This is a genomic window from Salmonella sp. GDC200615, from assembly GCF_050574145.1.
In the GTDB taxonomy this organism is placed as follows: Bacteria; Pseudomonadota; Gammaproteobacteria; order Enterobacterales; family Enterobacteriaceae; genus Salmonella; species Salmonella enterica.
Genome location: NZ_CP192247.1, coordinates 1437489 through 1898861 on the forward strand (window position 1 = coordinate 1437489; position 461373 = coordinate 1898861).

Consider the following 461373-nt stretch of genomic DNA (forward strand, 5'->3'; position numbering starts at 1 on the left):
GCGGCTATCCTTCCGTATTCCTCGCGGGAGCGATCTCCGCTGTGGTTGGCATCCTGGTGACGATATTATCGCTCCGGCGTGGTTAAGAAACCAGCCAGAAAAGCGCCAGTACAATTATTAGCGCGATAAACAACAGGCCTGGCCGCGCAGACAGATTTTTCACGGTTTCAATCATCGGCGCAAACGGGCGGTAGATGGGTTGAATAGAGAGCGGTTCCAGCTCATCAGTCTCCCGCTCTACGCGACGCAGGAAAATATGGTTAAGTAAATCCTGCACCTGGGCGGTGGTCAGCACCGTTTGCGGCTGAATTTGATAAGTGTGCTGGGCATACTCTTTGATCGCTGTGAGTTCGTCCGGCTCAAGCGGTTGTTTTAACGCAGCCTGAAGCGTATGTAGCGTAGGCGCGTGTTGTAGTGACAGCGTCTGCCGCGCCTGTAGCCATGTCGCCAGATGGGTAAACTGCTTTGCCGGAATGAGCTCGCCGCTTTTCACGCCGGAGAGTTCCAGCATTGATTGCCAGATAAGTTTGTTTGACTCGCCGGTCGCGGCTGCCAGCTTCGTCACCAACTGATTCAACGTATTATGTTCAGCAGGCAATAATAGCCGATCCGTTGCCGGACGTTGCTGCGGCTGCGGAATGGAAAGCTGCCCCTGTTGCAGGAGCGTCAGCACGTTTTTGAGTTGATCGGGCGTAAGCTGGCTAAGCGCGGTTTGACCGTATTGTTGACGGATAAAATCGCTGACGGCCTGACGATTACTCCCGACGCCAAGCAGCTCTGTTAGCTGTGAAAGCACCTGACGATTGGCATGATTTTGCTGCGCTACGCCCAGACGCTGGGTAAGATTCTGTTCAGCGGCGGGGAAGTGGCGCGACAGTAGCGGCGCGTCATTTTTTATCCCCAGATCGTGTTTCATTCCGGCCCATACTTCCGCGCTTTGCTGCTGGGTCAGTGAAATCAGGCGCGTGATCAGCCTTTCCAGTACCGTACGCTGTTGCATGGAAAGCGGCTGCTCGCTCGCAGCGGAAAGAGGATTACGCCCTTCGCCTGGAGGCTGTGCAGGGGCGCCGGAGATGGGATGCATAATTAATTATCCTTTAACCATAAATCTGAGCAATATATGCCTGGCGGCCAGATTATGGCACACTTGTCCAGTTAACTCTCGTTCTCAAACAGGTACGACAGTCGTGAAAATTCTCGTTGATGAAAATATGCCTTACGCCCGCGAATTATTTAGCCGCCTGGGTGAGGTAAAGGCAGTGCCGGGTCGCCCGATCCCTGTTGAAGAATTGAACCATGCTGATGCGTTAATGGTGCGTTCGGTCACGAAAGTGAATGAATCGCTGCTGAGCGGCACGCCGATTAACTTCGTTGGTACTGCTACGGCAGGCACCGATCATGTGGATGAGGCATGGCTGAAGCAGGCGGGCATCGGTTTTTCAGCCGCGCCCGGCTGTAATGCTATCGCCGTGGTGGAGTATGTGTTTTCCGCGCTGTTGATGCTGGCCGAACGTGACGGCTTTTCGTTACGCGATCGCACTATAGGGATTGTCGGCGTGGGTAACGTCGGAAGCCGGCTACAGACCAGGCTTGAAGCGTTGGGTATCCGCACGTTGCTGTGCGATCCGCCACGCGCCGCACGCGGGGACGAGGGTGATTTTCGTACGCTGGATGAGCTGGTGCAGGAAGCGGATGTCCTGACTTTCCATACGCCGCTCTATAAAGACGGACCGTACAAAACGCTGCATCTGGCCGATGAGACGCTGATCCGTCGACTGAAACCCGGCGCCATTCTCATTAACGCCTGCCGCGGTCCGGTGGTGGATAACGCCGCGTTGCTGGCGCGACTTAATGCCGGGCAGCCGCTGAGCGTGGTGCTTGATGTGTGGGAGGGCGAACCGGATCTTAACGTCGCGCTACTGGAAGCCGTGGATATCGGCACGTCGCATATTGCCGGTTATACGCTGGAAGGAAAAGCGCGCGGCACCACTCAGGTCTTTGAGGCGTATAGCGCGTTTATTGGCCGCGAGCAGCATGTCGCGCTGGAGACATTACTGCCTGCGCCTGAGTTTGGTCGTATTACGCTTCATGGCCCGCTGGATCAACCGACGCTGAAAAGACTGGCGCATTTGGTGTATGATGTGCGCCGCGACGATGCGCCGCTGCGTAAAGTCGCTGGAATTCCGGGTGAATTTGATAAATTGCGTAAAAATTATCTTGAGCGCCGTGAATGGTCGTCTTTATACGTGATGTGTGACGACGAAACGGCAGCCGCCTTGCTGTGTAAGCTAGGTTTTAACGCTGTTCATCACCCGGCACATTAATGTCTTCTTAATGCTCCCTGTCGAATAATGCGACAGGGACGCTTATGTATTTCTGGAGTAAATCACCATGTCTGAAGGCTGGAACATTGCCATTCTGGGCGCAACGGGCGCCGTAGGCGAAGCCCTGCTTGAAACACTGGCTGAACGCCAGTTCCCGGTCGGTGAAATTTATGCGTTGGCGCGTCATGAAAGCGCGGGCGAGCACCTCCGTTTTGGTGGCAAGTCGGTCATTGTCCAGGATGCGGCGGACTTTGACTGGACGCAGGCGCAGTTGGCGTTTTTCGTTGCCGGCGCAGAGGCATCGGCTGCCTGGATAGACGACGCGACTAATGCAGGTTGCCTGGTGATAGATTCCAGCGGTCTGTTCGCGCTGGAGCCTGATGTGCCGCTGGTCGTGCCGGAAGTTAACCCGTATGTACTGGCGGATTACCGTAACCGTAACGTGATTTCGGTCGCCGATAGTCTGACCAGTCAACTGCTGGCGGCGCTCAAGCCGTTAATCGATCAGGGGGGACTGTCGCGCATCGCCGTCACCAGTATGTTATCAGCGTCCGCGCAGGGGAAAAAAGCGGTCGATGCGCTGGCTGGACAGAGTGCGAAGCTGCTTAACGGCATACCGATTGATGAAGATGATTTCTTTGGCCGCCAGTTGGCGTTCAATATGCTGCCGCTGCTGCCGGATCGGGAAGGCAGCGTGCGCCAGGAACGTCGTATCGTCGATGAAGTGCGTAAAATTTTGCAGGACGATGGCGTGATGATCTCCGCCAGTGTCGTGCAGTCACCGGTGTTCTATGGCCATGCGCAGATGGTGAGCTTTGAAGCGCTCCGTCCGCTGGCGGCGGAAGAGGCGCGCGAGGCATTTTCCCGCGGTGAAGATATCGTACTGTCAGAAGAGACGGATTACCCGACGCAGGTGGGCGACGCTTCCGGCAATCCACAGCTCTCTATTGGCTGTGTGCATAATGATTACGGTATGCCGGAACAAATTCAGTTCTGGTCAGTGGCGGACAACGTGCGTTTCGGCGGCGCGCTGATGGCCGTTAAAATTGCGGAGAAGCTGGTGCAGGAGTATCTGTACTGATGTCCGGACAGCAATCATCGCCGGTCTATAAAATTGCGCTGGGTATTGAGTACGACGGCAGCAAGTATTATGGCTGGCAGCGTCAGAATGAAGTGCGCAGCGTGCAGGAAAAGCTGGAAAAAGCGCTCTCGCAGGTGGCAAATGAACCTATTAACGTGTTCTGCGCCGGGCGCACCGATGCCGGCGTTCACGGCACTGGGCAGGTTGTCCATTTCGAAACGACCGCATTGCGCAAAGATGCGGCATGGACGCTGGGGGTAAATGCGAATTTGCCTGGTGACATTGCCGTGCGCTGGGTGAAAACTGTACCGGATGATTTTCACGCGCGATTTAGCGCTACGGCTCGCCGTTATCGCTATATCATCTATAATCATCGACTGCGTCCTGCGGTATTAGCAAAAGGCGTGACGCATTACTATGAGCCGCTGGATGCAGAGCGGATGCATCGCGCGGCGCAGTGTCTGCTTGGCGAAAATGATTTTACCTCGTTTCGCGCGGTGCAGTGCCAGTCGCGCACGCCGTGGCGTAATGTGATGCACATCAACGTTACCCGCCACGGCCCTTATGTGGTGGTCGATATCAAAGCGAATGCCTTTGTTCATCATATGGTCAGGAATATTGTCGGCAGCCTGCTGGAAGTAGGCGCTCACAACCAGCCGGAGAGCTGGATCGCAGAGCTGTTAGCGGCCAGGGACAGAACGCTGGCGGCGGCAACGGCGAAGGCGGAGGGGCTATATTTGGTTGCGGTGGATTACCCTGACCGGTTTGACCTTCCAAAACCGCCAATGGGCCCGCTATTTCTGGCGGACTAATCCGAATCGTACACCCGAAACGTGTCGGGTAGAAAGGCAAAGACAAATATGGACCTGATCTACTTTATTATTGATTTTATTCTGCACATCGATGTGCATCTGGCGGAGCTGGTCGCGGAGTACGGCGTCTGGGTGTACGCTATTTTGTTTTTGATTCTGTTTTGTGAAACCGGCCTGGTCGTCACGCCGTTCCTGCCGGGTGACTCGCTGCTGTTTGTCGCCGGGGCGCTGGCTTCGCTGGAAACCAACGATCTCAATGTGCATGTCATGGTGGCGTTAATGCTGATCGCCGCAATTGTCGGCGATGCGGTAAATTACACGATTGGTCGACTGTTCGGCGAAAAACTGTTCAGTAATCCGAATTCGAAAATTTTCCGCCGCAGTTATCTGGATAAAACCCACCAGTTTTATGAAAAACACGGCGGTAAAACTATCATTCTCGCTCGCTTCGTGCCGATCGTCAGAACCTTTGCGCCGTTTGTGGCAGGGATGGGGCACATGTCCTATCGGCATTTTGCCGCCTATAACGTCATCGGCGCGCTGCTGTGGGTGCTGCTCTTTACCTACGCCGGTTATTTCTTCGGTACGATACCGTTGATTCAGGATAACCTTAAGCTGCTGATTGTGGGGATTATCGTGGTTTCGATATTACCTGGCGTCATTGAGATTGTCCGGCATAAGCGCGCTGCGTCGCGTGCCGCAAAATAGAAAGTAACTCAGCGGTTCGACCACTTTTTTATCCAAAGTTTCGGGCTGTTATGTTTTAATGTGCAACATTCATGGTCTGTTGGGGGCAAAAATGGCATTATGCGCCCCTTATAATAAAGCTGACTAAGGTTCAGGCAGAAAGGTCACCAATGAGCTGGATTGAACGAATTAAAAGCAACATTACTCCCACCCGCAAGGCTAGCATTCCTGAAGGGGTGTGGACCAAGTGTGATAGCTGCGGTCAGGTTTTATACCGCGCTGAGCTTGAACGTAATCTTGAGGTCTGTCCTAAGTGTGACCATCATATGCGCATGTCGGCGCGCAATCGCCTGCATAGCCTGTTAGATGAAGGTTCCCTTGTGGAGTTGGGTAGCGAGCTGGAGCCAAAAGACGTGCTCAAGTTCCGCGACTCCAAAAAATATAAAGACAGACTGGCGTCCGCGCAGAAAGAAACCGGCGAGAAAGACGCGCTGGTGGTCATGAAAGGGACGCTTCACGGTATGCCGGTTGTCGCCGCCGCGTTTGAATTCGCGTTCATGGGCGGCTCAATGGGGTCTGTCGTTGGCGCACGCTTCGTTCGCGCCGTTGAACAGGCGCTGGAAGACAACTGTCCGTTAGTGTGTTTCTCTGCTTCCGGCGGCGCGCGTATGCAAGAAGCGCTGATGTCGCTGATGCAGATGGCGAAAACCTCGGCGGCGCTGGCTAAAATGCAGGAACGTGGTCTGCCCTACATCTCGGTATTGACCGATCCGACAATGGGCGGCGTTTCCGCCAGTTTTGCGATGTTGGGCGATCTCAACATCGCCGAGCCAAAAGCCCTCATTGGCTTCGCTGGCCCGCGCGTTATCGAACAAACCGTTCGTGAGAAGCTCCCGCCGGGATTCCAGCGCAGTGAGTTCCTGATCGAAAAAGGCGCTATTGATATGATAGTTCGCCGCCCGGAAATGCGCCTGAAGCTGGCGAGCATTCTGGCGAAGCTGATGAATCTGCCCGCGCCGAACCCGGACGCCCCGCGTGAAGGCGTGGTGGTGCCTCCGGCGCCGGATCAGGAGTCTGAGGCCTGATAACTGAAAAGGGCAGGGCCGTAGGCTCTGCCCTTTTGCTTTTCACCGTAAAGAAGCAGCGGAATCAATGAAAAACAAATCTATACCTCAAGCTGCGTCGCCCCTGGCCTCGTGGCTTTCTTATCTGGAAAACCTGCACAGCAAGAGTATCGATTTAGGCCTTGAGCGCGTAAGCCAGGTGGCAGCGCGTCTGGACATCCTCAAGCCTGCGCCGTTCGTTTTTACCGTGGCGGGAACCAACGGTAAAGGTACGACCTGTCGAACGCTGGAGTCGGTGTTAATCGCGGCGGGATACCGTGTGGGCGTCTATAGTTCGCCTCATCTGGTACGTTACACCGAGCGCGTGCGCGTGCAGGGGAAAGAATTAGCGGAATCCGCGCATACCGCGTCCTTTGCGGAAATAGAAGCGGCGCGCGGCGATATTTCATTGACCTATTTTGAATATGGTACGTTGTCGGCATTGTGGCTGTTTAAACAGGCTAACCTTGACGTGGTGATTCTGGAGGTCGGGTTGGGCGGCCGCCTGGACGCCACGAACATTGTGGATGCCGATGTAGCGGTAATTACCAGCATCGCGCTTGACCATACTGACTGGCTGGGGCCGGATCGCGAAAGTATCGGCCGCGAGAAGGCCGGGATTTTTCGCGCGGAAAAACCCGCTATCGTCGGCGAACCGGAAATGCCGACAACCATCGCGGATGTCGCGCAGGAGACCGGCGCGCTGTTGCGGCGTCGCGGCGTTGACTGGCGTTATGAGGTGACAGCGACCCACTGGGCGTTTACCGATGGTGACGGCACGCTTGCCGGACTGCCGTTGCCGCAGGTTCCTCAGCCGAATGCCGCCACCGCTCTGGCCGCGCTGCGCGCCAGCTGGTTGAACATTGACGAGCAGGCGATTCGCGACGGTATTGCGCAGGCTACCTTGCCGGGACGTTTTCAAATCGTGAGTGAGTCGCCGCGCGTTATCTTTGATGTCGCCCATAATCCCCACGCGGCGGAATACCTGACGGGTCGTCTGAAAATGTTGCCGAAACGCGGGCGCGTGCTTGCGGTGATTGGTATGCTGCATGATAAAGATATCGCCGGCACGTTAGCCTGGTTGAAAAGCGTGGTTGACGACTGGTATTGTGCTCCGTTAGAGGGGCCGCGCGGCGCGACGGCGGAACAACTTCTGGAACATCTGGGGAAAGGGAATGTCTATGATAGCGTCGCGCAGGCATGGCAGGCCGCTATCGACGCGGCGCAGCCAGAAGATACCGTGCTGGTGTGCGGATCATTCCACACCGTCGCACATGTTATGGAAGTGATAGACGCGGGGAGAATCGGTGGCGAGTAAGTTTCAGAATCGTTTAGTCGGCACGATTGTGTTAGTCGCGCTGGGGGTTATTGTGCTTCCCGGTCTGCTGGACGGACAGAAAAAGCATTATCAGGATGAATTTGCTGCGATTCCACTGGTACCGAAGCCTGGCGACCGTGATGAGCCGGATATGATGCCTGCCGCAACGCAGGCGCTGCCGACACAGCCGCCGGAAGGGGCGGCTGAAGAGGTGCGGGCGGGAGATGCGGCAGCGCCATCGCTGGACCCGTCGCGCATGGCGTCTAACAATGTTGAGCTTGATCCGATACCGGCGGAGACGCCTAAACCGAAGCCGGTTGAAAAGCCGAAACCGCAGCCTAAACCGCAACAGCCGGTTGTCGCCGCTTCCACGCCGACGCCCGCGCCGCAACCAGTCGCCGACGATAAACCTGCGCCGACCGGCAAAGCCTATGTCGTACAGTTGGGCGCGCTGAAAAACGCGGATAAAGTCAACGAGATAGTCGGCAAGCTTCGTTCCGCCGGGTTCCGGGTTTATACTTCCCCCTCAACGCCGGTACAGGGTAAAATAACCCGTATTCTCGTCGGGCCGGATGCGTCGAAAGATAAGATGAAAGGATCGCTTGGCGAGCTCAAGCAGATTTCCGGGTTAAGCGGCGTGGTGATGGGATATAGCCCGAACTAAGGCGCGTTTTGCCTGAGCGCGCAGCGTTAAGGCCTACGGTGTTCATCTGGTAATAGCCGAAGTTCTGTAGGCTGGATAAGGCGTTTACGCCGTCATCCGGCAGAAGGAATAAACCTGGTATCCTGAGCTTATCAGGCCGATGGCAGCTCTTCTGGTCGTGCCCGAAGAGATAAAAAGTGTGATGGCGTTGAATATTTTTTCAGCGCCATTTTTATTTACGCGTGGGAAGGAAATCCCTACGCAAACGTTTTCTTTTTCTGTTAGAATGCGCCCCGAACAGGACGACAGGGCGTAAAATCGTGGGACATCTATGGTCTGGATTGATTACGCCATTATCGCGGTGATTGCTTTTTCCTGTCTGGTTAGCCTGATCCGCGGCTTTGTTCGTGAAGCGTTATCGCTGGTGACGTGGGGTTGTGCTTTCTTTGTCGCCAGTCACTACTACACTTACCTGTCTGTCTGGTTTACGGGCTTTGAAGACGAACTGGTTCGTAATGGGATTGCTATCGCGGTACTGTTTATCGCGACGCTTATCGTCGGCGCTATCGTGAATTTTGTGATAGGTCAGCTAGTAGAGAAGACCGGCCTGTCGGGAACTGACCGGGTGTTGGGGATCTGTTTCGGCGCACTGCGAGGCGCGCTGATTGTCGCCGCCATTCTGTTCTTCCTTGATACCTTTACCGGCTTGTCGAAAAGCGAAGACTGGAGCAAATCGCAGCTCATCCCGCAGTTCAGCTTCATCATCAGATGGTTCTTTGACTATCTGCAAAGCTCGTCGAGTTTCTTGCCCAGGACGTAACAGGTTCTGAGATGTGGCTTAACGAGGAAAATGACGTATGTGCGGTCTTGTCGGTATCGCCGGTGTTATGCCGGTCAACCAGTCGATTTATGACGCGTTAACAGTGCTCCAGCATCGTGGTCAGGATGCTGCCGGTATCATCACCATTGATGCGAATAACTGCTTCCGCTTGCGTAAGGCAAACGGGCTGGTGAACGATATTTTTGAAGCTCGCCACATGCAGCGTTTGCAGGGCAACATGGGGATCGGCCATGTGCGCTACCCTACCGCAGGCAGCTCCAGCGCTTCCGAAGCGCAACCTTTTTATGTTAACTCGCCGTATGGCATCACGTTGGCCCATAATGGCAATCTGACTAACGCGCATGAGCTACGTAAAAAGCTGTTTGAAGAAAAGCGCCGCCATATCAACACCACCTCCGATTCCGAAATCCTGCTCAATATTTTCGCCAGCGAGCTCGACAACTTCCGTCACTATCCGCTGGAAGCCGACAATATTTTTGCCGCGATTGCCGCGACTAACCGTCAAATCCGCGGCGCCTATGCCTGCGTGGCGATGATTATCGGCCACGGCATGGTGGCTTTTCGCGATCCGCACGGCATTCGCCCGTTAGTGCTGGGCAAGCGTGACGTTGGCGATGGTCGTACGGAGTATATGGTCGCTTCTGAAAGCGTGGCGCTGGATACGCTGGGCTTTGAGTTTCTGCGCGATGTCGCGCCGGGCGAAGCTATCTATATTACCGAAAAGGGGCAACTGTTCACGCGCCAGTGCGCGGATAACCCGGTCAGTAATCCCTGCCTGTTCGAGTACGTTTATTTTGCTCGCCCGGACTCCTTTATCGACAAAATCTCCGTCTACAGCGCTCGTGTGAATATGGGCACCAAACTTGGCGAAAAAATCGCTCGTGAATGGGAAGATCTGGACATCGACGTCGTGATCCCTATCCCGGAAACCTCCTGCGATATCGCACTGGAAATTGCCCGTATTCTCGGCAAGCCGTACCGCCAGGGATTTGTCAAAAATCGTTACGTGGGACGTACCTTTATCATGCCGGGCCAACAGCTACGCCGTAAATCCGTGCGCCGTAAGCTCAATGCTAATCGCGCGGAATTCCGCGATAAGAACGTCCTGCTGGTGGATGACTCCATCGTGCGTGGCACCACATCAGAGCAGATCATCGAGATGGCCCGGGAAGCCGGCGCGAAGAAGGTTTATCTGGCGTCCGCCGCGCCGGAAATTCGTTTCCCCAACGTCTATGGCATTGATATGCCGACCGCCAATGAGCTGATCGCGCATGGTCGCGAGGTGGATGAGATTCGGCAGATCATCGGCGCAGACGGGCTTATCTTCCAGGATCTGAACGATCTGATCGAAGCCGTACGCGCGGAAAACCCGGATATCCAGCAGTTTGAATGTTCGGTATTTAACGGGGTATATGTCACCAAAGACGTAGACCAGCAATACCTCGACTTCCTGGATTCATTACGTAATGACGACGCCAAAGCGGTGCTGTTCCAGAACGAAATGGAAAACCTGGAAATGCATAACGAAGGCTAATGGCTTTGCCAGCGGCGCAATGCCGCTGGCCGATGTCAATTACGCACCACGCCGAAGCGAATAGAGTATTTTTGTACTTTGTACTGTAACGTGGTGCGCGATACGTTAAGGCTGCGGGCCGCGGCGGCAATATTCCCCTGATGCGTATCCAGCGCGGTTTCTATTAAATGCCTTTCGTAGTTAGCAACCCGTACCTCCAGCGACCCTTCATACTGCGGATCGGGTGACGAGGGAAGGGGATTTTCCGGCGCGGTTTCCGGTACGCCTAAATTTAACTCGTCCTGTTCAAAAATGATGTGTTTCAGCAGCCCGTCTTTTTCCTGCATGATCATGCTGCGTACAATCGCGTTTTCCAGCATCCTGACATTACCCGGCCAGGCGTGATTGAGCAGATCAGCACGCGCCGTCTCGCTTAGTCCGTGAATGTCCTGCGGCACATCATTACGGTATTTATCAATAAAATAATTTGCCAGTAAGGGAATATCTTCCGGGCGGGCGCGCAGCGGCGGTAACGTCAACATTCCGACGCTCAACCGATAAAAAAGATCCGCCCGCAGGCGTTCTTGTTGAATTAATTTGACGGGCGCTTCGTTCATGGCGGCAACGATCCTGACATCAGAGTGGAGTTGCTGTTGTCCGCCGAGCCGCCAGAAGGTTTTATCCTGCAAGAATCGCAGCAGCTTACTTTGCATTTCTATCGGCATGGCGTTCAGCTCATCAAGAAAGAGCGTTCCCCCGTTTGCCAGTTCCAGATAGCCCTGGCTATTTTCCGCGCCGGTATAGGCGCCGCGCACGGTGCCGAAAAGCGTACTTTCGATAAGCGTAGGCGGTAGAGCGCCGCAGTTCAGGGCGATAAATGGCTTATTCGCCCGCTTGCTGCATTGATGTATCAGGCGGGAAAATAGCTCCTTACCCGTACCCGTCTCCCCGACAATCGTCACCGGAATATTACTGGCGGCCAGCCGTTTGGCTTTGGCGATATTACTGAGCATTTCCGGGTTTTCGGTAATAATGGCATGGTGCTTCTCATGGCGATCGGCATACAGCAGTTGGTTCAGTTCTACCACCTGCTCCTGGAGCCGCCTGACGCCGGACATATTCCTGCCGATTTCGATAACGCCGCCCATGCCGCCATCGCTTGCATAGAGCGGTGCGGTGGTGTGCTGATAGTCAACGGCCTGGCCTCGCGCATTGTAATAAATTTGATAATGGCCAATGTATTCCACGCCTTTTTTTAACGATGAAAGCATCGTACTTTGCGTCTCTTTCATGCCCGGATAGACATCCAGCATATGTTTTCCCATTGCCCGTTCAATGCTGTAGCCGTCCAGATCCGCGCTTTCCTGATTGTAGTAAACGTATTCACCACGCTCATTAATGACGGCCAACGTCTGATGAATCAAATCGAAAAAGCGGGAAAACATCCTGAGCGCCGAGGCCAGTTCCTGATTGGTGGATGCCATACATGCATTCCTCATATCTATTGTTCATGTTGCCATTATAAAAGTGACGAATTTTCGTCGTTGTGATGAATAGCAAACTCAATGACGAAAATGAGAAATAGCTTATTTTTATAAGTAATTGATTATTTTTATAAGTAATTGATTATTTTTATAAGTAATTGATTATTTTGATAAAAAATAGTGGCATGCCTTTTGCTTTATCCCTGTAAAGAATGCGTATTTTTACCATAAACATTAAGCAGAGGGCGTTATGACTGACTCGATTATGCAGAATTACAACCAGCTACGTGAGCAGGTAATCAACGGCGATCGCCGTTTCCAGCACAAAGACGGTCATTTGTGTTTTGAAGGGGTCGATCTGGACGCACTGGCGCGCCAGTACCCCACGCCGTTCTATGTGTTTTCTGAGCCGGAGATTATTCGTAACATTCATGAAATCCAGCAGGCATTTGCGGCGCATAAAAATACCAAAACCTTCTTTGCGTCAAAAACCTGCTCGGTCATGGGGGTATTGAAAGCCATTCGTGACGCCGGAATTTGCGCGGAGGCAAACTCACAATATGAGGTTCGCAAGTGTCTGGAGATAGGCTTTCGCGGAGATCAGATAGTCTTCAACGGCGTGGTGAAAAAGCCTGCCGATCTGGAATATGCCATCGCTAACGATCTGTATCTTATTAATGTTGATAGCCTGTATGAGCTGGAACATATTGATGCCATCTCTCGCAAGCTGAAGAAAGTCGCCAATGTTTGCGTCCGCGTAGAACCGAATGTTCCCTCGGCGACGCATGCGGAACTGGTTACCGCTTTCCATGCGAAGTCGGGTCTCGACCTGGAACAGGCGGAAGAAACCTGCCGCCGCATTCTGGCGATGCCTTATGTGCATTTACGCGGCTTGTATATGCATGTAGGCGATCAGGTGCCGGAGTCAGAGCCTTTCGCAAAAGCGACTAAAGTGCTGGTGGATGAATCCCGTCGTCTGGAAGAGGTGCTCGGTATTAAATTTGATTTGATTAACGTGGGCGGCGGAATTCCGGTTCCCTATAAATATGACGACGAGAATGGCGACCCGTTAAAAGATAATATGTATGCCGGTATTACCGCCCAGGATTTTGCCGATGCGGTCATTCGCGAAGTGCATAAATGGCGTACCGATGTGGAAATATGTATTGAACCGGGACGTAAAGTGACCGGGTCGGCGGCAGTTTTACTGACGGAAGTCTCCTGCGAAAAACGTAAAACAAATTACGATCTTAACGGCAATGTGGAATGCCACGTTGAATGGAAATTTGTCGACGCTGGTTACAGCGTACTCTCTGACAGCCAGCATTTTGACTGGTTCTTTTATTTCTATAACGCCTCTCGCATGACGGCAGCGCACGACGCCTGGGTAAAATTAGCCGGGCCGCTGTGTGATGGCGGAGATTATTTCCACATGGGGGTGAAAGGCGAAGAGTTTTTACTGCCGAAGGAGACTCATGTTGGCGATATTGTCGCGTTTCTTGATGCCGGGGCATACACCATTGAAAGTCAAACCGTTTATAACAACCGTCCGCGCACGGGGGTGGTGATGATCGATAAAAATGGTGAGACGCGTCTGATTCGTCGGGAAGACAGTTACGAAGATATGGTCAAGTACGACATTTATTAATACTGTTTTGGGCTTCAGTTTCATGCTGAAGCCCGTCGTCAGATGATAAGAAGAGGGCAGTGATGCCTGAATGCATAACAGGAGATGGCCATGAGTAACACGAATTCTGGCTTACTTGGCATCAAAGACATTGTCTTTATGAATGTCATCGCTATTCTGAGTTTGCGGCAAATCCCTAACGTGGCGCCTTACGGGGCATCGGCCATGTTGTTATGGGTGATCGCCGCATTCTGCTTGTTTTTTCCTTTAGCGATGGTATGCGGCGAGCTGTCAACCGGCTGGCCGAAAGATGGCGGGATATTTGTCTGGATTAAAGAGGCATTTGGTAAACGTATTGCATGGATTGTCGTGGTTTGTTTTCTCTTTTCCTGCGTACTGTTTTTCCCATTAATGCTGCAATTCGGCTTTACCGCGTTGGGCTATATGATCGGCGGCGGCCTGGCGGAAAATAAAGCGTTTATCGGTATTGGTTCCGCGGTAATTTTCTGGCTATTAACGCTGATGAATATCCGCGGGATGGAATGGACAAAAATTATTAATAGCATCAGCGCCTGGTGCGGCGTATTTATTCCCTCCGCCATCCTCATTTTGCTGGCGGTAGTATGGCTATGTACCGGACACCAGATGCAGACGGACTACACTACAGCGAAAAACTGGATTCCGGATCTCGGACACTGGGATACGATCGTTTTCTTATCCAGCATGATGTTTGCGTTTGCCGGACTGGAGGTCGCCCCGATGATTGCCGGGCGTACCCGTAATCCACAGCGTGATTTTCCGCGAGCGATGGCCGTCTCCGCCGCCGTTATCGTCGGGATCTATATGGTCGGCACCTAGGCGCTAAATACGCTTTTACCCGCCGGGAAAACCGACATTGTGGCAGGCGTCATGCAGGCTATGCATGCTGCTGCGGATACGCTGCATATGCCGTGGTTAATTCCTGTTATGGCCATCTGTATGTTTTTTGGCGCTCTCGGGCAGATTAACTCCTGGCTGGTGGGGCCGATTTATATGCTCCAGGAAGCCTCGCGTGAAGATAATCTGCTGGGGGACCGAATCGGCAAATTACATCCGGTGTGGAAAACGCCCGCCTTTGCCTTGACTGTACAGGCGATTATTGTCACGGTCCTGTGTTTTTCGACTTTTATTTCGCCAAGCGTTGCGGCGGCTTACTGGATGTTAACGGCGCTAACGACCATCACCTATTTTATTCCTTACCTGGTGATGTTCCCGGCGTTCTGGCGTTTACGTAAGACTCAGCCGGATACGCCAAGAAGTTTTAAAATTCCGGGCAAGGTTTTACCGGCTATTTTACCCGCGCTGGGCTTTCTTTCTATCGCCTTTGCCGTTGCGCTGTTATTTATTCCGCCTTCTCAAATTGATATGGGCGGATATTTCCAGTACGCCGGGAAAATTATTGGCGGAGCCGTGCTGGCGGTTGTCGTCGCGGAGTACATTTACCATCGGGCGCAGAAACGTAATGCCCGTTTAAGCATGGCGGGAGGAAAATAAAATGTATATGCCAGTTCTGGAAATAAATCTACGCAAGCTGGAAGAAAACGCCCGCACGGAAAAAGCTCTGCTGGCAAGCAGCGGTATTGACGTGATGGCTGTCAATAAAGTTTTTGACGGCTGTGTGGAAACCGCGCAGGCGGTGTTCAACGGCGGAATTACCGTTATCGCTGAATCACGAACCTATAATTTGAAAAAAATACGCGAGACAGGATGTACGACCTGCCTGTTACGCAGCCCGTGTCTGAGTGAAATCGAAGATGTGGTGCGCTACGCGGATATTAGTTTAAATAGCGAGCCGGTGGTATTACGGGCATTATCGCAAGAAGCCCAACGCCAGGGGAAAACGCATCAGGTATTACTGATGGTGGATATGGGCGATTTACGCGAGGGTATCTGGTTTGGTGAATATCAACGCATTCTTGAGACCGTGACTCTGATTACTGGTCTGCCCGGTCTGGAATTATATGGACTGGGCACCAACTTTAATTGTTACGGCACCGTGTTGCCAACGGTAAAAAATGGCGAGGATTTTCTGGCGCTGGCCGCCCGGCTGGAAGCTGACAGCGGTATTCCTGTCCGGCGGCTTTCTGCGGGAAACTGCACCAGCTATCACCTGCTGGATAAAGGTATCTGGCCGCAGGGACTGAATCATCTGCGCATCGGCGGACTGCATGAATTCGGCATTGAATATGTGGACATGAAATACCTGAATGAATTTCACCACTCCGCAAAACCGGTCGATAAAGCCTGTTCCGATATGTATATCCTGGAAGCGGAAATCATCGAACTGAACAGTAAACCTACCGTCCCGGTCGGGGAGCTGGGCGTCGATGCCTTTTTGCAAAGTAAAACCTTTGTCGATCGTGGCATACGCCGACGCGCATTGCTGGCGTTTGGTCGCCAGGATGTGCCGTCGGATAACTGTGTGCCATGCGACGACGCTATCACTATCTTAGGACAAACCAGCGATCATACGCTGGTGGATATTGAAGATTGTCGTCAGTCGCTAAAAGTAGGCGATGTGGTTCGCTTTGAGCTGGATTATACGGGCCTGTTAATGGCCTGCCAGACCAAAGGCGTCGCCTGGAGGTTTACGCGTTAACGCATAACCGCCGCGGCTATGTCGCGGCGGCATCTTTGACCTCACGAAAGACAGGGAGTAACGATGGATACCCTGCAACAATCTCCGCCAGCAGAGCCTGAAGGCGGTCTGCGGCGTAACCTGAAGAAGCGGCACCTGCTGATGATGTCGCTGGGCGGCACGATTGGCACCGGCTTATTTATCGGCATTGCCGAACCGTTAAGCAGCGTCGGGCCGGCGGGAACCTTACTGGCCTATCTGTTTGCCGGAACCATTATGCTGGCGACGATGATGTGTCTTGGCGAATTATCATGCGCTTTTCCTCACTCCGGTTCATTTCAACATTACGCGCTGATGTTTATGCCGTCACCTTGCTGGAGCTATACCATTGGCTGGCTTTACTGGTTTAGCTGGGTCTTTTCCTTGGCAGCCGACCTCACTGCCGCAGGGTTTATTGCTCACCAGTTTTTCCCCGCGGTTCCGGTATATATGTTCTGCCTGGCGATTCTGCTCATCCTGACGGCTATCAATCTCACCTCCGCAAAAAGTTTTGGCGAATGCGAATACTGGCTTTCGGCCATTAAGGTCTTCGCGATCGTGCTGTTTATCTGCGCGGGCGGGGTCATGATCTACTCGCTAATGGGCAATAGTGACTGGCACCCGACGTTAAAAATAGACGGAATGTGGTTTCCCCACGGTTGGGAGCAAATTGTGGTCTGTATGACGATCGTGATTTACTCCTTCCAGGGGGTGGAACTGGTCGGAAATGCGGCAGGGGAGACCGAATCGCCGCACATTATTTTACCGAAAGTGATCCTGGGGATCGGTCTCAGAATCATTTTGTTTTACGGCCTGGCGATTGCGGTGCTGGCGCTGGTCTATCCGCATGAACTGACGCCAAATGGACAAAGTCCCTTTGTATGGGTATTCTCCCACGCGGGCATTCCGGGGGCGGATACGCTGATGACGCTGGTGATCTTTTCCGCCGCGGTTTCTGCCGCTAACTCGGCCATTTACGCCAGTTCGCGTATGCTGTGGTCTATGGCGGGCGATCGCTTTGCGCCAGCCTGCTTTGGTAAAACGAACGGCGGCGGCGTGCCGGTGTATGCTATTTTAATCACGGCCTTGTTGGCGTTAGTGTCGTTGCTGACCCGCTATATTCCCGCACAGCAATTTTATTTATATCTGATCGCCAGTACCGGGCAGGTGGGTTGCCTGGCATGGATAACCATCGGATGGTGCCAGTATCGTTTCCGACAATCGGTGCGTAATGGAACGTACGCCAGCGATTTGCTACGCTATCGATCGCCGCTTTTCCCCTGGACGGCCCGATTTGTCATTATCACCAATTTTGCCATTATGGTCGGCACCTGGTTTAGTGAGCAAGGGGTAGTGATAATGTTGGTTGAGCTGGCTTTTATGATAGGGATTCTTTTGTCATGGTATCTCTTCAGACCCACTTTGAGCCGATTACGTAACACAGTGGGATGAACGGCGCTCGTAAACGGTAAGAGAACATGAAACGACTCATTGTAGGAATTAGCGGCGCCAGCGGAGCGATTTATGGCGTGCGCTTATTACAAATTTTGCGCGATGTCGATAGCGTGGAAACGCATCTGGTGATGAGCCAGGCGGCCCGGCAAACGCTGGCGCTGGAGACCCATTTTTCGCTGCGCGAGGTGCAGGCGCTGGCCGATGTGACGCACGATGCGCGCGACATTGCCGCCAGCATTTCCTCGGGCTCTTACCCGACGGCGGGAATGGTTATCTTGCCCTGTTCGATTAAAACGCTGTCGGGGATTGTCCACAGTTATACTGACGGACTGCTTACCCGCGCGGCGGATGTGATATTAAAAGAGCGGCGACCTCTGGTGCTGTGTGTGCGTGAAACGCCGCTGCATATCGGGCATTTGCGTTTAATGACCCAGGCCGCTGAGATAGGCGCGGTGATTATGCCGCCGGTTCCGGCTTTTTATCATCTTCCTCAGACGTTAGATGATGTTATAAATCAAATGGTTAACCGAGTACTGGATCAGTTTGACATCCCCCTTCCGCACGATCTTTTTGTTCGCTGGCAGGGCGCATAGCGTTGTCTGTTTAGCGTGCATTATTGTCCCTGTTGCCCTGTTTCAGGGCAATTTTGTAACCGCGATCATATCCTCAACATTTAATTCGTTAAAAGCCGCCGAAACGCTGCGGTTCAACCGTCATACCTGCTATCTTCAACATCAGGACAATATTGCAACGTTTTATTAACAAATTTAACGTCGAATCGTTTTGCTGACGTGAAAATGGCATAAGACCTGCATGAAAAAGTCTGCAAACACACAACACCACGTAAAACATAAGAAAATGACGCCACTTGAGGGGTATGTATGAAGAAGACCGTTCTCGCTTTGTCTTTGCTGATAGGTCTGGGCGCGACGGCGGCTAGTTACGCCGCGCTCCCGCAAACGGTTCGTATTGGAACAGATACCACCTACGCGCCTTTCTCATCAAAAGATGCCAAAGGCGAGTTTATTGGCTTTGATATCGATCTCGGTAATGAAATGTGTAAGCGTATGCAGGTGAAATGTACCTGGGTCGCCAGCGACTTTGATGCGCTTATTCCCTCACTAAAAGCGAAAAAAATTGATGCCATTATTTCATCGCTCTCTATTACCGATAAACGCCAGCAAGAAATTGCGTTTTCCGACAAACTTTACGCGGCGGATTCACGCCTGATTGCGGCAAAAGGGTCTCCCATTCAGCCGAAGCTGGAATCGCTGAAAGGAAAGCATGTCGGCGTGCTGCAAGGGTCCACGCAAGAGGCTTACGCCAATGATAACTGGCGCACAAAAGGTGTGGATGTGGTGGCTTATGCCAACCAGGATCTTATCTATTCCGATTTAACCGCCGGTCGTCTGGATGCCGCATTACAGGATGAAGTCGCCGCCAGCGAAGGTTTCCTGAAGCAGCCAGCGGGCAAAGAGTATGCGTTTGCCGGTCCTTCCGTGAAGGATAAAAAATATTTTGGCGACGGGACGGGGGTTGGGCTGCGCAAAGACGATACCGAGCTAAAAGCCGCGTTTGATAAAGCGCTGATCGAACTGCGCCAGGACGGGACTTACGACAAAATGGCCAAAAAGTACTTCGATTTTAATGTCTACGGCGATTGAGGGAAGGGGATAACGCGCCGCGCTGGGGAACTATCACGGTGCAAAATAGATGTTTTGCACCTTTTTGGTGCATAAGCCGTTGCGGAACAGGCGCATAAATGCATACTTAATCGATTTTTATGCAAAATAAACCGGCTGACAAGGTAGAATGCTTTGCCTTGTCGGCCTGATTAATGGCACGATAGTCGCATCGGATCTGTAAAGATCTCCTGGAAAGACAGTCTGTTGAGGATAGTTATGAAAAAACTGGCGTTATCCCTTTCTCTGGTGCTGGCATTTTCCAGCGCTACCGCAGCATTTGCCGCTATTCCACAAAAGATTCGTATCGGTACCGATCCTACATACGCACCGTTTGAATCCAAAAATGCACAAGGTGAATTGGTCGGCTTTGATATCGATCTGGCCAAAGAGCTGTGCAAACGTATCAACACACAGTGTACGTTCGTGGAAAACCCGCTGGATGCGCTGATTCCGTCTTTAAAAGCGAAGAAAATTGATGCCATCATGTCCTCGCTGTCCATCACTGAAAAGCGCCAGCAGGAAATCGCGTTTACCGACAAGCTTTACGCCGCTGATTCCCGTCTGGTGGTGGCGAAGAACTCTGATATTCAGCCGACCGTCGCGTCGCTGAAAGGTAAGCGCGTCGGCGTGCTACAGGGGACGACGCAGGAGACCTTCGGCAATGAGCACTGGGCGCCGAAAGGGATTGAGATCGTCTCTTACCAGGGGCAGGACAACATTTATTCCGATCTGACAGCTGGCCGTATTGATGCGGCGTTCTAGGACGAGGTCGCGGCCAGCGAAGGTTTCCTTAAACAGCCCGTCGGAAAAGACTATAAATTCGGCGGCCCGGCGGTGAAAGATGAGAAGTTATTCGGCGTAGGAACCGGTATGGGGCTGCGCAAAGAGGATAACGAGCTGCGCGAAGCGCTGAACAAAGCCTTTGCTGAAATGCGTGCTGACGGTACTTACGAAAAGCTGGCGAAAAAGTACTTTGATTTTGATGTTTATGGCGGTTAATCACCGTCGGTGCAGATAAAGCCCAAAGAATGTTGACTGTCTGCATTGCCTGATGGCGCTGTGCGTGTCAGGCCTACGGGGAGCATCGTAGGCCGGGCAAGGCACAGCCGCCATCCGGCGTGATGTGAGGCAAAAATGCAAAAGAGGCTTCTTACTTCACCACACACAACAGGACAGGCTGCATGTTGTACGGGTTTTCAGGCGTAATTTTACAGGGCGCGATCGTCACGCTGGAACTGGCGCTCAGTTCCGTGGTGCTGGCCGTGCTTATCGGTCTCGTCGGCGCGGGGGCGAAGCTTTCGCAAAACCGGGTAACGGGGCTTATTTTTGAAGGGTACACCACCCTGATTCGCGGGGTGCCGGATCTGGTATTAATGCTGCTGATATTTTACGGATTGCAAATCGCGCTTAACGTGGTGACCGATTCGCTGGGTATCGACCAGATAGATATTGATCCGATGGTGGCCGGTATTATCACCCTTGGTTTCATCTACGGCGCCTATTTTACCGAAACCTTTCGCGGCGCGTTTATGGCGGTGCCGAAAGGCCATATCGAGGCGGCGATGGCTTTTGGTTTTACCCACGGGCAAACCTTCCGGCGGATTATGTTCCCGGCGATGATGCGTTACGCCCTGCCGGGGATCGGCAATAACTGGCAGGTGATACTCAAAGCGACGGCGCTGGTGTCGCTGCTGGGCCTGGAAGATGTCGTCAAAGCCACGCAGCTTGCCGGTAAAAGCACCTGGGAGCCTTTCTATTTTGCCGTGGTCTGTGGACTTATCTACCTGGTATTTACCACCGTTTCCAATGGTGTGCTGCTCTTGCTTGAGCGTCGCTATTCTGTGGGCGTGAAGAGGGCCGATTTGTGATTGAGATCATTCAGGAGTACTGGAAATCCCTGCTGTGGACGGATGGCTATCGTTTTACCGGCGTGGCGATTACGCTGTGGTTGTTAATTTCATCGGTGGTGATGGGCGGTCTTCTGGCGGTGATTCTGGCGGTAGGTCGCGTTTCCAGTAATAAATTCATCCATTTTCCTATCTGGCTGTTTACGTATATTTTTCGCGGCACGCCGCTGTACGTACAGCTACTGGTGTTCTATTCGGGGATGTATACGCTGGAGATAGTCAAAGGCACCGATCTTCTTAACGCGTTTTTCCGCAGCGGACTGAACTGTACCGTACTGGCGCTGACGCTGAATACCTGCGCGTACACCACGGAAATTTTCGCGGGGGCGATTCGTTCGGTACCGCACGGTGAAATTGAAGCGACACGGGCCTATGGCTTCTCGTCATTTAAAATGTATCGCTGCATTATTTTGCTGTCGGCATTACGTATCGCCTTGCCTGCCTACAGCAACGAAGTGATTTTAATGCTGCACTCTACGGCGCTGGCGTTTACCGCGACGGTGCCGGATTTGTTGAAAATCGCCCGCGATATTAACTCAGCGACTTACCAGCCGTTTACCGCGTTTGGCATTGCCGCCGTGTTGTATTTACTCATTTCGTATGTCCTGATAAGCCTGTTCCGTCGGGCGGAAAGACGCTGGTTGCAGCACGTGTCCTCTAAATAATTCGAGTAACATGATGTCAGAAAATAAATTACACGTTATCGATTTGCACAAACGCTACGGCGGTCATGAAGTGCTGAAAGGGGTATCGTTGCAGGCCCGCGCCGGAGATGTGATTAGCATCATCGGCTCGTCCGGCTCCGGTAAAAGCACTTTTTTGCGCTGTATTAACTTCCTCGAAAAACCGAGCGAAGGCGCGATTATCGTGAACGGTCAGAACATTAATCTGGTGCGCGACAAAGACGGGCAGCTCAAAGTGGCGGATAAAAATCAGCTACGCTTGTTGCGTACCCGCCTGACGATGGTGTTTCAGCACTTTAACCTCTGGAGCCACATGACGGTGCTGGAAAATGTGATGGAAGCGCCGATTCAGGTACTGGGATTAAGCAAGCACGACGCGCGCGAGCGGGCGTTGAAATATCTGGCGAAGGTGGGGATTGATGAGCGCGCTCAGGGCAAATATCCCGTCCATCTCTCCGGCGGCCAACAGCAGCGCGTTTCTATTGCGCGCGCGCTGGCGATGGAACCTGACGTTTTACTGTTCGATGAACCCACATCGGCGCTCGATCCTGAACTGGTCGGCGAAGTGTTGCGCATCATGCAACAACTGGCGGAAGAAGGCAAAACGATGGTGGTGGTCACGCATGAAATGGGCTTCGCCCGCCATGTCTCTTCGCACGTTATTTTTCTGCATCAGGGGAAAATTGAAGAAGAGGGCGATCCGGAGCAGGTGTTCGGCAATCCGCAAAGCCCGCGTTTACAGCAATTCCTGAAAGGCTCGCTGAAATAAAAGAAGCCCGGCGGCGCATTGCGTACCGGGCAGGATACGGCGCTTTAGGAACTAGCGAATCACATCCGCCAGCGCCTCTTCTAAATCATACCAGCGAAATGCGAATCCGGCGGCTTCAAGCCGTTTTGGCAGCGCCCGCTGTCCGCCCAGCACCAGCACTGACGACTCTCCCATCAATAAGCGAATTGCCGTCGCCGGAATGCGAATAATCGCCGGGCGGCGCAGCGCGCGACCCAGCGCATGAGCAAACTGCTCATTATGGACGGGATACGGCGAGACCATATTGAAGGGACCGCGAAGATCGTTATCCAGCAGCCACAGAATGCCGTTGACCATATCGTCGATGTGAATCCAGGCCAGATATTGTCGACCATTACCCACCGGACCGCCGAGTCCGAGGCGAAACGGCGGAACCATTTTCCCCAGAATCCCGCCTTGCGGCGCCAGGACAACGCCGGTACGCAGCAGGCAGACGCGGGTCTGGTCGCTCTGCGCACGACAGGCAATCTGTTCCCAGCGGGCGCAAAGTTTATGCGTAAATTCGTTGTGCGGCGGCTCATCTTCAGTGACGACAACGTCGCCCAGATCGCCGTAATAGCCCGTGGCGGAGCCGGATATCAACACCGAGGGCGGCGTAGCGCTGGCATGAATTAAATCCACCAACTTTTGCGTGATAGCCCAGCGGCTTTGGCACAACCGTTCTTTTTGTTGCGAGGTCCAGCGCTTGTCGGCAATCGGTTCGCCCGCCAGATTGATGATGGCATCAATCTCATTGAGGTGCTCACGTTCCGCCAGCCCTTTCCATAATGTCACTCTGGAATCGAGAATCTGACGCGCGTTATCGGGATTGCGCGTAACGACCGTCACCTGATGCCCCAGTGTTAACAGCCGGGGAATGAGATGACGCCCTATCAGGCCTGTACCGCCGGTAATCAGAATCTGCATATGACCTCCAGAGTAGGGAGGATTTCCTCTTCCCTAATGTCAGGTTTTTAATACGAATAAGGGTGCCGGACGCAGGTTTTTTCCGTGTATACACCTCTACATCATACATGATGTATGCTATCGCGTTACGCTTTCGTACTGTTACAGTGCAGTTGCGCTTGTAACAGTGCGCGCGCTGTCGCAGGACGCGTGCGAATGCGTTCAAACCAGTTATACACCGCCGGGTAGGTATCAAGATCGATTCGCTGACGCTGATGTGCGTTAACCCACGGCCAACTGGCGATATCCGCAATACTGTAGTGGTCGCCGCCCAGCCACGGGGAGGTTTCCAGGCGTTTATTCAGGACGTTGTATAAGCGTTGCGTTTCAACCTGATAGCGTTCAATTGCATAGGGGATGGCCTGCGGCGCAAAGTGGTTAAAGTGATGATTCTGGCCCAGCATCGGCCCTAACCCGCCGACCTGCCAGAACAGCCATTGCAGCGTGGTATGGCGTTCACGCAGCTCCCCGCTAAGCAGTTTGCCGCTTTTTTCCGCCAGGTAGAGAAGAATTTCGCCGGATTCAAAAAGACTAAGCGGTTGACCGCCGTCTGCCGGGGCGTGATCGACGATGGCAGGAATTTTATTATTGGGAGAGATAGCCAAAAAATCAGGGCGAAACTGATTGCCCTTGCTGATATCTACTTTTAGCAAACGATACGCCAGCTCCGCCTCTTCCAGAAACAGCGTTATTTTATGCCCGTTGGGCGTGGGGGCGTAGTAAAGGTCAATCATTTTGGCTCCTGCATGTGCGTAAAGAGTCTGAGCTGAATTAAGTATAGAAAGCCTCCTGATGTGTGTGAGTTTTCATCAGGTGACAGCAGGCGAAAGACGCTATATTTTGGGAAGAAACCTAATACGCCCTCAAGAGGACATTATGAGTAAGCCTGTTATTGTGCTGTGGTCGGATGCGAACTTTTTCTCTCCCTACGTCTTGTCCGCCTGGGTGGCATTACAAGAAAAAGGGCTTTCCTTTACTCTGAAAACTCGCGATCTGGACCAGGGAGAACATCTGCAACCTGGCTGGCGAGGATATGCGCTGACGCAGCGCGTACCGGTGCTTGAGGCCGACAATTTTGAGCTGAGCGAGTCGTCCGCTATTGCGGAATACCTGGAGGAGCGTTTCGCGCCGCCGCAGTGGGAGCGTATCTACCCGCACGATTTACAAAAACGCGCCCGCGCGCGACAGATTCAGGCGTGGCTACGCAGCGATTTACTGCCGCTTCGCGAAGAACGGCCTACCGACGTGGTGTTTGCCGGGGCGAAAAAAGCGCCGTTAAGCGAGGCTGGAAAAGCCAGCGCGGCAAAACTGTTTGCGACGGCTGAAGCGCTATTGGGGCAGGGGACGCAAAATTTATTTGGTGAATGGTGCATTGCCGATACCGATCTGGCATTGATGATCAATCGTCTGGCGCTGCATGGCGATGACGTGCCGACATCGCTGGCGGCATATGCGACATTCCAGTGGCAGCGTGCTTCCGTACAGCGTTTTATTGCGCTTTCCTCGAAGCGTTCAGGCTGAAAATCTATTCATATTCCAGTATCATAACGCCGTTTTTCACAACGAGGAGTGAGCTATGAAACTGATGTTCGCATCGGACATTCATGGTTCTTTACCCGCCACGGAACGCGTGCTTGAGCGGTTCGCGCAAAGCGGCGCGCGTTGGCTGGTGATATTAGGCGATGTCCTTAACCACGGGCCGCGAAATGCGCTGCCTGAAGGCTATGCGCCCGCCCAGGTCGCCGAACGCCTGAACGCGGTGGCGACGCAAATCATTGCCGTGCGCGGCAACTGCGATAGCGAAGTGGATCAGATGCTGCTGCATTTCCCGATCACTGCGCCGTGGCAGCAAATATTGACGCAAGAGAGGCGGCTATTTTTAACGCATGGGCACCTCTTCGGGCCGACGAATCTGCCCGCTCTGCATACTGGCGATGTGTTGGTTTATGGTCATACGCATCTGCCGGTGGCGCAACAGCAGGAAGGACTGTATCACTTTAATCCTGGGTCAGTGAGTATCCCGAAAGGCGGGTATGCGGCAAGCTACGGTATTCTGGATGATAATGTGTTGAGCGTAATCGCACTCAATGATCAAAGTATCATTGCGCAGGTTGCAATTAACTCGTAATTTACCTCACAAACGTAAATGCGCCGTAAGAGCGCCAGAAATAAGAAGGTTTCCTGATGGTGGAACAGCGTCGTTTGGCAAGTACGGAATGGGTGGATATTGTGAATGAAGACAATGAAGTCATTGCACAGTCCAGCCGGGAACAGATGCGTGCGCAACGCTTACGGCATCGTGCGACGTATATCGTCGTTCATGATGGTATGGGTAAAATTCTGGTGCAGCGTCGTACCGAAACAAAAGATTTTTTGCCCGGTATGTTAGATGCTACCGCAGGCGGCGTGGTTCAGGCTGATGAGCAGCTACTGGAATCTGCCCGCCGCGAAGCGGAAGAAGAGTTGGGTATTGCAGGCGTGCCGTTTGCCGAACACGGTCTGTTTTACTTTGAAGACCAACATTGCCGGGTTTGGGGCGCGCTGTTTAGCTGCGTTTCCCACGGTCCTTTCGCGCTTCAGGAAGATGAAGTCAGCGAAGTGTGTTGGCTGACCCCGGAGGAGATCACCGCGCGCTGTGATGAGTTTACGCCAGATTCGCTCAAAGCGCTGGCGCTGTGGATGACCCGCAACGCCAAAAACGAAGCCGCGCTCCAGGAGAAACCGGAAGAGACGGAATAAGCGTTTTAGCAGCTTTCCCGCATACATAAACTGGAGGCGATGGATTTTCGATCGCTCCAGTTTCCCTGATTTAACCTTTCCAACAGCGCCCGTCCGGCTTCACTGCCAATCTTACGGTGCGGTACGGCCATGGTGGTTAACGGCGGCTGGCAGACCCGGCTGACATCGCTATCGCCAAACCCGACCACCGCTAAATCGTCCGGAACTTTGATCCGCCGTCGTTGGCACTCGTATAACGCGCCGCAGGCCAGCTCATCCGATACGCATACCAGCGCGTCCAGCTCCGGCCACGCCAGTAAAAACTCCGGCAGTTGCGACGCGCCGGTAGAAAAATTGGGCGGCAAGGCGGCATTAATCACCCGGTTTGGCGACATATGGTGGCGAAGCATCGCTTTGTACCAGCCGTGCAGATGTTGCTGAAAAATCCACTGCTCCTGATTGGCGCATAGCAGCCCGATATTCTGATAACCGCGCTGAATCAGCATTTCCGTCAGCTCATACATTGCCGCAACGTTATCAATACCGATATTCATATCAATAGGATCGCTGCGAATCGCGCCCATCTCCATCACCGGGATAGAGGCATTTTTTAGCCACTGGCGCACGGTAGTGCTATGTTCGACGCTAAGCAGAATCGCTGCGGCAATGTTGGAGGCCAGCAGCGTTTCGAGCAGCTTCTCCTCTTGTTCCACGCGATGCTGCGATTCCGCCAGCATAATCTGGTAGCCTGCGGGCTGTAAAATTTGTTGCAGCCCGGCGAACATTTCAGAACACCCCGCTTCCGCAAGGTTCGGTACGACCATCGCGATGGTGTGCGAGGAGGCAGACGCCAGCGCGCTGGCGGCGAGATTAGGCATATAGCCCAACTCATGCACTGCCGCTTCGATTTTTTCCCGGAGTTTATCAGAGACCTGTTCCGGCGTGCGTAAGGCTCGTGATACGGTCATCGTGCCTACACCGGCAAGTTGGGCTACATCGGCGATAGTCACTTTACCGGTACTGCGCCGTTTACGGGGTATCGACATACAAATTCCTGCGTCATTACAACATGTTGAGATGCTTTTTTATTGTCGTTCTTTGCTTCGCATGACTGGCAGTATACGCCTTAAATCCGCTTTTTTGCTGTGATTTCACACCATGATTTTAATTTGATAGCGCTATCACAATTCTGAGTAATAGTCGCTGGTAGCGCTATCTTTGTGATAACGATCGCAGCTAATATCGAATGGCTTGAATAAAGTTTGTTCATAATTTCATACACCGTGGGGGCTAATAACATGCTGGGAACCTGGTTATCTGACGCAACCATCACGCTACGGGAGAGCGTGGAAACGTGGTCGCAGGCGCTGGAAATTTGCGGCAAACCCCTGCTGGACGCAGGTGTTATCGCACCGGAATACATTACGGCGATTGTTCAGCAGCACCAAAAGCTTGGGCCGTATTATGTATTAGCGCCAGGGTTAGCGATGCCGCATGCGAGGCCGGAAGAGGGGGCGAAAGGGTTAGGTTTATCGTTACTGAAACTACAGCACGGCGTTTCATTTGGCGCAGACGAATTCGATCCGGTTGACATCATTATTATGCTGGCGGCGCCTGATAAGCACAGTCATATCGAAATGATATCGGCGCTGGCGGAATTATTCTCCAGTGATGTAGATATGGAAAAATTACATCAGGCAAAAAACCTGGAGGACATTAAAACGATTATTGACCGTTTCTGATTTTATTCCATTTTCTTGCGGTAAATAACATTACGCCCGTGCGTGATGCAGACCAACTCTACTTTTAAAAGGTGACAATAATGAAAATCATGGCAATTTGCGGTTCCGGCCTGGGTAGTAGTTTTATGGTAGAAATGAACATTAAAAAAGTATTAAAGAAACTCAATATTGACGCCGAGGTGGAACACTCCGATCTTTCATCGGCCACGCCCGGGGCTGCCGATCTTTTTGTAATGGCCAAAGATATCGCGGCCAGCGCCAGCGTACCGGAAAGCCAACTGGTGGTGATCAATAACATCATCGACATCAACGAACTGGAAACGCAGTTGCGCGCATGGTTCGCTAAACAATAATTATTGCTGGCGAGGTGGATATGTTTATCCTTGAAACGCTGAATTTTGTTGTTGATATTTTAAAAGTACCCTCGGTGCTTGTAGGTTTAATTGCGCTTATTGGTCTGGTGGCGCAGAAAAAAGCGTTTTCCGATGTGGTAAAAGGCACGATTAAAACCATTTTAGGTTTTATTGTGCTTGGTGGCGGCGCAACCGTACTGGTGGGTTCATTAAACCCGCTAGGGGGGATGTTTGAACACGCTTTTAATATTCAGGGCATTATTCCTAATAATGAAGCGATAGTCTCAATCGCACTGGAAAAATATGGCGCGTCCACGGCGTTAATTATGGCATTTGGTATGGTGGCCAATATTGTCGTGGCGCGCTTTACGCGTCTTAAATATATCTTTTTGACCGGGCATCACACCTTTTACATGGCCTGTATGATTGGCGTAATCCTGACCGTGGCGGGGTTTGAGGGCGTAGGGCTGGTCTTCACCGGATCGCTAATCCTGGGGCTGGTGATGGCCTTCTTCCCGGCGTTGGCCCAACGTTATATGAGGCGGATTACCGGTACCGATGACATTGCGTTTGGTCACTTCGGTACCCTGGGATATGTGCTTTCCGGCTGGATTGGCAGCCTGTGTGGTAAAGGCTCCCGCTCCACGGAAGAGATGAACCTGCCGAAAAACCTCAGTTTTTTACGCGACAGTTCTATCTCGATTTCGCTGACCATGATGATTATCTATCTGATCATGGCAGTCAGCGCTGGGCGTGAGTATGTCGAAGCGACGTTTAGCGGCGGGCAAAACTATCTGGTGTACGCCATCATCATGGCAATCACCTTCGCCGCCGGCGTGTTCATCATTCTGCAAGGCGTCCGTCTGATTCTGGCTGAAATTGTTCCGGCCTTTACCGGCTTTTCAGAAAAACTGGTGCCAAACGCGCGTCCGGCGCTGGACTGCCCGGTGGTGTATCCCTATGCCCCTAACGCGGTACTGATTGGCTTCCTGTTCAGTTTTCTCGGCGGGCTGGTGGGGCTGTTCCTGCTGGGACAGATGAAGCTTGTGTTAATCCTGCCTGGCGTTGTGCCGCACTTCTTTACCGGCGCGACCGCAGGCGTCTTTGGCAATGCCACCGGCGGTCGCCGCGGGGCGATGATCGGCGCATTTGCTAATGGTCTATTAATCACTTTCCTGCCAGTGCTGTTACTGCCGGTTCTCGGCGCGATCGGCTTCGCCAATACCACGTTCTCGGATGCTGACTTTGGAGTAATCGGTATTTTGTTGGGCAACCTGGCGTGTTATCTGTCGCCGATGGCTATCACGGGGCTGGTGGTGGCGCTATTCGCGCTACTGGTGGCGTACAACGTGTTGGCCAAAAACAAAAAAGCGACTGCCGAAGTGCAGGAAAATAGCGGAGCGAAAGAATGAACGTAACCGAAATCACCCAACTGGCGCGCGATATTCGCGTCGCCACGCTCAAATCCTTAAACCATCTTGGCTTTGGTCACTATGGCGGCAGCATGTCGGTAGTGGAGACTCTGGCGGTTCTGTACGGCGCGGTGATGAAAATCGACCCTGCCGACCCGGACTGGCCGGAACGCGATTACTTCGTACTGTCGAAAGGCCATGCGGGCCCCGCGTTGTACAGTACCCTGGCGATTAAAGGCTATTTCCCGCGCGAAGAGCTGAATACGCTTAACCAGAACGGCACCCGTCTTCCCAGCCATCCGGATCGGCTAAAAACGCGCGGCGTGGACGCCACGACCGGCTCACTGGGACAGGGCATCTCTATTGCGGGCGGAATGGCGTTGTCGCATAAACTGGCGCGGCGACCCAACCGGGTATTTTGCATTGTCGGCGATGGCGAGCTCAATGAAGGGCAGTGCTGGGAGGCGTTTCAGTTTATTGCCCACCACCGCCTGAATAATCTGACCGTTTTCATTGACTGGAATAAACAGCAGCTTGACGGCGAGCTGGAGGAGATTATCAATCCATTCGATCTGGAAGGGAAATTCCGTGCGTTTGGTTTCGATGTCGTCACCGTCAAAGGCGATGATATCGCCGGACTACTGGCGGTGGTTCAGCCTGTGCTGCCCGCTGATGCCCGGCCACGGGTTGTGATCCTTGACAGCATTAAAGGGCAGGGGGTGCCATACCTGGAGCAGTTAACGAATTCTCACCACTTACGCCTGACGGATGGCATGAAGCAGACGCTCAATGAGGCCATTCATCAACTGGAGGTCATGCATGATTAAGCTTGCGCCCGCAGGGCTTAAAGACGATATCGAAATGCGCAAAGTTTACGCCGGTTTTGTCGCCGGGCAGATTGAGGCCGGAAGCCCAATTATTGCGCTTGAGGCTGATTTAATGAGCTCAATGGCGATGGACAGCGTGGCGCGTGACTACCCGCAGCATGTCATTAACTGCGGTATTATGGAGGCGAATGTGATTGGCACTGCGGCGGGGCTGGCGCTGACCGGTCGTAAACCGTTTGTGCATACCTTTACCGCTTTTGCCAGCCGTCGCTGTTTTGATCAGCTCTTCATGGCGCTGGATTATCAGCGTAACAACGTCAAAGTGATCGCCTCCGATGCCGGAGTGACGGCGTGCCATAACGGCGGCACCCATATGTCTTTTGAAGATATGGGGATTGTTCGCGGGCTGGCGCACTCCGTAGTACTGGAGGTGACGGATGCGGTGATGTTCGCGGATATTTTACGCCAGCTAATGGACCTGGACGGTTTTTACTGGCTGCGTACCATCCGTAAGCAGGCGACGAGTATCTATGCGCCAGGCTCTACCTTTACCATTGGCAAGGGCAACGTACTGCGCGAGGGCGATGATATTACGCTTATCGCCAACGGCATTATGGTGGCGGAGGCGCTGGAGGCGGCGCGCCAACTGGAGCAGGAAGGCGTGAGCTCCGCGGTCATTGATATGTTCACCTTAAAGCCTATCGATCGCATGTTGGTGAAAAACTACGCGGAAAAAACGCGGCGTATCGTCACGTGTGAAAACCACAGCATCCATAATGGACTGGGGTCAGCGGTGGCGGAAGTGCTGGTGGAAAACTGCCCGGTGCCGATGCGCCGTGTTGGCGTCAAAGAGCGTTATGGGCAGGTAGGAACGCAGGATTTCTTACAACAAGAGTACGGACTCACCGCCGAAGCGATTGTAGAAGCCGCGAAATCACTGCTTTAATCATGGAGATATTGCCGGATGGCGCTGATGCTCATCCGGCATTTTGGATTAATGATATCCCATCATCTGCGCGCCAATGACGACCACGCTGGACATAATAAACAGTAGTCCCAGCAGCGACGCTCCCACTTTCAGCCAGTTGCGAAAATCGACCCGGCACACGCCCAGCGTGGCCATCAGCGAGGCTGATGTCGGATAGATAATATGGCTGAAGCCATCGCCAAACTGGAAGGCCAGAACAGTCACCTGACGGTTAACACCGACCAGATCGCCGAGCGGCGCCAGTAATGGCATGGTTAACGCCGCCTGACCCGAACCGGACGTGACAAAGAAATTAAATACCGCCTGGAAGAGCAGCATAAACCAGGCGGCGATAGCATTATTAAGCCCGCTGATGCCATGCGCGATACTGTTAAGCAGCGTATTGAGCACGCTGGGTTCCCCGGCTTCGCCGTTGCCGACCAGCAGCAGAATGCCTTTGGCAAAACCCACCAGCAAGGCGGGCGCGATCATCATCCTCGCCCCTTCGGTGAATGAGGACGCCATCACGTTGACCGTCATACCGTTGAGGCGGAAGATAACGCCGATGAGGCCGATCACCACGCCCATGGTGAAAAACTGGCTGGCGATCTCCGGAATAAACCAGGCGTGGACAATCACGCCCCAGACGACCCAAATCATTACGCCGGTCAGGACCAGCAGTACCAGCCAGTCACCGAAGGTGAAAGGGCGCTGGACGACTTCATCCTGCTGTTCGCGGAAATAGCGATCGGATTCGTGGACGCGGGACAGCAGCGGATTCTTTTTCACGCGTGAGGCGTAGACCAGTGTAAAAACCAGCCCAATCAGCGTGGCGACAATCCAGACCACAATACGCAGCCCGGAGCCGGAAAGTACCGGCACGCCGGCAATCCCCTGGGCGACGACTACGCAGAAAGGGTTCATCCACGAACTGGCAAAGCCAATTTGGGTGGCGATATAGGTCACCAGGACGGTGGTAATGCTGTCATAGCCCAGCCTGACCATCAGCGGGGCTATGATAATTGCAAAGGCGACCGCCTCTTCGCCCATGCCAAATACGGCGCCCCCTAACGAAAAGAGGACAAATAGCACCGGAATAAACAGGACTTCGTTGCCCCGCGTGTGGCGAATAAGCGCCAGAATGCCGTTATCCACGGTGCCGGTACGCATCACGATGCCGAATGCGCCGCCAATCACCAACATAAACATAATGATGCCGACGGCAGTGCCGAATTTCGATCCGGATGTTAACCCTTCAAACGGAAAATTCATCAGCCCTGGTCTTTCATCGCCGGTAGTGAAAAATTGTACGCGATGATACTGCGCTTCCCCGGCCTCATTGGTCACAATGCGAAAAGAGTGCGGGTCGACGACTTTGCGGGTTTTTGTCTGACCATCGACCTGATACTGCACTTCCTGGCTATCAAACATCCCAACGGGTACGACCCAGGTGGCGATACTGGTTAAAATGGCGACAAAAAAGATGATGACCAGCGTATCGGGCATTGCCCATTTTCTGGCTGTTTTTGATTCTGTAACGACAGACATGACAGACTATCCCTGTTGCAAAGCAAAGAGGCTAAGTATGAGAAGAAGGGAATAGTTATTCATTGATGCAGCGCAGTTAAGCAAAAAATTCCGCTTTGCAGGGTAAATAGCAGAATGCCGGATGGCGATGCTAACGCGTCTTATCCGGCCTACAACGGTATCTCACCTGTAGGCCGGACAAGGCGTTCACGCCGCCATCCGGCATTAGCTTTTACTGTTACTGCTGCTGTTGGGAAGCCTGGATCGCCGTCAGGGCGATGGTATAGACGATATCGTCAACCAGTGCGCCACGGGACAGGTCGTTCACCGGCTTGCGCATACCCTGCAGCATCGGCCCGATGGAGATCAGGTCGGCAGAACGCTGTACCGCTTTGTAGGTGGTGTTACCGGTGTTCAGATCCGGGAAAATGAACACGGTAGCGCGACCCGCAACCGGCGAGTTCGGCGCTTTGGATTTCGCTACGTCAGCCATGACCGCGGCGTCGTACTGCAACGGACCGTCGATCATCAGGTCAGGACGTTTTTCCTGCGCCAGACGCGTCGCTTCACGTACTTTCTCTACGTCGCTGCCCGCGCCAGAGGTGCCGGTGGAGTAGGAGAGCATTGCCACACGCGGTTCGATGCCGAGGGCAATGGCGGAATCCGCAGACTGAATCGCGATTTCTGCCAGCTGCTCTGCAGTCGGGTCTGGGTTGATTGCGCAGTCGCCGTAAACGTAAACCTGTTCCGGCAGTAGCATAAAGAACACAGAAGAGACCAGGGAGCTACCCGGCGCCGTTTTAATAAGCTGCAGCGGCGGACGGATGGTGTTGGCGGTGGTATGAACCGCGCCGGAAACCAGGCCGTCGACTTCGTCTTGCTCCAGCATCAGCGTGCCGAGCACCACGTTGTCTTCCAGCTGCTCGCGGGCAACCGGTTCGGTCATGCCTTTGCTCTTACGCAGCTCAACCAGGCGAGCGACATAGCTTTCACGCACCACTTCCGGATCGACGATTTCAATACCTGCGCCCAGCTCAACGCCCTGAGATGCCGCGACGCGGTTGATTTCATCCGGGTTGCCCAGCAGAACGCAAGTGGCGATGCCGCGTTCAGCGCAGATTGCCGCCGCTTTGACGGTACGCGGTTCGTCGCCTTCCGGCAGCACTACGCGTTTACCGGCTTTACGCGCCAGCTCGGTCAGTTGGTAGCGGAACGCCGGCGGAGAGAGACGACGGCTACGCTCGGAAGTGGCGGTCAGCGACTCGATCCACTCAGCGTTAACGTAGTTCGCGACGTATTCCTGAACTTTCTCGATGCGCTCATGGTCATCAACCGGGACTTCCAGATTGAAGCTTTGCAGGCTCAGCGAAGTCTGCCAGGTGTTGGTGTTCACCATAAAGACCGGCAGACCGGTGGCGAATGCGCGTTCGCACAGTTTAGAAATGCGTGCGTCCATTTCATAGCCGCCGGTCAGCAACAGGGCGCCGATTTCTACGCCGTTCATCGCGGCCAGGCAAGCTGCGACCAGTACGTCCGGACGGTCAGCGGAGGTCACTAACAACGAGCCTGCGCGGAAATGTTCCAGCATATGCGGAATACTACGCGCGCAGAAAGTGACGGATTTAACTCGGCGGGTTTTGATATCGCCTTCGTTAATGATGGTGGCGTTCAGGTGACGCGCCATATCGATAGCGCGGGTCGCAATCAGGTCGAAGCTCCACGGCACCGCGCCCAGAACCTGCAGCGGGCTGGATTCCTGCAGTTTAGCAGGATCGATTTTGATCACCTGCGCTTTGGAAGAGTCGTCAAAAATCTCCGACAGATCCGGGCGAGTACGACCTTGTTCATCAACCGGTGCATTCAGTTTGTTGATGATAACGCCGGTGATGTTGGTGTTTTTCGCGCCGCCGAAGCTGCTGCGCGTCAGTTCGATACGCTCGTTCAGCTGTTCTGGCGTGTCGGTACCCTGAGACATGACAAAAACGATTTCCGCATTCAGCGTTTTCGCGATTTCATAGTTCAGAGACTGAGCGAACTGATGTTTACGGGTCGGAACCAGACCTTCAACCAGCACCACCTCCGCGTCTTTGGTATTCGCATGGTAGTTCGCGATGATCTCTTCCATCAGCACGTCTTTCTGGTTGCTGGAGAGCAGAGATTCAACGTGGCTCATCTTCAGCGGTTCAGCCGCCGGCAGGGTAGAGTTCGCGCGAACGATAGTGGTGGTCTGGTCAGGCGCATCGCCGCCAGCGCGAGGCTGGGCGATAGGCTTAAAGACGCTCAGACGAACGCCTTTGCGTTCCATAGCACGGATGACGCCGAGGCTGACGCTGGTCAGGCCGACGCTGGTTCCGGTAGGGATCAGCATAATAATACGGGACACGGTTTATCCTCTTTCGTTACCGTCTTTTGGGGACGGGTTACAAAACAGCACCGCCAGCGAGGCTGGCGGTGTGAAATCAGGCAGTCAGACGGCTCGCGTCCTGCGCGATAACCAGTTCTTCGTTGGTTGGGATCACCACCGCCGGACGGGTACCTTCTTTGTTGATGAAACCAGATTTGCCGAAGCGGGCCGCCAGGTTACGTTCGTGGTCGACTTCAAAGCCCAGCACGCCCAGTTTACCCAGAGACAGTTCGCGAACCATCGCGGCGTTTTCACCGATACCGCCGGTGAACACGACTGCATCCAGACGACCGTCCATCAGAGCGGTGTAAGAACCGATGTACTTCGCCAGGCGGTGGCAGTAAACGTCCATCGCACGTTTTGCGTCTTCTTTGGTGGCGTAGTTGTCTTCAACATAACGGCAGTCGCTGGTCACTTCAGTCAGACCCAGCAGACCGGACTCTTTGGTCAGCATTTTGTTGATCTGATCCACGCTCATACCCAGAGTGTCGTGCAGGTGGAAGATAATCGCAGGGTCGATATCGCCGGAACGGGTACCCATGACTAGGCCTTCCAGCGGGGTCAGACCCATAGAGGTATCCACGCATTTACCGTTACGGATAGCGGAAACAGAACCGCCGTTGCCCAGGTGGCAGGTGATAATGTTCAGTTCTTCTACCGGCTTGTTCAGCATTTTTGCCGCTTCCTGAGTTACATAGAAGTGGCTGGTGCCGTGTGCGCCATAGCGACGAACGCCGTGTTCTTTATACAGGCTGTACGGCAGGGCATACAGGTAAGATTCTTCCGGCATGGTCTGATGGAAGGCGGTGTCGAATACTGCAACGTTTTTATCTTTCAGCTGCGGGAAAGATTTCAGCGCTTCGGCGATACCAATCAGGTGAGCCGGGTTATGCAGCGGTGCGAAAGAGGCGGAATCTTTGATGCCCTGAATGACGGACTCATCAATGACTACGGAACTGGTATACTTCTCGCCGCCGTGTACGATACGGTGACCAATTGCAGTTAACTGCGCAGACAGTTCTGGTTTTTGTGCCAGAATAGTGTTAACGATAAAGTTCAGCGCTTCACTGTGAGCGGCGCCTGCACCTAAAGCCGCTTCTTGTTTACTGCCGTCCATTTTCCATTTGATGCGTGCTTCTGGCAGATGGAAACATTCGGCTAAACCAGAAAGGTATTCATCACCATTAACTGCATCAATAATTGCAAATTTCAGTGAAGAACTACCGCAGTTCAGAACCAGTACTAACTTACTCGACATGGAAGTACCTATTTATGATACGTGGCTAAAAAAACGTCAGTGAGCCATAGAGCGTAGCGCATGATAGCCCTGACATTTATGATTAACATCATGCGCAGGAGTTTTTTTGGCATGATGGAAGAAATACCTTTGAGTCTATGCCATTTTGCGTATTTTTCAGCCAATGGCATACTATGTGTAATATTGACGACTCAATGATTTTAAACTACCGGCCTTTGACAGGCCGACACAGGATACCTGATAGTGGGTATCGAAGACAAAATGTTTTGAACGTTGTCCCTCGCAGTTGTTGTTTTGCACAAATTTTTTAAATTTTATATGTGAAGTTGAGGTAGGCCATGTCGACACCGGATAATCGCTCCGTAAATTTTTTTAGCTTATTTCGCCGGGGGCAGCACTACGCGAAGACGTGGCCGATGGAAAAGCGGCTGGCGCCCGTTTTCGTCGAAAACCGCGTCATTCGTATGACGCGCTATGCCATACGATTTATGCCGTCTGTCGCCGTCTTTACATTATGCTGGCAGATAGCGCTGGGCGGTCAGTTAGGTCCGGCCGTGGCGACCGCCCTGTTCGCCCTGAGCTTGCCTATGCAGGGATTATGGTGGTTAGGGAAACGTTCCGTGACGCCGTTGCCGCCTTCAATCCTTAACTGGTTTTACGAAGTTCGCGGTAAATTGCAGGAGGCTGGACAAGCGCTGGCGCCGGTAGAAGGAAAGCCGGATTACCAGGCATTAGCTGACACGCTTAAGCGCGCCTTCAAACAACTGGATAAAACTTTCCTGGATGATTTGTAATTGACCCCGGATTACGCATATAAAAGAAGGCATACCAATGCCTTCTTTTTTTCATCGCCATAGCGTGATACAGGAGTTCAAAATGGAAATGACCAACGCGCAACGTCTGATTTTGTCTAACCAGTACAAAATGATGACGATGCTCGATCCCACCAACGCCGAGCGTTACCGTCGCTTACAAACAATTATTGAACGCGGCTACGGCCTGCAGATGCGCGAGCTGGATCGCGAGTTTGGCGAGCTGACGGAAGAGACCTGCCGTACCATCATCGATATTATGGAGATGTACCATGCGCTGCACGTCTCCTGGACCAACCTCAAAGATACGCAAGCCATCGACGAACGTCGCGTCACCTTCCTGGGGTTTGACGCCGCGACGGAAGCGCGCTACCTCGGCTATGTCCGTTTTATGGTGAATATAGAAGGACGCTACACTCACTTTGACGCCGGGACACACGGCTTTAATGCCCAGACGCCGATGTGGGAAAAATACCAGCGGATGTTGAATGTCTGGCATGCCTGCCCGCGTCAGTACCACCTGAGCGCGAATGAAATCAATCAAATCATTAATGCCTGAGGAGGCTCGCGTGCAGTGTAAAGGTTTTCTGTTTGATCTGGATGGAGCGTTGGTTGACTCATTACCTGCCGTCGAACGCGCGTGGTGTAGCTGGGCCGATCGTTTTAACCTTGCTCATGATGAGGTGCTGGGCTTTATTCATGGCAAACAGGCGATCACCTCGTTGCGGCATTTTATGGCGGGTAAATCGGAGGCGGAAATTGCCGCTGAGTTTACGCGCCTGGAGCAAATAGAAGCCACTGAAACCGCAGGGATCACCGCGTTGCCGGGGGCAGTCGATTTACTCAATCACCTGAATAAAGCGGGCATTCCGTGGGCTATCGTCACCTCCGGTTCCATGCCGGTCGCGCGTGCGCGCCATCAGGTCGCGGGCCTTCCAGCGCCAGAGGTGTTTGTCACCGCCGAACGAGTCAAACGCGGCAAACCGGAGCCGGATGCGTATTTGCTGGGCGCACAACTGCTTGGCCTGGCCCCTCAGGAGTGCGTCGTAGTAGAAGATGCCCCGGCTGGCGTGCTGTCCGGGCTGGCTGCGGGCTGCCACGTCATTGCGGTCAATGCGCCGGCCGACACGCCGCATCTGGCGGATGTTGATTTTGCGTTGGATAGCCTGACGCAATTATCGGTCGCTAAACAACCAAACGGCGATGTGGTGGTGTTAAGAAAGACGTGATCATGATATCGCCCCGCTTTGGCGGGGCATATTTATGGCAGAATCGCGTTATCTTCTCATCTGACAAGGATATGTTGTGAACGGTGAATTGATTTGGGTTCTCTCTTTACTGGCGATTGCCGTCGTGTTGTTTGCGACGGGCAAAGTACGTATGGATGCGGTGGCTTTATTCGTCATTGTTGCTTTTGTCCTTAGCGGTACCTTGACCCTTCCGGAAGCCTTCTCCGGCTTTAGCGATCCGAATGTCATTCTTATCGCCGCCTTATTTATTATTGGCGACGGCCTCGTGCGCACCGGCGTTGCGACGGTGGTCGGTACCTGGCTGGTTAAAATGGCGGGCAGCAGTGAAATCAAAATGCTGGTTTTACTGATGATCACCGTCGCCGGACTTGGCGCTTTCATGAGTTCAACCGGCGTGGTGGCGATCTTTATCCCCGTTGTTCTTAGCGTTTCTATGCATATGCAGACCTCGCCTTCGCGCCTGATGATGCCGCTGAGTTTTGCCGGGCTTATCAGCGGAATGATGACGCTGGTGGCGACGCCGCCGAACCTGGTGGTTAACAGTGAACTGCTGCGTGAAGGCCTGCACGGGTTCAACTTTTTTAGCGTGACGCCGCTGGGGGTAGTGGTGTTGGCGCTCGGCATTGTTTATATGCTGGTGATGCGCTTCATGCTAAAAGGCGATGCGCCCGGACAACAGGCCGGTAAGCGGCGCACTTTCCGCGATCTTATCCGCGAGTACCGTCTGACGGGGCGCGCTCGCCGTCTGGCGATTCGCCCCGGTTCGCCAATGGTGGGACAGCGGCTGGACGACCTTAAACTGCGCGAACGTTACGGCGCCAATGTCATCGGCGTTGAACGCTGGCGGCGCTTTCGGCGGGTTATCGTCAATGTGAACGGCGTATCGGAGTTTCGCGCTCGCGACGTTCTGCTGATTGATATGTCGGCGGCGGAGGTTGACCTCAGAGAGTTCTGCGCCGAGCAACTGCTGGAACCGATGGTATTGCGTGGAGAATATTTTTCCGATCAGGCGTTGGATGTTGGCATGGCGGAAATTTCGCTTATTCCGGAGTCTGAACTGATAGGCAAGTCGGTGCGTGAAATCGCCTTCCGTACACGTTACGGGCTGAATGTGGTCGGCCTGAAACGCGACGGCGTCGCGCTGGAAGGGTCGCTGGCCGATGAACCGTTATTGATGGGCGATATCATTCTGGTCGTGGGGAACTGGAAGTTAATCAGCCTGCTGGGGCAAAAAGGCCGCGACTTTGTGGTGCTGAATATGCCGGTCGAGGTCAGCGAAGCCTCTCCTGCGCACAGCCAGGCGCCGCACGCCATTTTCTGCCTGGTACTGATGGTGGCGCTGATGTTGACCGATGAAATTCCCAACCCGATCGCGGCGATTATCGCCTGCCTGCTGATGGGGAAATTTCGCTGTATTGATGCTGAAAGCGCGTATAAAGCGATCCACTGGCCGAGTATTATCTTGATTGTGGGTATGATGCCGTTTGCGCTGGCGTTGCAAAAAACCGGCGGCGTCTCTCTGGTCGTGCAAGGATTAATGGATATCGGCGGCGGCTATGGGCCGTATATGATGCTGGGATGCCTGTTCGTGCTGTGCGCCGTCATAGGACTGTTCATTTCTAACACGGCAACGGCGGTGCTGATGGCGCCGATTGCGCTGGCGGCGGCGAAATCGATGGGGGTGTCGCCCTATCCGTTTGCGATGGCGGTGGCGATGGCGGCATCCGCCGCCTTTATGACGCCGGTTTCATCGCCGGTCAATACTCTGGTTCTGGGGCCGGGAAACTATAGCTTTAGCGATTTTGTGAAGCTTGGCGTGCCGTTCACGCTTATTGTGATGGCGGTTTGTATTGTGATGATTCCGATGTTGTTTCCGTTTTAACCCCAGACAGGAAAAGGCCTGATGGCGCTACGCTTATCAGGCCTACGGATATCACGCTACGTCCAGGCCGGATAAGACGTTGACGTCGCCATCCGGCAAAACCGTTTAAAGCGGTGAATCCTGGCTTATCTCGTCAAGAGAGAGATGGAAACTTGGTACGAACACCGCCATAAAATAGTCCATCTCCTGGCTGCGACGTAATTCCAGCGTTTTTTCCAGCCGCGTTTTTGCCAGTCCAAACTCATTGTTTCCCGCTGAGAGCTCCTCCAGGCATTTCAGGTAGGCGCAAAGCGCATCGGCCTGTTTTACGATTGCCTGTTCTTCTTCGCTCCAGGCATTCTCATCAATAAGCGGTGCGAAAATATCGCGTAATTCATCCGGCGCCATATCAACCAGCTTTTGCTGGGCGATTTTTTTGATCGCTTTATATTCCTGGGCTATCTGGGAATTAAAATATTTTACCGGCGTCGGCAGATCGCCGGTCAGTACTTCCGAGGCATCATGATACATCGCCAGAAGCGCGATGCGTTCAGCATTGAGCTGACCGCCAAATTTACGGTTTTTTATCGCCGCCAACGCATGGGCGACCATCGCCACCTGCAGACTATGTTCGGAGACGTTTTCCGTACGCACGTTACGCATCAGCGGCCAGCGGTTAATCAACTTCATGCGGGAGAGATGGGCGAAAAAATGGCTCTGCTTCATAGATTACCTTTTGTTTTCACTGCGGCAGACTTCATTGTGCGGGGAGGGTGATGAAGATGCAATTCAGGCTACCGAAGTAGCCTGAATTTAAGATTATTGATGGTAACCTGAGAGGAAACGCCCAAAACGGTTGATGGCCATCTCCAGGCCATCTTCACGCGGTAGCGTCACAATGCGGAAGTGATCCGGCCACGGCCAGTTAAAGGCGGTACCTTGCACCAGCAGCACCTTTTCCTGTAGCAGGAAGTCCAGCACCATCTTCTGGTCGTCGTGAATATTAAAACGTTTAGCGTCGATCCTGGGGAACATGTACAACGCGCCGCGCGGTTTTACGCAGGAAACGCCGGGGATATCGTTAATCAACTCCCAGGCGCGGTTACGCTGTTCATACAGTCGACTGCCCGGCAGAATAAATTCGCTAATGCTTTGATAGCCGCCGAGCGCGGTCTGAATAGCATGTTGCGCCGGGACGTTGGCGCACAGGCGCATTGAGGCTAACATCTCCAGCCCTTCAATATAGCCCTTCGCATGTTTTTTCGGCCCGTTCAGCACCATCCAGCCCTGGCGGAAGCCGGCGACGCGATAGGTTTTAGACAACCCATTAAAGGTGATGGTCAGCAGATCAGGTGCCAGTGCGGCGATAGAGTGATGCTCGGCATCGTCATAGAGAATCTTGTCATAAATTTCATCGGCGAAGATGATGAGATTATGCTCGCGCGCAATGTTGACAATTTCCATCAACAATTCTTTAGAATAGACGGCGCCAGTAGGGTTGTTTGGATTAATAATGACAATACCACGCGTACGTGGGGTGATTTTGGCGCGGATATCGTCAAGGTCCGGGAACCAGTCGGAAGATTCATCGCAAAGATAATGTACCGCCTTGCCGCTGGAGAGCGATACCGCCGCTGTCCATAACGGATAATCGGGCGCGGGAACCAGCATTTCATCGCCACTGTTAAGCAACGCCTGCATCGCCTGAACGATCAGCTCGGAAACGCCGTTACCGATATAGATATCTTCCACGGTTACATCGCGCATTCCACGGGCCTGATAATGTTGCATAATCGCTTTACGGGCAGAATAAAGCCCTTTCGAGTCGCAATATCCTTGCGCCGTCGGCAAATTACGAATGACATCGACCAGAATTTCGTCCGGCGCTTCGAATACGAAGGGGGCGGGGTTGCCGATATTCAGTTTAAGAACTTTATTACCTTCTTCCTCAAGGCGTTTCGCTTCTTTCAGAACGGGGCCACGAATGTCATAACAGACATTTTCGAGTTTGCTGGATTTTTCAATGGGAGACATGAATCTTGACCTTTTAGCTGTTATTGCCACTCCCTGCCGTGGAAGTCAGCACGAAACAATGTACTCCCACGACGGTGAGTTTTGAAGAGTGAACAGAAGAAGATTTTGTTTATTTTTAACGCGCTTTCGTGCTGTTTAAAACTTCATAAAATCATTTAGTTAGATGTATTTTCTGTTTTTGTTTGTATGTATAGTGTTTTATTCTATGTGATTGCTCGTAATGTGGTTTTTTATGTTGTCAGAAATTATCTGTTTTATGAGAGATAAGCATTCATCATTAGTGTCGCGTCGGCTATTTCGGAAATACTGAGTATTAAAGGTAAAATGAGAAGGTTAGACCTTTCCGGCGGCGGGGGGTGTGAAACTATTGTTAAGTATAATTAATGAATGGTAGAAATCTTAATTAATTATTATTTAATATTTAAAAAGCATTTACTAAAGTCGTAATAATATCTTTCTGGTCCGATTAGTATAACATATCCCAGGTTAAGATTATTCGTAATAATACTTATAAATATAGCGGTTTTAGGTTAAGATAATGATCCGAAACGGGGGCGTAGTCTGCGTTGTCTGCTAATTATCATGACGCGATTTTATACATAACCTATTGTTCAATATATTGTTTTTGTATCTGTGCGTCTCGGTAAACTATTTGACGCTGTTACAAGATTTACACGTCCATCATTAGCAGAAATCTGTAGACGCCTAAAGGTATGACACATTCTCTTTGATATATCCAGAACGGTTGCATTTGGTATTATATCAGTAAGTAAGAGAAGTGTTTTGGTCGTATTTTCAATTACATTCTAACATTTACCTGGGTAACCAGGCGGTACTGCGAAGGATGCACATTACAAATGGAATTGCTTGTTTCTGAATGCACAGCATTAGCCAGGTCAGCCCGATATGACCCGCCAGTAAGTGAAAAATTATGATAAATGCAAATCGTCCGATAATTAACCTCGATCTCGATCTGCTGAGAACGTTCGTGGCCGTTGCCGATCTGAACACCTTCGCCGCGGCGGCGGCGGCGGTATGTCGTACTCAGTCTGCGGTCAGTCAGCAAATGCAGCGTCTTGAGCAACTCGTGGGAAAGGAATTGTTCGCCCGCCATGGTCGTAACAAACTTTTGACCGAACACGGTATCCAGCTTCTGGGGTACGCCAGAAAAATCCTGCGTTTTAATGATGAGGCGTGTTCATCATTAATGTTCAGTAATCTTCAGGGAGTGTTAACAATCGGCGCTTCTGATGAATCAGCTGATACTATCCTGCCTTTTTTGCTTAGCCGAATCAGCTCGGTTTATCCGAAACTCGCGCTTGATGTACGGGTAAAACGCAACGCCTATATGGTGGACATGGTTAAATCGCAGGAAGTAGATTTGGTGGTGACGACTAACCAACCTCATTCGCTGGACTGTCTGAATTTGCGGACCTCGCCCACCCATTGGTATTGTGCGGCTGAGTATGTTTTGCAAAGGGGAGAGCCCGTACCACTAGTCCTGCTGGACGATCCCAGTCCATTCCGCGATATGGTGCTGGAGACGCTAAATGCAGCGGGTATTCCCTGGCGGCTGGCCTATGTGGCGTCTACATTACCGGCGGTACGCGCGGCCGTTAAAGCCGGTCTTGGCGTAACGGCTCGACCTGTCGAAATGATGAGTCCCGACCTTCGCGTGCTGGGCGCCGCAGACGGATTACCGCCTTTGCCGGATACGGAATATCTGTTGTGCCGCGATCCCAATAGCCAGAACGAGCTGGCGATGGTGATTTTCCATGCGATGGAAAGCTATCAAAACCCATGGCATTACAACCAGTTTTCTGCAGAGGGCGGAGATGATCCGCTGATGGTGGAAGGGGGTTTTGAGTAGCTCGCAGGCAAAAGGCGCTAAGTCGTAAATGTAAAAAAGAGCCGCTGGCGATGAAAAAACGCTCAGTGGCTCTTTTTTTGTGCCCATCTGTACGCGCTTAACCGCACAAATTGTAAAAGTTGCGGTAAATCAGCCAGTAGCGATTCGCAGTTCAATGTGGGCAAAAAATAACCAGAACATCCATTTTATGAATTTGCATGTTAAAAAACTAGAGAAATTGTTGCTGTTTTAGGGGGTGAATTAACAAAAGCGTGTCACAGATCAAGAAAATACTCCCATTTAGGGGGAGGCATCTTCACAAATTCCTGTCAAAATAGGTGTGTGTTATTTCTTTTGCTTCACAACGGACACGATTCAACAACATAAAATCCCCCCTGGTCGAAGAGTCATTTTCTCCAGGATGGCACTTAATGTTAATGATGATGAATTGATGTAAATTAATGTGAAGGAACTTTTGTTAAAGTTGACAAAAGGTTATAGAAAGGAGTAAAAAACCACATCAATTAGCTGTTTTTATCATTTTCTACAGTAATTGTAGGGTTTTTTTTATTCCTCCCCATGAATCGATGTGGCGTCCATCTGCCGTAAAGAGCAGAGGAACTGGCGCTACTTTTGATGAGTAAGCAATGAGTATGTCAACATCCACTGAAGTCATCGCTCATCACTGGGCATTCGCTATCTTTCTTATCGTTGCCATTGGCCTGTGCTGCCTGATGCTGGTAGGCGGTTGGTTTTTGGGCGGTCGCGCACGCGCGAGGCACAAGAACGTTCCGTTTGAATCAGGTATCGACTCGGTCGGCACCGCCCGCTTACGCCTGTCTGCCAAGTTTTACCTGGTAGCCATGTTCTTCGTTATCTTCGACGTTGAAGCGCTGTATCTGTTCGCATGGTCGACTTCTATCCGCGAAAGCGGCTGGGTTGGCTTTGTGGAAGCTGCAATTTTTATTTTTGTGTTACTGGCTGGTCTGGTTTATCTGGCGCGTATTGGCGCGTTGGACTGGACGCCCGCGCGTTCACGCCGCGAGCGTATGAACCCGGAAACGAACAGTATCGCTAATCGTCAACGCTAACCGCGAGGCATTAAGATGGATTATACGCTCACCCGCATAGATCCTAACGGTGAGAATGACCGTTACCCCCTGCAAAAACAGGAGATCGTAACCGACCCCCTGGAGCAGGAAGTTAACAAAAACGTGTTCATGGGCAAACTGCATGACATGGTTAACTGGGGCCGTAAAAACTCAATTTGGCCCTACAACTTCGGCCTTTCTTGCTGCTATGTAGAGATGGTGACCTCTTTTACCGCAGTGCATGACGTTGCCCGTTTCGGCGCGGAAGTGCTGCGTGCGTCGCCACGTCAGGCTGACCTGATGGTGGTGGCCGGGACCTGCTTTACCAAAATGGCCCCGGTTATTCAGCGTCTGTATGACCAAATGCTGGAGCCAAAATGGGTCATTTCTATGGGCGCCTGCGCCAACTCCGGCGGCATGTACGATATTTATTCGGTAGTGCAGGGCGTTGATAAGTTCATCCCGGTGGATGTGTATATCCCTGGCTGTCCGCCGCGTCCGGAAGCGTATATGCAGGCGTTGATGCTGCTGCAAGAATCGATTGGCAAAGAGCGCCGTCCGCTCTCATGGGTGGTGGGCGATCAGGGCGTGTATCGCGCCAATATGCAGCCAGAACGCGAACGTAAACGCGGCGAGCGTATTGCCGTCACGAACCTGCGTACCCCGGACGAGATTTAATTTGCGCCTGTCGGCAGCAGCACTTCACTTCGCTAACCACTATTTTAATAGCGCGAAGCACTGCCGACCACCACGGACCATTTGCAATGGTGAACAATATGACCGACTTAACCGCGCAAGACGCTGCATGGAGTACCCGCGATCATCTTGATGATCCGGTTATCGGCGAACTGCGCAACCGTTTTGGGCCGGATGCCTTTACCGTTCAGGCGACCCGCACCGGTATCCCCGTTGTTTGGGTCAAGCGTGAACAACTACTGGAGGTTGGCGATTTCTTAAAGAAACTGCCGAAACCTTACGTCATGCTGTTTGACTTACACGGCATGGATGAACGCCTGCGTACGCACCGTGACGGGTTACCCGCCGCGGATTTTTCCGTTTTCTACCACCTGATTTCCATTGAGCGTAATCGCGATATCATGCTCAAGGTGGCGTTGTCTGAAAACGACCTGCGCGTGCCGACCTTCACTAAACTTTTCCCTAACGCCAACTGGTACGAGCGTGAGACCTGGGAGATGTTTGGTATTGATATCGAAGGCCACCCGCACCTGACGCGCATCATGATGCCGCAAACCTGGGAAGGCCATCCGCTGCGTAAAGATTATCCGGCGCGCGCGACCGAATTCGACCCGTTTGAGCTGACCAAAGCCAAGCAGGATCTGGAAATGGAAGCGCTGACCTTTAAGCCGGAAGACTGGGGGATGAAGCGCGGGACTGACAACGAGGACTTTATGTTCCTCAACCTCGGCCCGAACCACCCGTCTGCGCACGGTGCGTTTCGTATTATCCTGCAACTTGACGGTGAAGAAATCGTCGACTGCGTGCCGGATATCGGCTATCACCACCGCGGCGCCGAAAAAATGGGCGAGCGACAGTCCTGGCATAGCTACATTCCCTATACCGACCGTATCGAATACCTCGGTGGTTGCGTCAATGAAATGCCGTACGTGCTGGCGGTAGAAAAGTTGGCAGGGATCACCGTCCCGGATCGTGTGAACGTCATCCGCGTGATGCTCTCCGAACTGTTCCGCATTAACAGTCATCTGCTGTACATCTCGACCTTTATTCAGGACGTCGGCGCGATGACGCCGGTCTTCTTTGCCTTTACCGACCGGCAGAAAATTTATGACCTGGTGGAAGCCATTACCGGTTTCCGTATGCACCCGGCCTGGTTCCGTATCGGCGGCGTCGCGCACGACTTGCCGCGCGGTTGGGATCGCCTGCTGCGAGAGTTCCTTGAGTGGATGCCGAAGCGTCTGGATTCTTACGAGAAAGCCGCGCTGCGTAACACTATTCTGAAAGGGCGTTCGCAGGGCGTTGCCGCTTACGGCGCGAAAGAGGCGCTGGAGTGGGGCATCACCGGCGCAGGGCTGCGCGCGACCGGGATCGACTTCGACGTACGTAAATGGCGTCCATACTCTGGCTACGAAAACTTTGACTTTGAAGTGCCGGTGGGCGGCGGCGTTTCCGACTGCTATACCCGCGTGATGCTGAAAGTGGAAGAGCTGCGCCAGAGTCTGCGCATTCTTCAGCAGTGCCTCGATAACATGCCGGAAGGGCCGTTCAAAGCGGATCACCCGCTGACCACGCCGCCGCCGAAAGAGCGCACGCTGCAACATATCGAAACCCTGATCACCCACTTCCTGCAGGTCTCCTGGGGCCCGGTGATGCCGGCGCAGGAGTCCTTCCAGATGGTGGAAGCGACGAAGGGGATTAACAGTTACTACCTGACCAGCGACGGCAGCACTATGAGCTACCGTACCCGCGTGCGCACGCCGAGCTTTGCGCACCTGCAGCAGATTCCCTCGGCGATCCGCGGTAGCCTGGTCTCCGACCTGATTGTCTATCTGGGTAGTATCGATTTTGTTATGTCAGATGTGGACCGCTAATTATGCACGAGAATCAACAACCACAAACCGAGGCTTTTGAGCTGAGTGCGGCAGAGCGTGAAGCGATAGAGCACGAGAAGCACCACTACGAAGACCCGCGTGCGGCGTCCATTGAAGCGCTGAAAATCGTTCAGAAGCAGCGTGGCTGGGTGCCGGACGGCGCGATCTACGCTATTGCCGATGTGCTGGGTATTCCGGCGAGCGACGTCGAAGGCGTCGCCACATTCTACAGCCAGATTTTCCGTCAGCCGGTCGGTCGCCACGTGATTCGCTACTGCGACAGCGTGGTGTGCCATATCACCGGCTATCAGGGGATTCAGGCCGCGCTGGAAAAAAATCTCAACATCAAACCGGGGCAGACGACCTTTGATGGTCGCTTTACGCTGCTGCCGACCTGCTGCCTGGGGAATTGCGATAAAGGGCCGAACATGATGATTGATGAGGATACTCACAGCCATCTGACCCCGGAAGCCATTCCTGAACTACTGGAGCGGTATAAATGAAAAACGTTATCCGTACTCCCGAAACCCATCCGCTGACCTGGCGTCTGCGCGATGACAAACAGCCGGTCTGGCTGGATGAATATCGTAGCAAAAACGGCTACGAAGGCGCGCGTAAGGCGCTGACCGGCCTGTCTCCGGATGAAATCGTCAGCCAGGTAAAAGACGCCGGTCTGAAAGGGCGCGGCGGCGCGGGCTTTTCCACCGGTCTGAAGTGGAGCCTGATGCCGAAAGATGAATCCATGAACATCCGTTACCTGCTGTGTAACGCCGATGAAATGGAGCCGGGCACCTATAAAGACCGTCTGCTGATGGAACAACTGCCGCACCTGCTGGTGGAAGGCATGCTGATCTCCGCGTTCGCGCTGAAAGCGTATCGCGGCTACATCTTCCTGCGCGGCGAATATATCGAAGCGGCTGTACATTTGCGCCGTGCGATTGCTGAAGCCACCGAGGCCGGGCTGCTTGGCAAAAATATCATGGGCACCGGGTTCGACTTTGAACTGTTTGTCCACACCGGGGCAGGGCGTTACATCTGTGGTGAAGAAACGGCGCTGATTAACTCCCTCGAAGGCCGCCGCGCGAACCCACGCTCCAAGCCGCCCTTCCCGGCGACCTCCGGCGTATGGGGCAAACCGACCTGTGTGAATAACGTCGAAACGTTGTGCAACGTCCCGGCAATCCTCGCCAACGGCGTGGAGTGGTACCAGAACATCTCGAAAAGCAAAGATGCGGGTACCAAGCTGATGGGCTTCTCAGGCCGCGTGAAGAATCCGGGCCTGTGGGAATTACCGTTCGGCACCACCGCGCGCGAGATCCTCGAAGACTACGCGGGCGGTATGCGCGATGGCCTGAAATTCAAAGCCTGGCAGCCTGGCGGGGCGGGAACCGACTTCCTGACCGAGGCGCATCTTGACCTGCCGATGGAGTTCGAAAGCATCGGTAAAGCAGGCAGCCGTCTGGGCACCGCGCTGGCGATGGCGGTAGACCACGAAATCGGCATGGTGTCGCTGGTGCGTAACCTGGAAGAGTTCTTTGCCCGCGAATCCTGCGGCTGGTGTACGCCATGCCGCGACGGGCTGCCGTGGAGCGTGAAAATTCTGCGCGCGCTGGAGCGTGGCGAAGGCCAGCCGGGGGATATCGAGACACTTGAGCAACTGTGTCGTTTCCTCGGACCGGGTAAAACCTTCTGCGCGCATGCGCCGGGCGCGGTTGAGCCACTGCAAAGCGCAATTAAGTATTTCCGCGAAGAATTCGAAGCTGGCATCAAGCAGCCGTTCAGCAATACCCATTTAATCAATGGTATTCAGCCGAACCTGCTCAAAGAGCGCTGGTGAGTTAACGATTTTTAATTTGGAAGCATGCTAATGGCTACGATTCATGTAGACGGCAAAGAATACGAGGTCAACGGCGCGGACAACCTGCTACAGGCATGTCTGTCCCTCGGCCTTGATATTCCGTATTTTTGCTGGCACCCGGCGCTGGGAAGCGTCGGTGCTTGCCGCCAGTGTGCGGTGAAGCAATACCAAAACGCGGAAGATACGCGGGGTCGCCTGGTGATGTCCTGTATGACGCCAGCCACCGACGGTACCTTTATCTCTATTGACGACGAAGAAGCGAAACAGTTCCGTGAAAGCGTGGTGGAGTGGCTGATGACTAACCACCCGCACGACTGTCCGGTCTGTGAAGAGGGCGGTAACTGCCATCTTCAGGATATGACCGTGATGACGGGTCACAGTTTCCGTCGCTACCGTTTCACCAAACGTACCCACCGCAACCAGGATCTGGGGCCGTTCATCTCTCACGAAATGAACCGCTGCATCGCCTGCTACCGTTGTGTGCGTTACTACAAAGATTATGCCGACGGCACCGATCTGGGCGTCTATGGCGCGCATGACAATGTCTACTTCGGGCGTCCGGAAGACGGTACGCTGGAAAGCGAATTCTCCGGTAACCTGGTCGAGATTTGCCCGACCGGCGTCTTCACCGATAAAACGCACTCCGAGCGTTACAACCGTAAATGGGACATGCAGTTTGCGCCGAGCATCTGCCAGCAGTGTTCCATCGGCTGTAACATCAGCCCGGGCGAGCGCTATGGCGAATTACGCCGTATCGAAAACCGTTACAACGGTACCGTTAACCACTACTTCCTCTGCGACCGCGGTCGTTTCGGCTATGGCTATGTGAACCTGAAAGACCGTCCGCGTCAGCCGGTTCAGCGCCGTGGCGACGACTTCATCACCCTCAACGCCGAGCAGGCGATGCAGGGCGCGGCGGATATTCTGCGCCAGTCGAAGAAAGTGATCGGTATCGGTTCGCCACGCGCCAGCATTGAGAGCAACTTTGCGCTGCGTGAACTGGTTGGTGCGGAAAACTTCTACACCGGTATCGCGCGCGGCGAGCAGGAACGTCTGCAACTGGCGCTGAAAGTGCTGCGTGAAGGCGGCATTTACACCCCGGCGCTGCGGGAAATCGAATCTTATGACGCGGTACTGGTCTTGGGCGAAGACGTTACCCAGACCGGCGCGCGCGTTGCGCTGGCGGTACGTCAGGCGGTGAAAGGTAAAGCGCGTGAAATGGCGGCGGCGCAGAAAGTGGCCGACTGGCAGATTGCGGCCATCCTTAACATCGGCCAGCGTGCCAAACATCCGCTGTTCGTGACCAACGTGGACGACACCCGTCTGGATGATATCGCCGCCTGGACCTATCGCGCGCCGGTGGAAGATCAGGCGCGCCTGGGCTTTGCGATTGCCCATGCGCTGGACAATACAGCGCCTGCGGTTGACGGTATCGACAGCGACTTGCAAAACAAAATTGATGTCATTGTGCAGGCGTTGGCCGGCGCGAAAAAACCGCTGATTATCTCCGGCACTAACGCCGGTAGCAGTGAGGTGATTCAGGCGGCCGCCAACGTGGCGAAAGCGCTGAAAGGCCGTGGCGCCGACGTCGGTATTACTATGATTGCCCGCTCCGTGAACAGCATGGGGCTGGGTATGATGGGAGGCGGTTCGCTTGACGATGCGTTGGGCGAGCTGGAAACCGGCAGCGCGGACGCGGTGGTGGTGCTGGAAAACGATCTCCACCGTCATGCAAGCGCTACGCGCGTGAACGCCGCGCTCGCCAAAGCGCCGCTGGTGATGGTGGTTGACCATCAGCGCACGGCGATTATGGAAAACGCGCATCTGGTGCTTTCCGCGGCAAGCTTCGCCGAAAGCGATGGTACGGTCATCAACAACGAAGGCCGCGCGCAGCGCTTCTTCCAGGTTTATGATCCGGCCTACTACGATAACAAGACGATTATGCTGGAAAGCTGGCGCTGGCTGCATTCGCTGCACAGCACCGTCGAAAACCGCGAAGTGGACTGGACACAGCTTGACCATGTGATCGACGCGGTCATTGCCGCCATGCCGCAATTTGCCGGCATTAAAGACGCCGCGCCGGATGCGACCTTCCGCATTCGTGGGCAGAAGCTGGCGCGCGAACCGCATCGTTACAGCGGTCGTACGGCGATGCGCGCCAATATCAGCGTGCATGAACCACGTCAGCCGCAGGATAAAGACACCATGTTCGCCTTCTCGATGGAAGGGAGTAACCAACCGACTGCCCCGCGATCTGAAATTCCGTTCGCCTGGGCGCCGGGCTGGAACTCCCCGCAGGCGTGGAACAAATTCCAGGATGAAGTGGGCGGCAAACTGCGTCACGGCGATCCGGGCGTGCGTTTGATTGAAGCGACTGAGGGCGGTCTGGATTATTTCACTACCGTGCCGGCAAGCTTCCAGGCGCAGGACGGTCAGTGGCGTATTGCGCCGTATTACCACCTGTTTGGCAGCGACGGATTGTCTCAGCGTTCTCCGGTCTTCCAGAGCCGTATGCCGCAGCCGTATATCAAACTTAACCCGGCGGATGCCGCGAAGTTGGGCGTCAATGCCGGGACGCGCGTCTCCTTTAGCTACGATGGCAATACGGTGACGCTGCCGGTTGAAATCTCTGAAGGGTTAGCGGCAGGGCAGGTAGGGCTGCCGATGGGTATGCCTGGCATCGCGCCGGTTCTGGCTGGCGCGCGTCTTGAGGATCTGCGGGAGGCGCAACAATGAGTTGGATTACACCGGATCTGATTGAGATCCTGCTGAGCATTCTCAAAGCGGTGGTGATTCTGCTGGTGGTCGTCACCTGCGGGGCCTTCATGAGCTTTGGCGAACGTCGTCTGCTGGGTCTGTTCCAGAACCGTTATGGACCAAACCGCGTTGGCTGGGGCGGCTCGCTCCAGCTGGTCGCGGATATGATCAAGATGTTCTTTAAAGAAGACTGGATCCCGAAATTCTCGGATCGCGTCATCTTTACCCTGGCGCCGATGATCGCATTTACTTCGCTGCTGCTCTCCTTCGCTATTGTGCCGGTTAGCCCTAATTGGGTGGTGGCCGATTTAAACATCGGGATTTTGTTCTTCCTGATGATAGCCGGTCTGGCGGTTTACGCGGTGCTGTTCGCCGGTTGGTCGAGCAACAACAAATACTCGCTGCTGGGCGCGATGCGCGCGTCTGCCCAAACGGTGAGCTATGAAGTGTTTCTTGGTCTTTCCCTGATGGGCGTGGTGGCGCAGGCCGGTTCATTTAATATGACCGATATCGTCAATAACCAGGCGCATCTGTGGAACGTGATTCCGCAATTCTTTGGGTTTGTTACTTTCGCCATCGCGGGCGTAGCGGTCTGTCACCGTCACCCGTTTGACCAGCCGGAAGCCGAGCAGGAACTGGCGGACGGTTACCACATCGAATATTCCGGTATGAAATTCGGTCTGTTCTTCGTGGGGGAGTACATCGGTATCGTCACCGTTTCCGCGCTGATGGTAACGCTGTTCTTCGGTGGCTGGCATGGCCCGTTCTTACCGCCATTCGTCTGGTTCGCGCTGAAAACCGCGTTCTTCATGATGATGTTCATTTTGATTCGTGCGTCGTTACCGCGTCCGCGTTATGACCAGGTAATGTCCTTCGGCTGGAAAGTTTGCCTGCCGCTGACGCTCATCAACTTGCTGGTAACGGCGGCTGTCATTCTGTGGCAGGCGCAATAAGGGACACAAAGACCATGACCTTAAAAGAATTATTAGTAGGTTTCGGCACTCAGGTACGCAGTATCTGGATGATCGGCCTGCATGCGTTCGCCAAACGCGAAACGCGGATGTATCCGGAAGAGCCGGTCTATTTACCGCCCCGTTACCGTGGCCGTATCGTGCTCACGCGCGACCCGGACGGCGAAGAGCGCTGCGTTGCCTGCAACCTGTGCGCGGTAGCCTGTCCGGTAGGCTGTATCTCTCTGCAAAAAGCGGAGACCAAAGATGGCCGCTGGTATCCGGAATTTTTCCGCATTAACTTCTCACGCTGCATCTTCTGCGGCCTGTGCGAAGAAGCGTGCCCGACCACGGCGATTCAGTTGACCCCGGACTTCGAACTGGGCGAATACAAACGTCAGGATCTGGTGTACGAAAAAGAGGATCTGCTGATTTCCGGTCCGGGCAAATACCCGGAATATAACTTCTACCGGATGGCGGGTATGGCAATCGACGGCAAAGATAAAGGCGAAGCAGAGAACGAAGCCAAGCCTATCGACGTCAAGAGCCTGTTACCGTAAGGAGAGGGCAATGGAATTCGCTTTTTATATCTGTGGCCTGATAGCCATCCTCGCGACCCTGCGAGTGATCACCCATACCAATCCGGTACACGCGCTGTTGTATCTGGTGATATCGCTACTGGCGATTTCCGGGGTGTTCTTTTCGCTGGGCGCTTACTTTGCCGGTGCGCTGGAAATTATCGTCTACGCAGGCGCCATCATGGTGCTGTTTGTGTTCGTGGTGATGATGCTCAACCTCGGCGGCAGCGAAATCGAACAGGAACGCCAGTGGCTGAAGCCGCAGGTGTGGATTGGTCCGGCGGTTTTGTCGGCCATTATGCTGGCGGTCATTGTGTACGCCATTCTGGGCGTTAACGACCAGGGCATCGACGGCACGCCGATTAGCGCGAAAGCGGTGGGCATTACGCTGTTCGGGCCTTATGTTCTGGCGGTCGAACTGGCGTCTATGCTGCTGCTGGCAGGCCTGGTGGTGGCGTTCCACGTCGGTCGTGAAGAGCGTGCGGGCGAAGTGCTAAGCAACCGCGCCGATGACCGCGCGAAAAGAAAAACGGAGGAGCGCGCATGATCCCCTTAACACACGGACTGATCCTCGCTGCGATTTTATTCGTCCTGGGTTTAACCGGTCTGGTTATCCGCCGCAATCTGCTGTTTATGCTGATCGGGCTGGAAATCATGATTAACGCCTCCGCGCTGGCCTTTGTGGTCGCCGGGAGCTACTGGGGCCAGACCGATGGTCAGGTGATGTACATTCTCGCCATCAGCCTTGCGGCTGCGGAAGCGAGTATTGGACTTGCGCTGTTGCTGCAACTCCATCGCCGTCGCCAGAACCTGAACATCGATTCAGTAAGTGAGATGCGTGGATGAACATGCTTGCCTTAACCATTATTCTGCCATTGATTGGCTTTGTACTGCTGGCGTTCTCTCGCGGACGCTGGTCGGAAAATCTCTCCGCGACTATTGGCGTGGGCTCCGTTGGTCTGGCGGCGTTGGTGACAGCGTTTGTCGGGATGGATTTCTTCGCCAACGGCAAACAGGCGTTCAGCCAGCCGCTGTGGACGTGGATGTCGGTCGGTAACTTCAACATCGGTTTTAACCTGGTGCTGGACGGCCTGTCGCTGACTATGCTCTCTGTGGTCACCGGCGTCGGCTTCCTGATCCACATGTTCGCGTCCTGGTACATGCGTGGGGAAGAGGGCTACTCCCGCTTCTTCGCTTATACCAACCTGTTTATCGCCAGCATGGTTGTTCTGGTGCTGTCCGATAACCTGCTGTTGATGTACCTCGGCTGGGAAGGCGTGGGCCTGTGCTCTTATCTGTTGATCGGCTTCTATTACAGCGATCCGAAGAATGGCGCAGCGGCAATGAAAGCCTTCGTGGTGACCCGTGTCGGTGACGTGTTCCTCGCCTTCGCGCTGTTCATTCTCTACAACGAACTGGGCACGCTGAACTTCCGCGAAATGGTCGAGCTGGCGCCAGCGCACTTTGCTGACGGCAACAACATGCTGATGTGGGCGACGCTGATGCTGCTGGGCGGCGCGGTCGGTAAATCTGCGCAGCTACCGTTGCAGACCTGGCTTGCCGACGCGATGGCCGGCCCGACGCCGGTCTCCGCGTTGATCCACGCCGCGACGATGGTTACCGCCGGTGTCTACCTGATTGCACGCACGCATGGCCTGTTCCTGATGACGCCGGAAATTCTGCATCTGGTGGGTATTATCGGGGCGATTACGCTGGTCATGGCGGGTTTCGCCGCGCTGGTGCAGACCGACATCAAACGCGTGCTGGCCTATTCCACCATGAGCCAGATTGGCTACATGTTCCTGGCGCTGGGCGTGCAGGCGTGGGATGCGGCGATTTTCCATCTGATGACCCATGCGTTCTTCAAAGCGCTGCTGTTCCTGGCGTCCGGTTCCGTCATTCTGGCCTGCCATCACGAACAGAACATCTTTAAGATGGGCGGTCTGCGTAAGTCTATTCCGCTGGTGTATGCCTGCTTCCTGGTGGGCGGCGCGGCGCTGTCGGCGCTGCCGCTGGTCACTGCGGGCTTCTTCAGTAAGGATGAGATCCTGGCTGGCGCGATGGCGAACGGTCATATCAATCTGATGGTGGCAGGTCTGGTCGGCGCGTTCATGACCTCCTTGTACACCTTCCGGATGATTTTCATCGTATTCCACGGTAAAGAACAAATTCATGCTCATGCAGGGAAGGGGATTACCCACCATCTGCCGCTGATTGTCCTGATGATTCTGTCTACCTTTGTTGGCGCGCTGATTGTGCCGCCTCTGCAGGGGGGGCTGCCGCAGACAACTGAACTGGCGCATGGTCGTGTGTTGACCCTGGAAATTACCTCTGGCGTAGTGGCGATTGCCGGCATCCTGATTGCCGCATGGCTGTGGCTGGGTAAACGTACGCTGGTGACGTCGATCGCCAACAGCGCGCCGGGCCGTCTGCTGGGCACCTGGTGGTATAACGCCTGGGGCTTTGACTGGCTGTACGACAAAGCATTCGTCAAGCCATTCCTCGGTATCGCCTGGCTGCTGAAGCGCGACCCGCTTAATGCGTTGATGAACATTCCGGCTATCCTTTCCCGTTTTGCAGGCAAAGGCCTGGTACTGAGCGAGAACGGTTATTTGCGCTGGTATGTGGCATCCATGAGCATCGGCGCGGTTGTAGTGCTGGCGCTGTTGATGGTACTGCGTTGAGTTTGTTGGCTGGATGAACGACTGCCGGATGGCGCAGTGCTTATCCGGCCTACAAACCCAAAAATAATTTTTAGAATTCGTTGAAAATCTGTTCCTGAAGTACAGGCGTCATCGGCGAAGTCAGACCGGATACCGCCAGCGCACAGCAACCGGAGCGTACTGAAGTACGTGAGGATGATTCGCGAAGCTCACCCCTACGGGGCCGTCCTTACGGACGTTCAAAACGCGCTGCGTTTTGTGTGAGCACTGGCAGGATTTGGGCTGACGAGTGAGATAGCCTGAGCAGGAGTAAATATAAGGGACATACTTAGCTATGTTATTACCTTGGTTGATATTAATCCCCTTTATCGGCGGCTTTCTGTGCTGGCAGACCGAACGCTTTGGCGTGAAGGTGCCGCGCTGGATAGCGCTGATTACCATGGGGCTGACGCTGGCGCTCGGTCTGCAATTGTGGTTGCAGGGCGGCTACTCACTGACGCAATCCGCCGGTATTCCACAGTGGCAATCTGAATTTGTTCTGCCGTGGATCCCGCGTTTTGGCATCTCTATCCATCTGGCGCTCGACGGACTGTCGCTGCTAATGGTGGTGCTGACCGGCCTGCTCGGCGTTCTGGCGGTGCTTTGCTCCTGGCGAGAAATCGAAAAATATCAGGGCTTCTTCCACCTGAACCTGATGTGGATCTTAGGCGGCGTTATCGGCGTGTTCCTGGCCATCGACATGTTCCTGTTCTTCTTCTTCTGGGAAATGATGCTGGTGCCGATGTACTTCCTGATAGCGCTGTGGGGCCACAAAGCTTCTGACGGGAAAACGCGTATCACGGCGGCGACCAAGTTCTTCATCTACACCCAGGCGAGTGGTCTGGTGATGCTGATTGCCATCCTGGCGCTGGTCTTTGTGCACTACAACGCGACCGGCGTGTGGACCTTCAACTATGAAGAGCTGCTGAATACGCCGATGTCCCACGGTGTGGAATATCTGCTGATGCTGGGCTTCTTCATCGCCTTCGCGGTGAAAATGCCGGTGGTTCCGCTGCATGGCTGGCTGCCGGATGCGCACTCCCAGGCGCCGACCGCCGGTTCCGTCGACCTGGCCGGTATCTTGCTGAAAACCGCCGCTTACGGTCTGCTGCGTTTCTCCCTGCCATTGTTCCCGAACGCGTCGGCGGAGTTTGCGCCTATCGCCATGTGGCTGGGCGTTATCGGCATTTTCTACGGCGCGTGGATGGCCTTTACCCAATACGACATCAAGCGCCTGATTGCCTATACCTCCGTTTCCCACATGGGCTTCGTGCTGATCGCTATCTACACCGGCAGTCAGCTGGCGTACCAGGGCGCGGTGATTCAGATGATTGCACACGGTTTGTCCGCAGCCGGTCTGTTCATTCTGTGCGGCCAGTTGTACGAACGTCTGCATACGCGTGACATGCGTATGATGGGCGGCCTGTGGGGCAAGATGAAGTGGTTGCCTGCGCTGTCCATGTTCTTTGCGGTGGCGACGCTCGGTATGCCGGGCACCGGTAACTTTGTCGGCGAATTTATGATTCTGTTCGGCAGCTACCAGGTGGTGCCGATGATTACCGTGATCTCCACTTTTGGGTTGGTATTCGCCTCTGTATACTCGCTGGCGATGCTGCATCGCGCTTACTTTGGTAAAGCGAAGAGCCAGATTGCCAGCCAGGAACTGCCAGGGATGTCGCTGCGCGAGCTGTTTATCATTCTGTTGCTGGTGGTGCTTCTGGTACTGCTTGGCTTCTATCCGCAGCCGATTCTGGATACCTCGCATTCTGCGATGAGCAACATCCAGCAGTGGTTTGTTAATTCTGTTACTACTACAAGGCCGTAAATCGCCATGACAATAACTCCACAACACCTGATTGCGCTGCTACCGCTGCTGATTGTCGGCTTGACGGTGGTGGTTGTGATGCTCTCCATTGCGTGGCGACGCAATCATTTCCTCAATGCCACGCTGTCGGTCATTGGGCTTAACGCTGCTCTGGTTTCGCTTTGGTTTGTCGGCCAGGCTGGGGCAATGGACGTCACGCCGCTAATGCGCGTTGACGGCTTTGCGATGCTCTACACCGGGCTGGTGCTGCTGGCGAGCCTCGCCACCTGCACCTTTGCCTACCCGTGGCTTGAAGGCTATAACGATAACCAGGAAGAGTTCTACCTGCTGGTGTTAATCGCCAGCCTGGGCGGAATTCTGCTGGCGAACGCCAACCATCTGGCGGCGCTGTTCCTCGGTATTGAACTGATCTCACTGCCGCTGTTCGGCCTGATTGGTTATGCTTTCCGCCAGAAACGCTCGCTGGAAGCCAGTATCAAATACACCATCCTCTCCGCCGCCGCCTCGTCTTTCCTGCTGTTCGGGATGGCGTTGGTGTACGCGCAGTCCGGCAACCTGTCTTTCGAAGCGCTCGGTAAGAGCCTCGGCGATGGTATGCTGCACGAGCCGTTGCTGCTGGCGGGCTTTGGCCTGATGATTGTCGGTCTGGGCTTTAAACTCTCTCTGGTGCCGTTCCACCTGTGGACGCCAGACGTTTACCAGGGCGCGCCTGCGCCGGTTTCCACCTTCCTGGCGACGGCGAGCAAAATCGCTATCTTCGGCGTGGTGATGCGTCTGTTCCTGTATGCGCCGGTAGGCGACAGCGAAGCGGTACGCGTGGTGCTGGGCATTATCGCCTTTGCCTCTATCATCTTCGGTAACCTGATGGCGCTGAGCCAGACCAACATCAAACGTCTGCTCGGTTACTCTTCTATCTCTCACCTCGGCTATCTGCTGGTGGCGCTGATTGCCCTGCAGAGCGGCGAGATGTCGATGGAAGCGGTAGGCGTTTATCTGGCCGGTTATCTGTTCAGCAGCCTCGGCGCGTTTGGCGTGGTCAGCCTGATGTCCAGCCCGTTCCGCGGCCCGGATGCCGACTCCCTGTACTCTTACCGTGGTCTGTTCTGGCACCGTCCGGTTCTTGCCGCGGTGATGACGGTGATGATGCTGTCGCTGGCAGGTATCCCAATGACGCTGGGCTTTATCGGCAAATTCTACGTGCTGGCGGTCGGCGTTCAGGCCAGCCTGTGGTGGCTGGTCGCCGCCGTGGTGGTGGGTTCCGCGATTGGTTTGTACTACTACCTGCGCGTTGCGGTGAGTCTCTACCTGCACGCGCCGCAGCAACCGGGACGCGACGCGCCGACAAACTGGCAGTACAGCGCAGGCGGTATCGTGGTGCTGATCTCCGCGTTGCTGGTGTTGGTACTGGGCGTCTGGCCGCAGCCGCTGATTAGCCTTGTGCAACTGGCGATGCCGCTGATGTAATGCCGCGTTGATGATGTCAATAACCGCCGATTTATCGGCGGTTGAGGCTGATGAGCAATACCTGAGCCTCTAAATGTTGGATTGCATCCAACTTATGAAAACCTGTGACGCATAGAGACCATAGACTCGTTGGGTGAGGCGTAGCCGAAACCCAACACTTTTCCGATGAACGCAGAGCCGGATGTTGGGCGGTTCCGTAAGCGCCAGCGGTTTCATATGGGTAATTCACAATAATTGTCGAAGTGATAAACATATGGCCCATTACTCCGCTATAAAAATTATAACGTGACTGTCATTTCTCAGGCATCGCTGATAAAAACTCAGCAGTTTGTCCATTTCTTGCATCAGGCAGTGGAACAACTCTCCCAACTGTTTTCGTGACCCGTTTCCCGGATAAATGTCTATCTCATCGACTTCAATGGGAAAAATTTGATCTGAAGCGTATTTCTGTCAGCGTTTTTCAAGGCGTCCGCTCGCGCTCACTTCATTATTTCATGTGACGGCGGCATATAATATCTTTCCATCAATAACGTGAGTGTCGGCACGGCTTAATAGATTGCTGTTTGGTGGGTTGTAAAAGGAAGTATCGGCGAGGGCACAGTGCAGATAGTCCCCCATCTTATATATTCACTTTTGGTAAATCGGTCACCTGTAAATAGTGTTCTTCACGCAGAATCTGTGGGTCGAACGCCAGCAACTGATTAAGCCGTTCATCTTAAACGTAAATATTATTTACCTCAAAAATATAATTATCTTTTTTATTATTGGTGGCTATTAACGCAGGTAAAATTATTTTCTACTTTCGTCATGCTGATAATAAAAGTAAAGCGGAATATAATGCAGGACATCTGCAGAAAATTACCCGAATATAATTGAAAAGGAATTTGTATGCTTAATGGAAAAACATTAATGCTGTTGTTGGGTGGGGTTGTTCTCTCGGGCTGTGGGCCGGAGCCCTCCGACCCACAGGGAAATAATCCGGCTGAGTTAAAACAGGAGCAGGCTATCCAGAAAGAAAATAGCGCTCAGGCCGGGGATGACACTGTCCAGAAAAGACAAGCCGAGGCCGCCCAACAGGCTGCGAAAAAAGCAGCCGAATATAAAGCGAATACTGAAGCCAAAGCCCTGGCAGATGCCAAAGCGGCATCTCTGGCAACAGCCGAAGCACCGCAATATGAAATGCGGACACGTGCCGCGGCATCAAAAGCGTTCGCTGCACAAGGCGGTAATGTAATGGGGACCGCGCGTTACGAACACTACGATGAAAATCCGATTAAACAGGTAAGTCAGGCGCCGCTCGCCACGTTTAGTCTGGATGTAGACACTGGCAGCTACGCTAACGTGCGGCGCTTTCTGAATCAGGGACAACTGCCGCCGCCGGAAGCCGTGCGGGTAGAAGAGATGCTCAACTATTTTCCCGCGCCTCAGCCCGTTGCGGATAAGCAGGATAACACTAAACCCATTGCGGCCTGTATACCGATGCCATTTGCGGTTAAATACGAACTGGCTCCCTCGCCGTGGAACGCGCAGCGTACGCTATTAAAAGTTGATGTTCAGGCCCGGGACATGCAGGTCAGGGATCTGCCACCTGCCAACCTGGTTTTTCTCATTGATACTTCTGGTTCTATGCAGCCAGCGGAACGCCTGCCGCTGATCCAGTCGGCGCTAAAACTGCTGGTGAACGATCTGCGTGCGCAGGATAACATCACGATTGTGACCTACGCGGGCGGCACTCACGTCGCGCTGGCGTCTACAGCGGGAAATAACACAACCGCGATTAAAGCGGCAATTGATAATCTGGATGCTTACGGGAGTACCGGTGGTGAAGCGGGATTACGGCTAGCCTACGAGCAGGCCGAAAAAGGGTTTATCAAAGGCGGCGTTAACCGCATTTTGTTGACCACCGACGGTGATTTTAACCTCGGTATTACCGATCCCAAAGACATCGAAGCGCTGGTAAAAAAAGAGCGTGAGAAAGGTATTACCTTATCTACGCTGGGCGTCGGCGATGACAATTTCAACGAAGCCATGATGGTGAGGATTGCTGATGTGGGTAACGGCAATTACAGCTACATCGACTCCCTCTCCGAGGCGCAAAAAGTCCTCAAGGATGAGATGCATCAAACGCTGGTCACCGTTGCCAAAGATGTAAAATCGCAAATCGAATTTAATCCGCAGTGGGTGACTGAGTACCGGCAGATTGGTTATGAAAAACGCCAACTGCGCGACGAGGATTTCAATAACGATAAGGTTGATGCCGGTGATATCGGCGCGGGTAAACACGTCACGCTATTCTTTGAACTGACGCTTAACGGGCAGAAAGCCTCGGTGGATAAACTGCGCTACGCTCAGGACAAAGCCGCCTCAAAGCCAACAAAATCAAGCGAGCTGGCGTGGATCAAATTGCGCTGGAAAGCGCCGCAGGGCAGCGAAAGTACATTAGCCGAGTTCCCGGTCGTTATGGGAAAAATGCCGATCTTTGCTGACGCCTCTGAAGATTTTCGTTTCCGCGCGGCGGTAGCGGCTTTCGGGCAAAAACTGCGTGGCTCAGAAACGCTGGCAGATACGACCTGGCCGCAAATTATTAAATGGGGTGAACAGGCGCGCGGGGAAGATAGACAAGGCTATCGCGCGGAGTTTATTAAACTGGTAAAACTGGCGGAAGGCTTGTCTCACTAAGCGTCAGGGGATGCCTGTACTGTAGGCATCCCCTGTTACGTCAGGCGCTTTTGCGGCTGATCAGTGGTCCCTGGCTGTTTGTTGCTGCGCGCTCCAGCACTTCCTGAATGACCGAAGAGAGTTCGTTAATCTCAAACTTGGCCACGTAGCCGTCGGCCTTCACCTTACGTATATGATCTTCGTTGGCGCTGCCGGAAAGGGAAGAGTGAATAACGACCGGGATCTTTTTCAGCCGTTCATCGGTTTTAATTTTACGCGTTAATGTAAAGCCATCCATCTCCGGCATCTCAAGATCTGTCAGGACCAGCGCGATTTTCTCGCTAATTGGCTTACCTTCGGCCTCCGCTTCCTGCGCCAGTTGCTGGATTCTCTCCCATGCATCCTTGCCGGTCACATGCATCTGGTGCGGAATTCCCATCGCGTTCAGCCCTTTTTCCAGCATCGCGCGGGCGACTTTGGAGTCTTCCGCCACAATGGCTACCGCGCCAGGGGTAATATAAAATTTATTGGTCTTCAGATTGGTGGCGCGCAGGTCGTGGCTGGAGGGGACAATATCATAAAGGATCTGCTCAACGTCGAGCACCAGCGCCAGGTTGTTGGTTTCTTTGTTATCATCCAGGCAGGCAATACTGGTGATGTAGCGACCGTTGACGGCTTTCTCGGCGGTATGCACCTGTTGCCAGTCAAGACGCATAATATTTTCCACCGACTCGACGGCAAATGCCTGTACGCTGCGCGCATATTCGGTGATCAGCAAAATATTCAGCCCGGTTTCCGGCTTGCAGCCCGCTACCGCTGGCAAATCAATCACTGGAATGACCTGATCCCGAATATTGACCATGCCCAATAGCGGCGCTTTCATGCCTGCCGGGCGCGTAAAGGCGGGCATTGGTACGATTTCGCGCAGCTTAAATACATTGATGCCGAACAGCTCTGACTTCTGTTCATGCAGCGATGTACCAAGACGGAATAACAGCAGTTCAAAACGGTTGGACAGGGTTAAATTGGCCCTGTCATCAATATCTTTCTGAAAATTGTCCATCCTAACCTCATTATGAAAGCCTGCCTTTTTTAGTGTTATCGGCAATGAGGACAAAAAATGAAGCGCTAAACCGGGAAAACAGAAAAATCGTAAGCCAGCTCCGTCGCCGGGAAAATAGCGCGGCATTCCGCCAGTAAGCGCTGACAGCCTTTATCGTCATAGCGTGAGCTAATATGGGTCATGATCAGCCGACCGACGGCAGCTTCCCGCGCCAGCGTCGCGGTTTGACGGGTGGAGCTGTGTCCGCGAGCGTTGGCTTTCTCCTCCATTGACGCATCCAGCGTGGTTTCATGGACCATCACATCCACGCCTTGCGCCAGCGCGAGGGCGGCCTCGCAGGGCGCGGTATCGCCGAAAATCGCCACTGATTTCCCGGCCACGGCGGGAGCAAGGTAGTCGGCGCCATTGATCTGCCTTCCATCGGCAAGTGTGACGGTTTTTCCTGCCTTCAACGCCTGAAACAGCGGGCCGGGCGTAACGCCTGCGGCTTTTAACGCCCTGGCATTCAGCGCGCCAGGCTTGTCATGTTCAACAACGCGATATCCGTAGCACTCCAGTGGATGCTCCAGCCTGAATGCGGTCACTTTACGCAGACCGTCGTCAAGAATATCGCCTGCGCTAACTTCTTCAATTTGCAACGGAAAATCGGTCCATGAACCGCTAAGACGCAGTGTGGTTGCAATAAACTCACGCACGCCTTGAGGCCCGTATACGGTTAGCGGATGGGGGTTCCCCGCCATCGACCGGCTGCATAGCAGACCCGGCAGGCCAAACAGATGATCGCCGTGAAGATGGCTGATAAAAATGCGCTCAAGCTTACCGGGATGAAACGCGGTATTAAGCATTTGATGCTGTGTCCCTTCGCCGCAATCAAAAAGCCATACTCCCGGCTGCGTTGGATGTTGCAGATGTAATAAAATTGCCGTTACATTGCGTGAGCCGTGGGAACGCCTGCGGACGTACCTAAAAAAATTAATTCCATCTTGTCCATACACGTTTGGTTATCGTTTAACCCAAGATTACCACAACACAGGAGCGCATCATGATTGACTGGCAGGATCTCCACCATAGTGAACTTACCGTTCCTCAACTTTACGCGTTACTCAAATTGCGCTGCGCGGTCTTTGTGGTAGAACAGCGCTGTCCTTACCTGGATGTGGATGGCGATGATTTAGTCGGCGACAATCGGCATATTCTGGGCTGGCATCAGGATGAGCTGGTGGCGTATGCGAGGATTCTGAAAAGCGATAACGAATCAGACCCGGTTGTCATTGGCCGGGTGATCGTCAGCGATGCCTGGCGAGGGGCGAAACTGGGCCAGCAATTAATGGCGAAAACGCTGGAATCTTGTGGGCGGCACTGGCCGGATAAGCCGCTATATCTGGGAGCGCAGGCGCATCTGCAACCTTTTTATGCGCGGTTTGGTTTTATTCCCGTCACCGATGTTTATGACGAAGACGGCATTCCGCACCGGGGAATGGCGCGGGAGGTTCATCAGGCATAAACCGAAACCGTTGACTATAGTTAGGAGCAGGTGTTAACACAACGGAGAATGAGAATGTCATATCAATTTGGTGAATCACGTGTTGATGATGATCTGACTTTGCTCAGCGAAACGCTGGAAGAGGTTTTACGTTCCTCAGGCGATCCCGCCGATCAAAAATACATTGAGCTGAAAGCCCGCGCGGAACAAGCGCTGGAAGAGGTGAAAAACCGCGTAAGCCATGCGTCGGATAGCTATTATTACCGGGCAAAGCAGGCCGTTTATAAAGCGGATGACTACGTTCATGAAAAACCCTGGCAGGGTATTGGCGTAGGCGCGGCGGTAGGACTGGTGCTTGGACTGCTGCTGGCGCGGCGCTAAATCCCCCCACTGAACAGAATTGCAACCCTCCCTAAATGAGGTACTGCTTTTTTAGGGCAGTACCCCGTATAATGTGGGGTTTTTAACAGGGAGGGTCCGCGTGCATTCTATTACTACTGCGCTGGAAAATCTGACGCGTCAGCTATCGCAAGAGATACCGGCGACGCCAGGGCTTTGCGTTTTCGATGCGCCTTTCCCTTTAAACGATGCCTTCGATGCATTGAGCTGGCTGGCCAGCCAGTCATCCTTTCCGCAATTCTACTGGCAACAGCGCAATGGCGACGAAGAAGCTGCCGTTCTCGGGGCCATCACCGTATTTTCATCGCTCGATCTGGCGCAACGGTTTTTACGTCAGCACGCGCAGCCTGACCTGCGTATTTGGGGGCTGAATGCGTTCGAGCCGAAAGAGGGCTACTTATTGCTGCCGCGGCTGGAGTGGCGATGTAGCGGTGGTACGGCGACCTTACGCTTACATCTGCACAGTGACGTTTCGCTACGCGATGATGCGCGCCAGGCGAAAGCGTTTCTCGCTTCTCTGGTCGGCATTAAGCCTGTTCCGGCGCTACGCCTTTCGCTCACGAGCGAACAACACTGGCCGGACAAAGACGGTTGGGTGAAGCTGATTCAGCAGGCCACCCACACCATTGCGCAAGAGGCGTTTGATAAAGTTGTGCTGGCGCGGGCCACCGACTTACAATTCTCCCGTCCGGTCAATGCCGCCGCGATGATGGCGTCCAGTCGTCGTTTAAATCTCAACTGCTACCACTTTTTTATGGCCTTTTCCGCCGATACCGCCTTTCTGGGATCATCGCCGGAGCGGCTCTGGCGGCGGCGTGAAACGGCGCTGCGTACCGAAGCGCTGGCTGGGACGGTGGCGAACCATCCGGATAACCATAAAGCCTGGCAGCTTGGCGAATGGTTAATGAAAGACGATAAAAACCAGCGAGAAAATATGCTGGTTGTCGAAGACATCTGCCAGCGACTGCAAAACTGCACCCACTCGCTGGATGTGCTGCCGCCGCAGGTGCTCAGACTGCGCAAGGTTCAGCATTTGCGCCGCTGTATCTGGACGGCGCTTAATCAGGCGGACGACACGCTCTGCCTGCACCAGTTACAGCCTACCGCAGCGGTCGCCGGGATCCCTCGTGAACCCGCGCGTTGTTTTATAGAACAACATGAGCCGTTCGAACGTGAATGGTATGCCGGGTCGGCAGGCTATCTCTCCACGCGGCAAAGTGAGTTTTGCGTGACGTTACGTTCAGCCAAAGTGACGGCCAATGTGGTGCGATTGTATGCCGGCGCGGGAATCGTCCGCGGCTCCGATCCGGAACAGGAATGGCAGGAAATAGATAATAAAGCGGCCGGGTTACGTACCTTATTGCAGATGGATGCGTAATGAGTCACATATTCCCGACCCATATCAATAATCCATTTTTGCAGCTCTTTATACTTAGTCCCAATGATTGATACCGGACAAACTCATGTCAGTAAGTGCATTTAACCGGCGCTGGGCGGCGGTCATCCTGGAAGCCTTAACCCGTCATGGCGTCAGGCATGTTTGTATCGCCCCTGGTTCCCGTTCCACGCCGCTCACGTTGGCGGCGGCAGAGAATCCTGCTTTTATTCACCATACGCACTTTGATGAGCGTGGGCTTGGTCATCTGGCGTTAGGGCTGGCGAAAGTCAGCCAACAGCCGGTTGCCGTTATTGTCACTTCAGGTACCGCCGTGGCGAACCTCTATCCGGCGCTGATTGAGGCGGGGCTGACGGGCGAGAAGCTCATTTTACTTACCGCCGATCGCCCGCCGGAGCTGATTGACTGCGGCGCCAACCAGGCGATCCGTCAGGCGGGGATGTTTGCCTCGCACCCCTCCCAAACTCTGTCGTTGCCGCGTCCCACGCAGGATATTCCGGCGCGCTGGCTGGTGTCGACCATCGACAATGCGCTCGCCATGCTTCATGCGGGCGCGCTGCACATTAACTGTCCTTTTGCCGAACCGCTGTATGGCGATATGAATGACACCGGTCTGGTCTGGCAGCAGCGTCTCGGCGACTGGTGGCAGGATGAAAAACCCTGGCTGCGCGAAGCGCGTCGACTGGAAAGCGACAAACAGCGCGACTGGTTTTTCTGGCGACAAAAACGCGGCGTCGTTGTCGCCGGGCGTATGAGCGCGGAAGAAGGCAAAAAAGTGGCGCAGTGGGCGCAAACTCTGGGATGGCCATTAATTGGCGACGTATTGTCGCAAACCGGGCAGCCGCTGCCGTGCGCCGACCTGTGGCTCGGCAACGCCAAAGCGGTGACCGAACTGCAGCAGGCGCAGATTGTCGTCCAGCTTGGCAGTAGCCTTACCGGAAAACGCTTACTGCAATGGCAGGCAACCTGCGAGCCGGAAGAGTATTGGGTAATCGACAATATTGAAGGTCGTCTGGACCCTGCGCACCATCGTGGACGCAGACTGGTAGCGAAAATCGCCGACTGGCTGGAACTACATCCGGCGGAAAAACGTAAACCGTGGTGTGTAGAGATCCCGCGTCTGGCGGAACTGGCGTGGCAACGGGTGGTCGCGCAGCGAGACACCTTTGGCGAAGCGCAGCTGGCGCACCGTATCCGCGACTATCTGCCGGAGCAGGGGCAATTTTTCGTGGGCAATAGTCTGGTGGTGCGTCTGATCGACGCGCTGTCACAGTTGCCGGCTGGCTATCCGGTATACAGCAATCGCGGGGCGAGCGGCATTGACGGCCTGCTTTCCACGGCGGCAGGCGTGCAGCGCGCCAGCGCCAAATCGACGCTGGCTATCGTCGGCGATTTATCCGCGCTGTACGATCTTAACGCGCTGGCGTTACTACGTCAGGTATCCGCGCCGTTTGTGTTGATTGTGGTCAACAATAACGGCGGGCAGATCTTTTCCCTGCTGCCGACGCCGCAAAGCAAACGCGAGCGCTTTTATTTGATGCCGCAAAACGTCCATTTTGACCATGCGGCCGCCATGTTTAACCTGCGCTATCATCGCCCGGAAAACTGGGAAGAGCTGGAGTCTGCGCTGGCTGGCGCGTGGCGAACCCCGGCGACAACGGTGATTGAGCTGGTGGTAAACGATACGGACGGCGCGCAGACGTTGCAGCAACTTTTGGCTCAGGTAAGCCATCTATGATGTTGCACGCGCAGCACATGCCCGGACAGCCTGGGGCGCCCTCACTGGTTTTCCTGCACGGTTTTTCTGGCGATTGCCGTGAATGGCAGCCGGTTGGCGAACAGTTTCACGGCTGTTCGCGGCTTTATATTGACTTACCGGGACATGGCGGATCTGCGGCTATTCCGGTCGGCGGCTTTGCCGATGTCATCAGATTACTGCGCGCTACGTTAATTAGTTACAACATACTAAAGTTTTGGTTGGTGGGATACTCCCTTGGCGGCCGGGTGGCGATGATGGCAGCCTGCCAGGGAATACCAGGCCTGTGCGGCCTGGTGGTTGAAGGCGGTCATCCGGGGCTGCAAAATGAACAGGCGCGCGCTGAAAGACGATTGTCCGACGGGCGCTGGGCAGAGCGTTTTCGTCATGAACCATTGACTGAGGTTTTTCACGACTGGTATCAGCAGCCGGTGTTCGCCTCGCTGACGGCGCAGCAAAGACAGGCGCTAACGGCGCTGCGTAGCCAGAATAACGGCGAAACGCTGGCTGCGATGCTGGAGGCGACATCGCTTGCCGTCCAGCCGGATTTACGCGAGGCGCTCAACGCGCTGGCATTTCCGTTTTATTATTTATGTGGCGAACGCGACAGCAAATTCCGCGCCCTGGCGCAGGAAGTGGCGGCGACATGCCATGTCATTCGTAACGCCGGACACAACGCGCATCGGGAAAACCCCGCTGGCGTGGTAGACAGTCTGGCTCAGATTCTGCGTCTCTGACTAAAGGACACACTATGATCTATCCTGATGAAACAATGCTTTACGCACCGGTAGAATGGCACGACTGCTCGGAGGGTTACACCGACATTCGTTATGAAAAATCCACCGACGGTATTGCAAAAATCACTATTAATCGTCCGCAGGTGCGCAATGCATTTCGTCCGTTGACCGTCAAAGAGATGATTCAGGCGCTGGCGGATGCCCGTTACGACGACAACGTGGGCGTGATTATTCTGACCGGCGAAGGCGATAAAGCGTTTTGCGCGGGCGGCGACCAGAAGGTGCGCGGCGATTACGGCGGTTATCAGGATGACTCCGGCGTGCATCACCTGAACGTGCTGGACTTCCAGCGCCAGATTCGCACCTGTCCAAAACCGGTTGTCGCGATGGTCGCGGGTTACTCCATCGGCGGTGGTCATGTGCTGCACATGATGTGCGACCTGACCATCGCGGCGGAAAACGCCATCTTCGGCCAGACCGGTCCGAAAGTCGGCTCCTTTGACGGCGGTTGGGGCGCTTCGTATATGGCGCGTATCGTTGGTCAGAAGAAAGCGCGTGAAATCTGGTTCCTGTGCCGCCAGTACGATGCGCAACAGGCGCTGGACATGGGGCTGGTTAACACCGTCGCTCCGCTGGCGGATCTGGAAAAAGAGACCGTGCGCTGGTGCCGCGAAATGTTGCAAAACAGTCCGATGGCGCTGCGTTGCCTGAAAGCGGCGCTGAATGCCGATTGTGACGGTCAGGCCGGGCTGCAGGAGCTGGCGGGCAACGCTACCATGCTGTTCTACATGACGGAAGAAGGGCAGGAAGGCCGTAACGCCTTTAACCAGAAGCGTCAGCCTGACTTCAGCAAATTCAAACGGAACCCATAATGCGTAGCGCGCAGGTATACCGCTGGCAGATCCCCATGGACGCGGGGGTGGTTCTGCGCGACAGGCGGTTAAAAACTCGCGACGGGCTGTATGTTTGTCTGCGTGACGGCGAGCGTGAGGGATGGGGAGAGATCTCTCCGCTGCCGGGCTTCAGTCAGGAAACGTGGGAAGAGGCGCAGACGGCGCTCCTGACGTGGGTGAACGACTGGCTTCAGGGGAGCGAGGGATTACCGGAGATGCCTTCGGTCGCGTTTGGCGCAAGCTGCGCGCTGGCGGAACTGACTGGCGTCTTGCCGGAGGCGGCGGACTATCGCGCTGCGCCGTTATGCACTGGCGATCCTGACGATTTGGTGCTGCGGCTTGCCGATATGCCCGGCGAGAAAATCGCTAAGGTCAAAGTGGGTCTTTATGAAGCGGTACGCGACGGCATGGTGGTTAATTTGCTGCTGGAGGCGATCCCGGATCTGCATCTGCGTCTGGATGCGAATCGCGCCTGGACGCCGCTAAAAGCCCAACAGTTCGCAAAGTATGTTAATCCGGATTACCGCGCTCGTATCGCCTTTCTCGAAGAACCGTGTAAGACGCGGGATGATTCCCGCGCCTTTGCCCGTGAAACCGGCATCGCGATTGCCTGGGACGAAAGTCTGCGCGAAGCGGATTTCACCTTTGAAGCCGAAGAGGGCGTCAGGGCTGTGGTTATCAAACCTACGCTGACCGGATCGCTTGATAAAGTGCGTGAGCAAGTCGCTGCCGCCCATGCGTTGGGACTGACGGCGGTCATCAGCTCTTCGATCGAGTCCAGCCTCGGCCTGACGCAACTGGCGCGGATTGCCGCCTGGTTGACGCCGGGAACGCTGCCCGGACTGGATACCTTGCATCTGATGCAGGCGCAACAGGTTCGCCCCTGGCCCGGTAGCGCGTTGCCTTGTCTGAAGCGTGATGAGCTGGAACGACTGTTATGACATTCACGGATTGGCCGTGGCGCCACTGGCGTCAGGTTCGCAGCCAGGCGCCCGCTCTGCGCCTGAACGATGAAGTGCTAAGCTGGCGCGCCCTCTGTGAGCGTATTGATGCGCTGGCGGGCGGGTTTGCCGCGCAGGGCGTACGCGAGGGCGACGGTGTCCTGCTGCGCGCCGGGAATCAGCCGCGCACTCTGTTGGCATGGCTTGCGCTGATGCAGTGCGGCGCGCGGGTTCTGCCCGTCAATCCGCAGTTGCCCCAGACGTTGCTGGAGGCGCTGGTGCCGAAGTTAACGCTGCGTTTTGCGCTGACACTGGAAGGCGAAAACGCGTTTTCCGGATTAACCGCGTTGCAGATACAAAAGAGCACAGCGGCGTATGCTGTGGACTGGCAACCGCAGCGTCTGGTTTCCATGACGCTGACATCGGGTTCCACAGGATTGCCAAAAGCGGCTGTACATACGTGCCAGGCGCATCTTGCCAGCGCGCAGGGGGTGCTTTCGCTAATGCCGTTTGGCCCTCAGGATGACTGGCTGCTATCGCTGCCGCTGTTTCATGTATCCGGGCAGGGTATTATGTGGCGTTGGCTCTTCGCCGGGGCGCGCATGACGGTACGCGATAAGCAACCGCTGGAGCAGATGCTGGCAGGGTGTACTCATGCTTCGCTGGTGCCGACGCAGCTGTGGCGGCTGCTGGCGAATCGGGCGGCGGTGACGCTGAAAGCCGTTTTGCTCGGCGGCGCGGTGATTCCGGTTGAACTCACCGACCAGGCCAGCAAACAAGGGATTCGCTGCTGGTGCGGGTATGGGCTCACGGAGTTCGCGTCTACAGTATGCGCCAAGGAGGCCGATGGTTCTGATGATGTGGGCGCGCCGCTCCCCGGCAGAGAGATCAGAATCGTCGATAATGAAGTCTGGCTGCGCGCCGCCAGTATGGCGGAAGGTTACTGGCGTGATGGCAAACTGATCCCGCTGGTTAATGACGAGGGCTGGTTTGCCACGCGCGATCGCGGCGATCTGAACCACGGCAGGCTAACCATCGCCGGGCGGCTGGACAACCTGTTCTTTAGCGGCGGCGAAGGCATTCAGCCGGAGGAAGTCGAACGCGTTATTAATGCGCATCCGCTAGTGCAACAAGCCTTCGTCGTGCCGGTAGAAGATAAAGAGTTTGGCCATCGTCCCGTTGCGGTTGTGGAGTATGCATCGCAGGCCGGAGACGTGAACCTCGCTGAATGGGTCCGCGATAAGTTGGCGCGTTTTCAGCAGCCGGTTCGCTGGTTGACGCTGCCGTCAGAACTGAAAAACGGAGGGATTAAAATATCTCGCCGTGCGCTCCAGCAGTGGGTGTGTGAGAACTGTAAAAATTAATGTTAGGTTAATATACAACCATTCCATCGCTATTGCCGTTTTGTTTATCCGTTGATGTGTAACGTGTTGTGAACAATCAGCGTGAAACGGGGGCGCTATGGAATGGTTGGTTAAGAAATCGCATTATGTCAAAAAGAGGGCGTGCCATGTTCTGGTGCTGTGCGATAGCGGCGGTTCGCTAAAAATGATCGCCGAGGCGAATTCCATGATATTACTGAGTCCCGGCGATATCCTGTCGCCTTTACAGGATGCGCAGTATTGTATTAATCGGGAAAAACACCAGACCTTAAAAATCGTTGATGCACGCTGTTATTCCTGCGACGAATGGCAGCGGTTGACGCGCAAGCCATCATGATCTGGCGGGCAGAAAAATCAGCATTACCCCCGCCATAATGCACAATACGCCGAGCATCGCTTTTAGGCTGAAAGCGCCTTGCAAACCGGGTAACAACATTGAGGCTACCCAGACAAGCACATAGCTGAGACTCAGCAGCGCATAGGCTTTGCTGAGCGCGAGCGTGTGTAATGTTTTATGCCAGCAGAAGACGGAAACCAGATACCCCGCCAAACCGGCGAATAGCGCCAGGGTCGCGGCATTAAGAGCGCCCAGCCCGGAAATAAACGCCAGTGGATGCGCTATCGATGGCAGTCGCATCATGGCGAATCCTAAACTCAACTGGGCGAGGGAGGCAATCGCAACGCTTATCAGTCCCCACATTACGCCCATTATGCCGCACTCCCCAGAATGATAATGCCGCTGATAATTAATGCGACGCCAAACCAGTGGCGGGGCGGAACCTGTTCATGCCAGATTTTCCAGGCCGCCAGCGTGACCCAGACAAAATTCAGACTCAACATCGGGTAAGCAATTCCCACCGGCAGGGTTTGTAGCACCAGCAGCCACAGCACCATCGCTGCACCCATGCATATCAGCGCCAGGCCCAGCCACAGCATCAAGTGACGGCGGCGTCCGCCCACCGTCAATGGCCGTGTCGCTTGCTTCTGGCAGAGCTGACCGCCAACGCTGAGCAGACTGGCAAGCACCAGAATGACGCCGATCATTTAGGCCGATACTGAATTAACACCAGACGCCCCTGATAATCAACATTGTCCGCAGGGGGAAGGGAAAGAGCGCTGATGTCTTCGTCTTTGGCTATTGAAAGTACTAGCGTAATAATGCCCTCCTGACGATGCTGGTTGAGCCAGGCGTTAAAATCGTCGGCTTTAACGAATTTATCCTGCACATCAGGATAGCTAAGACCATACCTGAGTTCGCCCGCGTGTCCGTAGAGCATAATATCGTCTCGTTTCAGACTCCAGGCCAGACCGGCGGCGACGCCGACGTTGTCGGCAAGAATATAGCGGCTTGATGCCAAAGGCGCCTGGGTCATTTCGACAAAAAACTGTGGCTGTTTGGACTCCATCACCCTGTCGGGGATGGAAAAGCCGAACAGCAGCGCCAGTCCCAGCGGACAAAACGCGGGTAATAGGTATTGTTGGCTATGACAGAGGCTATACCAGCCCACAAACGCCCAAACAGTAAAGACGCCCCAGACGCAAAACACTTTATAGGTTTCGATATGCGTCCACACCGGCGATTTCAGCGGGCCCCATGAGGAGACGACAAACGCCGCGACGATCCCGATTATCCCGAACACCAGGTTGATCCCGCCGTTGACACGTAGCGCGGCGACGCCTTCTTTTACGTTATGCAGGACGAAGCGCGCCATGAGTATCGCTATCGGTGCGAAACAGGAAAGAACATAGGTGGGCAGTTTCCCTTTCGCAATGCTGAAAAAGAGAAGCGGCATGATCGTCCATCCGAGCAAATAGAATGCGCCGTTTCGCTCGCGCCAGCCCAGTTTAAGCGCGCCAGGCAGTAACCCCAGCCACGGTAAACTTCCCGCGAGCAGTACCGGCAGATAGTACCAGAAAGGGGCTTTATGCTGGGCATCGCTCATGGCGAATCGCTGGATATGCTCCACCCAGAAAAAGTAATGCCAGAAATCGGCTTCGCGTCGCGCAATGGCGATCGCCCAGGGAAGGACAACCACAAAGCAGCTCAAGACCGCCAGCCAGCCGTATAGCAAAAAGTCCTTCCAGCGTTTCTGAACAATAACCCACGGCAGCACGCTCACCACCGGTACGGCCAGGGCGAGGAACCCTTTAGTTAATACACCCAGACCGCAGGTTGCGCCCAGTAGCAAAAACATCCCAATCTTGCCCGTTCGGGTCGTGGCCTGCATCCCCTGCCAGAAACAACACATCCCGGCCGTAAGCCAAAGCGCGATCATCGGGTCGAGTACCGCATACGTCCCGATACTGTAAACGGCAAAGAGGGAGAGAAAGATAACGGAGGCGAGCAACGCGGTACGTTTATCCCGCCATAAGCGGAACGTCAGCCACGCCACCAGCGCTGCGGCCAGCAATGTCGTTAAAATAGCGCCAGCCCGCACGCCAAAATTGGTAGCGCCAAAAAGCCACTGACCCAGACTGTTTATCCAGTAACCGGCTATCGGTTTTTCAAAATAACGTAATCCCAGAAAATGCGGCACGATCCAGTCGCCAGACGCCAGCATCTCCCGACTTATTTCGGCATAGCGCGTTTCATCCGGCTGCCAGAGCAGGCGGCTATTGACAGGAATAACATAGTAGAGCGCGATAAATGCGGCGAAAGCCAGATAATAGCGTATCGATTTCATCATGAGGCGCTCGCTGCCTGTTGGCACCCCAGCCAACCTTCACGGCCAGGGATGTGCCCACGTACAATTTGCCCCAACGGCAGAGACTCAGGCGATGTCGGCAGCAGTTCGCCCAGAGGACAAAAGGTGATCCCCGCGTCACGTGCACGAACGAGCAAATCTTCAAACAGCGGCTGATGGACAATACCTTCGACTTCCGCATGGATGGTATATACCGGCGTGCCTTTGTCCTGCAACATACGGGAGATAATCCAGGTATTGAACGACTGCGCCTGAACGGCGGGGCCGATAACCTCATCCCACGTGGGTAAGGTGACCGGGATTTGTGGCGTCCCGGTCTGGCCCGGCATCAGTAGCGGACGGAATAAGGTGGTTCCACGGCAATCGCTGTTATACCGCAGGTTGAACGGCTCTTTCGCACGAACAACGCGCCCATCCGCTCGCCAGCCGGCCGCGGCTGAGCAGGTGACGGGTTTTCCGATAATGGCCTCAAGCGCCGTTATGCCGCGCGCGATATCTTCTTCAAGCTGGCGGATACTCCAGTGGCCGCTGTGAGTCTGCCACGCATGGTGATCCCAGGCATGTAGTCCCGTCTCATGGTATGTTGCCGTTTCACGAATAATCCCGGCATTGGCGTTGCCGATATTTTTTCCCGGCCAGGCGGTACCGGCCAGCAGGATATCCCAGCCGTAGAGCGAAGCAGCGTTTGAACGTAGCATTTTCCATAAAAATCGCGGCCTTATCAGACGCCAAAGATGACGTCCCATATTGTCCGGCCCGACGCTGAAGAAAAAGCTGGCCTGAACGCCGTGGCGATGCAATGTCGCCAGCAGCCGGGGAACACCTTCACGCGTTCCTCGCAAGGTATCAACATCAATGCGTAAACCGACTTTCGTCATGATGCGCGTTCCGCGACATCTACGCTGCGCAGGAAGAAGTCCAGCGTTTCTTCAACCGTATCACGCATCGCAATAGACGGTTCCCAGCCCAGACAGCGCCTGGCATTGTCGATACTGGGTTTCCGGTGTGCGACATCCTGATAACCCTTGCCGTAATAACTACGGCTTTCGACGACCTGGAAACCGGCAAACGGTGGGAAATGGCAGCGCAGCGGATGCTTATCAAAACTGTCGAGCAACAGCGTCGCCAGTTCCTGAATACTGGCTTCGTTGTCAGGGTTGCCGATATTAATGATTTTGCCATCGCACCGATCGCCATCATTCACAATAATGCGGAATAATGCTTCGATCCCATCGCGAATATCGGTGAAACAGCGTTTCTGCTGACCGCCGTCGATAAGCTTTATCGGCGTCCCTTCTACCAGGTTCAGAATCAACTGCGTTATCGCGCGTGAACTGCCGATACGCGCCGCGTTCAGGCTATCCAGCCGCGGCCCCATCCAGTTAAAGGGACGGAAAAGCGTGAAGCGCAATCCCTCTTTTTCGCCATAAGCCCAAATCACCCGGTCGAGAAGCTGTTTGGAAACGGAGTAAATCCAGCGTGGCTTATTCACCGGCCCGACGATCAGATTCGATTTGTCCTCGTCAAAAGAGGCGTCCGTACACATGCCGTACACTTCAGAGGTAGACGGGAAAACCACGCGTTTACGGTATTTCACGCAATAACGGATAATCCGCAGGTTTTCTTCAAAATCAAGTTCAAAGACGCGCAGCGGGTTGCGGGTGTATTCAATCGGGGTTGCAATTGCTACCAGCGGCAGTACGACATCGCATTTTTTGACATGATATTCGATCCATTCTGAGTGGATGCTGATATCTCCCTCCACGAAATGAAATCGAGGGTGGAGCAGGAATCGGCTAATGGCGTTGCTGCCGATATCCATACCGTAGACCTCGTAATTCTCTTCATTCAGTAACCGTTCGGTCAAATGATTGCCGATAAAACCGTTGACGCCGAGGATGAGAACGCGAATGCGACGTTTACCGCTGGTCGCTGGTGGACGGTTCAAACGCGCGCCCGCCACCAGACCAAGCGTCTGTGCAAGCTGCGAGCCCTGTACAGTAATGCCGTCTCCGGCCTGGCCGGTAATAATCTCCAGCGCGCCATCAGCGCAGGCGACCCGCAGCGGAGAGACCGAAATTACCGAGCCGGGAAGCGCGCCCTGCGCATCCGGACAAATTCGGGAAGACCAGATAGTGAATTTTTGCGAGCCGTTATAGCTGAACGCGCCGGGCCAGGGGGCGGCTACCGCCCGCACCAGGTTATGCACCGTGGAAACCGGTTTGTGCCAGTCGATAAGGCCATCTTCCGGCCTGCGGCGACCATAATATGTAGCGTCAGACTCACGCTGGGGAACAGAAGGTATATCGCCGCATTTCATGGTGGGCAGGATGCTATTAAGCAACTGGCGCGCGGCCTGACATAGCTTATGATGCAGGGTAAGCGCAACATCGTCCTGCGCAATAGCAACGCGTTGACTGGCGACAATCTCTCCGGCGTCGGCACGTTTAACCATACGATGCAGCGTTACGCCCGTTTCGCTTTCGCCGTTAACCAGAACCCAGTTTAGCGGCGCACGGCCACGATAGGCAGGCAATAGAGAACCGTGCAGATTGAACGCGCCAGCCGGGGCGAGGTGCAGAATTTCTTCGCTTAACAGGTTGCGGTAATAGAACGAAAAAATAATATCCGGCGCAAGCTCAGCGATGCGGTCGACCCAGATAGGATGGTTTACGTTATCCGGTGCATAAACCGGAATCCCTAATTCTGCCGCCAGCCGGGAGACGGAGCCAAAAAAGGTGTTTTCCGCAGGATTGTCGGCATGAGTGAAAATCGCGGCAATCTCATACCCGGCATCCAGTACGGCCTGCACCCCCTGACATCCCATATCGTGATAGGCAAAAATAACGGCTTTCATTGGTGGCTTTCCTCAGTAAACGGCGTGCTTTCCGGGTAGATAACTTGTTGAACAAAATAGCGGGGGCGGGCGCGGACATCGTTATAAATGCGACCGATGTATTCGCCCAGCAGTCCCATACCGATGAATTGCGCGCCGATGAAGGTAAACAGAACGGCAAAGAGCATAAATACGCCTTCCGCCGCCCACTGCGGCCCCAGCGCCAGGCGAAGTACAATAAGCAATACCGACAGGCTAAACCCGCCGATGGCGATAACGCTGCCCAGCAGACTCAACAGGCGCAGCGGCGTCGTCGTCAGGCAGGTCACCAGGTCATACATCAGGTTAATGAGACGCATAAAACTGTATTTAGAGTCGCCAAATTCACGTTCAGCGTGATGCACCGGGATCTCGGTAGCCCGACGAGCGAAAATGTTGGCCAGAATAGGGATAAAGGTGCTGCGTTCATGGCAGCGCAACATAGTATCGATAATAGGGCGGCGATAGGCACGTAACATGCAGCCGTAATCGCCCATCGCTTTGCCCGTTGTGCGCTGGATCAGTAGATTAATGATTTTTGACGCCGATTTGCGAAACAGGCTGTCCTGTCGGTTCTGGCGCACGGTGCCTACCACATCGAACCCTTCATCGGCTTTCGCCACCAGGCGCGGGATCTCTTCCGGCGGGTTTTGCAGATCGGCATCCAGCGTAATGATGAGATCGCCGCTTACATGGCTAAACCCCGCCATGATCGCTGCATGTTGACCGTAGTTACGGTTGAGTAAAATAGAGATGATATGGCTATCGGCTTCCTGGGACGCCTTAACCATCAGCTCCGCCGAGCTATCGCTGCTACCATCATCTATCAATAAAATCTCCCACGCTTTGCCCAGACTCTCGCAGGCGGCGGTGGTGCGTCTTATCAATTCCGGCAGGCTTTCCTGTTCGTTATAGACAGGAATAACCACCGAGACTTTTTTTATGGGGGCGGCGTCAAACATGCTTATTGTCCTGCTATCTGATGAAGGGCGGTAATGACCCGATCAAAGTCACTCTCGGTCATGTCCGGGAAGAGCGGCAGTGAGCAGATCCGCTCGCTGTTCCACTCGGTGTCAGGCAGCGTGAGCGTTGGGAAACGTTCGCGATAATATTTTTGCGTATGCGCGGCGCGGAAATGCAGCCCTGTGCCGATGCCTTTCGTTTTCAGCGATGCCATCAGAGCATCCCGGGTAATACTGCAACGGGCTTCATCGACCCGGATAATGAATAAATGCCAGGCGTGAATATGTTCCCACGACGGAAGGCTCAGAGGCTGAAAAGGCAGGTCTGCCATTGCCTGGTGGTACTGCGCTGCGATGGCGGCGCGGCGAGCGTTAAGCGCATCCAGTTTCTGTAACTGAGCAAGCGCGATAGCGGCGTTGAGGTCGGGCAAATTATATTTGTAGCCCGGCGCCAGGACTTCCGCTTGTGGCGCGCGTCCTCCGCTCTGTCGATCCCAGGCATCAACGCCAAGCCCGTGAAACTTGAGACTGCGCAGTTTATCGGCGAATTGCGGGTTATCCGTGACGACGATACCGCCTTCAGCGCAGGTGATGTTCTTAATGGCGTGGAAGGAGAAAATCGCGGTGCCCCGGGCGCCAATGTGGCGACCTTTGTAGCTGGTTCCTGTCGCGTGCGCCGCGTCTTCAATCACCGGGATGCCATAACGCTCGCCAAGAGCGTAAATAGCGTCCAGATCGGCGGGCGCGCCAGCGTAGTGGACGGGGATAATTGCTTTGGTTTGTGGCGTAATCGCGGCTTCGATATGTTCAGGCGTGACCATCAGCGTATCGCGATCGACATCGACCATGACGGGGGTCGCGCCGAGTAAAACGATCATATTTAGCGTAGAAACCCACGTCATTGACGGTGTAATGACCTCGTCGCCTTCACCAATGCCCAGCGCCATCAACGCGATGTGCATACCGGCAGTGGCTGAACTGACGGCAACGGCATATTGATTGCCAGTTAGCCGACAAAACGCCGCTTCCAGTTCCTGATTTTTCGGGCCGGTTGTTATCCAACCTGAGTCCAGTACGGTCTTAACGGCAGCGAGCTCTTCCGCGCCCATCGCCGGACGGGAGAAAGGCAAAAAGTCCGACATCATTTTTCCTTCAGCCATTGAAAGCCGCTTTTCAAATATTTCGGCAATAGAAAAGGGCTTATTTTTTAACGCATTTAGCTGAACCCTACTGGATGAAGATTAAATTAACATTAAGAAATTAAGGTGAAGTAAAAAGATAATTTTTAACGGAATTATGCTTTGCTTTCGCCGAAAGTTTAAGGCATTTTATGCATGCCCAAAAGCTGTTTTTATGCTTCTGGCCTGGTCTTCCGTCGCGGAATTTCATTTTAATTGTATTGCTATTAAGTTAGCTGCACTGTCTGCCTGAGAGGTTAATGTGCTGGCATTTACCCTACGCTTTATTAAAAACAAACGCTATTTCGCGATTCTGGCGGGGGCGTTGGTTATTATCGCCGGGTTGACCTCACAACATGCCTGGAGTGGTAACGGTCTACCGCAGATTAACGGTAAAGCGCTGGCGGCGCTGGCGAAGCAGCATCCGGTAGTCGTGTTATTCCGCCATGCCGAGCGGTGCGATCGTTCCGATAATACCTGCCTGTCAGACAGCACGGGGATTACGGTCAAGGGTGCGCAAGATGCCAGAGCGCTGGGTAAAGCCTTCAGTGCCGATATACAAAATTACAATCTCTATTCCAGTAATACGGTGCGCACCATCCAGTCGGCAACCTGGTTTTCTGCGGGCAGGTCGCTTACGGTGGATAAAAAAATGATGGATTGCGGCAGCGGTATTTATGCTTCAATCAATACGTTACTGAAAAAGTCGCAGAATAAAAATATAGTCATTTTTACCCATAATCATTGTTTGACGTATATTGCAAAAAATAAGCGCGGCGTAAAGTTTGATCCGGACTATCTTAATGCGCTCGTTATGCATGCGGAAAACGGAAAACTCTTTTTAGATGGTGAATTTGTTCCCGGCTAGCCGCATGTTAAAAGCGTAAAGACAGCCTGAAGCGGCTGTCGTCATTATAATAACCCTTTCAATGCTAATGTGTGGCGTGTCGCTACATTCAAATCATACAGCGCCAGTTCTTCTGGCTTGACCCAGGCGTAGTCCTGAAATTCGTCGTTAATACATATATCGCGATTAGCGGAAACACAGTCGAAGATGAGATAAATCATATAAATCTCTTCTTGTCTGCCATCAGCGTAGGTTTTAACGCGGATATCGTCGCGGAAGGTCCACGGCGTAATATCGCTCAGAATCAGTTGTTCGCCGAGTTCTTCCCGAATCTCCCGACGCAGCGCCTCTTCAATGCGTTCGCCTGGCTCGACCCCGCCGCCCGACAGCGCCCACTGACCGGGAAAGACGCCGCGGTTGTCGGCCATTTTGCACAGCAGATAACAGCCATCATTTTGAATTAATGGGCAAACTATAGTTCGTTGACGCATAAGTCGCTTCCTTAAACCACCAGGTCATCAGCTTAACAAATCATTCTGCGAAATTCTTTGTGAAAAATGGAAGCGATAACGCAGACTGCGTTTTTTGTTAATCCTGTTGATGCAGGCGTCACCATGTGATGGCGCAATGATGCGGCATGGCGAAAGTAGTATTTCGTTACAATATGTTTTTGGAATGGTTTCTTAGTGCATTGATTCCTCAGCGTCTGGCAGTACAATTCTGCCGTTTTGGGGAGTTTTTCTTTATGTGCTTGCTGGAAAGGGTAAAAATGAAAAAAAGCATATTATTAGGTTTTGCCGGAATGCTGTTCGTTTCTGCATCGGCGCAGGCCATCAGTATTAGCAGCCAGGCGGGCGAAGATTACACCAACATTGGCGTGGGTTTTGGTACGGAATCGACGGGACTGGCGCTAAGCGGCAACTGGATGCACAACGATGATGATGGCGATGCTGCGGGCGTGGGTCTGGGGCTGAACATTCCGGTGGGACCGCTGCTGGCGACGGTAGGCGGTAAAGGTATTTATACCAATCCGAAAGACAGCGATGAAGGCTATGCGGCGGCTGTCGGCGGTGGGCTACAATGGAAAATCGGCAACAGCTTCCGTCTGTTCGGCGAGTATTATTATTCACCAGATTCGCTGTCCAGCGGTATCGACAGTTATGAAGAAGCGAATGCAGGCGCGCGTTTCACCATTATGCGCCCGCTGAGCATTGAAGCCGGTTATCGTTACCTGAACCTGGCGGGTAAAGACGGCAACCGCGATAATGCGATTGCTGACGGCCCTTATGTTGGCGTAAACGCCAGCTTTTGATGCTAACGGCGCGGCAATCGTCGCGCCATATTCCTCCTTTTCCCGTCATTCTTCTTTCCACGTCCTATTCCTCTTTGCGTTATAGTGTTTTCATCATAAGAGCAGGAGAACACAATGCTAAATGTGGAAATGCTATCCACCGGGGATGAGGTGTTGCACGGACAAATCGTTGACACCAATGCCGCCTGGCTGGCTGATTTTTTCTTTCATCAGGGCGTTCCGTTATCACGGCGAAATACGGTAGGCGATAATCTGGACAGTCTGGTCGCTATCTTGCGTGAACGCAGTCAACATGCTGATGTTTTGATTGTTAATGGCGGGTTAGGGTCGACCAGCGATGATTTAAGCGCGCTCGCCGCGGCAACGGCAAAAGGCGAAGGATTAGTACTGCACCAGGCGTGGCTGACCGAAATGGAACGCTACTTTCAGCAGCGTGGCCGCGTGATGGCGCCGAGCAACCGTAAACAGGCGGAACTGCCTGCCAGCGCGGAGTTTATTAATAATCCGGTCGGCACTGCCTGTGGATTTGCGCTCCAGCTCAACCGCTGCCTGATGTTTTTCACCCCCGGCGTACCGTCGGAATTTAAGGTTATGGTGGAGAAGGAAATCTTACCGCGGTTACGCGCGCGTTTTTCGCTGCCGGAGCCGCCGCTTTGCCTGCGGTTAACGACTTTTGGACGTTCAGAAAGCGACCTCGCGCAGCGTCTCGATTCACTGCCGTTGCCGCCCGGGGTGACGATGGGGTATCGCTCATCAATGCCGATCATTGAACTGAAATTGACCGGCCCGGCTACGCAACGGGAGGCGATGCTGGCGTTATGGCCAGAGGTCAAACGGGTTGCCGGGCAGAACCTGATTTTTGAAGGTACGGAAAACCTGCCGGCGCAAATAGCCCGCCGCCTGCAGGAAAGGCAGTTGAGTCTGACGTTGAGCGAGCAATACACCAGCGGCTTACTGGCGCTACAGCTTTCCCGCGCCGGGGCGCCTGTTCTTGCCAGCGAAGTCGTTCCTTCTCAGGAAGAGACGCTGGCGCAAACGGCGCACTGGACGACAGAACGGCGCAGCAATCATTATGCCGGTCTGGCGCTGGCCGTGTCGGGGCTGGAAAACGAACATCTTAATTTCGCGCTGGCGACGCCGGATGGCACGTATGCCTTACGCGTGCGTTTTAGCGCCAATCGGTATAGCCTGGCAATACGTCAGGAGGTCTGCGCGATGATGGCGCTAAATATGCTGCGCCGCTGGCTTAATGGCGAGGACATTACCAGCGAGCATGGCTGGATAGACGTGGTTGAATCATTGACATCATAATCCCTTTCTCTTATCTGCGATGGGAACGACATCGTGAGCCGGATAAGGCCGCTATGCCATTATCCGGCAATATCATCTGCTTTTTTGTCCAGCCAATTGTACTGAATACAAAGTAATACGTGCGTTAATTCACATTTATATGGTTAACCCTTCCACTCCGTTGGAAGGCGGATAAGCTTTGACGCGCTTCACAATTTTTTCCCTACTGACCTTTCACACTGATTCCAGTGTCTCAGACTGGAGTCCAATATGTTGGAATCAAGTAAAGTCCCGGCTCTTACTCGCGCAATCGACATCCTCAATTTGATCGCGCGTATTGGCCCATGCAGCGCGGCAATCATTATTGAAACGCTGCGTATTCCAAAAAGCACCGCGTACCTGCTGTTGAATGAATTAAAACGTCAGCGATTTATTAGCCTCGATCATCAGGATAACTACTGCCTGTGGACTAAGCTCGTTGAATTGTCGGGTCATGCGCTCAGCAAGATGGATCTGCGGGAGCTGGCGCGTCCTCGTCTAACACAACTGATGGATGAAACCGGGCTGCTGTGTCACTTGGGGATCATCGACCACGAAAATGCGTATTACATACTGAAAGTGGAATCCTCATCCACTATCAGCGTGCGCTCGCATGAGGGGAAAAGCCTCTCTCTTTATCGTTCCGGCATCGGCAAATGCCTGCTGGCATGGCAGCCGGCCGCCGTACGCAAAGCCATTATTGAACAACTGGTATGGGAGCGAGCCACGCTGACCACCATCACCGAGCCGCAACAATTTAATGATGAGCTGGAACGCATTCGCCAGCGTGGATGGAGCTTTGATAACGGGGAGGATTATCCGGATGTCCGCTGCGTTGCCGCACCGGTATTTAATGCCAGAAACGAACTGACCGCGGCAATTTCAGTGGTCGGCACGCGCCTGCAAATCAACGAAGAGAATCTTGATTATTTGGCCGGTAAAGCTATTGCCTGTGCCAAAGATATTTCACGCCTGTTGGGATGGAAAAGTCCCTTCGACTCACTCGCATCTTAAAATGGAGAATATTATGACTCTTCCTAAAATTAAACACGTTCGAGCCTGGTTTATTGGGGGCGCTACCGCAGAGAAAGGGGCTGGCGGCGGGGATTATCACGACCAGGGAGGAAATCACTGGATTGATGACCATATCGCCACTCCCATGAGCAAATATCGCGACTATGAGCAGTCTCGTCAGTCTTTTGGAATCAACGTGTTAGGGACGCTGATTGTCGAAGTAGAGGCGGAAAATGGGCAGACGGGGTTCGCCGTTTCGACAGCAGGGGAGATGGGCTGTTTTATCGTAGAAAAACATCTTAACCGGTTTATTGAAGGCAAATGCGTAAGCGATATCAAACTTATTCACGATCAGATGCTCGGCGCGACCATGTACTACTCCGGTTCCGGCGGTCTGGTGATGAACACGATTTCCTGTGTGGATCTGGCGCTGTGGGATCTGTTTGGCAAGGTGGTTGGGCTGCCGGTTTATAAATTGCTGGGCGGAGCGGTGCGCGATGAAATTCAGTTTTACGCCACCGGCGCACGCCCGGATCTGGCTAAAGAAATGGGCTTTATCGGCGGTAAAATGCCGACTCACTGGGGGCCGCACGATGGTGATGCGGGGATCCGTAAAGATGCCGCGATGGTGGCGGATATGCGTGAAAAGTGCGGGCCGGATTTCTGGCTGATGCTCGACTGCTGGATGAGTCAGGATGTGAACTATGCGACTAAACTGGCTCACGCCTGTGCGCCATTTAATCTCAAATGGATTGAAGAGTGTCTGCCGCCGCAGCAGTATGAAGGCTATCGCGAATTAAAACGCAACGCGCCTGCAGGGATGATGGTTACCAGCGGCGAACACCATGGTACGCTGCAATCCTTCCGCACTCTGGCAGAAACCGGCATTGATATTATGCAGCCGGATGTTGGTTGGTGCGGCGGATTAACCACGCTGGTTGAGATCGCCGCGCTTGCCAAATCGCGCGGGCAACTGGTGGTGCCGCACGGTTCGTCTGTCTATTCGCACCATGCAGTTATTACTTTCACTAATACCCCTTTCAGCGAGTTCCTGATGACCAGCCCGGACTGTTCCACCCTGCGTCCGCAATTTGACCCGATTCTCCTGGATGAGCCGGTGCCGGTGAATGGACGCATCCATAAATCAGTGCTGGATAAGCCGGGCTTCGGCGTCGAGCTTAACCGTGACTGTCACTTGAAACGCCCTTATAGCCACTAATAACTCGTGCGTTGCCTTTGTACGGCAACGCCCTCATCCTGTTGAGGATATTGCTATGAGCATCACTTTACTTGACGGCGTAGTGAAGAAAAACCGCGCACGTTTAATTCCTTTTATGTTGGCACTGTATGTACTGGCGTTTCTGGATCGTTCAAATATTGGTTTTGCCAAAGAGACCTATCAGATAGATACCGGGCTAAGTAATGAAGCCTACGCGCTAGGGGCCGGTATTTTCTTTGTGGTTTACGCTTTCCTTGGCGTACCTGCTAACCTGCTGATGCGCAAATTTGGCGCAAGAACCTGGATCGGCACGACTACCCTGCTGTGGGGCTTTCTCTCTGCTGCGATGGCCTGGGCGGATAGTGAAGCAAAATTCCTGATAATCCGCACGCTATTGGGCGCGGCGGAGGCTGGATTTTTCCCCGGCATGATCTATCTAACTTCACAATGGTTCCCGCAGCGTAACCGTGCCAGCATTATGGGGCTATTTTATATGGGCGCGCCGCTGGCGTTAACGTTGGGTTCGCCGCTCTCCGGCGCTCTGCTGGAGATGCATGGTTTTATGGGGCACCCGGGATGGTTCTGGATGTTCGTTATCGAAGGCCTACTGGCGATTGGCGCAGGGATATTCACCTTTTTCTGGCTTGATGACACTCCGCAGCAGGCGCGTTTTCTTAGCCTGGAAGAAAAGAACGCGCTTATCAGGCAACTGGCGAGCGAAGAAGAGAAAAAGGTCACGTCAAGGCTTGCGGATGCGCTGCGTAATGGACGCGTCTGGCAACTGGCTATTATTTATCTGACGATTCAGGTGGCGGTATACGGACTCATCTTTTTCCTGCCGACCCAGGTTGCCGCGCTATTGGGCACTAAAGTGGGCTTTACCGCTTCGGTGGTAACAGCGGTTCCCTGGGTGGCGGCTTTGCTTGGCACATGGCTTATTCCTCGCTACTCCGACCGTACCGGCGATCGCCGTAACGTTGCGGCAGTGACGTTACTGGCTGCGGGTATTGGCATTGGCCTGTCAGGTCTGGTTTCTCCGGTGCTCGCTATTCTGGCGCTCTGTGTTGCAGCAGTAGGATTTATTGCCGTTAAGCCCGTATTCTGGACCATGCCGACGCAGCTACTTTCCGGTACGGCTCTGGCGGCAGGAATTGGTTTCGTTAATCTGTTTGGCGCTGTGGGCGGTTTTATTGCCCCAATTCTGCGCGTAAAAGCGGAAACGTTGTTTGCCAGCGATGCGGCGGGCCTGCTGACGCTGGCCGGAGTCGCCATCATTGGCTCATTAATTATCTTCACGCTGAGCGTTAATTGTCCGGTGGCGCAATCCGGCGCTGCGCATCATTAATCTTATCTACGTTGTAAGGATCGCTATGAACGCATTGTTATCAAATCCTTTTAAAGAAGGATTACGTAAAGGGGATACGCAAATTGGTTTGTGGCTCAGTTCAACCACCTCTTATATGGCGGAGATTGCGGCGACGTCGGGTTATGACTGGTTGTTAATAGATGGCGAGCACGCGCCTAATACGGTGCAGGACTTGTATCATCAGTTACAGGCCATCGCCCCATACGCCAGCCAGCCGGTGATTCGCCCGATCGAGGGAAGTAAAGCGCTCATTAAACAGGTACTGGACATCGGGGCGCAAACGCTACTGATCCCGATGGTTGACACCGCAGAACAGGCGCGCCAGGTCGTTTCCGCTACCCGATACCCGCCGTTGGGGCAACGAGGCGTTGGCGCGAGCGTGGCGCGTGCGGCGCGCTGGGGGAGAATCGACAACTATATGGCACAGGCCAATGAGTCGCTCTGCCTGTTGGTGCAGGTTGAAAGCAAAGTGGCGCTGGAAAACCTTGACGCGATTCTGGAGGTTGAAGGCATTGATGGCGTCTTTATCGGTCCGGCAGATCTCTCTGCTTCATTGGGTTACCCCGATAATGCCGGACACCCGGAAGTGCAGCGAATCATTGAATCGTGTATTTATCGTATTCGCGCTGCCGGAAAAGCGGCGGGTTTTTTGGCGGTCGATCCGGCAATGGCGCAGAAATGTCTGGCGTGGGGCGCGAATTTTGTCGCGGTCGGGGTAGATACGATGCTCTACACCGAGGCGCTGGACAGCAGGTTGGCGATGTTTAAATCTGTTCAGTCAGTAAGCACGGCAAAACGTAGTTATTGAGAAAAATGCCGGATGGCACGTATGCCTTACGCATGCGTTTTAGCGCCTATCGGTATAGTCTGGCAATACGTCAGGAGGTTTGTGCGGTGATGGCGCTAAATATGCTGCGCCGTTGGCTTAATGGCGAGGACATTACCAGCGAGCATGTGGATAGACGTGGTTGAATCATTGACGGCATAGAACTTTTAGTGGGAAGGCCTGGCCTTCCCATCCTTATATACTTATAAATTCTTGGCAGAGCATCATTTCAGGATAAGTACTCGCCATTACTGGAGACTGTATTCATATATTTGTCGCCGGGTTTGGGTGTTAAATAGTGTTTGTTCCTCTACTGAAAGCGTTAAGAAATTTTCCGCAAACTCTCGTAGTGTGGTAGCAGGATCGTTTTGTCCTGCATTCGATAAGAGTTGAATTGCATGGTAACAAAATAGACCACAGCCGTTGGGTACATTATTTTGTAAATTAGTTTCAATAAAATCAATATTTTCGTTTTCTGATATACCTGCAATTTTTGCTGCTTCTATAATCTCTTGCTTAGTATTTTCATTTAAATCATAATAAGTATTAAATATAAGGCATTTTATTTTTTCTGCAAGTTTATAAAATAAACAGAGAAGCCAGTGATCTCCTGTATTTACCAGGAAGACTTCATTGTGAGATAATCCTGATTGAGCAATCTTTTCAAGTAGCTGAGTGCTTAATATATTTTCTTTGGTGGTAGGATGAATCAGCCCAATAGGATAGTTTACCGAGAGAAGAGGTGATTCTTGAACCAGACCTTGCGTTGCAGCTGCCAGCTCATCTGACGACAACATTCGCGCACCACACCAAAGATTTTCAACTCCTACCTGTTCTTGATCTGTCTGAGCGAACTGGTCGCCCATAATTTTATGTGCTATTCCTATTTTTTTAGAAAGGTCGGTTGTCGCTGAACCGGCCATATAAAGTAATCTGGAAGGGGCATGTAGCTTTTTCCACTCAGTATTATTTTTTGTTATATCGTTATTGGCGATTTGATGTAATACAAGGCAAGCCTGATTGATTTTTTTGTCTATATCTGGTGATCCCGATCTTTTTCCGCTAAAGAGATCAAAAAGTAATTTCTCAACTTTATGTCCCAGGTCATCGTTGCGTAACGCAAGATTGCATAACAGATCAATACAATTCTGATTACCGTTCTCTACTTCGCCAATCAACAACGCAAGCGCCTCATCGCTCACATCTTCTGAATATAAACTGTGAAATTGCGGTGTGCTCAATCGGTAAAGTGAATTTACACATATATTCATTTTGCTCTGTTTCCTGGTAGGTGAAAGTAACGAATATGATGTCATGTATAATTATTTGTAAAAATATTATTGTTAGTGGGAGATATATTAAATCAGGCATAGACCTGATTTTATTATTATTCACATAACACTCAATTATTATTGGAGATATTCAGTTATCCCCCTCTTTAAAGGAGGCTGGTAACGCGGCGATACAAGAGATATTGCTCTATAAACAGTAACGTCGTTATCTGTCATGCCACCGTGGGTTAGCGGTCATGGTTAACCAAATAGGGCAGGTTATTGCAAAGAGACATCCGCGTTTATACCCAAAATAATCCGTAGCCAACACATAAGCAACTTGAAGTATGAAGGGTATATGTCTGATGGAAAATCGTCCCTGGTGAGTAGGGTAATAGCGCCGGAGGGGCTCCGGCGCTTTTTACTTAGCCGAGCGCCTGGGCCAGTAGCGTAATGGGGTGTTCGCAGCGTTTGCTTGTAGACATCTCAATTTGCCACTTACAGGTTTCACAATCGGTGACGACAATGTCGGCGCCGCTCTCTTCAATCTGGCGGAACAGTGGCGCGCCGATGGACTGTGATGTCGGATAGTTTTCCTTTTTAAATCCATACGTACCGGCAATGCCGCAGCACTGTGAATCAAGTACCGTCAATTCAAGCCTCGGAGTTTGCCGCAACAGTTCAAGCGTGTAAAGCGTCCAGCCCATTTTTTCCATATGACACGGCGTATGGTAGACCACTTTCAGCGGTAAAGGATTAAGCGGCAGCGTTTTCCCGGCATCCAGTTTGCGCCATAGCCAGCGGGTGGCCAGCTCGATATGTTCGCGCAGCCCGGCGTTGTCCACGTCCAGCACTTCAGGATATTCATCGCGCAACGCAAACGTACAGGTGGATGACGTGGCGATGACCGGAATACCTTTGACGGCAATCGCCTCGCGTAGCGACTCCACATTGCTGATAGCCTGTTTGCGAGCTTTATCCGTAAAACCGTTAGCGATCAGCGGTACGCCGCAACACTTCTCTTTACTCAGTAACTGTACGCCAGTACCCATTGCGTTCAGCACCTTAATCAGATCTTTTCCGAGCTGCGGATGATTGTAATTCACAAAACAGCCATGGAAAAAGGCGACCTGATCTTTGTATTTAGCCTGCTGCGCCGCCACGCTACGATACCAGCGGCGGAAGGTGCCGAAAGAGTATTTTGGTAAGGTGCGGCGATGATCGATTTTGAGCGCGTAATCAAGCAACTGGCGCACTGGCTTTAATGCGGTGGCGGTATTGACCACCGGCGCGAACGGCGTTGAAACGCTGCCCATCAGATCGGTATGGCTGAGAATAAAATTACGCAATGACGGGCGCGTCGTATCGTATTTTGCGCGGGCGCGCTGGATGATATCGCCAATCTTCACGTCCGACGGACAGGCGACCTCACACCGTTTGCAGTTAATGCAATATTTCAGTGCCTCATCATACAGTGCGCCGTCTTTCAGACGCAGGCGCTCGCCATCCGGTCCGGCCTGTTTAGGGCCAGGGTAGCCAGGATTAACGCGGCTGACCGGGCATGCGGTGGTGCACACCGTACATTTAATACAACTTTCAAAACGTGTGTCGCTCATTGCTGTTCTCCTGCACGCTCAGCGATATGGTGCGCGGCCTGGAGGGCGCTGACTGCGCAGACACCGCCGCCGCATCCCTCAGCTATAGGATCGAATCCCGCCAGCACAGAACCTATTGCATACAGATTTTCTACCGTGTTGCCCGCAAGGGAGGGGCGGAAGGCGTCATCCGTCACGACGCCAAACTGCTGCCAGGGCTGTGGGTCAAAGAAATGTTGTTGATACCATTCGGCGCGGGTGGCCGTTTGCTGTACGTCGAGCCCTAAAATAGGTTCGCGGATCCCTTCGCGCTCGGCAACCAGACCGCTACTAAAGAAGCTACCGCTGGCAAGTACGGCAAAACGCGGGCGCAGTGGGATATCGGCATGGTTGCGGGTCCATATTTCGCTCACGGTACCGCGACGGCAGGTGACTTTCTTCACTTCATCGCCCGGCATCCAGATGCCGCCCTGACGGACAAACTGGCGCTGGAGCTGATTGTGCAGACGAATACCGAGCACCGATGGCGGCAGCGTTGACAGCAGCGTGAGCGCGCAGGGCAGACGTTCGTTAAGCCAGCGCCACAGCGTATCGTTCGCCAGCCCGAAACAGGCGGGCATGATGATCATGTCGCAGTTTGTCGCTATTGGCGACAGCGCGTCGTACAGCAGCGGCCATTTTTCTTCGTTATCAAGCAGACGCGCAATATTGACCGCGCGAAATTCCGTCGGGTTATCACGCAGTACGTCCAGTTCCGGAAGGTCGATTTCTGCGGTTTCCACGTTGAGGTCGCGTTGGCGCAGCGACGCTGCCGCAAGGTGCGCCTGGAAATCCAGTAATCCGCTAACGCCGACGACGCAAATTCGCTGTGCGGATAACGGCCAGACCGGTACTTCCGGCGAGCTAAGCCAGGTTGAACGCAATGTGCCAAGCGGCGTGACACGCTGGTGCGCCTGCTGTACGTCACCGTATAACTGCGCGCCGCTGGCGTTAAGTAGCGTTTGCGCCTGTTGCGCCAGCGTAAGGACTTTTTGCGCGCCTAAACGCGAATAAGGATGTTCAGGCGCCTGGCGGCACAGCGCATCAAGCCCGGCGGTAATGTCGGTCACCGGTTGGCCGTCGGGCAGGGCGCTGAGTAGATCCAGCGAGCCGGAGGAAAAATGCAGCGCGCTTTGTCCGCGGGTGACGATGGCGCAGCGTAATCCATGCTGCTGGAGTTGCAGTCCGCATAGCAAACCGGCGAGACCGCCGCCCATAATAACCGTATCAAATTTCATCCTGGTGCTCCTTCTCCAGACCGCATAATCCCTGATAAACCCAGCGCGTGAATTCGCTTTCGCGCAGCGCGTCTCCCCAGGCGACAGGTTGTACGCCTTTCCAGCGCTCATTCAGAAATTCAGAGAGTTGCGTAATAGATTGCGCCGCGGTCGTCACATTAAAACGCTGCAATAGCCCGGCCGCGCGGCAGGCGCACAGTTCGCCCTGGCAAGTGCCCATCCCTACGCGGGTGCGACGGCGCAGATCCAGCAGGCTATTCACGGTTAAGTTTTCGATGGCATACTGCACTTCCCCCGCCGTGACGGCCTCGCATTCACAGACCAGGCTACGGTGTTGGCGGCCTTCACTCAGCCACCCCGGCGTGCGATCGCCATGCCGATAAACCGCCGATCCGCGTAGCGGCGCGGGAAGCGAGATAATGCGTTTCAGCGTATGTTCCGTGGACTCTTTTGAGCCAGGCAACGGCGTATCTGCCGTGATGCAGGGGCGAGTATTGCCCAACTTGCGGCACACGGCGTCGGTCGCCCATTCCGCCATCAGGCGGTAAGTCATTAGCTTCCCGCCGGTAATGGTAATGAAGCCATCAAGCCCGTCGCGTTCGGCGTGGTCGAACAACACAATACCGCGGCTGACGTTCCGACCGCTGGGATCGTCATCGCTGGCCACCAGCGGGCGGACGCCGGAATACGCGCGCAGAATACGCGTTTTCGCCATGACAGGGGCCAGTTTTTCCCCTTCACGCAGCAGGATATCGACTTCATCTGCGGTGACGCGGTTGCTGTCTATCTCATTGTAATCAATATGGGTAGAGGTAGTGCCGATCAATGAAATCGTATCGCCAGGTACCAGAATGTCGGCATCCGATGGTTTCCGGCAGCGGTTAATGACATGCTGGTTGATCCGATGGTCCATGATCAACAGCGAGCCTTTCGCCGGGAACATGCGAATACTCAGGTCGGCGTATTCGGCGATCCGTTGCCCCCAGATACCAGCCGCATTGACCACCACCGGCGCGTGAAGCGTCTGGGTTTCGCCAGTGAGATGGTTGCGCGCATGGACGCCGCAGACCGTTGCGCCTTCACGAATGAGCCCGGTCACTTCATGCGCCGTTAACACGATTGCGCCATGTTCTCTGGCATCCAGCATATTGGCGGCGGTAAGGCGGAAAGGGTCCACGGTGCCATCCGGCACTTTTACCGCACCGATGAGCGCAGGGTTAACGGAAGGTTCGATGATGCGAGCCTGCTGCGGATCGATGGCTTCAGCGCGAATGCCCGCCGCTTCACAGGCGCGAATAAAGGTGGCCTGAAACGCAAGATCATCTTCCGGCAACGTAATAAACAGACCATCCGTCGGTTCGACGCAATGGCGGGAGATCCGTTTTAAAATCTGGTTTTCACTAATGCACTCGCGCGCGGATTCCGCGTCGGTAACCGCATAACGAGCGCCGCTGTGCAGCAGTCCGTGGTTACGCCCGGTCGCGCCGGTCGCTATATCATGCCGTTCCACCAGAATGACACGTAAACCGCGCAGCGCGCAGTCGCGGGCGATCCCTGCGCCTGTTGCTCCACCGCCAATGATAATCACGTCACTTGCTTGCGAGTCGCGAGTTTTCATTGTTTTTCCTCACAGTTCGTTTTTTATCATTTAGCCATACAAATCATATGGAATGTTTGATTTCGCGCATAATCGCTCACTATTCGAAAATGAAACGTGATTTCGTGCGCCTTTCTGAACATTAGTCATAAATCTGTAACAATATGTGCTGTAATTCACATTAACGTGACGTATCTTTACTTAACATCGCGGCCACACTGGGAGCAGCGGGGTTGTTTGAACGAACTGCGGTGTTTACCTCTAAATAAAATATGGGCCACGGAGGCTACAATATGTTGAGTATTTTTAAACCAGCGCCGCATAAAGCGCGCTTGCCAGCGGCGGAGATTGATCCGACCTATCGCCGATTACGCTGGCAGATTTTCCTGGGGATATTCTTTGGCTATGCCGCGTATTATCTGGTGCGCAAGAACTTTGCCCTCGCGATGCCCTACCTGGTAGAACAGGGTTTTTCACGCGGCGATCTGGGCTTTGCGTTGTCCGGGATTTCCATCGCTTATGGTTTTTCGAAATTTATAATGGGTTCGGTGTCCGATCGCTCGAATCCGCGCGTTTTTCTGCCGGCAGGGTTGATTCTGGCCGCAGCAGTCATGTTGTTTATGGGCTTTGTGCCGTGGGCGACATCCAGCATCGCCGTGATGTTTGTGCTGTTGTTCCTTTGCGGCTGGTTCCAGGGGATGGGGTGGCCGCCGTGCGGACGTACGATGGTTCACTGGTGGTCGCAGAAAGAGCGCGGCGGCATTGTGTCGGTCTGGAACTGTGCGCATAACGTCGGCGGCGGGATCCCGCCACTGCTGTTCCTGCTGGGGATGGCGTGGTTTAACGACTGGAAAGCGGCGCTCTATATGCCAGCCTTTGGCGCGATTGTGGTGGCGCTGTTCGCTTTCGCAATGATGCGCGATACGCCGCAATCCTGCGGTCTGCCGCCTATCGAAGAGTATAAAAACGACTATCCGGACGACTACAACGAAAAAGCGGAAGAAGAGCTGACTGCGAAGCAGATCTTCATGCAGTACGTACTGCCGAACAAATTACTATGGTATATCGCTATCGCCAACGTGTTTGTTTATCTGCTGCGCTACGGCATCCTCGACTGGTCGCCGACCTACCTGAAAGAAGTGAAGCATTTCGCACTGGATAAATCCTCCTGGGCCTACTTCCTGTATGAATACGCGGGTATTCCGGGCACGCTGCTGTGTGGCTGGATGTCGGATAAAGTCTTCCGCGGCAACCGCGGTGCGACCGGCGTGTTCTTTATGACCCTGGTGACTATCGCGACCATCGTTTACTGGATGAACCCGGCAGGGAACCCGAACGTTGATATGGCTTGTATGATTATCATCGGCTTCCTGATCTACGGCCCGGTAATGTTGATCGGTCTGCACGCGCTGGAACTGGCGCCGAAAAAAGCGGCGGGTACGGCGGCGGGCTTTACCGGTCTGTTTGGTTACCTGGGCGGTTCTGTCGCTGCAAGCGCCATTGTGGGTTATACCGTTGACTTCTTCGGTTGGGATGGCGGCTTTATGGTGATGATTGGCGGCAGCATTCTGGCGGTAATCCTGCTGGTGGTCGTGATGATTGGTGAAAAACGCCATCATGATGAGCTGCAGTTAAAACGCAACGGAGGCTAATAACATGAAAACCACACTGAAAAACCTTAGCGTGGCGTTAATGTTGGCAGGAATGACCATCGGAAGCGGCGCCGTGGCGGCTGAAAAAGTCGTTATCGCCCACCGTGGTGCCAGCGGTTATCTGCCGGAGCATACGCTACCGGCGAAAGCGATGGCGTATGCGCAAGGGGCAGATTATCTGGAACAGGATTTAGTGATGACAAAGGACGACCATCTGGTCGTCCTCCATGACCACTACCTTGACCGGGTGACTGACGTCGCTGACCGTTTTCCGGACCGGGCGCGTAAAGATGGGCGCTATTACGCTATCGATTTTACGCTGGATGAAATTAAATCCCTGAAGTTTACCGAAGGGTTTGATATTGAAAACGGCAAAAAAGTACAAACTTATCCGGGCCGTTTCCCGATGGGAAAATCTGATTTCCGCATTCATACCTTTGAAGAGGAAATTGAATTCGTTCAGGGATTAAATCACTCTACCGGTAAAAATATCGGTATTTATCCGGAAATTAAAGCGCCGTGGTTCCATCATCAGGAAGGGAAAGATATTGCCGCGAAAACGCTGGAAGTGCTGAAGAAGTATGGTTACACCGGCAAGCAGGACAATGTCTATTTGCAGTGTTTTGATGTCGCTGAGCTGAAACGTATTAAGAATGAACTGGAACCCAAAATGGGGATGGATCTCAATCTGGTTCAACTTATTGCGTATACCGACTGGAATGAAACACAGCAGAAACAGCCGGACGGTCGTTGGGTAAATTACAACTACGACTGGATGTTTAAGCCGGGCGCTATGAAGCAGGTGGCGGAATATGCGGACGGTATTGGTCCGGATTACCATATGCTGGTTGCGGAAGGCTCAACGAAAGGGAATATCAAGCTGACTGGAATGGTGCAAGACGCGCATCAGAATAAGATGGTAGTGCATCCTTACACTGTGCGTGCCGATCAATTGCCGGACTATGCCACAGACGTCAATCAGTTGTACGACATCCTGTATAACAAGGCGGGCGTCGACGGGCTGTTCACTGACTTCCCGGATAAGGCGGTTATGTTCCTGCAAAAAAATGACTAAAGGTTTGCCATAGTCGAAGTGACGCGCCGGATGAGGGCATAAACGCCTCATCCGGCCTGGCGCAACGTTTGCCAGCGTAAGTCTGGTAAACGCAATGCCATCAGGCGGGGTTGTTTTATAGCAACCCCTCATCGGTCAGTGTTTCCATACATTTTTGTAATAAAAATAACGGACTTCCTTCTACCGGCGGTTCTTTTGCTAACAGGGAAATTTGTCGATAAAAGGTGGGTTCCAGCGCCACGGAGCATAATTTTCCTGTCGTGGCTTTTAAGGTTAATTCTGGCAATAAGGCGATACCTAATCCCTGGCGAATAAAATTCAGCGCAGTATCGGGATGGTTAAATTCATATTTAAATATCGGCTCAATACCCTTTTCTTTAAACAACGCCATAATGCTTAATTCATAACGACCTTTACTGACAATAAGTGGTTCGTCCATCAGTTCTTCGACCGTTACCGTACTATTGGCCGCCAGGGGATGATTTTCAGGCACCACTACGGTGAATTTATCCCGGTAAATGGGGACGCAATACATACCGTTGACCGGAAAAGGAACGAAACCGGCATCAATACTTCCGTCCTGCAGCGAATCAATAATAGCCGTACTGTTCTCTTCATAGGGGATAATTTTTACATTTGGATGATGGCTTTCAAAATAGCGAATGACGCCGGGTAAAATGCAGGCGCAGGCGCTGGGAAAACAGCCAATCCGTAGCGTACGGGCCGGGTTCTTTTTTTCTTGTTCGGCAATCTCTTTTACCGCGTTGACGTCGCGCTGGATCGCGCGTAAGTGCCTGACGATGCGGCTACCGGCGGCGGTAAGCTCAATCTCTTTACGACGCTCACGAATCAATATGTCAACGCCGAGCTCCTCCTCAAGCGCGGAGATGGCCTGGCTGACGGCGGATTGCGTCATGTATAGCCGTTTGCTGGCCTCGGTAAATCCGCCGTACTCCAGTACGGCAAGCAGGGCGTGGATTTGAGTTAGTGTCATTAGTAAAACCTAATTAATATAATTAAAACGATTAATTTTTCTAATAGAGTGCACTTGTTTATACTGCGATTCTATCGAATACATCACATTTTGACGCACCTGATAGGTGTTCAGTTGAGCTGAGCGTTGCCTGCGTGCGCCATCTGAGCGGGTCGTTAAGAATGAAAGAAAAATTATGGACGAAGGATTTTTGGGCAATCACCATAGTCAGTTTTATTATCTTTTTTGTTTTTTATGTACTGCTAACTTTATTACCCATTTATATCGCTGACCGCCTGCATGCTTCTGCAGATAAGGCCGGGCTGTTAGTGACATGTTTCCTGGCCGCGGCAATTGTTATTCGGCCATTTGCCGGACAATGGGTGGGAAAATATTCGAATAAAAAGATTCTGGTGCTCTCTTCTCTGGCTTTTTTGGTGATTACCGCGCTGTATCCGGTTTGCCATTCTATCGAGTCGCTGCTCTTTATCCGCGTACTTCATGGGATTACGTTTGGTGTTATTACCACGGTAAAAGGAACTATTTCAGCGCGGTTAATTCCGGCCTCCCGACGTGGAGAGGGCATCAGCTTTTTCTCTTTAGCGATGGGCCTTGCGATGGTCGTAGGACCGTGGATCGGTTTGAATATGGCCCGCTGGAACGCGTTCACTGCCGCATTCTGGCTTTGTTCCGCTGTAGCGGCGTTAGGGATTGTACTTTCCCTGATTGTGACGGTCCCTCCGGTAATTCGTCATGCCGATGGTTCGAAACCGAATCTGGGTTTTGCCGCGATGTTTGACCGCGCCGCCTTGCCTTTTGCGCTGGTCACCTTTTTTATGACTTTCTCCTATGCCGGCGTATCGGCTTTCCTGGCGCTGTATGCGCGTGAGCTGGATTTAATGGCGGCGGCCAGTAATTTCCTGCTGTGCTACGCGATTTTCCTGATGATATGCCGTACCTTCACCGGGAATATTTGTGATAAAAAAGGGCCGAAATATGTTGTTTTCCCATGCCTGTTGGCTTTTACCATCGGTCTGGTGGCGCTGGGCTACACCAATGGCAGCATCATGATGATTATCTCCGGCGGTTTCATCGGTATCGGCTACGGTTCGGTCACGCCGGTTTTCCAGACGCAAATTATCAGCTCGGTTGAACCGCATAAAATCGGCGTGGCGAATTCACTGTTCTTTAACGCGATGGATGCCGGAATGGCGATTGGCGCCTTTATCATGGGAATGATGGTTGAGTCGGTTGGCTATCGTATGATTTATGTCGCTGGCGCGGTGCTGGTGGTACTCGCTGGCGCACTGTATGCCGTGCAGATGAAAAAACGTGGCGTGATGCCTTTGGTTTCCACCAGCGAGTTGCACTGAGTTACATCTCGATTTCGATATCGCCTTTTGCCCTGCAGCAGCAGGGCAAAATCTCTCCCGGCTGGATAAACGCTAAAGGTTCCGTAATCCAGTCAACCTGACCGGCAACCAGTCGGGTACGGCAGGAGCCGCAATAACCTTCGCGGCACTGATACTCCACCTCAACGTTATGCGATTCCAGCGCGGCCAGCAGAGAAGGGTGTTCATCCTGGCACAGCAGCTGTGTGCCAGTGATACGCAGCGTGACGCGTCCCATCAGAGCTGGAAATTACTCAGATCGTCGGTATCGACTTCCGAATCGATTTGTCCGACCAGATAAGAACTAACTTCCACTTCCTGTGGCGCAACCTGAACGTTATCGGACACCAGCCAGGTATTGATCCACGGGATTGGGTTGGAGCGGGTCTGGAACGGCAGATCCAGCCCTACCGCCTGCATACGAATATTAGTAATATATTCAACGTATTGACACAGGATATCTTTATTCAGGCCGATCATCGAACCGTCGCGGAACAGATAGTCCGCCCACTCTTTTTCCTGCTGCGCCGCCTGCACGAACAGGTCATAACATTCCTGTTTACACTCTTCGGCGATTTCCGCCATCTCCGGGTCGTCCACGCCGCTACGCAACAGGTTCAGCATATGTTGCGTGCCGGTCAGATGCAGAGCTTCGTCACGGGCGATCAGACGGATAATTTTGGCGTTGCCTTCCATCAGTTCACGCTCGGCAAATGCGAAAGAGCAGGCGAAGCTGACGTAGAAGCGGATGGCTTCCAGCGCGTTCACGCTCATCAGGCACAGATACAGTTTTTTCTTCAGCTCACGCAGATTCACGACAACCGTTTTGCCATTAACGGTATGGGTGCCTTCACCGAGCAGGTGCCAGTAACTGGTCATCTCAATAAGTTCGTCGTAGTAGGCGGAGATACCTTCGGCGCGCTTCTGAATTTGCTCATTGGTCACGATATCGTCAAACACGACCGCCGGATCGTTGACGATGTTACGAATAATGTGGGTGTAGGATCGTGAGTGAATCGTCTCAGAAAACGCCCAGGTCTCTACCCACGTCTCCAGCTCCGGGATGGAAATGAGCGGCAGCAGGGCGACGTTCGGGCTACGTCCCTGAATGGAATCCAGCAGCGTCTGGTATTTGAGGTTGCTGATGAAGATATGTTTTTCGTGCTCCGGCAACGCCTGATAATCGATACGATCGCGGGAGACGTCGACCTCTTCCGGACGCCAGAAGAAAGAGAGCTGTTTTTCGATCAGTTTTTCGAAGATGTCATATTTCTGCTGGTCATAGCGTGCAACGTTGACCGGCTGGCCAAAGAACATGGGTTCCTTGAGCTGATCGTTTTTCGTCTGTGAAAAAGTGGTGTATGCCATTGAAGTGAATCCTTTATGGGATGAGCGCCGGATGGCGGCGCAAGCGCCTTATCCGGCCTACAAACCGTACAATCGTAGGCCGGGTAAGCATAGCGCTACCCGGCACTATTCATCAGATCTTACAAGCGCCGCTTTCGCAGCCATCGTCCTGAATAGAAGGCGCCAAATCGTCCTGCGCATCTTCCGCGCCGTCGCGGGTATTTTGATAGTACAGAGTTTTCACGCCAAACTTATACGCGGTGAGCAAATCTTTCAGCAGTTGCTGCATCGGCACTTTTCCTGACGGGAAACGTGACGGATCGTAGTTGGTATTGGCGGAAATCGACTGATCGATAAACTTCTGCATGATACCCACCAGTTGCAGATAACCGTCGTTGTTCGGCATCTCCCACAACAGTTCGTAAGCGTCTTTCAGATGCTCATAATCCGGCACGACCTGACGCAAAATACCGTCTTTCGAGGCCTTGATGCTGACGTAGCCGCGCGGCGGCTCAATGCCGTTGGTGGCGTTGGAGATCTGGGACGACGTTTCCGACGGCATTAGCGCCGATAGCGTGGAGTTACGCAGACCGTGGGTTTTGATCGACTCACGCAGCTGTTGCCAGTCGTAGTGCAGCGGTTCGTTGACGATCGCATCCAGATCTTTTTTGTAGGTGTCGATCGGCAAAATGCCTTTTGCATAGGTGGTTTCGTTGAACCATGGGCAGGCGCCTTGCTCTTTCGCCAGTTCGTTGGACGCTTTAAGCAGATAGTACTGAATGGCTTCGAAGGTTTTATGCGTCAGATTATTGGCGCTGCCGTCGGAATAACGCTTACCGTTTTTCGCCAGCCAGTAGGCGAAGTTAATCACGCCAATGCCCAGCGTACGACGGCCCATTGCGCCGCGTTTGGCAGCCGGAATCGGGTAATCCTGATAATCGAGCAGAGCATCCAAAGCGCGTACTGCCAGAATAGCCAGTTCTTCCAGCTCGTCCAGAGTTTTAATGGCGCCCAGGTTGAATGCAGACAGCGTACACAACGCAATTTCGCCGTTTTCATCGTTGACATCGTTCAGCGGTTTGGTTGGCAGGGCAATCTCCAGACACAGGTTAGACTGGCGTACCGGGGCGACAACCGGATCGAACGGACTGTGAGTATTGCAGTGGTCAACGTTCTGGATATAGATACGACCGGTAGAGGCGCGTTCCTGCATCATCAGCGAGAACAGTTCGACCGCTTTCACACGCTGTTTGCGGATGCTGTCGTCGTGTTCATATTTCACGTACAGGCGTTCGAATTCGTCCTGGTCGGCGAAGAACGCATCGTATAGCCCGGGTACATCCGACGGACTGAACAGCGTAATGTCGCCGCCCTTCAGCAGGCGGGTATACATCAGTTTGTTGATCTGTACGCCGTAGTCCATGTGACGTACGCGGTTGCCTTCCACGCCGCGGTTGTTTTTCAGCACCAGCAGGCTTTCCACTTCCAGATGCCACATCGGGTAGAAGAGGGTTGCCGCGCCGCCGCGCACGCCGCCCTGCGAACAGGATTTCACCGCCGTCTGGAAGTGCTTGTAGAACGGAATACAGCCGGTGTGGAACGCTTCGCCGCCGCGAATCGGGCTGCCCAGCGCACGAATGCGTCCCGCGTTGATGCCGATACCGGCGCGCTGAGAAACGTATTTCACGATAGCGCTGGAGGTGGCGTTGATGGAATCCAGACTGTCGCCACACTCGATCAGTACGCAGGAGCTGAACTGACGGGTTGGGGTACGCACACCGGACATGATGGGCGTCGGCAGCGAGATTTTGAACGTAGAGACCGCATCGTAAAAACGTTTTACATAGTCAAGACGCGTTTCACGCGGGTAGTTCGAGAACAGGCAGGCCGCTACCAGAATGTAGAGGAACTGTGCGCTTTCATAGATTTCGCCGGTCACGCGGTTTTGCACCAGATATTTCCCTTCCAGCTGCTTAACGGCAGCGTAGGAGAAGGTCATATCGCGATCGTGAACGATAAACGAATCCATCTGCTTGAACTCTTCTTCCGTGTAGTCTTCCAGCAGATGATTGTCGTATTTGCCAAGCTCAACCATTTTTACCACATGGTGGTAAAGTGCGGGCGGCTCAAACTGGCCGAAGGCTTTCTTACGCAGGTGGAAAATCGCCAGACGCGCAGCCAGGTATTGATAATCCGGCGCATCGCGAGAGATCAGGTCTGCGGCGGCCTTAATGATAGTTTCATGGATATCGGAGGTCTTAATCCCATCATAAAACTGAATATGCGAGCGTAGCTCGACCTGAGAAACCGATACGTTATTCAGTCCTTCTGCCGCCCAATCAAGCACGCGATGAATTTTGTCGAGATTGATGCGCTCAGTACGGCCGTCACGCTTTGTCACCAGCAGACTCTGATTCATGTGGTTTTCTACCTGTTTACCTGTCCGTGAAAGAAAAATATCCCCCCGCTTATCCACAACGCCACGTTGTGACTAACTCTGTGGATAAATACTATATATAGGGGGTAATCGATAAGTGAAACGCTATATGGTGAGTATTCTAGTAGGGATTCTTTTGAGTACAAGAGTTGATTTTGGCGTTAAATTGCGGTTGTAAAAGAGTAAGAATCGCTAAATGCGCGTCTGGTAAGGCCTGGGGAGGATGTCAACAATTCATAAAAAAAAATCAAAATTTGATCGAATGCTGATTTCTTCATCGAAGAGAAAGGTTGCGCCCGATGATCTAACGCAACCCTTATAGGAAAATTCTTTGATGTCAGGCTTTTTTAGCGCGGGTATGCAACATGTAGTTAACGTCTACTCCGGGACCGAGTTTGAAAGTATTGGTTATCGGGTTGTAGTGCAGCCCGGTGATATGTTGCTCTTTCAGGACGGTTTCATCTACCCAGCTTAACAGTTCAGCAGGCTTAATGAATTTCTTCACGTCGTGCGTGCCTTTTGGCACCATGCGCAGAATATACTCAGCGCCGACGACCGCCATCAGCCAGGATTTCCCATTGCGGTTCAACGTTGAGAAGAACACCTCGCCGCCGGGTTTAACCAGTTGGGCGCAGGCGTGGACGACCGATTGCGGATCGGGAACGTGCTCCAGCATTTCCATACAGGTGACGACGTCGTATTGCTGGGCGTGTTTTGCCGCATGTTCCTCAACCGTCTCCTGCATGTACTCTACCTCGATGCCGCTTTCCAGCGCATGCAGTTTGGCGACCTGCAAAGGCTCAAAGCCCATATCCAGCCCGGTGACGGTTGCGCCTTCGCGCGCCATGCTCTCCGCCAGAATACCGCCGCCACAGCCGACGTCTAGCACCTTTTTACCAAACAGGCCGCCTGAGCGCTCAGTAATGTAGCCAAGGCGTAGGGGGTTGATACGATGCAATGGCTTGAATTCGCCCTCCAGATCCCACCAGCGCGACGCGACGGCTTCGAATTTGGCGATTTCATTATGGTCAACGTTGTGAGCTACCGACGGTTTTTCAGTGTTCATGAGTACATGAGATTCCGCTATTGATCTATCGGGGCAGTATAGCAGGTGCAAAGTCGCTGCGTTATATCTACTGCCGTCTTTATTACGCTTTCAGCGCAAGAAGTTTTCTTGCGCGTTCTGTAAAACCGCTACCGATGTGGTGCGTGATAAAATTACAGACGCCCTCGACGTTGTTGTTTTTTAACATATCCAAAATAGTGGCATGTCCACGGTTAGAGCTGGTGATATATTCAGTGGTAAAATCCAGTCTGTAGCGAATTGCCAATAAACGTGCTGAGATCAACAGGTGTGCTTGTGAAATGTATTTATTATCGGCATATTTCACAAAAACATAATGAAAATCATGATCCAGTTTGAGGTAAGCTTGCGTATCGCGCTCTGCATTAATTTTTGCTGACTTCGATAAAATATTGCTTAATTCGACTATGACATTGTTAGCATTTTTCTCCATCGCTTCACGAATTGCGCCCTGTTCAAGGATAACCCTCATTTTGATGAGATCATTGATATCCTCGTCGGTGACAGAAAAAACAAATGTCCCACTGCGGGGAATGATGTTGACTAAGTTTTCATTATAGCTCAGCCAAATAAAAGCTTCACGAATTGGTGTTTTACTTACCATCAGAATATTTGATAGTTCATTTTCACTGATCGCTTGCCCAAGATCGAAATCGCCATGGATAATCATCTCCCTTATTTTCTCTTTAATCACCTGGGTGATGGATTTGGGTATTTCAATTGATATGTGACTAAAGTCACGCTTTAATCTATTTTTCATTTTCTTCTCCTCCATGGTTAAACCCGGCTCCATTGTAATTAATTTATTTAAAATTAACGGATCTAATATATCAGATATAAGAAAATTTACATACTTTATTGTTGTTATTGTATATTTCATTAAGTTTGCTTGCTGATATATCAGATATGACACATTAGCTTTTGAATTGTATTGTTTTTTACGTAACATCAATTCCGGTCAATACCCTTATTCATTGAATCATAAAAGGTGATGCAAAATGAGTAGTCCACAAGAAAATTTATACGATGCAATTCGTATTGTAAAAAGGAAAATCATTCCTTTGGCCTTTATTCTTTACTTTTTTAACTATATGGATCGTGTCAATATTGGGTTTGCTGCATTACGCATGAATGAATCTCTCGGTATTACGCCTGAGGATTATCGCTAATATTTCTTCTGTATTCTTCATATCATATTTAATCTTTCAAATTCCGAGTAGCATTGGCTTGCAAAAGCTTGGCGCAAGAAAATGGATTAGTTCCATTATTATCGGCTGGGGAGCGGTAACAGGGCTGATTTTTTTTGCTAAAGATACTCAACATATTTTGCTGGCTCGCATTTTTTTGGGGTATTTGAAGCTGGCTTTTTCCCGGGCATGGTTTATTATCTTGCATGTTGGTTCCCGGCTCGTGAACGCGGAAAAGTCAATAGTTTCTTCATGTTATCTATTGCTGTTGCATCGGTATTGGCTGCACCGATGTCTGGTTGGATCATCGAGCATTTGAATACCCCGGATTATGAAGGCTGGCTCTGGCTTTTTGCTATTGAAGGTATCCCTACCGTATTCCTTGGCATCCTGACATTTTATTTACTGCCTGACAGTCCAGAAAAGGCTAAATGGCTTACGCCACAGCAGATATCGGCCTTAGTTAATAAATTACGTACTGACAATGAAACCGCAGCTGCATTAAATAAAAATACCAACTCATCCTTTCTTTCCGTAATCAAAAATCCAGTTTTGCTTCAGCTTTCTTTCGCCTACATGTTGATTCAGGCGGCTGCTCTGGCGGCAAACTACTGGTTGCCGGGGTTGGTGAAGGGATTTTCAGCTGATTTTACGGATACTGACGTTGGTTTAATCATGAGTATTCCGTTTATTTTCGCTATGTTCAGCATGCCCTGGTGGGGCTGGCATTCCGATAAAAAGAATGAACGAAAATGGCATGCTGCATTACCCATGTTTCTGGCAGGCTGTGGTTTTCTGATGATTGCTCTTGTCCCCTCAATGTCGCTGAGAATGCTGGGGCTAACGTTCTATGGTGTTGGGATCCTCAGCTATTACGGACCTTACTGGGCGCTGCCTTCTGCATTATTGTCGCCGTCAGGGTTGGCTATCAGCATTGCGTTTATTAACTCATGTTCAAGTCTTGGCGGATTCCTGATTAATAAGTCACTGGGATTTGTTTCTACTCATTATGGTGCGACAGGAATATTTATTGTAGAGGCAATACTTTGCTTCGCTGCGGTAGCCGTTTTGGCGTTAATGAAAATTGATGTGAAAAAAGAAAAAAGCCAACAAACAAATGTTGTATCACGAACCTGATAAATGGAGAAATTATGAAAATTACATCTGTTGAAGTTTTTGACTGTGAATTAAAAAAAAGAGATCAAACGATGTCATCCTATAATCCAGTACTTATCCGGGTGAATACCGACTCAGGATTAAGTGGTATTGGCGAAGTAGGACTGGCCTATGGCGCAGGCGCTAAAGCTGGCGTAGGGATCATCAGAGATCTGGCGCCATTGGTTGTGGGTGAAGATCCATTAAATATCGAAAAAATTTGGGAGTTCTTTTTCAGAAAGACTTTTTGGGGGATGGGGGGCGGAAACGTTTTTTATGCCGGAATGAGCGCTATTGATATTGCTCTTTGGGATATCAAAGGTAAATATTTAGGTGTACCTGTTTATCAGCTCCTTGGCGGGAAAACTAATGAAAAATTAAGAACCTATGCTAGTCAGTTACAATTTGGTTGGGGGGATAAACGCCAGATATTAGTGACACCTGAGGAATATGCTGAGGCGGCGCGTGCGGCTCTTGACGTGGATATGATGCGATTAAAGTGGATCCACTCGAAATCGATCGTAATGGCGATGACTGTGTTTTTCAGAATAAAAATCGTAACTATTCAGGATTGTTACTGGCCGATCAATTAAAAATGGGGGAAGCGCGAATTGCCGCTATGCGTGAAGCAATGGGGGATGATGCTGATATTATCGTGGAAATCCATTCTCTTCTCGGTACAAACTCAGCTATTCAATTTGCGAAGGCGATAGAAAAGTATCGTATCTTTCTTTATGAAGAACCGATTCATCCATTAAATTCTGATAATATGCAGAAAGTTTCCCGTTCAACAACGATTCCAATCGCCACTGGCGAGCGTTCCTACACAAGATGGGGATACAGGGAATTACTGGAGAAGCAGTCTATTGCCGTAGCGCAACCTGATTTGTGTCTCTGCGGCGGAATTACCGAAGGAAAGAAAATCTGTGACTATGCTAATATTTATGACACCACTGTACAGGTGCATGTTTGCGGCGGTCCTGTTTCCACGGTAGCCGCGCTGCATATGGAAACAGCAATTCCCAACTTTATTATTCATGAGCATCATACCAATGCGATGAAAGCATCTATTCGGGAACTTTGTACCCACGATTATCAACCGGAAAATGGCTATTATGTCGCGCCGGAACAGCCCGGATTGGGTCAGGAATTAAACGATGAGGTAGTGAAAGAATACCTGGCCTATGTGATTAAATAGCATCTGGTGATACTGATTATGGTTTATGCCTCCCGGCATATCCCCTAAATAATTCGAGTTGCAGGATAAAATGGTTAACCGTCTTGAACAGCGCTTGCGCTAACCCCGACGGGGCGAGGCCCAGGGATGGGCCGAGTAACTTGCCGCCAACGCACATGAAACTTGAAGTATGACGGGTATACGCGGGAGGTATTGATTTTCCAGCCTCTTCCTGACCAGACCCCGATCTCCCCTGTGTCGCCTCTGAAACCGATCGCCGATAAACGCCGAGACCACGCTTATAAATGAAGAGAGCATGCGGCACCCGAATAAAGCATTGTCTGGCTGCATTCCGTTTACCAGTACGTGGGCGAATGTGTTATAATTTGCGACCTTTGAATCCGGGATACAGTAGAGGGATAGCGGTTAGATGAGCGACCTTGCGAGAGAAATTACACCGGTCAACATTGAGGAAGAGCTGAAAAGCTCCTATCTGGATTATGCGATGTCGGTCATTGTTGGCCGTGCGCTGCCGGATGTCCGAGATGGCCTGAAGCCGGTACACCGTCGCGTACTTTACGCCATGAACGTATTGGGCAATGACTGGAACAAAGCCTATAAAAAATCTGCCCGTGTCGTTGGTGACGTAATCGGTAAATACCATCCCCACGGCGATTCCGCAGTGTATAACACCATCGTTCGTATGGCGCAGCCATTCTCGCTGCGTTACATGCTGGTGGATGGTCAGGGTAACTTCGGTTCTATTGACGGCGACTCCGCGGCGGCAATGCGTTATACGGAGATCCGTCTGGCGAAAATCGCCCACGAACTGATGGCCGATCTCGAAAAAGAGACGGTGGATTTCGTGGATAACTATGACGGTACGGAAAAAATTCCGGACGTCATGCCGACCAAAATTCCGAATCTGCTGGTGAACGGTTCTTCCGGTATCGCAGTAGGTATGGCGACGAATATCCCGCCGCACAACCTGACGGAAGTGATTAACGGCTGCCTGGCGTATATCGACAACGAAGACATCAGCATTGAAGGGCTGATGGAACATATTCCGGGGCCGGACTTCCCGACCGCCGCGATCATCAACGGTCGTCGTGGTATCGAAGAAGCCTACCGTACCGGTCGTGGCAAAGTGTACATTCGCGCCCGCGCGGAAGTTGAAGCTGACGCGAAAACGGGCCGTGAAACCATCATCGTCCATGAAATTCCCTATCAGGTGAACAAAGCGCGCCTGATCGAGAAAATCGCCGAGCTGGTGAAAGATAAACGCGTGGAAGGCATCAGCGCGCTGCGTGACGAATCCGACAAAGACGGGATGCGCATCGTGATTGAAGTGAAACGCGATGCGGTGGGCGAGGTGGTGCTTAATAATCTCTACTCCCAGACCCAGCTACAGGTTTCCTTCGGTATTAACATGGTGGCGCTGCATCACGGCCAGCCGAAGATCATGAACCTGAAAGACATCATTTCAGCGTTCGTGCGCCACCGCCGTGAAGTGGTGACGCGTCGTACTATTTTTGAACTGCGTAAAGCCCGTGACCGCGCGCATATCCTTGAAGCTCTGGCGATTGCGCTGGCTAACATCGACCCGATTATCGAACTGATTCGCCGCGCGCCAACGCCGGCAGAAGCAAAAGCGGCGCTGATTTCGCGTCCGTGGGATCTGGGCAACGTTGCTGCGATGCTGGAGCGCGCTGGTGATGACGCTGCGCGTCCGGAATGGCTGGAGCCAGAATTTGGCGTGCGTGACGGTCAGTATTACCTGACTGAGCAGCAGGCGCAGGCGATTCTGGATCTGCGTTTGCAGAAACTGACCGGCCTGGAGCATGAAAAACTGCTCGACGAATACAAAGAGTTGCTGGAGCAGATTGCTGAACTGCTGCACATTCTGGGCAGCGCCGATCGCCTGATGGAAGTGATCCGCGAAGAGATGGAGTTAATTCGCGATCAGTTCGGCGATGAGCGTCGTACCGAAATCACCGCCAACAGCGCCGATATTAATATCGAAGATCTGATTAGCCAGGAAGATGTTGTCGTGACGCTGTCTCACCAGGGTTACGTCAAATATCAACCGCTGACGGATTACGAAGCGCAACGTCGTGGTGGGAAAGGTAAATCTGCCGCGCGTATTAAAGAAGAAGACTTTATCGACCGCCTGCTGGTGGCCAACACCCATGACACCATCCTCTGCTTCTCCAGCCGGGGCCGTCTGTACTGGATGAAGGTCTATCAGTTGCCGGAAGCCAGCCGCGGCGCGCGCGGTCGTCCGATCGTTAACCTGCTGCCGCTGGAAGCCAACGAACGTATCACCGCGATTCTGCCGGTTCGTGAATACGAAGAAGGCGTCAACGTCTTTATGGCGACCGCCAGCGGTACCGTGAAGAAAACGGCGCTGACCGAATTCAGCCGTCCGCGTTCCGCCGGTATTATCGCGGTGAACCTCAACGACGGCGACGAGCTGATTGGCGTTGACCTGACTTCTGGTTCTGACGAAGTCATGCTGTTCTCGGCCGCGGGTAAAGTGGTGCGCTTCAAAGAAGACGCCGTCCGTGCGATGGGGCGTACCGCGACCGGTGTGCGCGGTATTAAGCTGGCGGGAGACGATAAAGTCGTCTCTCTGATCATCCCACGCGGCGAAGGCGCTATTCTGACCGTAACGCAAAACGGCTACGGGAAGCGTACCGCAGCGGACGAGTACCCGACCAAGTCTCGTGCGACGCAGGGCGTTATCTCTATCAAAGTGACCGAGCGCAACGGTTCCGTTGTCGGTGCGGTACAGGTAGACGATTGCGACCAGATCATGATGATCACGGATGCCGGTACTCTGGTGCGTACCCGAGTGTCCGAGATCAGCGTCGTGGGACGTAATACCCAGGGCGTTATCCTTATCCGCACGGCGGAAGATGAAAACGTGGTGGGTCTGCAACGCGTTGCTGAGCCGGTAGATGACGAAGAACTCGACGCTATCGACGGCAGCGTGGCGGAAGGGGATGAGGATATCGCCCCGGAAGCGGAAAGCGATGACGACGTTGCGGATGACGCTGACGAGTAATGTTATTGCTGTGCGAGGGCCGGATATCCGGCCCTTTTTCTTTGCCGTTGCGGGCTACGTCATTTACCGCTACCTTAGTCACACTCTATTTACATCCTGAGGCGGAGCTTCGCCCCTTTGAAATACCTTGCTTCCTTTCGAACTACGCTGAAAGTCTCGCGCTACTTATTCAGAGCGTTAGCGTTACTCATTTGGCTCTTAATCGCCTTTGTTTCGGTGTTTTACATCGTCAATGCCCTGCACCAGCGGGAATCTGAAATTCGTCAGGAGTTCAACCTTAGCTCCGATCAGGCGCAGCGTTTTATCCAGCGCACGTCGGATGTGATGAAAGAGCTCAAATATATCGCCGAGAACCGTTTAACGGCGGAAAACGGCGTCATGTCGTCGCGTGCGCGTGATGACAAAATGGTGGTGCCGGACTTTGAACCGCTATTTGCCGACTCAGACTGTGCGGCGATGGGCTCCACCTGGCGCGGATCGCTGGAGTCGCTGGCCTGGTTTATGCGTTACTGGCGCGACAACTTTTCAGCGGCGTATGATCTTAACCGCGTTTTCCTGATTGGCAGCGATAACCTCTGTATGGCGAATTTCGGCCTGCGTGAAATGCCCGTGGAGCGCGATGATGCGTTAAAAGCGTTACATGAGCGGATTATGAAATACCGCAACGCGCCGCAGGAAGAAAGTGGGAATAACCTTTTCTGGATAAGCCAGGGCGCGCGTCAGGGCGTGGGCTACTTTTATGCGCTGACGCCGGTGTATCTGGCCAACCGTCTGCAGGCGCTGCTGGGCGTCGAGCAGTCCATCCGTATGGAAAATTTTTTCACGCCCGGCAGTTTGCCGATGGGCGTCACTATTATTGATGAGAACGGCCATTCGCTGATTTCGTTGACCGGTCCTGACGGCAATATTAAAGCGGAGCCGCGCTGGATGCAGGAGCGCTCCTGGTTTGGTTATACGCCAGGTTTTCGCGAACTGGTACTCAAAAAAAGCCTGCCGCCATCCTCGCTCAGTATTGTCTATTCTGTGCCTGTAGATTTAGTCCTGGAGCGTATTCGTATTCTTATCCTGAACGCTATCCTGCTGAACGTGCTGGTGGGCGCAGGGCTGTTTACGCTTGCGCGGATGTATGAGCGGCGAATTTTCATTCCGGCGGAGAGCGATGCCCAGCGTCTGGAAGAGCATGAACAGTTCAACCGTAAAATCGTCGCCTCCGCGCCGGTGGGGATCTGTATTTTGCGCACTATTGATGGTGTCAATATTCTGAGTAACGAACTGGCGCACACCTACCTGAACATGCTCACGCATGAAGATAGACAGCGCCTGACGCAAATCATTTGCGGCCAGCAGGTTAACTTCGTTGTGTATTGACCAGCAATAATACCAATTTGCAAATTAGCTTCGTCCATTCCCGCTATCGCAATGAAAACGTCGCGATTTGCGTGTTGGTAGATGTGAGTACGCGCGTCAAAATGGAAGAGTCGCTGCAAGAGATGGCGCAGGCGGCGGAGCAGGCAAGCCAGTCTAAATCCATGTTCCTTGCGACGGTCAGCCATGAATTGCGCACACCGCTGTACGGTATCATTGGCAATCTCGATCTGCTGCAAACCAAAGAGCTGCCAAAAGGCGTGGATCGGCTGGTCACGGCGATGAATAACTCCTCCAGTCTGTTGCTGAAAATTATCAGCGACATTCTCGACTTCTCGAAAATTGAGTCGGAACAGCTAAAGATTGAGCCGCGCGAATTTTCACCGCGAGAGGTGATGAACCATATCACCGCCAATTATCTGCCGCTGGTGGTGCGTAAGCAGCTCGGCCTGTATTGTTTTATTGAGCCTGACGTGCCGGTATCGCTGAACGGTGACCCGATGCGTTTACAGCAGGTTATTTCAAACCTGTTGAGCAACGCCATTAAGTTTACCGATATTGGCTGCATCGTGCTGCATGTGCGCTGTGATGGGGATTATCTCAGCATTCGCGTGCGGGATACCGGCGTCGGTATTCCGGCAAAAGAGGTGGTTCGCCTGTTCGATCCCTTCTTCCAGGTGGGAACCGGCGTACAGCGTAACTTTCAGGGGACCGGTCTGGGGCTGGCGATTTGCGAAAAATTGATCAGCATGATGGACGGCGATATTTCCGTCGATTCGGAGCCGGGCATGGGGAGCCAGTTTACGCTGCGCATCCCGCTTTATGGCGCGCAATACCCTGTGAAAAAGAGCGTGGAAGGACTCGCCGGAACCTGCTGTTGGCTGGCGGTGCGCAATACTTCTTTGTGCCAGTTTATTGAGACCAGTCTGGCGCGTAGCGGCGTTCATACGCAGCGTTATGAAGGGCAAGAACCCGCCGCGGACGATATTTTGATTGTCGATGACGCGCTGGAGCATACCTGGCAGGGGAGGGCTGCGGTCGTCTTTTGCCGCCGTCATATCGGGATTCCGTTGGAAAGAGCGCCGGGCGAGTGGGTGCATAGTGTGGCGTCGGTGCATGAGTTGCCCGCGCTGTTGGCGCGTATCTATAGTATTGAGCTGGATAGTGAAGCGCTTTCCAGCGCATTGCCGACGACGGATAAAACCGCAGATTCAAATGACGACATGATGATTCTGGTCGTTGACGATCATCCGATCAATCGCCGCTTGCTGGCCGATCAACTGGGATCGCTGGGGTATCAGTGTAAGACAGCCAATGATGGCGTGGACGCTCTGAATGTGCTGAGTAAAATGCTATCGATATTGTTCTGAGCGATGTGAACATGCCGAACATGGACGGCTATCGCCTGACGCAGCGTATCCGTCAGCTTGGGCTGACGCTGCCGGTCGTCGGCGTGACGGCGAACGCGCTGGCGGAAGAGAAACAACGTTGCCTGGAGTCCGGTATGGACAGTTGTTTGTCGAAGCCTGTGACGCTGGATGTGTTGAAACAGACGCTGGCGGTGTATGCCGAGCGGGTACGTAAAACGCGGGCATAAAAAATGCCGGATGGCGGCGTCGCCTGTCCGGCCTGCAAAAGATGAGTCGACTGGTAGGCCTGATAAGCGTAGCGCCATCAGGCTGGGTAACGTAAAAGTGATTTATTCTTTGTCTGTCGGACTCAGGGTGACGGAAGAGAGATAGTTGAGCAGCGTGATATCATTCTCTACGCCCAGTTTCATCATCGCCGATTTCTTCTGGCTGCTGATGGTCTTAATGCTGCGGTTGAGCTTCTTGGCGATTTCGGTGACCAGGAAACCCTCGGCGAACAGGCGTAATACTTCGCTCTCTTTTGGCGACAGGCGCTTATCGCCGTAACCGCCTGCGCTGATTTTCTCCAGCAGACGAGAAACGCTTTCCGGGGTGAATTTTTTGCCTTTTTGCAGCGCGGCCAGCGCCTTAGGCAGATCGGTTGGCGCACCCTGCTTGAGTACGATCCCTTCAATATCAAGATCCAACACGGCGCTCAGGATCGCCGGATTGTTGTTCATGGTCAGAACGATAATAGACAGGCTCGGAAAATGACGCTTGATGTACTTGATCAAGGTGATCCCATCGCCGTATTTATCTCCCGGCATGGAGAGGTCAGTGATCAACACATGCGCATCTAATTTCGGCAGGTTGTTGATCAATGCTGTGGAATCTTCAAATTCGCCGACAACATTCACCCACTCGATTTGTTCAAGTGATTTGCGAATACCGAACAGTACAATCGGGTGGTCATCGGCAATAATTACGTTCATATTGTTCATGTATTGGGCTACCTTGCTACAGCAAGCTTTTGACGTAGGCGTCAATGTCGCTGATATATTTTTCTATACCTGGAGCATCTTTCTCACGAATCAGATGTTCCAGCGTTTCACATAACTGCTTGCCGGGTACCAGATTAAGCATGGCAAACACCCCTTTCAGGCGGTGGGCCGTTTGGGCCAGCGCAGCGAAATCGCTGGTTGCCGCCTCAGTATACAACCTCTTAACATCATCCGGTACTGTGTCTACAAATAGCGCATAATAGCCGCTGGCATGAAGCTCGGCATTTTCATCTCCGCCGAGCGGGGAGGCGGGAATCTCTTCCTGCGCCAGCTGCTCTTCGATAAGTTGTAGTACAGCTTCCTGCATAGCATTGCTCATATTAAAGTTGACGCGCAACTGACCCGGGCCAATTTTCCGCACGCCTGACTCATCATCGCTTAAAAGCAAGCCCGAGGCAGTAAGATTAGACGGATTATCCGTTAAAAAGAGATCATATTCTTGACTTATCTGCCTTTCATCCGGCGTGATGCAGGTGGCGCCCCAGTTTTCTAACTGACGCAGCACAATCGCGCGAACCTCGTTGGACGTCACATCGACCATCACGCTCACGTCGTCCAGCAGGCGCTCTTCGACCTGAGTATGCTGATCGTGAGGAAGCATTTTGACATGAACGGTATAGCGCGTGCCCAGCGTTTCTCGCGCTTTAATGTTGAGATGACCGCCCAGTTTGCGCGCCAGTTGATTGCACAGCCAGAAGGTGAGCGGATTCGCTTTGCCGTAACGATCGCCCTGCGTTTCATTCATATACGGGAAATGCAGATTATCAATCTCGTTTAACGTTACGCCTTCGCCCGTATCCAGAATACGGAAAGTCAGACGCTCCGCGATAGATTCATCCTGCTCGACTTCAAGCGTAATTTTACCCATAGCGGTCGTTGTGACGGCATACTGAATCAACAGCAGCAAAATCCGACGCAGGGCGTCGCGATCGCCCCAGCGTTCATCGTTGCCGCTAAGATGGTTATTAATCAGCAGTTGCAGCCCTTTACGCTTAATGGCGGGCAGCACTTCCGGCACGACTTCGTCAATAAGATCCTGCAGGGAGAACAGCGTGGCTTCGCTCTTCCATGCGTCATTTTCCAGCATATTCGCCAGTTGGATTTCATCGATCATACGTACCAATACATCCGCCTGATCCGCCAGTTTCAGGCTTTCCGGCGTGGTGACTGCCGCGGCGTTAACCGCTAGTTGGCGTACGGGCTCTTTAAGCGTGTTGCTGATATTTTGCATAAAGGCGGCGCGACCCTGCTGATTCTTCTCATACAAACGCTGCGCCTGTTTAAGCTTCTTATTCACCAGCACTTCCCGGTCCTGATCGCGAATAATAAAGATCTGCGTGCGGGGAGCGATCTGGCTGCGAAACAGACGGATCTCATACAGTTCGTTATTAATTGTCGCCTGAATCACGCCCTGATGCTGTTCCGCCATGCTGGTAATATTTTGCAGGTTAAGATGCGGCAACAGATGATCGGCGATTTTATTGCTGATCACGGTGCGGTTGCCTTCCTGATCGTAGACCAGCAGACCCAGCGGCAGCAGAGAAACGATCTCTTCATTAATGGCGCGTAAGACGCGAAGCTCGTTATTCGCCGCGTTGCCGGATGTCGATTCCGTCGACCGTCCCGGCTGATGACGGAACGTGGCGTAGCCAAATAACGCCAACGCCAGCAGCCCGATGTTCAGCAGTAAAGGCAGCAGAATATTTTGCAACGTATCAAGCAAAAGCGTACCGAACGGTACCTGCCAGATCAGGCGCATTCCGGTAGAGTTAAGCGCTGAGGAGATCTCAATTTTTGAACCGTTAAAGCTAATCGTGACGCTATCTGGCGCTTCCTTTTCACTGCTTCGCCCCGTCGCCTGGGTTGCGTCAGGCTCTATCCGAAAACTGTCCAGCGGCATTCCCGGCGGGATTAAATCATTAATGGGCAGATCAAACGCCACCACGGTCGCCAGATGTCCTGGCTGATTGAAGGTCGTGCGCAGCGTAAAATAGTGACCGTTTTGCCAGGCCAGTTTTCGCAATGAGGAGAAACTTTCGCGCTCATCCAGCGCATTCGCCTGCTGCAACATCTCTGCCCGGCGGGAATCGACGATATTGCCAATAGTGGACTCTTTAAAGCCGGAAGAGAGATCTTTCAACGGTAGGGTAGAGATAAGAATCAGGCTGTTATCCTGTCCGTTGAGATAATACATTGACCACGGCACGTTTTCCGCGCCCCACAGCGTATCCAGATAGGTTGACATACGCTGCGTCATTTCCAGCGTGGCGCTGTCATGGGAACCGAAAATCAGCGCTTCAGTTTTACGTCGCGGCTTTTCAAGATAATACACATCCTGTTTCAGACGCGTTTCCTGAAGTCCTTCACCTGTCGATGGCGTAGTGGTGGCGGCGATGTTGTCATAAATTTGCCAGGTAACATACCGCCAGGTGTCCACGCGTTTATGAATAGCGTGAGTGATATCGACAATTTGATAGCTTTTGTCTTTCAACCAGGCGTTGACGGCGCTCTGTACCATAACGCCCATCGTTACCAGCAGCACAATGATCAGCAATAAGAAGAAACGGGTAATGCTTCCCGGTAGAAGGGAGAATCGGGTAGAGACCGTTGTGTCAGACTGACTCATTTATGTTTACGACCTGTAAAAGCAACGCTGAAGGTGAAGGGCAGTATAAAGGGTAATGAATGAATTTCCAGACTCTTACGTCATGCCGGGCAACTTAACACGCGCTCCGTCGGCGGGACGGGAAAAGCGTACAACCTTCGCAGAACGGTACAAATATAAAGACTACTTATAAATGTTTAGCACTAAATATCAAGAAATTATTTGCTAATGTCTTACGAACGGTCGAGCAGGGGAGGGTAGTGAATAACCGTGATAGTTTTAGGCAGTAGCATAAATCTGCCGGGTGTGTCTGAAAAAACGTAAAAAAAACCGAATGCGAAGCATCCGGTTGAAATAGGGGTAAACAGACATTCAGAAGTGAATGACGGTAATAAATAAAGTTAATGATGATAGCGGTCACTATTTTAGTTGCGAATGAAGATTCTGTTTATCATTCAGTGCTATGAATTTCATCAATTTAACCCATTGATTTTAAAAGTCTCGTGAATATATTTTGTCTATTTGTTCTTATTTTTACTTGATTTTTGCTTTAAAAAAGTTCCGTAAAATTCATATTTTGAAACATCTATGTAGATAACTGTAACATCTTAAAAGTTTTAGTATCATATTCGTGTTGGATTATTCTGTATTTTTGCGGAGAATGGACTTGCCGACTGGTTAATGAGGGTTAACCAGTAAGCAGTGGCATAAAAAAGCAATAAAGGCATATAACAGAGGGTTAATAACATGAAAGTTAAAGTACTGTCCCTCCTGGTACCAGCTCTGCTGGTGGCGGGCGCAGCGAATGCGGCTGAAATTTATAATAAAGACGGCAACAAATTAGACCTGTTTGGTAAAGTTGATGGCCTGCACTACTTCTCTGACGACAAAGGCAGCGACGGCGACCAGACCTACATGCGTATCGGCTTCAAAGGCGAAACGCAGGTTAACGATCAGCTGACCGGTTATGGCCAGTGGGAATATCAGATTCAGGGCAACCAGACTGAAGGCAGCAACGACTCCTGGACGCGTGTGGCGTTTGCGGGTCTGAAATTCGCTGACGCAGGTTCCTTCGATTATGGTCGTAACTACGGCGTAACCTATGATGTGACCTCCTGGACCGATGTTCTGCCGGAGTTCGGCGGCGACACCTACGGCGCTGACAACTTTATGCAGCAGCGTGGTAACGGCTATGCCACTTACCGTAACACCGACTTCTTCGGCCTGGTGGATGGCCTGGACTTCGCGTTGCAGTATCAGGGCAAAAATGGCAGCGTGAGCGGTGAAAACACCAACGGTCGCAGCCTGCTGAACCAGAACGGTGACGGTTACGGCGGATCGCTGACTTATGCAATCGGCGAAGGCTTCTCTGTCGGTGGCGCTATCACCACGTCTAAACGTACTGCCGATCAGAACAACACCGCTGACGAACACCTGTATGGTAACGGCGATCGCGCTACGGTCTACACCGGCGGCCTGAAATACGATGCGAACAACATCTATCTGGCAGCGCAGTATTCTCAGACCTATAACGCAACCCGTTTTGGTACCTCTAACGGCAACAATAAGTCCACCTCTTACGGTTTTGCCAACAAAGCGCAGAACTTTGAAGTGGTTGCTCAGTACCAGTTCGACTTTGGTCTGCGTCCGTCTGTGGCTTACCTGCAGTCTAAAGGTAAGGACATCAGCAACGGCTACGGCGCCAGCTATGGCGACCAGGACATCGTAAAATATGTTGATGTCGGCGCGACTTACTACTTCAACAAAAACATGTCCACCTATGTTGATTACAAAATCAACCTGCTGGATAAAAACGACTTTACCCGCGATGCGGGCATCAACACCGACGACATCGTAGCGCTGGGTCTGGTTTACCAGTTCTAATCAGCAAAAGATGTTGCTAAAGGGCCTGCGGGCCCTTTTTTCATGCCTTATTCCGGCGTACAAATACGACGTTTTGATATACGCTTGCGTCCATTCGAATGAGGATAAACAGCGATGAAAATGACTTTTTGCCGGGCCGTGTGTCTGGCGGCGGCTTTTTTACTTATGGGCTGCGATGAGGCTCCCGAAACGACAACAGCGTCACCTGCCGCTCAGGTGCTGGAAGGTAAAACGATGGGGACCCTCTGGCGGGTGAGCGTGGTTGGCATCGATGCGAAACGCGCCGCAGAGTTACAGACTAAAATCCAGACTCAGCTTGATGCTGATGATTGGTTGCTTTCTACCTATAAAAATGACTCCGCGCTAATGCGTTTTAACCATTCACGCAGCCTTGCGCCCTGGCCGGTCAGCGAAGCCATGGCGGATATCGTGACCTCGGCGCTACGTATTGGCGCGAAGACGGATGGCGCGATGGATATCACCGTGGGCCCGCTGGTCAATCTGTGGGGGTTTGGGCCGGATCGGCAGCCGCTGCATATCCCAACACCAGCACAAATCGATGCGGCAAAAGCGAAAACAGGCCTGCAACATTTGCAGGTTATCGACAGGGCTGGACATCAGTTTTTGCAAAAAGATCTGCCGGATCTTTATGTTGATCTCTCCACGGTCGGGGAGGGCTATGCGGCGGATCATCTGGCGCGACTGATGGAGCAGGAGGGCATTGCGCGTTATCTGGTCTCGGTGGGCGGCGCATTAAGCAGTCGCGGGATGAATGCGCAGGGGCAGCCGTGGCGCGTCGCGATTCAGAAGCCGACCGACCGGGAAAACGCGGTGCAGGCGATTGTGGATATCAACGGGCATGGCATCAGCACCTCCGGCAGCTACCGTAACTATTACGAGCTGGATGGCAAGCGCGTATCGCACGTTATCGATCCACAAACGGGGCGCCCCATTGAACACAATCTGGTATCGGTTACGGTCATCGCGCCAACGGCGCTGGAAGCGGACGGCTGGGACACCGGCCTGATGGTGCTCGGTACGCAAAAGGCGCAAGAGGTCGTGCGGCGGGAAGGGCTGGCGGTCTTTATGATCATGAAAGAAGGTGAAGGCTTTAAAACCTGGATGTCGCCGCAGTTCAAAACGTTCCTGGTGAGCGATAAGAATTAAAACGCAAGATTACGGGTTTTTGTGGGCGGATTTACGGACACACTGCATGTAAGCAAGCACTATGCTTAATGAAGGAGTCTATGATGAAAAAAGCGTTACTTACCGATGATGAATGCTGGCTGCGGGTGCAGGCGCGCGATGCCAGCGCGGATGGGCGTTTCGTTTTTGCAGTGCGAACCACTGGCGTTTTTTGCCGCCCTTCTTGTCGCTCGAAGCGGGCGTTACGTAAAAATGTTCGCTTTTTTGCCAACGCGGAGCAGGCGCTGGACGCCGGTTTTCGCCCCTGCAAGCGCTGTCAGCCGGATAATGCGCGCGCGCAGCAACGGCGGTTGGATAAGATTGCCTGCGCCTGCCGTTTACTTGAGCAGGAGACGCCGGTAACGCTGGCGTCTCTGGCGCAGGCGGTGGCGATGAGCCCGTTTCATCTGCACCGTCTGTTTAAAGTGAGCACCGGAATGACGCCGAAAGGGTGGCAGCAGGCGTGGCGCGCCCGGCGGCTGCGTGAGGCGTTGGCGAAAGGAGAGCCGATCACGGCGGCTATTTATCGCGCTGGCTTCCCGGATAGCAGTAGCTACTACCGTCATGCCGACCAGACGCTGGGCATGACGGCAAAACAGTTTCGCAAAGGCGGCGATAATGTCTCCGTTCGCTATGCGCTGACGGACTGGGTTTACGGACGGTGCCTGGTGGCGGAGAGCGAGCGGGGGATTTGCGCGATTCTCCCCGGTGATAGCGACGACGCGCTACTGGCTGAATTACACACCCTTTTCCCGACGGCCCGCCACGAACCTGCCGACGCGTCTTTTCAGCAACGGGTGCGGCAGGTTGTCGCGGCTATCAACACACGCGATGTGCTGCTCTCGTTGCCGCTGGATATCCAGGGAACCGCGTTTCAACAGCAGGTCTGGCAGGCGTTATGCGCAATTCCCTGCGGCGAAACCGTAAGCTATCAACAGCTTGCCGCGACTATCGGCAAACCCACGGCGGTACGCGCGGTCGCCAGCGCGTGCGGCGCGAATAAACTGGCGATGGTGATCCCGTGTCATCGGGTCGTGCGTCGCGATGGCGCGCTCTCCGGTTATCGTTGGGGCGTGCGTCGAAAAGCGCAGCTATTAAAGCGAGAAGCGCAAAAAGAGGAGTAGCAATGCTGGATCTATTTGCTGATGAAGCGCCCTGGCAAGAGCCCCTGGCGCCTGGCGCGGCGCAGTCGCTATTAGACGATATCGGGTTTGTCGCCAGTCAGTCTCCGTTTCGTCAGATGGTGACGCCGGGCGGCTACACCATGTCGGTGGCGATGACCAACTGCAGCGCGTTAGGGTGGACCACCGATCGTCACGGTTATTGTTATGCCGTGCGCGATCCGTTGACCGATAAACCCTGGCCTGCGCTGCCGTTATCGTTTGCCAGCGTATGTCGTCAGGCGGCAATCGCGGCAGGGTATGCGAGCTTCCAACCGGACGCCTGCCTGATCAATCGCTACGCGCCCGGCGCAAAACTGTCGCTGCATCAGGATAAAGACGAGCCGGATCTGCGCGCGCCTATTGTCTCAGTTTCGTTGGGGGTGCCGGCGGTTTTTCAGTTTGGCGGCCTGCGTCGCAGCGATCCGCTCCAGCGGATCTTACTGGAGCATGGCGATATCGTGGTCTGGGGCGGCGAGTCCCGTCTGTTTTATCATGGTATCCAGCCGCTTAAAGCGGGCTTTCATCCCATGACCGGTGAATTTCGTTACAATCTCACCTTCCGTCAGGCGGCTGAAAAAGAATAAAAATAAGAATTATTTGCTGTGCAGGTGGAGTTAGTTAAACTGCGGGCTGTTATTATCGGTCCGGGTTGTAAGCATGGAACTTCTTATTCTTGTCTGGCGGCAGTACCGCTGGCCATTTATTAGCGTGATGGCGCTGAGCCTCGCCAGCGCGGCGCTGGGGATTGGCCTGATCGCGTTTATCAATCAGCGCCTGATTGAAACGGTGGACACCAACGTCATGGTGCTGCCGGAATTTCTCGGCCTGCTCCTGTTGCTAATGGTCGTCACATTAGGTTCCCAACTGGCGCTCACCACTCTGGGACACCATTTCGTTTACCGCCTGCGCAGCGAATTTATCAAGCGCATTCTGGATACGCACGTTGAACGCATTGAGCAACTGGGCAGCGCCTCTTTACTGGCCAGTCTGACCAGCGATATTCGCAATATTACTATCGCCTTTGTGCGTCTGCCTGAGCTGGTGCAGGGCATTATCCTCACCGTCGGCTCGGCGGCGTATCTGGCGATGCTATCGACAAAAATGCTGCTGGTTACGGCTATCTGGATGGCGGTCACTATCTGGGGCGGATTCGTGCTGGTGGCGCGGGTTTACCAGCATATGGCGACCCTGCGCGAGACCGAAGATAAGCTGTACAACGACTATCAGACGGTGCTGGAAGGACGCAAAGAGCTGACGCTAAACCGCGAGCGTGCGGAGCAGATTTTTCAGCAATGCTATACCCCGGACGCCAAAGAGTACCGTCATCACATTATCCGTGCCGATACTTTTCATCTGAGCGCCGTCAACTGGTCGAATATCATGATGCTGGGGGCGATAGGCCTGGTCTTCTGGATGGCGAATAGTCTCGGCTGGGCGGATACCAACGTCGCGGCGACCTATTCACTGACGTTGCTGTTCCTGCGCACGCCGCTGCTGTCTGCGGTGGGGGCGTTGCCAACCCTACTGACCGCCCAGGTGGCGTTTAATAAACTGAATAAATTCGCGCTCGCCCCGTATAAGCCTGATTTTCCACAGCCGAAAGCCTTTCCCGACTGGAAGACGCTGGAGCTGCGCAACGTGGTTTTCCACTATCAGGATAACGCGTTTTCCGTGGGGCCCATCAACCTGACGATTCACCGCGGCGAACTGCTGTTTTTAATTGGCGGCAACGGTAGCGGGAAATCGACGCTGGCCATGTTATTGACCGGTTTATACCAGCCGCAATCGGGAACGATTTTACTTGACGGTCAACCTATTGCCGCCGGGCAGCCGGAAGATTATCGCAAACTGTTTTCTGCGGTGTTCACCGATGTGTGGTTATTCGACCGCCTGTTGGGGCCGCAGGGGAAACCCGCCAATCCCGCGCTGGTCGAAAAGTGGCTTGAGCACCTGAAAATGACGCACAAGCTGGAGCTAAACGACGGGCGCATTTTGAATCTTAAACTGTCGAAAGGGCAAAAAAAGCGCATTGCGCTGCTGCTGGCGCTGGCGGAAGAGCGCGATATTATTTTGCTGGATGAGTGGGCCGCCGATCAGGACCCGCATTTCCGCCGGGAGTTTTATCAGGTGCTGTTGCCGTTAATGCAGGAAATGGGCAAAACCATTTTCGCCATCAGCCATGATGATCACTATTTTATTCACGCCGATCGTCTGCTTGAAATGCGCAACGGACAGCTAACCGAACTCACCGGCGACGAACGTGATGCCGCCTCGCGTGATGCGGTTGCGCGTACTGCGTAATGGCCGGATGAACCGCCTGATGGCAGCCCTACGTCCGCACGCGGGTAGGCCTGATAAGATGCCACGCGTCGCCACCAGGCATCGGGCGAGCGGATTTCCAGACGTGTTTTGAAAAGAACCCCGGAGCGCTGCGTGAGCCGGCGTGTTCAGATGCCCGGTAAGTGTGACCGGGCAGCGTAACGTTATCGCGCGACGGCGTTCTGTACGTTAGCGTCCGCTTTCCAGATGCGGTATTTCACGTCCACATTCGCCGGGGTATACACCACGATCGGCAGCTTGCTGTTGTAGCGCAGCATCCCGTCTTCACCCAGCCAGGCGGTGACGAATTTTTGCTCTTTCTTACCTTCAGGGCAGGCCATCATGGTTGATACCGGAGAGGTGACGTTATCAAAGACATAATAGTCATAGCCCCAGCCTTCCAGCGTTTTTGTTTCCAGCGTGCCGCCGAGGCGATGCTGGTTACAATTCACATTCAGCGTTTGACCAATCAACAGTTCCACTTTGAGGGTAGATTCATCCTGCTGAGGGGTAAGGGTTATCACTTGCCGCTTCATTCCTTTTTCCGCCTGCGGATAGGGGGCGATTTTTTCCAGCGGCTGGGCGGTATCACCATTGTTAGCCCAGGCAGAGGCGCTGGCGAGGGCGGCGAAGACAACGGCAGGGACAAACATCTTCATTTGATTGTTCACGGTATTTCCTTTCTGCTGTTTTCGGTATGCACGGGCAACAGATTAACACATTCATATTATCTATTAATCTGTATTTACTCATATTTTCAAGATTATTAATAAAATAGCGTCTTTTTATATAGTGGAATATTCCGATATTGATAATGTAAATGAAATTATCAACTATTAGTGATTTTCGTTATATAAGCATCTATATAACTCATTGAAATGTGAGAAAAAGCACGTTTACGGGTCTTTACCTGGCACTCTTTTGATCCGGCAACAGCATTTACCTCTATCGGGGTATGCATCTCTTACACATCCTGAAATATCTTATTTACAAAAACAACTACTCATAAATTGTACGGTTTTTATTGGTATTCACTCCCTATGGAAGCGTGTCGTTATGGAAGGGCGATATCATGGTTGATTTATCCCGTCGAAGCATGTTGACCGGCAGTTGGCGCAACGCCAGCAATGGGATTCTTCCGCCGTGGGCCAGAGAAACAACCTATTTTCTCGCACATTGTCTGCGTTGCGACGCCTGCATCCAGGCGTGTGAGGCCGACATCCTGCAGCGAGGGGCGGGGGGATATCCGAGCGTAGATTTCAAACGGGGCGAGTGCAGCTTTTGTTATGCCTGTGCGCAGGCCTGTACTGAATCGCTTTTTCTTCCGCGCCACACCAGGGCCTGGGATCTGATTTTTACGCTCACGGAAAACTGCCTCGCCAGGCAATCGGTTGAATGCCATCGCTGCCAGGACAGTTGTGAACCTATGGCCATTACCTTTCGTCCCACGCTATCCGGCATTTACCAGCCGCAGCTTGACTCGCAGGCCTGTAACGGATGCGGGGCGTGTGTGGCTATCTGTCCCGTGTCAGCCATCAAAGCGGAGAACCACCATGCGCACTAACTGGCAGGTCTGTAGCCTGGTCGTGCAGGCCAAAAGTCAGAACATCGCCGCCATTGGCACACAGTTGAACACGTTGCCGGGTTGCGAAGTCGCGTTAAGCGACGTTGAAAGCGGGCAACTGATCGTGGTGGCGGAAGCAGATCAGAGTGAAACGCTGATGCAAACAATTGAGTCAGTACGCAATGTCGAGGGCGTACTGGCGGTGTCGCTGGTTTATCACCAGCAGGATGAGCAAGGTGAGGAAACACCATGAAACTCAGTCGTCGTAGCTTTATGAAAGCTAACGCCGTTGCGGCCGCTGCGGCGGCTGCCGGTCTGAGCGTGCCGGGCGTCGCCCGCGCCGTTGTCGGGCAGCAGGAAGCCATCAAATGGGATAAAGCGCCGTGCCGTTTTTGCGGAACGGGTTGCGGTGTGTTGGTGGGAACGCAGCAGGGCCGTGTGGTCGCCTGCCAGGGCGACCCCGACGCGCCGGTCAACCGTGGTCTGAACTGCATTAAAGGCTACTTCCTGCCCAAAATCATGTACGGTAAAGATCGTCTGACGCAGCCGATGCTGCGCATGAAAGACGGCAGCTATCACAAAGACGGCGAGTTTACGCCGGTGAGCTGGGAACAGGCCTTCGATGTGATGGAGGAGAAGTTTAAAACCTCCCTGAAAGAGAAAGGACCAGAAGCGATCGGCATGTTTGGATCGGGTCAATGGACCATCTGGGAAGGCTATGCCGCCGCGAAACTGTTCAAGGCTGGTTTCCGCTCTAACAACATCGACCCGAACGCGCGTCACTGCATGGCCTCGGCGGTGGTGGGCTTTATGCGCACCTTTGGCATGGATGAACCGATGGGCTGCTACGACGATATTGAGCAGGCCGATGCGTTTGTGCTGTGGGGTTCCAACATGGCGGAGATGCACCCGATTTTATGGTCGCGCATCACTAACCGCCGTTTGTCCGACCCGAACGTGAAGGTTGCCGTCCTCTCCACCTTCCAGCACCGCAGCTTTGAACTGGCGGACAACGGTATTGTCTTTACCCCGCAAAGCGATCTGGTGATCCTTAACTATATCGCGAATTACATTATTCAGAACAACGCGGTAAATCAGGATTTCTTCACAAAGCATGTGAACCTGCGTAAAGGGGCGACGGATATCGGCTACGGCTTACGCCCGACGCACCCGCTGGAAAAAGCGGCGAAGAATCCGGGCTCCGACGCTTCCGAGCCGATGAGCTTCGACGAGTATAAAGCCTTCGTGGCAGAATATACGCTGGACAAGACCGCTGAAATGAGCGGCGTGCCGAAAGATCAACTGGAACAGTTGGCACAGCTCTACGCCGATCCGAATAAGCGCGTGATCTCTTACTGGACGATGGGTTTTAACCAGCATACCCGCGGCGTGTGGGCGAATAACCTGGTTTACAACCTCCATCTGCTGACCGGAAAAATCTCCCAGCCTGGCTGCGGTCCTTTCTCGCTGACAGGCCAGCCTTCCGCCTGCGGTACGGCGCGTGAAGTGGGAACCTTCTCACACCGTCTACCCGCAGACATGGTCGTGACGAACGAAAAACACCGTGATATCTGCGAAAAACACTGGCAGATCCCCGCTGGCACTATTCCGGCAAAAGTGGGTTTACACGCGGTGGCGCAGGATCGCGCGTTGAAAGACGGCAAGCTGAACGTCTACTGGGTAATGTGTAATAACAATATGCAGGCCGGGCCGAACATCAATGAAGATCGGATGCCGGGCTGGCGCGATCCGCGTAACTTTATCATTGTTTCCGATCCTTACCCGACGGTGAGCGCGCTGTCTGCGGATCTGATCCTGCCGACCGCCATGTGGGTTGAGAAAGAAGGCGCTTACGGCAACGCCGAACGCCGCACGCAGTTCTGGCGTCAGCAAATTAAAGCGCCGGGCGAAGCTAAATCCGACCTCTGGCAACTGGTGCAGTTCTCCCGTCGTTTTAAAACCGAGGAGGTCTGGCCGGAGGCGTTGTTGGCTCAGAAGCCGGAGCTGCGCGGCAAAACGCTGTATGACGTTCTGTTCGCCACGCCGGCGGTCAGCAAATTCCCGCTGAGCGAGCTGAAAGAGGATCAGTTAAACGATGAGTCTCGTGAGCTGGGCTTCTATCTGCAAAAAGGGCTGTTTGAAGAATACGCCTGGTTTGGACGTGGCCACGGGCACGATCTGGCGCCGTTCGACGATTACCACAACGCGCGCGGTCTGCGCTGGCCGGTCGTCGAAGGCAAAGAGACGCAATGGCGTTACAGCGAAGGCAACGACCCGTATGTAAAAGCGGGGGAAGGGTACAAATTCTACGGTAAACCGGATGGCAAAGCGGTGATCTTCGCGCTGCCATTTGAACCCGCGGCGGAGTCGCCGGACAACGAGTACGATCTGTGGCTTTCCACCGGTCGCGTGCTGGAACACTGGCATACCGGCAGTATGACGCGCCGCGTGCCTGAATTGCATCGCGCCTTCCCGGAAGCGGTGGTCTTTATTCACCCACTGGATGCGAAAGCGCGCGATCTGCGTCGCGGGGATAAGGTTAAAGTGTCGTCCCGCCGCGGTGAAGTGATTTCGATTGTCGAAACGCGTGGACGTAACCGTCCGCCGCAGGGACTGGTGTATATGCCGTTCTTCGATGCCGCTCAGCTAGTGAACAACCTGACGCTGGATGCGACGGACCCGCTCTCTAAAGAGACGGACTTCAAGAAGTGCGCCGTTAAGCTGGCGAAGGTGTAACGCGTTATGTCCCGTACAGCGAAACCCCAAAATGGCCGCCGCCGCTTCCTGCGTGATGTTGTGCGCACTGCGGGCGGGCTGGCGGCGGTTGGCGTGGCGCTGGGCTTGCAACAGCAAACCGCGCGCGCATCGGGCGTGCGGCTGCGTCCGCCTGGCGCGCTGAATGAAAATGTCTTCGCCAGCGCCTGTGTGCGCTGCGGGCAGTGCGTTCAGGCGTGTCCATACGAAACGCTAAAACTGGCGACGCTGGCCTCCGGGCTATCGGCAGGCACGCCCTATTTCGTCGCTCGCGACATCCCCTGCGAAATGTGTGAAGACATTCCGTGCGCCAAAGTCTGCCCCAGCGGGGCGCTGAATAAAGATATCGCCTCCATTGATGACTCGCGCATGGGGCTGGCGGTGCTGCTGGATCAGGAAAACTGCCTCAACTTTCAGGGGCTGCGCTGCGACGTTTGTTACCGCGAATGCCCGAAAATCGATGAGGCCATCACGCTGGAGCTGGATCGCAACATGCGCACCGGCAAACATGCGCGCTTTCTGCCCACCGTACACAGCGACGCCTGTACCGGCTGCGGCAAATGCGAAAAAGTCTGCGTACTGGAGCAACCAGCGATAAAAGTGTTGCCGTTGTCATTGGCGAAAGGGGAGTTAGGACACCATTACCGCTTCGGCTGGCTGGAGGGGAAAGATGGCAAATCGTAAACGCGACGCCGGGCGAGAAGCGCGGGCGAAAAAAGGCTGGTGGCGTAGCCACCGCTGGCTGGTGTTACGCCGTATCAGCCAGTTTATGGTGCTGGGGATGTTTCTCAGCGGCCCGTGGCTGGGCTTTTGGGTTTTGCATGGCAACTACAGCAGTAGTTTGCTGTTCGATACCCTCCCGTTGACCGATCCGCTGATTACCCTGGAAAGTCTCGCCAGTGGACATCTTCCCGCTGCCGTGGCGCTGACGGGAGCAGTGATTATCGCTGTGCTGTATGCGCTGGCGGGAAAGCGACTATTTTGCAGTTGGGTTTGCCCGCTAAACCCCGTTACCGATTTGGCTAACTGGATGCGCAGGAAATTTGACCTGAACCAGTCTGCGACGATTCCACGCCATATACGGTACGTCCTTCTGGTGGTGGTGTTAATCGGTTCGGCGTTGACCGGCACGCTGCTGTGGGAATGGATTAATCCCGTGTCGCTGTTAGGCCGTAGTCTGGTTATGGGATTTAGTAGCGGCGCGTTGCTGATTATTGCTTTGTTTTTATTTGATTTATTAGTCGTTGAGCACGGTTGGTGCGGCCATATTTGCCCGATGGGCGCGCTGTATGGCGTGCTGGGCAGTAAAGGCGTAGTGACCGTGACGGCCAAAAAACGTGAAAAATGTAATCGCTGTATGGATTGTTTTCATGTTTGCCCGGAACCGCATGTGCTACGTGCGCCGGTGCTGGATGAGCAAAGCCCGGCGCAGGTCACCCACCGCGACTGCATGACCTGCGGCCGCTGCGTGGATGTCTGTTCTGAGGATGTTTTTACAATAACGATACATAACATCATTCGGGATGCATCGCGGCGGTAAGCGAGGAAATCCCCAGGGGCATAGATAACGATGCGACTGGGATTTTGGAGCGCAGCCAACAAAGAGGCAGCTCGAAGGATGAAGTGTAAATGCGATGGAGTTCGGGAGCGAAACAATGAAAAGCCATGACCTGATGAAAGCGCTGTGTCAATGGATGGCCACGCTTGCCCTGGTGGTAAGTGGTGCGGTTTGGGCGGCAAACGGAGTGGACCTGAGCCAGTCGCCGGAAGTATCCGGGACGCAGGAAGGGGCGATTCGTATGCCGAAAGAGCAGGAGCGTATGCCGCTAAATTACGTCAACCAGCCACCGATGATCCCGCACAGCGTCGAGGGCTACCAGGTGACGACCAATACCAACCGCTGTCTGCAATGCCACGGCGTGGAAAGTTATCGTACGACGGGCGCGCCGCGTATCAGCCCGACGCACTTTATGGACAGTGACGGTAAAGTGTCGGGCAACGTCGCGCCGCGTCGTTATTTCTGCCTGCAGTGCCACGTACCGCAGTCTGATACCGCGCCGATTATCGACAATACCTTTACCCCCTCGCAAGGTTACGGGAAATAAGAGGTCATTATGGAAAATTCTAACCGTAAACCCGGCTGGATAAAGCGCGTCTGGCGATGGTGGCGCAGCCCCAGCCGCCTGGCGCTGGGGACGCTGCTGTTAATCGGTTTTATCGGCGGCATCATCTTCTGGGGCGGCTTCAATACCGGAATGGAAAAGGCTAACACCGAAGAGTTTTGTATTAGCTGCCATGAAATGCGCAACACGGTGTATGAGGAGTATATGGAAACCGTCCACTACAACAACCGTAGTGGCGTTCGTGCCACCTGTCCTGACTGCCATGTGCCGCATGAGTGGGGGCCGAAGATGATCCGTAAGATCAAAGCCAGTAAAGAGCTGTATGCGAAGGTATTTGGGCTGATAGATACACCGCAGAAATTTGAAGCTCATCGCCTGACAATGGCACAAAATGAGTGGCGGCGCATGAAAGACAACAACTCGCAGGAATGCCGTAACTGCCACAATTTCGACTTTATGGATCTGACCGCGCAAAAAGGCGTCGCGGCGAAAATGCACGATCAGGCGGTAAAAGACGGACAGACCTGTATCGATTGCCACAAAGGGATCGCGCATAAACTGCCGGATATGCGTGATGTTAAACCAGGTTTCTGACAGGACGTTGATGAGTGGGAATGCTTGAAGCCAGAGATCTGCACTGCGAACGGGACGAGAGGACGCTGTTTCGCGGGCTGTCGTTCACCGTGGAAGCCGGGGAGTGGGTGCAGGTCACCGGCGGCAACGGCGCCGGAAAAACCACCCTGCTGCGCCTGCTGACCGGGCTGGCGCGCCCGGACGGCGGGGAGGTGTACTGGCAGGGCGGGATGGTCATTCTCACCACCCACCAGCCGCTGCCGGGGGCCGCGGACACCGTCCGCCGCCTGGCGCTGACCGGCGGGGGGGCCGGGCTGTGATGTGGCGTGTCTTCTGTCTCGAGCTGCGCGTGGCGTTCCGCCACGGCGCGGACATCGCCGGCCCGCTGTGGTTCTTCCTGATGGTCATCACCCTGTTTCCGTTAAGCGTCGGGCCGCAGCCGCAGCTGCTGGCGCGTATCGCGCCGGGCATCATCCAGGTGGCGGCGCTGCTGGCCTCGCTGCTGGCGCTGGAGCGGCTGTTTCGCGACGACCTGCAGGACGGCAGCCTGGAGCAGCTGATGCTGCTGCCGGTGCCGCTGCCGGCGGTGGTGCTGGCGAAGGTGCTGGCCCACTGGGCGGTGACCGGCCTGCCGCTGATGATGCTCTCCCCGCTGGTGGCGCTGCTGCTGGGGATGGACGTGTACGGCTGGAAAATCATGGCGCTGACGCTGCTGCTCGGCACGCCGGCGCTGGGGTTTCTCGCCGCGCCGGGCGTCGCGCTGACGGCCGGCCTGCGGCGCGGCGGCGTCCTGCTGGGCATTCTGGTGCTGCCGCTGAGTGTCCCGGTGCTGATTTTCGCCACCGCGGCGATGGACGCGGCATCGATGCATTTACCCGTTGACGGCTATCTGGCGGTGCTGGGGGCGCTGCTGGCGGGCAGCGCGACGTTAAGCCCGTTCGCCACCGCGGCGGCGCTGCGCCTCAGCGTGCAGTAGCGCCCCGGCGCGACGGACATTTTACTGGTTTCAGGAGGTCAGGTGACAACGATGTGGAAAACCCTTCATCAGCTGGCGGCGCCGCCCCGGCTGTATCAGATTTGCGGCAGGCTCGTGCCGTGGCTGGCGGCAGCCGGCATCATCGCGCTGGCCACCGGCTGGGTCCGGGGCTTTGGTTTCGCCCCGGCGGACTACCAGCAGGGGGAGAGCTACCGCATTATGTACCTGCATGTCCCGGCGGCCATCTGGTCGATGGGTATCTATGCGGCGATGGCGGTGGCGGCGTTCACCGGGCTGGTCTGGCAGATGAAAATGGCCAGCCTTGCCGTCGCGGCGATGGCGCCGGTGGGGGCGGTGTACACCTTCATCGCGCTGGTCACCGGCGCGGCGTGGGGCAAACCGATGTGGGGCACCTGGTGGGTGTGGGACGCGCGCCTGACCTCGGAGCTGGTGCTGCTGTTTCTCTACGCCGGGGTCATCGCCCTGTGGCACGCCTTTGACGACCGTAAAATGGCCGGGCGCGCGGCGGGCATTCTGGTGCTGGTCGGCGTGGTGAACCTGCCGGTTATCCACTATTCCGTCGAGTGGTGGAACACCCTGCACCAGGGCTCGACGCGGATGCAGCAGAGTATCGACCCGGCGATGCGCTCGCCGCTGCGCTGGGCCATCGCCGGCTTCCTGCTGCTCTTTATGACGCTGGCGCTGATGCGGATGCGCAACCTGATTTTACTGATGGAAAAACGCCGCCCGTGGGTGAGCGAACTGATACTGAAAAGGGGGCACCGGTGAGTCCGGCATTTTCATCGTGGAGCGATTTTTTCGCCATGGGCGGGTACGCCTTTTTTGTCTGGCTGGCGGTGGCGATGACCGTGGCGCCGCTGGTGCTGCTGGCGCTGACCACCGCCCTGGTCCTGTACGCGCTGCGCGCGAATATCGACCTGTTCTATACCCCCGGCGAAATCCTCTACGGCAAGCGCGAGACGCAGCAGCTGCCGGCGGTGGGCCAGCGCCTGCGCGTCGGCGGGATGGTGATGCCCGGCAGCGTCAGGCGCGACCCGGACTCGCTGAAGGTGAACTTCAGCCTCTACGACGCCGAAGGGTCGGTGACGGTGAGCTATGAGGGGATACTGCCGGACCTGTTCCGCGAGGGACAGGGGGTGGTGGTGCAGGGCACCCTGGAGAAGGGCAGCCACGTCCTGGCGCAGGAGGTGCTGGCCAAGCATGACGAGAACTACACACCGCCGGAAGTGGAAAAGGCGATGCAGGAAAACCACCGCCGCCCGCAACGCGCTGATAAGGACACCTCATCATGATGCCTGAATACGGCCACGCGCTGCTGTGCCTGGCGCTCGGCGTGGCGCTGCTGCTGTCCGTTTACCCGCTGTGGGGCGTGGCGCGCGGTGACGCGCGGATGATGGCGTCGGCCGGGGTGTTCGCCTGGCTGCTGTTCATCTGCGTGGCGGGCGCGTTTTTCGTGCTGGTGCACGCCTTTGTGGTTAACGACTTCACCGTGGCCTATGTCGCCGGCAACTCGAACACGCAGCTGCCGGTGTGGTACCGGGTGGCCGCCACCTGGGGGGCGCACGAGGGCTCGCTGCTGCTGTGGGTGCTGCTGATGAGCGGCTGGACCCTGGCGGTGGCGGTGTTCAGCCGGCCGGTGCCGGCGGATATCGTCGCCCGGGTGCTGGCGGTGATGGGGATGGTCTGCGCCGGTTTTCTGGCGTTCATCCTGTTCACCTCCGGCCCGTTCGTCCGCACGCTGCCGGCCTTTCCGGTGGAGGGGCGCGACCTGAACCCGCTGCTGCAGGACCCGGGGCTGATTTTCCACCCGCCGCTGCTGTACATGGGCTATGTCGGCTTCTCGGTGGCCTTCGCCTTCGCCATCGCCGCGCTGCTGAGCGGGCGTCTGGACAGCGCGTTCACCCGTTTTGCCCGCCCGTGGACGCTGGCGGCGTGGGTGTTCCTGACGCTGGGCATCGTGCTCGGCTCGGCGTGGGCCTACTACGAGCTGGGCTGGGGCGGCTGGTGGTTCTGGGACCCGGTGGAGAACGCCTCCTTTATGCCGTGGCTGGCGGGCACCGCCCTGCTGCACTCGCTGGCGGTCACCGAACAGCGCGCCGGCTTTAAGGCGTGGACGCTGCTGCTGTCCATCTGCGCCTTCTCGCTGTGCCTGCTGGGCACCTTCCTGGTGCGCTCCGGGGTGCTGGTGTCGGTGCACGCCTTCGCCTCCGACCCGGCGCGCGGAATGTTTATCCTCGCCTTTATGGTGCTGGTCACCGGCGGCTCGCTGCTGCTCGGCAACAACGTCCTGCTGATGGCCGCCATGCTGGTGGTGCTGCTGGGTACCCTGCTGCCGCTGGTGCACAAACAGCTGGGGCTGGGCAGCATTTCGGTGGGGGAGCCGTTCTTTAACACCATGTTCACCTGGCTGATGGTCCCCTTTGCCCTGCTGCTGGGGGTGGGGCCGCTGGTGCGCTGGGGCCGGGACCGGCCACGTAACATCAGGAAACTGCTGTGGGCTGCCGTTGTCACTACCCTGGTGCTGTCGGTACTTTTGCCGTGGCTGCTGGAAGATAAAATCATCGCCATGACGGCGGTGGGGATGGCGATGGCCTGCTGGATTGCGGTGCTGGCGGTGGCCGAAGCCGTACAGCGCGTGTCCCGCGGCACGAAAACCTCTCTCAGCTACTGGGGAATGGTGGCGGCGCACCTCGGGCTGGCGGTGACGATTACCGGCATCGCCTTCAGCCAGAATTACAGCGTGGAGCGTGACGTGCGGATGCGGGCGGGCGACAGCGTGACCATTCACGACTACCGCTTCACCTTCCGGGAGGTGCGGGACATCACCGGGCCCAACTACCGCGGCGGGGTGGCCCTCATCGGGGTGACGCGCCACGGCGAGCCGGAGGCGGTGCTGCACGCGGAGAAACGGCTCTACAACACCAGCCGGATGGTGATGACCGAGGCGGCGATTGACGGCGGGCTGACCCGCGATCTGTACGCCGCGCTCGGGGAGGAGCTGGACAACGGCGCGTGGGCTGTGCGCCTGTACTACAAACCGTTTGTCCGCTGGATATGGGCCGGGGGGCTGCTGATGGCGCTGGGCGGGCTGCTGTGCCTGGTGGACCCGCGCTACCGCCGCCGTAAACCATTGCCGGAGGCCGGATGAAACGCAACGTACTGTTATTACCGTTACTGATTTTTCTGCTGATTGCCGCGGCGCTGCTGTGGCAGCTGACGCGCAACGCGCAGGGGGATGACCCGACGAATCTCGAATCGGCGCTGACCGGGAAGCCGGTGCCGGCGTTCCGCCTGGAATCGCTGGAGACGCCGGGTCAGTACTATGAGGCGGAGGTGCTGACGCAGGGGAAACCGGTGCTGCTTAACGTCTGGGCCACCTGGTGCCCGACCTGCCGCGCCGAGCATCAGTACCTGAACCAGCTTTCTGCGCAGGGTATCCGGGTGGTCGGGCTGAACTATAAGGACGACCGGGCGAAGGCGGTGGCCTGGTTAAAGGAACTGGGCAACCCGTATGCGCTGAGTTTATCGGACAGCGACGTGATGCCGTTTAAAGATGAAGCGCAGGAGCAGCAGTTCCGCCAGCTCACGGAGCAGCTGCGCTGCCCGAAATGCCAGAACAACAGCATTGCGGACTCGAACGCGATGATAGCCACCGACATGCGCCGCAGGGTGTATGACCTGATGCAGGAGGGGAAGAGCCGCCAGGAAATCATCGATTACATGGTGGCGCGCTACGGCAACTTCGTCACCTACGACCCGCCGCTGACCCCGCTGACGGTGCTGCTGTGGGTGCTGCCGCTGGCCGCCATCGTGGCGGGCGGGTGGATAATCGTTGCCCGCACGCGCCGGCGGGTGCGCCTGCGCCGGCAGCTACGCCCTGACCGGCAGCTATCAGCAGGTCAGGGCCTGGCAGCAGGCAACGGCGCAGACGCCCGGGCTGCTGGCGCGGGCGCTGGACCCGGCGGCGCAGCCGCTGAATGAAGAGGAGATGGCGCGGCTGGCGCTGGGGCTGCGCACCCGCCTGCAGAATGATGCCGGCAATGTTGAGGGCTGGCTCATGCTGGGGCGCACCGGTATGGTACTGGGTAATGCCGGTACCGCCACCGGGGCCTATGCGAACGCCTACCGCCTGGACCCGAAAAACAGCGATGCGGCGCTGGGCTACGCGGAGGCGCTGACGCGCTCGTCCGACCCGGAGGATAACCGCCGCGGCGGGGAGCTGCTGCGTCAGCTGGTGAGAAGTGACCACACGGATATCCGGGTGTTAAGCCTGTATGCGTTCAGCGCCTTTGAGCAGCAGCGTTTTGGCGAGGCGGTGGCGGCCTGGGAGATGATGCTGAAACTGCTGCCGGCGGGTGACGCCCGGCGGGCGGTGATAGAGCGCAGTATCCGGCTGGCGCAGGAGAAATAAGACCCTGACGGCCCGGTGGCGCGGCGCCATCGGGCCTGGCTTGTTACTGTATTCCGCGTGTTTGTAAAAATAGAATGGTCGCCGCGACGCGTGAGCGCACGTTTAGCTTGCGAAGTAGATTACGAATGTGCACCTTAACCGTCTGCTCAGAAATATTCAGTACTGACGCAATCTGTTTGTTAGAAAGCCCCTGCGCCAGCTCATGCAAGACATCTAACTCTCGTTCGGTCAGGATACTAAAGGGATCTTCCTGCGCGCCAAACCGTTCGCGCTCACGCAGATATTCATTGACCCGATCGCTAAAGACTTTACCGCCGTTAGCGCCTTTGCGAATGGCCTCCAGCAGCACTTCCGGATCGCTATCTTTGAGCAGATAACCGTCGGCGCCGGCGTCGATCAGCGCGTAGATGTCGCTGGCGGAATCCGAGACGGTAAGAATAATAATTTGCGCCGTCACACCATCCCGGCGTAGCGCGTTCAGGGTATCTAACCCGCTCAGACCTTTCATATTCAGATCCAGCAGGATCAGATCGGGCTCAATGCGATTCGCCAGATCGATCGCACTCGCCCCGTCACCCGCTTCGGCAACGACATGAAAAGCCGGGTCCAGTTCCAGTAATTGACGAATACCTCGCCGCATAAGTGGATGGTCGTCCACAATAAGCACCTGAAAAGGTGTTACTTCAGGCATGCTGTATCTCCTGAGTTTTATTAGAATGATTATTGTTTTCAGCGCGGAAATCGTCCAGATTTGCCACATTGTCAAGCGCGTAAATTTTACCCTAATTAGTGCATGGGTAAGTAGTAAAACCTGTGACAGGCGAGTAATTAGCTGAACGATAGAAAGGATAAAACAACCCGTTGTGAGAGAAAACAGAATACTCCCTGAAGTTGAATACTGGTCTGGACGCTTTTTTCGGACAATGTGACATAACAGAAGTGTGGCATATGTTGCTGCGCCATTGCACCCGTAAGTCCAGACTATCTTTACTGGCAGGAAATTCCTTATTAAAAGTCATAGCGTCTAAAGCTTGTCATTATTAACAAATTATTTTAACTGAATTTATTTATGGTTTTATTAATGTCAATGAAATACATCTGAGCAGAACGAATAAACCGCGACATCTGTTAAATTAAATATTAAGTCAATAGCAGAGGTATTTTTATGCGATAAAGAGATTCTGATGATATTCTTATCATAAATGAAAATGTGGTCAGGAATGAGCGTCATTCACTTATAACTTATCCTGGATGTGCCTGAACAACACTCGCGGCGTTTTGAGCACCCGTTGGGGTGACTCAAGGGGAGAACGTAGTGTGGATGCTATATCAGCCGTTTCTGTGAGCGTAAGCGTGGCGTAGAAAATTTTAAATATGTTAGCCGGTTAAAAATAACTATTGACATTGAAATGGTGGTGGAGTGTATATGAAGAGAATATTTATATATCTATTATTACCTTGTGCATTCGCATGTTCTGCTAATGATAATGTTTTTTTTGGCAAGGGCAACAAGCATCAGATCTCTTTTGCTGCGGGAGAAAGTATAAGAAGAGGAGGGGTTGAGCACTTATATACGGCTTTTCTGACATACAGTGAACCCAGCGATTTTTTCTTTTTACAGGCAAGAAATAATCTGGAGTTAGGAGGATTTAAGGCTAAGGGTAGCGATGATTGCAGTAAACATTCTGGCAGCGTTCCCTGCAATAAATATAACCAGGGCGTATTGGGTATCTCGAAGGATGTGGCGCTGGTTCATTTCGCTGGTATCTATACCGGTATTGGTCTGGGGGCTTATATAAAATCTAAGTCGCGAGATGATATGCGTGTCAATTCTGCATTTACCTTTGGAGAAAAAGCGTTTCTTGGCTGGAACTTTGGGGCTTTTTCTACAGAAGCTTATATCCGGCATTTCTCGAATGGATCACTTACGGATAAAAATTCAGGGCATAATTTTGTAGGTGCTTCAATTAGTTATAATTTCTGAAGTTGAATAACAATTAGCGAGTTGCTGGCTGAAGGAGTAATTAATCACCGTACGTTGTCTACAAAACGTGTTGTGAATAGCCGATCGTTATCTACCCTATGGCGACAGGGAAGCTAATTGTTAGTGACAAAGAAGTGGTAGGCCGTTTACCTTACCAGAACGTTTTATTATTGCTGCGACAGATTGCTTACTCATTTACCTGCCACTACAAACATTTCTTCCAGCATAGGGTGTAGATGCGCTTTTTCTGTTTTAGTACAAACATGGTTTACGTTATTTGCCTGCATTGACTTTACGTTGACCACTGCACAGGAAAGGTGTCCAATCAGTTCATGCAAAATCAGTTCATGCAAAATAACGTCTCTGGCATCAGCTAACTTTTTAATTGTAGGCATAAAAAAAACCAGCCCTGACAGGCTGGTTTTCAAGGGGAATTTTGGTCGGCAGCTTCATCCGCAGTATCTGCGGAGAGCAGCGCAGGTACGGCGACCACAAAAGCCGGGGAGGCATCAGCCAGCGCGGCGTCGGCTGACACAGCCAGAACGGCGGCAGCCGCCTCGTCATCAGCATCGGAGGCATCCACCCACGCCGCCGCATCTGATACCAGCGCATCACTGGCAGCGCAAAGCAGAGCTGCAGCCGGAGAATTGGCAACCAGAGCCGAAGAGGCCGCGAAACGGGCCGAGGATATCGCAGACGTGATTTCCCTGGAAGATGCAAGCCTGACGAAAAAAGGTATCGTTAAATTAAGCAGTGCCACGGACAGTGACAGCGAAGCGCTGGCGGCCACACCAAAGGCGGTAAAAACCGTTATGGGTGAGGTACGGACCAAAGCGCCGCTGGACAGCCCGGCATTCACTGGAACGCCGACCACACCGACGCCGCCAGGCGATGCTAAAGGGCTTCAGACAACAAACGCGGAGTTTGTCCGCAAACTGATTGCCGCGCTGGTTGGTTCCGTACTGGAGCCACTGGACACCCTGCAGGAACTGGCTGACGCGTTGGGAAATGATCCGAACTTTGCCACCACGGTACTGAATAAACTGGCGGGCAAGCAGCCGCTGGACGAAACCCTGACGGCGCTGTCAGGAAAAAGCGTTGACGGTCTTATCGAATACGTTGGTTTGCGAGAAACCATAAGTCGTGCCGCCGATGCATTATAAAAATCACAGAATGGCGGCGATATTCCGGACAAGGATTTGTTTGTGCGTCGTATCGGTGCCGCGCGAGCGTTTGATGGCGCAGTTACTATCGGCTGTGATGATAATCCGTGGACGACGGCGGAGTTTATCGTCTGGCTGGAGTCTCAGGGCGCATTCAATCACCCTTACTGGATGTGTCGTGGCTCCTGGTCTTACGCTTATAACAAAATCATCACGGATACTGGCTGCGGTACTATCTATCTCGCTGGCGCAGTGATTGAGGTAATGGGAGTGCGTGGCGCGATGACTATTCGGGTGACAACGTCCCATTCAGTATCTGGTTGGTGATACGTGGGTGACAGCCCCAAGTGTATAAGAAGGAATAATTATGACAGCGGAAAAAAAATAAAAAGAACAAACAGTTTTTAAATATTAAAAATTTCATTCCGTATGCACCGGAACCAGATGACACATTATTCGCCGATGCGGCGTATCTTAAATCAGAGGATGGTCAGGACTGGTATGGGTGCCAGCAATTATTTTCAGCAGACACGCTGAAAATTACCTACGACGATAACGATGTTATTACGTGTATTACGCGTGATGTTTCCGGGCTGTGGCCTGCTGGCCAGAGCGTTGCAGAGTTGCCTGATACGGATGAAAACCGTCGCGCTGATATTCATGCTGCTGGCAGTTTAAAGACGGTAAAGTCGTTCAAAGGGTTTATTCGCCGGAAGAGCTGTGCAGGCAGGCAGAATCGAAAATTGAACGCCCGGGCGTTGATACCGGATGATCTGGTCATCGTGGAAAGCGACCCTGAAAAAATCGACACTTTAGCTGTAAAATGACAGTCCCGCCATCCGGTCATCATAACGGATTTTTCTTCTGCACCTTCTGAAGCCCGCCATGTCAGGACGGCCATGAATCCGCCGATAACCTTATTGTGAAATTAAGACCAGGAAGAGATGATGTCTGCCGGACAGATACTATATGTAAATTTATAAAGGTTTTTTGTTATGCCCTTTCATATTGGAAGCGGATGTCTTCCCGCCACCATCAGTAATCGCCGCATTTATCGTATTGCCTGGTCTGATACCCCCCCTGAAATGAGTTCCTGGGAAAAAATGAAGGAATTTTTTTGCTCAACGCACCAGACTGAAGCGCTGGAGTGCATCTGGACGATTTGTCACCCGCCGGCCGGAACGACGCGGGAGGATGTGGTCAGCAGATTTGAACTGCTCAGGACGCTCGCGTATGCCGGATGGGAGGAAAGCATTCATTCCGGCCAGCACGGGGAAAATTACTTCTGTATTCTGGATGAAGACAGTCAGGAGATATTGTCAGTCACCCTTGATGATGCCGGGAACTATACCGTAAATTGCCAGGGGTACAGTGAAACACATCGCCTCACCCTGGACACAGCACAGGGTGAGGAGGGCACAGGACACGCGGAAGGGGCATCCGGGACATTCAGGACATCCTTCCTCCCTGCCACAACGGCTCCACAGACGCCAGCAGAGTATGATGCTGTCTGGTCAGCGTGGAGAAGGGCTGCACCCGCAGAAGAGTCACGCGGCCGTGCAGCAGTGGTACAGAAAATGCGTGCCTGCCTGAATAATGGCAATGCAGTGCTTAACGTGGGAGAATCAGGTCTTACCACCTTGCCAGACTGTTTACCCGCGCATATTACCACACTGGTTATTCCTGATAATAATCTGACCAGCCTGCCGGCGCTGCCGCCAGAACTGCGGACGCTGGAGGTCTCTGGTAACCAGCTGACTAGCCTGCCGGTGCTGCCGCCAGGACTACTGGAACTGTCGATCTTTAGTAACCCGCTGACCCACCTGCCGGCGCTGCCGCCAGAACTGCGGACGCTGGAGGTCTCTGGTAACCAGCTGACTAGCCTGCCGGTGCTGCCGCCAGGACTACTGGAACTGTCGATCTTTAGTAACCCGCTGACCCACCTGCCGGCGCTGCCGTCAGGACTATGTAAGCTGTGGATCTTTGGTAATCAACTGACCAGCCTGCCGGTGTTGCCGCCAGGGCTACAGGAGCTGTCGGTATCTGATAACCAACTGGCCAGCCTGCCGGCGCTGCCGTCAGAATTATGTAAGCTGTGGGCCTATAATAACCAGCTGACCAGCCTGCCGACGTTGCCGTCAGGGCTACAGGAGCTGTCGGTATCTGATAACCAACTGGCCAGCCTGCCGACGCTGCCGTCAGAATTATATAAGCTGTGGGCCTATAATAATCGGCTGACCAGCCTGCCGGCGTTGCCGTCAGGACTGAAGGAGCTGATTGTATCTGGTAACCGGCTGACCAGTCTGCCGGTGCTGCCGTCAGAACTGAAGGAGCTGATGGTATCTGGTAACCGGCTGACCAGCCTGCCGATGCTGCCGTCAGGACTACTGTCGCTGTCGGTCTATCGTAACCAGCTGACCCGCCTGCCGGAAAGTCTCATTCATCTGTCTTCAGAGACAACCGTAAATCTGGAAGGGAACCCACTGTCTGAACGTACTTTGCAGGCGCTGCGGGAGATCACCAGCGCGCCTGGCTATTCAGGCCCCATAATACAATTCGATATGGCGGGAGCCTCCGCCCCCCGGGAAACTCGGGCACTGCACCTGGCGGCCGCTGACTGGCTGGTGCCTGCCCGGGAGGGGGAACCGGCTCCTGCAGACAGATGGCATATGTTCGGACAGGAAGATAACGCCGACGCCTTCAGCCTCTTCCTGGACAGACTGAGTGAGACGGAAAACTTCATAAAGGACGCGGGGTTTAAGGCACAGATATCGTCCTGGCTGGCACAACTGGCTGAAGATGAGGCGTTGAGAGCAAACACCTTTGCTATGGCAACAGAGGCAACCTCAAGCTGCGAGGACCGGGTCACATTTTTTTGCACCAGATGAAGAACGTACAGCTGGTACATAATGCAGAAAAAGGGCAATACGATAACGATCTCGCGGCGCTGGTTGCCACGGGGCGTGAGATGTTCCGTCTGGGAAAACTGGAACAGATTGCCCGGGAAAAGGTCAGAACGCTGGCTCTCGTTGATGAAATTGAGGTCTGGCTGGCGTATCAGAATAAGCTGAAGAAATCACTCGGGCTGACCAGCGTGACGGCAGAAATGCGTTTCTTTGACGTATCCGGCGTGACGGTTACAGACCTTCAGGACGCGGAGCTTCAGGTGAAAGCCGCTGAAAAAAGCGAGTTCAGGGAGTGGATACTGCAGTGGGGGCCGTTACACAGAGTGCTGGAGCGCAAAGCGCCGGAACGCGTTAACGCGCTTCGTGAAAAGCAAATATCGGATTATGAGGAAACGTACCGGATGCTGTCTGACACAGAGCTGAGACCGTCTGGGCTGGTCGGTAATACCGATGCAGAGCGCACTATCGGAGCAAGAGCGATGGAGAGCGCGAAAAAGACATTTTTGGATGGCCTGCGACCTCTTGTAGAGGAGATGCTGGGGAGCTATCTGAACGTTCAGTGGCGTCGTAACTGATGCACCAGGTGAATGAGGTGCGGTGCGACAAAGATATTCCCGGACGAACAACATCAGACAGTACGGATGATGTACAGGTGAAATAGGGGAGACTTCTTCAGTCAGGGCGCGGCGAAACTTTTTCGATGATAACGCGCCGCGCGCCGGTAGCGAGAAGCCGATGGAAGTACTGGATCACCTGAATGCAAAGAAGGGCTGGGGAAAGCTGTACTTTGCCGGGGAGGGTATCCAGCAACAGTGGGCTATGAAGAGAAACATACTGTCATCCCGATATACCACCCGCTATGAAGACCTGCTTCAGGTTAAGTGACAGGTTTACCCTGATTTTCAAATTTCTGATGTGATGGTGTGCCGCAGCCACATTGTATGCAAGAACGGGCTGCGGCAAACTGGCGATCGTTCGATAGTGCGTGTATTGAATAGTTACCAGTCGTGGCGGATTCTACTGGTTAAGGATGACTAATCAATGTATTTAAGTCATCTGTTCAACTTTTCGCGTTGGAGGGAGCTTGAAGTCAATTTGCAGTGACCTTCGATAGCTATTTCACCATCATTTCACCATTTGCAAATTGGATATATAAAAAAACCAGCCCTGGCAGGCTGGCTTTTAAGGGGAATTTTGGTCGGCACGAGAGGATTTGAACCTCCGACCCCCGACACCCCATGACGGTGCGCTACCAGGCTGCGCTACGTGCCGACTTGTGGGTGCTAATACTACCTCTTTCCAACGCGAATGCAAGGGGAAACGGTGCTAACTGATTTATAATTAATCAGTTAGCGATAAAACGTTTCTCTTCTGTTAGCACTTGCAGCAGCAGACTGAGCTGCGGCTTCTGATCTTTGATCTTCTCGCCGTGTAAGTCATAGGTCTGATAATGACCGTTATTATTGAGCACCAGGGTCATTTGCGGCGTCGTGATTGCCAGCGTACTGCCGTCTGCCGCCGTTACCCAGTTATGACGACGTGGAACGGTAAAGATGTCCTGGCCCTGTGAATATTCGTTCGCTGGCGTGCTGACATGTAACAGGCGTTGCATCAACGTGGTCATCACATCGGTATGATCGGTAAGCACATTAATACGCTGCGCAGGCGTCCCCGGCCAGTGGATCACCAGCGGTACTTGCAGATGACCTTGCGACCAGTCGAAGCGATTTTCTTCCGGCGTCAACGGTATGCCGCGTCCTGCGGTAATGATCACGACAGTATTCTCGAATTTACCGGCCTCTCGCAGCGCGTTCAGAACCCGATTGATTTGCGCATCCACGTCGCTGGCGGCACTGGCGTAACGCTTAACAAAATTTTTCTGGTTACTGTCATCAATATTAGTACCGTTAAACGATATCCATGAGAACCAGCGGTTATCTTCCTGTGCGTAGCGCCTAAGCCAGTCTATCCACTGGCTGGCCGTTTGCGCATCAGACTGCGTTTGCGCTGCCGGCATCGAGAAATCGGACAGTAATGCCTGACGATAAAGCGGGCTGGCGAAGCCATCCGAAGAAAACAGTCCCAGTTGGTAGCCTTGCTGATTCAACGCGGTAATGAGCGCCGCAGGCGTTCTGGTGGATAACACGCCATCCATATAGCCTGGCGATATGCCATAGAACAGGCCGAAAATACCGTTATCAGTGGTATTCCCTGAACTCATATGACGGGTGAAGTCGATGTTTTGCTCGGCAAATGTAGCCAGCTCCGGCATCTGCTTCTCAAAGCGAGAATAGTTCAGGCCGTCTACGGTAATGAGCAGCACATTCTGACCGGTGCCCATATCGCGATAGTGCAAATTGCTGAGCGGGTACTGAACGGAGACCGCTTCCGGATTGCCTTGCTCTACCAGACGGCGCTGATATTCCTGCGCATCCAGCAGACCGTGTTTTTCAAGAAAACGTCGCGCCGTCATCGGATAAGAGAGCGGCAGGTTTGCCCGCTGCATGGTAATCGGCCGGTAAAAATTAGCATCTGCCCAGATGTAGATAAGATGCGATGCGATAAAGGAGACGAAAAAGAATGCCGCAAGCGGCCTTGCGAAATGGCGACGGCGCGTGAGACTGCGCAGCTTTTGCCAACTCCATGTCGCAAATAGCATCTCAATCAATAAGATAACCGGCACGCTAATAAACATAAGCTGCCAGTCGCGCGCCATTTCGTTCTGGTCAGGGTTGATGACCAGCTCCCAGACAATGGGATTAAGATGCAGGTGAAAACGGGTAAAGACTTCGCTGTCGATAAGTAACAACGTCATACCCGCGGTCGCCAGAATGGCTGATATAAACCGCATCAGCCGCTGGGACATCACGATAAACGTGAGCGGAAAAAGAATAAGCAAATAGGTGGCGAACACCAGAAAGCTAAAGTGCCCGACAATGCTCAGGTAGGAGTATATGCGACCCGCAAGCGTTGTCGGCCAGTCGGCGACAAACAGGTAACGGCTGCCGAGCAACGTAGCCAACAGTATATTGAACAGAGCGAACCAGTGCCCCCAGCTAACCATCTGGGAGACTTTTTCACGGTAGCGCTGACGATGAGTTACCATACCTGTCGCTTGTTTCTCCGGAGTCGGCTTTTTAGTGCGCGTTGTCTTCGCTAATCGAAGACTGCAAGGCGCGGGCAAAAGAGTTCGCAATCGCCTGGCGTTGAGCTGGCGCAACGCTGGTGTTGATAAGGTTGGTGACCATATTTCCCAGCACCATCAGGGAAAGATCGGTCGGCGCCTTATGTTTTTCCAGTACACTGAGCAGTTCGCTCAGCAATTGTTCAACATGTTCATCACTATAGCGGGAGAGTTGTGGCATAAATCAAAATCTGTTTGTTCATGAAAGGGCAACATATTACCGTAGCAACAGTTTTTTTTCTGCATTTTTATCCCCTAAATCATTCGCGTTACGGATAACGCCTGAAATGACAGGGCGATTGCTTGCGTCTTCCGGCAGGCGGTGGTTGAATACCGCCCGGTCTTAAAGGAGAGTTTATCATGAGTCTGGATATCAACCAGATTGCCCTGCACCAGCTTATCAAGCGCGATGAGCAAAATCTTGAGCTGGTCTTGCGCGATTCATTGCTGGAGCCGACAACTACCGTTGTCGAGATGGTGGCTGAACTGCATCGGGTCTATAGCGCCAAGAATAAGGCGTATGGCCTGTTTAATGAAGAGAGTGAACTGGCGCAAGCGCTGCGGTTGCAACGTCAGGGGGAAGAAGATTTTCTTGCCTTTAGCCGGGCGGCGACCGGACGCCTGCGTGACGAACTGGCGAAATATCCCTTTGCGGACGGCGGCATTGTATTGTTCTGCCATTATCGTTACCTGGCGGTGGAGTATCTGCTGGTTACGGTACTGAACAACCTGAGCAGTATGCGGGTCAATGAAAATCTGGACATTAACCCGACGCATTATCTTGATATCAATCATGCGGATATCGTGGCGCGTATCGATCTTACCGAGTGGGAAACTAATCCGCAATCGACCCGCTACCTGACGTTTCTCAAAGGTCGGGTAGGGCGCAAGGTCGCTGACTTCTTTATGGATTTCCTCGGCGCCAGCGAAGGGTTGAACGCCAAAGCGCAGAATCGCGGCCTGTTGCAGGCAGTGGATGATTTCACCGCAGAAGCGCAGTTGGATAAAGCAGAACGTCAGAACGTGCGTCAGCAGGTGTACAGCTACTGCAACGAGCAGTTACAAGCCGGGGAAGAGATTGAGCTGGAATCGCTGTCTAAAGAGCTTTCCGGCGTCAGTGAAGTCAGCTTCAGCGAATTTACTGCCGAAAAAGGCTATGAGCTGGAAGAGAGCTTCCCGGCAGATCGCAGTACGCTACGCCAGTTAACCAAATATGCCGGCAGCGGCGGCGGGTTAACGATTAACTTTGATGCGATGCTACTGGGCGAGCGGATTTTCTGGGACCCGGCGACCGATACCCTGACTATCAAAGGGACGCCGCCGAATCTGCGCGAGCAGTTGCAGCGACGCACGTCGGGCGAGAAATAAAGGCATACGACATAAAAGGACGCCGTAGTGAGTAAAGGAATACGACAGAAGCCGCCTGTTAATTTCAGTTTATTTCGGCAGGTTTTGTATGCGCACATTGTCGCATTTTTGATGATGTTGGTGCTCGGCATGGTGTTCACCGTTCTCTCGTTGGTACTGTTTTATACTTATGGTGCCAACTGGTTACTGAGCTTGTTCATATGCCCGCTGTTCTTGTTAAGTGGTTTATTCATTACTGGATTTGCTTTTAAATCAACTTGGTCCAGCATACGTTACTATTACGACAAGGGGCAGTTGAAACGGTATGGACTCAATCTTGATGCAACTTTGACGCATAAAGAGAAGGTGGAAATACGCATCGATAATGCAAAGCGTCAAGTGCGTGTAGATGAACTGGAGCTCCATGTCTTATTTGATTTTCAGTTTGATAGCAAGACATGGAGCTGCGGCGACTTACTGACCAATGAAAAGGTATTTGATGCGTTGAATGACGGGCAAACTATACCAATACGAATTTTGCCATGGAAACCGGAAAGTGCCAGCGTTCGTCAACGGGCATTATTCAATCGGCTTAAAGGTATGAATACCGCGGCGGAAACTACAGATTCTCGATTAGGGGAGGCGCTAATTGAATGTGGCGAGGTGTAAGAAAGCAGAAAAGCAAAGTGGTTTCTCGTTGCTCTGCATGTCGTCAAATTCAATTAAACGCATAAAAAACCCCGCCGGGGCGGGGTTTTTCTTCAACTTCCAGGCGATTACGCGCGAACGAAGTCGATGTGAGTCAGCTTCGGTTTGTAAGCGTGACGCTGTACAGCCTGAGCTTTAACTTTTACTTCTTTACCGTCAACAACGAGGGTCAGAACTTCGCTGTAGAATTCAGCTTTAGCTTGCATGTTCATCACCTGGTCGTGGTCCAGTTCGATAGCAATCGGGGCTTCAGAACCGCCGTAGATGATTGCCGGGAACTTGTTAGCGGCGCGCAGGCGGCGGCTCGCACCCTTACCCTGCTCTTTACGTACTTCTGCGTTGATAGTAAACATTTAAATCTCTCTTTAATAATTCCTGCTACAGGCGACCCAGCAACAGGTAAGTGATCTGCTTTGCGTATGCAAAGGCGGGCGAGATTCTATACTCAAATCGCCGTTACATCAATGAAAAGTACGATTAACCACGTAATTCGTGCGCCCGGCGGAAGCGGCCTTCATAGTCGAACACTTTTTCACGCACCTGCCAGTACTGGCCTTTCATCCGCGCGACCACAAAATCGGGATGCCGCAACAGCGCCTGCTGCGCGACAATATCCGCCGCCGTGATCCAGCGTAAAGGAACGCCGGGCGTGCGGGTATGCGGGCGAATAAATAGCTGTTCGAAAGCGGTACGCTGGGCGGGCGTGTGCAAGCGGAAGCTCTCACTGACATCCGCGCCGTCCTCGTCATAGTAAGTGATTTTCAGCCATTCGCCTTTCTCATCCTGCCCATGCTGCATCGTCATTCCGCTACAGCGCAGGACTAACGCATCCTTGAGTCTGAGCGCCGCTTTTAACATATCGTCCGGGTCGACCAGAATAGCGTCACATTCCCGGCAGCGTCGGGCGGCAATATCGTTTTCGGCATTACACTGCGGGCAGTTTTTGAAGCGAAAGCGAAAATCGCACTGCTCGCGATGGCCGTCGTCATCGTCAAACCAGCCCTGGCAGCGACGGCCAAAGTGTTCAATCAGCGTGCCGTCGGCAGTGGTTTTCCCCCAGAAGGTGTTGGCAAAGCCGCAGGCCGGGCAAAATACCTGGACAGGGACGTTATCGCTTTTTCCCTTCGGGCTACCGACCTCCGGGGCATACAGGTCGTGCGGGTTGCCTGCGTAATCAAGAATCAGGCAATCGGTCTTTCCCGGCGCAAGGCGCAGACCACGCCCGACAATTTGTTGGTAAAGACTAACTGACTCGGTGGGACGTAGAATCGCGATGAGATCAACGTGTGGGGCGTCAAAGCCGGTGGTCAGCACCGAGACGTTAACCAGATAGCGAAAACGCTGCGCCTTGAAATTATCAATCAGCGCGTCGCGCTCGGGCCCTGGCGTATCGCCGGTAATCAGCGCCGCGTCGTCCGCCGGAAGCAGACCGACAATCTCTTTCGCATGTTCGACCGTGGCGGCGAAAATCATCACGCCTTTGCGCGTTTGCGCAAATTCCATAATCTGGCTGATGATGTGCGGCGTAATCCGCTGCTGCTTTTTCAGCTCACGGTTCAGGTCGGCTTCGCTGAACAGCCCATTGCTTTGGGCCTGCAGGCGGCTGAAATCGTATTGGACCACTGGCATATCAAGCCGCTCAGGCGGCGTCAGATAGCCGTGTTTAATCATATAGCGCAGCGGCAGTTCATAAATACAGTCGCGAAACAGCGCGTTGTCGTTGCCGCGCACCATACCGTGGTAATGAAATTGATAAATCCAGCCTTTTCCGAGGCGGAAGGGCGTGGCGGTTAGCCCAAGCAGACGTAAGTGAGGATTAACTTTACTCAGGTGAGTGAGGATTTGCTGATACTGACTGTCTTCATCGTCACCGATGCGGTGGCATTCATCGACAATCAACAGCGAAAACTCCTCCTGGAAGGCGTCAAGATTACGCGCCACCGACTGTACGCTGCCGAACACGACTTTGCCCTGACTCTCTTTACGTTTGAGTCCGGCGGCGAAAATATCTGCTTCCAGCCCCAGCGCGCAATATTTGGCGTGGTTCTGCGCGACCAGCTCTTTCACATGCGCCAGCACCAGTACCCGTCCGCGGGCGACGCGCGCCAGTTCGGCGATCACCAGGCTTTTACCTGCGCCGGTCGGCAGAACAATCACGGCGGGTGTACGGTGGCGGCGAAAGTGGCTGAGCGTGGCGTCTACGGCTTCTTGCTGGTAGGGGCGGAGTGTAAAAATCATGGTCTCACTACGTTAAACGGTTCCGGGAATAGTATGCCATGAATCATTTCCCTTGAGGGATATAGTTAGCCCGCTATACTGAGCGGATAGCAATTCCCTTTTTTCGGGTAGAATGCCCGATTTCCGTATTATTACAGGCTAAATCACACACATGCGACTTGATAAATTTATCGCTCAGCAGCTTGGCGTCAGCCGCGCTATTGCCGGGCGTGAAATTCGTGGTAACCGCGTTACCGTCGATGGCGACATCATTAAAAATGCGGCCTTCAAACTGCTCCCGGAACATGCGGTTGCGTATGACGGCAATCCCTTAGCGCAGCAACACGGGCCACGCTATTTTATGCTTAACAAGCCGCAGGGATACGTTTGTTCAACCGATGATCCCGATCATCCAACGGTACTGTATTTCCTGGATGAGCCGGTGGCGTATAAGCTGCATGCCGCAGGACGTCTGGATATCGATACTACCGGTCTGGTGTTAATGACAGATGACGGTCAGTGGTCGCACCGCATTACGTCGCCGCGCCATCACTGTGAAAAAACCTATCTGGTGACCCTGGAGTCGCCGGTGGCCGACGATACGGTAGCGCAATTTGCGAAAGGCGTGCAGTTGCATAATGAAAAAGATCTCACTAAACCCGCTACGCTGGAGGTGATAACGCCTGTGCAGGTCCGTCTGACCATCAGCGAAGGCCGTTATCATCAGGTGAAGCGGATGTTTGCCGCAGTAGGCAATCGCGTTGTGGAACTGCACCGCGAACGGATTGGCGCCATTACGCTGGATGAGAATCTGGCTCCCGGCGAGTACCGCCCGTTGACTGAAGAAGAAATCGCCAGCGTCGGCTAACTATCTCGTTAAATTCAGGAGTTCGATGTGACCACCCGGCAGCACTCTTCCTTTGCCATTGTCTTTATCCTTGGCCTGTTGGCCATGTTAATGCCGCTGTCGATTGATATGTATCTTCCTGCGCTGCCGGTGATTTCTGCGCAATTCGGCGTGCCTGCCGGTAGCGCGCAGATGACGCTCAGTACCTATATTCTGGGGTTTGCGCTGGGTCAGCTTATCTATGGACCGATGGCGGATAGCCTCGGGCGTAAGCCGGTCATCCTGGGAGGGACGCTGGTATTTGCTGCTGCGGCGGTCGCCTGTGCGTTGGCGCAGACTATCGATCAACTGATCGTGATGCGTTTCTTTCACGGTTTGGCGGCCGCGGCGGCAAGCGTCGTCATCAATGCGCTGATGCGGGATATTTATCCAAAGGAAGAGTTTTCGCGCATGATGTCATTTGTCATGCTGGTCACTACGATAGCGCCGTTAATGGCGCCCATTGTCGGCGGCTGGGTGTTGGTATGGTTAAGCTGGCACTATATCTTCTGGATACTGGCCATTGCGGCGATTCTGGCGTCAGTCATGATCTTTGCTCTGATTAAAGAGACGCTGCCCGTTGAGCGGCGTCAGCCTTTTCATATTCGTACCACAATAGGTAACTTTGCCGCGTTGTTTCGCCACAAACGCGTACTGAGCTATATGCTGGCGAGCGGGTTTAGTTTTGCCGGTATGTTCTCTTTTTTGAGCGCGGGGCCGTTTGTTTATATCGAAATTAATCATGTTCCGCCGCAGGATTTCGGCTACTACTTCGCGTTGAACATCGTATTTCTGTTTGTGATGACGATTATCAACAGCCGTTTTGTCAGACGGGTAGGGGCGCTAAACATGTTTCGGGCCGGGCTATGGATTCAGTTTGCGATGGCGGTGTGGATGGTTTTCAGCGCGCTGATGGGCATTGGATTCTGGGCGCTGGTGGTCGGCGTTGCGGCGTTTGTCGGCTGTGTGTCGATGGTTTCGTCCAATGCGATGGCGGTCATTTTGGATGAGTTTCCGCATATGGCCGGAACGGCGTCTTCGTTGGCGGGCACTTTCCGCTTTGGTATTGGCGCTATCGTCGGCGCGTTGCTGTCGCTGGCTACCTTTACCAGTGCGTGGCCGATGATCTGGTCGATTGCGCTTTGCGCCGCCTGTTCCATTCTGTTTTATCTCTACGCCAGCCGTCCCAAAAAACGGTGACGGGCGCGCTGTCCCTCAATGGCGCCGAAGAATGCGCAGGCGGCGTTGGGGGATGCTATCCGCTACACGATGGTAAAGCCAAACGGCTTTCATAGTTGATGTATATCAATTACCAATTCATCATTTTCCTCCTTTATGTTTATTTTATGTAAAATCCATTTATGTAAAAAGTCACATCATTGTAGTTAAAAAGGTTGAGTTAGATCGCAGAAACGGGTACATATAGCCCGCCGCTATCTCCGCGTCGGTAAAACTATTTTAACTCCCGCTTGCTGTAGAGCCACTGACGGAGAGAAGGGCGTTAGCAATCTGTTTAAGGACGGGTTGTCAATGATGTGTTAATATAAATGTAAGCAAATTGTGAAGTAATTGTGCTTCCGGGGAAAGAAAGTGAATACATTACAGCTCTCAATTGTTCACCGTCTGCCGCAAAACTATCGCTGGTCGGCGGGTTTTGCGGGGTCAAAGGTTGAACCGATTCCGCAAAACGGGCAGAGCACCGAGAATAGTCTGGTGGCGCTTAAACTGTTGAGTCCGGCAGGCGATAGCGCGTGGTCAGTGATGCATAAGCTCAGCCAGGCGCTAAGCGATATTGAAGTTCCTTGCTCCGTGCTGGAGTGCGAAGGGGAACCGTGCCTGTTCGTTAATCGTCAGGATGAGTTTGCCGCCACCTGTCGGCTGAAAAATTTCGGCGTGGCGATAGCGGAACCTTTTTCTAACAATAATCCTTTTTAGGCGTCAGCTTAACGCGAGTAGCTGACGCGTATAGGCCTGTTGCGGTGCGGTAAACACGCGCTCGCATTGCCCCTGTTCAACCACCTCCCCCTGCCGCAGCACGATAACCTGATGGCACAGCGCGCGTACTACATGCAGATCGTGGCTAATGAAGATATAGGCCAGACGGTGCTTTTGCTGGAGCGATTTCAGGAGGGCAAGAATCTGCGCCTGAACGGTTTTATCCAGCGATGAGGTCGGTTCATCCAGAATAATAAGCGACGGTTTTAAAATCAGCGCCCTGGCGACGGCGATACGTTGACGCTGGCCGCCGGAAAACTCAGCGGGGTAACGATGCCGCGTTTCCGGGTCCAGGCCGACTTCCATCATGACCGCTTTCACCTGCTGTTCTCGCTGCGCGCCTGAAAGCGTAGGCTGGTGGACGCGCAGGCCTTCTTCGATAATTTGCAACACGTTTAAACGCGGGTTTAGCGATGAGTTTGGGTCCTGGAATACGACCTGGATACGGTGGCGAACAGGTAAAAGCTGGCGGCGGTTTAACGTATCCAGCGATTGACCGTCAAACACGATGCGGCCTTCGGAGCGGATAAGCCGTAACAGCGCCAGACCGGTGGTGCTTTTTCCCGATCCTGACTCGCCGACCAGACCCAGCGTTTCGCCTGGATGCAGGGTGAAACTGATATTGTTAACCACCACATTATGATCCACGACGCGCTTCAGAATGCCTTTGCGGATTGGGAAGGCGACGCGCAGCTTGTCCACTTCCAGCAACGGCGCCTGCCCGGCGGGGAGCGGAACCGGATCGCCTGTGGGTTCGCTGTTGAGTAGTTTTTGCGTGTACGGATGGGTCGGCGCGGAGAGCAGCGTGTCGGCGCGTTGGTTCTCTACGCACTTGCCGTGTTGCATTACCGCCACTGAATCCGCCAGTTTTTTTACAATGCTGAGGTTATGGGTGATAAACAGCAATCCCATATTAAGCTCGCGCTGGAGTTCCCGCAGTAGAGATAAGATCTGCGCCTGTACGGAGACGTCGAGGGCGGTGGTCGGCTCATCGGCGATCAGTAATTCCGGCCGTGTTAACAGCGCCATGGCTATCATGACGCGCTGGCGTTCGCCGCCGGAAAGCTGATGCGGATAATCGCGCAGACGCTGGCTCGCCTGGCGGATACCGACCCGATCCAGACAACCGATCATCTCCGCCCTTGCCGCCTCCCGACGCATTCCCCGATGGAGCGACAGCACTTCATAGAGCTGTTTTTCCAGCGTATGCAGCGGGTTAAGTGAAACCATCGGTTCCTGAAAAATCATGGCGATTTTATTGCCGCGCACGCCGCGTAGCGTCTGCTCGCTGGCATGAAGCAATGATTCGCCGTGAAAGCGAATATCGCCGGAGAGGTAGACGGCGGGAGGGGTAGGCAAAAGACGCAGAATGGAAAGCGCCGTCACGCTTTTCCCTGACCCGGACTCGCCGACCAGCGCCAGCGTTTCCCCGGCGTTCACCTGTAACGAAATGGCGTTAACGACAGGACGCACGTGCTGTTGCTGACGGAAACCTACCGATAAATTTTCAATCGCAAGCAATGGAGATGTCATCTTATACCGCCTTAGCAGGATCAAAGGCGTCGCGTACCGCTTCGCCGATAAAAATCAGCAGCGATAGCAGAATGGCGACAGACAGAAAGGCGGCGATCCCCAGCCAGGGAGCCTGTAAGTTGTTTTTCCCCTGTAAAAGAAGTTCGCCGAGAGAAGGGGAGCCAAGCGGCAGACCGAATCCCAGAAAATCCAGCGACGTCAGGGTGGTGATGGAGCTACATAAAATGAACGGTAAAAATGTCAGGGTAGCGACCATCGCATTAGGCAACATATGGCGCAGGATAATGTCACGATCGCTGACGCCAAGCGCCTGCGCGGCGCGGATATAGTCAAAATTGCGGGTCCGTAAAAACTCGGCGCGCACTACGCCCACCAGACTCATCCAGCCAAACAACACGGTTATGGCCAGCAGCCACCAGAAGTTAGGCTGCACTACGCTGGAAAGTAAAATAATCAGAAACAGGGTCGGCATCCCCGACCAGACTTCGATGAGACGTTGCCCCCATAAATCGACTTTGCCGCCATAATAGCCCTGTAGCGCGCCCGCCAGTACGCCCATGACGCTGGAGCAAATCGTTAACATCAGGCCGAATAAAATAGAAATGCGGGTGCCGTACAGGATGCGGGCGAAAACGTCGCCGCCATTCGCATCGGTGCCCAGCCAGTTTTTCGCCGAAGGCGGGGAGGGGAAAGGCTGCGTGGTGGCAAAATTAATGGTATTGGCGCCAAAGCGTACGGGGGCCCACAACACCCAGCCCCGATTCTCAAGTTGCCGTTGTAGCCAGGGGTCCTGATAATCTGCCGTTGTCGCCAGCGGGCCGCCGAAATCGCGCTCGCTGTAATTTTTTACCAGCGGAAAATACCACTGGCCTTCATAGCGCACCAGCAATGGCTTATCGTTAGCAATCAGTTCCGCGCATAAGCTCAGGCTGAACACGACCAGGAAAATCCATAGTGACCAGTAGCCCCGGCGATTATGGCGGAAACGCGCCCAGCGGGCCTGATTGACCGGGCTTAATCGCGGCATTATCGTCCCTCAAAATCAATGCGTGGATCGACCAGCGTATAGCTGATATCGCTCAGGATATTCAGTAATAAGCCAATCAGGGTAAAGATATAAAGCGTACCGAACATCACCGGATAGTCGCGCGAAACGGTTGCTTCATAACCCAGCAGCCCCAGGCCGTTGAGCGAGAACATGACTTCAATTAGCAACGAGCCGGTGAAAAACATACTGATAAAAGTGGCGGGAAACCCGGCGATCACCAGCAGCATGGCGTTACGAAAAACATGTTTCCAGAGAATGTTTTTTTCACTCACGCCTTTCGCGCGAGCGGTAACGACATACTGTTTACGCACCTCGTCGAGAAACGAATTTTTCGTCAGCATCGTCAGGGCGGCAAAACCGCCGATGACGGTCGCCAACACCGGCAGCGTAATATGCCACAAATAATCGGTGATTTTCTGGTACCACGGTAATGTGTCAAAGTTGGCGGAGACCAGGCCACGTAGCGGAAAAATATCGTAGTAGCTGCCGCCGGCAAAAAAGACGATTAATAAAATAGCAAACAGAAAGGCGGGGATCGCATAACCAATAATGATAAACGCGCTGCTCCACACATCAAAGCGACTGCCGTTATGGACGGCTTTGCGAATCCCCAGCGGGATAGACACCAGATAAATAATCAGCGTGCTCCATAATCCCAGGGTAATGGAGACGGGAAGGCTGTCTTTGATTAGCGTCAGTACGGATGCGCTGCGAAACAGACTGTCGCCGAAGTCAAAAGAGAGATAGTCCCGTAGCATCTTGAAATAACGCTCATGCAGCGGTTTGTCGAAGCCGTAGCGATGGGTGATCTCCGCGATCACCTCCGGATCGAGTCCCCGGCCGCCGCGATAATGGCTGTCGCTGATATTGCCGACGCCGGTTTGCGCATGACTGGCGCGAACGCCTTCGCCGCTGGCGCCGGGCAACGCGCCGCCCTGGCCAAATTCAATCGCGGCAATCGCCTGATCGACAGGGCCGCCGGGAGCGATCTGCACGATAAAAAAGTTAATGGTAATAATGGCCCATAGCGTGGGGATCACCAGTAACAGACGGCGGATAAGATAGGCGCCCATTGATTCTTACTACCTCCTGGCTGCCGGTAGTTTGGCGGCTTTGTTGACATCATACCACCAGGTATCTAACCCGATGGTATATACCGGGCGAATCGCCGGATGGGAGAATTTATCCCACCAGGCGAGCCTGTCTTGCGCCATATACCACATCGGCAGCATGTAATAGTTCCAGGTCAGCACGCGATCCAGCGCCCGTCCCAGTGGCACCAGTTTCGCTTTATCACCCTGCGCTGCGATAATTTGCGCGATCAGTTTATCCACCACCGGGCTTTGTACGCCGGGAGCGTTATAACTGGAGTCAATGTATTCCGACGCCCATGAGATTTGTAGATCGGAGCTGGGCCAGGGCATCGCCCGCCATAGCCTCGGCATCATGTCATAGTCGCGGCTGCGCATCCGGTTGGTGAGCTGAGAATTATCAACCTGACGGATAGTCATCGTAATGCCCAGACGCTGAAGATTATGCTGGAAGGGCAGAACCCACTGGCTATTACTGCTGGCAGGAAGGAGAAGTTCAAACGTCAGAGGCTTACCGGTGACGCTATTGACCCGTTGCTGTCCGTTGATCACCCATCCGGCCTGCGTCAACAAGGCGTCAGCTTTAAGAAGATTTTCGCGATCGTAGCCGTCGCCGTTAGAGACCGGCGGCTGATAGATCTGAGTGAAGACTTCAGGAGGAAGATCTTTTTTCATCGGCGCGAGTAATACCAGCTCATCGGCGTCAGGGTAATTTCTGGCGGCGTACTCGGTATTCTGGAAGTAACTGTTGGTTCGGCTGCAGGCATTATAGAACAGCGCTTTATTCATCCACTCAAAATCGAAGGCCAGGGTGACAGCTTCACGTACCCGCCGGTCTTTAAATACCGGGCGCTGAATGTTAAAGGCCAGCCAGCGTGTGTCCTGCGCCGACTCGTTTTTCTGCTCTTCTTTAATGATGTAATGATTATCGAAATTTTTACCGATGTAGCGCGTTGCCCAGTTTTTAGCGTCGTTTTCCAGCCGTAGATCAAATGCGCCCGCTTTAAACGCCTCGAAAGCGACATTGTCATCAAGGTAGTAATCGTAGCGGATAGTGTCGAGGTTAAAACGTCCACGATTGACCGGCAGATTAGCCGCCCAGTAGTTTTTGACGCGTGAATAGACAATGTACTGGCCCATTTTCCACTGAGTAATCCGGTATGGGCCGCTGGCTAAGGGCGGAGTTGAAAGCGGATCGCTGAGCTTGTGATTTTTCCAGAATTTTTCGGGCATGATCGGTAATGAAAACAGACTAAGCATGTCTTCTTTACCAGGCTTCGCCAGCTCAATTCGCACGGTTAAAGGCGCAATCGCCTTCACGGTAGTACCTTTATAGACCAGACGGAACTGCGGTACGCCTTCGGTCATAAACTTATGAAAGGTAAAGGCCACATCGCGGGCGGTAATGGGCGTGCCATCGTGAAAACGAGCGCGGGGATTAATCGAGATTTCCACCCAGGAATAGTCGGCGGCATAGCGGGCATGGTCGGCAATCAGCGGGTAATAGCTTCCGGGTTCATCATCCGAGGTGGTAAAAAGCGTATCGTAAAGGGCTTCGGTACGTACGCCGGGATTGCCGCGCAGCGAATAGCGATTGAAATTATCGAACGTACCAATGGCGGAAAGCGTCATCTGACCGCCTTTCGGCGCAGCAGGATTCACATAATCAAAGTGATCAAAGTTAAAAGCATACTTAGGTTCGCCGAGTACGGCGAAAGCGTAGCTTTCTTTGATTTCCTGGGCCTGGGCGCCAGCGCTAACCAGTGCGACAAGCAGAAGCATTACGCGCGCAATCATCTGAAGGCGGTTTCCTTATCGTATTGCCCGCTGCAAACCGGCAGGCGTTTCGCTGAATAATAAGTGACGTTGCGTCTGATGTGAATCCGTTAAAACCGTAAGGGGGCTACCATTCAGGCACAGAAGGCGCCGACATCCACAGCACGAAATCTTGTAGGGGTAAAGGACGACTAATCCAGTACCCCTGCAAGTAATTAACACCGTGATCGCGTAGCCAACGGGCCTGCTCCGGCGTTTCAACGCCCTCGGCCACCGTCAGCATATTCAGGCGTCTGGAGAGCGTCAGCACGGTATCCAGAACCGGAGACGTGACGGTTTCCGTGCCGATCGCCTGGATAAAACCGCGATCGATTTTCAGATAATCTAAAGTAAATCGCTCCAGATAAATCAGGGCGCTATGGCCTGTACCGAAATCATCTATAGCGATTTCAAACCCGGCGGAATGCAGCCATTCGAACAGTTTGGCCGCTTCATACTGCTGGAGCATATCGCGTTCAGTGATTTCCAGCACGATATGAAAATGGTGCGCGGGCAGGGCGTCCCTGAGCCGGTGCATATCCTCTTTAAAACTGTCGCTGTGCAGATGTTCCGGCGCGATGTTAATGCCAAATTTGGCACCGACGGGCATCACCTTCTGTAACGTGGGCGCGTCGCGGGCGATCAGCTCGAACAGATGCTGCGTTAACGGTACGATAAGTTGCTGCGCTTCGGCATAGTGGATAAAGGCATCCGGCGGAATCTCTCCTGCCGTAGGGTGACGCCAGCGCAGTAAGACTTCAAGCCCGGTGACGCTCAGCGTACGAGTATCGACGACGGGCTGATAAACCACATAAAACTGCTCGTGTTTGATCGCCGTTAAAATCTCTTTGCCCGGTCGCGTCCGGAGGGCATAGATAAAGTAACAGATAAACCCCGCTACGATGCCGCTAATGCAGCCCAGCATCAACGCATACCACAAGTCATTGTAGGTCCAGCTATCGGCATAAAGCTGTATTTTAAGCGGCAGGCCGTTGATAGTTGCCTGTCGTGAAGGCGTGCCCGGCAGCTCCGCGACGGTCAGCAGACGCGAAGAAAAGGTCGACAGCGCGGTATTGCCGACAATCAGCGCGATGCCGTTAAAATCATCCTGGCGCGTGGTATAGAGTAAGTAGGGCGTCAGGTTAATATTCAGCGATGTGAATACGCCGCTGTCATTTAATAATGGGTTTCGATACCAAATCACCATTGTCGGTTTGTTGGGCATCATTGGCGTGCCGGGCAGAATCGCCATAGCAACGTCTTTGCGGATATCTATATCCGGTACCAGTTGCTGAAGCGGCATATTCATGGCGCCAGTGGCGGAAGAGCAGAACACTTTTTTATCTTTAATCAATAAGAAGGCGCGGACATTAAGGCTAAAAGCGGCTCTTGAGGTGAGTTCTGCGCCAACCTGCTGACAGGTGTTGATCGTCAACGGCTGAAGAATATCGGTGGTGGCTTTCAGGTCGGCGAAATAGCTGGCCAGGTAATGTTGTACATCAGAAAGGAGCGTATTGTATTTAACATCCCGTTTATGCCACGACAGGAAAAATTGCAGGCTACCAATAAGTAATGCTGCCGCTATCCCCGTAATGATACAGGTAAGCAGGATTTTCCGACCGGAAGAGGAGTCGCGTGTAAGCATAATTCCTGGTGTGACCTGAAAAGGCGGATGCCGGTTAAACTGGTTGATTTATAAGACTATAGCCTGGATTACCCCGGATAGTCATGCTTTTCTGTGATGCGCAGGAAAGCGTATTGTCGCAGTAGTCGTTGGCGGAAACGACCTGAATGTCTGATGGCGCTATGTTTATCAGGCCTATGTTCGTGTGTTGTAGGCTGGATAAGAGGCGACACGTCGCTATTCGGTAAAACGGGTTCAGAAGGGATAATAAGCAAAAGCACTGCCGAAGCAGTGCTTTTTATGTCGTCTCATCAGGTAAGCCAAGGGAGGTGCTGCCTGATGAAGATTAACTGCGGCTCAGAACTCGACGCGCTTCATTGTAGCGTTTTTTCCAGTACGGTTCGTTCATACTGGAGATAATGACGCCGCTACTGGTAGACGCATGGACAAACTGGTTATTGCCGATATAAATACCGACATGACGACCAGTGGAACCGGCGCGGAACAGAACCAGATCGCCCGTACGCAGGTTATTGCGTGAAACTGCTTTGCCCATTTCCTGCTGTTCATAGGTTGAACGCGGAAGCTCTAAACCAAACTGTTCACGGAAGGTGCGCTGTACAAAGCTGGAACAGTCGACGCCTTTCTTGGTACTGCCGCCCAGGCGGTAACGCACGCCTTTCCAGTCAGCATACTGATCCATAATCCGCGACTTAACGTCGAGGTTACGCACCATATTTTCAAATTCATCCTGAGAGGCTTGCAGTGAAGAGCTATCGCTATTGCCCACAGCATGCGTCTCAGAATGCATATTCTTTGCGGTATTGGTGGTTGTGCTACAAGCAGAAAGCAGAACCGCAACTGCAATCGCAGGAATCCCGCGCAAAATATATCTCAAAATCGGTTGAGATTTGACCATGTTGTTTGTTTTCCCTTGAAGTCCTTAACGATAAATATCGTTATAAAAATGCCAAACGTGATGAGACTAATTACCTGCACAGCTTGAGACAATTCTTTGTGCACAAATCTGTGGCGGAACGCACAAATTTATTCGCAATGAGAATAATTATCTGGCGAGGCAAAACGAGTTTGAGATTACCCGATTGTTGCTGTCATTGCGAGCGATTTCGCGTGATTTTTTATAAGAATTTATGATACGAAAAGTGAGCTATCAGCACGGGTCAAATTAAGCGCAAATCGTTTAAAAATCGTGCAACCTGTTCATTTTGCAGAGGAATAATATGACCGAAAAATGATGGGCTGGGGGAATATCATCATAAATTACCTTCAACGATGTAAAACTATCGCTGAAGGTAATGTTAATTACATGGGTTATTTGTTTAAAATTTGTTTATTTCCGCCCGGGAGATAATTCTCAAAAAGCGCTATCGCCCGGTCGCTGAGCGGGGTCATCAGCCACCAGGGGAGGCCAATCAAAATAACCGTGAGCGACCCGACCACAATATCGGTGAACCAGTGAGCGCCAATCATAACGCGCGGAAACGCGAAAACCACAAATATAATAAGGGCGATATACCGTGATCGCCTGGGAAACTGTCTTTTGACGCGTCTTTTGTCGGGATGTGCAGCAACTCGCTGACGCGATAAATATGCTCAAAAGAGAGCGTTGGGCTGGCGCGCTTGACGGGGATCAGCGCCTGACCGAGTTGGTTAAGCACCACCGCTGTTAGCAGCATGACCAATCCGATTATCACAATGCGCCGCCGGCCCGACGCGTCTTCTTTTAGCCAGAAACTGAGCATCAGTCCGCCCATCGCCAGCAGCGAACAGCCGTCAAACGCCCGATTATTGGTAATAGCGACCCACCAGAGGAACGCGTGGCTTTCCACCAGTTTCTGGTTAAAGAAGTGGAATATGCCGGAATCAATGGTGAACCAGAAACCGTGATTGACGGGAAGATACCATGACAAAAACAGCGCCAGACCGGCGGCATTAAGCAGAATTATCAAGGAATAGCGGGTTTTCATCGTCATTTCGCCATAGTTTTTAAACGGTGGCAACCTTACGCGTGCGTCGCTAAACGAAGCTTCAACAAGGCCGTCTGTAACGTATTCCAGTCGGTTTCTGTGTTTGAGATAAGTTCAACCCGGCTATCCGGCGGCGCGACACTCTGTGTTTCGATGTGCAGGTCATCGCCCTGGCGATTGATGCGTACCAGCCCCTCTTGTATGTGCATAACGCCTTTCACCCGGCCCACCGGCGCCAGACGAGCCCATTCGAGGAGGCCAATGGTGTCAAACACGGTATCGGCATCGAAAATCCAGCCGCAGGCCTGATGACCCTGTCCGCTATTAAGGCTGCGTCGCCAGCGCTGCTGGGCGGGCAGATTTAGCGCGGCGAGTCCTTTTTTACTGGCATGAGTGTGAGAATGCGCGGCGCTGGCCGGCAGTTCCGCCAGATTTTGTCGCGGTAAATCCAGAAGCTTACCGTCTATCTGTCCATGTTCGGCATGAATCAGTTGACGATCGCCGCCGTACTGTCGCCACCACTGTTGCAGAGCGGCATCGCTCTGCGCCGTGGCGCGATCGGTCTTATTGGCGATGATAATATCGGCTGAGGCGAGCTGATCGCGGAAATTTTCATTGGCGACGTTCTGTTGGTCCAGTAGCAGGCGAGGGTCAAGGATGCAGAGCGTAGCGCGTAAATCAATCCAAGGCTCATAAACCGGCGCAGTTAATAAATCCAGAATCTGTTTTGGGTGCCCCAGTCCGGTTGGTTCAATCAGCAACCGGTCAGGTTTGCCCTGGCGCAGCAGCGTGTTGAGCCCCACCTGCATAGGCAATCCATTGACGCAGCACATGCAGCCGCCGGGGATCTCTTTTAGCAGTGCGCCGCTGTCGGCAAGCAGCGCGCCGTCAATACCCACTTCACCAAATTCATTAACCAGGACGGCCCACTTTTCAGCCGGATCTTTATGAGCTAATAAATGAAGGATAGAGGTGGTTTTTCCGCTACCGAGAAATCCAGTAATAAGATTGGTTTTGGTCACGTCAGCTCCAGAATATTGATACAACATAACAACTTTTAATAATCCTGGCGAATAAACGTGAAAAAGAGAAGTGCTGAGTTGACGAAGTCGTGCTTCTGCCATCTTAAGAGCAGAAAATGTTAAATTTTTAACGTTTCTCTTGCCTGGTGCAGAACAGTCAATAAATAAAAGGGGCAGACTGCGCCCTGGGGCGCAGCCGAAAAATGTGAAACTTAATCCGCGCGCCCCATATAACGGCGCTCTTCGATATGAATGCGGATTTTCTCTCCTGCGCTCAGGTATTCGGGAACCTGAATCACGAGACCGGTGCTTAATGTCGCGGGTTTGTTACGTGCGCTGGCGGACGCTCCTTTAATACCCGGCGCGGTTTCGACGATTTCCAGATCCACGGTCTGCGGAAGCTCTAGCGCCAGCAGTTGGCCGTCCCAGGTCAGAACCTGCATATCCGGCATTCCGCCTTCAGGCATAAACAGCAACTCTTCTTCAATCTGATCTTTGGTGAAGGTATACGGCGTATAGTCTTCTTTATCCATGAACACATATTCGTTGCCATCGACATAAGAAAAGTCAACGCCGCGACGGCTCAGGGTGACGGTATCAACGATATCGTCGCCTTTGAAACGTTCTTCCACTTTCAGACCGGTGCGGACATCGGAAAAACGCATTTTATACAGTGTGGCGGCGCCACGGGCGGTAGGCGACTGAATGTCGATATCTTTCACAATCAGCAATTTGCCGTTGTAGTTCAGTACCATACCTTTTTTGATTTCGTTCGCTCTTGGCATCGAGGAGATCCTGTTGTAGAGATTATCTAAAATATCGCGTAAAACTACTCGCGCCGGGCCATCCAGGCAAGTGGAATTGTCACTTTTGCTGGTGCAAAAAAGGTGATACTGTTCGCCCGCTTTCCGCTCCGCGTTCAACGAGAATAGGCGATGGCATGTCGCCCGGAGGGGGGAAGTGTGCTGTGTTGTCCCTTCTGTTTCCAGCCTTGTCTTCGGAATGTCTGAGGGCAGGTCTGATCATGATGACGTCCACATTTTAAATCTGGATTTTTCTTTGGACAAATTCTGTTATCTTTCATTTGGTTATAAATAGAGGGGCTGAGCATGGACTGTCGTAGCGGTTGTGGTGCTTGCTGTATTGCGCCTTCAATTTCGTCGCCGATACCCGGAATGCCGAATGGCAAGCCGATGAATACCAGATGCGTGCAGCTTTCGGAAGATAACTTGTGCCTTATCTTTGGCTCGCCTTTACGCCCAAAAGTGTGCTCTGGTTTGCAACCGACAGGGGACATGTGTTTAACGACCCGGGAAGAGGCCATTATTTATTTGCTGGAACTCGAACAGAAAACCTTACCATGATCTAAGCCGCTTTTGATAAATGTGCAGGGGCTTACGTTATATCCCGAAATAGTCTGCAAAAGCTGCGCATCAAATTACCTCCTTTTACCATTAAATAGCGTAATACATGCTTCCCTTATTTCGTGGCTTCTGAAGCGGTAGATGCCGCCGCTCAACCCCGTTGGTGCCTGAACGTGTACCGAACAAACCGTCACATAAAACAAAAACGATCAATTTTATTTATATGATAGTTTTTATCTATTAAAAAAGAGGAATTTTGATCGATTTTAATTATTTATAACGATCAATATAATGAATTTGATAGTTTATATCTATCATTGATGTATTTACCGATCGATATAACCAGTGTGAATGTGTTGTTATTTTCCTTTAAAATACTCGAATTCTTATGTGTGGGTTTTATCTTATGAAGAAATATACGTTCGCAGCCAGGGCGTTTATTTTTACGCTGGTGTTGCTTTTTGTTATTTCAGTATTCGGGTTGACTATTAGCGTTTTAAAAGGGATGTGAAATGCGGGGAGAAAATAGTGAAATTGATTTAGTCGACGTTTCCTTATTCCTTATAAGAAAATGGCTAAGTATCGTGATCGTTACCTTTATTTTTGTCGCCATTGGCTATGTTTTTGTGAGCGTGCAGCATGATACAAAGGTTGTGAGTATTACAATCAAACCTAATCTGGATACGCCTGCTACCTATGCGTTATGTGGCTATACTAATGATATTCAATGTAAAACAACGGTTATCCTTAACCAGTTTAGCCGTTTCTTGCCTGCGGAATATAAAAATAAAATAAGTTTTGACGCGAAAAATCAGCTTGTTCTTTTTAAGGCGCAGGGGAGGGAAGAAAGCGTCAATAATATTATTTCCACCCTGAAAAATAGTGTCGATAAAATGGCGGCATGGTATATCGATGATGGTGACATTAAACGTTATAGCGTGCATAAAAATATGTTACAAACGGAAACATATGCAAAGCTATCCTTGTTGTCGGAGGCGGTTAAAAATAATGCTAACATTGAAGTGATAGATGTTGCTGTCACACCAAAATATAAGATGCGGCTGGTGTTGGTTCTTTGCGGACTGATGGGCGTAATTTTCTCAATAACCGGTCTTTTATGTAGGAGGGCGCTTACAGAATATCGTTTTGAGAAAAAGACAATGAATGACCGCGCATGAACATTGCGCAGGGATAAACTCTGCGCTGAATGTGTCGAAGAGTAAAAGTATCAGGCTTGCAAGTTAAACATCTTTAATACGCGCCAGGCAGAACATGGTGGCGACAATCATGACTAACGCAAACCAGAAGACCGCATGATAATTCCAGATTTCTGCGGCGATTCCCGCCAGCGAACCGGCAATGATCCAGCCGACGCGAATGGTATTGGTATACAGCGTGGTGGCTGAACCCGCCTGGCCTGGCATGAGATCCTGAAAATAGAGCATGCCAATCCCGCCAAGAATGCCGATGTAAATCGCGTTCAGCAACTGCAAGCCGAGTAACGTTGCCGGCGCGTGCGCCAGCAACATCCCCGCATAAAAGCACAGTCCGGCGACAACGGCGATGCACATTAACAGGCGTTTTCCCAACCGTTTGGCGAAGTAACCTGCAATCAGCATTGTGGGAATCTCCAGCCCGGCGGCGGTGCCCATCATCACGCCTGCAAGTTTTTCCGGAAGATGCAGCTCATTGATGATAAACAGCGGCATATTAATGATATACAGGCTGTTAGTTCCCCACATTAACGTACAGATGACAAACAGCAACAGCGTATCGCGGCGATTACGACGCGGTGCTTCCAGCGTGCCGGTTGCCAGCGGCGCATCTTTGCGCATTGACGGTAAAAAGAACCACACCATGACGCCGCAGACGATAAAAGCTACCGCCGCGCTCAAATACATCACCGTAAAGCTAAAACCCATCGCCAGCGCATAGGCCAGCGGCGGCCCAATGACCCAGGCCAATGAGACTTGGGCGCGGAGGATTGAGCTGAACATCACCGCTTCACGACCTGTACGATCGGCATGTTCACGGGCGAGCGCAAACATCTGCGGGTTGGCGGTAGAGCCGAAGCTACTGAGAAAGACGCCGATAAACAGCAAAATAAAGTAGTTGCGGTTCCAGGCAAACAGCACGCAGGCCAACATGCCCAGCACGCAACAGAAAACGATCAGTTTTTTGCGATCGCCTTTTTTATCTGAGCGACCGGCCAGAAACTGGCTCACGATAATGCCGATAACCGCGCTGCCGGTAAAAAAGAATCCCACCATGCCGGGGCGGGCGTGAACCTCATCCGTCAGAAAAATACTGAGCGTCGGCGTCTGTAGCGCACCGGCAATACTGGTGAGAAAAGCGACGATCAAAAAGGCGGTAGACGTCAGGTCAAACGATTTAGGCGCAGCGGCGGCGGGACTGTTGTGCATGTTTCTATATCAGTGGTGTGAAGAGAGGCGGAGTTTACGCTTCCCGTCAGAAAATAAACAGGCGTCTGAATCAAAATCGACACGAAAAATCAAAATAGCATTCCAGTTTGTTACCAGGGCGTGCTGACGCAAGCTGAAAGAAAAAAGCTGAAGCCTTTTATGCGTCAGCTATTGAGGGTCTGTTGGAGAAAAAATGTGCTTCACCTCAAAAAATTGCTACAAAACCGGTAACTTTTCTTGCGTGCTGAAGCAGAAAGATCCAGACTTCTTGAAACGTTTCAGCGCGATCTGGTTTTTTTGATAACTCAGATTGGCGCTTTTTTTCTTATAGTGGCTGAATCGTTTCAATTCAGCGGGAGAGGAGACACATGTTCCAGTTATCGGTTCAGGACATTCATCCGGGCGAGCAGGCCGGAAATAAAGAAGAGGCCATTCGGCAAATCGCCGCCGCGTTAGCGCAGGCGGGGAATGTGGCGGGCGGCTATGTTGACGGTATGCTGGCGCGCGAACAGCAAACCTCGACCTTTCTTGGCAATGGTATTGCGATTCCCCATGGCACAACAGACACGCGCGATCAGGTGCTGAAAACCGGCGTTCAGGTCTTTCAATTTCCGCAGGGCGTTACCTGGGGAGAAGGCCAGGTCGCCTACGTGGCGATTGGTATTGCCGCCAGTTCGGACGAACACCTCGGCCTGCTGCGTCAGCTGACGCATGTGCTGAGCGATGACTCCGTGGCTGAACAGCTGAAATCCGCGATAACGGCGGAAGAGCTGCGCGCATTGCTGATGGGCGAGAAGCAAAGTGAACAATTAAAACTTGATAACGAGACGATGACGCTGGATGTCATCGCCAGCTCGCTGGTCACATTGCAGGCGCTAAATGCGGAGCGTCTGAAAGAGGCGGGAGCGGTTGATGCGGCGTTTGTCGCAAAAACGATTAACGATAGTCCGATGAATCTGGGACAAGGCATCTGGCTGAACGACAGCGCGGAAGGCAATTTGCGCAGCGCTGTTGCGGTAAGCCGTGCGACCCAGGCGTTTGACGTAGAGGGTGAAAAAGCAGCCTTATTAGTCACTGTCGCGATGAACGACGAGCAGCCGATTGCCGTGTTAAAACGCCTCGGCGACCTGTTGCTGAACAATAAAGCCGATCGTCTGCTGAGCGCCGACGCCGCGACGCTGCTGGCGTTGCTGACCAGTGATGATGCGCTGACGGATGACGTACTGAGCGCGGAATTTGTAGTGCGTAATGAGCATGGTCTCCATGCCCGTCCGGGCACCATGCTGGTGAATACGATTAAACAATTTAACAGTGAAATTACCGTGACAAACCTTTATGGAACCGGCAAACCGGCAAACGGACGTAGTCTGATGAAAGTGGTGGCGTTAGGCGTGAAGAAAGGCCATCGTCTGCGCTTTACCGCGCAGGGTGAAGATGCTGAACAGGCGCTGAAAGCGATTGGCGATGCGATCGCCGCCGGTCTCGGGGAGGGCGCATAATGAGCAGGCGTGTCGCCACCATTACCCTTAATCCGGCTTACGATCTGGTTGGGTTTTGCCCTGAAATCGAACGCGGCGAAGTGAACCTGGTGAAAACCACGGGTCTGCACGCGGCGGGCAAAGGCATTAACGTTGCCAAGGTGCTAAAAGACTTAGGCATCGACGTCACCGTCGGCGGTTTTCTCGGTAAAGATAACCAGGACGGTTTTCAGCAATTGTTCAGCGAACTGGGCATCGCTAACCGCTTTCAGGTGGTTCAGGGCCGGACCCGCATCAACGTGAAGCTGACGGAAAAAGATGGCGAAGTGACCGACTTCAACTTTTCCGGCTTTGACGTGACCCCCGCAGACTGGGAACGCTTTGTTAACGACTCCCTGAGCTGGCTGGGCCAGTTCGATATGGTCTGCGTCAGCGGTAGCTTACCGGCTGGCGTGAGTCCGGAAGCGTTCACCGACTGGATGACGCGTCTGCGCAGCCAGTGTCCATGCATTATCTTTGATAGTAGCCGTGAAGCGTTAGTCGCCGGTCTTAAAGCTGCGCCGTGGCTGGTGAAACCGAATCGCCGCGAACTGGAAATTTGGGCGGGTCGTAAGCTCCCGGAAATGAAAGATGTAATTGATGCGGCGCACGCGTTACGCGAACAGGGTATCGCTCATGTGGTGATTTCGCTGGGGGCGGAAGGCGCGCTGTGGGTTAACGCCTCAGGAGAATGGATCGCTAAACCACCGGCAGTTGACGTGGTAAGTACCGTCGGCGCAGGCGATTCCATGGTTGGCGGATTGATTTACGGCCTGCTGATGCGCGAGTCCAGCGAACATACGCTGCGTCTGGCGACGGCGGTTGCCGCGCTGGCGGTCAGCCAGAGCAATGTGGGTATTACCGATCGTCCTCAGTTGGCCGCAATGATGGCGCGTGTCGACTTACAACCGTTTAACTGACAGCAGGAGAGGCATAATGAAAACGCTGCTGATAATTGACGCTAATCTCGGCCAGGCTCGCGCTTACATGGCGAAAACCCTGCTTGGAGCGGCGGCGCATAAAGCAAATCTGGAAATTATCGACAATCCGAATGATGCTGAGCTGGCGATCGTGCTGGGCGAATCTCTGCCGAACGACAATGCTCTGAACGGCAAAAAGGTTTGGCTGGGGGATATTGGTCGCGCCGTCGCGCATCCGGAACTGTTTCTGAGTGAAGCCAAAAGCCATGCGACCCTTTACAGCGCCCCTGCTGCGGCTGCTCCTGCGGCGAGCGGCGGTCCGAAGCGCGTGGTCGCGGTAACGGCCTGCCCGACCGGCGTCGCCCATACTTTTATGGCGGCTGAAGCCATTGAAACAGAAGCGAAAAAACGCGGCTGGTGGGTAAAAGTCGAAACGCGCGGCTCCGTGGGGGCCGGCAATGCCATCACCCCGGAAGAGGTGGCGGAAGCGGATTTAGTGATTGTGGCGGCGGATATCGAAGTGGATCTGGCGAAGTTTGCCGGTCTCCCGATGTACCGCACGTCGACCGGCCTGGCGCTGAAAAAGACGGCGCAGGAGCTGGATAAAGCCGTAGCGGAAGCGACGCCGTATCAACCGGCGGGTAAGGCATCGCAAGCGGCGACCGAAGGGAAGAAAGAGAGCGCTGGCGCATACCGGCATCTGTTGACGGGCGTTTCTTACATGCTGCCTATGGTGGTTGCCGGGGGACTGTGTATTGCGCTTTCCTTCGCCTTTGGTATTGAAGCCTTTAAGGTGCCGGACACGCTGGCGGCGGCGCTGATGCAGATTGGCGGCGGTTCGGCGTTTGCGCTGATGGTGCCGGTACTGGCGGGTTATATCGCTTTCTCCATCGCGGATCGCCCAGGCCTTACGCCAGGTCTGATTGGCGGTATGATGGCGGTTAGCACCGGCTCTGGTTTTATCGGCGGGATCATTGCCGGCTTCCTTGCCGGGTATATGGCGAAGCTTATCAGTACCAAACTGAAACTTCCGCAAAGTATGGAAGCGCTGAAGCCAATCCTGATCATCCCGTTAATTTCCAGTCTGGTGGTGGGGCTGGCGATGATTTACCTGATCGGTAAACCGGTTGCCGGGATTCTGGAAGGGCTCACCCACTGGCTGCAAACCATGGGGACCGCAAACGCGGTGCTGCTGGGCGCGATTCTCGGCGGGATGATGTGTACCGACATGGGTGGCCCGGTGAACAAAGCGGCGTATGCGTTTGGCGTTGGTCTGCTGAGTACGCAAACTTACGCGCCGATGGCGGCGATCATGGCCGCAGGTATGGTACCGCCGTTAGCGCTGGGTCTGGCAACGATGGTGGCGCGTCGTAAGTTCGACAAAGCGCAGCAGGAAGGCGGTAAAGCGGCGTTGGTACTGGGGCTGTGCTTTATCACTGAAGGCGCTATTCCGTTTGCGGCGCGCGACCCGATGCGTGTACTGCCGTGCTGTATCGTTGGCGGCGCGTTGACCGGGGCTATTTCTATGGCGGTAGGCGCAAAATTGATGGCGCCGCATGGCGGTCTGTTTGTTCTGCTTATCCCAGGCGCAATTACGCCGGTATTGGGATACCTGCTGGCAATTGTGGCCGGTACGCTGGTGGCAGGACTGGCTTATGCCGTCCTGAAACGTCCGGAGACGGAAGTCGCGGCAAAAGCGGCATAAGAGAAACACGCTAAAAAAGGCAGAGCGCGCTCTGCCTTTTTTATTGCCTGAAGAACATTGAGCGTCAGGCCATCGCTTCGGCAATTTGCTGGGCTTTTAACCACGCAATCTCTTCCGCCCAGATATCAGGATTGATGGTCTCCAGTATCAGCGGAATACCGTCAAAACGCCCATCCTGCATAATCCAACGAAACGCATCGTGGCCGATATTGCCTTCACCCAGACTGTGATGGCGGTCAACGCGGCTACCGAAGGCGCTTTTGGCGTCGTTCAGGTGCATTCCGCGCAAATACTGAAATCCGACAATTTTCCCGAATTCGGAGAATGTTTTTTCGCACGCCTCTGGCGTACGCAGATCGTATCCGGCGGCAAAGGCATGGCAGGTATCGATACAGACGCCAACGCGCGACTTATCTTCCACGCCGTCGATGATGGCGGCTAACTGTTCAAACTCAAACCCCAGATTACTGCCCTGACCGGCTGTATTTTCGATAACCGCCGTAACGCCCTCGGTCTGCGCGAGGGCAATATTGATGGATTCCGCGATCCGCGCCAGGCAATCCTCCTGTGCAATCTGCATCAGATGGCTACCGGGATGAAAATTAAGCAAGGTTAAGCCGAGTTGTTCACAGCGCTGCATTTCATCGAGAAAGGCATCGCGTGATTTTTCCAGCGCTTCACTGACCGGATGGCCCAGATTAATCAGGTAACTATCGTGGGGAAGAATTTGCGCCGCCGAGAAATGATACTTTTCACAGGCGATTTTAAAGTCATCAATGACCTGGGGAGTAAGGGGGGCGGCACGCCACTGACGCTGGTTTTTTGTGAAAAGCGCAAAGGCCGTTGCGCCAATTTCAGCCGCGCGGGCAGGGGCGTTAGCCAGACCGCCAGCAGCGCTGACGTGCGCTCCGATGTATTTCATAAAAGACTCCTGTTAAACCCGCTAACGGTTCATTACGAACGCTATGATAATGGGTTAACAGGCGTGAAACGTAATAATTTATGCGATAAGGCTATGGATTAGGACGTTAATGGCGCCACCGCCAATAATCAGCCAGGCGAATAGTGCCAGCGCCATCAGCAGCGGTTTCGCCCCCGCTTTTTTCAATGCGCTAACGTGAGTGGTCAGACCCAACGCCGCCATCGCCATCGCCAGCAGCACTGTGTCCAGCGTCACCAGCATATCCACCACGGCTTTCGGCAGCAGGTGGAAAGAGTTGAAGATCGCCACTACGGTGAAGAAAATAGCAAACCACGGAATGGTAATTTTGCTTTTTTCCGCGCCGGTCGCCGGTGAAAGCTGTTTAACGCGTGCCGCCAGAATGATCAGGAACGGCGCCAGCATCATGACACGCAGCATCTTAGCGATAACTGCCGCATTTTCCGCATCCGGGCTAACGGCATGACCCGCTGCGACCACTTGCGCGACTTCATGCATGGTTGAGCCGATATAGATGCCGTAAGTTTCCGGGCTGAACCAGTGCGCCAGCAGCGGATACATTGCCGGGTAAAGGAAAATAGCGATGGTGCCGAAAATAACGACAGTCGCGACGGCTACAGTAACCTTACTGGCTTCCGCTTTTACCACCGGTTCTGTCGCCAGTACCGCCGCCGCGCCGCAGATACTGCTACCGGCGCCAATCAGCCAGCTGGTATGCCTGTCCAGACCAAAGACTTTTTGGCCTAAGAAGCAGGCCAGCATGAACGTGCTGGAAAGCGTTAATACGTCAATCACAATACCGCTAATACCCACGTCGGCGATTTGTGAAAAGGTAAGGCGGAAGCCGTAAAGGATAATCCCTAAACGCAGCAGATGTTGTTTTGCAAACAGCACGCCGCCGTCGCATTGTTTCCATATTTGTGGATAGACGGTATTCCCGATAACCATACCCAGCAGGATAGCCAGGGTCAGGGCGCTGAACCCCGCGCCTGCAACGGCAGGGATAGCGCCGCCCCACAGGGCGACTCCTGTAATGACGGCGCTCAGAGCGAGCCCCGGTATAAAATGCCACATTGTACGACGATGATTCTGCAAGGTGAGTTCTGTCATAACCTTCTCCTGTATATGGACAATAAGGTTACGGTGATCTGGTTTAAAAATAAAATTGATTATATATTTATAATTAATCTTTATAAGTGGTAAGTGAAACGCTATCGGTGGGATACGACTATGCATATTACGCTACGACAACTTGAAGTGTTTGCTGAAGTACTGAAAAGCGGTTCAACAACCCAGGCGTCGGTCATGCTGTCATTATCGCAGTCCGCCGTTAGCGCCGCGCTCACCGATCTGGAAGGTCAGCTCGGCGTACAGTTGTTTGATCGGGTGGGGAAACGGCTGGTGGTCAACGAACATGGGCGCTTGTTATACCCGCGCGCGCTGGCATTGCTGGAGCAAGCGGTAGAAATTGAGCAGCTATTTCGTGAAGATAACGGCGCGATACGGGTTTATGCCAGTAGCACCATCGGCAATTACATTTTACCCGCCATGATTGCCCGCTATCGCCAGCATTATCCGGCCTTGCCGCTGGAACTCAGCGTGGGAAACAGCCAGGACGTGATTAACGCGGTGTTGGATTTTCGGGTTGATATCGGCCTGATTGAAGGGCCGTGTCACAGTACAGAGATTATCTCTGAGCCGTGGCTGGAAGATGAGCTGGTGGTCTTTGCCGCGCCGTCCTCGCCGCTGACGCAGGGGCCGGTGACGCTGGAACAGCTTGCGGCATCCCCATGGATTTTACGCGAGCGCGGTTCCGGTACGCGGGAAATTGTCGATTATTTGCTGTTGTCGCATTTGCCGCGCTTTCATATGGCGATGGAGTTGGGGAATTCAGAAGCGATCAAACATGCGGTGCGTCATGGACTGGGGATAAGCTGTTTATCGCGCCGGGTGATTGCTGAACAACTCCAGGCGGGAACCCTGGGCGAAGTCGCGGTGCCGTTACCGCGCCTGGTGCGCACGTTGTGGCGTGTTCATCATCGGCAGAAACATCTTTCTAACGCGTTGCAGCGTTTTTTGAGTTACTGTGAATAAAGGTGAAGAGGAGGGCTGCCCGGGCGGCATCGCCATTTTTAGTATCCGCTTACGTATACGTTATTCTCTGCTTTACTTATAATCCGTGGCCGGTCATGAAGGTCTCTTATAACCGCGCATTTGTGTTGGAAGGATAGTATTTCGTCTGTTACAATCGCGCCTCATTTTTTGGATGGATAGCATTTTCACATGGGTTCCAAAACTAAAACCACAGAAGCGCCCGTGCTACGTCGCGAATTAAAGGCGCGTCACCTGACGATGATTGCCATTGGCGGCTCCATCGGGACAGGTCTTTTCGTTGCATCTGGTGCGACAATTTCTCAGGCGGGGCCAGGCAGCGCGCTGTTTTCTTATATTCTGATTGGTTTGATGGTCTACTTCCTGATGACCAGTCTTGGCGAGCTGGCGGCCTATATGCCAGTATCTGGCTCGTTTGCGACATATGGTCAGAACTATGTGGAAGAAGGCTTTGGTTTCGCGCTGGGCTGGAACTACTGGTACAACTGGGCGGTGACTATCGCTGTTGACCTGGTTGCCGCGCAATTGGTGATGGGCTGGTGGTTCCCGGACACGCCGGGCTGGATCTGGAGCGCGCTATTCCTCTGCGTCATTTTCTTGCTGAACTACATTTCTGTACGCGGTTTTGGCGAGGCGGAGTACTGGTTCTCGTTAATTAAAGTCGCGACCGTTATTATCTTCATCATCGTTGGCGTAGCGATGATTATCGGTATCTTTAAAGGTGTCGAGCCGGTCGGCTGGAGCAACTGGACGACGGGCGATGCGCCTTTCGCTGGCGGTTTTGCGGCAATGATTGGCGTCGCGATGATCGTGGGCTTCTCTTTCCAGGGAACTGAGCTGATTGGTATTGCCGCCGGGGAATCTGAAAACCCGGAGAAGAATATTCCACGCGCGGTGCGTCAGGTGTTCTGGCGTATTCTGCTGTTTTATGTTTTCGCGATTTTGATTATCAGCCTGATCATTCCTTATACCGATCCAAACCTGCTGCGTAACGACGTCAAAGACATTAGCGTCAGTCCGTTTACCTTAGTGTTCCAGCATGCGGGCTTGTTGTCTGCGGCGGCGATAATGAATGCGGTTATCCTGACGGCGGTACTGTCTGCGGGTAACTCCGGGATGTATGCCTCGACCCGTATGCTCTACACCCTGGCCTGTGACGGTAAGGCCCCGCGTATTTTTGCGAAATTGTCCCGCGGCGGCGTACCGCGCAATGCGCTTTATGCCACCACCGTGATTGCCGGTCTTTGCTTTTTGACCTCAATGTTTGGCAACCAGACGGTCTATCTGTGGCTGTTGAACACCTCCGGTATGACGGGCTTCATCGCCTGGCTGGGGATTGCCATTAGCCATTATCGCTTCCGTCTCGGTTACGTGTTACAAGGGTATGATGTGAATGATTTGCCGTACCGTTCCGGGCTCTTCCCGCTGGGGCCGATTTTCGCCTTTGTACTGTGCCTGATTATTACGTTGGGGCAGAACTATGAAGCGTTCCTGAAAGATACCATCGACTGGGGCGGCGTCGCGGCGACCTATATCGGTATTCCGCTGTTCCTGCTTATCTGGTTCGGCTACAAGCTGATAAAAGGTACGCATTTCGTGCGCTATAGCGAAATGCACTTCCCGGAACGCGTTAAAAAGTAACGCGGTATTTTCGTCGTAGGCCGGATAGGCTTTTATGCCGCTATCCGGCACTGACTGCCTGAATCTGACTCTTCTAACCCTCTCATTCGAGAGGGTTTTTTGTTTTTTCTTCATGATTGGTTCAAATGACATAATTATTAACAATTAAATTGATAATTATTATCGTTTGCTTTATCGTTACTATCAGAAAGGATGAAGATTCGGGCGCGACCGTCACTCATGAGCCCGACTCGCCTGCATAAAAAGAGTTCGCCGTGATAACCGTTATCGCAGGCGAAACGTAATGCGTTGTGAGCGATAACCGATTTTTTTGTCGTATTTACCTCATGGAGAAATGGAATGTTTAGGTTTAACCCTTTCGTTCGGGTAGGGCTTTGTATGTCCGCAGTTACGTTGGCCTGGCCGGTTGCCGCGGCAACGGATGATGGTGAAACCATGGTCGTTACCGCGTCCGCCATCGAACAAAATCTGAAAGATGCGCCAGCAAGTATCAGCGTCATTACCCAGCAAGATTTACAGCGCAGGCCCGTGCAAAACCTGAAAGATGTCCTGAAAGAGGTGCCGGGCGTACAGCTCACTAACGAAGGGGATAACCGTAAAGGCGTGAGTATTCGTGGTCTGGACAGCAGTTATACGCTGATCCTGATCGACGGTAAGCGCGTTAACTCCCGTAACGCGGTCTTCCGCCATAATGATTTTGATCTGAACTGGATACCGGTTGACGCTATCGAACGCATTGAAGTGGTGCGTGGCCCCATGTCCTCGCTGTATGGTTCCGATGCGCTGGACGGCGTGGTCAACATTATCACCAAAAAAATTGGTCAGAAATGGCACGGCAGCGTCACGGTTGACTCCACTATTCAGGAACATCGCGACCGTGGCGATACTTATAACGGTCAGTTCTTTACCAGCGGTCCGCTGATCGACGGCGTGCTGGGAATGAAAGCCTACGGTAGCCTGGCGAAACGCGAAAAAGACGAGCAGCAGAGTTCCGCCACCACCGCTACGGGTGAAACGCCGCGCATTGAAGGATTTACCAGCCGGGATGGAAACGTCGAGTTTGCCTGGACACCAAACGAAAATCATGACGTTACCGCAGGCTACGGTTTTGATCGCCAGGACCGGGACTCCGACTCGCTGGATAAAAACCGTCTGGAACGGCAAAACTATGCGTTGAGCCATAACGGACGTTGGGATCTCGGCAATAGTGAGCTCAAATTCTACGGCGAAAAAGTGGAAAACAAAAACCCCGGCAACAGTAGCCCTATCACGTCAGAAAGCAATTCGATTGACGGGAAATACGTTCTGCCGTTAGCGGCTGTCAACCAGTTCCTTACCTTCGGCGGCGAATGGCGTCACGATAAACTGAGCGATGCGGTCAACCTGACCGGCGGTTCCAGTACTAAAACCTCCGCCAGCCAGTATGCTCTGTTCCTTGAAGATGAGTGGCGCATCTTCGAACCGCTGGCGCTGACCACCGGTATTCGTATGGATGACCATGAAACCTATGGCGATCACTGGAGCCCGCGTGCTTATCTGGTCTATAACGCAACGGATACCCTGACGGTGAAAGGTGGGTGGGCCACGGCCTTTAAAGCGCCGTCGCTATTGCAATTAAGTCCGGACTGGGCGACCAACTCCTGCCGTGGCGGATGCCGCATTGTCGGTAGCCCGGATCTGAAACCTGAAACCAGTGAAAGCTGGGAGCTCGGCCTTTATTACCGGGGCGAAGAAGGCATACTGGAGGGCGTGGAAGCGAGCGTTACCACGTTCCGTAACGATGTGGACAATCGCATCAGCATTAGTCGTACCCCTGACGTTAACGCCGCGCCCGGCTATTCCAACTTTGTCGGTTTCGAAACCAACAGTCGGGGACAGCGCGTTCCGGTCTTCCGTTATTACAACGTGAATAAAGCGCGTATTCAGGGCGTGGAAACCGAGTTGAAAGTTCCGTTTAACGAGGCGTGGAAACTGTCGTTGAATTACACCTATAACGACGGACGCGACGTCAGTAATGGCGGGAACAAGCTGCTTTCCGATCTGCCGTTCCACACCGCGAACGGTACGCTGGACTGGAAACCGGCGCAGCTCGAAGACTGGTCATTCTACGTATCAGGGAAGTATACCGGGCGTAAGCGGGCCGACAGCGCAACAGCGAAAACGCCGGGCGGGTATGTGGTCTGGGATACCGGCGCGGCATGGCAGGCGACGAAAAACGTTAAACTGCGTGCGGGCGTTCTGAACGTGGGCGATAAAGATCTCAAACGCGACGACTACGGTTATACCGAAGACGGACGTCGTTACTTTATGGCGGTGGATTACCGTTTCTGACAGAGACTGGCGACAGCCGCGTTTTGCCGCTGTCGCCAGAATGTTATAACCGATGCAGCCTGGAGAGCAGCTCCAGCGACAGAGTCGTTAGCAGAATGGCGATCACCGCATAGATATAAACGCCCGACCACGCCCAGCTATTTTTCACCATAATTACCGGCACACCGGCCATTGCCGCGCCGACATAGCTGAACAATCCTCGAAAGCCGGTAATCGATCCCGCCGCATCCTTATGGGTCACATCCAGACAGCCGACGGCAAAAAGCATATGCGGTCCGTATAAGGCGAAGCCCATGATGGTGAACAGAATCGCGGTGAGGGTGTAAGAGGTATCCTGAACCAGCGGCACCAGCACGATGCATATGCACAGCGCTAACGCGAAGATTAATCCGGTCATCCAGCGGTTACTTTTGAACATAAAGTCAGACAAGTAGCCTGCCAGCAACCCACCTGCCAGTCCGCCCGCCTCAAACCAGGAAATAATCGAGTTCGCTTTTATCAGGCTCCAGCCGTGAACCTGCGAATAGTAAATCTGCGGCCAGTCGTTAAGGATGGTGCGCGCAATATAAACTGACATATCGCCGATAATAATGATCCATACCAGTGGATTGGTCAGGATATATTTTACAAAAATCTGCCAGAAGCTCAGGTTGACCGGGCTGGCCTTGACTTGGGCCAGTTCTGTCGGGTCGTTACGCCACTGCCCCACGTTGGGCAAACCTAACGTACCGGGACGATCTTTAATGGTAAATAGCGCCACTATCCCCATCAGCAGCGAAATGGCGCCGGGAACATAAAACCCCATTTTCCAGCTACCGCTAAAGGCGATAGCAAAGCTGGTCAGCAGCGGCGCGAGGCTGCCGCCGATATTGTGCGCCGCTTCAACGATAGCCCACCAGCGTCCCCGTTCGTTTTTCGAAAACCACGAGGCCATAATTTTCGCCATCGGCGGAAAGCTGGTGCCCTGTAAGATCGCGTTGAGGCTGTACAGTACGTAGAATGCCGCCACACTATCGGAAAAGCCGAACAGAATATTTACAATCCCCACGCCAATCAGCACCGGGCCGGTCATGGCTTTCGGGTTAATTTTATCGACCAGCATCCCGCCGACAAACTTCATCGCGCCATAAAGAATGTAAAAAATAGAAGACATAATGGCGAAGTCTTCTGCGGTCAGCGACGTTTCCGTCAGCATGGCCGGCATCGCGGCGGAGAAGTTTTTACGGGTAAGATAAAAGACGGCATAAGAGATAAAGACCGAGGCGATAATCTCAAAACGAAATTTTTTATAGGTCTGGTCTATCTCTTTTTTCTCTTTTACAATCGGCTTATTGGGCTGGCTGAAAATAAATGTTTTTATACTCATTTTAAAATTCCCTTCCGGCGAGGTGAGTCGCGTTATAATTCATCTTCAATAAGAAAAAGAAGCAATTCGAAACCGTGATAATTAATCTGATGGTGGATTTTTTCCCGTACAACCGGCTTCGCTTTCCAGGCAATACCGGTGCCAGCATGTTCTAACATCGGCAGATCGTTGGCGCCATCACCGCAGGCAATAATATTCTCCGTGGCAATATTTAACCGGGCAGCCAGGTCAACCAGAGTCTGTTTTTTGTTTGCGGCATTCATAATCGGCAAGGTAATGTTATCCGTCAGAACGTTATCGCGTATTTCAACCGTATTCGAAAAGGCATAATCCAGTTGATACCGCGCTTTTAGACGCTGGGTGAATATATCCAGTCCCCCGGAGATAATCGCGGTTTTAAATCCTTTGGCCTTGATGACTGGCAGAATAGTTAACAGGCCTGGCGAAAGGGTCATGCGATCGCATACGGCGTTCAGCACTGCTTTCGGTGTGCCTTTCAACATTCCGATACGTCGGGTAAAACTGGCGTTAAAATCAAGCTTGCCCTCCATCGCCTGTTGGGTAATGGCGGTGATTTGCGTCGACATGCCAAGCTCGCGGGCAATTTCATCCACGCCTTCTTCCGCAATAAATGCCGAGTCCATATCAAACGCGATAATACCGTTAGCAGGCAGTGGCTGCGGCTTAATAAAAAAATCAAACTGCCATTGCAATGAGAGTTCGCGTAAATAGCGATAAAATTCAGGCGTCAGACATTCCGCTGGCAGCGTAAGCTTTAAATAAGCGGTATTGATAAGCACGGCATAACGTTTATCAAATAATAGCGGAAACGGCATGGTGACGGCATTAAATAACGTTTCCTGTAATTTTTTCTGAAACGTATCGATATCCTGTGTAGTAATAAAATAAATAATGCTCATATGATAACTCCCTTAATTTACGGGTATTATAATGGCTCTTTTGCGGCGTGGAATCTCGTGCTATCACAGATATCACAGCCAGAAAAGGGCTAAAAAAGCGTTGTTTTTGATACCAGGTAAAGTTCAGACACAAAAGGTATCACTTTTGATATGCCAACTGTGCGAGGATGTTATTTATTACTGAACGCGAATGACACTGAAAGGATTGATATAACGATGGAGAGTTGCCTTGATATATTCAAAATAGTAATAGGTCCATCCAGCTCACGTACCGTAGGGCCGATGCGCGCCGCCTGTCACTTTATTTCATTGCTCAGAGAACAAGAGACGTTGCCGCTAATTCGGGAAATTGAAATCGAGCTGTATGGCGCGTTATCGTTAAGCCGCAAGTGCCACAATGTGGATACCGCCCTTTATCTTGGGCTGCTGGGTTGCCAGCCGGAGAATGTCGATCTCCGTTCGCATATGGCGGTGATTAAGCGTGCGGAAAATGAAAACAAAATCGAACTCCCGCTCTCCGACGCGGGCGGAATCACGATAAAAGTCAAGATTATCGCCAATCACCAGGCGCATCCAGGCCATCCTTATGCCATGACGTTTCGCGCCAGAGATGATTATTTCACGGTGTATGAAGAGACCTGGTTTTCGACCGGCGCCGGACAGGTTCGCAAACATGGCGAGCCGCTGACGCCATCGCTTCCTTTGCGTACAGTGTCGCCCTTTGAATTTAGTCATGCCGCGCAGTTGCTGGCGCTGTGCCGACGTAATGGCCTGTCCGTGGCGGCGCTGATGATGAAAAATGAGCTGTGCCGCCACTCGCCACAGACGTTGCAGAATTATCTGGCGCAAATATGGGACGTGATGCAGCAGGCGGTTTATCGCGGCCTGCATACTGAGGGGGTATTACCCGGTCCCTATCAGGTACCGCGGCGCGCCTGTGCGTTACATAAGACGTTACAGGCTAACCGCTCCGCCAGCGATTTTTTAACCGCGCTGAACTGGGTCAATGCCTTCGCGATTGCGGTAAGCGAAGAAAATGCCAGCGGCGGACAGATTGTTACCGCGCCAACTAATGGCGCGTGCGGCATCATTCCGGCAGCGCTCTGCTGGTATGATAAATTTGTCACGCCGCTGGAGCCCGGTGCTCTGACCCGTTTCTTCCTGACCGCCGCCGCTATCGAGATATTGTTTAAACAAAACGCCTCTATTCTGGGATCTGAAGTTGGCTGTCAGGGGGAAATCGGCGTGGCGTGCTCAATGGCGGCGGCGGGCCTGGCTGAACTGATGGGCGCATCCGTGGAGCAAACGCTGAGCGCCGCTGAAATTGCCATGGAACATCATCTGGGATTGACCTGCGATCCGCTGGGCGGGCAGGTACAAATTCCCTGCATAGAGAGAAATGCCATCTCTGCCGTGAAAGCGATAAACGCGGCGACGATGGCGATGAGTCGCGTAAGCGAACCCTGTATTTCGCTCGATGAGATCATTGCTGCGATGTACGAGACCGGTAAAGACATGAGCGCTAAATACCGTGAAACGTATCATGGTTCGCTGGGGAAAATTCAGCCGCGCAAGAGAGGGTAACAGCGTGAAATACAATACGATGAATAACGACGAGATTATCCTGTCGTTGTGCGCCCGCTTAAAGGAGACGCGTCTGTCTCTTTCGATGACCCAGCAGCAGCTTGCCGATCGCGCGCACGTTGGCATCGCCACCATCAAGCGTATCGAGAAGGGGGGAGGGCTCAATCTTGATACGCTAATTTCTCTCCTGCGGGCGCTGGATAAGTTGCATAATCTTGATGCGGTGCTGTTTGAATCCGAGCTGCGTAATTTTCACGAAAGTTATGAAGGCGGAGAGGGCAGCGGCCGCCTTCAGGTACGCCAGCAGGCCGCGGATTTAAATAATAAATCTTCCGCGCCGCAGTCGGAGGAGGTGAACTACAGCGCGGCGCTGGAAAATTCATTATGTTGGTGACGTCTCACGCTCGTCCCGTAAATACCTGGCATGAAAGCGCAGATGGTCCTCGATGAAGGACGCAATAAAATAATAGCTATGATCGTAACCAGGCTGGATTCGTAGCGTCATCGGCCAGGCGGTTTGCCGCGCGGCTTCCGCCAGTACGGCGGGCTGAAGCTGATCGGCGAGGAATTGATCGCTGTCGCCCTGATCGATGAGCACAGGAATGGCGTCCTGCGGCTCGCTGGCCAGCATTAATTCGCAGCTATCCCACTCAGTCCAGGCTGATTCATCTTCGCCGAGATAAGCGGTAAGCGCTTTGATTCCCCACGGCACGCGGCTGGGGTTGACGATAGGCGCAAAAGCAGAGACGCTGGTGTATTTGCCCGGATTTTTCAGCGCCATGATTAATGCGCCGTGGCCGCCCATCGAGTGCCCGCTGATGGCGCAACGGTCGCTGACGTTAAACTGTGTCTGGATAAGCGCCGGAAGCTCATCGCGCAGGTAATCGTACATGCGATAATGGCTGGCCCAGGGCGGCTGTGTGGCATTGAGATAAAACCCGGCGCCGTGGCCTAAATCGTATCCGCTATCGTCGGCGACCTGTTCACCGCGTGGACTGGTATCCGGCATCACCAATACAATGCCCAGTTCTGCTGCGATACGCTGCGCGCCTGCTTTGGTGGTAAAGTTCTCATCATTGCAGGTCAACCCGGACAACCAGTACAGTACCGGAGGCGGTTCATTATCCTGAGTCGGCGGAAGAAAAATGCTGAATGTCATGGCGCAGTTTAGCGTGGCGGCATGATGACGCCAGCGCTGCTGCCAGCCGCCAAAACATCGGTGCTCTTCGAGCATTTCCATGCGGGGGCTCCTTTTATAGTGAACCTGATAAGGTATGCAGATTCTTCATAATACAGATTATTCAACGCGTTGTGAGTAACTTTCACTTCCGTAATACATAAACATGCTTCATCATTTAAATAACGTTGCGTTAACAAATATGCCCTTTGTCCTGCCATCATTTTCGCACCGGAACAGATGTCATGAAAGGCAGCGACAATTTCAACAATTATGGGCGTGAATACTGGATTATGTGCGCTACCTCACGCACAATAATCACACTGTCACAATATTGACAAACTTTGCCCCATGCAGGGCAGAGGCGCCACACCTGCAGGAGAACACGATTAATGCCATCACTCAGTAAAGAAGCGGCCCTGGTTCATGACGCGCTGGTTGCCCGGGGGCTGGAAACGCCGCTGCGCCCGCCTATGGATGAACTGGATAATGAAACGCGAAAAAGCCTTATCGCAGGGCATATGACTGAGATTATGCAGTTGCTGAATCTCGATTTGAGCGATGACAGTCTGATGGAAACGCCGCATCGTATCGCTAAGATGTACGTTGACGAGATTTTCGCCGGCCTCGACTATGCCAATTTCCCGAAAATTACCCTCATTGAAAATAAAATGAAGGTGGATGAAATGGTCACCGTCCGCGATATCACGCTGACCAGCACCTGTGAACATCACTTCGTGACCATTGATGGCAAAGCGACCGTAGCGTATATCCCCAAAGATTCCGTGATCGGCCTGTCGAAAATTAACCGCATCGTGCAATTCTTCGCCCAGCGTCCACAGGTTCAGGAACGTTTGACCCAACAAATTCTGACGGCGCTGCAAACCTTGCTCGGCACCAATAATGTAGCGGTATCGATTGATGCGGTGCATTACTGCGTGAAAGCGCGCGGTATTCGTGACGCAACCAGCGCCACGACGACGACGTCGCTGGGTGGATTGTTTAAGTCCAGCCAGAATACGCGCCAGGAGTTTCTGCGTGCCGTTCGCCATCATCCATGATTAAGGCGGAGACGATGGAGCGTAATGTCACGCTGGATTTTGTACGTGGCGTCGCTATCCTCGGTATCCTGCTTCTTAACATTAGCGCCTTTGGATTGCCGAAGGCGGCTTATCTCAATCCCGCCTGGTACGGCGCGATCGTTCCCGAAGACGCCTGGTCCTGGGCGATTCTCGGTATTGTGGCGCAGGCTAAGTTTCTTACGCTGTTCGCGTTGTTGTTTGGCGCGGGGCTACAAATGCTGCTTCCGCGTGGTAAACAGTGGATTCAGTCGCGCTTAACGCTATTGGTACTGTTAGGTTTTATCCATGCGTTATTCTTTTGGGACGGCGACATTCTGCTGGCCTACGGTCTGGTCGGGTTAATTTGCTGGCGACTGATACGCGATGCGCCTTCGGTAAAAAGCCTGTTCAATACCGGCATACTCCTTTATCTGGTAGGGATTGGCGTGCTACTGCTGCTGGGCGTGGTATCGAGTAGCGAAACCAGCCGCGCCTGGACGCCGGATGCGTCGGCAATATTGTATGAAAAATACTGGAAGCTGAACGGCGGCATGGAGGCTATCAGCAACCGGGCAGAGATGCTGTCGAATAGTTTACTGGCGCTCGGCGCGCAGTATGGCTGGCAACTGGCGGGTATGATGCTGCTGGGCGCCGCGCTAATGCGTAGCGGCTGGCTGAAAGGTCAGTACAGTCTGCGGCACTATCGCCGTACCGGGGCTCTGCTGGTGGCGTTAGGGCTACTGATCAACCTGCCTGCGGTCATTTTACAATGGCGGCTGGACTGGGCGTACCGCTGGTGCGCCTTTTTATTGCAGGCGCCGCGTGAACTGAGCGCGCCGTTGCAAACGCTGGGCTATGCCGCGCTGATGTTTGGCTTCTGGCCGCAGCTTAGCCGATGCAGACTGACGCTTGCCATTGCCTGCGTAGGGCGAATGGCGCTGACCAATTATCTGCTGCAGACGATCATCTGTACCACGCTGTTTTATCAGTTTGGCTTATTTATGAAATTCAATCGACTGGAACTCTTGTTCTTTGTCGTTCCGGTATGGGCAATAAACCTTCTCTTTTCCGTCATCTGGCTACGTTTCTGGCGACAGGGACCGGTCGAGTGGTTATGGCGTCAACTCACGTTGCGCGCGTCAGGATCGCTCAGATAACGATCTGGATCACATTCATTAACAAAATGGCTGTAACCGTTTCCATCCCTGTGATGTTTCTCACGCAGCCCTGGGCAGGGTGCTGACAAAATAGCCGCCTGCTAACGGGGCATTTGTGAGCATTTTTGAACTCAAACAGGGCAGTGAATATGATCACCATTCGTGATGTAGCGCGCCAGGCTGGCGTGTCTGTAGCGACCGTTTCCCGCGTACTGAATAACAGCGCGTTGGTCAGTCCCGACACCCGTGACGCCGTTATGCAGGCCGTCACCCTGCTGGGATATCGGCCAAATGCGAATGCGCAAGCGCTGGCCACCCAGGTGAGCGATACCATCGGCGTCGTGGTCATGGATGTTTCCGATGCCTTTTTCGGCGCTCTGGTGAAAGCCGTAGATCTGGTCGCGCAGCAGCACCAGAAATATGTTCTCATTGGCAACAGTTATCATGAGGCGGAAAAAGAGCGCCATGCGATTGAAGTCTTGATCCGTCAGCGTTGTAACGCATTGATTGTTCACTCAAAAGCCTTAACCGATCGCGAGCTGAGCGACTTTATGGATCAGATCCCCGGTATGGTGCTGATTAACCGTATCGTGCCGGGTTATGCGCATCGTTGTGTTTGTCTCGACAATGTGAGCGGCGCCAGAATGGCGACCCGAATGTTGCTGAATAATGGACATCAACGCATCGGCTACCTGGCCTCCAGCCACCGTATTGAAGATGACGCGATGCGCAGAGAAGGGTGGTTACACGCGCTGCAAGAGCAGGGGATTGCTGCGTCGGAGAGCTGGATAGGCACCGGCACTCCGGACATGCAGGGCGGCGAGTCGGCAATGGTTGAGTTGCTGGGACGCAATCTGCAACTGACGGCGGTATTTGCCTATAACGATAACATGGCGGCGGGTGCGCTGACGGCGTTAAAAGATAACGGCATCGCCATTCCCTTGCATCTGTCTGTCATCGGTTTCGACGATATCCCTATTGCTCGTTATACCGATCCTCAGTTGACTACCGTGCGCTATCCTATTGCTTCTATGGCGAAAATCGCGACCGAGCTGGCGTTACAGGGGGCTGCAGGCACGCTGGATATCACGGCGACGCACTGCTTCATGCCGACCCTGGTACGGCGCCATTCGGTGGCATGGCGACAGAATGCGGTACTGATCACTAACTGATTACGCACCGCATGTAACCGTTTTCAATCTGTGAGTAAATTCACAGTTTATTAACATTGTGATAGCTATGATGACAACGTTTGTCGCACTGTAACTAACGTGTAACAGTTAGTTGTCAGTTTTGCTGGGGTATTTCGCTTATAAAAACCGTTATCACAATATCCCGCGACTACCGGACAAAAATAAAGAGTTGAATAAGAGCTTATCCCATTAGGGCTATTTTACTTGCCATTTTGGACCTGGGCAGTGCTCGCCAAAACGCGTTAGCGTTTTGAACGCCGCTAGCGGCGGCCCGAAGGGCGAGCGTAGCGAGTCAAACCTCACGTACTACGTGTACGCTCCGGTTTTTGCGCGCTGTCCGTGTCCAAACTGGCTGCGCCAATAACGCCTGGTGGGATAGGCTCTAAATACGCTTCGGCGTTCAGTAACACGCGTTAACGTGCTGAACAGCCGGGCATTTTTTTACGCTATACCCTACATAATAAAACCGGAGCTACCATGAATAAGAAGGTACTGACCCTTTCTGCCGTGATGGCAAGTCTGTTATTCGGCGCGCACGCGCAGGCGGCTGATACTCGTATTGGCGTGACGATTTATAAATATGACGATAACTTTATGTCCGTGGTGCGTAAGGCTATTGAAAAAGATGGCAAATCCGCGCCGGATGTTCAGCTACTGATGAATGACTCGCAAAACGATCAATCTAAACAGAATGATCAAATTGACGTTTTATTGGCGAAAGGGGTTAAAGCTCTGGCGATTAACCTGGTCGACCCGGCAGCCGCCGGTACGGTGATTGAGAAAGCGCGCGGGCAAAATGTGCCGGTGGTGTTCTTTAACAAAGAGCCTTCCCGCAAAGCGCTGGACAGCTATGACAAGGCGTATTATGTCGGGACTGACTCTAAAGAATCCGGTGTGATTCAGGGCGACTTGATTGCCAAACACTGGCAGGCGAATCAGGGTTGGGATCTGAATAAAGACGGTAAAATTCAGTATGTTCTGCTGAAAGGCGAGCCGGGGCACCCGGATGCTGAAGCTCGTACGACGTATGTGGTGAAAGAGTTAAATGCTAAAGGTATTCAGACCGAGCAACTGGCGTTAGACACCGCCATGTGGGATACCGCGCAGGCAAAAGATAAGATGGATGCCTGGCTATCTGGCCCGAACGCTAACAAGATTGAAGTGGTTATCGCGAATAACGATGCGATGGCGATGGGCGCGGTAGAGGCGCTGAAAGCGCATAATAAATCATCGATTCCGGTCTTTGGCGTCGATGCGTTACCGGAAGCTCTGGCGCTGGTGAAATCGGGCGCGATGGCCGGTACGGTACTGAATGACGCCAACAATCAGGCGAAAGCGACATTCGATCTGGCGAAAAACCTCGCCGAAGGCAAGGGCGCGGCTGACGGCACCAACTGGAAGATTGAGAACAAAATCGTGCGCGTGCCTTATGTCGGCGTGGACAAAGACAATCTGAGCGAATTTACCCAAAAATAACTTTTCCGTCTGTGGGCGCAATTTTGTTGCGCCCTGAAACCGTGGAAGGGTGACGTGCCGCAGACCGGATAACGTATTTCTTTTGCCATCCGGCGCGGATAGTCATAATTAAAAAGGCCGACAGGGTATCATTATGGGCAGCACGATCTCTCCGTCGTCGGGTGAATATTTGTTGGAAATGCGTGGCATTAACAAATCATTTCCCGGCGTGAAAGCGCTTGATAATGTCAACTTAAACGTTCGTCCGCACTCTATTCATGCATTAATGGGCGAAAACGGCGCAGGCAAATCAACATTATTAAAATGTCTTTTCGGTATTTATCAAAAAGACTCCGGCAGCATTGTATTTCAGGGAAAAGAAGTGGACTTCCATTCGGCGAAAGAAGCGCTGGAGAATGGGATTTCGATGGTACACCAGGAGTTAAACCTGGTATTACAACGTTCGGTCATGGATAACATGTGGCTGGGGCGTTATCCTACCAAAGGTATGTTTGTCGACCAGGATAAAATGTACCAGGATACCAAAGCGATATTTGATGAGCTGGATATCGATATTGACCCGCGCGCGCGCGTAGGAACGTTATCCGTTTCGCAAATGCAGATGATCGAAATTGCGAAGGCGTTTTCCTATAACGCTAAGATCGTTATTATGGATGAACCGACCTCATCGTTAACTGAGAAAGAGGTTAATCATCTGTTCACCATTATTCGCAAGCTGAAAGAACGCGGCTGCGGCATTGTTTATATCTCGCATAAAATGGAAGAAATTTTTCAATTGTGCGATGAAATTACTATTTTGCGCGACGGTCAGTGGATTGCCACCCAGCCGCTGGAAGGGCTGGATATGGATAAGATCATTGCGATGATGGTCGGGCGTTCCCTGAACCAGCGCTTTCCGGATAAAGAAAATAAGCCGGGCGACGTGATTCTGGAGGTTCGTCACCTGACCTCGCTGCGCCAGCCTTCCATTCGCGATGTCTCCTTTGATTTGCACAAGGGCGAAATTCTGGGCATTGCCGGTCTGGTTGGGGCAAAGCGTACCGATATCGTCGAAACGCTGTTTGGCATTCGTGAGAAGTCGTCCGGGACAATCACTTTACATGGCAAGAAAATTAATAATCACACTGCGAACGAAGCGATTAACCACGGTTTTGCGCTGGTGACGGAAGAACGTCGTTCCACCGGAATTTACGCCTATCTGGATATCGGATTTAACTCATTAATTTCGAATATCCGTAATTATAAAAATAAAGTGGGGTTACTGGATAATTCCCGGATGAAAAGCGACACCCAATGGGTCATTGATTCCATGCGGGTAAAAACGCCGGGGCATCGCACGCAAATTGGTTCGCTTTCCGGCGGCAATCAGCAAAAGGTGATCATTGGTCGCTGGCTATTAACGCAGCCGGAAATATTAATGCTGGACGAACCGACCCGCGGCATTGATGTCGGCGCAAAGTTTGAAATTTATCAGCTTATTGCGGAACTGGCGAAAAAAGGCAAGGGGATCATCATTATCTCTTCTGAAATGCCGGAGCTGTTAGGGATTACCGATCGTATCCTGGTGATGAGTAACGGTCTCGTTTCCGGCATTGTCGATACTAAAACAACAACGCAAAACGAAATTTTGCGTCTTGCTTCTTTGCACCTTTAAGATCAGGGGCTCCTTATGAGTGCGTTAAACAAGAAAAGCTTTTTGACCTGGCTGAAAGAGGGCGGAATTTACGTCGTTCTTTTAGTGTTGCTGGCGATTATTATTTTCCAGGACCCGACTTTTTTAAGTTTGCTGAATTTAAGTAATATTCTGACGCAATCTTCGGTACGTATTATTATCGCGCTGGGCGTGGCGGGACTCATCGTCACCCAGGGGACAGACCTGTCGGCGGGGCGTCAGGTAGGGCTGGCGGCAACATTACTGCAATCAATGGAAAACGCCAACAAAGTGTTTCCGGAAATGGCGACCATACCGATTGCGCTGGTCATCCTGATTGTCTGCGCGATTGGCGCGGTGATTGGCCTGGTGAACGGCATCATCATTGCTTACCTGAACGTGACGCCGTTTATTACCACGCTTGGCACGATGATTATCGTTTATGGGATCAACTCCCTTTACTATGACTTTGTCGGCGCTTCGCCCATTTCCGGCTTTGACAGCGGCTTTTCCACCTTTGCGCAGGGCTTTGTGGCGATGGGCAGTTTCCGGCTCTCATACATCACCTTTTACGCTCTGATTGCGGTAGCGTTTGTCTGGGTGCTGTGGAATAAGACCCGTTTTGGTAAAAACATTTTTGCTATTGGCGGCAACCCGGAGGCGGCGAAAGTTTCTGGCGTAAACGTGGCGCTGAACCTGCTGATGATTTATGCGCTCTCCGGCGTGTTTTATGCCTTCGGCGGCTTACTGGAAGCAGGGCGTATTGGTTCTGCCACCAACAACCTCGGCTTTATGTATGAACTGGATGCGATTGCCGCGTGCGTGGTCGGGGGCGTATCGTTTAGCGGCGGAGTGGGGACGGTCTTCGGTGTGGTGACCGGCGTCATTATCTTTACCGTCATCAACTATGGCCTGACCTATATAGGGGTAAACCCGTACTGGCAGTACATTATCAAAGGCGGCATTATCATTTTCGCCGTGGCGCTGGACTCGCTGAAATACGCGCGTAAGAAGTAGTTATCCAGACCTATTACTTTGCTTATCAGATAACCCGGCGCAGCGAAACTGCGCGCCGGGCTTCATACCGTGAGCTACAGCGTTAACGCGTGTTCTTTTTCGCCTTTTTTAAATTTGACCTCGCCTAAATCAATACAGGCGACCGGGCAGACATGACCGCACAGCAGACAACCGACGCATTTTTCCGTATTGCAATGCGGCGTGCGGCTGTGTTCATCCCACTCCATCGCCTGATGACCGCCGTCATAGCAGGAGATATAGCAACGTCCGCAGCCGACGCATTTCTCCTGATTAATCCGCGGATAGACGATATAGCTGCGATCCAGGTCTTCCGCCGGGATAATATTGCCATTCGCCAGCCCGATCATCTCCTGTAATGAGGCAAATCCCTGATCGGCCAGATAGTGGCTGAGGCCGCTCGCCATATCTTCTACAATGCGGTAACCGTATTGCATAATGCCTGTCGTCACCTGTAGGGTCGCCGCGCCCAGCAGCAGAAATTCGGCAGCGTCTTCCCAGGTTTCAATGCCGCCGATACCGCTAATCGGGAAATCGCGCAGTTCAGGGTGCATTCGCAACTGCTGGATAAAACGCAGCGCAATGGGTTTCACCGCTTTTCCTGAATAACCGGAGATACTGGATTTACCGTTAACCACCGGCATCCCGATTTTGCGGTTCAGGTCGATGTTAGTAATGGATTTCACGGTGTTGATGGTGGCGATACCGTCGGCTCCGCCGCGTTTGGCGGCCAGCGCGACTTCGCACATATCGCCAATATTCGGCGTCATTTTCGCCAGCATTGGCAAAGATGAACCGCGTTTTACGGCGCGGCAGTATTTTTCAACCAGCTCCGGGCTTTGCCCTACATCGCTTCCCATGGCGTGCGAGGTCATCTGCGGGCAAGAGAAGTTACACTCAATCATATCCGCGCCGGCTTCTTCAACCAGACGCGCCAGTTCCTGCCACTGCTGCTCATTTTCCCCCATGATGGAAGCAATCAGCACCTTATCCGGATAATCCTGTTTTAGCCGTCGAATGGCGGCCAGATTCTCTTCCAGCGGATGCTCAGCAATTTGCTCCATGTTTTTGAAACCAATAAAACCGGTATCTTCTTTCGTCAGGTGATCAAAACGTGGAGAGACTTCGTTGGCAATAAAAAAACCAATGGTTTTAAAAACGATCCCGCCCCAGCCGGTATCATAGGCTTTGGCGCACATCTCATAACAATTGCCTACCGGAGAAGAAGAAAGACAAAACGGATTGGGAAACTTAACGCCGCAAAAGGTAACAGACAAATCTTTTGTTAACATGAGCAGGCCTCCTCTAAATAATGATGAATAGCCTGAGCGGCTTCTTTTCCGGTTTTTACCGCATAAACGACGGTCTTATCACCTTTAACAATATCGCCAGCGGCAAAGATCGCCGGGTCGTCGGTTTGATAATTATGCGTGTCGATAATATTATGCTGCGCTTTTATCTCCGCAAAGGTATCCAGTCGCGCGTGCTGCCCCACGGCCAAAATAATATTTTCCGCTTCCAGCGTCAGTTCTCCTGAGTGGCGTACATGGTGGAAGGTCACTTTATTTCCGCTGACGGCGACAGGCGTAAAGCCATCAATAATCGATACGCCTAATGCCTGCGTGCTGGTAAATTCTTTTTCGCTGGCGGGAAATTGGGCTAATTCTTCCCGCGCCACGCAGGTGACGGAAGGGCAGCCGAGAATTTTTAACGTACTGGCGACATCCATCGCTACGTCGCCGCCGCCAATAATTAATGCACTACGCGGAACGCTAATATCGCCGTCGGCCTGACGGGCGCGCTGTAAAAAATCAACGGCAATCTCTACGTGACTGGCTTGCTCAAATAACGGTAAATCAGAGCCACAGGACATCCCGACGGTCATCAGCACGGCGCGATATTCGGCTTTGAGTTGCGCAAGCGATAGCGACCCGCCCACGTCACAATTACATTTAATATTGACGCCCATTTCTACAATGCGGGCAATTTCCTGATCGAGTACGCTTTGCGGCAGACGAAATGCCGGGATGCCGTGACGCAGCCATCCGCCGGGCTGCGGCTGTTTTTCGTAAATGGTGACGTCATAGCCTAAATGTGTGAGCGTCACGCTTGCCTGCAAACCTGCCGGACCCGCGCCAATAATCGCGACTTTCCCGCGTGTTTTACTCCCGGGCTGATAAATCTGCATGGCAGTCTGCTGTTCAAAATCGGTAATAAAACGTTGCAGGCGTGCAATATCAATAGGTTTATCTATTCCGGAACGTGTACATCCGCGCTGGCATAATTTTTCCGTCGGACAGACTCTGGCGCAGGCAGCACCAAGCGCATTATTTTCCCGGATAGTTTCCGCTGCGCCTTTAAAATTGCGAAAGTAAATAGAACGAATAAATTTCCCCGGATCGGTTTGCGCCGGGCAATCCTGACTACAGGGCGCATCGTGACATAATAAACAACGTGAAGCCTCTTTTATTGCCAGTAATGGCGTAAAACCAGGCGTGAGTTCATCCAGATAATTTTGTTGCGGCATATAATCTTCCTTAATGCTTGAATAAATTAAGGCGAAACGCAAATAACGCGTTTTAATGATCTAAAATCTACCGCCAGCCTAAGCATTGAAAGAAGGGTATTCTGTGAAAGAATTCACAAAAAAATGAAACCAGAATGCAAAACAGCATTTGCTCCTTATATCATAATAATAACTATTCTCAATTTTAAAGGGATAATAAATAGATTAACGATAAAAAAGAAGATAAATAATCATTCCAGTAAATAAAAAACCGCAACCGGTATAAAGAAAAAGATAAGACCAATATTGTACGGGATCGGCATGGCGATAGACATAAACCGGTTTTCGCGCATTTTTGACAACTTTATCTACCGCGCCGGTTCGCCAGCCTTTCCAGGCCTCACGGAAGCAAAAAAGCGGGAGTAGCAGAAAGGCTAATATGACAAATATCGTCTGTACATCCATGATCATTTCCCTTTTTTCTTTTCCAGTTCAAGCAATTGTTCCGGCGTAACTGCCGGATACCCCTGGGCGTCATTCGGCACCTGATGCTGCGTGGGAATAGGTACCAGCGGGCCTAAAAAACGCGGTTCGCGTTTAAAAATATAGAGATCCGCCAGCGCGCTAAAGCGGGCGCCAAATTCGCGCAGGCGCACTGTCAGCATATTTTTGGGCGAAGGTACCGCGTAACACTGCGCCTGAATGCCCATATGCAGCGCAATAAACAAGGCGCGTTCGCAGTGGAAGCGCTGAGTGATGATAATAAAGTCGTTGGTATCAAACACTTTGCGGGTACGCACAATGGAGTCAAGCGTACGGAAGCCAGCGTAATCAAGCACAATGTCCGCAGGATCGACGCCCGCCGCGATAAGGTCTTTGCGCATGGTCATCGGTTCGTTATAGCTTTGCAGGGCATTGTCGCCGCTGAGCAGCAGGTAATTGACTTTACCGCTATTGTAAGCGTTTAACGCGCCCTGGATACGATAACGATAGTACTGATTAATGACACCCTTGCGATAGTATTTGGCTGTCCCTAACACGACGCCAACCTGGCGGTAGGGGAGATCCTGTAGCTCGTCATAGATATAGGGCGCTGTTTTCCAGCTCATCCACCGATCGAGGCCAAGCACCGTCAACAGCAGCAAGCCTAACAGGACCAACAGGCTGTAAAACACGCGCTTTAACATGCAGGAAACTCGATACCAGGATGAAAGTACGATCAGGCTACTGTACCCGAAGACGTAGCGCAAGAAACCGCCGTCTGATTGCGGAGATTTTCAGCATGATTTCCCTTGTATCGAGTCGCGGGAGAGGAGAGTCAGGCCGGATAAGACGCCAGTGCGTCGCTATCCGGCACATTTGCTTAGCCGAGAAGGACGCGGTCAATATTATGGCAACCTAACGCTTTCAGCGTTGCGGCGGTGGCATCCCATTGAATTAATGCTGCATCGCCTTTTTCCGCCAGAATCGCGCGCTGAATATCCGCATAGTCATAGCCATTGAGACTCAGCAGGTTTAGCGCGCCTTGCAGCGGGGGAAGCGTAGGGTTAAAGGCGGCGTTTTCCGCATAGCTGCCGGTGAAAATACGGCCATCTTTACATTCCAGCGCCACGCCGCTCGGTGAGTGGCTATAAGGCATATGGCTCTTATTGGCTGCCGTTATCGCCGCTTGCGTTAGCGTATCGCCCGTTAACGTAAAGCCATGATCCTGCTCGTCCATCAGCAGCGTTTTGATCTCCAGATCTTTTGGCCCGAAAGCGTCAGGCAGATAATCGCGTAACGTATGCGGCGCGCGGCCCGGCAGATGAATGCGCAGATCCAGACCGCTGTTCAGCTCGTTCATAAACTGGCGACAGTGGCCGCAAGGCGTGTAGTTAACGGTGACGGCGGCGAGCCCTTTTTCGCCGCGTAGCCAGGCGTGGCTAATCGCGCTTTGTTCAGCATGCACAGTTTGTTGCATGGTGGCGCCCAGGAACTCCATATTCGCGCCGAAATACCAGTTGCCGCTGACGCCGCGCGCAATCGCGCCGACGTTAAAATGGGACAAATCGGTACGGGCGCAGGCCGCCGCCAGAGGTAACAGTGCGAAAGCCAGCGCGTCTTCGTCCAGTCCCGCCGTATTTTTAAGCGTCGAGACCTGCTCTGCGGTCAGCATGGCGGGAAAATGGTGGTCCGCCAGGATAGGGGCCAGCGCTGATTGCAAATTATCCGCAAGCTGGGCAAAAGCAGTTTGAAAACGTGGATGCATGGCGTTGCCTCATAACAATGTAATGGAACCGTAGTTTACGGGCCTGCTATGTCTTAATATGTGATCTAAATCTCATTGCTTATGCAACTTGTGAAACTTAAATGAAAAATGCGCGACGTATCGCAAATTTTAACCCGGTCTTTTGTCCCGTCGTTAGCGCATTACCGCCAGAATGAGCGGAAACAAAAAGGGCGCTACCAGCGAGGTAATAATGCCGCAGATCACCAGCGCCAGGGAGCTAAACGCGCCTTCCTGGTAATCCAGCTCGGCGCAGCGCGCAGTACCGAGCGCATGTGAGGCGGTCCCTATTGCCAGCCCGCGTGCGGCCTTAGTACGGATGTGCATCGCGTTTAACAGCGTGTGGCCAAACACCGCGCCCAGAATACCGACAAAAATTACGCATACCGCGCTGATCGCGGGGATGCCGCCGATGCTGCCGCCCACCGCCATCGCGATAGGCGTAGTCACGGATTTAGGCAGTACCGATGCCGCGATTTCAGGCGTTGCGCCCATCAGCAAGGCAACGGATGTCCCGGTAATCATCGCTACCAGACTGCCGACAAAACAGATGCTAATAATGGATTTCCAACGCGCGCGAATCTGGTGCAATTGTTCATAAAGGGGATAGGCCAGTGCCACTACCGCCGGTTGCAGCAGATCGTTAAGTACTTCGCTGCCTTTGAAGTAGTGCTCGTAGGGAATACCGGTCAGCAACAGAAAAGGAATAATGACTACCATTGCCACCAGCAGCGGATTCAGCAACGGCATTTTAAAATGCGCCGCCAGTCGGCGGGCGGCGAAAAATACCGCCAGCGTCAGCGGTAACGACCACCAGATATATGTCATCATTTTTTCGTTCCCTTCTGCCCAACCACTTTACGCTCACCGTGTATCAGATGTGAACTCCAGCTTACGACCACAAAAACGACCAGCGTACTGATAGCGCAAGAGACCACCACCGGGCCGAATTGCGCGCGCAGTAAGTCAAAATATTGCATGACCCCAACGCCAATCGGCACAAACAGCAACGCCATATAACGAATCAGCACATAACAGCCGGGGTTAACCCACTTTGCCGGCAGAATTTGCAGCGCCAGCAATACAAACAGAATTAACATCCCGATAATGCTGCCGGGAATAGTGATAGGAAGCAGTGATGCAAGAAAAATGCCTGCGTACAAACAGGCATAAATCAATACAAAAGCGCGTATATATTGCCAGATAATATTCAGTGACTTACTCATGTTTAAAGCCCTTGATGAGATGGATTCATCATACAATTAAACGTTAAAACGTGCTACCGATCACATCATGAATTCTTAGCATAGTGGGTATAGACAGCAGGAACATCGGGCAATGCCCCTGGCTGGCATAGCGTTGCGCCAGCCGTAAAGAAAGAATAGAGATCATATCGCTGCTTTGCAGCAAATTGGTGCTGACGTTCATTGACGCCGATTCAATGGTGTTTTCCGGGAGCATGACGCCATTATCGACGAGGGCGTTATCAATACTGATGCGAATAGGGGTGCCGGTTGGCCAGACTATCCACCGCCAGTGCGCCAGATCGCTCCAGGCGATCTGCGCTCGCGCGGCCAGCGGATGGTGCGGACGCGCCACAAAGCAGACCGGCTCGGTATAAAGTACCTGATAATTAAGCGGCAGTTGCAGGGCGCGGCCGCCGACACGCCCTACCACCACATCCACCTGACCGGCAAGCAAATCGTGCAGCAGCGGCGTCATTACCTTCTCTTCAATATTCAGATGCAGCGTCGGCATTTCGTTAAGCAGGCTCAGAATCGCCTGTGATACGCAGTCAGTCGCCACGGGCGAACAGCCGATCTTCAGGCTGCCAACCAGGCCGCCCTGCTTGAAACGGGCGATTTCATACTGTGAACGCTCCAGATCGTTAATTAGGCGCTGGGCGTGCTGGAGCAGTAATTTACCGCCTTCCGAGGGGCGTAGTCCTTTACTGTGGCGCTCAAAAAGCGTGATGCCTATCTCATCTTCGAGTTGAGATAGCCACTTCGATAGCGCCGGCTGGGAGATATTCATCATCCGGGCGACGTGCGTCAGGTTGCCCTGTTCGCCCAGCGCAACCAGCGTTTGCAGGTGATGTAATTTCAATTTCTGCGCCCAGTTCGCCATTCGCTATAACCTCCAGGTTATGTCTCTGCCTGAAAAGCCATTGTACATTTTATCGCTCACTCTACAAACTCGTAACATAGCAAACATAAAAACAACATCTATCTCCCTGCACTGAGGCATTAGCTATGACTCAACGACGTGATCTACAAGCCCTTATTGATGCCGCGCCCGTCGGCAAAATGCAGTGGCGCGTTATCATCTGCTGTTTTCTGGTGGTTATGCTCGACGGTTTTGACACCGCCGCGATTGGCTTCATCGCCCCGGATATTCGTACTCACTGGCAGCTAAGCGCCAGCGAACTTGCGCCGCTGTTTGGCGCAGGGCTGCTGGGGCTTACGGCCGGCGCGCTGCTATGCGGGCCGCTGGCGGATCGTTTTGGCCGCAAGCGGGTCATTGAGCTTTGCGTGGCGCTATTCGGCGCATTGAGCCTGCTTTCCGCTTTCTCGCCGGATATAGAAACCCTGGTGTTGCTGCGCTTCTTAACCGGTCTGGGACTGGGCGGAGCGATGCCGAATACCATCACCATGACGTCGGAATACCTTCCCGCTCGTCGACGCGGAGCGCTGGTCACGCTGATGTTCTGCGGTTTTACCCTGGGGTCGGCGATGGGCGGGATTGTGAGCGCGCAACTGGTGCCGCTGATTGGCTGGCACGGAATTCTGGCGCTAGGCGGCATCTTGCCTTTGATGCTGTTTTTCGGCCTGCTGTTCGCGCTGCCGGAATCTCCCCGCTGGCAGGTACGCCGCCAACTACCGCAAGCCGTTGTCGCCCGGACGGTCAGCGCCATTACCGGCGAGCGCTATCACGATACGCAATTCTTTCTGCATGAGACGGCAGCCGTCGCCAAAGGCAGTATTCGCCAGCTTTTTGCCGGGCGACAGCTTGTCATTACCCTGATGTTATGGGTGGTGTTCTTTATGAGCCTGCTCATTATCTATCTGCTTTCCAGCTGGATGCCGACGTTACTTAACCATCGCGGTATTGATCTGCAACAGGCGTCGTGGGTGACTGCCGCATTCCAGGTTGGCGGCACGCTTGGCGCGCTGTTACTCGGCGTGTTGATGGATCGGCTTAACCCGTTCCGGGTACTGGCGGTGAGCTATGCGCTGGGCGCGGTTTGCATTGTCATGATAGGCCTGAGCGAAAACGGCCTTTGGCTGATGGCGCTGGCGATTTTTGGTACCGGCATCGGTATTAGCGGTTCACAGGTCGGGCTTAATGCTCTGACGGCGACGCTGTACCCCACCCAAAGCCGGGCGACGGGCGTGAGCTGGTCGAACGCCATTGGACGCTGCGGGGCGATTGTCGGTTCGCTCTCCGGCGGCATGATGATGGCCCTCAATTTCTCTTTCGATACGTTGTTTTTTGTCATTGCTATTCCGGCGGCTATCAGCGCGGTAATGCTTACCCTGCTGACGGTGGTTGTCCGCCTTTCGATTTCTGTACCTGACGACCTGCCGCGTGCCAGCGTCGTAAACGAATAAGGAGAATCTCCATGTCTGAAATAAATCAGAACGTAAAAGATAGCCGTCAGCAGTATTACCAGCATATTTCCGGGCAGAATCTGACGCCGCTGTGGGAATCGTTACATCACCTGGTACCGCAGACGCCAAACGCCAACTGCGCGCCGGCCTACTGGAATTATCAGGAAATTCGTCCGCTACTGATGGAAAGCGGCAATGTCATTGGCGCGAAAGAGGCGATCCGCCGGGTGCTGGTGCTGGAAAATCCGGCATTGCGCGGTCAGTCGTCGATCACGGCGACCTTATACGCTGGTTTACAGCTGATCCTGCCCGGCGAAGTCGCGCCGAGTCATCGCCATAACCAGTCGGCGCTGCGTTTTATCGTCGAAGGTAAAGGCGCATTTACCGCGGTGGACGGCGAGCGCACGCCAATGCATACCGGCGATTTTATCCTGACGCCGCAGTGGCGCTGGCACGATCATGGTAATCCGGGGTCAGAGCCGGTGGTATGGCTGGATGGTCTGGATCTGCCGTTAGTCAACCTCCTGGGCTGTGGGTTTGCGGAAGACTATCCCGAAGATCAGCAGCCGGTGACGCGAAAAGAGGGCGATTATCTGCCGCGCTATGCAGCGAATATGCTGCCGCTGCGCCACCAGCGCGGGAACTCGTCGCCGATTTTCAACTACCGTTACGACCGCAGTCGCGAGGCGTTGCACGATCTGACCCGTATGGGCGATCCGGATGAGTGGGAAGGCTACAAGCTGCGTTACGTTAATCCCGTCACCGGCGGTTATCCGATGCCGTCGATGGGCGCGTTCCTGCAACTGCTGCCAAAAGGCTTTGCCTCGCGTGTGGCGCGGAGCACCGACAGCACTATCTACCACGTCGTTGAAGGGGCAGGGCAGGTCACTATCGGCAACGAAACTTTTCATTTTTCCGCAAAAGACATTTTTGTGGCGCCGACCTGGCATGAGGTGTCGTTTCGCAGCAGCGAAGACACGGTGTTATTCAGTTTTTCGGACAAGCCGGTTCAGGAAGCCCTGGGGCTGTTCCGCGAAGCACGTTATTAATTAGGGAGAGAGAACATGACCAAATATGTATTCCAGCCGCAGGCTCCGGTAACAGTACCCGTGGCGGGCAGTGATGAGCAGTTTCCGGTACGTCGCGTTTACTGCGTGGGTCGCAACTATGCCGCCCATGCCCGTGAAATGGGCTTTGATCCCGACCGCGAACCGCCGTTCTTCTTTTGTAAACCAGCGGACGCTGTCGTCCCGGTAGCGGCGGGGGATACCCTGGAACTGCCGTATCCGGCGCAGACTGATAACTACCATTATGAAATTGAGCTGGTGGTGGCGATTGGTAAAAAAGGGAGCGATATTCCGCTGGAAAAAGCCCATGAATATGTCTGGGGATACGCCACCGGTCTGGACATGACGCGTCGCGATCGTCAGATGGAAATGCGTCAGATGGGACGCCCGTGGGAAATCGGCAAAGCGTTCGATCTCTCCGCGCCCATTGCGCCATTACACAAAGCCGCTGAAACGCATAATGTGGATAACGCCCCTATTTGGCTACAGGTTAACGGCGAAGACCATCAGCGCAGCGATATTCGTCACCTGATTTGGTCGGTGAATGAAACCATCAGCTATTTGTCCGGCTTTTTTGAATTGCAGCCAGGCGATTTGATTTTCACCGGTACGCCAGAGGGGGTGGGCGCCGTGGTGAAAGGGGATGTCATCACCGGGAACGTAGAAGGTCTGACGCCGATTGCTGTGAAAATTGTCTGAGGTGAACGATGAAGCTGTACAGTTTCTTTAATAGTTCGGCGTCTTATCGTGTACGTATTGCGCTGGCGTTAAAGGGGATTGATTACCAGACGGTGGGCGTCAATATTCGTATCGGCCAGCAGAATGCGCTGGCCTACCGACGGATGAATCCGGTAGGCCTGGTGCCGACGCTGGTCACTGATGACGGCGAATCGTTGGGGCAATCGCTGGCCATCGTCGACTGGCTGGACCGACATTTTCCGCAAACGCCGCTGCTGCCGACGAGCGGCCCGGCGCGCAGCCAGGCGCTGGAAATTGTCTACGCTATCGCCTGCGATATACACCCAATCAATAACATGCGCGTGTTGCGCTACCTGACCGATGAGCTGAAGGTTAGCGAAGAGGATAAAAAACGCTGGTACGCCCACTGGATACAGCAAGGGTTAAGCGCGGTAGAGCAGCTATTGCGTAAAAGTCAGTCCGGACGATTCTGCGTGGGCGACGCGCCAGGACTTGCGGACTGCTGCCTGATTCCTCAGTGGGCGAATGCGCTCAGGATGGGCTGCGATTTATCAGGCTATCCGCGCTGTAAAGCCGTTTATGACGCCTGCGTACAGCTACCGGCGTTTATTGCCGCCGCGCCGGAAAATCAACAAGATAAAATCCCGGCCTGAAAAGGAGAATGACCATGACTCACGTGACAAGCGCAATTATTGTAGGTGGCGGAATTGGCGGCGCGGCGACCGCGCTGTCCCTGGCGCGCCAGGGAATAAAAGTCATGCTGTTGGAAAAAGCGCACGAAATTGGCGAGATTGGCGCGGGTATTCAGCTTGGGCCGAACGCTTTTTCGGCGCTGGATAGTCTCGGTGTGGGCGATGTTGCCCGCCAGCGTGCGGTGTTTACCGATCACATTACCATGATGGATGCCGTGAATGCCGAAGAAGTGGTATGCATTGAAACCGGACAGGCGTTCCGCGACCATTTTGGCGGGCCGTATGCGGTAATTCACCGGGTAGATATTCATGCAACGGTATGGGAAGCGGTGCTGACGCACCCTGGCGTGGAGTATCGTACCTCGACCCATATTGTCGATATCCGCCAGACGCCGGATGACGTTACGGTGTTTGATGAGCAGGGAAATAGCTGGACGGCGGATATTCTCGTGGGCTGCGACGGCGTTAAATCGGTCGTGCGGCAAAGTTTACTCGGCGATGCGCCGCGCGTAACGGGGCATGTAGTTTATCGGGCGGTGATTGATTGCGACGATATGCCGGACGATTTACGTATTAACGCACCGGTGCTGTGGGCAGGCCCGCATTGTCACCTGGTCCATTATCCGCTCCGTGGAGGTCAACAGTACAATCTGGTGGTGACATTCCACAGCCGCCAGCAAGAAGAGTGGGGCGTGAAAGACGGCAGTAAAGAAGAGGTGCTCTCTTATTTTGCCGGCATTCATCCCCGCCCGCGCCAGATGCTGGATAAGCCGACCTCCTGGCGCCGCTGGTCGACCGCCGATCGCGAGCCGGTCGCGAAATGGGGAACCGAGCGTATCACTCTGGTGGGCGACGCCGCGCATCCGGTGGCGCAATATATGGCCCAGGGCGCCTGTATGGCGCTGGAAGACGCCGTCACGCTGGGCAAAGCGCTGGAACGCTGCGACGGCGACGCGCAGCAGGCATTTGCGCTGTATGAGTCGGTGCGTATTCCCCGCACGGCGCGTATCGTCTGGTCTACCCGCGAGATGGGACGTCTCTATCACGCCGCCGGGGTGGAGCGTCAGGTGCGTAATCTGCTGTGGAAAGGGAAATTGCAGGAGGCGTTTTATCGCGGTATCGAATGGCTGTACGGCTGGAAAGAAGATAACTGTCTTGAGCCGCGTTGAGCGCCTTACGTGACGTAGCGTAGCGTTTGCGCCGCCACCCGGCAAAAAGTTTTGCTCATCGCAGAGAGGCGTTATGATAGCGCCTCTTTTTTTGCTGTGGATACCGATATGCGTGTTTTACTGGCGCCGATGGAAGGCGTGCTCGACGCGTTAGTGCGCGAGCTGCTGACCGAAGTGAATGATTACGATCTCTGCATCACCGAATTTGTGCGCGTGGTGGATCAGCTGCTGCCGGTAAAAGTGTTTCATCGCATCTGCCCGGAGTTGCATCACGCCAGCCGCACGCCGTCCGGCACGCCGGTGCGTATTCAGCTTCTGGGCCAGCATCCGCAGTGGCTGGCGGAAAACGCCGCGCGGGCGACGGCGTTGGGATCGTATGGCGTGGACCTGAACTGCGGCTGTCCGTCAAAAGTGGTGAACGGCAGCGGCGGCGGCGCGACATTGCTCAAAGATCCCGAACTCATCTATCAGGGCGCGAAAGCGATGCGGGCCGCGGTACCGTCGCATCTGCCGGTGACGGTAAAAGTGCGTCTCGGCTGGGATAGCGGCGATAGAAAATTTGAAATCGCCGATGCGGTGCAGCAGGCCGGCGCCAGTGAACTGGTGGTGCATGGTCGTACCAAAGCGCAGGGCTACCGCGCCGAGCATATCGACTGGCAGGCGATCGGCGAAATACGCCAGCGTTTGACTATTCCGGTTATCGCGAATGGCGAAATCTGGGACTGGCAGAGCGCGCAGGCATGTATGGCGACCAGCGGCTGCGATGCGGTGATGATTGGCCGTGGGGCGTTAAATATTCCTAACCTGAGTCGGGTGGTGAAGTATAACGAACCGCGTATGCCGTGGCCGGAAGTGGTGACGTTATTACAAAAATATACCCGACTGGAAAAGCAGGGCGATACCGGTTTATACCATGTCGCGCGTATTAAACAGTGGTTGGGATATTTACGTAAGGAATATATTGAGGCGATAGAACTTTTTCAGTCGATTCGGGCGTTAAACCGTTCGTCCGAGATTGCGCGGGCGATTCAGGCTATTAAAATCTAATCTCTACAGCGTCCAGAACGTGTGCCGGGCAGATACTATCGCTGCCCGGCGCAGGAATCAGAAAATCATCTTAAACACGCCCGTTACCACCAACAGCCCAATCAGAAAAATAATTAAGATTGCCCATAGAAGAATTTTCATTGTTTGTCCCTTTATTGGTAAATACAAACAAAGTATAGGAAAGTATTAAGCCATCTGCTGCCTTGTTGGGCGCGGCGACGTTTAACTCATGAAGGCTGCTGGCGCGTATTGCAGCAAAATCGTTCATTTATGAACGGGTTAGTGGGACTTTTCATTGAAGTATTACATCAAAAAATGTATCAGATGAAATTATTTGCTAATCATATAAATTTCAAAATATGTCTTTTGTTGTCTGATGATGTATTGCCACGCGTAACTAAAAAATAGATCGCCGTAAGACGTACTCTCTGCGCACCTTTTTTTATCAGAACACCTCCATGAATCGTAATTCTTTCCTTGCCGCGACAGCGAGCTTACCGCTTTTTATTTTGCTGGCGGGTTGCGCCCCCATGCACGATACCCGCCAGTCGCTGACCCAGCAGACGCCCTCTTCTCATGTTGATTCCAGCCTGCCGGCGGCATTGAAAAACGGTTGGCCGGATAGCCAGTGGTGGAAGGCGTATCACGATGCGCAGCTTGACGCGCTGATCGATAATGCCATACAGCATTCGCCGGATATGCAGGTGGCTGAACAGCGTATTCAACTGGCGGAAGCGCAGGCGAAAGCGGTTGAGGCGCAGGACGGCCCGCAGCTCGACTTTTCTGCCGACATTGAGCGCCAGCGAATGTCCGCGGAAGGGCTGATGGGGCCATTCGCGATTACCGACCCCGCGGCGGGAACGACCGGGCCGTGGTATACCAACGGTACATTCGGCCTGACGGCGGGCTGGGATCTGGATTTATGGGGGAAAAACCGCGCTGAAGTTACCGCGCGGATCGGGGCGGTCAAAGCGCGCGAAGCGGAGCAGGAGCAGACCCGACAATTGCTGGCAAGCGGCGTGGCGCGACTCTACTGGGAGTGGCAAACACAGGCAGCGCTGAAAAATGTGCTGATGCAAATCGAGCATGAGCAGCAAAACGTGGTGGCGGTAAACCGGGAGTTGTATCAACACGGTATTACTTCTTCTGTTGAAGGGGTCGAGACCGATATCGACGCCAGCAAAACCCAGCAGCAGTTGAATGACGTTAACGGTAAAATGAAGGTTATTGAAGCGCGGCTCAGCGCGTTAACCAATACGCAATCGGCGGCGCTCAAGCTGCGTCAGGTGAGTCTCCCCGCCGTTGAAAGCCAGTTACCGTCGCAACTGGGGTATTCGTTGCTGGCGCGCCGGGCGGATCTACAGGCCGCGCACTGGTACATTGAATCCTCGTTGAGCAGCATTGACGCCGCGAAGGCCGCGTTTTATCCCGATATCAATCTGATGGCTTTTTTACAGCAGGATGCGTTACATCTGAGCGATCTGTTCCGCCATTCCGCACAGCAATATGGCATTACCGGCGGGCTGACGCTGCCGATTTTCGACAGCGGCAGGCTGAATGCCAACCTCGATATCGCCAAAGCGCAAAGCAACCTTTCTATCGCCAACTACAACAAAGCGGTGGTAGATGCGGTTAATGATGTGGCGCGCGCCGCCAGTCAGGTAGAGACGCTGGCGCAGAAAAATCAGCATCAGCAGCAGATTGAGCATGACGCGCAGCGTGTGGTCGGTCTGGCGCAAGCGCGCTTTAATGCCGGCATTATTGCGGGTTCCCGCGTGAGCGAGGCCAAAATCCCGGCACTGCGCGAGCAGTGTAACGGCTTGCTGTTGCAGGGCCAGTGGCTGGATGCCTCTATTCAGCTTACCAGCGCGCTGGGCGGCGGTTATCATTCCTGATTTTTCCGGATGATTCAGACAGGGTTCCTATACTTAGGCTGTGTATGAATCATCCGGAGAGGAATATGACCAAAGTCGCAATTGTAACGGCATCAGATTCGGGAATTGGCAAAGCGTGTGCGTTGTTATTAGCACAAAACGGTTTTGATATTGGTATCACCTGGCATTCCGATGAACGCGGCGCGCAGGAGACGGCGAAAAAAGCGGCGCAGTTTGGTGTGCGGGCAGAGACCATTCATCTTGACCTGAGCCAGTTACCCGAGGGCGCGCAGGCCATTGAACATCTTATCCAGCGCCTGGGGCGCGTTGACGTGCTGGTCAATAATGCCGGGGCGATGACCAAATCCGCGTTTATTGATATGCCGTTTACGCAGTGGCGGCAAATTTTTACCGTGGATGTCGATGGCGCGTTTCTCTGCGCGCAGATCGCCGCCCGGCATATGATTAAACAAGGAGAGGGAGGGCGCATTATCAACATCACCTCCGTCCATGAGCATACGCCGCTTCCGCAAGCCAGCGCCTATACCGCGGCGAAACATGCGTTGGGGGGATTGACTAAATCCATGGCGCTGGAACTGATTGAGCATCATATTTTGGTCAACGCCGTCGCGCCAGGCGCTATCGCCACGCCGATGAATGATATGGATGACAGCGACATTGAGCCGGGATCGGAACCCTCGATCCCTATCGCCCGACCGGGTTCTACGCATGAAATAGCCAGCCTCGTCGCCTGGCTGTGTTCGGAAGGAGCAAGCTATACCACCGGTCAGTCGCTGATTGTCGACGGCGGGTTTATGCTGGCGAATCCGCAATTCAACGCCAAATAAACGCCGGGTGCCGGATGGCGGCGTTATGCCATCCGGATACCATCGGGTTTAACGGGCCTCCGCTTTGCCGCGTCTTTTCAGCCACCAGCGCACGCCCACCACCAGGACGATGGCCAGAATCAGCCAGACCCCGTGCCTGAGATGCTGATCGAGGTCGTGCAGCCATGGCGCGATCACCTCGCCGCCAAGATATCCCAGCGTGGTAAACAGCAGCGCCCAGATCAGCGCGCCTACAATATTCAGCGGCAGAAAAATTTTAGGCGGCAGGCGGCTGGCGCCAATCAGCAGCGGGCCAACCACCCGGAAGCCGTACATAAAACGCGTGCCGATCACAAACAGATACGGATGGCGTTGGATCATTTTCTGCGCGCGACGAATCTTCGTATGATAACGCGGGAAACGACGCAGGATCTTCCCGCCATAGCATCGTCCTAACAGGTAAAGTAGCTGATCGCCCATCATCCCTCCCAGCGCGACGGCCGCCGCCACCAGCGGAAACTTGAGTAATCCCTGATGCGCCGCGACGCCCCCCAACAGGGTAACGGTTTCACCTTCGGCCATACTGCCTATAACCAGCGCCGCATAGCCATAATGCGTAATAAGCGTGTTGATATCCATGCGTAAACCACCTCCGGCATTAAGCATACACCCTGGCAAGAGGCGTGCGCGGCAAAGCCGACGTTTTGCCGGAGACTATTTTGCCATTGTTCATAAAATAACCAGAAACTGAATTATACTTGAACATACTGGCATCTGAGGCAGCAGAAGGGGGCAGTATGAACCATGTATGGGGGCTTTTTTCCCATCCCGATCGGGAAATGCAGGTGATCAAAAGCGAAAACGAAACCGTTTCGCATCACTATACGCACCATGTTTTGCTGATGGCGGCGATTCCCGTCGTCTGCGCCTTTATCGGCACGACGCAAATCGGCTGGAATTTTGGCGACGGCAACGTGTTACAACTCTCGCTGTTTACCGCTTTTGCGCTGGCGGTCTTGTTCTACGGCGTGATGCTGGCGGGCGTCGCGGTGATGGGACGCGTCATCTGGTGGATGGCGCGAAACTATCCGCAACGGCCATCGCTTGCGCGCTGTATGGTTTTTGCCGGCTATGTCGCGACGCCGCTGTTTTTAAGTGGTCTGGTGGCGCTCTATCCCCTGGTATGGCTATGCGCACTGGTCGGCGCTGTCGCGCTCTTTTACACCGGCTATTTGCTGTATTTGGGTATTCCGACTTTCCTTAACATTAATAGAGAGGAAGGATTAAGCTTCTCCAGTTCGACGCTCGCTATCGGCGTACTGGTCCTGGAGGTGCTACTGGCGATCACCGTGATCCTGTGGGGATACGGCTACCGCCTGTTCTGATGCGAAAAAGGGCTGGCGCAAAAGCCAGCAATGCAGCATTTGCTGACGATTCTTCTGTAGCGGCAACGCTGGCGTGCCGCTATGATGCCACTGCTAGCTTGAGTATAATCTTAGCTCAGGCGGTGTGCGTTACGACGTGCGTGAATCATTATCAGAAATCTCATCATGCTGAAATTCCGAGCTTCATTCCTGAGCCTTGCTCTGATGTTGGCCGTTCCTTTTGCCCCGCAGGCTGTGTCGAAAACGGCAGCGACAACCGCGGCGTCTCAACCTGAGATTGCCTCCGGTAGCGCAATGATTGTTGATCTCAACACCAATAAAGTGATCTATTCGAACCACCCGGATCTGGTGCGTCCGATTGCCTCGATAACCAAATTAATGACAGCGATGGTCGTGCTCGACGCGCGATTGCCGCTGGATGAAATACTGAAGGTCGATATCAGCCAGACGCCGGAAATGAAAGGGGTTTACTCCCGCGTGCGCCTGAACAGCGAAATTAGCCGCAAAAATATGTTGCTGCTGGCGTTGATGTCATCCGAAAACCGTGCGGCGGCAAGCCTGGCGCACTATTATCCTGGCGGTTATAACGCGTTTATTAAAGCGATGAATGCGAAGGCGAAAGCGCTGGGCATGACGCATACCCGCTTCGTTGAGCCGACGGGGCTGTCGATTCATAACGTCTCGACCGCGCGGGATTTAACAAAATTGCTGATTGCCACGAAGCAATACCCGCTGATTGGCCAGCTAAGCACCACGCGCGAAGACATGGCGACATTCTCGCATCCGGCGTATACGCTGCCGTTTCGCAATACCAACCATTTGGTCTACCGTGATAACTGGAATATCCAGTTAACGAAAACCGGCTTTACTAATGCGGCGGGGCATTGCCTGGTGATGCGTACCGTGATCAATAACAAACCGGTCGCGCTGGTGGTCATGGACGCGTTCGGCAAATATACTCACTTTGCGGACGCCAGTCGCCTGCGTACATGGATTGAAACCGGTAAAGTCATGCCCGTTCCGGCTGCCGCGCTGAGCTATAAAAAGCAAAAAGCCGCGCAAATGGCGGCAGCCAGCGCCAGCGCCGGAGCGCAAACCGCACAGAACGATTAAGTCGCCGCAGGCCCGGCAGGCATCGCGCCGCCGGGCATTCACGGTAAACCACTCGGTGTTAATGCGTTTCGTCGGGCGTATTTTCCTGCCAGAATTTCCGCTTACTCGTTTTGCCGATACCGGGGTTCATACTGTTGGTTGGGTCATTTTGCCGATAAAAACGCGTCAGCGTTTCCGGCGCTTTATACAGATGTCCAACGTTGTGCTCCGCCGGGTATTGTGCCCCCCGCGCCTGCAACAGCTCCAGCATTTGCGCTTTCAGCGCGTGGACGTCGACGCCTTTCTTCACGATATAGTCCTGATGAAAAACGTGGCACATAAAGTGGCCGTAATAGAGTTTATGTACCAGTTGGCTGTCGATTTCCGGCGGCAGATGCTCGAACCAGTCGGTATCGTTGCGGCGCAGAGCGATATCCAGCGCCAGGATATCTTCCACTTCATCAGCGTGTACGGCCTGATAACGAATCGCCGCGCCAGCAGCGGCGAAGCGGTGCAGGAAGGCTTTGCTGCCTTCTTCCGGCGTACAGGTGAAGAAACCGCCCTCAGCGGATTTAAAAAATTCATTCAGCCAGCGTTGCGCTTCTGCGACGCCGTCTCCCGCCATTTTTAACAGCAGATGATGCTCATATTTATCGCGCCAGTTTTTCATTCGCGGCGGCAGATGGCTGGGAAACAGATGGCCGAATTTCTGCATCGCGCGGTCGGTGAAATGCGGACGGAAAAATTTTACTTTTTCCAGCATCGCATCGGTTCGGCCTTTTAGCGTGAAAAAGAATGGCATCTTGTCGGTGCCGAGTTTATCGATCATCAGAAAGGTATCTTTACCGTACTGCTCCGCAATATCGTAGATATCGCGATGCATATATTCTCCCGCCACTGGCAGATTGTCGAAGTTCGCCAGAATATGCCGACGGATTTCAGTCAGTACCGCGGGCTGATTGGTGCCGATATAAAAAACCTGCTGATTTTTTTCCGCTGCAAAGGTATCAAGGCGAACGGCAAAAACCGCCAGTTTTCCGGCGCAGCCGGAAGATTCAAACAAACGGTCCGGGTCGGCGTTATAGCGGGCGGGCGTATCGGCGTTGATATCTCGTACCCGCGTCACGTAGTCGTGATCGTGCGCATGACGACCATCGTGGCGCACATCCTCATCTTTAATCCGTTCGTCATCCAGCTTGCTCAGGATCTGCTCCGGCGTATGCCCAAGATCGATACCCAGATGATTGACCAGTTGCAGTTTGCCTTGGTCGTCAATACGGGCAAAAAGCGACATCTCGGTATAGGCCGGGCCGCGCTGCACCAGCGAGCCGCCGGAGTTATTACAGATACCGCCGATGACCGACGCGCCGATGCACGACGAACCAATCACCGAGTGCGGTTCACGGCCCAGCGGTTTAAGCGCTTTTTCCAGCGCATAGAGCGTCGTACCGGGCCAGGCCAGAACCTGTTGGCCGTTATCCAGTAAGTGCAGCTTATCCAGTCGCTGGGTGCTGATAATCACAATATCGCGATCGTAGTCGTTGCCGTTCGGCGTGGAGCCTTCCGTCAGACCGGTGTTGGCGGCCTGCATCAGAATAATTTTGTCAGCGTTAACGCAGGCGTTGAGCACGCGCCACAGTTCCAGTAACGAACCCGGGAAAACAACGGCCAGCGCGTCGCCCTGACCGGAACGGAAACCCTTGCGATAGCGGGCGGTTTTGGCGGGGTCTGTCAGCAGGTGAGAATGGCCTACCAGGCGGGCCAGCTCATTCAGGAACGTTTTATTATCAGTCATTGTTATGGAAGACATTCTCCACTCCTTGTGGTGGGACAAAATATCAGCGTTAAGCATAGCGCTTGGTATGACAATACGCTTTCTCATTCAAATTGTCTCTGTGTTGGTGGTATTCATTTGCCGCCTTGATACCATTTGCTGGCGGTTGCGTATTCGACTGTGTGGAAAATTAGGAGAATAACCTTCGCTTTCTTCTCCTCTCGCGTTTAGGCTTATGGCAAACTGCGGTTTTTATTCTGTTTTTACCGCCTCGTCGGGATAAAGATAAAGAGAGACTCAACATGAAATGGTTATGTTCAGTAGGTGTTGCTGTGAGTCTGGCGATGCAGCCAGCATTGGCGGAAAACCTGTTTGGCAATCACCCGCTGACGCCCGAAGCGCGCGACGCGTTCGTCACGGATTTACTCAAGAAAATGACTGTCGATGAAAAAATTGGTCAGTTACGTCTGATTAGCGTCGGCCCTGATAACCCGAAAGAAGCGATTCGCGAGATGATCAAAGACGGGCAGGTAGGGGCGATTTTCAATACCGTCACCCGCCAGGATATCCGTCAAATGCAGGATCAGGTGATGGCATTGAGCCGCCTGAAAATTCCTCTCTTTTTTGCCTATGACGTGGTACACGGCCAGCGAACCGTCTTCCCGATAAGCCTCGGTCTGGCTTCTTCTTTTAATCTGGATGCGGTAAGAACCGTAGGACGCGTATCGGCGTATGAAGCGGCGGACGACGGTCTGAATATGACCTGGGCGCCGATGGTGGATGTCTCCCGCGATCCGCGTTGGGGACGTGCCTCCGAAGGCTTTGGCGAAGATACATATTTAACCTCTATCATGGGCGAAACCATGGTGAAAGCGATGCAGGGCAAAAGCCCGGCGGACCGCTATTCGGTGATGACCAGCGTGAAACATTTTGCCGCCTATGGCGCCGTTGAAGGCGGTAAAGAATACAACACCGTGGATATGAGTTCCCAGCGTCTGTTTAATGACTACATGCCGCCGTACAAAGCGGGGCTGGATGCGGGGAGCGGCGCGGTGATGGTGGCGCTGAACTCGCTGAACGGCACGCCAGCGACGTCAGACTCCTGGCTATTGAAAGATGTCCTGCGCGATGAGTGGGGCTTTAAGGGAATTACCGTTTCCGACCACGGCGCTATTAAAGAACTGATTAAACACGGTACCGCGGCCGACCCGGAAGATGCGGTGCGCGTGGCGCTAAAGGCAGGGGTGGATATGAGCATGGCGGATGAGTATTACAGCAAATATCTGCCGGGTCTGATTAAGTCGGGCAAAGTGACGATGGCGGAACTGGACGACGCGACGCGCCATGTGCTCAACGTAAAATATGACATGGGATTGTTTAACGACCCCTATAGCCATCTGGGACCGAAAGAGAGCGACCCGGTGGACACCAATGCCGAAAGCCGCCTGCATCGTAAAGAGGCACGGGAAGTGGCGCGGGAAAGTGTGGTACTGCTGAAAAACCGGCTGGAAACGCTGCCGCTGAAAAAATCGGGCACCATTGCCGTTGTTGGGCCGCTGGCCGACAGTCAACGTGATGTAATGGGAAGCTGGTCTGCTGCTGGGGTCGCGAATCAGTCAGTGACGGTGCTGGCGGGTATTCAAAATGCCGTCGACGACGGGGCGAAGATCCTCTATGCCAAAGGGGCGAATATCACTAACGATAAAGATATCGTCGATTTCTTAAACCTGCATGAAGAGGCGGTGAAAATCGATCCGCGCTCACCGCAGGCGATGATTGATGAGGCGGTGCAGGCGGCGAAACAGGCCAATGTAGTGGTCGCAGTGGTAGGCGAGTCGCAGGGGATGGCGCATGAAGCCTCCAGTCGTACCAATATCACCATTCCGCAGAGTCAGCGCGACTTAATCACCGCTCTGAAAGCCACCGGTAAGCCGCTGGTACTGGTATTAATGAACGGCAGACCGCTGGCGCTGGTAAAAGAAGATCAACAGGCCGATGCGATTCTGGAGACCTGGTTTGCCGGGACGGAAGGCGGCAACGCCATTGCCGATGTGCTGTTTGGCGATTACAACCCGTCAGGCAAACTGCCGATCTCCTTCCCGCGTTCGGTGGGACAAATTCCGGTCTATTACAGCCATCTCAATACGGGACGCCCGTATAATCCTGAAAAGCCAAACAAATACACCTCACGCTATTTTGACGAAGCGAATGGCCCGCTCTATCCGTTTGGTTACGGTCTGAGCTACACCACATTTACGGTGTCTGACGTCACGCTCTCCTCACCGACAATGCAACGCGACGGCAAAGTCACGGCCAGCGTAGAGGTCACGAACACCGGTAAACGCGAAGGGGCCACGGTCATCCAGATGTACTTACAGGATGTCACGGCGTCGATGAGCCGCCCGGTGAAGCAATTAAAAGGCTTTGAAAAAATCACCCTCAAGCCCGGCGAACGTAAAACCGTGAGTTTCCCGATTGATATCGAGGCGTTGAAGTTCTGGAATCAGCAGATGAAATATGACGCGGAACCCGGCAAGTTCAACGTCTTTATCGGCGTGGATTCCGCTCGCGTTAAACAAGGATCGTTCGAGCTACTGTAAGCCTGCCGTCAACAGGGCGCGATAGCTGCGCCCTGTCTGGCAATGACTTTTTCTGTCCCCCCTTTTATTGCCTGCCACGTCACTTAAACTGCCGGAAAATCCCAGGTTAAACGCAGACTTTTCAACTATGCTTTTTTCTCAAGTCTCTGAAAAAGGCCGTAAAAGGATGAGGAAAGCATCATGACGATCTCAAAGCTATGGGTAAGTTCGCTGGCGTTGCTGGCGACGGTGAGTTTACCTCTACAGGCGGCATCGCCCGTGACGGTCGGGTCAAAGATTGATACCGAAGGCGCACTGCTCGGCAACATGATTTTGCAGGTACTGGAAAGCCACGGCGTTAAAACGGTCAATAAAATTCAGCTCGGGACGACGCCAGTCGTTCGTGGCGCGATTACCGCCGGAGAGCTGGATATCTATCCGGAATACACCGGTAACGGGGCGTTCTTTTTTAAAGATGAAAACGATCCGGCATGGAAAAATGCAAAGCAAGGCTTTGAGAAAGTCAAAAAACTGGATGCGGAGCAGAATAAGCTAGTCTGGTTGACGCCTGCGCCGGCAAATAACACCTGGACCATCGCGGTACGCCAGGACATCGCGGAAAAAAATAAACTCTCCTCGCTTGCCGATCTCAGCCGTTATCTGAAAGAGGGCGGCACTTTTAAACTGGCGGCGTCTGCGGAATTTATCGAACGGGCGGATGCGCTGCCGGCATTTGAAAAAGCCTATGATTTTACCTTGAATCAGAACCAGCTCTTGTCGCTGGCGGGCGGCGATACGGCGGTCACGATCAAAGCCGCCGCGCAACAAACATCCGGCGTTAACGCCGCGATGGCGTATGGCAACGACGGCCCTGTCGCCGCGCTGGGTCTGCAAACCCTGAGCGACCCGAAAGGCGTCCAGCCTATCTATGCGCCCGCGCCGGTAGTGCATGAATCGGTGTTACAGGCCTATCCGCAGATAGCCGACTGGCTGCAGCCCGTTTTCGCCAGCCTTGATGAGAAAACGCTGCAACAGTTGAACGCCAGAATCGCCGTAGAAGGGCTGGATGCGAAAAAAGTCGCCGCAGATTACCTCCGACAAAAAGGGTGGGTGAAGTAATCTGTGAGTGATGCTGCCAAAAAAATCACGGTTAATCGTGTGCTGTTGCTGTTGGTTGTTCTGACCCTGCTTGCTGTCGCGCTGCCTTTCATTAATTACGCCCCGAATCGTCTGGTGAGCGGCGAGGGGCGCCAGTTATGGGAGATCTGGCCGGCGACCATCTGGATGCTGACTGGCGCGGGATGCGCGCTGTTTACGTTGTGCTTTGTACCCGGTAAACGCGGTAGCGTACTGACGCTGATGATGGCGCAGACGCTTTTTATTGTCATGCTGTGGGGAGTCGGCAGGGTGGCGACCCAATTGGCGCAGGAGGGCAGCCCGCTGGCGCGTACCAGTCTGGGAAGTGGATTGTGGCTGGGCCTCGGTCTGATGCTGCTGGCCTGTAGCGATGCGATCCGCCGTATTACCACTGGGCCGCTGTGGCGCTGGTTGCTGCACGCGCAAATTGTCATTGTCCCGCTGGTGCTGCTGTTTTCAGGCACGTTCGACAACCTCTCGCTTCTGAAAGAGTATACCAACCGCCAGGATGTTTTCGATGCCGCGCTGGTGCAACATTTGATGTTACTGGCGGGCACGGTGCTGCCGGCGTTGGCGATCGGACTACCGTTGGGCGTCTGGTGTTATTTTTCCGCCTCACGCCAGGGGCCGGTGTTTACCGTGCTGAATGTGATCCAGACTATCCCTTCCGTCGCGCTGTTTGGCCTGCTGATTGCGCCGTTGGCCGGGCTGGTGAAACAGTTTCCGTGGCTTGCCGAATTCGGCGTCGCGGGAACCGGCATGACGCCTGCACTGATAGCGCTGGTGCTCTATGCGTTATTGCCGCTGGTGCGCGGCGTGGTCGCCGGGCTCAATCAGGTGCCGCGCGATGTGCTGGAGAGCGCAAGAGCAATGGGAATGAGTAGCGGCCAGCGCTTCAGGCATGTGCAACTGCCGCTGGCGCTGCCGGTCTTTTTACGTAGCCTGCGGGTAGTAATGGTTCAGACAGTGGGAATGGCCGTCGTCGCCGCGCTGATTGGCGCGGGAGGTTTCGGCGCGCTGGTGTTTCAGGGGCTATTGAGCAGCGCCATTGATTTAGTCCTGTTGGGCGTCATTCCGGTGATTGCGCTGGCGGTAGTGATCGACGCGCTGTTTGATTTATGGATCGCGTTTTTGAAGGGAGCAACCGATGATTGAATTTAACCATGTCAGTAAAACCTTCGGCGATCAACAGGCTGTTAGCGACCTCAATTTGCACTTTAGCGAAGGCAGCTTTTCGGTGTTAATTGGCACCTCCGGTTCGGGAAAATCGACCACTCTGAAGATGATTAACCGGCTGGTAGAGCATGATAGCGGAACGATCCGTTTTGCCGGGGAAGAGATCCGCAGCCTGTCGGTGCTTGAACTGCGCCGTCGCATGGGCTATGCCATTCAGTCTATCGGTCTTTTTCCCCACTGGACGGTGGCGCAAAATATCGCCACCGTACCGCAACTACAAAAGTGGTCGTGTGCGCGGATTAACGATCGTATTGATGAACTGATGGCATTATTGGGTCTGGAAAGCGCGCTGCGCGATCGTTATCCGCATCAGCTTTCCGGCGGGCAACAGCAGCGGGTCGGCGTTGCGAGGGCGCTGGCTGCCGATCCGCAGGTATTGCTGATGGACGAGCCTTTCGGCGCGCTTGATCCGGTAACGCGCGGCGCATTGCAGCAGGAGATGACCCGCATTCATCAGCTACTGGGGCGCACCATCGTACTGGTGACGCACGACATCGACGAGGCGCTACGCCTCGCCGACCATCTGGTGCTGATGGACGGGGGCAATGTTATCCAACAGGGATCGCCACTTTCTATGCTGACCTCGCCGGAAAATGATTTCGTGCAGGCGTTTTTTGGCCGCAGCGAGCTGGGCGTAAGGCTGCTTTCGTTACGTAGCGTAGGCGATTATGTACGTCGGCATGAACAGCTCAGCGGCGACGCGCTGGTGGAAGAGATGACGCTACGCGATGCGCTATCGATGTTTGTCGCCCGTCGGTGCGACGTCCTGCCGGTGGCGAATCAGCAGGGCGAGCCCTGCGGTACGCTCCATTTCCGCGATCTACTTTCGGAGACGTCCCCCTGTGAAACGACTGTGTGATCCGCTTCTCTGGCTTATTGTTCTGTTCTTGCTTCTGCTGTTTGGATTGCCTTATAGCCAGCCGTTCTTCGCCGCGCTGTTTCCCGATTTACCGCGCCCGGTCTACCAATAGGAGAGTTTTGCCGCCCTCGCGCTCGCCCATTTCTGGTTGGTGGGCATCTCAAGTCTGTTTGCCGTCGTGGTGGGCGTCGGCGCAGGGATTGCGGTCACGCGAGAAAGTGGGAAGGAGTTTCGTCCCCTGGTGGAGACTATCGCCGCCGTCGGGCAGACCTTTCCCCCGGTCGCGGTACTGGCGATCGCGGTACCCGTCATGGGTTTTGGTCAGCAACCAGCCATTATCGCCTTGATCCTGTATGGAGTGTTGCCCATCCTGCAGGCGACCCTGGCCGGGCTGGGCGCGGTGCCTGCCAGCGTGATGAGCGTTGCCAGCGGTATGGGAATGAGCCGTCGCCAACAGTTGTATCAGGTTGAACTGCCGCTGGCCGCGCCGGTGATTCTGGCGGGCATCCGAACCTCGGTGATTATCAATATTGGTACGGCGACCATCGCTTCAACAGTGGGGGCCAGTACGTTAGGCACGCCGATCATTATCGGGCTTAGCGGCTTTAATACGGCCTATGTTATCCAGGGGGCGCTGCTGGTGGCGCTGGCGGCGATCATTATCGATCGCCTGTTTGAAAGGCTGACGCGCGCGCTTACCCGGCACGCAAAATAAAACTGTAACCTGCCAGCATCACGCCGCCGATACCGCCAATAGCCATCAGCAGGAAAAGGGCGATCACCCCGATTTTCGCTACGCGCATTATGTACTCCTTATGTTAATAAAAGGAGTATACATTAAAGCGAATTTGTTAGCTGCTGTTTAAACGCCAAGGGGATGAATGTCGCGTCCCTGGGCGCGCCATGCCAGGAGTTGCTGCTGCTGCGCCAGCGTCTGGTTTTCTCCGCACCATACCAGTAACGTCTTGCCGTCAAACAGTTCCGGGCGGAACTGGCTAAGCGAATGCGCCAGCACGTCGATTCGCCATCCCTGTTGGCTGGCGACCCAACCTTCCAGCCACAGGCGGGTGGTATCATGGATATTCCAGCCGATCACCAACGCATCTTTTCCCTGTTTCTTACGCGCAGACGCCAGGCAGAGCGCAATATAGTTGATCAGGATACCGTCAAGAATGCCGAGCAGCGCCTGAAGGGCAGGTTGTTGGCACTGTAATCGTCGCCGCAGCGGGGCGAACAGGTTAGTGGTCAATGTTTGGGCTGGATAATCCTGACCGCGTTCTTTGACCCATAACCGTAAACTGTGCAGATTACTGCTTTGCAGGTAGTGCAGCAGGATCTCCTGCTGTTCGCGCCAGCCGTTAGGTTGTTCGCTACTGTCGCTACTGAGCAGCACTTTGACTTTGCTGACCTGGACGCCGTTATCTATCCAGCGCTTGATTTCGCGGATTCTGTCGATATCGGCATCGTTAAACAGACGATGACCGCCATCCGTTCGCTGTGGTTTTAAAAGTCCATAACGTCTCTGCCACGCGCGCAACGTGACAGGATTGATATCACAAAGCAAGGCCACTTCACCAATTGTGTAAAGCGCCATCGTTTCACCCTTGCTCGCGAGGTCCCGGTTTAACTTTAGACGCTCTTTTACGAACCAGGAAGTTTTGCCTGTTTTTTATGCATTAAAACGCGAAGTAGCGGGTTGCGGCGGGGTGTTTAAGTGATCGTATTCACGAATTCATATTTTTATGCAACAGTTCAAAGAAAGTTAATCGTACTCAATGTATGTTACGCGCTTTTAATTGAAGTGTGGTTTGCGGGTATGTACGAGTTTAATCTGGTGTTGCTGCTGCTTCAGCAGATGTGCGTGTTTCTGGTCATTGCGTGGCTAATGAGTAAAACGCGTCTGTTCATCCCGCTTATGCAGGTCACGGTTCGTCTGCCGCACAAGCTTCTGTGTTACGTCACGTTTTCTATCTTCTGCATCATGGGCACTTATTTTGGGCTGCATATCGAAGATTCGATTGCCAATACCCGCGCAATTGGCGCGGTGATGGGCGGCCTACTCGGCGGGCCGGTCGTCGGCGGGCTGGTCGGTCTGACCGGTGGGTTACATCGGTATTCTATGGGCGGCATGACGGCGCTGAGCTGTATGATTTCCACCATCGTCGAAGGGCTGCTGGGCGGGTTGGTACACAGCGTTCTCATACGTCGCGGACGCCCGGACAAAGTGTTTAGCCCGCTGACGGCGGGAGCAATTACGTGTATTGCCGAACTGGTGCAGATGCTGATTATTTTACTGATAGCCAGGCCGTTTGACGATGCCTTGCATCTGGTCAGTAATATTGCCGCGCCGATGATGGTGACGAATACCGTTGGCGCCGCGCTGTTCATGCGTATTTTGCTCGATAAGCGCGCCATGTTCGAAAAATATACTTCGGCATTTTCTGCTACCGCGCTGAAGGTCGCCGCGTCAACGGAGGGGATTCTGCGTCAGGGATTTAACGAAGTGAACAGTATGAAGGTGGCGCAGGTGTTATATCAGGAGCTGGATATTGGCGCCGTCGCCATCACCGATCGCGAAAAACTGCTGGCTTTTACTGGTATTGGCGACGATCACCATCTACCGGGCAAACCCATTTCATCAGGTTATACGCTGAAAGCAATTGAAACCGGAGAGGTGGTTTATGCCGATGGCAACGAAGTGCCGTATCGCTGTTCGCTACACCCGCAGTGTAAACTCGGCTCGACGCTGGTGATCCCGCTGCGTGGCGAAAATCAGCGAGTCATGGGCACCATTAAATTGTACGAAGCGAAAAACCGGCTGTTTAGCTCAATTAACCGCACCCTGGGAGAGGGTATTGCGCAGCTTTTATCCGCGCAGATCCTGGCCGGGCAGTATGAACGGCAGAAGGCGTTGCTGACGCAGTCAGAGATCAAGCTGTTGCACGCGCAGGTGAACCCGCATTTTCTGTTTAACGCGCTCAATACCATTAAAGCGGTGATTCGCCGCGACAGCGAACAGGCCAGCCAACTGGTGCAGTACTTGTCGACCTTTTTTCGCAAAAATTTAAAACGCCCGTCGGAAATCGTCACGCTGGCGGATGAAATTGAACACGTAAACGCTTATCTGCAAATTGAAAAAGCGCGTTTTCAGTCGCGTCTGCAGGTACAGCTTGATGTTCCATCGACGCTTTCACGTCAGAAATTGCCTGCGTTTACATTACAGCCGATTGTTGAGAACGCCATTAAACATGGCACGTCGCAACTGCTTGATACCGGCAACGTCGCTATTCGCGCCCGGCGCGAAGGGCAGCATTTGATGTTAGATATTGAGGATAATGCGGGACTGTATCAGCCTTCCGCCGGCAGTAGCGGGCTGGGGATGAGTCTGGTTGATAAACGTCTGCGCGAACACTTTGGCGATGATTATGGTATTAGCGTGGCCTGCGAGCCGGACTGTTTTACCCGAATTACATTACGACTTCCACTGGAGGAGGACGCATGATTAAAGTGCTGATTGTGGATGATGAGCCGTTAGCGCGGGAAAATCTGCGGATTTTGCTCCAGGGGCAGGATGACATTGAGATTGTGGGAGAGTGCGCGAACGCGGTAGAAGCGATTGGCGCGGTACATAAGTTGCGACCTGATGTGCTGTTTCTGGATATTCAGATGCCGCGTATCAGTGGACTGGAGATGGTAGGAATGCTTGATCCGGAACACCGCCCGTATATCGTTTTTTTAACCGCGTTTGACGAATACGCCATCAAAGCCTTTGAAGAACACGCTTTTGATTATCTGCTCAAGCCGATAGAGGAGAAACGGCTGGAAAAAACGTTACATCGTCTGCGTCAGGAGCGCAGTAAACAGGATGTTTCGTTGTTGCCGGAAAACCAGCAGGCGCTTAAATTCATTCCCTGTACCGGACACAGCCGGATCTATTTGTTGCAAATGGATGATGTCGCCTTTGTCAGTAGCCGTATGAGCGGCGTTTATGTGACCAGCAGTGAAGGGAAAGAGGGGTTTACCGAGCTGACGCTGCGCACGCTGGAAAGCCGGACGCCGCTACTGCGTTGTCATTGTCAGTTTCTGGTGAATATGGCCCATTTGCAGGAAATTCGGCTGGAGGATAATGGGCAGGCAGAGCTGATTTTACGCAACGGCCTGACGGTGCCGGTAAGCCGTCGCTATCTGAAAAGTTTAAAAGAGGCGATTGGCCTGTAAAAGACTGTTAGAATATCGTTTTGCCATAGAAACGACCGAAGGCCTCATGCTGAGTAACGATATTCTGCGTAGCGTGCGCTACATTTTAAAAGCTAATAATACCGATCTGGCGCGTATCCTGGCGCTGGGTAACGTTGATGCTACGCCGGAGCAGATAGCAATCTGGTTGCGCAAAGAAGAGGAAGAGGGGTTTCAGCGTTGCCCGGATATCGTGTTGTCCTCATTTCTCAATGGCCTCATTTATGAAAAACGCGGCAAAGATGAGGCGGCGCCTGCATTGACGGCGGAACGTCGTATCAACAACAATATTGTGCTGAAAAAGCTGCGTATTGCCTTTTCGCTAAAAACAGATGATATCCTGGCGATACTTACCGGTCAGTTGTTTCGTGTCTCAATGTCAGAGATCACCGCGATGATGCGCGCGCCGGACCATAAGAACTTCCGCGAATGCGGCGATCAGTTTATGCGTTATTTTCTGCGCGGTCTGGCGGCCCGTGAACACGCGGCGAAGTAATTCTGCGGTATTGTTCCCGGCAGCGTCCTGTCTGACCGGGAAAACGCATTATTATACTAATTGATTCTATGATACCCGCTCTCTTCCAACAGTTTCTGCGAGCGAATCATTGACAGATAGTACGCGGAACAGTTGTCAATTGATGATCCTGGCAATTTACAGAGGTCGCTTATTTTTGCCTGGGTAAAATCAATATCCACATATTCCGTAGCATAGCTATCATAATAGTCGATTCGTTCAGTCAAACCCGGCATACCCTGATAAGCTTCGCCGACTTGACTCAGCATTTTTTGTGCTTCTTCTTTATTATTGGCTTTCAGGGTCTTATAAAGTAGTTTATGTTCAGATATTTGACGTAAAACGATATCCCCTTTGTAGTAATAGGTTAACTTGATTTCAATACCGTTGAGATTACCTACATAGCGTTGTGTTTCCTCTGACTCTTTGCTAGCGGCTATCTTCTTGATAAACGCTGTCATGTTATTTTGCTTTCCCTGGAGAGTATCGTTTTTCTGATCGCAGCCAGTTATGCTAACCGATAGAGAGAGCGCGAATAGTGGCAGTGCCATAAGACGTAGAACCTGCATAACAATTCCTTGTCGTTAAGTATTGGTGTGGCCAGGAATTCAGGGATTATAGGCTTTGGCGAGGGGACTTACAGCGAGGCTGTCTTTTTTCGGAATTCATAAAGAAAAGACGCTGCCGAAGCAGCGCCCTGAGCGACTTTACCAGTCGATGCAATACATTATGCCTGCCAGTTATTTCGCTTCTTTAAAACCAGCAGCTTCCAGCAGCGTCTGGGTTTGTTTCATGCTGATACCTTTGCTGGTATCGCCGGACACCATCGTCCCTGAGATTTGCTGTAACGCTTTAAAGTCCACTTTTTCCATATCCACAGAGACGTTTTCCTGGGCATAGGTATCTTCATAGGTTAATTTTTCTTCCACTCCGGCGATATTTTTATATTTCGCGCTCAGCGGATCGAGAATTTTGGCGGCATCTTCTTTCGTTTTAGCGCCTACAGTGGCATAGCTGATTTTACTTTCAGACGTCTGCTTAATGATTTTGTCACCTTTATAGGTGTAAGTAATTGAAATTTCTGTCCCCGCCAGGTTTGCGTTAAAGGTCTTTGATTCTTCTTTATCGCCACAGCCAGCAAGAGAGAACACCAGTACGGAAGCCAAAGCCGTGGACAATAACTTGCCAGAAATTTTCATCTAAAACTCCATTTTATATAATAATTGGGCTTTTAAAATAATTTCAATGAATTAATTTAACCCAGTAATAGCAATGTATCAGGGAGAGATAGAATATGACTTTTAGCCGTTATTTAGCAGTCCGGATATGGAGTCTTAGCGCTATTGCTTATTAAGGAAAAAGTTAAAACGTGCGGAGGAGGCGATATGCCAGTCAGGATTAAGCGGTTAAAAAAGCCGGAGCATGCTCCGGCTTGTTGCTTATTTCACCTGTTGGCCAGGCTTCGCGCCGTCATCAGGGCTTAACAGGAAGATATCTTTCCCGCCAGGGCCTGCGGCCATCACCATTCCCTCGGAGACGCCAAAGCGCATTTTGCGCGGCGCGAGGTTGGCGACCATTACCGTCTGGCGGCCGATCAGCGCCTGCGGGTCCGGGTAGGCGGAACGAATGCCGGAGAAGACGTTACGCTTCTCGCCGCCCAGATCCAGCGTCAGACGCAGCAATTTGTCGGAGCCTTCCACGAACTCAGCGTTTTCAATCAATGCTACGCGCAGGTCAATTTTGGCGAAATCGTCAAAGGTGATGGTTTCCTGAATCGGGAAGTCGGCTAACGGGCCGGTAACCGGTGCGGCTGCGGCTTTCACCTCTTCTTTAGACGCTTCAACCAGCGCTTCAACTTGCTTCATGTCGATGCGATTGTAGAGCGCCTTAAAGGTGTTGACCTTGTGACTGAGCAGCGGCTGTTCGATGGCATCCCAGTTCAGTTCGCTGTTCAGGAAGGCTTCAACGCGTTCAGAAAGCGTCGGCAGTACCGGTTTCAGATACGTCATCAGCACGCGGAACAGGTTGATGCCCATCGAGCAAATGGCCTGCAGGTCAGCGTCGCGGCCTTCCTGTTTAGCCACCACCCACGGCGCTTGCTCGTCAACATAACGGTTAGCGACGTCGGCCAGCGCCATAATCTCACGGATAGCTTTGCCGAATTCACGGCTTTCCCATGCTTCGCCAATCACCGCAGCGGCGTCAGTAAAGGTTTTGTACAATTGCGGATCGGCCAGTTCAGCCGCCAGCACGCCGTCGAAACGCTTATTGATAAAACCGGCGTTACGGGATGCCAGGTTGACTACTTTATTGACGATATCGGCATTGACGCGCTGGACAAAGTCTTCCAGGTTCAGGTCGATGTCATCAATGCGTGAAGAAAGCTTCGCGGTGTAGTAGTAGCGCAGGCTGTCGGCGTCAAAGTGTTTCAGCCAGGTGCTGGCCTTAATAAAGGTGCCGCGAGACTTAGACATCTTCGCGCCGTTCACCGTCACGTAACCGTGAACGAACAGGTTGGTCGGCTTACGGAAGTGGCTGCCTTCCAGCATGGCAGGCCAGAACAGGCTGTGGAAATAGACGATGTCTTTGCCGATAAAGTGATACAGCTCGGCGTCGGAGTCTTTTTTCCAGTACTCATCAAAACTGGTCGTGTCACCGCGCTTATCGCACAGATTTTTGAAGGAGCCCATATAGCCAATCGGCGCATCCAGCCAGACGTAGAAATATTTGCCCGGCGCGTTCGGGATTTCGAAACCAAAATACGGCGCGTCGCGGGAAATGTCCCACTGTTGCAGGCCGGATTCAAACCACTCCTGCATTTTGTTCGCCACCTGCTCCTGCAGCGCGCCGCTGCGGGTCCACGCCTGCAGCATTTCGCTGAATGACGGCAGATCAAAGAAAAAGTGCTCGGAGTCACGCATTACCGGCGTCGCGCCGGACACCACGGATTTCGGCTCGATAAGTTCGGTCGGGCTGTAAGTTGCGCCGCAGACTTCACAGTTATCGCCGTACTGGTCCGCGGATTTACATTTCGGGCAGGTGCCTTTCACAAATCTGTCCGGCAGGAACATGCCTTTTTCCGGATCGTAGAGTTGAGAGATAGTGCGGTTCTTAATAAAACCGTTCTCTTTCAGGCGCGTATAAATCAGCTCGGACAGCTCGCGATTCTCGTCGCTGTGCGTTGAGTGGTAGTTGTCGTAGCTAATATTAAAACCGGCGAAATCGGTCTGGTGCTCCTGGCTCATTTCACCGATCGTTTGCTCCGGCGTAATACCAAGCTGCTGCGCTTTCAGCATGATCGGCGTGCCATGAGCGTCATCGGCACAGATGAAGTTAACCTCATGGCCGCGCATTCGCTGGTAACGGACCCAGACATCAGCCTGGATGTGCTCCAGCATATGGCCGAGGTGGATAGAGCCGTTGGCGTACGGCAGCGCGCACGTTACCAGAATTTTCTTCGCGACTTGAGTCATAGTGGGTATTACTTCTTCTGTTGTAAAAAAGGGCTTTGATAGTACCAAAATGGTAATTACTGCGCCAATCGATAAGGGCATTTATCCGTAAATGAATAATTGTTACCGCTGGAGTAAACTACAAAGTTACAATCGTACTTTTCAGAACTACAAAAGGAGTCGGGATGAACGAACAATCCCAGGCCAAATCACCAGATACCCTGCGAGCGATGGTCGCCGGGACGCTGGCGAATTTTCAGCACCCAACCCTGAAGCATAACCTCACCACGCTTAAGGCGTTGCACCACGTCGCCTGGATGGATGATACGCTGCACGTTGAGCTGGTCATGCCGTTCGTCTGGAACAGCGCGTTTGAGGTATTAAAAGAGCAATGCAGCGCCGATCTGTTACGTATTACGGGCGCAAAAGCGATCGACTGGAAACTGTCGTACAACATTGCGACGCTGAAACGCGTCAAAAATCAGCCTGGCATTAATGGCGTGAAAAACATCATTGCCGTGAGCTCCGGTAAAGGCGGGGTGGGGAAATCGTCCACGGCGGTAAACCTGGCGCTGGCGTTAGCGGCTGAAGGCGCAAAGGTCGGGGTTCTCGATGCCGATATTTACGGTCCGTCGATCCCAACCATGCTTGGCGCAGAAGATCAGCGCCCGACATCGCCAGACGGTACGCATATGGCGCCGATTATGTCTCACGGCCTGGCGACCAACTCGATCGGCTATCTGGTGACTGACGATAACGCGATGGTATGGCGCGGCCCAATGGCCAGTAAGGCGCTGATGCAGATGTTGCAGGAGACGCTGTGGCCGGATCTGGATTATCTGGTACTGGATATGCCGCCGGGAACCGGGGATATTCAGCTAACGCTGGCGCAGAACATTCCTGTTACCGGCGCGGTGGTGGTGACTACGCCGCAGGATATCGCGCTGATCGACGCCAAAAAAGGTATCGTGATGTTCGAGAAGGTGGAAGTGCCGGTGCTCGGCATTGTGGAAAATATGAGTATGCATATTTGTAGCAACTGCGGCCATCACGAACCGATCTTCGGCACGGGCGGCGCGCAGAAGCTGGCGGAAAAATACCATACTCAGCTTCTGGGTCAGATGCCGCTGCATATTAGTCTGCGCGAAGATCTCGATCGTGGTACGCCGACGGTGGTTAGCCGTCCGGAGAGCGAATTTACCGCGATCTATCGCGAACTGGCCGATCGCGTTGCGGCACAGCTTTACTGGCAGGGTGAAGTGATTCCGGGTGAAATCGCCTTCCGCGCGGTGTAATCCTCCTGACGTATTCCAAAGAGAATATGACATTCACTGCATTAATATATATTGATGCAGTGAATGTATTAATAAAATAATAGCCCCCGCATTGTTAATTCCTGCTTAAACAGACAGGTGTTTATCTGAAATAATCGGCAAAAACATTATTTGAATTGATCATACCTATCCTACTGATTTATTTTTTCAATTGGTTTTAAGGTATCGATACGTTCATACTGCTCATCAGGACGGCCTGCATACTGTTTGACGTTCACCAGAGGAACAATTACTCACTATGAAAAAATATTTGCTGATGGGAATTATAGTTTCGGCTTATGGGATAAGCGTACCCGTTTTTGCCTCCGACACCGCAACATTAACCATCAGTGGAAAAGTGACCGCGCCAACGTGCAGTACAGAAGTGGTAAACGCACAGTTGCAGCAGCGTTGCGGCAACACTATCCACGTTTCAACTCTGCAAACACCCGCCGCTACGCCGATGAGAGGTGTGACAACGCAGCTATACACGGTGCCTGGTGATAGCACCCGACAGATTGTTGTTAATCATTACGACTAATTCTTATTAATTCCGCAGGCCCATATCATTGATATCAATGATATGGGCTTTTTTATTTGTTGTGTTTATGTTTAAGGGCAGTAAATTTCGGAAATTAATAAGTTTACAAAATAATGATAAGCAATGATTATTTGTTGCAATTATATTGCAATCTGTAAATTGTTTTAAATCAACAAAACATCGTGTTTACATTGCGATAACTTCCTGTCTATGAGAATTTTCGTTGCAAGGGTTAATAACTCTTAACAAATAGAAATTACTTCATTAAGGAAGAGATTATGAAACGTTCACTTATTGCTGCTTCTGTATTGTCTGCTGTATTTATGAGCGCTGGGGTTTTTGCTGCTGATGAAGATATGGGGGAATTAAAAATAAACGGAGAAGTGGTGGGAACATCCTGTACTTTCGAAGGTGCAAATAGCGCGACTATTGAATTATCCCAGGTAGGTGTTGATAGATTGACTGACTTAAACCCTGGCGATATATATACAGGATACACTAGCCCAGAAGCGATTTTAAAAGTAAGATGTACGAATACAGCTAATCCACGAATTAGTTTTAACCGTTCTCAATTTGTGGATAACATGCAAATCACCAAAAATAATGCTACTAATAATGGTGCGGGCTTCGCTGTTTATCTTGATGGTATTCAGGTGAAACCGGATGAGGCGGGGAATTACACTCTGAATTCAAGTAAGTTTGAAAATGGTGTATATACCCTGAACTTTTCTGCCCGCTATGCCGCCGTTGAAAATACTGTAACACCAGGTTCTGTTGAATCTGTACTGACGATGACGGTATTAACTGATTAACAATCGTTTTTTGGCGGCTAAGCTTTTAGCCGCTTGTATCTCTTTTATAAGGTTATCGGCCATGAAATGGATGATTGCATTATGCCTGGCTTGTGCCGCTATGCCTGCGTGGAGTGGCATTTATATATATGGTACACGTATTATTTATCCGGCGCAGAAAAAAGATATTACCGTACAATTAATGAATGACGGTAAACGAAGTTCACTCATCCAGGCGTGGATTGATAACGGTGATACCAGCCTGCCGCCAGAAAAATTACAGGTTCCATTTATTATGACCCCCCCTGTAATTAGAGTTGCGGCAAATTCAGGTCAGCAATTAAAAATAAAGAAGCTCGCTAATAATTTGCCTGGCGATCGTGAAAGTCTTTTCTACCTCAATGTATTGGATATTCCACCAAATTCAGACGAGAACAAAGATAAAAATATCATTAAATTTGCGCTACAAAACCGGATAAAGTTGATCTATCGCCCACCGGGGGTACAGAAAGTCGATAAAGCAACATTTTCCCGCTTGCAGTTGCTTCGTGCGCCAGGGAGTATTAGCGTGAAAAATAATTCCGCAAACTGGATCACTATTCCAGAAATTAAAGCAAAAAGTAAAGTAAATAAAGAAACCTTATTACTGGCTCCATGGTCATAGCAGAGTATCACCACAACGGTAGTCGTAAATAGCTATACCGTGACGCTAATTGATGATTCTGGTAATTATTTAAACGAGACTGTCAAAATAGAAAATTAAAAGCGGGGAATCCACCTAAGGATAGATAATGGAAAAGTTAAACGCCATCACGCTGTCACTTTTTGCAGCATTACTTATTTCACCCGCCTGGGCTGAAGAAGAAACATTCGATACTAACTTTATGTTCGGTGGGTTGAAAGGTGAAAAGGTGTCTCGTTATCAGATTGATAGCACCAAACCCATGGCTGGCGTTTATGAAATGGACGTTTATGTCAATAAAGAATGGCGTGGAACTTATGAGGTTAATATTCAGGATGACCCCGATAGCACCTGTATTTCTCCGGACCTGATCGCCAGCCTGGGAATTAAATTTACCCCGCAGAGTACAACAGTAGAAAATGAATGTATTGCGCTGAAAACGGTGGTTCATGGAGGTAGTGTTTCTTATGACACTGCCGCTTTTAACCTTTATCTGAGCGTCCCTCAGGCTTATGTGCTGGAATATGAAGCGGGCTATGCGTCTCCAGAGACATGGGACCGTGGAATTAACGCTTTTTATACATCGTATTATGCCAGCGAATATTACAGCCATTATAAAAGCGGCGGTAGTGAGAAAAATACTTACGCAAATTTTGTCAGCGGATTGAATCTGCTTGGATGGCAATTACATTCTAACGCTAATTTTTCCAAAAGTGAAAATTCAGCTGGCAAATGGCAGAGCAATACTCTGTATCTGGAACGTGATTTCCCGGCGGTACTGGGGACAATGCGTCTGGGGGAACAGTACACCAGCGGGGATATGTTTGATACGGTGCGCTTTCGCGGGGTGCGCTTCTGGCGTGATATGCAAATGCTGCCGCACTCTAAGCAAAATTTCGCTCCGGTTGTGCGTGGCGTGGCGCAAAGTAACGCCCTGGTGACGGTTGAACAGAATGGCTTCATTGTTTATCAAAAAGAAGTTCCGCCTGGCCCCTTTGTATTTGAAGATCTTCAGCTGGCAGGGGGGGAGCCGATCTGGACGTGAGCGTTAAAGAGGCTGACGGTACTGTTTCACGGTTTATTGTTCCGTATTCTTCCGTTCCCAATATGGTGCAGCCCGGCGTAGCAAAATATGATTTCGCCGCCGGACGAAGCAGAATTGAAGGAGCCTCTCAGCAAACTGATTTTCTCCAGGGAACCTATCAGTACGGGGTCAATAACCTGCTAACGTTGTATGGCGGAACGATGTTAGCCAGCGATTATCGCTCATTTACCCTTGGCACCGGATGGAACACGCTGATTGGCGCGGTATCTGTCGACGGTACGTTGTCTCATAGCAAGCAGGATAATGGCGATGTTTTTGATGGGGAAAGCTACCAGGTTGCCTGGAATAAATATCTCCCGCAATCGGCCACCCATTTTTCTCTGGCAGCGTATCGCTACTCATCACGTGATTATCGCACTTTTAACGATCATGTCTGGGCTAATAACCGGGATAACTATCGTCGCGATGATGACGATATTTATGATATTGCTGATTATTATGAGAATGACTTTGGGCGTAAAAATACTTTCACTCTCAATATTAATCAGACGTTACCCGATGGGTGGGGATATTTTACTGCCAGCGCTCTGTGGCGCGACTATTGGGGGCGTAGCGGCACGGGAAAGGATTATCAGTTAAGCTACAGTAATACCTGGCAGCGGCTCAGTTTTACGCTATCGGCAACTCAGACGTATGACAGCAATAACCGTGAAGATAAGCGCTTTAATATCTATTTATCGATTCCCTTAACATGGGGATTAAAGGAGAATGGGGGAAATCGTGATATCCATTTATCGAATTCCACCACCTTTGACGATCAAGGTTATGAGGCGAATAACACCAGCCTTAGCGGCACGTTCGGTAATCGCGATCAGTTTAATTATACGACTAACCTCAGCCAGCAGCGACAGGAACACCAAACGACATTCGGGGGATCGGTAACCTGGAACGCCCCGCTGGCGACAGTCGGCGGCAGTTACAGCCAGTCCAATAAATACCATCAGGTGGGCGGAAATATTCAGGGAGGGCTGGTTGCATGGGCCGATGGCGTGCATTTAGCCTCTCGCCTTAATGATACTATCGCGATTATTAACGCGCCGTACCTGGAGGGCGCGGCGGTGCAGGGGCGTCCCTATTTACGTACCAATGCAAAAGGTTATGCCGTATTTGAAGCATTGACGCCATACCGGCAAAATTTTATCTCTCTTGATGTCTCTGAGAGTGAAAGCGATGTCGCCCTGTTGGGAAATCGAAAAGTTACAGTGCCTTATCGCGGAGCCGTAGTATTGGTTCATTTTGAAACAGAGACCAGTAAACCTTTTTATTTCCTGGCGCGGCGCGCAGATGGCGAGCCTTTAACATTTGGTTATGAAGTGGAAGATGACGAGGGAAATAATGTAGGACTGGTAGGTCAGGGGAGCCGGGTATTTATTCGTACTGAAAAGGTTCCCATTTCGGTAAAAATCGCAACAGATAAACAACAGGGTCTTTTCTGTAAGATCACTTTTGATAAACAGATTGATGAAAATAACGTTTATATTTGTCGGTAATCTTTAGGTGACGCCATGAAAAGACTACTATTTTTATTAATGATGATGCAGTTTACGCAGTTGGGTTACGCGGCGTGTAATGCGACCTTAACCAACACGAAGGATTATACGATTCAATCCGACAGCTTAATGCTGGGGGGGGGAGGAGTCAGCCATTATTACAAATGGTTTCACAGATGCCAATTGTTCTAATAGTGATGTTGTGACTAAATTAGAGACATCCGATCATATTATCGGTATGGGACCGAATGACAGTGTTAAGTTAAAGTTAAAAGTTGAATGGCAGAGCAGTAGTGCGATAAATATGCGCAATCAAAACGGTGTAATTGAAGCCCCCTATAAGATAACGATTTCAGAAATAAACTCACTGGAGGCGGTGACTGTGTCTGCCAGGGGGGGTACTCGGTTACGATAGATAATATAACGGTGATGTCGGGTGCAAAGAATCAATGGAGCAGTAGCGATTGGGTGGTATTTATTTTAAGATATATTGGCTGTTGGGGGAATAGAGAGTGTGTTGCAAACGTTATCACTGATCTGAATGGGAAAGGCGTTTATAAAGCCAGTTTAACGATAAATTACAACCGTAAAGAAACTACCTGCGCCCCCCAGAATCTCACCATCACACTGGACCCGGTGCCTATGACTAAACTCCGTGCTAAAGGAGAGGTTAGTGAGTTTTCTAAGCAGGGTGATATTATTCTGGATTGCAAAAATCAGGTGCGGAATGCGATGCTGACATCACGGCAAATAGCGGTAAATCTACGTAGTGATTTAGTCTGGGATGAGAATGAAGCAGTCCTGAAACCGGATAACGATAATGGCGTTGGGTTTATCTTAAGAGATTCAAATCGGAGCCTGCTTAAAATAAACAAAGGAGTAGCGATAAATAGTATTTTCAAAACCTATGCCAAAGGCAGCGCAGTGAATTCGGTGGAAGCTATTCCTGTCTTTGCCACATATTATGTTCTCGATCCTGCAAAAGTTAAAGCGGGGCCATTACAATCGAAAGCATTAATCGTGGTATCTTATAATTAAATTTATGCGGTACGCACTCTTTATAGAAAGAGTGCGTATATCATTATCGATGATAAAAAATCTCGCCATCATAGGCTTTGATAATTTTTCCATCGGTATCGTTAATCAGTACATACGCGCCGCCCATATAGGTCCAGTGAGTACCGGCATCTGGCGCGGGCAGATTACGTAATTTCCACTGTTTAATATTATACTCATCGGTGCGGTACATTTGCGGAACGGTATCGCCGGGCTTGAAGTGGGTGAAGTCGGCGATAAAGCTTTTTAACTCATATTGATCAATGCCCGTTGTCGCGGGGGCGGCCCATGCAAAACTGGTTGCAAGCAACAGCGCGCAAGGCAGCAACTTACTTTTCATATTTTTACCCTCCACATATGCGGGTCAGTTAACATCGTGTGTATCATTTCTGCTGGTGGCGTATCTGACAAGCGCTATTTTGTTATCTCACGCCCCTTTTCGTAAAAAGTGTAAACGAAAGCGTCGTGCAGCAACATATCCGCCAGCAAGTTTGCCAGAACCGAATAGGTTTTGAGAACTATCTGATAACGCTGAAATTATCGTCCGCGGCTGGCTGTAAATTTACATTGTCTGGCGCAGACAGTATGCTTAATAGCGAAACCCCGCTTAACACGGTGGGGCTTGACGACTCGGGGTGCCCTTCTTTGTGAAGGCTGAGAAATACCCGTACCACCTGATCTGGATAATGCCAGCGTAGGGAAGTCTGACACTGCTCGTGTCCCTTCTTCACGCGGGCAGGAGCTGAACCATGCAGCCTGACCTGCACTGCCGCACGCTTGCGGCGCATACGTTAAAACACTTTCGCGCGCTCTCCCCGCTTACGCACTGTATGACGAATGACGTCGTACAAACGTTTACCGCCAATACGTTGCTGGCGCTGGGCGCTTCACCCGCCATGGTGATTGATCCTGTCGAGGCCAGACCGTTTGCCGCCATCGCCAACGCCTTGCTGATTAATGTCGGAACATTAACTGCCTCACGCGCTGACGCGATGCGTGCGGCGGTAGAAAGCGCTTATGATGCCAAAACGCCGTGGACGCTTGATCCTGTCGCGGTGGGCGCGCTGGAATTTCGTCGGCGATTTTGCCTGGATCTCTTGTCCCTGCGCCCGGCGGCAATACGCGGCAACGCCTCGGAAATCCTGGCGTTATCCGGCATGGCGCTGGGCGGACGTGGCGTAGATACCACCGAGGCGGCGTTGGCCGCACTGCCTGCGGCGCAGGCGCTGGCGCGTCAGATAGACTGCATCGTTGTGGTTACCGGAGAGATAGATTACGTCACTAATGGTCAGCGCACGCTGAGCATTCCCGGCGGCGATCCGTTAATGACTCGCATTGTAGGCACCGGCTGCGCGTTGTCGGCGGTCGTCGCCGCCAGTTGCGCGTTACCGGGCGCCGCGCTGGACAATGTCGCGTTGGCCTGCTGCTGGATGAAACTGGCTGGACAGGCTGCGGCAGAGCGTAGCGAAGGACCTGGTAGCTTCATCCCGGCTTTTCTTGATGCGCTCTATCATCTGGATGTGGAGGCGGCCAATGCAACGAATTAACGCGCTGACGATTGCCGGCACCGATCCCAGCGGCGGGGCCGGTATCCAGGCGGATCTCAAGACCTTTTCCGCGCTGGGCGCATATGGCTGTTCGGTCATCACCGCGCTGGTGGCGCAAAATACCTGTGGCGTACAGTCGGTGTACCGGATAGAGCCGGACTTTGTCGCCGCTCAACTTGATTCCGTGTTCAGCGATGTGCGCATTGATACCACAAAAATCGGCATGCTGGCGGAAACCGATATTGTCGAGGCCGTGGCGGAGCGACTACAGCGTCATCATGTACGTAATGTGGTGCTGGATACGGTGATGCTGGCGAAAAGCGGCGATCCGCTGCTCTCGCCCTCTGCGATAGAAACATTACGCGTCCGGCTGTTGCCACAGGTATCGCTGATTACGCCTAATTTGCCGGAAGCCGCAGCGTTGCTGGATGCGCCCCATGCACGTACGGAACAGGAGATGCTGGCGCAGGGGCGGGCGTTACTGGCGATGGGGTGTGAAGCGGTATTGATGAAAGGCGGGCATTTAGAGGATGCGCAAAGCCCGGACTGGCTCTTTACCCGTGAGGGCGAGCAACGTTTTAGCGCGCCGCGTGTGAACACCAAAAATACGCATGGGACGGGCTGTACGCTGTCGGCGGCGCTGGCGGCGTTACGGCCCCGGCATCGCTGTTGGGGAGAGACGGTAAACGAGGCGAAGGCATGGCTTTCGGCGGCGCTGGCGCAGGCGGACACGCTGGAAGTGGGGAAGGGCATTGGTCCGGTACATCATTTCCACGCGTGGTGGTAGTATACTGCCTACAGACCCGTCGTCAGGAAAGATAAATGGAACAAGCGCATACCCGGCTCATCGCGCAACTGAATGAACGAATTTCAGCGGCGGATAATACGCCGCTATACATGAAATTCGCCCAGACGGTAAAGGATGCCGTGCGCAGCGGTATTCTTGAGCACGGTAATATTTTGCCTGGCGAACGCGATCTCAGCCAGCTTACCGGCGTCTCGCGCATCACGGTACGAAAAGCGATGCAGGCGCTGGAAGAAGAGGGGGTCGTCACGCGCGCCCGCGGCTACGGTACGCAAATCAATAATATCTTTGAATATTCCCTGAAAGAGGCGCGGGGATTTTCTCAGCAGGTTGTCTTGCGCGGCAAAAAACCGGATACGCTATGGGTTAACAAACGCGTGGTAAGTTGTCCGGATGAGGTCGCGCAGCATCTGGCGATCCCCGCAGGCAGCGACGTCTTTTTACTCAAACGCATTCGTTATGTTGATGAGGACGCGGTATCGATTGAAGAGTCCTGGGTGCCCGCGCATCTGATTCATGATGTCGACGCGATTGGCATTTCGCTGTATGACTATTTTCGTCGCCAGCACATTTACCCTCAGCGTACCCGATCCCGCGTCAGCGCCCGGATGCCGGATGATGAGTTTCAGTCGCATATTCAAATGGATGGTAAAGTGCCGGTGCTGGTGATTAAGCAGGTGGCGCTCGATCAGCAGCAGCGGCCTATTGAATACAGCATCAGTTATTGTCGTAGCGACCTATACGTTTTTGTGTGCGAGGAGTAGCGCCTCGCGCGTGGGCGCGCAGTCGCCGCCGCGATGCCCGACCACCCAGCTCGCCACCGCATTTCCCAGCAGTACGGCATCCGCGAGCGACCAGCCTGACGCCAGTCCTGCCAGCACGCCGCCAGCATGGCTGTCGCCTGCGCCGATGGTATCCACCACGGTTGCCGGAAACGCTGGCACAACGCCGGAAGATTGCGCGCTAAAATACCACGCTCCGTCTTTATCGTGGCGCACCACCAGCGGCGCGGAAAAGCGTTTTACCCATGCTTCGCCGAAAGTGCGGGTATCGGTCGCAAGCCCGGCGCGTTCCGCGGCGATGATGGCTTCCTGGCGATTGAGGGATACGATGGGCCGGCAGGCCATAATGCGCGCCATTGCATCGTCTGTAATATCACCGATTCGCGGGCCAAAATCGATAAAAGGCGTTACATCGTCGACGGTTTCCAGCCACTGGATCAGTGGCTCGCCACAGGACGAGGCCAGTTGATAGCCGGACAGGTAGACAAGACTGCCCCGCGGTGTCCTGAGCTGCGACAGCCAGTCCGCATTCCACTGGTTTTCCACGCCGCTAAAAGACATAAACGTGCGTTCGCCATCCGGTTCGACTAACGCCAGACACCAGCCGTTATCTCCTTCAACCGCGTCAATCACGCTGGATAATCCCTCTTTTGCCAGACGGCGGCGAATCCTCTCCGCCCACACGCCCTGGCCCAGCGGCAGCGCATTGCTGGCGTCAATCCCCAGTCGTTTCAACGCCACGGCAATATTCAGCGCACAGCCGCCGACATTGACGCTCTGTTGTTGCAGTTCAATATCGCCTCCGCGACGCGGCAACGTCCAGGCGTCGGCAATGATATCGATCACTGCCGCGCCGATAACGGTGAGCGGACGCCGGGTATGCAGGGTCGGTAATAATGTCAGCAACCGTGCGCCGTTCATAGTGCCTCCCGCCGTTGACGATAGCTCGCCAGCGCAACGGCATAGCGCGCAAAATCCAGCTGATTAACCTTGTCCAGCGTTTGCTTTAACTGGGGGTTAATGGCGCTTACCCCGTGCAACGCGCCGCAAATGGTGGTAGCCATCGCGCCGATAGTGTCGGTATCGCCGCCGAGGTTAGCGCACAGCACGGCACAGCGGTTAGGATCGGTATTCGCCAGCTCCACCATGGCGATAGCGCAGGGAACCGATTCAATGGTGCTGGTTCCCGCGCCGATGATCTGATAGAGCTGTTCGCTGGCAGATTCGACGCCGTCGGCGTGGCGGACAATGTTTAGCGCCAGTTCCAGACGTGCCGATAGCGAGGCGCTAAACGTGGTAATACGCGCTGTCTGCGCCTGATGGGCGATGGCGGGGAGCGAGTCGGCAATACTTTGCCACGTGTCGCCGTTAACCGCTCGCGAGACGGCCCAGGCGACAACCACGGCGCCAGCCACCGCCAGATCGGATTTATGCGTCGGGCTGGAGGCTAACGCTACTTCTGCTATAAAGGCTGTCAGGTTAGTTGGCGGCAACAGGCAGCCCAACGGCGAAACGCGCATGGCCGCGCCGTTAGTCACGCCGTTATTTTCCAGCGCCGCGATGGGTTTGCCGTCGCGAATCGCATTCAGCGCAATTTTTGACGTCGGGCCGAGTACATTTTTATTGAACGCATCAAAGCGTTCCGCCCAGGCGAGGATGTTACGCCCAATAATCTCGGGATCAATGTTGCCTTCGCATTCGAGTAGCGCGTCGGCCAGGCAGAGCGCCATTGCGGTATCATCCGTAAACTCCGCGCGGTTAAAATAGCAGGCGGCATTATTCTCTTTTGGCCCGGGCAGAAAGCGGTCAATCCAGCCGAAATGCGCTTTGACGCGCGTTCTCGGCCACAGCTCAGAGGGCATTCCCATCGCATCCCCTAACGCTTGCCCGTAAAGAGCACCGAGAATACGTTCTGCTTTCATTTTACTTCCTCTTGTGTCAACGCAATATCGCGATCGTCAATAGCAGTGATCTCTTTGTCCGATTCGCGAAATAAAATCATAAACAGTAGCGCGATGACGGCAATCATCACTGCGCCAAACGTCCACATGCCCGCCCAGTTGAATGTCAGACCGTTAACCGGTTGCGGATAAGCAAACATTTTTTCCATCATCACGCCGCCGAGGCGATACCCCAGCAGGCTGCCGAATCCCTGACAGCAGAGGGTGATAAGCCCTTGCGCAGCGGTACGCATATGAACCGGCGCTTTTTTATCGACATAAATGTAGGCGGTGACGTAGTAGAAATCGTAACTTACGCCGTGCAGCAAAATACCGAGGAACAGCAGGGCGTAAGTGAAGTACGTCTCCGCGCCGCCATAGACAAAAAAGCCGTAGCGGATCGCGGCGGTAATAAGACCAAGTAATAATACCTTTTTAATACCAAAGCGCTTAGTGAAAAAGGGTAGCGCCAGCATAAAGAAGATTTCAGAGAACTGGCCGAGCGTCATCCAGCCGGTGGCGTTTTTCATTCCCACTTCTGTCAGATAGCCGTTAGCGAAGATGTAGTAGAAGGCCAGCGGCATCGCAAACAGGAAGGAACAGAAGAAGAAAACGAGAAAGTTTTTATCGCGCAGCAGAACCAGCGCATCCAGCCCCAGCATCACTTTAATATCCATCTTGCCGGTGCTTTTTGGCGGCGTGTCTGGCAGACAGAACGCAAATACGCCCAGCAACGCTGAACTTGCGGCGGTTATGAGCAGTGGAATGTTGGTGGGGGAAATATCGTTATAGCCTAACATTTGCGGCAAGAATCCACAGGCGAGGCCGGAGGCAATCCACCCAATGGTTCCCATAACGCGAATGCGTGGAAAATCGCGTTCAACGTCCGGTACGCTAGCGAAGGCAATGCTGTTTGTCAGCGCGATGGTCGGCATATAGGTCAATGAATAGGCCAGGAGCAGCGGAAAGAATCCGGCAAAGGTGGTTTGCTGTGCCGCGAAATACATCAGTACGGCACCCGCAAACATCAGTACCGCCAGGACTTTTTGCGCTGAGAAAAAACGGTCGGTAACGGAGCCGACCAGAATCGGCGACAGGATCGCCGCAATGGCGGTACAGGCATAAGACCAGCCTATTTCACCGGCGGAAAACCCGCTTTTATTTAGCCATAGCCACAGGGGGACGAACCAGGCGCCCCAGATAAACCACTCCACGAACATCATGAACGACAGTTTAAAGGTCGTTTTCATTTTTGAATCCTTCATGACAGGTAAGGTACGCCACGACAATACCACTTAATAATACCTTTTAAATACCATTGAGCATTAATTTTGACCGATCTAACACTTTTTCGGACGTGAATCGAGTCAGCAGATAGCGCCGAAAAAATGCGCTAAAGTTGGCAAAAATGGTCGGTCAGTACCAGGCTTATTGCGACCCGCAATCTGCGGGGCAGGACTATTCACCTTCCGATACCCTATCGGAACTTACGGGAGCATAGCTATGACTGATATTGCGCAGTTGCTTGGCAAAGACGCCGACAGCCTTTTACAGCATCGTTGTATGACCATTCCTTCCGATCAGCTTTATCTACCCGGCAAGGATTACGTTGACCGGGTGATGATTGACAATAATCGTCCACCAGCCGTTCTGCGTAATATGCAGACGCTCTATAATACTGGACGCCTGGCGGGAACAGGATACCTTTCGATACTGCCCGTCGATCAGGGAGTGGAGCACTCCGCCAGCGCTTCTTTTGCGGCCAACCCGCGCTACTTTGACCCAAAAAATATTGTTGAATTGGCGATTGAGGCCGGCTGTAACTGCGTGGCCTCTACCTACGGCGTACTGGCCTCGGTTTCACGGCGCTATGCGCACCGTATTCCGTTTTTGGTCAAACTGAATCACAACGAAACATTGAGCTATCCGACAGAGTACGATCAGACCCTGTACGCCAGCGTTGAGCAGGGGTTCAATATGGGCGCCGTGGCGGTAGGCGCGACGATCTATTTCGGTTCGGAACAGTCCCGTCGCCAGATTGAAGAGATCTCCGCCGCTTTTGAGCGTGCGCATGAGCTGGGTATGGTGACCGTATTGTGGGCTTACCTGCGTAATTCTTCCTTTAAAAAAGACGGCGTCGATTACCATGTATCCGCTGACCTGACGGGGCAAGCCAACCATCTGGCCGCTACGATTGGTGCGGATATTGTGAAACAGAAAATGGCCGAGAATAATGGCGGTTATAAAGCGGTCAACTTCGGCTATACCGACGATCGCGTGTACAGCAAACTGACCAGCGATAACCCGATTGATTTGGTTCGTTACCAGTTGGCGAACTGCTATATGGGACGCGCCGGGCTTATCAACTCCGGCGGCGCGGACGGCGGTGACACTGATCTCGGCGACGCGGTTCGTACCGCGGTGATCAACAAACGAGCCGGTGGAATGGGACTAATTCTGGGACGTAAAGCCTTTAAGAAATCGATGGCTGATGGCGTGAAGTTGATTAATGCCGTACAGGATGTCTATCTGGATAGCAAAGTCACCATCGCCTGAGTTCAACGAAGAAAAGCCGGATGTGAGCGCATCCGGCCAGCGACTGGTGTTATTAACGTAGCAACGGGCAGTCTGGCGGCAGCCGACAGCGTAATGCGCCAGGCAGCACCTCAATATGAAATTCTTGCCCGCTGAGTGGTTCGCCATCCAGATTGAACGTGATTTCATGCGGTGCATGAATATCAAACCACGCTGAGGCGTCGTCAATAATATTCGGATTGTCATCTGACTGCGTGAGTGTGGAAAACAGCGCCGGCAGCAGTTCTTCGCCGGTAAAAATCCGTAGCTGTAACAGTCCGTCGTTAACCAGCGCGGTAGGACATAATTGCTGCCCGCCGCCGGCCTGACGACCGTTGCCGATGCCGATCACCAGCGCATCTCCCTGCCAGTGAAAGTTTTCGCCACGTATTTCGCAGCGGTCAGGGGTCAGCGTATCCATTCTCATCAGACCGTGAATAAGATAGGAGACGCCGCCCAACGCGGCTTTAAGTTTTTCCGGCGTTTCGGTGGTAATGCGGGTGCCAAAACCGCCCGTCGCCATATTGATAAAACAGGTTTTATCATTGACCCTGGCCATATCAATTTCCATCGCGTTTCCGGCAATCGCCAGTTTCAGCGCTTTGTCCAGCGCTTCAGGAATACCGGCGCTGGTGGCAAAATCGTTGGCAGTGCCGAGCGGCAAAAGGCCCAGTGCAGGGGCTACGCCGTCGCGGATCTGGATGAGCGCGGTCGACACTTCATTAATGGTACCGTCTCCGCCGCCGGCAATCACCGTTTCAACGCCCAGTCTACGGGCTTCATCAACGTAACGCTGCGCGTCGCCTTTTTCCCAGGTTACCCGAACGTGAATCTGTATACCTTCGTCGCGAAGTAGAGTAATGGCCTCACGTAGCGGCTGGTTATCAGCGCTTTTGCCATTGAGGATCAGTAAGCTGGCGGGAAAGTTAGCCATCCGTTATGCCTTAATAGGTTGAACAACAATCTCCAGAAAGTGTATAGCAGAAATGAAAAAGCGAGGTCAGAACAGGATGAAAATTGAAATGTTGCGCACTTATTGCTTTACCGTTTTTCTTCCTGCTGTACGCAGCGGTAAGTGAAGCATGGTTTAAGGCAAATGGCGACAAGAGAGATGCCGGTATGCGCATTGAGTAGCGCTTGTGAGAGTGCAAGGAAATCACAAGGGGTAGTCAGACGCTTTCCGATATAGCGCCTTTGATAACGAAACGGAGAATTAACAAGACGAACATACGTCAGTTATCAGTATTAATTTCAAACACCATAATATCAGATAAAAACCTGATATTTATTACCAAACATACTTTTTAATAGCATAAAATCGAAATGTTCTTTAGACTCTTTAGCAGAAACACGGCGCACTATTAGAAGCACGCTACTATATATCAAATAAAACCTATTTAGATGATGGCTTAGCGCGGTGTCCTATAGTCGTACCGTTGCCTGATGTATCGCTTTTCTCATAAACATAAACAGGCATGTGCATGAAGAGGTTTATATGAATGTCACTTCAGGCGTGAATGCGCAAACGCCATTGCTCCCTCCTTCTGAACGGGGTAATGACGAAAAACCGGTAGCTGAAATCGTTGATTTTAACGCTTATGGCAATAAACCCAGATGTTTAATGTGCCTGGGAACCACGGCATTGTTTGCAGGTGTTTTCAGTGGGGTATGCTCAGGGGCTGTCGCCAGTGTCAGTAGTGGTACTGCATATACTACCGCCCTGACGGTTTTAGGCGCATCGTTTGGCATGGGGGGAATTGGTATGATGGGAATATGCGCCGGACTATACCTTAGCGCAAATGGCATCAGAACCCGGCCAGCCTGGCCATAAATGAGCAAACACAGCAAGTCATAGGGAAAAGACGAATTCCGACGATGACACGGGGTGTTAAGCGTCCAGACCAGAGGCTTATGACTTATATAGGAACGCTTTAGATAGAGTATGGGGTGTTATGTATTCAAGAGCCGATCGCTTATTAAGACAGTTTTCACTAAAATTAAATGCCGATTCAATTGTCTTTGACGAAAACAGATTATGCTCATTTATTATAGATAACCGTTACCGTATCTTACTAACAAGCACTAACAGTGAGTATATAATGATATACGGTTTTTGCGGAAGACCTCCGGATAATAATAATCTTGCTTTTGAATTTCTCAATGCTAATTTATGGTTTGCAGAGAATAATGGACCACATTTGTGTTATGATAATAACTCACAATCATTATTATTGGCTCTCAACTTCTCACTAAATGAAAGTTCTGTAGAGAAACTGGAATGTGAAATTGAGGTAGTTATTAGATCAATGGAGAATCTGTATCACATTTTACAGGATAAAGGAATAACTCTGGATACCGATTATACGTGACGGTGGGAAGGGGATTTGGTGATCTGGTGGCAATAGAGGATAATCAATCCCAGCAAAACTTACATGGCCTGATGAAGGTGGACTGAGCGTAGGTGCGATGGTTTGAGTATTACTTTGACATGAAATCAAACCTCTAATCCGGGAAACATTATTTTAATCCTTGTAAAAGCGGCATTAAAACGTGCCATACCTTTACACGCTTAAATTATCAGTTTTTAACCTTAATTTAATAATCTGGAAACTTTTTGTGTAAGTTCTCACAAAGCAGTTATTGATTTAATTCACTGATGTTAAACGTAAAAGTCAGAATGCTAAGTCCTGAGTCCGACCGGATGCGGGGAGGATTGTGACTTGCTGGCTGGCCATGAATAGGGGAGGTCTGTAAACCTAAGCGCCCATTTGCGCTTTGGTTAGTGTGGTCAATGTTGGCTATGGCGGGAAGTACCACTTTTTTATTGATTATACGCAAAAAATAAGCCTGCGTAAGGGAGATTACGCAGGCCAAGGAGGTGGTTCCTGGTACAGCTAGCATTTATGGGTTATGTTTTTCAGCGCGTTGAATAATACCCGCATTGAGCGAAGCGGTATGTGATCAATTTCTAAGAATCTTCCCGCCATGAAAAAATAACCGCAATTAACTACTTAGCATGGGGGTTACGCGTTGATTCGCCTGAGAAATTACGCATCAATAGTGCGTAATCCAGCGTAACGTCCTGCGGGACGGGCATCCAGACGGTATAGCCATCGCCAGGTGCCACCGGCATAGCGTCGCCTTTGGCGTTCTCCATCTGTTCCAGGGTGAAATTGATATTTCCCTGCGGAGTCATCAGCTCCAGACTATCGCCAACGGAGAATTTATTCTTCACCGCCACGGCCGCCAGTTGGCCTTTACGCTCGCCGGTGAACTCGCCGACAAATTGCTGGCGTTCTGAAACGGAGTACCCGTACTCGTAATTCTGGTAATCGTCGTGCGTATGGCGACGCAGGAAACCTTCGGTATAGCCGCGATGAGCCAGACCTTCCAGCGTTTCCAGCAGCGTAGGGTCGAAGGGTTTACCCGCGGCGGCGTCGTCGATGGCCTTACGGTAGACCTGTGCGGTACGGGCGCAGTAATAAAAGGATTTGGTGCGGCCTTCGATTTTCAGCGAGTGGACGCCCATTTTCGTCAGGCGCTCCACGTGGGCGATAGCGCGCAAATCTTTTGAGTTCATGATATAGGTGCCATGCTCGTCTTCGAACGCGGTCATGTATTCGCCCGGTCTTTGGGCCTCTTCTATCATAAACACTTTATCCGTCGGCGCGCCGATACCGAGCGTCGGCTCAACGTTCTGTACCGGAATCGGTTCGTGCTTATGCACGATGTTGCCGACAACGTCTTCTTTTCCTTCCTGCACGTTATATTCCCAACGGCAGGCATTGGTGCAGGTGCCCTGATTCGGATCGCGTTTATTGATGTAGCCGGAAAGCAGGCAGCGGCCGGAATAGGCCATGCATAGCGCGCCGTGGACGAAAATTTCTATTTCCATATCCGGCACCTGCTGGCGAATTTCCTCAATCTCTTCCAGCGACAGTTCGCGGGAGAGAATCACACGGGTCAGCCCCATCTGCTGCCAGAATTTTACCGTCGCCCAGTTTACGGCGTTAGCCTGTACCGACAGGTGAATCGGCATTGCCGGGAAGTGCTCGCGTACCAGCATAATCAACCCTGGATCGGACATGATCAGCGCATCCGGGCCCATCTCGACGACGGGTTTCAGGTCACGGATAAAGGTTTTGAGCTTGGCGTTATGCGGGGCGATGTTCACCACCACGTAGAATTTTTTTCCGAGCGCGTGGGCTTCGTTGATGCCAAGCTGCAAATTTTCGTGATTGAATTCGTTATTACGCACGCGTAAAGAGTAGCGTGGTTGGCCCGCATAGACGGCATCGGCACCGTAAGCGAAAGCGTAACGCATATTTTTCAGCGTTCCCGCCGGCGAAAGAAGTTCTGGTTTAAACATCATTTTCTCGTTCTGATGACAGGTCAGATCCGCCTCACCTGATGAGGCGGCTTGAGGAGAGTCCTCACTTTAAGGGCGGGCATTGTAGCGCCGTGGGAGAGGGGAGTAAACCACCTTACACCATTGAGTTGACCTGTCCCGGCAGCTCTGAATTCGGGATGCGGACGGTATACCACGCGAAACGGAAGCGTTTCCAGAAAGAATCGAAATGCAGGTGGTCCAGGCAGTCCATAACGATTTCATTATCCGGGTAAAGCGTGAAGGCAAAATGCGCCCAGCGTGCGCTTAGCTTCATATTAAACAGCGTTCGATCGTGTTTATTACCATGCAGGCGCGATAGGGTCACCATAGCGTGTAGCGTGCCTTTGTTGGCTTCTTGTTGCACCAGTTCCAGATGCTTATGCGCCAGCGTAATATCCTTCACTTCAAAAATATTCAGCAGGAACAAGCCCCAGGCCTCTTTATGCCCGTACTGATGCGCCAGCCAGAGATTATCGAGCAGTTCTTTTTCATAAGCGGAACGTTTTTCGGTATCAGGTTCTTGTTTACTCAGACGCTGGTTGCAGATGCCAATGCTGAAATGAATATTTTGCAGGTCATTTTCATAGTCGGTATAGCCTCCGTTATCTATTAATTTGTACGGGGGGCTCTCGCGCAGCGCTAACTGCCGGTGCAAAATCTCCGCCGCGCGCTGAAAATACCCTAACGCGATGGCAGGATCGTAAGGTAGTAGGCCGTTGTTCTCTTTATTATTGTGTTCAAGGCCCAGCAGGTTTAGCGCGGCGGGTATATTTCTTTGTGCGCCCAGCTCTGCCAGCGGCACGAAATGTTCCGGGAGCCCGAACCAGTCGAAATTTTTAATCGCCGCCCGCCAGTTATGGTTATATTGAATGTCGGCGACGCTATCGAGCCAGGCGAGGCCTTGCGCCTCATCCTTTTCGAAACCCAATAACCCGGCGTACTGAAAGTAGCCACGACGGATTTTCGGCACTGCGAATTCCGTTTGCTGCGCATTCTGACAGAGAAAATTATACATCCACCAGGTGTCAGGAAAATCGCGCAGGGCGAACTTTATCGTGTCATCAAAGAAGTAATTGTTGAACTTAACTTTTTCCACGATCGAACGCTGAAGGGTTCGCCAGAGCGCGTCATTATCGTCCAGATCGCTATAGCAGACCCGCAGCCACTTCAGCGTGTTATGGCGAGATTCCTGGATATGCGCTCGCAGGCTAATCTCTTCGGCTTTGGCGATAATGCGTTCCTGTTCTGCCGGGGAGTCAACCTCTTTGATGCGCAGATCGCGGTGATCGTCCCACCAGATCAATAGCTCCAGATGTTCACGTTCTGCGGCAGAAAGGTGATCGCATACGCTTGATTCCAGAAATTCGCGGATTTCCTCGTGAGACCCTCCCCAGCGCGGCATACGAAACGGGATATATTCATCCAGCACGTAAAATGCCGTCGGGAAAATAGCCAGGCAGACGGTGAGCCAGTATTTTTGCCCGGCATCGTCATTGCACTCCGGCAGCACGGACGGGCGCGGCAAATTTGGGCAAACCGCGTCGGCAAACGACAGCCCGGAATGGGCCATCAGCGCGTCCACCTCCTGCGGTGAATGGCGATGATATTCAGCCAGATCCTCCATTAATGGCTGCCCGGCAACATCCGCGCCCTCGAGGAACTCAACCAGCCAGTCGGGCTGGCCGAAGACTTTTGAGTTGGTGCTGGTCAGGGCCGCCGCCATCCACTGGCGCGGTTCACAGTCGATAGCATTGAGCACGGCGATGACCATCCGTTCGTTGCAGGCGGCGGCGCAGATCCACATCGCTCGGGTGGTTTCTCTCGCCCAGCCATAGCTGCGATACAGCCACGCACGGTGATTCCAGTATTGCGCCTCGGCAAGCCAGGCGTGAGTGGAGCGGGGGCGGGCGCGCTGCCAGTTTTTGATCAGCGCTAATCCTTGCGGCCCAGCCTCAACCAGCGTGTCCATATCGTAAAAAGGGTTGTCCATTTGATTCCAGGCGAAGAAATAGCGCTTTTCCGCTTCGCGGCTGGTAAAGCTCTCCGTCAGCGTCTGGTTGTAGCGTTCGTCCAGTTCGTCATAGCGTTCTTCGCGCAGCAGGCCGGAAATATCGGCGATATGCCACTCTCGTTGCCCGTCATTGAGGGGATTTTTGTGGTTGCACATCTCAAACATAGCGTTGAGCAGACGATCATCCTGTTCCATAAATAGTCCTTTAAATCGGCTCGAAAATTTTGAATTCATTCCACGGCAGTTGTCGCCAGCGGCTGACAGGGTCTTGCAGATAATGGGTGGCTTCCTGTAAATCCCGTCCGGCAAGCGCTGTTGGCGTGTCACGTAGCGTGAGCCATACCCGGCGAGCGCGAACGTAGGCGGTGGCGTAATCCTCCCAGGAATCAAAACAGTCCTGAGCGCGCTGGGCGTTGAGCAATAGCACCAGCCAGGCCTCGTTTTCGTTACACCAGCCGAGCCCGGCGATACAGCGGGTCAGAAAGGCGGTGCGCATACAGTCGAAGGCCAGCGCGTCGCGGACCTGGCCCTGGGCCGCCAGATGATGATAAAACGTGCGCGGCGAGCTGCCGATGCCCGCAGGCCAGCGGCGTAAGATATCCTCAACCTTGTGGCGTAACGCCGCGCCGTCGAGGTTTTCGCTCAAGCCCAGCTCTTTTTTTACCTGCTGCGCCAGATAGCGGCGTTTGTCATCGTCAAGTTTAAATACCAGCTCAACGCCTTTGATCGGTAGCCCGTTGCGCCGGGCGAGGATATCAGCTAGCGCCAGCGCCCATTGCCGCCGTCGGGTATCGCGACGCAGGTCTTTCAGGCGATCTTTTTCTTTCTCCTCGGCGATACGGGCCGCAATCAGCGGTTTGTTTTTTTGTAGTTGCGCCAGCTAAAAAATAGGGCGGCAATAATAAGAACAATCCAGAACATTATTGCACCTCCTTGATGACAGGGAGGTAACGCGTGGTTTGTAGCGTCAGGCTTTCAATTTCGAAAGGTTCGCTACTGGTGTTTTTCCCGGCAAGCGTAGGATGCCATTCATGCTGCGGAAACAGCATTTCCGCAGCCGTCGCCACGTTAGGATCAACAACCTGAAGGTAGCGCAGTGCCTCCGGGGCGCTGTGCAGCAGCAGCCACTGTAAAGCCACCGGAGGCGTAGGGAAGTGCTCCATTAAATGAAAATTGTCATGCAGCACATTGAGCAGAAAATTGAGGTCATGAATATGAGTAATAAATTTCCAACCTGAATATTCCGGCGTCGATTCATAAACTATTCCCATCCCTTCGCAATCAGCGTGGCGCTCAGGAAGTGGTTGCAGATGGCGTAACAGAGATAAAACATCGTTAGCATATTTCTTAATAGGATGGCGATTTTGCTTACCTTTAATCTGATCAATGCTCAGGCCGTTATTACCAACCACCAGGCTTATTGTGACGTGGGGAATATTATTGCCGTCGCGCAGGCTGAACAGGCGAAGTTTTTGTTGTTCCATTTGCCGGGCGTAGTAATCGCCGTAGCCGCCGGAAAGCGCGCCTTTATTATCAAAATCTCCGACGCAGTGTTGCATATGCCAGGATTCATACGCCATCTCACTGCGCAGGCCGGGATTTGTTGCATCAAGTTCAACCAGCACACCGTTATTCACCGTCATCACCGGTTTTAGCGCCTCGCTGTTGGAGGGATACCAACCTTGTTCACGCAGGCGCTGCATTTTTTGATGCTCCGCTTCGCGCATTGCCAGCACGGTAAAGCAGTTGATGCGCTGCAGTTTAGTTTCCAGCCGCGTTCCTTCCTGACGCGAAAGAAATTCCACTAAATCTCTTTCCATTGCCACAAGTTGCGGGTGCTGAACGTTAAGGTAGTAAAAGCGCTCATCGCCACCCAGCTTTGGCGCCAGCCAGGCGGGGATTTCTGCATCAGCGCTAAAATAAACGGCATAATCGGCGACGGAACGCACAGGATAAACATGAGGAAAGTCACCGATGATCCAACGATAAAAATGGTTGCTTAACCAGCGCTGGATATTTTCGCTGTCGCCGCGTTGTTGGCTCCGGGAAAAAATAGACGATTTTACATTTGGCGCATTTATTATATTGCGTGGTTTATAGCGGTGAGATGACGTTTCTGTCATAAAAATCCATGTATAATTAAGCTGGTATTATGTTTATGTATTTTTAGATTCACTTAATGAATTAATGCGCAATAAGTTTAAAAAACTACTCATAGTATATCGGTAAACTAAAAAGAGCGGCCAAATAATTTATTGTCCCCGACCGCGTTCGTCGTGGTTTTCGGGATACCGCTCGGCCAAAGGAAAGAGGACTGTGTGTTAATTCCGCCAGAATAGCGTTGGCGGAAAATATCGTCTTACGACCTTGTTATTGTTATGCCAATAATCATTATACCAGGCGACACGCATCCGCTTCCCAGCGATATCCCACCCCGTAGACCGCGCGTATAAATGACTGTTCGGCATCCAGCGATTCCAGTTTACGGCGCAAGTTTTTAATGTGGCTGTCGATAGTACGATCGGTCACCACACGGTAGTCGTCGTAGAGGTGGTTTAACAACTGCTCGCGGGAAAAAACTTTACCCGGTTCAAGCGATAAGGTTTTTAGCAGGCGGAATTCAGCGGGGGTTAAATCCAGCGCTTTACCACACCTGGAGGCCTGAAAGCGGCTTTCATCAATCATTAACGGGCTTTCGGCATCCTGCTGCTGGAGTTCGCGCTGCGGTTTACAGCGGCGCAAAATGGTTTTCACGCGGGCCACGACTTCGCGCGGGCTGTAAGGCTTACAGATATAATCATCGGCGCCGATTTCCAGCCCCAGCAGCCGGTCGATCTCTTCAATTTTGGCTGTGACCATCACAATGGGGATGTCGGAAAAACGGCGAATCTCCCGGCATAGCGTCAGACCATCGGTACCCGGCAGCATCAGATCCAGCAGAATCAGATCCGGCGGCGTTTGACGCACATACGGCAGTACCTTGTCGCCGTGATTGATGAGCGTGGGGGCGTAACTCGCCGCGCGTAAGTAGTCAATAAGCAGCTGACCCAGCTTGGGTTCATCTTCAACAATCAAAATGCGCGGCGTGTTTTCATCAATGGGTAATTCAGTCATACTTCTCTCTGTAAATCGCGATCCAGCGGTAACTCTACTGTAATGCTAACCCCGCCAAAAGGCGAATGAGCGGCGTGAAGATGACCGTTATGCGCGTGTACAATATTGACGCATATTGCCAGCCCCAGTCCAGAGCCGCCGCTGGCGCGGTTACGGGACACTTCCGTGCGGTAAAAACGGTCAAAAAGCTTTTGTAACTGTTCATCGCTGACGCCCGGTGCAGAATCGGCAAAGGTCAGGAATAATGATTTGTCGCGTTGTTCGGCGGAAATATGCAGGCCGCCGCCGCTGTCGGTGTAGCGCAGACTGTTTTCCAGTAGATTATTAAACAGTTGCATCAGGCGATCCGGGTCGCCGAAGACGGTCATACTATCCGGCAACGCGTAATGTAGCGTTAGCCCCCGGCTGGTAAAGCGCTCTCTGAACGCGCCGCCAGCGACTTCCAACAGGGGAACAAGATCGACGGTCGTTTTTTGGTAAGCCAGCGCGCCCTCGTCAGACAACGACAGCTGATGCAGGTCGTCAACCAGTTTGGTAAGCGTACCGACTTCCGCCTGTAGCGAGGTAACCGATTCTGGCGTGAACTGGCGAACGCCATCCTGAATGGCTTCCAGTTCGCCGCGCAATACCGCCAGCGGCGTGCGCAGTTCGTGGGAAATATCCGCCATAAAGTCGCGGCGCATCTGCTGGTTTTTTTCCAGCGTACTGGCAAGCTGGTTAAAGTCCTGCGCCAGTTTTCCCAGCTCATCGGCGCTGGTTGGGGTCACGCGCGTGGTAAAATCCCCCGCCGCCAGTCTGTGCGTACCCTCGACCAACCGTTTGACCGGGGCGAGCAGGCCACGCGCCAGCAAAAACGTCGCCAGCGCGGCCAGCAACGTTGATAACGCCACGATCATCCAACTGGCGCGCCGCTGCTGCATATCAAAATTAATATCCGTATTGCGCGTCAGCCGCTCGACAGGAGAGGCGATAATCGCGCCGACTTCGGCGCCATTGACCAGAATGGGGCGGCGAGTACCGTCATGCGGCACCGGACCGCGTGGGCCGACCAGCACCCGGCCATTTTGATCGACGACCCAGAATTGGGTGCGCCAACCGTGCGGCGGCATACCGGGGCCGGGTTTATCCCGGTCGTTGTCATGCTCAAATGAACGCAAAATCTGAAAAACGAAGCGATCGTTGTTGCGTAAAAAACGCCAGTTGCCGTGTTGCTGGTACTGGTCGCCCAGCGCATCGCCCAGCATTTGTAGCCGCTGCTCGTTGCCGTGTTTGATATAGTCAATAAATCCGCGTTCAAAACTGACGCGCACGGCCCAATGCATACTGATCAGCAGCACGATGCAGGTGGCGAAAATCGCCAGAAACAGCTTGCCGGTGATTCCGGGCCGCCAGACTTTCATTACAGGCTCCTTTTACGCCGTGAAATGACCATGTTTTGCTGTGTATCGTTCGGCACGCGGGCAAAAATTATCGCCGGTAGCGCGATAATAACCGCCATACATAACCAGGTGTACATAAAGACGTGATGTGTGGCGCTACTGTCTATCCCGATATGCTGTTGGCCAAACATACCCAGCAGCATTCCGGCAATAGTGACGCCGATACTCATCGAGAGCTGCATAATCATCGATAATAAGCTATTGCCGCTGCTGGCCAGCGTATCGGGAGGGTCTTTTAGCGTTAAGGTATTCATGGAAGAAAAGCGCGCCGAGTTCACCATTCCCTGCAAAAGCAGTACCAGCGGCAGGAGATAATACCAGCCGAGCAGCGCGACCGACATAAACAACAGGCTAACCAATGCCAGTCCGAGCGTAGTCGCCACCAGAACCCGACGATAGCCAAAACGGTTAACTATCTGCACCACAATCCGCTTCATTCCCATGCTGCCTAGCACCATGGGGATCATCATCAAACCGGCATGAAACGGTGAAAAACCAAGACCAATTTGTAAAAAGACCGGCGTCATAAACGGCAGCATACCGCTGCCGATACGCCCGGCAAAACTGCCCAGCAACCCCAGTGAAAACGTGGGCGTGCGGAACAATCGCAGGCTGAATAACGCGCCTGAGTTTTTTTGGCATGGAAGAGATAGAGCAGAATGGCTGCCGCGCCGCCCGCAGCAAGTCCGGCTAATGTCCAGGGCGAAATCCCCATGCTTTTACTACCATCCAGCGCCAGCGTGAGTACCGCCATGCCGATAGCTAACAGCAGGAACCCCGGCAGATCAAAGCGCCGGGTCTCTATGGTGTAGTTTGGCATCAGCATAAAGGTTGCCATAGCGCCGACGATTCCCACCGGGATATTGATCAGAAAGATCCAGTGCCATGAAGCATATTCCACCAGCACCCCGCCCAGCGCGGGGCCGAGTAACGGCCCGATCTGTCCCGGTAGGGTGACGAAGGTCATCGCCGCCATATATTGCGCGCGCGGCACGATTTTCATGACCGTCAGGCGTCCGACCGGCACCATCATCGCGCCGCCTACGCCTTGTAAAACCCGCGCTAATACCAGTTGATTAAGCGTGCCGGAAAGGGCGCAAAACAGCGAACCCAGCGTGAACAGCACAATGGCGGCAAAGAAGATATTACGCACGCCGATTTTATCTGCCAGCCAGCCGCTGGCGGGGAGCATTACGGCGACGGTAAGAACATATGACACCACTACCATGTGCATATGCAGCGGGCTTTCCCCCAGGCTTTTCGCCATGGAGGGCAGCGCAGTGTTGACGATGGTGGTATCCAGCGACTGCATAAAAAAGCCGAATGCCACAATCCAGAGTTGCCAGCGGGTATTGTCAGGAAGTTCTGTCATATTTCTACTACCGGTTTGCTATTTTTACGCGAAAAACGCAGCCGCAGACGATCGAAAAAGAGGTACACCACCGGCGTGGTATAGAGCGTCAGGAGCTGGCTCATGACCAAACCGCCGACAATGGTTATCCCCAACGGCTGCCGTAATTCCGAACCGTCTCCGCCAGATAACACCAATGGCAGTGCGCCGAACAGCGCCGCCAGCGTGGTCATCATTATTGGACGGAAGCGTAACAAGCAGGCCTGGAAAATGGCTTGTGCCGGCGTCAGGCCGCCGCTTCGTTGCGCTTCAAGCGCAAAATCGACCATCATAATGGCGTTTTTCTTCACAATGCCAATTAATAGCATGATCCCTATCAGGGCGATTAGGCTGAAAGGGGCATTGAAGAGTTCCAGCGCCAGAAGCGCCCCAACGCCCGCCGATGGTAGAGTAGAGAGAATGGTCAGCGGATGGACGTAGCTTTCGTACAGTATCCCCAGCACAATGTAGACGGTAGCGATCGCCGCCACTATCAAAATAAGCTGTGAATTCATGGTCTGCTGGAAGACTTGCGCCGTTCCGGAAAAACTGCCGCGTACCGTCGAGGGGACGCCAAGCTGCGTCATGGTGCGATTAATGGCCTCTGTCGCCTGCGATAACGATGTGCCGGTCGGCAGGTTAAAGGCAATCGTGGACGCCGCGGAAAGTCCCTGATGGTTCACCGACAGCGGCGCATTGGCGGGCCGCCATTGGGCGAAATAAGAGAGGGGAATCGCTTTTCCGTCACGGTTGATAACGAACATTTTCTCCAGCGCGCTGATATCCTGGCTATAGCGCGGATCGACTTCCATCACCACTTTATACTGGTTCATCGGCTGATAAATGGTGGAAATTTGCCGCTGGCCGAAAGCATTATTTAACAGACTGTTTGCGGCCTGAACATCAATACCCAGCCGTGACATGGTGTCGCGGTCGTAGATAAGGTTCATCTCCGCGCCGTTATCCTGCTGGTCGGAGTTTACGTCCGCCAGTTGCGGCAGGGCCGAGAGCGCTTTGCGTATTTTCGGCTCCCATTCGCGCAGCGCCGCCAGAGAGTCAGACAGCAACGTATATTGGTAACTGGCGTTAGCCTGCCGCCCGCCGACGCGAATATCCTGTACCGCCATCAGAAACAGCCTGGCGCCAGGTTCTTTTGCCAGTTTGACCCGCAGTCGATCAATGATTTGCTGCGCCGTCTCTTTGCGTTCGCCACGCGGCTTCAGCGTAATAAACATCATGCCGCTATTCACCCTCGATCCGCCGGTAAAACCAGTGACATTATTCACCGCCGGATCGTCGCGAATAATTTTCATAAAATCCTGCAGCTTGCCGCGCATGGCCTGGAAAGAGATGCTTTGGTCAGCCTGAATACCGCCCATCAACACGCCGGTGTCCTGCTCCGGAAAGAATGTTTTAGGGATGGCGATATAAAGCCAGATGTTCAGCGCAACGGTGCCAAGAAAAACCACCCCGACAAGACGCGTATGGTTAAGCACCCATTTTAACGACGTGCCGTAACCCTGTTGCAAGGCGACCAGCAAACGGCCAACGCCCCGTTTACGCGGCTGGGTGCGCGGTTTGCTTGATTTAAGCATCCAGCCGCACATCATCGGCGTCAGTGTGAGCGAGACCACCAGCGAAATGCCAATCGCCACCGAGAGGGTAACGGCGAATTCCCGTAATAATCGTCCTGGCAGGCCGCCCATTAACAGCAGCGGCAGAAATACCGCCACCAGCGACAGACTCATGGAGATGACCGTAAACCCGACTTCCCGCGTACCCTGTAATGCCGCCTGCAAAGGTTTCATTCCCGCCTCCAGATGGCGGGCGATATTTTCCAGCACCACAATGGCATCATCAACGACAAATCCGGTCGCGATAGTCAGCGCCATCAGCGACAGATTGTTGAGGCTGAAGCCGCACAGATACATGGCGGCGAAGGTGCCGATGAGCGAAACGGGAACGGCGACGGCGGGGATTAGCGTGGCGCGCCCGGAACGCAGGAATAAAAACACCACCAGGATCACCAGCGCAACAGAGATAGCCAGTGTCTCTTCTACCTCTTGCAGCGATGCGCGAATCGTCGGCGAACGATCCTGGGCGATTTGTAAATCGATAGCGGCGGGGATCATTGTCCGCAGTTCCGGCAGTTTTGCCCGGATGCCGTCGACCGTCTGAATAATGTTGGCCTCCGGCAGCTTGCGGATCATCAACAAAATAGCGGGTTTAGCGTTCGTCATCCCGGCGTTACGGACATCCTGCACCGAGTCAGTGACGCTGGCGACGTCGCCCAGGCGTACCGCCGCGCCGTTGTTATAGTGAATAATCAGCGGCTGATATTCGGCGGCGGTTTTCAGTTCGTCGTTGGTCTGGATTTGCCAGCGGTGGACGCTATCTTCAATTGCGCCTTGTGGTCGGCGTACGTTGGCGCTGTCGATCGCTTCGCGGACCTCATCCAGCGAGACGCCCTGGTTAAAGAGAGCCTGCGGGTTTAAGCCTACACGTACTGCGGGCAGGGAGCTGCCGCCGACGTCAACATCGCCGACGCCGTCAATTTGCGCGATGGTTTGCGCCAGTTGGGTAGAGGCGAAATCATACAGTTTGCCCTGTGACCAGCTCTCCGAGGTAAGCGTTAAAATCATAATCGGCGCGTCGGACGGGTTGGCCTTGCGATAAGTCGGGCGGCTGGGCATTCCGCCTGGCAACAAGCTTTGCGCGGCGTTAATGGCGGCCTGCACGTCGCGCGCCGCGCCGTTAATATCACGATCGAAATTAAATTCGAGAATAATGCGTGTACTGCCGAGCGAGCTGCTGGAGGTCATTTCATTGACGCCTGCAATGCGTCCCAAAGAACGTTCCAACGGCGTCGCCACCGACGAAGCCATGGTTTCCGGCGAGGCGCCCGGCAGCGAGGCGCTAACCATAATCACCGGGAAATCGACCTGCGGCAGCGGGGCGACCGGCAGCAGACGAAAGCCCAGAATGCCGCACAGCGTAATGGCGGCGGCAATCAAAATGGTGGCGACCGGGCGGTAGATGAAAAGGGCGAAAAAGCGCATCTACGCCTCCTCTTTATGGCGCGGAAAGCGACTTTTCACGTACAGCGACAGGCGGTCAAACAGGAGATAAATCACCGGTGTGGTAAACAGAGTTAATACCTGGCTGACCAGTAGGCCGCCCACCATCGCGATCCCCAACGGGCGACGTAATTCCGCGCCAACGCCGGTACTCAACATTAATGGCAATGCCCCGAGCAACGCCGCCAGCGTGGTCATCAGAATCGGTCGAAAACGCAGCAGACAGGCCTGGAAGATAGCGTCGCGCGGACTCATCCCCTGTTCGCGTTCAGCGGCGAGGGCGAAGTCAATCATCATGATGGCGTTTTTCTTCACGATACCGATCAGCAAAATAATGCCGATAATGGCGATAATATCGAGCTCGCTACCAGCGATGATCAGCGCCAGCAGCGCGCCGACGCCCGCCGTCGGCAGCGTTGAGAGAATCGTGATCGGATGGATAAAACTCTCATACAGCACGCCGAGCACGATATACATCGCCACCACGGCGGCGACAATAAGCCAGACGGTGCTGCCTAGCGCCGCCTGGAAGGCGAGCGTACTACCCTGAAACTGCGTTGTAATATCTGCTGGCAGGGCGAGCGTTTTTTCCGTATCGAGAATCGCCTGCACCGCATCGCCGAGCGAATAGCCCTCCGGCACGTTAAACGAAAATGTCGTAACCGGGAACTGATCTAAATGATTGATGGAGAGCGGAGCGAAGCGCTGCTCAATGCGAGCAATCGCGCTGAGCGGTACGGTGCCGCCGTCGCGGCTCGTCAGGCGAATCGTCTCCAGCGCCGCCAGGCCCGGCGTGCTGGCGGTATTATGTTCCAGCACGACGCGGTACTGGTTCGCCTGGGTATAAATCGTTGAAATCAGGCGTTGTCCGAACGCGTTGTAGAGCGCGTTATCCACATCCGCCATGCTGATACCCAGACGGCTGGCGCTGTCGCGGTCGACATTCACCCAGGCCGCTAATCCTCGATCTTGCCAGTCACTGCTTACCTCAGAGAGCTGTGGTAACGACTGTAGCGCGTTCTGCAGTTTTGGCACCCAGTGGCTGAGCGCATCGAGCGTCGTGGCCTGCAGGGTAAACTGATACTGCGTGCGGCTGACCTGCGTGTCGATGGTTAAATCCTGCGTCGGCTGGAGATACAGCGCCACGCCGGGAATCGTCGCCACGGCGGTTTGCAGCCGGGAGATCACCTGCTGCACGCGGTCATCACGCGCATCCAGCGGCTTGAGGTTAATTTGCAGGCGCGCTCTATTGAGCGTGGGGTTAGCGCCGTCTACGCCAACAAAAGTCGTCAGGCTTTGCACCGCCGGGTCCTGTAATATCCGCTCCGCCACCTGGCGTTGACGTTGCGCCATACTGGCATACGATGACGATTGCGGCGCCTGCAGCGTCCCCTGGATAATGCCGTTATCTTGTACCGGAAAGAACCCTTTCGGAATGACTATCCACAGCATAACGCTGAGCAGGAGCGTGGCGAATGCCACGCTCAATGTAAGCCACGGATGGTTGAGCACTTTCGCTAATCCGCGTCCGTAGCTGGCGATCACGCGGTCAAACATCCGCTCGCAGGCGCGGGAAAAGCGGTTTTGTTTACGCAGAGACTGCTGGCTGAGCATACGCGCGCACATCATGGGCGTGAGCGTCAAAGAGACGACGGCGGAGATTAAAATCGCTACCGCCAACGTCACCGCAAATTCGCGGAACAGTCGACCAACAATATCGCCCATAAAGAGCAACGGGATCAGCACCGCAATCAGTGAAAAGGTGAGGGAAATAATGGTAAAGCCGATTTCGCCCGCGCCTTTGAGCGCCGCCGCCAGCGGTTTTTCTCCTTTTTCGATGTAGCGCGAGATGTTCTCGATCACCACAATCGCATCGTCCACCACGAAACCCGTGGCGATAGTGAGCGCCATCAGCGTCAGGTTATTAATGGAAAAATCCAAAAACACCATCACCGCAAAGGTGCCGATAAGCGACAGCGGTACGGCGACGCCGGGAATAATTGTGGCGGGAATATTACGTAAAAACAGATAGATAATCATGACGACCAGCGCGATCGCCAGCATCAGTTCAAACTGGGTATCGCGCACGGAAGCGCGAATATTGGTGGTGCGATCGGACAGGACCGTGACCTTCACCGATTTCGGCAGGCTTTCGGTAAGCTGGGGCAGCATCTGGCGAATGCTGTCCGCTGTCGCAATGATATTGGCGCCGGGCTGGCGTTGAACGTTCATCACGATAGCCGGCGCTTGATTCGCCCATGCGCCGAGCCAGCTATTTTCCGCCCCCTGTTCGACGGTGGCGACATCGCCCAACCGTACCGGCGCGCCGTTTTGATACGCGATGATAAGCTTGCGGTATTCGTCGGCAGACTGCATCTGATCGTTAGCAGAAAGCGTCACCGCCCGCTCGGGGCCATCCAGACTGCCTTTCGCCGAGTTGACGTTGGCGCCGGTAATTGCGGTACGGACCGTTTCGCTGGTCAGACCGAGCGCGGCGATAGCCTGAGCATTCAGTTTTACGCGTACTGCAGGGCGCTGCCCGCCGGCAAGCGTCACCAGTCCGACGCCGGAGACCTGCGAGATCTTCTGCGCCACGCGGGTTTCTACCATGTCCTCTACCTGAGTCATTGGCATCGCGTTTGAGGTGACGGCAAGCGTCATAATCGGCGGGTCCGCCGGATTGACTTTGCTATAAATCGGCGGATTCGGCAGGTCGGAAGGCAATAAATTGGTGGCTGCGTTAATCGCCGCCTGTACTTCCTGCTCGGCAACGTCCAGCGGCAGCGTCAACTGAAACTGTAGCGTTACCACCGACGCGCCGCCGGAGCTTTGCGACGACATCTGCTTCAGTCCTGACATCTGGCCGAACTGGCGCTCAAGCGGCGCGGTGACGGCGGAGGTCATGACATCCGGGCTGGCGCCAGGGTAGAGCGTAACAACCTGAATAGTGGGGTAGTCGACCTCCGGCAAAGCGGCGACGGGCAGGAAGCGATAGCCGATAATCCCGGCGAGTAAAATCGCCGCCATCAGCAGAGTGGTGGCCACGGGGCGCAGAATAAACAGACGCGAGGGGCCGCCCGTGCTGCCCGGAGGTAATACCTGCATCAGGCGCGCGCTCCTTTTTGACCTTCATGGCGGGAAGGGGATTTTTTATCCGCCACGGTGGTTTGCGGCTCAACGACCTCGACTTTTGCGCCTTCCGTCAGCCGATCAATACCATCGGTAACGACGCGATCGCCTGCCGACAAGCCAGCGCTGATCACCACGTTTCGGTTATCCTGAATACCGATTTTTACCCGCTTCTTGCTGACGTTATTTTCGTCGTTCAGCACCCACACAAAGTGGCCCTCATTGCCCATTTGCACCGCCGCGGCAGGCACCACAACGGCATTTTGTTCGGTATCGACCAGCATCCGGGCGTTCACAAATTGATTGGGGAACAGCGTATCGTCCTGATTGGTAAAGCGCGCTTTAATTTTGATCGTTCCCGTTGTGGGATCAATCTGGTTGTCCAGACTGAGCAACACACCTTCGCTCAATTTGTGCGAGTTAGTCCGATCCCAGGCTTCTACGACCAGCGTTTTCCCCGCTTTCTGCGCCTGAACCACGGTCGCGATATCGCTTTCCGGCAGAGTAAAAATGAGATCAATCGGGTGCGTTTGCGTAATGACGACAATACCTGCGGTATCGCTGCTGGAAATCTGGTTGCCGACATCCACCTGTTTCAGACCCACGCGTCCCGAGACCGGGGCCGTGATACGACTCCAGTCGAGCTGTAACTGCGCGCTGGCGACATTGGCTTCATCCGCTTTAATGGTTCCCTGGGTTTCGTTGACCAGCGCCTGTTGCGCATCCAGTTCCTGACGGGAAACCAGATTGGTTTTTGCCAGTTGCTGATAGCGCGCCAGATCACGACGCGCATTCGCCAGCGTAGCGTTATCTTTCGCCAACTGTCCCTGAGCCTGCGCCAGGGCGACCTTAAACTGGCTGGGATCGATTTGCGCCAGCAGATCGCCTGCGTTGACCTGCTGACCTTCCTGAAAGTGCAGGGAGATGAGTTGACCATCCACGCGGCTACGCACCGTAACGGTATTCGCGGCGGTCACGGTACCCAGCCCGCTCAGATAGCGCGGTACGGCCTGCGTGGTCGCGGTCGCGGCCTGTACCGGCGCCAGAGGGCCGTCGCGCATACCGCGGCGACCTGCGGCGGCGGTATGCGGCGCTTGCGCGGCGACGCCCGGCGCGGCGGTCGGGCTTTCGCTACGGCTATGCCAGAACCAGAATGCGGCGGCGGCCACTACAACCCCAATCGCTATTGCCCAGCGGAAAGTATTACTGCCTTTCATCGGTATAAGTTTCTCATCCTGAAACGTTTTGCGGAATGTTGCTTCCTCTATTGTAGTCAGCAGGGAAGGGAGAAAAATGGAGGAATTATGGAACACGGTCGGGATTATTCTGAATGGCGACTCGCTTTGCGAGGCGCTACGCAACTCTCATCGGTGAAAATCGTTAACGCGCCGGAGTGCGGTAAAGTGGCGGCACGGCAATGAAGGTAAGCCACCGATTTCAGCAGGACGCTGAAACGGGAAAGCCCCTCCCGAGGAAGGGGCCAAAATAAGGAAAGGGTTATGATGAAGGTAGTCATCATACTGGTGATACTCTTAGTGATTAGCTTCCAGGCTTACTAAGACACCAGGGGGAGGAGGAATCCTCCCTAACCCTCACTCCTGACGTTAAGCCACATCAAGAATAATGTCAATCCATCAGCGCTGGGCTTGCGAGGCGCTTAGCGGAAAACGACCTCTGCCCAGCGAGCCAGTCCTGCGGTGACGGAGCCGAAATCATCGCCGCCAGCGACGGGTATGCCCGGTAACTGTTCGGAAAGCGCTTTTTTAATCAATGGCGAACGGGCGCTGCCGCCGGTCAGATAGATGACATCCGGTTTTTCCTGCGCGCTGTCCAGCGCCAGTTGCACCTGTTCCAGAATACGCGCCAGCGGTTGATCCAGCGCCGCTTCCAGTCCTTGCTGGCTGATAGCGACCGCAAGGTCGTCGCTGATAAATGGCAGCCTCGCCGTAACATCCGCCTGGCCGGAAAGGGCGATTTTGCTCTCTTCCGCGCAGCGTACCAGGCGGTAACTAAGCCGCTGACGCCAGACCTTGAGCAGCAACGCGACCTTGTCTGCTTCACGCGCGTTGCGAACCAAATCGTTCAACAGACGACCATTCGCGCTACTGTAAAAATCGCTTTGCGCCGGGACGTCGTTAATCGCCACGGCGTTCCACCACGGCAGCACCGGTAGGGCGATGCCTTTTTCGGTTTCGCCGCCCATGCCCAGCAAAGGCATCAGATTTTTAAAGGCCAGCGCGATATCCAGATCGTTTCCGCCCACGCGGCAACCGCTGTGCCCCAACAGGCTGTTTTCACGATCGGCGCGCTGACGCCACTGCGGCCCCATCAGCAGCATGGAACAGTCGGTGGTACCGCCGCCAATATCCACGACCAGCACACGCTTCTCTTCCCGCAGCGTAGCTTCGTAGTCCAGGCCCGCCGCAACCGGTTCATACTGGAATACCACCTCCTGAAAACCGGCGCGTTTTGCCGCCCGCTCCAGAATACCCTGCGCCTGGCGGTTCGCGTCATCGCCGCCGAGTCCCTGAAAGTTGATCGGGCGACCGATCACCGCCTGGGTAATGGCCTCCGGCAATTGGCTGTGCGCCGTATGACGAATATGTACCATCATGGCGCAGACTAAATCTTCAAACAGCGCGACCTGCTGCGGTTTCAGGCCGCTGGCGCCTAAAAAGGATTTCGGCGATTTGACAAACCAGACCTCCTGGGGATCGTCAATATAGTGCGCCAGCGACGCCAGACCAAACTGTACGCTTTGCGCGCCAACCTCAATATCTTCCTCGCGGTTGTAGCGTATCGCGCGGCGTAGCAGCGCCTGGGTTTCTTCGTCCGTTGCCGGCACATCATGATGGCGATACAGCCACTCGCTCACCGCTTCGCGCGTCGGCGCGCACAGCATAGACGGCAGTAATGCGCTGTTATTCTCCATTGTCAGCAACTGTGGATGCCCGTCGCGCATAATGGCGACCGAGCAGTTTGCCGTACCGTAATCAAATCCGATAAACACCTTAAAATCCCCATGCCAGTGAAGAAGGGGCGTGACTTTAGCGAAATGTCGTCGCGGCGACAACTGGAATATGAAAGCAAGGCGTTACGTGCGATTAGCGTTTATGCTGAAAGGTCAAATAAAGGAGAAAAGTATGTTTACCCTGAGCTGGCAGCCGCCTTACGACTGGTCGTGGATGTTGGGCTTTCTTGCCGCGCGTGCGGTGGACGGCGTGGAAACGGTAGGCGAGGGCTTTTATGCGCGCAGCCTGGTGGTGGGCGAGCATCGCGGACTGATCAGCGTGAGCCCCCATCTGCCCACCCACACTGTGCAGGTCAGCGTGAGCGCCGGATTACTTCCCGTCGCGCCGGCGTGTCTGGCGAAGGTTTCGCGTCTGTTTGATCTTGACTGCCAGCCCGCGCAGGTTGCCGCCGTGCTGGGGCCACTGGGCGAGGACAGACCGGGGCTGCGTTTACCGGGATCGGTTGATACGTTTGAACAAGGCGTGCGGGCGATACTGGGGCAACTGGTGAGTGTCGCGATGGCGGCAAGGTTGACGGCGAAAGTGGCGCGCTGCTATGGCGAGGCGTTGCCGGATGCGCCCGATTATGTCTGTTTTCCCGGTCCGGAAACGCTGGCGTTGGCCGATCCGCTGGCGCTGAAAGCTCTGGGGATGCCGCTGCGGCGCGCCGAAGCGCTGATTCATCTGGCGCAGGCGACGCTGGCGGGAAAACTGGCGCTCGCCGCGCCGCCGGATATTGAGCAGAGCGTTAAAAATTTACAAACGTTTCCGGGAATTGGCCGCTGGACGGCGAACTATTTCGCCCTGCGCGGTTGGCAGGCAAAAGATATCTTTTTACCCGATGATTACTTAATTAAGCAGCGCTTCGCCGGGATGACGCCCGCGCAGATCCGTCGCTACGCGGAGCGCTGGAAACCGTGGCGTTCCTACGCGCTACTGCATATCTGGTATACCCACGGCTGGCAACCGTCAATGGATAGCGAAATAGCTGGTATTCAGTAATAAATCCAGCGGTTGCGCTTCGGCGATAGTGTCGCCATAAATCAGATCCACGCCAATACGGGAGAGCGTATCCAGCACCTGTGGGTTTTGTACCGGCCCGGCGAGCGTTTTGATGTCCAGATGCTGGGCGTGTCCCTGGATGATCGAGGTCAGCATTTCATCCATTAAACTTTCATGAACGTTGGCGATAAGGTCGCTATCCAGCAGTAAATAATCGACGATATGCGGGGGCAGTAAATTAAACAGCTGTAAATCGCGCCCGACATGGCTGAGAATCACCTGGCAGCCGCGTTGCCGCAGTTTTCGCAGAGTCGCAGCGGCGGTCTGCGCCTGCTTAACGATAACGTCAGCCGGGATAATCAGATGTAATAACCGTGGCGGCAGTGGGCTATGCTCCAGTTGTTCCAGCAGCTCATCAATAAGGGTCGCGCTGTATAATCCCGCGGCGGACAGCGGCAGCGCAACGCTTAATCCCTTGCTGGCGACGGCGGTCGCCGCATGGTGGAAAAACTCATGGAATACCCGTCGGTCAAGCGCGTGATGCAGCGCGGAGTCGGCTAACCCTGCCCGGAACGCGCGCTCTTCCAACACTTCCCCTTCGCTGGTCCACAGCCTGAGTGAGACCAGCCAAAAGCTGGTGGCCTCCGGCGTACGCGGCGGCGCGACGTTTCTGGCAAGCATCAGCAGGTGGTTATTTTTAATCATATGCCACTGTTCTTCCAGCGGCATCATTCCCTTTGAGGAGGTTAATGCGTGCTGCGGTTCGTACACGGTCAGACGGCCGCGACCGCTATTTTTCGCGGCGTAGCAGGCTATATCGGCCTGAGACACGACCTCTGTGAGCTGGCAGTTATGTTCATTTATCATTGTGATCCCGGCGCTGGCGCCGATCCGATGCAGGCGTCCTTCCCACATAAAGTGATACTCATTAACGGCGTTGATAAGCCGCGTCACGATAAAGCGTGCGCTGTCACTATTACAATCCGGCAGCAACAGGCCAAACTCATCGCCACCCAGACGGGCCAGAAGATCGCCGGATCGAAGCATACTGAGCATCAGTGACGCGAGTTCGCGCAATAAGGCATCGCCGGCGGCATGTCCCGCGCTGTCGTTAACCGCTTTAAAACGGTCCAGATCGATAAACACCAGCGCATGATGTTGAGGCGATTCCTGTATTGTTTGCAGGCGCTGTTGAAGCTGTTTTTCAAAACTAGCGCGGTTGGCAAGATGGGTGAGGGCGTCATGCGTTGCGCTGTAGCTGAGCTGGCGTAACATTTTTCGTGATTCGGTAACGTCCTGGATAACCAGAACCGAACCAATCTTATCGCCGTCAAGCGTACTGAGCGGCGTGATACTGTAATGAATATCGTAGCTGCCGCCGTTATGACAATGGAGCACTATCTCCTGTTCCATGTCCGATCGCGACCTGTCGGCGCGATAAATATCCTCCAGCAGCGGCCCCTTATCACCTGACGTAATGCGCAGAACCGTTAATAATGGCGCGCCTAAAGCATCCTCTTGCCGCCAGCCGCTCATCTTCTCGGCGATCGGGTTCATAAAGGTGATATTCATCGCGACATCAATACACACCACCGCTTCTCCGATAGAGTCAAGCGTGATGTGCAACCGTTCTTTTTCCTGAAACAGCGCGTCGTTCGCTTGTGTAATACGTTCCATCAACCGCTGGTTTTCCTGCTCGCTTTGCTTGAGATCGTTAATATCTTCAATCTGAGCAATAAAATAGAGAGGTTTATTGTCTTTATGACGAACCAGCGAGACGGCCAGTAGCGCCCAGACGACATCGCCGTTGCGGGTGTAGTAGCGTTTTTCCATGGAATAGCTATTGATGTCGCCGCGCACCAGCATGTTTAGCTGTTCAAGGTCATTATTCAGGTCTTCCGGCCAGGTCAATTGCTGAAATGTCATCGTGCGTAATTCATCCTGGCTATAGCCAAGAAAATGGCTCAGAGATTTATTGACCTGTAGCCACTGACCCTCCGTACCGACCAGCGCCATACCAATGGCGGAATACTCCATCGCGTTGCGAAAGCGGGATTCGCTCTCGGTGATATGTTTGCGCTCCGTGCGAAACGCGTACATCACCATCGTCATCATATTGGCAGGCAGCAGGATCATTAAAAAAGGCAGCCACGGCATATTGACCATCACGTCGGTTTTCGGCGTGGCGAGCAGCGTGGGGTCATTGGCCAGCATGAGCGAGACCACGATAACGGTAGCTAAAAAAATTAAAAACGCCTCCATTCGCGGCAGGCGCACCGCACTCCACATCAACAGGACGATAACGCACGTAAACGGCCACGGAATATAGCGCATAGCGAGCCAGCTTAGCGCCAGCGTAATGACCAGCGTCAACAGCGTTTCCAGCAACAGATGCGGGTCGCGATGACGCAATAGATAGTGTGGTTTAAACAGTAAACCTAACGGCACCAGCGTCAGCGCGCCGATGGCTTCCGATAATACCCAAATCAGAAACGCTTTCGAGGCGACCGCTTCCGGCGCTATCAGCCAAAATAACAGGCCGCCGAGTAGCGGCGGAATCACGGCGCTGCCGATAGCCAGACGAAACCAGTCATTCAAATTTTGTAAGGGATTGTAGCTGGGGAGCAGTTTTCGCAGCAGTATCGCGCCAGTGGCCGCCTCGATAATATTTATTGCCGTCCAGCTAAAGTTAAGCGAGGCGGCAGGAAATAAAGTCAGTGAGGCTCCGATGCTGCCGAGCGAGCAGGCGACCGCGATCCCTGGCCACAGACGGCCCGCATGGCGGTAAAACGCGACCATCATAATGGAGGTGGGGAACCACAGCGGCGCGAGTTGGGTGCCGACACGCGATAATACGAGCGAAAAGAGCGTAAAGACAAACGCGACCAGGCCTAAACTGACCAGACGCAATAGCGGGTGGGGGACGGTAACGAAAACATGTTGGGATGGTTTACTCATTACCACTCTATCCGAATCGCCGGTAACGTCGCGGAATACCGGACGCGTCAGTTTACTCTGTGATTATGCTAGTATAAACGCGTAATGATTTATACGCTGGCTGAATATAAATTGTGGCTCCCGGCGTATTCCTCCTCCAGACGGGGCGATAAATCCGCTGTCCGCGTTAAAACTGAACGCTTTTACGTCGCGACGTCGAATACGCCGCCAACAAATTCACCGTGGCATAGCGCCGGACTGGTATCGCGCTGCTGAAATCCCTATAATTGCCGCGTTTGGCGTTTCGGCGCCCCCCTTCCTTACATCCAGGTTAATCAGGTCGCTAAATTTATGACTGATCAGTCTCATCAGTGCGTCATTATCGGTATCGCTGGCGCATCGGCTTCCGGCAAGAGTCTTATTGCCAGTACCCTTTACCGCGAATTGCGTGAACAAGTGGGTGACGAACATATTGGCGTTATTCCCGAAGACAGTTATTACAAAGATCAAAGCCATCTGTCGATGGAAGAACGCGTAAAAACTAACTATGACCATCCGAATGCGATGGATCACAGCCTGCTATTTCAGCATCTTCAGGCGCTCAAGCGCGGTTCGGCGATTGAATTACCGGTATACAGTTATGTTGAGCATACCCGTATGCAGGAAACGGTTCGCGTAGAACCGAAGAAAGTGATTATTCTTGAAGGTATTCTGTTACTGACCGACGCGCGTTTGCGTGAAGAGATGAACTTCTCTATTTTTGTCGATACGCCGCTGGATATCTGTTTGATGCGCCGTATCAAACGCGATGTGAACGAGCGTGGTCGCTCAATGGATTCGGTGATGGCGCAATATCAGAAAACGGTGCGTCCGATGTTCCTGCAATTTATTGAGCCTTCCAAACAATATGCGGATATTATCGTGCCGCGCGGCGGTAAAAACCGCATCGCTATTGATATTCTGAAAGCGAAAATCAGCCAGTTCTTTGAATAAATCTGGCGAATTGTGTACCGTTCAGTGATAACCTGGTTAGCCCTTGATGTGCTTGATTTAAGGGCTTGATGCGCGAAAGGAGAAAGTGCCATGCGTTTATGCGACCGAGATATTGAAGCCTGGCTGGATGAAGGCCGTTTGTCTATCACCCCGCGACCTCCCGTAGAGCGCATTAACGGCGCGACGGTCGATGTACGTCTTGGCAATAAATTTCGAACCTTCCGTGGCCATACGGCGGCGTTTATCGATCTGAGCGGGCCGAAAGACGAGGTCAGCGCGGCGCTGGATCGAGTGATGAGCGATGAAATCGTTTTGCCGGACGGCGAGGCATTTTATCTGCATCCGGGCGAGTTGGCGCTGGCTGTCACCTTTGAATCCGTTACCCTGCCGCCGGATTTAGTGGGCTGGCTGGATGGTCGCTCCTCGCTGGCGCGTCTGGGATTGATGGTGCATGTGACGGCGCACCGTATCGATCCCGGCTGGTCGGGCTGCATTGTGCTTGAGTTTTACAACTCCGGGAAGCTGCCGCTGGCGTTGCGTCCGGGTATGCTCATCGGCGCGCTGAGCTTTGAGCCGCTGTCCGGCCCGGCGGCGCGGCCTTATAACCGCCGTCAGGATGCCAAATATCGCGATCAGCAGGGCGCTGTCGCCAGCCGGATTGATAAAGACTGAGCCATTCGGCGCAATACTGCCGGTCCATTGAGGGTAGCATGAGACGATTTCTGACGACGCTGATGATTCTCCTGGTCGTGCTGGTGGCCGGATTCTCTGCGTTGGTATTGTTGGTCAATCCGAATGATTTCCGCGCCTATATGGTGCAGCAGGTTGCCGCGCGTAGTGAATACCAGTTGCAACTGGACGGGCCGCTGCGCTGGCACGTATGGCCGCAACTCAGCATCCTTTCCGGGCGAATGACGCTAACGGCGCGAGGCGCCAGCGAACCGCTGGTGCGGGCTGACAATATGCGCCTGGATGTCGCTTTATGGCCGCTGTTGAGTCATCAGCTTCATGTTAAGCAGGTGATGCTGAAAGGCGGGGTGATTCAACTGACGCCGCAAACGGAAGCGGTACGCAGTGATGATGCGCCGGTCGCGCCGAAAGATAATACCTTGCCGGACGTAGCGGAAGATCGCGGCTGGTCGTTTGATATTCGTAGCCTGCGCGTTGCCGACAGCGTGCTGGTTTTCCAGCATGAAAATGATGATCAGGTCACGGTGCGCGATATTCGTCTGAATATGGAACAAGATGCCGAGCATCGCGGCACGTTTGATTTTTCGGGACGCGTGAACCGCGATCAGCGGGATCTTGCTTTATCGTTCAGCGGAACGGTGGATGCTTCCGATTATCCGCATAACTTAACCGCGGGTATTGAGCAACTGCGCTGGCAATTGCAGGGCGCGGATTTACCGGCGCAGGGGATTGAGGGGCAGGGACAGCTGCAGGCGCAGTGGCAGGAGGCGCAAAAACGTCTTTCATTTAACCACTTAAATTTAACGGCGAATGACAGTTCTCTGACCGGACACGTTCAGGTAACGCTGGCGGAGCAGCCGGAATGGCAAATTGACCTCCAGTCCAGCAAGCTTAATCTGGACAACCTGTTGCCGCATCATAGCGCCGTGGCTCAGACGGGCGGCGCGGTGTCGCAGGGGCAAAATACGCTCCCCCTGACCAGGCCAGTTATCGCGTCGCGTGTTGGTGCGCCGCCTTATCAGGGGCTGCAAAGCTTTACGGCGGAGATTGCTTTACAGGCGGATTCAGTTCGCTGGCGGGGAATGGACTTTACCCAGGTTTCGACGAAGATGTCTAATCAGGCCGGATTGCTGGATATTACCGAGTTGCAGGGGAAACTGGCCGACGGAGAGATGTCGCTACCCGGCACGCTTGACGCCCGCACCGCCAGTCCACGCATCGAGTTCCACCCTCGCCTCAACCATGTTGAGATTGGGACTATCCTGAAAGCCTTCAATTATCCGATTAGCCTGACCGGTAAGATGTCGCTGGTTGGCGATTTCTCCGGGGCGGATATTGACGCGGAGGCATTTCGCCACAGCTGGAAAGGAAAAGCGCATGTTGACATGAGCAATACGCGCCTCGAAGGAATGAATTTCCAGCAACTGGTGCAGCAGGCCGTAGAGCGAAGCGGCGGCGACGCGCAGCAGTCGCAGGAAAATATGGACAACGCGACCCGACTGGATCGCTTCACGACCGATCTGACGCTAAATAAGGGCACGCTGACGCTCGACGACATGGTCGGGCAATCTTCTATGCTGGCGTTAACCGGCAGCGGAACGCTGGACCTGGTTAAGCAGAGCTGTGATACGCAATTTAATCTGCGTGTGCTGGGCGGCTGGAACGGCGATAGCAACCTGATCACCTTCCTGAAAGAGACGCCGGTGCCGCTGCGCGTCTATGGCAAGTGGCAGGAGCTGAACTATACCCTGCAAGTGGATCAGTTATTGCGTAAGCATTTACAGGATGAGGCGAAGCGTCGGCTCAACGACTGGGCGGAGCGCAATAAAGATACCCGCAATGGTAAAGATGTGAAGAAACTGCTGGATAAGCTGTAGTTTTTGGCCAAAGGGCAGAGCCGGATGGCAAGGCTAACGCGCCTCCGGCCTGCCTGGTAAGCAGGCCGGGGCAGGTGAACAGGCGTTACATCTCCTGGTCTGGCTCGCCGTTATGCAGCGGAATTAACTGCACTTTCTGCACTCGATGGCTTTCTACCTGCAATGTTTTCAGCAAATAATCACCCACCTGAACCTCTTCACCGGTTTGCGGTATGCGCTGCAAATATTCCATCAATAATCCGGCAATCGTATGGTATTCCCGTTTTTCATCCAGCGGTAGCGGCACGTACTGCACCAAATCCTCCAGCGGCATATGGCCGTTTGCTGTCCAGGAACCGTCCGGGTTCTTCTGAATATCGTGGCGGGCGTCAATTTCCTCGACTTCATTCGGCAAATTACCGGCGATAGTCTCCATGACATCGCTTAATGTCACAATGCCTTCAACCGAGCCAAACTCATCTACGACAAAGGCAAAATGGGTTCTGGCGTTACGGAACTGCTCCAGCGCAGGCAGCAGCGGCAATGTTTCCGGGAAAACCAGCGGTTGGCGAATCAGCGCCCGCAGGTTGAGCGGTTCGCCGCGCAGCGATTGTTGCAACAGATCGATGACGTGGACGACGCCGAGTAAATCTTCCTGTTCATTCTCACCCGTCACGACCAGACGCGTATGCTGGTTCTTTTCCAGCAGAGCGCGGATTTCCGCTTCCGGCGCGTTGAGATCGATATGCTCGATATCGTGACGCGACGTCATGATGCTACTTACGGTGCGCTGGTTGAGATTCAGCACCCGCTTAATCATCCTGCGCTCCTGCGGATTAAAAATCTGGCTGTCGTCATGGTCTGCCAGCATCGCGGCGGTTTCCGCATCCAGTTCGGCATCCTCTTTTTTACCGCTAATCAGCCGCATCACGGCCTCCGTTGTGCGCTGGCGCAGCGTATGGTTAGCGGAAAGAAAACGGCGGCGGTTAAAAATAGCCAGTTGGTTGAGCGCCTCGATCATCACCGAGAAGCCGATAGCCGCGTACAGATACCCTTTCGGAATGTGGAAACCAAACCCTTCCGCCACCAGGCTAAAGCCGATCATTAGCAGGAAGCTAAGACACAAAATGACAATGGTGGGATGGTTGTTCACAAATCGGGTCAGTGACTTGCTGGCGAGCAGCATCAGGCTAATGGCGATTATCACGGCCGCCATCATGACCGCCAGGTGATCGACCATCCCCACGGCGGTAATCACGGAGTCGAGAGAAAAGATAGCGTCCAGCACCACGATTTGCGCGACCACCGCCCAGAATTTCGCCCCCTTACGCTGGGTAGGGTTGGCGCTATCTTTCCCTTCCAGCCGTTCGTTGAGCTCCATGGTGGCTTTAAAGAGCAGGAAGAAGCCGCCGAACAGCATAATCAGATCGCGGGCGCTAAAGCTTAACGCCTGTACGCTAAAAAGCGGCTTAGTCAAGGTGACCAGCCACGAGATTGACGCCAGCAGCAGCAGGCGCATGATCATCGCCAGTATCAGGCCGGTAATGCGCGCGCGGTCGCGCTGCCCCGGCGGTAGTTTTTCAGCGAGGATGGCAATAAAGACCAGGTTATCAATGCCGAGAACAAGTTCGATAACGATTAACGTTACCAGTCCGGCCCAGATTGACGGATCGGCAATCCATTCCATAGTAAGAGCAATACCTTCTGTAATATGATAATTGTCACAATTCGATCATGGATAATACGGCGGAAAAATGCAATGCCGCAGCGCAATTTATCTTTGTTACTCGGCTATAAAATAACTTTAAAATAGCCGTAATGTTTCTGTCAGAAATTAAATAATGTCAAGAATATATTTAGGAAATATCGCAGGTGGAGTGGAGTAAATAAATATTGTCAACATCAATAAAATCCTAAAATCATCTGTTAATTCATTTAATATTAATCTTAAAAATATAGAATGGCGGGTTTGTTACCTTGCCTGTCATTAGGTTAGCTGCAACAATTCTTGCAGGATTAAGATAGCGCTCTTAAATATCCTGTCACGACATCGAGAAAACTATTAATACGTAACCTTTATTTCGCTGAAGATTTTTATCTGAACGAGGATAAAATCTGAGGGGAATGCGAAAATTTAGAATAATCAGTGTATTGGTAGCTAAGAAGCCAGGGGCGGTAGCGTGCCTGAAAGCCTGAATATAAGCCTTTATTATTCTGTCAATAGCCTGCGGATGAATTGATTTTTTTTCAGAATGATGCCAGTTAATTTTCTCTGCCATTAACTGCAAGGTAAATGTGCACGGACGAAGCCGCTATTTAAATTGCACAGGATAATGACTCTGCCAAAGTGATAAATAATCAATGATGAAATCCAAAATGAAATTGATGCCATTATTGGCGTCGCTCAGCTTGATAAGTGGTTGCACAGTACTTCCGGGCAGCAATATGTCTACGATGGGGAAAGATGTGATCAAACAGCAAGACGCTGACTTTGATCTCGACCGGATGGTCAATGTGTATCCGCTGACGCCACGGCTGGTTGAGCAATTACGCCCGCGGCCCAATGTCGCGCAACCGAATATGTCGCTGGACCAGGAGATCGCCAGCTATCAGTATCGCGTCGGGCCTGGCGATGTGCTGAATGTCACCGTCTGGGATCACCCGGAATTGACCACGCCAGCGGGCCAGTACCGTAGCTCAAGCGATACCGGCAACTGGGTACAGCCGGACGGCACCATGTTTTATCCCTACATTGGCAAGGTTAGCGTCGTCGGTAAAACTTTGTCAGAGATTCGCAGCGATATTACCGGGCGTTTAGCGAAGTACATCGCGGACCCGCAGGTGGATGTCAATATCGCCGCTTTCCGCTCGCAAAAAGCGTATATCTCCGGCCAGGTGAATAAATCCGGTCAGCAGGCCATTACTAACGTACCGCTAACCGTCCTGGATGCGATTAACGCCGCGGGCGGCCTGACCGATATGGCGGACTGGCGCAACGTCGTGTTGACGCACAACGGCAAAGAACAGCGCATTTCGCTACAGGCGCTGATGCAAAATGGCGATCTTAGTCAGAACCGCTTGCTCTACCCTGGCGACATTCTGTATGTGCCGCGCAATGACGATCTGAAAGTCTTTGTCATGGGCGAAGTGAAAAAACAGAGCACCCTCAAAATGGATTTCAGCGGCATGACGCTCACCGAAGCATTGGGCAATGCGGAAGGCATCGATCTGACCACCTCCAACGCCAGCGGCATTTTTGTGATTCGTCCGTTGAAAGGCGAGGGGGAACGCGGCGGCAAGATCGCCAATATCTACCAGCTTGATATGTCTGACGCCACGTCATTGGTGATGGCGACGGAATTCCGACTTCAGCCTTACGATGTGGTGTACGTCACGACCGCGCCGGTTGCTCGCTGGAACCGTCTGATCAATCAGTTGCTGCCAACCATTAGCGGTGTCCGTTATATGACGGATACGGCAGCGACATTCATTCCTGGTAATCGTTATGTTTAACAAAATCTTAGTGGTCTGTGTGGGGAATGTTTGCCGTTCCCCGACGGCGGAACGTTTGCTAAAACGCTTTCATCCCTCGCTGACGGTTGCGTCCGCAGGATTAGGCGCGCTGGTCGGCAAAGGCGCCGATCCTGCGGCGGCGAGCGTGGCGAGCGCCCACAATCTGTCTTTGGAAAATCACTGCGCAAGGCAAATTTCCGCGCGTCTGTGCCGGGAATATGACCTGATTCTGACGATGGAGAAACGTCACATCGCCGCCCTGTGCGACATTGCGCCGGAAATGCGCGGCAAGGTAATGCTGTTTGGTCACTGGGACAGCGAGCGTGAAATACCGGACCCGTATCGCAAAAGCCGCGATGCGTTTGAGGCGGTGTACACATTACTGGAAAGGTCTGCCCGCCAGTGGGCGCAGGCACTGAATGCAGAGCAGGGAAAACCATGACAGAAAAAGTAAAACAATCTGCGGCGGTTACGGGTAGCGATGAAATCGATATCGGGCGCCTGGTCGGAACGGTGATTGAAGCGCGTTGGTGGGTGTTGGGGACGACGACCATATTTGCGCTGTGCGCGGTAATTTATACGTTCTTCGCCACGCCCATCTATAGCGCCGATGCGCTGGTGCAGATTGAACAAAACGCCGGTAATTCGCTGGTACAGGATATCAACAGTGCATTAGCGAATAAGCCGCCGGCTTCCGATGCGGAAATTCAGCTCATTCGATCGCGCCTGGTGCTTGGGAAGACCGTTGACGATCTGGATCTGGATATTGCCGTCACCAAAAACACCTTTCCGCTGTTCGGCGCCGGGTGGGAACGGCTGATGGGGCGTCACAATGAAATGGTGAAAGTCACGACATTCACCCGACCAGAGACGATGAGCGGACAGATCTTCACCCTCAAAGTGCTGGGCGACAAACGTTATCAGTTGGTTAGCGACGGCGGATTTAGCGCGCAGGGCGTTGTGGGCCAGCCACTCAATAAAGACGGCGTGACGATGCAGGTAGAGGCGATTGACGCCCGTCCTGATACAGAATTTACGGTGAGTAAATTCTCAACGCTTGGCATGATTAATAACCTGCAAAATAACCTCACCGTAACGGAAACCGGCAAAGATACCGGCGTTCTGAGCCTGACGTTCACGGGAGAGGATCGCGACCAGATCCGCGAAATTCTCAACAGTATTACCCGTAACTATCTGCAACAGGATATTGCGCGGAAATCTGAAGAGGCGGGGAAGAGCCTGGCGTTTCTGGCAAAACAACTGCCGGAAGTCCGCAGCCGTCTGGATGTGGCGGAAAACAAGCTAAACGCTTTCCGCCAGGATAAAGACTCGGTGGATTTACCGCTGGAGGCGAAGGCGGTGCTCGATTCGATGGTTAATATCGACGCCCAGTTGAATGAGTTGACGTTTAAAGAGGCGGAAATTTCCAAGCTCTTTACCAAAGCGCATCCGGCCTACCGCACCCTGCTGGAAAAACGTAAAGCGCTGGAAGATGAAAAAGCCAAACTGAACGGGCGGGTGACGGCAATGCCGAAAACCCAGCAGGAGATTGTGCGTTTGACCCGCGATGTGGAGTCCGGCCAGCAGGTTTATATGCAACTGCTTAATAAACAGCAGGAGCTGAAAATCACCGAAGCCAGCACCGTTGGCGATGTGCGCATCGTTGACCCGGCGATTACCCAGCCGGGCGTGCTGAAGCCGAAAAAGGCGTTGATTATTCTCGGCAGCATTATTCTGGGATTAATGTTATCGATTGTCGGCGTGCTGCTGCGCTCGCTGTTTAATCGCGGTATCGAAAGCCCGCAGGCGCTGGAGGAGCACGGGATCAGCGTCTATGCCAGTATTCCGCTGTCGGAATGGCAAAAAGCGCGCGATAGCGTCAAAACCATTAAAGGGATTAAGCGTTACAAGCAGAGCCAACTGCTGGCGGTGGGCAATCCGACCGATCTGGCGATTGAGGCGATTCGCAGCCTGCGCACCAGCCTCCATTTCGCCATGATGCAGGCGCAAAATAATGTACTCATGCTCACAGGCGTCAGCCCCTCTATCGGTAAAACCTTTGTTTGCGCCAACCTGGCGGCCGTCATCAGCCAGACGCATAAACGGGTATTACTGATCGACTGCGATATGCGCAAGGGCTACACCCATGAACTGCTCTGCACCAATAACGTGGACGGCTTATCTGACATTCTGGCGGGCAAAGGCGAGATAGCCTCCTGCGCGAAACCTACGGCGATCGCTAATTTTGATCTTATTCCGCGCGGTCAGGTGCCGCCTAATCCATCGGAACTGCTGATGAGCGAGCGCTTCGGCGAGCTGATCGCCTGGGCAAGCAGCCGCTACGACCTGGTATTAATCGACACGCCGCCGATTCTGGCCGTGACGGACGCCGCGATTGTGGGTCGCCACGTCGGGACGACGCTGATGGTGGCGCGTTATGCCGTCAACACCTTAAAAGAGGTGGAAACCAGTCTGAGCCGTTTTGACCAGAATGGCATTCAGGTCAAAGGCGTCATTCTCAACTCCATTTTTCGCCGGGCGACGGGCTACCAGGATTATGGTTATTACGAGTATGAATACCAGTCAGATTCCAAATAAAAAATAAGGCGTGCCGGATGGCGCGGCCTGTGACTGTAGGCCGGACAAGCGTAGCGCCATGCGGCAAAACTATCTGGGGAATAAGCATGACAACAGACAATCCGCTGATCTCAATTTATATGCCAACCTGGAACAGGCAGCAGTTGGCTATCCGGGCGATTAAATCAGTACTACGTCAGGACTACCGCCACTGGGAGATGATCATCGTGGATGATTGCTCCTCGTCTTATCAGCAGCTACAACAATTTGTTGAGGAGCTGAACGACCCGCGCGTCCGTTATACCCATAACGCCAGGAATACCGGCGCCTGCGCGGTTCGCAACCAGGCCATTATGCAGGCTCAAGGACACTACATTACCGGTATTGATGATGACGATGAATGGACGCCAAACCGTCTGAGCGTGTTTCTGGCCCATAAACACCAGTTGACTACGCACGCCTTTTTGTATGCCAACGACTATGTGTGCGAGGGCGAGGTCTACTCTCAGCCTGCCAGCCTGCCGCTGTATCCGAAATCCCCTTATTCGCGCCGCTTGTTCTACAAGCGCAATATTATTGGCAATCAGGTTTTTACCTGGGCCTGGCGTTTTAAAGCGTGTTTGTTCGATACCGAACTCAAGGCGGCGCAGGATTACGACATTTTTCTGCGCATGGTGGTGGAGTATGGCGAACCGTGGAAAGTTGAAGAGGCGACGCAAATTTTACATATCAACCACGGCGAGATGCAGATTACCTCTTCGCCGAAAAAGTTCTCCGGCTATTTCCATTTTTATCGTAAGCACAAAGATAAATTCGATCGCGCCAGCAAAAAATACCAGCTTTTTACGCTGTACCAAATTCGCAATAAGCGAATGACCTGGCGCACGTTGCTGACGTTGCTCTCCGTGCGTAACAGCAAACGCCTGGCGGCCGGGCTGCGGGGGCGATAACGATGTTGGAAGACTTACGCGCGAATAGCTGGAGCTTACGCCCCTGTTGCATGGTGCTGGCCTACCGTATCGCTCATTTTTGTTCCGTCTGGCGCAAAAAGAATGTGCTGAATAATCTGTGGGCCGCGCCGGTGCTGGTGCTGTATCGCGTGATCACGGAATGCCTGTTCGGGTATGAAATCCAGGCCGCCGCGACCATTGGTCGGCGGTTCACTATCCATCATGGTTACGCGGTAGTGATTAACAAACATGTCGTCGCCGGCGACGATTTTACCATTCGCCACGGCGTCACCATTGGCAATCGCGGCGCGGACAGCCTGGCTTGTCCGGTGATTGGTCACGGCGTTGAGCTGGGGGCGAATGTCATCCTGCTTGGCGATATTACTATCGGTAATCACGTCACGATTGGCGCGGGTAGCGTGGTACTTGACAGTATTCCGGACCATGCGCTGGTGGTGGGAGAAAAAGCACGGGTGAAGGTCAGCACATGAATATTCTGCAATTTAATGTACGGCTGGCGGAAGGCGGCGCGGCGGGAGTGGCGTTGGATCTCCATCTGCGGGCGCTGCAAAAAGGGCTGACGTCACGTTTTGTCTATGGTTATGGCAAAGGCGGAAAAAAAAGCGTCAGCCACCACCGTTATCCGCAGGTGATAAAACAGACGCCGCGCGGCACGGCAATCGCTAATATCGCGCTGTTTCGTTTCCTGAATCGCGATCTGTTTGGCAATCTCGACAATCTTTACCGCACGGTTATCCAGACATCCGGCCCGCTGGTGCTGCATTTTCATGTTCTCCACAGTTACTGGCTAAACCTGGCGGATATCGTGACGTTTTGCGAAAAAGTCAAAGCGCAAAAACCGGACGTCACGCTGGTCTGGACGCTGCACGATCACTGGAGCGTCACCGGGCGTTGCGCCTTCACCGACGGTTGCGAGGGCTGGAAAAGCGGCTGCCAAAAATGTCCGACCCTAAGCAATTATCCGCTGGTCAGGGTGGATCGGGCGCACCAGCTTATTGGCGGCAAACGTCAGCGCTTTCGGGACATGCTGAGGCTGGGCTGCCAGTTTATTTCGCCGAGCCAGCATGTGGCCGAGGCCTTTAACAGCGTTTATGGCGCGGGACTCTGCCGGGTGATTAACAACGGTATCGATCTGGCGACCGAGGCGATTCTCGCGCAACTATCACCTGTGCCGCTGAATCCGGGCAAACCGCGGATCGCCATTGTGGCGCATGACTTGCGTTACGACGGCAAAACTGACCAGCGTCTGGTACACGACATGATGGCGCTGGGCGAAAAAATTGAACTGCATACCTTCGGTAAATTTTCGCCTTTTACCGGCCAAAACGTTGTTAATCACGGTTTTGAAACCGATAAGCGCAAATTAATGAGCGCGCTCAATGAGATGGATGCGCTGGTCTTTAGCTCGCGGGTCGATAACTATCCGCTGATCTTGTGTGAAGCGCTCTCGATCGGCGTACCGGTGCTCGCTACCCACAGCGAGGCGGCGCAGGAGGTGCTGGCGAAATCCGGCGGCCAGACCTTTGCCGCTACAGATGTACTGCGCCTGGCGCAGCGGCGTAAGCCAGAGATTGCTCAGGCGGTATTTGGCGCCACGCTGGACGCCTTTCGTATGCGTAGCCGCGTCGCGTACAGCGGTCAACAGATGCTGGAGGAGTATGTCTCGTTCTATCAGAATCTGTAGCTATCTGCTGCTGCCGCTGATCTACCTACTGGTCAATGTCAAGATTGCCCAACTGGGGGAAAGCTTTCCCATTACCATCGTCACTTTTTTACCGCTGTTGCTGCTGTTATTTGTGGAACGCATTAGCGTAAAAAAATTGATGATCGCCTTAGGCATCGGCGCGGGGCTTACGGCATTTAACTTCCTGTTCGGCCAGTCGCTGAATGCCGGTAAATATGTCACATCCACGATGCTGTTTGTCTATATTGTGGTCATTATCGGGATGGTCTGGAGTATCCGATTCAAAACCATTTCCGCGCATAACCACCGAAAGATTTTGCGTTTTTTTTATCTGGTGGTGGGTATAGTGGTCGCGCTCGCCGCGGTTGAGATGGCGCAAATTATCCTTACCGGCGGCAGCAGTATTATGGAAGGAATTTCGAAATATCTCATTTACAGTAATAGCTACGTACTGAACTTCATAAAATTTGGCGGTAAGCGTACCACTGCGCTTTATTTTGAACCGGCATTTTTCGCTTTGGCACTAATCTCAATTTGGCTGAGCATCAAACAGTTTGGTATCAAAACACCGAAAAGCGATGCTATGATTCTGGCAGGGATAATATTATCAGGATCATTTTCAGGGGTAATGACCTTTATCCTGTTTTACCTTCTGGAGTGGGCGTTCCAATATTTGAATAAGGATGCGATAAAGAAAAAACTTCCACTGGCGCTGGTCTCATTAACCCTGTTTTTGGTTGGGGTAATTATTGCATTTCCTTATATCGCGACACGACTTGGCGATTTAGGGACGGAAGGCTCATCTTCTTATTATCGTATTGTGGGCCCCTTAGTCATGGTCGGATATTCCTTGACCCATATTGATGGTGTAGTCAGATTTGGCTCACTTTATGAATATGTCGCATCATTCGGAATCTTTAACGGTGCGGATGTCGGGAAAACCATAGACAATGGATTGTATCTGCTGATTATTTATTTTTCCTGGTTCGCAGTGCTAATGACGCTGTGGTATATGGGGAAAGTTTTAAAAATGGCGCTAAATGCGTTTGGCGATAATCGCAATTTTCGGGTACAGCTCTATCTTTTTACGCCGGTGTCACTGTTTTTTACCGGTTCAATATTTAGCCCGGAATATGCTTTTTTAATCGTCTGTCCGTTCATTTTGCGCAAGGCGTTAAAAATTTCATAACGGGGTGGTGGCATGTTTTTAAGCGTCGTTACCGTCGCCTTTCGCAATTACGAAGGGGTGGTAAAAACCTGGCGCTCGCTGCGCAATCTGGCGCGCGATCCGGGTCTGTCATTTGAATGGATCGTAGTGGATGGCGGTTCGGAGGACGGCACGCGCGAATTTCTGCAAAAACGTCACGGTGAGTTTAACCTGCGTTTTATCAGTGAAAAGGATCGCGGTATTTATGATGCCATGAACAAAGGCATTGCGCTGGCGCAGGGGCGTTATACCCTGCTTCTTAATTCCGGTGATGCGTTCCATGATGATGCCGCGCTGTTTGTCCGCCAACTGGCGCGGCAAAAGGGCGAGGCGATGTATATTGGCGACGCGCTGCTGGATTTCGGCGGCGGGCATAAAATACGCCGGAAGGCTAAACCCGGGTATTATATCTACCATAGTTTGCCAGCCAGCCATCAGGCGATATTTTTCCCGACGGCAGCGTTAAAAAAGTATCCTTATGATCTGCAATATCATGTTTCTTCAGATTATGCGCTGGCGGCCCGTCTTTATAAAGCAGGCTATCCTTTTCGGCGAATTAACGGACTGGTATCTGAATTTTCGATGGGCGGCGTGTCAACCTCGAATAATCTGGAATTATGTCAGGATGCAAAAAATGTACAGCGAAAAATATTACGTGTGCCAGGATTTTGGGCGCAATTATCCTATTTATTACGTCTGAAAACGACGGGTAAAACAAAAGCGCGGTATAACAAAGTCTAATCACCGGGAGTTATTATGCAGGATCTTAGCGGCTTTACGGTGCCGAAGGGGTTCCGCGGCGCTAATGTGCTAAAAGTACAATTATGGTGGGCGGTACAGGCGACATTATTCGCCGGGTCGCCGCAAATATTGTATCGCTGGCGAGCCTTTTTGCTGCGTCTGTTTGGCGCCAAAATTGGAAAGAATGTGGTTATTCGACCGTCAGTAAAAATTACCTATCCGTGGAAATTAACCGTCGGCGATTATGCCTGGGTAGGCGACGACGCTGTGTTATATACGTTGGGTGAAATTAATATTGGCGCACATGCGGTCATTTCACAAAAAGGGTATTTGTGCACCGGTAGCCATGATTATACCAGCGCCCATTTCGATATTAACGCCGCGCCGATTGTTATTGGCGAAAAATGTTGGCTGGCGACCGATGTTTTTGTCGCGCCCGGCGTGACGATAGGTCATGGCACCGTCGTCGGCGCGCGCAGCAGCGTATTTAAATCATTACCGGCAAATGCGATTTGTCGGGGCAATCCCGCAGTGGTAACGCGCCAGAGCGTTCAGAAAGTTACTCCCTAACGGGACTATTTGAGGAAATGAAAATGTCAAAAGTCGCTCTCATTACTGGCGTAACCGGACAGGATGGGTCTTACCTGGCAGAATTTCTGCTGGAAAAAGGGTATGAGGTGCATGGTATCAAGCGCCGCGCGTCATCGTTTAATACCGAGCGCGTGGACCATATTTATCAGGACCCGCACAGCTGCAACCCGAAATTTCATCTGCATTATGGCGACCTGACCGACGCCTCCAACCTGACCCGCATTTTACAGGAAGTGCAGCCGGATGAGGTCTACAACCTGGGCGCGATGAGCCATGTGGCGGTGTCGTTTGAGTCGCCGGAATATACCGCCGATGTGGATGCGATGGGCACGCTGCGCCTGCTGGAGGCGATCCGCTTCCTCGGTCTTGAAAAGAATACGCGGTTCTACCAGGCCTCCACCTCTGAACTGTACGGGCTGGTGCAGGAGATCCCGCAGAAAGAGACCACGCCGTTCTACCCGCGTTCCCCCTATGCGGTGGCGAAACTGTACGCCTACTGGATCACCGCTAACTACCGTGAATCCTACGGTATTTACGCCTGTAACGGCATTCTGTTTAACCACGAGTCCCCGCGTCGCGGCGAAACCTTCGTCACCCGTAAGATCACCCGCGCCATCGCCAATATCGCCCAGGGACTGGAGTCCTGCCTGTATCTCGGCAACATGGACTCGCTGCGCGACTGGGGTCATGCGAAAGATTACGTGCGGATGCAGTGGATGATGTTACAGCAGGAGCAGCCGGAAGATTTCGTGATTGCCACCGGCGTGCAGTATTCCGTGCGCCAGTTTGTGGAGCTGGCGGCGGCGCAACTGGGGATAAAACTGCGCTTTGAAGGCGAAGGCATTAATGAGAAAGGGATTGTGGTATCCGTTACCGGACACGATGCGCCGGGCGTGAAACCGGGCGATGTGATTGTGGCCGTTGATCCGCGTTATTTCCGTCCGGCGGAAGTGGAAACCCTGCTGGGCGACCCGTCCAAAGCGCATGAGAAACTGGGCTGGAAACCGGAAATCACCCTGTCGGAGATGGTCTCCGAGATGGTGGCGAACGATCTGGAGGCCGCGAAAAAACACTCACTGCTGAAATCTCACGGTTACGAGGTGGCCATCGCGCTGGAGTCCTGAGAATGAATAAGCAACGAATTTTTGTGGCGGGCCATCGCGGGATGGTGGGCTCCGCCATTGTACGGCAGCTTGCGCCGCGCGGCGACGTGGAACTGGTGCTGCGCACCCGCGATGAGCTGGATCTGCTCGACGGGCGCGCGGTACAGGCGTTCTTTGCCGGGGCGGGTATCGACCAGGTTTATCTGGCGGCGGCGAAAGTGGGCGGCATTGTCGCCAACAACACATATCCGGCGGATTTTATCTATGAAAACATGATGATAGAGAGCAACATTATTCACGCCGCGCACCTGCACAACGTGAACAAACTGCTGTTTCTCGGTTCGTCCTGTATCTATCCGAAACTGGCAAGGCAGCCGATGGCGGAAAGCGAGCTGCTGCAGGGGACGCTGGAGCCGACCAACGAGCCGTATGCCATCGCCAAGATCGCCGGGATTAAATTGTGCGAGTCCTACAACCGGCAGTACGGTCGCGACTACCGTTCGGTGATGCCAACCAACCTGTACGGCCCGCATGACAATTTCCATCCGGACAATTCACATGTGATCCCGGCGCTGCTGCGCCGCTTTCATGAGGCCGCGCAGAGCCACGCGCCGGAGGTGGTGGTGTGGGGCAGCGGCACGCCGATGCGCGAATTTCTGCACGTTGACGATATGGCGGCGGCCAGCATTCACGTGATGGAGCTGGCGCGCGAAGTGTGGCAGGAGAACACCGCTCCGATGCTGTCGCACATTAACGTCGGCACTGGCGTGGACTGCACCATCCGCGAGCTGGTGCAGACTATCGCAAAGGTGGTGGGTTACCAGGGCCGGGTGGTGTTCGACGCCACGAAGCCGGACGGCACGCCGCGTAAATTGCTCGACGTCACGCGCCTGCATCAGCTTGGCTGGTATCACGAAATTTCACTGGAGGCAGGGCTTGCCGGTACTTACCAGTGGTTCCTTGAGAATCAGCACCGGTTCCGGGGGTGACAATGTTTTTACGTCAGGAAGATTTCGCCGCCGTGGTGCGGACCACGCCCCTCATCTCCCTCGATTTCATCGTGGAAAACGGCCAGGGGGAAATTTTACTGGGCCAGCGTCTCAACCGTCCGGCGCAGGGCTACTGGTTTGTGCCGGGGGGGCGGGTGTGCAAAGACGAAACGCTGGAGGCCGCCTTTGCACGCCTGACGCAGGCGGAACTGGGCGTGCGTCTGCCGCTGGCGGCAGGGACGTTTTATGGCGTCTGGCAGCACTTCTATGACGACAACTTTTCCGGTGAGGATTTTTCAACTCACTACATCGTGCTCGGCTTTCGTCTGCGCGTGACGGAGAGCGATTTACGCCTGCCTGATGCCCAGCATGGCAGTTACCGCTGGCTGACGCCGGAACAGCTTCTGGCAAGCGACAATGTTCATGAGAACAGTCGGGCCTACTTCCTTCCTGACGCGCAGGCGGTGGGCCTATGAAGATCCTGGTCTATGGCATTAACTATTCGCCGGAACTGACCGGTATCGGCAAATATACCGGCGAAATGGTGGCGTGGATGGCGCAGGAAGGCCATGAGGTGCGGGTCATTACTGCGCCGCCGTACTACCCGCAGTGGAAGGTCGGTGAGCGCTATTCCGCCTGGCGCTATCGCCGGGAAGAGGGCGAGGCTACCGTCTGGCGCTGCCCGCTGTATGTGCCGAAACAGCCCTCCACCTTAAAACGACTGCTTCATCTGGGGAGCTTTGCATTGAGCAGTTTTTTCCCACTGATGGCGCAGCGTCGCTGGAAGCCGGATCGGATTATCGGCGTTGTACCGACGCTCTTTTGTACGCCGGGAATGCGCCTGCTGGCGACACTCTCCGGCGCGCGTACCGTTCTGCATATTCAGGATTACGAAGTGGATGCCATGCTCGGCTTAGGAATGGCGGGAAAAGGCAAGCGCGGCAGCGTAGCGCGGTTAGCGACGGCCTTTGAACGCAGCGCGCTGCGTAACGTTGATAATGTTTCGACCATCTCTCGCTCCATGATGAATAAAGCGCGGGAAAAGGGCGTCGCGGCGGAAAAAATCCTCTTTTTTCCGAACTGGTCGGAAGTGGCGCGCTTTCAGGACGTTAATGACGCTGACGTGACGGCTTTGCGTCAGCAGCTTGGCTTGCCAGAGGGCAAAAAAATTGTGCTTTATTCCGGCAATATCGGCGAAAAGCAAGGGCTGGAAAAGGTGATTGACGCCGCGGAACGATTACGCGATCGACCGTTGATTTTTGCGATTGTCGGCCAGGGGGGCGGCAAGGCGCGGCTGGAGAACATGGCCCGCGAACGCGGCCTGGCAAATATTAAATTCCTCCCGCTGCAGCCTTACGACGCCTTACCCGCGCTGCTGAAAATGGGCGACTGCCATCTGGTGGTGCAAAAGCGCGGCGCGGCGGATGCGGTACTGCCCTCCAAGCTGACTAACATTCTGGCGGTCGGCGGTAATGCGGTGATTACCGCTGAGCCGCACACCGAATTAGGACAACTTTGCGCGCGCTATCCGGGCATCGCCGTTTGCGTGGAGCCGGAGTCGACCGACGCGCTGGTCAACGGGATTAGCCAGGCGCTCGCCATGCCGAAAAACAACACGACGGCACGTGAATACGCCGAACGCACGCTCAATAAAGAGAACGTGCTACGCCAATTTATTGCAGATATTCGGGGATGATAATGCGTCAGACAAAACTTTACCCGGTTGTGATGGCCGGTGGCTCCGGTAGCCGATTGTGGCCGCTTTCTCGCGTGCTTTATCCAAAACAGTTTCTGTGCCTGAAAGGCGATCTCACCATGCTGCAAACCACCATTTGCCTTCTGAACGGCGTGGAGTGCGAAAGCCCGGTGGTGATCTGTAACGAACAGCACCGTTTTATCGTTGCCGAACAGCTCCGCCAGCTCAATAAGCTGACGGAGAACATTATTCTTGAGCCCGCCGGGCGCAATACCGCGCCGGCGATTGCGCTGGCGGCGCTGGCGGCGACGCGCCAGCATACGGACTGCGATCCGCTGATGCTGGTACTGGCGGCGGATCATGCAATCGCCAATGAAGAGGCCTTCCGCGACGCGGTGCGCGGCGCCATGCCCTATGCCGACGCGGGCAAACTGGTGACCTTCGGTATCGTGCCGGATCTGCCGGAAACCGGCTATGGCTATATCCGGCGCGGTGATGTCGTGCCGGGCGCGACGGATGCGGTGGCTTTTGAGGTGGCGCAGTTCGTTGAGAAGCCGGGGCTGGAAACCGCTCAGGCCTACGTCGCCAGCGGCGATTACTACTGGAACAGCGGCATGTTTCTGTTCCGCGCCGGACGCTATCTGGAAGAGCTGAAAAAGTTCCGCCCCGATATTCTGGCCGCCTGTGAACAGGCGATGCGCGGCGTCGATCCGGATCTTGACTTCATTCGTGTGGATGAAGAGGCCTTCCTCGCCTGTCCGGAAGAGTCCATTGACTACGCGGTGATGGAGCGAACGGTGGACGCGGTGGTGATGCCGATGGACGCGGGCTGGAGCGATGTCGGCTCGTGGTCCTCGCTGTGGGAAATCAGCGCCCATACCCCGGAGGGAAACGTCCACCACGGCGACGTCATCAGCCATAAAACGGAAAACAGCTACGTTTACGCCGAATCCGGCCTGGTGACCACCGTCGGCGTGAAGGATCTGGTGGTGGTGCAGACCAAAGACGCCGTGCTGATTGCCGATCGCCACGCGGTGCAGGACGTGAAAAAGGTGGTGGAGAAGATCAAGGCCGACGGACGCCATGAGCACCACATGCACCGTGAGGTTTACCGTCCGTGGGGCAAATACGACTCCATCGACGCGGGCGAGCGCTATCAGGTGAAGCGTATTACCGTCAAGCCGGGGGAGGGACTGTCGGTGCAGATGCACCATCACCGCGCCGAGCACTGGGTGGTGGTGGCGGGGACCGCCAGAGTCACCATCAACGGCGAGGTTAAGCTGCTCGGTGAAAACGAGTCCATCTATATTCCGCTGGGGGCGACTCACTGCCTGGAAAATCCGGGAAAAATACCGCTCGATTTAATTGAAGTGCGTTCCGGCTCGTATCTCGAAGAGGACGACGTGGTGCGGTTCGAGGACCGTTACGGGCGGGTCTGACGCCTGCAATTATGCCCGGTAAGCGCAACGCGCCATCCGGCAATGAATAACAATAACGATGCTGGCCATTTACGGTCAGGGCTAACTGTTGCCTGAAGAAGGGTAAGCACATGACAAAATTAACCTGTTTCAAGGCCTACGACATTCGCGGCAGGCTGGGCGAAGAGCTCAATGAAGATATCGCGTGGCGGATTGGCCGCGCCTACGGCGAATATTTAAAACCGAAAACCATCGTGCTGGGCGGCGACGTGCGTCTGACCAGCGAGGCGCTGAAGCTGGCGCTGGCGAAAGGGTTACAGGACGCGGGCGTTGACGTGCTGGATATCGGTATGTCCGGCACCGAAGAGATTTACTTCGCCACCTTCCACCTTGGCGTGGACGGCGGTATTGAGGTGACCGCCAGCCATAACCCGATGGACTACAACGGTATGAAGCTGGTACGCGAGGGCGCCCGCCCGATAAGCGGCGACACCGGTCTGCGCGACGTTCAGCGTCTGGCGGAAGCGGGCGACTTCCCGCCGGTGAACGAGGCCGCGCGCGGCAGCTACAGACAAATCAGCCTGCGCGACGCCTACATCGGCCACCTGCTCGGCTATATCAGTGTTAACAATCTCACCCCGCTGAAGCTGGTGTTTAACGCCGGCAACGGCGCGGCGGGGCCGGTCATTGACGCCATCGAAGCGCGCCTGAAGGCGCTGGGCGCGCCGGTGGAGTTCATCAAAATCCACAACACCCCGGACGGCACCTTCCCGAACGGCATTCCCAACCCGTTGCTGCCGGAGTGTCGCGACGACACCCGCAAGGCCGTTATTGAACACGGGGCGGACATGGGCATCGCCTTTGACGGAGACTTCGACCGCTGCTTCCTGTTCGATGAGAAAGGGCAGTTTATCGAGGGGTACTACATCGTCGGGCTGCTGGCGGAAGCGTTTCTGGAAAAACACCCGGGGGCGAAGATTATCCACGACCCGCGCCTGACCTGGAACACGGAGGCAGTGGTGACGGCGGCGGGCGGGACGCCGGTGATGTCAAAAACCGGGCACGCCTTTATCAAGGAGCGGATGCGTACGGAGGATGCCATTTATGGCGGGGAAATGAGCGCGCATCACTATTTTCGTGATTTTGCCTACTGCGACAGCGGGATGATCCCGTGGCTGCTGGTGGCGGAGCTGGTGTGCCTGAAGAGACAGTCGCTGGGTGAGCTGGTTCGCGACCGGATGGCGGCGTTCCCGGCGAGCGGGGAAATCAACAGCAGACTGGCGGAGCCGGCGGCGGCCATTGCGCGGGTGGAAGCGCACTTTGCGGAAGAGGCGCAGGCGGTGGATCGCACGGACGGTCTCAGCATGTCGTTCGCCGACTGGCGTTTCAACCTGCGCTCGTCGAACACCGAACCGGTGTTGCGCCTGAATGTGGAATCACGCGGCGATATTCCGCTGATGGAAGCGCGAACACGCACTCTGCTGGCGCTGCTGAATCAGTAACGTCAGATCTCCCCTTACCGCCTGCGGGTAAGGGGCCAAACACAGGAACAACGATGACAAATCTAAAAAAGCGCGAACGAGCCAAAACCAATGCATCGTTAATCTCTATGGTGCAACGCTTTTCAGATATCACCATCATGTTTGGCGGGCTGTGGTTCATCTGTGAAGTCAGTGGACTGCCATTCCTGTACATGCACCTGTTGGTGGCGCTGATTACGCTGGTTGTTTTTCAAATGCTGGGCGGGATGACCGATTTTTATCGCTCCTGGCGCGGCGTCAAAATGTCGACAGAGTTAACGCTGTTACTGCAAAACTGGACGCTGAGCCTGATCTTCAGCGCCGGTCTGGTGGCGTTTAATGATGACTTTGACAACCGCCTCGCCACCTGGCTGGCTTGGTATGCGCTGTCCAGCCTGGGCTTAGTGTTATGCCGTTCATTTATTCGTTTCGGCGCGGGCTGGCTACGCAATCGTGGTTATAACACTCGCCGGGTCGCCGTCGCCGGAGATTTGCCTGCGGGTCAGGCGTTGCTGGATAGCTTCCGTAATGAGCCGTGGCTGGGTTTTGAGGTGGTGGGCGTCTATCACGATCCTAAACCGGGCGGCGTCTCTGCTGACTGGGCCGGGAACTTCGAGCAGTTAATTGACGATGCGAAAGCCTCGCGAATTCACAATGTTTATATCGCCATGTCGATGAGCGACGGCGCCATGGTGAAAAAACTGGTGCGCGAGCTGGCCGACACCACCTGCTCGGTGATCCTTATTCCCGATGTGTTCACCTTTAATATTCTCCACTCGCGCGTGGAGGAGATGAGCGGCGTTCCGGTCGTTCCGCTGTATGACACGCCGCTATCAGGGATTAACCGTCTGCTTAAACGGGCAGAAGATATCGTGCTGGCGTCGCTGATTCTGCTGCTCATCTCACCGGTACTGTGCTGCATTGCGCTGGCGGTCAAATTGAGCTCGCCCGGGCCGGTGATTTTCCGTCAGACGCGCTACGGGATGGACGGCAAGCCGATCAAGGTCTGGAAGTTCCGCTCAATGAAGGTGATGGAGAACGATAAGGTCGTTACCCAGGCGACGCAAAACGATCCGCGCGTCACCCGGGTAGGTAACTTTTTGCGTCGTACCTCGCTGGATGAATTGCCGCAGTTTATCAACGTATTAACTGGCGGGATGTCCATCGTCGGTCCTCGCCCGCACGCGGTGGCGCATAACGAACAGTATCGTCAGTTGATTGAAGGTTACATGCTACGCCACAAGATGAAGCCGGGCATCACCGGCTGGGCGCAAATTAATGGCTGGCGCGGTGAGACCGATACGCTGGAGAAAATGGAAAAACGCGTGGAATTCGACCTGGAATACATCCGCGAATGGAGTATTTGGTTCGATATCAAAATCGTTTTTCTGACGATTTTTAAAGGGTTTGTTAATAAAGCGGCGTATTAAGAACCTGACCCACAAGGCTATTTTACTTGCCATATTGCACCAGGGCAGTGCTCAATCTGGCTGCGCCAATGACGCCTTGTGAACAGGTTCTGGAGAAAAGAATGAGTTTACGACAAAAAACGATCAGAGGCGCTAAATGGTCGGCTATCGCCACGATAGTGATTATCGGTCTGGGGTTAATTCAGATGACGGTGCTGGCGCGGATCATCGACAACCACCAGTTTGGCCTGTTGACCGTCTCGCTGGTGATTATCGCGCTGGCCGACACGATCTCGGACTTTGGCATCGCGAACTCGATTATCCAGCGTAAAACGATTGGGCATCTGGAGCTGACCACGCTCTACTGGCTAAACGTTGGGCTTGGGATTGTGGTGTTTGCGGTGGTCTTTTGGCTGAGCGATGCGATTGCCCATGTTTTGCATAACCCGGATCTCGCGCCGTTAATCAAAACGTTGTCGCTGGCGTTCATCGTGATCCCTCACGGGCAGCAGTTCCGCGCTCTGATGCAAAAAGAGCTGGAGTTCAATAAGATCGGCATGATCGAAACGACCTCCGTGCTGGCGGGGTTCACCTTTACGGTGATTAGCGCCCATTACTGGCCGCTGGCGTTAACCGCGATTCTCGGCTATCTGGTGAACAGTGCGGTGCGAACGCTGCTGTTTGGTTACTTTGGCCGCAAGATTTACCGTCCGGGGCTGCATTTTTCGCTGGCATCGGTGTCCACGAACCTGCGTTTTGGCGCGTGGCTGACGGCGGACAGTATCGTCAATTACATCAACACGAATTTATCGACGCTGGTACTGGCGAGAATTCTCGGCGCAAGCGTCGCCGGGGGATATAACCTCGCGTACAACGTGGCGGTTGTGCCGCCGGCGAAGCTTAACCCCATCATTACTCGCGTGCTATTTCCGGCATTCGCCAAAATCCAGGACGATACCGAGAAGCTGCGCGTCAACTTCTATAAGTTGCTTTCCGTGGTGGGAATCATCAATTTTCCCGCGCTGTTGGGCCTGATGGTAGTGGCGAACAATTTTGTGCCGTTAGTGTTTGGCGAGAAGTGGAACAGTATTATCCCGATCCTGCAATTGCTGTGCGTGGTGGGGCTGTTGCGCTCGGTCGGCAACCCGATTGGTTCGCTGCTGATGGCGAAAGCGCGCGTGGATATCAGCTTTAAGTTCAACGTCTTTAAAACGTTTCTGTTTATCCCGGCAATTCTCATTGGCGGCCATCTGGCGGGGGCGATTGGCGTGACGCTGGGGTTCCTGGTGGTGCAAATCATCAACACCATTCTGAGCTATTTCGTGATGATTAAGCCGGTACTCGGCTCCAGCTATCGTCAGTATATTCTCAGCCTGTGGCTACCGTTTTATCTCTCATTGCCAACATTTATTACCAGCTACGGCGCAGGAAAGCTGGCCGACGGCTATTTACCGTTGTCAGGGGTATTCGCACTACAGGTTATGGTCGGTATTTTGAGTTTTATTTTGATGATTATTTTTTCACGCAATGCGCTGGTGATGGAAATTAAAAATCAGCTTGTTGGCAGTGCAAAAATGAAAAAGTTATTACGTGTCGGATGACGGGGATATAAGAGGCTATTTATGAAATTATTAATTTTAGGCAACCACACATGCGGCAACCGTGGTGATAGCGCCATTATGCGCGGTTTGCTTGATGCCATCCGTCAACAGGCGCCGGAGGCGGAGATGGATGTGATGAGCCGTTTCCCGGTGAGTTCCGCCTGGTTGCAGGGGCGCCCGATTATTGCCGACCCGCTGTATCAGTTAAGCCAGAAACAGCAGGCGGCGGCAGGGCTTAACGGTCGGGTGAAAAAAGTATTACGCCGTCGTTTTCAGCATAAAATTTTATTGTCTAAAGTCGCCCAGGAAGGATCGCTGCGTAATTTTGCTATCGCGCCGGAATTTGCCGAATTCGCGCAATTTATTGCGCAGTATGACGCCGTCATTCAGGTGGGCGGTTCAAACTATGTCGACTTATACGGTTTGACTCACTTTGAATATCCGCTGTGCGCGTTTATGGCGAACAAACCAATTTATATGGTGGGACATAGCGTCGGCCCTTTCCAGAATCCTGACTTTAACCAGCTCGCCAATTATGTTTTTGGCCGCACCAGTGCGCTGATCCTGCGTGAAACCGTCAGCCGCGATATGATGACCGCCGCGCAGATCGATACCCGGAAAGTGGAGCAGGGGGTGGATACCGCCTGGTTAGTCGAACGCCGTCACGACGAGTTTGTTGCCAGTTATGCTGTGCAGCACTGGCTGGACGTCACCGCGCGCCGCAAAACCGTCGCGATTACGTTGCGCGATCTGGAGCCGTTTGATAAACGCCTGGGCACCACTCAGCAGGCCTATGAGCAGGCATTTGCCCAGGTCGTGAATCGCCTGATTGCGGACGGTTATCAGGTACTGGCGCTGTCAACCTGCACCAGTATCGATCGCTATAACCGCGATGACCGGATGGTTGCGTTACGGATGGCGAAGTATGTAAACGACTCAGAGAATTTCCATATCGCGATGGACGAACTCAATGACGTGGAAATCGGAAAGATCCTCGCCTCCTGCGTACTGACCATCGGGACGCGCCTGCATTCCGCCATTATCTCCATGAATTTTGGCACACCCGCCATCGCCATTAATTATGAACATAAATCCGCCGGGATTATGCAGCAGCTAGGCCTGGCGGAATTGGCCATCGATATCCGTCACTTGCTGAACGGTTCATTACAAAGCGTGGTGGCCGATACGCTCAATCAATTGCCTGCGCTAAAGGCAAAAGTGGCTAACGCCGTCACCGAGGAGCGGGCGAAAGGGTTCACGATGATCAAATCTGTTCTCGACAGAATTCGGGAGGCGCAATGAAAGTCAGCTTTTTTCTGCTGAAATTTCCACTCTCATCGGAAACCTTTGTGCTGAATCAGATTACTGCGTTTATTGATATGGGCCATGAGGTGGAGATTGTCGCGTTACAAAAAGGCGATACCCAACATACTCACGCCGCCTGGGAGAAGTATGGCCTGGCGGCGAAAACCCGCTGGTTACAGGATGAGCCCCAGGGACGGCTGGCGAAACTGCGCTACCGGGCATGTAAAACGCTGCCGGGGCTGCATCGGGCGGCGACCTGGAAAGCGCTCAATTTTACCCGCTATGGCGATGAATCACGCAATTTGATCCTTTCCGCGATTTGCGCGCAGGTGAGCCAGCCTTTTGGGGCGGATGTGTTCATCGCACACTTTGGTCCGGCGGGCGTGACGGCGGCCAAACTACGCGAACTGGGCGTGCTTCGCGGCAAAATCGCGACTATTTTCCACGGGATTGATATTTCCAGCCGCGAAGTGCTCAGTCATTACACGCCGGAGTATCAGCAGTTGTTTCGTCGTGGCGATCTGATGCTGCCCATCAGCGAACTGTGGGCCGGTCGCCTGAAAAGTATGGGCTGTCCGCCGGAAAAGATTGCCGTTTCGCGCATGGGTGTCGACATGACGCGTTTTACCCATCGTCCGGTGAAAGCGCCAGGGATGCCGCTGGAGATGATTTCCGTCGCGCGCCTGACTGAGAAAAAAGGCCTGCATGTGGCGATTGAAGCCTGTCGGCAACTGAAAGCGCAGGGCGTGGCGTTTCGCTACCGCATTCTGGGCATTGGCCCGTGGGAACGTCGGCTGCGCACGCTCATCGAGCAGTATCAGCTAGAGGATGTCATTGAGATGCCGGGGTTTAAACCGAGCCATGAAGTGAAGGCGATGCTGGATGACGCCGATGTTTTTTTGCTGCCGTCGATTACCGGTACGGATGGCGATATGGAAGGTATTCCGGTAGCGCTGATGGAGGCGATGGCGGTAGGGATTCCCGTGGTATCTACCGTGCATAGCGGTATTCCGGAACTGGTGGAGGCCGGCAAATCCGGCTGGCTGGTGCCGGAAAACGATGCGCAGGCGCTGGCGGCCCGACTCGCTGAGTTCAGCCGGATTGACCACGACACGCTGGAGTCGGTGATCACGCGCGCCCGTGAAAAAGTGGCGCAAGATTTTAATCAGCAGGCGATTAATCGCCAGCTAGCCAGCCTGCTACAAACGATATAAACGAGGTGGTATGCCCGTGAATAAGTTCTCCCGACGTACCCTCCTGACGGCAGGTTCCGCGCTTGCTGTTCTTCCTTTTCTGCGCGCCTTGCCGGTACAGGCGCGTGAACCTCGCGAGACCGTCGATATTAAGGATTATCCGGCGGATGACGGTATCGCCTCGTTCAAACAGGCCTTCGCCGACGGACAGACCGTGGTCGTACCGCCAGGATGGGTGTGTGAAAATATCAATGCGGCGATAACGATTCCGGCGGGAAAAACGCTGCGGGTACAGGGCGCGGTGCGTGGGAATGGCCGGGGACGGTTTATTTTGCAGGACGGGTGTCAGGTGGTGGGGGAGCAGGGCGGCAGTCTGCACAATGTGACGCTGGATGTTCGCGGGTCGGACTGTGTGATTAAAGGCGTGACGATGAGCGGCTTTGGCCCCGTCGCGCAAATTTTCATCGGCGGTAAGGAACCGCAGGTGATGCGTAATCTCATTATCGATGACATCACCGTTACCCACGCCAACTACGCCATTCTCCGCCAGGGATTTCATAACCAAATGGACGGCGCGCGGATTACGCATAGCCGCTTTAGCGATTTGCAGGGGGACGCCATTGAGTGGAATGTCGCGATTCACGACCGCGACATCCTGATTTCCGATCATGTCATCGAACGCATTGATTGTACCAATGGCAAAATCAACTGGGGGATCGGCATCGGGCTGGCGGGTAGCACCTATGACAACAGTTATCCTGAAGATCAGGCAGTAAAAAACTTTGTGGTGGCCAATATTACCGGATCTGATTGCCGACAGCTGGTGCACGTAGAAAATGGCAAACATTTCGTCATTCGCAATGTCAAAGCCAAAAACATCACGCCCGATTTCAGTAAAAATGCGGGTATTGATAACGCAACGATCGCCATTTATGGCTGTGATAATTTCGTCATTGATAATATTGATATGACGAATAGTGCTGGGATGCTCATCGGCTATGGCGTCGTTAAAGGAAAATACCTGTCAATTCCGCAAAACTTTAAATTAAACGCTATTCGGTTGGATAATCGCCAGGTTGCTTATAAATTACGCGGCATTCAAATTTCCTCCGGCAACATCCCCTCTTTTGTCGCCATCACCAATGTACGGATGACGCGTGCTACGCTGGAACTGCATAATCAACCGCAGCACCTCTTTCTGCGTAATATCAACGTGATGCAAACTTCAGCGATTGGCCCGGCGTTAAAAATGCATTTCGATTTGCGTAAAGATGTCCGTGGTCAATTTATGGCCCGCCAGGACACGCTGCTTTCCCTCGCTAATGTTCATGCCATCAATGAAAACGGGCAGAGTTCCGTGGATATCGACAGGATTAATCACCAAACCGTGAATGTCGAAGCAGTGAATTTTTCGCTGCCGAAGCGGGGAGGGTAAGTACCGCTATTTTTACGAAAATTCCTGGGAAAAAGTTGTTCATACTTAATGTTATGGTGCCGACTAAGACGTAATGTAAAGCGTGCCATCATTATCCCTGGCAGCAGAGTAATTCATGCTGGCGAAAACAAGCTAAAGAGCTATAATTCAGCAACCATTTTACAGGTGGAAGAAACAATGATGAATTTGAAAGCAGTTATACCGGTAGCGGGTTTGGGTATGCATATGTTGCCTGCCACCAAGGCAATCCCAAAAGAGATGCTACCGATCGTCGACAAGCCAATGATTCAGTACATTGTCGATGAGATTGTGGCTGCAGGGATCAAAGAAATCGTACTGGTGACTCACGCGTCTAAAAACGCCGTTGAGAACCACTTCGACACCTCTTATGAACTTGAATCACTTCTTGAGCAGCGCGTTAAGCGCCAGCTTTTGGCGGAAGTGCAATCTATCTGCCCACCGGGCGTGACGATTATGAACGTTCGCCAGGCGCAGCCGTTAGGGCTGGGGCACTCTATTCTGTGCGCGCGTCCGGTCGTGGGCGATAACCCTTTCATTGTGGTACTCCCGGATATTATTATCGATGATGCTACCGCCGATCCGCTGCGCTATAACCTTGCGGCGATGGTGGCGCGTTTCAATGAAACGGGTCGCAGCCAGGTGCTGGCGAAGCGCATGAAAGGTGATTTATCGGAGTATTCCGTTATCCAGACGAAAGAACCTCTGGATAATGAAGGCAAAGTCAGCCGGATTGTGGAGTTTATCGAAAAACCGGATCAGCCGCAGACGCTGGATTCCGATTTGATGGCGGTAGGCCGTTATGTGCTTTCAGCCGACATCTGGGCGGAACTGGAAAGAACCGAACCGGGCGCCTGGGGCCGTATCCAGCTCACCGATGCCATTGCAGAACTGGCGAAAAAACAGTCGGTTGACGCGATGCTAATGACGGGTGACAGCTATGACTGCGGTAAAAAAATGGGCTACATGCAGGCATTTGTGAAGTACGGGCTGCGCAACCTGAAAGAAGGAGCGAAGTTCCGTAAGAGCATAGAGCAGCTTTTGCATGAATAAGTATTAACAACCGTGATAAATGGTTGGTGATAAACATAATAACGGCAGTGAACACTCGAAGCGGCAAGTTGGCTGAAGCGAGTGTTGACTGCCGTTTTAGTTTTGTATAAAGGGCTTAAGTAACAAGGGGTTATCTGGAGCATTTTAATGCTGATTTTATAAGATTAATCCTTGTTTCCGGATGCAATTAATAAGACAATTAGCGTTTAAGTTTTAGTGAGCTTTGCCCTGCTGGGCGAGGTTTGTAACAAGTCGATATGTACGCAGTGCACTGGTAGCTGATGAGCCAGGGGCGGTAGCGTGTGTAACGACTTGAGCAATTAATTTTTATTGGCAAATTAAATACCACATTAAATACGCCTTATGGAATAGAAAAGTGAAGATACTTATTACTGGCGGGGCAGGTTTTATTGGATCAGCTGTTGTCCGCCATATTATTAAGAATACACAGGACACTGTAGTTAATATTGATAAATTAACCTACGCCGGTAATCTTGAATCCCTTTCTGATATTTCTGAGAGTAATCGCTACAATTTTGAACACGCGGATATTTGTGATTCCGCTGAAATAACGCGTATTTTTGAGCAGTACCAGCCGGACGCGGTGATGCATTTGGCTGCAGAAAGTCATGTGGACCGTTCGATTACCGGGCCAGCAGCATTTATTGAAACCAATATCGTCGGCACCTATGTACTTCTTGAAGTTGCGCGTAAATACTGGTCTGCGCTTGGCGAAGATAAAAAAAATAATTTTCGTTTTCATCATATTTCCACTGATGAAGTTTACGGCGATTTACCGCATCCTGATGAAGTTGAAAACAGCGTTACGCTGCCGTTATTTACTGAAACAACGGCATATGCGCCAAGTAGCCCCTATTCTGCGTCAAAAGCATCCAGCGATCATTTAGTCCGTGCCTGGCGGCGTACCTATGGTCTACCAACGATCGTTACCAATTGTTCTAATAACTATGGCCCTTATCACTTCCCTGAAAAACTGATTCCGTTGGTCATTTTGAACGCACTGGAAGGAAAGCCTTTGCCAATTTATGGCAAAGGGGATCAGATTCGCGATTGGCTATATGTAGAAGATCATGCTCGCGTGCTTCATATGGTAGTGACTGAAGGCAAGGCGGGGGAGACTTATAACATTGGTGGCCACAATGAGAAGAAAAATCTCGATGTGGTATTTACCATCTGTGATCTGCTGGACGAGATTGTACCCAAAGCGACTTCTTATCGTGAACAAATCACTTATGTCGCGGATCGTCCGGGCCATGATCGTCGTTATGCCATTGATGCAGGTAAAATTAGCCGCGAATTAGGCTGGAAACCGCTGGAGACCTTTGAAAGCGGTATTCGTAAAACAGTGGAATGGTACCTTGCAAATACTCAATGGGTAAACAATGTTAAAAGTGGGGCGTATCAGAGTTGGATAGAACAGAACTATGAAGGACGCCAGTAATGAATATCTTACTTTTTGGTAAGACAGGGCAAGTAGGCTGGGAGTTGCAACGTTCTCTGGCACCAGTAGGGAATCTGATTGCCCTGGATGTCCATTCAAAAGAGTTTTGCGGTGATTTTAGTAATCCGAAAGGCGTTGCCGAAACCGTTCGTAAGCTTCGTCCCGATGTGATTGTTAACGCAGCAGCACATACTGCAGTAGATAAAGCAGAGTCTGAACCAGAACTGGCGCAGTTACTTAACGCCACCAGTGTGGAAGCCATCGCTAAAGCAGCCAACGAAACTGGCGCATGGGTAGTGCATTATTCAACCGATTATGTATTTCCTGGTACCGGCGATATCCCATGGCAGGAAACGGACGCTACGTCGCCGCTGAATGTCTATGGCAAGACCAAACTGGCGGGAGAAAAGGCCCTGCAGGATAACTGCCCTAAGCATCTTATCTTCCGCACCAGTTGGGTTTATGCAGGTAAGGGCAATAATTTCGCAAAGACAATGCTTCGTCTGGCGAAAGAGCGTCAGACACTTTCAGTCATCAACGATCAGTACGGTGCGCCAACCGGTGCAGAATTACTGGCTGACTGCACGGCTCATGCGATCCGTGTGGCGTTAAAGAAACCAGAAGTCGCAGGTCTTTACCATCTGGTTGCCGGGGGAACCACAACCTGGCATGACTACGCGGCCTTAGTCTTTGACGAGGCGCGCAAAGCAGGGATAACGCTTGCGCTGACTGAGCTTAATGCTGTGCCGACCAGCGCCTACCCGACGCCGGCGAGCAGACCAGGCAATTCGCGTCTCAATACTGAAAAGTTTCAGCGTAATTTTGACCTTATTCTGCCGCAATGGGAATTAGGAGTTAAGCGCATGCTGACTGAAATGTTTACGACGACAACCATCTGATAAATTTAAATGCCCATCAGGGCATTTTCTATGAATGAGAAATGGAAATGAAAACGCGTAAGGGCATTATTTTAGCGGGGGGCTCCGGCACCCGTCTTTATCCGGTGACCATGGCGGTAAGTAAGCAATTGCTACCAATTTATGATAAACCGATGATTTACTATCCCCTTTCCACGCTTATGCTGGCAGGCATTCGGGATATCCTGATCATCAGTACGCCACAGGACACGCCGCGTTTTCAACAACTGCTGGGAGACGGCAGCCAGTGGGGGCTGAATCTTCAATATAAAGTACAGCCAAGCCCGGATGGCTTAGCACAGGCGTTTATTATTGGTGAAGAGTTCATTGGTAATGATGATTGTGCATTAGTACTGGGTGACAATATCTTCTATGGTCATGATTTACCAAAGTTAATGGAAGCTGCCGTTAATAAAGAAAGTGGTGCTACCGTCTTTGCTTATCATGTAAACGATCCGGAGCGCTACGGTGTGGTTGAGTTTGACCAAAGTGGCACAGCCGTTAGTCTGGAGGAAAAACCGTTACAACCGAAGAGTAATTACGCGGTAACGGGGCTGTATTTTTATGATAATAGCGTGGTGGAGATGGCGAAAAATCTTAAGCCTTCCGCTCGCGGTGAGTTAGAAATCACGGATATTAACCGTATCTATATGGATCAGGGAAGATTGTCTGTCGCTATGATGGGGCGCGGTTATGCCTGGCTGGATACAGGGACGCATCAGAGTTTGATAGAGGCCAGTAATTTTATTGCAACCATCGAAGAACGCCAGGGGCTAAAAGTGTCCTGCCCGGAAGAGATCGCATTTCGTAAAAATTTTATAAATGCACAACAGGTTATAGAACTGGCCGGGCCATTATCAAAAAATGATTATGGCAAATATTTGCTGAAGATGGTGAAAGGTTTATAAGTGATGATTGTGATTAAAACAGCAATACCAGATGTCTTGATCTTAGAGCCTAAAGTTTTTGGCGATGAGAGGGGATTCTTTTTTGAAAGTTATAACCAGCAGACCTTTGAAGAGTTGATTGGACGTAAAGTTACATTTGTTCAAGATAATCATTCAAAATCCAAAAAGAACGTACTCAGAGGGCTACATTTTCAGAGAGGAGAAAATGCACAGGGGAAGTTAGTTCGTTGTGCTGTCGGTGAGGTTTTTGATGTTGCGGTCGATATCCGAAAAGAATCGCCTACTTTTGGTCAATGGGTTGGCGTAAATCTATCTGCTGAGAATAAGCGACAGCTTTGGATTCCAGAAGGTTTTGCTCATGGTTTTGTTACTCTTAGTGAGTATGCAGAGTTTCTGTACAAAGCAACTAATTATTACTCACCTTCATCGGAAGGTAGCATTTTATGGAATGATGAGACAATAGGTATTGAATGGCCTTTTTCTCAGCTGCCTGAGCTTTCAGCAAAAGATGCTGCAGCACCTTTACTGCATCAAGCCTTGTTAACAGAGTAAGCATCGTGTCTCATATTATTAAGATTTTTCCATCAAATATTGAATTTTCCGGTAGAGAGGATGAATCAATCCTCGATGCTGCGCTATCGGCTGGCATCCATCTTGAACATAGCTGCAAAGCGGGTGATTGTGGTATCTGTGAGTCCGATTTGTTGGCGGGAGAAGTTGTTGACTCCAAAGGTAATATTTTTGGACAGGGTGATAAAATACTAACCTGCTGCTGTAAACCTAAAACCGCCCTTGAGCTAAATGCGCATTTTTTTCCTGAACTAGCTGGACAGACAAAAAAAATTGTCCCATGCAAGGTAAATAGTGCTGTACTGGTTTCAGGCGATGTTATGACTTTGAAGTTACGCACACCACCAACAGCAAAAATTGGCTTCCTTCCAGGGCAGTATATCAATTTACATTATAAAGGTGTAACTCGCAGTTATTCTATCGCTAATAGTGATGAGTCGAATGGTATTGAGTTGCATGTAAGGAATGTTCCCAATGGTCAGATGAGCTCTCTCATTTTTGGGGAATTACAAGAAAATACTCTTATGCGCATTGAAGGACCTTGCGGAACATTTTTTATTCGTGAAAGTGACAGACCTATAATCTTCCTTGCAGGCGGTACTGGATTCGCTCCAGTTAAATCAATGGTTGAGCATCTCATTCAGGGAAAATGTCGTCGTGAGATCTACATCTACTGGGGAATGCAAGATAGTAAAGATTTTTACTCTGCATTACCGCAGCAGTGGAGTGAACAGCACGACAACGTTCATTATATCCCTGTTGTTTCTGGTGATGACGCCGAATGGGGGGGAAGAAAGGGATTTGTCCATCATGCTGTGATGGATGATTTTGATTCTCTAGAGTTCTTCGATATATATGCATGTGGTTCACCTGTGATGATCGATGCCAGTAAAAAGGACTTTATGATGAAAAATCTCTCTGTAGAACATTTCTATTCTGATGCATTTACCGCATCTAAATAATATTGAGGATAATTTATGAAAGCGGTCATCCTGGCTGGTGGACTTGGTACCAGACTAAGTGAAGAAACAATTGTAAAACCAAAACCGATGGTAGAAATTGGTGGCAAGCCTATTCTTTGGCACATTATGAAAATGTATTCTGTGCATGGTATCAAGGATTTTATTATCTGCTGTGGTTATAAAGGATATGTGATTAAAGAATATTTTGCGAACTACTTCCTTCACATGTCAGATGTAACATTCCATATGGCTGAAAATCGTATGGAAGTTCACCATAAACGTGTTGAACCATGGAATGTCACATTGGTTGATACGGGTGATTCTTCAATGACTGGTGGTCGTCTGAAACGTGTTGCTGAATACGTAAAAGATGACGAGGCTTTCCTGTTTACTTATGGTGATGGCGTTGCCGACCTTGATATCAAAGCGACTATCGATTTCCATAAGGCTCACGGTAAGAAAGCGACTTTAACAGCTACTTTTCCACCAGGACGCTTTGGCGCATTAGATATCCAAGCTGGTCAGGTCCGGTCATTCCAGGAAAAACCGAAAGGCGATGGGGCAATGATCAATGGTGGTTTCTTTGTGTTGAATCCATCGGTTATCGATCTCATCGATAACGATGCAACAACCTGGGAACAAGAGCCATTAATGACATTGGCACAACAGGGGGAGTTAATGGCTTTTGAACACCCAGGTTTCTGGCAGCCGATGGATACCCTACGTGATAAAGTTTACCTTGAAGGGCTGTGGGAAAAAGGTAAAGCTCCGTGGAAAACCTGGGAGTAAGTAGATGATTGATAAAAATTTTTGGCAAGGTAAACGTGTATTCGTTACCGGCCATACTGGCTTTAAAGGAAGCTGGCTTTCGCTATGGCTGACTGAAATGGGTGCAATTGTAAAAGGCTATGCACTTGATGCGCCAACTGTTCCAAGTTTATTTGAGATAGTGCGTCTTAGTGATCTTATGGAATCTCATATTGGCGACATTCGTGATTTTGAAAAGCTGCGCAATTCTATTGCAGAATTTAAGCCAGAAATTGTTTTCCATATGGCAGCCCAGCCTTTAGTGCGCCTATCTTATGAACAGCCAATCGAAACATACTCAACAAATGTTATGGGTACTGTCCATTTGCTTGAAGCAGTTAAGCAAGTAGGTAACATAAAGGCAGTCGTAAATATCACCAGTGATAAGTGCTACGACAATCGTGAGTGGGTGTGGGGCTATCGTGAGAACGAACCCATGGGAGGGTACGATCCATACTCTAATAGTAAAGGTTGTGCAGAATTAGTCGCGTCTGCATTCCGGAACTCATTCTTCAATCCTGCAAATTATGAGCAACATGGCGTTGGTTTGGCGTCTGTGAGGGCTGGTAATGTCATAGGCGGAGGCGATTGGGCTAAAGACCGTTTAATTCCCGATATTCTGCGCTCATTTGAAAATAACCAGCAGGTTATTATTCGAAACCCATATTCTATCCGTCCCTGGCAGCATGTACTGGAGCCTCTTTCTGGTTACATTGTGGTGGCGCAACGCTTATATACAGAAGGTGCTAAGTTTTCTGAAGGATGGAATTTCGGCCCGCGTGATGAAGATGCGAAGACGGTCGAATTTATTGTTGACAAGATGGTCACGCTTTGGGGTGATGATGCAAGCTGGTTACTGGATGGTGAGAATCATCCTCATGAGGCACATTACCTGAAACTGGATTGCTCTAAAGCAAATATGCAATTAGGATGGCATCCGCGTTGGGGATTGACTGAAACACTTGGTCGCATCGTAAAATGGCATAAAGCATGGATTCGCGGCGAAGATATGTTGATTTGTTCAAAGCGTGAAATCAGCGACTATATGTCTGCAACTACTCGTTAAGAAAATAAGTTTAAGGAATCAAAGTAATGACAGCAAATAACCTGCGTGAGCAAATCTCTCAGCTTGTCGCTCAGTATGCGAATGAGGCATTGAGCCCGAAACCTTTTGTTGCAGGTACAAGCGTTGTGCCTCCTTCCGGGAAGGTTATTGGTGCCAAAGAGTTACAATTGATGGTTGAGGCGTCTCTTGATGGATGGCTAACTACTGGTCGTTTCAATGATGCCTTTGAGAAAAAACTTGGGGAATTTATTGGGGTTCCTCATGTTTTAACGACTACATCTGGCTCTTCGGCAAACTTGCTGGCACTGACTGCGCTGACTTCCCCAAAATTAGGCGAGCGTGCTCTCAAACCTGGTGATGAGGTTATTACTGTCGCTGCTGGCTTCCCGACTACAGTTAACCCGGCGATCCAGAATGGTTTAATACCGGTATTCGTGGATGTTGATATCCCGACATATAATATCGATGCCTCTCTCATTGAAGCTGCAGTTACTGAGAAATCAAAAGCGATAATGATCGCTCATACACTCGGTAATGCATTTAACCTGAGTGAAGTTCGTCGGATTGCCGATAAATATAACTTATGGTTGATTGAAGACTGCTGTGATGCCCTTGGGACGACTTATGAAGGCCAGATGGTAGGTACCTTTGGTGACATCGGAACCGTTAGTTTTTATCCGGCTCACCATATCACAATGGGTGAAGGCGGTGCTGTATTCACCAAGTCAGGTGAACTGAAGAAAATTATTGAGTCGTTCCGTGACTGGGGCCGGGATTGTTATTGTGCGCCAGGATGCGATAACACCTGCGGTAAACGTTTTGGTCAGCAATTGGGATCACTTCCTCAAGGCTATGATCACAAATATACTTATTCCCACCTCGGATATAATCTCAAAATCACGGACATGCAGGCAGCATGTGGTCTGGCTCAGTTGGAGCGCGTAGAAGAGTTTGTAGAGCAGCGTAAAGCTAACTTTTCCTATCTGAAACAGGGCTTGCAATCTTGCACTGAATTCCTCGAATTACCAGAAGCAACAGAGAAATCAGACCCATCCTGGTTTGGCTTCCCTATCACCCTGAAAGAAACTAGCGGTGTTAACCGTGTCGAACTGGTGAAATTCCTTGATGAAGCAAAAATCGGTACACGTTTACTGTTTGCTGGAAATCTGATTCGCCAACCGTATTTTGCTAATGTGAAATATCGTGTAGTGGGTGAGTTGACAAATACCGACCGTATAATGAATCAAACGTTCTGGATTGGTATTTATCCTGGCTTGACTACAGAGCATTTAGATTATGTAGTTAGCAAATTTGAAGAGTTTTTTGGTTTAAATTTCTAATTTTTGAGGGGGGGGGAATTCCCCTCTATGATTTCATGAAAATTCTAATAATGGGAGCGTTTGGGTTCCTTGGATCACGACTTACATCCTACTTCGAAAGTCGACATACTGTGATTGGCTTAGCAAGGAAGAGGAACAATGAAGCTACCATAAATAATATTATTTACACGACAGAAAATAATTGGATCGAAAAAATAGTAGAATTTGAACCGAATATTATTATTAACACTATTGCTTGCTATGGAAGACATAACGAACCTGCAACAGCTTTAATAGAAAGCAATATTCTTATGCCTATCAGAGTATTAGAGTCTATCTCATCACTTGATGCAGTATTCATAAATTGTGGAACATCACTGCCACCAAATACGAGTTTATATGCATATACTAAACAAAAAGCAAATGAACTCGCCGCCGCCATTATAGATAAAGTTTGTGGTAAATATATAGAGTTAAAATTGGAGCATTTCTATGGAGCTTTTGATGGAGACGATAAGTTTACCAGTATGGTTATTAGACGTTGTTTAAGTAACCAGCCAGTAAAGTTAACATCTGGTTTGCAACAGAGAGATTTCTTGTATATAAAAGATCTACTAACAGCGTTCGATTGTATTATAAATAATGTTAATAATTTCCCCAAATTTCATAGTATTGAAGTTGGTAGTGGAAAGGCTATATCAATTCGTGAATATGTAGAGACTGTTAAAAATATCACAAAAAGCAATTCTATAATTGAATTTGGTGTGGTCAAAGAAAGAGCCAATGAATTGATGTATAGTTGTGCTGATATAGCAGAACTTGAAAAAATAGGATGGAAAAGAGAGTTCTCTCTTGTTGATGCATTAACTGAAATAATTGAAGAGGAAGGGAAATGAAGCTTTTAATTACCGGTGGATGTGGCTTTCTTGGGAGTAATCTTGCCTCCTTTGCTTTAAGTCAAGGGATTGATTTAATTGTATTCGATAATCTATCACGTAAAGGTGCAACAGATAATTTACATTGGTTATCCTCCTTAGGAAACTTTGAGTTTGTACATGGTGATATTCGCAACAAAAATGATGTTACAAGATTAATAACTAAGTATATGCCTGATAGCTGTTTTCATCTTGCAGGTCAAGTGGCAATGACTACATCTATTGACAATCCTTGTATGGATTTTGAAATTAATGTAGGTGGAACTTTAAATTTACTTGAGGCAGTACGGCAGTATAATTCAAATTGTAATATAATTTATTCATCAACAAATAAAGTATACGGCGATCTTGAGCAATATAAATACAATGAAACAGAAACTAGATATACTTGTATAGATAAGCCTAATGGATATGATGAGAGCACACAATTAGATTTCCACTCACCATATGGTTGTTCAAAAGGTGCTGCAGATCAATACATGCTTGATTATGCAAGGATTTTTGGTTTGAATACAGTGGTGTTCAGGCATTCATCAATGTATGGTGGGAGACAGTTTGCTACTTATGATCAAGGCTGGGTAGGTTGGTTTTGTCAAAAAGCGGTTGAAATTAAAAATGGTATTAACAAACCCTTCACTATTTCTGGTAATGGTAAGCAAGTTAGGGATGTTTTGCATGCTGAAGATATGATTTCGTTATATTTCACTGCCTTGGCAAATGTATCAAAAATTAGGGGGAACGCTTTTAATATTGGTGGTACCATTGTCAACAGCCTATCATTACTTGAATTATTCAAATTGCTTGAAGATTATTGCAACATTGATATGAGGTTCACTAATTTACCAGTAAGGGAAAGTGATCAGCGTGTTTTTGTTGCAGATATTAAAAAAATCACTAATGCAATTGACTGGAGCCCGAAAGTCTCGGCAAAAGATGGTGTCCAGAAAATGTATGATTGGACTAGTTCTATATGATGTTTCTGCCCGCGAAAGCGGGCATAATTAAAGAATGAAATATTTTTTATAATTAAAAGATGAAGCTGACGTGAGGAAACTGAGGTTGGTTAGAATTCCAAGACATCTTATTATTGCCGCTTCCTCTTGGCTTTCAAAGATAATAATTGCCGGTGTTCAGTTAGTAAGTGTTAAATTTCTTTTGGAAATTCTTGGCGAAGAATCATACGCTGTATTTACTCTTTTAACTGGATTATTGGTCTGGTTTAGCATTGCAGATATTGGGATTGGTAGTAGTCTACAAAATTATATATCTGAGTTGAAAGCTGATAGAAAATCATATGATGCATATATCAAGGCCGCAATTCATATTCTATTCGCATCCTTAATCATTTTAAGCTCTACATTATTCTTCTTATCAGATAAATTATCGTCACTATATCTTACTTCATTTAGCGATGAATTGAAAAACAACTCAGGAAGTTATTTTTTTATAGCAAGTATATTATTTATATTCATTGGCGTTGGGAGTGTGGTCTATAAAATATTATTTGCGGAACTGTTAGGGTGGAAAGCTAATATAATTAATGCATTATCTTATCTTTTAGGTTTTTTAGATGTAGTTGCGATCCATTATTTAATGCCAGATTCGAGTATTACCTTCGCTTTAGTAGCATTGTATGCTCCGGTAGCAATACTGCCCATTATATATATATCGTTTCGGTACATATATGTTCTTAAAACGAAAGTAAACTTTAATACCTATAAATTATTACTATCACGTTCATCAGGGTTTCTGATTTTTTCGTCCTTATCGATAATAGTTTTACAAACTGATTATATTGTGATGTCTCAGAAATTATCTGCTGCAGATATTATAAAATATACTGTAACGATGAAAATATTTGGTTTAATGTTTTTTATTTATACTGCGGTATTACAAGCATTATGGCCAGTATGTGCTGAATTACGAGTGAAAATGCAGTGGAGAAAGTTGCATAGAATCATTTTCCTAAATATTATTGGTGGGGTATTTTTTGTTGGTCTTGGTACGTTATTCATTTATGTTTTAAAGGATTATATCTATAGCATAATTGCTAACGGTATAGATTATAATATTAGTGGGGCTGTTTTTGTTTTACTGGCTGTGTATTTTAGTATAAGAGTTTGGTGTGATACATTTGCTATGTTACTTCAAAGTATGAACCAATTAAAAATTCTTTGGCTCATAGTTCCGTGTCAGGCATTAATTGGTGGTGTGACTCAATGGTATTTTGCAGAGCATTATGGAATAGTTGGTATTTTATACGGACTAATTTTATCGTTCTCGCTAACTGTTTTTTGGGGATTGCCAGTGTATTATATGTATAAGAGTAAAAGGCTAGCATAATATGAAGGTATCATTTTGTATCCCAACGTATAATCGAGTAAAATTCATTGAAGACCTTCTTGAAAGTATTAATAATCAATCTTCTCACTCCTTAATTGTAGAAGTATGTATTTCAGATAATGCATCAACTGATGGAACGGAAGAGTCAATAAATATCTGGAGAGATAGATTTAATTTTCCAATTTTGTATCAAAGGCATAACGAAAATATTGGGCCAGATAGGAATTATTTATCTGCAGTTAATATGGGGACTGGAGATTATTGTTGGATTTTCGGAAGTGATGATATTCTTACAAAAAATTCCCTTGCATTGATGGAAGATAAATTGGCTGCCGGAAGTGACATTTATTTATGTGACAGACGAGAATTAGATATTTCAATGACGAAAATATCTAATCCACATCGGCGATGGTTAAATGGTGGCAGTAGATTATTTTCTTTTAGCAATGAAGCTGATTTGATAGAGTACTTTAGTAAATGTAACTCAGTCGGCGGACTTTTTAGCTACTTAAGCTCTATTATAGTGAAAAGGAATAAATGGTCTGACGTCATATTTGACGAGTCATACATTGGTACAGCTTATGCGCATGTATATATTTTATTAAGAATAATTAACAATATGAATTCGACCCTGCAGTACATATCACTGCCACTGGTTGATTGCAGAGGAGATAACGATACATTCGAAAGTAATGGGAAGGCTCGTCGAATAAAAATTGATTTCATCGGTTATTTAAAACTGAGGGAGGATTTTTATAATAACAATACAAAAATATATATCTCATTTGGACGGGTTCTTACAAAAGAGCGTCCTTGGTTTTATACTTCTTTAGCTATGGCATGTTATGGTGATTCCACCGATAGGGCTGAACTTGCATCATTTTATAAGAAGTTGGGATATCCGAAAATAGCCACCAATTTAATATTTCGTCTTAAAGGGCTGGCTAGCTACACTAAAAAAATAAAATTAGCAAAAATGGTAATAAAAAAAATATTTTCATAGTATCAACATCAATACAAATCGAGTTTATAGTATAAAAAATGCTTATGCTATTATTGTCGTGACTATTTAGCGTATAGTTTATACGTGTTTTGTAGGATGATTTATTTGCAATTTCCTTAATTAGAACCTTTAAATACTCTTGCTTTTTCGGATACAGTAACAGATGCTATATATGTATCTATAATATGTATGGACGGGGTTGTTTTTGACTATTTATCAATTTCAAAATTAAGACTTGTGGCAATTAGAGATTGTCGGAAACCCTAGTTTTCTTTCTTTTGCTTACTATGCTCTTGCATATCTTAGTGTTTACCATAGAGTGAGTATATTATGGCAGATGCTATTTTTTGTGGCATTTTTACTTGGTATAATATTTGGCTTAGTATTATGAACTGATTTTAATGGTGATTTTATAATAATTACAAGGCTTGCTTATATTTATTTGGATATGATTCCTTATTCATTTTTAATTATGATCCGTGGTTCATTTTAATGAAAATGTTTCCTAATAACTATTGGTCGTCCTTGTGATAATCGCTATACAAGCATGAATGGAAAAACGGAGAGCTATTCAATGATCGTTAACCTATCACGTTTAGGTAAAAGTGGTACGGGAATGTGGCAATACTCGATTAAATTTTTAACGGTACTGCGAGAAATAGCTGATGTTGACGCAATAATCTGTAGCAAGGTACACGCTGATTATTTTGAAAAGCTCGGTTATGCAGTAGTTACTGTTCCGAATATTGTTAGCAACACATCAAAAACATCGCGACTTAGACCATTAGTATGGTATGTATATAGTTACTGGCTTGCGCTGAGGGTTTTAATTAAGTTTGGTAATAAAAAATTGGTGTGTACTACACATCACACTATCCCCTTACTGAGAAACCAAACGATAACCGTACATGATATAAGACCTTTTTATTATCCAGATAGTTTTATTCAGAAAGTGTATTTTCGCTTTTTATTAAAAATGTCCGTTAAGCGATGTAAGCATGTTTTAACGGTATCTTATACCGTTAAAGATAGCATTGCTAAAACTTATAATGTAGATAGTGAGAAAATATCAGTAATTTATAATAGTGTTAATAAATCTGATTTTATACAAAAAAAAGAAAAAGAGAATTACTTTTTAGCTGTTGGTGCAAGTTGGCCACATAAAAATATTCATTCATTCATAAAAAATAAAAAAGTTTGGTCTGACTCTTATAATTTAATTATTGTATGTGGTCGTACTGACTATGCAATGTCTCTCCAACAAATGGTCGTTGATCTGGAACTAAAAGATAAAGTGACTTTTTTACATGAAGTCTCATTTAATGAATTAAAGATTTTATATTCTAAAGCCTACGCGCTTGTTTATCCATCTATTGATGAGGGTTTTGGTATACCTCCTATTGAAGCGATGGCATCAAATACTCCAGTTATAGTGTCCGATATACCAGTATTTCATGAAGTGTTAACCAATGGTGCATTATATGTGAATCCGGATGATGAAAAAAGCTGGCAGAGTGCAATTAAAAATATAGAGCAGTTGCCTGATGCAATTTCCCGATTTAACAACTATGTCGCACGGTATGACTTTGATAATATGAAGCAGATGGTTGGCAATTGGTTGGCGGAATCAAAATAAATGAAAATAACATTAATTATTCCCACATATAATGCAGGGTCGCTTTGGCCTAATGTTCTGGATGCGATTAAGCAGCAAACTATATATCCGGATAAATTGATTGTTATAGACTCAGGTTCTAAAGATGAAACGGTTCCGTTAGCCTCAGACCTGAAAAATATATCAATATTTAATATTGACTCTAAAGATTTTAATCATGGAGGAACCAGAAATTTAGCAGTTGCAAAAACTCTGGACGCTGATGTTATAATTTTTCTAACGCAAGATGCAATTCTCGCGGATTCGGATGCAATTAAAAATTTGGTTTATTATTTTTCAGATCCATTGATAGCAGCGGTTTGTGGTAGACAACTTCCTCATAAAGATGCTAATCCCCTTGCAGTGCATGCCAGAAATTTTAATTATAGTTCAAAATCTATTGTTAAAAGTAAGGCAGATATAGAAAAATTGGGTATTAAAACTGTATTTATGTCCAATTCTTTTGCTGCCTATCGCCGTTCCGTTTTTGAAGAGTTAAGTGGGTTTCCTGAACATACAATTCTTGCCGAGGATATGTTTATGGCGGCTAAGATGATTCAGGCGGGTTATAAGGTCGCCTACTGCGCTGAAGCGGTGGTAAGACACTCCCATAATTATACCCCGCGAGAAGAGTTTCAACGATATTTTGATACTGGTGTATTTCATGCTTGTTCTCCGTGGATTCAGCGTGACTTTGGCGGTGCCGGTGGTGAGGGTCTCCGCTTCGTAAAATCAGAGATTCAATTCCTGCTTAAAAATGCACCGTTCTGGATTCCAAGAGCTTTATTAACAACCTTTGCTAAATTCTTGGGTTACAAATTAGGCAAGCATTGGCAATCTTTACCGTTGTCTACATGTCGCTATTTTAGCATGTACAAGAGTTATTGGAATAATATCCAATATTCTTCGTCAAAAGAGATAAAATAAATGTCTTTTCTTCCCGTAATTATGGCTGGCGGCACAGGTAGCCGTTTATGGCCGCTTTCACGCGAATATCATCCGAAGCAGTTTCTAAGCGTTGAAGGTAAACTATCAATGCTGCAAAATACTATAAAGCGATTAGCTTCACTTTCTACAGAAGAACCCGTTGTCATTTGCAATGACAGACACCGTTTCTTAGTCGCTGAACAACTCCGTGAAATTGACAAGTTAGCAAATAATATTATTCTCGAACCGGTAGGCCGTAATACTGCACCAGCGATCGCTCTTGCCGCGTTTTGTGCGCTCCAGAATGCTGATAATGCTGATCCTCTTTTGTTGGTTCTTGCTGCAGATCATGTGATTCAGGATGAAATAGCTTTTACGAAAGCTGTCAGACATGCTGAAGAATACGCTGCAAATGGTAAGCTTGTAACTTTTGGTATTGTTCCAACGCATGCTGAAACGGGTTATGGATATATTCGTCGTGGTGAGTTGATAGGAAATGACGCTTATGCAGTGGCTGAATTTGTGGAGAAACCGGATATCGATACCGCCGGTGACTATTTCAAATCAGGGAAATATTACTGGAATAGCGGTATGTTTTTATTTCGTGCAAGCTCTTATTTAAACGAATTAAAGTATTTATCACCTGAAATTTATAAAGCTTGTGAAAAGGCGGTAGGACATATAAATCCCGATCTTGATTTTATTCGTATTGATAAAGAAGAGTTTATGTCATGCCCGAGTGATTCTATCGATTATGCAGTTATGGAGCACACACAGCATGCGGTGGTGATACCAATGAGCGCTGGCTGGTCGGATGTGGGTTCCTGGTCCTCACTTTGGGATATATCGAATAAAGATCATCAGAGAAATGTTTTAAAAGGAGATATCTTCGCACATGCTTGTAATGATAATTACATTTATTCCGAAGATATGCTTATAAGTGCGATTGGTGTAAGCAATCTTGTCATTGTTCAAACAACAGACGCTTTACTGGTGGCTAATAAAGATACAGTACAAGATGTTAAAAAAATTGTCGATTATTTAAAACGGAATGATAGGAACGAATATAAACAACATCAAGAAGTTTTCCGCCCCTGGGGAAAATATAATGTGATTGATAGCGGCAAAAATTACCTCGTTCGATGTATCACTGTTAAGCCGGGTGAGAAATTTGTGGCGCAGATGCATCACCACCGGGCTGAGCATTGGATAGTATTATCCGGGACTGCTCGTGTTACAAAGGGAGAGCAGATTTATATGGTTTCTGAAAATGAATCAACATTTATTCCTCCGAATACTATTCACGCGCTGGAAAATCCTGGAATGACCCCCCTGAAGTTAATTGAGATTCAATCAGGTACCTATCTTGGTGAGGATGATATTATTCGTTTAGAGCAACGTTCTGGATTTTCGAAGGAGTGGACTAATGAACGTAGTTAATAATAGCCGTGATGTTATTTATTCATCAGGTATTGTGTTTGGAACGAGTGGGGCTCGCGGTCTTGTAAAAGATTTTACACCTCAGGTATGTGCTGCTTTTACGGTTTCATTTGTTGCCGTTATGCAGGAACATTTTTCCTTTGATACCGTAGCATTGGCAATAGATAATCGTCCAAGTAGTTATGGGATAGCTCAGGCGTGTGCTGCTGCATTGGCGGATAAAGGCGTTAACTGTATTTTTTATGGAGTGGTACCAACCCCAGCTTTGGCCTTTCAGTCTATGTCTGACAATATGCCTGCGATAATGGTTACGGGAAGTCATATTCCATTCGAGCGGAACGGCCTCAAGTTTTATCGTCCTGATGGTGAAATCACGAAACATGATGAGGCTGCGATCCTTAGTGTTGAAGATACGTGCAGCCATTTAGAGCTTAAAGAACTCATAGTTTCAGAAATGGCTGCTGTTAATTATATATCTCGTTATACATCTTTATTTTCTACTCCATTCCTGAAAAATAAGCGTATTGGTATTTACGAACATTCAAGCGCTGGGCGTGATCTTTATAAGCCTTTATTTATTGCATTGGGGGCTGAAGTCGTTAGCTTGGGTAGAAGCGATAATTTTGTACCTATAGATACAGAGGCTGTAAGCAAAGAGGATCGGGAAAAAGCTCGCTCATGGGCTAAAGAGTTCGATTTAGATGCCATATTCTCGACAGATGGGGATGGTGATCGCCCTCTTATTGCTGATGAGGCCGGTGAGTGGCTAAGAGGCGATATACTAGGTCTATTATGTTCACTTGCATTGGATGCAGAAGCCGTCGCTATTCCTGTTAGTTGTAACAGCATAATTTCTTCTGGCCGCTTTTTTAAACATGTTAAGCTTACAAAAATTGGCTCGCCTTATGTTATCGAAGCTTTTAATGAATTATCACGGAGTTATAGTCGTATTGTCGGTTTTGAAGCCAATGGCGGTTTTTTATTAGGAAGCGACATCTGTATTAACGAGCAGAATCTTCATGCCTTACCAACTCGTGATGCTGTATTACCAGCAATAATGCTGCTTTACAAAAGTAGGAATACCAGCATTAGCGCTTTAGTCAATGAACTCCCAACTCGTTACACCCATTCTGACAGATTACAGGGGATTACAACTGATAAAAGTCAATCCTTAATTAGTATGGGCAGAGAAAATCTGAGCAACCTCTTAAGCTATATTGGTTTGGAGAATGAAGGTGCAATTTCTACAGATATGACAGATGGTATGCGAATTACTTTACGTGATGGATGTATTGTGCATTTGCGCGCTTCTGGTAATGCACCTGAGTTACGCTGCTATGCAGAAGCTAATTTATTAAATAGGGCTCAGGATCTTGTAAATACAACGCTTGCTAATATTAAAAAACGATGCTTGCTGTAAAAAATTGAATGTTATTTACTTAATATGCCTATTTTATTTACATTATGCACGGTCAGAGGGTGAGGATTAAATGGATAATATTGATAATAAGTATAATCCACAGCTATGTAAAATTTTTTTGGCTATATCGGATTTGATTTTTTTTAATTTAGCCTTATGGTTTTCATTAGGATGTGTCTATTTTATTTTTGATCAAGTACAGCGATTTATTCCTCAAGACCAATTAGATACAAGAGTTATTACGCATTTTATTTTGTCAGTAGTATGTGTCGGTTGGTTTTGGATTCGTTTGCGACATTATACATACCGCAAGCCATTTTGGTATGAGTTAAAAGAAATTTTTCGTACGATCGTTATTTTTGCTATATTTGATTTGGCTCTGATAGCGTTTACAAAATGGCAGTTTTCACGCTATGTCTGGGTGTTTTGTTGGACTTTTGCTCTAATCCTGGTGCCTTTTTTTCGCGCACTTACAAAGCATTTATTGAACAAGCTAGGTATCTGGAAGAAAAAAACTATCATCCTGGGGAGCGGACAGAATGCTCGTGGTGCATATTCTGCGCTGCAAAGTGAGGAGATGATGGGGTTTGATGTTATCGCTTTTTTTGATACGGATGCGTCAGATGCTGAAATAAATATGTTGCCGGTGATAAAGGATACTGAGATTATTTGGGATTTAAATCGTACAGGTGATGTCCATTATATCCTTGCTTATGAATACACCGAGTTGGAGAAAACACATTTTTGGCTACGTGAACTTTCAAAACATCATTGTCGTTCTGTTACTGTAGTCCCCTCGTTTAGAGGATTGCCATTATATAATACTGATATGTCTTTTATCTTTAGCCATGAAGTTATGTTATTAAGGATACAAAATAACTTGGCTAAAAGGTCGTCCCGTTTTCTCAAACGGACATTTGATATTGTTTGTTCAATAATGATTCTTATAATTGCATCACCACTTATGATTTATCTGTGGTATAAAGTTACTCGAGATGGTGGTCCGGCTATTTATGGTCACCAGCGAGTAGGTCGGCATGGAAAACTTTTTCCATGCTACAAATTTCGTTCTATGGTTATGAATTCTCAAGAGGTACTAAAAGAACTTTTGGCTAACGATCCTATTGCCAGGGCTGAATGGGAGAAAGATTTTAAACTGAAAAATGATCCTCGAATCACAGCTGTAGGTCGATTTATACGTAAAACTAGCCTTGATGAGTTGCCACAACTTTTTAATGTACTAAAAGGTGATATGAGCCTGGTTGGACCACGACCTATCGTTTCGGATGAACTGGAGCGTTATTGTGATGATGTTGATTATTATTTGATGGCAAAGCCGGGCATGACAGGTCTATGGCAAGTGAGTGGGCGTAATGATGTTGATTATGACACTCGTGTTTATTTTGATTCCTGGTATGTTAAAAACTGGACGCTTTGGAATGATATTGCCATTCTGTTTAAAACAGCGAAAGTTGTTTTGCGGCGAGATGGTGCGTATTAAGCTTACCGAGAAGTACTGAATAATAATTGTATAAAATAGCCTGCGTAAAATCTGAACGCATCAATCGCTACCTTAATATCATACCTTTGAGTTAACATACTATTCACCTTTAACCTGCCATGACCGTTTGTGGCAGGGTTTCCACACCTGACAGGAGTATGTAATGTCCAAGCAACAGATCGGCGTCGTCGGTATGGCAGTGATGGGGCGCAACCTCGCGCTCAACATAGAAAGCCGTGGTTATACCGTCTCCGTTTTCAACCGCTCCCGTGAAAAGACCGAAGAAGTGATTGCCGAGAATCCCGGCAAAAAGCTGGTGCCTTATTACACGGTGAAAGAGTTTGTTGAATCCCTCGAAACGCCTCGTCGTATCCTGTTAATGGTGAAAGCGGGTGCAGGTACTGATGCAGCTATCGATTCGCTGAAACCGTATCTGGAAAAAGGCGATATCATTATTGATGGCGGTAACACCTTCTTCCAGGACACAATCCGTCGCAATCGCGAGCTGTCTGCGGAAGGTTTTAACTTTATCGGTACCGGTGTTTCCGGTGGTGAAGAGGGCGCGCTGAAAGGGCCATCTATCATGCCTGGCGGTCAGAAAGATGCCTATGAACTGGTGGCGCCGATCCTGACGAAGATTGCTGCTGTGGCGGAAGATGGCGAACCGTGCGTGACCTATATCGGCGCCGATGGTGCTGGTCACTACGTCAAGATGGTCCACAATGGTATTGAATATGGCGATATGCAGCTTATCGCTGAAGCTTACTCCCTGCTGAAAGGCGGCCTGAATCTCAGCAATGAAGAGTTGGCGAACACTTTTACTGAGTGGAATAACGGCGAGCTGAGCAGCTATCTGATCGACATCACTAAAGACATCTTCACTAAAAAAGATGAAGACGGAAACTACCTGGTGGATGTCATTCTTGATGAAGCCGCCAACAAAGGGACCGGTAAATGGACCAGCCAGAGCGCGCTGGATCTGGGTGAACCGCTGTCGCTGATTACCGAATCCGTCTTTGCGCGTTACATCTCTTCGTTGAAAGCGCAACGTGTTGCCGCATCTAAAGTGCTCTCCGGGCCGAAAGCGCAGCCGGCAGGCGACAAAGCTGAATTTATCGAGAAAGTGCGTCGCGCGCTGTATCTTGGCAAGATCGTCTCCTATGCGCAGGGCTTCTCGCAGCTACGCGCCGCGTCTGATGAATATCACTGGGATCTCAACTACGGCGAGATTGCTAAGATTTTCCGTGCGGGCTGTATCATTCGCGCTCAGTTTCTGCAGAAGATCACTGATGCTTACGCAGAAAACGCTGGTATCGCTAACTTGCTGTTAGCGCCTTACTTCAAGAAAATTGCTGATGAGTACCAGCAGGCGCTGCGTGATGTTGTGGCTTACGCGGTGCAGAACGGCATTCCGGTGCCGACATTCTCTGCGGCAGTGGCCTACTATGACAGCTATCGCGCCGCAGTACTGCCAGCTAACTTAATTCAGGCGCAGCGTGACTACTTTGGTGCGCACACCTATAAACGTACTGATAAAGAAGGCATTTTCCATACCGAGTGGTTGGAATAATTTCTGCAAAAATGTTTAAGCCCGGTTTAATACCGGGCTTTTTTTTATCTCTATTCTTATTGATTTATCGCTTTTGCTTAATATTAACTTAATAATCTGTGTTTATCGTAATGAAGATAATCTGAATTGTTTTCGTCTGCGTTGCACTTTATATACTCAGGCGTTAAAACTTTAATATCTTATCAGGATGCGAAATACATCATGATTCATAATTAAGTTAATTCTGAGAGCGAATAATGAAAATCACGATATCCGGGACGGGTTATGTTGGCTTGTCTAATGGTTTGCTTATTGCACAACATCATGATGTGGTGGCGTTAGACATTGTTCCTTCCCGTGTTGAACTGTTAAATGATCGGATATCTCCGATTGTTGATAAAGAAATTCAGCAATTTTTAAAGGAAGATAACATCAGATTCAGGGCAACGCTGGATAAGTTTGATGCGTACCAGAATGCAGATTACGTCATTATTGCTACGCCTACGGATTACGATCCCAAAACCAACTATTTTAATACGTCCAGTGTGGAATCGGTCATTCAGGATGTGATCAGCATCAACCCCGCAGCCGTGATGATTATTAAGTCTACGGTGCCGGTTGGCTTCACGGCGGCAATGCGTCAGAAGTTTGCGACAGAAAATATCATTTTCTCTCCGGAGTTTTTACGTGAAGGTAAAGCCCTTTACGATAACCTTTATCCCTCCCGTATCGTGATTGGGGAACAGTCTGAGCGCGCCAGAGAATTTGCCGCATTACTCCAGGAAGGCGCTATTAAACAGGAGATTCCAACGCTGTTTACGGACTCCACTGAGGCGGAAGCTATTAAACTTTTCGCCAATACTTATCTCGCTATGCGAGTCGCTTATTTTAATGAATTAGACAGCTATGCTGAAACGTTAGGATTAAATACCCGACAAATTATTGAAGGGGTGTGCCTCGACCCGCGTATTGGCAATCATTATAATAATCCCTCTTTTGGTTATGGCGGATATTGTTTGCCAAAAGATACCAAACAGTTGCTGGCCAATTATCAGTCGGTGCCTAATAATATTATCTCCGCTATCGTTGAAGCAAACCGTACGCGTAAAGATTTTATTGCCGACGCTATCCTCGCCAGAAAGCCTAAAGTGGTGGGCATTTATCGCCTGATTATGAAGAGTGGCTCCGATAACTTCCGCGCCTCATCGATTCAGGGGATTATGAAGCGCATTAAAGCGAAAGGCGTAGAGGTCATCATCTATGAGCCGGTAATGGAAGAAGATACTTTCTTTAACTCACGTCTTGAACGTGATTTGCACTGCTTTAAACAGCAGGCGGATGTCATTATTTCCAACAGGATGGCGGCAGAGCTTTTGGATGTTGCTGAAAAAGTGTATACCCGCGATCTTTTCGGTAGTGATTAATAAGGCAATCGTGGCTGATGAGTCCCGATGATTTATTGACCAAATGGAAATAATGTCTGATTTTTATCATTAATCCTATGGCATATATTTGCTTTATGACTACACTGTCTCCAGCTTCATCCTTTTTTTAGTTAGGGTATCTATGACAGTGGATAGTAATACGTCTTCCGGGCGTGGGAACGATCAGGAACAGATTGATTTGATTGAGTTATTGCTACAGTTATGGCGTGGGAAGATGACCATTATTGTAGCCGTTATTATCGCCATTTTGCTGGCCGTAGGCTACCTGATGATAGCCAAAGAAAAATGGACATCCACGGCGATTATTACCCAACCTGATGCCGCGCAGGTTGCCACCTATACCAATGCGCTCAACGTCTTGTATGGCGGGAATGCCCCCAAAATCTCTGAAGTGCAGGCGAATTTTATAAGCCGCTTTAGCTCTGCGTTTTCCGCATTATCGGAAGCGCTGGATAATCAGAAAGAGCGGGAAAAGCTCACCATTGAACAGTCGGTAAAGGGGCAGGCGCTGCCACTCTCGGTTTCTTATGTGAGTACTACCGCTGAAGGGGCGCAGCGTCGGCTGGCGGAATATATCCAACAGGTGGATGAAGAGGTCGCTAAGGAACTGGAAGTTGACCTGAAAGATAACATCACGCTGCAAACCAAAACGTTGCAGGAGTCCCTTGAGACGCAGGAAGTTGTGGCGCAGGAGCAAAAAGATCTGCGTATTAAGCAAATCGAAGAAGCGTTGCGCTATGCGGATGAGGCCAAAATCACGCAGCCGCAGATTCAGCAAACCCAGGATGTTACCCAGGACACGATGTTCCTGCTGGGGAGCGATGCGCTAAAATCGATGATACAGAACGAAGCGACGCGTCCACTGGTCTTTTCTCCGGCCTATTACCAGACGAAGCAGACACTGCTGGACATTAAAAATCTGAAAGTGACTGCCGATACGGTGCACGTCTATCGTTATGTGATGAAGCCGACGCTGCCGGTCCGTCGCGATAGCCCGAAAAAAGCCATTACCCTTGTGCTGGCTGTATTGCTGGGCGGGATGATCGGTGCCGGGATTGTGCTGGGGCGCAATGCGCTACGTAGCTATAAGCCAAAAGCCTTGTAAGCTTCTTTGCCGGATGGTGGTCGGCTTCGAAAGGTAAAATTTCTCATAAAAAACCGGGCGTTGCCCGGTTTTTTATGCTTATTGATGACGCTTACGAAGATTGTCGATCACGGTGGTGAGGTTGAGATCCTGATCCTGCAACAGCACCAGCAGGTGGTACATCAAATCAGACGCTTCATTGGTTAATTCAAAACGATCATTGACGGTGGCCGCCAGCGCGGTTTCTACACCTTCTTCGCCAACTTTTTGCGCAATACGTTTGGTACCGCTGGCGTACAGTTTCGCCGTGTAAGAGCTGGCCGGATCGGCGGTTTTGCGCTCTGCCAGTAGCTGCTCCAGTTGATACAGGAATAACCACTGATGGCCGGCGTAGCCAAAGCAGCAGCTGGTACCTTTGTGGCAGGTCGGCCCGACAGGATTTGCCAGCACCAGCAGTGTATCGTTGTCGCAATCCGGCGCAATGCTGACGACATTCAGCACATGGCCTGAGGTTTCGCCTTTGGTCCATAAACGCTGTTTCGTGCGTGAGAAGAACGTGACATGGCCGGATTCAATGGTTTTGTCCAGCGCTTGTGGGTTCATATAGCCCAGCATCAATACTTCGCCGGATACCGCATGTTGCACGATGGCTGGCATCAGGCCATCGGTTTTTTCCCAGTCCAGCTCGCGGCGTTGTTGCTCTGTTAACATATCCTGATCTCCACGCCCTGGCCTGCCAGGTACGCTTTTAATTCGCCAATATTGATGATTTGCTTGTGAAAAACGGAGGCGGCAAGCGCGCCGTCGACATCGGCATCACGGAATGCCTCAAGAAAGTGTTCCATCGTGCCCGCGCCGCCGGAGGCGATCAGCGGCACGCGGCAAACGTCACGGACTTTTTTCAACTGCGTCAGATCGTAACCGTTACGCACGCCGTCCTGGTTCATCATATTCAGGACGATTTCCCCCGCGCCGCGCTGTTGTACCTCTTGCACCCAATCCAGCGTCTCCCACTGCGTCACGCGGGTACGGTTTTCATCGCCGGTATACTGGTTAACATGATATTTCCCCGTGGCGTCGTCAAACCAGGTATCAATCCCGACGACAATGCACTGTACGCCAAAACGGTCAGCCAGACGGGTAATCAGCGTTGGGTCAGCCAGTGCAGGGGAATTGATAGAGATCTTATCCGCCCCGAAAGAAAGAATTTTGGCGGCGTCGTCAATTGACCGGATGCCGCCCGCTACACAAAACGGAATGTCGATCACCTCGGCAACGCGCGCCACCCAGCTTTTATCGACTACGCGACCATCGCTGGAGGCGGTAATGTCATAGAACACCAGTTCGTCCGCGCCTTCGTCGGCATAGCGTTTGGCCAGCGGAACGATATCGCCAATGATCTCATGGTTGCGAAACTGTACGCCTTTCACCACCTGACCATCACGAACATCCAGACACGGAATTATACGTTTTGCCAGCATTGGATGGCCTCCTTAACGGTAAATTTCCCTTCCAGCAGAGCGCGTCCGACAATCACGCCGCGCACGCCGGTGCCGCGCAGGGCGGCAATATCATCGATATCGCCAATACCGCCGGAGGATTGAAAGGCGATCTGCGGATATCTGGCGCATATCTCTTCGTACAGTGAAACGTTAGAGCCCGCCAGCGTGCCGTCGCGAGAAATATCGGTACACAGTACATGTTTCAGGCCGACGGGGAGATAGGTCTCCACCAGTTGTTCCAGCGAGACGCCGGAATTTTCCTGCCAGCCGCTAACCGCCACCTGCTTGTTGCCGTGTTCGTCTATGCGAACGTCCAGCGCCAGTACCAGCGCCTGCGCGCCAAAACGTTCAAACCAGCCTTTCACCACGTCAGGAGATTTCACCGCCGTTGAACCGATGACCACACGGGCAACGCCAGCTTTCAGTAATGCCGCAACGTCTTCTTCGGTACGCACGCCGCCGCCGACCTGAACAGGCACGTTCACGCCCGCGACCAGGGTTTTAATCAGCGGTATCTGTCGCTTAGCCGGATCTTTAGCGCCGGTCAGATCTACCAGATGCAGCACCCCGGCGCCCTGGGCGGCGTAATCCTGCAAACGGGGCAGGGGATCGTTACCGTAATCCCGCTGCCGGGCGTAGTCGCCCTGGTGGAGACGCACCACGGTGCCGTCAATTAAATCTAATGCCGGAATAATCATTACATCTCCAGGAAGTTTTTCAGCAACTGTGCGCCCGCCGCGCCCGAACGTTCCGGATGGAACTGTACGCCGAAGAAATTATCTTTCTGTACCGCCGCGGTAAACGGCTCGCCGTAATTGCACTGGGCGATAGTCCACGGGTTGACCGGCATCGCGTAGCTGTGAACAAAGTAAAAATAGGCGCCATCTTCAATGCCCTGAAACAGCCGGTTGCCCGCCTGCGGATACACGCGATTCCAGCCCATGTGCGGCAGCGGCAGACCAAAGTCGGTCATTTTCGGCACGTCTTGTTCGATAATGTTCAGCAGATCCACGCCGCGCGTCTCTTCGCTGCGACGACCCAGCAGTTGCATCCCTAAGCAGATACCCAGTACCGGCTGAGTACACGCTTTAATTAAGTCGATCAGTTCACGTTCGCGCAGTTGATCCATAGCGGCCTGCGCCGTGCCGACGCCGGGCAGAAAGAGTTTGTCAGCGCGTAATACGATTTCCGCTTCGCGGCTGACCACCGGGGTGTAACCGTGGCGCGCCACGGCGGATTTTACCGAGCTTAAATTGGCGCAGCCGGTGTCAAGGATGACGACGTTCATCACAGCACTCCTTTCGAGGACGGTAATGTATCGCCCTCCACGCGAATAGCCTGGCGTAGCGTCCGACCAAAGGCTTTAAACAAACTTTCGACACGGTGGTGATCGTTTTTACCTTTAGTCTTGAGATGCAGAGTGACGCCCATCGTGTAAGAGAGTGAGCGGAAAAAGTGTTCAATCATCTCTGTGCTCAAATCGCCCACACGCTGGTAGGTAAATTCAGCTTTATATTCCAGATGCGGACGACCGGAAATATCCAGCGCGCAGCGCGCCAGACATTCATCCATCGGTAGTACAAAGCCAAAACGGCAGATACCGCGCTTGTCGCCGAGTGCCAGTTTTAATGCCTCACCGAGCGCCAGTCCAGTATCTTCTACCGTGTGGTGATCGTCGATATAGAGATCACCCTTAACGGTAATCTCCATGCGAAAGCCGCCGTGGGTGGCGATTTGATCGAGCATATGGTCAAAGAAGCCGACGCCGGTATTAATCTTGCTGTTGCCTTCGCGATCCAGCCAGACACTGACATCAATCTGTGTTTCTTTGGTGTTACGGATCACATGCGCATAGCGATCGCGTTTCGTTAGCTGTTCGCCAATCATCGTCCAGTTCAGCGTTTCACGGTGATAGCGTAAACCAGTAATGCCCATGTTATCAGCGAGCTGGATATCGGTCGCACGATCGCCAATCACATAGCTGTTGGCGCTATCCATCGCTTGTTCCGCAAGATAACGCTCCACCAGCTTCACTTTGGGCTTGCGGCAGTCGCAGTCGTCTGCGGGCAGGTGAGGGCAGATCAGCACCTCATCAAAGCATACGCCCTGAGAGGTGAAAATCTGCATCATCAGGTTGTGCGGTCCGTCGAAGTCCGCCTGCGGGAAGCTTTGCGTGCCAAGTCCATCCTGGTTAGTGATCATCACCAGCTTAAAACCGGCTTTTTGCAGCTTCAGCAATACGGGAATCACCTCTGGCTCAAAGGCCAGTTTATCAAAGCGGTCTACCTGAAAATCGCTCGGCGGTTCGGAAATTAAGGTTCCGTCCCGGTCGATGAAAAGATACTTCTGACTCATACTGGCTCCGCACGTAAGGCGTCAATGACGCGCTGGTTTTCCTGGCGGGTGCCGACCGTAATCCGCAGGCAGCCGCTTAAAGAAGGTTGTTTATTCTGATCGCGTAAGATAATGCCCTGATCCCATAAGGATTTAAACACGCTGCTGGAGGCGGTAAACCGCGCCAGAATATAGTTGGTTTCAGAGTCAAAGACGTGTTCTACGCAGGCGGTCTGTTGCAGGGCATTCACCAGATACTGACGTTCCTGCACTGTCTGCGCCACGCGATCGCGCATTGCGTTTATTCCCTGCGGGCTCAGCGCCTGGGCGGCGATATCCGCCACTGGCGTAGAAAGCGGATAAGGGGCGATCACTTTTAACAGCAGGTTGATCACCTCTTCATTAGCCAGTGTAAAGCCGCAGCGCAGACCCGCCAGCGCAAAAGCTTTCGACAATGTGCGCAGGATAACCAGATGAGGATATTCAACCAGCCAGCCTGTCAGCGTGGCCTGCGGGCAAAACTCAATATAAGCTTCGTCGGCGACGACTATCGCTTTACCGCGTGTCAACTCCAGCAGCGTGCGCAGATCCTGCGGGTTGATAAGTTGTCCGGTAGGATTATTGGGGCTACAAACGAACACCACTTTTGTGCCGTCAAGGTTGTCGGAAATCCCCTGTAGATCCAGCTGCCAGTTTTCAAGCGCGGGAACCGTCCGGCGCTCTACGCCAATGGTTTCGGCGCTGACGCTGTACATACCGTAAGTGGGCGGACAGTAGAGAATGGCGTCTTTCCCCGGTTCACAGAAGGCGCGGATCACCAGCTCGATCCCTTCATCCGCGCCGCGGCTGACCAGCACCTGCTCCGGCTTTACGCCAGCATATTGCGCGTAGTTTTCAATCACGGCCTTTGGCTGGCATTCCGGGTAGCGGTTAAGCGTTTGTTGGGTGAGCTGAAACTCCACCGCTGTCGGGAATTCATTCGCGTTCAGCCAGACATCGCCGTTACCGCCCAGACGGCGGGCAGACTGATACGGTACCAGGTTGCGGACATTTTCACGGGCTAAGTCAGCGACGCTGAGAGTGTTTTCAGTGCTCATGCTTGCTCCTTGAGGGCGTTTACGCGCAGGGTCACGGCATTTTTATGGGCGGTCAGACGTTCTGCCGCCGCCAATGTTTCAATGGTTGATGCCAGAGCGGAAAAGCCCGCTTTCGACAGTTCCTGAACGGTCATCCGTTTCTGGAAATCCGCTAACCCAAGGCTGGAACAGGTAGCAGTATAGCCATAGGTCGGTAAAACATGGTTGGTTCCGGAAGCGTAATCACCGGCGGATTCCGGCGACCAGTCGCCGAGAAATACCGAACCTGCGCTGGTAATCGCATCCACCAAATCGCGCGCATTGCGCGTCTGGATAATTAAGTGTTCCGGCCCATACTGATTAGAGATGGCGACGCACTGCGCTAAATCTTTGGTCACAATCAGACGACTGGCGCTCAGGGCCTGCCTGGCGGTGTCCGCGCGCGGCAGTTCTGCCAGTTGACGTTCTACCGCCTCCGCCACCTTGCAGGCAATGTCAGCATCAGGCGTCAGCAGAATCACCTGCGAATCCGGACCGTGCTCAGCCTGGGAGAGCAGGTCAGAAGCGACGAAATCCGGTGTTGCGCCGCTGTCGGCGATCACCAGTACTTCAGACGGCCCGGCTGGCATATCGATAGCCGCGCCGTCGAGGCGTTGGCTGACCTGACGTTTGGCTTCGGTTACAAAGGCGTTGCCGGGGCCAAAAATTTTATCCACTTTCGGTACGGACTCGCTGCCGAAGGCCAGAGCGGCAATCGCCTGCGCGCCGCCGACGTTAAAGATTTCCTGCACGCCACACAGTTGCGCCGCATAGAGGATTTCATCAGCGATGGGCGGCGGCGAGCACAGAACCACGTTCTGACATCCCGCAATACGCGCCGGCGTCGCCAGCATCAGCACCGTTGAGAAGAGCGGAGCCGAGCCGCCGGGAATATACAGACCGACAGACGCGACGGGACGCGTAACCTGCTGGCAACGCACGCCTGGCTGGGTTTCCACATCTACAGGCGGTAGCGTCTGCGCGGAATGGAACGTTTCAATATTTTTGACGGCAGCGGCCATCGCCTGTTTTAATTCGTCGCTCAGACGCGTGCCGGCGGCGGCGATCTCTTCAGGGGTGACGCGTAGCGCTGTCACTTCTGTTTTATCAAATTTAGCGCTGTATTCACGCAGGGCATCGTCACCGCGCGTTTTTACATTATCCAGAATATCGCTGACCGTCCGGGTAATACTGTCAGAGGCGGAAATCGCCGGACGCGTCAGCAGCGCACGCTGCTGTTCAGGGCTACAGCTGTTCCAGTCAATCAGGGTATTGAAGCTCATGGTCTTTACTCCATCACAGGGTTCCGCCTTATCCGGCCTACAGAACCCAAAATATCAACGCATTACGTAGGCCTGATAAGCGCAGCGCCATCAGGCGTCAGATCACTCCATCATCTTCTCGATCGGCAGTACCAGAATCGAGCTGGCGCCAAGCGCTTTCAGTTTCTCCATGGTTTCCCAGAACAACGTTTCGCTGCTGACCATGTGCATCGCCACGCGCTGTTGCTCGCCTGCCAGCGGCAGAATTGTCGGCCTTTCGGCGCCTGGCAGCAGGGCGATAACCTCTTCCAGGCGTTCACTTGGCGCGTGCATCATGATGTATTTCGATTCGCGCGCCTGAATCACGCCCTGAATACGGGTCAGCAATTTATCGATCAGCTGTTGCTTGCTCTGTGCCATCTCACCGTCGCGCTGAATCAGACAGGCTTTAGAGCGGTAGATAACTTCGACTTCACGCAGGCCGTTAGCTTCAAGCGTCGCGCCGGTAGAGACCAAATCGCAGATAGCGTCGGCCAGCCCCGCGCGCGGCGCGACTTCGACAGAACCATTTAACAGACACGATTTAAAAGAGACGCCTTTCTGGTCGAGGTAGCGTTTGAGGAGGTGCGGATAAGAGGTAGCGATACGTTTACCGTCCAGCGCGGCCGGGCCGTCCCAGGCTTCGTCAACCGGCGTTGCCAGCGATAAACGGCAGCCGCCGAAGTCAAGACGGCGCAGGGTAAAATAGCGCGGATCTTCACCCTGCGCGCGGCGGTTGAGTAGCTCTTCTTCCAGCACGTTCTCGCCGATAATGCCGAGATCGACCACGCCATCCATCACCAGACCCGGAATGTCATCATCACGCACGCGCAGGATATCAATCGGCATGTTTTCCGCCATCGCAATCAGGCGCTGAGTGTGTAAATTAATTTTTATGCCGCAGCGGGCCAGCAATTCTCGTGAATCATCGCTTAAACGGCCTGATTTCTGAATAGCTATGCGTAAGCGGGTGTTGTCTAACATTCTGCGTTCCTCTTTATCCTGTCTGAACCGGTCTGTATCGCGCGCCAAAAAAAGCCCCCGGAAGATGATCTTCCGGGGGCTTTCTCATGCGTTCATGCACCACTGGAAGATCTGAATGTCTTCCAGCACACATCGCCTGAAAGACTAGTCAGGATGATGGTGATGATGGTGGTGTTTAAATTGAACGCGTGTCATAAAAATTCCGATGAATGCTTATTCATTTGATACCTTTTAACCTAAACCACTTTTACGCCTTAAAGCAAGCGCTTTTTTCATTTCGCATTTATAGTATGAATTGTCAGTCACGGCGGGCTGGCGTAGCCTTATGTATAAGGCGTTAAAGTCAGGAGAAAATGGATGAAAAAGGTCGCAATTGTCGGTTTAGGTTGGTTAGGCATGCCGCTGGCAATGTCGCTGGCAGCGAGAGGCTGGCAGGTTACCGGCAGCAAAACCACCCTTGACGGGGTGGAAGCGGCCCGTATGAGTGGAATTGAAAGCTATCCGCTGCGTCTGGAGCCGGAGCTGGTCTGTGAGGCGGACGATCTTGACGCTCTGCTGGATGTCGATGCGCTGGTGATAACACTGCCCGCGCGCCGTAGCGGTCCGGGAGAGGATTTTTATCTGCAGGCGATGCAGGAGCTGGTCGACAGCGCGCTGGCTTATCGTATCCCGCGTATTATTTTTACCAGTTCGACGTCTGTTTACGGCGATGCGCAAGGCGTGGTGAAAGAGAATACGCCGCGTAATCCGGTCACGGCCAGCGGGCGTACCCTGAAGGAACTGGAAGATTGGCTGCATAATCTGCCGGGCACGTCAGTAGATATTCTGCGGCTGGCGGGGTTGGTCGGGCCTGGACGCCATCCCGGTCGTTTCTTTGCCGGAAAAACCGCGCCGGATGGTCAACACGGGGTCAATCTGGTGCATCTTGAAGACGTGGTTGGCGCAATTACCCTTTTGCTACAGGCGCCAAAAGGGGGGCACATCTATAATATATGTGCGCCGGCGCATCCAGCCCGCAACGTGTTTTATCCGCAAATGACGCGCTTGCTGGGAATGGCGCCGCCGCATTTTCGTAACGCACCGGACAACGGCAAAGGGAAGATTATCGACGGTAGCCGGATTTGTAATGAGCTGGGATTTGAATATCAATATCCCGATCCGCTGGTGATGCCGATGGAGTGAGTCGCTGTCCAGCAGGTGGTCGCCATATAGCGCAAGGGGACGAGTATGAAACCACTGCTGGACGTTCTGATTATTCTTGATGCGTTAGAAAAAGAAGGCAGCTTCGCGGCGGCGTCGGCAAAATTATTTAAAACGCCGTCCGCCTTCAGTTATACCGTTCATAAGCTGGAAAACGATCTTAATATCCAATTGCTCGACCGTAGCGGGCATCGCGCGCGATTTACGCGAACCGGTAAGATGCTACTGGAAAAAGGCCGTGAAGTGCTGCACACCGTTCGCGAGCTGGAAAAGCAGGCGATTAAACTGCATGAAGGCTGGGAGAACGAACTGGTCATCGGTGTGGATGATACCTTTCCCTTTTCTCTTCTGGCCCCGCTTATCGACGCTTTTTATCAACGCCACAGCGTGACGCGCCTTAAATTTGTCAATGGCGTTCTCGGCGGTTCATGGGAGACGCTGACGCAGGGAAGGGCGGATATTATTGTTGGCGCCATGCGCGCGCCGCCGCCTGACACCGGCTTTGGCTTTGCAAGACTGGGCGATCTTGAACTGGTGTTTGCTGTCGCTCCGCATCATCCGCTGGTTCATGAAGAGGAACCGCTTAGCCGCCAGACGATCAAACGTTTTCGCGCGATTGTGGTTGGCGATAGCGTCCATTCCTCGCGATCAATAGGGTCTGAACTGCTCGACGCTCAGGAAGCGATTACCGTGTTTGATTTTAAAACCAAGCTGGAGCTGCAAATTAGCGGCCTGGGATGCGGCTATTTACCGCGTTATCTGGCGCAGCGATTTTTGGAAAGCGGCGCGCTTATAGAGAAGAAAGTTGTGGCGCAAATCGTCTATGAACCGGTGTGGGTTGGCTGGAATGAACAGACCGCCGGGCTGGCCAGCGGCTGGTGGCGGGATGAAATTTTAGCAAATAATGCTATTGCTGGGGTGTATGCAAAATCGCCGGTTTAAAAATCAATCGCTTATGAAAAATAATTTTTTGAACGCGCTCGCATTCTCTTGTCATTTCACTTCAATTTAGGGCAGAATACGCCGCTTGCAAAAAATGACACTAACCGACGTTTTAATACGCGTCGGTTATTTTTTTGCTTCAAACACATCATTCAATACCAAGAGGCCGGGCTTCGTACCGGATAGATACTTACTTAAAAATCGACAGTTGTTGTCGCTGAGGAATCCAGAAAATGGGGCAATTTTTTGCTTACGCGACGGCATTCGCCGTAAAGGAGAATGACCATGTCGCATAACGTTACTCCAAACACCTCTCGCGTGGAATTACGTAAAACGCTTACGTTAGTTCCGGTTGTAATGATGGGTCTTGCCTATATGCAGCCGATGACGCTGTTCGATACATTTGGTATCGTTTCAGGCCTCACTGACGGTCACGTACCGACGGCGTATGCATTCGCGTTAATCGCGATTCTGTTTACGGCGTTGAGCTACGGGAAACTGGTGCGTCGCTATCCTTCCGCGGGTTCGGCGTACACCTATGCCCAGAAATCCATCAGCCCGACCGTTGGCTTTATGGTGGGTTGGTCTTCTCTGCTCGATTATCTGTTCGCGCCGATGATCAACATTCTGTTGGCGAAAATTTATTTTGAAGCGCTGGTGCCCTCCATTCCGTCATGGGTGTTTGTCGTGGCGCTGGTGGCCTTTATGACGGCCTTTAACCTGCGCAGCCTCAAATCGGTCGCTAACTTCAACACCGTGATTGTAGTGCTACAGGTGGTGCTGATTGCGGTCATTCTGGGCATGGTGGTTTATGGCGTATTTGAAGGCGAAGGCGCCGGTACGCTGGCGAGCACCCGTCCGTTCTGGTCCGGCGATGCGCACGTTATCCCGATGATTACGGGAGCGACGATCCTGTGCTTCTCCTTTACCGGCTTTGACGGCATCAGTAACCTGTCGGAAGAGACCAAAGATGCTGAGCGCGTGATCCCGCGTGCGATTTTTCTGACCGCGCTGATTGGCGGCCTGATCTTCATCTTTGCAACCTATTTCCTGCAATTGTACTTCCCGGATATCTCTCGCTTTAAAGATCCGGATGCGTCTCAGCCGGAAATCATGCTGTACGTGGCGGGTAAAACCTTCCAGGTGGGCGCGCTGATCTTCTCTACTATCACCGTACTGGCTTCCGGTATGGCGGCGCATGCAGGCGTAGCGCGCCTGATGTACGTAATGGGGCGCGACGGCGTATTCCCGAAAAGCTTCTTCGGTTACGTTCATCCGAAATGGCGTACGCCAGCGATGAACATCATCCTGGTCGGGGCGATCGCGCTGCTGGCGATTAATTTTGACCTGGTGATGGCGACGGCGCTGATTAACTTTGGTGCGCTGGTCGCGTTTACCTTTGTTAACCTGTCGGTGATTTCGCAGTTCTGGATCCGTGAGAAGCGTAATAAAACGTTGAAAGATCACTTCCAGTATCTGTTCCTGCCCATGTGCGGCGCGCTCACGGTTGGCGCGTTGTGGGTTAACCTGGAAGAGAGCTCAATGGTACTGGGCCTGATCTGGGCAGGTATCGGGCTGATTTATCTGGCGTGCGTAACTAAAAGCTTCCGCAACCCGGTCCCACAGTACGAAGACGTCGCGTAATCGCGCGTATTATCGGCAATAGTAAAACCGGAGGCAGTGCCTCCGGTTTTTTGTTTGTCATCCAGCACGTTTACCGGATGGCGGCGTCACTCTTTATCCGCTCTGGATTAACAATGCTCGTCAGGCATTGGTCAATTACACAATCTCAGTTGCGTACTGCCACAGTGATTTCAGCAACCCCAGCTTCGTTTTATCTTCCGCATACTGCTGAGAAAGCATCTGCAATTCATTGGCATATTGTTGTAAAAACTCCGGCGTCAGCACCTGACGGCGATGCTCTAGCCAGCGCTGCTGCTCTGCGTCATCCAGCGTACCGGGAAAATTGCGTGCGCGGTAATTAAACAGCAGCTTCTCAATGCGCTTATCGACAAAGGTAATGTCCAGCGCGGGCAGGTTACGTGGCTCGGTTTCGAGTACGATTTTCATGGCTGCGCGATCGGCATCGCTGAAAAAACCATCATAGAGCTGGGCATCAACGTTATCCGAGGCGGCAAAAGGTTCGGCTTCGGCGAAAATCGCCACCACTTTGTCGCGAACCTGCGGGTTTTCACGCAACACTTTCAGGTTATCCAGGCAATGCTGGCGGTTAATTCCCAGCCGGTCGGCATCCTCCGGGCGCAAGGTATTCGCCTGCGCCAGTACCGGACATTTATTGATATGCACCAGCTTTACCGGCACTGCGGCGTGATCGCCAAGATCGGCTTTGGCCGTATAAAGCCGCTCGCGAAGGGTGTCGCTGTCCAGCTCAAGAAGAGGAGAAATATCGCCTGCTAAATCGACCATGATCACCGCGTTACGGTTTTCAGGATGCCACGCCAGCGGCGCGACCCAGCTTGTATTACCGCGCCACGCGCCAAACATGCCGGAGACATGCACCAGCGGCTTCATTTGCGGGACGTCAATCAGCGCCGCCAGTTTATGTTTACTGCGGTGGCTATAAAGATAATCAAACAGCCGCGGCTGGCGTGTTTTCACCAGTTGCGCCATCGCAATAGTGGCGTAGACATCCGCCATCGCATCATGCGCGTTGCTGTGTTCGATCCCGTTCGCCTGGGTTAAATGTTCCAGACGAAAGCTGGGCAGGCCGTCGTCGTTTTCCGGCCAGTTAATTCCCTCCGGGCGCAGCGCATAACAGGCGCGCATGACATCCAATAGATCCCAACGTGAATTATCATGCTGCCAGCTCCAGGCATAGGGATCGTAAAAGTTGCGATAAAAAATATTGCGCGTGACTTCATCATCAAAACGCACATTGTTGTAGCCCACAACGCAGGTTTTAGGAACGGTAAACAGCGCATGAATGCGTCTGGCGAAAGCGGCTTCGTTTTCTCCTTTCTCACGCGCTTCCTGCGGCGTGATGCCGGTAATCAGCACCGCGCCGGGCTGCGGTAGATAATCATCGGCGGGTTTGCAATAAAACACCTCCGGCTCGCCGATAACGTTGAAGTCGTTATCCGTACGGAGCGCGGCGAATTGCGCAGGTCTGTCGAGGGCCGGATGCGTACCGAAGGTTTCGTAATCGTGGAAGAGGAATGTGCTCTGTATGCTGTCGTTTTTAACTGTCACTTGATGTACACGCCTGATGTTATCTGTATATGAAATATTTTATTCTTTTATTTTGTCGTTGATTGATTGTATTTGTACACCAATTGATATTGTTGCTAATGTTCGTACATGCGATGGTGAGTACATAAACATTAAAATCATTGAGTACAAAATACTAAAATGACCATCAGCGACACTAAACTACGCTCCCTCTATGGTAAACCATATTCCGGTCCATCTGAAATTACTGGTTCTGATTTAGTACTGTATGGAATTTAGGCCAGGGGCAATCTGGCCGGGATCTCAAAAAATGCATGGACTAAAACGGGTCTATGTACAGAGGGACACAACGCTGTGTCCCTTAATTTCATGCGGGTTGAGGCTGGACTAGGCCCAGGCCAGTGGCAGGATGGATGACAGAACACTCGGGAAATATTTTCTGGCATGACGTTGCATACTATCCGCCACAACGCTGGTACAGGTAAAGGCGCCATGGAGGCCGTGAAAACGGTCGGACCAGTCGGTAAACTGTTCGCTGGACGGGAAGATCGCCGGAGACAGCTCCCAGGCTTTCTGCATCAGCGCCTCCGCATAGCCTCTCAGGGCCGGCGGAGAGTCATGCTCAGTGCCGAAAATGGCGCTGGAGGAATAGCGTGCGAATGCGGTACTGAGACAGAACAGGGTTTCCGCCTGCTTCTGTGGGGTGGCGTCCGTCTGGTGATAAGCACTGAGGATGTGCTGGTAGTGTGCCGGGCTGAGTTTGCCTTCAGGAAGCAAGGGGGCAAAAATGGTGGCCAGACGCGACACTGAGGCATCATCAATCAACTTCACGGTGGAATGTTTCTGGTTCGTGGCGGCAATAAACTGCTGGTTCAGCTCCCCGTGCTCTTCAGTGCTGAGGATGATATCAATCAGCTCCCCAAAGCGTCGCTGCGTGGCCTGCTGATTAAATGCGGCGAGAAACACCGGAAAGTCATGACGGAATAACTCTACCGGAGAGATTTGCGCGGTGGAAACGTTCTCTCCGGCTCGCAGCAGGTAAAAGTTGTCCCATGCAGTGTCAGGAGTAGGGTTTAGCATTGTTAACAGCGTGTCAGTGGAGAGCATCATCGCCGTGTCTGAATCTTGGGAGGAAAGCAGCAGGAAATTATCTGCAGCGCGGGTTGTCCAGTCCGGGCTGCCGTCATAATTGCCGAAGAGCCCATTATGGATGTGGGGAGACACCGCCGGGTGAGCAAGATACTGTTCATAAAGCGCTGCAGCTTTCTGGCGGGTGCCATCAGTGCAGTCCACGCCTGTCATACAGTGTAAAATCACCTGATTAAAGAGTCCGCTGTGAGTGGTCATGGCGGCGCTGTTCCTGTCAAACGAATCCAGCAACACAGGCAGTATGCGCTACTGATAATATGTGTCAGGAGTCGGCAGGGGAACGTCATTATAGGTCTGGCACTGGTGGGCAAAAAAACGTTCCTGAACAGGCCCGAGCCACTCGCGGATAAGCGCACTTTGCGTATAGGGAGGGTGGGCCAGTACGCTTACCAGCGAACTTTCAACTGGCCGGATACATGCCTCTGTTAAGCGGCCACCCCGCAATGACTTAACCAGGTCTTCCATTGCCTGGACTTTTTCCTGACTGTATTTATCGGGCAGGCTGTCAATGGTCATCAGAATACTTTTACCATTATTGTGCTCATGATTTAAAAATCCATCCACAGCGTTCTCAGTCCAAAGGAGTGGCATTTGCAGCCAGATATCACCTAGACGAATAAAATTTCCGCCCCCTGACACTGACGGAGGTGATGAATTATCCGGTTCATTTAAAATAACGCCAGAGAGGTTGGCTTTGTGACGTATAAGCGTATTTTTTAATGTTGTATCAATAAAAGAGGGCTGTTGTTGTGTAGTAATTGAATACTGTAAAAACACTTCATTCATGTCTGAATTACTAAATTTCGTATTACTGCAGACTACATCACTCAGTGTCGAATAAGTGAATCGGCATTCGTCAAAATGTAAATGAGATATATCAGAATAAGTAAATTTTGAATTTGAAAAGTTGAACCCCTTAATAATATCGCCGTCTCGCTCCATGAAGCTGGGGGGCAATATTTTGCTGAATGTAATATTACGGAAATCTGCGTTTGAAAAATCGCGATCTGCGGCCGTAAGGGTTTCTCCGGCTTTCTGTCGTAAAACTGCATCCGTGAGTTTCTTAGCCCAGTCGGCAGGTGATGACGGGGAAGACGTAGCCTGAAGTGAGAGGGAGGGGGATACTGGTGGTGTTCTACCTTCAGAAACCGTGGGCCTGTTATTGGCTGATACAGAGACTCCACCGGGGAGCGGGGCCGCACCTGTCATTCTGTAATTATAATCACATGTTTGATTTGCAATATGCTTACGCATGAATGCTGCATTCATTTTTGAGACATCTTCTGCTGAAATATTTTTCTTGCCTGCATTATTTGTATCTTTAATATTTTTAACAGTAATCAATGTTTTGTTTAAGGTGTTTTTATCTTTCGGCTGAAAGAAGTCTTTTATTTTTTGTGGTAACGCGAACTCAATCGATGAGCTCTTTCCTGTTTTAAGTTTTTCATTTAAAGAAGCATGCGTGTTTTTAACACTGGTTATTTTTGAGGCGAGCCCGTTTTTCGTATGTTCACGAATAGAGGTAATTAATTTTTTAACCTAGTTAGGAATAGTAGAAAAATTAATTGCGCCTGATGATATCTTCATTAGAATTCCTTATCAACATCATTATGGAAAAACGGTCTGGATTTTTAACGCCTTAAAAGTAAGCTTCATATATCGGTATGGCGATGGAGATCACAATTCACCATGCTATCTGGAAGGTTTCTTTCAGAAAGTGTCCATTCTGTCATCATGTCACCGTATTGTGGGACGCTGACGTATCTGCGGAAAAATCCAGGCATAAGAGAGCGGGTCGGGTAACGGAGCCCGTGTGCACGCAAAAGTAAACCCGCTTCGATGCTCAACCAGTGTTTTTTCGCCGGCATTCGGGATATCGTCGGCGGACGGTCCGGCGCGTATGAGAAAGAACTGCGTAAAGCGCGTGAAATCGCTTTTCAGGAAATAATCGTTTTCTTTTAAATATTATTACGTGTTATTGGAATTGTATCATTTTTATAATTAACAGCGGGTTGTTTGGTAATTCTGCTGATTATTCAATGACAGTCCATGTGCGTGTTCAGGAAATGTAAAATATTTATAAAATAAAAGGTTTTATCGTGTTGGCATGCTCATTTTAACAACTATTTCAAATTGTGATTGAAGCCGACATTTCATAATACAAATTAAATATAATCTTCAGCTATATCTAATAACAGGAGGTTATATGAGCATTAGTCGTCGTTCTTTTTTGCAGGGGGTAGGCATAGGCTGCTCTGCCTGCGCGCTGGGCGCTTTTCCGCCCGGGGCGCTGGCGCGCAACCCGATTGCCGGCATTAACGGTAAAACTACGCTAACGCCAAGTTTGTGCGAGATGTGTTCCTTTCGTTGCCCTATTCAGGCGCAGGTAGTCAATAACAAGACCGTTTTTATCCAGGGCAATCCTTCTGCGCCGCAGCAGGGGACGCGCATATGCGCCAGGGGCGGGAGCGGCGTCAGCCTGGTCAATGACCCGCAACGGATTGTAAAACCTATGAAACGCACCGGGCCACGCGGCGACGGTGAATGGCAGGTGATTAGCTGGCAACAGGCTTACCAGGAAATCGCGGCGAAAATGAATGCCATCAAAGCGCAGCATGGCCCCGAGAGCGTGGCTTTCTCTTCCAAATCGGGCTCGCTCTCCAGCCATCTTTTCCATCTGGCTACGGCCTTTGGTTCGCCTAATACCTTTACTCACGCCTCAACATGCCCTGCCGGGAAAGCCATTGCGGCAAAAGTGATGATGGGCGGCGATCTGGCGATGGATATCGCTAACACGCGCTATCTGGTTTCGTTTGGCCACAATTTGTATGAAGGGATTGAAGTTGCCGATACCCATGAGTTAATGACCGCGCAGGAGAAGGGGGCCAAAATGGTGAGCTTCGATCCGCGTTTGTCTATATTTTCCAGCAAGGCGGATGAGTGGCACGCTATTCGTCCCGGGGGGGATTTAGCGGTTCTGCTGGCGATGTGCCACGTCATGATTGATGAACAGCTCTACGATGCGTCTTTTGTTGAGCGTTATACCAGCGGATTTGAACAGTTAGCACAGGCGGTAAAAGAGACGACGCCGGAATGGGCCGCCGCGCAGGCCGATGTCCCAGCCGACGTTATTGTCCGGGTGACACGCGAACTGGCTGCCTGCGCGCCTCACGCTATTGTCAGTCCTGGTCATCGCGCGACGTTCTCGCAGGAAGAGATCGATATGCGGCGTATGATTTTTACGCTTAATGTGCTGCTCGGTAATATTGAGCGCGAAGGCGGGCTATATCAGAAAAAAAACGCGTCTGTTTACAATAAACTGGCCGGAGAAAAGGTCGCGCCAACGCTGGCGAAACTCAACATTAAAAATATGCCGAAACCGACGGCGCAACGCATCGATTTGGTCGCACCGCAGTTTAAATATATCGCCGCTGGCGGCGGCGTGGTGCAAAGCATTATTGACTCGGCGTTAACCCAGAAGCCTTACCCGATAAAGGCGTGGATTATGTCGCGGCATAATCCTTTCCAGACCGTCACCTGTCGTTCGGACCTGGTAAAAACCGTTGAGCAACTGGATCTGGTGGTCAGCTGCGATGTCTATTTGAGCGAGAGCGCGGCATATGCCGACTATCTGCTGCCGGAATGCACCTATCTCGAACGGGACGAAGAGGTATCCGATATGTCGGGACTGCACCCGGCTTACGCTCTGCGCCAACAGGTCGTAGAGCCGATTGGCGAGGCGCGTCCGAGTTGGCAAATCTGGAAAGAACTTGGCGAGCAGTTGGGATTAGGGCAGTACTATCCGTGGCAGGATATGCAGACGCGCCAATTCTATCAGTTGAACGGCGACCATGCCTTAGCGAAGGAACTGCGACAGAAAGGGTATCTCGAATGGGGCGTTCCGCTGCTATTACGCGAACCAGAATCCGTTCGTCAGTTTACGGCGCGTTACCCCGGCGCTATCGCGACGGACAGTGACAACACCTATGGCGAACAGCTTCGCTTCAAATCGCCCTCCGGCAAAATCGAACTTTATTCCGCAACCCTGGAGGAATTGCTCCCTGGCTACGGCGTTCCGCGCGTTCGTGACTTTGCGCTGAAAAAAGAGAATGAGCTTTACTTCATTCAGGGCAAGGTGGCCGTGCATACCAATGGCGCGACGCAGTACGTACCTTTACTCAGCGAGCTAATGTGGGATAACGCGGTCTGGGTTCATCCGCAAACGGCGCAAGAAAAAGGCATTAAGACCGGCGATGAGATCTGGCTGGAAAATGCCACGGGTAAAGAGAAAGGTAAGGCGCTGGTGACGCCCGGTATCCGCCCGGACACGCTTTTTGTCTATATGGGATTTGGCGCTAAAGCTGGGGCCAAAACGGCGGCGACGACACACGGTATCCACTGTGGCAATTTACTGCCGCACGTGACGAGTCCGGTATCCGGTACGGTAGTGCATACCGCAGGCGTGACGCTGAGCCGGGCATGAGGGAGGAGGGAACCATGAATCATTTAACGAATCAGTACGTCATGCTGCATGATGAAAAACGTTGTATCGGCTGCCAGGCGTGTACCGTTGCCTGCAAAGTGCTTAATGACGTACCGGAGGGATTTAGCCGCGTACAGGTACAAATTCGCGCCCCTGAACAGGCATCCAACGCACTAACCCATTTTCAATTTGTCCGCGTCTCCTGTCAGCACTGTGAAAATGCGCCATGTGTCAGCGTTTGTCCTACCGGAGCGTCATATCGTGATGAAAACGGGATCGTGCAGGTGGATAAATCGCGCTGTATTGGCTGCGATTATTGTGTTGCCGCGTGTACTTTCCATGTGCGCTATTTGAATCCGCAAACCGGCGTCGCCGACAAGTGTAACTTCTGTGCCGACACGCGGTTGGCGGCTGGCCAGTCTCCGGCGTGCGTATCCGTTTGCCCAACGGACGCGCTGAAATTCGGCAGACTGGATGAGAGCGAGATCCAGCGCTGGGTCGGTCAGAAAGAGGTCTATCGCCAGCAGGAAGCGCGTAGCGGCGCGGTCAGTCTGTACCGTCGTAAAGAAATCCATCAGGAGGGTAAAGCATGAATACTATCTGGGGAGCGGAACTACATTATGCGCCAGATTATTGGCCGCTGTGGTTAATTTATGCAGGCGTCGTGGTGCTGCTCATGCTTGTTGGGCTGGTTATCCATGCGTTATTGCGCCGGATGCTGGCGCCAAAAACGGCGGGCGGCGAAGAGCATCGTGACTATCTCTACTCGCTGGCGATTCGCCGTTGGCATTGGGGAAATGCGTTACTGTTTGTTTTATTACTGTTAAGCGGTTTATTTGGTCATTTTTCTCTCGGCCCTGTAGCGCTAATGGTACAAGTGCATACCTGGTGTGGTTTTGCCTTACTGGCTTTCTGGGTCGGGTTTGTGCTGATCAACCTCACCACAGGTAACGGGCGTCACTATCGGGTAAATTTTTCCGGACTGGTAACGCGCTGCATACGCCAGACGCGTTTTTACCTTTTTGGCATTATGAAAGGGGAAGCGCATCCGTTCGCGGCAACAGAGCAGAATAAGTTCAATCCACTGCAACAACTGGCATATCTGGCGATTATGTACGCGCTGGTACCGCTGTTAATCATCACCGGTTTGCTGTGTCTCTATCCGCAGGTTGCGGGTCTGGGCCCTGTGATGCTGGTGCTGCATATGGCGCTTGCTATCATCGGCTTACTGTTTATTTGCGCGCATCTCTATCTGTGTACTCTTGGCGACACGCCGGGACAAATTTTCCGTAGCATGGTTGACGGCTATCATCGTCATCGTACCGCGCCGCGCGGGGATAAGTCCGCCGTCTGAGCGTATCCATAAAATAATGTCAGCAAGAAAATGTGCCTTGTGTCACATTTTCTTGCAATTTATCCATGTTTGTTTAACTGAACTTCCGTAAAAAGAACGGCAAATAGAGACCATCCTGAGGACATGCTGTTGAAACGCCGTTTGTTTATTGCCGCTTCTTTATTCGCGATGCACCTTTCTCCTGCGCTTGCGGCCGATGCCGTAAGTTTTGCTCCCCAACCGCCAGCCATTGATGCAGGCGCCTGGGTGTTGATGGATTACACTACGGGGCAGGTTCTTACCGCCGGTAATGAACACCAGCAACGTAATCCCGCCAGCCTTACCAAGCTAATGACGGGCTACGTCGTCGATCGCGCCATCGATAGTCATCGTATCAGCCCTGACGATATCGTCACAGTTGGGCGCGACGCCTGGGCGAAGGATAATCCGGTGTTTGTCGGCTCCTCGTTGATGTTTTTAAAAGAAGGGGATCGCGTGTCGGTACGCGATTTAAGCCGTGGCTTAATTGTGGATTCCGGTAACGATGCCTGTGTGGCGCTGGCGGATTATATCGCGGGCGGGCAGCCGCAGTTTGTGGCGATGATGAACAGCTATGTGAAAAAACTCAATTTGCAGGATACCCATTTTGAAACCGTCCACGGTCTGGATGCGCCGGGACAACATAGCTCCGCGTATGATCTGGCCGTACTCTCCCGGGCGATTATTCACGGCGAACCTGAATTTTATCACATGTACAGCGAGAAAAGCCTGACCTGGAACGGCATCACGCAGCAGAACCGCAACGGCTTGTTGTGGGATAAGACCATGCATATCGATGGGCTTAAAACCGGACACACATCGGGGGCGGGATTTAATCTTATCGCATCGGCGGTGGACGGGCAGCGTCAACTTATCGCCGTCGTGATGGGGGCGAAAAGTTCGAAAGGCCGTGAGGAACAGGCGCGAAAACTGTTGCAGTGGGGCCAGCAAAACTTTGCGACGGTGCAGATTTTGCACAGCGGTAAAAAAGTGGGCAGCGAGCGAATCTGGTATGGAGATAAAGAAAAGATTGCGCTGGGTACGGAACAGGATTTCTGGATGGCGCTGCCTAAAGCGGAAATTCCGCATATCAAAGCAAAATATGTGCTGGATAGAAAAGAGCTGGAGGCTCCAATCGCCGCTCATCAACGGGTAGGTGAAATAGAGCTATACGATCGGGATAAACTGATCGCTCAGTGGCCGCTGGTCACTCTGGAGTCGGTGGGTAAAGGCGGTATGTTCTCTCGTCTGAGCGACTATTTTCAGCATAAAGCGTAAGCCGTTGTCACACACCGTTCACCGTCATCTGAGGTGTCAAAAGGGCGGGATTGCGAGGTTGCTCACAAAATGATCACGCTGTCCTTGTGACCGTAAAAGGCTGTAATTATACTGCACATTCATACAGTATAGTAAAGTGACGGAGGCAGCATGGATTACGAAATCAGGCAGGAACAAAAACGCAAGATAGCCGGTTTCCACATGGTCGGTCCATGGGAACACACCGTGAAGCAGGGTTTTGAACAACTGATGACGTGGGTGGATCGACAGCGGATCGTGCCAGTTGAATGGATTGCCGTCTATTACGACAATCCAGATGTCGTACCTGCAGAAAAACTCCGCTGCGATACCGTGGTGTCCGTGGCAGAGAATTTCATCCTGCCGGACAATAGCGAAGGCGTAATCGTGACCGCCATTGAAGGCGGCGAATATGCCACTGCTGTCGCGCGAGTGGAAGACCGTGACTTTGCGAAGCCGTGGGAACGGTTTTTTGATGTCCTGGAGCAGGATAGCGCTTATCAGATAGCCTCTGCGCCCTGTTTTGAAACCTATCTGAATAACGGCATGGAAGATGGATACTGGGATATTGAAATGTATATTCCGGTACAGCGGAAGTGAACGACTGGTTTCCTGGCTGAAAAGAGCGGACGGATAATGTGTTCCGTCCGCCAGTGCGCTATTTTTGCTATAAAGCAGGTACAATGCATTTTTTGCCATTCCCGTAAGGAGCACAAGCGTGCGTGCCGATAAGTCATTAAGCCCTTTTGAAATACGGTTGTACCGTCATTATCGCATCGTGCATGGCATACGTATCGCCCTGGCGTTCATTCTTACCTTTCTGCTGGTTCGTCTGTTTTCTATTCCCGAGGGCACATGGCCGCTAATCACGTTAGTGGTGATTATGGGGCCCATCTCATTCTGGGGAAATGTAGTGCCTCGTGCTTTTGAGCGCATAGGCGGTACGATTCTGGGCGCGGCGTTAGGGCTGGTGGCGCTACGCCTGGAGCTCTTTTCCTTACCGCTGATGCTGGTGTGGTGTGCGATAGCGATGTTTTTGTGCGGCTGGCTGGCCTTAGGGAAAAAACCGTATCAGGCGCTACTGATAGGCATAACGCTTGCCGTTGTTGTCGGCGCTCCCGCTGGTGATATGGATACGGCATTATGGCGTGGCGGGGATGTGATTTTGGGGTCGCTACTGGCAATGTTGTTTACCGGCATCTGGCCCCAGCGCGCCTTTTTGCACTGGCGCATCCAACTGGCTCATTGCGTCACGGCGTATAATCGGGTGTATCAGGCAGCGCTGTCGCCGAATTTGCTGGAGCGCCCCCGGTTGGATAAACATTTGCAACGGTTGCTGAACGATGTCGTCAAAATGCGCGGGCTGATAACGCCTGCCAGTAAAGAAACCCGGATACAAAAATCTATTTTCGAGGCCATTCAGACCATCAACCGCAACCTGGTTTGTATGCTTGAATTACAAATCAATGCCCACTGGGCGACGCGCGCCAGCCATTTTGTGATGCTTAACGCGCACACATTGCGTGAAACCCAGCAGATGACGCAGCAAACCTTGCTAACGATCGCCCACGCGTTGTTTGAAGGCAACCCGCAGCCGGTACTGGCAAACACCGGTAAACTGAATGATATTGCTGCCGAGTTGCGGCAGCTAATGAACGAGCAGCAGGGCGACGCGGTGGCTGAAACCCCCATCCACGGCTATGTTTGGCTAAGTATGGAAACTGCCCGACAGTTGGAACTGCTTTCACATTTGATCTGCCGGGCTTTGCGCAAATAAAAAGCAGATGGGGCGAATGAATTTGTTGCTGCTTCGATTCAGCAAAGATTAAGAGTATGATACTAATATAAGGATAAAATGAGTGCTACTGGCAACGATTTTATCCCCGAACCTTCAGGTTTCCCCAGACGGCGACGTAACGGTGTTTCCTCTGGCGGCTTGAAGTATGACGGGGATAAACGTAATGTTTATCCACTAGCAGTTGCTTAACGAATCCGAATCTCACATTATCAGGGGTGTAAAAATGGAAACAACCAAGCCTTCTTTCCAGGACGTGCTGGAGTTTGTTCGTCTGTTCCGTCGCAAAAATAAACTGCAGCGTGAAATTCAGGACATTGAGAAGAAGATCCGTGACAACCAGAAGCGTGTGCTGCTGCTGGACAACCTGAGCGACTACATCAAGCCAGGTATGAGCGTTGAGGCGATTCAGGGTATCATCGCCAGTATGAAAAGCGACTATGAAGATCGCGTTGATGACTACATCATTAAAAATGCCGAAATCTCCAAAGAGCGTCGCGACATTTCCAAAAAGCTGAAAGCGATGGGCGAAATGAAACACGCCGATGTAAAAGCCGAATAATGCGCTACGGCAGTGGGAGCGTATATCAGGCTCTCACTGCAGTTTGACCCCGCCTGTGACCATCTTGAGTAAATGTTGTTTTGGCCAGTGTCGGGTAAGTTTTTTCTCTGCCAGCTTACCTTTCAGGCGCGCAATATCATGACGTTTTCGGTCCAGCATCAGACCCACCACGCTACCGCTATGCGCCACGTTCAATCCGTATAAATCACACTCTTCGACCAGCGACAGCAGGGCGGTAAAGCCCGGCTTAGGTAACAGCGTCTGGCTGGCGATAGCGCTAAGCGTAGCCGCCTCACCCAGTCGGAGCGGATTTTGCGTTATACAGGCTTCCTGCACCAGATTCCAGGCCTGCTGCAAGGTTGCTGAACTTGCTATTAATTTCTGCTGGCGAGGGAGACGGTGGTAATCTTGCGTGCGCAGGGTGACCGGGCTTTCCAGTACCAGCAAATCGATTGGCGGCGGTGGCTCGCAGGCGATTTGCGTGACCGCATTATTATGATCAAACAGCGTTAACTGATGAAAAACGGTGCTATCAGTGGGTTCGATTGAGACGCAAAGCTGTGCAAGGGTAGTTTCATCCAGCGAATGGCCAAGATGATGCGCCGTTGCCACCGCCGTAGCGGCGATATCTGCGGTGCTGCTGGCCATGCCTTTGGCAACGGGAATTGACGAACGCACATCGACGCGAATCTCGTTACTCCAGTGCGCAGGATACTGCCAGTGCGCCAGAACGCGCTCCACCATCGCCCGCGACAATGGACGCTCGTTTACCAACGGCGGCGCAGCCGTGACTGCTACGGTGCTGTACCAGTCAACGGGGCAGGAGACCAGTTTCTCACTGCCCAGAATCCATCCCTGGATAAGTTCCCCGCATGAGGCGGGGCATTGCGCAACAGCCACGTTATCACCTTTCAGGTACGAATAGTGTGCGCGCATAGTGTCATGGTAAAAGCATTATTACCATGACTTGCCGCAATGCGTCGTTTAACCCTCTCAGGCTGGTACACAAAGCCCTTCCGTGGCCGGTAGCGCAATGCGCATAACGTCTTGTGCGATCATTAACTCTTCGTTGGTGTTGATGACGGCGACTTTCACCAGGGCATTCTCCGTCTGGATAAATGTCGCATTACGCTGATTTTTCTCTTCATCAACGGCTAAGCCCAAAAATTGCAAATTATGGCACACCGCCGATCTGGCGCGCGCTGAGTTCTCGCCAATGCCCCCAGTGAATACCAGCGCATCCAGTCCTCCCATTTGCATAATATAGCTGCCAATGGTGGCGCGAATGCGTTCGGCAAACAGAGTGAGAGCGAGTTTAGCCTGCCGGTTACCGGTATTGGCTGCCTGTTCGACATCGCGGTAATCAGACGACACGCTAGAAACGCCCAGCAAGCCTGACTCATTATTTAATAACTGATTCAACTGTTGCGGCGTTTTGCTTTCGCGCTGGGCTATCCACGGCAGAATAGAGGGATCAATATCTCCGCTACGGGTGCCCATCATCACGCCTGACTGCGGCGTAAAGCCCATCGACGTATTGACCGAACGCCCGTTCTTGATGGCGCAGATGCTGCTACCGTTTCCAAGATGACAACAAATCACCCGTAATGCGCTGAGTGGTACGCCCAGCTTTTCCGCCAGAACGCCGCTGACATACTTATGGCTGGTGCCATGAAAGCCATAACGGCGAATCCCCAGTTCCGCGTAATAATGCCAGGGAAGCGGGTAAATATAGGCGGGTTCATCCAGCGTCTGGTGAAATGCCGTATCAAACACGGCTACGGAAGGGGCATCAGGCAACAGTTGACGAAAAACGTGAATACCCAACGCGTTTACCGGGTTGTGAAGCGGGGCCAGTTCAGCAAGACGTTCGATTTGCGCTAACGTTTCATCCGTGACCAGCGTCGAGTCTTTAAAAAACTCACCGCCGTGCGCCACACGATGGCCCACCCCGTCAATGTCCCGCAGACTGTTAATGATTTGATAACCCAGCAGCTTTTCCAGAAGCAGCGTTACCGCATCGCGATGATCGGCAACGGGGACGGTTTCCTGCCATTTTTGGCTGTGCGTCTTAATTGTCACCTGCGCATCCGCCATACCGATACGCTCAATCAGCCCCTGACAGAGCATGTCGCCCTGCGGCATCTCCAGCAGCTGGAATTTTAACGATGAGCTGCCGGCGTTAATGGCCATTATTTTGTAAGACATAAAGGTTCCTTCGAATTCAGAAAATCCAGCACGGCGTCGAGACCCGAATTATTCAACGCGCTGGTAATAAAAATCTGCCGGGCGCCAGCCTGCGTAAGCCACTCCGCAACCAGCGAAATACGCTGCGGCTCGGCGAGATCGGCCTTGGTGACCAGGCCAATCGTCGGGCGGTTCATCGGGGCGGTAAAACCCGAAGAAAAGGGCGACCACTGGGCGTCGGCATTCAGCACCAGGGCGATGACGTCGGCCTCGCAGGCGCTGGTCAGCAGGGCGCTGTACAGGCAGCGGTTCTCCAGATATTCGCCCGGCGTATCGATGGCCATCGGCGACCATTCAATGGCCTGAGTTTTCTTATAATGGAGCGCTTCGCCGCGCAGGCTTTGGGTCAGCGAGGTTTTTCCGCACTGGCTGGGGCCGATAAACATCAAACGCTTCATGACTTTACGTCCGGGTGATCGAGCAAGTGGTGAACTGCATCATTTCGCCCAGCGTGCGCGTTACCTGCTTGAGGGCATACTCGACGGCAGAAACATCGCCAGTCAGCACCACCGCGCCGGTAAAGCGGTCAAGAAACCCAATCTCCACCGCGCCGGATTTGGTAGCAATATCGCAAGCAATAATAGATGCTTCGCTCGGCGTGATGGTAAGGATGCCAATGGCGGACACCGCATCCTGCAGGCCCAGCTTCTTAAAGAGATCTTTCCCTGGATTAGCAATCAGGTGCGCGAGAGTGACCTGTTTCCCCGGCACGTATTCCTGAATCATGCGATCCGTTGGCGGTTGTCTTTCCATTATCCCTCCACCATCTGTCGCCACATGGCTTCATGCGGGCGTGGGATCACCGAACGGTAAACCAACAACCCTTTCTCGCCCGCGCTTTCGCTGGCAACCGTCACGGCGTTATTGACGTCAGAAACGTCGCCCGCCACCACCATGTAGCATTTACCGCCGATACCGAAGGCCATATGCACCCGCACCAGGGTGACGTTTGAGCCTTTCACCGCCCGGTCTGCGGCGCTAATGCAGGCCGCCACGCTCCAGGTTTCGACGATACCTACCGCCTGGCGCTTATCGACGCTGTTCAGGCCGCTGATGGCCGGAAGTACGCTGGGATGAATATTCGCCAGCACCAGGCTGTCGACGAGCATTTCGCCGGCCTGCGACGTACCGGTTTCAATGGCCTGCTGGATAGCGCCGATATCGCCGCCCAGTATCAGTAAAAACTTCCCCGGGCAGATGGTCTTGCTGACCAGTAGATCGACGTTGGCGCTTTTCAGCATCGCATCACCAAGCTCCATCCCTTTGGCGATGCTGGTGAGTTCTAAAATTCCTATAGCCTGAGACATGGTTAACCTCTTACAACCGTGATGGCCTGTTCGCTGATGGCCGAAACAATGCCGTCGATGCTGGCGTGAATAGGTGCGCCGAGCGCGCCAGGCGGGACATCGGCAACGCATTGCCCGCGCGTCACGCGTTCTCCCACCGCAACGTTCGCTACCGCGCTGGCACCAATATGCTGGCGCAGCTGCAAAGTGACTTTTTCTACTGACGGCTCTTCTTCAACCAGCGGCGCTTCCTGGTACCAGGGGCTTAGTCCCAGTTTGGCGATCAGCCGCTTCACCGGCACCAGGCGATATTTCGCCATTTCGTCGGACGGATTCAGCGGCCCTTCGTAGCGCTGGTTTTGCGCCCGCAGCTCGCGTTTTAACATGCGGTTGATGCGCATCGGCGAGATCCCCACCGGACAGGCCACGCTTTCGCAAACGTTGCATTCCGAGCAGGTAAGGGCGCTCAGCAGCAGCTGCGGCGTGGCAGCCTGGTGAAAGTTCACCGCCCGCACCAGCAGGTGCGGAGAGAGTTCGTGGCCGATCAGGTGTCGCGGACAGAGATCGGTACACAGTCGGCACTGTTCGCAGACGGTGCGCGCGACGGAAAGCACCGTGCGCTCGTCCTGCATTCTCCGCTGGATAAGCGGATGGCTTTTGGGGAGCACCAGCAGGCCGCCGGTAGTTTTCGTCACCGGATTATCAAGAGAGGTAATCAGGCCACCCATCATCGGGCCGCCATTAATAAAACCAGGGTCGTCGACCGTTGCGCCGCCCGCCAGCGCCAGTACTTCCCGCAGCGACATGCCAATGGGAACAGTAACGGTCAACGTGCGACGAGTGACCGGAAACTGCTGCTCGACAGCCCGGGCAATATTCAGCACCGTTTGCACGTTATTGACGACCACGCCGACGCTGGCCGGTAGCGCAGCCGGGGCGACCCGGCGGCCGGTTGCCATCCAGATAGTCAGCACCTCATCGCCCGCCGGATAAACATCCGGCAGAATATGCAGGCGGATACCGGCGGGCAGTAGCGGGGTAAGGGCGTCGATGGCCCGGCGGTATTTTTCTTTCAGGGCAATCACCCCTTCGCGCGCGCCGGTCGCCGTCATGGCGTACTGTACGCCGCGCACAAGGCGCGCAGCTTGCTGCCACATCAGTTGCTGGTCAACTTTGAGCATCGGTTCACACTCGGCGGCGTTCACCAGAAAAATCTCTACCTGCGCCTGTAGTTTGACGTGAGCGGGAAAACCTGCGCCGCCTGCGCCGACAACGCCCGCTGCGCGGACGCGCTCACGAATTTCATCGGCGCTAAGGGACATTTCAACGCTGTTGATGGCGGTGCTCATAGCAGTTCCTCCAGCAGTTCACGAATTTCTTCGGCGCTGGCCGGGCGCGGGTTGGTGCGCAGCGTAACGTCCGCCAGCGCGGCCTGCACCATCGCCGGAATGCGTGCGGAAAAGTTGGATCTTCCTTCTTTAAGCGCAACGGCCAGTGAGGGAAGGGCGCAGCGTTGCTTAAGCAGTTCGATTTGCTGAATCAGCGCATTGATCGCCGCGATATCATTGGCTTCTGCCGGGCAAAAACCGCAGGCTTTGGCCAGCCGCGCGTAGCGTTTGGCGGCGCGCGGAACGCCGGCGTTAAAACGGATAACCGTGGTTAACAGCAGGGCGTTGGCCAGGCCATGCGGCAGATGAAACTGCCCGCCAAGCTGGTGGGCTATCGCGTGGTTAAGCCCCAGCCCCGCCTGGCTGAAGGCCATCCCGGCGAGCGTTGAGGCATTGTGCATTTTCCCGCGCGTCGCCACGCAGTCGCCTTTTTCCACCGCCGTGGGCAGATACTGGAACACCAGTTTGGCGGCTTTTTCCGCTAGCGCGTCGGTAAAGTCGCTGGCGCGCGGTGACACCCAGGCCTCCAGGGCGTGGGTCAGCACGTCCATGCCGGTGTTGGCGGTAATCTGCGGCGGTACGCTGACCACCAGCTCCGGGTCGAGGATCGCCATATCCGGATACAGCGCATTGTTGAACAGCGGATACTTGATGCCTTTATCCGGGTCGCTAATTACGCAGGCGCTGGTCACTTCCGAGCCGGTGCCGCTGGTGGTCGGGATCGCCACGCAGGTTTCGATGTTGATCCCGCTCTGCTGGCTAAACCAGACAATCGCTTTCGCCGCGTCCATTGCCGAGCCGCCGCCAAAACCGATCACCACCTGCGGTTGCAGAGCCTGCATTTGCGCAATGCCCTGAACCACTGTGTGGATGGTGGGGTCCGGCGTTATCTCGCTAAAGACGCTGATGCGGTTATCTGCGGGCAGCGCATTACGCAGGGTATCCAGCAGCGGAGAGCGCGCCAGAAAGCCATCGCAGATTATCCAGATGTGCTTATTGGTAAAGCGCTTGAGCACCGCCAGGCTGCCCTGACCGCTGTACAACCGCGTTTGTAGTGAGAAGGTATTCATCGCGACCTCAGTTAGCGAATAGAAAAGCCGTTGGTCAGTACGCAGCGCCGGGAACGGGCAAAAGTACGCGCTGACGTGGTCCCTTCACCGGTTGGCGTGGCGATAGTGAAGGTGGTAAAGCCTTCGCCGCCGACGCCGATCCCGGCATAAGAGGGGCCGTTTTTGACGAATATCGAGGTTTGCAGGGTGCGGGCCGCGAGGTTCAGGCGTGACACGTTCTGCGAGTGCATAATGGCGGTATGATGCAGCCCCTCTTCAACCTTCAGGGCCAGCGCCAGTGCGCTATCGAAATCGCTGACTTTTACCACCGGCAGCATCGGCATCAGCTGTTCGCTGGTGACCCACGGATCGTCGGCGTTGACAACGGCAATCAGCAGACGCGGCGCTTTTGCCGGGACAGCGATCCCGGCGGCTTCCAGCATGGCCGATGGGCTCTTGCCGACCAGTTTTTTATTCGCCTGGCCTTCAGGCAGGCAGACGGCGCGGAGTTTGTCGGTATCGGTCGGGCTTAGCAGCAGCGCGCCGAAGGTTTGCATTTGCTGCACCAGACGTTCGGCGACACTCTCCACTACGATCAGGCTCTTCTCGGCAATGCAGGGCAGGTTGTAATCGAATGACGCGCCGTTGATGATATCTTCCGCCGCTTTCACCAGGTCCGCCGTTTCATCAACGATGCAGGGCGGGTTACCCGCGCCAGCGCCAATCACCTTCTTACCGCTCTTCATGCCCATTGCCACAATGCCGGGGCCGCCGGTAATGGCCAGTACTGCGATTCGCGGGTGGGCCATCATCTGCTGGGTCGCTTCGAAGGTGGGTTCAGCTACAGTCACCACCAGATTGCGGATGCCGCAGCAGCGGAAGGCAATCTCTTCAATCAGGCTGATGAGCTTCAGAGAGACCTTTTTCGCCCCCGGATGCGGGCTAAAGTAGACGCTGTTGCCCGCCGCCAACATGCTGATGCTGTTGTTGATGATGGTTTCCGTCGGGTTGGTGCTCGGTGCGACCGAACCGATAACGCCAAACGGTGAGTATTCAAACAGCACCATGCCGCCGTCGCCGGTCAGCGCGGTGGTGGTGAGGTCTTCTACGCCCGGCGTGTTGTCCAGCGCAGCCTTGTTTTTGAGGAATTTATCTTCTTTGTTGCCCATCCCCGTTTCATTGGCGCTCTCTTCCGCCAGGGTCGCCAGCAGCGGCGTCAGCTCCTGACGCATCGCGCTGATAATGGCGCTGCGGGTTTTTAGCGGGCACTGCTGATAACGTAAGAACGCCTGGTGCGCGGCGTCGATGGCCTCGCTCACGGACTGGAAAATCCCTTTGCCCTGAGGCTGGACCGGCGTTTGCGCCGGCGTGGTTAATTGCTCGCTAAGAATGGTGCGAATCAGGGTTTCGAGTTCAGAAGTATTCATTGATGTGTTCCCACGTTAATAGCCGCGATGGCGGTCTGTGCTATGTCCATGTCCTGCTCAACGCTGCCGCCGCTGATGCCAAGACCCCCAATTAATATGCCGTCGCGCCATAGGGCGTAACCGCCGCCAAAGGTGACCACTTTTCCCTGTAAATGACTTTCCAGGCCATAAAGCGCGGCGCCTGGCTGAACAACATCGCTCAGCTCATGGGTCGCCGTTTTCATTGCCACTGCGGTCCAGGCCTTTTTCGGCGCCAGTTCGCTGCTGACCAGCAGGGCGTCCGGCATCCGCCAGGTCACAGTTTCCGTGCCGTGCGCGTCAACGATGCTGACGACTACCGGAACCTGCAGTTGCTGCGCGCGTTCAACGGCGGCGCGGGTGAGCTGGTGCAGATCGTGGAATGAGAGGGCCACGGGCGTTGTCTCCTTGCTGCGGGTCGGCTGGCTGGCAGCCAGATAGCGCTTGCTAACTTCGCGGATGATGTTGGCCTGGTGCGCATCGCTATCTTCCGCGCGGGCCAGGGCGTACAGGCAGTCCGATAAGCGGTTGATGTAGCGCATCAGCACCTGGCGTACGTTGACTTCAGTTGCCAGTTCAACCAGACGGCGTTCGGCGCGGCGCGCCAGCGTGCGGGCAAAATGTAAGCGGCTCGCGGCTTCGCAGCGTCCGGGTAAAATAAAGCTGTGCAGCGGTTCGATGCGGGCCATTGCCCGATCGATAGCGGCTTCCGGGGCCGAAATCTCTTCGCTGCTGATGTAGCGCTGTTTGGGCGACGGCTGCTCGCCGTCGCTGGCCAGCTCTGCGCTAAACCAAAAAAGTTGCTGCTGGATGGCCTCGAGTAAGGTGCGGTGATTTTCATCCGCAGCGGCGCAGGCGCACAGGCTCAGCGCGGCATTCAGCTCATCCAGCGTGCCGTAGGCTTCAACCCGCGGGTGCGTTTTGCTCACCCGCTGGCCGGTAAACAGTGATGTGGTGCCTGCGTCACCTGTTCGGGTATAAATCGCCATATTCGCCCCTTAACGTGAAAGCGTATCGACAATGCCGACAACGGCGAGGTCGATGGCCTCATTTGGCCCGGAAAAAACGTGCCTGGCGCTGGAGCCGCCGCTGAGCAGAACCAGCTCGCCGATGCCTGCGCCGACGGAATCCACGGCCACTTCATCGCCGGAGGTTGGCGAGGCGGGGAGTTCGCCATCGGCGCTGACCCGACGCACCAGCAGCAGCTTTTTCCCAATCAAAGAAGGTGATTTTTGCGTGGAGACAACCGCGCCCGTGACTCGTGCCAGATGCATGATTTACTCCTGCTTAATTAATTGAATACTCCGCGCATTAGCTGCTTCGCGCGCCAGGGCCGTCACGATGCATTTGCGGTGGACAACCACACGCCCCCGGCTTAGCAGCGCGACATCGCGATAGCTCAGCACCGAACCCGCGTGCAGAACCAGCGGCAGTCCGCGCTCATCGGTGAATACCAGCGGCAGACGAGCCAGTTTTTTTACCGGGATAACCGGCAGCAGCTGGCTGTGCAGGCTGAGCTGTACGCGGATGCCAAACGCCAGCGCGTCGTGAATTTTCCGGGCGGCGGTATCGTCGGTTTCTGCATCCGCAAGCTGACCCAGCAGCGGCAGGTCGACGAGCAGGATGCGCAGCGACGCGTGCTGACAGAACAGCGCTGGGCAGTCGGCATCGCGAAGCTGCGCAACGCTCAGCGTCACCGTGCTCTGGGCACGGCGCTGCAGTCGGGAGACAATCTCCTCGACAATGCGCTGCAGAGTTTCGCCGTTCATCGCGGGCCTACCAGCCGGGCAAAGGCCTGCGGGTTATCGGCACCAGCGGCGTTGGCTTCATCGGTATCAATGTGCATTTCGAGGCGCATGTCCGGTGAAACGCGAATCGCCACATTGTTGAAAATCAGCCCGCGCTCGTCGCCTTCAATCGCTACCGAAACCCTATCGCCGTGGGAGACCTTCAGGATCAGCGCATCAAGCGGCGACATATGAATATGCCGCTGCGCGACGATAACCCCGGAAGGTAGCTCCAGTTCGCCAAAGGGGCTGACCAGGCGGATGCCAGGTGTGCCCTTCAGGTTGCCGGACATTCTCAGCGGCGCGGCAATCCCCAGCGTTCTCGCATCGGTACGCGAAATTTCCACCTGGCTTACCGAGCGCAGCGGGCCGAGCAGGCGCACATTGTTGAGCTGTCCTTTCGGCCCTACTAGGGTGACGGTTTGCTCCGCAGCATATTGTCCCGGCTGCAGTAGCGCTTTTTTTTCGCTGATGGGATGGCCGGGAAACAGCCGCTCATAATCCTGCGCGGACAGGTGGATATGACGGTTTGAGACGCCCAGCGGAATAGGCCGCTGGCGCATCTCGTCGAGAACTTTACGGACCGTTGATTGCAAAAGCTCTTTATCCATTACGCTTCACCTCGCTTGCCGGAATGAATGCAAAGCGTACGAGGTTCGCCCTTCTGGCGCGGACATTTTGGATCCAGACACAGATTGCAGCTGACCAGTTCTGATTCCTGCGGGGCCTCTTCGGCTGGCGCTTCAGAAACGACATCAGCTATCTCTGACGCTTCAGGCTCAGGTTCAATGACGGAGGGGGAGGGTGTCTCTGCGAGCAGGATCCCTTCTCCGGGCCTGGCGATAACCTTGTGGGCCACCAGACCATTCCGCTGTTCGGCAAATTGCGCACCGGTGGTGATGGCCGCCTGCACGGAGGCCACATCACCGGTAATTTTAATCACCATCCAGCCTGAACCATTGGTCTTTTCGAGGGCGAGCAGCGTGATAGAAGCGGATTTCGCCATGATATCGGCGCAGCTGATAGCCAGTGCCAGACCACAAACTTCAAGTAATCCCAGTGATTGCTTCACGCGGTGCTCCTTATTCGCCATCGATTAGGCTGATTTCGGTAAAATGGCCTCAACATCACTGTGCGGACGCGGGATAACGTGGCAGGATTTCACTTCACCCACGACGCTTGCCGCCGCGCTGCCGGCATCTACGGCTGCTTTAACCGCGCCGACATCGCCGCGAACCATGACGGTAACCAGGCCAGAACCAATTTTTTCGTAGCCCACCAGCTGTACGTTGGCGGATTTAACCATTGCATCGGCGGCTTCAATGGCGCCGACCAGCCCTTTTGTTTCAACCAGTCCCAGTGCGTTATTCATACTGCCGTTCTCCTGTGATTAAGCATGGAGATCCCGAAAGGGGATCCCTTTGACCAGCCGTGCCGCGTTATTACCGGTGTTGCGTTGGGCCTGACTGTCCTGATGATGCATCAGCGTAAAAAGCGGCGCCGATACGGGTAAATTCTTGTAATGTACGACCAGCGTATGTCGATCGCAGGCAATGCCGACCAGCAGCGGCGAGCTGCGCGCCGCCTGCCAGGCGCTGTCAACGACATCTCCAGCCGGGTGATGCTGAAGCAGGAAAGGGATGCCTTCCTCTTCGATACCCAGCAGCACTTCGTGCCAGAGGCTGGCGCAGTCGTTGATAACGGTAATGACGATGGCCGGGGCGCTGTGATTACTGTCCATGTGCAAACTCCTTGTGCCAGGAGAGAATCAGGCCGGTGGCCACCGCGTTTCTTGGGCCTTCGCTGCCGCGAATATTTCCTCGCCCGGCGACCAGGCGGTAGTGCGCCAGCGCATCGGTGACCAGCTGCGGAACTTCGAAATCCAGCGACGAGCCGCCGACCAGCACCACGAACGGAATATCGCGAATGTTGCCGGTTGGACTGACCTGGCGCAGCGCGCGCAGGGCGTTGGTGACAAAGACGCGTTCTTTAGCGCTGCGGCGAATGGCGCGCACTTTTTCCAGCGCTAAGTCGCCGGGAAGCGGCACCAGTTCGTCCGGTTTCACCACGCAGACGCGGGCGAACACGGCGGGAGGCAGCGGCGTCGGGAAGAACTGGACGCTGCCGTCCTCGTGGCGTAAGTGGAACAGGCTTTCGACCTTCGCCAGCGGGTATTTTTTGATCTCTTCCGCCAGATAGCGGTCTTCCAGCCCCAGCTCGCGGGCAATAATCATCGTCACCATGTCGCCTGCACCGGCGAGGTGAGTGGCGATGATTTCGCCTTTAGGGTTGATGATGGAGGCATCGGTGGAGCTCGCGCCGAGGTCAAGGATCGCCAGCGGTCGGGTGGTACCCGGCGTGGTCAGCGCGCCCAGAATGGCGGCTTCAGCCTCAGCGCCGCCGATCTGCACGTCGATATTAAGCTTCTGCTCAATTTCACGGGCAATCATCGCCATCTGCAGACGGTCTGATTTCACCATCGAGGCGATGCCGACGGCCTGCTCCAGTGAGAACTCCCCGGCCAGACCGCCGGTGACGCTCACCGGAACCGAGGTGTCAACGGCCAGAAGATCCTGAATGAAAATCTCGCTGCTGGGCTTATTGGTTAGCTCGGCCATGGTCTGGCGTACGTGCTCCAGCATGCCGCCGATATTGGTCCCGGCCTCGCCGGTGACGTTGTCGAGCTTGCCGCAGCCGTCCACCGCTTTCATGATAGCTTCGGCACCGGCGGCAACATCCACGCGTACGGTACGACCCTGAGCCTGCAGCTCCAGGTTACCGGCGGGTATTGCGCGCGCTTTGACGTCGCCGGATGGCGTTTTAACCACCACGGCGGAACGGTTGCCAATCAGCGCGCGCGCCATCGGGACGATGTTTTTCGTCTCATCGGCGTTGAGGTTGAATACGGTGGCGATGCCGTAAGGGTTGGAGAGGGTCTCGATAACCTTCCCCGGCACGGCGACTTCAATCGCCGCCAGCATCCCCAGCGGAATGCGGTCGATGTAGAGCACTTCGTCAACGATCGGCAGCGATTTTTCCAGCCGGTTGCTGACCAGCACGCCATCGTCGCGCTGCAAAATGACGCCGGTAATCTGGTATCCGGCGCGCATTGAGGCGTTGATAACATTGGCGATGTCGGCAAAATCGAATGCTGACGATACCACCAGAATATAGGACGAGTCCGCAGGGCGGGTTAACAGCTCCTCCGGCGTAATCGTGATACCCACACCAAGGCCTGCTCCGCCCGGCGTTTTTGGGTTATGGCCGATCATTGTCGATTCGGTGATGATGGTTTCGGTAATGGTTTCCATCGCCACATCGCCAATCACCGGCGTGGCTTCGTTAATGCGGATGAGCGAAATATCGCTGACATTGATCCCCGCGCGCTTTGCGACGAGGGCGAGCGCTTCCTGAATGCCGAACACGTTACGCAACGTGCCTTTGATCCCGGTGGTTTCCGCCAGCGCGCTGTGCGTAATCGTCAGTGCGCTAGTCTCATCTTGCCGCGCCAGTGCGACTTCCGTTGATGAGTTACCGATGTCAATGCCAGCTATATATCGCATACGAAATCCTTAATCGTCGCCTTTGAGTTTTTTACGCTCAACGTACAGCCCTGCCGCTTCACGAACGAAAGCTGCGCAAATCTTTGCCTGATAACGGTTTTCGAGATCGTCGGCGATAGCGAGCAGCTCTTCTTTCGTTGAACGATACGGACGAAGGGCGTTGTAGATTTCAAGAATGCGATCGTCCGGTACCGCGGTCAGTTCGGCGGCGCGTTCGAAGTTCATCGCCAGCCGGTCGCGGCCCGCATCTTTGGCGATAGACGCCTGTAAGCGCAGGGTTTCCGGGGTAATGCGCATATCCTGAGCGGTGACTTTATTGCTCAGCACGTTTTCCAGCGTAAAGTCGTCCAGCGTTTTATTGGTGGCGGTTTTCACCCATTCCGGGTGTTTGTTCGCCAGCGGGTAGTCGCTAACCTTTGCGCTGCGGGACGTGCCGCCTGCCGCAGGAGCCGCTGCTGGCGCATCGCCCTGCAGGCTGTTCATGCGGCTCAATACGTCCCGAACCATCGATTCAATTGCGTCGGTATTCATGGAGTTATCCTTTATCAAAGCGCCACGCGCAGTTCCTGCGGGTTTTTGCCCGTCACGACGTACTTGGTCTCTTTAATGTGCAAAATGGCCGACTTTGCCTGGTACTTCGGGCGTGCCATCTGGTCATTGAGCGTAGGGACCGGCTGTGGTGATTCGCGTTTCGCATAACGGGCGGCGTTTTTACCAATCTGACGGTAGGTTTCCAGCGTCAGCAGCGGCGCCTGTGGGAACAGCTCCAGGTTGGAGAGCGGCGGTAGCCCCTGCTGGTGGATAACCGTAGTGCCTTTCGACTGGATGCCGATGGAGATGCCGGAGCCGCTCAGGCGGTTACCTTCCACGGCGACGAACGCCACGTCGGAAGATTTAAAGCAGCGAATCACGCGCGCCCTGATACCTTCTTCTTCAATACCGGCAATGACTTCGCGCAAAATGCTCTTATGCGGTAAGCCGACGATATTGACGGTTTGCGCCAGGCCAAATGCCGGGCCGACGGCGATAATGACTTCGTCCTGCTGAGTGCCCTGGCGCGCTTCGCCCACTTCGGTCAGAAAGCCGTCGCCCGCAGGCGCAGCGGTCTGTGGTGCTGTGGATACCGCAGGCGCATTAAACGAGACGGGTTTATCGCTGCCCTTCATATCGCGAAGCACGTCTTCAATTATCTGGCGCAGCAATTTTTCATTAATTTCCATTTCTCACCCCTTAATCAATCTCGTTGGGATCAAGAGCACCAGGGATGTTTTTAATCTCTTCCCAGCGTTCTCCCTGCAGGCGATAACCTGTTGCCGGACCGGCATAGTCATTGACGTCATTAACCGCAGAGAGCACTTGTCCGTCGCCGACGATAATGGCGGAGGTGTGCAAATAGTCGCCGGTTAGCTTGGCTTTCTGGATGTTGAGCATGTCCTGGGCCACGTCGGTAAACCCGCCCTGCGCCAGCGCTTTAACGACTTCCAGACCGTTGCGGTTTTTATTGATGATTTCTTGGGAGAACTTGATGTCTTCGACGATGTTACGCTCCGGCATATCTTTCGAACCGTGGGCATAGGTCGCAGCTTCAACTTCTTCATCGGTAATCGGCGGCAGTCCCATTCCGGCAAACACGGCCTGCAGCGCGCGGGCGGCTTTGTTACGGATGGCGATAACGTCCTCTTCGCGAACCGGGCGCAGACCACCGTCCACTTTCAGGTCACGCTGGATAACGTTGTAGTCGTCAAAGTCTTCCGCATCTTCGTTGGAACCGGCGAACATGTTGTCGTAGTTCGGCACCGCGGAATAACCAGAGGAGATAAAGTCGGTACCCGGCAGGAACTGCATCAGCAGGCGCGCGGTACGACGCATATCGGAGTGGGTGAAGGTCTGGTCGTTACTGGAGGCGCATTCCAGATCCAGCGAAGAGCAGATCAGGTTTTCCGCCAGCACGGCACGAATGCCTGACGGCACGGCAGACGGTACGCCGATGCAGCTTACGGAGCCGTTTTGCAGCCCCTGAACGCCCGCGGCTTTGGTGATATAGATGCAGCGCGCTTCCAGATACAGCATGGATTTGCCTTCGGCGTAGCCCATCTGCACTTCGGAGCCGGAGCCGGAGGTGAAGCGCATTTTCAGGCCGCGAGAGGCGTAGGAAGAGGCTAAGAAGCCCTTCGACCATGGGGTATCGTCACCGTCGGTGAAGACCGGCTCGGTGCCGTAAACGGAGATGGTTTCGGCGTAGCAGGTGTGGCCCAGCATGCCGAGCTTCAGCTCGGTGGCTTCTTCCAGCGAGCATTGAGTCAGTACCCCCGGACGACCTACCTGAGAACCAACCAGCAGCGCGATGGCGTTGAACGGCGCATAGCGCGCTACCGCAACCGTCGTCTCTTGTTCGTCAAACCCGCGCCATGCGCCTTCGGCGGCATCGGCGGCAATTTGCACCGGGTTGTCTTTAACGTTGGTGACGTGCGCCTGTTGAGATGGAGTACGGCGGGCGCGCATTTTCTGCATCGCCATCATCATCTCAACCACGTTCATATGCGAAACCACTTCGACAATTTTCGCTGGGGTCATCGCGGTGGTTAGCGGAACGATTTCGCTGCGCTTGACGTTCGGATCGCACAGCATGTTAGCCAGCTTGACCGAATCCATCGCCATCACTTCTTCGGCGCGGTTCAGGTTGATGCCGTAGCGGGCGATAAAGTGGTCGATCAGGTCGAATTCGCTAACCGGTTTTCCGTCCAGCTCGGTTACCGCGCCGTTAACGATTTTTATCGACGGTTTTGGGTCGTTCGGGCTTTCCATCGCGATAAAGCCTTCTTCGATCCACTCCTTAACAAAGCCGTCCTGATTCACAGGGCGTTTCGCCAGTGCTTCAAATCTTTTCGATCTCATGAATCAGCCTCGTGGGTATCAGATGTAGGACGGGCGATCGTTTTTCGGTTCAGAACCGAGGGTCGCAAGGACGGTTTTGCCGATTTCGCGGGCGGAGGTCACCGCCTGACGGACCGCGCCGGAGTCGCCGGAAATCACCAGAATAGCTTCGTTACTAAAGCTGGTGCCGTGCGCCGGAGAGCTGTACGCCACGACTTCAACGTTGGCTGACTTCAGCGCGGTATCGGCCATCAGTACGCCGACGGAAGCCGGAGCGCCGACGATAATGCCGCAGGCGCGGCCAATCGGCGCGCCGAACGCTTTTTCCAGCGCATAGCTGGCGCGAGCGGTGTACTGCAGCTCGATATGTCCGGCTTCGTTGCCGTAAACATCACCGAAGGTGCGGTCCAGCTCTTTCAGCGCGACTTCGATACCGCGCTTGACGTCGGATACATCGTTACCGCCTAAAATAATCAGCGAACCGTGGCCCGCTCCGCCTTTGGTATCGCGCGGCAGCTCAATGCTGACCACTTCGGTGTTGGTGGCTTTCACCGCTTCGTCCGCCGCCATAATGTGCGGGCCTGCGCCGGTGCGGGCGCCGAGAATACCGATGGAACGATAGCGCTTCTCAAGCTTCATCGCGTCCAGCAGGGCGGTATCGACGTTGGCGATAACCAGGCCCAGGGTATCGCCAATGGCGGTCCCGACAAATTCCGTTAAACTGCAGCTTTTTTCTGCCATAGCCGTCTCTCGTATAGGTTGGGGTTGACCAGGGATGGCCTGTTGTTCCGGCGTTGCCACACGGGCAATCACCTGCGCCATGATCTGTTCCACCAGCTCATTGCTGCTCATTGGCTAATTCCCTTCGGTAAGATTTTTTCTACATCGGTGTGAGGGCGTGGGATGACGTGTACGGCTTTCACTTCACCCACGTTGCGTGTGGCTGCGGCACCTGCATCGGTGGCCGCTTTGACCGCGCCAACATCGCCGCGCACGATGACGGTTACCAGCCCGGAGCCAATCTTTTCATAGCCCACTAACATCACATTGGCTGACTTAACCATTGCATCAGCGGCCTCTATGGCTGCGGTTAAGCCTTTGGTTTCTACCATTCCTAGTGCTTCTTGTTGCATAAAGACCTCGCATGGAGTGTTCCGATAGTTGGGACTATAAGAAGATGCGAGGAAAAAGAATGGCTGACTTGCTGTTGAGCATCAGAAAATAATGAGAAAGCAATATGACTAAATTGCCTTTTATTTTTATAACTCATTGATAATCAATATTTAATTTATTATTGTCTATATGATTATTTTGTTTTTATTATTTCATTTTTACATTTTTGTTAGTGACGAGAGTATTTTTATTTGATATGGCGAAAGACGCAAAATGTGATGTTTATTCGAAATTGATAAGTTGGCTTGTGCAATATTTTATTATTTCAACAGGCGTATTTTATAGCTCAAATTTCCCGTGTGATGGGCTGATAAAAATATCGGAAAAGCAAAATTTTGCTATCGCAACACGATTTTTCCGGAAGGCAGGCCCGCAGGTTGCCAACAATTTACAGGCGGCACTTTTTATAGTGAGGTTAGCTGTACTCTACCGCCAGCCGAAACTTGCGCTGGCCAGGACACGAACTTTGCTCAGAAGGTGTCACATGAATGATTCTCTAAAGGCGCAATGTGGTGCGGAATTTTTAGGCACCGGACTCTTTTTGTTTTTTGGTATCGGTTGTTTGAGCGCGCTCAAAGTCGCAGGCGCCAGCCTCGGATTATGGGAGATTTGCATTATTTGGGGGCTTGGAATTTCACTGGCCGTTTACCTTACTGCCGGAATCTCCGGCGGACATCTTAACCCTGCGGTGACGATTGCGCTGTGGCTGTTTGCCTGCTTTCCCAAACAGAAAGTATTGCCTTATATTATTGCCCAGTTTGCCGGCGCTTTTGGCGGCGCTCTGCTGGCGTATGTGCTTTATAGTAGCCTTTTTACTGAGTTTGAGACTGCGCATCATATGGTGCGCGGTAGCGTCGAAAGTTTGCAATTAGCCAGCATTTTCAGTACCTATCCGGCCGCAGCGCTAAATGTATGGCAGGCTGCGTTGGTGGAAGTGGTCATTACGTCGATTCTGATGGGCATGATCATGGCATTGACGGATGATGGCAATGGCATTCCTAAAGGGCCGCTTGCGCCTTTGCTTATTGGGATATTGGTTGCCGTTATCGGCGCGTCTACTGGACCCCTTACCGGTTTTGCAATGAACCCGGCGCGTGATTTCGGTCCCAAACTGTTCACATGGTTAGCGGGGTGGGGGAGCATGGCGATGAGCGGTGGGCGAGAGATCCCTTATTTTATCGTGCCGATTGTCGCGCCTGTTATCGGCGCCTGTGCCGGAGCAGCCATATATCGCTATTTTATTGGTAAGAATTTACCTTGTAACCGCTGTGAGCTGTAAGAAAATGCGAACCAGATTCACAGCAATGATGTATCGTAAAAACAGGTGAGATAATTTCGTGATCTGCTTTCACGAACTGATCAAAACGTCTCCCAGCAATGGGAGACTTTTGATATTGTCATTGTACTTTTTATCAGGGCCAGGATAATGCTAATAAAAAGTGAATGTAAATAATGTGTTTTGTTTATAACAATAAATTAACTGAGGGGTTTTATCATGATTTCTGCGAGCGCTCTGAACTCAGAACTCATTAATAAAATCGCACAGGATTTTGCACAAGCCACCGGTCTGGCGGTTGTGGTTGTCAATATTCATGGTGATGAAATATCTGAGCTATTCAATTTCACGCCGTTTTGTCAGTTGATGCGGCAGCATCCCCAGCATAGTACACGTTGTCGTATGAGCGATCGCTGCGGGGGACTGGAGGCATCGAAGTCCGATCAACCCTGTATTTATCGTTGTCATGCCGGTCTAACGGATTTTTCTATTCCGCTGGTAATCGCAGGGCATTTAGTTGGCTTTGTTTTATGCGGGCAGGTTCGTTTAAGTAATGACGTGGAGCTGGTAAACATTCTTAATGTCGACGATCGCTGGCAGGCTGATCCTGAGCTCTTGAATGAATTTCGGAATGTGCCAGAGATGGACTACTCACGCGTTATCGCTTCCGCCGATCTTCTTAAACTGATAGTTGAGAATTGCCTGAAAAAACAGCTCAATTTCGTGGTTATCAAAGACAATCCGCAGCAATCGGAGGCAAATAAAACCACTCGTGGTCCCACTCCGCATGACAGTAAAATGAAAAAAGCGCTTCGCTATATTGATGCGCATTTGTCCGACGATCTTCGTCTTGAGGATGTCGCCTCACATGTCTATCTCAGCCCCTATTACTTCAGTAAGCTATTCAAAAAATATCAGGGAATCGGATTTAATGCGTGGGTAAACCGCCAGAGAATTGCTTTGCCATAGTGACTGGAGTATTGCCAGTATTGCGCGTAATTTAGGCTTTTCGCAAACCAGCTATTTTTGCAAAGTCTTCCGCCAGACCTATCAGGTTACGCCGCAGGCTTATCGCCAGCAGATAAATGAGAATTCTCATCCTCCATCGTTATGAATAGCAATATTTTGCTATTGCCGATTTTTGATAGTCTTTTGTATCTTAATCATTTCAGAAAGAAAATTTATCTGGTGTAACAATAAATTATCATAGCGCAACAAAATAATAAAATTTAGGGCATAAACTGCATCAGTTTTTATTTTTGTGATGAAGTACAGTGTCAGGAAAGATAAGTTTTATTACGCTTTGTCGATACGTTTTATCGTCAATATACCGGTAAGGATGAGTAGATTAACGTCAGATGAGCAACCGCTCAGGCTATTGCTCACAGAAATGTAAAACGTAGCACATTATTAATTGCCGTTATGGGTGTGCCGTACAGCCATAACGTAAACCAACAGGTTTGCCACATTTGTGGTAGGGAAGGGGGTGAAAATCCCCCGCAGCCCCCGCTGCTGTGATGCTGACGACCCCGTAAAGACCACTGATCGCAAGATTGGGAAGGACGGGCGAGGAGGACGCTAAGCCAGAAGACCTGCCTGTCGGTGATAACCAACAACTTCGGTGGGAAGTGGGTTGCGAAGACGCGTACAGTCGAAAGACTGAACATGCGCGTACCTGTATACCCCTACCACCCTGAACAGGATCAGGGTAATGGCGGCAAGGCATCACGCATTTATTCTTGCAGGCACAGGAAGCGGTTGCGGCAAAACCACGGTGACGCTTGGTTTGTTGAGGCTGCTGCAAAAACGCGCGCTGCGCGTACAGCCGTTTAAAGTTGGGCCAGATTACCTTGATACCGGCTGGCATACCGCTATCTGTGGCGTGGCGTCCCGTAATCTTGACAGTTTCATGCTTCCTCCTCCTGTTCTCAACGCCTTATTTTGCGAACAAATGCGGCAGGCGGATATCGCTGTCATTGAAGGCGTCATGGGGCTGTATGACGGCTATGGCGTCGACCCCAATTACTGCAGCACAGCCGCGATGGCCAAACAGCTTGGTTGCCCGGTCATCCTACTGGTGGACGGCAAGGCTGTTTCAACGTCGCTTGCGGCTACCGTTATGGGATTTCAGCACTTCGACCCGACCCTCAACCTCGCGGGCGTGATTGTGAATCGCGTCACTAGCGACGCCCACTATCAGCTCCTCAAAAATGCCATTGAACATTATTGCTCACTGCCGGTACTGGGGTATGTTCCTCCTTGCGACGGCGTCGCATTACCTGAGCGCCACCTGGGGTTGATTACCGCCAGAGAATCCCTCGTCAATCAGCAATCATGGCATGATTTTGCCGCCTCGCTGGAACAAACAGTGGATGTGGATGCGCTACTCTCGCTGAGCGTGTTATCAGCGCTTCCGACGGGAATGTGGCCTGAGCGCCCCGATAACACAGCGGGGGCAGGGCTGACGCTTGCTCTGGCGGATGATGAGGCCTTTAACTTTTATTATCCCGATAACATCGATTTTCTGGAGCGTGCCGGCGTTAACATTGTGCGTTTTAGCCCACTGCATGACCGCGCATTGCCTGATTGTCAGATGATCTGGCTGGGCGGTGGATATCCTGAATTATACGCCGCGGATCTGGCGGCAAATACGGCGATGTTAAAACATTTGCGGGCGGCGCATCAGCGCGGCGTGGCGATTTACGCGGAGTGTGGCGGTCTGATGTATCTGGGGAGCACTCTGGAGGATAGCGGTGGGGAAATTCATCAGATGGCGAATATTATCCCCGGTCACAGCAAAATGGGTAAGCGACTTACCCGCTTTGGCTACTGTGAGGCGCAGGCTATGCAGCCAACGCTATTGGCGGCGCCTGGCGAGATAGTGCGCGGCCATGAATTTCACTACTCAGATTTTATCCCCGAAACACCCGCCGTTATGGCCTGTCGTAAGGTTCGCGATGGCCGCGTGTTACAGGAATGGACTGGCGGCTGGCAGGCAGGCAACACGTTTGCCAGCTATCTGCACGTCCATTTCGCCCAGCGTCCGGAAATGTTGCAGCACTGGCTGGCGGCGGCGAGGCGCGTATTATGACGATCCTTGCCTGGTGTATCGCCTGGGTGCTGGATTTTATCATCGGCGACCCTCAACACTGGCCCCATCCGGTACGCTGGATAGGCCGATTAATTACGTTTGTGCAGCGTATTGTGCGTCGCTATTGTCCCGGCGATAAAGCGATGCGGATTGGCGGCGGCGTAATGTGGGTTGTGGTTGTCGGGGCGACCTGGGGCGTGGAATGGGGCGTACTGGCGCTGGCGCAGCGGATTCACCCTTGGTTTGGCTGGAGCGTCGAAGTCTGGATGATCTTTACCACGCTGGCCGGACGCTCTCTGGCCCGCGCCGCGCAGGAGGTTGAACGACCGTTGCGGGAGAACGACCTTGCGGAAAGCCGAATAAAACTCTCCTGGATCGTCGGGCGCGATACGTCGCAACTTCAGCCAGCGCAGATCAATCGCGGCGTGGTGGAAACGGTTGCAGAAAACACCGTTGACGGCATTATCGCGCCGCTCTTTTTCCTCTTTCTCGGCGGCGCGCCGCTGGCGATGGCCTACAAAGCCGTCAATACCCTGGATTCAATGGTGGGCTACAAACATGAAAAATACCGGGCGATTGGTATGGTCAGCGCCCGTATGGACGACGTAGCGAACTATCTTCCTGCCCGACTGAGCTGGCTGTTGCTGGGCATTGCTGCAGGACTGTGTCGCCTGAGTGGTTGGCGTGCGCTGCGTATTGGCTGGCGTGACCGTTATAACCACAGTAGCCCAAATTGCGCCTGGTCGGAAGCGTGTGTGGCCGGCGCCTTAGGTATCCAGCTCGGCGGCCCAAATAACTACTTTGGCGAGCGTGTGGACAAGCCCTGGATAGGCGACGCGCAGCGCGATATTTCCGTGGACGATATTTCCCGAACGATTCGATTGATGTGGGTCGCTTCAACCCTGGCGCTGGCGCTGTTTATTGCGGCGCGGTGCGGGTTATCTGGCGTGGCCTGAGGACGACAGTATGCATTATATCCAGCAGCCCCAAACCATTGAGGCCAACAGTTTCACCATTATTAGCGACATTATTCGCGAAACGCGTCCTGATTACCGTTTCGCCAGTCCGCTCCATGAGGTCATTATCAAGCGGGTTATTCATACCACCGCCGATTTCGACTGGCTGGACATTTTGTGGTTCTCTGCCGATGCGCTGGAGCAGCTTTGTGATGCGTTACGCCATCCGTGCATTATTTATACCGATACCACGATGGCGCTGTCCGGCATTAATAAAAGATTACTGGCGACGTTTGGCGGCGAGTGTCGCTGTTATATCAGCGATCCGCGCGTGGTGCGCGCCGCACAAACGCAGGGGATTACCCGTTCAATGGCCGCCGTCGATATCGCTATCGCCGAGGAGGAGAAAAACAAGCTCTTTGTTTTCGGTAATGCGCCGACGGCCCTGTTCCGTTTGCTTGAACATAACGTGACGGTGAGCGGCGTGGTGGGCGTACCGGTAGGCTTTGTCGGCGCGGCGGAGTCCAAAGAGGCACTCACCCATAGCCATTTCCCCGCGGTTGCCGCGTTAGGGCGTAAAGGCGGCAGTAACGTGGCTGCCGCTATCGTCAATGCGCTGCTCTATCATCTCCGGGAGGCCTGATGAGCGAGCTTTCTTTTGACGCGCCGGTCTGGCACCACGGTAAAGCGTTACGTAAAGGATATACCACCGGTTCCTGCGCGACGGCGGCGGCAAAAGTCGCCGCGCTGATGGTATTACGTCAACATCTGATTCATCAGGTCTCCATCGTCACGCCGTCGGGCGTCACGCTATGCCTGAACGTGGAGTCGCCGCACATTGAAGGCCAGCAGGCGATAGCCGCAATTCGTAAAGATGGCGGCGATGACGTGGATGCCACGCACGGAATGCTGATTTTTGCCCGCGTTACGCTCAACGACAGCGGTGAGATTACGCTCACTGGCGGCGAAGGTATTGGTACGGTAACGCGTAAAGGGATTGGACTGCCGCTCGGGAGCGCCGCCATCAATCGTACGCCGCGCCATACCATTGAGTCAGCGGTGCGCGAAGCGATAGGCCCGGCGCGTGGGGCCGATGTGGAGATTTTTGCCCCGGAAGGCGAAGTGCGGGCGCAAAAAACGTATAACTCGCGGCTTGGCATCCTTGGCGGCATTTCCATTATTGGCACTACCGGCATTGTGACGCCGATGTCGGAAGAAAGCTGGAAACGCTCACTATCGCTGGAACTGGAGATCAAACGGGCGTCAGGATTAACGCGGGTGATACTCGTGCCGGGCAACCACGGCGAACGGTTTGTTCGCGAACAAATGGGCGTCGACACACAGGCAGTCGTCACCATGAGCAATTTTGTCGGCTACATGATTGAAGAGGCGGTACGGCTGGGATTTTGCCAGATAGTGCTGGTGGGGCATCCTGGAAAACTGATCAAAATCGCCGCCGGGATCTTTCATACCCATAGCCATATTGCCGATGCGCGCATGGAAACGCTGGTCGCGCATTTAGCTTTACTGGGCGCGCCGCTGGAGTTACTCACCTTGGTCGGCGATTGCGATACCACTGAAGCGGCAATGGAGCACATTGAAGCATATGGCTTCGGGCATATCTATAACCATCTTGCCAGGCGTATTTGTTTGCGAGTCATGCAGATGCTGCGTTTTACCAAAACGCCGCCTGTCTGCGACGCCATCCTGTTTTCTTTTGATAACCATATTCTCGGCAGTAATCGTCCCGTCGACGAGATTGCTAAGGAGCTGCAATGCTAACGGTCGTGGGAATGGGGCCCGCCGGACGGCATTTGATGACCCCTGCGGCGCTGGAAGCGATAGACCACGCCGATGCGCTGGCAGGCGGTAAACGGCATTTGGCGCAGTTTCCGGCGTTTGGCGGCGAACGATTTACGCTGGGCGCGGATATTGGCGCGTTGTTGTCCTGGATTGCCGCCCGCTGGGATAAAGGGATCGTGGTGCTGGCCCCCGGCGATCCGCTGTTTTATGGCATCGGTACACGCCTGGTGGCGCATTTTGGTATCGAACAGGTTCGCATTATCCCTGGCATCAGCGCCGTACAGTATCTGTGCGCGCAGGCTGGAATTGATATGAATGACATGTGGTTGACCAGTAGCCACGGTCGTTGCGTCAGCTTCGATCAGTTGGCGAGCCATCGCAAAGTGGCGATGGTCACGGATGCCCGCTGCGGGCCGCGAGAAATCGCGCGGGAACTGGTCGCGCGGGGCAAAGGGCATCGCTTAATGGTGATTGGTGAAAATCTGGCGATGGAAAATGAGCGGATCCACTGGCTACCCGTCAGTGCGGTCAACGCCGACTATGAAATGAATACAGTGGTGATCCTGGATGAAAGATGAGCTTTTTCTGCGCGGCGAGAACGTGCCAATGACCAAAGAGGCGGTACGGGCGCTGGCGCTGTCGAAACTTGAGCTCCACCGCGCCAGTCACCTGATTGACGTCGGGGCGGGAACGGGAAGCGTCTCAATTGAAGCGGCGCTGCAATTTCCTTCGTTGCAGGTGACGGCTATCGAGCGTAATCCTGCCGCGCTACGGCTGCTTGATGAGAATCGTAAGCGCTTTGCCTGCGGCAATATCGATATTCTCCCCGGCGAAGCGCCAATGACCATAACCGGGAAAGCCGATGCGGTGTTTATGGGCGGCAGCGGCGGACATCTGACGGCGCTGATTGACTGGGCGATGGGCCATCTGCATCCCGGTGGCCGTCTGGTGATGACCTTTATCTTGCAGGAAAACCTTCATAGCGCGCTGGCGCATCTTGCGCACATCGGCGCATGTCGAATGGACTGTGTACAGCTTCAGCTTTCATCGTTAACGCCGCTGGGGGCGGGGCACTATTTCAAACCGAACAATCCTGTTTTTGTTATCGCCTGTCAGAAGGAAGAAAACCATGTCAGAGACATTTGATCCACGCTGTGTATGGTTCGTCGGCGCCGGGCCGGGCGATCGCGAGCTAATCACGCTTAAAGGCTACCGCCTGCTGCAACAGGCGCAGGTAGTTATCTATGCCGGTTCGCTGATCAATACCGAACTGCTGGATTACTGCCCCGCTCAGGCAGAACGCTACGACAGCGCCGAACTGCATCTTGAGCAGATTATCGAGCTGATGGCGGCGGGCGTGAAAGCGGGAAAAACGGTGGTGCGTTTGCAAACGGGCGATGTCTCGCTGTACGGCTCCGTACGTGAGCAAGGCGAAGAGTTAACCCGCCGTGGTATCGACTGGCAGGTAGTGCCTGGCGTCAGCGCGTTTCTCGGCGCTGCGGCGGAGCTGGGTGTGGAATATACCGTACCGGAGGTATCGCAGAGTCTCATTATTACCCGTCTGGAAGGGCGTACGCCAGTACCGGCGCGCGAGCAACTGGAGGCGTTCGCCAGTCACCAGACGTCGATGGCGATTTATCTCTCCGTTCAGCGTATTCACCGAGTGGCGGAACGTCTCATTGCCGGCGGTTATCCGGCAGCTACGCCTGTCGCGGTCATCTATAAGGCTACCTGGCCGGAAAGCCAGACCGTTCGCGGCACGTTAGCGGATATTAGCGACAAAGTACGTGATGCTGGCATCCGTAAGACGGCGCTGATTCTGGTCGGGAATTTTCTGGGTAAGGAGTATCACTACTCAAGACTTTATGCAGCGGACTTTAGCCATGAATACCGTAAAGCCTGAATCCATTGCGTTGTTTTGCCTGACGCCCGGCGGCGTGGCGCTGGCAAAGAGACTCTCCGCGATGCTGCCGTTAACCTGCTTTACCAGTGAAAAACTGCGGGAAGAGGGATTTATTCCCTTCGATGGCGGATTCGCTAATACCGCCCGGCAGGCTTTTACCACTTATACCGCGCTTATTTTTATCGGCGCGACCGGCATTGCCGTTCGTGTCCTGGCGCCGTTAGTGAACGACAAGTTCAGCGATCCGGCGGTGGTCGTCATTGATGAACGAGGTCAGCATGTCATTAGCCTGCTTTCCGGTCATGCGGGCGGGGCCAATGCCTTGACGCGCTACCTGGCAGGAATGTTAGGCGCCGATCCGGTGATTACCACGGCAACGGATGTCAATGAGATGTCCGCGTTGGACACCTTAGCTTTCCAGCTTAACGCCCGCATGTCCGATCTTCGCACGGCGGTAAAAACCGTTAACCAGATGTTGGTCAGTCATCAACGTGTGGGGTTATGGTGGGATGCCGAACTAACGGAAGAGATCGGCCAGTGCGATATTCGCGGTTTTATCCCTGTTGATGATTTGCAGCGGTTGCCTGAGCTGGATGCGCTTATCTGCGTCTCTTTGCGTAATGACCTCCCTGAGCTTCCCGTACTGCACTGGAAACTGGTGCCCCAGCGTGTGGTGGCGGGAATTGGCTGTCGCCGCGATACGCCATTTCCCCTGTTAGCGACATTACTGGCGCGTCAGCTTGAAGCGCAGAAACTCGATCCGCTGGCGTTAAAAGCGATTGGCAGCGTCACGCTCAAAAAAGGGGAGCCGGGGCTTATTCAGCTCGCCTCCTGCTGCCGCGTGCCTTTTAAAACCTTTACCGCCGAAGCGTTGCGTGAATTCGAACACCATTTTCCCGGTTCTGGCTTCGTCAGAAAAACGGTGGGCGTTGGCAGCGTATCCGGCCCGGCAGCGTGGTTATTAAGCCAGGGACAATTGTTAGGCGAGACCCTGCGAGAACAGGGCGTCACTATTACTTTGGGAGTTTCACACTGATGTTAAGCGTAATCGGAATTGGCCCTGGCTCACAGTCAATGATGACCATGGAAGCGATTGAGGCGTTACAGGCGGCGGAAATCGTCGTGGGCTACAAAACCTATACCCATCTGGTTAAAGCATTCACCGGCGATAAGCAGGTGATCAAGACCGGCATGTGTAAGGAAATTGAACGCTGCCAGGCGGCTATTGAACTGGCGCAGGCTGGGCATAACGTAGCGCTCATCAGCAGCGGGGATGCGGGAATTTACGGCATGGCGGGTCTGGTGCTGGAACTGGTCGGCAAGCAAAAACTGGACGTCGAGGTGCGGCTCATTCCTGGCATGACCGCCAGCATCGCCGCCGCCTCTTTACTGGGCGCGCCGTTGATGCATGACTTCTGTCATATCAGCCTCAGCGACCTGCTGACCCCGTGGCCGGTTATTGAAAAACGTATTGTTGCCGCCGGAGAGGCAGACTTTGTTATCTGTTTTTACAACCCGCGCAGCCGCGGGCGCGAAGGGCATCTGGCGCGCGCGTTTGACCTGCTTGCCGCCAGTAAAAGCGCGCAAACGCCGGTTGGCGTGGTGAAATCCGCCGGACGTAAGAAAGAGGAAAAATGGCTGACTACGCTCGGCGATATGGATTTTGAACCGGTAGATATGACCAGTCTGGTCATCGTTGGTAATAAAACGACCTATGTTCAGGATGGGCTGATGATAACGCCGCGAGGTTACACGTTGTGAATGAGGGGGAGGTGCTGGTGGTGGGCGGCACCAGCGATGCGCGCGCGTTATGCCGACAACTGGATGCGGCGAACGTCGCGTACACCTTATCCGTGGCGACGCCAGCCGGAAAAGCGCTGGCTGGCGACATTAAAGGACAGGTGCGCTGTGGTCGTCTGGAGTACGGGCAGATGGTCGCCTGGCTAAAAGAAAACCGTACTCGCTGGGTAATAGATGCATCGCATCCTTATGCAGAAATGGTCAGCCATAACCTCCTTCGCGCCTGTGAAACGGCGGGCGTGTTGTTAAGTCGTTATCAGCGTCCGGAGCAGCTTAGCAATCTGACGCATCCGCTTCTCTATACGGCGCGCAGTATTGCCGATGCCTGCGAGATAGCGAGGCGTTTTGGTCCGCGCGTGTTACTGACGACCGGCAGTAAAGATCTGGCCGTCTGGCGTGCCGGGCTGGCGGAAAAAACGTTGCTGGCGCGCGTACTGCCCGTGGCGGAGGTGATTCAACGCTGCAGCGAACTGGGGTTCGGCGTTGGAGAAATTTTCGCACTGTGTGGGCCGTTCAGCGCTGATTTTAACGCCGCGTTTTACCACCAGTGCCGGGCCGACGTAGTCATTACCAAAGCATCCGGCGCGGAGGGGGGATATCAGGAAAAAGTTCAGCCCTGTCTGGATGCGGGCATTCCCTGCATCGTTATTGCGCGCCCGACGCCGCTTGTGACGGGTGATGAGTTACTGGAAAGCCAGGCCGCCTTTGCGCAGCGTTTATCGCGCTGGCTGGCCGCAGCTAAGGAGTAAAAATGAAAAAAGCGCTTCTGGTGGTCAGTTTTGGCACCAGCTATCACGACACCTGTGAAAAAAACATTGTGGCGTGCGAACGTGATCTGGCGGCGTCCTGTCCCGATCGCGACCTGTTTCGCGCCTTCACTTCCGGAATGATCATTCGCAAGCTTCGCCAGCGTGACGGTATCGACATCGATACGCCATTACAGGCTTTGCAAAAGCTTGCCGCACAGGGATATCAGGACGTGGCGATTCAGTCGTTGCACATTATTAACGGCGACGAATATGAAAAAATTGTCCGTGAAGTACAACTCTTGCGTCCGTTATTCACTCGCCTGACGCTGGGCGTGCCGTTGCTGAGCAGCCATAACGATTATGTGCAGCTAATGCAGGCGTTGCGACAACAGATGCCATCGCTCAGACAAACGGAGAAAGTCGTTTTTATGGGCCACGGCGCCAGCCATCACGCATTCGCAGCTTATGCCTGTCTCGATCATATGATGACCGCGCAGCGCTTTCCGGCGCGCGTCGGCGCCGTAGAAAGCTACCCGGAGGTCGACATCCTGATCGACAGCCTGCGTGACGAAGGCGTCACCGGCGTACATTTGATGCCATTAATGCTGGTGGCGGGCGATCACGCCATTAATGATATGGCTTCAGACGACGGCGACTCATGGAAAATGTGCTTTAACGCGGCGGGCATTCCGGCGACGCCGTGGCTGAGCGGGCTGGGAGAAAACCCGGCTATCCGGGCGATGTTTGTCGCGCATTTGCGCCAGGCGCTGAACATGACGGTAGAGGAGGCGGCATGAACGGTAAATTATACGCATTAAGTACCGGGCCAGGCGCGCCCGACCTGATAACCGTCCGCGCAGCGCGGATTCTTGGCTCGCTGGACATTCTGTATGCGCCCGCCGGTCGTAAGGGGGGCGATAGCCTGGCGCTGTCGATTGTGCGCGACTATCTCGGCGAGCAGACGGAAGTACGTTGTTGCCATTTCCCTATGAGCGCTGACGGCGCCGAGAAAGAAGCGGTCTGGAACGAGGTTGCCGCCGCGCTTACCACAGAGGTGGAAGCGGGTAAACAGGTCGGTTTTATTACCCTGGGCGATGCGATGCTATTCAGTACCTAGATTTTTTTACTCCAGAGAATCGGCTGCCCGGAGTGGCTGGAGATTGTCCCCGGCGTCACGTCCTTCGCCGCGATAGCCGCCCGCGCGAAAATGCCGCTCGCCATAGAACGGCAATCGCTGGCGGTTATTTCTTGTACCGCGCCGGAGGCGGAAATAGCCCAGGCGCTACAACAGCATGATAGCCTGGTGTTGATGAAAGTGTATGGCCGATTCGCCCGTATTAAAGCGTTGCTGGCGCAGGCTGGCCTGCTGGAATGCGCCTTAATGATGTCCGAGGCCACGCTGCTCGGCGAGCAGTGCTGGCGCCATCTCCACGAGGTCAACGATGATCGAGCGTTGCCCTATTTTTCGACCATTCTGGTCAATAAACAGTGGGAGTATGCAGAATGAAACTTGAACAGCAGCTTAGACAGTTGTCTTTCAGTGGACTGGCTGCAGCGCTATTGCTGATGGTTGTCCCGCAACAGGCGTTTGCGATGCATATCATGGAGGGCTTTTTACCGCCAGTGTGGGCGCTGGCCTGGTGGTTACTGTTTTTACCCTGCTTGTGGTATGGGCTGGTACGCTTACGGCGTATTGTGCAGGAGGATAATCATCAGAAGGTACTGCTGGCGCTGTGCGGCGCGTTTATTTTTGTCCTGTCCGCGCTCAAAATTCCGTCGGTAACGGGGAGTTGTTCACATCCGACCGGCGTTGGTCTGGCGGTTATCTTGTTCGGGCCTGGGGTGGTGGCGATTCTCGGCGCGGTTGTGCTGTTGTTTCAGGCGCTATTGCTGGCGCATGGCGGCCTGACGACGCTTGGCGCAAATGGAATGTCGATGGCGGTGATTGGCCCGGTTGTCGGTTATCTGGTGTGGAAAATGGCCTGCCGTGCCGGACTGCGCCGCGATGTCGCCGTTTTTCTGTGCGCGATGCTGGCGGATTTGGCGACCTATTTTGTGACTTCAGTCCAGCTTGGCGTTGCGTTTCCAGATCCCCATGCCGGAGCGACAGGGTCTGTTGTGAAGTTTATGGGGATTTTCTGCCTCACACAGATTCCTGTCGCTATTGCTGAAGGTTTATTAACCGTCATGATTTATGACCAGTTAACCAAACGGCAAGTGATTACCGTACAAGGACATTAAAATGAAAAAAACGTTGATGTTGTTAGCGATGGTGGTGGCGTTGGTGATTCTGCCGTTTTTTATTAACCATGGCGGTGAATATGGCGGTTCAGACGGCGAAGCGGAAAGCCAGATTCAGGCTATTGAGCCGCAGTATAAACCCTGGTTTCAGCCGTTATATGAACCTGCCAGCGGTGAAATTGAAAGCCTGCTGTTTACCCTTCAGGGCTCTCTTGGCGCGGCGGTGATTTTTTATATCCTGGGGTATTGCAAAGGTAAACAACGCCGTGATGACCGGGCTTGATCGACTCAGCTATCAAAGCCGCTGGGCACACGTTGCGCCGCAGCGCAAGTTTTTGCTGTGGCTGGCGATGATAATACTGGCGTTTGTTCTGCCGCCTGTAGGGCAGGGCATTGAGCTGCTGATCATTGCCGGATTGAGCTGTTGGCTATTGCGCATATCCCTCTGGCGCTGGTGTCGATGGATGGCGATACCTTTTGGATTTTTGTTGGTCGGCGTGATAACGATTATCTTCAGCATCAGCCGCGAGCCGCAAATGCTGCTGGCTGGCATATCTGTTGGGCCGTACTGGATCGGGATTACCCGTGCGGGCGTGGTTACGGCGAATGAAACGTTCTGGCGTAGCCTGACGGCGCTGTCCGCGACGTTGTGGCTGGTGATGAACCTACCGTTTCCGCAGTTAATTAGCTTGCTTAAGCGCGCGCATATTCCACGCCTGCTTACCGAGCAAATCCTGTTAACGTGGCGCTTTCTCTTTATTCTTCTGGATGAGGCGGCGGCAATTCGTCGCTCGCAAACGCTGCGTTTTGGTTATTGCAGCCTGCCGAACGGCTATCGATCTCTGGCAATGCTGACTGGACTCCTGTTTACGCGGGTGTTAATGCGTTATCAGCAAATGACTACCACGCTGGATATCAAACTGTATCAGGGTGATTTTCACCTGTAAGGACTATTATGCTTGCCACTTCAGACCTGTGGTTCCGATATCAGGATGAGCCGGTACTTAAAGGGTTAAATCTGGATTTTTCGCTCTCGCCTGTTACCGGTTTGGTGGGCGCGAACGGCTGTGGGAAGTCTACGCTTTTTATGAACCTGAGCGGCCTGTTGCGTCCGCAAAAAGGGGCCGTGTTGTGGCAGGGAAAACCGCTGGATTACAGCAAGCGCGGACTACTGGCGCTGCGCCAGCAAGTTGCGACGGTTTTTCAGGACCCTGAACAGCAGATTTTTTATACTGATATCGATAGCGACATTGCGTTTAGTTTACGTAATTTGGGGGTGCCGGAGGCGGAAATCACGCGCCGCGTCGACGAGGCGCTAACGCTGGTTGACGCCCAACATTTTCGCCATCAGCCCATTCAGTGTTTGAGTCATGGGCAAAAAAACGTGTGGCTATCGCCGGAGCGCTGGTGCTACAGGCGCGCTATCTATTGCTGGATGAACCCACTGCTGGTCTCGATCCCGCAGGGCGCACTCAGATGCTTGCTATCATCAGGCGGATTGTGGCGCAGGGCAATCATGTCATTATCTCCAGCCATGATATCGATCTTATTTATGAAATTAGCGATGCCGTATACGTGTTACGCCAGGGCCAGATTCTGACGCATGGCGCGCCTGGCGAGGTTTTCGCGTGTACGGAAGCGATGGAACAAGCGGGGCTAACCCAGCCCTGGCTGGTCAAACTTCATACTCAACTGGGACTGCCGCTGTGTAAAACAGAAACGGAGTTTTTTCATCGAATGCAAAAGTGCGCATTCAGGGAGGCGTCATGACGCAGGCAGTTATGTTGCAGGGGACGGCATCCGACGTCGGCAAAAGTGTGCTGGCGGCGGGTTTATGCCGCATTTTTTATCAGGATGGTCTGCGTACCGCGCCGTTTAAATCGCAAAATATGGCGCTTAATTCTGGTATTACGTCGGATGGTAAAGAGATGGGGCGGGCGCAGATTTTTCAGGCGGAAGCCGCGGGGATCACGCCAGATGTGCGTATGAACCCGGTGCTGCTCAAACCGACCAGCGATCGCCAGGCGCAGGTCGTGCTGATGGGGAAAGTGGCGACCAATATGGATGCGGTGAGTTACCATGACTATAAACCGCGTTTGCGTGAGCAAATCCTTGCGGTTTATAACAGCCTGGCGCAGGAATATGACGTTATTGTGCTGGAAGGCGCCGGAAGCCCGGCGGAAATCAATCTGCGCGATCGCGATATCGTCAATATGGGAATGGCGGAAATGGCCCAGTGTCCGGTTATTCTGGTGGCGGATATCGACCGAGGCGGCGTATTCGCCGCTATTTATGGCACGCTGGCGCTGCTGCATAAACAGGAGCGTGACAGAGTAAAGGGCGTCATTATCAACAAATTCCGCGGCGACGTGGCGCTACTCTATTCCGGTATCGAACAAATCGAATCGCTTACCGGCGTCCCGGTCATGGGAGTGATGCCGTGGCTGGATGTGGATCTGGAAGATGAAGATGGCGTCGCGCTGCAAAACGATAAATATCGCGGTAACGCCCCCCGTGATATCACTATTGCCATTGTGCAACTGCCACATATTTCTAACTTTACGGATTTTAACGCTCTGGCGGCGCAGCCGGATGTGCGCATACGCTATATTCGCCGCCCGGAAGCGTTGACTGACGCTGATCTGGTGATCCTGCCGGGCAGTAAGAATACGCTGAGCGACCTCGCCTGGCTGCGCGAAAGCGGGATGGCGGATGCGCTATTGCAGACACATCGGCAGGGCGTGCCGGTGATGGGAATTTGCGGTGGCTACCAGATGCTGGGCGACACTATTGTGGATGAGGTGGAGTCGGGGCTGGGTACGCAGCCGGGCCTGGGGCTGCTTAATACGATCACTCGCTTTGCACAGGATAAAATCACGACGCAGGTTAACGCGACAATGTCAGGCGAGCTGCCCAGCTGGCTGGCTGCCGCGGCGGGGCTACCGGTACGCGGTTATGAAATCCACATGGGGGAAACGGTGCTGCAGGAAGGATGCTGTACGGCCATGACGTTACAGAAAAATGGATGCTCTGTGGCGGATGGCGCGGTCACCGCCGACGGACTGGCGTTTGGCACTTACCTTCACGGCCTGTTTGACAGCGATGCGTTTACCCGTGCGGTGGTCAATGGGTTACGGGCACGAAAAGGGCTTGCGCCGTGGGAAACGACTTTTTGTTATGCGGAGCATAAAGCGCGGCAATTTGATCTGCTGGCGGAAGCGATGCGGCAACATATTGATAAAATTTATACCATCATGCAACAGCATCAGGAGCCGGTATGATGATTCTGGTGACGGGCGGGGCGCGTAGTGGTAAAAGCCGTCATGCTGAAGCCTTAATTGGCGATGCGCCGCAGGTACTGTATATCGCCACCTCGCAGATTCTTGATGACGAGATGGCGGCGAGAATTCAGCATCATAAAGATGGCAGGCCGGCACACTGGCGGACCGCAGAATGCTGGCGGCATCTTGATACGTTGATTACCGCGGATCTTGCCCCTGACGACGCGATTTTGCTGGAATGTATTACCACCATGGTGACGAATCTGCTGTTTGCGCTGGGAGGCGAAAACGATCCCGAACAGTGGGATTACGCGGCGATGGAGCGCGCCATTGACGATGAAATTCAGATTTTAATTGCAGCCTGCCAGCGCTGCCCGGCGAAAGTGGTACTGGTGACAAATGAGGTGGGAATGGGGATCGTCCCGGAAAACCGTCTGGCGCGCCATTTTCGTGATATTGCCGGTCGGGTCAACCAACGACTGTCGGCAGCGGCGGATGAGGTCTGGCTGGTGGTCTCAGGTATTGGAGTCAAAATTAAATGAGTAAGCTGTTTTGGGCCATGCTCGCTTTTATTAGCCGCTTGCCCGTGCCGTCACGCTGGTCGCAGGGACTGGATTTCGAGCAGTATTCGCGTGGGATCGTGATGTTTCCCTTTATCGGGTTGATTCTGGGAGGGGTAAGCGGCCTGATTTTCATCCTCCTGCAACCCTGGTGCGGTATTCCGCTAGCGGCGTTGTTCTGTATTCTGGCGCTGGCGTTGCTGACCGGTGGTTTTCACCTGGATGGGTTGGCCGATACCTGCGATGGTATTTTTTCCGCGCGCCGCCGTGAGCGAATGCTGGAGATTATGCGTGATAGTCGTCTGGGAACCCATGGCGGGCTGGCGCTTATTTTTGTGCTACTGGCAAAAATTCTGGTGGTCAGCGAACTGGCGTTACGTGGAACGCCAATGTTGGCGGCGTTGGCGGCGGCCTGTGCGGCCGGATGCGGCAGCGCCGTTTTATTGATGTACCGTCATCGCTACGCCCGTGAAGAGGGGCTTGGCAATGTATTTATCGGTAAAGTCAGCGGACGGCAAACCTGCATTACTCTGGGATTGGCGGTAATCGTCGCCACGGTATTACTGCCTGGTATGCAAGGGTTGGCCGCAATGGTGGTCACATGCGCGGCGATTTTCATCCTTGGCCAGTTGCTTAAACGTACGCTTGGCGGTCAAACCGGCGATACGCTGGGCGCGGCGATCGAACTTGGTGAATTGATCTTTCTGCTGGCTCTGTTATGAGCCGATTATTACGGACGAGACATCTTATGCAGACACTACACGCTTTACTCCGTGACATTCCTGCGCCGGACGCCGAGGCGATGGCGCGTGCGCAGCAACATATTGACGGCCTGCTCAAACCGCCGGGCAGCCTGGGCAGACTGGAAACCTTAGCCGTTCAGCTCGCGGGTATGCCGGGTCTTAACGGTACGCCGCAGGTAGGTGAAAAGGCGGTGCTGGTGATGTGCGCCGACCATGGCGTCTGGGATGAAGGCGTAGCGGTTTCGCCCAAAATCGTGACGGCGATTCAGGCGGCGAATATGACGCGGGGAACAACCGGCGTATGCGTGCTTGCCGCTCAGGCCGGTGCGAAGGTGCATGTCATTGATGTCGGTATTGATGCCGAACCTATTCCTGGCGTAGTTAATATGCGCGTCGCGCGCGGCTGCGGAAATATTGCCGTTGGCCCGGCGATGAGTCGCTTGCAGGCTGAGGCGCTTTTGCTGGAGGTTTCCCGCTACACCTGCGACCTGGCGCAACGCGGCGTGACCTTATTTGGCGTAGGGGAGCTGGGAATGGCGAACACTACGCCAGCCGCCGCGATGGTCAGCGTTTTTACAGGAAGTGATGCAAAAGAGGTGGTGGGGATTGGCGCGAATCTTCCGCCTTCCCGCATCGATAATAAAGTGGACGTCGTGCGGCGGGCGATTGCGATTAATCAGCCCAATCCGCGCGACGGCATTGATGTGTTGTCGAAGGTGGGTGGTTTTGATCTGGTCGGGATGACCGGCGTGATGCTTGGCGCGGCAAGGTGTGGCTTACCCGTATTGCTGGATGGCTTTCTTTCCTACTCGGCAGCGCTGGCGGCCTGTCAGATTGCGCCTGCGGTGAGACCTTATCTGATCCCGTCGCACTTTTCGGCGGAAAAGGGCGCCCGCATCGCGCTCGCGCATTTGTCTATGGATCCCTATTTGCATATGGCGATGCGGTTAGGTGAAGGAAGCGGCGCGGCGCTGGCGATGCCGATCGTGGAAGCCGCGTGCGCCATGTTCCACAACATGGGGGAGTTGGCGGCCAGTAATATTGTCCTGCCGGAGGGGAACGCAAACGCAACATAACCCGGGCGCACAACACCAGCCATGTGAGAAAAAAGCTATACTTAACGCACACCTGCCGCGACAAAGGAAGGGATATAATGCGTCGTATCACACCTTTTTTTCCGTTTTTCGTCTTGTTGGTAAGCCATTTCTCGCTGGCTATAAGCTATCCGTTGCCGCCCGAAGGCAGTCGTCTGGTAGGACAGCCTGTCACAATCGCCGTACCGCAGAACAATACTCAGCCCTTAGAGTCATTTGCCGCCCGCTACGGTCAGGGGCTGAGTAATATGCTTGAAGCGAATCCCGGCGTGGATGTGTTTTTACCTCAGTCTGGTTCCACACTGGTGGTGCCGCAGCAGTTGATTCTGCCTGACACCGTTCGTGAAGGTATTGTGGTAAACGTCGCCGAGATGCGCCTTTATTATTATCCCGCAGGCACGAATACGGTTGAGGTGCTACCTATTGGTATTGGTCAGGCTGGCCGTGGAACGCCGCGCAACTGGGTAACTGCGGTTGAACGCAAACAAGATGGCCCGGTTTGGGTGCCAACGGCTAATACGCGTCGGGAATATGCTAAAGAGGGAAAAACGCTGCCCGCGATGGTGCCTGCGGGGCCGGATAACCCTATGGGGCTATACGCAATATATATCGGCAGGTTATATGCCATCCATGGCACTAACGCTAACTTTGGCATTGGCCTTCGCGTCAGTCAGGGCTGTATCCGTTTACGCAATGACGATATTAAATATTTATTCGACCATGTTCCTGTAGGAACCCGCGTTCAGATTATCGACAGGCCCGTTAAATTTTCGGTAGAGCCGGATGGCAGTCGTTGGCTGGAGGTACACGAACCGCTTTCTCGCAACCGTGCTGAATTTGAGTCAGACAAAAAAGTTCCATTGCCCGTTACGCCAGTGCTGCGCACGTTTATCAAAGGGGATGACGTTGATACTTCGCGGGTTAATGAGGTGCTGGAGCGCCGTTCCGGAATGCCGGTCAACATTAGCGCGGGCAGGCCTGGCCTTTAAATATCCTGTCGCATTGCTGGTTTTCATGGGCTGGAGTATCTGTATTAGTAGTGAGTGTCATGGCAGGGGCTTCATTTTCTCAACGAACCGCTAGCCCTCCGATTAAGTCCCCAAAAACTATGGGCGTCAAAAAACCCGGCAAACCTTATCAGGTCAACCGGGTAAAGATAAGTTCTTGTTTTTTAAACGTCTCCGGACTCACCAGGATGTCCCGAAACTAAAATCTGGCTCCTCTGACTGGACTCGAACCAGTGACATACGGATTAACAGTCCGCCGTTCTACCGACTGAACTACAGAGGAATCGTGTGGGGTCGTATATTAGCGGCGGAAAAATTTTTGTCAAACCCCATTTAACCTCTTACAGATTCGATTGCGGGTTATCTCATCACTTTGTTGCATTTGCAGACATTTTTTCTGCAAAAAGCTTTGCAGCCTTACGATTTCTCGCTCATTATTGAAATGTGGTTTCAACTCTCTTCTTTAAGGTCCATTTTGAACGTCTCCACTGCCTTACGCCAGGCTGTCGTCCGTACGCCCTGGTATGCCAAACGCAAGAGCTACAAAGTGTTGTTCTGGCGTGAAATCACCCCACTTGCTATCCCTATTTTTCTGGAAAATACCTGTGTTTTGCTAATGGGCGTGCTCAGTACTTTTCTCGTCAGTTGGCTGGGCAAGGAAGCAATGGCGGGCGTGGGGCTTGCCGACAGTTTTAATATGGTAATTATGGCTTTTTTTGCGGCTATCGATCTTGGTACTACGGTGGTGGTTGCCTTTAGCCTGGGCAAGCGCGACAGGCGACGGGCAAGGGCGGCGGCGCGCCAGTCGCTGGTGATTATGACGCTATTTGCCGTTGTGCTGGCAGTGGTCATTCATTATTTCGGCAGTGAAATTATTAATATTGTCGCAGGCGAGGCGACGTCAGAAGTAAAGGGGCTGGCGTTAACGTACCTTGAACTGACAGTGCTGAGTTATCCGGCTGCGGCAATTGCGCTAATCGGTAGCGGCGCGCTGCGTGGGGCAGGGAATACGAAAATCCCGTTGATGATTAACGGCGGGATGAACATTCTCAATATTATCATCAGCAGCATCCTGATTTACGGGGCTTTCTCCTGGCAAGGGCTGGGTTTTGCCGGCGCGGGGCTGGGATTAACCATTTCGCGCTACATCGGCGCAGTAGCGATTATTTGGGTGCTGATGATTGGTTTTAATCCGGCGCTGCGCATTCCGCTGAAAAGCTATCTGAAGCCGCTGAATTTCGGCATTATCTGGGAAGTGATGGGTATCGGTATTCCGGCGAGCATTGAATCAGTGCTGTTCAACGGTGGCAAGCTACTGACGCAAATGTTTGTCGCCGGAATGGGCACTAACGTTATTGCGGGTAACTTTATTGCCTTTTCCGTGGCGGCGCTTATCAACCTGCCGGGTAACGCCCTTGGTTCGGCGTCGACTATTATCACCGGTAAGCGTCTTGGTACCGGACAAATTGGTCAGGCAGAGCGTCAATTGCGCCATGTATTCTGGATGTCGACTATCGTACTTACGGCAATCGCCTGGGGGACAGCGCCGTTCGCGGGTCTGTTTTCCTCATTTTATACCCAGGAGCAGGACGTAAAAGAGGTAGTGAAAGTTCTGCTCTGGCTTAATGCTGTCTTTATGCCAATTTGGGCGGCCGCGTGGGTGTTTGCCGTCGGGTTTTAAAGGCGCGCGCGATGTGCGATTTGCGATGTGGGTATCGATGCTGGGGATGTGGGGCTGTCGCGTTGTGGCAGGGTATACGCTTGGTATTGTGCTGGGTATGGGGGTTGTAGGGGTTTGGCTGGGGATGTTTCTTGACTGGGCCGTGCGCGGCGCGCTGTTTTACTGGCGTCTGGTAAGCGGGCGCTGGCTGTGGAGATACCCGCGCGTAAAGAGGGAGTAAGCGCTTTTTGCTGTGAAAATCATCAGGAAACGGTGAATTTTAACCGAAGTGTGGAATAAAGCAGCAAACGAACTTTTTTTGTGAAAACAGGCTTTGACAAGCCAGGGGCACCTCGTTAATATTCGCCCCGTTCACACGATTCCTCTGTAGTTCAGTCGGTAGAACGGCGGACTGTTAATCCGTATGTCACTGGTTCGAGTCCAGTCAGAGGAGCCAGATTTTAGTTTCGGGACATCCTGGTGAGTCCGGAGACGTTTAAAAAACAATAAATTATCTTTACCCGGTTGACCTGAGAAGGTTTACCGGGTTTTTTGACATTAGGGGCTTAATCGGGGCCTCGCGGTTCGCTGAGAAAATGGAGCCCCCACCTATGGCATTAACCGATACCGCTATCCGCAAGATCAAACCCGTATCAGTATGCTGACATATAGATGTGTTCGGTTCAAACGGAGCGATCACACAAGCTTGCCAGGTGATGCCCCTGGTGGGAATCGCGACTGTCTCTTTCATCTGATTTCAGATATTTCCCGTGATCTTGATCCGTTCTTTCCCAAAAGATTGATTTCTTTCATTCGAAACAAGGATGTACAATAAGTAAACCAAAATAGTAACTATAGAGTTTCTAATGGATACAGTAGAAGAACTAAATGGAACATACTTCTATGCAGGAAAATCCAATCTGACTGCTGCCGAACTTCTGTTATGATTTTCTGTGAGAATACCGCAAGCCAGTTTGGGATTGGTGTTGCAGATTTCGGGGCTGTTGTTGCTTTGGCATCAGGTCGTAATAATCTTTGGACAAGGGCGAAACCCGCTGGAGCGACTAAAGGCACATCATACGCGTCCAGGACTGCACGTGCAGTGTTTAAAAAGTCAAAATTTCCCTTTGGAATATCCCTTCCGACATGGTTAGGCGGTTACACCCCGTGGACAGCCAGACGTGTTATGGTTCGTAACATTGCGCCGTTTGTTGGACGTTTCATTCCTTTGATCGGGGAAATTATCTTTGCCGCAGATGTGTCACAAATAACATATCGCACTATACGCGACTACAATACCATTGCTCGGGGCAATGATAAGTTATGGTAGACAATATTGAACAGCAAGTTTACGAGCTTGTACGGCCTTATGCTGGCACATATCTGTTCAACATTAAGCAAGTGGAATTAACACCAGAGATTGACCTTGATACTGATCTGAGCATTGATGAACTTGAAGCCGAAGATCTCATGAATAAATTCTTCGAGAAACTCAATGTCGAGCGAGGTAACTTCAGAATAGAAACCTATTTTCCTAATCACCCTTTTTCATGGCATCCGTTCAAGAAAACGGAACCTGTACCCGTCCCAGATTTCACTATCAGCATGCTGATCGAGTCAGCAAAAGCCGGGAAATGGTTATATGACTAATTGTAATGAACTTAACAAATGGCTGTACCAGTACCCTTCTTTTTGAGCGATGATGGTGGCGCTAAGATAGTTCTCTTTTCTTTTTAAAGGGTTCATGTTTACTGTCGCCACCCCTACGCTAACCCCTTTAGTTTCCTCCTTTGCTGTCATACTATCGAATGACGTGCCTCACCTGTGAACGCTAAGGAGAATAATATGGAAAATAAAGGCACAAACCTAACGCCCGAGCAGGCGCTGGATCGCCTGGAGGAGCTATACGAGCAGTCGGTTAACGCGCTCCGTGAAGCCATCGCTGACTATGTTGATAACGGTACGCTGCCCGATCCCCACGCCAGGCTTAACGGACTGTTTGTTTATCCTTCGCTGTCTGTAAGCTGGGATGGCGCGACACCGAACCCGCCTAAAACACGCGCTTTTGGACGCTTTACTCATCCCGGCTGTTATACCACTACCGTTACGCGGCCTGCGCTATTTCGCGCTTATCTTCTGGAACAGCTTAACCTCGTTTACCATGATTATGGCGCGCATATTGCGGTAGAGGCCTCGCACCATGAGATCCCGTATCCTTATGTGATCGATGGCTCGGCTCTGACGCTGGATCGTTCTATGAGCGCCGGGCTAACGCGCCATTTTCCTACCACAGAACTGGCGCAGATTGGCGATGAGACGGCAGACGGTCTGTTCCACCCCGGCGAATTCTATCCGCTATCGCACTTCGACGCGCGTCGTGTTGACTTCTCGTTGGCCCGGTTACGGCACTATTCCGGTACGCCGGTTGAACATTTTCAGCCCTTCGTTTTGTTTACCAACTACACCCGCTATGTCGATGAGTTTGTGCGCTGGGGATGCAGCCAAATTCTTGATCCTGACAGTCCCTATATCGCGCTTTCCTGTGCCGGCGGAATTTGGATCACGGCAGAAACGGAAGCGCCGGAAGAGGCTATTTCCGATCTGGCCTGGAAGAAGCATCAGATGCCCGCCTGGCACCTGGTAACGGCAGATGGGCAGGGGATTACGCTGGTAAATATCGGTGTCGGCCCTTCAAATGCTAAAACGATTTGCGACCATTTGGCCGTGTTGCGGCCTGACGTCTGGCTTATGATTGGGCACTGTGGAGGGTTACGAGAAAGTCAGGCGATTGGTGATTATGTGCTGGCCCATGCCTACTTACGCGATGATCATGTGCTGGATGCCGTTCTGCCGCCTGATATTCCTATTCCAAGCATTGCGGAAGTACAGCGTGCGCTGTACGACGCTACCAAAGCGGTTAGCGGAATTCCCGGTGAAGAGGTGAAACAGCGACTGCGCACGGGAACGGTCGTCACCACGGATGATCGTAACTGGGAGCTTCGTTATTCCGCATCGGCGCTGCGATTCAACCTTAGCCGCGCGGTCGCGATTGATATGGAGAGCGCGACGATTGCAGCCCAGGGCTATCGCTTCCGCGTGCCTTACGGCACGCTGCTTTGTGTTTCTGACAAACCTTTACACGGTGAAATTAAACTGCCCGGGCAGGCAAACCGGTTTTATGAGGGGGCTATTTCAGAACATTTGCAAATTGGTATTCGTGCTATTGATTTACTACGCGCAGAAGGTGATCGTTTGCACTCACGTAAATTACGCACGTTTAATGAGCCACCGTTTCGCTAACGAAATGAGCTGTCGCCTGCTGCTGGACAGGAGTGGAAGAGGCGTATTTATGTGATATGGAAAGCGGCTGAATGAAGCCTTAGCGGGAGGCGATTCTGCATCCCGCTAAGGCCTTATTGTGCCGCGAGCTTCATCACCATCGCCGGATACCTGTCGCCGATAACCGCGTCTATGCCAGGAAACGCCCCGGAAGGCGAAAACATTGCGCCACACTTCACGCTCCTTGAGCGCCTGACCCACAAGCCCGGATTAACAAGCAGATACCGACCGTGAGAATCGATCAGCTTAAAGGGGTTATCAGAAGGCTTGATACTGAGGATTTTCGCGTCGGACAGGGATATAGGGTGGTCACGCCATTATCGAACTCATAGCGCCACGAGTGGCGCGGAAAGCCTTCATCATCATAGTGGCGCACGTCGGTAAAGCGCACCAGCCGGTGCTCGCCGTTCCATTCAAATCGGTGCTCCCGGCACTGCGCCTTGCCCCAGCGGTCAGCGATGGGATTGCCGAACTCGTCGTACTCATAGTGGTGGTCTGCCCTGTAGCAGCAGGCGGTCGCCTTTGACTTTCGCCTGATGCTCGCCACCTTCGGGCGGCATGTTCATGCCCAGCAGGTTGTCGTCGTCGTCAAAGCTGAACTCCTCGTGCAGGGCGTTCCAGCGCGGGTCTTCCGGCAGGCGGTGTTGGGTCAACATTAATATCTTGCGGTAATCTCTGTGGGTTTGGATTCGAATTTACGTTAGTGCGTGTGACCGGTAAATCCCGCGACGATCTGCAGGCAGCGATGGTGCTGATGCGCGGCGGCAATCTGGGCCAGCCGTTCCAGTTCAAAAACTTCCGCGATTGATTTTTCCCGCCCGCCGCCTTCCCGCATGTGAGAAAGGTGGCCGGGCGGGTAAATCGATTAAGGCGTGGCTTTTTTAGGCTCTGCGGCCTTGTTATACAACGCCTGAATCAGCGCCTGCTGTTCCGCTCCCGGTATGATACCCAATCTGTGAAAAATATTCCCAATCTGATAAAGCTGCTGATTACCGGTGTCGTCCTGGCGGGTAATCGACGCCTGCGTGGTTAATTTTTTCAGCGTAAAGGTAATATGTTCCTGACACTCGGGCGTGTTTTCAGAACAAATCTGGCGTAACAGCATCAGGTTTTTATTATCGACCCTATCTGCGTTAATCATCAATTCCCTTGCCTGACTCCACTGTTTTGCATTCATGTAGTGGTCGATCATCGCCTCCTCTTCGAGAGAGGGAACGTGCTGGTGTAACACCCGTTTGGCATTCACCGTGTCGTTGCCATAGCCGTAAAGCTCTGCAAGTCTTTGAAAGGAACGCGACATATCTTCATCAGGCCAGGCTTTTGCTTGGCTGAGGTAAATCGCCTCGGCGCTGACGGCTAATTTTTGCGCTGCCTCAGGATGGCCAATTTCTTTGAGTACTTCACCTATTTCATTTGTTGCATCTTCCCATTCGGCGAACGTCAGGGTTTGCGCCTCGGCGGAGAGGGTTGCGATATGCTTTTCCGCCACAGCATTCTGCTTATGCTGAAAGAGATTCTTCAGCGCTTTGATTTTGTACTCGTAGCAATACCTGTCGTCGTAGCAGGTATATTCCGGCGCGCTCATCAGCAAATCGATACGCTTATTCATCAGCGCAACATCATCAAGCTTGCTTAATAAATCAATCAGCTCCATTTCAATGCGCGGCGAAGGGGCAAAATTGAATATTTTATCGACCTGCGTCACATAGGTTGAAAGCGTCTCCTGATAATTCTGTGTCAGCTCGTTTTTCTTATAAAAAGAGAGCAATCCCGGTAATGAATACTGGAAATAGCTTCCTTTATTGCCGGTTGCTTTGCGCAATCTCGCAGACAACGCCATCGCCTTCTCTTTATTACCCGTGGCGTAATAGATCTCCATCAGGTCGAGATACTCCTGATAACGGTAGGCTTCAGCACTCGGTTGTTGAGCAATAGCCGTATCAAACATTTTCAGCGCGCTATCTGCGTAAACCAACGCCTTTGCGGTGTCGCCCTTGGCATGGTACTGCTTCGCAATAATAAGCAGCATTTTTAGCTGAGTATAAGGAACAACAATTTTATCAGCGTAATTTTCATTATAAATAGCGGCGGTTTTATCAGGATCTGAGTGCCAGGATTTTAAAACCGTGGCTAAATAAAAATTCCTCGCGTCGGCATTTTTGCTAAGAAGGGCTAAGGCTTTTTCAGGCTGTTTGCGATTAACCCAGCCATCAACGTAGCTCTCGTAGGCGGTAATGCTCGACGGTTTATCGAGACCAATTTTGGACAGGAAAACCATCGCGGCATCCGGGCTATTATTTTCAGCGATCCACGAGGCCTCATGGTTTAGCGAAAACTTCGCATCATTCGATTGTGTGTCCAGCTTTTTCAGTAATGCATCCGCACGGCTCATCGGGCCGTACATAAACAGTTCCCTGTGTAATTCAAACCAGGCTGCCTGCGATTTAAAAGTGGTGTTTTCATTTAAAGGGACGGCATTTTGCAGTTTCTGTTCGACAACTGACCAGACATCAGGCGATTGCTGACTTTGTGCAACGCTCTGATAAGAGTAAAAAACCGTGGCGGCTGTGAGTAATGTGGCGAATTTAAATTTCATAGCAACGTGTATCCTTTCAGTTCCGTTTGAATAGCCTCTTTACAGCAAAGTCATATTTACTTAGTTTGAGGCGTTAATTCCTTTAAGGCTGCCAGTGCAGGTTTGACGCCGCCTTTTACCGCCGCTGTAAGATGAAGTTTGGCTTTGTTGAGGTCTTTCTCAACGCCATCACCATTCCTGTACATGAGTCCAAGGTTATAGTGCGCCTGAGCATTTCCCTGGTCAGCGGATTTTTTAATCCACTTATAGGCTTCCGGCAGGTTTTTCGGCATTCCTTCGCCGATAAGATTTAAATATCCCACTTCTAACTGCGCATCACTTTCGCCAAGCTCTGCCGCTTTGAATAAATAGGAGAGATATTTTTTGCTGTCTTGCGTTACGCCATCACCGTCGTTGTACGCATAGGCCAAAAAGAGAAGCGCGCCGGGATGATTTTGCTCTGCGGACTGAGTTAACCATTTCATCGCCGCATCGTAGTTTGTGCATTCAAACTCATACTTACCTAAATGATATTGCGCAGTGCTGTCACCCTGCTTTGCCTTATTGGTGACGTCAGTCGGCGCATATAGCTCTGAAAGCTCTTCATCGTTGTGGTAACAACGGATGTATTTTATGCCGTCTTCATCATAGGCTTCTTCTGTACCTTCCTTGCCGCCATCGACATAGGGCAGCGCACTTAAGACCTTACCCGTACGATCGTTAAACTCTCTTTTCAGGCCGTTTCTTTCATCATTAGCAAACATAACCTCTTCAACAAGTTTACCGGTACGTTCGCTCCAGCGGCGATCGGCTCCCTGCTTTTTATCGTCTTTATATTCGGTGGTATAGGTGAGTTTGCCCTGTTCATTCCAGTGCTTAGCATCCCCATTTAGCATACCGTTTTTATAGGGATAGACTGATTCGCGGTGACCATTTTCGTACCACTTTTCGGAATCCCCGTCTAACACATCATGTTTATACATTTTGGATGAGGCAGGCTTTCCGTTGCTGAACCATTCTTTGACCGCACCATGTTTACGGCCTTCACTATCAAAAGAGGATTCTTCTTTGGGATGCCCATTTCCATACCAGCTCTGAGCAGAAAGCTGTTTGCCATTTTTATAAGTCGCTTTAGAAAGGAGTTTGCCCTCTTCACTGTATTGTTCGAACGTTCCGTCGTTTTCACCTTGGTTATTTCTGTGGTAAACACCACGAATTTTACCGGTAGAATAATATTCCGTACTGGTGCCGACAATGGTGCCTTTTCTGTATGAATATTTCCCCTTTATTTTCCCATCAGGGAAATATTCAAATGCCGGGCCTTCCAGTTTCTGATTTAAATAGCTGTGTTTTTGTTTTAAAACGCCGTTATCATAAAAATGTGGGCATTCGCCATCTTTAATTTTACCTTGGGCAAAGTAACGTTTACTTTCAACGGCTCCGTTTTCATGGTATACGATGTATTCCCCTTCGGGTTGACCATCTTTAAACGTCAGCGTTTCCGCTATTTTGTCTTTTTCATCAAAGTAAGTTTCAGCTTTTCCGTCACGCTTATTTTGCGCATTATAATGATAAATATTTTTGAGATTGCCGCTTTCATAGAAAGATTTAAATACAGAAACACGTTGTCGGTTAGCGAAGTTTTCTTCGTTGGTATAGCCTTCAAAGGCTATCTGTTTACTCTGCATCACCTCCCCTGTTTCTTCTGAGGATTCCAGATACCAGCCGGTGACTTTCCATAATTTTTTCTCTTTGTCATAGGGGAGGGGCATATGGACTACTGTTGTTGCCTGACGTTTAACCGTCGGTTGCAGTTCATCATCCAGCCACAAGTCAGACGATCTTTTCATGTATTCGGCACCGCACAGCGCTTCGGTACATAGCTCGATTCCAGTCAGCATGGGCGTGCCGCCAGCATCGCACTGATCGACCGTCAGGTAAAAATAACGGTCATCGAGAATAGCCGGTCTTAAACTGCGTATTTTATTAATATATTCTTCTGTCGTCAGTCCCATTGATTCTGCGCGCGCAGAAAGGGTATTAGTATTACAGGGTGTTTTATCTTTAAAATAATAACGGTCGGCGAGTAAAAGTTTCAGGTCACTGCTAATGGCGGTTTTATTAAAATCGATATTTTCAATTTGGGCGATGAAATTAACGGGTTTGGATTCTGTACTGGGGGATTGTTTTGCACATATATTCGCGCAATATAATGAAACTATAATTGTTATGAATATTTTCTTCAAGATGTTCTCCTTGTATGAATAATAACTCCCTGAAACTTATTTCATGCTATAGAAACAAAGAGTTAATGTAAAGGATGCGAGGAGCATATTCTGGCAGGAGAGAGTTTTCTTCAGTTACCAGTAAGAATAATTTAAGTATTACGAGCGCGTTGTTTTTAATTTGATAATAACGCGCTGATGATTATTAACGATTATATACCCAATAAACCTCAAGATGCGGGAGTGAGCACCTGAAAGTGATCTTTAATTCGGGATGTCAGTGAGTCCGCTATATCCGGCAGCCTCTGGTTAAAAAAGACAGATATTGCGTCCCTGAACTCTCGCGTACTGCTGAAGTAGCGATTATTCCGGGCATGTTCGTTCATTAATTTCCACATTCGTTCTATCGGATTCAGGTTTGGACTGTAAGGGGGAAGGTAATGCAGCCTGATATTTACCACCTCCGCCCAGTCTTTCACTAACTGTGAACGGTGGTAACCTGCTCCATCCGCTGCTCGCTCTTAGCCAGCTGTCAAATTTGCCCATACACCTGCGCCACATACCGCCCACGCCCGTCCCCATGCCCCAGATCCATTGCACACTCTGCACCGCTTCCTGTGAACGTAAGCCCATCAGCCTCGCCAGTTCCAGCGCCGCCGCCAGTCCCGGATCTTTCATGCGGGCCGTCTCCAGCACATGATGATAATGTTCCGGCGTGATCGCCTGTCGCGTCCCGCTGCGCGATGCACCAGCCAGACCCAGCGATTTATTAGTCAGCCACTCATGCTCTGCCACCTGTTTACGCCCGGCCTGTTGCAGAACAGCGCGCAGCGAGGCCATTTCATTTTGCAGCGTGCGTTTGCCGATCCCCTGCGCCAACCTTTCATGAATATAGCTTTCAATGTGGCGCACCTTAATCTGCGCAACCCGCTGGATATGGACGTTCAAAGCCCGTAAGTGATGATCGAAACGCTGCACGATATGAATGCAATCGTTCACCGTTTTATGGCTACCGCCACAGTGCTTTGCCAGTGCCTTCATTTCACCACCTAACTTGCCCATACACTTCTCCTATGATTTTGAGAACACAAACAGTCTCCGGCGTATGCTCTTTGGCTGCGCCAGAACGATACCTTTACGCCGGAGTGGCAGTTTGTTGAGGTATAGGGAGTTTCAGACTGTACGCGGTACAGGCTGCCTGCGTGAGCAGAAATTCTCCGGGGCATCAGCCCCCCCCCCTCGGTATCGATCTTTTTCTCTTCTTTCTTGCTGACAGCGGCCCCAAAAAGGCGTGTCAGATTCGGGAATGAACGCCGGAACCCCGAAAACAGGGGCATGGCGCGGTGTAGTGGTTGTGCGTCACTTTGTCGCTTTGCGCGACGAAAGTGACGCACCGGTTGAGTGCCGGGCGCGAAAGATCGCGGATTCTGGCGCAGATTGACGGTCACGCGGCAGCAAAGCCGGACGTCTTTGCAGGCCGCAGCCCGTAAAGTAAAAGGCGCTGATGTGGTAACAGGTGCCGGGTGGAATCGCTTCCGTCACGGTGCAGCATTGACCAGAGATCTGGCGCAGGTACTATCGAGATACTCTTTCAGTTCTTTGGTACCGAACGTGTCGATAGCCCGCTGAGCTGCGCCAAGATTAGACGCCAGCTTGTCACCGCCAATGTCTTTATCGGCTTTAACTGCCGCAGCCCAGTCTTCTGTTTGCTTCTGCCATGACTCCGCTTGCTGTTGTTGCACTCCCGCCAGCACTTTCGGATAGACGTCCACCAGCTTCTGCGCCTGCTCCTGCGTCAGGTTCAGTTCACGCGCCACTGGTTCGAACTGCGCCAGCGCGCTGGTATCGAGTTCCTGACCTTCAGGGGCGGTGAACGCGTATTTCTCCGGCGCGCCGGGCGGCGTTTCTTCTTTCGGTGGAGTGGGCTTATTGGGATCGGCGGGTGGGTCGTGTGGTTTTTCAGAAGCGGGACCATCTGACGGTGGATCGGCGGGTGGATTTTCTGACGGTTTTCCTGTACCCGGATCGGTCTGCGTGCCGCCAGCGGTATCGGTTAATGCCATAGGAGGGGGCTCTATTTACTCAACGAACCGTGAGGCCCCGATTAAGCCCCAAAAACTATGGATGTCAAAAAACCCGGCAAACCTTATCAGATCAACCGGGTAAAGATAATTTCTTGTTTTTTAAACGTCTCCGGACTCGCCAGGATGTCCCGAAACTAAAATCTGGCTCCTCTGACTGGACTCGAACTTCATCTGTAGCTCCTGCTGTTAGTGGCTTTCAAAAAATGGCGTCTGTTTTTACCATCATATTTACCAGCATTTTTAATGCTGTATTACCATAAAGTCAATTACTATCAATTAGTTATGACAATACACTTCACTGAACCTTACTGAACGATCTTCCTGTGCTGCTATAAATTTTATCTCGTTTATTCAACAGATTACCGCTATTGCCCGATATGTTTCCTCCCGGAAAGATAAGTAAGGGCAGAAGAATACGTTATGACCAATGCTGAGATAGCCAGCCATCTTTATTCCCTTTCTCTATGCTGCTGGATGCGTTAACGTCAATGTAATGAACATCAACATTTTTAGGGAAAAGAATGACAAAAAGATTGCCTGTCGCGGAGATAGTGGAAGCATTAAGCAAATGGTTTGATGTTAGCCGCTATGATGCGCTGAAAAACCTCACTCTGGAACAAATTTATGCGGAACTGGAAAGGCGCATGTTTGCCTACAAAGCCAGACAACAATGGGAAACACTGGATGATAAGCATCGTAATGCCGTTATTCACCATGATGCGATGATCCACTCTGGCAGGGTCTTGCTGGAGGATAAATGGATCTCTGATAGCCACATGCTGGCTCATAGCTATGCCGTCAGGCCAATGACAAGGGATTCACTGTTTAACTATGGACGGGCAATGTATCGACTGGAGAATACACCTCCAGAAGAAAATGTTTCAGTGAGTTCGGATTACATATCTGAATACCTGAAACAGGGAGGGCTGAACCCTGCTAACAAGATGCTGATTGAAATTGATTTGGAAGAAGCCAGTAGCGACGATCTGGCTGAACACCTGAAAGTGCTTATCAATCAATGGCAGAAGCACCTGAAAGTGCCTAAACCACCGGAAAAAGATTTTCGTTTTGGTCATAAAACATTCCAGAAGATACTCGATTACAAGATTATCCCTCTGATGGACCTCATAGCTTGGGAACAGCTCAACAATCAGAAAATCAAATACCCTGTATTGGCTGGTATCCTGCACCCTGATATGCGTTATGCCAGAGGTAGCGAGCAAATCAAAGACACTGATTATCCGCTTGCCCACGGTTTTTTAAACAATGACAATTATTTCAAGTCACTGAATGATTTTTTCATAAAAAACAATCTGGTGAAAAACTCACCTATTCTTGATGTCATCGCAATGAATGACAAACCAGAAACAAAAAAGAAAACAAGGGACATCCACTAACCCTGAACTTCCCCTGTATTCATATTATATAAACATCCCCTAAACTCACTGGTCCTGAACATCCCTCCGGTTCAGGACTGGTGAACCAACCTAGTTTTTTACAAGCGATCTCCATACAATTATCTCCATCGAATAACACAGGAGATAAATATGGTTAAAAGAGAAATAAAAGCAAAGACAACGTTTATCCGTTTGCCAGAAGTAATAAAACGCACCGGATTTGGTAAAACGTGGATTTACGAACTGATTAAGGCCGGGCGTTTTCCATCTCAGGTGAAAACAGGGATAAGAGCAGTGGCATTCATTGAAAGTGAGATTGATGAATGGATTGAAGCGACTATTCGAAACTCACGCCAGAACGCAGCATAAAAACAGAAATAGGATCTCGTGTCGAACAGATATCTGTTCGTACAGGGCATCTTATTACCCTAAACAATAATGGAGAAAAACATGAAGATAGAACTTATTACAACAAAACAGTTTATTGAACAAGCCGAATGTTATTTCAGGAACTATATGGACGGATTGCGGAGGAATGCACCAGATGATTTTTATTATTTTCTCAACAATAAATACAATATGAATGACATTATGGAAAGTATCATTAAAAAAACGAGATATTATTTTTATGATGACACCGAAGAAGGCAAAAGGAATCGGATTTATGGAGAAGTAAGTCACTGTAAGGTAAAGCAACATCTTCGTCAGCTTTGGATTATCTATAAGTGTGTATACCGCTAATACTACAGCATTTCATTTTTAATATTAACCAAAAGGAAAAGCCAATGAATACATTTAAAAATAAAACTACTGAAATCTTTTATGTTGTGTCCTTGCATATCTATGCGGAGCTTTTTAACTCAAAGGATAAAACAACCAGTAATATGATTATGACGCATGTAATGGATCATGAGTTTGTCTGTAGGCTAATCGATCTGGCAATGAGGAATGCTGAGAAGCATCTTCTGAAAAAAGCATGGAAAAAAAACGCTGCTGAAAAACTGTCAGAGGTGGATTTTAAAGGGGTTAAGCAGGCATTAGCCAAAATGCACTACACCGTTCTGGCAGAGTCAATATGTTGATGTGTTCTGACGTATACCGGCCCCTTCATGGGGCTGATAACCGGACAATTAAGGTGCTGTTCTGCGGCGAGACTTGTTTTGCTGCTGTTCGAAGGTTGGACTAATGTCTGACAACTGGTCAGGGCACTCTATTTATAACTATAAATTTGATTGAGATCATTTTTTAATAGAAAATTAGCGTATTACACATTGATAATCTCTTTTATGGAAGCATATGTAATTGATGACCTTAACAAGGAAATTACATGAGCACCGCAACTGACTTTAAGACACTCCTCGACAATATAAAAATAGATAATGCAGGCCAGATTAGTAAAAGGTATGGTCGTATAACTAAGGCTTTGAACCGATACTTTTATAACTTAGATTCTAAGACAGCCAATTCACTACAGGTTGGTTCCTATGGGCGCTTCACAGGGATTCGAGGGATCTCTGATCTTGATATGCTTTACTTTCTACCTGCAACTGCATGGCCAAGATTCCGAGATCGACAATCGTATTTATTACAGGTTGTGAAAACAGAAATCAAGAAAACTTTCAAAAATACAGATATTCGCGGTGATGGGCAAGTTGTTGTTGTTAAATTTAAGAATCAAGAGGTTGAGGTAGTTCCTGTATTCAGTAATGAAGATGGCACTTTTACATACCCGGATACACATGATGGTGGATCGTGGAAGGTATGTAACCCTAGGGCCGAAATGTCGTCTTTTAGGGCACTGAATGATGATAGGAAGGGACATCTGAGACGTCTATCTAAAATGATTCGAGCATGGAAAGCTCGTCATGAAGTTGAGATAAGTGGATTCTTAATTGATACACTGTGTTATAATTTTTTCTCTAATCTAACTGAATATGATGATAAGAGTTTCAAAAGTTATGATCAACTTTCGCTTGATTTTTTCACTTTCTTAGAGAATGAAGGTGACCGAGTATTTTATTATGCTCCCGGTAGTCGCTCAAAAGTGAGCGTAAAAAAATCATTTAATAAAGTAGCAAAATTAACAAAAGAATATTGTGAAGAAGCTTTATCTTCTACAAGTGAAAACTCAAGAAACTTAGCTTGGAAAAAAGTTTTTGGCAGGCCTTTTCCAAATTATACGACAAAAGCACTCAGTAATGTCAATGTATCTGAACAGTTTATTGAAGATCAATATGAGATGAATTTATATGGTCATGTTTCGATAGAATGTGAGATTAGAAAGAATAATTTACTGGAAGCTCTTCTTTCAAATCTTCTTGGCGGAGGGCATGATATTAGCACGAATCGCAAGTTAAGATTCTATGTTGATGAGATAAATAATATATCTCACCCATATAAGATTAAATGGAAAATAAAAAATGTAGGTGATGAAGCTGAGCGCCGAGGAAATGTTAGAGGTGAAATTTTAGACGATGAAGGCGGTTCTGAGCGTTTCGAGACCGCAGATTTCTCAGGACCTCATTTTGTTGAATGTTATGTTATTTATGGTAATCAAGTTGTAGCAAGAGATAGAATCGACGTACCTATACATAATTAGTCCCACTTTATGTTAGGTTAGTGTTAAACTAACATTAACCTAACATATGATAATGGTGAGTCGGATGGATAATAATATATTAGAAGGGCAATTAAGAGAATGCTATGGAAGGGTCGTTTACACACATAAAACTCACGAGAAATGTGCAGATATCCTTCAAAAAAAACTAGGCTGCATGAAAAATTTACAGTTAGTTCTTTTAGCAATAACTACCGGTAGTTTTATAACTACAGTGGTGGGAGATGCTAAAACAGGTGCTATAATTGGGTCAGTACTTTCCGCTATCCTCCTATTTTTAAACTCATATTTAAAGGATTATGATTTAGGCTCTATAGCTCAAAAACACAGACAAGCTGCTGGGGATATGTGGTTAATCAGGGAAAGATATTTATCTCTTCTCACAGACTTGAAAATGCAAACTAAAAGTATCGAGGAAATTCTTAAAGAAAGAGACGCCTTGATGATTGAACTTTCTGCAATTTATATCGGAGCACCATCCACGAATTACAAGGCATATTCAATGGCTCAAAAGGCACTGAAGGAACTTGAGGATATGACTTTCTCTGATGAGGAAATTGATAAATTTCTTCCCACTGAATTGAAACGGAAATGAATTTATTTATTCATAGATTAGATAATTCGCATTGGCTCAAATCAGATCTGACAGTTATCAGTTATTTATACAGATATCTGTCAGATTCTATTTAGCTTAAATTCTTTTTAGCCCGAATGCGTTTTCCATCAGGTAATATTTTCATTGGTGTCCGGCCACAGCCCATTTTCCCCTGATGAATTTATTCATTATTATAGTTAACCAGCAATTCATCAAGATCTGTTTGTAATAATCCAAGAGAGCCTTCTCTTCCTTTGGCAGTCTCTATCTTCAGTACTGGCAGTGTCCTGAGACTAATAAAATGGCAATACACCACTTTTCAGTAAATCGGCCGCCGTAATCAACGTTTTGATTACGTAGAGCTTACAGCGAACGAAAGTAAAACCGCCAAATTAGATTGACGGTTTTATTGTGATCAGAGTGCGAAGTCTTCCAGTTTTTTACCTGCTTCGATAGCAGCAGCGATCGCTTTAGGAGTGCGACCCTGACCTGTCCAAGTCTGCTCGTTGCCGTTTTCATCTGTATATTTGTATTTGGCAGGGCGTGGAGCGCGGGTCGATTTGGTTTTAGGTTGGGATGAGCCAACAGCAGCAAGGAGTTCTGCCGGGTCAATACCATCTTCTAACAGTTTCTGACGGAAAGCTTCCAGCTTAGCCTGACGTTCTTCTTGTTCCTTACGGACGGCACTTTCTTCCTCACGACGATCTTCAACGACAGCGGAGAGTTTTTCCAGCATCTCTTCCAGAGTTGCCAGATCTGTTTCACGAGCATGTGCGCGAAGTGTACGAATATTGTTCAGTGCCTTGAGAGCTTCACTCATAGTATGTTGTCCGGTGTTTTAAAATAGGTGATTAATAAGGTTAATGTATATAATGCTGTTGAACAGTCAAAAAATACCAACCAGTAAATAATATAGTAAATATTATTGATTAAGCAATCTTAAAACATCCTATTTAACACGGATAACATAGGGCATTTCTTTAAAGAGACATTTTCCTGCGCTTCTGGCTTGATGGGTCGAACTCTGACGAGATGTGAGAGAGTTGATTCAGGCTTTGTTCTATGGAACGCTTGAACTCAACAGCGGCTTCTGTACGCTGTTTTATGACTAAGGCAATTATTTCTTCATCGCTTTTTTCTGAAAGTGCTTTACGGTATAACACGCGTTCGTTAAATAAATCGAGATTACCAGTTGATCTCGCTGATGTGTTAGCTTTTGAACTGCTAATAGGATTTAACTCGTCAATAAAGTATTCAATAAGAGATTCTCTCTTCTTTTCAAGTCTGCGAAGCTCAGTATGTGCAGACTTAAATTTTTGAGACTTAACCAATGGAATGTCATCAGAGCGTAGCCTACGATATTCATTCCTGTATTCATCTATCGAAATATGATTTTTTAGTTCTTTGACTGTATTTACGTATTCGATTAAATCACTGTTGTCTGTTTTTACTTTTCTCATAAACAATACCTCGGAAATAAAATAGTGGATATATTTATATTACGAGATATGGTTCAGGTGTCAAATTGGCATAGGCATAAAAACATTACTTGGTTTTATACCGTTCAAAAATAAGCTCGCCTGTATCTGTATAAATTTCTATTTTTCCTACTTTCCCATCAGTGCCTTTTATCGAGAAACGAATTAATCTTTCATTATGATATTTGTCTAACAGGTCTGGTCGTTCAGTAAAATATCTTGATTTTGTGGAGCGATCTTTCAGATAGTCGCAGCTTGAACAAACCTGCTTTTTGAAATCCTTCTCAGATAAATCACTTTCTTTTATTTTTGAAGAAATAAAAGCCTTTAAAGGTCGTTCATACTCCTCTCTTTCTTTAGCTTTGTGTATTTGTTCTTCTTTCTTGCGCTGTTCTTCAATACGGTAAAGTCTGCCTTGTTCTTCCTGCGCGCGTATTATATCCACTTCAATTATTTTACTAATGATTGAGGCAGGAACAACACTGATACCTTTAGACCACCCACGATAAGGATTATTGTTTTGTATGTTTCGGACTGTAGCAGATATTCTGTTTATATCCAGATCTTTATCAAAGGAAACAATACGTTGTCCGTTTTCTTTTGATATGAGTTTAGCCGTGTTCACAGGGGATTCAAGACCCTTTAATTTGAATGTGGCTACGGCACTGTTGCGACTTCTGTAATATAATGCTTTTTTCTTATCTCCAATATAGCATTCAAGATAAGAGAAAATCTTAAACTCCTGAATGCCAAATGTTTCCTCAAGCATGGTCATCTGCTCAGCTAATATATTTAGTATATCACTCTTGGATAGTTTTTCGTGGAGCTTAATCTCAAGAGAACCGGGTAGTTTTTTCATTGTTATTTCCTTGTTGTTGTTGTTATTTTATCAGGATACTTTCTGCATATGAGAGTCTGCGTCAACAGCGTTTCTTCTTGCTTCCTCATTTTCCTTTGTTCTTTTATATACTTTTCGTGGTTTATCAACATGTATGCTGTTATTGGGATTAGGAACAGCGTTATTCTTTTTCTTCTTACTGAAAACAAATGCGTCAGTATAGATTTCTTTTGTTTCAGTTTCTAAGAATAGGGTTCTTCTTTCACTTTTTGACATAGCTGAATAACTTTCTGGATACTGTTCTATTTCTGCGCAAAGATTGCGAGCGTTGCTCAACTGTTCTTTACGTTTCTGATCCAGTTGATGACTCATTCCTTTAGCGAAAATGTTAGAGTTGATATAGAGATGACCATGATGCTCGACGAGTATTCCTTTCTGTCTGAGTTTTTTAAAAATGTTAGACATATTACCGGAAGCGATATTCAATGCTTTGCACAGCGATGATTGTGAAAGATTGATCAGATTTCCAAACTCCATATACTCCAAGATATAGGTTAATACACGGAATTCATTCTTGGATATATCAAGATCAGAGAAAACACGAAAGTTGGAAGTAAAAGCAAATACATAAGGTTGTGAAAACGAAATAGCTTTATCTTCCTCAGAAGAAATAACTGTTGTTGATTTTATTTCTTTGTTTTGTAGTAAGCGTCTTGCGATATCAATCTTTTGCTCGGTAGTTAATGATTCAAATAAGTGTAATAGATCAGCATCTGGTGTATTCATATTATTCCCTCTTATTATTTTTGTTATATCTGTTTTAATACTATGCAAAAAAGTGAAAGTCAATAGTAGAACTATAAATAAAATAGAAAGTATATTTTTATGACAATGTTATATGTTAAAAAAACTATGTTCGAACATAGATCTTGCTATGTTCGAACATAGGAAAAAAGTTGTGAAGCCGCGATTTTACTGGTCCGGGACTATGCTTATAATTAAATAATTAGTAAGAAGTTAAGAGAGTCCAGTTTTACTTTTGCGTTATGTTTTAGTGGTTTTACAGAGGGTATTGTATTCCTTAATAACTGCTATCAGCGAAGTGATTGTTTCGAACAATCACGAACCGCTGCTTTTATTGTGAGAGCTTAATTAAGATTTCTTTTGTTTTATTAGCGTCTACGTCGCGATCTTTTTTTGGATAAATCCATCATTAACAGGGGCAAGCCCTGTCCAGCAAAGTGATTGTTGCCAACAATCACGAAGTGCTGCTACCAAGGATATAGTTTTCCTATGTGTTTAAGAGCAAATGCTATATGTCAGAGGGAAGATGGTATATTCAAGCATAAGATCTGAGTTCTAACTCGGTGGAGGGAATGATCTTTATACTGATCGCTTTATTTTCCATTGATAAAATATTAATAACTTATAAGTGAACAAGAAAAATAGTTTTATACCAGTATCAGGGGCGTAGCCGTGCGCCAGCACAATGGATGTATTTTCAAAAAATAATAATTGAATGTATCAGGTAAAAATAAATATCAATAAGCATAAGTAAGAGTGTTCTATAAACTGTTAATAAACCGCACAGGAAGCTTGGTAAGACCTTGGGAACAGAAATATAACACATATAACCATCTTCACACTTAAAGCTCTTATAACTGATTACAGGCACTAATTTTATATGGAAAAAATTATTAATTGAAAAAACATCTTTAACAGGGGCAAGCCCTGTCCAGCAAAGTGATTGTTGGCAACAATCACGAAGTGCTGCTACTAAAGATATAGTTTTCCTATACATTTAAGAGCAAATGCTATATGTCAGAGGGGGAATGCTATGTTTAAACATAGGATCCGAATTAAAATTTAAAAGGAAAATAGAACTGACTATGATCGAATACATTCGCTTATTACTTCATAGTAGTAAAATACAAAATGTCAGTTTTAGGGCGTAGCCGTGCGTAAGCACAGAGATAAAGATCTTTTCAAAAAGAAGTTTAATAATCAGTAGTAAAATCATAAATTAAATAAAAATATATTTGATTTTTACGCTTACGATAGAGTATTAAACAGTAATAAAATAATAAAAGGAAAATACAATGAACAATATCAAAATGATCACACTCTTCCATCCACATGACAAAACACCATTTATGATCTGTATTGTAAGCAAAGTAGAAGATACAGAACACGGATTGAAATTAACCCTTGAAAACGGCAACAACATTTGTGTCAATAATTATAGTCATTATCTTTTATCAGATTCTGTAAGTCGTTGTGATAAAGACAGGTTGAAAAATATTTATATTCGCTTGGTTTCAGAACTCACACAGATGAGTGAAGAAACTATAAAATCACAGATGTTATAAAATATTTATCAAAATATCATAAATATTTTTGATATTACGACTGGTTGCATGGTATTAAATAAAAATAATAACAGGAAAAATGTCATGCGGAAAATAAAAACAAAGATCTATATACCTACAACTTTAACAGGAAACATGGGTAGACACTATATCCCTGTTTTAGAGGATTTAAGAAAAACAATATACAGCGACAGAATATTATCAAGGCTTGCAGATAGCGGCAATATTGTTATCCACAGTTCAGTTGGGTATCCGGTTGCTAAATATAAAAACACGGGGATTAGCATAGGCATAGAACCATTAAATCCAATGATAAGACAAGATCTAACTCTTGGATATATCGTGGTAATCAGAAACGGAAAAGCATCACAGGAAGTTAATGGTTTACTTAACAGGTCATTGCCAAAAGCGATAAGCACTTTTAAGGACCATATTAATGAATATGAAGCAGCAAAAAGTAAAATGCTATAACAACCTATGATCTGGTAAAATATTTAATCTGATAACTACAGGAGGAGGATGAGCGATGGAAGGTCAGTTAATTTTTTGTTCCGATTCAATACTACGGTTTCAGTCCGATTACGATGAAACCGCTGCCGTTCCATTGCTATCCATCCAGAACATCATAGCCGATACCGATCCGTTCTTTCTTCTCCGTTTCTTCCACCATACCGTTCTGATTGAAGAAGGAACAACGCTGGCAAGTATCTTTCTGGCAATAGAACCGTGGAAGGCTTTGTTAGCGGCTTATCTGGACAGAGATGTTGGTGCTTATATAGATGAGGTAAGAAAACCGTCCGGGCCAACGACATGGGATATTGAATGGATTGGGATTGATCGCCGTAGCATGGTTTACCGCGCTTATAAACGTCAGGAGATGCAGGATGGAGAGGATTTTTCTGACTATTTAAACCGGGAACGCGTTCTGACAGATGAATTTGAGATTGAAAGTGGCTGTGAGGCTTCTGGCCTCATTAAAGGTGATAAAGAACGATGGAGCATCAGTGGTGATGTTCACGAGATAAAGAATCTGCCTGTAATCCTCTATAGCAAACAGACATTGATGACTTCACCGAAAGACGGTTTGTTGAAGAAAAACATATCGGGTGTGAAGAGTTCGAAGCACAGTTGCTTCATTTATGGCGATACCTCGTTTTCTTTCAGTGAGGTTATGGAAGCCATCTTCATTAGCGGGCTGTTCTTCTATGCACCAAAAGACGCCGCCAGCAGTCTTGATGAGCTGAAAGCGAGTCTGGCTGAACTGGAAGAAGAACGCGCTGAAAATCCAAATGCGGAGTCGACTGGCAATGAAACAGATGAAGAACCTACCATCGTTGTAGCCGAAGGTGCATTTGATTCGCTCGCTGCTCACATGGAGTCTGAAAAAGCGGAGTGGCAATCCATTAAGAAGTTATGCCAGCAAGAAGGTGGGCTGCCCATACGCATTGGCAACATTAAAATGTCTGAGTCTATTCAGATTATACCTTAGTTGATATTTTTACTAAAATGTGAATGCTAAATCATAGAGTGGAATTTAATAATGTATAAAGAAGAAAATAAAAATATAGCTCGTAAAAGTGTTTTAAAAGCTGCGATTGAGGCGCTTACTTTGTGTAGAAAAGACTCGACTTTAGCTCCTAAAGACTATATTCGAAAAGTTAAAGCGTTTTATAGGAAAGACGAGAGTGATCTACGTGCGTTTATTGTTGATGAGTTATCGGAGGAAACAATAATTCGGTGGGAGGAATTCTATGATTCAGTGATTCAGGATAGGACTGCACGTAGTATTAAAGTCGCATATTTATCTGGGCCTAACCCTGAAAATGATTTAACTGAAATGACTGATATGGGGCTTTTGCCAGAAAATATTTGGGCATTTGAAAGTGATGCTAAAATATATAATGAGGCTGTAATTTCAGCACTTTCTTCAAAATTTCCGTTTATAAAATTAATTAAAGCTAATGTTGGGGATTTTTTTGAGGTGTCACCGCAGAAATTTGATCTTATATATCTTGATTTCTGTGGGCCATTGCCGAGTAAGAAAGCTGGTCAGAAAACATTAAAGGCAATAACATCAATATTAAAATATCATGCGCTTTCACCTCTTGGTGTTATGATAACAAATGTAAGTCTACCGTCAAAAGAACAAAACGCGAATGAACATAAAAATATCGTAAATTTAGTTGCGAGTTATCTCTATCCAAAATCAACACTGGAGAGTAATAATCCTGAATGGAACTGTACTGATGGTGCAATTTCTGAAGGTTATAGCCTTGATGAGTGGCATAAAAAAGTTGAATGTGAAATTGAAGATTTCTATGGGCAGTATATAACGAGATTATTAGTTGATCTGATTTCGGTGATCTCTCCATATGATAATTTCACCTCATCGCATTCTTTATATAAAAATATGTTTAAAATTTCTAATTACAACGATCTAACTAAAAGCGTAAATGATTTATTTCATTTTGATAGTAATGGGAATGGTGGGGATATTATAGTTGATTCAGGGCTATTTCCAATCCTTTGGACAATTGCATCAATAGATAAAAAATACAATAATAAAGATAAGAATTACTATCAAGATATTTATTGCGATGATGATTTTAACGATTATGCTCAGTCTTTTTTATCGCAAATGAGTGCTAATGGTAATGCTCATGATTTAATAAAAAACATTTCTAATATGCACTTTCTATTAAATGAAGGGCGTACAGAGAATAATTTCTATAGTGATTCTCTGCGAAATCTCAATAAAATAAATTGGTATCAAAAAGTTTATCCATTTTGTGATCTTTTTTTGTTTCATCAAATTAAAGAGGTTTTATTCAGACAGTTATCCGTACCTTATCATGTAAATATGGAAAAAACACTGAGATGGAAATACAAAGCAAAAGACACCAATATGTATATGGATATGTTGGTGCTTGATGAATGTCGTTACCTATACGATTGGATGCCTTCACTTGATATGTTTTATAGTGGGATGATGGATATTGAGAGGCAATTTAGTTTTAGGTTTATTCTTGATGCTGTAGCTAAGCATCGAATGGTTTATAATAATGAATTCTTTTATGGGACTGCATCTGTTAGTAAATTCGAAACTGATTATGTTGAAAAAGTATTGAGTGTTAGAAAGAATATAATCTAATCATATAGAGTAAGATCACTTCCTTGGGAAATGATCTTACTCATGAAGTTAGTTTTCATAAAAATAAAATGAAACCACTAATCAATCATACCTCGTGTAACTTTACTGGCTGTCTGACTAAAATTATAACGTTCCACAACATCACCTTTAAACCAGATATCCAGTGATTTAATGTGTGCCGTGCTGCTATTGGTCAATAGAGCAAGGCCGGGTATGTAGTTAGATAATTGGCTTTCTCCCGTCATACTTGAGTAGTTCCACATCTCCTGTCCATCATTCGTAGCGCGTGTCTGAGGTTCTCCAAAGGCAGCAAGAATTTCTAGTTGGGTAGTTTTACCCTTGACGATTTTTAATTTAACCGTCTGATGATTTTCATCAGTTAGAGATTTATTACCATGAACGGTACAGCCACCAAGCGGAAGTATGATAAAAATAGCAAATAATAATTTTTTCATTTTTGTTCTATAAATAGATGAAAGGTAACAGGTTAGAAAACATACTTTTTAAATACCAGCATTCACCGCTCGCAAAGTTCGTGATTTGAGGTGCTTTTATTTTTCAGGGGAACATTAACTTTCCACATGGGATTTTTAATATCATCGGTTAAAATATTTAGACCAGACCGTTTATTAGCTGAAAGTTGTTCTCTCCAGTTAGCAATAGCCGCATTATTCATACCTCGTAATGTTCCATTGCCGTAAAACTTACCACCCTCTGAAAGCGTATAATTTATTTCCCGGATTTCATCAAAAGTATATGTGCTGTCTTTATCTTTATTGAAAATACGGACAGTATGTTTTTGAGTATCAATAACAATACCTGTCTGCTGGCATTCATACGAAAGAATGTCGCCGTCCAGAACTTCCGTAAAGCTGTTGTAGTGCTTTTTCTTCTGTATATCTGCTGCGGTCATGATAATGACGAAGAGCACCACTAAAAATACGATACCTGTTGCTTCCACTCTTACTTCCTCCATGTAAATGAGTTAAAGAGACTGAACCCGCTCACAGAGCTTTGCTTCGTTTTATACGTCCTACAGCACCAAACTCATGGCGTCGGTCTCGGCGTTGCAAGGCTATCAGAACTTGAAATTATGATCGATATAAAAGATCGATAATTAGTTATCGATAGATTATAACGATTGAAAGTGTGATATCGATCGGTTATTAATTGTTATTATCGATCGAATATCTATTCATGATAGTTGAAAACTATCATAAGATTGTTTTTGATCGTTTTAAACGATATGACGAGACGCTAAAAGAATTGAATCCTATCAATTGGTTAAGCGGTGGTTTTGCCATGTGATATCAGCCGGATCCCGCAACAACTCTAGCCCTGACCGGATTAGGTCAAAAAATATACGCAATTTTGATTATCAGGATGGATAAGCAGATGAAGAAGATTTTACTCGTTGCTGGCGCGGCTCTGGCGCTGGCGGGGTGTGGTGAGAAAGGTGAGTTTGAGAAAGCGATCAATGCCAAGATTGGGCAGGACAAATACTGCTTCTCGCTGGATAACAATAACACCAGCTTCCCGATCCGTCTTGCCAAGCCACGGCTTGATTCGACTGGCACAGGGACGAATTCAGTGATCCTCGACGGTTTTATTGAGCAGGGCCTGATGGTTTTTGAACAGGGCTATGACTCGAACGTATTAGGGATAACAGAGGAAGGCAAAAAAGCCAAAGTCTGGAGCACAACAGACGGTGCCTGTGTTGGTCGTCGTGCTGTTGACGAGATTAAGGAATGGACTGAGCCGGGAAACGGTAATCAGAAAGTGGTTCGTGTGTCTTATACGTGGAAGCTGGTTGACGTTCCGAACTGGATTGACAAAAAGGCATTCGCCAGTGTTAAAGGAATGAATGAACCTGCTGATGGTGCAATGAATCTCTTTAAGACCAGCAATGGCTGGAAAGCCAATTAAGGAAACCAATATGGAAAACAATACCATCAAATGCCCGTTCTGTTTCAAAGAGAGCCAGCGTGGGGTTCACGTTTGCACAGGTTGCTTAGCGACTGTGTTATGTGGCACTTATCCCGGCTGGTATGCTGCTGTTGTTTTGTTGTTGACTTTTGGTTTATCGACGTTGATCGGTATGGCAGGAGCTACTATCAGCCTTCCGATAATTGCTATCGTAGGGTTTGTTGCTGGCAAAGTTATTTTTGCTGATAATGTAGTGTTTAGGCGAAGAATGTAATTAAGCATAAAACAAAAACCATATTCTTGATTTATAGGAGTATGGTTTATATCTATATAAGAGGATTGGATAGAGTGCCCTTAATCGACCTTGAGCTGAGACCTTAATAAATCAGGTTCGCATCTTACCTGACAAATTGCTCCCTGATATTAGAAACAGATGTGCTGGTAATGAAATTGTGTGGTATGATGATTTTAGAAATTGTCTCTTATAAAAGGACTTTGAATAAGATGAATACAATCTATCATTATTGCAGCCCTGAATCTTTCTTCAGTATTATTCAGAATCAGCGATTATGGCTAAGCTCTATGGATCATATGAACGATTACATGGAGAAAAAGTGGTTTTACTCTACACTTAAAAAATATTTATATAAAAACTTAGATGCTAACTGCGTTGACCAGTTTATAGCACATTTGGATGACAATATATCTATTGGAACACCATTTGCTTGTTGTCTATCTAAATCTGGGGATATTTTAAGTCAATGGCGTGCGTATGCAAAAGATGGCTTTGGTGTATCCATCGGATTCGACAGAGAAAAGCTCGATGTCTATGATGGGATTATAGGTAATAACCTTGATCCTAAACACCGACTAACTCTTAGCGATATATCTTATATGGATATTAACGTAATTGAATGCTTAGCTGAAAGGATATTATCAAGATATTCATTCATAAAAAAATACTATATGAATGAAATTATATCGACATCAAAATTTAACCGCTACGACAAATGCATCCTTGAATTAATTTCCAATATTATTCACTTAAATACCACGACTAAAAACCCAGCATTTAAGGAGGAAAAAGAAGTACGATTAGTTTATCAAACTCTTGATACAGGAAGATATGAATACCCAGAATCATCATCAATTAAAGATCTGAAATATAGAATATCCAATAATCAAATTATATCATATTACGAATTAGGTTTCCCAAAAGATGCCGTTTCAGAATTGATATTAGGTCCAAACAATAAATTTAAAGAAAGCGATATTGTTAACTTTTTGCAGTATAATGGTTTTGAACACAGCATAAAAATATTGAAATCAAAGGCCAGTTATGGAGCTTAAATAAAAATGTATTTTCTATTTTGCTATTCATTATAATTATTATTACGATATGCCAGTGGTCTCAACTTTGAAACATGGGACTTTCCTGAATACTCTGAGGGGCTTGATGGTATGAGATCTATGTATTTATCAATCTCTGTTTGTACATCTTTCGGACGACTTGGAAAACGAACGGTTTTGTCATGGTCTGATTCATTGCCATAGATGCTTGCTTCTGGTGATGTCTGGTCATTGTTAAATTTAGCGCGTTTTTCAAACTCCGAGCGTGGAACATTGATACCCAGCACTTCATCATAGACATAGTTCTCTGCGATACGCTTATCATGGTCAGCATCAGTGGTATCGGGTTTCCTTCTGGCCCATATAAATTTCTCTCTTATATATCCTACTATCAGTAGCGTGAAACGTTTAAACAAACCATTCTGGCGGGGCTTGGTCTGTTTCCTACTCCTCATCGGAGCGCGGTTCTTCGCTCTGGTGTTTTGAATAGATGGGGTTTTCAATTTAGTGGATGCAGTTGGTTCAGGAACAATCAGAACGGGAGATTTCTTCCCTGATACATTTACTTTACTGACCTTATTGGGATTACGGTAAGATTTTGTTGCTGGTCTTCTGCTTGTGGCGTGTGTCGTCATAACAGGTTGCTGTTTAGTTGTAGCCGGGAAGTCAGGGATAACGATTTCTTCGGGTTCAGCAAGATGTGTAATCGTAAAGCTTCTGACATCAACCACGATCTCCAGTGGTAGCTCACTGAATGTGTTGTAGACCTTCTTCGCTTCCTCTATTTGCTGATCACGTAAAGCTTGTTCTGTAGCTCGCTGTTCCTGTGACTCGGTGTTATTCCACTTGGCACGATGAACTCGTTGCATTGCTGGACGGTTTGTTTCGGTTGCTTTGGCAAGCCAGAAGGCTTTTTCTTCAGCGCTGAATGCTTCTTCTGCTTGGGCAAGGGCATCAGCACATTGAGTTCTGAGAGAACGGTGATCGATACGTTCTTCACGGCCTGCGGTCTCAAGGTAGCTGTTTGACATCGTGGCCCACGACTCACGCCACTGAACAACCATCTTCTTATCATTCCAGCTTCTGTCTTTTTTGCCGAAGCCTTCTGGACCAATGGTTTTCAGGGTTAACATGACGTGAGCATGTGGGTTTTTACTGTCCAGATCATGAAATGCGATATCAGCAATCATCCCCTTATCGACAAAGTTTTTCTGGCAGTATTCGGCAACTAATTTTTTCTTGTCATCATTGCTGAGTTCTACGGGGATAGCGACATCAAAATAACGCGCTGTTTGTCCGTTGTTCTGGCGTTCCACTCTTTCAACTTCATTCCACAATGCTGAGGAGCTTTCAACAATATGAGCAGGTGCGGAAACAGGTGCCAATATAATATGACCATATAGATCTGTTCTGTGGCTGAAATCGTATGTTTCACCGATGCGATCATCTGTAATACGTGTACGGATATGGTAGGCAGCCTTCGCAACGGAAGTCATGCCTTCGCTTCGTTTCACAATTTTAAAATCCAGATGAAAAATCGCCATTAATAAATTAACCTCAAATATAAATGCTGCCGTTAGTTTTACGTAAGAAAAACTTCGGGGTTGACGTTGGTTTTGCTTTTAGCCTGCGGCAGGCAACCGTCGGTAGACCCCACACACTGCGTAGCAGTGTATAGGTGGGCATTGTCTTTAAAAAATAAGCCAATGTAAAAACTCCCCCTTAGTTAATTAATACGAAATATACTGATAGTTGTAAAATGATGCGTTAAATTAAACGACACGAACTGGATTAAAGGTGTAGGTTTCACGTCCGAAGGGAAAAAATAAAGAAAAGGCCCGTAATGGCAAAAGAAGTATTAATTGTTCCCGCCGAAAGGCGGGATAGCTAAAATTGAAGAAAAAAGCTAATAAAACGGAGAGTGTTATGTGTTGCACAATTCACAGGTTGAGGTTGAAAAATAGAGTTTAAAGCTGATAGGTGAAAATAAAATAACAAAAGTACAAAAATAAGTAACGCGGAGAGTGCCAGATGTTTTGTGTTAGTGATTACTATCGCATGTATTGCACTATTTTATTTATGGATGCTCCAGAACTATTCCTTCTGACAAAACGGTGTAAATTTGACGTTATTTACCTTTGTGATAATTAAATACGTATAAACAATAAGAGGTAATAATCATGGATAATGAAACTAAAAGATCAAGAACAGAAAAAACATTAAAACAAAAGGTGGCATTTGCTCAACTTGAACTTAACCGTTTAAAGTCAATGGAGAAATCAGAACAAAAGAAAGTTGAAACAAGGCTTAAGATTATTCTTGGGGCAGAAGTAGCCAAGGCTATGAATTGTGGTATCGAACAGGTGGATAAGGAACTTGTTATGGGGATTTTACTTTCAGCATCTGAGTTGAATGATATTGAAAGAGTCAAATATATAAAAGCAGGGAGATGGTTTCTTGCTCAAATGGATGGCAGACAAAAATAAAAAATATTAAATAAATTTCATGACAGGGGTTGATATCTAATTAATATCTGTTATCTATATAAAAGAACAGAGCGCAGGATAATACTTTATTAATACATATTTTTTTCCTTTTCAATCAATCATGCGTTCTGTTCGACCAGTAATCTGTTAATTTTTATCTTTATGTAGTAAACGTCATTATTACTTTTTCATCGGATATGATTATATATCTCATGGGAAGGTGATAATGACAAACGCTGTGATAATAAATGTTGTATTTAAATCTCCCAAAAGTCAAAGAGCGATCTTTGCCTTTTTCAATTCATCCGTCTATCAGATAGAGTTAAATATATCTTACGCCATCTATTGCCAGAAATGAGAGAAGCGTTATAACAGGAGATATCATTAAAATAAATAAAGGAGATAATAATGGTTTTATTAAATAGTAAAAGAAAAAGCAAAAAAGGTTTCTCATTACTCGAATTATTACTTGTTCTGGGGATTATTGCCGCATTAGTAGTAGCGGCTTTTATTGTGTATCCCAAGGTTCAGGCTTCACAAAGAGCGCAAGCGGAAAGTAATAATATTGCCACCATACAGGCAGGTGTCAAAGCACTCTATACATCAGCATCCAGCTTTACTGGGCTAACGAATACCGTAGCTGTTCAGGCAAAAATCTTCCCTGATAATATGTTAAGTGGAACAGGCAATGCAGCTAAACCAATTAACGCATTCAAAGGGAACGTGACGCTGGCTGCGGCAGGCAATTTTTACACTGCTAAAGTGGGTTCTAAAGTAGTAAAAGCTGCAGATGGTACCCTTGATGTAGCAGCTACCGCCGCAGCATGTAATAACGCTACAAGTAATACATTAGTATTCACGTCTATTTAATTAAAGGGGCACTTTATGCCCCTTTTTGGATCATATTTTCAGATGGGAGATATAATTATGATAAAGAAAAGAGGATTTACTCTATTAGAGATCACCATCGTTTTAGGTATAGGTTCTCTTATTGGTTTTATGAAGTTTCAGGACATGAGGAAAGAACAGGAAGCAGTAATGGCACAGGCGGTAGGCTTTCAAATGAAACAGGTTGGCGAAGCAGTTAACCGTTATATTAGCATTCGCTATAATAAGCTTTCCACACTGTCATCTTCACGCAGTCAAAGTAGCGATCCGGGACCAAGAACCTGTACGGCTAATGGCTGTGAAATCACTTACCAGACGCTGGTGAATGAAAGTCTCTTGCCCTCTACATATGCGGGAGTTAATGCCCAAAAGTCTTCTTATAAAATCCTGTTAAAACGATCAGGCGTATCACCAAACTATGTTATCAATGGTTTGATTGCTACGACGATACCTTGGGTCGAAGGTGGAAAAACGCGATACGACCTGTTAGGAAAATCGATGCAATCAGCAGGTATTGATAGCGGTATGACGAAATCGCCTGCTCAGGCATCAGGATATAATGGAGTGTGGACAGAAAAGTCTACTGATTACCCGGCAATTAATAAAGCAGGATTACTGGTTTACCGTGTGGGCTATGATAGTTCTATGTATTCTGTTTACTTGCGTCGCGATGGAACATTGCCTATGACTGGAAATCTCAATATGGGCACTAACGATATTAATAATGCCAAGAACATTACCGCATCGGGAACGGGGATCTTTGGTGGGGATGTTTCTTCCGCAGGGAGAATAATCGCAGCACAAGAAATAATAGCGCATAATGGTTATGGTGATGCCATACATTTTGGCGGCGATGCTGTTAATAACGACTATGAAATAACCATGTCTAAGGATAAGACCTTATCTATTCATATGGCAAGCAATCGAACAGATCTCACTACGCTGAAAATTAGTGGAGGGCTGTCTACGATTGGTAATGGAACGATTAGTGGAACATTAGATACAGGTAAAAGTATCACATCCGGTGGACAATTTAATGGTCATAACGGTGGTGGTGATAGTTTCAGTATTGGTGGTGGAGATGCTAACGATTATGAGTTCAGATTAGATACTGTTAAGCCGCTAACCATCTGGCGAAATGGTGGCACCAGTACTGAAACAAGGCTTCAGGTTTTTGGGAAACAAACCAACCAAGGTGATTTTGCTATTACTCCGGGGACAGGAAGCACTGGTAGTATTGCAGCATCTGGAAATATTCAGGGACATACTCTACAACCTACATCGACGAATACAACTGGTGGGACATGTCCAAGTATAGGCCTGATATCTAAAGACAACATGGGAAATATATTATCCTGCGTTAATGGAAAATGGTCTGTTGTCAGTAACCTGCCAGTTGGTTCACCTGTTCCTTGGCCTTCAAATACAGCGCCTGTAGGTTGGTTAATATGCAGGGGACAATCTTTTAATACTGCCCTATATCCTCAGTTAGCAAAAGCCTATCCAAGAGGAAGACTTCCTGATTTAAGAGGAGTATTTATTCGAGGGCTGGATTCGGGAAGAGGACTTGACTCAGGAAGAGTTATTAATTCTTATCAGGATGATCAGATTCAAAATATTACAGGTCATATGGCGGCTGATGTATCACAGAGTGGAAACATCGGTAAATATGTGAGTGGCGCTTTCGCGGATAGTGGTGCGTTAGGTGAAGGTGATGAAGGTCATAAAAGCAATGAAGTAAGGAAATATACGTTTGATGCTTCGAGAGTCGTTCGGGCAGGTAATGAAACAAGACCTAAGAATGTTGCCATGAATTATATCGTTCAGGCACAATGACTATTTTAATGATCAGGCGACTTTAAATGCGAAATGTACGCCTAATGGTCTGGTGGGCCGAGACAGTATGGGTAAGGTTTTATCCTGCGTCAGTGGTAAGTGGCAAACAGTAAGTGGTGATAGATTAAAAGGTATTTATATCACGATCACAGACCAAGTATCGGGCTATAAGTGTGTAATACCAAACAGCGATACAAGGGGATGTTCTTGCCCGGGATCGGCATATAGCTCAAAATACAGCTATTTATCAGGAACGTTAATTGCTCAATATGATGATCAACGTTGTGGTGGTGGAAAGAATGATCACTTTTATAGTAATTACAGAAGATTATATGCATGCCAATAATGTTAACTGTTGAGGAATTAATGTTTGTGTTTAAACATTATAATAAAATTTAACTTTTAATAAATAACATATTATTTAATAAGTGTCTTTTAAAGATATTCACTTTTATAATATATCTGATTGTCTAATATATAGGGAGTAGTTTACAGCTCAATGAGTTGATTCAGTTTTCCCAAGTGATATGTATTCTCTCCAATGGAGAGTTCCCTTTCGCTTAAATATTTATTTCATTTCAATAATGATTCAAGCTGTTCAGCAATTTCATCAATGGTATTTATCGATGTATTTAATGCCATTTTATCTACTAGTGTAGGGCTGAATTTTAAAATATCAGATTTAGATACTTCGTGCCAGATAGGCAGTATTACTTGGTTTTCACCGCTCATCTCTCTAGCAGTCAAACCATTTAATTCATACTCTGTCCAGTCCTTTTTGATAAAGGATTTAGATAAAACAACAACTCCAAACCGAGAATTTGCTAATCCATAATCGATTGTCTTACGTAGACTTTTACCCCAGCCTAAAGAGAATTCGTCATACCATACATTTATCCCTTTTGCTCTTAACAACTCAGCAAGGGGACGGACAAAACTATCTTTATCTTCTGTTGCATGAGAGATAAAAACATCATAACTCTCTGTAATATCTTCTGTCTCATCAGATTTGTTGATGACTGGACGATTGAATTTATGGCTTGGAGATATTGCCCTTTTCTGCGATTTCAATTCTCGTGTGATTTTCTTCTGGTAATCTAATTGTTCTTTTTCAAGTTTCTTCTGTGCAGCAATTCTTTTTTTCTGGTCATTCTCTTGCTCTTTAATGAGTTGTAATTGATAACGGTGTAAGTCTCCAGTTTTTGCTGTTATTTTTTTATTAATATCTGCTTTTTTAGAGTTACATCTTGAAATATCATTTTTATGACGAGAGATCTCTGACATTTTGGAATTCAATGTGCTTAAAGACGTTGACTTAGTGACGCTACGCTTTATTTGATTGATTTTTCCTGAAAGTTGGGCCTCTTTACGCTGCTCATCAGAAAGTTGTTTTTGTAGACTAGCAATGTCTTTTTGTATTCTGTTGATATTTGACATTGTGGTGCTTATAGACATCAGATTAACTCCCTGAGATATTTACATATGGTGTATACTACACTATCTATGTACTTGTAGGCGATTGATTTTACCTAATAATATATCGATAAAAGAGGACTTTCTTATCAGGCCGTTCTAACTCTATACTTCAACACCTGAACATGATCTCCATCATTGAAGTATTTAGCTCCGCTGGTAAAGGTGCTTAGTCTTTTGGCGTGCCCGGAATGACCACTGTTGCTTGGCGCGTGGACAATAAATTTACGCGTTTAGTTGGTCATTTTTGCTCCAATATTCTTAATGGATACATTCCCCTTCATTATGAAATTTGCATTAATATCATTAAAATGAATGTCATTTGATATTTATTATTAGGTATAGAAATGTGTATAATCGATTATTGTTTTATGTATACGATATGGTGGGAAATGAGTAATACTACAGATTGGATTAATACTATATCTAATGTGATGATCGCCGGTTCTGCGATTTATGGCGCTTTTAAGGCTAAGAGCTATTTCAAAAGTAAAAATGATGAGGAAGCATATAATGATGCAAAAAAATTGATATTTGAACTGTATCCTCAATATAGAATTGATTTGCATAAATTGGTTATCGTTTTGTTATCAATGACATCCAATAGAATTCCAAATGATATATTGGAAACTCGGTTGGAGAAAATTACCAATAGACTGTCTAATACACAAATTGAAATTGTAACTATCAGTTCCAATATTATTGAACGCCATAGATGGAAGATCAGAGATGATTTTAAAGAGTCTTTTGAAATAATTAAAAATATCTATAGGAATAAATTAAGTTTTCCATTGATTAATGTAGTGGATGAAGTAAGTCAAAGCACAGAAACTGAAAGGCAAAATATACTTAGAGAATTAATAGGGAAATGTCATGAAGGTATTGATGCCATTCATACATTCACAGATAATAAATTTAGAGTTGACGAGTATTTCGTTCGTCCCTTTTTAAACTAATTTTTCTATAAGAAGATTGATATGAGCAATGAGAAAACATCAGAGGAATCATTTTTCAATAACATAAAAAGTTCCTTGATCGAGCGTTTCACGACACCATTATATGTATATGTTATTTCAGCCTTCTGTATTGATAATTGGGATAAGATATTATTTATTATGTTTGGAAAAGGGAACATTGAGTATAGGACGTCGATAGTTCAAATGCAGGGCATTAACTTTTGGCAACCTATTGTTTACGGTATAATCATAACCATAGTAATGCCTTTTTTATCAAGAGCGATAGAATTTTTCCATCTTAAGTCGGACAGATATTATCTGTACTCTTTCCTCCAAAAGGGACTCTCGTAGGGTAAAAAGTATGAACTCTATTAGAGTGATTGAACGTCAACATGAAATAGATATGATTGAAGGTGAAGCAAAACATAAAGCAGAACTTGAAAGAATAAAATCTGAATCTCAATACAATACGAGCGAGTTAAAAGAAAAACTTGAACGGCTTGATATAATTGTCAAAAACCAAGAAGCGCGAAATAATGAACTATTAGAAGAGCGAAAAAAATTAGATGATGATCTCAATAATATATTCATTTTTGTAGATGATCTTAGGGAAACTGTATTGAGAGTAAATAATGCTTATAATCGGTCTATGAAAGAAGATGATGTTGTAAGGAAAAACATGATATTATCCCCTATATATGAGATAATAAAGGAATCAAAATTTAAAGACATAGAGAAATATCTAGAAAAAGTCGGTGTTCTTGAAAATAGTTTAAAACGTCTCCGAGACTCCGAAAGAAAAACATTTTCAATGGATGAACTGGAAAATAACGACTATAATGCAATAAATGCCGATTAAGACACGTTATTTAAAATAATTACCTAAGCATGATAATCATGTTGTAAATATATAATACTGTATTGATAAACAGATTGGATACCACTTGTGCGATACCCCGTCCAATCATCCATCAATGCCACATGCTTAGCCCATAGCGTCCCATGTTGATACTCTGCTTTGGCCTTATCTTCTAACTGGTGAGCTAACGCATGTTCAATGATATTCCTCGCGTATTATGAGCACGGCCTCCCCACTGATTTTCAGAAGGCAACAATTTCAGGATGACAATGAGCTTTTAGCGTATCTTGTTCCTGTTAGACAAAATATTTTTATAAATAAAATCAATTAACTACACGTATACTGTGATTTTATACAGCAATGATGTTGTCTTTAGTGGAATTAAAGCTTATAAAGAATATGGTTATAACTGCATATAGTGATTTTTTTGATGAAGACACTACATAAGTGATGTTCATGACTTTTGGGGATGCGTTTAATGAGTAAAAATGTAAAACAGACTTCTGAAAATGTGGCTTCTACTGCTGCAAAAACGCTGACTGATCCTAATGCCTCAGCCATCCAGAAAAGCCTTGCGGGTTCCGCGCTTTCTCAACGTGGGACGTCAAACCAGACCAGTGGCAAAATGGAACATAAGGCATCATCGGCCCTTGATAACCCACGCTCTAGCGAATTAACGAAGCAGCTTGCTGCATCGGTATTGGCACAATAAAACAAAGGGCGTAAGTGATAAGTAACAGGGAGAGTAAAACCTCCCTGTATTTTTTGATTTAATGCGATTGTTTGCTTGTAGGAAGGTGATTATTGTTTCTGAGCAAACTCAAACGGCCTGACCATCTCATACCGATTCTCATCAAGAAAATCAGCCCACCACTGGAGCATCAGGCGGCGTTGGTCAAGATGCTTGGCCTTATGGGTATAGGCTGCGCGAACGCTGTTACTTTCCTTATGGCTCATTTGAAGCTCTACAGCATCTTCTGACCATAGACCAGACTCAATTAAGGCACTACACGCCAGTGTGCGGAAACCATGACCGCAGATGTCCTGTGTGGTGTCATAGCCCATCTTACGTAGCGCCTTGTTAATAGTGTTTTCACTCATGGGTTTGAATGAATCATAACAGCCAGTGAAAATTAATTCTGCTTCGTTGCCTTCTTCATAGGTAAGCTGGCGGATCTCTTTCAGTATCTTGAGAGCCTGCCTGCAAAGGGGAACGAAGTGCTGACGTTTCATTTTAGCCCCACGAGTCGAGTGCTTGACGTTTTCAATCGCTTCCCGCTGTTCGGGGATCACCCATAACTTACTTTTGAAGTCGATTTCCGACCACCGGGCGAAACGAAGTTCGCTGGAACGAATGAAGATCAGCAGATTGAGTTTAATCGCTAGCGTAGTCAGTCCACGACCTTTGTAGGCATCAATACGTTCAAGCAGTAGCGGGATCTCTTCCAGCTCCAGTGCAGGGCGGTGTTCCGTCTCTGGTTTCTGGACAGCGCCTTCCATATCATAGGCCGGATTATGACGCATAAGCTTTTGCTGGACGGCATGACGTAGGATCGCGGTGATGTATTGCTTAATCCGCATGGCAATTTCAAGGTAGCCGAGTGTTTCCGCTTTTTTGACCGGGACAAGCAGATCACCCGTATCCAGTTCTGAAACGTTTCTGTCGCCTATATCCGGGAAGACATAGGTTTCAAGGCGCTTCCAGACAGTATCGGCGTAATCTTCTGACCATTTTGTTTTGGTGGCAAACCAGCTTTTGGCGACGACACGGAACGAGCGGGTTTTATCCCGCTTCTCCTGAAGGACTTTTTCATCAGCCTGTTTTTTAGCGTTCGGGTCAATCCCCTGAGCCAGCAGCCTTTTGGCCTCGTCCCGGCGTTGTCTGGCATCGGCAAGTGAAACCGCAGGGTAAACCCCAATGGAAAACACCTTCTGTTTGCCATCAAAGCGATAGCCTAACTGCCAGTATTTTGAACCGTTAGGATGCACCAGCAGATAGAGGCCAAACCCGTCAGTGAGCTTGACGGCCTTTTCCGATGGTCTGGTATTTTTTACTTTGGTATCAGTAAGTGACATGACGGTTCCCTCCGCGTGCTGGTAAAACACAAATCGAACCAGCTTTACCAGCATTTTTACCAGCAAAAGGGTATGGCTTCGAGTGGTTTTTAGTGAACGAGAGTGAACCTGAAGAAGGGAATAACCAGTTGATATAAATGCAGAAAGCAGACGTCAGTGAACGTCTGCTTTCCTTAATTTGGCTCCTCTGACTGGACTCGAACCAGTGACATACGGATTAACAGTCCGCCGTTCTACCGACTGAACTACAGAGGAATCGTGTGAACGGGGCGCATAGTAACGATGTGCGATCGGCTTGTCAAAGGGGGAAATAAGGTTGCGCGTTTGTTTGCTGACAAAAACAACAAAGCGTTGAAGTTTTGATCTAATTTCTACTTTGCCCCGGCATGGCGCAACTTTGTCTGTAATTGCACAAGTCAAATGCTGTGACCTTACCGCAATGGCTATGTGCCGGCGTCTGATGAAACGTGAAAAACTGGCAGGCACTTGGCAAATAATTCTGAGACATAACGCCGTAGAGATTAAGGGCAGGGGGCAGAATGAACTTTAGACGTGAAATATTTTGTAAAAATGGTTGATACAGGCAGTCTGACGCCGGTAGCGGAAATGGCAGATAAATTTCTGGTGCAGGCGAAAAGATTTCCGTCAATATCATAGGCAGAATTATGGCGCATCAGCTTTTGGCGACGACACGGGACGAGCGGGTTTTATCGCGCTTTTCCTGAAGGATTTTTTCATCAGCCTGTTTTTTGCGTTCGGGTCAATCCCCTGAGCCAGCAGCCTTTTGACCTCGTCACGGCGTTGTCTGGCATCAGTAAGAGAAACCGCAAGGTAAACCCCAATAGAAAACACCTTCTGTTTGCCATTGAAGCGATAGCCTGTCTGCCAGTATTTTGAATCGATAGAGGCCAAACCCGTCAGTGAGCTTGACGGCCTTTTCCGCTGGTCTGGCATTTTTTACTTTAGTATCAGTCAGTGACATGACGGTTCCCCCCGCGTGCTGGTAAAACGCAAATCGAACCAGCTTTACCAGCAAAAGGGTATGGCTTCGAGTGGTTTTTAGTGAACGAGGGTGAACCTGAAGAAGGGCATAACCAGTTGATATAAATGCAGAAAGCAGACGTCACTGAACGTCTGCTTCCCTAAATTTGGCTCCTCTGACTGGACTCGAACCAGTGACATACGGATTAACAGTCCGCCGCTCTACCGACTGAACTACAGAGGAATTGTTTCAACGAGGCGCATAATACTGGGCCGGCTATAACGTGTCAACAGTAAAATTAACGCGCCAATTCAATTGGTTAATTAACCCACAAAGTGAGGAATTAATGTTCGGATTCCTCGCCGTAGTCGCCTTCGGCAGCGCTTACCCGTAAGCGCTGAGAAGGATCCTGGCGATAGAACTGGCAAAAACGCTGCCATAGTGCCGGGAAACGTGGAGCAAACAGTTCTGGCGCGCTGAAAAAATACTCTGACAACACGGCAAAACATTCTGCAGGGTCGGTGGCGGCATAGGCATCTATACTGGCAGCGCTTTCGCCAACAAGATCGATTTCATCCTGAATATTATTCATTGCCGCGTGGAGATCGTGTTCCCAGCCAGCCACATCGCGTAACGGGATGAAAGGGATGCCGCTGGCGCGATCGCCATTACGCATATCCAGTTTGTGCGCGACTTCATGAATAATGAGGTTGAAACCCGAAGCATCGAACGAGTCCTGGATATCCAGCCAGTTCAGAATGATGGGCCCTTGTTGCCAGCTTTGCCCCGACTGTACGACACGCTGGCTATGCACCAGACCTATGTCATCTTCCCATTCATCATCTACCACAAAGGGCGCGGGATAAATGAGCACTTCATGAAAACCATCAAGCCACTCAATACCGAGCTCCAGGATCGGTAAGCAAAAAATTAACGCAATACGTGCACTTTTTAACGAGTCGAGCTCAAATCCCTGTAGCGCTACCAGTCTTTTCTGCTGCAAAAAACGTTCGGCTAGCGCAATAAGCCGAGCCTGTTCTTGCGCGGTGAGGTTTACCAGAAGAGGTATAGCCAGCGCATCATCCCACGGCCAGTCTTCGTTCTGGGTTATTTCTTGTGCTTTCCAGGGCCACTTAATCATCGTTTTGCTCGTAAACTCGTCACTTGAACAAAATTACCCGAATAGGGTCTGTTAAAATGCCAAATTACCTGGCATCATTGCAATATACGGAGAGATGCCGGAGCGGCTGAACGGACCGGTCTCGAAAACCGGAGTAGGGGCAACTCTACCGGGGGTTCAAATCCCCCTCTCTCCGCCAATCATTCAACAAAATCAATCACTGACAAAGCGTTTTTGATTTCGTCATACATAAATCCCTGCATTAAAATTTCTTTCACTCGCTCGATTTTTCTTACTACTGATGCTGTTTTTTACCATTTTGCTGCGCGTCGGGCATCCACTTTTATCTTCTTTAGCTCACAAGCTCACACTCTTTTGCAACGCCCATCTCACATCTCTGGTGACAAAACAGTTTAACTGCCGTTGCTTCACACGGATCCTGTGAGGGTATCTTAAAGGAAATGGATTGCTGGAGGATGGAGGAAAAGAGGCGAAATCTTTTTCAGTGGTGATACCGCCTCCCTTGGACATGAGCTTGCCAGAACCTACGCGGTAAATCCTACGACACGAAGCCACGCGCAATTTTATGCGAAAACGCTGGCAATAGCCTTGCTGACTGATGCAAGCTATCTAAAATCGCTTGAAGATGACATCATGCAAAACAATCGCTTAAAAGACTCACCTGTTGATAAGCATGTTGAGGACGAAAAGAAGAAGAAAAATGCAGCCAGGTAAAAAGGGTTACGTTCGCCGTAAGCGAACGTGATCGCATCCAGCCTTAACGAACCTTTTTCCGTTCATCTCCCTTCATGTTTTCAAAAAACTCTTTTATGAATGCCCCTAAAACGTCATACGCGAATTCGCTATTATTGTTCCCGTCGCGACAACATAGGGATTACGTAAAAAAACAGAGGGCAGACATTGAAAATATTGGAAATAACGTAAAACGATTTGTCCGTGTTTTTATCTGTCATTTAAACTTACAGAAATGGCTGTACTGCTATCAGTATAAAGATAATTTCAGTTGTCCAGATAAATCATTTTTAAAACTATTTGTATTAACAGGGTTTATTCATTTATTGAATGGATGCGTGCTCGTTTGGTCTTGTCATCTTGACGCTTTGAGATCACATATTCTATTCTATCATAGACAGCAGGGAAAATTAGCTTCTGGGATCGATTTTTGATTAATAAAATATTGGATGGAACCACGATGCAATTACCAGAACAGGATGAGTTTTCTGATTTTTTTGCTGCCAATGATGATGAACAAGCCTCTTTAAGGCGTAAGTTTTTTTTGGAGAAACATAAAGAACCGTGTCTGTCTGAGTCTGCATTAGAGGACTACCAGGCGCTGTTTATGAGTATCTACGGAATTAATATTGACTGGAAAGAGGGGACTTTTAGCCTGCTTGAGGCACTTTCAGATAATCAGGGAGGGAAGCCTGTCACGGTCAAATTCGATTATGACAGTGAGATTGAAACAGCAACGATAAATTTGGTTGATACGCAGTATGTGTTTCATCACTACCCAATGGGAAGTGATGGTTTTGATACAGAACTGGTGCGCATTGAGCATATATTGGCTAATAGTGGATATAGTTTGCGGGTATATCAGAACAGCACTTTTAGTGATACATTATCGTTCTTACTCATTCCGTCAGATGAGTGGAAACGTGTTGAACAGCATTATAGCCCAGAGCATATTTCTGAATACTTTGTTCCGTATGGAAAACAACTTGTTATTCCTGAGGTTACTGCTCCAGTCGTAAATTATGTGCCATCCGTTAAACAAGAAGCATCAAATGTCCCAGCGTTGTTTAATGCTCGGGGTATCCGTATTTGTTTTTTAAGTATAATGCTAATCGCATTTGCAATTTATATTTTGTGGAATATCCTGACAAAAATAGAGTCTTTATCATCAGGCCAACCTGCTGGCTGTGAAAATCTACAAAATTTATACTCAAAATTACGTCCAGAAGTAGCCGAGCCATTAAAAGAAAAAATGCGTAAGGGTTTGGGCTGTAAATGATAAATTTTCAGTTTAAGAAAATTACACTAATGGATAGGTAATAGAGATATATTTAATTTGATATTGTGTTATCGAAATAGTAATAACAGATAATATACATATTCTTGCGGTGGTGGATGAAGCGATTTTTATCTTATTTGTACAGGAAAAGAAAAAGAGTTTTTTTAGCTACCATGACTCTTATTAATTTTGTTGCCGCAAATCAAAAATACTACGCTTTTAATTTGTTGTCAGTGTTTATCATGGTGTTCTGGTCAGTTCAGTACCTCCTGCAGCATCTCCTTGTCCAGACTCAGGTCAGCCACCAGCTTCTTCAGCCGCTGATTCTCATCCTCCAGTTGCCGCAGACGCCGCAGTTCCGTCACGCCCGGCCCGGCAAATTTTTTCTTCCAGTTAATGGGATGGACTACTTCCTCCCGCTGCGGTTAACTGTACGAAATGTGCTCACCAGGAGAATCACCATGAATATCGTATTTCTGGGTATTGATCTGGCTAAAAATGTTTTTCAGCTCTGCGGGTTAAACCAGGCCGGCAAACCGGTTTATACGAAACGCACTGGCCGAAAAGAATTGCTCCAGACGCTGGCAAATATTCCTGCATGTCTGATTGGGATCGAAGCGTCCACCGGGGCATTTTACTGGCAGCGTGAGTTTGAGAAACTGGGGCACAAAGTAAAGGTCATCAGTCCTCAGTATGTAAGACCCTTTGTCCGCGGGCAAAAAAATGATGGTAATGATGCACAGGCCATCGCAGTGGCTCTGATGCAACCGACAATGCAGTTCGTGCCGCCAAAAAGCCCCGAACAGCAGGATATCCAGGCTTTACACCGGGCAAGGCAGCGTATTGTCAATCACCGCACTGCTACAGTCTGTCAAATAAGGGGGCTGTTACTTGACCGGGGGATCCCCATTGGCAGTGCTGTCTCCAGAGCTCGCCGTGCTATTCCTCTTATCCTTGAAGATGCAGAAAACGGTCTAAGTTCCCGTATGCGCAGAACAATTGCCGAACTCTATGATCTCTTTAACGATCTCGGGCGTCGGATCCATTTTTTTGATAAGGAAATTGAAACAGTATTCAGGCAATCAGAAGCCTGTCCGCGTATCGCCAAAGTTAAAGGCATTGGTCCTAAAACGGCCACGGCCGTTGTTGCTGCTATTGGCAAAGGAACTGAATTTAAGAATGGTCGCCACTTTGCTGCATGGCTGGGTCTGGTTCCACGCCAGCATTCGAGTGGCGACAGGCAGGTGCTGATGAATATGACGAAAAAAGGCGACAAGCATCTGCGGACACTTTTTATTCATGGTGCCCGCGCTGTCGTCAGGGTTGCCACGAATAACAATGATGGTCATATGAATCAGTGGGTTAACCAGTTAAAGGAACGGCGCGGATTTAATAAAACGACCGTGGCGGTCGCTAACAAAAACGCGAGAATAATCTGGTCGATGCTGAGAAATGATACCGGGTATCAGGTAGTGTGTAATTAATCCCTTGCCAGCAAAAGTTGCAGCGTACTGAGAAATGATGACAGGTTGCACCTGCACAATCGGAACCTGATTTTTATACTGGCCTCAGAGGCCGTCCAGTTGTTGAGGCTACCCATTTGGGCACAGATTTTCCTGATGCCGGATAGATGTAAGCAACAAGCCAAAACCAGATTCAGTACTTGCAAAACGGAGGTAGTCCATAGATGTAAAATGTGGCCTCAGAAATTCCCATCTTTCTGCAGACTTCCCCGACGCGGGTGCCGGTTTCAGCCTGTTTCAGGGCAAATGCAATCTGTTCTTCGGTATAACGGGTCTTTTTCATGACAATGCGCCTCTCTGTGAGATGGAAGAAAGACTGGAAACTTCAGTTTAGACTGATACTGTTTACAGGGGGAAGGTCAAGCGCGAGGGGCAGGGGATACTTGATTGTTATCTTTCAAACGCGGTAAGCCTTCTAATAAAGCAACAGCAGCATCAGGCAGAGGAACTCGGTGCTTTTTACTACCGAGAGATACTTATGCAAACTTTTCTAAAGCGTTTCAGGTAGGGGAATGGGGCTGTTTTTTCACAATCTACAGCAACTTTCCCATAGCAGCCAAAGGTCCAAAAATAAACCTTTCATCAGGAAAATCACAGCAAAAACAAGAGGTTAATATGCAAAAAAAGTCCGTTTACACGAGCTTCTTTATGCAGTATTTTATGCAGGACAAAACCAATATTACGTTGTAATCGATTGATTTTGTATCAAATATGGCGGTGAGGGGGGGATTGACTCGCTGCGCTCGCCCTTCGGGCAGTCTCCTCGCAAGCTCGTCGTCTGTCCAACTGGCTGCGCCAGTTGTCGAACCCCGGTCGGTGGTTCTCATCCCCCCTTGGTTTGGGGGATACATATAAGCAAAAAGCCCGTACTTCTGTACAGGCTCTCAACTTAGATATGGCGGTGAGGGGGGGATTCGAACCCCCGATACGTTGCCGTATACACACTTTCCAGGCGTGCTCCTTCAGCCACTCGGACACCTCACCAAATTGTCGCTCCAGCATTACTGGAACGGGCGCTAATGTAGGGAAATATCTTTTCTACGTCAATCAACTTTTTTAAAAAAAAGCGCGTTTATACAAACTTCCACCAATCTGTGGTTTTAATAAGCGAAAACTGCTTTTTTTGCCCGCGCCGGGAAATTTACTATGCTGCACATCCCGTTGAAAACGCTGATAACAGGCGCAATCACATTCCGCACAATACTGCTCAGGAGATAACATGGAGATAATTTTTTATCACCCGACATTTAACGCCGCCTGGTGGGTAAATGCGCTGGAGAAGGCTCTCCCACATGCGCGCGTTCGTGAATGGAAGGTCGGTGATAACAACCCCGCAGACTATGCGCTTGTATGGCAGCCCCCGGTTGAAATGCTGGCCGGAAGACGCTTAAAAGCCGTCTTTGCGCTGGGCGCGGGGGTGGATGCAATTCTGAGTAAATTAAATGCGCATCCGGAAATGCTGGACGCCTCCATTCCTCTATTCCGTCTGGAAGATACCGGAATGGGCCTGCAAATGCAGGAATATGCCGTAAGTCAGGTATTACACTGGTTCCGTCGTTTCGATGATTATCAGGCGCTGAAAAATCAGGCGCTATGGAAACCGTTGCCGGAATATACCCGCGAAGAGTTTAGCGTCGGTATCATGGGCGCAGGGGTACTGGGCGCAAAAGTGGCAGAAAGTCTACAGGCGTGGGGGTTCCCGTTACGTTGCTGGAGTCGTAGCCGCAAATCCTGGCCTGGCGTGGAAAGTTATGTTGGGCGTGAAGAGCTGCACGCTTTCCTGAACCAGACGCGGGTGCTGATTAATCTGCTGCCGAATACGGCCCAAACGGTAGGAATTATTAATAGCGAATTGTTGGATCAATTGCCGGATGGCGCTTACGTGTTGAATCTCGCGCGCGGCGTGCATGTTCAGGAGGCGGATCTGCTGGCTGCGCTTGATAGCGGTAAGCTAAAAGGCGCGATGTTGGATGTCTTTAGCCAGGAACCGTTACCGCAGGAAAGTCCATTATGGCGCCATCCGCGAGTCGCCATGACGCCGCACATTGCGGCAGTCACCCGTCCAGCGGAAGCCATCGATTATATTAGCCGCACCATTACCCAGCTGGAGAAGGGAGAGCCGGTGACGGGGCAGGTGGATCGGGCGAGAGGATATTGACATCAACCCGGCGCGGGCCGGGTTTCGCTAAAAAACGCTGGCGATACCTGCTATCCTTGTCGGAAATGACTACAGGAGAGAGCAATGTATCCCGTTGACCTGCATATGCATACCGTCGCCAGCACTCATGCCTACAGTACTCTGAGCGATTATATCGCGGAAGCCAAACGCAAAGGCATTAAACTTTTTGCGATTACCGATCATGGTCCGGACATGGAAGATGCGCCGCATCACTGGCATTTTATTAACATGCGCATCTGGCCGCGTCTGGTTGACGGCGTGGGGATACTGCGTGGCATTGAGGCGAATATCAAGAACATTAACGGTGAAATTGATTGTTCCGGAAAGATGTTCGACTCGCTGGATCTGATTATCGCAGGCTTCCATGAGCCCGTTTTTGCGCCACATGATAAAGAAACCAATACCCAGGCGATGATCGCGACCATCGCCAGCGGCAAGGTGCATATAATTAGTCACCCCGGAAATCCAAAGTATCCAGTGGAGGTTAAAGCCATCGCGCAGGCGGCGGCGAAACACCATGTAGCGCTGGAAATAAACAACTCTTCTTTTCTGCATTCGCGTAAAGGAAGCGAAGATAATTGCCGCGCGGTCGCTGCCGCCGTACGCGATGCGGGAGGCTGGGTAGCGTTAGGCTCTGATTCCCATACGGCCTTTACGCTTGGCGATTTCACCGAATGCCGGAAAATTCTGGATGCGGTGAATTTTCCGGAAGATCGAATCCTGAACGTCTCTCCGCAGCGCTTACTGGCCTTTCTCGAATCACGCGGTATGGCGCCTGTACCGGAATTTGCCGAACTTTAATCGTTATTTACGGGAAGATATCAATGAATGAGTTTTCAATCCTGTGCCGTGTGCTGGGATCGTTGTTTTACCGCCAACCGCAAGATCCTTTACTGGTTCCGCTGTTTACGTTAATCCGTGAAGGTAAACTGGCGGCAAACTGGCCGCTGGAGCAGGATGACATGCTGGCGCGTTTACAGAAAAGCTGCGATATCACGCAGATTTCCACTGATTACAATGCGTTATTTGTTGGGGAAGAGTGCGCGGTAGCGCCATACCGCAGTGCGTGGGTCGAAGGCGCGGAAGAGTCTGAGGTGCGCGCTTTTTTAACGTCGCGAGGGATGCCGCTGGCCGATACGCCTGCCGATCACATTGGCACTTTATTGCTCGCGGCCTCCTGGCTGGAAGATCAGTCTGCCGAAGATGAAAGTGAAGCGCTGGAAACCTTATTTGCCGATTATCTGCTTCCCTGGTGCAATACCTTCCTCGGTAAAGTTGAAGCCCATGCCGTTACGCCATTCTGGCGCACTCTGGCGCCGCTAACGCGTGATGCGATAGGGGCCATGTGGGATGAACTTCAGGAAGAAGATGAAGAATAATGTGATGTAAACCACCCTTAACTGCAACTGGTTTTACATCATTGCATAAAATGTGTGCGTGTTCTCATTAATGCGCCGCTTTTCTGTTATGATGCGCGCCATGAACATACTTCTTTCTATTGCTATCACGACGGGCATCCTTTCTGGAATATGGGGATGGGTGGCCGTCTCCCTGGGGTTACTAAGCTGGGCCGGTTTTTTAGGTTGTACGGCTTATTTCGCCTGTCCGCAGGGCGGCTTTAAGGGATTGTTAATTTCCGTCTGTACGCTGTTAAGCGGTATGGTGTGGGCGCTGGTCATTATTCACGGTAGCGCGTTGGCGCCGCATCTGGAAATTGTCAGTTACGTGTTGACGGGGATCGTGGCATTCCTGATGTGTATCCAGGCAAAGCAGCTATTGCTTTCTTTTGTTCCGGGAACATTTATCGGCGCCTGCGCGACATTTGCAGGGCAGGGTGACTGGCGGTTGGTATTACCGTCGCTGGCGCTGGGGCTAATCTTTGGCTATGCCATGAAAAATAGTGGGCTATGGCTGGCATCACGCCGCGAGCAACATTCAGCGAATACGGCGGTCACAAAATAAAAAAGCGTGGGGTTCTTCCCCACGCTTTGTCGTATTCATCAGGATTCTGGCGGTACTGACAGCTCACGGTATTTCACCAGAATATCATTTTGCCTGTCCGCTTTATTCTGCAAATCCCACAGTCCGCGATCGATACCATCATTAATGAGGAAGATAACGCCGGTTTCAATGGCTGACATCAGACACAGCATCACCGGTTCGTTCGAGGTATAGCCGATTTCGCCTTCCAGTAAGCGCTGGTAATCAATAAAACGGAACACGCCTGCCTGTACTTCATAGGAAAGGATTGTTTTACTGGTGTTCACCGAAGAAAGGATCTCGCCTGTACTGACGTTAACCACGCGCAGGTTGACAGCAATCTGATCCAGCTGATACTGCGTATCGGCGCCAATACCGAAATATCTTGCGCCGACCCCGCCGGATTTGACGTTACTTTCATAACCAATAATAGAACCTTCCACCATAATATTTGCCGCCGTCAGCGACTGAAGCGGGATACGGTTATTCATCGCCACGGTGCCGTTTTCCTGGGCTGCGCGAATAATTTTCCGTTCATTCAAAAGATTCTGTAAGCCTTGTCGTTCCAGCGGGATAAACCAGCGCGAATCTTTCAGCGCAGTGACCAACATAGCGGTGGCGCTCTGCGGCACAGCCGTAGAAAAGTTACTTGCCGGGTAAGGTTTAAATTGGCCCGTTTCATCCTGAATGTTATATACCGAAACAAAGATCTTACCGGTGGGAGCAGGTAAGTGCGTCAAATCTTTGTAACTTTGTGCGCGGGGCATTAATGTCGGTTTCGCAGCTTGTTTCGGCGGGGCAGTTAAGCATCCGCTCAACAATAAAACGGCAACCAAAATAAGTAAGCGCGGCATGATTTATATCCTTTAGTGACTGTAGCTTAAAAATCGGTTGACTGAGTTTGTAAACCTGACACTTCGATGGTCGAGGTTCTTCCCGTTTTTCTGTCCGTGACGTTGAGCTGGAGCTGTCCGTCGCGATTAGCGATATCGATAATAAAATCGTTGGTCACCATACGTCCTGGTTTCCCGGTATTAATATTGGTCAACAAGCCGCCCAGAATTTGCGATTGAATAGCCTGCGTAAAGTTATCCAACGCTGAGGGGGTTTCGATACCAAAATCGTTATCATAAGCGGGGTCTTTATATGAATTTTGCGCCTGGGCGCTATTCAATAAAAAGGAACCGTTATTGGGGTTTCCACCAAAGTTAGGATTACGGAACTGGAACGTCATATTTCCAGCCCAGGTTAATGGCGAAAAAAGCATGAGCAGCACTACTGCATGTTTAACACGCATGACAGCCTCCGGATAAAAATCATGTTTTAGAATTCATCACGCGCTAAATCACTCGTACTTAATAGCGTTTGATCTATTTGTCGGCGATTTAATGCTTCCTCTGTTTGCGCTAATGCGAAGACGACGGTTTTCTCGAAGTCTCTTTTCATTGGAAATAAAAAGGTCTGGAAAATAACGTCCTGATTTACCGTTATGGTGATCCAGCTTCCCCAACGCGCACTGGGTCTTTCATTAATGGTCAGATTGCCGGTGTATTCGCTTTCCCATTTGTCGCTGAATGCACGATAGAATTCATGTCCTATCGAAGAGACGGTATGGTCGGTTAACAATCCGGGAACCTCGACTTCAACTTCATTGGCATGCAGGTTTCCGGTAGCGAACAGTAACTCTGCTGCTACAATCCAGGTCAGATAGCGTTTCATGGCCTTACCGCCTGAGATTATCGTTTGCCCATGAAACTGCCTGGGTGCGATTTTTGACAGCTATCTTTTTGAAAAGATTATAAAGATGTGTCTTAACCGTATTCTCGCTGATAAATAGCGACCTCGCGATTTCATTATTAGAGGCACCAATACGTAACTTATTGAGGATCTCTTTTTCGCGATGAGTGAGTAATGCGGACTCGGTGCTGTTGTAGCGGTAATTTCCTGAGTGCGTAATCAGGTAACTGGCTAATTTTTGTGAAAAATAGCATTCGCCACGCAGAATACCCTGTAATCCGCTGACCACGTGTTCCTGGTCTTCAGTGGCGTAAAACACGCCGTTAATATGAGGCCAGTTTTCAATTTCACGGTAGGGATAATCGTCAGGGATATTTAACAATAATGTTTTTATATTATTGTTTTTGCGGCTTAAATTATCCTGCCAATAGTGGATAAGCTTCTTATCCGCTTCCATCATATCCATTAAAACAATGCAACCGGCTGAGATATCTTCCAGAGAACGTTGAATATTATGCAGTTTTCCGGTTATGGCCAGCGATTGCTTTAAATGTTGCAATAATGCCGTAGCTTGCAGAGATGGCTTTGTGATCAACAATAGTGTGTGACCATGACTACTATGGACTTCATTAAACATGATGAAACTCCACTTTTTTTAATCGCACATCTGACAGCTGCCCCCATAAAATAAAGGCACCAGAAGTACTGACAGATGTTGCACTGCTGTGGGTTGAAATAGCCCATTATCCAGAAAGAGAAAAATATTTACGAAAATACTTTTAACTGTTTTCAATCTAGCCATTACAAATCTTAAAGCAAGTGTTAAACTTGTAACAAGATGTAAAAATATATATTAAAATGTTGTTTTTGGGTTTTTTTGAAGTTTAGATTTGATAGTAAAGTTGTACATTTCGCTGTTATTGCATAGATTTAAAAAATCATACAAATTATAATAATTCATTGATTTTTAATCATTTTAATTATTGTGTGTCATGTTTTGATTTTATTTTTTCTTAAAATTTGAGACGAGGCATTAACCTGGACAGCACAAAGACAAAAAAAACGAAGTGTGTCACGTCTTGTGCGTATTGCCCCCCATAGGAAGCATAAGAACATCCCCATGGCGGCATAACACACACCAACACTTCATTTTTTGGGTTCGCGATACACTATCTTCTATGGCCAAAAATCAATTATAAAAAATCACATGGCTATCGTTTTATTAGCACTTTGGTATGAGCTTAAATAACAAAATACCACGCGTGGGTGAGTTATTAAAAATTTTTCCACGGACATACTCTTCATCGTAACGACGCGTTAACAAAAAACGCATGTCGCTAACAAGGTAATAGATAATTTTCGCTATGTACGACCAGGTCCAGGGTGACAGCATGAAAAACAAATTGTTATTTATGATGTTGACAATACTGGGTGCGCCTGGGATTGCAACCGCGACAAATTATGATCTGGCTCGTTCAGAATATAATTTTGCGGTAAATGAATTAAGCAAGTCTTCATTTAATCAGGCGGCCATTATTGGTCAAGTCGGCACGGATAATAGTGCCAGAGTACGCCAGGAAGGATCAAAACTATTGTCCGTTATTTCACAAGAAGGAGGAAATAATCGGGCGAAAGTCGACCAGGCAGGGAATTATAACTTTGCGTATATTGAGCAAACGGGCAATGCCAACGATGCCAGTATATCGCAAAGCGCTTACGGTAATAGTGTGGCTATTATCCAGAAAGGTTCTGGAAATAAGGCCAATATTACCCAGTACGGTACGCAGAAAACAGCAGTTGTAGTGCAGAAACAGTCGCATATGGCTATTCGCGTCACCCAACGCTAATACCGTTACGACTTTTAAATCAATCCGATGGGGGTTTTACCATGAAACTTTTAAAAGTGGCAGCATTCGCAGCAATCGTAGTTTCTGGCAGTGCTCTGGCTGGCGTCGTTCCACAATGGGGCGGCGGCGGTAATCATAACGGCGGCGGCAATAGTTCCGGCCCGGACTCAACGTTGAGCATTTATCAGTACGGTTCCGCTAACGCTGCGCTTGCTCTGCAAAGCGATGCCCGTAAATCTGAAACGACCATTACCCAGAGCGGTTATGGTAACGGCGCCGATGTAGGCCAGGGTGCGGATAATAGTACTATTGAACTGACTCAGAATGGTTTCAGAAATAATGCCACCATCGACCAGTGGAACGCTAAAAACTCCGATATTACTGTCGGCCAATACGGCGGTAATAACGCCGCGCTGGTTAATCAGACCGCATCTGATTCCAGCGTAATGGTGCGTCAGGTTGGTTTTGGCAACAACGCCACGGCTAACCAGTATTAATTTAGCGTCTGCGCTAATAAAAAAACAGGGCATAAGCCCTGTTTTTTTTCGGGAGGAAATTATGCATACTTTATTGCTCCTTGCCGCACTTTCAAATCAGATTACGTTTACCACGACTCAGCAAGGCGATATTTACACGGTGATCCCTCAGGTCACATTAAACGAACCCTGCGTCTGTCAGGTGCAAATTCTCTCTGTGCGCGACGGCGTCGGGGGACAAAGCCATACACAGCAAAAACAAACGCTATCTTTACCTGCTAATCAACCGATTGAGTTGTCTCGTCTTAGTGTAAATATATCTTCAGAGGACTCGGTTAAAATTATTGTTACTGTTTCGGACGGACAATCACTGCATTTATCACAACAATGGCCGCCTTCTGCACAGTAGTTTTTGATGGTGGCGGAAATGGATTGGCTGACCTGGGTATAAAGAGGCGATAAAAGCGTCTCATCGTCTCGGCATGTCGCTATAAGGTAACGCCGAACCCTCGAGGATGACTGATCATTGAGGAGTTAACATGTCCGTAATCAAGAAAAATATCCCTGGCATAGGCCTGTGTATCTGCGCTTTTTTTATCCATTCTGCGGTAGGGCAACAAACGGTACAGGGCGGCGTTATCCATTTTCGCGGCGCGATTGTTGAGCCACTGTGCGATATTTCTACTCATGCCGAAAATATTGATTTAACCTGCCTGCGCGAAGGTAAAAAGCAAATGCACCGGATTGACCTTCGGCAGGCATCTGGATTACCGCAGGATATTCAGTCCATTGCGACGGTGAGGCTGCATTATCTCGATGCGCAAAAAAGCCTGGCGGTGATGAATATTGAGTACCGTTAACGGCGGTGTCATAGATATAAAAAGAGCGACTCTGTTGAAAGCCCTGCTGTACACTTTGCAGATAAGGTGAGACAAAAGGGGGGGGTTATGACATCACGTCTTCAGGTCATACAGGGTGATATCACTCAACTTAGCGTCGATGCGATTGTGAATGCCGCTAACGCATCATTAATGGGCGGCGGTGGCGTAGACGGCGCGATTCATCGCGCGGCGGGGCCGGCATTGCTGGACGCCTGTAAACTCATCCGTCAGCAACAGGGCGAATGTCAGACGGGACATGCGGTTATCACGCCTGCTGGCAAGCTTTCGGCAAAGGCGGTTATTCACACAGTGGGGCCCGTCTGGCGAGGCGGCGAACACCAGGAAGCTGAGCTACTCGAAGAGGCATACCGGAATTGTTTGCTGCTTGCCGAGGCGAATCACTTTCGTTCCATCGCTTTTCCGGCAATCAGTACCGGCGTTTATGGCTATCCACGCGCCCAGGCCGCTGAAGTCGCCGTCAGGACGGTTTCAGATTTTATTACCCGTTACGCTCTGCCTGAACAGGTATACTTTGTCTGTTATGATGAAGAAACTGCCCGGCTTTACGCAAGATTACTTACTCAGCAAGGCGACGACCCTGCCTGATAAAACACGCCTGGAGCGTGCCGTTGAACCGCTATGCGCGCGCCATCCCGGAGAGTGCGGCATTCTCGCGCTGGATAACAGTCTGGACGCTTTTGCCGCCCGCTACCGCCTGACCGAAATGGCGGCGCGGACGCTGGATGTGCAGTATTATATTTGGGAAGACGATATGTCCGGGCGACTGCTCTTTTCGGTACTGCTGTCGGCGGCGAAGCGCGGCGTTCATGTTCGTCTGCTGCTGGATGATAACAATACGCCTGGTCTGGATGATACGTTGCGCTTGCTGGATAGCCATCCTAATATCGAAGTTCGTCTGTTTAATCCTTTCTCTTTTCGTACGCTACGCGCGCTGGGATATTTGACGGATTTTGCGCGGCTGAATCGGCGGATGCACAATAAAAGTTACACTGCCGACGGCGTAGTGACGCTGGTCGGTGGGCGCAACATCGGCGATGCCTATTTCGGCGCTGGCGAGGAGCCGCTATTTTCCGATCTGGACGTGATGGCCATTGGCCCGGTGGTCAATGATGTCGCCAATGATTTTGAACGTTACTGGCGCTGTAGTTCAGTGTCGACATTGCAGCAAGTATTATCCCTTTCTGAGCAGGAACTGACGCAGCGTATCGAACTTCCCGAATCCTGGTATAACGATGAGATCACCCGCCGTTATCTGCATAAGCTGGAAACCAGCCAGTTTATGGCGGATCTCGATCGCGGAACGTTGCCGCTGATTTGGGCAAAAACACGCTTGCTTAGCGATGACCCTTCTAAAGGCGAGGGGAAGGCGCAGCGCCATTCGCTTCTTCCGCAGCGATTATTTGACGTGATGGGGTCGCCGACGGAGCGTATCGACATTATTTCCGCTTACTTTGTCCCTACGCGCGCAGGCGTGGCGCAGTTGCTTAATCTGGTCAGGAAAGGCGTGAAGATCGCCATCTTAACTAACTCTCTGGCGGCCAACGATGTGGCGGTCGTTCACGCAGGGTACGCGCGCTGGCGCAAGAAATTACTGCGCTATGGCGTGGAGCTCTACGAACTGAAACCGACCCGCGAACATGAAACCGCCGTACATGATCGCGGACTCACCGGGAACTCAGGTTCCAGCTTACATGCTAAAACGTTCAGTATTGATGGTAGTAAGGTGTTTATCGGGTCGCTTAATTTTGATCCCCGTTCAACGCTTTTAAATACCGAAATGGGCTTTGTCATTGAAAGTGAAACGCTGGCGACGCTTATTCATAAGCGTTTTACGCAGAGCCAACGCGATGCGGCCTGGCAACTGCGGCTGGATCGCTGGGGACGAATTAACTGGATCGATCGTCAGCAAGAAGAGGAAAAGGTGTTAAAGAAAGAGCCCGCTACGCGTTTCTGGCAGCGAGTTCTGGTACGGTTGGCGGCAATTTTACCTGTGGAATGGTTGCTGTGAACCCGCGCGCGGAAAACTACCCGATCGCGGCGCGGCTTTCTTGTTTTACCGGCGGTTTACCTGAAAAGAGAAATTTCAGGAGCGGGATGCGTAAATGAATTTCATACAGAATTAACGCAATACCCATGACAAATATCAGCCCACACAAGAACCCGATCAGGTTGGAGGAGATATGCGGCGTAATATACGCACCAAAGAAAAGCGTTAAGGGATGATGCACCAGATAGATAAACAGCGAAGCATTCACGAAATAGGTGACACGCGCGGACTGGAAGTTTAACAAGCGATGCCCCAGTGAGAATACCACGTTCACCATCCACAGCCCCATTACCATCGTAATCACGGATTCGGTTTCGTACATCCAGGCGTCGCCGCTCCCATAACGTTGATTCAGCAGATACGCGATAAAAGCAACGGCAGCGCCTAAAGTGCATCCGCGTGAGGGCGTGGTGAAGCGCGCTTTCAGATCGGGGTGAATGAAGGCCAACGCACCGAGAATAAAAAACGGCACATAAAATAGCGTTTGCATCACAATAAAATTGAACATGCCGTCACTGAGGATTGCTGGATATACGATGAAAATAATGCGCCTGATAGCGGCGTAAGCCATCCCCAGCAGGAAAAAAATAAGCGAAAGCCTGACCAGTGAAATAGCGGCGGGACGAGGCTTGCTTGTTTCCTGCCTTTTTTGGAACCAGGTAAAAATCCCGATGCTGACAGTGGTTAATATCACCAGCACCAGTAAAAACCACAGATGTGAAATGAGTTCCCACGCTAACGTATTATATTTTTCATAGGCAGAGAGTGTAGGCCAGTTCTCTGTTTTCTCTTTGACATATTGCAACAGGATAAATTGCGGCAAGGTAAGCAAAGGGATTGCGGTAAGCATGGGAATACCCACACGTTCTACCCGTACTTTCCACCAGCGTTTTAACGGATAACGTAAAAACAACATGTACGAAAAATAACCAGAAATAACAAAAAACACCTGCATACGAAAAGCGTGGATAAAATCGTTAAACAGAGTTAGCCACCACGATGGCGTGGCGCTATTGACATGCCAACTGTGAGTGGAATAGATCAACGAGATATGAAAGGGAATCCCTAACAACATCAGCCATGCGCGGATAGAGTCAAGAAAATATTCACGCGGCGCGGGTACAGAGCTCATATAAGGTCACGTATTCTCAGATTTTTCACCTTATCCATAAGGCGAATTATAGTTACATTCGGTAGCAACCCTACACCAACTCCGACAACCTGTCTCCAGGATAAGCACGCAAAGTGAAAACAGGCGCGGGAGGTGCTTAATCCATGAGCCAGCGCGCTGAACAAAGCCTGGATTCAGTTGTCGTAATGCCTGATTATCCATTAAAATGGATCGGATCGATATAAGCACACAAAGGGGGAAGTGCTTACTTATTATGAAACATAAACGACAAATGATGAAAATGCGTTGGTTGGGCGCAGCTATTATGTTAACGCTCTACGCATCATCGAGCTGGGCGTTCAGTATTGATGACGTGGCAAAACAAGCTCAATCTTTAGCCGGGAAAGGCTATGAGGCGCCTAAAAGCAACTTGCCCTCCGTTTTCCGCGACATGAAATATGCGGATTATCAGCAGATCCAGTTTAACAGCGATAAAGCCTACTGGAACAACTTAAAGACCCCTTTTAAGCTCGAATTTTACCATCAGGGGATGTACTTCGATACGCCGGTCAAGATTAACGAAGTGACGGCGACGACGGTCAAAAGAATCAAATACAGCCCGGATTACTTCAATTTTGGCAATGTTCAGCACGATAAAGACACGGTAAAAGATTTAGGCTTCGCCGGGTTCAAAGTTCTGTACCCCATCAACAGTAAAGATAAGAACGACGAAATCGTCAGTATGCTTGGCGCCAGCTATTTCCGCGTTATCGGCGCAGGCCAGGTATATGGCTTATCTGCGCGCGGCCTGGCGATTGATACCGCCTTACCATCTGGTGAAGAGTTTCCCCGCTTTCGCGAGTTCTGGATTGAGCGTCCAAAACCCACCGATAAGCGTTTGACCGTCTATGCATTACTGGATTCTCCGCGCGCGACCGGCGCTTACCGTTTTGTGATCATTCCTGGCCGCGATACCGTGGTGGACGTGCAGTCAAAAGTCTATCTGCGCGATAAAGTGGGCAAGCTGGGCGTTGCGCCATTAACCAGTATGTTCCTGTTTGGGCCAAACCAGCCGTCGCCGACGACCAACTATCGTCCGGAACTGCATGACTCGAACGGCTTATCCATTCATGCGGGTAATGGCGAGTGGATTTGGCGTCCGCTGAACAATCCAAAACACCTCGCTGTGAGCAGCTATGCAATGGAAAACCCTCAGGGATTCGGCCTGTTGCAGCGTGGTCGCGAGTTCTCGCGCTTTGAAGATTTAGACGATCGCTACGACCTGCGTCCAAGCGCCTGGATTACCCCGAAAGGCGACTGGGGCAAAGGTAAGGTTGAACTGGTTGAAATTCCGACCAATGATGAAACCAACGATAACATCGTCGCTTACTGGACTCCGGATCAACTGCCGGAACCGGGTAAAGAGATGAACTTCAAGTACACTCTGACCTTCAGCCGCGATGAAGATAAACTTCATGCGCCGGATAATGCCTGGGTGCTGCAAACACGCCGCTCAACGGGCGACGTTAAACAGTCGAATCTGATTCGCCAGCCCGACGGCACTATTGCCTTTGTGGTGGATTTCGTTGGCGCCGACATGAAAAAACTGCCGCCGGATACGCCTGTCGCTGCGCAAACCAGCATTGGCGATAACGGTGAAATCGTTGACAGTAATGTACGCTATAACCCAGTCACTAAAGGCTGGCGTTTAATGCTGCGCGTGAAAGTCAAAGACGCGAAGAAAACCACGGAAATGCGTGCCGCATTGGTGAATGCCGATCAGACGCTAAGTGAAACCTGGAGCTACCAGTTACCTGCCAATGAATAAAACAACTGAGTATATTGACGCACTGCTGCTTTCTGAACGTGAGAAAGCGGCATTGCCGAAAACTGACATCCGCGCCGTGCATCAGGCGCTGGATGCCGAGCATCGGACTTACTCGCGAGAAGACGATTCACCGCAGGGTTCCGTAAAAGCCCGCCTTGAACACGCCTGGCCGGATTCATTGGCGAAGGGGCAGTTAATTAAAGATGATGAAGGGCGCGATCAGTTGCAGGCTATGCCAAAAGCGACGCGCTCTTCGATGTTTCCCGATCCCTGGCGAACCAACCCGGTTGGCCGTTTCTGGGATCGTCTGCGTGGGCGGGATGTAACGCCGCGCTATGTTTCTCGTCTGACAAAAGAAGAGCCGGCGAGCGAGCAAAAATGGCGTACCGTCGGCACTATACGCCGCTATATTTTGTTAATTTTGACTCTGGCGCAAACCGTCGTCGCGACCTGGTATATGAAGACCATTCTGCCTTATCAGGGATGGGCGCTCATCAATCCTATGGATATGGTGGGGCAGGATATTTGGGTCTCTTTTATGCAGCTCCTGCCCTACATGCTGCAAACCGGTATCCTGATTCTGTTTGCCGTGCTGTTCTGCTGGGTGTCAGCCGGATTCTGGACGGCGCTGATGGGCTTCCTGCAACTGCTTATCGGGCGCGATAAGTACAGCATCTCCGCGTCTACGGTTGGCGATGAGCCCCTCAATCCGGAACACCGGACGGCGCTGATCATGCCTATCTGTAATGAAGACGTTAGTCGCGTTTTCGCCGGTCTGCGCGCGACCTGGGAGTCCGTTAAAGCCACAGGCAACGCCGCGCATTTCGACGTCTATATCCTTAGCGACAGTTATAACCCGGATATCTGCGTGGCGGAGCAAAAGGCGTGGATGGAGCTTATCGCGGAAGTGCAGGGCGAAGGCCAAATTTTTTACCGTCGCCGCCGCCGCCGTATGAAACGCAAAAGCGGCAATATTGACGATTTTTGCCGCCGCTGGGGCAATCAGTACAGCTATATGGTGGTGCTGGACGCGGACTCAGTGATGAGCGGCGAGTGTCTGAGCGGCTTGGTGCGCCTGATGGAAGCGAATCCAAACGCCGGGATTATCCAGTCTTCGCCGAAAGCGTCGGGGATGGATACTCTGTATGCCCGCTGCCAACAGTTCGCGACCCGCGTCTATGGGCCGCTGTTTACCGCCGGGCTGCACTTCTGGCAGTTGGGGGAGTCGCACTACTGGGGGCACAATGCCATTATCCGCGTGAAGCCGTTTATCGAGCACTGCGCTCTGGCGCCGCTGCCGGGAGAAGGTTCGTTCGCCGGATCGATTCTTTCCCACGACTTTGTGGAGGCGGCGCTAATGCGTCGGGCAGGGTGGGGCGTCTGGATTGCCTACGATCTCCCCGGCTCCTATGAAGAGCTGCCGCCAAACCTGCTGGATGAGCTTAAACGCGACCGCCGCTGGTGTCACGGCAACCTGATGAACTTTCGTCTGTTCCTGGTGAAAGGAATGCACCCGGTGCATCGCGCCGTGTTCCTGACGGGGGTAATGTCATATCTGTCCGCGCCGTTATGGTTTATGTTCCTCGCGCTTTCTACCGCGCTGCAGGTCGTTCATGCGTTAACAGAGCCGCAATATTTCCTTCAGCCGCGCCAGCTTTTTCCGGTCTGGCCGCAGTGGCGTCCGGAACTGGCAATCGCGCTGTTTGCATCAACGATGGTGCTGCTGTTCCTGCCGAAGCTGCTCAGTATTATGCTGATCTGGTGTAAAGGCACCAAAGAGTATGGCGGTTTCTGGCGCGTTACGTTGTCGCTGTTGCTGGAAGTGCTGTTCTCCGTGTTGCTGGCGCCGGTGCGTATGCTGTTTCATACCGTGTTTGTGGTCAGCGCGTTCCTCGGCTGGGAAGTGGTCTGGAACTCACCGCAACGCGACGATGATTCTACGCCGTGGGGAGAAGCCTTTATGCGTCACGGCTCTCAACTGCTGCTGGGGCTGGTCTGGGCGGTGGGTATGGCGTGGCTGGATTTCCGCTTTCTGTTCTGGCTGGCGCCGATTGTCTTTTCGCTGATTCTGTCGCCATTTGTTTCGGTGATCTCCAGTCGTTCAACGGTAGGATTACGCACCAAACGCTGGAAGCTGTTCCTGATCCCGGAAGAGTATTCGCCGCCTCAGGTGTTGGTCGATACCGATAAATATCTGGAGATGAATCGCCGCCGTATTCTGGACGATGGCTTTATGCATGCGGTATTTAACCCGTCGCTTAATGCGCTGGCGACCGCGATGGCCACTGCGCGTCACCGCGCCAGTAAGGTGCTGGAAATAGCCCGCGATCGTCATGTGGAGCAGGCGCTAAACGAAACGCCGGAGAAACTGAACCGCGATCGGCGTCTGGTTTTGCTCAGCGATCCGGTGACAATGGCGCGTTTACACTATCGGGTCTGGAATGCGCCAGAGAGATACTCTTCCTGGGTAAACCATTATCAGTCTCTCGTCCTGAATCCGCAGGCGTTGCAGGGACGAACATCGTCAGCGAGATAAGGTCTTCAGGTCTGGAGTGAGGTGAAAAATACCGGCGTGATGCCGGTATTTTTATAGTGAAATGAGGTATCAGGTGCGTATATTCGCGGTAAGCATAATGGTGATTACCCTGAGCGGCTGCGGCAGTATTATCAGCAGAACGATCCCCGGACAAGGACACGGCAACCAGTATTACCCTGGCGTGCAGTGGGATATGCGTGATTCCGCATGGCGCTATATCACTATCCTCGATCTGCCCTTCTCACTGATCTTCGATACACTGCTACTGCCGCTCGATATTCACCACGGGCCTTATGAGTAATTAACGCTCATCCCATTCGTCTGCCGCAGTACGGCCTTCCTCGGTATCAAGCGGGGGTTCAAGCTGGAATTCCCCTTCATCCCATTCATGCAAAGTATTCTCTTCCTGCCATTCCTGGCGGATCTCTATCTCATCATAATCGCCGTCAAACACGCTCTGCGCGGCTTCACCACTCAGCATCGGCAGACATTCGCCATCTTCACCTTCATCGGCGAAAAATTCGACCTGCCACATGATGTCCCCATCCTGCAGTACATATTTCTGAACGTTGAACTGCTGCACATTCGCTTCATCTTATTCGAGGCCTGGATGGTCAGCCAGAAATTCTTCCCGGGCTGCATCGATAGCTTCTTCCAGCGTGGCATACATGGTCATCAGTGTCTCCCTTTGATTTGATGAGGTATTTAGGGAAAGAATAGCTGATTCTGTAATATTGCAAGTATGAAAGCGCAAAAATTATTCTATTGCCAGTCTGCGCCGTCGTAAGCTGTTCCATGAATAGATAGCATTGAACAACACCACGCCTGCCGTGACGCAGAATACGGCGCGGAAGCCATAGCTCGCGGAAATTGCGGCACCCATGAGAGGGCCGGTGACGTTGCCGATATCGCGGAAAGATTGGTTGTAACTGAATATGCGCCCGGCTATCTGGTTGGTAGAGTTGTAAACCAGCAGAGTTTGAACGGCTGGCAGCAGCGCGCCATCCGCCGCGCCAAGCAGAAACCGCAATAGCGCGAGCTGCCACGGCGTTTGCACAAAAGACATTGGAATCAGCAGCAGTACGGAAATAATCAGCGCGACGATAAGGATCTTTTCCGGGCCAATTCTGTCGCCAAGCTTGCCGAGCCGGGGGGCGCTAAGTAATGCCGCCACGCCGGGAACGGACGCTATCATCCCGCTAATGAACGCAATATTACTGACATTTCCCGCGAGTTCGCGCACATAGAGCGTCAGGATGGGCGCAATAGACCCCGTCGCCACCTGAATAATCAGCGTGGTGACAAACAGGCTTAACACCAGGCGGGGATTTTTTAACGAGGCGACCACTTCCCGAACGTGAAGCATCTCTTTTTTGCTCACCGGCAGGAAATTCTCGTGAATGAAAAAGAAGGTGAGCAGAAAACAGATAAACAAAACGCTGGCGGTAATAAAAAAGACCGGACGAAGGCCGTAATGGTCGGCGAGCAGACCGCCCGCAAGTGGGCCAAGCAGAGCGCCGCTGACGCCGCCAGTAGAGAGCGTCCCTAACGCCCAGCCGCTTTTGTGGCGCGGCACCTGAGTGGCGATGAGCGCATTGGCGTTGGGAATAAATCCGCCCAGCAGGCCTAATAACGCGCGGAGGATCAGAAATTGCCAGATATTTTGCGCCATGCCAATTAACAGCATCACAATGGCCATGCCGAGAGCGGAACGCAACAGCATGATCTTACGCCCTTTACGATCCGCCAGACCGCCCCAAAAAGGGGAAGCGATAGCTGAAAAGAGGAACGTAATACTAAAGACCAGCCCGGACCACATGTTGAGCGCGCTATGGCCTGTTACGCCGAGTTGCTCAACGTAGAGAGGGAGAAAAGGCATGACCAGACTGAATGCTGCGCCGGTTAAAAAACAGCCCAGCCAGGTAACGGTTAGATTGCGTTTCCAGTTTATGGGGACATCAGAGGGTGACATAGCGTTCCACAGTATGATGCGCGGTTTGCGCTATCATCAATTTAATTATGAGCGTACTAATTATAATTATGCGCCGACCTTACCAGCCTCGCAATGTGGGGAGCTTTTAAAGCTAAAAGAGGGGAAAAATTGCAGCCTGACGGCTGCAATCCTGTCAATAGCGCGACGGTACGCCTTCAGGGCGAGTTTTAAAGCGGCGATGCAGCCACATATACTGCTCTGGCGCCATCATAATGCACTGCTCAACAATCTTATTCATCCATGCGGCAGTCGCTTCTGCGCTCTCCAGCGGAGGCGAATATTCCGCAGGAAGAATGATCAGTTCGTAGCCTTTCCCATCGGGTTTACGGCGAGGCACGAAGGGGATAATACAGGCTTTAGACATGCGCGCGAGCATCCAGGTACCGGAGGTCGTAGCGGCCTGGTCGACGGCGAATAACGGTACAAAGACGCTGGCGCGCGGGCCGTAATCGTGATCCGGCGCATACCAGATCAATTCGCCGCTTTTCAATGCCTTAACCATGCCTTTCAGATCTTTGCGATCCAACATCGATTTATTGGAGCGTAAGCGTCCCCAGGTCTGTAACCAGTCGAGCAACGGATTATCATTCGGGCGATAAACTCCGATCCCCGGGTTATGCATACCAAACATGCGGGCGCCAAACTCAAGGGTAAGAAAATGTATTCCTACCAGAATGAACCCCAGCCCCTGCGCCTTAACTTCACGGATATGCTCCAGACCGCTCGCTTCCATCCAGCGGTTCACTCGCCGATCGGGCCAGAACCAGGCCATGCCGGTTTCCATCACGCCCATACCGACGGATTCAAAGTTTTTGACCACCATAGTGTGGCGTTCCTGCGCGGTCATTTCCGGAAAGCATAATTCAAGGTTGCGATAGGCGATTTTTGCGCGGCGTTTCATTACGCGTCGCGCCAGGTGGCCCAATGCGCAACCCAATTTATAGATGACCGGGTAGGGGAGTTGCACGACCAACCAAAGCGCGCCTATACCCAACCAGGTTAACCAATAGCGCGGGTGCAGTAAGGCCACGGAGAATTTAGGCAACTTCGTCATTTCTATCCTGTCTTTCAACGAACAATTCCCCGTATTCTCGCATCTTTTTGCGTTGAGCAAAAATATGTAGCAGGAGAGTGGCGATTAAATCGGCAATTGTTGTTAATTATTTAGTGTAAAGCAGGAAATGTAGCGCAAAATGTGTGGATGTAAATTGGCGAGACTTGCCTTATCATGCCTGCCCACTTTATTTTTTGCTGATTGCAGGATACGTACACCATGCCAGTGTTACACAACCGCATCTCTAATGACGAGCTGAAAGCCAAAATGCTGGCGGAAAGCGAGCCGCGTACGACAATTTCTTTTTATAAATATTTCACTATCGCCTCGCCGCAGCAGACGCGGGACGCGTTGTATCAGGTGTTTACGGCGTTGGACGTTTTTGGTCGTGTTTACCTGGCGCATGAAGGCATCAATGCGCAAATCAGCGTGCCGCAAAGCAAGGTCGAGACCTTTCGTCAACAGCTTTATACGTTCGACCCCGCGCTGGACGGGCTGCGTTTAAATATCGCGCTGGAGGATGACGGAAAGTCATTTTGGGTGCTGCGTATGAAAGTTCGCGACCGTATCGTCGCTGACGGAATTGACGATCCGACTTTTGACGCCAGTAATGTCGGCGATTATCTGAAGGCGGCAGATGTGAATGCGATGCTGGACGATCCTGATGCGGTCTTTATTGATATGCGCAACCACTATGAGTATGAAGTCGGCCATTTCGAAAATGCTCTGGAAATCCCGGCGGATACGTTTCGTGAACAGTTGCCAAAAGCGGTTGAAATGCTGCGGGAACATGCAGATAAAAAGATAGTGATGTACTGTACCGGCGGTATTCGTTGTGAGAAAGCCAGCGCCTGGATGAAACACAACGGTTTCAATAAAGTCTGGCATATTGAGGGTGGCATCATTGAGTACGCCCGTCGCGCGCGCGAGCAGGGGCTTCCCGTTCGCTTTATCGGCAAAAACTTTGTATTTGATGAGCGAATGGGCGAACGAATCTCGGATGAGGTTATCGCGCATTGCCATCAGTGCGGCGCGCCCTGCGATAGCCATACCAACTGCAAAAATGACGGTTGCCATCTGCTGTTTATCCAGTGTCCACAGTGCGCCAGTAAATTTAACGGCTGCTGTAGTGAACAATGCTGTGAAGAGTTGGCCTTGCCGGAGGAAGAACAGCGCCGACGTCGCGCGGGTCGCGAGAACGGCAATAAAATTTTTAATAAATCGCGTGGTCGGCTTAATAGCAAACTGAGCATTCCCGATCCGGCTGAGTAATATTTTGCCGGATAGCAGCGTAAAGGCCGCTATCCGGCATTTCGCCAGGCGTTACTTCTGCTGAACGCCTTCTACTGAGATGATAAGCTCAACCTCTTGTGAGGCCGGGCCGAGATCGGTAGTTATATTGAAATCCTTCAGCTTAATTTTTCCTTCGGCCTCAAAGCCCGCGCGCTTACCGCCCCACGGATCGTCGCCCTGGCCCATCAGCTTCGCTTCCAGCGTCACCGGTTTAGTCACGCCATTGAGCGTCAGATTGCCGGTAATATCCAGTTCATCGCCCTCTTTTTTCACGCTGGTAGAGGTGAAGGTTGCCTGCGGGAATTTCGCAACATTAAGAAACTCCGCGCTACGCAGGTGTTTGTCACGTTCGGCATGGTTAGTGTCGACGCTATTGGTGTTAATGGTCACGTTCACTTTGTCTGCCGACGGATTTTTTTCGTCAAAAGTGAACGTGCCGTCGAAATCTTTAAAGGTGCCGTATAGCCAGCTGTAGCCTAGATGCTGAATGCGGAAATTGACGAACGCATGTTGGCCTTCTTTATCAATTTTATACTCTGCCGCCACGGCGGAACCGGTCGTGAATAACAAGGATGCGAGGGTGAATCCCAGCAGGTTTTTTTTTCATTTTTGAGCTCCATAGTCAGATGACGACATTCCTGTCATACGTTTCAGTGTGTCGTCTTTATCGATGAAATGGTGTTTTAGCGCCATAACCCCATGCGAGAGCGAGATAATGACCAGCGACCAGGCAAACCACAGATGCAGCGTTCCGGCGATGTCAGCCTGCGCGCCCGCGTCCGTAAGCGTGGCCGGAATCTCAAACCAGCCAAAGACGCTAATCGGTTTACCGTCGGCGGTGGAAATCAGGTAGCCGCTAATGATTATCGCAAAGAGCAGGAGATACAGGAGGAGATGACCTGCGGCGGCGCCAGCGCGCGTTAAGCGGGAATAGCTGGTCAACGCAACGGGAGGCGGAGAATAAAGCCGCCAGATAATACGCACGATCAGCGCCATCATCAGTAATATGCCAATACTTTTATGTATTTCCGGTGCCTGGTGATACCAGCCGTCGTAATAACTGAGCGTGACCATCCATAAACCCAACGCAAACATGCCATAGACCACCAGGGCGGTCAGCCAGTGGAGCGCGGCGGAAACCACGCCATAACGCTGTGGAGTATTTTTAAATTGCATAAACACACCAATGAATATTTCACGAGAGAATGAAAATGGCGTGGAAAAGCGCCGAATGCAACTTATAAATAAGAATTTGAATGATATTTATTTTTATTTCAATAATTTTAATGTTGTTTGCGGTTCAGCTTCAGAAGTTTCGAGATATTTCACTCCTGTAACCGCGCAACGGCAGGAACTGGCATTATTGTCGTGCTTCAACGTTATGAAATAAAAAGTGAGGAATTTTCAGGAAGTGTCAGTTAGCGTCAATGAAAAGCAATCAGAAGAAAAGGAGATAAACAATATCCATCACCGCTAGCAGTGACCAAAGAATAACGTAAAGCATGAAATGTTCGCGAATATTATTCATCAGAAAATGAAAGAGACGGCGCATAGGTTACCTTAATAAACAGCCCCTTTACGGGGCCGACAAATTATTGGCTAAAACGGGAAAGCCGGAACGGCGTCAGATCAAAGGAGGATGTTTTTCCCAACGCAAAATCCGCAGCGATTTCTCCTAACACCGGGGCGAATTTAAAACCATGTCCGCTGAGTCCAGTGATGACAAGCGTGTTCTCATGGCCAGGCAGCGTATCGATAATAAAATTCTCGTCCGGCGAATTATCATAGGTACATGCCGCCCCATGTAAACAACCGCCGATACCCGGCAGTACGTTACGCAGGAAAGGAAATGCTTCCGCGCCATCGCTGGCAACGGCGGCAAAGGGCTTGCGCTCTTCCGGAGCCTGTATTAGCTGTCCGCCATTGTGTTTGTCGATTTTTAACTCGTCGTTCTCCGCCGGGAAGCCGTAATATTGATCGCCGTTGGGCATTTCGCCGGTAAAGGCCGGAAAGCGGTTTTTAGTGCTGTAACGTCCATCCGCCTTAAACCAGGCAAAAACTTTACGTACGGGCTGAACGGGCAGCTCCGGTACCAGCGCTTTGACCCAGGTGCCCGCGCTAATTAGCGCCTTGCTGGCGTGGTAGCTGCCTTCACTCGTCTCTATCGTCACACCGTTATCATCATGATGAATATGGCTTACCTGGCTGTTGAATAGCTGTGCGCAGCCAGCCTCTCGGGCCAGACGAAGCCATGTGGTAATGGCTAATTCGCTGCGCAGAAAACCGGAGTCAGCTTCAAACAGCCCGATATAATTATCGGGCACGCGAATTTCCGGCCAGCGCGTCATGAGGGCCGTCGCGTCCAGGCGCTCGACGTTCAATTGCCACTGTTGCGCGCTTCGTGCGACGTTGGCTAAGAAAGCGGAATCGGCCGGGCCGAGGTTGACGACGCCGGAGCGGACAAAAATAGGCTCTTCATTGTGTGTGGAGAGTTCATCCCAAAGCGTCTGGGCGCGAAGCATCAGCGGGACATATTTTTCGCCTTCACCATAAGCATGGCGGATAAGACGGGTATCGCCGTGGTGGCTGCCCTGTTGATGAGGCGGCATATGCGCATCGGTCATCAGGACCTTTAGCCCGGCGCGGGTGGCGTAATAACCAGCGGCGGCGCCAACCGAACCGCTGCCGATAATAATAAGGTCGTATTTCATCAGCTTCTCTCTGCTATCGCGATGATTTCAGGGTAAATAACTGCGCTGAGATATACAAGCCAGAAATAAGTGAGGCACCTTACGGTGCCTGAGAGAGGGGGAGCGCGTCACGCTAATGGCGACGATACTCGTTTTCCTGGTAATCACTTGATTCTATTTTGGCGATGCCGGCTTCTAATATTGAAATAAATTGCCTGGCTACATCTGTCGTTAACCAGAGCGTTTGACCAACTTCAGTCCCTTCCGGTTCCGGACGATTTGGGGTCTGGTAGTGCAAACGCAGCATCAGCGCATCATAGCTATCGACGGTGCTGATGTCCCATCCTACAAGCGGATGGGTCTGAATGACTTCATTATTCTTTTCCATCATGCCCCCCTGGTACGTGTTATAAGACAACGGTTCTCGAGGTTCAATGCGTGTTTTTCTTCTGAAGCAACTTCAGTATACCAATTAATAAGGCTATTCACTGCGTTTTTAAAGAGACCGGAGGATAAATTTCTCTTTTTAAGAATTATATGAACAATAAAGCGGCAGTTCATTCATATTTTTTTAGGATGTTGTGCAATTATTTTGACGGTCAGGCGAAATATTCATCAGTTGCGCAAATAAAAAAGCCGGGGCGACCCGGCAAACATACATCACTGCATATCATTTTTTATTCATTGATGAACCAGTCATCAGCGCTCTCCCAGGTCTCCTGGAGAATCTCGCTAATGCGTTCTTTGTCCTCTTTTGATGCGCCAATGACGGACAAGTTGTTGGCGGTAGCGTAACGCACGGTGACGTTACCCAAGTTCTCAGGAAAATGATGGCTAATACGACGGGAGAGTTCGCCCGCCAGCGCATCAATCGCACCGGCAGGCAGAGGTGACGTTTTGGCTATAGTGACTTCAATACGCATAATGGCCCCCTGTTGAATATACTGGATATATATACAGTTAAATCTAATATATAGCAACAGGTAAGCGCATTTTTTATTTTTTTACTGACCAGCGTACTGTTTCACCCGCTAAAAAAGGCACCAGCGAATCATCAGCCAGCGCGATATTTTCCGGTACCTGTTGTTCATCGCGAACCAGTTCCACCCACCCCGCATTCACCGGCAGGCCATAGAATTGCGGGCCATTCAGTGAACAGAACGCTTCAAAGTGCGCCAGCGCGTTCATTTCCTCAAACACGGCGGCATAACTGCCAAGGGCGGAGGGAGCGTTGAAACAACCGGCGCAGCCGCAACTAGTCTCTTTACGATGACGTGAATGCGGCGCTGAATCCGTCCCCAGGAAGGCGCGCGTAAAACCACTGGCAACCAGTTCGCGTAACGCCTGCTGGTGAATATTGCGTTTCAGAATCGGCAGACAGTACAGGTGAGGACGAATGCCGCCGACCAGCATATCATTACGGTTAAACATTAAATGTTGAGGCGTAATGGTAGCCGCCAGGTAGTCGTTGCCGTCACGTACATACTGCGCGGCATCTTTGGTCGTGATGTGCTCAAAGACCACTTTAAGCGCGGTCAGACGCTGGCGTAGCGGTTCCATTACGGTGTCGATAAAACGCGCTTCGCGATCGAAGATATCAACCTCCGTATGGGTCACCTCACCGTGGACCAGCAATGGCATTCCGAGTTTTTCCATCCGCTCCAGTACCGGCATGATAGCGTCGACTGACGTTACGCCATGGCTGGAGTTAGTGGTGGCATTGGCCGGGTAAAGCTTAGCCGCAGTAAATACGCCTTCATGGAAACCACGCTCCAGTTCATCGGCATCGAGCGAATCCGTTAAATAGCAGGTCATTAACGGCGTGAAATCATGCCCGGCGGGCACCGCATCGAGAATACGCTGGCGGTAGGCGATCGCTGCATCAACGGTCGTGATGGGGGACGCCAGGTTCGGCATCACGATAGCGCGACCATAAATTTCGCTGGTATAGGGTACGACCGTTTTTAACATGTCGCCATCGCGAAGGTGAACGTGCCAGTCGTCCGGGCGGCGGATCTTTAAAACCTGGGATGGTGCAGTCATTAATAAGCTCCGGCTGAGGAATAGTCTTTTTGCCGGAAACAAAGGATAAGCGGAAACGTTTTCGTTTGCACGTAAAAAAAAGGGCGCGAGCGCGCCCTCCGAAATCAATTGGTGAAAGGAATAACGATTTCACCAGGTTTAACTTCAATGCCTTTCGCGAGTTTCTTTGCTAACGCTTCGCCTTTACTGCTGTCCTCACGCAACACGTAAGCGGGCCGCTGGTTAAAGTAGCTACGTAAAGACTGATTTAAATAAGGCAGGAGCGTTTGTAGCACCGATTGCATTTTCTCCGGCGTCACGGTGGCGTCTACTACTTCCATCTCCTGAAGATAGATGGCGCCTTTTTCTTTATCAAAGACCGGCAGGGCTTTTAGCTTGAGTTTCATCGTCGCTTTTTGACTGCCAAACAGGGAATTCATATCCAGCCTGGCATCGCCAGTAAGGGTGACTTTATTAGGTTCTTCCCGACCAATCTGGCTGACAAGGTTAGTCAATACGATATGCGCGTCGGCAATGCCGGGCAGACCAATATCTTTTGAGAAATTATTCCGTTTTTCAAGCGCTTGATTGATTTCTTGTTCGCTAATGGTGTATTGCGTAAGTTGATTACAACCCACTAACAGGCCGCTAACTACCAGCGCAGCGGCAAAAAAACTTTTTCATGGCGTTCCTTAGCATGTTGCCTGTGCCCTAATCTTGACACAAAGCAGCATGTCGCGCCAGCGGACATGGTGCCACTAGAAAAAGCTGAAAAAGGCGGCAAGAAAGGGTTGCCGCCTGGCGGGAGTTAGATAGCCATTGAGTAGAGTAAATTAATTTGCGTCTGCTTCGCCATATTATCGCGATAGTCCGCGACTTTTGTCGGCCAGTGGATACCGGCGACCAGCGTCAGATTACGCAGAAGCGGAAACAGATGAATATCATCTTCCGATAATTCGCCGTTAACGGCGTTAGGCTGTACGATGAGTTTATCCAGCAAACGTAAATCATCGCCGATCTTTTTAATCAGTCCTGCAGAGTGCGCAAGATGGTTGTCAAAACTGCCAGATGAGGCTTCTTTTTTGCGGATAAAATACTGACGCGCCGCAGGGGTAGAAAATTCATCGAAAGCGGATTTTGCAAATCGCGGCAGCAGTAGCTGATTAACGTAACCGTTAACTTTGCGCAACCACTCTTCAATGGCTGTATTGCGTTTCCCGGTTAACAGCGGTTTGCCGTCGAGGTTGTCGACATAATGTACAATATCCATACTTTCAGGAAGGTAGCGACTATCATCTTTTTGCAGGATGGGCACCATCTTTTGACCAATCATCCGGGTGGGCGTCGCCTCGTCGTCATTTTGTAACACGTTAAGTTCAACGGGGATGTTCTTCAGGCCGAAAATCATGCGGGCTTTAACGCAGAAAGGGCAATGATCGTAAATATAAAGCTTCACGTTTCTCCTCCATTTGACTGTCGGTATCTGACCAGTATGGAGGAGATAGCGACAGGTATCAAATCAGGCGCCGGGTTCCAGCATCCGGCGCGGCGTGCGTTTATGACTAAATTGCCAGCCTAAAGCCAAAAAGGTGATAAAGCCGATAATACCGAGCATCATCCACGGTAGTTCAGGCTGCGCAAGCGCTTTCCCCATATCAAACAACCAGCCGCCGCCGATATAACCAATCGCGCCGCCAATGGCTAATCCCAGACGGCTAAAGCCCATATAGCTTCCCCGCGCCCTCGCGTCTGCGAGCGACGCGCTGAGCGTTTCGCGCGCCGGTTCGGCGATAACCGAGCCGATGTAGAAAGCGCAAATAAGCGTAAAAAGCTGCTGTAAATTGCCCACCATCCCGATGGGGAGCATGCTCAGCGACATGACGAGCAAACCGGCCATCAGCCGATGCTCCAGCCGAAAACGCTTTTCGCTCCAGCGGGCAATCGGGTAGAGCAACGTCAGCGAGAGACACGCCTCAATAGCGTACATCCATTTCACGGCAGCAGGCGAACCGGCGATATCGTTTACCATAATCGGCAGCATTAACATGACCTGTACCGCCAGCATATAGTAGCCCGCCAGCGTCAGCACGTAGGTGACAAACCTTTTATCGCTCATGACGCGGCGCATTCCTTCACGCACCGGCGTTCTGACCGTTGATAGCTTCCAGGCCGGAAGCAGCCATGCGTTGAAAAGGGCGCATAATATGAACAAAATAGCGCCTGTCGCGCAGACCAGGCGAAAATCGTATTGTAGCAACCAGCTTCCCAGCAGCGCGCCAATCACCGCGCCCGCGCTGTCCTGCATCATCAACAGAGAGAAGAAGCGGCCCCGTTGCTCCGGACGAATTAATTTGACCACCAGCGCTGAACGCGGCGGGTCAAAAAGCGTACCGCCGAGACCGGAAAGAAAGCAGGAAAACCACAAGAGCCAGGGCTCATGCGCGATACCCGTGGTGGCAAAGCCGGCGGCGCGCATCAGCATACCGGTGACAATCATCGGTTTCGCGCCAAAGCGATCGGCGATGGCGCCGCCAAAAATGCCCAGACCTTGTTGAATAAACTGGCGCAGGCCGAGCGCGATCCCTACCATTACGGCAGCCCACCCCATTTGATCGACAAAGCGAATAGAGATGAGCGGGAAGACGACGAAAAAACCCAGCACCACTAACATGTTATCGATGAGAAGAAAATATTTACCCAGGTTCCTCGCCTGCGAGACGCGCGACATTTCCCCTCCCGGGAAATAAAAGATGAGCGTCTTCTATTCTGCGGCGGCGTTTCGTTTTTTCCTACCGTTAGCGGGACAATATTTTTTTATCAAAAGTCCTTTTTAATCGAGAGTTTTCATCAAAATGTGGCAGCAATTCAAAAAATGACGATTTGCGCTTTTCACAGAGCCTGGTTGCGCAGGTATAGTAATGTTACTGGCGTGCTGAAGACGTTACAGGAAGGAGTAGGTATAGAATGTTTGGCTATCGTAGTAACGTGCCAAAAGTGCGCTTAACCACCGATCGTCTGGTGGTACGTTTAGTGCATGAGCGTGATGCCTGGCGTCTGGCCGATTATTACGCGGAAAATCGTCATTTTTTAAAACCCTGGGAACCGGTCCGTGATGAAAGTCATTGTTATCCTTCAGGATGGCAGGCGCGTCTGGGAATGATCGGTGAATTTCACAAACAGGGCTCCGCCTTCTATTTCGTGCTACTTGATCCGGAAGAAAAAGAAATTATCGGCGTGGCGAATTTTTCCAATGTGGTGCGCGGTTCTTTTCATGCCTGTTATCTGGGCTATTCCATTGCGCAGAAGTGGCAGGGGCAAGGGCTGATGTTTGAAGCCTTAACCGCTGCGATTCGCTATATGCAGCGCACTCAGCATATCCACCGTATCATGGCGAACTATATGCCGCACAACAAACGTAGCGGCGCGTTGCTGGCGCGGCTTGGCTTTGAAAAAGAAGGCTATGCGAAAGATTACCTGTTGATTGATGGACAATGGCGCGACCATGTCCTGACGGCGTTAACCACGCCGTTATGGACGCCGGGGCGTTGAGCGGCTTACGGAATGAGAGGCAAAGGGAGAAAACGATGAAATATGAATTAACCGCCACTGAAGCGCGAGTGATTGGCTGTCTGCTGGAAAAGCAGGTGACAACGCCGGAACAGTATCCGCTTTCCGTCAACGGCGTGGTGACAGCCTGTAATCAGAAAACCAACCGTGAACCGGTGATGAACCTGACGGGACAAGAGGTACAAGAACAGCTCGATAACCTGGTGAAACGCCACTTTTTGCGTACGGTCAGCGGGTTTGGCAATCGCGTCACCAAATATGAACAGCGCTTCTGTAATTCCGAATTTGGCGATCTGAAACTTAGCGCGGCGGAAGTGGCGCTTGTCACTACGCTGCTGCTGCGCGGCGCGCAAACGCCCGGCGAGTTGCGTAGCCGGGCGTCGCGGATGCATGAATTCAGCGATATGGCGGAAGTTGAATCCACGCTGGAACGGCTTGCCAGTCGTGAGGACGGCCCGTATGTCGTCCGTCTGGCGCGTGAACCGGGTAAGCGCGAAAGCCGTTATATGCACCTTTTTTGCGGCGACGTCGATGAACTGTCTCTCCAGACGTCTGCGCCGGAAAGTGCGTCGGGCGATCTTCAGTCGCGCGTCGAAGCGCTGGAAAGCGAAGTGGCGGAGTTAAAGCAGCGGCTGGATTCTTTGTTAGCTCACCTGGGAGAGTAATGTGAGAACATTACGGATTGGCATTGTCGGATTAGGCGGTATTGCGCAGAAGGCCTGGCTGCCGGTATTAACCAACACCGCCGGATGGACGTTACAGGGCGCCTGGTCTCCTTCGCGGGATAAAGCCTTACGTATCTGCGAAAGCTGGCGCATACCGTATGTGGATTCGCTGGCGAATTTAGCGTCCGGCTGCGATGCGGTCTTCGTCCACTCCAGTACCGCAAGCCATTATGCCGTGGTCAGCGAACTTCTCAATGCCGGCGTCCATGTTTGCGTGGATAAACCGCTGGCGGAAAATCTACGTGATGCCGAACGGCTGGTGGCGCTGGCGGCGCAAAAAAAATTGACGCTGATGGTTGGCTTTAATCGCCGTTTCGCGCCGCTGTACCGCGAACTGAAGACGCGCCTCGGCACTGCGGCGTCACTGCGTATGGATAAACATCGTACCGATAGCGTCGGGCCGCACGACTTACGTTTTACTTTGCTCGATGACTATCTGCATGTCGTGGATACCGCTCTGTGGCTGGCGGGCGGCGAGGCGCGCCTTGCCAGCGGCACGTTGCTCACCAGCGAGTCCGGCGAAATGTGCTATGCGGAACATCATTTTTCCGCCGACAAACTACAAATTACCACCAGTATGCACCGGCGCGCCGGAAGTCAGCGTGAATCGGTCCAGGCCGTCACCGACGGCGGGCTATATGACGTGACGGATATGCGTGAATGGCGCGAAGAGCGCGGGCAGGGTATTCTCATCAAACCCATTCCTAGTTGGCAAACGACGCTTGAACAGCGTGGTTTTGTCGGATGCGCGCGGCATTTCATTGACTGCGTACAAAATCAGACGGTTCCGGAAACGGCGGGGGAGCAGGCGATTTTGGCCCAGCGCGTCGTGGAGGCGCTGTGGCGGGACGCCATCAGCGAATAACCCTCTGTAACATCTGGCGGTAGTAATTCATCGTAATCCAGGTACTATACCCTCAATAATTCGAGTTGCAGAAAAGCTAACGCACATGCAGCTCGAAGTATGGCGGGTATATATGCCCACTCTACAAATACCTCTTTTCACAGTGAATAATGGCAAACCGTGGGGAGTCTGTAAGGCCTGATAAGACGTTTTAACGTCGCCGTCAGGCGCGGTGATACAGCCGGATACGGCAGAAGTTGCGTTATCCGGTCGATGGATCAGCCATGCAGGAGTTTTACGCCAGGGTCTGGAATACAAAAGAAATGAATTTATTGAAATCGCTGGCTGCCGTCAGCTCGATGACTATGTTTTCACGCGTGTTGGGCTTTGCCCGTGATGCGATTGTCGCCAGAATTTTTGGCGCAGGGATGGCGACCGACGCCTTTTTTGTGGCGTTTAAACTCCCCAATCTACTACGCCGGATCTTTGCCGAAGGCGCTTTTTCTCAGGCCTTTGTGCCTATCCTGGCGGAATATAAGAGCAAGCAGGGTGAAGAAGCGACGCGGATCTTTGTCGCTTACGTTTCCGGCCTGTTGACGCTGGCATTGGCCGTCGTGACGGTGGCCGGTATGCTGGCCGCCCCGTGGGTGATTATGGTAACCGCGCCGGGTTTTGCCGATACTGCGGATAAATTCGCGCTGACGACGCAACTGCTGCGGATTACGTTTCCCTATATTCTGCTGATCTCGCTGGCTTCACTGGTTGGCGCCATTCTCAACACCTGGAATCGCTTCTCTATTCCCGCTTTTGCGCCGACATTTCTTAATATCAGCATGATCGGTTTTGCATTATTCGCCGCGCCATACTTTAATCCGCCGGTGCTGGCGTTAGCCTGGGCAGTCACCGTCGGCGGCGTGCTGCAACTGGTGTATCAACTTCCGTATTTGAAAAAGATCGGTATGCTGGTGCTGCCGCGCATTAACTTTCGCGACACCGGGGCGATGCGGGTGGTCAAACAGATGGGGCCGGCGATTTTGGGCGTATCCGTCAGTCAGATCTCCCTTATCATCAATACCATTTTTGCCTCGTTTCTGGCCTCCGGCTCGGTCTCATGGATGTACTATGCCGATCGGTTGATGGAGTTCCCGTCCGGCGTGCTGGGCGTGGCGTTGGGGACCATCCTGTTGCCGTCATTGTCGAAAAGCTTTGCCAGCGGCAATCATGATGAGTACTGCCGCCTGATGGACTGGGGGCTGCGTTTGTGCTTTTTACTGGCGTTGCCGAGCGCGGTAGCGTTAGGCATTCTGGCGAAGCCGCTGACGGTCTCGCTGTTTCAGTACGGTAAATTCACCGCCTTTGATGCGGCGATGACGCAGCGGGCGTTAATCGCCTATTCGGTGGGGCTGATTGGCTTGATCGTCGTAAAAGTGTTGGCCCCGGGCTTCTATTCTCGCCAGGATATTAAAACGCCGGTGAAAATCGCCATAGTGACGTTAATCATGACTCAGTTAATGAACCTGGCGTTTATTGGACCGCTGAAACACGCCGGGCTGTCGCTCTCTATTGGTCTGGCGGCATGTCTCAATGCGTCGCTGCTGTACTGGCAACTGCGCAAACAGAATATCTTTACGCCACAACCGGGTTGGATGTGGTTCCTGATGCGTCTGATCATTTCCGTACTGGTGATGGCCGCCGTATTGTTCGGCGTGTTGCATATTATGCCGGAGTGGTCGCAAGGGTCGATGTTATGGCGTTTGCTACGTTTGATGGCGGTAGTGATCGCGGGTATTGCGGCCTATTTCGCCGCGCTTGCCGTGCTGGGCTTTAAAGTGAAAGAGTTTGTTCGCCGGACGGCGTAAATTCAGTGCCTGATAGCGCTGTGCTATCAGGCCTACAAGGCATTCAGGCCGGAAAGGCGCAACGTCGCCATCCGGCAATGATTAGATAGAAATTTTTTTACCGCCGCGGTGAGAGACGGAAGTCTGACCGTCAGCCCCGTACAAGGTCGGCTCCTGGTGAGGTTTCAGCACCTCCAGCGCCTGTTGATTACGCTCGATTTGCCCTTCCAGCAGCCAGCCGTTGTGCTGGTTGAGGTCGCGAAGATGCTGCGTTTTTTCGGTAATCGCCTGCCAGCGCTCTGCAATGTCATCGTTTGCGCTACGCTGCGCGTTCTGCTCCAGACGGCGCTGTTGTTCCAGATAATCCAGCGTCGCCAGCAACGAGCTTTTTTCTTCTGTAATACGCTGTAGCTGGCTGCCGTTAATCTGGCCTACGGAAAGCTGTTGTTGCTCGGCGTCCATCACCGTCTTCAGGTCATTCAGGACGGTGGTCATCTGGTCAAGTATTTCTGACAAACGAGTCATACGCTTATTTACTCTGTAAGTAGCTCTGCGCCTCGCGAATGAGCGAGTCTGCTATTTTTCCCGTATCCATTTTTAACTCACCGTTACGGATAGCCGTTTTTAATGCTTCGACGCGTTCCATATTAATGTCGCTGACGCCTGGCTGCATGAGCTTCGCTTGCGCGTCGCTTAACGTTACGCTGGCGCTCGTCGCGGCGGACGTTTTTTCCTGACGCGTTTTTTGTACCGGCGTGTCGCTGGTTTCGCGCGTCTGGACAGTGCTAACGGGTTTCAAAGGTGAGGTACGGTCAATGCTCATTTATTTATCCTCATCGAGGGTTACGTTGTAGCGGCCAGCTACCATCATGGTTGAATATCTCATCGGCAGCCGCGACAAAATCTTTACACAATTATAGATTAATAAGAATATTCCCATCAGAATCGACGGTTCCACTCACGATTTGACCCGATGTCATGCGCACGCGCGCATTTTGCGCGACGGCGGCATTATTCATCACCTGACCTTCCGCATTGACGCTGAACCCCTCGCCATTGGCGATGACCTGTACTCGTTGCCCCGCTTCGACGCGCCAGGCCTGACGTATCATCGTAAGCTGTACCGGCTGCCCGGGTGCGAGATCGCGCAAACTGACGGCATCCTGAATCTGACGGATATCCAGTACCGTCCGCGGCGGTAACTGATCCAGCCTGCCACGTTTTAGCGTGACGTTGGCCGGCGTCAATTTTCCGCCGCGCGCGACGGGCGCGGCAACGGCGACATAATTGCCGGTCGCTTGCACATTCACCTGCAAATAACGTTTTTCATTGGCGCAGCGCGCCACCACATTGACGTTGCCCCACAGCTTCGCGCTGCCCGTCATGCTGAAGGCTGGCTGTTCGCAGCTCGGTAGCAGATTGGGCGATGAACGGAGCGTGACAACCACCTCGTCGCTGAAGCCAGCCAGACGCTGGGAAAACCACGTGGTCAGCTGGGCGTTGATGTCCTGCGCCATTGTCAGGGGGCTGAACAGCAAAGCCGCCACGGCGAATCCTCGTTTTAACGTTTGCATGGTACTTCCCCCTGGTTGATGTCATGACAGGATTCTACCCGTGTGAAGCAGGCATCAACGCAATAAATAGCGACGCATTTTGCGTTTATTCCGGCGATAACGCGCGCGTGAAGGCATTTAAGCTGTCGGCTGAATTTTGCCATTTGCGGAGGAGATATGCTCGACAGGCTCGATGCCGCCTTACGATTTCAGCAGGAAGCGCTTAATCTGCGCGCGCAACGTCAGGAAATATTAGCGGCGAATATCGCCAATGCCGATACGCCGGGGTATCAGGCGCGCGATATTGATTTTGCCAGTGAGTTAAAAAAGGTGATGGTGCGTGGACGGGAAGAAACCGGCGGCGTCGCGTTAACGTTGACTTCCTCTCACCATATTCCCGCCCAGGCGGTCTCTTCTCCCGCAGTGGATCTGCTTTACCGCGTACCCGATCAGCCTTCTTTGGATGGTAACACCGTAGATATGGACAGGGAACGTACGCAGTTTGCGGATAACAGTCTCAAATATCAGATGGGGCTTACCGTTCTGGGTAGCCAACTCAAAGGCATGATGAATGTGCTACAGGGAGGAAACTAATTCGTGGCGCTGTTAAACATTTTTGATATTGCCGGATCGGCGCTTGCCGCGCAGTCCAAGCGGTTGAACGTTGCGGCCAGTAACCTGGCGAATGCGGATAGCGTCACCGGCCCGGACGGACAGCCTTATCGCGCCAAACAGGTGGTTTTTCAGGTGGACGCCGCGCCGGGTCAAGCCACTGGCGGGGTAAAGGTCGCCAGCGTGATTGAAAGTCAGGCACCGGAAAAGCTGGTTTATGAGCCAGGCAATCCGCTGGCGGACGCTAATGGTTACGTCAAAATGCCCAACGTCGATGTGGTCGGCGAAATGGTCAACACGATGTCAGCCTCGCGCAGCTATCAGGCAAATATCGAAGTCCTGAATACCGTAAAAAGCATGATGCTTAAAACGCTGACATTAGGCCAGTAAAGGAGGCGCGTATGTCTATTGCCGTAAATATGAATGACCCGACCAACACGGGCGTCAAAACGACGACCGGCAGCGGGTCGATGACCGGAAGCAACGCTGCCGATCTGCAAAGCAGTTTCCTGACCTTACTGGTCGCGCAATTGAAGAACCAGGACCCGACTAACCCATTACAAAATAATGAGTTAACGACACAGTTGGCGCAAATCAGTACCGTGAGCGGCATTGAAAAACTGAATACGACGCTGGGGGCTATTTCCGGGCAAATCGATAATAGTCAGTCCCTACAGGCGACCACGCTGATTGGACATGGCGTTATGGTGCCTGGCACCACAATTCTGGCGGGTAAAGGCGCGGAAGAAGGGGCCGTGACGTCCACGACGCCGTTTGGCGTGGAATTGCAACAGCCTGCGGACAAAGTGACGGCAACCATTACCGATAAAGATGGCCGGGTGGTACGGACGCTGGAGATCGGTGAGTTGCGAGCCGGGGTACACACCTTTACCTGGGATGGTAAGCAAACGGACGGAACAACGGTACCGAATGGTTCTTACAACATTGCGATTACCGCCAGCAATGGCGGAGCGCAACTGGTGGCGCAGCCGCTGCAATTCGCTCTGGTACAGGGCGTGACGAAGGGCAGTAACGGCAACCTGTTGGATCTGGGTACCTACGGCACCACCACACTCGACGAAGTTCGGCAAATAATCTAAGCCCTTACACTTATCAGGAGTCAGTCATGTCTTTTTCTCAAGCGGTTAGCGGCCTGAACGCTGCGGCCACCAACCTTGATGTTATCGGTAATAACATCGCCAACTCCGCCACCTATGGCTTTAAGTCCGGTACGGCATCATTTGCCGATATGTTCGCCGGTTCCAAAGTGGGGCTGGGCGTAAAAGTGGCGGGGATTACCCAGGATTTTACCGACGGTACGACAACGAACACCGGGCGCGGGCTGGATGTCGCGATTAGCCAGAACGGTTTTTTCCGCCTGGTAGACAGCAACGGTTCCGTGTTCTATAGCCGCAACGGCCAGTTCAAACTGGACGAGAACCGTAACCTGGTCAATATGCAGGGGATGCAGTTGACCGGCTATCCGGCCACCGGTACGCCGCCGACCATTCAGCAGGGGGCGAATCCTGCGCCGATCACCATTCCGAACACGCTGATGGCGGCGAAATCGACCACCACCGCGTCAATGCAGATCAACCTGAACTCAACGGACCCTGTACCGTCTAAAACGCCCTTTAGCGTGAGTGATGCGGATTCGTATAACAAAAAAGGCACCGTCACCGTTTATGACAGCCAGGGTAATGCCCATGACATGAACGTCTATTTTGTGAAAACCAAAGATAATGAATGGGCTGTGTACACCCATGACAGCAGCGATCCTGCAGCCACTGCGCCAACAACGGCGTCCACTACGCTGAAATTCAATGAAAACGGGATTCTGGAGTCTGGCGGTACGGTGAACATCACCACCGGTACGATTAATGGCGCGACAGCGGCCACCTTCTCCCTCAGCTTCCTTAACTCCATGCAGCAGAACACCGGGGCTAATAACATCGTCGCCACCAATCAAAACGGCTATAAGCCGGGCGACCTGGTGAGCTACCAGATTAACAACGACGGCACCGTGGTTGGCAACTACTCCAACGAGCAGGAGCAGGTGCTGGGGCAGATTGTGCTGGCTAACTTCGCCAACAACGAAGGTCTGGCATCCCAGGGCGATAACGTCTGGGCGGCGACGCAGGCTTCCGGGGTTGCGCTGCTGGGGACTGCCGGTTCCGGCAACTTCGGTAAGCTGACGAACGGCGCGCTGGAAGCCTCTAACGTGGATTTGAGTAAAGAGCTGGTGAATATGATCGTCGCGCAGCGTAACTACCAGTCGAATGCGCAGACCATCAAAACTCAGGACCAGATCCTCAATACGCTGGTTAACCTGCGCTAAGCGCCTGACGGGATAGCTTAATGGATCACGCAATTTATACCGCTATGGGGGCGGCCAGCCAGACGCTTAACCAGCAGGCGGTAACGGCCAGCAACCTGGCTAATGCCTCAACGCCGGGCTTTCGCGCGCAGCTTAACGCGCTACGCGCGGTGCCCGTTGATGGCCTCTCTTTAGCAACGCGCACGCTGGTTACGGCGTCGACGCCCGGGGCGGATATGACCCCGGGTCAGTTGGACTACACCTCCCGTCCGCTGGATGTCGCGTTACAGCAGGACGGCTGGCTGGTAGTGCAAGCGGCGGATGGCGCTGAAGGATATACCCGTAACGGGAATATCCAGGTGGGTCCGACCGGGCAGTTAACCATTCAGGGACATCCGGTTATCGGCGAAGGCGGCCCGATTACCGTTCCTGAAGGGTCGGAAATCACCATTGCGGCAGACGGCACGATCTCCGCGCTCAATCCCGGCGACCCGCCAAACACGGTGGCGCCCGTTGGGCGACTGAAGCTGGTCAAAGCGGAAGGCAATGAGGTGCAGCGGAGCGATGACGGTTTATTCCGCCTTACCGCCGAGGCACAGGCTGAACGCGGGGCGGTACTGGCCGCCGACCCGTCAATTCGCATTATGTCGGGCGTGCTGGAGGGCAGTAACGTCAAGCCGGTTGAAGCCATGACCGACATGATCGCCAACGCACGTCGTTTTGAAATGCAGATGAAGGTTATCACCAGCGTAGATGAGAACGAAGGGCGAGCTAACCAACTGCTGTCGATGAGTTAATACAGGACATTTTATGATCAGTTCATTATGGATCGCCAAAACCGGTCTGGACGCGCAGCAAACCAATATGGATGTGATTGCCAATAACCTGGCAAACGTCAGCACCAATGGTTTTAAGCGTCAGCGCGCGGTATTTGAAGATCTGTTGTATCAGACCATCCGCCAGCCGGGCGCGCAGTCGTCCGAGCAGACGACGCTGCCTTCAGGGCTGCAAATCGGTACCGGCGTGCGTCCGGTCGCCACGGAGCGTCTGCACAGTCAGGGGAACCTGTCGCAGACCAACAACAGTAAAGATGTGGCGATTAAAGGGCAGGGCTTTTTCCAGGTCATGCTGCCGGACGGTACGTCTGCCTATACCCGCGACGGCTCTTTCCAGGTGGATCAGAATGGTCAACTGGTGACGGCGGGCGGTTTTCAGGTGCAGCCGGCAATCACCATTCCGGCCAACGCGTTAAGCATCACGATTGGCCGCGACGGCGTGGTCAGCGTTACCCAGCAGGGGCAGGCCGCGCCGGTTCAGGTCGGGCAGCTTAACCTGACCACCTTTATGAACGACACCGGGCTGGAAAGCATTGGCGAGAACCTCTATATCGAAACGCAATCGTCCGGCGCGCCGAACGAAAGCACGCCGGGGCTCAACGGCGCGGGGTTGTTGTATCAAGGGTATGTCGAAACGTCGAACGTTAACGTGGCGGAAGAGCTGGTGAACATGATTCAGGTTCAACGCGCCTATGAAATTAACAGTAAAGCAGTATCGACGACCGATCAGATGCTGCAGAAACTGACGCAACTCTAAGGGGCCGCCGGTGGGGGATACGCCACCGGCTCCCTGATTTTGAAGATGAAGGTAATGCAAAAATACGCGCTTCACGCTTACCCAGTTATGGCCCTGATGGTCGCGACGCTGACAGGATGCGCCTGGATACCCGCTAAACCGCTCGTGCAGGGGGCGACCACGGCGCAGCCGATACCTGGCCCGGTACCGGTGGCGAATGGCTCCATATTTCAGTCTGCGCAGCCGATTAATTATGGCTATCAGCCGCTTTTTGAAGATCGTCGACCGCGTAATATCGGCGATACGCTCACGATTGTGTTACAGGAAAAAGTCAGCGCCAGTAAAAGCTCGTCGGCAAATGCCAGTCGCGACGGCAAAACCAGTTTTGGTTTTGATACGGTACCGCGTTATCTGCAGGGATTATTCGGTAATTCCCGCGCGGATATGGAGGCCTCCGGCGGCAACTCTTTTAACGGCAAAGGCGGCGCGAATGCCAGCAATACCTTTAGCGGCACGCTGACCGTGACCGTCGATCAGGTTCTGGCCAATGGCAATTTACACGTCGTGGGGGAAAAACAGATCGCGATTAATCAGGGAACGGAATTCATCCGCTTCTCCGGCGTGGTAAATCCACGCACCATCAGCGGCAGCAACTCCGTTCCCTCGACACAGGTGGCGGATGCGCGGATTGAATATGTCGGGAACGGCTATATTAACGAAGCGCAAAATATGGGCTGGCTGCAACGTTTCTTCCTTAATTTGTCGCCGATGTAAGCGAGGTGTATGTGTTTAAAGCTCTTGCAGGAATCGT

Annotated in this window: 410 protein-coding genes, 7 tRNA genes, 1 other RNA gene, 42 pseudogenes, 2 riboswitches and 1 other annotated feature (2 of these 463 running past the window's edge); of the genes and pseudogenes, 287 read left to right on the top strand and 173 right to left on the bottom strand. The window is 51.6% G+C overall.

Features of this window, described 5'->3' with window-relative positions; translation table 11 throughout:
• On the top strand, positions 1-86 hold the 3' portion of the coding sequence (locus tag ACQ29O_RS06665; RefSeq protein WP_000127719.1) for an MFS transporter. The gene continues 1093 nt to the left of window position 1, outside the view; 86 of the gene's 1179 nt are visible here — the last part of the coding sequence; its start codon lies beyond the left edge, outside the window; it ends in the stop codon at positions 84-86.
• Here ACQ29O_RS06665 and flk read toward each other — a convergent pair.
• Positions 83-1084 (bottom strand): flagella biosynthesis regulator Flk, encoded by a 1002-nt coding sequence (gene flk / locus ACQ29O_RS06670; RefSeq protein ID WP_000553400.1) that lies wholly within the window; start codon positions 1082-1084, stop codon positions 83-85. The two genes, ACQ29O_RS06665 and flk, sit on opposite strands and share 4 nt — an antisense overlap.
• Positions 1085-1187: 103 nt before the next feature.
• On the opposite strand from flk, the gene pdxB reads away from it, so the two are divergent.
• The 9 genes from pdxB to purF all read left to right on the top strand — a co-directional run bounded on the left by pdxB (position 1188) and on the right by purF (position 10343).
• Positions 1188-2324, top strand: a complete 1137-nt coding sequence (gene pdxB / locus ACQ29O_RS06675; protein ID WP_000699176.1) for a 4-phosphoerythronate dehydrogenase PdxB — start codon at positions 1188-1190, stop codon at positions 2322-2324.
• 67 nt (positions 2325-2391) lie between these two features.
• Entirely contained in the window at positions 2392-3405 is a 1014-nt protein-coding gene (locus tag ACQ29O_RS06680; protein ID WP_020936869.1) for an aspartate-semialdehyde dehydrogenase, read from the top strand.
• Positions 3405-4217 carry a tRNA pseudouridine(38-40) synthase TruA gene (gene truA, locus ACQ29O_RS06685; RefSeq protein WP_000016631.1) on the top strand — a complete coding sequence of 271 codons (813 nt, stop codon included), beginning with the start codon at positions 3405-3407 and terminating at the stop codon, positions 4215-4217. The genes ACQ29O_RS06680 and truA overlap by 1 nt, the downstream gene beginning before the upstream one ends.
• Before the next feature lie 48 nt (positions 4218-4265).
• On the top strand, positions 4266-4925 hold the full coding sequence (locus tag ACQ29O_RS06690) for a DedA family protein (RefSeq protein WP_000364318.1): 660 nt from the start codon (positions 4266-4268) through the stop codon (positions 4923-4925).
• Between the two features lie 149 nt (positions 4926-5074).
• Entirely contained in the window at positions 5075-5989 is a 915-nt protein-coding gene (gene accD, locus ACQ29O_RS06695; RefSeq protein WP_000118383.1) for an acetyl-CoA carboxylase, carboxyltransferase subunit beta, read from the top strand.
• Between the two features lie 67 nt (positions 5990-6056).
• Entirely contained in the window at positions 6057-7325 is a 1269-nt protein-coding gene (gene folC / locus ACQ29O_RS06700) for a bifunctional tetrahydrofolate synthase/dihydrofolate synthase (protein ID WP_000792284.1), read from the top strand.
• The gene (dedD, locus tag ACQ29O_RS06705; RefSeq protein ID WP_000157031.1) at positions 7315-7989 is read left to right on the top strand and encodes a cell division protein DedD; all 675 of its coding nucleotides are present in this window, start codon (positions 7315-7317) and stop codon (positions 7987-7989) included. Before folC ends, dedD begins: the two co-directional genes overlap by 11 nt.
• Before the next feature lie 310 nt (positions 7990-8299).
• A complete protein-coding gene (gene cvpA, locus ACQ29O_RS06710) occupies positions 8300-8788 on the top strand; it encodes a colicin V production protein (RefSeq protein WP_000262102.1) in 489 nt (162 codons plus the stop codon).
• Positions 8789-8825: 37 nt separating this feature from the next.
• A complete protein-coding gene (gene purF, locus ACQ29O_RS06715) occupies positions 8826-10343 on the top strand; it encodes an amidophosphoribosyltransferase (protein ID WP_000334524.1) in 1518 nt (505 codons plus the stop codon).
• 35 nt (positions 10344-10378) lie between these two features.
• On the opposite strand, the gene ACQ29O_RS06720 is transcribed toward purF, so the two are convergent.
• The gene (locus ACQ29O_RS06720) at positions 10379-11806 is read right to left on the bottom strand and encodes a sigma-54 interaction domain-containing protein (protein WP_020936871.1); all 1428 of its coding nucleotides are present in this window, start codon (positions 11804-11806) and stop codon (positions 10379-10381) included.
• A 250-nt stretch (positions 11807-12056) separates the two neighbouring features.
• Between ACQ29O_RS06720 and ACQ29O_RS06725 the strand changes: the two genes are divergently transcribed.
• The 10 genes and pseudogenes from ACQ29O_RS06725 to hisP all read left to right on the top strand — a co-directional run bounded on the left by ACQ29O_RS06725 (position 12057) and on the right by hisP (position 22588).
• Positions 12057-13454, top strand: a complete 1398-nt coding sequence (locus tag ACQ29O_RS06725) for a diaminopimelate decarboxylase family protein (protein WP_000132312.1) — start codon at positions 12057-12059, stop codon at positions 13452-13454.
• Between the two features lie 90 nt (positions 13455-13544).
• Positions 13545-14966: pseudogene (locus ACQ29O_RS06730) on the top strand (APC family permease).
• A gap of 1 nt (position 14967) precedes the next feature.
• Positions 14968-16071 carry an alanine/ornithine racemase family PLP-dependent enzyme gene (locus tag ACQ29O_RS06735; RefSeq protein ID WP_000281907.1) on the top strand — a complete coding sequence of 368 codons (1104 nt, stop codon included), beginning with the start codon at positions 14968-14970 and terminating at the stop codon, positions 16069-16071.
• 63 nt (positions 16072-16134) lie between these two features.
• Complete coding sequence (locus ACQ29O_RS06740; RefSeq protein WP_000380359.1) at positions 16135-17541, top strand: amino acid permease; 1407 nt, start codon at positions 16135-16137, stop codon at positions 17539-17541.
• Positions 17542-17567: 26 nt separating this feature from the next.
• Positions 17568-18137, top strand: coding sequence for a UbiX family flavin prenyltransferase (locus tag ACQ29O_RS06745; RefSeq protein ID WP_020936872.1), 570 nt, complete (start codon positions 17568-17570; stop codon positions 18135-18137).
• 288 nt (positions 18138-18425) lie between these two features.
• Positions 18426-19208: a lysine/arginine/ornithine ABC transporter substrate-binding protein ArgT gene (argT, locus tag ACQ29O_RS06750; RefSeq protein WP_000754420.1), complete on the top strand. Its 783-nt coding sequence runs from the start codon at positions 18426-18428 to the stop codon at positions 19206-19208.
• Between the two features lie 237 nt (positions 19209-19445).
• Positions 19446-20228: pseudogene (gene hisJ, locus ACQ29O_RS06755) on the top strand (histidine ABC transporter substrate-binding protein HisJ).
• 182 nt (positions 20229-20410) lie between these two features.
• Positions 20411-21097: a histidine ABC transporter permease HisQ gene (locus tag ACQ29O_RS06760; RefSeq protein ID WP_253336165.1), complete on the top strand. Its 687-nt coding sequence runs from the start codon at positions 20411-20413 to the stop codon at positions 21095-21097.
• Positions 21094-21801: a histidine ABC transporter permease HisM gene (gene hisM, locus ACQ29O_RS06765; protein ID WP_020936873.1), complete on the top strand. Its 708-nt coding sequence runs from the start codon at positions 21094-21096 to the stop codon at positions 21799-21801. The genes ACQ29O_RS06760 and hisM overlap by 4 nt, the downstream gene beginning before the upstream one ends.
• A 13-nt stretch (positions 21802-21814) precedes the next feature.
• Positions 21815-22588 carry a histidine ABC transporter ATP-binding protein HisP gene (gene hisP / locus ACQ29O_RS06770; RefSeq protein WP_001293591.1) on the top strand — a complete coding sequence of 258 codons (774 nt, stop codon included), beginning with the start codon at positions 21815-21817 and terminating at the stop codon, positions 22586-22588.
• 51 nt (positions 22589-22639) lie between these two features.
• Here hisP and ACQ29O_RS06775 read toward each other — a convergent pair whose 3' ends face one another.
• Both ACQ29O_RS06775 and yfcG read right to left on the bottom strand, forming a co-directional pair.
• Positions 22640-23533 (bottom strand): TIGR01777 family oxidoreductase, encoded by an 894-nt coding sequence (locus ACQ29O_RS06775; RefSeq protein ID WP_001166275.1) that lies wholly within the window; start codon positions 23531-23533, stop codon positions 22640-22642.
• Between the two features lie 125 nt (positions 23534-23658).
• On the bottom strand, positions 23659-24306 hold the full coding sequence (yfcG, locus tag ACQ29O_RS06780) for a GSH-dependent disulfide bond oxidoreductase (RefSeq protein WP_000566563.1): 648 nt from the start codon (positions 24304-24306) through the stop codon (positions 23659-23661).
• Positions 24307-24448: 142 nt separating this feature from the next.
• On the opposite strand from yfcG, the gene yfcF reads away from it, so the two are divergent.
• From yfcF to yfcD, 3 genes are read left to right on the top strand one after another with little or no spacing between them, the layout of a single operon-like run.
• Positions 24449-25093, top strand: coding sequence for a glutathione transferase (gene yfcF, locus ACQ29O_RS06785; RefSeq protein ID WP_000043012.1), 645 nt, complete (start codon positions 24449-24451; stop codon positions 25091-25093).
• Between the two features lie 55 nt (positions 25094-25148).
• Entirely contained in the window at positions 25149-25700 is a 552-nt protein-coding gene (gene yfcE / locus ACQ29O_RS06790; RefSeq protein WP_000772458.1) for a phosphodiesterase, read from the top strand.
• A 56-nt stretch (positions 25701-25756) separates the two neighbouring features.
• Positions 25757-26311, top strand: coding sequence for an NUDIX hydrolase YfcD (gene yfcD / locus ACQ29O_RS06795; RefSeq protein ID WP_000230215.1), 555 nt, complete (start codon positions 25757-25759; stop codon positions 26309-26311).
• A gap of 5 nt (positions 26312-26316) precedes the next feature.
• Here yfcD and ACQ29O_RS06800 read toward each other — a convergent pair whose 3' ends face one another.
• Positions 26317-27336 (bottom strand): LacI family DNA-binding transcriptional regulator, encoded by a 1020-nt coding sequence (locus tag ACQ29O_RS06800; protein WP_000026949.1) that lies wholly within the window; start codon positions 27334-27336, stop codon positions 26317-26319.
• Positions 27337-27588: 252 nt separating this feature from the next.
• Here ACQ29O_RS06800 and ACQ29O_RS06805 point away from each other — a divergent pair, with 252 nt between their 5' ends.
• The 5 genes from ACQ29O_RS06805 to ACQ29O_RS06825 all read left to right on the top strand — a co-directional run bounded on the left by ACQ29O_RS06805 (position 27589) and on the right by ACQ29O_RS06825 (position 31570).
• Positions 27589-28032, top strand: a complete 444-nt coding sequence (locus ACQ29O_RS06805; RefSeq protein WP_000901821.1) for a PTS sugar transporter subunit IIA — start codon at positions 27589-27591, stop codon at positions 28030-28032.
• An 80-nt stretch (positions 28033-28112) separates the two neighbouring features.
• Positions 28113-28385, top strand: coding sequence for a PTS sugar transporter subunit IIB (locus ACQ29O_RS06810; protein WP_000699818.1), 273 nt, complete (start codon positions 28113-28115; stop codon positions 28383-28385).
• Positions 28386-28405: 20 nt separating this feature from the next.
• A complete protein-coding gene (locus ACQ29O_RS06815) occupies positions 28406-29797 on the top strand; it encodes a PTS ascorbate transporter subunit IIC (protein ID WP_001747346.1) in 1392 nt (463 codons plus the stop codon).
• Complete coding sequence (locus tag ACQ29O_RS06820) at positions 29794-30624, top strand: transketolase (protein ID WP_001103262.1); 831 nt, start codon at positions 29794-29796, stop codon at positions 30622-30624. The genes ACQ29O_RS06815 and ACQ29O_RS06820 overlap by 4 nt, the downstream gene beginning before the upstream one ends.
• Positions 30617-31570 (top strand): transketolase family protein, encoded by a 954-nt coding sequence (locus ACQ29O_RS06825; RefSeq protein ID WP_000593036.1) that lies wholly within the window; start codon positions 30617-30619, stop codon positions 31568-31570. Before ACQ29O_RS06820 ends, ACQ29O_RS06825 begins: the two co-directional genes overlap by 8 nt.
• A gap of 48 nt (positions 31571-31618) precedes the next feature.
• Here ACQ29O_RS06825 and yfcC read toward each other — a convergent pair whose 3' ends face one another.
• The 3 genes from yfcC to ackA form a co-directional block, all read right to left on the bottom strand.
• A complete protein-coding gene (gene yfcC, locus ACQ29O_RS06830) occupies positions 31619-33139 on the bottom strand; it encodes a putative basic amino acid antiporter YfcC (RefSeq protein ID WP_000117932.1) in 1521 nt (506 codons plus the stop codon).
• A 217-nt stretch (positions 33140-33356) separates the two neighbouring features.
• A complete protein-coding gene (pta, locus tag ACQ29O_RS06835; protein ID WP_045161645.1) occupies positions 33357-35501 on the bottom strand; it encodes a phosphate acetyltransferase in 2145 nt (714 codons plus the stop codon).
• Positions 35502-35577: 76 nt separating this feature from the next.
• On the bottom strand, positions 35578-36780 hold the full coding sequence (gene ackA, locus ACQ29O_RS06840; protein WP_000095689.1) for an acetate kinase: 1203 nt from the start codon (positions 36778-36780) through the stop codon (positions 35578-35580).
• A gap of 338 nt (positions 36781-37118) precedes the next feature.
• Here ackA and yfbV point away from each other — a divergent pair, with 338 nt between their 5' ends.
• The 4 genes from yfbV (at position 37119) to ACQ29O_RS06860 (ending at position 40724) form a co-directional block, all read left to right on the top strand.
• Complete coding sequence (yfbV, locus tag ACQ29O_RS06845) at positions 37119-37574, top strand: terminus macrodomain insulation protein YfbV (protein WP_024143574.1); 456 nt, start codon at positions 37119-37121, stop codon at positions 37572-37574.
• Between the two features lie 82 nt (positions 37575-37656).
• Entirely contained in the window at positions 37657-38151 is a 495-nt protein-coding gene (locus ACQ29O_RS06850; protein ID WP_000426135.1) for a YfbU family protein, read from the top strand.
• Complete coding sequence (locus ACQ29O_RS06855; RefSeq protein ID WP_077918271.1) at positions 38144-38821, top strand: sugar phosphatase; 678 nt, start codon at positions 38144-38146, stop codon at positions 38819-38821. The genes ACQ29O_RS06850 and ACQ29O_RS06855 overlap by 8 nt, the downstream gene beginning before the upstream one ends.
• A 76-nt stretch (positions 38822-38897) precedes the next feature.
• Positions 38898-40724, top strand: a complete 1827-nt coding sequence (locus ACQ29O_RS06860) for an SLC13 family permease (RefSeq protein ID WP_001012861.1) — start codon at positions 38898-38900, stop codon at positions 40722-40724.
• Positions 40725-40829: 105 nt separating this feature from the next.
• Here the strand turns inward: ACQ29O_RS06860 and yfbR are convergent, their stop codons facing one another.
• Complete coding sequence (yfbR, locus tag ACQ29O_RS06865) at positions 40830-41429, bottom strand: 5'-deoxynucleotidase (protein WP_253336167.1); 600 nt, start codon at positions 41427-41429, stop codon at positions 40830-40832.
• A gap of 93 nt (positions 41430-41522) precedes the next feature.
• Complete coding sequence (alaA, locus tag ACQ29O_RS06870) at positions 41523-42737, bottom strand: alanine transaminase AlaA (RefSeq protein WP_000074545.1); 1215 nt, start codon at positions 42735-42737, stop codon at positions 41523-41525.
• 931 nt (positions 42738-43668) lie between these two features.
• Between alaA and lrhA the strand changes: the two genes are divergently transcribed.
• The 15 genes from lrhA to nuoN all read left to right on the top strand — a co-directional run bounded on the left by lrhA (position 43669) and on the right by nuoN (position 60378).
• Positions 43669-44607, top strand: a complete 939-nt coding sequence (gene lrhA / locus ACQ29O_RS06875; protein ID WP_000606288.1) for a transcriptional regulator LrhA — start codon at positions 43669-43671, stop codon at positions 44605-44607.
• Positions 44608-44686: 79 nt separating this feature from the next.
• Positions 44687-44839 carry an STM2329 family putative cytoplasmic protein gene (locus tag ACQ29O_RS06880; RefSeq protein WP_001522276.1) on the top strand — a complete coding sequence of 51 codons (153 nt, stop codon included), beginning with the start codon at positions 44687-44689 and terminating at the stop codon, positions 44837-44839.
• 394 nt (positions 44840-45233) lie between these two features.
• Positions 45234-45677 (top strand): NADH-quinone oxidoreductase subunit NuoA, encoded by a 444-nt coding sequence (nuoA, locus tag ACQ29O_RS06885; RefSeq protein WP_000062993.1) that lies wholly within the window; start codon positions 45234-45236, stop codon positions 45675-45677.
• A 15-nt stretch (positions 45678-45692) separates the two neighbouring features.
• Positions 45693-46355 (top strand): NADH-quinone oxidoreductase subunit NuoB, encoded by a 663-nt coding sequence (gene nuoB, locus ACQ29O_RS06890; RefSeq protein ID WP_000386728.1) that lies wholly within the window; start codon positions 45693-45695, stop codon positions 46353-46355.
• Positions 46356-46441: 86 nt separating this feature from the next.
• Entirely contained in the window at positions 46442-48244 is a 1803-nt protein-coding gene (nuoC, locus tag ACQ29O_RS06895) for an NADH-quinone oxidoreductase subunit C/D (RefSeq protein ID WP_000247852.1), read from the top strand.
• 2 nt (positions 48245-48246) lie between these two features.
• The gene (gene nuoE / locus ACQ29O_RS06900) at positions 48247-48747 is read left to right on the top strand and encodes an NADH-quinone oxidoreductase subunit NuoE (protein ID WP_000545038.1); all 501 of its coding nucleotides are present in this window, start codon (positions 48247-48249) and stop codon (positions 48745-48747) included.
• Positions 48744-50081: an NADH-quinone oxidoreductase subunit NuoF gene (gene nuoF / locus ACQ29O_RS06905; RefSeq protein WP_000800048.1), complete on the top strand. Its 1338-nt coding sequence runs from the start codon at positions 48744-48746 to the stop codon at positions 50079-50081. Before nuoE ends, nuoF begins: the two co-directional genes overlap by 4 nt.
• 30 nt (positions 50082-50111) lie before the next feature.
• Positions 50112-52838: an NADH-quinone oxidoreductase subunit NuoG gene (gene nuoG / locus ACQ29O_RS06910; protein ID WP_014341028.1), complete on the top strand. Its 2727-nt coding sequence runs from the start codon at positions 50112-50114 to the stop codon at positions 52836-52838.
• Positions 52835-53812, top strand: coding sequence for an NADH-quinone oxidoreductase subunit NuoH (gene nuoH, locus ACQ29O_RS06915; protein ID WP_045161641.1), 978 nt, complete (start codon positions 52835-52837; stop codon positions 53810-53812). The genes nuoG and nuoH overlap by 4 nt, the downstream gene beginning before the upstream one ends.
• A gap of 14 nt (positions 53813-53826) precedes the next feature.
• On the top strand, positions 53827-54369 hold the full coding sequence (gene nuoI / locus ACQ29O_RS06920; protein ID WP_000172747.1) for an NADH-quinone oxidoreductase subunit NuoI: 543 nt from the start codon (positions 53827-53829) through the stop codon (positions 54367-54369).
• Between the two features lie 10 nt (positions 54370-54379).
• Positions 54380-54934 (top strand): NADH-quinone oxidoreductase subunit J, encoded by a 555-nt coding sequence (nuoJ, locus tag ACQ29O_RS06925; protein WP_000393522.1) that lies wholly within the window; start codon positions 54380-54382, stop codon positions 54932-54934.
• Positions 54931-55233, top strand: coding sequence for an NADH-quinone oxidoreductase subunit NuoK (gene nuoK / locus ACQ29O_RS06930; RefSeq protein WP_000612687.1), 303 nt, complete (start codon positions 54931-54933; stop codon positions 55231-55233). The genes nuoJ and nuoK overlap by 4 nt, the downstream gene beginning before the upstream one ends.
• Complete coding sequence (nuoL, locus tag ACQ29O_RS06935; protein WP_001056572.1) at positions 55230-57071, top strand: NADH-quinone oxidoreductase subunit L; 1842 nt, start codon at positions 55230-55232, stop codon at positions 57069-57071. Before nuoK ends, nuoL begins: the two co-directional genes overlap by 4 nt.
• Before the next feature lie 313 nt (positions 57072-57384).
• Positions 57385-58914 (top strand): NADH-quinone oxidoreductase subunit M, encoded by a 1530-nt coding sequence (gene nuoM / locus ACQ29O_RS06940; protein ID WP_000926428.1) that lies wholly within the window; start codon positions 57385-57387, stop codon positions 58912-58914.
• Positions 58915-58920: 6 nt separating this feature from the next.
• Positions 58921-60378, top strand: a complete 1458-nt coding sequence (gene nuoN / locus ACQ29O_RS06945) for an NADH-quinone oxidoreductase subunit NuoN (protein ID WP_000156667.1) — start codon at positions 58921-58923, stop codon at positions 60376-60378.
• Between the two features lie 261 nt (positions 60379-60639).
• Here the strand turns inward: nuoN and ACQ29O_RS06950 are convergent, their stop codons facing one another.
• Positions 60640-60747, bottom strand: a complete 108-nt coding sequence (locus ACQ29O_RS06950; RefSeq protein ID WP_001674899.1) for a hypothetical protein — start codon at positions 60745-60747, stop codon at positions 60640-60642.
• 519 nt (positions 60748-61266) lie between these two features.
• Here ACQ29O_RS06950 and ACQ29O_RS06955 point away from each other — a divergent pair.
• Positions 61267-63057: a vWA domain-containing protein gene (locus tag ACQ29O_RS06955; protein ID WP_000931756.1), complete on the top strand. Its 1791-nt coding sequence runs from the start codon at positions 61267-61269 to the stop codon at positions 63055-63057.
• Positions 63058-63097: 40 nt separating this feature from the next.
• Here ACQ29O_RS06955 and ACQ29O_RS06960 read toward each other — a convergent pair whose 3' ends face one another.
• Together ACQ29O_RS06960 and rbn are read right to left on the bottom strand one after the other, a co-directional pair.
• On the bottom strand, positions 63098-64099 hold the full coding sequence (locus ACQ29O_RS06960; protein ID WP_000368558.1) for a chemotaxis protein: 1002 nt from the start codon (positions 64097-64099) through the stop codon (positions 63098-63100).
• A gap of 65 nt (positions 64100-64164) precedes the next feature.
• Positions 64165-65081, bottom strand: a pseudogene (gene rbn, locus ACQ29O_RS06965) (ribonuclease BN).
• 60 nt (positions 65082-65141) lie between these two features.
• Between rbn and ACQ29O_RS06970 the strand changes: the two are divergent.
• The 9 genes from ACQ29O_RS06970 (at position 65142) to pmrD (ending at position 73423) form a co-directional block, all read left to right on the top strand.
• Entirely contained in the window at positions 65142-65603 is a 462-nt protein-coding gene (locus ACQ29O_RS06970) for a GNAT family N-acetyltransferase (protein ID WP_000568155.1), read from the top strand.
• A 54-nt stretch (positions 65604-65657) separates the two neighbouring features.
• Positions 65658-65963, top strand: a complete 306-nt coding sequence (elaB, locus tag ACQ29O_RS06975; RefSeq protein ID WP_001522308.1) for a stress response protein ElaB — start codon at positions 65658-65660, stop codon at positions 65961-65963.
• Between the two features lie 100 nt (positions 65964-66063).
• Positions 66064-67359 (top strand): isochorismate synthase MenF, encoded by a 1296-nt coding sequence (menF, locus tag ACQ29O_RS06980; protein WP_000555667.1) that lies wholly within the window; start codon positions 66064-66066, stop codon positions 67357-67359.
• 85 nt (positions 67360-67444) lie between these two features.
• Positions 67445-69115 carry a 2-succinyl-5-enolpyruvyl-6-hydroxy-3-cyclohexene-1-carboxylic-acid synthase gene (gene menD / locus ACQ29O_RS06985; protein ID WP_000116390.1) on the top strand — a complete coding sequence of 557 codons (1671 nt, stop codon included), beginning with the start codon at positions 67445-67447 and terminating at the stop codon, positions 69113-69115.
• Positions 69112-69870, top strand: a complete 759-nt coding sequence (gene menH / locus ACQ29O_RS06990) for a 2-succinyl-6-hydroxy-2,4-cyclohexadiene-1-carboxylate synthase (protein WP_000979132.1) — start codon at positions 69112-69114, stop codon at positions 69868-69870. Before menD ends, menH begins: the two co-directional genes overlap by 4 nt.
• A gap of 14 nt (positions 69871-69884) precedes the next feature.
• Positions 69885-70742 (top strand): 1,4-dihydroxy-2-naphthoyl-CoA synthase, encoded by an 858-nt coding sequence (menB, locus tag ACQ29O_RS06995; RefSeq protein ID WP_000640012.1) that lies wholly within the window; start codon positions 69885-69887, stop codon positions 70740-70742.
• Positions 70742-71704, top strand: coding sequence for an o-succinylbenzoate synthase (menC, locus tag ACQ29O_RS07000; RefSeq protein ID WP_001255563.1), 963 nt, complete (start codon positions 70742-70744; stop codon positions 71702-71704). Before menB ends, menC begins: the two co-directional genes overlap by 1 nt.
• Positions 71701-73068, top strand: coding sequence for an o-succinylbenzoate--CoA ligase (gene menE, locus ACQ29O_RS07005; RefSeq protein WP_000144665.1), 1368 nt, complete (start codon positions 71701-71703; stop codon positions 73066-73068). Before menC ends, menE begins: the two co-directional genes overlap by 4 nt.
• A 97-nt stretch (positions 73069-73165) precedes the next feature.
• The gene (pmrD, locus tag ACQ29O_RS07010) at positions 73166-73423 is read left to right on the top strand and encodes a signal transduction protein PmrD (RefSeq protein WP_000455132.1); all 258 of its coding nucleotides are present in this window, start codon (positions 73166-73168) and stop codon (positions 73421-73423) included.
• Here pmrD and arnF read toward each other — a convergent pair.
• The 7 genes from arnF to arnB are packed head-to-tail and all read right to left on the bottom strand — an operon-like array spanning position 73418 to position 80770.
• Positions 73418-73795: a 4-amino-4-deoxy-L-arabinose-phosphoundecaprenol flippase subunit ArnF gene (gene arnF / locus ACQ29O_RS07015; protein WP_000538696.1), complete on the bottom strand. Its 378-nt coding sequence runs from the start codon at positions 73793-73795 to the stop codon at positions 73418-73420. The two genes, pmrD and arnF, sit on opposite strands and share 6 nt — an antisense overlap.
• A complete protein-coding gene (gene arnE, locus ACQ29O_RS07020; protein WP_000580579.1) occupies positions 73795-74130 on the bottom strand; it encodes a 4-amino-4-deoxy-L-arabinose-phosphoundecaprenol flippase subunit ArnE in 336 nt (111 codons plus the stop codon). The genes arnF and arnE overlap by 1 nt, the downstream gene beginning before the upstream one ends.
• Positions 74127-75773: a lipid IV(A) 4-amino-4-deoxy-L-arabinosyltransferase gene (arnT, locus tag ACQ29O_RS07025; protein ID WP_000978052.1), complete on the bottom strand. Its 1647-nt coding sequence runs from the start codon at positions 75771-75773 to the stop codon at positions 74127-74129. Before arnT ends, arnE begins: the two co-directional genes overlap by 4 nt.
• Complete coding sequence (gene arnD / locus ACQ29O_RS07030) at positions 75770-76669, bottom strand: 4-deoxy-4-formamido-L-arabinose-phosphoundecaprenol deformylase (RefSeq protein WP_000169766.1); 900 nt, start codon at positions 76667-76669, stop codon at positions 75770-75772. Before arnD ends, arnT begins: the two co-directional genes overlap by 4 nt.
• The gene (gene arnA / locus ACQ29O_RS07035; RefSeq protein WP_000648764.1) at positions 76666-78648 is read right to left on the bottom strand and encodes a bifunctional UDP-4-amino-4-deoxy-L-arabinose formyltransferase/UDP-glucuronic acid oxidase ArnA; all 1983 of its coding nucleotides are present in this window, start codon (positions 78646-78648) and stop codon (positions 76666-76668) included. Before arnA ends, arnD begins: the two co-directional genes overlap by 4 nt.
• The gene (gene arnC, locus ACQ29O_RS07040; protein ID WP_000458887.1) at positions 78645-79628 is read right to left on the bottom strand and encodes an undecaprenyl-phosphate 4-deoxy-4-formamido-L-arabinose transferase; all 984 of its coding nucleotides are present in this window, start codon (positions 79626-79628) and stop codon (positions 78645-78647) included. The genes arnA and arnC overlap by 4 nt, the downstream gene beginning before the upstream one ends.
• Positions 79629-79630: 2 nt before the next feature.
• Positions 79631-80770 (bottom strand): UDP-4-amino-4-deoxy-L-arabinose aminotransferase, encoded by a 1140-nt coding sequence (arnB, locus tag ACQ29O_RS07045; protein WP_001279293.1) that lies wholly within the window; start codon positions 80768-80770, stop codon positions 79631-79633.
• 298 nt (positions 80771-81068) lie between these two features.
• Between arnB and pmrG the strand changes: the two genes are divergently transcribed.
• On the top strand, positions 81069-81674 hold the full coding sequence (gene pmrG / locus ACQ29O_RS07050; protein WP_000879248.1) for a lipopolysaccharide core heptose(II)-phosphate phosphatase PmrG: 606 nt from the start codon (positions 81069-81071) through the stop codon (positions 81672-81674).
• A gap of 44 nt (positions 81675-81718) precedes the next feature.
• On the opposite strand, the gene nudI is transcribed toward pmrG, so the two are convergent.
• Positions 81719-82144 (bottom strand): nucleoside triphosphatase NudI, encoded by a 426-nt coding sequence (nudI, locus tag ACQ29O_RS07055; RefSeq protein WP_001249902.1) that lies wholly within the window; start codon positions 82142-82144, stop codon positions 81719-81721.
• A 278-nt stretch (positions 82145-82422) separates the two neighbouring features.
• Between nudI and ACQ29O_RS07060 the strand changes: the two genes are divergently transcribed.
• From ACQ29O_RS07060 to ACQ29O_RS07090, 7 genes and pseudogenes are all read left to right on the top strand, one after another.
• The gene (locus ACQ29O_RS07060; protein WP_001747112.1) at positions 82423-82965 is read left to right on the top strand and encodes a YfaZ family protein; all 543 of its coding nucleotides are present in this window, start codon (positions 82423-82425) and stop codon (positions 82963-82965) included.
• Positions 82966-83079: 114 nt separating this feature from the next.
• On the top strand, positions 83080-84276 hold the full coding sequence (locus ACQ29O_RS07065) for a nicotinamide mononucleotide deamidase-related protein YfaY (protein WP_000935693.1): 1197 nt from the start codon (positions 83080-83082) through the stop codon (positions 84274-84276).
• A 249-nt stretch (positions 84277-84525) separates the two neighbouring features.
• The gene (locus tag ACQ29O_RS07070) at positions 84526-85308 is read left to right on the top strand and encodes an IclR family transcriptional regulator (protein ID WP_253336170.1); all 783 of its coding nucleotides are present in this window, start codon (positions 84526-84528) and stop codon (positions 85306-85308) included.
• 13 nt (positions 85309-85321) lie between these two features.
• Positions 85322-86527, top strand: coding sequence for an L-rhamnonate dehydratase (gene rhmD, locus ACQ29O_RS07075; protein WP_001530644.1), 1206 nt, complete (start codon positions 85322-85324; stop codon positions 86525-86527).
• 55 nt (positions 86528-86582) lie between these two features.
• Entirely contained in the window at positions 86583-87872 is a 1290-nt protein-coding gene (locus ACQ29O_RS07080; RefSeq protein WP_020936886.1) for an MFS transporter, read from the top strand.
• Between the two features lie 25 nt (positions 87873-87897).
• Positions 87898-88701, top strand: coding sequence for a 2-keto-3-deoxy-L-rhamnonate aldolase (gene yfaU, locus ACQ29O_RS07085; RefSeq protein WP_000992943.1), 804 nt, complete (start codon positions 87898-87900; stop codon positions 88699-88701).
• 5 nt (positions 88702-88706) lie between these two features.
• Positions 88707-88881: pseudogene (locus ACQ29O_RS07090) on the top strand (molybdopterin-binding protein).
• A gap of 86 nt (positions 88882-88967) precedes the next feature.
• Here the strand turns inward: ACQ29O_RS07090 and sseL are convergent.
• The 4 genes from sseL to glpA all read right to left on the bottom strand — a co-directional run bounded on the left by sseL (position 88968) and on the right by glpA (position 94480).
• Positions 88968-89990 (bottom strand): SPI-2 type III secretion system effector deubiquitinase SseL, encoded by a 1023-nt coding sequence (sseL, locus tag ACQ29O_RS07095; protein ID WP_001017735.1) that lies wholly within the window; start codon positions 89988-89990, stop codon positions 88968-88970.
• A gap of 425 nt (positions 89991-90415) precedes the next feature.
• Complete coding sequence (glpC, locus tag ACQ29O_RS07100; protein ID WP_001285728.1) at positions 90416-91606, bottom strand: anaerobic glycerol-3-phosphate dehydrogenase subunit GlpC; 1191 nt, start codon at positions 91604-91606, stop codon at positions 90416-90418.
• A complete protein-coding gene (glpB, locus tag ACQ29O_RS07105) occupies positions 91603-92862 on the bottom strand; it encodes a glycerol-3-phosphate dehydrogenase subunit GlpB (RefSeq protein WP_253336172.1) in 1260 nt (419 codons plus the stop codon). The genes glpC and glpB overlap by 4 nt, the downstream gene beginning before the upstream one ends.
• Positions 92852-94480 (bottom strand): anaerobic glycerol-3-phosphate dehydrogenase subunit A, encoded by a 1629-nt coding sequence (gene glpA / locus ACQ29O_RS07110; RefSeq protein WP_000857215.1) that lies wholly within the window; start codon positions 94478-94480, stop codon positions 92852-92854. The genes glpB and glpA overlap by 11 nt, the downstream gene beginning before the upstream one ends.
• 272 nt (positions 94481-94752) lie before the next feature.
• On the opposite strand from glpA, the gene glpT reads away from it, so the two are divergent.
• Positions 94753-96111, top strand: coding sequence for a glycerol-3-phosphate transporter (glpT, locus tag ACQ29O_RS07115; RefSeq protein WP_000948739.1), 1359 nt, complete (start codon positions 94753-94755; stop codon positions 96109-96111).
• Positions 96112-96115: 4 nt separating this feature from the next.
• On the top strand, positions 96116-97186 hold the full coding sequence (glpQ, locus tag ACQ29O_RS07120; RefSeq protein ID WP_000858952.1) for a glycerophosphodiester phosphodiesterase: 1071 nt from the start codon (positions 96116-96118) through the stop codon (positions 97184-97186).
• A gap of 115 nt (positions 97187-97301) precedes the next feature.
• Here glpQ and ACQ29O_RS07125 read toward each other — a convergent pair whose 3' ends face one another.
• Positions 97302-98180, bottom strand: a complete 879-nt coding sequence (locus tag ACQ29O_RS07125; protein WP_000176719.1) for a LysR family transcriptional regulator — start codon at positions 98178-98180, stop codon at positions 97302-97304.
• A gap of 161 nt (positions 98181-98341) precedes the next feature.
• Between ACQ29O_RS07125 and ACQ29O_RS07130 the strand changes: the two genes are divergently transcribed.
• Positions 98342-99532 carry an MFS transporter gene (locus ACQ29O_RS07130; RefSeq protein WP_000660246.1) on the top strand — a complete coding sequence of 397 codons (1191 nt, stop codon included), beginning with the start codon at positions 98342-98344 and terminating at the stop codon, positions 99530-99532.
• A 1-nt stretch (position 99533) separates the two neighbouring features.
• Here the strand turns inward: ACQ29O_RS07130 and yfaE are convergent, their stop codons facing one another.
• The 5 genes from yfaE to ACQ29O_RS07155 all read right to left on the bottom strand — a co-directional run bounded on the left by yfaE (position 99534) and on the right by ACQ29O_RS07155 (position 105367).
• The gene (gene yfaE, locus ACQ29O_RS07135) at positions 99534-99788 is read right to left on the bottom strand and encodes a ferredoxin-like diferric-tyrosyl radical cofactor maintenance protein YfaE (protein WP_000533921.1); all 255 of its coding nucleotides are present in this window, start codon (positions 99786-99788) and stop codon (positions 99534-99536) included.
• A complete protein-coding gene (nrdB, locus tag ACQ29O_RS07140) occupies positions 99788-100918 on the bottom strand; it encodes a class Ia ribonucleoside-diphosphate reductase subunit beta (RefSeq protein ID WP_000332026.1) in 1131 nt (376 codons plus the stop codon). Before nrdB ends, yfaE begins: the two co-directional genes overlap by 1 nt.
• A gap of 112 nt (positions 100919-101030) precedes the next feature.
• Complete coding sequence (gene nrdA, locus ACQ29O_RS07145; RefSeq protein WP_001076489.1) at positions 101031-103316, bottom strand: class 1a ribonucleoside-diphosphate reductase subunit alpha; 2286 nt, start codon at positions 103314-103316, stop codon at positions 101031-101033.
• Positions 103317-103671: 355 nt separating this feature from the next.
• The gene (gene ubiG, locus ACQ29O_RS07150; protein WP_001091008.1) at positions 103672-104400 is read right to left on the bottom strand and encodes a bifunctional 2-polyprenyl-6-hydroxyphenol methylase/3-demethylubiquinol 3-O-methyltransferase UbiG; all 729 of its coding nucleotides are present in this window, start codon (positions 104398-104400) and stop codon (positions 103672-103674) included.
• Between the two features lie 82 nt (positions 104401-104482).
• On the bottom strand, positions 104483-105367 hold the full coding sequence (locus ACQ29O_RS07155) for a GntR family transcriptional regulator (RefSeq protein ID WP_000944715.1): 885 nt from the start codon (positions 105365-105367) through the stop codon (positions 104483-104485).
• Between the two features lie 49 nt (positions 105368-105416).
• On the opposite strand from ACQ29O_RS07155, the pseudogene ACQ29O_RS07160 reads away from it, so the two are divergent.
• The 4 genes and pseudogenes from ACQ29O_RS07160 (at position 105417) to rcsC (ending at position 113966) form a co-directional block, all read left to right on the top strand.
• Positions 105417-106742, top strand: a pseudogene (locus ACQ29O_RS07160) (MFS transporter).
• A gap of 14 nt (positions 106743-106756) precedes the next feature.
• A pseudogene (locus ACQ29O_RS07165) lies at positions 106757-107958 on the top strand (mandelate racemase/muconate lactonizing enzyme family protein).
• 409 nt (positions 107959-108367) lie between these two features.
• Positions 108368-111004 (top strand): DNA topoisomerase (ATP-hydrolyzing) subunit A, encoded by a 2637-nt coding sequence (gene gyrA, locus ACQ29O_RS07170; protein ID WP_001281285.1) that lies wholly within the window; start codon positions 108368-108370, stop codon positions 111002-111004.
• 117 nt (positions 111005-111121) lie between these two features.
• Positions 111122-113966: pseudogene (gene rcsC / locus ACQ29O_RS07175) on the top strand (two-component system sensor histidine kinase RcsC).
• 102 nt (positions 113967-114068) lie between these two features.
• On the opposite strand, the gene rcsB reads toward rcsC, so the two are convergent.
• Together rcsB and rcsD are read right to left on the bottom strand one after the other, a co-directional pair.
• A complete protein-coding gene (gene rcsB / locus ACQ29O_RS07180) occupies positions 114069-114719 on the bottom strand; it encodes a response regulator transcription factor RcsB (RefSeq protein ID WP_001061920.1) in 651 nt (216 codons plus the stop codon).
• A gap of 16 nt (positions 114720-114735) precedes the next feature.
• Positions 114736-117405: a phosphotransferase RcsD gene (rcsD, locus tag ACQ29O_RS07185; RefSeq protein WP_000083201.1), complete on the bottom strand. Its 2670-nt coding sequence runs from the start codon at positions 117403-117405 to the stop codon at positions 114736-114738.
• A 726-nt stretch (positions 117406-118131) separates the two neighbouring features.
• Between rcsD and ACQ29O_RS07190 the strand changes: the two genes are divergently transcribed.
• From ACQ29O_RS07190 to ACQ29O_RS07210, 5 genes are all read left to right on the top strand, one after another.
• Positions 118132-119268, top strand: coding sequence for a porin OmpC (locus tag ACQ29O_RS07190; protein ID WP_000865521.1), 1137 nt, complete (start codon positions 118132-118134; stop codon positions 119266-119268).
• A 114-nt stretch (positions 119269-119382) separates the two neighbouring features.
• On the top strand, positions 119383-120435 hold the full coding sequence (apbE, locus tag ACQ29O_RS07195) for an FAD:protein FMN transferase ApbE (protein WP_000784307.1): 1053 nt from the start codon (positions 119383-119385) through the stop codon (positions 120433-120435).
• Between the two features lie 80 nt (positions 120436-120515).
• Positions 120516-121577: a bifunctional DNA-binding transcriptional regulator/O6-methylguanine-DNA methyltransferase Ada gene (gene ada / locus ACQ29O_RS07200; RefSeq protein ID WP_000975962.1), complete on the top strand. Its 1062-nt coding sequence runs from the start codon at positions 120516-120518 to the stop codon at positions 121575-121577.
• A gap of 2 nt (positions 121578-121579) precedes the next feature.
• Positions 121580-122200, top strand: coding sequence for a DNA oxidative demethylase AlkB (gene alkB, locus ACQ29O_RS07205; protein WP_020936889.1), 621 nt, complete (start codon positions 121580-121582; stop codon positions 122198-122200).
• 73 nt (positions 122201-122273) lie between these two features.
• Complete coding sequence (locus ACQ29O_RS07210) at positions 122274-123917, top strand: multidrug ABC transporter permease/ATP-binding protein (RefSeq protein ID WP_045161626.1); 1644 nt, start codon at positions 122274-122276, stop codon at positions 123915-123917.
• Between the two features lie 182 nt (positions 123918-124099).
• Here the strand turns inward: ACQ29O_RS07210 and eco are convergent, their stop codons facing one another.
• The gene (eco, locus tag ACQ29O_RS07215) at positions 124100-124594 is read right to left on the bottom strand and encodes a serine protease inhibitor ecotin (protein WP_001746989.1); all 495 of its coding nucleotides are present in this window, start codon (positions 124592-124594) and stop codon (positions 124100-124102) included.
• A 413-nt stretch (positions 124595-125007) separates the two neighbouring features.
• Between eco and napF the strand changes: the two genes are divergently transcribed.
• From napF to ACQ29O_RS07285, 14 genes and pseudogenes are all read left to right on the top strand, one after another.
• Positions 125008-125499 (top strand): ferredoxin-type protein NapF, encoded by a 492-nt coding sequence (napF, locus tag ACQ29O_RS07220; RefSeq protein ID WP_000228069.1) that lies wholly within the window; start codon positions 125008-125010, stop codon positions 125497-125499.
• On the top strand, positions 125489-125752 hold the full coding sequence (napD, locus tag ACQ29O_RS07225; protein WP_001260058.1) for a chaperone NapD: 264 nt from the start codon (positions 125489-125491) through the stop codon (positions 125750-125752). Before napF ends, napD begins: the two co-directional genes overlap by 11 nt.
• Positions 125749-128235, top strand: a complete 2487-nt coding sequence (gene napA / locus ACQ29O_RS07230) for a nitrate reductase catalytic subunit NapA (protein ID WP_000778092.1) — start codon at positions 125749-125751, stop codon at positions 128233-128235. The genes napD and napA overlap by 4 nt, the downstream gene beginning before the upstream one ends.
• Before the next feature lie 6 nt (positions 128236-128241).
• Positions 128242-128937, top strand: coding sequence for a ferredoxin-type protein NapG (gene napG / locus ACQ29O_RS07235; protein ID WP_000091674.1), 696 nt, complete (start codon positions 128242-128244; stop codon positions 128935-128937).
• The gene (gene napH / locus ACQ29O_RS07240; protein ID WP_000013525.1) at positions 128924-129793 is read left to right on the top strand and encodes a quinol dehydrogenase ferredoxin subunit NapH; all 870 of its coding nucleotides are present in this window, start codon (positions 128924-128926) and stop codon (positions 129791-129793) included. Before napG ends, napH begins: the two co-directional genes overlap by 14 nt.
• Positions 129794-129908: 115 nt before the next feature.
• Positions 129909-130358 carry a nitrate reductase cytochrome c-type subunit gene (gene napB / locus ACQ29O_RS07245; protein WP_000835182.1) on the top strand — a complete coding sequence of 150 codons (450 nt, stop codon included), beginning with the start codon at positions 129909-129911 and terminating at the stop codon, positions 130356-130358.
• Positions 130359-130367: 9 nt separating this feature from the next.
• On the top strand, positions 130368-130970 hold the full coding sequence (napC, locus tag ACQ29O_RS07250) for a cytochrome c-type protein NapC (protein WP_000431778.1): 603 nt from the start codon (positions 130368-130370) through the stop codon (positions 130968-130970).
• 20 nt (positions 130971-130990) lie between these two features.
• The gene (locus tag ACQ29O_RS07255) at positions 130991-131269 is read left to right on the top strand and encodes an ATP-binding cassette domain-containing protein (RefSeq protein WP_001746990.1); all 279 of its coding nucleotides are present in this window, start codon (positions 130991-130993) and stop codon (positions 131267-131269) included.
• The gene (gene ccmB / locus ACQ29O_RS07260) at positions 131266-131925 is read left to right on the top strand and encodes a heme exporter protein CcmB (RefSeq protein ID WP_000990039.1); all 660 of its coding nucleotides are present in this window, start codon (positions 131266-131268) and stop codon (positions 131923-131925) included. Before ACQ29O_RS07255 ends, ccmB begins: the two co-directional genes overlap by 4 nt.
• Before the next feature lie 51 nt (positions 131926-131976).
• The gene (locus tag ACQ29O_RS07265; RefSeq protein ID WP_000266002.1) at positions 131977-132714 is read left to right on the top strand and encodes a heme ABC transporter permease; all 738 of its coding nucleotides are present in this window, start codon (positions 131977-131979) and stop codon (positions 132712-132714) included.
• Positions 132715-132749: 35 nt separating this feature from the next.
• On the top strand, positions 132750-133238 hold the full coding sequence (ccmE, locus tag ACQ29O_RS07270) for a cytochrome c maturation protein CcmE (RefSeq protein WP_045162167.1): 489 nt from the start codon (positions 132750-132752) through the stop codon (positions 133236-133238).
• Positions 133235-135094 (top strand): heme lyase CcmF/NrfE family subunit, encoded by a 1860-nt coding sequence (locus tag ACQ29O_RS07275; RefSeq protein ID WP_045161901.1) that lies wholly within the window; start codon positions 133235-133237, stop codon positions 135092-135094. Before ccmE ends, ACQ29O_RS07275 begins: the two co-directional genes overlap by 4 nt.
• A pseudogene (locus ACQ29O_RS07280) lies at positions 135091-135489 on the top strand (DsbE family thiol:disulfide interchange protein); the annotation flags it as partial. The gene ACQ29O_RS07275 and the pseudogene ACQ29O_RS07280, both read left to right, overlap by 4 nt.
• Positions 135463-136357 (top strand): annotated as a pseudogene (locus ACQ29O_RS07285) (cytochrome c-type biogenesis protein CcmH). The pseudogenes ACQ29O_RS07280 and ACQ29O_RS07285, both read left to right, overlap by 27 nt.
• 43 nt (positions 136358-136400) lie before the next feature.
• On the opposite strand, the gene narP reads toward ACQ29O_RS07285, so the two are convergent.
• Entirely contained in the window at positions 136401-137048 is a 648-nt protein-coding gene (narP, locus tag ACQ29O_RS07290) for a nitrate/nitrite response regulator protein NarP (protein ID WP_001115497.1), read from the bottom strand.
• A 729-nt stretch (positions 137049-137777) separates the two neighbouring features.
• On the opposite strand from narP, the gene pagL reads away from it, so the two are divergent.
• Complete coding sequence (pagL, locus tag ACQ29O_RS07295) at positions 137778-138341, top strand: lipid A 3-O-deacylase PagL (protein WP_000281877.1); 564 nt, start codon at positions 137778-137780, stop codon at positions 138339-138341.
• Between the two features lie 191 nt (positions 138342-138532).
• Here the strand turns inward: pagL and ACQ29O_RS07300 are convergent, their stop codons facing one another.
• Both ACQ29O_RS07300 and ACQ29O_RS07305 read right to left on the bottom strand, forming a co-directional pair.
• A complete protein-coding gene (locus ACQ29O_RS07300) occupies positions 138533-138736 on the bottom strand; it encodes a DinI-like family protein (RefSeq protein ID WP_001576231.1) in 204 nt (67 codons plus the stop codon).
• Between the two features lie 29 nt (positions 138737-138765).
• The gene (locus tag ACQ29O_RS07305; protein WP_001576229.1) at positions 138766-138924 is read right to left on the bottom strand and encodes a hypothetical protein; all 159 of its coding nucleotides are present in this window, start codon (positions 138922-138924) and stop codon (positions 138766-138768) included.
• Here ACQ29O_RS07305 and ACQ29O_RS07310 point away from each other — a divergent pair.
• From ACQ29O_RS07310 to ACQ29O_RS07330, 5 genes and pseudogenes are all read left to right on the top strand, one after another.
• A pseudogene (locus ACQ29O_RS07310) lies at positions 138884-139564 on the top strand (phage tail protein); the annotation flags it as partial. The gene ACQ29O_RS07305 and the pseudogene ACQ29O_RS07310 sit on opposite strands and share 41 nt — an antisense overlap.
• Positions 139547-139831: a hypothetical protein gene (locus ACQ29O_RS07315; RefSeq protein WP_001252692.1), complete on the top strand. Its 285-nt coding sequence runs from the start codon at positions 139547-139549 to the stop codon at positions 139829-139831. The pseudogene ACQ29O_RS07310 and the gene ACQ29O_RS07315, both read left to right, overlap by 18 nt.
• A gap of 296 nt (positions 139832-140127) precedes the next feature.
• Positions 140128-140331, top strand: coding sequence for a tail protein (locus tag ACQ29O_RS07320; RefSeq protein WP_001113462.1), 204 nt, complete (start codon positions 140128-140130; stop codon positions 140329-140331).
• 168 nt (positions 140332-140499) lie between these two features.
• Positions 140500-142985 (top strand): annotated as a pseudogene (gene sspH2 / locus ACQ29O_RS07325) (type III secretion system effector E3 ubiquitin transferase SspH2).
• An 87-nt stretch (positions 142986-143072) separates the two neighbouring features.
• Positions 143073-143295 (top strand): annotated as a pseudogene (locus ACQ29O_RS07330) (DUF4113 domain-containing protein); the annotation flags it as partial.
• 310 nt (positions 143296-143605) lie between these two features.
• Here ACQ29O_RS07330 and ACQ29O_RS07335 read toward each other — a convergent pair.
• The 3 genes from ACQ29O_RS07335 to ACQ29O_RS07345 form a co-directional block, all read right to left on the bottom strand.
• Positions 143606-143682, bottom strand: a tRNA-Pro gene (locus ACQ29O_RS07335).
• 73 nt (positions 143683-143755) lie between these two features.
• A complete protein-coding gene (gene yejM, locus ACQ29O_RS07340; protein WP_000256146.1) occupies positions 143756-145516 on the bottom strand; it encodes an LPS biosynthesis-modulating metalloenzyme YejM in 1761 nt (586 codons plus the stop codon).
• A gap of 31 nt (positions 145517-145547) precedes the next feature.
• The gene (locus ACQ29O_RS07345; protein WP_001135904.1) at positions 145548-145775 is read right to left on the bottom strand and encodes a YejL family protein; all 228 of its coding nucleotides are present in this window, start codon (positions 145773-145775) and stop codon (positions 145548-145550) included.
• A 179-nt stretch (positions 145776-145954) separates the two neighbouring features.
• On the opposite strand from ACQ29O_RS07345, the gene yejK reads away from it, so the two are divergent.
• Positions 145955-146962, top strand: coding sequence for a nucleoid-associated protein YejK (yejK, locus tag ACQ29O_RS07350; protein WP_000050807.1), 1008 nt, complete (start codon positions 145955-145957; stop codon positions 146960-146962).
• A 27-nt stretch (positions 146963-146989) separates the two neighbouring features.
• The gene (locus tag ACQ29O_RS07355) at positions 146990-147610 is read left to right on the top strand and encodes a hypothetical protein (RefSeq protein WP_000033431.1); all 621 of its coding nucleotides are present in this window, start codon (positions 146990-146992) and stop codon (positions 147608-147610) included.
• 107 nt (positions 147611-147717) lie between these two features.
• On the opposite strand, the gene rplY is transcribed toward ACQ29O_RS07355, so the two are convergent.
• Together rplY and ACQ29O_RS07365 are read right to left on the bottom strand one after the other, a co-directional pair.
• Entirely contained in the window at positions 147718-148002 is a 285-nt protein-coding gene (gene rplY, locus ACQ29O_RS07360) for a 50S ribosomal protein L25 (RefSeq protein ID WP_000494192.1), read from the bottom strand.
• Between the two features lie 124 nt (positions 148003-148126).
• Complete coding sequence (locus tag ACQ29O_RS07365) at positions 148127-149887, bottom strand: DEAD/DEAH box helicase (RefSeq protein ID WP_000578116.1); 1761 nt, start codon at positions 149885-149887, stop codon at positions 148127-148129.
• Positions 149888-150038: 151 nt separating this feature from the next.
• On the opposite strand from ACQ29O_RS07365, the gene rsuA reads away from it, so the two are divergent.
• The 3 genes from rsuA (at position 150039) to ACQ29O_RS07380 (ending at position 152687) form a co-directional block, all read left to right on the top strand.
• Positions 150039-150734, top strand: a complete 696-nt coding sequence (gene rsuA, locus ACQ29O_RS07370) for a 16S rRNA pseudouridine(516) synthase RsuA (protein WP_001234841.1) — start codon at positions 150039-150041, stop codon at positions 150732-150734.
• 27 nt (positions 150735-150761) lie between these two features.
• On the top strand, positions 150762-151952 hold the full coding sequence (locus ACQ29O_RS07375; protein WP_000213349.1) for a Bcr/CflA family multidrug efflux MFS transporter: 1191 nt from the start codon (positions 150762-150764) through the stop codon (positions 151950-151952).
• 390 nt (positions 151953-152342) lie between these two features.
• Positions 152343-152687 carry a YejG family protein gene (locus tag ACQ29O_RS07380; protein ID WP_001094639.1) on the top strand — a complete coding sequence of 115 codons (345 nt, stop codon included), beginning with the start codon at positions 152343-152345 and terminating at the stop codon, positions 152685-152687.
• A gap of 3 nt (positions 152688-152690) precedes the next feature.
• On the opposite strand, the gene yejF is transcribed toward ACQ29O_RS07380, so the two are convergent.
• The 9 genes and pseudogenes from yejF to yeiP all read right to left on the bottom strand — a co-directional run bounded on the left by yejF (position 152691) and on the right by yeiP (position 163653).
• Positions 152691-154280: a microcin C ABC transporter ATP-binding protein YejF gene (gene yejF, locus ACQ29O_RS07385; protein WP_000203612.1), complete on the bottom strand. Its 1590-nt coding sequence runs from the start codon at positions 154278-154280 to the stop codon at positions 152691-152693.
• Position 154281: 1 nt separating this feature from the next.
• Positions 154282-155307 carry an ABC transporter permease gene (locus ACQ29O_RS07390; RefSeq protein ID WP_001137761.1) on the bottom strand — a complete coding sequence of 342 codons (1026 nt, stop codon included), beginning with the start codon at positions 155305-155307 and terminating at the stop codon, positions 154282-154284.
• Positions 155307-156401, bottom strand: coding sequence for a microcin C ABC transporter permease YejB (locus tag ACQ29O_RS07395; protein WP_000501623.1), 1095 nt, complete (start codon positions 156399-156401; stop codon positions 155307-155309). Before ACQ29O_RS07395 ends, ACQ29O_RS07390 begins: the two co-directional genes overlap by 1 nt.
• 9 nt (positions 156402-156410) lie before the next feature.
• Complete coding sequence (locus tag ACQ29O_RS07400) at positions 156411-158216, bottom strand: extracellular solute-binding protein (RefSeq protein ID WP_000561739.1); 1806 nt, start codon at positions 158214-158216, stop codon at positions 156411-156413.
• A gap of 106 nt (positions 158217-158322) precedes the next feature.
• Entirely contained in the window at positions 158323-159879 is a 1557-nt protein-coding gene (locus ACQ29O_RS07405; protein ID WP_000957752.1) for a cyclic di-GMP phosphodiesterase, read from the bottom strand.
• A gap of 325 nt (positions 159880-160204) precedes the next feature.
• Complete coding sequence (gene mepS, locus ACQ29O_RS07410) at positions 160205-160777, bottom strand: bifunctional murein DD-endopeptidase/murein LD-carboxypeptidase (RefSeq protein WP_000241015.1); 573 nt, start codon at positions 160775-160777, stop codon at positions 160205-160207.
• 413 nt (positions 160778-161190) lie between these two features.
• Positions 161191-161852 (bottom strand): annotated as a pseudogene (locus tag ACQ29O_RS07415) (hypothetical protein).
• A 29-nt stretch (positions 161853-161881) separates the two neighbouring features.
• Entirely contained in the window at positions 161882-162868 is a 987-nt protein-coding gene (locus ACQ29O_RS07420) for a CobW family GTP-binding protein (RefSeq protein ID WP_020936892.1), read from the bottom strand.
• A gap of 212 nt (positions 162869-163080) precedes the next feature.
• A complete protein-coding gene (yeiP, locus tag ACQ29O_RS07425) occupies positions 163081-163653 on the bottom strand; it encodes an elongation factor P-like protein YeiP (RefSeq protein ID WP_001136822.1) in 573 nt (190 codons plus the stop codon).
• Positions 163654-163977: 324 nt separating this feature from the next.
• Between yeiP and ACQ29O_RS07430 the strand changes: the two genes are divergently transcribed.
• The 3 genes from ACQ29O_RS07430 (at position 163978) to ACQ29O_RS07440 (ending at position 165410) form a co-directional block, all read left to right on the top strand.
• A complete protein-coding gene (locus ACQ29O_RS07430; RefSeq protein WP_001523448.1) occupies positions 163978-164232 on the top strand; it encodes a YkgJ family cysteine cluster protein in 255 nt (84 codons plus the stop codon).
• A gap of 388 nt (positions 164233-164620) precedes the next feature.
• The gene (locus ACQ29O_RS07435; protein ID WP_001519564.1) at positions 164621-164743 is read left to right on the top strand and encodes a membrane protein; all 123 of its coding nucleotides are present in this window, start codon (positions 164621-164623) and stop codon (positions 164741-164743) included.
• Between the two features lies 1 nt (position 164744).
• A complete protein-coding gene (locus ACQ29O_RS07440; protein WP_001213897.1) occupies positions 164745-165410 on the top strand; it encodes a GNVR domain-containing protein in 666 nt (221 codons plus the stop codon).
• 63 nt (positions 165411-165473) lie between these two features.
• On the opposite strand, the gene setB is transcribed toward ACQ29O_RS07440, so the two are convergent.
• Positions 165474-166655, bottom strand: a complete 1182-nt coding sequence (gene setB / locus ACQ29O_RS07445) for a sugar efflux transporter SetB (protein ID WP_253336254.1) — start codon at positions 166653-166655, stop codon at positions 165474-165476.
• A gap of 368 nt (positions 166656-167023) precedes the next feature.
• Between setB and fruB the strand changes: the two genes are divergently transcribed.
• Genes fruB through fruA form a run of 3 tightly spaced genes read left to right on the top strand, consistent with a single transcriptional unit; the run spans position 167024 to position 170797 of the window.
• Positions 167024-168154 carry a fused PTS fructose transporter subunit IIA/HPr protein gene (fruB, locus tag ACQ29O_RS07450; RefSeq protein ID WP_020936893.1) on the top strand — a complete coding sequence of 377 codons (1131 nt, stop codon included), beginning with the start codon at positions 167024-167026 and terminating at the stop codon, positions 168152-168154.
• Positions 168154-169092 carry a 1-phosphofructokinase gene (fruK, locus tag ACQ29O_RS07455; RefSeq protein WP_000091249.1) on the top strand — a complete coding sequence of 313 codons (939 nt, stop codon included), beginning with the start codon at positions 168154-168156 and terminating at the stop codon, positions 169090-169092. The genes fruB and fruK overlap by 1 nt, the downstream gene beginning before the upstream one ends.
• 16 nt (positions 169093-169108) lie before the next feature.
• Entirely contained in the window at positions 169109-170797 is a 1689-nt protein-coding gene (fruA, locus tag ACQ29O_RS07460; protein ID WP_000854397.1) for a PTS fructose transporter subunit IIBC, read from the top strand.
• Between the two features lie 64 nt (positions 170798-170861).
• Here the strand turns inward: fruA and nfo are convergent, their stop codons facing one another.
• Positions 170862-171719: a deoxyribonuclease IV gene (gene nfo / locus ACQ29O_RS07465; RefSeq protein ID WP_000873915.1), complete on the bottom strand. Its 858-nt coding sequence runs from the start codon at positions 171717-171719 to the stop codon at positions 170862-170864.
• Positions 171720-171797: 78 nt separating this feature from the next.
• Entirely contained in the window at positions 171798-172847 is a 1050-nt protein-coding gene (locus ACQ29O_RS07470; protein WP_020936895.1) for a YeiH family protein, read from the bottom strand.
• 120 nt (positions 172848-172967) lie between these two features.
• Between ACQ29O_RS07470 and yieE the strand changes: the two genes are divergently transcribed.
• From yieE to cirA, 3 genes are all read left to right on the top strand, one after another.
• Positions 172968-173831 carry a DNA-binding transcriptional regulator YeiE gene (gene yieE, locus ACQ29O_RS07475; protein WP_000548316.1) on the top strand — a complete coding sequence of 288 codons (864 nt, stop codon included), beginning with the start codon at positions 172968-172970 and terminating at the stop codon, positions 173829-173831.
• 189 nt (positions 173832-174020) lie between these two features.
• Positions 174021-175490, top strand: a complete 1470-nt coding sequence (locus tag ACQ29O_RS07480) for an amino acid permease (protein ID WP_020936896.1) — start codon at positions 174021-174023, stop codon at positions 175488-175490.
• A 339-nt stretch (positions 175491-175829) separates the two neighbouring features.
• Positions 175830-177821 (top strand): catecholate siderophore receptor CirA, encoded by a 1992-nt coding sequence (cirA, locus tag ACQ29O_RS07485; RefSeq protein WP_000488241.1) that lies wholly within the window; start codon positions 175830-175832, stop codon positions 177819-177821.
• Positions 177822-177864: 43 nt separating this feature from the next.
• Here the strand turns inward: cirA and ACQ29O_RS07490 are convergent, their stop codons facing one another.
• Positions 177865-179187, bottom strand: a complete 1323-nt coding sequence (locus tag ACQ29O_RS07490) for an MFS transporter (protein WP_000023816.1) — start codon at positions 179185-179187, stop codon at positions 177865-177867.
• 32 nt (positions 179188-179219) lie between these two features.
• Positions 179220-180107, bottom strand: a complete 888-nt coding sequence (serB, locus tag ACQ29O_RS07495; RefSeq protein WP_000022918.1) for a phosphoserine phosphatase SerB — start codon at positions 180105-180107, stop codon at positions 179220-179222.
• Positions 180108-180323: 216 nt separating this feature from the next.
• On the opposite strand from serB, the gene ACQ29O_RS07500 reads away from it, so the two are divergent.
• Both ACQ29O_RS07500 and ACQ29O_RS07505 read left to right on the top strand, forming a co-directional pair.
• A complete protein-coding gene (locus ACQ29O_RS07500) occupies positions 180324-181691 on the top strand; it encodes an L-serine ammonia-lyase (protein ID WP_020936897.1) in 1368 nt (455 codons plus the stop codon).
• A 4-nt stretch (positions 181692-181695) separates the two neighbouring features.
• Positions 181696-182085 (top strand): helix-turn-helix domain-containing protein, encoded by a 390-nt coding sequence (locus ACQ29O_RS07505; protein WP_000876817.1) that lies wholly within the window; start codon positions 181696-181698, stop codon positions 182083-182085.
• Here the strand turns inward: ACQ29O_RS07505 and fghA are convergent.
• A complete protein-coding gene (gene fghA / locus ACQ29O_RS07510) occupies positions 182074-182931 on the bottom strand; it encodes an S-formylglutathione hydrolase (RefSeq protein WP_000425484.1) in 858 nt (285 codons plus the stop codon). The genes ACQ29O_RS07505 and fghA overlap by 12 nt on opposite strands.
• Positions 182932-183260: 329 nt before the next feature.
• On the opposite strand from fghA, the gene folE reads away from it, so the two are divergent.
• The 6 genes from folE to mglC all read left to right on the top strand — a co-directional run bounded on the left by folE (position 183261) and on the right by mglC (position 190423).
• Complete coding sequence (gene folE, locus ACQ29O_RS07515) at positions 183261-183929, top strand: GTP cyclohydrolase I FolE (protein WP_001139611.1); 669 nt, start codon at positions 183261-183263, stop codon at positions 183927-183929.
• A 14-nt stretch (positions 183930-183943) separates the two neighbouring features.
• Positions 183944-185086, top strand: a complete 1143-nt coding sequence (gene yeiB / locus ACQ29O_RS07520; protein ID WP_001674878.1) for a DUF418 domain-containing protein YeiB — start codon at positions 183944-183946, stop codon at positions 185084-185086.
• 149 nt (positions 185087-185235) lie between these two features.
• Positions 185236-186258, top strand: a complete 1023-nt coding sequence (gene galS / locus ACQ29O_RS07525) for an HTH-type transcriptional regulator GalS (RefSeq protein ID WP_000628631.1) — start codon at positions 185236-185238, stop codon at positions 186256-186258.
• 498 nt (positions 186259-186756) lie between these two features.
• Positions 186757-187755 (top strand): galactose/glucose ABC transporter substrate-binding protein MglB, encoded by a 999-nt coding sequence (mglB, locus tag ACQ29O_RS07530; RefSeq protein WP_001036949.1) that lies wholly within the window; start codon positions 186757-186759, stop codon positions 187753-187755.
• A 133-nt stretch (positions 187756-187888) separates the two neighbouring features.
• The gene (gene mglA, locus ACQ29O_RS07535) at positions 187889-189409 is read left to right on the top strand and encodes a galactose/methyl galactoside ABC transporter ATP-binding protein MglA (protein WP_000535913.1); all 1521 of its coding nucleotides are present in this window, start codon (positions 187889-187891) and stop codon (positions 189407-189409) included.
• A 15-nt stretch (positions 189410-189424) separates the two neighbouring features.
• Positions 189425-190423: a galactose/methyl galactoside ABC transporter permease MglC gene (gene mglC / locus ACQ29O_RS07540; protein WP_254486126.1), complete on the top strand. Its 999-nt coding sequence runs from the start codon at positions 189425-189427 to the stop codon at positions 190421-190423.
• Between the two features lie 74 nt (positions 190424-190497).
• Here mglC and preA read toward each other — a convergent pair whose 3' ends face one another.
• The 8 genes from preA to ACQ29O_RS07580 form a co-directional block, all read right to left on the bottom strand.
• Positions 190498-191733 (bottom strand): NAD-dependent dihydropyrimidine dehydrogenase subunit PreA, encoded by a 1236-nt coding sequence (gene preA, locus ACQ29O_RS07545; RefSeq protein ID WP_000956095.1) that lies wholly within the window; start codon positions 191731-191733, stop codon positions 190498-190500.
• Positions 191727-192968, bottom strand: a complete 1242-nt coding sequence (locus ACQ29O_RS07550; RefSeq protein ID WP_001136413.1) for an NAD(P)-dependent oxidoreductase — start codon at positions 192966-192968, stop codon at positions 191727-191729. Before ACQ29O_RS07550 ends, preA begins: the two co-directional genes overlap by 7 nt.
• A gap of 204 nt (positions 192969-193172) precedes the next feature.
• Positions 193173-193418 (bottom strand): DUF2542 family protein, encoded by a 246-nt coding sequence (locus ACQ29O_RS07555; protein WP_000605187.1) that lies wholly within the window; start codon positions 193416-193418, stop codon positions 193173-193175.
• Complete coding sequence (gene sanA / locus ACQ29O_RS07560) at positions 193415-194134, bottom strand: outer membrane permeability protein SanA (protein ID WP_000920077.1); 720 nt, start codon at positions 194132-194134, stop codon at positions 193415-193417. The genes ACQ29O_RS07555 and sanA overlap by 4 nt, the downstream gene beginning before the upstream one ends.
• Before the next feature lie 176 nt (positions 194135-194310).
• Positions 194311-195195 (bottom strand): cytidine deaminase, encoded by an 885-nt coding sequence (gene cdd, locus ACQ29O_RS07565; protein ID WP_000553526.1) that lies wholly within the window; start codon positions 195193-195195, stop codon positions 194311-194313.
• 153 nt (positions 195196-195348) lie between these two features.
• Positions 195349-196044, bottom strand: coding sequence for a CidB/LrgB family autolysis modulator (locus ACQ29O_RS07570; RefSeq protein ID WP_000989294.1), 696 nt, complete (start codon positions 196042-196044; stop codon positions 195349-195351).
• Positions 196041-196439, bottom strand: coding sequence for a CidA/LrgA family protein (locus ACQ29O_RS07575; RefSeq protein WP_000045719.1), 399 nt, complete (start codon positions 196437-196439; stop codon positions 196041-196043). The genes ACQ29O_RS07570 and ACQ29O_RS07575 overlap by 4 nt, the downstream gene beginning before the upstream one ends.
• Before the next feature lie 43 nt (positions 196440-196482).
• Complete coding sequence (locus ACQ29O_RS07580; RefSeq protein ID WP_000024655.1) at positions 196483-197340, bottom strand: LysR family transcriptional regulator; 858 nt, start codon at positions 197338-197340, stop codon at positions 196483-196485.
• Between the two features lie 125 nt (positions 197341-197465).
• Between ACQ29O_RS07580 and mhbT the strand changes: the two genes are divergently transcribed.
• The 6 genes from mhbT (at position 197466) to dusC (ending at position 203498) form a co-directional block, all read left to right on the top strand.
• Positions 197466-198824 carry a 3-hydroxybenzoate transporter MhbT gene (gene mhbT, locus ACQ29O_RS07585; protein WP_000194222.1) on the top strand — a complete coding sequence of 453 codons (1359 nt, stop codon included), beginning with the start codon at positions 197466-197468 and terminating at the stop codon, positions 198822-198824.
• An 11-nt stretch (positions 198825-198835) separates the two neighbouring features.
• Positions 198836-199873, top strand: a complete 1038-nt coding sequence (gene gtdA, locus ACQ29O_RS07590; protein WP_001289857.1) for a gentisate 1,2-dioxygenase — start codon at positions 198836-198838, stop codon at positions 199871-199873.
• A gap of 15 nt (positions 199874-199888) precedes the next feature.
• Positions 199889-200590, top strand: coding sequence for a fumarylacetoacetate hydrolase family protein (locus tag ACQ29O_RS07595; RefSeq protein ID WP_000170621.1), 702 nt, complete (start codon positions 199889-199891; stop codon positions 200588-200590).
• An 8-nt stretch (positions 200591-200598) separates the two neighbouring features.
• Positions 200599-201243 (top strand): maleylacetoacetate isomerase, encoded by a 645-nt coding sequence (gene maiA / locus ACQ29O_RS07600; protein ID WP_000781191.1) that lies wholly within the window; start codon positions 200599-200601, stop codon positions 201241-201243.
• A 14-nt stretch (positions 201244-201257) separates the two neighbouring features.
• Positions 201258-202451 carry a 3-hydroxybenzoate 6-monooxygenase gene (locus ACQ29O_RS07605; RefSeq protein ID WP_000150102.1) on the top strand — a complete coding sequence of 398 codons (1194 nt, stop codon included), beginning with the start codon at positions 201258-201260 and terminating at the stop codon, positions 202449-202451.
• A 108-nt stretch (positions 202452-202559) separates the two neighbouring features.
• Positions 202560-203498, top strand: a complete 939-nt coding sequence (dusC, locus tag ACQ29O_RS07610; RefSeq protein WP_001264837.1) for a tRNA dihydrouridine(16) synthase DusC — start codon at positions 202560-202562, stop codon at positions 203496-203498.
• A 57-nt stretch (positions 203499-203555) separates the two neighbouring features.
• On the opposite strand, the gene yohP is transcribed toward dusC, so the two are convergent.
• Complete coding sequence (gene yohP / locus ACQ29O_RS07615) at positions 203556-203639, bottom strand: small membrane protein YohP (protein ID WP_000698460.1); 84 nt, start codon at positions 203637-203639, stop codon at positions 203556-203558.
• Between the two features lie 317 nt (positions 203640-203956).
• On the opposite strand from yohP, the gene mdtQ reads away from it, so the two are divergent.
• Together mdtQ and ACQ29O_RS07625 are read left to right on the top strand one after the other, a co-directional pair.
• A complete protein-coding gene (mdtQ, locus tag ACQ29O_RS07620; RefSeq protein ID WP_001081453.1) occupies positions 203957-205393 on the top strand; it encodes a multidrug resistance outer membrane protein MdtQ in 1437 nt (478 codons plus the stop codon).
• A gap of 65 nt (positions 205394-205458) precedes the next feature.
• The gene (locus ACQ29O_RS07625) at positions 205459-206220 is read left to right on the top strand and encodes an SDR family oxidoreductase (protein WP_000169608.1); all 762 of its coding nucleotides are present in this window, start codon (positions 205459-205461) and stop codon (positions 206218-206220) included.
• A gap of 48 nt (positions 206221-206268) precedes the next feature.
• Here ACQ29O_RS07625 and ACQ29O_RS07630 read toward each other — a convergent pair whose 3' ends face one another.
• Positions 206269-206838, bottom strand: a complete 570-nt coding sequence (locus ACQ29O_RS07630; RefSeq protein ID WP_001523476.1) for a DedA family protein — start codon at positions 206836-206838, stop codon at positions 206269-206271.
• A 158-nt stretch (positions 206839-206996) separates the two neighbouring features.
• On the opposite strand from ACQ29O_RS07630, the gene ACQ29O_RS07635 reads away from it, so the two are divergent.
• Both ACQ29O_RS07635 and pbpG read left to right on the top strand, forming a co-directional pair.
• Positions 206997-207584 carry a Yip1 family protein gene (locus ACQ29O_RS07635; RefSeq protein WP_001017057.1) on the top strand — a complete coding sequence of 196 codons (588 nt, stop codon included), beginning with the start codon at positions 206997-206999 and terminating at the stop codon, positions 207582-207584.
• Positions 207585-207749: 165 nt separating this feature from the next.
• Positions 207750-208697, top strand: coding sequence for a D-alanyl-D-alanine endopeptidase (gene pbpG, locus ACQ29O_RS07640; protein ID WP_000911557.1), 948 nt, complete (start codon positions 207750-207752; stop codon positions 208695-208697).
• A 58-nt stretch (positions 208698-208755) separates the two neighbouring features.
• Here pbpG and dld read toward each other — a convergent pair whose 3' ends face one another.
• Positions 208756-210486, bottom strand: coding sequence for a D-lactate dehydrogenase (gene dld / locus ACQ29O_RS07645; RefSeq protein ID WP_000095232.1), 1731 nt, complete (start codon positions 210484-210486; stop codon positions 208756-208758).
• A gap of 266 nt (positions 210487-210752) precedes the next feature.
• Between dld and bglX the strand changes: the two genes are divergently transcribed.
• From bglX to ACQ29O_RS07670, 5 genes and pseudogenes are all read left to right on the top strand, one after another.
• Positions 210753-213050 carry a beta-glucosidase BglX gene (gene bglX, locus ACQ29O_RS07650; protein ID WP_000871547.1) on the top strand — a complete coding sequence of 766 codons (2298 nt, stop codon included), beginning with the start codon at positions 210753-210755 and terminating at the stop codon, positions 213048-213050.
• Between the two features lie 180 nt (positions 213051-213230).
• Entirely contained in the window at positions 213231-214148 is a 918-nt protein-coding gene (osmF, locus tag ACQ29O_RS07655; protein WP_020936902.1) for a glycine betaine ABC transporter substrate-binding protein OsmF, read from the top strand.
• Between the two features lie 3 nt (positions 214149-214151).
• The gene (locus ACQ29O_RS07660) at positions 214152-215321 is read left to right on the top strand and encodes an ABC transporter permease (RefSeq protein ID WP_001278123.1); all 1170 of its coding nucleotides are present in this window, start codon (positions 214152-214154) and stop codon (positions 215319-215321) included.
• Positions 215314-216261 carry an ABC transporter ATP-binding protein gene (locus tag ACQ29O_RS07665; RefSeq protein WP_000569175.1) on the top strand — a complete coding sequence of 316 codons (948 nt, stop codon included), beginning with the start codon at positions 215314-215316 and terminating at the stop codon, positions 216259-216261. The genes ACQ29O_RS07660 and ACQ29O_RS07665 overlap by 8 nt, the downstream gene beginning before the upstream one ends.
• Positions 216245-216976 (top strand): annotated as a pseudogene (locus tag ACQ29O_RS07670) (ABC transporter permease). The gene ACQ29O_RS07665 and the pseudogene ACQ29O_RS07670 overlap by 17 nt, the downstream one beginning before the upstream one ends.
• Here the strand turns inward: ACQ29O_RS07670 and ACQ29O_RS07675 are convergent.
• Together ACQ29O_RS07675 and mlrA are read right to left on the bottom strand one after the other, a co-directional pair.
• On the bottom strand, positions 216957-217064 hold the full coding sequence (locus ACQ29O_RS07675) for a protein YohO (protein ID WP_001261696.1): 108 nt from the start codon (positions 217062-217064) through the stop codon (positions 216957-216959). The pseudogene ACQ29O_RS07670 and the gene ACQ29O_RS07675 sit on opposite strands and share 20 nt — an antisense overlap.
• 59 nt (positions 217065-217123) lie before the next feature.
• On the bottom strand, positions 217124-217855 hold the full coding sequence (mlrA, locus tag ACQ29O_RS07680; protein ID WP_001240413.1) for an HTH-type transcriptional regulator MlrA: 732 nt from the start codon (positions 217853-217855) through the stop codon (positions 217124-217126).
• 222 nt (positions 217856-218077) lie between these two features.
• On the opposite strand from mlrA, the gene ACQ29O_RS07685 reads away from it, so the two are divergent.
• The 3 genes from ACQ29O_RS07685 to ACQ29O_RS07695 are packed head-to-tail and all read left to right on the top strand — an operon-like array spanning position 218078 to position 220993.
• Positions 218078-219763 (top strand): sensor histidine kinase, encoded by a 1686-nt coding sequence (locus tag ACQ29O_RS07685; RefSeq protein WP_000272845.1) that lies wholly within the window; start codon positions 218078-218080, stop codon positions 219761-219763.
• Positions 219760-220479, top strand: a complete 720-nt coding sequence (gene btsR, locus ACQ29O_RS07690) for a two-component system response regulator BtsR (protein ID WP_000598636.1) — start codon at positions 219760-219762, stop codon at positions 220477-220479. The genes ACQ29O_RS07685 and btsR overlap by 4 nt, the downstream gene beginning before the upstream one ends.
• Positions 220480-220525: 46 nt before the next feature.
• Entirely contained in the window at positions 220526-220993 is a 468-nt protein-coding gene (locus ACQ29O_RS07695) for a DUF1456 family protein (protein ID WP_000950414.1), read from the top strand.
• A 56-nt stretch (positions 220994-221049) separates the two neighbouring features.
• Here the strand turns inward: ACQ29O_RS07695 and ACQ29O_RS07700 are convergent, their stop codons facing one another.
• The 3 genes from ACQ29O_RS07700 to metG all read right to left on the bottom strand — a co-directional run bounded on the left by ACQ29O_RS07700 (position 221050) and on the right by metG (position 224484).
• Positions 221050-221580: a YehR family lipoprotein gene (locus ACQ29O_RS07700; RefSeq protein WP_001197951.1), complete on the bottom strand. Its 531-nt coding sequence runs from the start codon at positions 221578-221580 to the stop codon at positions 221050-221052.
• A gap of 171 nt (positions 221581-221751) precedes the next feature.
• On the bottom strand, positions 221752-222210 hold the full coding sequence (locus tag ACQ29O_RS07705) for a YehR family lipoprotein (RefSeq protein WP_000703145.1): 459 nt from the start codon (positions 222208-222210) through the stop codon (positions 221752-221754).
• Positions 222211-222450: 240 nt separating this feature from the next.
• A complete protein-coding gene (metG, locus tag ACQ29O_RS07710; RefSeq protein WP_000195354.1) occupies positions 222451-224484 on the bottom strand; it encodes a methionine--tRNA ligase in 2034 nt (677 codons plus the stop codon).
• Positions 224485-224648: 164 nt separating this feature from the next.
• Here metG and apbC point away from each other — a divergent pair, with 164 nt between their 5' ends.
• From apbC to ACQ29O_RS07740, 6 genes and pseudogenes are all read left to right on the top strand, one after another.
• The gene (gene apbC, locus ACQ29O_RS07715; protein ID WP_001005424.1) at positions 224649-225758 is read left to right on the top strand and encodes an iron-sulfur cluster carrier protein ApbC; all 1110 of its coding nucleotides are present in this window, start codon (positions 224649-224651) and stop codon (positions 225756-225758) included.
• Between the two features lie 277 nt (positions 225759-226035).
• Positions 226036-226317 (top strand): YehE family protein, encoded by a 282-nt coding sequence (locus ACQ29O_RS07720; protein ID WP_000760404.1) that lies wholly within the window; start codon positions 226036-226038, stop codon positions 226315-226317.
• Between the two features lie 278 nt (positions 226318-226595).
• Complete coding sequence (yehD, locus tag ACQ29O_RS07725; protein WP_000830690.1) at positions 226596-227129, top strand: fimbrial protein YehD; 534 nt, start codon at positions 226596-226598, stop codon at positions 227127-227129.
• A 61-nt stretch (positions 227130-227190) separates the two neighbouring features.
• Positions 227191-227871 (top strand): annotated as a pseudogene (locus ACQ29O_RS07730) (fimbrial assembly chaperone).
• Positions 227872-227899: 28 nt separating this feature from the next.
• A pseudogene (locus tag ACQ29O_RS07735) lies at positions 227900-230385 on the top strand (fimbrial biogenesis outer membrane usher protein).
• Positions 230386-230400: 15 nt separating this feature from the next.
• Positions 230401-231423 (top strand): annotated as a pseudogene (locus ACQ29O_RS07740) (fimbrial protein).
• Positions 231424-231466: 43 nt separating this feature from the next.
• Here ACQ29O_RS07740 and rcnB read toward each other — a convergent pair.
• Complete coding sequence (gene rcnB, locus ACQ29O_RS07745; RefSeq protein WP_000837534.1) at positions 231467-231781, bottom strand: Ni(II)/Co(II) efflux transporter accessory subunit RcnB; 315 nt, start codon at positions 231779-231781, stop codon at positions 231467-231469.
• A 281-nt stretch (positions 231782-232062) separates the two neighbouring features.
• Positions 232063-232159: riboswitch (TPP riboswitch) on the top strand.
• A gap of 31 nt (positions 232160-232190) precedes the next feature.
• Here rcnB and thiM point away from each other — a divergent pair.
• From thiM to ACQ29O_RS07760, 3 genes are read left to right on the top strand one after another with little or no spacing between them, the layout of a single operon-like run.
• Positions 232191-232988 carry a hydroxyethylthiazole kinase gene (gene thiM / locus ACQ29O_RS07750; RefSeq protein WP_045161605.1) on the top strand — a complete coding sequence of 266 codons (798 nt, stop codon included), beginning with the start codon at positions 232191-232193 and terminating at the stop codon, positions 232986-232988.
• Positions 232975-233775 (top strand): bifunctional hydroxymethylpyrimidine kinase/phosphomethylpyrimidine kinase, encoded by an 801-nt coding sequence (gene thiD / locus ACQ29O_RS07755; RefSeq protein WP_001188955.1) that lies wholly within the window; start codon positions 232975-232977, stop codon positions 233773-233775. Before thiM ends, thiD begins: the two co-directional genes overlap by 14 nt.
• Positions 233776-233810: 35 nt before the next feature.
• A complete protein-coding gene (locus ACQ29O_RS07760; RefSeq protein ID WP_000434062.1) occupies positions 233811-234557 on the top strand; it encodes a GntR family transcriptional regulator in 747 nt (248 codons plus the stop codon).
• Here the strand turns inward: ACQ29O_RS07760 and ACQ29O_RS07765 are convergent.
• Genes ACQ29O_RS07765 through ACQ29O_RS07775 form a run of 3 tightly spaced genes read right to left on the bottom strand, consistent with a single transcriptional unit; the run spans position 234531 to position 237765 of the window.
• Positions 234531-235496: a PfkB family carbohydrate kinase gene (locus ACQ29O_RS07765; RefSeq protein ID WP_001012656.1), complete on the bottom strand. Its 966-nt coding sequence runs from the start codon at positions 235494-235496 to the stop codon at positions 234531-234533. The genes ACQ29O_RS07760 and ACQ29O_RS07765 overlap by 27 nt on opposite strands.
• Entirely contained in the window at positions 235493-236497 is a 1005-nt protein-coding gene (locus tag ACQ29O_RS07770; RefSeq protein WP_000642790.1) for an ADP-ribosylglycohydrolase family protein, read from the bottom strand. Before ACQ29O_RS07770 ends, ACQ29O_RS07765 begins: the two co-directional genes overlap by 4 nt.
• Positions 236494-237765: a nucleoside permease gene (locus ACQ29O_RS07775; protein WP_045161601.1), complete on the bottom strand. Its 1272-nt coding sequence runs from the start codon at positions 237763-237765 to the stop codon at positions 236494-236496. Before ACQ29O_RS07775 ends, ACQ29O_RS07770 begins: the two co-directional genes overlap by 4 nt.
• A gap of 253 nt (positions 237766-238018) precedes the next feature.
• Between ACQ29O_RS07775 and fbaB the strand changes: the two genes are divergently transcribed.
• On the top strand, positions 238019-239071 hold the full coding sequence (gene fbaB / locus ACQ29O_RS07780; RefSeq protein WP_020936905.1) for a class I fructose-bisphosphate aldolase: 1053 nt from the start codon (positions 238019-238021) through the stop codon (positions 239069-239071).
• Between the two features lie 52 nt (positions 239072-239123).
• Here the strand turns inward: fbaB and yegS are convergent, their stop codons facing one another.
• Entirely contained in the window at positions 239124-240023 is a 900-nt protein-coding gene (yegS, locus tag ACQ29O_RS07785; protein ID WP_001273394.1) for a lipid kinase YegS, read from the bottom strand.
• Between the two features lie 561 nt (positions 240024-240584).
• On the opposite strand from yegS, the gene steD reads away from it, so the two are divergent.
• Together steD and ACQ29O_RS07795 are read left to right on the top strand one after the other, a co-directional pair.
• The gene (gene steD, locus ACQ29O_RS07790) at positions 240585-240920 is read left to right on the top strand and encodes a type III secretion system effector SteD (protein ID WP_001576201.1); all 336 of its coding nucleotides are present in this window, start codon (positions 240585-240587) and stop codon (positions 240918-240920) included.
• Positions 240921-241041: 121 nt separating this feature from the next.
• Positions 241042-241458: a CesT family type III secretion system chaperone gene (locus ACQ29O_RS07795; protein WP_001677052.1), complete on the top strand. Its 417-nt coding sequence runs from the start codon at positions 241042-241044 to the stop codon at positions 241456-241458.
• 9 nt (positions 241459-241467) lie between these two features.
• On the opposite strand, the pseudogene ACQ29O_RS07800 reads toward ACQ29O_RS07795, so the two are convergent.
• The 11 genes and pseudogenes from ACQ29O_RS07800 to mdtA all read right to left on the bottom strand — a co-directional run.
• Positions 241468-241646: pseudogene (locus ACQ29O_RS07800) on the bottom strand (non-LEE encoded effector protein NleB); the annotation flags it as partial.
• 450 nt (positions 241647-242096) lie between these two features.
• Positions 242097-243458 carry a tRNA 5-hydroxyuridine modification protein YegQ gene (gene yegQ / locus ACQ29O_RS07805; protein WP_001517981.1) on the bottom strand — a complete coding sequence of 454 codons (1362 nt, stop codon included), beginning with the start codon at positions 243456-243458 and terminating at the stop codon, positions 242097-242099.
• Positions 243459-243573: 115 nt separating this feature from the next.
• On the bottom strand, positions 243574-245685 hold the full coding sequence (locus ACQ29O_RS07810; protein ID WP_000434258.1) for a DUF4034 domain-containing protein: 2112 nt from the start codon (positions 245683-245685) through the stop codon (positions 243574-243576).
• Positions 245686-245695: 10 nt separating this feature from the next.
• Positions 245696-246411, bottom strand: a pseudogene (locus tag ACQ29O_RS07815) (DUF1266 domain-containing protein).
• A complete protein-coding gene (locus tag ACQ29O_RS07820) occupies positions 246411-247613 on the bottom strand; it encodes a hypothetical protein (RefSeq protein ID WP_000141069.1) in 1203 nt (400 codons plus the stop codon). The pseudogene ACQ29O_RS07815 and the gene ACQ29O_RS07820 overlap by 1 nt, the downstream one beginning before the upstream one ends.
• Before the next feature lie 268 nt (positions 247614-247881).
• Positions 247882-248604, bottom strand: coding sequence for a two-component system response regulator BaeR (baeR, locus tag ACQ29O_RS07825; RefSeq protein ID WP_000137851.1), 723 nt, complete (start codon positions 248602-248604; stop codon positions 247882-247884).
• The gene (gene baeS / locus ACQ29O_RS07830; RefSeq protein WP_000870073.1) at positions 248601-250004 is read right to left on the bottom strand and encodes a two-component system sensor histidine kinase BaeS; all 1404 of its coding nucleotides are present in this window, start codon (positions 250002-250004) and stop codon (positions 248601-248603) included. Before baeS ends, baeR begins: the two co-directional genes overlap by 4 nt.
• Positions 250004-251415, bottom strand: a pseudogene (locus ACQ29O_RS07835) (MFS transporter). Before ACQ29O_RS07835 ends, baeS begins: the two are co-directional and overlap by 1 nt.
• Positions 251412-254492 carry a multidrug efflux RND transporter permease subunit MdtC gene (gene mdtC, locus ACQ29O_RS07840; protein ID WP_001210095.1) on the bottom strand — a complete coding sequence of 1027 codons (3081 nt, stop codon included), beginning with the start codon at positions 254490-254492 and terminating at the stop codon, positions 251412-251414. Before mdtC ends, ACQ29O_RS07835 begins: the two are co-directional and overlap by 4 nt.
• Positions 254493-257615, bottom strand: a complete 3123-nt coding sequence (mdtB, locus tag ACQ29O_RS07845) for a multidrug efflux RND transporter permease subunit MdtB (protein WP_020936907.1) — start codon at positions 257613-257615, stop codon at positions 254493-254495.
• Positions 257615-258856, bottom strand: coding sequence for a multidrug efflux RND transporter subunit MdtA (mdtA, locus tag ACQ29O_RS07850; RefSeq protein WP_000678820.1), 1242 nt, complete (start codon positions 258854-258856; stop codon positions 257615-257617). Before mdtA ends, mdtB begins: the two co-directional genes overlap by 1 nt.
• A gap of 282 nt (positions 258857-259138) precedes the next feature.
• On the opposite strand from mdtA, the gene ibsA reads away from it, so the two are divergent.
• Positions 259139-259198 carry a type I toxin-antitoxin system Ibs family toxin gene (ibsA, locus tag ACQ29O_RS07855; RefSeq protein WP_001805500.1) on the top strand — a complete coding sequence of 20 codons (60 nt, stop codon included), beginning with the start codon at positions 259139-259141 and terminating at the stop codon, positions 259196-259198.
• 98 nt (positions 259199-259296) lie between these two features.
• On the opposite strand, the gene yegD is transcribed toward ibsA, so the two are convergent.
• Positions 259297-260649: a molecular chaperone gene (gene yegD / locus ACQ29O_RS07860; RefSeq protein WP_000469628.1), complete on the bottom strand. Its 1353-nt coding sequence runs from the start codon at positions 260647-260649 to the stop codon at positions 259297-259299.
• Positions 260650-260782: 133 nt separating this feature from the next.
• Between yegD and alkA the strand changes: the two genes are divergently transcribed.
• Positions 260783-261652 (top strand): DNA-3-methyladenine glycosylase 2, encoded by an 870-nt coding sequence (gene alkA / locus ACQ29O_RS07865; RefSeq protein WP_020936908.1) that lies wholly within the window; start codon positions 260783-260785, stop codon positions 261650-261652.
• Here alkA and ACQ29O_RS07870 read toward each other — a convergent pair.
• Positions 261620-264610, bottom strand: a complete 2991-nt coding sequence (locus ACQ29O_RS07870) for an MASE1 domain-containing protein (protein WP_000042940.1) — start codon at positions 264608-264610, stop codon at positions 261620-261622. The two genes, alkA and ACQ29O_RS07870, sit on opposite strands and share 33 nt — an antisense overlap.
• Positions 264611-264940: 330 nt before the next feature.
• Between ACQ29O_RS07870 and udk the strand changes: the two genes are divergently transcribed.
• The 3 genes from udk to asmA all read left to right on the top strand — a co-directional run bounded on the left by udk (position 264941) and on the right by asmA (position 268149).
• Positions 264941-265582 (top strand): uridine kinase, encoded by a 642-nt coding sequence (gene udk, locus ACQ29O_RS07875; protein ID WP_000132082.1) that lies wholly within the window; start codon positions 264941-264943, stop codon positions 265580-265582.
• A gap of 90 nt (positions 265583-265672) precedes the next feature.
• The gene (dcd, locus tag ACQ29O_RS07880) at positions 265673-266254 is read left to right on the top strand and encodes a dCTP deaminase (RefSeq protein ID WP_001234783.1); all 582 of its coding nucleotides are present in this window, start codon (positions 265673-265675) and stop codon (positions 266252-266254) included.
• A gap of 38 nt (positions 266255-266292) precedes the next feature.
• Positions 266293-268149: an outer membrane assembly protein AsmA gene (gene asmA / locus ACQ29O_RS07885; protein ID WP_001252257.1), complete on the top strand. Its 1857-nt coding sequence runs from the start codon at positions 266293-266295 to the stop codon at positions 268147-268149.
• An 85-nt stretch (positions 268150-268234) separates the two neighbouring features.
• On the opposite strand, the gene ACQ29O_RS07890 is transcribed toward asmA, so the two are convergent.
• Entirely contained in the window at positions 268235-269815 is a 1581-nt protein-coding gene (locus ACQ29O_RS07890) for a TerC family protein (RefSeq protein WP_000454721.1), read from the bottom strand.
• Positions 269816-270489: 674 nt separating this feature from the next.
• On the opposite strand from ACQ29O_RS07890, the pseudogene ACQ29O_RS07895 reads away from it, so the two are divergent.
• The 41 genes and pseudogenes from ACQ29O_RS07895 (at position 270490) to wzzB (ending at position 317485) form a co-directional block, all read left to right on the top strand.
• A pseudogene (locus ACQ29O_RS07895) lies at positions 270490-271628 on the top strand (polysaccharide export protein).
• Positions 271629-271633: 5 nt separating this feature from the next.
• Complete coding sequence (gene wzb / locus ACQ29O_RS07900; protein ID WP_000482226.1) at positions 271634-272083, top strand: low molecular weight protein-tyrosine-phosphatase Wzb; 450 nt, start codon at positions 271634-271636, stop codon at positions 272081-272083.
• A complete protein-coding gene (wzc, locus tag ACQ29O_RS07905; RefSeq protein ID WP_000137237.1) occupies positions 272080-274239 on the top strand; it encodes a tyrosine-protein kinase Wzc in 2160 nt (719 codons plus the stop codon). The genes wzb and wzc overlap by 4 nt, the downstream gene beginning before the upstream one ends.
• 86 nt (positions 274240-274325) lie before the next feature.
• Entirely contained in the window at positions 274326-275168 is an 843-nt protein-coding gene (gene wcaA, locus ACQ29O_RS07910; protein WP_000205695.1) for a colanic acid biosynthesis glycosyltransferase WcaA, read from the top strand.
• Between the two features lie 2 nt (positions 275169-275170).
• Entirely contained in the window at positions 275171-275659 is a 489-nt protein-coding gene (gene wcaB, locus ACQ29O_RS07915) for a colanic acid biosynthesis acetyltransferase WcaB (protein ID WP_000888724.1), read from the top strand.
• Positions 275656-276873: a colanic acid biosynthesis glycosyltransferase WcaC gene (gene wcaC / locus ACQ29O_RS07920; RefSeq protein WP_001023838.1), complete on the top strand. Its 1218-nt coding sequence runs from the start codon at positions 275656-275658 to the stop codon at positions 276871-276873. The genes wcaB and wcaC overlap by 4 nt, the downstream gene beginning before the upstream one ends.
• Complete coding sequence (wcaD, locus tag ACQ29O_RS07925) at positions 276848-278062, top strand: colanic acid polymerase WcaD (RefSeq protein ID WP_000091392.1); 1215 nt, start codon at positions 276848-276850, stop codon at positions 278060-278062. Before wcaC ends, wcaD begins: the two co-directional genes overlap by 26 nt.
• A 12-nt stretch (positions 278063-278074) precedes the next feature.
• Entirely contained in the window at positions 278075-278821 is a 747-nt protein-coding gene (gene wcaE, locus ACQ29O_RS07930) for a colanic acid biosynthesis glycosyltransferase WcaE (RefSeq protein WP_020936910.1), read from the top strand.
• Between the two features lie 15 nt (positions 278822-278836).
• Positions 278837-279391 (top strand): colanic acid biosynthesis acetyltransferase WcaF, encoded by a 555-nt coding sequence (wcaF, locus tag ACQ29O_RS07935; protein ID WP_001153608.1) that lies wholly within the window; start codon positions 278837-278839, stop codon positions 279389-279391.
• A 23-nt stretch (positions 279392-279414) separates the two neighbouring features.
• Positions 279415-280536, top strand: coding sequence for a GDP-mannose 4,6-dehydratase (gene gmd, locus ACQ29O_RS07940; protein WP_000048164.1), 1122 nt, complete (start codon positions 279415-279417; stop codon positions 280534-280536).
• Between the two features lie 2 nt (positions 280537-280538).
• Positions 280539-281504 (top strand): GDP-L-fucose synthase, encoded by a 966-nt coding sequence (gene fcl, locus ACQ29O_RS07945; protein WP_001041687.1) that lies wholly within the window; start codon positions 280539-280541, stop codon positions 281502-281504.
• 2 nt (positions 281505-281506) lie between these two features.
• The gene (locus tag ACQ29O_RS07950; protein WP_045161592.1) at positions 281507-281980 is read left to right on the top strand and encodes a GDP-mannose mannosyl hydrolase; all 474 of its coding nucleotides are present in this window, start codon (positions 281507-281509) and stop codon (positions 281978-281980) included.
• Positions 281977-283200 (top strand): colanic acid biosynthesis fucosyltransferase WcaI, encoded by a 1224-nt coding sequence (gene wcaI, locus ACQ29O_RS07955; protein WP_000699632.1) that lies wholly within the window; start codon positions 281977-281979, stop codon positions 283198-283200. The genes ACQ29O_RS07950 and wcaI overlap by 4 nt, the downstream gene beginning before the upstream one ends.
• Positions 283197-284639, top strand: coding sequence for a mannose-1-phosphate guanyltransferase (gene cpsB, locus ACQ29O_RS07960; protein WP_073938536.1), 1443 nt, complete (start codon positions 283197-283199; stop codon positions 284637-284639). The genes wcaI and cpsB overlap by 4 nt, the downstream gene beginning before the upstream one ends.
• A 110-nt stretch (positions 284640-284749) precedes the next feature.
• The gene (gene cpsG, locus ACQ29O_RS07965) at positions 284750-286120 is read left to right on the top strand and encodes a colanic acid biosynthesis phosphomannomutase CpsG (protein ID WP_020936913.1); all 1371 of its coding nucleotides are present in this window, start codon (positions 284750-284752) and stop codon (positions 286118-286120) included.
• A gap of 53 nt (positions 286121-286173) precedes the next feature.
• Entirely contained in the window at positions 286174-287568 is a 1395-nt protein-coding gene (gene wcaJ / locus ACQ29O_RS07970) for an undecaprenyl-phosphate glucose phosphotransferase (RefSeq protein ID WP_000183163.1), read from the top strand.
• Positions 287569-287669: 101 nt separating this feature from the next.
• Positions 287670-289148 carry a colanic acid undecaprenyl disphosphate flippase WzxC gene (gene wzxC, locus ACQ29O_RS07975; RefSeq protein ID WP_000058673.1) on the top strand — a complete coding sequence of 493 codons (1479 nt, stop codon included), beginning with the start codon at positions 287670-287672 and terminating at the stop codon, positions 289146-289148.
• Positions 289149-289169: 21 nt separating this feature from the next.
• Entirely contained in the window at positions 289170-290450 is a 1281-nt protein-coding gene (gene wcaK, locus ACQ29O_RS07980) for a colanic acid biosynthesis pyruvyl transferase WcaK (protein WP_000770911.1), read from the top strand.
• Complete coding sequence (wcaL, locus tag ACQ29O_RS07985) at positions 290447-291667, top strand: colanic acid biosynthesis glycosyltransferase WcaL (RefSeq protein ID WP_000868513.1); 1221 nt, start codon at positions 290447-290449, stop codon at positions 291665-291667. The genes wcaK and wcaL overlap by 4 nt, the downstream gene beginning before the upstream one ends.
• 10 nt (positions 291668-291677) lie before the next feature.
• On the top strand, positions 291678-293081 hold the full coding sequence (gene wcaM / locus ACQ29O_RS07990) for a colanic acid biosynthesis protein WcaM (protein WP_001144951.1): 1404 nt from the start codon (positions 291678-291680) through the stop codon (positions 293079-293081).
• 177 nt (positions 293082-293258) lie between these two features.
• Positions 293259-294152: a GalU regulator GalF gene (gene galF, locus ACQ29O_RS07995; RefSeq protein WP_000981469.1), complete on the top strand. Its 894-nt coding sequence runs from the start codon at positions 293259-293261 to the stop codon at positions 294150-294152.
• A gap of 376 nt (positions 294153-294528) precedes the next feature.
• Positions 294529-295614: a dTDP-glucose 4,6-dehydratase gene (rfbB, locus tag ACQ29O_RS08000; RefSeq protein ID WP_253336021.1), complete on the top strand. Its 1086-nt coding sequence runs from the start codon at positions 294529-294531 to the stop codon at positions 295612-295614.
• Positions 295614-296513 (top strand): dTDP-4-dehydrorhamnose reductase, encoded by a 900-nt coding sequence (rfbD, locus tag ACQ29O_RS08005; protein WP_001023658.1) that lies wholly within the window; start codon positions 295614-295616, stop codon positions 296511-296513. Before rfbB ends, rfbD begins: the two co-directional genes overlap by 1 nt.
• Before the next feature lie 47 nt (positions 296514-296560).
• Positions 296561-297439 (top strand): glucose-1-phosphate thymidylyltransferase RfbA, encoded by an 879-nt coding sequence (rfbA, locus tag ACQ29O_RS08010; protein ID WP_000857535.1) that lies wholly within the window; start codon positions 296561-296563, stop codon positions 297437-297439.
• Positions 297440-297991, top strand: coding sequence for a dTDP-4-dehydrorhamnose 3,5-epimerase (rfbC, locus tag ACQ29O_RS08015; protein WP_000973709.1), 552 nt, complete (start codon positions 297440-297442; stop codon positions 297989-297991).
• 5 nt (positions 297992-297996) lie between these two features.
• Positions 297997-298990 (top strand): annotated as a pseudogene (locus ACQ29O_RS08020) (CDP-6-deoxy-delta-3,4-glucoseen reductase).
• Positions 298987-299760, top strand: a complete 774-nt coding sequence (gene rfbF, locus ACQ29O_RS08025) for a glucose-1-phosphate cytidylyltransferase (RefSeq protein WP_000648783.1) — start codon at positions 298987-298989, stop codon at positions 299758-299760. The pseudogene ACQ29O_RS08020 and the gene rfbF overlap by 4 nt, the downstream one beginning before the upstream one ends.
• Before the next feature lie 4 nt (positions 299761-299764).
• Complete coding sequence (gene rfbG / locus ACQ29O_RS08030) at positions 299765-300844, top strand: CDP-glucose 4,6-dehydratase (RefSeq protein ID WP_000565913.1); 1080 nt, start codon at positions 299765-299767, stop codon at positions 300842-300844.
• Between the two features lie 26 nt (positions 300845-300870).
• The gene (gene rfbH / locus ACQ29O_RS08035) at positions 300871-302184 is read left to right on the top strand and encodes a lipopolysaccharide biosynthesis protein RfbH (RefSeq protein ID WP_000126349.1); all 1314 of its coding nucleotides are present in this window, start codon (positions 300871-300873) and stop codon (positions 302182-302184) included.
• A gap of 35 nt (positions 302185-302219) precedes the next feature.
• On the top strand, positions 302220-303059 hold the full coding sequence (gene rfbS / locus ACQ29O_RS08040) for a CDP-paratose synthase (protein WP_000697758.1): 840 nt from the start codon (positions 302220-302222) through the stop codon (positions 303057-303059).
• On the top strand, positions 303056-304072 hold the full coding sequence (rfbE, locus tag ACQ29O_RS08045) for a CDP-paratose 2-epimerase (RefSeq protein ID WP_000770933.1): 1017 nt from the start codon (positions 303056-303058) through the stop codon (positions 304070-304072). The genes rfbS and rfbE overlap by 4 nt, the downstream gene beginning before the upstream one ends.
• A 70-nt stretch (positions 304073-304142) precedes the next feature.
• Entirely contained in the window at positions 304143-305441 is a 1299-nt protein-coding gene (locus tag ACQ29O_RS08050; protein WP_001228887.1) for an MATE family efflux transporter, read from the top strand.
• 1 nt (position 305442) lies between these two features.
• Positions 305443-306444: a glycosyltransferase family 2 protein gene (locus ACQ29O_RS08055; protein WP_000868492.1), complete on the top strand. Its 1002-nt coding sequence runs from the start codon at positions 305443-305445 to the stop codon at positions 306442-306444.
• Between the two features lie 574 nt (positions 306445-307018).
• On the top strand, positions 307019-308080 hold the full coding sequence (locus ACQ29O_RS08060) for a glycosyltransferase family 4 protein (protein ID WP_020976717.1): 1062 nt from the start codon (positions 307019-307021) through the stop codon (positions 308078-308080).
• On the top strand, positions 308081-309025 hold the full coding sequence (rfbN, locus tag ACQ29O_RS08065; RefSeq protein ID WP_000705152.1) for an O antigen biosynthesis rhamnosyltransferase RfbN: 945 nt from the start codon (positions 308081-308083) through the stop codon (positions 309023-309025). It abuts the gene before it with no gap.
• On the top strand, positions 309026-310465 hold the full coding sequence (locus ACQ29O_RS08070; protein ID WP_000009018.1) for a mannose-1-phosphate guanylyltransferase/mannose-6-phosphate isomerase: 1440 nt from the start codon (positions 309026-309028) through the stop codon (positions 310463-310465).
• Positions 310452-311885: an O-antigen biosynthesis phosphomannomutase RfbK gene (rfbK, locus tag ACQ29O_RS08075; RefSeq protein WP_001103641.1), complete on the top strand. Its 1434-nt coding sequence runs from the start codon at positions 310452-310454 to the stop codon at positions 311883-311885. Before ACQ29O_RS08070 ends, rfbK begins: the two co-directional genes overlap by 14 nt.
• A gap of 70 nt (positions 311886-311955) precedes the next feature.
• Positions 311956-313386 (top strand): undecaprenyl-phosphate galactose phosphotransferase, encoded by a 1431-nt coding sequence (locus ACQ29O_RS08080; RefSeq protein WP_000368707.1) that lies wholly within the window; start codon positions 311956-311958, stop codon positions 313384-313386.
• A gap of 163 nt (positions 313387-313549) precedes the next feature.
• On the top strand, positions 313550-314956 hold the full coding sequence (gndA, locus tag ACQ29O_RS08085) for an NADP-dependent phosphogluconate dehydrogenase (RefSeq protein ID WP_000043532.1): 1407 nt from the start codon (positions 313550-313552) through the stop codon (positions 314954-314956).
• A 236-nt stretch (positions 314957-315192) separates the two neighbouring features.
• Complete coding sequence (gene ugd / locus ACQ29O_RS08090) at positions 315193-316359, top strand: UDP-glucose 6-dehydrogenase (protein WP_000704825.1); 1167 nt, start codon at positions 315193-315195, stop codon at positions 316357-316359.
• A 142-nt stretch (positions 316360-316501) separates the two neighbouring features.
• Positions 316502-317485, top strand: coding sequence for an LPS O-antigen chain length determinant protein WzzB (wzzB, locus tag ACQ29O_RS08095; protein WP_000215267.1), 984 nt, complete (start codon positions 316502-316504; stop codon positions 317483-317485).
• A 78-nt stretch (positions 317486-317563) separates the two neighbouring features.
• Here the strand turns inward: wzzB and hisIE are convergent, their stop codons facing one another.
• The 9 genes from hisIE to hisL form a co-directional block, all read right to left on the bottom strand.
• Positions 317564-318175, bottom strand: a complete 612-nt coding sequence (gene hisIE, locus ACQ29O_RS08100) for a bifunctional phosphoribosyl-AMP cyclohydrolase/phosphoribosyl-ATP diphosphatase HisIE (RefSeq protein WP_000954843.1) — start codon at positions 318173-318175, stop codon at positions 317564-317566.
• A complete protein-coding gene (gene hisF, locus ACQ29O_RS08105; protein ID WP_000880125.1) occupies positions 318169-318945 on the bottom strand; it encodes an imidazole glycerol phosphate synthase subunit HisF in 777 nt (258 codons plus the stop codon). Before hisF ends, hisIE begins: the two co-directional genes overlap by 7 nt.
• The gene (gene hisA / locus ACQ29O_RS08110) at positions 318927-319664 is read right to left on the bottom strand and encodes a 1-(5-phosphoribosyl)-5-[(5-phosphoribosylamino)methylideneamino]imidazole-4-carboxamide isomerase (RefSeq protein ID WP_000586403.1); all 738 of its coding nucleotides are present in this window, start codon (positions 319662-319664) and stop codon (positions 318927-318929) included. The genes hisF and hisA overlap by 19 nt, the downstream gene beginning before the upstream one ends.
• A complete protein-coding gene (hisH, locus tag ACQ29O_RS08115) occupies positions 319664-320254 on the bottom strand; it encodes an imidazole glycerol phosphate synthase subunit HisH (RefSeq protein ID WP_001103591.1) in 591 nt (196 codons plus the stop codon). The genes hisA and hisH overlap by 1 nt, the downstream gene beginning before the upstream one ends.
• Entirely contained in the window at positions 320254-321321 is a 1068-nt protein-coding gene (hisB, locus tag ACQ29O_RS08120; RefSeq protein WP_000080042.1) for a bifunctional histidinol-phosphatase/imidazoleglycerol-phosphate dehydratase HisB, read from the bottom strand. Before hisB ends, hisH begins: the two co-directional genes overlap by 1 nt.
• On the bottom strand, positions 321318-322397 hold the full coding sequence (hisC, locus tag ACQ29O_RS08125; RefSeq protein ID WP_000102715.1) for a histidinol-phosphate transaminase: 1080 nt from the start codon (positions 322395-322397) through the stop codon (positions 321318-321320). The genes hisB and hisC overlap by 4 nt, the downstream gene beginning before the upstream one ends.
• Positions 322394-323698, bottom strand: a complete 1305-nt coding sequence (gene hisD, locus ACQ29O_RS08130; protein ID WP_020936916.1) for a histidinol dehydrogenase — start codon at positions 323696-323698, stop codon at positions 322394-322396. Before hisD ends, hisC begins: the two co-directional genes overlap by 4 nt.
• Before the next feature lie 102 nt (positions 323699-323800).
• Positions 323801-324700 (bottom strand): ATP phosphoribosyltransferase, encoded by a 900-nt coding sequence (gene hisG, locus ACQ29O_RS08135; RefSeq protein WP_000886600.1) that lies wholly within the window; start codon positions 324698-324700, stop codon positions 323801-323803.
• Between the two features lie 45 nt (positions 324701-324745).
• Positions 324746-324869: a sequence feature (His leader region), on the bottom strand.
• A complete protein-coding gene (hisL, locus tag ACQ29O_RS08140; protein WP_001364200.1) occupies positions 324845-324895 on the bottom strand; it encodes a his operon leader peptide in 51 nt (16 codons plus the stop codon). Its footprint overlaps the feature before it by 25 nt.
• Before the next feature lie 162 nt (positions 324896-325057).
• Here hisL and ACQ29O_RS08145 point away from each other — a divergent pair, with 162 nt between their 5' ends.
• The 4 genes from ACQ29O_RS08145 to plaP all read left to right on the top strand — a co-directional run bounded on the left by ACQ29O_RS08145 (position 325058) and on the right by plaP (position 328486).
• Positions 325058-325882, top strand: coding sequence for an SDR family oxidoreductase (locus tag ACQ29O_RS08145; RefSeq protein ID WP_000754713.1), 825 nt, complete (start codon positions 325058-325060; stop codon positions 325880-325882).
• A gap of 45 nt (positions 325883-325927) precedes the next feature.
• A complete protein-coding gene (locus ACQ29O_RS08150; RefSeq protein WP_000803311.1) occupies positions 325928-326842 on the top strand; it encodes a LysR family transcriptional regulator in 915 nt (304 codons plus the stop codon).
• Positions 326843-327075: 233 nt separating this feature from the next.
• The gene (gene yoeI, locus ACQ29O_RS08155; RefSeq protein ID WP_096335044.1) at positions 327076-327138 is read left to right on the top strand and encodes a membrane protein YoeI; all 63 of its coding nucleotides are present in this window, start codon (positions 327076-327078) and stop codon (positions 327136-327138) included.
• Positions 327128-328486, top strand: a complete 1359-nt coding sequence (plaP, locus tag ACQ29O_RS08160) for a putrescine/proton symporter PlaP (RefSeq protein WP_001519005.1) — start codon at positions 327128-327130, stop codon at positions 328484-328486. Before yoeI ends, plaP begins: the two co-directional genes overlap by 11 nt.
• 135 nt (positions 328487-328621) lie before the next feature.
• On the opposite strand, the gene sbcB is transcribed toward plaP, so the two are convergent.
• Positions 328622-330052, bottom strand: coding sequence for an exodeoxyribonuclease I (gene sbcB / locus ACQ29O_RS08165; RefSeq protein ID WP_000216699.1), 1431 nt, complete (start codon positions 330050-330052; stop codon positions 328622-328624).
• Positions 330053-330211: 159 nt separating this feature from the next.
• On the opposite strand from sbcB, the pseudogene ACQ29O_RS08170 reads away from it, so the two are divergent.
• Positions 330212-330289, top strand: a pseudogene (locus ACQ29O_RS08170) (hypothetical protein); the annotation flags it as partial.
• A 129-nt stretch (positions 330290-330418) separates the two neighbouring features.
• On the opposite strand, the pseudogene sopA reads toward ACQ29O_RS08170, so the two are convergent.
• Positions 330419-332707 (bottom strand): annotated as a pseudogene (gene sopA / locus ACQ29O_RS08175) (SPI-1 type III secretion system effector HECT-type E3 ubiquitin transferase SopA).
• A 327-nt stretch (positions 332708-333034) separates the two neighbouring features.
• Between sopA and ACQ29O_RS08180 the strand changes: the two are divergent.
• From ACQ29O_RS08180 to ACQ29O_RS08215, 8 genes and pseudogenes are all read left to right on the top strand, one after another.
• Positions 333035-333127: pseudogene (locus ACQ29O_RS08180) on the top strand (heavy metal-binding domain-containing protein); the annotation flags it as partial.
• A 259-nt stretch (positions 333128-333386) separates the two neighbouring features.
• Positions 333387-335663 (top strand): thiosulfate reductase PhsA, encoded by a 2277-nt coding sequence (gene phsA, locus ACQ29O_RS08185; protein ID WP_000028226.1) that lies wholly within the window; start codon positions 333387-333389, stop codon positions 335661-335663.
• A 14-nt stretch (positions 335664-335677) separates the two neighbouring features.
• Positions 335678-336256, top strand: a complete 579-nt coding sequence (gene phsB / locus ACQ29O_RS08190; RefSeq protein WP_001016240.1) for a thiosulfate reductase electron transport protein PhsB — start codon at positions 335678-335680, stop codon at positions 336254-336256.
• Positions 336253-337017: a thiosulfate reductase cytochrome B subunit gene (phsC, locus tag ACQ29O_RS08195; RefSeq protein ID WP_001092553.1), complete on the top strand. Its 765-nt coding sequence runs from the start codon at positions 336253-336255 to the stop codon at positions 337015-337017. Before phsB ends, phsC begins: the two co-directional genes overlap by 4 nt.
• A 123-nt stretch (positions 337018-337140) precedes the next feature.
• Positions 337141-338313 (top strand): serine-type D-Ala-D-Ala carboxypeptidase DacD, encoded by a 1173-nt coding sequence (gene dacD, locus ACQ29O_RS08200; RefSeq protein ID WP_253336024.1) that lies wholly within the window; start codon positions 337141-337143, stop codon positions 338311-338313.
• A gap of 150 nt (positions 338314-338463) precedes the next feature.
• A complete protein-coding gene (gene sbmC / locus ACQ29O_RS08205) occupies positions 338464-338931 on the top strand; it encodes a DNA gyrase inhibitor SbmC (protein ID WP_000384326.1) in 468 nt (155 codons plus the stop codon).
• A 118-nt stretch (positions 338932-339049) separates the two neighbouring features.
• Positions 339050-340108 (top strand): FUSC family protein, encoded by a 1059-nt coding sequence (locus ACQ29O_RS08210; RefSeq protein WP_001200854.1) that lies wholly within the window; start codon positions 339050-339052, stop codon positions 340106-340108.
• 244 nt (positions 340109-340352) lie between these two features.
• A complete protein-coding gene (locus tag ACQ29O_RS08215; protein ID WP_000450405.1) occupies positions 340353-340688 on the top strand; it encodes a DUF496 family protein in 336 nt (111 codons plus the stop codon).
• Positions 340689-340721: 33 nt separating this feature from the next.
• Here the strand turns inward: ACQ29O_RS08215 and pduX are convergent, their stop codons facing one another.
• The 21 genes from pduX to pduA form a co-directional block, all read right to left on the bottom strand.
• Positions 340722-341588: an L-threonine kinase PduX gene (gene pduX, locus ACQ29O_RS08220; RefSeq protein ID WP_001533066.1), complete on the bottom strand. Its 867-nt coding sequence runs from the start codon at positions 341586-341588 to the stop codon at positions 340722-340724.
• Positions 341589-341681: 93 nt separating this feature from the next.
• Positions 341682-342896 carry a propanediol utilization propionate kinase PduW gene (pduW, locus tag ACQ29O_RS08225; protein ID WP_000120650.1) on the bottom strand — a complete coding sequence of 405 codons (1215 nt, stop codon included), beginning with the start codon at positions 342894-342896 and terminating at the stop codon, positions 341682-341684.
• Positions 342881-343333: a propanediol utilization protein PduV gene (gene pduV / locus ACQ29O_RS08230; RefSeq protein WP_020936918.1), complete on the bottom strand. Its 453-nt coding sequence runs from the start codon at positions 343331-343333 to the stop codon at positions 342881-342883. Before pduV ends, pduW begins: the two co-directional genes overlap by 16 nt.
• Positions 343334-343337: 4 nt before the next feature.
• Entirely contained in the window at positions 343338-343688 is a 351-nt protein-coding gene (gene pduU / locus ACQ29O_RS08235; protein WP_020936919.1) for a propanediol utilization microcompartment protein PduU, read from the bottom strand.
• Entirely contained in the window at positions 343688-344242 is a 555-nt protein-coding gene (pduT, locus tag ACQ29O_RS08240) for a propanediol utilization microcompartment protein PduT (RefSeq protein WP_020936920.1), read from the bottom strand. Before pduT ends, pduU begins: the two co-directional genes overlap by 1 nt.
• Before the next feature lie 2 nt (positions 344243-344244).
• Positions 344245-345570, bottom strand: coding sequence for a cobalamin reductase PduS (gene pduS / locus ACQ29O_RS08245; RefSeq protein WP_020936921.1), 1326 nt, complete (start codon positions 345568-345570; stop codon positions 344245-344247).
• Complete coding sequence (gene pduQ, locus ACQ29O_RS08250) at positions 345567-346679, bottom strand: 1-propanol dehydrogenase PduQ (protein WP_001091466.1); 1113 nt, start codon at positions 346677-346679, stop codon at positions 345567-345569. The genes pduS and pduQ overlap by 4 nt, the downstream gene beginning before the upstream one ends.
• A gap of 11 nt (positions 346680-346690) precedes the next feature.
• Positions 346691-348085, bottom strand: coding sequence for a CoA-acylating propionaldehyde dehydrogenase PduP (pduP, locus tag ACQ29O_RS08255; RefSeq protein ID WP_001097684.1), 1395 nt, complete (start codon positions 348083-348085; stop codon positions 346691-346693).
• On the bottom strand, positions 348082-349092 hold the full coding sequence (pduO, locus tag ACQ29O_RS08260) for a two-domain cob(I)yrinic acid a,c-diamide adenosyltransferase PduO (protein WP_001029480.1): 1011 nt from the start codon (positions 349090-349092) through the stop codon (positions 348082-348084). Before pduO ends, pduP begins: the two co-directional genes overlap by 4 nt.
• Positions 349093-349101: 9 nt before the next feature.
• A complete protein-coding gene (gene pduN, locus ACQ29O_RS08265; protein ID WP_000549823.1) occupies positions 349102-349377 on the bottom strand; it encodes a propanediol utilization microcompartment protein PduN in 276 nt (91 codons plus the stop codon).
• A 3-nt stretch (positions 349378-349380) separates the two neighbouring features.
• Positions 349381-349872, bottom strand: a complete 492-nt coding sequence (pduM, locus tag ACQ29O_RS08270; RefSeq protein WP_001012972.1) for a microcompartment protein PduM — start codon at positions 349870-349872, stop codon at positions 349381-349383.
• Positions 349869-350501: a phosphate propanoyltransferase gene (locus tag ACQ29O_RS08275; protein WP_000356718.1), complete on the bottom strand. Its 633-nt coding sequence runs from the start codon at positions 350499-350501 to the stop codon at positions 349869-349871. Before ACQ29O_RS08275 ends, pduM begins: the two co-directional genes overlap by 4 nt.
• Complete coding sequence (gene pduK / locus ACQ29O_RS08280) at positions 350501-350983, bottom strand: propanediol utilization microcompartment protein PduK (RefSeq protein ID WP_001284393.1); 483 nt, start codon at positions 350981-350983, stop codon at positions 350501-350503. The genes ACQ29O_RS08275 and pduK overlap by 1 nt, the downstream gene beginning before the upstream one ends.
• Positions 350984-350986: 3 nt before the next feature.
• A complete protein-coding gene (gene pduJ, locus ACQ29O_RS08285; protein ID WP_001057755.1) occupies positions 350987-351262 on the bottom strand; it encodes a propanediol utilization microcompartment protein PduJ in 276 nt (91 codons plus the stop codon).
• An 18-nt stretch (positions 351263-351280) separates the two neighbouring features.
• Positions 351281-351631 (bottom strand): propanediol dehydratase reactivase beta subunit PduH, encoded by a 351-nt coding sequence (gene pduH / locus ACQ29O_RS08290; protein ID WP_000377975.1) that lies wholly within the window; start codon positions 351629-351631, stop codon positions 351281-351283.
• Positions 351621-353453 (bottom strand): propanediol dehydratase reactivase alpha subunit PduG, encoded by a 1833-nt coding sequence (gene pduG / locus ACQ29O_RS08295; protein ID WP_001747180.1) that lies wholly within the window; start codon positions 353451-353453, stop codon positions 351621-351623. Before pduG ends, pduH begins: the two co-directional genes overlap by 11 nt.
• Before the next feature lie 9 nt (positions 353454-353462).
• Positions 353463-353984 carry a propanediol dehydratase small subunit PduE gene (gene pduE / locus ACQ29O_RS08300; protein ID WP_001090597.1) on the bottom strand — a complete coding sequence of 174 codons (522 nt, stop codon included), beginning with the start codon at positions 353982-353984 and terminating at the stop codon, positions 353463-353465.
• Between the two features lie 14 nt (positions 353985-353998).
• Entirely contained in the window at positions 353999-354673 is a 675-nt protein-coding gene (pduD, locus tag ACQ29O_RS08305; protein ID WP_000405052.1) for a propanediol dehydratase medium subunit PduD, read from the bottom strand.
• A 10-nt stretch (positions 354674-354683) separates the two neighbouring features.
• Positions 354684-356348: a propanediol dehydratase large subunit PduC gene (gene pduC, locus ACQ29O_RS08310; protein ID WP_020936923.1), complete on the bottom strand. Its 1665-nt coding sequence runs from the start codon at positions 356346-356348 to the stop codon at positions 354684-354686.
• A gap of 18 nt (positions 356349-356366) precedes the next feature.
• The gene (gene pduB / locus ACQ29O_RS08315) at positions 356367-357179 is read right to left on the bottom strand and encodes a propanediol utilization microcompartment protein PduB (RefSeq protein ID WP_000097497.1); all 813 of its coding nucleotides are present in this window, start codon (positions 357177-357179) and stop codon (positions 356367-356369) included.
• The gene (gene pduA, locus ACQ29O_RS08320) at positions 357176-357460 is read right to left on the bottom strand and encodes a propanediol utilization microcompartment protein PduA (RefSeq protein WP_001746865.1); all 285 of its coding nucleotides are present in this window, start codon (positions 357458-357460) and stop codon (positions 357176-357178) included. Before pduA ends, pduB begins: the two co-directional genes overlap by 4 nt.
• 524 nt (positions 357461-357984) lie before the next feature.
• Between pduA and pduF the strand changes: the two genes are divergently transcribed.
• From pduF to ldtA, 23 genes and pseudogenes are all read left to right on the top strand, one after another.
• Positions 357985-358779: a propanediol diffusion facilitator PduF gene (pduF, locus tag ACQ29O_RS08325; protein WP_001000025.1), complete on the top strand. Its 795-nt coding sequence runs from the start codon at positions 357985-357987 to the stop codon at positions 358777-358779.
• A 216-nt stretch (positions 358780-358995) separates the two neighbouring features.
• Positions 358996-359890, top strand: a pseudogene (gene pocR, locus ACQ29O_RS08330) (transcriptional regulator PocR).
• Positions 359891-360215: 325 nt separating this feature from the next.
• Positions 360216-360390: riboswitch (cobalamin riboswitch) on the top strand.
• A 97-nt stretch (positions 360391-360487) separates the two neighbouring features.
• Positions 360488-361867, top strand: coding sequence for a cobyrinate a,c-diamide synthase (locus tag ACQ29O_RS08335; RefSeq protein WP_000741251.1), 1380 nt, complete (start codon positions 360488-360490; stop codon positions 361865-361867).
• Entirely contained in the window at positions 361864-362823 is a 960-nt protein-coding gene (cbiB, locus tag ACQ29O_RS08340; protein WP_020936924.1) for an adenosylcobinamide-phosphate synthase CbiB, read from the top strand. The genes ACQ29O_RS08335 and cbiB overlap by 4 nt, the downstream gene beginning before the upstream one ends.
• A gap of 10 nt (positions 362824-362833) precedes the next feature.
• Entirely contained in the window at positions 362834-363466 is a 633-nt protein-coding gene (locus ACQ29O_RS08345) for a cobalt-precorrin-8 methylmutase (RefSeq protein ID WP_020936925.1), read from the top strand.
• Positions 363466-364605, top strand: coding sequence for a cobalt-precorrin-5B (C(1))-methyltransferase CbiD (cbiD, locus tag ACQ29O_RS08350; RefSeq protein WP_001292910.1), 1140 nt, complete (start codon positions 363466-363468; stop codon positions 364603-364605). The genes ACQ29O_RS08345 and cbiD overlap by 1 nt, the downstream gene beginning before the upstream one ends.
• A complete protein-coding gene (locus ACQ29O_RS08355) occupies positions 364599-365204 on the top strand; it encodes a cobalt-precorrin-7 (C(5))-methyltransferase (protein WP_000958836.1) in 606 nt (201 codons plus the stop codon). Before cbiD ends, ACQ29O_RS08355 begins: the two co-directional genes overlap by 7 nt.
• Positions 365194-365772: a decarboxylating cobalt-precorrin-6B (C(15))-methyltransferase gene (locus ACQ29O_RS08360; RefSeq protein WP_000650983.1), complete on the top strand. Its 579-nt coding sequence runs from the start codon at positions 365194-365196 to the stop codon at positions 365770-365772. The genes ACQ29O_RS08355 and ACQ29O_RS08360 overlap by 11 nt, the downstream gene beginning before the upstream one ends.
• Positions 365756-366529, top strand: a complete 774-nt coding sequence (locus tag ACQ29O_RS08365; protein ID WP_000004867.1) for a cobalt-precorrin-4 methyltransferase — start codon at positions 365756-365758, stop codon at positions 366527-366529. The genes ACQ29O_RS08360 and ACQ29O_RS08365 overlap by 17 nt, the downstream gene beginning before the upstream one ends.
• The gene (cbiG, locus tag ACQ29O_RS08370) at positions 366510-367565 is read left to right on the top strand and encodes a cobalt-precorrin 5A hydrolase (protein ID WP_001098928.1); all 1056 of its coding nucleotides are present in this window, start codon (positions 366510-366512) and stop codon (positions 367563-367565) included. Before ACQ29O_RS08365 ends, cbiG begins: the two co-directional genes overlap by 20 nt.
• Positions 367565-368290, top strand: coding sequence for a precorrin-3B C(17)-methyltransferase (locus tag ACQ29O_RS08375; RefSeq protein WP_000953647.1), 726 nt, complete (start codon positions 367565-367567; stop codon positions 368288-368290). The genes cbiG and ACQ29O_RS08375 overlap by 1 nt, the downstream gene beginning before the upstream one ends.
• Positions 368287-369078, top strand: a complete 792-nt coding sequence (locus ACQ29O_RS08380) for a cobalt-precorrin-6A reductase (RefSeq protein WP_001001983.1) — start codon at positions 368287-368289, stop codon at positions 369076-369078. The genes ACQ29O_RS08375 and ACQ29O_RS08380 overlap by 4 nt, the downstream gene beginning before the upstream one ends.
• Positions 369079-369080: 2 nt before the next feature.
• Entirely contained in the window at positions 369081-369875 is a 795-nt protein-coding gene (cbiK, locus tag ACQ29O_RS08385; RefSeq protein ID WP_001746863.1) for a sirohydrochlorin cobaltochelatase, read from the top strand.
• Positions 369872-370585: pseudogene (locus tag ACQ29O_RS08390) on the top strand (cobalt-factor II C(20)-methyltransferase). The gene cbiK and the pseudogene ACQ29O_RS08390 overlap by 4 nt, the downstream one beginning before the upstream one ends.
• Positions 370582-371319, top strand: coding sequence for a cobalt ECF transporter S component CbiM (gene cbiM / locus ACQ29O_RS08395; RefSeq protein ID WP_000764336.1), 738 nt, complete (start codon positions 370582-370584; stop codon positions 371317-371319). The pseudogene ACQ29O_RS08390 and the gene cbiM overlap by 4 nt, the downstream one beginning before the upstream one ends.
• A gap of 1 nt (position 371320) precedes the next feature.
• On the top strand, positions 371321-371602 hold the full coding sequence (locus ACQ29O_RS08400) for an energy-coupling factor ABC transporter substrate-binding protein (RefSeq protein WP_000753215.1): 282 nt from the start codon (positions 371321-371323) through the stop codon (positions 371600-371602).
• On the top strand, positions 371589-372266 hold the full coding sequence (locus ACQ29O_RS08405) for an energy-coupling factor ABC transporter transmembrane protein (RefSeq protein ID WP_000147122.1): 678 nt from the start codon (positions 371589-371591) through the stop codon (positions 372264-372266). The genes ACQ29O_RS08400 and ACQ29O_RS08405 overlap by 14 nt, the downstream gene beginning before the upstream one ends.
• 8 nt (positions 372267-372274) lie before the next feature.
• A pseudogene (locus ACQ29O_RS08410) lies at positions 372275-373089 on the top strand (energy-coupling factor ABC transporter ATP-binding protein).
• Positions 373086-374600 (top strand): cobyric acid synthase, encoded by a 1515-nt coding sequence (locus ACQ29O_RS08415; protein ID WP_020936926.1) that lies wholly within the window; start codon positions 373086-373088, stop codon positions 374598-374600. Before ACQ29O_RS08410 ends, ACQ29O_RS08415 begins: the two are co-directional and overlap by 4 nt.
• Positions 374597-375142, top strand: a complete 546-nt coding sequence (gene cobU, locus ACQ29O_RS08420; RefSeq protein WP_000973146.1) for a bifunctional adenosylcobinamide kinase/adenosylcobinamide-phosphate guanylyltransferase — start codon at positions 374597-374599, stop codon at positions 375140-375142. Before ACQ29O_RS08415 ends, cobU begins: the two co-directional genes overlap by 4 nt.
• Positions 375139-375882 carry an adenosylcobinamide-GDP ribazoletransferase gene (gene cobS / locus ACQ29O_RS08425; RefSeq protein ID WP_000039992.1) on the top strand — a complete coding sequence of 248 codons (744 nt, stop codon included), beginning with the start codon at positions 375139-375141 and terminating at the stop codon, positions 375880-375882. Before cobU ends, cobS begins: the two co-directional genes overlap by 4 nt.
• A 26-nt stretch (positions 375883-375908) precedes the next feature.
• Positions 375909-376979, top strand: coding sequence for a nicotinate-nucleotide--dimethylbenzimidazole phosphoribosyltransferase (gene cobT / locus ACQ29O_RS08430; RefSeq protein WP_001193981.1), 1071 nt, complete (start codon positions 375909-375911; stop codon positions 376977-376979).
• Between the two features lie 77 nt (positions 376980-377056).
• Positions 377057-377986 carry a L,D-transpeptidase gene (ldtA, locus tag ACQ29O_RS08435; protein WP_001252824.1) on the top strand — a complete coding sequence of 310 codons (930 nt, stop codon included), beginning with the start codon at positions 377057-377059 and terminating at the stop codon, positions 377984-377986.
• A gap of 225 nt (positions 377987-378211) precedes the next feature.
• Here the strand turns inward: ldtA and ACQ29O_RS08440 are convergent.
• Positions 378212-378287 (bottom strand) — tRNA-Asn (locus ACQ29O_RS08440).
• 159 nt (positions 378288-378446) lie between these two features.
• Here ACQ29O_RS08440 and ACQ29O_RS08445 point away from each other — a divergent pair.
• The 4 genes and pseudogenes from ACQ29O_RS08445 to ACQ29O_RS08460 all read left to right on the top strand — a co-directional run bounded on the left by ACQ29O_RS08445 (position 378447) and on the right by ACQ29O_RS08460 (position 381314).
• Positions 378447-379905, top strand: a pseudogene (locus tag ACQ29O_RS08445) (EmmdR/YeeO family multidrug/toxin efflux MATE transporter).
• 140 nt (positions 379906-380045) lie between these two features.
• A tRNA-Asn gene (locus tag ACQ29O_RS08450) sits at positions 380046-380121 on the top strand.
• A 409-nt stretch (positions 380122-380530) separates the two neighbouring features.
• A pseudogene (locus ACQ29O_RS08455) lies at positions 380531-380994 on the top strand (STM2901 family protein).
• Positions 380988-381314 carry a DUF1493 family protein gene (locus ACQ29O_RS08460; RefSeq protein ID WP_000228159.1) on the top strand — a complete coding sequence of 109 codons (327 nt, stop codon included), beginning with the start codon at positions 380988-380990 and terminating at the stop codon, positions 381312-381314. The pseudogene ACQ29O_RS08455 and the gene ACQ29O_RS08460 overlap by 7 nt, the downstream one beginning before the upstream one ends.
• Here ACQ29O_RS08460 and ACQ29O_RS08465 read toward each other — a convergent pair.
• Complete coding sequence (locus ACQ29O_RS08465; protein ID WP_001536381.1) at positions 381303-381464, bottom strand: hypothetical protein; 162 nt, start codon at positions 381462-381464, stop codon at positions 381303-381305. The two genes, ACQ29O_RS08460 and ACQ29O_RS08465, sit on opposite strands and share 12 nt — an antisense overlap.
• Before the next feature lie 45 nt (positions 381465-381509).
• On the opposite strand from ACQ29O_RS08465, the gene ACQ29O_RS08470 reads away from it, so the two are divergent.
• Entirely contained in the window at positions 381510-382964 is a 1455-nt protein-coding gene (locus tag ACQ29O_RS08470; RefSeq protein WP_000428188.1) for an AMP nucleosidase, read from the top strand.
• A gap of 521 nt (positions 382965-383485) precedes the next feature.
• Here the strand turns inward: ACQ29O_RS08470 and ACQ29O_RS08475 are convergent.
• Complete coding sequence (locus ACQ29O_RS08475) at positions 383486-383659, bottom strand: hypothetical protein (RefSeq protein WP_000957535.1); 174 nt, start codon at positions 383657-383659, stop codon at positions 383486-383488.
• Between the two features lie 47 nt (positions 383660-383706).
• Here ACQ29O_RS08475 and ACQ29O_RS08480 point away from each other — a divergent pair.
• A pseudogene (locus ACQ29O_RS08480) lies at positions 383707-383811 on the top strand (DUF520 family protein); the annotation flags it as partial.
• A gap of 57 nt (positions 383812-383868) precedes the next feature.
• Here the strand turns inward: ACQ29O_RS08480 and ACQ29O_RS08485 are convergent.
• The 5 genes and pseudogenes from ACQ29O_RS08485 to ACQ29O_RS08505 all read right to left on the bottom strand — a co-directional run bounded on the left by ACQ29O_RS08485 (position 383869) and on the right by ACQ29O_RS08505 (position 389866).
• On the bottom strand, positions 383869-385599 hold the full coding sequence (locus tag ACQ29O_RS08485; protein WP_000669119.1) for a hypothetical protein: 1731 nt from the start codon (positions 385597-385599) through the stop codon (positions 383869-383871).
• A 56-nt stretch (positions 385600-385655) separates the two neighbouring features.
• On the bottom strand, positions 385656-387350 hold the full coding sequence (locus ACQ29O_RS08490) for an SEL1-like repeat protein (protein ID WP_077918277.1): 1695 nt from the start codon (positions 387348-387350) through the stop codon (positions 385656-385658).
• 683 nt (positions 387351-388033) lie between these two features.
• Positions 388034-388312, bottom strand: a pseudogene (locus ACQ29O_RS08495) (transposase); the annotation flags it as partial.
• Positions 388313-388397: 85 nt separating this feature from the next.
• Positions 388398-388865: pseudogene (locus tag ACQ29O_RS08500) on the bottom strand (phage integrase N-terminal domain-containing protein); the annotation flags it as partial.
• 476 nt (positions 388866-389341) lie between these two features.
• Entirely contained in the window at positions 389342-389866 is a 525-nt protein-coding gene (locus ACQ29O_RS08505; RefSeq protein ID WP_001219024.1) for a hypothetical protein, read from the bottom strand.
• A gap of 542 nt (positions 389867-390408) precedes the next feature.
• Here ACQ29O_RS08505 and ACQ29O_RS08510 point away from each other — a divergent pair.
• The 6 genes from ACQ29O_RS08510 (at position 390409) to ACQ29O_RS08535 (ending at position 394496) form a co-directional block, all read left to right on the top strand.
• The gene (locus ACQ29O_RS08510) at positions 390409-391284 is read left to right on the top strand and encodes a DUF6387 family protein (RefSeq protein WP_000166861.1); all 876 of its coding nucleotides are present in this window, start codon (positions 390409-390411) and stop codon (positions 391282-391284) included.
• A gap of 150 nt (positions 391285-391434) precedes the next feature.
• Entirely contained in the window at positions 391435-391653 is a 219-nt protein-coding gene (locus ACQ29O_RS08515; RefSeq protein ID WP_000240779.1) for a helix-turn-helix transcriptional regulator, read from the top strand.
• 81 nt (positions 391654-391734) lie between these two features.
• The gene (locus ACQ29O_RS08520; RefSeq protein ID WP_000687681.1) at positions 391735-392025 is read left to right on the top strand and encodes a hypothetical protein; all 291 of its coding nucleotides are present in this window, start codon (positions 391735-391737) and stop codon (positions 392023-392025) included.
• 44 nt (positions 392026-392069) lie between these two features.
• On the top strand, positions 392070-392366 hold the full coding sequence (locus ACQ29O_RS08525; RefSeq protein ID WP_001091329.1) for a hypothetical protein: 297 nt from the start codon (positions 392070-392072) through the stop codon (positions 392364-392366).
• Between the two features lie 245 nt (positions 392367-392611).
• Complete coding sequence (locus tag ACQ29O_RS08530) at positions 392612-393883, top strand: SMODS domain-containing nucleotidyltransferase (RefSeq protein ID WP_000102012.1); 1272 nt, start codon at positions 392612-392614, stop codon at positions 393881-393883.
• Between the two features lie 64 nt (positions 393884-393947).
• Positions 393948-394496: an SLATT domain-containing protein gene (locus tag ACQ29O_RS08535; RefSeq protein WP_000369761.1), complete on the top strand. Its 549-nt coding sequence runs from the start codon at positions 393948-393950 to the stop codon at positions 394494-394496.
• A 91-nt stretch (positions 394497-394587) separates the two neighbouring features.
• Here ACQ29O_RS08535 and ACQ29O_RS08540 read toward each other — a convergent pair.
• The 5 genes and pseudogenes from ACQ29O_RS08540 to ACQ29O_RS08560 all read right to left on the bottom strand — a co-directional run.
• Positions 394588-394864: pseudogene (locus tag ACQ29O_RS08540) on the bottom strand (IS481 family transposase); the annotation flags it as partial.
• Between the two features lie 47 nt (positions 394865-394911).
• Positions 394912-395316, bottom strand: coding sequence for an H-NS family nucleoid-associated regulatory protein (locus tag ACQ29O_RS08545; RefSeq protein WP_001287371.1), 405 nt, complete (start codon positions 395314-395316; stop codon positions 394912-394914).
• A 160-nt stretch (positions 395317-395476) separates the two neighbouring features.
• Positions 395477-395956 carry a DUF4756 family protein gene (locus tag ACQ29O_RS08550; RefSeq protein WP_001233371.1) on the bottom strand — a complete coding sequence of 160 codons (480 nt, stop codon included), beginning with the start codon at positions 395954-395956 and terminating at the stop codon, positions 395477-395479.
• Positions 395957-396041: 85 nt separating this feature from the next.
• A complete protein-coding gene (locus ACQ29O_RS08555; RefSeq protein ID WP_253336026.1) occupies positions 396042-396833 on the bottom strand; it encodes a hypothetical protein in 792 nt (263 codons plus the stop codon).
• A gap of 30 nt (positions 396834-396863) precedes the next feature.
• A complete protein-coding gene (locus ACQ29O_RS08560; protein ID WP_001095779.1) occupies positions 396864-397598 on the bottom strand; it encodes a replication/maintenance protein RepL in 735 nt (244 codons plus the stop codon).
• 1313 nt (positions 397599-398911) lie between these two features.
• Here ACQ29O_RS08560 and ACQ29O_RS08565 point away from each other — a divergent pair.
• The 4 genes from ACQ29O_RS08565 (at position 398912) to ACQ29O_RS08580 (ending at position 402332) form a co-directional block, all read left to right on the top strand.
• Complete coding sequence (locus tag ACQ29O_RS08565) at positions 398912-399181, top strand: hypothetical protein (protein WP_001059614.1); 270 nt, start codon at positions 398912-398914, stop codon at positions 399179-399181.
• 84 nt (positions 399182-399265) lie between these two features.
• Positions 399266-399652: a hypothetical protein gene (locus ACQ29O_RS08570; RefSeq protein ID WP_001226498.1), complete on the top strand. Its 387-nt coding sequence runs from the start codon at positions 399266-399268 to the stop codon at positions 399650-399652.
• 55 nt (positions 399653-399707) lie between these two features.
• The gene (locus ACQ29O_RS08575) at positions 399708-400670 is read left to right on the top strand and encodes a hypothetical protein (protein ID WP_020936928.1); all 963 of its coding nucleotides are present in this window, start codon (positions 399708-399710) and stop codon (positions 400668-400670) included.
• Positions 400671-400721: 51 nt separating this feature from the next.
• Positions 400722-402332, top strand: a complete 1611-nt coding sequence (locus ACQ29O_RS08580) for a class I SAM-dependent methyltransferase (protein ID WP_000276239.1) — start codon at positions 400722-400724, stop codon at positions 402330-402332.
• Between the two features lie 77 nt (positions 402333-402409).
• Here ACQ29O_RS08580 and ACQ29O_RS08585 read toward each other — a convergent pair whose 3' ends face one another.
• Both ACQ29O_RS08585 and ACQ29O_RS08590 read right to left on the bottom strand, forming a co-directional pair.
• The gene (locus ACQ29O_RS08585) at positions 402410-402787 is read right to left on the bottom strand and encodes a hypothetical protein (RefSeq protein ID WP_000734570.1); all 378 of its coding nucleotides are present in this window, start codon (positions 402785-402787) and stop codon (positions 402410-402412) included.
• Between the two features lie 62 nt (positions 402788-402849).
• Positions 402850-403293: a DUF4755 domain-containing protein gene (locus ACQ29O_RS08590; RefSeq protein WP_253336028.1), complete on the bottom strand. Its 444-nt coding sequence runs from the start codon at positions 403291-403293 to the stop codon at positions 402850-402852.
• A gap of 434 nt (positions 403294-403727) precedes the next feature.
• Here ACQ29O_RS08590 and ACQ29O_RS08595 point away from each other — a divergent pair, with 434 nt between their 5' ends.
• The 3 genes from ACQ29O_RS08595 (at position 403728) to ACQ29O_RS08605 (ending at position 405608) form a co-directional block, all read left to right on the top strand.
• On the top strand, positions 403728-404258 hold the full coding sequence (locus ACQ29O_RS08595) for a lipoprotein (protein WP_000722542.1): 531 nt from the start codon (positions 403728-403730) through the stop codon (positions 404256-404258).
• A 10-nt stretch (positions 404259-404268) separates the two neighbouring features.
• Positions 404269-404532: a hypothetical protein gene (locus tag ACQ29O_RS08600; protein WP_000430094.1), complete on the top strand. Its 264-nt coding sequence runs from the start codon at positions 404269-404271 to the stop codon at positions 404530-404532.
• Positions 404533-404717: 185 nt separating this feature from the next.
• Entirely contained in the window at positions 404718-405608 is an 891-nt protein-coding gene (locus tag ACQ29O_RS08605) for a DUF2971 domain-containing protein (RefSeq protein WP_000972946.1), read from the top strand.
• Positions 405609-405631: 23 nt separating this feature from the next.
• Here the strand turns inward: ACQ29O_RS08605 and mobQ are convergent, their stop codons facing one another.
• Complete coding sequence (mobQ, locus tag ACQ29O_RS08610; protein ID WP_254486125.1) at positions 405632-407152, bottom strand: MobQ family relaxase; 1521 nt, start codon at positions 407150-407152, stop codon at positions 405632-405634.
• Between the two features lie 636 nt (positions 407153-407788).
• Between mobQ and ACQ29O_RS08615 the strand changes: the two genes are divergently transcribed.
• The 4 genes and pseudogenes from ACQ29O_RS08615 to ACQ29O_RS08630 all read left to right on the top strand — a co-directional run.
• Positions 407789-408094, top strand: coding sequence for a conjugal transfer protein TraD (locus tag ACQ29O_RS08615; protein WP_000368357.1), 306 nt, complete (start codon positions 407789-407791; stop codon positions 408092-408094).
• Between the two features lie 408 nt (positions 408095-408502).
• Positions 408503-408964, top strand: a complete 462-nt coding sequence (locus ACQ29O_RS08620) for a type 4 pilus major pilin (protein WP_000243509.1) — start codon at positions 408503-408505, stop codon at positions 408962-408964.
• A 15-nt stretch (positions 408965-408979) separates the two neighbouring features.
• The gene (locus ACQ29O_RS08625; RefSeq protein WP_001127943.1) at positions 408980-410818 is read left to right on the top strand and encodes a tail fiber protein; all 1839 of its coding nucleotides are present in this window, start codon (positions 408980-408982) and stop codon (positions 410816-410818) included.
• A gap of 1 nt (position 410819) precedes the next feature.
• Positions 410820-411164: pseudogene (locus ACQ29O_RS08630) on the top strand (shufflon system plasmid conjugative transfer pilus tip adhesin PilV); the annotation flags it as partial.
• A 227-nt stretch (positions 411165-411391) separates the two neighbouring features.
• On the opposite strand, the gene ACQ29O_RS08635 reads toward ACQ29O_RS08630, so the two are convergent.
• The gene (locus ACQ29O_RS08635; protein WP_000028416.1) at positions 411392-412273 is read right to left on the bottom strand and encodes a toll/interleukin-1 receptor domain-containing protein; all 882 of its coding nucleotides are present in this window, start codon (positions 412271-412273) and stop codon (positions 411392-411394) included.
• Between the two features lie 410 nt (positions 412274-412683).
• On the opposite strand from ACQ29O_RS08635, the gene ACQ29O_RS08640 reads away from it, so the two are divergent.
• Both ACQ29O_RS08640 and ACQ29O_RS08645 read left to right on the top strand, forming a co-directional pair.
• Entirely contained in the window at positions 412684-413247 is a 564-nt protein-coding gene (locus tag ACQ29O_RS08640) for a hypothetical protein (RefSeq protein ID WP_000072670.1), read from the top strand.
• Between the two features lie 361 nt (positions 413248-413608).
• Positions 413609-414106: a hypothetical protein gene (locus tag ACQ29O_RS08645; RefSeq protein WP_001084817.1), complete on the top strand. Its 498-nt coding sequence runs from the start codon at positions 413609-413611 to the stop codon at positions 414104-414106.
• 23 nt (positions 414107-414129) lie between these two features.
• Here ACQ29O_RS08645 and ACQ29O_RS08650 read toward each other — a convergent pair.
• Positions 414130-414321 (bottom strand): annotated as a pseudogene (locus ACQ29O_RS08650) (hypothetical protein); the annotation flags it as partial.
• A 263-nt stretch (positions 414322-414584) separates the two neighbouring features.
• Here ACQ29O_RS08650 and ACQ29O_RS08655 point away from each other — a divergent pair.
• Positions 414585-414818, top strand: a complete 234-nt coding sequence (locus ACQ29O_RS08655; protein WP_001747333.1) for a hypothetical protein — start codon at positions 414585-414587, stop codon at positions 414816-414818.
• A gap of 89 nt (positions 414819-414907) precedes the next feature.
• Here the strand turns inward: ACQ29O_RS08655 and ACQ29O_RS08660 are convergent, their stop codons facing one another.
• From ACQ29O_RS08660 to mtfA, 5 genes and pseudogenes are all read right to left on the bottom strand, one after another.
• The gene (locus ACQ29O_RS08660) at positions 414908-416182 is read right to left on the bottom strand and encodes a tyrosine-type recombinase/integrase (protein ID WP_001676442.1); all 1275 of its coding nucleotides are present in this window, start codon (positions 416180-416182) and stop codon (positions 414908-414910) included.
• Positions 416183-416361: 179 nt separating this feature from the next.
• Positions 416362-416437, bottom strand: a tRNA-Asn gene (locus ACQ29O_RS08665).
• A 421-nt stretch (positions 416438-416858) separates the two neighbouring features.
• Positions 416859-417164: pseudogene (locus ACQ29O_RS08670) on the bottom strand (Arm DNA-binding domain-containing protein); the annotation flags it as partial.
• Between the two features lie 167 nt (positions 417165-417331).
• Positions 417332-417407 (bottom strand) — tRNA-Asn (locus ACQ29O_RS08675).
• Between the two features lie 100 nt (positions 417408-417507).
• Positions 417508-418305 (bottom strand): DgsA anti-repressor MtfA, encoded by a 798-nt coding sequence (gene mtfA, locus ACQ29O_RS08680; RefSeq protein ID WP_000598920.1) that lies wholly within the window; start codon positions 418303-418305, stop codon positions 417508-417510.
• An 88-nt stretch (positions 418306-418393) separates the two neighbouring features.
• Here mtfA and ACQ29O_RS08685 point away from each other — a divergent pair.
• The 3 genes and pseudogenes from ACQ29O_RS08685 (at position 418394) to ACQ29O_RS08695 (ending at position 420316) form a co-directional block, all read left to right on the top strand.
• Positions 418394-418483: transfer RNA gene (locus ACQ29O_RS08685), tRNA-Ser, on the top strand.
• Positions 418484-418773: 290 nt separating this feature from the next.
• Positions 418774-418884 (top strand): annotated as a pseudogene (locus tag ACQ29O_RS08690) (DUF6387 family protein); the annotation flags it as partial.
• A gap of 613 nt (positions 418885-419497) precedes the next feature.
• The gene (locus ACQ29O_RS08695) at positions 419498-420316 is read left to right on the top strand and encodes a hypothetical protein (RefSeq protein WP_001176779.1); all 819 of its coding nucleotides are present in this window, start codon (positions 419498-419500) and stop codon (positions 420314-420316) included.
• Between the two features lie 260 nt (positions 420317-420576).
• Here the strand turns inward: ACQ29O_RS08695 and ACQ29O_RS08700 are convergent.
• Positions 420577-420708, bottom strand: a pseudogene (locus tag ACQ29O_RS08700) (transposase); the annotation flags it as partial.
• 69 nt (positions 420709-420777) lie between these two features.
• Between ACQ29O_RS08700 and ACQ29O_RS08705 the strand changes: the two are divergent.
• Positions 420778-421800, top strand: a complete 1023-nt coding sequence (locus ACQ29O_RS08705) for an IS110-like element ISSaen1 family transposase (protein ID WP_001028172.1) — start codon at positions 420778-420780, stop codon at positions 421798-421800.
• A 205-nt stretch (positions 421801-422005) separates the two neighbouring features.
• Here the strand turns inward: ACQ29O_RS08705 and ACQ29O_RS08710 are convergent.
• The 4 genes and pseudogenes from ACQ29O_RS08710 to ACQ29O_RS08725 form a co-directional block, all read right to left on the bottom strand.
• Positions 422006-422122: pseudogene (locus ACQ29O_RS08710) on the bottom strand (transposase); the annotation flags it as partial.
• 82 nt (positions 422123-422204) lie between these two features.
• A pseudogene (locus tag ACQ29O_RS08715) lies at positions 422205-422303 on the bottom strand (tyrosine-type recombinase/integrase); the annotation flags it as partial.
• Positions 422304-422551: 248 nt separating this feature from the next.
• Positions 422552-422687, bottom strand: a non-coding RNA gene (locus tag ACQ29O_RS08720) — RtT sRNA.
• A 48-nt stretch (positions 422688-422735) separates the two neighbouring features.
• Positions 422736-422823, bottom strand: a tRNA-Ser gene (locus ACQ29O_RS08725).
• 235 nt (positions 422824-423058) lie between these two features.
• Between ACQ29O_RS08725 and ghrA the strand changes: the two genes are divergently transcribed.
• The 4 genes from ghrA (at position 423059) to ACQ29O_RS08745 (ending at position 425980) form a co-directional block, all read left to right on the top strand.
• Positions 423059-423997 carry a glyoxylate/hydroxypyruvate reductase GhrA gene (gene ghrA, locus ACQ29O_RS08730; RefSeq protein ID WP_000402551.1) on the top strand — a complete coding sequence of 313 codons (939 nt, stop codon included), beginning with the start codon at positions 423059-423061 and terminating at the stop codon, positions 423995-423997.
• Positions 423998-424081: 84 nt separating this feature from the next.
• Positions 424082-424819: a phosphatase gene (locus tag ACQ29O_RS08735; protein WP_000283643.1), complete on the top strand. Its 738-nt coding sequence runs from the start codon at positions 424082-424084 to the stop codon at positions 424817-424819.
• 23 nt (positions 424820-424842) lie between these two features.
• Complete coding sequence (locus ACQ29O_RS08740; protein WP_001001883.1) at positions 424843-425397, top strand: TorD/DmsD family molecular chaperone; 555 nt, start codon at positions 424843-424845, stop codon at positions 425395-425397.
• Between the two features lie 100 nt (positions 425398-425497).
• Positions 425498-425980 carry a DUF1097 domain-containing protein gene (locus ACQ29O_RS08745; RefSeq protein WP_001675581.1) on the top strand — a complete coding sequence of 161 codons (483 nt, stop codon included), beginning with the start codon at positions 425498-425500 and terminating at the stop codon, positions 425978-425980.
• A gap of 38 nt (positions 425981-426018) precedes the next feature.
• Here the strand turns inward: ACQ29O_RS08745 and csgG are convergent, their stop codons facing one another.
• The 4 genes from csgG to csgD are packed head-to-tail and all read right to left on the bottom strand — an operon-like array spanning position 426019 to position 428372.
• Positions 426019-426852 carry a curli production assembly/transport protein CsgG gene (gene csgG, locus ACQ29O_RS08750; RefSeq protein ID WP_001137620.1) on the bottom strand — a complete coding sequence of 278 codons (834 nt, stop codon included), beginning with the start codon at positions 426850-426852 and terminating at the stop codon, positions 426019-426021.
• A gap of 26 nt (positions 426853-426878) precedes the next feature.
• Positions 426879-427295 carry a curli production assembly/transport protein CsgF gene (gene csgF, locus ACQ29O_RS08755; RefSeq protein WP_001264073.1) on the bottom strand — a complete coding sequence of 139 codons (417 nt, stop codon included), beginning with the start codon at positions 427293-427295 and terminating at the stop codon, positions 426879-426881.
• Positions 427296-427321: 26 nt separating this feature from the next.
• Positions 427322-427717, bottom strand: a complete 396-nt coding sequence (gene csgE, locus ACQ29O_RS08760) for a curli production assembly/transport protein CsgE (RefSeq protein WP_000833307.1) — start codon at positions 427715-427717, stop codon at positions 427322-427324.
• Positions 427718-427721: 4 nt separating this feature from the next.
• Complete coding sequence (csgD, locus tag ACQ29O_RS08765) at positions 427722-428372, bottom strand: biofilm master transcriptional regulator CsgD (RefSeq protein WP_000481515.1); 651 nt, start codon at positions 428370-428372, stop codon at positions 427722-427724.
• A 754-nt stretch (positions 428373-429126) separates the two neighbouring features.
• Between csgD and csgB the strand changes: the two genes are divergently transcribed.
• From csgB to ACQ29O_RS08795, 6 genes are all read left to right on the top strand, one after another.
• Positions 429127-429582 carry a curli minor subunit CsgB gene (gene csgB, locus ACQ29O_RS08770; protein WP_000791658.1) on the top strand — a complete coding sequence of 152 codons (456 nt, stop codon included), beginning with the start codon at positions 429127-429129 and terminating at the stop codon, positions 429580-429582.
• A 41-nt stretch (positions 429583-429623) separates the two neighbouring features.
• Entirely contained in the window at positions 429624-430079 is a 456-nt protein-coding gene (gene csgA, locus ACQ29O_RS08775; RefSeq protein ID WP_000771416.1) for a curli major subunit CsgA, read from the top strand.
• A 61-nt stretch (positions 430080-430140) separates the two neighbouring features.
• Complete coding sequence (csgC, locus tag ACQ29O_RS08780) at positions 430141-430467, top strand: curli assembly chaperone CsgC (RefSeq protein WP_000557256.1); 327 nt, start codon at positions 430141-430143, stop codon at positions 430465-430467.
• 130 nt (positions 430468-430597) lie between these two features.
• Positions 430598-430918, top strand: a complete 321-nt coding sequence (locus ACQ29O_RS08785) for a type 1 fimbrial protein (protein ID WP_000111257.1) — start codon at positions 430598-430600, stop codon at positions 430916-430918.
• An 87-nt stretch (positions 430919-431005) separates the two neighbouring features.
• Complete coding sequence (gene ymdB, locus ACQ29O_RS08790) at positions 431006-431545, top strand: O-acetyl-ADP-ribose deacetylase (RefSeq protein ID WP_000203944.1); 540 nt, start codon at positions 431006-431008, stop codon at positions 431543-431545.
• Entirely contained in the window at positions 431481-432968 is a 1488-nt protein-coding gene (locus ACQ29O_RS08795) for a phospholipase D family protein (protein WP_000976323.1), read from the top strand. Before ymdB ends, ACQ29O_RS08795 begins: the two co-directional genes overlap by 65 nt.
• Positions 432969-432984: 16 nt before the next feature.
• Here ACQ29O_RS08795 and mdoC read toward each other — a convergent pair whose 3' ends face one another.
• Positions 432985-434139, bottom strand: coding sequence for a glucans biosynthesis protein MdoC (gene mdoC, locus ACQ29O_RS08800; protein WP_000100071.1), 1155 nt, complete (start codon positions 434137-434139; stop codon positions 432985-432987).
• A 271-nt stretch (positions 434140-434410) separates the two neighbouring features.
• Here mdoC and mdoG point away from each other — a divergent pair, with 271 nt between their 5' ends.
• From mdoG to ACQ29O_RS08815, 3 genes are all read left to right on the top strand, one after another.
• A complete protein-coding gene (mdoG, locus tag ACQ29O_RS08805; RefSeq protein ID WP_001562609.1) occupies positions 434411-435946 on the top strand; it encodes a glucans biosynthesis protein MdoG in 1536 nt (511 codons plus the stop codon).
• Complete coding sequence (mdoH, locus tag ACQ29O_RS08810; RefSeq protein WP_045161535.1) at positions 435939-438482, top strand: glucans biosynthesis glucosyltransferase MdoH; 2544 nt, start codon at positions 435939-435941, stop codon at positions 438480-438482. The genes mdoG and mdoH overlap by 8 nt, the downstream gene beginning before the upstream one ends.
• A 73-nt stretch (positions 438483-438555) precedes the next feature.
• Positions 438556-438783, top strand: a complete 228-nt coding sequence (locus ACQ29O_RS08815; RefSeq protein ID WP_001217832.1) for a YceK/YidQ family lipoprotein — start codon at positions 438556-438558, stop codon at positions 438781-438783.
• Here the strand turns inward: ACQ29O_RS08815 and ACQ29O_RS08820 are convergent.
• The 3 genes and pseudogenes from ACQ29O_RS08820 to ACQ29O_RS08830 all read right to left on the bottom strand — a co-directional run bounded on the left by ACQ29O_RS08820 (position 438784) and on the right by ACQ29O_RS08830 (position 441529).
• Positions 438784-439158: pseudogene (locus ACQ29O_RS08820) on the bottom strand (MysB family protein).
• An 81-nt stretch (positions 439159-439239) separates the two neighbouring features.
• A complete protein-coding gene (gene mdtG / locus ACQ29O_RS08825) occupies positions 439240-440454 on the bottom strand; it encodes a multidrug efflux MFS transporter MdtG (RefSeq protein ID WP_000075041.1) in 1215 nt (404 codons plus the stop codon).
• A 154-nt stretch (positions 440455-440608) separates the two neighbouring features.
• The gene (locus tag ACQ29O_RS08830; RefSeq protein WP_000163977.1) at positions 440609-441529 is read right to left on the bottom strand and encodes a Kdo(2)-lipid IV(A) acyltransferase; all 921 of its coding nucleotides are present in this window, start codon (positions 441527-441529) and stop codon (positions 440609-440611) included.
• Positions 441530-441748: 219 nt separating this feature from the next.
• On the opposite strand from ACQ29O_RS08830, the gene ACQ29O_RS08835 reads away from it, so the two are divergent.
• Complete coding sequence (locus ACQ29O_RS08835) at positions 441749-442801, top strand: rhodanese-related sulfurtransferase (protein WP_001144637.1); 1053 nt, start codon at positions 441749-441751, stop codon at positions 442799-442801.
• A 51-nt stretch (positions 442802-442852) separates the two neighbouring features.
• Here ACQ29O_RS08835 and ACQ29O_RS08840 read toward each other — a convergent pair whose 3' ends face one another.
• From ACQ29O_RS08840 to mdtH, 10 genes are all read right to left on the bottom strand, one after another.
• Positions 442853-443416 (bottom strand): YceI family protein, encoded by a 564-nt coding sequence (locus tag ACQ29O_RS08840; protein WP_001770003.1) that lies wholly within the window; start codon positions 443414-443416, stop codon positions 442853-442855.
• 9 nt (positions 443417-443425) lie between these two features.
• Entirely contained in the window at positions 443426-443998 is a 573-nt protein-coding gene (locus ACQ29O_RS08845) for a cytochrome b (RefSeq protein ID WP_001159784.1), read from the bottom strand.
• A 262-nt stretch (positions 443999-444260) separates the two neighbouring features.
• Positions 444261-444374 carry a YceO family protein gene (locus ACQ29O_RS08850; RefSeq protein WP_001253282.1) on the bottom strand — a complete coding sequence of 38 codons (114 nt, stop codon included), beginning with the start codon at positions 444372-444374 and terminating at the stop codon, positions 444261-444263.
• Between the two features lie 40 nt (positions 444375-444414).
• Positions 444415-445533, bottom strand: a complete 1119-nt coding sequence (solA, locus tag ACQ29O_RS08855; RefSeq protein WP_020936932.1) for an N-methyl-L-tryptophan oxidase — start codon at positions 445531-445533, stop codon at positions 444415-444417.
• Between the two features lie 112 nt (positions 445534-445645).
• Positions 445646-445900 (bottom strand): biofilm formation regulator BssS, encoded by a 255-nt coding sequence (gene bssS / locus ACQ29O_RS08860; protein WP_000414442.1) that lies wholly within the window; start codon positions 445898-445900, stop codon positions 445646-445648.
• 289 nt (positions 445901-446189) lie between these two features.
• Complete coding sequence (gene dinI, locus ACQ29O_RS08865; RefSeq protein ID WP_001217763.1) at positions 446190-446435, bottom strand: DNA damage-inducible protein I; 246 nt, start codon at positions 446433-446435, stop codon at positions 446190-446192.
• Positions 446436-446508: 73 nt separating this feature from the next.
• Positions 446509-447555, bottom strand: a complete 1047-nt coding sequence (pyrC, locus tag ACQ29O_RS08870; RefSeq protein WP_000126608.1) for a dihydroorotase — start codon at positions 447553-447555, stop codon at positions 446509-446511.
• Between the two features lie 104 nt (positions 447556-447659).
• A complete protein-coding gene (locus ACQ29O_RS08875) occupies positions 447660-448193 on the bottom strand; it encodes a lipoprotein (protein WP_031246327.1) in 534 nt (177 codons plus the stop codon).
• Positions 448194-448342: 149 nt separating this feature from the next.
• Positions 448343-448990: a glutaredoxin 2 gene (gene grxB / locus ACQ29O_RS08880; protein WP_253336031.1), complete on the bottom strand. Its 648-nt coding sequence runs from the start codon at positions 448988-448990 to the stop codon at positions 448343-448345.
• Positions 448991-449053: 63 nt separating this feature from the next.
• Positions 449054-450262, bottom strand: coding sequence for a multidrug efflux MFS transporter MdtH (mdtH, locus tag ACQ29O_RS08885; protein WP_000092225.1), 1209 nt, complete (start codon positions 450260-450262; stop codon positions 449054-449056).
• A 236-nt stretch (positions 450263-450498) separates the two neighbouring features.
• Between mdtH and rimJ the strand changes: the two genes are divergently transcribed.
• The 4 genes from rimJ to murJ all read left to right on the top strand — a co-directional run bounded on the left by rimJ (position 450499) and on the right by murJ (position 454529).
• Positions 450499-451083, top strand: coding sequence for a ribosomal protein S5-alanine N-acetyltransferase (gene rimJ / locus ACQ29O_RS08890; protein WP_000468208.1), 585 nt, complete (start codon positions 450499-450501; stop codon positions 451081-451083).
• 35 nt (positions 451084-451118) lie between these two features.
• Positions 451119-451766: a YceH family protein gene (locus tag ACQ29O_RS08895; RefSeq protein ID WP_000873049.1), complete on the top strand. Its 648-nt coding sequence runs from the start codon at positions 451119-451121 to the stop codon at positions 451764-451766.
• A 1-nt stretch (position 451767) separates the two neighbouring features.
• Positions 451768-452691 (top strand): Gfo/Idh/MocA family protein, encoded by a 924-nt coding sequence (locus ACQ29O_RS08900; RefSeq protein ID WP_001259729.1) that lies wholly within the window; start codon positions 451768-451770, stop codon positions 452689-452691.
• Between the two features lie 302 nt (positions 452692-452993).
• The gene (gene murJ / locus ACQ29O_RS08905) at positions 452994-454529 is read left to right on the top strand and encodes a murein biosynthesis integral membrane protein MurJ (protein WP_001537775.1); all 1536 of its coding nucleotides are present in this window, start codon (positions 452994-452996) and stop codon (positions 454527-454529) included.
• An 81-nt stretch (positions 454530-454610) separates the two neighbouring features.
• On the opposite strand, the gene flgN is transcribed toward murJ, so the two are convergent.
• The 3 genes from flgN to flgA all read right to left on the bottom strand — a co-directional run bounded on the left by flgN (position 454611) and on the right by flgA (position 456082).
• On the bottom strand, positions 454611-455033 hold the full coding sequence (gene flgN, locus ACQ29O_RS08910; protein WP_000197547.1) for a flagella biosynthesis chaperone FlgN: 423 nt from the start codon (positions 455031-455033) through the stop codon (positions 454611-454613).
• A 4-nt stretch (positions 455034-455037) separates the two neighbouring features.
• Positions 455038-455331 carry a flagellar biosynthesis anti-sigma factor FlgM gene (gene flgM, locus ACQ29O_RS08915; RefSeq protein WP_000020893.1) on the bottom strand — a complete coding sequence of 98 codons (294 nt, stop codon included), beginning with the start codon at positions 455329-455331 and terminating at the stop codon, positions 455038-455040.
• 91 nt (positions 455332-455422) lie between these two features.
• On the bottom strand, positions 455423-456082 hold the full coding sequence (gene flgA, locus ACQ29O_RS08920) for a flagellar basal body P-ring formation chaperone FlgA (protein ID WP_001194085.1): 660 nt from the start codon (positions 456080-456082) through the stop codon (positions 455423-455425).
• 156 nt (positions 456083-456238) lie between these two features.
• On the opposite strand from flgA, the gene flgB reads away from it, so the two are divergent.
• The 8 genes in view from flgB to ACQ29O_RS08960 are tightly spaced (at most 54 nt apart) and all read left to right on the top strand, a layout consistent with a single transcriptional unit that may run on beyond the window.
• The gene (gene flgB / locus ACQ29O_RS08925) at positions 456239-456655 is read left to right on the top strand and encodes a flagellar basal body rod protein FlgB (RefSeq protein ID WP_000887043.1); all 417 of its coding nucleotides are present in this window, start codon (positions 456239-456241) and stop codon (positions 456653-456655) included.
• 3 nt (positions 456656-456658) lie between these two features.
• Positions 456659-457063 carry a flagellar basal body rod protein FlgC gene (flgC, locus tag ACQ29O_RS08930; RefSeq protein ID WP_001196448.1) on the top strand — a complete coding sequence of 135 codons (405 nt, stop codon included), beginning with the start codon at positions 456659-456661 and terminating at the stop codon, positions 457061-457063.
• Between the two features lie 11 nt (positions 457064-457074).
• Positions 457075-457773 (top strand): flagellar hook assembly protein FlgD, encoded by a 699-nt coding sequence (gene flgD, locus ACQ29O_RS08935; RefSeq protein ID WP_000020449.1) that lies wholly within the window; start codon positions 457075-457077, stop codon positions 457771-457773.
• A gap of 26 nt (positions 457774-457799) precedes the next feature.
• Positions 457800-459011, top strand: coding sequence for a flagellar hook protein FlgE (gene flgE / locus ACQ29O_RS08940; protein WP_000010567.1), 1212 nt, complete (start codon positions 457800-457802; stop codon positions 459009-459011).
• 20 nt (positions 459012-459031) lie between these two features.
• Entirely contained in the window at positions 459032-459787 is a 756-nt protein-coding gene (locus tag ACQ29O_RS08945) for a flagellar basal body rod protein FlgF (protein ID WP_000349278.1), read from the top strand.
• A gap of 13 nt (positions 459788-459800) precedes the next feature.
• Positions 459801-460583: a flagellar basal-body rod protein FlgG gene (gene flgG / locus ACQ29O_RS08950; RefSeq protein WP_000625851.1), complete on the top strand. Its 783-nt coding sequence runs from the start codon at positions 459801-459803 to the stop codon at positions 460581-460583.
• Between the two features lie 54 nt (positions 460584-460637).
• Positions 460638-461336, top strand: coding sequence for a flagellar basal body L-ring protein FlgH (gene flgH, locus ACQ29O_RS08955; protein ID WP_001174895.1), 699 nt, complete (start codon positions 460638-460640; stop codon positions 461334-461336).
• 11 nt (positions 461337-461347) lie between these two features.
• Positions 461348-461373: the beginning of a flagellar basal body P-ring protein FlgI gene (locus ACQ29O_RS08960; protein ID WP_001747324.1), read on the top strand. Its footprint extends 1072 nt past the window's final position; only the first 26 of its 1098 coding nucleotides appear in the window; it begins with the start codon at positions 461348-461350; its stop codon lies off the right edge, out of view.

Excerpts from the sequence above, each read along its gene's own strand:
- flk (WP_000553400.1), bottom strand. The coding sequence starts at position 1,084 with ATGCATCCCATCTCCGGCGCCCCTGCACAGCCTCCAGGCGAAGGGCGT.
- ACQ29O_RS06680 (WP_020936869.1), top strand. The coding sequence starts at position 2,392 with ATGTCTGAAGGCTGGAACATTGCCATTCTGGGCGCAACGGGCGCCGTA.
- truA (WP_000016631.1), top strand. The coding sequence starts at position 3,405 with ATGTCCGGACAGCAATCATCGCCGGTCTATAAAATTGCGCTGGGTATT.
- ACQ29O_RS06690 (WP_000364318.1), top strand. The coding sequence starts at position 4,266 with ATGGACCTGATCTACTTTATTATTGATTTTATTCTGCACATCGATGTG.
- accD (WP_000118383.1), top strand. The coding sequence starts at position 5,075 with ATGAGCTGGATTGAACGAATTAAAAGCAACATTACTCCCACCCGCAAG.
- folC (WP_000792284.1), top strand. The coding sequence starts at position 6,057 with ATGAAAAACAAATCTATACCTCAAGCTGCGTCGCCCCTGGCCTCGTGG.
- cvpA (WP_000262102.1), top strand. The coding sequence starts at position 8,300 with ATGGTCTGGATTGATTACGCCATTATCGCGGTGATTGCTTTTTCCTGT.
- purF (WP_000334524.1), top strand. The coding sequence starts at position 8,826 with ATGTGCGGTCTTGTCGGTATCGCCGGTGTTATGCCGGTCAACCAGTCG.
- ACQ29O_RS06720 (WP_020936871.1), bottom strand. The coding sequence starts at position 11,806 with ATGGCATCCACCAATCAGGAACTGGCCTCGGCGCTCAGGATGTTTTCC.
- ACQ29O_RS06725 (WP_000132312.1), top strand. The coding sequence starts at position 12,057 with ATGACTGACTCGATTATGCAGAATTACAACCAGCTACGTGAGCAGGTA.
- ACQ29O_RS06735 (WP_000281907.1), top strand. The coding sequence starts at position 14,968 with ATGTATATGCCAGTTCTGGAAATAAATCTACGCAAGCTGGAAGAAAAC.
- ACQ29O_RS06740 (WP_000380359.1), top strand. The coding sequence starts at position 16,135 with ATGGATACCCTGCAACAATCTCCGCCAGCAGAGCCTGAAGGCGGTCTG.
- ACQ29O_RS06745 (WP_020936872.1), top strand. The coding sequence starts at position 17,568 with ATGAAACGACTCATTGTAGGAATTAGCGGCGCCAGCGGAGCGATTTAT.
- argT (WP_000754420.1), top strand. The coding sequence starts at position 18,426 with ATGAAGAAGACCGTTCTCGCTTTGTCTTTGCTGATAGGTCTGGGCGCG.
- ACQ29O_RS06760 (WP_253336165.1), top strand. The coding sequence starts at position 20,411 with ATGTTGTACGGGTTTTCAGGCGTAATTTTACAGGGCGCGATCGTCACG.
- hisP (WP_001293591.1), top strand. The coding sequence starts at position 21,815 with ATGTCAGAAAATAAATTACACGTTATCGATTTGCACAAACGCTACGGC.
- ACQ29O_RS06775 (WP_001166275.1), bottom strand. The coding sequence starts at position 23,533 with ATGCAGATTCTGATTACCGGCGGTACAGGCCTGATAGGGCGTCATCTC.
- yfcG (WP_000566563.1), bottom strand. The coding sequence starts at position 24,306 with ATGATTGACCTTTACTACGCCCCCACGCCCAACGGGCATAAAATAACG.
- yfcF (WP_000043012.1), top strand. The coding sequence starts at position 24,449 with ATGAGTAAGCCTGTTATTGTGCTGTGGTCGGATGCGAACTTTTTCTCT.
- yfcE (WP_000772458.1), top strand. The coding sequence starts at position 25,149 with ATGAAACTGATGTTCGCATCGGACATTCATGGTTCTTTACCCGCCACG.
- yfcD (WP_000230215.1), top strand. The coding sequence starts at position 25,757 with ATGGTGGAACAGCGTCGTTTGGCAAGTACGGAATGGGTGGATATTGTG.
- ACQ29O_RS06800 (WP_000026949.1), bottom strand. The coding sequence starts at position 27,336 with ATGTCGATACCCCGTAAACGGCGCAGTACCGGTAAAGTGACTATCGCC.
- ACQ29O_RS06805 (WP_000901821.1), top strand. The coding sequence starts at position 27,589 with ATGCTGGGAACCTGGTTATCTGACGCAACCATCACGCTACGGGAGAGC.
- ACQ29O_RS06810 (WP_000699818.1), top strand. The coding sequence starts at position 28,113 with ATGAAAATCATGGCAATTTGCGGTTCCGGCCTGGGTAGTAGTTTTATG.
- ACQ29O_RS06815 (WP_001747346.1), top strand. The coding sequence starts at position 28,406 with ATGTTTATCCTTGAAACGCTGAATTTTGTTGTTGATATTTTAAAAGTA.
- ACQ29O_RS06820 (WP_001103262.1), top strand. The coding sequence starts at position 29,794 with ATGAACGTAACCGAAATCACCCAACTGGCGCGCGATATTCGCGTCGCC.
- ACQ29O_RS06825 (WP_000593036.1), top strand. The coding sequence starts at position 30,617 with ATGATTAAGCTTGCGCCCGCAGGGCTTAAAGACGATATCGAAATGCGC.
- yfcC (WP_000117932.1), bottom strand. The coding sequence starts at position 33,139 with ATGTCTGTCGTTACAGAATCAAAAACAGCCAGAAAATGGGCAATGCCC.
- ackA (WP_000095689.1), bottom strand. The coding sequence starts at position 36,780 with ATGTCGAGTAAGTTAGTACTGGTTCTGAACTGCGGTAGTTCTTCACTG.
- yfbV (WP_024143574.1), top strand. The coding sequence starts at position 37,119 with ATGTCGACACCGGATAATCGCTCCGTAAATTTTTTTAGCTTATTTCGC.
- ACQ29O_RS06850 (WP_000426135.1), top strand. The coding sequence starts at position 37,657 with ATGGAAATGACCAACGCGCAACGTCTGATTTTGTCTAACCAGTACAAA.
- ACQ29O_RS06855 (WP_077918271.1), top strand. The coding sequence starts at position 38,144 with ATGCCTGAGGAGGCTCGCGTGCAGTGTAAAGGTTTTCTGTTTGATCTG.
- yfbR (WP_253336167.1), bottom strand. The coding sequence starts at position 41,429 with ATGAAGCAGAGCCATTTTTTCGCCCATCTCTCCCGCATGAAGTTGATT.
- alaA (WP_000074545.1), bottom strand. The coding sequence starts at position 42,737 with ATGTCTCCCATTGAAAAATCCAGCAAACTCGAAAATGTCTGTTATGAC.
- lrhA (WP_000606288.1), top strand. The coding sequence starts at position 43,669 with ATGATAAATGCAAATCGTCCGATAATTAACCTCGATCTCGATCTGCTG.
- nuoA (WP_000062993.1), top strand. The coding sequence starts at position 45,234 with ATGAGTATGTCAACATCCACTGAAGTCATCGCTCATCACTGGGCATTC.
- nuoB (WP_000386728.1), top strand. The coding sequence starts at position 45,693 with ATGGATTATACGCTCACCCGCATAGATCCTAACGGTGAGAATGACCGT.
- nuoC (WP_000247852.1), top strand. The coding sequence starts at position 46,442 with ATGGTGAACAATATGACCGACTTAACCGCGCAAGACGCTGCATGGAGT.
- nuoE (WP_000545038.1), top strand. The coding sequence starts at position 48,247 with ATGCACGAGAATCAACAACCACAAACCGAGGCTTTTGAGCTGAGTGCG.
- nuoF (WP_000800048.1), top strand. The coding sequence starts at position 48,744 with ATGAAAAACGTTATCCGTACTCCCGAAACCCATCCGCTGACCTGGCGT.
- nuoG (WP_014341028.1), top strand. The coding sequence starts at position 50,112 with ATGGCTACGATTCATGTAGACGGCAAAGAATACGAGGTCAACGGCGCG.
- nuoH (WP_045161641.1), top strand. The coding sequence starts at position 52,835 with ATGAGTTGGATTACACCGGATCTGATTGAGATCCTGCTGAGCATTCTC.
- nuoI (WP_000172747.1), top strand. The coding sequence starts at position 53,827 with ATGACCTTAAAAGAATTATTAGTAGGTTTCGGCACTCAGGTACGCAGT.
- nuoJ (WP_000393522.1), top strand. The coding sequence starts at position 54,380 with ATGGAATTCGCTTTTTATATCTGTGGCCTGATAGCCATCCTCGCGACC.
- nuoK (WP_000612687.1), top strand. The coding sequence starts at position 54,931 with ATGATCCCCTTAACACACGGACTGATCCTCGCTGCGATTTTATTCGTC.
- nuoL (WP_001056572.1), top strand. The coding sequence starts at position 55,230 with ATGAACATGCTTGCCTTAACCATTATTCTGCCATTGATTGGCTTTGTA.
- nuoM (WP_000926428.1), top strand. The coding sequence starts at position 57,385 with ATGTTATTACCTTGGTTGATATTAATCCCCTTTATCGGCGGCTTTCTG.
- nuoN (WP_000156667.1), top strand. The coding sequence starts at position 58,921 with ATGACAATAACTCCACAACACCTGATTGCGCTGCTACCGCTGCTGATT.
- ACQ29O_RS06955 (WP_000931756.1), top strand. The coding sequence starts at position 61,267 with ATGCTTAATGGAAAAACATTAATGCTGTTGTTGGGTGGGGTTGTTCTC.
- ACQ29O_RS06960 (WP_000368558.1), bottom strand. The coding sequence starts at position 64,099 with ATGGACAATTTTCAGAAAGATATTGATGACAGGGCCAATTTAACCCTG.
- ACQ29O_RS06970 (WP_000568155.1), top strand. The coding sequence starts at position 65,142 with ATGATTGACTGGCAGGATCTCCACCATAGTGAACTTACCGTTCCTCAA.
- elaB (WP_001522308.1), top strand. The coding sequence starts at position 65,658 with ATGTCATATCAATTTGGTGAATCACGTGTTGATGATGATCTGACTTTG.
- menD (WP_000116390.1), top strand. The coding sequence starts at position 67,445 with ATGTCAGTAAGTGCATTTAACCGGCGCTGGGCGGCGGTCATCCTGGAA.
- menH (WP_000979132.1), top strand. The coding sequence starts at position 69,112 with ATGATGTTGCACGCGCAGCACATGCCCGGACAGCCTGGGGCGCCCTCA.
- menB (WP_000640012.1), top strand. The coding sequence starts at position 69,885 with ATGATCTATCCTGATGAAACAATGCTTTACGCACCGGTAGAATGGCAC.
- menC (WP_001255563.1), top strand. The coding sequence starts at position 70,742 with ATGCGTAGCGCGCAGGTATACCGCTGGCAGATCCCCATGGACGCGGGG.
- menE (WP_000144665.1), top strand. The coding sequence starts at position 71,701 with ATGACATTCACGGATTGGCCGTGGCGCCACTGGCGTCAGGTTCGCAGC.
- pmrD (WP_000455132.1), top strand. The coding sequence starts at position 73,166 with ATGGAATGGTTGGTTAAGAAATCGCATTATGTCAAAAAGAGGGCGTGC.
- arnF (WP_000538696.1), bottom strand. The coding sequence starts at position 73,795 with ATGGGCGTAATGTGGGGACTGATAAGCGTTGCGATTGCCTCCCTCGCC.
- arnE (WP_000580579.1), bottom strand. The coding sequence starts at position 74,130 with ATGATCGGCGTCATTCTGGTGCTTGCCAGTCTGCTCAGCGTTGGCGGT.
- arnT (WP_000978052.1), bottom strand. The coding sequence starts at position 75,773 with ATGATGAAATCGATACGCTATTATCTGGCTTTCGCCGCATTTATCGCG.
- arnD (WP_000169766.1), bottom strand. The coding sequence starts at position 76,669 with ATGACGAAAGTCGGTTTACGCATTGATGTTGATACCTTGCGAGGAACG.
- arnA (WP_000648764.1), bottom strand. The coding sequence starts at position 78,648 with ATGAAAGCCGTTATTTTTGCCTATCACGATATGGGATGTCAGGGGGTG.
- arnC (WP_000458887.1), bottom strand. The coding sequence starts at position 79,628 with ATGTTTGACGCCGCCCCCATAAAAAAAGTCTCGGTGGTTATTCCTGTC.
- arnB (WP_001279293.1), bottom strand. The coding sequence starts at position 80,770 with ATGTCGGACTTTTTGCCTTTCTCCCGTCCGGCGATGGGCGCGGAAGAG.
- nudI (WP_001249902.1), bottom strand. The coding sequence starts at position 82,144 with ATGCGTCAACGAACTATAGTTTGCCCATTAATTCAAAATGATGGCTGT.
- ACQ29O_RS07060 (WP_001747112.1), top strand. The coding sequence starts at position 82,423 with ATGAAAAAAAGCATATTATTAGGTTTTGCCGGAATGCTGTTCGTTTCT.
- ACQ29O_RS07065 (WP_000935693.1), top strand. The coding sequence starts at position 83,080 with ATGCTAAATGTGGAAATGCTATCCACCGGGGATGAGGTGTTGCACGGA.
- ACQ29O_RS07070 (WP_253336170.1), top strand. The coding sequence starts at position 84,526 with ATGTTGGAATCAAGTAAAGTCCCGGCTCTTACTCGCGCAATCGACATC.
- rhmD (WP_001530644.1), top strand. The coding sequence starts at position 85,322 with ATGACTCTTCCTAAAATTAAACACGTTCGAGCCTGGTTTATTGGGGGC.
- ACQ29O_RS07080 (WP_020936886.1), top strand. The coding sequence starts at position 86,583 with ATGAGCATCACTTTACTTGACGGCGTAGTGAAGAAAAACCGCGCACGT.
- yfaU (WP_000992943.1), top strand. The coding sequence starts at position 87,898 with ATGAACGCATTGTTATCAAATCCTTTTAAAGAAGGATTACGTAAAGGG.
- sseL (WP_001017735.1), bottom strand. The coding sequence starts at position 89,990 with ATGAATATATGTGTAAATTCACTTTACCGATTGAGCACACCGCAATTT.
- glpC (WP_001285728.1), bottom strand. The coding sequence starts at position 91,606 with ATGAGCGACACACGTTTTGAAAGTTGTATTAAATGTACGGTGTGCACC.
- glpB (WP_253336172.1), bottom strand. The coding sequence starts at position 92,862 with ATGAAATTTGATACGGTTATTATGGGCGGCGGTCTCGCCGGTTTGCTA.
- glpA (WP_000857215.1), bottom strand. The coding sequence starts at position 94,480 with ATGAAAACTCGCGACTCGCAAGCAAGTGACGTGATTATCATTGGCGGT.
- glpT (WP_000948739.1), top strand. The coding sequence starts at position 94,753 with ATGTTGAGTATTTTTAAACCAGCGCCGCATAAAGCGCGCTTGCCAGCG.
- glpQ (WP_000858952.1), top strand. The coding sequence starts at position 96,116 with ATGAAAACCACACTGAAAAACCTTAGCGTGGCGTTAATGTTGGCAGGA.
- ACQ29O_RS07125 (WP_000176719.1), bottom strand. The coding sequence starts at position 98,180 with ATGACACTAACTCAAATCCACGCCCTGCTTGCCGTACTGGAGTACGGC.
- ACQ29O_RS07130 (WP_000660246.1), top strand. The coding sequence starts at position 98,342 with ATGAAAGAAAAATTATGGACGAAGGATTTTTGGGCAATCACCATAGTC.
- yfaE (WP_000533921.1), bottom strand. The coding sequence starts at position 99,788 with ATGGGACGCGTCACGCTGCGTATCACTGGCACACAGCTGCTGTGCCAG.
- nrdB (WP_000332026.1), bottom strand. The coding sequence starts at position 100,918 with ATGGCATACACCACTTTTTCACAGACGAAAAACGATCAGCTCAAGGAA.
- nrdA (WP_001076489.1), bottom strand. The coding sequence starts at position 103,316 with ATGAATCAGAGTCTGCTGGTGACAAAGCGTGACGGCCGTACTGAGCGC.
- ubiG (WP_001091008.1), bottom strand. The coding sequence starts at position 104,400 with ATGAACACTGAAAAACCGTCGGTAGCTCACAACGTTGACCATAATGAA.
- ACQ29O_RS07155 (WP_000944715.1), bottom strand. The coding sequence starts at position 105,367 with ATGTTACGTAAAAAACAATACAATTCAAAAGCTAATGTGTCATATCTG.
- gyrA (WP_001281285.1), top strand. The coding sequence starts at position 108,368 with ATGAGCGACCTTGCGAGAGAAATTACACCGGTCAACATTGAGGAAGAG.
- rcsB (WP_001061920.1), bottom strand. The coding sequence starts at position 114,719 with ATGAACAATATGAACGTAATTATTGCCGATGACCACCCGATTGTACTG.
- rcsD (WP_000083201.1), bottom strand. The coding sequence starts at position 117,405 with ATGAGTCAGTCTGACACAACGGTCTCTACCCGATTCTCCCTTCTACCG.
- ACQ29O_RS07190 (WP_000865521.1), top strand. The coding sequence starts at position 118,132 with ATGAAAGTTAAAGTACTGTCCCTCCTGGTACCAGCTCTGCTGGTGGCG.
- apbE (WP_000784307.1), top strand. The coding sequence starts at position 119,383 with ATGAAAATGACTTTTTGCCGGGCCGTGTGTCTGGCGGCGGCTTTTTTA.
- ada (WP_000975962.1), top strand. The coding sequence starts at position 120,516 with ATGATGAAAAAAGCGTTACTTACCGATGATGAATGCTGGCTGCGGGTG.
- alkB (WP_020936889.1), top strand. The coding sequence starts at position 121,580 with ATGCTGGATCTATTTGCTGATGAAGCGCCCTGGCAAGAGCCCCTGGCG.
- ACQ29O_RS07210 (WP_045161626.1), top strand. The coding sequence starts at position 122,274 with ATGGAACTTCTTATTCTTGTCTGGCGGCAGTACCGCTGGCCATTTATT.
- eco (WP_001746989.1), bottom strand. The coding sequence starts at position 124,594 with ATGAAGATGTTTGTCCCTGCCGTTGTCTTCGCCGCCCTCGCCAGCGCC.
- napF (WP_000228069.1), top strand. The coding sequence starts at position 125,008 with ATGGTTGATTTATCCCGTCGAAGCATGTTGACCGGCAGTTGGCGCAAC.
- napD (WP_001260058.1), top strand. The coding sequence starts at position 125,489 with ATGCGCACTAACTGGCAGGTCTGTAGCCTGGTCGTGCAGGCCAAAAGT.
- napA (WP_000778092.1), top strand. The coding sequence starts at position 125,749 with ATGAAACTCAGTCGTCGTAGCTTTATGAAAGCTAACGCCGTTGCGGCC.
- napG (WP_000091674.1), top strand. The coding sequence starts at position 128,242 with ATGTCCCGTACAGCGAAACCCCAAAATGGCCGCCGCCGCTTCCTGCGT.
- napH (WP_000013525.1), top strand. The coding sequence starts at position 128,924 with ATGGCAAATCGTAAACGCGACGCCGGGCGAGAAGCGCGGGCGAAAAAA.
- napB (WP_000835182.1), top strand. The coding sequence starts at position 129,909 with ATGAAAAGCCATGACCTGATGAAAGCGCTGTGTCAATGGATGGCCACG.
- napC (WP_000431778.1), top strand. The coding sequence starts at position 130,368 with ATGGAAAATTCTAACCGTAAACCCGGCTGGATAAAGCGCGTCTGGCGA.
- ACQ29O_RS07255 (WP_001746990.1), top strand. The coding sequence starts at position 130,991 with ATGCTTGAAGCCAGAGATCTGCACTGCGAACGGGACGAGAGGACGCTG.
- ACQ29O_RS07265 (WP_000266002.1), top strand. The coding sequence starts at position 131,977 with ATGTGGAAAACCCTTCATCAGCTGGCGGCGCCGCCCCGGCTGTATCAG.
- ccmE (WP_045162167.1), top strand. The coding sequence starts at position 132,750 with ATGGGCGGGTACGCCTTTTTTGTCTGGCTGGCGGTGGCGATGACCGTG.
- ACQ29O_RS07275 (WP_045161901.1), top strand. The coding sequence starts at position 133,235 with ATGATGCCTGAATACGGCCACGCGCTGCTGTGCCTGGCGCTCGGCGTG.
- narP (WP_001115497.1), bottom strand. The coding sequence starts at position 137,048 with ATGCCTGAAGTAACACCTTTTCAGGTGCTTATTGTGGACGACCATCCA.
- ACQ29O_RS07300 (WP_001576231.1), bottom strand. The coding sequence starts at position 138,736 with ATGCCTACAATTAAAAAGTTAGCTGATGCCAGAGACGTTATTTTGCAT.
- yejM (WP_000256146.1), bottom strand. The coding sequence starts at position 145,516 with ATGGTAACTCATCGTCAGCGCTACCGTGAAAAAGTCTCCCAGATGGTT.
- ACQ29O_RS07345 (WP_001135904.1), bottom strand. The coding sequence starts at position 145,775 with ATGCCACAACTCTCCCGCTATAGTGATGAACATGTTGAACAATTGCTG.
- yejK (WP_000050807.1), top strand. The coding sequence starts at position 145,955 with ATGAGTCTGGATATCAACCAGATTGCCCTGCACCAGCTTATCAAGCGC.
- rplY (WP_000494192.1), bottom strand. The coding sequence starts at position 148,002 with ATGTTTACTATCAACGCAGAAGTACGTAAAGAGCAGGGTAAGGGTGCG.
- ACQ29O_RS07365 (WP_000578116.1), bottom strand. The coding sequence starts at position 149,887 with ATGATTTTTACACTCCGCCCCTACCAGCAAGAAGCCGTAGACGCCACG.
- rsuA (WP_001234841.1), top strand. The coding sequence starts at position 150,039 with ATGCGACTTGATAAATTTATCGCTCAGCAGCTTGGCGTCAGCCGCGCT.
- yejF (WP_000203612.1), bottom strand. The coding sequence starts at position 154,280 with ATGACATCTCCATTGCTTGCGATTGAAAATTTATCGGTAGGTTTCCGT.
- ACQ29O_RS07390 (WP_001137761.1), bottom strand. The coding sequence starts at position 155,307 with ATGCCGCGATTAAGCCCGGTCAATCAGGCCCGCTGGGCGCGTTTCCGC.
- ACQ29O_RS07395 (WP_000501623.1), bottom strand. The coding sequence starts at position 156,401 with ATGGGCGCCTATCTTATCCGCCGTCTGTTACTGGTGATCCCCACGCTA.
- ACQ29O_RS07400 (WP_000561739.1), bottom strand. The coding sequence starts at position 158,216 with ATGATTGCGCGCGTAATGCTTCTGCTTGTCGCACTGGTTAGCGCTGGC.
- ACQ29O_RS07405 (WP_000957752.1), bottom strand. The coding sequence starts at position 159,879 with ATGCTTACACGCGACTCCTCTTCCGGTCGGAAAATCCTGCTTACCTGT.
- mepS (WP_000241015.1), bottom strand. The coding sequence starts at position 160,777 with ATGGTCAAATCTCAACCGATTTTGAGATATATTTTGCGCGGGATTCCT.
- yeiP (WP_001136822.1), bottom strand. The coding sequence starts at position 163,653 with ATGCCAAGAGCGAACGAAATCAAAAAAGGTATGGTACTGAACTACAAC.
- ACQ29O_RS07430 (WP_001523448.1), top strand. The coding sequence starts at position 163,978 with ATGGACTGTCGTAGCGGTTGTGGTGCTTGCTGTATTGCGCCTTCAATT.
- ACQ29O_RS07435 (WP_001519564.1), top strand. The coding sequence starts at position 164,621 with ATGTGTGGGTTTTATCTTATGAAGAAATATACGTTCGCAGCCAGGGCG.
- ACQ29O_RS07440 (WP_001213897.1), top strand. The coding sequence starts at position 164,745 with ATGCGGGGAGAAAATAGTGAAATTGATTTAGTCGACGTTTCCTTATTC.
- setB (WP_253336254.1), bottom strand. The coding sequence starts at position 166,655 with ATGCACAACAGTCCCGCCGCCGCTGCGCCTAAATCGTTTGACCTGACG.
- fruB (WP_020936893.1), top strand. The coding sequence starts at position 167,024 with ATGTTCCAGTTATCGGTTCAGGACATTCATCCGGGCGAGCAGGCCGGA.
- fruK (WP_000091249.1), top strand. The coding sequence starts at position 168,154 with ATGAGCAGGCGTGTCGCCACCATTACCCTTAATCCGGCTTACGATCTG.
- fruA (WP_000854397.1), top strand. The coding sequence starts at position 169,109 with ATGAAAACGCTGCTGATAATTGACGCTAATCTCGGCCAGGCTCGCGCT.
- nfo (WP_000873915.1), bottom strand. The coding sequence starts at position 171,719 with ATGAAATACATCGGAGCGCACGTCAGCGCTGCTGGCGGTCTGGCTAAC.
- ACQ29O_RS07470 (WP_020936895.1), bottom strand. The coding sequence starts at position 172,847 with ATGACAGAACTCACCTTGCAGAATCATCGTCGTACAATGTGGCATTTT.
- yieE (WP_000548316.1), top strand. The coding sequence starts at position 172,968 with ATGCATATTACGCTACGACAACTTGAAGTGTTTGCTGAAGTACTGAAA.
- ACQ29O_RS07480 (WP_020936896.1), top strand. The coding sequence starts at position 174,021 with ATGGGTTCCAAAACTAAAACCACAGAAGCGCCCGTGCTACGTCGCGAA.
- cirA (WP_000488241.1), top strand. The coding sequence starts at position 175,830 with ATGTTTAGGTTTAACCCTTTCGTTCGGGTAGGGCTTTGTATGTCCGCA.
- ACQ29O_RS07490 (WP_000023816.1), bottom strand. The coding sequence starts at position 179,187 with ATGAGTATAAAAACATTTATTTTCAGCCAGCCCAATAAGCCGATTGTA.
- serB (WP_000022918.1), bottom strand. The coding sequence starts at position 180,107 with ATGAGCATTATTTATTTTATTACTACACAGGATATCGATACGTTTCAG.
- ACQ29O_RS07500 (WP_020936897.1), top strand. The coding sequence starts at position 180,324 with ATGGAGAGTTGCCTTGATATATTCAAAATAGTAATAGGTCCATCCAGC.
- fghA (WP_000425484.1), bottom strand. The coding sequence starts at position 182,931 with ATGGAAATGCTCGAAGAGCACCGATGTTTTGGCGGCTGGCAGCAGCGC.
- folE (WP_001139611.1), top strand. The coding sequence starts at position 183,261 with ATGCCATCACTCAGTAAAGAAGCGGCCCTGGTTCATGACGCGCTGGTT.
- yeiB (WP_001674878.1), top strand. The coding sequence starts at position 183,944 with ATGGAGCGTAATGTCACGCTGGATTTTGTACGTGGCGTCGCTATCCTC.
- galS (WP_000628631.1), top strand. The coding sequence starts at position 185,236 with ATGATCACCATTCGTGATGTAGCGCGCCAGGCTGGCGTGTCTGTAGCG.
- mglB (WP_001036949.1), top strand. The coding sequence starts at position 186,757 with ATGAATAAGAAGGTACTGACCCTTTCTGCCGTGATGGCAAGTCTGTTA.
- mglA (WP_000535913.1), top strand. The coding sequence starts at position 187,889 with ATGGGCAGCACGATCTCTCCGTCGTCGGGTGAATATTTGTTGGAAATG.
- mglC (WP_254486126.1), top strand. The coding sequence starts at position 189,425 with ATGAGTGCGTTAAACAAGAAAAGCTTTTTGACCTGGCTGAAAGAGGGC.
- preA (WP_000956095.1), bottom strand. The coding sequence starts at position 191,733 with ATGTTAACAAAAGATTTGTCTGTTACCTTTTGCGGCGTTAAGTTTCCC.
- ACQ29O_RS07550 (WP_001136413.1), bottom strand. The coding sequence starts at position 192,968 with ATGCCGCAACAAAATTATCTGGATGAACTCACGCCTGGTTTTACGCCA.
- ACQ29O_RS07555 (WP_000605187.1), bottom strand. The coding sequence starts at position 193,418 with ATGATCATGGATGTACAGACGATATTTGTCATATTAGCCTTTCTGCTA.
- sanA (WP_000920077.1), bottom strand. The coding sequence starts at position 194,134 with ATGTTAAAGCGCGTGTTTTACAGCCTGTTGGTCCTGTTAGGCTTGCTG.
- cdd (WP_000553526.1), bottom strand. The coding sequence starts at position 195,195 with ATGCATCCACGTTTTCAAACTGCTTTTGCCCAGCTTGCGGATAATTTG.
- ACQ29O_RS07570 (WP_000989294.1), bottom strand. The coding sequence starts at position 196,044 with ATGATGACATATATCTGGTGGTCGTTACCGCTGACGCTGGCGGTATTT.
- ACQ29O_RS07575 (WP_000045719.1), bottom strand. The coding sequence starts at position 196,439 with ATGAGTAAGTCACTGAATATTATCTGGCAATATATACGCGCTTTTGTA.
- ACQ29O_RS07580 (WP_000024655.1), bottom strand. The coding sequence starts at position 197,340 with ATGGCGAACTGGGCGCAGAAATTGAAATTACATCACCTGCAAACGCTG.
- mhbT (WP_000194222.1), top strand. The coding sequence starts at position 197,466 with ATGACTCAACGACGTGATCTACAAGCCCTTATTGATGCCGCGCCCGTC.
- gtdA (WP_001289857.1), top strand. The coding sequence starts at position 198,836 with ATGTCTGAAATAAATCAGAACGTAAAAGATAGCCGTCAGCAGTATTAC.
- ACQ29O_RS07595 (WP_000170621.1), top strand. The coding sequence starts at position 199,889 with ATGACCAAATATGTATTCCAGCCGCAGGCTCCGGTAACAGTACCCGTG.
- maiA (WP_000781191.1), top strand. The coding sequence starts at position 200,599 with ATGAAGCTGTACAGTTTCTTTAATAGTTCGGCGTCTTATCGTGTACGT.
- ACQ29O_RS07605 (WP_000150102.1), top strand. The coding sequence starts at position 201,258 with ATGACTCACGTGACAAGCGCAATTATTGTAGGTGGCGGAATTGGCGGC.
- dusC (WP_001264837.1), top strand. The coding sequence starts at position 202,560 with ATGCGTGTTTTACTGGCGCCGATGGAAGGCGTGCTCGACGCGTTAGTG.
- yohP (WP_000698460.1), bottom strand. The coding sequence starts at position 203,639 with ATGAAAATTCTTCTATGGGCAATCTTAATTATTTTTCTGATTGGGCTG.
- mdtQ (WP_001081453.1), top strand. The coding sequence starts at position 203,957 with ATGAATCGTAATTCTTTCCTTGCCGCGACAGCGAGCTTACCGCTTTTT.
- ACQ29O_RS07625 (WP_000169608.1), top strand. The coding sequence starts at position 205,459 with ATGACCAAAGTCGCAATTGTAACGGCATCAGATTCGGGAATTGGCAAA.
- ACQ29O_RS07630 (WP_001523476.1), bottom strand. The coding sequence starts at position 206,838 with ATGGATATCAACACGCTTATTACGCATTATGGCTATGCGGCGCTGGTT.
- ACQ29O_RS07635 (WP_001017057.1), top strand. The coding sequence starts at position 206,997 with ATGAACCATGTATGGGGGCTTTTTTCCCATCCCGATCGGGAAATGCAG.
- pbpG (WP_000911557.1), top strand. The coding sequence starts at position 207,750 with ATGCTGAAATTCCGAGCTTCATTCCTGAGCCTTGCTCTGATGTTGGCC.
- dld (WP_000095232.1), bottom strand. The coding sequence starts at position 210,486 with ATGTCTTCCATAACAATGACTGATAATAAAACGTTCCTGAATGAGCTG.
- bglX (WP_000871547.1), top strand. The coding sequence starts at position 210,753 with ATGAAATGGTTATGTTCAGTAGGTGTTGCTGTGAGTCTGGCGATGCAG.
- osmF (WP_020936902.1), top strand. The coding sequence starts at position 213,231 with ATGACGATCTCAAAGCTATGGGTAAGTTCGCTGGCGTTGCTGGCGACG.
- ACQ29O_RS07665 (WP_000569175.1), top strand. The coding sequence starts at position 215,314 with ATGATTGAATTTAACCATGTCAGTAAAACCTTCGGCGATCAACAGGCT.
- ACQ29O_RS07675 (WP_001261696.1), bottom strand. The coding sequence starts at position 217,064 with ATGCGCGTAGCGAAAATCGGGGTGATCGCCCTTTTCCTGCTGATGGCT.
- mlrA (WP_001240413.1), bottom strand. The coding sequence starts at position 217,855 with ATGGCGCTTTACACAATTGGTGAAGTGGCCTTGCTTTGTGATATCAAT.
- ACQ29O_RS07685 (WP_000272845.1), top strand. The coding sequence starts at position 218,078 with ATGTACGAGTTTAATCTGGTGTTGCTGCTGCTTCAGCAGATGTGCGTG.
- btsR (WP_000598636.1), top strand. The coding sequence starts at position 219,760 with ATGATTAAAGTGCTGATTGTGGATGATGAGCCGTTAGCGCGGGAAAAT.
- ACQ29O_RS07695 (WP_000950414.1), top strand. The coding sequence starts at position 220,526 with ATGCTGAGTAACGATATTCTGCGTAGCGTGCGCTACATTTTAAAAGCT.
- ACQ29O_RS07700 (WP_001197951.1), bottom strand. The coding sequence starts at position 221,580 with ATGCAGGTTCTACGTCTTATGGCACTGCCACTATTCGCGCTCTCTCTA.
- ACQ29O_RS07705 (WP_000703145.1), bottom strand. The coding sequence starts at position 222,210 with ATGAAAATTTCTGGCAAGTTATTGTCCACGGCTTTGGCTTCCGTACTG.
- metG (WP_000195354.1), bottom strand. The coding sequence starts at position 224,484 with ATGACTCAAGTCGCGAAGAAAATTCTGGTAACGTGCGCGCTGCCGTAC.
- apbC (WP_001005424.1), top strand. The coding sequence starts at position 224,649 with ATGAACGAACAATCCCAGGCCAAATCACCAGATACCCTGCGAGCGATG.
- ACQ29O_RS07720 (WP_000760404.1), top strand. The coding sequence starts at position 226,036 with ATGAAAAAATATTTGCTGATGGGAATTATAGTTTCGGCTTATGGGATA.
- yehD (WP_000830690.1), top strand. The coding sequence starts at position 226,596 with ATGAAACGTTCACTTATTGCTGCTTCTGTATTGTCTGCTGTATTTATG.
- rcnB (WP_000837534.1), bottom strand. The coding sequence starts at position 231,781 with ATGAAAAGTAAGTTGCTGCCTTGCGCGCTGTTGCTTGCAACCAGTTTT.
- thiM (WP_045161605.1), top strand. The coding sequence starts at position 232,191 with ATGCAGCCTGACCTGCACTGCCGCACGCTTGCGGCGCATACGTTAAAA.
- thiD (WP_001188955.1), top strand. The coding sequence starts at position 232,975 with ATGCAACGAATTAACGCGCTGACGATTGCCGGCACCGATCCCAGCGGC.
- ACQ29O_RS07760 (WP_000434062.1), top strand. The coding sequence starts at position 233,811 with ATGGAACAAGCGCATACCCGGCTCATCGCGCAACTGAATGAACGAATT.
- ACQ29O_RS07765 (WP_001012656.1), bottom strand. The coding sequence starts at position 235,496 with ATGAACGGCGCACGGTTGCTGACATTATTACCGACCCTGCATACCCGG.
- ACQ29O_RS07770 (WP_000642790.1), bottom strand. The coding sequence starts at position 236,497 with ATGAAAGCAGAACGTATTCTCGGTGCTCTTTACGGGCAAGCGTTAGGG.
- ACQ29O_RS07775 (WP_045161601.1), bottom strand. The coding sequence starts at position 237,765 with ATGAAAACGACCTTTAAACTGTCGTTCATGATGTTCGTGGAGTGGTTT.
- fbaB (WP_020936905.1), top strand. The coding sequence starts at position 238,019 with ATGACTGATATTGCGCAGTTGCTTGGCAAAGACGCCGACAGCCTTTTA.
- yegS (WP_001273394.1), bottom strand. The coding sequence starts at position 240,023 with ATGGCTAACTTTCCCGCCAGCTTACTGATCCTCAATGGCAAAAGCGCT.
- steD (WP_001576201.1), top strand. The coding sequence starts at position 240,585 with ATGAATGTCACTTCAGGCGTGAATGCGCAAACGCCATTGCTCCCTCCT.
- ACQ29O_RS07795 (WP_001677052.1), top strand. The coding sequence starts at position 241,042 with ATGTATTCAAGAGCCGATCGCTTATTAAGACAGTTTTCACTAAAATTA.
- yegQ (WP_001517981.1), bottom strand. The coding sequence starts at position 243,458 with ATGTTTAAACCAGAACTTCTTTCGCCGGCGGGAACGCTGAAAAATATG.
- ACQ29O_RS07810 (WP_000434258.1), bottom strand. The coding sequence starts at position 245,685 with ATGGAACAGGATGATCGTCTGCTCAACGCTATGTTTGAGATGTGCAAC.
- ACQ29O_RS07820 (WP_000141069.1), bottom strand. The coding sequence starts at position 247,613 with ATGACAGAAACGTCATCTCACCGCTATAAACCACGCAATATAATAAAT.
- baeR (WP_000137851.1), bottom strand. The coding sequence starts at position 248,604 with ATGACTGAATTACCCATTGATGAAAACACGCCGCGCATTTTGATTGTT.
- baeS (WP_000870073.1), bottom strand. The coding sequence starts at position 250,004 with ATGAAAGTCTGGCGGCCCGGAATCACCGGCAAGCTGTTTCTGGCGATT.
- mdtC (WP_001210095.1), bottom strand. The coding sequence starts at position 254,492 with ATGCGCTTTTTCGCCCTTTTCATCTACCGCCCGGTCGCCACCATTTTG.
- mdtB (WP_020936907.1), bottom strand. The coding sequence starts at position 257,615 with ATGCAGGTATTACCTCCGGGCAGCACGGGCGGCCCCTCGCGTCTGTTT.
- mdtA (WP_000678820.1), bottom strand. The coding sequence starts at position 258,856 with ATGAAAGGCAGTAATACTTTCCGCTGGGCAATAGCGATTGGGGTTGTA.
- alkA (WP_020936908.1), top strand. The coding sequence starts at position 260,783 with ATGTTTACCCTGAGCTGGCAGCCGCCTTACGACTGGTCGTGGATGTTG.
- ACQ29O_RS07870 (WP_000042940.1), bottom strand. The coding sequence starts at position 264,610 with ATGAGTAAACCATCCCAACATGTTTTCGTTACCGTCCCCCACCCGCTA.
- udk (WP_000132082.1), top strand. The coding sequence starts at position 264,941 with ATGACTGATCAGTCTCATCAGTGCGTCATTATCGGTATCGCTGGCGCA.
- dcd (WP_001234783.1), top strand. The coding sequence starts at position 265,673 with ATGCGTTTATGCGACCGAGATATTGAAGCCTGGCTGGATGAAGGCCGT.
- asmA (WP_001252257.1), top strand. The coding sequence starts at position 266,293 with ATGAGACGATTTCTGACGACGCTGATGATTCTCCTGGTCGTGCTGGTG.
- ACQ29O_RS07890 (WP_000454721.1), bottom strand. The coding sequence starts at position 269,815 with ATGGAATGGATTGCCGATCCGTCAATCTGGGCCGGACTGGTAACGTTA.
- wzb (WP_000482226.1), top strand. The coding sequence starts at position 271,634 with ATGTTTAACAAAATCTTAGTGGTCTGTGTGGGGAATGTTTGCCGTTCC.
- wzc (WP_000137237.1), top strand. The coding sequence starts at position 272,080 with ATGACAGAAAAAGTAAAACAATCTGCGGCGGTTACGGGTAGCGATGAA.
- wcaA (WP_000205695.1), top strand. The coding sequence starts at position 274,326 with ATGACAACAGACAATCCGCTGATCTCAATTTATATGCCAACCTGGAAC.
- wcaB (WP_000888724.1), top strand. The coding sequence starts at position 275,171 with ATGTTGGAAGACTTACGCGCGAATAGCTGGAGCTTACGCCCCTGTTGC.
- wcaC (WP_001023838.1), top strand. The coding sequence starts at position 275,656 with ATGAATATTCTGCAATTTAATGTACGGCTGGCGGAAGGCGGCGCGGCG.
- wcaD (WP_000091392.1), top strand. The coding sequence starts at position 276,848 with ATGTCTCGTTCTATCAGAATCTGTAGCTATCTGCTGCTGCCGCTGATC.
- wcaE (WP_020936910.1), top strand. The coding sequence starts at position 278,075 with ATGTTTTTAAGCGTCGTTACCGTCGCCTTTCGCAATTACGAAGGGGTG.
- wcaF (WP_001153608.1), top strand. The coding sequence starts at position 278,837 with ATGCAGGATCTTAGCGGCTTTACGGTGCCGAAGGGGTTCCGCGGCGCT.
- gmd (WP_000048164.1), top strand. The coding sequence starts at position 279,415 with ATGTCAAAAGTCGCTCTCATTACTGGCGTAACCGGACAGGATGGGTCT.
- fcl (WP_001041687.1), top strand. The coding sequence starts at position 280,539 with ATGAATAAGCAACGAATTTTTGTGGCGGGCCATCGCGGGATGGTGGGC.
- ACQ29O_RS07950 (WP_045161592.1), top strand. The coding sequence starts at position 281,507 with ATGTTTTTACGTCAGGAAGATTTCGCCGCCGTGGTGCGGACCACGCCC.
- wcaI (WP_000699632.1), top strand. The coding sequence starts at position 281,977 with ATGAAGATCCTGGTCTATGGCATTAACTATTCGCCGGAACTGACCGGT.
- cpsB (WP_073938536.1), top strand. The coding sequence starts at position 283,197 with ATGATAATGCGTCAGACAAAACTTTACCCGGTTGTGATGGCCGGTGGC.
- cpsG (WP_020936913.1), top strand. The coding sequence starts at position 284,750 with ATGACAAAATTAACCTGTTTCAAGGCCTACGACATTCGCGGCAGGCTG.
- wcaJ (WP_000183163.1), top strand. The coding sequence starts at position 286,174 with ATGACAAATCTAAAAAAGCGCGAACGAGCCAAAACCAATGCATCGTTA.
- wzxC (WP_000058673.1), top strand. The coding sequence starts at position 287,670 with ATGAGTTTACGACAAAAAACGATCAGAGGCGCTAAATGGTCGGCTATC.
- wcaK (WP_000770911.1), top strand. The coding sequence starts at position 289,170 with ATGAAATTATTAATTTTAGGCAACCACACATGCGGCAACCGTGGTGAT.
- wcaL (WP_000868513.1), top strand. The coding sequence starts at position 290,447 with ATGAAAGTCAGCTTTTTTCTGCTGAAATTTCCACTCTCATCGGAAACC.
- wcaM (WP_001144951.1), top strand. The coding sequence starts at position 291,678 with ATGCCCGTGAATAAGTTCTCCCGACGTACCCTCCTGACGGCAGGTTCC.
- galF (WP_000981469.1), top strand. The coding sequence starts at position 293,259 with ATGATGAATTTGAAAGCAGTTATACCGGTAGCGGGTTTGGGTATGCAT.
- rfbD (WP_001023658.1), top strand. The coding sequence starts at position 295,614 with ATGAATATCTTACTTTTTGGTAAGACAGGGCAAGTAGGCTGGGAGTTG.
- rfbA (WP_000857535.1), top strand. The coding sequence starts at position 296,561 with ATGAAAACGCGTAAGGGCATTATTTTAGCGGGGGGCTCCGGCACCCGT.
- rfbF (WP_000648783.1), top strand. The coding sequence starts at position 298,987 with ATGAAAGCGGTCATCCTGGCTGGTGGACTTGGTACCAGACTAAGTGAA.
- rfbG (WP_000565913.1), top strand. The coding sequence starts at position 299,765 with ATGATTGATAAAAATTTTTGGCAAGGTAAACGTGTATTCGTTACCGGC.
- rfbH (WP_000126349.1), top strand. The coding sequence starts at position 300,871 with ATGACAGCAAATAACCTGCGTGAGCAAATCTCTCAGCTTGTCGCTCAG.
- rfbS (WP_000697758.1), top strand. The coding sequence starts at position 302,220 with ATGAAAATTCTAATAATGGGAGCGTTTGGGTTCCTTGGATCACGACTT.
- rfbE (WP_000770933.1), top strand. The coding sequence starts at position 303,056 with ATGAAGCTTTTAATTACCGGTGGATGTGGCTTTCTTGGGAGTAATCTT.
- ACQ29O_RS08055 (WP_000868492.1), top strand. The coding sequence starts at position 305,443 with ATGAAGGTATCATTTTGTATCCCAACGTATAATCGAGTAAAATTCATT.
- ACQ29O_RS08060 (WP_020976717.1), top strand. The coding sequence starts at position 307,019 with ATGATCGTTAACCTATCACGTTTAGGTAAAAGTGGTACGGGAATGTGG.
- rfbN (WP_000705152.1), top strand. The coding sequence starts at position 308,081 with ATGAAAATAACATTAATTATTCCCACATATAATGCAGGGTCGCTTTGG.
- ACQ29O_RS08070 (WP_000009018.1), top strand. The coding sequence starts at position 309,026 with ATGTCTTTTCTTCCCGTAATTATGGCTGGCGGCACAGGTAGCCGTTTA.
- rfbK (WP_001103641.1), top strand. The coding sequence starts at position 310,452 with ATGAACGTAGTTAATAATAGCCGTGATGTTATTTATTCATCAGGTATT.
- ACQ29O_RS08080 (WP_000368707.1), top strand. The coding sequence starts at position 311,956 with ATGGATAATATTGATAATAAGTATAATCCACAGCTATGTAAAATTTTT.
- gndA (WP_000043532.1), top strand. The coding sequence starts at position 313,550 with ATGTCCAAGCAACAGATCGGCGTCGTCGGTATGGCAGTGATGGGGCGC.
- ugd (WP_000704825.1), top strand. The coding sequence starts at position 315,193 with ATGAAAATCACGATATCCGGGACGGGTTATGTTGGCTTGTCTAATGGT.
- wzzB (WP_000215267.1), top strand. The coding sequence starts at position 316,502 with ATGACAGTGGATAGTAATACGTCTTCCGGGCGTGGGAACGATCAGGAA.
- hisIE (WP_000954843.1), bottom strand. The coding sequence starts at position 318,175 with ATGTTAACAGAGCAACAACGCCGCGAGCTGGACTGGGAAAAAACCGAT.
- hisF (WP_000880125.1), bottom strand. The coding sequence starts at position 318,945 with ATGCTGGCAAAACGTATAATTCCGTGTCTGGATGTTCGTGATGGTCAG.
- hisA (WP_000586403.1), bottom strand. The coding sequence starts at position 319,664 with ATGATTATTCCGGCATTAGATTTAATTGACGGCACCGTGGTGCGTCTC.
- hisH (WP_001103591.1), bottom strand. The coding sequence starts at position 320,254 with ATGAACGTCGTCATCCTTGACACCGGCTGCGCCAATTTAAGCTCGGTA.
- hisB (WP_000080042.1), bottom strand. The coding sequence starts at position 321,321 with ATGAGTCAGAAGTATCTTTTCATCGACCGGGACGGAACCTTAATTTCC.
- hisC (WP_000102715.1), bottom strand. The coding sequence starts at position 322,397 with ATGAGCACTGAAAACACTCTCAGCGTCGCTGACTTAGCCCGTGAAAAT.
- hisD (WP_020936916.1), bottom strand. The coding sequence starts at position 323,698 with ATGAGCTTCAATACCCTGATTGACTGGAACAGCTGTAGCCCTGAACAG.
- hisG (WP_000886600.1), bottom strand. The coding sequence starts at position 324,700 with ATGTTAGACAACACCCGCTTACGCATAGCTATTCAGAAATCAGGCCGT.
- ACQ29O_RS08145 (WP_000754713.1), top strand. The coding sequence starts at position 325,058 with ATGAAAAAGGTCGCAATTGTCGGTTTAGGTTGGTTAGGCATGCCGCTG.
- ACQ29O_RS08150 (WP_000803311.1), top strand. The coding sequence starts at position 325,928 with ATGAAACCACTGCTGGACGTTCTGATTATTCTTGATGCGTTAGAAAAA.
- plaP (WP_001519005.1), top strand. The coding sequence starts at position 327,128 with ATGTCGCATAACGTTACTCCAAACACCTCTCGCGTGGAATTACGTAAA.
- phsA (WP_000028226.1), top strand. The coding sequence starts at position 333,387 with ATGAGCATTAGTCGTCGTTCTTTTTTGCAGGGGGTAGGCATAGGCTGC.
- phsB (WP_001016240.1), top strand. The coding sequence starts at position 335,678 with ATGAATCATTTAACGAATCAGTACGTCATGCTGCATGATGAAAAACGT.
- phsC (WP_001092553.1), top strand. The coding sequence starts at position 336,253 with ATGAATACTATCTGGGGAGCGGAACTACATTATGCGCCAGATTATTGG.
- dacD (WP_253336024.1), top strand. The coding sequence starts at position 337,141 with ATGCTGTTGAAACGCCGTTTGTTTATTGCCGCTTCTTTATTCGCGATG.
- sbmC (WP_000384326.1), top strand. The coding sequence starts at position 338,464 with ATGGATTACGAAATCAGGCAGGAACAAAAACGCAAGATAGCCGGTTTC.
- ACQ29O_RS08215 (WP_000450405.1), top strand. The coding sequence starts at position 340,353 with ATGGAAACAACCAAGCCTTCTTTCCAGGACGTGCTGGAGTTTGTTCGT.
- pduW (WP_000120650.1), bottom strand. The coding sequence starts at position 342,896 with ATGTCTTACAAAATAATGGCCATTAACGCCGGCAGCTCATCGTTAAAA.
- pduV (WP_020936918.1), bottom strand. The coding sequence starts at position 343,333 with ATGAAGCGTTTGATGTTTATCGGCCCCAGCCAGTGCGGAAAAACCTCG.
- pduU (WP_020936919.1), bottom strand. The coding sequence starts at position 343,688 with ATGGAAAGACAACCGCCAACGGATCGCATGATTCAGGAATACGTGCCG.
- pduT (WP_020936920.1), bottom strand. The coding sequence starts at position 344,242 with ATGTCTCAGGCTATAGGAATTTTAGAACTCACCAGCATCGCCAAAGGG.
- pduS (WP_020936921.1), bottom strand. The coding sequence starts at position 345,570 with ATGAGCACCGCCATCAACAGCGTTGAAATGTCCCTTAGCGCCGATGAA.
- pduQ (WP_001091466.1), bottom strand. The coding sequence starts at position 346,679 with ATGAATACCTTCTCACTACAAACGCGGTTGTACAGCGGTCAGGGCAGC.
- pduP (WP_001097684.1), bottom strand. The coding sequence starts at position 348,085 with ATGAATACTTCTGAACTCGAAACCCTGATTCGCACCATTCTTAGCGAG.
- pduO (WP_001029480.1), bottom strand. The coding sequence starts at position 349,092 with ATGGCGATTTATACCCGAACAGGTGACGCAGGCACCACATCACTGTTT.
- pduN (WP_000549823.1), bottom strand. The coding sequence starts at position 349,377 with ATGCATCTGGCACGAGTCACGGGCGCGGTTGTCTCCACGCAAAAATCA.
- pduM (WP_001012972.1), bottom strand. The coding sequence starts at position 349,872 with ATGAACGGCGAAACTCTGCAGCGCATTGTCGAGGAGATTGTCTCCCGA.
- ACQ29O_RS08275 (WP_000356718.1), bottom strand. The coding sequence starts at position 350,501 with ATGGATAAAGAGCTTTTGCAATCAACGGTCCGTAAAGTTCTCGACGAG.
- pduK (WP_001284393.1), bottom strand. The coding sequence starts at position 350,983 with ATGGCGAATAAGGAGCACCGCGTGAAGCAATCACTGGGATTACTTGAA.
- pduJ (WP_001057755.1), bottom strand. The coding sequence starts at position 351,262 with ATGAATAACGCACTGGGACTGGTTGAAACAAAAGGGCTGGTCGGCGCC.
- pduH (WP_000377975.1), bottom strand. The coding sequence starts at position 351,631 with ATGGACAGTAATCACAGCGCCCCGGCCATCGTCATTACCGTTATCAAC.
- pduG (WP_001747180.1), bottom strand. The coding sequence starts at position 353,453 with ATGCGATATATAGCTGGCATTGACATCGGTAACTCATCAACGGAAGTC.
- pduE (WP_001090597.1), bottom strand. The coding sequence starts at position 353,984 with ATGAATACCGACGCAATTGAATCGATGGTTCGGGACGTATTGAGCCGC.
- pduD (WP_000405052.1), bottom strand. The coding sequence starts at position 354,673 with ATGGAAATTAATGAAAAATTGCTGCGCCAGATAATTGAAGACGTGCTT.
- pduC (WP_020936923.1), bottom strand. The coding sequence starts at position 356,348 with ATGAGATCGAAAAGATTTGAAGCACTGGCGAAACGCCCTGTGAATCAG.
- pduB (WP_000097497.1), bottom strand. The coding sequence starts at position 357,179 with ATGAGCAGCAATGAGCTGGTGGAACAGATCATGGCGCAGGTGATTGCC.
- pduA (WP_001746865.1), bottom strand. The coding sequence starts at position 357,460 with ATGCAACAAGAAGCACTAGGAATGGTAGAAACCAAAGGCTTAACCGCA.
- pduF (WP_001000025.1), top strand. The coding sequence starts at position 357,985 with ATGAATGATTCTCTAAAGGCGCAATGTGGTGCGGAATTTTTAGGCACC.
- ACQ29O_RS08335 (WP_000741251.1), top strand. The coding sequence starts at position 360,488 with ATGGCGGCAAGGCATCACGCATTTATTCTTGCAGGCACAGGAAGCGGT.
- cbiB (WP_020936924.1), top strand. The coding sequence starts at position 361,864 with ATGACGATCCTTGCCTGGTGTATCGCCTGGGTGCTGGATTTTATCATC.
- ACQ29O_RS08345 (WP_020936925.1), top strand. The coding sequence starts at position 362,834 with ATGCATTATATCCAGCAGCCCCAAACCATTGAGGCCAACAGTTTCACC.
- cbiD (WP_001292910.1), top strand. The coding sequence starts at position 363,466 with ATGAGCGAGCTTTCTTTTGACGCGCCGGTCTGGCACCACGGTAAAGCG.
- ACQ29O_RS08355 (WP_000958836.1), top strand. The coding sequence starts at position 364,599 with ATGCTAACGGTCGTGGGAATGGGGCCCGCCGGACGGCATTTGATGACC.
- ACQ29O_RS08360 (WP_000650983.1), top strand. The coding sequence starts at position 365,194 with ATGAAAGATGAGCTTTTTCTGCGCGGCGAGAACGTGCCAATGACCAAA.
- ACQ29O_RS08365 (WP_000004867.1), top strand. The coding sequence starts at position 365,756 with ATGTCAGAGACATTTGATCCACGCTGTGTATGGTTCGTCGGCGCCGGG.
- cbiG (WP_001098928.1), top strand. The coding sequence starts at position 366,510 with ATGAATACCGTAAAGCCTGAATCCATTGCGTTGTTTTGCCTGACGCCC.
- ACQ29O_RS08375 (WP_000953647.1), top strand. The coding sequence starts at position 367,565 with ATGTTAAGCGTAATCGGAATTGGCCCTGGCTCACAGTCAATGATGACC.
- cbiK (WP_001746863.1), top strand. The coding sequence starts at position 369,081 with ATGAAAAAAGCGCTTCTGGTGGTCAGTTTTGGCACCAGCTATCACGAC.
- cbiM (WP_000764336.1), top strand. The coding sequence starts at position 370,582 with ATGAAACTTGAACAGCAGCTTAGACAGTTGTCTTTCAGTGGACTGGCT.
- ACQ29O_RS08400 (WP_000753215.1), top strand. The coding sequence starts at position 371,321 with ATGAAAAAAACGTTGATGTTGTTAGCGATGGTGGTGGCGTTGGTGATT.
- ACQ29O_RS08405 (WP_000147122.1), top strand. The coding sequence starts at position 371,589 with ATGACCGGGCTTGATCGACTCAGCTATCAAAGCCGCTGGGCACACGTT.
- ACQ29O_RS08415 (WP_020936926.1), top strand. The coding sequence starts at position 373,086 with ATGACGCAGGCAGTTATGTTGCAGGGGACGGCATCCGACGTCGGCAAA.
- cobU (WP_000973146.1), top strand. The coding sequence starts at position 374,597 with ATGATGATTCTGGTGACGGGCGGGGCGCGTAGTGGTAAAAGCCGTCAT.
- cobS (WP_000039992.1), top strand. The coding sequence starts at position 375,139 with ATGAGTAAGCTGTTTTGGGCCATGCTCGCTTTTATTAGCCGCTTGCCC.
- cobT (WP_001193981.1), top strand. The coding sequence starts at position 375,909 with ATGCAGACACTACACGCTTTACTCCGTGACATTCCTGCGCCGGACGCC.
- ldtA (WP_001252824.1), top strand. The coding sequence starts at position 377,057 with ATGCGTCGTATCACACCTTTTTTTCCGTTTTTCGTCTTGTTGGTAAGC.
- ACQ29O_RS08460 (WP_000228159.1), top strand. The coding sequence starts at position 380,988 with ATGGTAGACAATATTGAACAGCAAGTTTACGAGCTTGTACGGCCTTAT.
- ACQ29O_RS08465 (WP_001536381.1), bottom strand. The coding sequence starts at position 381,464 with ATGACAGCAAAGGAGGAAACTAAAGGGGTTAGCGTAGGGGTGGCGACA.
- ACQ29O_RS08470 (WP_000428188.1), top strand. The coding sequence starts at position 381,510 with ATGGAAAATAAAGGCACAAACCTAACGCCCGAGCAGGCGCTGGATCGC.
- ACQ29O_RS08475 (WP_000957535.1), bottom strand. The coding sequence starts at position 383,659 with ATGTTGACCCAACACCGCCTGCCGGAAGACCCGCGCTGGAACGCCCTG.
- ACQ29O_RS08485 (WP_000669119.1), bottom strand. The coding sequence starts at position 385,599 with ATGAAATTTAAATTCGCCACATTACTCACAGCCGCCACGGTTTTTTAC.
- ACQ29O_RS08490 (WP_077918277.1), bottom strand. The coding sequence starts at position 387,350 with ATGCCCCTCCCCTATGACAAAGAGAAAAAATTATGGAAAGTCACCGGC.
- ACQ29O_RS08505 (WP_001219024.1), bottom strand. The coding sequence starts at position 389,866 with ATGGCATTAACCGATACCGCTGGCGGCACGCAGACCGATCCGGGTACA.
- ACQ29O_RS08510 (WP_000166861.1), top strand. The coding sequence starts at position 390,409 with ATGACAAAAAGATTGCCTGTCGCGGAGATAGTGGAAGCATTAAGCAAA.
- ACQ29O_RS08515 (WP_000240779.1), top strand. The coding sequence starts at position 391,435 with ATGGTTAAAAGAGAAATAAAAGCAAAGACAACGTTTATCCGTTTGCCA.
- ACQ29O_RS08520 (WP_000687681.1), top strand. The coding sequence starts at position 391,735 with ATGAAGATAGAACTTATTACAACAAAACAGTTTATTGAACAAGCCGAA.
- ACQ29O_RS08525 (WP_001091329.1), top strand. The coding sequence starts at position 392,070 with ATGAATACATTTAAAAATAAAACTACTGAAATCTTTTATGTTGTGTCC.
- ACQ29O_RS08530 (WP_000102012.1), top strand. The coding sequence starts at position 392,612 with ATGAGCACCGCAACTGACTTTAAGACACTCCTCGACAATATAAAAATA.
- ACQ29O_RS08535 (WP_000369761.1), top strand. The coding sequence starts at position 393,948 with ATGGATAATAATATATTAGAAGGGCAATTAAGAGAATGCTATGGAAGG.
- ACQ29O_RS08545 (WP_001287371.1), bottom strand. The coding sequence starts at position 395,316 with ATGAGTGAAGCTCTCAAGGCACTGAACAATATTCGTACACTTCGCGCA.
- ACQ29O_RS08550 (WP_001233371.1), bottom strand. The coding sequence starts at position 395,956 with ATGAGAAAAGTAAAAACAGACAACAGTGATTTAATCGAATACGTAAAT.
- ACQ29O_RS08555 (WP_253336026.1), bottom strand. The coding sequence starts at position 396,833 with ATGAAAAAACTACCCGGTTCTCTTGAGATTAAGCTCCACGAAAAACTA.
- ACQ29O_RS08560 (WP_001095779.1), bottom strand. The coding sequence starts at position 397,598 with ATGAATACACCAGATGCTGATCTATTACACTTATTTGAATCATTAACT.
- ACQ29O_RS08565 (WP_001059614.1), top strand. The coding sequence starts at position 398,912 with ATGAACAATATCAAAATGATCACACTCTTCCATCCACATGACAAAACA.
- ACQ29O_RS08570 (WP_001226498.1), top strand. The coding sequence starts at position 399,266 with ATGCGGAAAATAAAAACAAAGATCTATATACCTACAACTTTAACAGGA.
- ACQ29O_RS08575 (WP_020936928.1), top strand. The coding sequence starts at position 399,708 with ATGGAAGGTCAGTTAATTTTTTGTTCCGATTCAATACTACGGTTTCAG.
- ACQ29O_RS08580 (WP_000276239.1), top strand. The coding sequence starts at position 400,722 with ATGTATAAAGAAGAAAATAAAAATATAGCTCGTAAAAGTGTTTTAAAA.
- ACQ29O_RS08585 (WP_000734570.1), bottom strand. The coding sequence starts at position 402,787 with ATGAAAAAATTATTATTTGCTATTTTTATCATACTTCCGCTTGGTGGC.
- ACQ29O_RS08595 (WP_000722542.1), top strand. The coding sequence starts at position 403,728 with ATGAAGAAGATTTTACTCGTTGCTGGCGCGGCTCTGGCGCTGGCGGGG.
- ACQ29O_RS08600 (WP_000430094.1), top strand. The coding sequence starts at position 404,269 with ATGGAAAACAATACCATCAAATGCCCGTTCTGTTTCAAAGAGAGCCAG.
- ACQ29O_RS08605 (WP_000972946.1), top strand. The coding sequence starts at position 404,718 with ATGATGATTTTAGAAATTGTCTCTTATAAAAGGACTTTGAATAAGATG.
- mobQ (WP_254486125.1), bottom strand. The coding sequence starts at position 407,152 with ATGGCGATTTTTCATCTGGATTTTAAAATTGTGAAACGAAGCGAAGGC.
- ACQ29O_RS08615 (WP_000368357.1), top strand. The coding sequence starts at position 407,789 with ATGGATAATGAAACTAAAAGATCAAGAACAGAAAAAACATTAAAACAA.
- ACQ29O_RS08620 (WP_000243509.1), top strand. The coding sequence starts at position 408,503 with ATGGTTTTATTAAATAGTAAAAGAAAAAGCAAAAAAGGTTTCTCATTA.
- ACQ29O_RS08625 (WP_001127943.1), top strand. The coding sequence starts at position 408,980 with ATGCCCCTTTTTGGATCATATTTTCAGATGGGAGATATAATTATGATA.
- ACQ29O_RS08635 (WP_000028416.1), bottom strand. The coding sequence starts at position 412,273 with ATGTCTATAAGCACCACAATGTCAAATATCAACAGAATACAAAAAGAC.
- ACQ29O_RS08640 (WP_000072670.1), top strand. The coding sequence starts at position 412,684 with ATGAGTAATACTACAGATTGGATTAATACTATATCTAATGTGATGATC.
- ACQ29O_RS08645 (WP_001084817.1), top strand. The coding sequence starts at position 413,609 with ATGAACTCTATTAGAGTGATTGAACGTCAACATGAAATAGATATGATT.
- ACQ29O_RS08655 (WP_001747333.1), top strand. The coding sequence starts at position 414,585 with ATGAGTAAAAATGTAAAACAGACTTCTGAAAATGTGGCTTCTACTGCT.
- ACQ29O_RS08660 (WP_001676442.1), bottom strand. The coding sequence starts at position 416,182 with ATGTCACTTACTGATACCAAAGTAAAAAATACCAGACCATCGGAAAAG.
- mtfA (WP_000598920.1), bottom strand. The coding sequence starts at position 418,305 with ATGATTAAGTGGCCCTGGAAAGCACAAGAAATAACCCAGAACGAAGAC.
- ACQ29O_RS08695 (WP_001176779.1), top strand. The coding sequence starts at position 419,498 with ATGCAATTACCAGAACAGGATGAGTTTTCTGATTTTTTTGCTGCCAAT.
- ACQ29O_RS08705 (WP_001028172.1), top strand. The coding sequence starts at position 420,778 with ATGAATATCGTATTTCTGGGTATTGATCTGGCTAAAAATGTTTTTCAG.
- ghrA (WP_000402551.1), top strand. The coding sequence starts at position 423,059 with ATGGAGATAATTTTTTATCACCCGACATTTAACGCCGCCTGGTGGGTA.
- ACQ29O_RS08735 (WP_000283643.1), top strand. The coding sequence starts at position 424,082 with ATGTATCCCGTTGACCTGCATATGCATACCGTCGCCAGCACTCATGCC.
- ACQ29O_RS08740 (WP_001001883.1), top strand. The coding sequence starts at position 424,843 with ATGAATGAGTTTTCAATCCTGTGCCGTGTGCTGGGATCGTTGTTTTAC.
- ACQ29O_RS08745 (WP_001675581.1), top strand. The coding sequence starts at position 425,498 with ATGAACATACTTCTTTCTATTGCTATCACGACGGGCATCCTTTCTGGA.
- csgG (WP_001137620.1), bottom strand. The coding sequence starts at position 426,852 with ATGCCGCGCTTACTTATTTTGGTTGCCGTTTTATTGTTGAGCGGATGC.
- csgF (WP_001264073.1), bottom strand. The coding sequence starts at position 427,295 with ATGCGTGTTAAACATGCAGTAGTGCTGCTCATGCTTTTTTCGCCATTA.
- csgE (WP_000833307.1), bottom strand. The coding sequence starts at position 427,717 with ATGAAACGCTATCTGACCTGGATTGTAGCAGCAGAGTTACTGTTCGCT.
- csgD (WP_000481515.1), bottom strand. The coding sequence starts at position 428,372 with ATGTTTAATGAAGTCCATAGTAGTCATGGTCACACACTATTGTTGATC.
- csgB (WP_000791658.1), top strand. The coding sequence starts at position 429,127 with ATGAAAAACAAATTGTTATTTATGATGTTGACAATACTGGGTGCGCCT.
- csgA (WP_000771416.1), top strand. The coding sequence starts at position 429,624 with ATGAAACTTTTAAAAGTGGCAGCATTCGCAGCAATCGTAGTTTCTGGC.
- csgC (WP_000557256.1), top strand. The coding sequence starts at position 430,141 with ATGCATACTTTATTGCTCCTTGCCGCACTTTCAAATCAGATTACGTTT.
- ACQ29O_RS08785 (WP_000111257.1), top strand. The coding sequence starts at position 430,598 with ATGTCCGTAATCAAGAAAAATATCCCTGGCATAGGCCTGTGTATCTGC.
- ymdB (WP_000203944.1), top strand. The coding sequence starts at position 431,006 with ATGACATCACGTCTTCAGGTCATACAGGGTGATATCACTCAACTTAGC.
- ACQ29O_RS08795 (WP_000976323.1), top strand. The coding sequence starts at position 431,481 with ATGATGAAGAAACTGCCCGGCTTTACGCAAGATTACTTACTCAGCAAG.
- mdoC (WP_000100071.1), bottom strand. The coding sequence starts at position 434,139 with ATGAGCTCTGTACCCGCGCCGCGTGAATATTTTCTTGACTCTATCCGC.
- mdoG (WP_001562609.1), top strand. The coding sequence starts at position 434,411 with ATGATGAAAATGCGTTGGTTGGGCGCAGCTATTATGTTAACGCTCTAC.
- mdoH (WP_045161535.1), top strand. The coding sequence starts at position 435,939 with ATGAATAAAACAACTGAGTATATTGACGCACTGCTGCTTTCTGAACGT.
- mdtG (WP_000075041.1), bottom strand. The coding sequence starts at position 440,454 with ATGTCACCCTCTGATGTCCCCATAAACTGGAAACGCAATCTAACCGTT.
- ACQ29O_RS08830 (WP_000163977.1), bottom strand. The coding sequence starts at position 441,529 with ATGACGAAGTTGCCTAAATTCTCCGTGGCCTTACTGCACCCGCGCTAT.
- ACQ29O_RS08835 (WP_001144637.1), top strand. The coding sequence starts at position 441,749 with ATGCCAGTGTTACACAACCGCATCTCTAATGACGAGCTGAAAGCCAAA.
- ACQ29O_RS08845 (WP_001159784.1), bottom strand. The coding sequence starts at position 443,998 with ATGCAATTTAAAAATACTCCACAGCGTTATGGCGTGGTTTCCGCCGCG.
- ACQ29O_RS08850 (WP_001253282.1), bottom strand. The coding sequence starts at position 444,374 with ATGCGCCGTCTCTTTCATTTTCTGATGAATAATATTCGCGAACATTTC.
- solA (WP_020936932.1), bottom strand. The coding sequence starts at position 445,533 with ATGAAATACGACCTTATTATTATCGGCAGCGGTTCGGTTGGCGCCGCC.
- bssS (WP_000414442.1), bottom strand. The coding sequence starts at position 445,900 with ATGGAAAAGAATAATGAAGTCATTCAGACCCATCCGCTTGTAGGATGG.
- dinI (WP_001217763.1), bottom strand. The coding sequence starts at position 446,435 with ATGCGTATTGAAGTCACTATAGCCAAAACGTCACCTCTGCCTGCCGGT.
- pyrC (WP_000126608.1), bottom strand. The coding sequence starts at position 447,555 with ATGACTGCACCATCCCAGGTTTTAAAGATCCGCCGCCCGGACGACTGG.
- mdtH (WP_000092225.1), bottom strand. The coding sequence starts at position 450,262 with ATGTCGCGCGTCTCGCAGGCGAGGAACCTGGGTAAATATTTTCTTCTC.
- rimJ (WP_000468208.1), top strand. The coding sequence starts at position 450,499 with ATGTTTGGCTATCGTAGTAACGTGCCAAAAGTGCGCTTAACCACCGAT.
- ACQ29O_RS08895 (WP_000873049.1), top strand. The coding sequence starts at position 451,119 with ATGAAATATGAATTAACCGCCACTGAAGCGCGAGTGATTGGCTGTCTG.
- murJ (WP_001537775.1), top strand. The coding sequence starts at position 452,994 with ATGAATTTATTGAAATCGCTGGCTGCCGTCAGCTCGATGACTATGTTT.
- flgN (WP_000197547.1), bottom strand. The coding sequence starts at position 455,033 with ATGACTCGTTTGTCAGAAATACTTGACCAGATGACCACCGTCCTGAAT.
- flgM (WP_000020893.1), bottom strand. The coding sequence starts at position 455,331 with ATGAGCATTGACCGTACCTCACCTTTGAAACCCGTTAGCACTGTCCAG.
- flgA (WP_001194085.1), bottom strand. The coding sequence starts at position 456,082 with ATGCAAACGTTAAAACGAGGATTCGCCGTGGCGGCTTTGCTGTTCAGC.
- flgB (WP_000887043.1), top strand. The coding sequence starts at position 456,239 with ATGCTCGACAGGCTCGATGCCGCCTTACGATTTCAGCAGGAAGCGCTT.
- flgD (WP_000020449.1), top strand. The coding sequence starts at position 457,075 with ATGTCTATTGCCGTAAATATGAATGACCCGACCAACACGGGCGTCAAA.
- flgE (WP_000010567.1), top strand. The coding sequence starts at position 457,800 with ATGTCTTTTTCTCAAGCGGTTAGCGGCCTGAACGCTGCGGCCACCAAC.
- ACQ29O_RS08945 (WP_000349278.1), top strand. The coding sequence starts at position 459,032 with ATGGATCACGCAATTTATACCGCTATGGGGGCGGCCAGCCAGACGCTT.
- flgG (WP_000625851.1), top strand. The coding sequence starts at position 459,801 with ATGATCAGTTCATTATGGATCGCCAAAACCGGTCTGGACGCGCAGCAA.
- flgH (WP_001174895.1), top strand. The coding sequence starts at position 460,638 with ATGCAAAAATACGCGCTTCACGCTTACCCAGTTATGGCCCTGATGGTC.